The sequence below is a fragment of the Streptomyces griseofuscus genome (assembly GCF_014673495.1).
Lineage (GTDB): Bacteria > Actinomycetota > Actinomycetes > Streptomycetales > Streptomycetaceae > Streptomyces > Streptomyces murinus.
Map to the genome: position 1 here is coordinate 2687905 of NZ_CP051006.1, position 453780 is coordinate 3141684.

Consider the following 453780-nt stretch of genomic DNA (forward strand, 5'->3'; position numbering starts at 1 on the left):
CCGCCACCACCGGGGCCGCCGCCGAAGCCGCCGCCACCGCCACCGGGACGACCGGCGAAACCGCCGCCGCCACCCGGACGGGCACCGCCGCCACCGCCACCGGGGCGACCGGCGAAGCCGCCGCCACCGGGACGACCGCCGCCGCCACCGCCGGGACGACCGGCACCGGCCGGACCACGGCCGCCGGGGCCGGGACGCGGGCCGGCAGCGGGACGCTGCGGCATCATGCCGGGGTTCGGACGCGGGCCGCCGGGACGCGGGGCGCCGCCCTGCGGACGGGGCATCGCGCCCGGAGTCGGACGCGCGCCACCGGGAGCCTGCGGACGCGGACCGCCGCCCTGGGCGCCGGGCGCCTGCGGACGGGGACCGGCGCCGGGGGCGCCGCCGGGACGCGGGCCACCCTGCGGACGGGGCGCCTGCGGGCGCGCCATGCCGGTGGAGCCGCCGGAAGTGAAGGGGTTGTTACCCGGACGCGGGCCGGAGGGACGGGCACCCGGACGCGGGGCCTGACCACCGGAACGCGGCGCGCCCTGGCCCGGACGGGCCTGACCCTGACCGGGGGCCGGACGGCCACCGGGCTTGGGGGCACCGGGACGGGCGCCACCGGGACGCGGACCCTGCGCGGCCGGAGCCTGCGGGGTCTGGGCGGCCGGAGCGGCCGGCGGAGCGGTGAACTCCGGGGCGGCCGGGGCCGGACGCGGCGCGGGCTTGGGGCCCGGACGCGGACCCGAGGCCGGCGCGGACGCGGCGGGAGCCTGCGGAGCCGCGGGGGCCGCCGGGGCGGCCGGCTGCTGCGCGGCCGGCGTCGCGGGCTTGGGCGCCGGCGGCTTCGGGGCAGCCGGACGTGCCGCCTGCACCGGAGAGGGTGCGGCGGGCTTGGGGGAAGCCTTGCGCGGGGCGGGCTTGGCGGACTTGCCGCTGCCACCACCCTGGAAGGCGTCGGTCAGCTTACGTACAACCGGCGCTTCGATGGTCGAAGACGCCGAACGGACGAATTCACCGAGTTCCTGGAGCTTGGCCATGACGACCTTGCTCTCGACACCGAACTCCTTGGCGAGTTCGTAGACCCGGACCTTAGCCACTTCGCTCCTTTGAGGTCCGGGTGAAGCCGGACCGTCGCTAGTTCATGGGCGTACTCATCGCGTACTCATCGAGTGCTCATCGCAATCTCGACCTGCTTTCGACTCGCGAGGTACCAAGCCGCACGGGGTTCCGTACGGCATGTCTTACGGCGTTGCCTGCTCGGCAACTGTTGCCTGCTCGACGTATCGGCGCAACGCCTTTGTGTCGAGCGCTCCCGGGGCGCGCAGTGCCCGCGGCAACACCCGGCGGCGTACCGCCTGGTCGAGACAGACCAGGGCGGGGTGCAGATAAGCACCCCGGCCGGGCAGCGTACCGCGCGGATCGGGGACACATTCGTCCTCGCTCCGCACGATCCGCAGGAGATCGTTCTTGGCCGCCCGCTCCCGGCACCCCACACAGGTGCGTTCAGGGCATGCTCCGGCATGCGTCCGGCCAGACACGGCTAAGTGTACCTCCCCGCACCGACCTCACCCCTTCGGGGGAAAGATCGAACGGCTGTTGTCGTAATCCAAGCCACTCACGGCCTGGATCCATTCCCTGGCGGCGTCAGCTCCGCAGGCCCTGGCGGCGTCTACTCCGCCGGCTGCTCGGTGTCGGGCCGGATGTCGATGCGCCAGCCGGTGAGCCGGGCGGCGAGGCGGGCGTTCTGCCCCTCCTTGCCGATCGCCAGCGACAGCTGGTAGTCCGGCACGGTCACCCGGGCGGAGCGGGAGGCGAGGTCCACGACCTCCACCTTGCTCACCCGAGCGGGTGACAGGGCGTTCGCCACCATCTCCGCCGGGTCGTCCGACCAGTCGACGATGTCGATCTTCTCGCCGTTCAGCTCGCCCATCACGTTGCGCACCCGGCCGCCCATCGGGCCGATGCAGGCACCCTTGGCGTTCAGACCCGAGCGGGTGGAGCGGACGGCGATCTTGGTGCGGTGGCCGGCCTCGCGGGCGATGGCCGCGATCTCCACCGAGCCGTCGGCGATCTCCGGCACCTCAAGGGCGAAGAGCTTCTTCACCAGGTTCGGGTGGGTGCGCGAGAGCGTCACGGACGGGCCGCGCACGCCCTTGGCGACCCGGACCACGTACGAGCGCAGGCGCTGGCCGTGCGGGTAGGTCTCGCCGGGCACCTGCTCCTGCACCGGCAGGATGGCCTCCAGCTTGCCGATGTCCACCAGCACGTTCTTCGGGTCGCGGCCCTGCTGGACCACGCCGGTGACGATGTCGCCCTCACGCCCCGCGTACTCGCCGAGCGTCGCGTCGTCCTCGGCGTCGCGCAGACGCTGGAGGATCACCTGCTTGGCGGTGGTGGCGGCGATACGCCCGAAGCCCGAGGGGGTGTCGTCGAACTCCCGCGGCTCCTGCCCCTCCTCCAGGTCCTCGGGGTCCTCCTTCGCCCACACGGTCACATGCCCGGTCTGCCGGTTGAGCTCCACGCGCGCGTGTCGGCGGCTTCCCTCGGTGCGGTGGTAGGCGATGAGGAGGGCCGACTCGATCGCTTCGACCAGCAGGTCGAAGGAGATCTCCTTCTCCCTGACCAAGCCCCGCAGGGCGCTCATGTCGATATCCACGGCTACGCCTCCTCTTCCTTCTTGTCCTTGGTGTCCTTGCGGTTGAACTCGACCTGCACGCGGGCCTTCGCGATCTCCGGGAAGGCGATCCGACGCGTGGTGGCCTTGCGGCCCTTGACGCCGGGCACCTCGACGTCGAGGCCCTCCTCGTCCACGGCCAGGATCCGCGCGACCAGTTCGCCGTCCTCGGTCATCTGGAACTTCACCAGCCGGTCCGTGGCGCGCACGAAGTGCCGGTGCTCGGTGAGGGGGCGCTCGGCGCCGGGGGTCCCGACCTCCAGGTCGTACGCCGCGTCACCCATCGCCTCGGTCTCGTCCAGCTTCGCCGAGAGCGCACGGCTCACATCGGCGATCGCGTCCAGGTCCGCCCCGGAGTCGGAGTCGACGACCACGCGCAGCACCCGCTTGCGTCCGACGGAGTCGACAGCGATCTCTTCGAGATCCAGCCCCTGGGAGGTGACGAGCGGTTCGAGCAGCTCTCGCAGCCTCTCGCTCTGGGTGGTGCTCATCCGGGTGACTCCTCGGCCGCGTGTGCTGTTGTGTGATGGGTCGCGTGTCTGGTCAAAGGGTATCCGGTCGCGGGGTGTGTTGCCGTCCACCTGTGGACAACGCCGCGTGGGACGGGTGAGCCGGGGCGGTGCCGGTGACCGGTATCGGACAGGTGCGCGGGTACGGTGATCACGGGCGCCTCGTCGCGCACTGCTCTTCGTCTTGTCGTTTCTTCTTGTCGTTCTTGTCGTACGAGTTCCCCGAGGACGTCTGCCGTGCCGTACCCCTCGCCACCGCGCATCCCCTCGGGGCCGCGCAGAAGAACCCTGCTCGCCTCGGCCGCCGGCGCCGCGCTGCTGGCGGGCTGCACATCCGGCGCCGACTCCGGCGGCGACCCCTCGGCCACCGAGCGGGCCCGCGCGCAAGCCGCCGCGGACAGCGCGACGCTGCTGGGGCGCTACGACGCCGTGCTCACGGCGTTCCCGGACCTCGCGGAGCGGCTGCGCCCGCTGCGCACCGAGGTCGCGGCCCATGCCGCCGCGTTCCGGGAGGGTACGACCCCCACGGCGACCCCCTCGGGCTCCCCCTCCGCCTCGCCGGCCCCGGTACCGGTACCGGCGACCTCGAAGGACGCCCTCGCCTCGCTGGCCGCCGCCGAGCGGGCGCTCGCCGACCGGCGGGCCAAGGCGCTGCTGGACGTGCCGGGCGAGTCGGCGCGGCTGCTGGCCGCCACGGCGGCGGCCGGTGCCGCGCACGCGTATCTGCTGACGACGGGGGCCGCGAAGTGAGCGACGGCGACGAGAAGACCGAACTGGCCGCGTTTCAAGCCGCGTTGGCGGCAGAGCACGCGGCGGTGTACGGGTATGGCGTGGTCGGCGGCCGCGTCGACGACCGGCGCCGCGGCGAGGCGAAGGCGGCGTACGACGCCCATCGGGCCCGGCGGGACGCACTGGCCCGCGAGGTGCGGGACCTGGGCGGCCGGCCGGTGGCGGCGAGCGCGGCCTACGCCCTGCCGTTCACGGTCCACGACCCGGCCGACGCGGTACGGCTCGCCGCGCGCCTGGAGCAGCGGGTGGCCGGGGTCTACGCCGACCTGGTGCGCTCGACGACCGGCGCGCGGCGCACCTCGGCCGCGGGGGCGCTGCGCGAGGCCGCGGTGCGGGCGGTGGCCTGGAGCGGACAGAGCGTAGCCTTCCCGGGGCTCGCCGAACGGGCGGGCGAGGGCACGGGAACCGGCACGGACACCGGGACCGGCACGGACACGGGGACCGGGACGGGGGCCGCGGGCGCGGCGCCGTCGGGGTCCGCGGCGACGGCCCGCTGAGCGTCGTACGCACCGCGTACGACGGCCACGGGACGGACGAGACTCACGAGGAAGGGAACGGCTCGCGCATGGCTTTCGAACCGCCGCGGCGCCTGGTGCGGGCGCTCGGGGAGACGGCACCGGCCGGGGACGACTGGCTGGCCCGGCTGCCCGAGATCGCCGAACGGGCCGTGGGGCGGCGGGAGTTGACCGTCGAGCGGGTGCAGGTGCCCGGGGGGCGCAGCAGCCTGGTGGTGCTGGTGCGGCAGGCGGACGGCACCCCCGCGGTGCTGAAGCTGGCCCCGCCCAGGGCCCGGCCGGAGAGCGAGCGGGCGGCGCTGGCGCACTGGGGCGGGCGGGGTGCCGTACAGCTGCCGGCGTCGGACGCGGACGACAGCGCGGAGGGGGCGCTGCTGCTGGAGCGGCTGCACCCGGATGTCTCGGTGCGGTCGCTGCCGGAGGCGAAGGCGCTGCTGGAGGCGGCGGGCACGCTGCGGCGGCTGTGGGTGGAGCCGCCCGCGGACCATGTCTTCGAGACCGTCGCCGAGCGCACCGGGCGGCAGGCGGTGGCGATGCGGGCGGGCGCGGAGCGGGATCCCGGGGTGGCGGCGCTGGTGGACGCGGCGCTGGCGGCGCGGGACGATCTGCTGGCGGCGCCGCCGGAGGAGCGGCTGCTGCACGGCACGTTCCGGCAGAGCAAGGTGCTGGCCGGGGAGCGGCTGCCGTGGCTCGCGGTGGGGCCCGACCCGGTGGTCGGGGAGAACGCGTTCGATCTGGCGCGGCTGGTGCGGGACCGGGTGGAGGATCTGATCGCCTCGCCCGCGGGCGCGTCCATCACCCGGCGGCGGATCAAGCGGCTCGCGGAGTCGCTGGAGGTGGACCAGGAGCGGCTGCGGGGGTGGACGCTGTTCCGTGCGGTGGAGTCGGGGGTGCGCGCGGTGCGGGTCGGCAGGCCCCGGGACGCGGAGCTGCTGCTGGAGTTCGCCGGGTGGCTCTAAGACTTGTCCCGCAATGATCGAATAGTTGTGTCAGGCCGTTCTGTGGCTGGGGTTTCTTGGTCTGTCCGGCGCGTTGCAGCGGTTGTGTTCTTCTTTCCAGGCCGGGAGTTCGGTCTGACCGGGGTCGCGGCGGCGTGGGATCACCAGGCCGGTGTCGGCGGCGGACTTCGAGACCCGGAACAGTCTCAGGGCTCCGGGATGACGGCAGGGTCGATGCCCATCCCGGCGATGCCCTCGCGCACCGCACGGTCGAACCGCTTGATCTCTGCCACCAGAACCTCCCAGGCGACGGGCGAGGTCCACAAGCCCGGCGTGAAGATGGAGCCGACCCGCCAGCCCCCATTGGAGCGTGCGACGCGGATCAACCCCTCCTCCGCCTGCATCGAATCAAGCACGAAGTCCTCATGGCCGGCAGACGGGCTCTGGAGCCAGAGCGCCAGGTGATACGCCAGCTCAGCCACCGGGAACGCCTCCTCGCACCACACCTCCCGCCCCTGCTCCCGGATGGACAGCTCTGCCTCGATGTCGAGAAGCAGCACCTCCAGGGGCGCCTCCTGCGGAGTGACGCCGCGCCGCGGCATGTCCGACAGCCCAAAGTTCCGGCAGACAAACCGCACCGCCCGGCCTCCATGAGATCTGAGGCCAGCTGAATGCCCAGGCCACCCAAATACGGACAACCGTACCAACTGATACCAGGCGGCCCCACCGGCCCCTGATGAGCGGGACAAGCCTTAGGGACGCCGTAAAGGTGTAACCAGTCCCCCACGCCCTTGTGGGCCGGAAACTGGTCACACCTTTACACCTGGGTCGATTTCTCAGGCGGTCAGGCGCGCGATCGCGTCCTCCACGGACACTTCCTCGCGCTCGCCGGTCTTGCGGTCCTTCAGTTCCAGTACGCCCTCGGCCGAGCGGCGGCCGGCGACCAGGATCTGGGGGACGCCGATCAGTTCGGCGTCGGTGAACTTGACGCCCGGGGAGACACCGGCGCGGTCGTCGACGAGGACGCGGACGCCCGCGGCGGCCAGCTTGCCGGCGACATCGAGGGCCAGCTCGGTCTGGAGGGCCTTGCCCGCGGCGACCACGTGCACATCGGCCGGGGCGATCTCCTTGGGCCAGCACAGGCCCTGCTCGTCGGCGGTCTGCTCGGCGAGCGCGGCGACGGCGCGGGAGACGCCGATGCCGTAGGAGCCCATGGTGACGCGGACGGGCTTGCCGTTCTGGCCGAGGACGTCGAGCTTGAGGGCGTCGGCGTACTTGCGGCCCAGCTGGAAGATGTGGCCGATCTCGATGGCGCGGTCCAGCTTCAGGCCGGTGCCGCACTTGGGGCAGGGGTCGCCCTCCTGGACCACGACGACGTCCACGTACTCGTCGACCTCGAAGTCACGCCCGGCGACGACGTTCTTGGCGTGGGTGTCCGCCTTGTTGGCGCCGGTGATCCAGGCGGTGCCGGGGGCGACGCGGGGGTCGGCGATGTACGTGACCTTCTCGCCGAGGCCCTGCGGGCCGACATAGCCGCGCACCAGGTCGGGGCGGTCCGCGAAGTCCGCCTCGGTGACCATCTCGACGGTGGCGGGCGCGAAGTGCTCCTCGACCTTGCCGAGGTCCACCTCGCGGTCGCCGGGCACGCCCACGGCGACGATCTCGCCGTCCACCTTGACCAGCAGGTTCTTCAGCGTGTCGGCGGCCTGGACGCCGAGCGAGGCGGCCAGCGTCTCGATGGTCGGGGTGTCGGGCGTGGGGATCTCCTCCAGCGCGGGCACGGCGGAGCCGTCGACGGGCTGGAGCGTGTAGTTGATCGCCTCGGTGTTCGCGGCGAAGTCGCAGTTCGGGCAGTCCGCGAAGGTGTCCTCGCCGGCCTCGGCGGGTGCCAGGAACTCCTCCGACTTGGAGCCGCCCATGGCGCCGGCGGTGGCCGCGACGATCCGGTAGTCCAGGCCGAGGCGCGCGAAGATCCGCTGGTACGCCTCGCGGTGCCGGGCGTACGCCTCGGCGAGGCCCTCGTCGGCGGTGTCGAAGGAGTACGAGTCCTTCATCAGGAACTCGCGGCCGCGCAGGATGCCGGCGCGGGGGCGGGCCTCGTCACGGAACTTGCTCTGGATCTGGTAGAGGATCACCGGCAGGTCCTTGTAGGACGTGCACTGGTCCTTGACCAGCAGGGTGAAGATCTCCTCGTGCGTGGGGCCGAGGAGGTAGTCGCCGCCCTTGCGGTCCTTGAGCCGGAACAGCTCCTGGCCGTACTCGTCCCAGCGGCCGGTGGCGTCGTAGGGCTCGCGGGGCAGCAGGGCGGGGAGCAGCACTTCCTGGGCGCCGATGGCGTCCATCTCCTCGCGTACGACGCGCTCCACGTTGGCGAGGACCTTCTTGCCCAGGGGCAGCCAGGACCAGATGCCGGCGGCGGTGCGGCGGACGTAGCCGGCGCGGACGAGGAGCTTGTGGCTGAGGACCTCGGCGTCCGCCGGGTCGTCGCGCAGCGTCTTCGCCATCAACTGGGACATGCGCTGGACCGGTGCGTTGGCCATGGTTCTCGTACTCCTGCCAGATATGCGGTGATGGCATAGGAGGTTAGCCGGGCTCGCCGGGCGGGCGGAAATCGGTTAACGCCTTATCGCCTGCGCAGTGGCAGCGGGGCCCCCATGACGGCGTACGGGCGCGGTGCGCTCGGGAAGTGGACGCGGCGGGCGAGGTCGACGTAGCCGAGGGAGTGGTAGAGGCCGCGGGCGGGGCTGTCGGTGTCGATCGCGGAGAGGATCGAGCGGGGCTCGGCGGCCGAGTCGGTGATCCTGGTGATCAGCCGGCGTCCGATGCCCCGGTTCTGGTGGTCCGGGTGGACGTGCAGCTCGGTGATCACGAAGGAGTCGTCGAGCCACTCGGCGTTGCCGGCCGCGCGCAGATACGGCTCGACGACCGTCGACCACCAGTGGGTACGGGAGTTGGGCATGCCGTAGACGAAGCCGACGAGGAGCCCCCCGGCGGTCGCGCCGAGGGCCCTTGCGCCCGGGAACTGCATATGGCGCTGGACGATCTGGCGCCGTACGGAGACTTCGTCCGGGCCGAGTCCGAACGCCACCGCTTGGACCGCCAGGGCCTCGTCCACGCGGGCCGCCAGGTCCAGGGGGCCGATCGCTAGATCCATGCCGGGAGCGTATCCGGGTTCAGAACAGCACACTCATGAAGGCGCCGATCTCCTGGAAGCCCACCCTGCGGTACGTGCGGCGGGCAGCGGTGTTGAAGTCGTTGACGTACAGGCTGACCACGGGGGCCACGTCGGCCAGGGCGTAGCGCAGGACGGCGGCCATGGCCGGGGCGGCGAGGCCCTTGCCGCGGTGTTCGGGGGCCACCCACACGCCCTGGATCTGGCAGGCCTGGGAGGTCGCCGCGCCGATCTCGGCCTTGAAGACGACCTTGCCGTTTTTGTCCAGGCGGGCGAAGGACCGCCCGGAGCCGACGAGTTCGGCGACCCGGGCCTGATAGAGCAGACCGCCGTCGCCCGCCAGCGGCGACACCCCGACCTCCTCGGTGAACATCGCCACGCACGCCGGCATGATCGTCTCCATCTCGTCCTTGCGGACGCGGCGGACGTAGGGGTCCGGGGCGATGTCGTCGGGCATCCGGTCGGTGACCATGAGGGGCTGCTGGGACCTGACCTCCCGGGCGGGGCCCCAGTGGGGTTCCAGCAGCCGCCACAGCCCGGAGGTGGCGTCGGCGGGACCGACGATGGAGGAGCAGCGCCGCCCGGCCCGCCGGGCCCGGTCGGCGAAGCCGCGCACGGCGCGCTCGGTGGCGCAGATCGGGACCAGGTTGGCGCCCGCGTAGCACAGGGACGTGAGCATGCCGTCCTCGTACCAGCCCCACATCTCACCGCCGAGGCGCCAGGGGTCGAGCCCCGCGATCTGGACGCGCGCGGTCACGAAGGCGTTCACGACCGGCTCGCGGTCGAGGACGGCGAGCGCGGCGTCGAGGTCGCTCGGATCGAGCACCCGTGAGGTGGTCTGGGTCAACAAGTGCGGGGGCCTCACCCTGGGGTTTGTGCTGGTCTTGGCACTATAGCCGCGCGTTCCCGGCGACGCGTCGAACAGTCCGGGACCACGCCTCCTGCCTGTCCCGGCCGCCCCTGCCCACAGGCCGCGATCTGGCACAGGACCTGGAGCAGCGTCGGTACGCCGGTGATGACGAGCACCCGGCGCCCGCCGGGACGGGCCGGGGACGCCGTGTCCTGCGTCGCCGCCTCAGCCCCGCACCGAGCCCAGGAACGCCTGCCACGCGGTGGTGGGGACGGAGAGGGTGGGGGCGGTGGTGGGGGGCTGCTTGGAGTCGCGGATGTGGATTGTGGTGGGGCAGGTGGCGATCTCGACGCACTCGCCGCCACTGCCAGTGCTGTAGCTGGACTTGTGCCAGGTGAGGGCGACTTCGAGGCACTCCCCGCCACCGCCACTGCTGTAGCTGCTCTTGAACCACGTCAGGTCCGACGGCTTCTCGACGTTCATGTCTCTCCCAGCAACTTCTCTACAAGGGCTAGCGACTGTCGTGGCGTGAGGGCCTGGGCACGCAAGAGACCGTACTGCTCCTCCGCCTTCCTGACCGCCGAACGGTCAGTGAAAAGGCGGCTGGCCCTGTCTGCCGGTACGTATGCGATCCTGCGCCCTGCCATCGTCTCGATCAAGTTGAACTGACCGTCGAGCGCAGCATGTTCCTCCCGATCGTGCGGCATGATCTGGATCTCCACGTTACGCCGCTGACTGACAAGTAGAATCTGCTCCAACTGGCCACGCCAGACTGCCAGTCCGCCCAGCTTCCTGCACACCACGGACTCCTCCATCACAAAGGTCACCGTAGGGGCCGGCTTGCGCCCGAAGATCTCCTGCCTGGCCATTCGCGCCGCCACTCGCTGCTCGACCGTCTCCTCGTCCAGCACCGGCCGCCACATCGTGAACACCGCCCGCGCGTACTCCTCCGTCTGCAACAGACCCGGTACCGCCTGTACGGCGAACACGTGCAGCGCGACGGCTTGCTTCTCCAGCGCAGCCGCATCGCGGAAGAACGCCGGATACTGCGCCTTCTCCATGTCCTCGATGAAGTCGATCAGCATCCCGCCCGCGCCCAACACCTCATCCGCCTGCCGAATGAACTTCGCGTTCGGGATCCGTCGACCCACCTCGTACGACGTGATCGTCGCCGCCTAGTAACCCGTACGACGGCCCAACTCGGCCCGCTCCATGCCCGCTTGGACGCGTAGCCGCTTCAACACCCGCCCGAAGACGAGCGGAATACCAGAGCCGTCCTGCTCTTCCCGTGCTTCCTCGCTCATGTACACCCCCAATGCCCTCGCGCCACCCTCGGTCACGGTGCGCTCGTGTACAGCGGCACCTCGCCCTTGTACAACGCCTGGTGGTCCTGGTGCGGCCGCTGTTCAACGCTACTGAGCGTGCGGGACCGTAACCGCGTGAAATCAGAAATCTCCACCCAGGAATTCGCCATGCGCTTCACCTCCACCCCTCGTGGCGCGCGGCTCGCTCGGCGGCTGGTCTCGCTGCGGCTGGACGAGTGGGGGCATCCGTACGACGGCCGGGTCAACGAGGCCGTCACGCTGATCGCCGCCGAGTTCGCCGCCAACGCCGTACGGCATGGACGCGTACCCGGGCGGGACTTCCATCTGCGGCTCGACGGGGGCGAGGACGTCGTACGCCTGGAGGTCTCGGACACCCTGACCGAGCGGCTGCCCGAGCCCCGGGTGCCGTGCGGTGAGGGCGGGCGGGGGCTGATCCTGGTGGAGGCGCTCGCCGACAAGTGGGGGGTGGCGCCGCGGCAGCCCGGTAAGACCGTCTGGGCGGAGGTACGGCTGAGTCCCGCCACCGAGGGGTGACGGGACTCGTGAAGTCGTACGGGTCAGCCCGCGACGGAGACCGAGGGCTCGCCGGACTCCACGCCCTCGTCCTGCATCTTCTCGGCCAGCTTCATGGCCTCCTCGATGAGGGTCTCCACGATCTTGGACTCGGGGACAGTCTTGATGACCTCGCCCTTGACGAAGATCTGGCCCTTGCCGTTGCCGGAGGCGACGCCCAGGTCGGCCTCGCGGGCCTCGCCGGGGCCGTTGACGACGCAGCCCATGACGGCGACGCGGAGCGGGACGTCCATGCCGGTGAGGCCCGCGGTGACCTCTTCGGCGAGCTTGTAGACGTCGACCTGGGCGCGGCCGCAGGACGGGCAGGAGACGATCTCCAGGCCGCGCTGGCGCAGGTTCAGGGACTCCAGGATCTGGATGCCGACCTTGATCTCCTCGACCGGGGGGGCCGAGAGGGAGACGCGGATCGTGTCGCCGATGCCCTCGGAGAGCAGCGCGCCGAAGGCGACGGCCGACTTGATGGTGCCCTGGAAGGCGGGGCCGGCCTCGGTGACGCCGAGGTGCAGGGGGTAGTCGCACTGCGCGGCGAGCTGGCGGTACGCCTCGATCATGACGACCGGGTCGTTGTGCTTGACCGAGATCTTGATGTCGCGGAAGTCGTGCTCCTCGAAGAGGGAGGCTTCCCACAGGGCGCTCTCGACCAGCGCCTCCGGGGTGGCCTTGCCGTACTTCTGGAGCAGGCGGCGGTCCAGGGAGCCCGCGTTCACACCGATGCGGATCGGGGTGCCGTGCTCCTTGGCGGCCTGCGCGATCTCCTTGACCTGGTCGTCGAACTTCTTGATGTTGCCCGGGTTGACGCGGACCGCGGCGCAGCCGGCCTCGATGGCGGCGAAGACGTACTTGGGCTGGAAGTGGATGTCCGCGATCACCGGGAGCTGCGACTTGCGCGCGATGGTGGCGAGCGCGTCGGCGTCGTCCTGGGTGGGGCAGGCCACCCGGACGATCTGGCAGCCGGAGGCGGTCAGCTCGGCGATCTGCTGGAGGGTGGCGCCGATGTCGGACGTACGGGTCGTGGTCATCGACTGGACCGATACGGGCGCGTCTCCGCCGACCGCCACGCTTCCGACCTGGATCTGCCGGCTCTTGCGGCGCTCGGCGAGCTTGGTCGGTACGGACGGCATGCCGAGAGAAATCGCAGTCATCTGCTGTGCAACCCCAAGTCGTGGATCAAGATCCGGCCCCGTGCTACGGCGGGCTCCGGCATCCGAGATTACGGCACCGGCGCGTGCGCGGGCACATCCCACCCGGGAAACCCCCTCATTGGGGGGCGGCCGGACGCCGCACGGGAAGCGGCCCGGAACCCTCAGGGTCCCGGGCCGCCGTGAACGTCGGACGGCTAGGAGATTTTGACCGGGTTGACGACGTCCGCGATCAGCACCAGGACGGTGAAGCAGACGAAGATCCCAGCCACCACGTACGCCACCGGCATCAGCTTGGCCACGTCGAACGGGCCCGGGTCCGGGCGGCGCAGCACCCGGGCCAGGTTGCGCCGCAGCGCCTCCCACAGGGCGCCGGCGATGTGGCCGCCGTCGAGCGGGAGCAGCGGGAGCATGTTGAAGAGGAACAGCGAGAGGTTGAAGCCGGCGAGCAGCATCACGAACATCGCCACCTGCTGGGAGGCGGGGATGTCCAGGGTGGCGATGTCACCGGTGATACGGGCCGCGCCGACGATGCCCATCGGGGAGTCCGGCTGGCGCGGGGCGTTGTCGAAGGCCGCGTCCCACAGGGCCGGGATCTTGCCGGGCAGGGCGGCGAGGGAGTCGACGGCGTCGCCGACCCGGTCGCTCATCCAGGTCACCGAGTCGCCGAAGCCCTGCTTCTGCACGCCGGTGGCGGAGCTGAAGCCGAGGAAGCCGGCCTTGACGTACTTGCCCTGCACGTAGGTGCCGCTGGAGTCCTTCTGGGCGACCTGGTTGATGGCGATCTTCGCGTGCAGGGTGAGCTGCTTACCGCCGCGCTCGACGACGATCGGCACGTCCTTGCCCGCGCTGACCCGGATCAGGTCCGAAAGGGTGTTCCAGTCCTTGGTGGGCTTGCCGGCGAAGGAGACGATCTTGTCCCGCTTCTGGATGCCGGCGGCCTGGGCCGGGGATGCCGGGTCGGACTTCTTGCAGGTGTCCCGGTTCTCGCTCTGCGCGATGACACAGGGCGAGACGGAGGCGACGGTGGTGGTCTGCTGCTGGATGCCGAAGCCCATGAGCACGGTGAAGAACAGGGCGATGGCCAGCACCAGGTTCATGAACGGGCCCGCGAACATGACGATGACGCGCTTCCAGGGCTTGCGCGTGTAGAACATGCGCGTCTCGTCGCCGGGCTGGAGCTCCTCGTAGGCCGCCGAGCGGGCGTCCTCGATCATCCCGCGCCACGGTGAGGTGGAACGGGCGGAGATCCGGCCCGCGTTGTCCGGCGGGAACATGCCGATCATGCGGATGTAGCCGCCGAGCGGGATGGCCTTGATGCCGTACTCGGTGTCGCCCTTCTTGCGCGACCACACGGTGGGGCCGAAGCCGACCATGTACTGCGGGACGCGGATGCCGAAGAGTTTGGCCGTCGACAGGTGCCCCAGCTCGTGCCACGCGATCGAGACGAGCAGACCGAACGCGAAGACCACTATGCCGAGGATGAACATCAAGGTCGTCATGCACGCGCCTCCGCGGTCGCCGTCTTGGCTGTGATCTCACGGGCCCGGGTCCGCGCCCAGGTCTCCGCTTCGAGGACGTCCGACACCGTGAGCGAAGTTCCCGTTTCCGGTGTGCCGTGCTCCTCGACGACCCGGGTGACGGTCTCCATGATCCCGTTGAAGGGCAGCGCGCCGTTCAGGAAAGCCTCGACGCACTCCTCGTTGGCGGCATTGAACACTGCCGGAGCCGTCCCCGCGAGCTCTCCGACATGCCGGGCCAGATTCACCGAGGGGAAGGCGTCGTTGTCCAGCGGGAAGAACTCCCAGGTGGACGCCTTGCTCCAGTCGAAGGCGGGCGCGGCGTCCGGAACCCGTTCGGGCCAGCCGAGACCGATGGCGATCGGGCCCCGCATGTCGGGCGGCGTGGCCTGGGCGATCGTCGAGCCGTCGGAGAACTCGACCATCGAGTGGACGTACGACTGCGGGTGCACGACCACCTCGATGCGGTCGAACGGGATGTCGTACAGCAGATGCGCCTCGATGACCTCCAGGCCCTTGTTGACCAGGGTCGCGGAGTTGACGGTGATCACCGGGCCCATCGCCCAGGTGGGGTGGGCGAGGGCGTCCTGGACGGTGACGTCCGCGAGGTCCGCCTTGCTGCGGCCGCGGAAGGGGCCGCCGGAGGCGGTGACGACCAGCTTGCGCACATCGGCGCGGGTACCGGCGGCGAGGGCCTGGAAGAGGGCGGCGTGCTCGGAGTCGACCGGGATGATCTGGCCGGGCTTCGCCAGCGCGGTGACCAGCGGGCCGCCGACGATCAGCGACTCCTTGTTGGCGAGCGCGAGGGTGCGGCCCGCCTCCAGGGCGGCGAGGGTCGGCGCGAGGCCGATGGAGCCGGTGATGCCGTTCAGCACGGTGTGGCAGTCGGACGCGGCCAGCTCGGTGGCCGCCTGCGGTCCGGCGAGGATCTCGGGCAGCGGCTCACCCGGGCCGTACGCGGCGGCGAGGGCCTCGCGCAGGGCCGGTACGACGTCCTCGCGGGCGACCGAGACGGTGCGCACCCGCAGCCGGTGCGCCTGCTCGGCGAGGAGGGCGACCCGGCCGCCGTTGGCGGACAGCGCGGTGACGCGGAAGCGGTCGGGGTTGCGCAGCACGAGGTCGATGGCCTGGGTGCCGATGGATCCGGTGGAGCCGAGGACCACCACGTCCTTGGGGCCGTCGCCGGCGAGGGGGTCGTAGACGAGATGGGGGTCGGCGAGGGGTGCCGGACGGGCAGGGCTGTCGGTCATCCCCCCATTGTGGCCGCTGGGGGTGACGGGCAGGACAGGGTGTCCCCCGGGGAACGTGTGTCCCCTCAGGGACCGTGTCCGAATGCGAAGTAAGAGTGAAGATCCTGTGATAGCACTTCAGCCTTCGCTTCTTTTCTCGCGGACCCTTTTTCTCGCGGACGACATCCTTGGGGGGATCTCTTCATGCGGACCATACGGCTGCGCGCCGCCCTGCCCGCCCTCGCCGGTGCGGCGCTGCTCACCGGCACCCTGCTCAACACCCCGGCCCAGGCCGCCGGGGGTGTGAAGATCTACCACGTCTGGTTCGACAGCCCCGGCTCGAACAACCGCTCGAACACGAGCCTGAACGGCGAGTGGGTGCAGATCAAGAACACCGGCGGCTCGGCGGTCCCGCTCAAGGGCTGGGTGCTCAAGGACGCCTCGAACCACCGGTACGTCTTCCCGAACATCAAGATCGGCGCCGGGAAGTACCTGAAGATCCACACCGGCTCCGGCAAGGCCACCACGTCGGACAGGTACCAGGGCCGCCGCGCCTACGTCTGGAACAACGACAAGGACACGGCCACGCTGACGAAGGCGAGCGGCGCGAAGGTCTGGTCCTGCTCCTGGACGACGCGGGATCCCAGCGACAAGTACTGCTGACCCGGTACCACTAGTCGCCGTACGGCCGCCGGGCGTTCTCGTGTGTCGAGGGCCCGGGGGTCGCGTCGGCGATCCACGGCCCGTCCTGCGACGGGTCCACGATGCCCTCCTCCAGCCAGGTGTAGGCGCCGCCGAGGACGCCCTTGACGACCTTGCGATCGAGGTCGTCGGTGTTGGTCCACAGCCGCCCGAACAGCTCCTCGACGCGGATACGGGCCTGGCGGCAGAAGGCGTCGGCGAGCTGGTACGCCTCCCGGCCGTGCTCGTCGCGGGTGCGCAGCCGCTCGGCCCGTACGCAGGCCGCGCTCATCGCGAACAGCTCCGCGCCGATGTCCACGATCCGGCCGAGGAAGCCCTGCTTGGTCTCCATCCGGCCCTGCCAGCGGGACATGCCGTAGAAGGTGGCACGGGCCAGCCTGCGGGACGTGCGCTCGATGTAGCGCAGATGGGTGGACAGGTCGACGCCGTGCCGGAACTCGCCGTAGGAGCCGGGCAGTTGGCCGGGCCCGGCGACGAGCTTCGGCAGCCACTTGGCGTAGAAGACCCCGGCCTGCGCGCCCGCTTTCGCCTTGTCGGAGAGGGACTTGGCCGGATCGATGAGGTCGCCGGCGACGGAGAGATGGGCGTCCACGGCCTCGCGGGCGATCAGCAGATGCATGATCTCCGTGGAGCCCTCGAAGATCCGGTTGATGCGCAGATCGCGCAGCATCTGCTCGGCGGGTACGGCTCGTTCGCCGCGCGCCTTGAGCGACTCGGCCGTCTCATAGCCGCGGCCGCCCCGGATCTGGACCAGCTCGTCGGCCATCCGCCAGGCCATCTCGGAGCCGTAGAGCTTGGCGAGGGCGGCCTCGATGCGGATGTCGTTGCGGTCCTCGTCGGCCATCTGGGACGACAGGTCGAGCACCGCCTCCAGGGCGAAGGTGGTCGCCGCGATGAAGCTGATCTTCGCGCCGACGGCCTCGTGCAGGGCGAGGGGCTTGCCCCACTGCTCGCGCTCCGCCGACCATTCACGGGCGATTTTCAGACACCATTTGCCGGCACCGGCGCACATCGCGGGCAGCGAGAGGCGGCCAGTGTTGAGGGTGGTGAGCGCGATCTTCAGACCGGCGCCCTCGGGGCCTATTCGGTGGCCGGCCGGTACCCGCACCCGATGGAAGCGGGTCACGCCGTTCTCGATGCCGCGCAGCCCCATGAAGGCATTGCGGTGCTCGACGGTGATGCCCTCGGAGCCCGCCTCCACGACGAACGCGGTGATGCCGCCCTTGTGCCCCTCGGACTTCGGCACCCGCGCCATGACGACGAGCAGATCGGCGACGACGCCGTTGGTCGTCCACAGCTTCACGCCGTCGAGAACATACTCGTCACCGTCCGGTACGGCGGTGGTGGCGAGCCGCGCCGGGTCGGACCCGACATCGGGCTCGGTGAGCAGGAAGGCGGAGATGTCGCTGCGCGCACACCGCGGCAGAAATGCCTCCTTCTGCTCCTCCGTGCCGAACATCTTCAGCGGCTGGGGCACGCCGATCGACTGGTGGGCGGAGAGCAGGGCGCCGACGGCGGGGCTCACGGAGCCGACCAGGGCGAGGGCCTTGTTGTAGTACAGCTGGCTGAGGCCGAGCCCGCCGTACTTCGGGTCGATCTTCATCCCGAGGGCGCCGAGTTCCTTCAGCCCCGCCACGACCTCGTCGGGTATGCGCGCCTCCCGCTCGATCCGCGCGGAGTCGACCTCCGCCTCGCAGAAGGCCCGCAGCTTGGCCAGGAACTCCTCACCGCGCCGTACGGACTCCTCACCGGGCATCGGATGCGGATGCACCAGATCGAGCCGGAACCGCCCCAGGAACAGCTCCTTGGCAAAACTTGGCTTGCGCCAGTCCTGCTCCCGCGCGGCCTCCGCGACCTGGCGGGCCTCATGCTCGGTGACGGTGCTGCGGTTCTGGGTGGGAGCGGTCATGGGGCTCACCTCGCCGCGAAAGGGGACGGCCGGGGCTGGTGGCCACCGACCGGTGCTACTGGGTCGTTCGTACCCGAATCGGACGCCGGGCGCCACCCCTCGCGCGGGGCCTTGAGCCGGTCGGGTGGCAGGCGGCGGGACTCGTCCGGCCTGCGTCTCACACACGGTTGATCAGCAAAAACGGGCCGTGCCAGCGGATCTGCGTCCGATGGCGCGGCCCGTCTCCCGTCCCTACGTCAGACGGTGCGCTCCGGAGCAGGCGCGGGCTGCGGGACGGGGGCGCCCATGGGCTGGGGGGCGGCCATCGGCTGCGGCGCGGGGGCGGCCATCGGCTGCGGGGCGGGCGTCGCCTTCCGGCGCGAGAGCGAGCGGAAGAAGTTGACGATGACCATGACGGGCAGGATGAACGCCTTGAAGAACACGATGTACGTGCCCCCCTGGAAGATGAACCCGAGGTAGATGCCGTAGCCCATGAACCCGAGACCGGCGATCACGTTGAACGCCCGCCAACCCTTGCTGAGACCGCTGGCGTTGATGACACCCAGGATCAGCATCGCGGCGCCGCTGATGAAGAGCAGGACGACGTACCAGGAGAAGAGGGGCTCAGCACCGAAGTCGAGGTTCACGTAAATCCCTTGAAGAAAATGTGGACGGCCCGCGAATGCGGACGGCGCACACTACCCAGGTCGCGCACGCTCTCGCCACGCACTTGTGAACGCAAGATCCAGCGCACCCGGGCAGCCTTCTCGGTGAACCGTCTCCTCAAATGAGGGCGAAGTACCGTATGGCACCACCGGATCCGCCTCCGCCGGAACCTCCAGCACACCCCGAGGCCCACAACCGGTGATCCAATCGTTTCCCGTTCGTGGCCTGTTCGGCCCCCGCGGCCATCGGTCACACGAGCCGGGGGGACACGGAACGGCCGGTGCCCCCGCACAGTGGGCACCGGCCGTTCCGGTTCGACCTGTTGGTCGCAGGTCGGTTCATGTGACCTGTCGGCAGGTCAGAGCGCGAGGCCCGTCAGGACGAGGACACGCTCGTAGGTGTAGTCCTCCATCGCGGAGCGGACACCCTCGCGGCCGACACCGGACTGCTTGGCGCCGCCGTAGGGCATCTGGTCGGCGCGGTAGGACGGGACGTCGCCGATCACCACGCCGCCGACCTCAAGGGCGCGGTGGGCGCGGAAGGCGGCCTGGAGGTCGTGGGTGAACACGCCCGCCTGGAGGCCGTACTTGGAGTCGTTGACCGCGGCGAAGGCCTCGGCCTCGCCGTGCACCTTCTGCACGCTGAGGACCGGTCCGAAGACCTCCTCGCGGGCGAGGGTGACATCCGAGGGCAGGTCGGTGAGGACGGTCGGCGCGTACGAGGCGCCGTCGCGGTCGCCGCCGGTGAGCAGCGCGGCGCCGGCCTCCACGGCCTCCTTGACCCAGGACTCCACGCGCTTGGCGGCGTCCTCGCTGACCAGCGGGCCGACATCGGTCTTCGGGTCGTTCGGGTCGCCGGTGACCTGGGCCTCGACGGCGGCGACGATGCGCGGCAGCAGCCGGTCGTACACCGGTGCGTCCACGATCACGCGCTGCACGGAGATGCAGGACTGGCCGCCCTGGTAGTTGGAGAAGGTCGCGATGCGGTTCGCGGCCCAGTCCAGGTCGGCGTCCGAGGAGAAGTCGCCGAGGACGACGGCCGCGCCGTTGCCGCCCAGCTCCAGCGTGCAGTGCTTGCGCGGCACCGAGTCCATGATCGCGTAGCCGACCTTCTCGGAACCCGTGAAGGAGATGACCGGCAGCCGCTCGTCCTGGACCAGGGCGGGCATCTTGTCGTTGGCGACCGGCAGGATCGACCAGGAGCCAGCCGGCAGCTCGGTCTCGGCCAGCAGCTCGCCGATGACCAGGCCGGACAGCGGGGTGGCCGGGGCCGGCTTGAGGATGATCGGGGCGCCGGCCGCGATCGCCGGGGCGATCTTGTGGGCGCACAGGTTCAGCGGGAAGTTGAACGGCGCGATGCCGAGCACGACGCCCTTCGGGAAGCGCCGGACCAGCGCGAGCCGGCCCTCGCCGCCGCCGTCGGTGTCGAGGCGCTGGGCCTCGCCGCCGTTGAACCGGCGGGCCTCCTCGGCGGCCCAGCGGAACACCGAGGCGGCACGGCCGACCTCGCCGCGGGCCCACTTGATGGGCTTGCCGTTCTCGGCGGAGATCAGCCGGCCGATCTCCTCGGTGCGCTCGACGAGGCGCTTGGCCACGTGGTCGAGGGCGGCGGCCCGTACGTGCGCGGGGGTGGCCGCGAACTCGTCGCGGGCGGCGTACGCGGCGGCCACGGCCTCCTCGACCTGGGCGTCGGTCGGCACGCTGACGGTGCCGACGAGCCGGCCGTCCCACGACGAGGTGACGTCGAAGGTGGTCTCACCGGTGACCTGGCGGCCGGCGAGCCAGAAGGCGTGGGTGGAAGTCATGTGCGATTCCCGGCCTTTCCGCGTTTGGGGGCGTCCTTGGCTTTCGTGCTCCACGGTAGGACGGCGGGGGCCGGGGGTCGCTTGTCCGTGCCGTAGCAGTAGGCGCGACGGGCACTACTGATTGGACTACTACTTCGGTTACTGGTCGGTCGAGGTGGCCTTCAGCGCGAGCCACAGCTCCATGCGTACGTCGGGGTCGTCCAGCGAACGCCCGAGGATCTCCTCGACCCGGCGCATCCGGTAGCGCAGCGTGTGCCGGTGCACGCCCAGGTCGGCGGCGGCCGCGTCCCACTGGCCGTGCCGGGAGAGCCAGGCGCGCAGCGAGGCGACCAGGTCGCCGCGGCCGGTGGCGTCATGCTCGTACAGCGGTCGCAGCAGCCCGTCGGCGAACGCCTTCACCGCGTCGTCGGCGAGCAGCGGCAGCACGGATCCGGCGGCCAGCTGCTCGTGCTCGACCAGGACCCGGCCGCGGCGCCGGGCGACCGACAGGGACTGTTCGGCCTGTTTGTAGGCGGCCGCGGCGGCGATCGGGCCGGCCGGGGCGGACAGTCCCACGACGATCTCGTCCTCCTCGGTTGCCGCGCGCTCGGGGCTGGTGCGGGCGGCCTCGAGGTCGGCGGCCCAGGCGACGCAGGCAGCGACCGCCGCGCCGCCGTCCGCGGCCAGTGCGACGAGCCGCTCGCCCTCCGGTACGACCAGTACCGCCTCGCCGGAGCGCGCGGCGGCGGACTCCAGGGCCTCCGCGAGGGTGCCGAGCCGGTCGCCGCCGGTCGCGGTGGCCCGTGCGCCGGGCAGCGAATCGGCGACGATCATCCGGAACGGAGCGTCCAGCAGTCCGCCGTAGAGGTCGCCGGCGACGGCGCGGGCGTGGTCGGGTTCCCCGGCGAGCAGCATGCGCAGCACGGCGGTGCCGATGCGCTGCTCGGCGGCGTGCAGGGAGCGGGAGCGCTCGGTGGTGAGGGTGAGCAGGGCGATGGCGGAATGGACCGCGTACCGCTCGGCGGTGCCGGGGGCGGCGGCGGTGCCGACGGCGAGGGCGGCGCGGGGGCGGCGGCCGGTGCCGAGGGAGTGCAGTTCGACGCGGTCCTCGTGTTCGGGTCCGCCGACCACGGAGGAGGCGGGGGCGGGCCGCTCCCTGAGCCGTTCCACCTCGCCGGTGAGGCGGGCGGCGCGGCGGCCGGCCCAGTCGGGGGCGGCGGCGACGACGGTGCCGGAGGCGTCGTAGAGCGCGGCCCAGCCGTCGACCTGGGCGGCGAGGGCGGTGAGCAGGCCCTCGGGGCCGGAGTTCAGGGCCTGCTTGGTCAGCTCGCGCTGGGCGGCGAAGCCGGCGGTGACGGCGCGGTACTGGTCGGCGGCGATGGCGGCGGAGACGGCCTTGCTGATGGCGAGGAAGGGGGTGCGGCGGGGGACTTCGAGCAGGGGCAGGGGTTCGTCGGCGCAGGCGTCGACGAGGGCCTTCGGGATCTCCTCGTAATTGACCCCGACGGCGAACCCGAGGCCGACGACACCCGCGCCTGCCAGTCTCCGCACGTACCGGCGCATGGCCTCCGGGTCCTCGGCGTCCAGCTTGAGCGCGGTGATCAGGAGCAGCTCGCCGCCCTCCATGTAGGGCACGGGGTCGGCCAGCTCGCTGACGTGGGCCCAGCGCACGGGCACGTCGAGGCGGTCGGCGCCGGCCCGGACGGTCAGCTTCAGCGCCGAGTGGTGGACGAGCGAGGCGAGCGTCGGGGGCATGGTGCCTTCACGGTGACGGAGATCTGTCTTGGCCGACACGTACCAACGGCCTTCCCCGATTCTGCCTCACCGTACGGTCCCCCGCTGGCCGCTTCACGCCCTGAGATCCACCAACAACGGCGGCGCGTGCTCCCCCCGCACACTGGTCAACGACAACACCGCGTGCCCGGCCGGAACCGCGTGCGCCAACTCGGAGGCGGACCAGCGTTCGCGTTCTACTTGGCGGACGGTGACGGCCTCTGTGGTCACCGCCTTGCCGGTGACCAGCTTGCGCAGGGCATGGATCGCCCGGGTCATCGGCTGGTCGGCGAACACGGTGTGCCGGGCCACGTCCCGGGTTTCCACCCACTGTGTGCCCCAGGCCTCCGCGAACCTGCCGCCGTCCCAGGTGGTGACCCCGGAGAAGGCCATCCGGCAGCCGACCGCCGCGTACAGCGGCCCGTGCAATGCCTCGGGGACGTCCCCGACGGTGCGCAGGGCGAGCACCACGCCCGCATTGCGGGAGCGCAGGCGCTGCATGCGCCGGACGGACTCGGCCGTCACCGCGCCCGTGGCGTCGTCCAGGACGAGGCAGACGAAGTGGTTCCGTTCACCGGCCGTCGCCACGGCGCCGAACTGGGCGAGCACCAGCCGGGTGATGATCCGGGACGCCTCTTCGTGTCCACGGTCCGGCACGTCGATACGGACCCGCAGTGGGTGGTGGGCGACGGCGCGCAGCGAGAACGGTCGGGCACTCCCTGCGCCCGCGCCGAAGAACTCCGCGAACGCCGGGCGGACCAGCAGGGCGAGCCGGTCGGCCAGGATCGGGCCCGGGTCGCCCGCGCTGCCCGCCTGCCGGAGGCGCGCATCGAGTTCGCGGCGCATCACCGTGTGCTCGTCCGCCGCGAGCGCCACCCGCAGCGCGTCAAGGGCCGAGGGGTCGCCCTCCAGCAGTTCCCGCAGCTCGGGCAGGGCCGGGAAGCGTCGGTGCACCGCCTTGAAGGGGCCGAGGAGCTGGGCGAGCGCGGTGACGGCACGCTGTCCGCTCACCGTGTCCAGGTCGCCGGCCAGCCCCTCCGCAAGGAAGGCGGCCGCCTCGTCCGGATCGTCGGAGTCCGCGTACGGATCGAGGTCGTGCACCGACGCGGGGTCGCCGAGTCGTACGACGACATCGAAGCCGGAGTCGGGGCCGAGCGGGGTGCCCGCGGCGCACACGGCGACGACGGCACACTGCCCGGCGAGCGCCTGAAGACCGAGGGACTCGACGACCGGCCGGATCAGATGACGGGTCTTGCCGGAGCCGGAGGGCCCGACGGCCAGCAGGGAGGTGCCCAGGGTGTCCGGTGCGAGGGCCGCACCCGCGCCGCCGTAAGCGAGCGGGGTGCGCTCGCCTGCCACCCACTGCCCGAGGCGCACCTGCCCGGCGAGCAGGTCGTGCCGGGCGGTCCGACCCGGCAGGTCGCGAGCCCCAGAGGGGTGGGTCCAGGCGGCGCCGGCCTCGCGCAGCACCGTGTCGGTGAAGGACGACAGCCGTGCCTGTGCCCGTGCCATGGTCCACATATGGCCGACCCTGGCGCAGTCCACGTCGTTCATCCGGCCGGTGTGCACCTCGGTGGTGAGGAGGTCCGCGGCCTGGTGCTGGCCGGCTTCGCGCAGTTCGGGCCACTGCGACGGCCGCCGCTCGGCAGCGGTCTGCGTGGGCCCCTCGGCCTTCGCGCGCTCGCGCGCGGCGAGCTTCTGCCGCGCGAAGGACCACCAGCCGCCGATCCTGGCGAACGGCCACAGCACCAGCAGGGTGATCAGCGCGTACAGGGTGTCGGTGAGCAGCACCGATGCGAACACGTCATAGCTGCCTGTGATCAGGACGATGAGGGAGAACAGCGGGTCCTGAACGGGCAAGGCGTCCCAGCCGACACCGAAGGCCTTGGGGAAGACGAAGGACAGCGCGATCAGGGCGCCCAGGGCCGCGATGAGGGCACGAGCGGGCTGGGGGCGGCGGGTGACGACATGCCGGACGATGTCGCGCCAGCTGCCCAGGCGCGCCATGGCGTAGACGAGGATCGCGAAGAACACGCCGTCGGCGACCGTCATCGCCTCGGCGCCCTGGTAGCCCTTCGGTGACGTGGTCCCCGCCCACCACCAGCCGTCCGGGGTGAGCAGCTTCAGGACCGCCCACTGATAGGGGATGCTGCCGTGCCGCCACAGCGACCACACCAGGAGCCCCGCCGCGAGGGGGACGAAGAAACCGACGATGGTGACGGGCGCCAGGCGCTGTTCCTGACGGGCGGCCTTGGGCTGCCGGTAGCCATGACGCCAGATGCCCGGCTCGGCGGCCGGGCGCGGCTCATCGAGCCAGTCGGCGACCGGGGAACGCGGATGCGGGGGCTGCGAGGCGGAGGAGGCCGGCGGCAGCACGCTGGGCGGTGTTGTCGGCCTCGGTGGCACTCCCGTCGGTTCCGGTGGGCGGGTCGGACGGGGTACCGGGCCCGGCTGGGTTCTGCGAGTGTTGTGGGTTTCGTCGTTGTGCATCCGCCCTGCCCCCTGACCAGCCGATCCGTCCACCGTCAGCGAGCAATCTAGTGCCTGAGGAGGGGAGTTAGGGGGTTGCGGGGCCGTAGAGGGGCACCGCGGGGGCCGGACGGTCGTACGCTCGCTATGTCCACCGCGGACAACCGCGGCAGCGCACAACGCCCACATGGAGCATGCCCACCTCCCCACACCCGTCTTAGCCTGCGAGAAAAGAAGGCAAGCGTCCGTAATACCCCCAGGAGCCCCGCATGACCGCACTTCCGCAGGAGCGCCGCGTCGTCACCGCCATCCCCGGCCCGAAGTCGCAGGAGCTTCAGGCCCGCCGCACCGCCGTGGTCGCCCAGGGCGTGGGCTCCACGCTGCCGGTCTTCGTCACGCGCGCCGGCGGCGGTGTCATCGAGGACGTGGACGGCAACAGCCTGATCGACTTCGGCTCCGGTATCGCCGTGACCAGCGTCGGCGCCTCCGCCGAGGCCGTCGTACGCCGTGCCTCCGCCCAGCTCGCGGACTTCACCCACACCTGTTTCATGGTCACCCCGTACGAGGGCTACGTGGCCGTCGCCGAGGCGCTGGCCGAGCTGACGCCGGGTGACCACGCCAAGAAGTCCGCGCTGTTCAACTCCGGCGCCGAGGCCGTCGAGAACGCCGTGAAGATCGCGCGTGCGTACACCAAGCGGCAGGCCGTCGTCGTGTTCGACCACGGGTACCACGGGCGCACCAACCTGACCATGGCGCTGACGGCGAAGAACATGCCGTACAAGCACGGCTTCGGCCCGTTCGCGCCCGAGGTCTACCGCGTCCCGGTCGCCTACGGCTACCGCTGGCCGACCGGTGCGGAGAACGCCGGCCCCGAGGCCGCCAAGCAGGCCATCGACGAGATCAGCAAGCAGGTCGGCGCGGACAACGTGGCCGCGATCATCATCGAGCCGGTGCTCGGCGAGGGCGGCTTCATCGAGCCGGCCAAGGGCTTCCTGCCCGCGATCCGCCAGTTCGCCGCCGACAACGGGATCGTCTTCGTCGCGGACGAGATCCAGAGCGGGTTCTGCCGCACCGGTCAGTGGTTCGCCTGTGAGGACGAGGGCATCGTCCCGGACCTCATCACCACCGCCAAGGGCATCGCCGGTGGTCTGCCGCTCGCCGCGGTGACCGGCCGCGCCGAGATCATGGACGCGGCGCACGCCGGTGGCCTGGGCGGCACGTACGGCGGCAACCCGGTCGCCTGCGCCGGTGCGCTCGGTGCCATCGAGACCATGAAGGAGCTCGACCTCAACGCCCGGGCGAAGCGCATCGAGGAGGTCATGAAGGAGCGCCTCTCCGCCATGGCCGAGAAGTTCGACGTCATCGGCGAGGTCCGCGGCCGCGGCGCCATGATCGCCATCGAGCTGGTCAAGGACCGCGCCACCAAGGAGCCCAACCCGGAGGCCACCGCCGCGCTGGCCAAGGCCTGCCACGCCGAGGGCGTGCTGGTCCTGACCTGCGGCACCTACGGCAACGTGGTGCGCTTCCTGCCCCCGCTGGTCATCGGCGAGGACCTGCTGAACGAGGGTCTGGACGTCGTCGAGCAGGCGCTCGCCCGTATCTGAGATCCGGGTCCGGACCCGTATCCGGGATTCCGGATTTCCGGCTGCGGCAGGCCGTGTGAAGAAGGTGTGCGGGGTACATGTCGGGACGGGAATCCGCCTGCCCAAGCGCCTCGGCCTGCCGTAGGTTCTACCCAGATGAGAGATACACCCCGTCCACGGGGGACCGTGGGCGACCTCAGGCCGAGGCCTCCCCAGCTTCGACCTGGTCGTGCCTTCGCGCACACAACCGGCGCCTGACGCCGGGATCTCCTCACCGATCGGACGGTCGCCGCCCCAAACCCCCCGGGGCGTGCGACGTTCCGGTCCGGACGGCCGCCCCGTGACCACCCCCCCTGTTCCGGGGCGGCCGACCTCCTTCTCCGGGCCCACTCACGCATTTAGGGCCCACGCACGAATACGGCCCCGGTACGGCCCCTCGCGCACCCGCCTGCCAAGCTGGCCCCCGTGTCGCACCCCGTCCGCCGCGCCCTGCTCCTCGGCATCCCGGCCCCCGCCGTCCTCTTCCTGCTGATCACCTGGCAGGTCGTCGGCCACGGCCCGCTGCTGCGCGCGGACGCCCGCCTCAGCCGGGACCTGGTCCACCCGGACGGGTTCGCGCAGTTCCTCTCCGACCTCGGCGATGTCCAGGTCGCCGTCCCGGTCCTGCTCGTCGCCGCCGGGTACGCCCTGTGGCGCGGGCGCGGCGCCGGGCACGCCCGCTGGTGGCTGCCGCCGCTCACGGCCGCCGTCCTGATGGCGCTGCTCCCGGCGCTCGTGGTGCCGCTGAAGGACTGGATCGCCCGGCCGGGGACCCCCGTGGTGCCCCCGGCCACCGGCTACTTCCCCTCCGGGCACACGGCGACGGCCGCCGTGGCCTACGGCTCCGCGACCCTCCTGCTGCTGCCCTGGCTCCGCTCCCGCACAGCCCGCCGCAGCGTCATCGCGCTCTGCGCGGTCCTGGTCCTGGGCGTCTCGTACGGCCTGGTCCGGCACGGCTACCACTGGCCGCTGGACGTGCTGGGCAGCTGGTGCCTGAGCGCGGCCCTGCTGACCGCGCTCGGCGCGCTGCCGGGGCTCAGCCGAAGTAGCCGTCGAACGTCTTCTGGAACTCCCAGTTCGAGTAGCGGTCCCAGTTGATCGACCAGGTCATCAGGCCGCGCAGACCCGGCCAGGTGCCATGGGTGGTGTACGAGCCGCAGTTGGTCTTCTTCGTCAGGCAGTCCAGGGTCTTGGTGACCTCGGACGGGGCGACGTAGCCGTTGCCCGCGTTGGTGGAGGCGGGCATGCCGATCGCGACCTGGTCGGGGCGCAGCGGCGGGAAGACGTTGTTCGGGTCGCCGGCCACCGGGAAGCCGGTGAGGAGCATGTCGGTCATGGCGATGTGGAAGTCGGCGCCGCCCATGGAGTGGTACTGGTTGTCGAGGCCCATGATCGGGCCGGAGTTGTAGTCCTGGACGTGCAGCAGGGTGAGGTCGCCCCGCAGGGCGTAGATCACCGGGAGGTAGGCGCCGCAGCGCGGGTCCTGGCCGCCCCACTTGCCGGTGCCGTAGTACTGGTAGCCGTTCTGCACGAAGAAGGTCTCCGGGGCCATCGTCAGCACGAACTTCGCGCCGTACTTGGCCTTCAGGGTCTTCAGCGCGGAGATGAGGTTGACGATCACGGGCGTGGTGGGGTTCTTGAAGTCCGTGTCACTGGTGTCCAGGGACAGCGAGTGGCCCTCGAAGTCGATGTCGAGGCCGTCGAGCCCGTAGGTGTCGATGATCTTCGAGACGGAGGAGACGAAGGCGTCCCGGGCCGCCGTGGTGGTCAGCTGGACCTGGCCGTTCTGGCCGCCGATGGAGATCAGCACCTTCTTGCCGGCCGCCTGCTTGGCCTTGATCGCCGCCTTGAAGTCGGCGTCGCTCTCCGCGTTCGGGCAGTCGATGACCGGGCAACGGGTGAACTCCACGTCCCCGGAGGTCGGTGAGGTGGGCTCGGCGAAGGCCAGGTCGATGACGTCCCAGCTGTCGGGGACGTCCGCGAGACGGGTGTATCCGGAGCCGTTGGCGAAGCTGGCGTGGAGGTAGCCGACGAGGGCGTGGGCCGGGAGACCGGCGGAGCCGCCGCCACCCGGGTCGCCGCCCGAGCCGCCGGTGCTCGTGGTCACCACCACCGCCGCCGACTTCGCGGACTCCCCCGCGTCGTTGACCGCCGTGATCTGGAAGCTGTACGCCGTCGATGCGGTCAGCCCCGTGACGGTGGCCGAAGTCCCGCTCGCCGACTGGACCTTGACGCCGTCGCGGTAGACCGCGTACCCCGTGGCGCCGCTCACCGCCGACCAGGACAGGGCCACGGACGAGGAGGTGACGGAGAAGGCGGTCAACCCGGCCGGTACGGCGGGCGGTTGGGTGGTGCCGCCGCCCCCGCCGGGGCCGGTGAGCGAGAGGTCGTCGGCGTCGTAGGCGCCTGTGCCGTACCAACCGTGGGTGTACACCGTGACCTTGGCGGTCGAGGGCCCGGTGGTGAAGGTGGTGCTCAGCTTCTGCCAGTCCGGCGCCGACTGGGTCCAGGTGGTGACATCGGTGGTGCCGGTGCCGCTCGCGCCCAGGTAGACGTACGAGCCCCGGACGTAACCGGCCAGCGTGTACCGGGAGTTGGGCTGGACGCTCACCGTCTGGGCGCACTGGGCGTCGTCGCTGCCGGCCGGGGTGGCCTGGAGTGCCGAACTGCCGCTGTGCACAGGTGAGTTGACGGTCGTACCGGAGGAGGCGGAGCAGGTCCAGCCGGAGAGGCCGGACTCGAAGCCGCCGTTCTGGAGCACGTCCGCGTCGGCCGCACGGGCGGCCGACGAGAGCGCGGTGAGGCCGGGCACGGCGAGGGCCGTGGCCGCGAGGAGGGCGAGCAGGGGTCTGGAGCGGTCCACAAAGGCCTCCGGGCAGGGGGGAGTTGGAGGGTGGAACGGCACTCAATTTGGTCCAGACCAATCCTGGTGTCAAGACATGCGCGCTACCCGTCCTCCCCCGCTCCCAGCGCCAGCCGTGCCGCCGCCTCGTGCATCGCCAGTTCCAGCAGCGCCGCGTCAATCAGCGTGCCGGAGCCGTCCGGCGGCACCAGCCAGCGCACCCCGCGGCTCGCCCGGCCCGGATGCGGTACGACGATCCAGGTGCCGTTCCCCGCGGCGCGCACCCCGGTGCCCAGCCAGCGCTCCGCGGTGCCCGGCGCCACGAAGAACCCGATCCGGTTGTCGCCGAAGTCGGCGAGCACCGGGCCGGTCCTGCCGAGCATCCGGGTCAGCACGTCCAGCGTCGGGTGGCCCAGATGGGCCGGCAGGATCAGCACGTCCCAGGCCCGGCCCGCGGGCAGCAGCGCGACCCCGTGCGGATTGCGCTCCCACTCCCGGCGGCACCCCCGGGGGTCCGGTGCCACGGATGCCAGCCACGCCACCGCCGCCTTCGTCCCGCCCATGCGCAGGCCTCCCGCTCTCCTCGGTGCGCGACGCGCTCGCGTCGCCTCGAAGGGAGAGAGGGAGGCCGTACCGGAGCATTACGCGGGTTCCGGGACCCTCGGGGGTGACCTGGGTCACGCGAACTAGCTGTCGAAGCCCAGGCCCAGCTTGTCCATCGTGCGCAGCCACAGGTTCCGGCGGCCGCCGTGGGCGTCCGCACGGGCCAGCGACCACTTGGTGAGGGCGATACCGGTCCAGGCGAACGGCTCCGGCGGGAACGGCAGCGGCCGCTTGCGCACCATCTCCAGCTCGGTGCGCTCGGTGCGCTCGCCGTCCAGCAGGTCGAGCATCACGTCCGCACCGAAGCGGGTCGCGCCGACGCCGAGGCCGGTGAAGCCCGCCGCGTACGCCACCTTGTCCTGGTGGGCGGTGCCGAAGAACGCCGAGAAGCGGGAGCAGGTGTCGATCGCGCCGCCCCAGGCGTGGGTGAAGCGGGTGCCCTCCAGCTGCGGGAAGCAGGTGAAGAAATGCCCGGCGAGCTTGGCATAGGTCTCGGGGCGGTCGTCGTACTCCGCCCGGACCCGGCCGCCGTAATGGTGGACGGCGTCGTAACCGCCCCACAGGATCCGGTTGTCGGCGGACAGCCGGAAGTAGTGGAACTGGTTGGCGCTGTCGCCGAGCCCCTGCCTGCCCTGCCAGCCGATCTGCGCGAGCTGCGCCTCGCTCAGCGGCTCGGTCATCAGCGCGTAGTCGTAGACCGGGACGGTGTACGAGCGCACCCGGCGCAGCAGGCTCGGGAAGATGTTGGTGCCGAGCGCGACCTTGCGGGCGCGGACGGCGCCGTACGGGGTGCGGACGGCCATCCCGGCGCCGTACTGCTTGAGGGTGAGCGCGGGCGTGTGCTCGTACACCCGCACCCCGAGCCGGACGCACGCCTGCTTCAGGCCCCAGGCGAGCTTCGCGGGGTGCAGCATGGCGACGCCCCGGCGGTCCCACAGGCCCGCCTTGAAGGTCGGCGAGTTCACCTCGGCGCGCAGGGCGGCCTCGTCCAGGAAGTCGACGCCGTCCGCCAGGCCCCGCTCCTGGAGCTCCTTGTGCCAGTCGCGCAGCTCCGCGGCCTGGTAGGTCTCAGTGGCCACGTCAATCTCGCCGGTGCGCTCGAACTCGCAGTCGATGCCGTGCCGGGCGACGGCCGCCTCGATCTCGTCGAGGTTGCGCCGGCCCAGCTCCTCCAGCTTGTGGATCTCCGCGGGCCAGCGGGTCAGCCCGTTGGACAGGCCGTGGGTGAGGGAGGCGGCGCAGAAGCCGCCGTTGCGGCCGGAGGCGGCCCAGCCCACCTCGCGGCCTTCCAGCAGGACCACGTCCCGCTGCGGGTCGCGCTCCTTGGCGATGAGCGCGGTCCACAGTCCGCTGTAGCCGCCGCCGACGACCAGCAGATCGCAGGTCTCGGAGCCGGTGAGGGCGGGCTCGGGCGCCGGCTTGCCGGGGTCTTCCAGCCAGTACGGGACCGGCTGGGCTTCGGAGAGAGAGGAGATCCAGTTGTCTTGGCCACGACTCATGGCGCTTGGGGCCATGATTTCAACTCCCTACAGAGATTTTTCGCGCTTTTCGGCGGTGCGTTTTTTCGCTGTGCGATTTTTCGCTGTGCGCTTGTTCGGCTTACGCCTTTTGACTGTTACGGCGATTGTTGATCAGCATCGACACGAGCACCAGCAGCACCGCGAGAAGGAACATCGCCGTGCCGATCACATTGATCTGAACGGGCGTTCCGCGCTGTGCCGAGCCCCAGACGAACATGGGGAAGGTGACGGTCGAGCCGGCGTTGAAATTGGTGATGATGAAATCGTCGAAGGAGAGCGCGAAGGACAGCAGCGCGCCCGCGGCGATTCCGGGTGCCGCGATCGGCAGGGTGACCCGCAGGAAGGTCTGCACGGGCCCGGCGTACAGGTCCCGGGCGGCCTCTTCCAGGCGCGGGTCCATCGACATCACACGGGCCTTGACGGCGGTGACGACGAAGCTCAGACAGAACATGATGTGGGCGATCAGGATCGTCCAGAACCCCAGCTGGGCGCCCATGTTGAGGAACAGGGTGAGCAGCGAGGCGGCCATGACGACCTCGGGCATCGCCATCGGCAGGAAGATCAGCGAGTTGATGGCGCCGCGGGCGCGGAAGCGGTAGCGGACCAGCGCGAAGGAGATCATCGTGCCGAGGACGGTGGCGCCCAGCGTCGCCCAGACGGCGATCTGGAGGCTGATGGACAGCGAGTTGCACATGTCGGCGACGCCGCACGGCTGTTTCCAGGCGTCCAGGGAGAACTGCTGCCACTGGTAGTTGAAGCGCCCCTTCGGTTTGTTGAAGGAGAACACCGTGACGATGACGTTGGGCAGCAGCAGATACGCGAGGGTGAAGAGTCCCGCGATGACGACGAGATGGCGCTTGAGCCAGTTGACGACGGGCATTTAGACCAGGTCCTCCGTCCCGGACCGGCGGATGTAGATCGTCACCATGACCAGGATCGCGGCCATGAGGATGAAGGAGAGGGCCGCCGCCGTCGGATAGTCCAGGATGCGCAGGAACTGCGTCTGGATCACATTGCCGATCATGCGGGTGTCGGTGGAGCCGAGGAGTTCGGAGTTGACGTAGTCACCGGCCGCCGGGATGAAGGTCAGCAGCGTGCCGGAGACCACGCCCGGCATCGACAGCGGGAAGGTCACCTTGCGGAAGGTGGTCGACGGCTTGGCGTACAGATCGCCGGCCGCCTCGTGCAGCCGTCCGTCGATCCGCTCCAGCGAGGTGTACAGCGGCAGGATCATGAACGGCAGGAAGTTGTACGTCAGTCCGCACACCACCGCGAGCGGGGTGGCCAGCACCCGGTCGCCTGCCGTCCAGCCGAGGAAGTTGGTGAGATCCAGGATGTGCAGCGAGTTGAGCGCGTGCACGACCGGGCCGTTGTCGGCGAGGATCGTCTTCCAGGCCAGGGTGCGGATCAGGAAGCTGGTGAAGAAGGGCGCGATCACCAGGATCATGATCAGGTTGCGCCAGCGGCCCGCGCGGAAGGCGATCAGATAGGCCAGCGGGTAGCCGAGCAACAGGCACAGCACGGTGGCACCGGCGGCGTAGAAGATGGACCGCAGGAACTGGGGCCAGTACTCGGAGAAGGCGTTCCAGTAGGTCGCGAAGTGCCAGGTGACCTTGTAGCCCTCCTCCAGGGAGCCCGTCTGCACGGACGTGGAGGCCTGGTAGACCAGCGGCAGCGCGAAGAAGACGACCAGCCACAGGATGCCGGGCAGCAGCAGCCAGTACGGGGTGAACCGGCCGCGCTTGCGCGGGGGCTTCGCCGTCGGTTCGGCGGGGGCGAGCGGCGGGGGCGCCTCGGTGAGTGTCGACATCAGGCGGCGACCTCTTCCCCGGTGCCCGCGTCGATGGCCTGGGCCGCGTCGAGGCCGAAGGTGTGCGCGGGGCTCCAGTGCAGGACGACGTCCGCGCCGGGGACCAGGCGGGCGTCCCGCTCGACGTTCTGGACGTAGACCGAGAGTTCGGCGCAGGCCGGGCTGTCGATGACGTACTGCGTGGAGACGCCGATGAAGCTGGCGTCGGCGATCTTGCCGGTGAGGCGGTTGCGGCCCTCGGGGATGCTCCCCGCGTCGTCGGCGTGGGCGAGCGCGATCTTCTCGGGGCGGATGCCGACCAGCACCTTGCCGCCGGCCGGGGCGGGAGCGCTGCATCGGGCGGCGGGCAGCACCAGCTTGTCGCCTGCGGCCTTGAGCACGATGTCCTCGTCGCTCCTGGTGTCGACCTCGGCCTCGATCAGGTTGGAGGTGCCGAGGAAGTTGGCGACGAACGTGGTGCGCGGGTTCTCGTACAGGTCGGTGGGGGCGCCGAGCTGTTCGACGCGGCCGCCGTTCATCACCGCGACCGTGTCGGCCATGGTCATGGCCTCCTCCTGGTCGTGGGTGACATGGATGAACGTGATGCCGACCTCGGTCTGGATGCGCTTGAGCTCCAGCTGCATCTGGCGGCGCAGCTTGAGGTCGAGGGCGCCGAGCGGCTCGTCGAGGAGCAGCACCTTGGGGTGGTTGATCAGCGCGCGGGCCACGGCGACGCGCTGCTGCTGGCCGCCGGAGAGCTGGTGCGGCTTCTTGCGCGCCTGCTCGCCGAGCTGGACCAGGTCCAGCATGTCCTCGACCTGCTTCTTGACGCTCTTGATGCCGCGCCGGCGCAGACCGAAGGCGACGTTCTCGAAGATGTCGAGGTGCGGGAAGAGGGCGTAGGACTGGAAGACCGTGTTCACGGGCCTCTTGTACGGCGGCAGATGGGTGACGTCCTGGTCACCGAGGTGCACGGTGCCGCTGGTCGGCTCCTCCAGGCCCGCGATCATGCGCAGGGTGGTGGTCTTGCCGCAGCCGGAGGCGCCGAGCAGGGCGAAGAAGGAGCCCTGGGGCACGGTGAGGTCCAGCGGGTGTACGGCGGTGAAGGCGCCGTAGGTCTTGCCGATACCGGAGAGGCGGACGTCGCCGCTGTTGTCTGTCGTCATCGTGGTCGTCACGCCCCTGTGAGCTTGGAGAACTTCTGCTGGTAGGCGGTCTCTTCCTTCTGCGTCAGGGCGCGGAAGGGGTGGGACTTCGCCTGCATGGCCTTGTCGGGCACGATCAGCGGGTTGCTCGCGGCCGACTTGTCGATTTTGGCGAGGTAGGGAACGACTCCCTCGACCGGGCTCACGTAGTTGACGTAGGCGGCGAGTTCGGCGGCCGGCTCGGGCTCGAAGTAGTAGTCGATGAGCCGCTCGGCGTTGGTCTTGTGACGCGCCTTGTTGGGGACCAACAGGTTGTCGGTCGACGTCATGTAGCCGCTGTCCGGGATGAGGTAGCCGACGTCCGGGTTGTCGGCCTGGAGCTGGACGATGTCGCCGCCCCAGGCGACACAGGCGGCGATGTCGCCCTTGGCCAGGTCGGAGGTGTAGTCGTTGCCGGTGAAGCGGCGGATCTGGCCCTTGTCGACGGCCTTCTGGAGGCGGGCGATGGCCGCGTCGTAGTCGTCGGCGGTGACCTTCGCCGGGTCCTTGCCGAGGTCCAGCAGGGTCATGCCGACGGTGTCGCGCATCTCGGTCAGGAAGCTGACGCGGCCTTTGAGCCTGGGGTTGTCCAGGAGGTCGGAGACCGACTTCACCTCGACGCCGTCCAGGGCCTTCTTGTTGAAGGCGATGACGGTGGAGATGCCCTGCCAGGGGTAGGAGTAGGCGCGGCCCGGGTCCCAGTCGGGGTCGCGGAACTGGTCCGAGAGGTTGGCGAAGGCGTGCGGCAGATTGGCCGCGTCCAGCTTCTGGACGTAGCCGAGCCGGATCATGCGGGCGGCCAGCCAGTCGGTGAGGACGATCAGGTCGCGGCCGGTGTCCTGGCCCGCGGCGAGCTCCGGCTGGATCTTGCCGAAGAACTCGTCGTTGTCGTTGATGTCCTCGGTGTACTTGACCTGGATGCCGGTCCGCTTGGCGAACGCGTCGAGGGTGGGGTGGTGCTTGCCCGAGTCGTCCACGTCGATGTACTCGGGCCAGTTGGAGAAGTTGACGACCTTCTCGGTGGCCGAGTGGTCGTCGGCGGACACACCGCCCTGGTTCTTGGACGCGGCGGGGATGCCGCAGGCGCTCAGCGTCCCGAGTCCGCCGATCGCGAGTGCGCCACCGGCGGAGGCGCGCAGCAGCGAACGGCGGGTCAGCTCGGCCCTGGCGCTGCGGAAACTCCGGCGTATGGCGGCCTTTTCGACCGGTGTCAGGCGGTCGGGCTCGTAACTCTCCATGCGCGTGGTGGCCTTTCGGGAGGGAAGGGGGTGCCCGGTGGAGGGGACGGGCGTCTTACCCGGCGAAGCGGACCGCGGGCGGGGGCCCCGCGGCCGGGGGTCGCTCTACCGGTCCCCGAAGATCGTGCGGTGCCAGTCCTTGCGGGCCACCGCGGTGTTGTCGAACATTACGTGCTTGACCTGCGTGTACTCCTCAAAGGAATACATCGACATGTCCTTGCCGAAGCCCGAGGCCTTGTAGCCTCCGTGCGGCATCTCGCTGATGATCGGGATGTGATCGTTGATCCACACACAGCCCGCCTTGATGTCGCGGGTGGCACGGTTGGCCCGGTAGACGCTGCCGCTCCAGGCGGAGGCGGCGAGGCCGTACGGGGTGTCGTTGGCGAGCCGGATGCCCTCGTCGTCGGTGTCGAAGGGCAGGACGACCAGTACGGGTCCGAAGATCTCGGACTGGACGATCTCGCTGTCCTGGGCGGCGCCGGCGATGAGGGTGGGCCGGTAGTAGGCGCCCTTGGCCAGATCGCCGCCGGGGGCCTCGCCGCCGGTGACCACACGGGCGTAGGCGCGGGCGCGCTCCACGAAGCCGGCGACGCGGTCGCGCTGGGCGTGCGAGATGAGCGGCCCGAGGTCGGTGCCGGGGGCGAACGGGTCGCCGAGCCGCACGGTCTCCATCAGGGCGGCGGTGCGCTCCACGAACGCCTCGTACAGCGGCCGCTGGACATAGGCGCGGGTGGCGGCGGTGCAGTCCTGGCCGGTGTTGATGAGCGCGCCGGCCACGGCCCCGTTGACGGCGGCGTCCAGGTCGGCGTCGTCGAACACGACGAACGGTGCCTTGCCGCCCAGCTCCAGGTGGAGCCGCTTGACGGTGGCGGTGGCGACCTCGGCGACGCGCTTGCCGACGCCGGTGGAGCCGGTGAAGGAGGTCATGGCGACATCGGGGTGCCCGACCAGGTGCTCACCGGCCTCCCTGCCGGTGCCGGTGACGATGTTGATCACACCGTCCGGGAGGCCCGCGGCGGTGGCGGCCTGGGCGAAGAGCAGCGAGGTCAGGGGGGTCAGCTCGGCGGGCTTGAGCACGATGGTGTTGCCCGCGGCGATCGCCGGGAGCACCTTCCAGGCGGCCATCTGGAGCGGGTAGTTCCAGGGCGCGATGGACCCGACGACACCGATCGGCTCGCGCCGGACGTACGAGGTGTGGTCGCCGGAGTACTCACCGGCGGACTGCCCCTGGAGGTGCCGGGCGGCGCCCGCGAAGAAGGCCGTGTTGTCGACGGTCCCGGGGACGTCGAACTCGCGGCTCAGCTTGAGCGGCTTGCCGCACTGGAGCGACTCCGCGCGGGCGAAGTCCTCGGCGCGCTCGGCGAGCACGGCGGCGAAGCGGTGCAGGGCGTCCGAGCGCTCGCCGGGGGTGGCCGAGGCCCAGCCCGGGAAGGCCGCGCGCGCGGCGGCGACGGCCGCGTCGACGTCGTCGGTGCCGGCCAGGTCGTAGCTGTACACCTCGTCGCCGGTGGCCGGGTCGACCACGGCGTGGCGGCGCCCCGAGGTGCCCTTGGTCAGACGGCCGGCGATGAACTGAGCGCCTTCCGCGAAACGGTCCGCTGCGGGAAATCGTTCCTGGCTGGCGGTGCCCGGGTTGTGCATGTCGCTCTCCTCCGCCGATCGCCCCCGTCCCGGGGGTGGGTGGCGTAGCTCCAGCTCGATTTGAGTGCCGATCCTGACAGAGCTATACGCCTCCAACAAGTGATTCCGTTGTTGCCTTTTGGTTACGCGACGGAATCTGTCGACCAGGTGTCGAGTCGGGCGAGGAAAAGCCGGACGGAGTGTCAGTGGTGCGTGTCAGACTCGCGTGCATGGGGAGGATCACTGGGCTGGAAGCCCTGGTCAGCGAGGTCCGGGCGGGGTCCCGGATCAAATACCTGCACTTCTGGGGCCACCGCCCCCGGCCGGACGGCACCATCGGCGCGAGCTGTCTGAGCCAGTGGTGGCCCTCACCCTTCGTGGTCGACGGCAGGCGGTACGCGACGGCGGAGCACTGGATGATGGCCGCGAAGGCCCGGCTGTTCGATGACGCGGAGGCCGAGCGCCATGTCCTCGCGGCGGCGCATCCGGCCCAGGCCAAGAAGGCGGGCCGGCTGGTGCGCGGCTTCGACGAGGCGATATGGGAGCGGGAGCGGTTCCGGATCGTGGTCGAGGGCAGCGTGCACAAGTTCGCCGCCGATCCCGCGCTGCGCGCGTTCCTGCTGAACACGGGCGAGCGGGTGCTGGTCGAGGCGAGCCCGGTGGACCGGGTGTGGGGCATCGGCCTGACGGCGGACGACGAGGCGGCCCAGGACCCGGAGCGCTGGCGGGGGCCGAATCTGCTGGGCTTCGCGCTGATGGAGGCACGGGCGGAGCTGGCCGCGGGCTAGCTCCGCCGGGGCCGAGCCTTTGCAGAGCGGGGCTTGATACGACGATGCCCGCCGGACCGGGTCGTGCGGTCCGGCGGGCGGGGGTCGAAGCGATCAGCTCTGTGCCGCCGCCGTCACCGGCGCCGAGACGGAGTGCAGGGAGCCGTAGTAGGGATCGGAGCTGGAGTGGTCCTCGTTGATCGCCGCGGTGATACCGATCGCGAGGAGCACGATCACGGCGACGCCGACGATGATCCCGATGACGCCCATGATCAGACCGGCCTGGGCCTGGCCGTGGTTGGTCGCCTCGCCGCGCTCGGCCCGGCGCCGTCCCTTGACGCCGAAGACCACCGCGAGGATGCCCAGGATCACGGAGGCGACGCCGTACAGGCAGAACAGGCAGATCGAGAGGATGCCGAGCACCATCGCCGCGGTGCCCATGCCGTTCTGCGGGGTCATCGGCATACCGGTCCAGCCGTAGCCGCCGCCTGCCGGGTAGCCGGGGTAGCCGTAGCCGCCCGCGGGCGGCGCGGACACCGGGGGCACACCGGGACCGGTGGGCGCGATCGGCGGGGGCGGCACCGGCTCACCCGTGCCGGGGGCGCCGAAGGCGGGCGGGGTGGGCGCGCCGAAGCCCGGGACGGGCGGGGCGAAGTTGGGCTGGGCGTACCCGCCGGTGGGCAGGTCGGTCACGGTGGCCTGCTCGTGCACGGACGGCGGCTGCGCCGGGGGCTGTCCCGCACCGGGCGCGGCGGGCTGGTCCTTGTTCAGCGACAGCCCCGCCTCGGGCGGTGCCCACGGGTCGTGGCCGCCGCCGGCCGCCCCACTCGACTGCGTTCCGTCTGACACGCGTACTTCCCCCTCGGTCGTTCGTCCCGCCATGCTACGGCCTTCCCGACCCGCCCCGGCCGGCCGGTCCCGTCGTCCCGGCAGTGGAGCGGAGCACGGCCGCCGGGCTCGTACGGCCGCTCCCCCGCACCGCTCGTCCGGCCCCTCCCCCTCCGGCGCCCGCCGCCCTCTCCGTCCGGCGCCCGCCGCCGCTCCCCGCGCCCACCCCGGCCGCACGGTTCCACCACCCCGCGCCACCCGATCCCACCCAGGATCCGCGCGGCCGCCCACCCGGTCCGCGCGGGCCCTCCCCTCGGCCGTGCCCCGCGCCCGCCCGCCTACGATGTCCTGTGACGATCAGCCGATCACCCGCGCCGCGCCCGCAAGGGCGCCTCGGCGCCCTGCTCGGGGAGGCCCCCTTGTCCACCAGTTCCGTACCCGCCACCGGCTCGGCCGACCGCGACCTGCGCGCGTTCATCGCCGGACTGCCCAAGGCCGAACTGCATGTCCACCACGTGGGCTCCGCCTCCCCCCGCATCGTCTCGGAGCTGGCCGCGCGGCACCGCGACTCCAAGGTGCCCAGCGACCCCGAGGCCCTCGCCGAGTACTTCACCTTCACCGACTTCGCGCACTTCATCGAGGTGTATCTGTCGGTGGTCGACCTGATCCGCACCCCGGAGGACGTCCGGCTGCTCACCTACGAGGTGGCCCGCGACCTGGCCCGCCAGCAGGTGCGCTACGCCGAGCTGACCCTCACCCCGTTCTCCTCCACCCGGCGCGGCATAGACGAGCGCGCGTTCATGGAGGCGATCGAGGACGCCCGCAAGAGCGCGGAGGCCGAGTTCGGCACCGTGCTGCGCTGGTGCTTCGACATCCCCGGGGAGGCCGGACTGCAATCGGCGGAGGAGACCGTGCGGCTGGCCACCGACGACCGGATCCGGCCCGAGGGCCTGGTGTCGTTCGGGCTCGGCGGGCCCGAGATCGGCGTGCCCCGCCCGCAGTTCAAGCCGTTCTTCGACCGGGCCATCGCGGCCGGACTGCGCTCGGTGCCGCACTCCGGCGAGACCACGGGCCCGCAGTCGGTGTGGGACGCGCTGAACGAGCTGGGCGCCGAGCGCATCGGGCACGGCACCAGCTCCGCGCAGGACCCGGCGCTGCTCGCCCACCTCGCCGAGCGGCGCATCCCGCTGGAGGTCTGCCCGACCTCCAATATCGCCACCCGCGCGGTGCGCACCCTGGACGAGCACCCGCTCCGGCAGTTCCAGCAGGCCGGGGTGCTGATCACGATCAACTCCGACGACCCGCCGATGTTCGGCACCGACCTCAACAACGAGTACGCGGTGGCCGCCCGCCTCCTCGACCTGGACGAGCGCGGTGTCGCGGACCTCGCCAAGAACGCGGTGGAGGCGTCCTTCCTGGACGCGGCGGGCAAGGCGCGGCTCGCGGCGGAGATCGACACGTACACCACCGGCCGGCTCGCCGGCTGAGGCACACCACGATCCGCACCACAATGGGGGCCATGCAGACCGTGACCGCCGTGGCCCACCGCGGCGACCCCTACCGCTTCCGTGAGAACACCCTCGACTCGCTGCGCTCCGGTCTCGACCGGGGCGCGGACGCCGTCGAGTTCGATGTCCGGCTCACCCGCGACGGTGTGCCAGTGCTGCTGCACGACGACACGCTCGAACGGCTGTGGGGGGTGGCACGACCGCTGAGCACCCTGTCCGCCGAGGAGGTGCGCGGGCTCACCGACGGCGGGGTGCCGACGCTGGCCGAGGCGCTCGCCGCGACCGGTGACAGCCGGGTGATGGTGGATCTGTGCGGTCGGGTGACGCGGCGGACGATGGAGCGGATCCTGGACGTGATCCGGCAGAGCGGGGCCGGGGACCGGGTGTACTACAGCGCGGGCGCCGAGACGATGCTCACCGTGCGCGCCGCCGACCCGACCGCGGAGATCGCGCTGACCTGGACGACCCTGGCCCCGCCGCGCCCCGCCCTGCTGGCCGCGATCAACCCCCGCTGGCTCAACTACCGTTTCTCCCTGGTCGACCACGACCTGGTCACCCATCTGCACCGCTCCGGCCGGCTCGTCTCCGTGTGGACCCCGGACACCCGGCGCTCCCTGCGCCGCCTGATGGCCCTGGGCGTCGACTCGATCACCACGAACCGCGTCGACGTCCTGCACGGGCTGCGCTCCCGTTAGGGCCCGTCAGGCCGGGGCTCCACCCGGGCCGCGCGGGGCGAGCGGGTTCAGCCGTACCGCCATCAGCGCCACGTCGTCGCTGCCGTCGGGAGTCAGGCCCTGGAGGAGGTGGGCGCACGCCTTCTCCGGGTCCGCGGGTGCGTCCCGGACCACCGCTTCGAGGCGTTCCAGGGAGCGTTCCAGGTCCTCGTGCCGGCGCTCGATCAGTCCGTCGGTGACGAGGACGACCAGGGAGCCGGGCGCCATGGTGACCCGTCGGGCGGGCGGATGGGGAAGTCCGAGGCCCAGCAGGGGGCCGTGCTCGCGCACATAGCGGGTCGTGCCGTCGGGGCTCCGCAGCAGGGGCGGCAGATGGCCGGCGTTCGCGACCTGGACGACGTGCGTGTCGAACTCGATCAGCAGGACGCAGAGCGTGACGGTCGCGCCCGGCGCCACGGAGGTGATCAGGTGGTCGAGGCGGTCCAGGATCGCCTCGGGCGCGTGGCCCTCGACGGCGTACGCGCGCAGCGCGTGGCGGACCTGGCCCATCACCATGGCGGCGTCCAGGGAGTGCCCGGCCACGTCGCCGACGGCCACCACCAGCCCGTCGGCCGTGCTGATCGCCTCGTAGAAGTCGCCGCCGATCTCGGTGCGTTCGCTGGCGGGCAGATAGCGCACGGCCAGATCCGCCCGCGCGGTCTCGGGCAGCCGTTCCGGCAGGAAGCTCCGTTGCAGGGTGAGGGCGAGGGCGTGTTCCTCGCTGTAGCTGCGCAGCGCCTCCAGGGCGAGCGCGCTGGCCTGGGTGAGCTGGGTCAGCAGCTGCTCGTCGTCCAGTGTGGTGACGGCGTCCACCGGCGCCACGATGGCCACGGGCGGTCGGTCGGCCCTGGTGCGGCCGATGACGGTGCGCCGCAGCGCGGGCTCCCCCAGTGCGGGCGGCAGCGGGAGCAGCCCCAGATCGGGCAGCTCGGCGTCCGCGTCGCCGGTCCGGTGGGGCAGGGCGGTGGTCACCGTGTGCGCCCCGGGGCCCCGTTCGCGCCGGGTGTGGGCGATCAGCGGGGTGCCCTGCGGGGTGGTGAGGAGTGCGGCCACGTCGCAGCGCAGGACGGCGGCGGCGCCCTCGGCCGTCACCTTGACCAGTTTCTGGGCGTCGGCGGCGCTGTACATCGCGAGGGTGGTGCGGTTGAGCAGGTGCAGCCGCTCCGCGAGGAGTTCGGCGCGGCGGCGGGCGCGGGCGTAGCGCAGGGTCGCCGTGACCGTCGCGAGCAGTTCGTCGGGGGCGACGGGTTCCACGAGGTAGGCGTCGGCTCCGCGGTAGAGCCCCTGGGCCCGGTCGTGGACGCTGATGGCGGAGGCGGAGATGTTGATGACGGGCAGGGCGGCGGTGGCGGGGTTGCTCTTGATGCGTTCGCACACCTCGAAACCCGTCATGTCGGGCAGCCCCACGTCGATGATGGCGATCTCCGGCCCGGGGCAGAGGCCGTCGAGCAGTTCGAGCGCGCGGGTGGCGTCCTCCGCCTCGGTGACGTGGTGCCCGCCGCGGCGCAGCGTGGTGGACAGGACGTACCGGTTGGTGGGGAGGTCGTCGACCACCAGGATGTGCGCGGGGGCGTGGTCCGGGTCGGGCTGGTGATTCATCGACGTTCCTCGGCGGGGGACGGCAGCGGAGCTTGGGCGGCCGGCCGTCGGGCGGCCGCCGTGTTCTCCTCGTGCCCCAGACTGGCCGCGAGGATCGCCGGGGTGAGACGGGACTTGTTCAGCACGGCGCGGACCGGGGCGAGGCGTGCGTGGTCCACGTCGGCGGGTTCCAGCGCGGTGACGACGATCACGGGCACCTGGGCGGTGGCCGGACAGGCGGCCAGCTGCCGCCGCACCTGGTACCCGCTCGCGCCGGGCATGTTGAGATCGAGCACGACGACGTCCGGCCGCTCCCGTTCGACGGCGGCGACGACGGCGCCGCTGTCGGTGAGCACGGTGACGGATCCGGCGAGTTCCGCCAGCAGGGCCCGGAAGCCGGTGAGCCAGGTCTCGTCGTCGTCGACGACCAGCACGGACCGCACCACGCTCGCCGCCTCCCGTGGTGCCGCCGGGAGGAGGGCCGGAATGTCGATGACGACCTGGGTGCCCTGTCCCACCACGCTGTCCAGCGTCACGGTGCCCTTCAGCAGTTCGGTCAGCCGGCGGGCGTAGGGCAGTCCGAGGCCGGTGCCCGCCCGGCCGCGCTGATGCGGCCCCCGCACCTGGTAGAACTCCTCGAAGACGCGGTCGAGTTCGTCGGCCGGAATCCCGACCCCGGTGTCCCGGACGGTGAAGACGAAGCGCGGCCCGCGTTCGTCCGCCGCCTCGGTGATGTCGAGCTGGACCGATCCCTCGACGGTGAACTTCAGCGCGTTCGAGAGCACGTTGCGCAGGATCCGGGTCAGCATCACCTCGTCCGTGACCAGGGGCGCCCGCTGGATGTGGTCCGGGATGCGCAAGGCGACCCCGGGCTGCGTGGTGCCCCGCAGCGTGCCGCGCAACTGGTGCAGCAGCGCCCGCAGATCGGTCTCGGCGGGCTGGGGTTCGAGGCGGCCCGACTCCGCCTTGGCGACGTCGAGCAGTTCGTCCACGAGCGCGAGCAGGGTGCTGCCCGACGCCTGGACGAGCCCGATCTGCTGGCGCTGCTCATCGGTCAGCGACTCCGCCCGGGAGTCCAGCAGCAGCCGGGCCAGGGCGATGACCGAGTTCACCGGGGAGCGCAGCTCATGGCTGACGTTGGCCCAGAAGCGGGTCTTGTACTCATGGGCGAGTTCGAGCTGCCGGGTCTTGTCCTCCAGTTCGGCATAGAGCGCGACCACCCCGCTGTTGGTGGCCTGGAGTTCGCTCGTCAGCTCGGTGTACAGCGCCATGACACCGGCGTTCGTCTCCTCCAGCTCCTCGTTCAGCCGCTGGAGTTCCTCCTGCTGGTGCTGGGACTCCTCCAGGGCGGCCAGCAGCTGGTGGTTCTGGGTGCGCAGGGCCTCCACCAGGTCGGCCCGCGAATCGTCGCCGGCGAGCCTGCCGCGCAGTTCGAGGGCCAGCTCCTCCAGGGCCGCGGCGGGCGTGGGGGTGCGCTGCACGAGCCGGAGTTCCTGGCCGCCGCCGTCCGGCGCGACCCGCAGCCCGCTGTCGTCCAGCAGGCGGGTGGCCGCGGCCAGCAGGCGCGACGGCGGACGGGAGTCGCCCCGCCAGCCGAGGTGTACGGCCAGCACGACGGTGCCCGCGTCCTCCAGGCAGAGCCGTGCGGCGAGGCCGGGTACGCCCAGCAGGCTCTCCCCGGCCTCGCTCACGACAGTGGTCAGCCGTACCAGCGGGCTGCCGGTCAGCCCGACGGCCCGGCACACCGACTGGGTCGACCGGCGCAGGGCGATCACATCGCCTCCGTCCCGCAGGGCGACGGTGAACACCTCCTGGCCGGCCGGCCCCGGGATCACGGCCGCTGCCCGCGCACGGCGACGACGATCCCGGCGTCGTCCCTGCGTACGGCGGCCTGGTTGAGGATCTGCGCGGCGACCAGCGAGGGGTCCTTGGCGAACAGGCCCGGCAGGTCCGCCGGTTTCCAGCGGTCGCTGAGGCCGTCGGAGTGCATGATGAGCGCCGACCCGGGCGGGAACGCGGCTTCGAAGGTCCGCGGGCGGGGCAGTTGCACGCCCACGATCCCGGGCACGGACAGCAGTCCGCTGCGGGAGCCCTCGGTGGCGACCAGGGCGCTGATGTTGCCGACCCCGCTCAGCCGTACGCGCTCCTCGCCCAGGTCGACCAGTGCGATCGCCACGGCCGCCCCGCGCGTCCCGCGCAGACCGAGGTGCACATCCCCGAGGACGGCCGCCGGATCCATGTGCCGGCTGTCGCGGAACGCCTCCCGGGCCCGGTCGGCGGCCCGCGCCGCGAGCGGCCCGTGCCCGAGCCCGTCGCACATCATCAGCGTCAGGGCGTCCGGACCGTGGCCGCTGACCGCGCGCACGGCCCAGGAGTCCCCGCACACCTGCTCGCCGCTGATCGGACGGGTCAGCCCACCGGTCGCGACCGGGTGCGGCCGCGGCTCCGGCGCCGCCCCGCCGGCCGCGGCCGCCCAGAAGCGCGCGTAGACGACCGTGCCGCGCCCGCGCAGGGAGTGCACTCCGGATTCGTCGGCCAGCCGCCCGACGGCGCCCAGGCCGATGCCCAGGGTGCCGGTGGCGGACGTGCCGTCGCGCAGTGCCCGGGGGACGTCCTCGATGCCGGGCCCGTTGTCGAGGGAGAGGCACTCCACGGCCGCGCGGTCCCGGTCGCGCACCACCCGCAGGGCGAGCGCGCCGTCGTGGGCGTGCTTGAGCAGATTGGTCGCCAGCTCCGTGACGCACAGCTCCAGCCGGGCCGTGTGCTCCGCGGAGAGGTGGACGCCACGGGCGAGCTGGGCCGCCTGATGACGTGCGGCGGCCGCCAGCGCGACATCCGCGCGCAGCCAGCAGACGTCCCCGGCCTCGGCGACGAAGGTGCTGCTCACCTGCCCCACTTCACAATGCGCACCGTGGTACCCGAGGGCCCCGTCTCGATGTCGAACTCGTCCACGAGCCGCTTGGCCCCGCTGAGTCCGAGTCCCATGCCGTTGCCCGAGGTCCAGCCGTCGGTCATCGCCAGCTCGATATCCCCGATGCCCGGTCCCTGGTCGCGGAACTCCACGAAGATCCCGGAGCGGCCCCCGTCCGTGACGGCCGCCACGCGTACCACACCGCCGCCGCCGTATATGAGCATGTTGCGGCCCAGTTCGCTGGCCGCGGTGACCAGCTTCGTCTGGTGGACGAGCGACATGCCGCTGCGCTGGGAGAGGTTGCGCACCGTCTGCCGTGCGGAGACGACGTCGCTGCTGTTGGCCACCGGTATGGCCTCGGCCGTGACGCCCGCGGCGCCGAAGTCCTTCATGCGCGTTCCGCGCCCAGGCGGCGCAGAAGCTTCAGACCGCGCTCGAGGTTGAGAGCGGTACGGACTCCGTTGAGGGACAGCCCCAGCTCGACGAGGGTCATGGCGACGGCGGGCCGCATGCCGACGACGATGGTCTCGGCGCCGAGGACACGGGAGATGGAGGCGTTGGTGGCCAGCATGCGGCCCACGAACGAGTCCACGATCTCCAGGGCCGAGATGTCGATGACGACACCCTTGGCCCCCGTGTCCACGATCCGGTTGGACAGATCCTCCTGGAGGTCCATCACCATCTGGTCCTCCAGGTCCGTCTGGATGGAGACCAGGAGGGTCTCGCCGATCTTGAGGACGGGAACGCGCTCGGTCACAGCAGACCCTTCACATCGTCTTCGGTCTCCAGCGCGATCTCCTTCAGCGCCTGACGGAGCGCGTCGGCCAGGGAGGAGTTGGTCGGGATGTCGCCGAACTCGATGCCGAGCGCCACGATCGTCTGGGCGATCTGCGGGCGGATGCCGGAGATGATGCACCGCGCGCCCATCATGCGGGCGGCGACGACGGTCTTCAGCAGGTGCTGGGCGACCTGGGTGTCCACCGTGGGCACACCGGTGATGTCGATGATGGCGTGCGTGGAGTCGGTGTCGACCAGGGTCTGGAGCAGCTTCTCCATGACGACCTGGGTGCGGGCCGAGTCGAGCGTGCCGACCAGCGGTACGCCGACGACCCCGTCCCACAGCTTGACCACCGGGGTGGAGAGCTCCAGGAGCTGCTCCGCCTGGGAGGAAATGATCTCCTCGCGGGTACGGACGTACGCCTCAGTCGTCAGCAGCCCGAGGTCGTCCAGCAGCCGGGCGAACTGGAGATACGCCTGGGCGGACGCGGCCTCACCGGCGAGGGAGGGCTCCAGCACCTCCTTGAGGGCGAAGACGCTCCGTGCGGTCTCGGTGGGCGTGAAGCCCTGGCGGGCCCGGTTGCGCGAGAGCTCGATCAGCAGGCTGCGCGCCTCGCCGAAGTGCTCCCCGCGGCCGTCGAGTCCGCCGATGGAGATGGCCTTGAGGACCGCCTCGTACAACTCCCCCAGCTCATGCCCCAGCTCCGCAAGGCTCAGCCGGCCCTGGAGGTCGTCACCGATGGTCCTCGTCCACTGAGCGAGGAAGTCGTCACGCCGTGCGGTCAGTATCTCGACCAGGAGCCGCGTGTTGATCTCAGCCGTCACGTTGTCCTCACTCGATCTCCGTTTTGTGTACTGCCGGAGGAACGATACGACAATCAGCAATTCCCCCCTCGCGCGGCCCGGCGCCCCCCGGACATCGCGTCCGCGGCCATGCCCGTGCCAGGTGCCTGGTGCCGTGGGCGCCGATCGCGGGCAGACGGAGAGAACACGCCGAGCGCCCAGGAGGAGAAAATGGAAGACGGGTCTTCGTTGAAGGCTGTGGGCTGGGCCCGCACGCTGCCCCTGAACAGCGGGGCGAAGACGGCGCGGGACTGGACCCGGGCGCACCTGGAGACGCTCGGCTGGACCCGGACCGCCCCGGATCTGGTGGATTCGATCGTGCTGACCGTGTCCGAACTCGTGACCAATGCCCACGTCCACGCCCGCAGCACGGCGCAACTGATCCTCACCTGGGACGACGGCTGCCTCCATGTGACCGTGCACGACTCCGACACCACCCTGCCCCGGCAACAGCGGCCCGGCGCCGACGCGCTGGGCGGACGCGGACTGCTCCTCGTTGACGCCCTCGCCCATGACTGGGAGATCCACCGCTGCCCCCGCGGCAAGGACGTCATGGCGTGCTTCCGGCCGACCGCACCCCCGAAAGCGCCTCAAGGCGCTTGATCTTCGTGCGGAGGACGTACAGCGGGAGGACCCCGAAGACGCCGAAGGACATGTCGATCAGGCTCCACCAGAACGGGATGCCGCGGATCGGGCCGCAGATGAGGGCGAGGGGGACGATGCCCGCGCAGGCGATCATGCCGAACTCGATCACCCAGATGTTGCGCACCGGGTCGCGGTAGGGGCCGTAGAAGGCGACCGCGATGACGAGATGGGCGAACGCCAGCCAGTCCGTGCCGTAGAGGACGAACGGGTACTGCGCGTCGACGGCGTCGAGCCCGTCCCGCACCCGTGCGATCCAGTCCATCAGCCCGGGCAGCAGATCCGGCACCCCCAGCGCCCGCAACACGCTCTCCGTCCAGTGGAGTTCATGCACCAGCGGGAACGCCGTGACCCCGCTCAGCACCAGGCACACCACGAAGAAGACCAACCAGCGGCGAATGCCCTTCAACAGGGCGGCTCTGTCGCTCATGGGCAGAGCCTACGCCTTGAATTGAACACGTTCAAAAGCCGGGGGATGCGAGCACCGGGAGTCCGAACGACCGTCAATCACGCCCCACTCCCCCATATGCCTGTACATTTCGGACCACCGTTTCGAGAGGTGGTCGCAGGGCGCCCCCGCCGGGAAGGACGGATCCGTCGATGTCAGCAACTCCCGTCGGCAGCAGGGAGATCCGAGGATTCCGGGCCGGTGACGGGCCGCCGCTCGTGGCCGCCTGGTGCCGGAGCGCGCCGGCCGATCCGATCACCCCGGACCGCTTCCGTACCCTCGTGCTGCTCGACGCCAACTTCGACCCCGAGGGACTCCGGGTCGCCGTGGCCGGCGGGCGTCTCCTCGGCGCCGCCTACGCGGTGCGCCGGCTGACCCCGCTGCACGGCACCGACCTGGAGCCGGAGCAGGGCTGGATCCCGTTCTTCTTCGTCGACCCCGCCGCCCGCAGGCAGGGACTCGGCCGGCTGCTGCTGACGGGCGCCCTGAACTGGCTGCGCGCACAAGGCCGTACCACCGTGGACTTCTCCTCCTACACCCCGCACTACATCCTCCCCGGACTGGACGCCGCGACCTACCCGGAGGCGGCGAAGCTCCTCGACTCGCTCGGGTTCCGGGCGCTGTACGAGGCGGCCGCGATGGACCGTTCGCTCGTCGGCCACCGGATGCCGGACGCCGTGGCCCGGCGCCGGGACGAACTCACCTCGCGGGGCTACCGGTTCGGCACTCCGGCCGACGACGACCTGGTGGAGCTGATCGCGCTCGCCGGTGACCACTTCACGCAGGACTGGGCGCGCGCGATCCGGGAATGCCTGGCGGGCGGGGCTCCGGCGGACCGGATCGTCGTCGTCCGGGAGCCCGGGGGGCGGCTGGTGGGGTGGGCGATGCACGGGGCGTACGAGTCGGCCGTCGAGCGGTTCGGGCCGTTCGGGGTGCTGGAGGAGATGCGCGGCACCGGGCTCGGCAAGGTCCTGCTCCATCTGGTCCTGGCCCGGATGCGGGCGCGCGGCGCGCACGGGGCGTGGTTCCTGTGGACCGGCGAGCGGTCACCGGCGGGCCGCCTCTATCGCGCCGCCGGCTTCGAGACGACCCGGGTGTTCCGGGTGCTGCGCCGGGAATCCGCCCGGTGATGGGGCGCCAACGCGGCCTGAATCGGCGGCACTTCGCGCTCGCGCTGCCCTCCGCCCTGCTCACCGCGGGCTGCGCGGCACCACGTCAGGGCACCGGCCGCCCCGGCGATCCGATCGTGCTGACCCTGCTCTCGCACTACTCCAGCGGGGTGCTCAAGAAGGCGCTCCAGGACCCGGTGGACGAGTGGAACGCCACGCACGACCGGGTCAAGGTCCGCACGAAAGCGGTGGAGTTCACCGATCTGCTGACCACGTTCATGGTCCGGCAGGCGGCGGGGCAGGGCGCCGACATCATCCAGCCGTACTGCCTGTGGACCGGCCAGCTCGTCCGGGCCGGGGTGCTGCGGCCCGCCCCGCCCGAGCACACGGCGGAGATCCGGCGCGGCTACAGCGCGGCCGCGGTCGGCGCCGCGTCGGTCGGGGGCCGCGTCTACGGCTATCCCACCGAGACGCAGACGTACGCCCTCTACTACAACGCACGGCTGCTGCGCGCGGCCGGTGTCCCCCGACCGCCGCGCACCTGGCCGGAGTTGACCGAGGCGGCCGAGCGCACCATGCGCCGGGACCGGTACGGCAACACGCTGGTCCAGGGGTTCGGGCTCTCCTCGTACGACGACTCCACCACCGTCGGCCAGACCCTCGCGCTGCTGAACGCGGCCGGGGGCGCCTTCGTCAGCGCGGACGGCCGGAGCACCGCGATCGACTCGCCTGCCGGGCGGGCGGTGTTCGAGCTGGAGCACCGTCTGGTCAGCACGGGGGCGAGCGCCCCCGGCGTCAATGTCTACCAGGCGTTCCCCGCCGGGCAGGTGGCCATGGTGATCAGCGCGGGCTGGTGGACCGGCAGTCTGAAACCGCTGATGGGCGCGGACTACCGGGAGGTCGGCGTCGCCCCCGTACCGGTCCCCCGCGCGGGCGACCGGCCCGCCACGCTCTCCACCGGTTTTCTGCTCGGGGTCAACGCGGCCAGCCGATTCCCGCGCGAGGCCTGGGAGTTCCTGCGCTGGCTCAACGCGGAGCGGACCGGCCCGAAGGGCGTGACCCGTATGAGCGCCCTCCAGGTGTCGGTCGGCTCGCTCACCGGCCGGGCCGACGACATGCGGGCGCTGCTCGGCAGGGGCGGGGACCCGAATCTGCGGCCGTTCCTGGACGCGCTGGCGTACGCGGTGCCGGAGCCGAACATGCCCGGCGCGCAGCAGGCGAAGACGCTGCTGCGCACCCATATCGAGGCGCTGTGGACCGGTCAGCAGTCGGTGGCGGAGGCGCTGCGCGGCACGCGCCGGCAGGTCGATCAGGAGGTGTCGCGGCTGTGGTGAACACGCTCGCCCCGGAGCGGGCCGGACATTCCGCGTCCCGCGCACGGCCGCCGGGACCCGGTCCGGCCGCGCGCGCCCGCCGCCGCCAGACGGTGGTCGCCTATCTCTTCCTGGCCCCGGTCCTGCTGTTCTTCGCGGTCTTCCTCGCGCTGCCGCTCGGCTTCGCCCTGCTGCTGTCGATGTCGCGCTGGTCCGGGTTCGATCTCGGGGAGATCCGGCCGGTCGGCCCGGCCAACTTCACGGGGCTGTTCGCGCGGGGGTCGACGTTCCTGGCGCCGGTCCTCACCAACACGGTGCTGTTCGCGCTGGGGACGGTGGTCATCGCGCTCGCGGGCTCGGTGCTCGTCGCCACCTGCATCGACCGGCTGCGGTTCCAGGGGCTGTGGCGGACGCTGTACTTCCTGCCGATGGTCACGACCGTGGTCGCCGTCGGCAATGTGTGGAAGTACATGTACGAGCCGGGCGGCCTCGTCAACGGCGTCCTGAACGCCCTCGGGCTCGGCTCGGTCGCCTTCCTCCAGGATCCGCACACGGCGCTGCCCGCGGTGGTGGTCGTCCAGGCGTGGGCCTCGGCGGGGTCGGCGATCCTGGTCCTCACGGCGGGGCTGAAGTCGATCCCGCGCTCGTACTACGAGGCCGCGGAGCTGGACGGCGCCGGTGCCGTCACCGTCTTCCGCAAGATCACGCTGCCGTTGCTGCGGCCCTCGCTGCTGTTCGTGTGCATCACCCAATTCCTCACCGGGCTCCAGTCGTTCGCGCTGATCACGGTGATGACCAAGGGCGGTCCCGGTGACGCGACGGCGGTGGCCGCGCTGGAGATGTACCGGCAGGCGTTCTCGTACGGCGACTGGGGTACGGCGAGCGCGGCCGCGTTCGTGCTGTTCGTGGTGGTGCTGGTGATCACGCTGGTGCAGTTGTGGGTGTTCCGGCGCAGCGGGGAGGACGCGTGAGCCGCCGCCGTCAGCGGGTGCCGTGGGTGTCGTATCTGCTGGTCCTGTCCGGTGCCGTGCTCATGGTGGTGCCGTTCCTGGACATGGTGATGACGTCCTTCAAGGGGCCGGGCGAGTCGGGGAAACTGCCGTACCGCTTCCTCCCGAAGGGGTTCGACTTCGGCAACTACGCCGCCGCGCTGCACCAGTTGGACCTGCCGGTGCTGTTCCGCAACAGTGCCACCGCGACGGCGCTGATCACCGGCTCGGTGCTGCTCACCTCGTCGCTCGCCGGGTACGCGCTCGCCAAACTCCGGTTCCGGGGACGGGACTTCATCTTCCGGCTGGTGCTGGCCACGATGATGTTCCCGCCGTTCCTCTTCTTCATCCCGCACTTCCTGATCCTGGTGCACTGGCCGCTGGCGGGCGGCAACGATGTGCTCGGGCGGGGCGGCGCGGGGCTGACCGTCAGCGTGGTGGCGCTCGCGATGCCGTTCCTCGTCAACGGGTTCGGGATCTTCCTGATGCGGCAGTTCATGGTCTCGGTCCCGGACGAGATCCTGGAGGCCGCCCGCCTGGACGGCGCGGGCGAGTTCACCCTCTGGTGGCGCATCGTCCTGCCCCAGACCAAGCCGGTCCTGGTCACCCTGGCCCTGCTGACCTTCGTGGACGCCTGGAACGAGTACATCTGGGCCCTGCTGATCTCCACCGCCGACCCGGACGTGATGACCCTCCCGGTCGGCATCCAGCTCCTCCAGGACTACGTCGACCCCACCCGCACCATGCCGGTCGTCATGGCCGCCCTGGTCCTGAGCATCCTCCCGGTCCTGGTCCTCTTCCTGCTGCTCCAGAAGCACTACATCCGGGGCGTGATGCTCAGCGGCCTGAAGTGAGGCACCGTCGCGCGTCCAGATCGAGGCCCGAGCCCTCCGCCGGGCGCTGCGCCCGCGCCGCCGGTACCCGGCTCACAGGCCCACGATCTGGTTCCAGCGCCGGGCGAACTCCACGCGTTCCGCGGAGGTGATGTCGCGGGCGATGGCGAGACGGGAGCGCATGGTGGAGTCGGGGAAGATCAGGGGATTGTCGGCGAGGGCCGCGGTGTCCTTGTCGGCGGCGTCGGCCAGGACGTCCTTGGCGGCCGGGACCGGGCAGACGTAGTTGACCCAGGCGGCCAGCTTCGCGGCGACCTCCGGGTCGTAGTAGTAGTCGACCAGTCGCTCGGCGTTGGCCTTGTGATCGGCCCGGTTGGGGATCATCAGGGAGTCCGACCACAGCTCGGCGCCCTCCTCGGGGACGACGAAGCGGATGTCGGGGTTGTCCGCCTGGAGCTGGATGACATCGCCCGAGTACGCCTGGCAGGCCAGGACGTCGCCGCTGACCAGGTCCTTGGTGTAGTCGTTGCCGGTGAAGCGGCGGATCTGGCCCCGGCGGACCTGTCGTTCCACCTCGTCGCACATGGTGTGGAAGTCGTGCGCGGTCCACTTGGTGACATCCACGCCGTTGCCCTGCATCAGCAGCGCGAAGGACTCGTCCAGGCCGGACAGGAGGGTGACCCGGCCCTTGAGGTCGTTCGCCCAGAGGTCCTTGACCGCGCGGATCTCGCGGCCGAGCTTCTTGCGGTTGTAGGCGATGCCGGTGATCCCGGACTGCCACGGCACGGTGAATCTGCGGCCCTTGTCGAAGGCGGGCGTGCGCAGCAGCGGGTCGAGGTACTTCGCCACGTTCGGCTGGTGCGCGCGGTCCATCTCCTGCACCCAGCCCAGCCGTACGAACCGGGCGCACATCCAGTCGCTGATGACGATCAGATCGCGGCCCGTGGACTGGTGGTTCATCAGCGCGGGGCTGATCTTGCCGAAGAACTCGTCGTTGTCGTTGATCTCCTCGACGTACTCCACGCGTATCCCGGTGCGCTTCTCGAACGCGTCGAGGGTGGGCCGACGGTTCGGGTTCTTGTCGTCGGTGTCGATGTACAGCGGCCAGTTCGCCCAGGTCAGCCGGTGATCGGAGGCGGACTCGTCACTCACCGATCGATCGCCGGGCCGGACGTAGGCGGCGGGCACTCCACAGCCGGCCAGCGCACCGAGCGCGGCGGTGCCGCCGAGCGCGCGCAGCAGGGAACGGCGGGAGACGGTCGTACGCGAAGAAGTCTGGGGCACCCCGGAAGGATGCCGCTCCCCCGTCCGGGCACACAATCGACGCTGCGTCGAGCGGGGAGCGCCCTGTCCGACACCTTGTCGATCAGTCCGGTGCGCCAAAAGGCGGCCCCCGCACAGGAAGGTGTCCTGTGCGGGGGCCGCCGGTGATGTTCCGTCAGGGCTAGCCCAGCGACGTCATCACGTGCTTGACCCGGGTGTAGTCCTCGAAGCCGTACGCCGAGAGGTCCTTGCCGTAGCCGGACTTCTTGAAGCCGCCGTGCGGCATCTCCGCGACCAGCGGGATGTGGGTGTTGATCCACACGCAGCCGAAGTCCATCTTCTTGGACATGCGCATCGCGCGGGCGTGGTCCTTGGTCCACACCGAGGAGGCCAGGGCGTACTCCACGCCGTTGGCGAACTCCAGGGCCTGGTCCTCGTCCGTGAAGGACTGGACGGTGATGACCGGCCCGAAGACCTCCTTCTGGATGATCTCGTCGTCCTGCTTGACGCCGGAGACCACGGTCGGCGCGAAGAAGTAGCCCTTGTCTCCGACCCGCTTGCCACCGGCCTCCACCCGCGCGTGCGCGGGCAGCCGCTCGATGAAGCCCTCGACCTGCTTGAGCTGGTTGGGGTTGTTCAGCGGGCCGTAGAGCACGTCCTCGTCGTCCGGCTGCCCGGTCTTGGTCTCTTCGGCGGCCTTGGCCAGCGCGGCCACGAACTCGTCGTGGATCGACTCGTGGACGAGGACGCGGCAGGCGGCCGTACAGTCCTGGCCGGCGTTGAAGAAGCCCGCCATCGAGATGTCCTCGACGGCCTTGGCGATGTCGGTGTCCTCGAAGACGACGACCGGCGCCTTGCCGCCCAGCTCCAGGTGGACCCGCTTGAGGTCCTTGGACGCGGACTCGGCGACCGACATGCCGGCGCGCACGGAGCCGGTGATGGAGGCCATCGCCGGGGTCTCGTGCTCGACCATCAGACGGCCGGTGTCACGGTCGCCGCAGATGACGTTGAAGACGCCCTTGGGCAGCACCGAGCCGATGATCTCCGCGATCAGCACCGAGGAGGCGGGGGTGGTGTCCGAGGGCTTGAGGACGACGGTGTTGCCCGCGGCGAGCGCCGGGGCGAACTTCCATACGGCCATCATCATCGGGTAGTTCCACGGCGCGACCTGGGCGCAGACGCCGATCGGCTCGCGGCGGATGATCGAGGTCATCCCCTCCATGTACTCACCGGCCGAGCGGCCCTCCAGCATCCGCGCCGCACCGGCGAAGAAGCGGATCTGGTCGACCATCGGCGGGATCTCCTCGGAGCGGGTGAGCCCGGTGGGCTTGCCCGTGTTCTCCACCTCGGCCGCGATCAGCTCCTCGGCCCGCTCCTCGAACGCGTCGGCGATCTTCAGCAGGGCCCGCTGGCGCTCGGCCGGCGTGGCGTCGCGCCAGGCGGGGAAGGCGCGGGCGGCGGCCTCCATGGCGGCGTCCACGTCCGCCGGTCCGGACAGCGGCGCGGTCGCGTACGCCTCACCGGTCGCGGGGTTGACCACCTCGGTGGTCCGTCCGTCGGCGGCGTCCCGGAACTCACCGTCGATGTAGTTGCGCAGACGACGCAGCTCGGTGCTCACTGCCGGCCTCCTGATCTGGTTCGAGGGTTCGAGCGGTCCAGCCCGGACGGCCCGTGGGGCTGTCCGATCACTGAGACACCCCACCCTAGTCGGCACCCCCACGTTTTCAACACCCCCACTGCCGCCACTTCTGCGAAATCCGCAAGCTTTGATCCCTCAAACAACGAATTTCATCGATCGGGGCTTGCGAAACTGACGAGACCTCGTGCACAGTGAGCGCGTGGCCAGTCGAAGCGCAGACCAGAGGGACTCGCCCCGCGAGTCCAGGAACGGCAGTCCCACGTTGGACGCCGTCTCCCTCGCCATCATTCAGCAGCTCCAGGAGGACGGCCGGCGGCCGTACGCCGCGATCGGCAAGGCCGTCGGCCTGTCGGAGGCGGCCGTGCGCCAGCGCGTCCAGAAGCTGCTGGACCAGGGCGTGATGCAGATCGTCGCCGTCACGGACCCGCTCACCGTGGGCTTCCGCCGGCAGGCGATGGTGGGCATCCACGTCGAGGGCGATGTCGAGTCGATCGCTGACGTGCTGACTGACATGTCGGAAGTCGAGTACGTGGTGATGACCGCGGGCTCGTTCGACATCCTCGCCGAGATCGTGTGCGAGGACGACGACCACCTGCTGGACGTCATCAACAAACGCATCCGGGCACTGCCCGGCGTGCGCTCCACCGAAAGCTTCGTGTACATGAAGCTGAAGAAGCAGACCTACATGTGGGGAACCCGATAACCGTGACCCAGAAGGACCTCAGCCGCACCGCGTACGACCACCTGTGGATGCACTTCACCCGCATGTCCTCGTACGAGAACTCTCCCGTCCCGACGATCGTCCGGGGCGAGGGCACCTACGTCTACGACGACAAGGGCAAGCGCTACCTCGACGGTCTCGCGGGCCTGTTCGTGGTCCAGGCCGGGCACGGCCGCACGGAGCTCGCCGAGACCGCGTTCAAGCAGGCCCAGGAGCTGGCCTTCTTCCCGGTGTGGTCGTACGCCCACCCGAAGGCCGTCGAGCTCGCCGAGCGCCTCGCCGACTACGCCCCCGGCGACCTGAACAAGGTCTTCTTCACCACCGGTGGCGGCGAGGCCGTCGAGACCGCCTGGAAGCTGGCCAAGCAGTACTTCAAGCTGACCGGCAAGCCCACCAAGTACAAGGTCATCTCCCGCGCGGTCGCCTACCACGGCACCCCGCAGGGCGCGCTCTCCATCACCGGCCTGCCGGGCCTGAAGGCCCCCTTCGAGCCGCTGGTGCCGGGCGCGCACAAGGTGCCGAACACCAACATCTACCGCGCGCCGCTCTTCGGCGACGACCCGGAGGCCTTCGGCCGCTGGGCCGCCGACCAGATCGAGCAGGAGATCCTGTTCGAGGGCCCGGACACCGTCGCCGCGGTCTTCCTGGAGCCGGTGCAGAACGCCGGTGGCTGCTTCCCGCCGCCGCCCGGCTACTTCCAGCGCGTGCGCGAGATCTGCGACAAGTACGACGTGCTGCTCGTCTCCGACGAGGTCATCTGCGCCTTCGGCCGCCTCGGCACCATGTTCGCGTGCGACAAGTTCGGCTACGTCCCGGACATGATCACCTGCGCCAAGGGCATGACCTCGGGCTACTCCCCGATCGGCGCCTGCATCGTCTCCGACCGCCTGGCGGAGCCGTTCTACAAGGGTGACAACACCTTCCTGCACGGCTACACCTTCGGCGGCCACCCGGTCTCCGCGGCCGTCGGCCTCGCCAACCTCGACCTGTTCGAGCGCGAGAACCTCAACCAGCACGTGCTGGACAACGAGGGCAACTTCCTCCAGACGCTCCAGAAGCTGCACGACCTGCCGATCGTCGGCGACGTCCGCGGCAACGGCTTCTTCTACGGCATCGAGCTGGTCAAGGACAAGGCCACCAAGGAGTCCTTCAGCGACGAGGAGACCGAGCGCGTCCTGTACGGCTTCCTCTCCAAGGCGCTGTTCGAGAACGGCCTGTACTGCCGTGCCGACGACCGCGGCGACCCGGTCATCCAGCTCGCCCCGCCGCTGATCTCCAACCAGGAGACGTTCGACGAGATCGAGCAGATCCTGCGGGCCACCCTCACCGAGGCGTGGACCAAGCTGTAATCAGCTGACGGTGTGACCGCGACCGGCCCCGGAGCCGCCCGTTCGAGTGAGAACGGAGGCCCGGGGCCGTGTGCTGTCCGGCCACCGTGCGGCGGCTGCCTAGCGTGCCAGTGACCGATCGGCCCTGCCTTCGTTCCCCCGTATGGAGGAACGGGCACGGGAAAAACGGATCAGAACCGAGGTGTACGCCCATGGAGGCTCCGCCGGACAACGACGTGCTCTGGGCACGCTCCCTGCACTTCACGCACCCCGACGGCTCCCCCGGACTCGCCGGGGTCTCGATCGCCGTCCGGGAGGGCGAGATCCTCGCCGTCAGCGGCCCCCGGGGCAGCGGCAAAACGACCCTGCTGCGCTGTCTGTCCGGCCTGGAGCCGGTGCGCGAGGGCGAGGTCTGGTTCAACAGCACCCCGCTGCACACCCTCGGCCCGGCGCACCGCGAGCGGCTGCGCCGCGACCGCTTCTGCTGGATCGGCCCCGAACCGGGCCTGGTGCCCGAGCTGAACGCCTGGGAGAACGCGGCGCTTCCGCTGATGCTGCGCGGCACCAGCCGCCGCCGGGCCAAGACCACCGCGCTGGAGTGGCTGGAGCGCCTGGACATCGGGGAGGCGGCCCGCAAGCGCCCGCACCGGCTGCGCCAGTCCGAACGCCAGCGGGTCTCCATCGCCCGCGCGCTGGCCCCGGCGCCCACCGTGCTGTTCGCCGACGAGCCGACGGCCCCCCTGCACCGCGCCGACCGCGGCCATGTGCTGCGCACCCTCACCAGCGCCGCCCGCTCGCACGGCATCACCGTGGTCCTCGCCACCCACGACCCGGAGACCGCGGCCCTCGCCGACCGCACGGTGAACCTGCTGGACGGCCGGCCGGTGCGGACCGTACATCTGCCGGAGATCCCCGACGCGGAAGGCCGGGCCGCGTGCTCGATCTCCGTCTGACCCGCGCTGCCCGGCCCGCCGTCCAGCTGCGCCGCCTGCTGGTGGCGGCGGCCTCCGCGGGCACCGGGTTCCTGCTGCTGTCCTGCCTCGGGTACGCCCTGAAGCGCCCCGAGGCGGCGGGCTCGGCCGCGCTCCGGCTGGCCTGGTGCGTGGTACCGGTCGCCGCCACGGTGTACCTCGCTCTCGCCGTGGCCCGCACCGACCCCGGCACCCGACCGCGCCCAGGCCTCTCCGCCATCGGCCTCGGGCCGGCCCGGCTGATGGCCGTCTCCTCCCTGGTCACGGCCCTGTCCACCACCCTGGGCTCGCTCGTCGCCCTCTCCCTCTTCCTGCATCTGCGGGGCGATCTGACGGGGCTGCCGTTCGACGGCGCGGGCGCGTCCTTCCTGGCCGCCGGCAAGTCCCTCCCGCTCGCGGCGACCCTCACCCTGCTCGCGGTGGTACCGGTGGTGGCGACGGTCGCGGTGGCGCTGGCCCTGCGGCCCAGCGATCCACGGCCGGTGGTGCGGCCGCAGCGGAGGTATCTGCCGTTCGTGAGGCAGGCCGGCGGTCCGGCCGCGGGTGGTCCGGCCGCGGGTGGTCGTACCGGCGAGGTGGAGGCGGCGGGCGGTGGAGGCGCCGCCGGGAAAGGCACCCCGGCAGCCGCGGCCCCGGCCGGTGTGATCGACCCGCGGTTCACCTCGCCGTCGCTCACCGACAAGCCCGACGACGAGGGCGCCGGCGACACCCCCGCCGGCCTCCCCTGGGCGGTGGCCCTCGTCGCCGCCGGTCTCACCGCCCAGGCGTACGCGGGCCGCACACCCCCCACCCCCGCCTTCACCTTCACCACCGTCCCCACCGGCGCCGGCTTCTTCCTCCTCGGCTGGCTCCTCACCGCCGTCGGCCTGGTCCTGGCCGCCCCCGGCCTCACCCATCTGTGCGGCCGTCTGCTGCAATGCGCGCGCCCCGGCGCCCTCCGCCTCCTCGCGGGCCGGGGCCTGATGGCGGAGGCCACCAGGATCGGCCGCCCCCTCGGCATCCTGTGCGCGGTCACCGCCGCCGGGTACGCCGTGACCACCCTGTACGACTCCCCCGGCCGCCCCTTCGGCCCGCTGAGCGCCCTCGGCGCACTGGTCGTCGCGGGCTGCGCCTTCGCCACTTTGCTGACCGTGGCCGTCGAAACCCGCCAGGGCCGCGCCGAGACCACCGACGCGCTGCTGCGCCTCGGCGCCCCCGCGACGGTGCTGCGCGGCGCCGCCGCCCTGCGTGCCTTCGCCCTGCTGGCCTTCTTCGCACCGCTCACCCTGGCGATCGCCGCGCTGGCCGCCTTTCCGCTGACCCGCTGAGCTGCTGAGTTGCTGAGCCGCTGAGGGCCTGAGGGCCTGAGGGCTTGAGGGCTTGAGGGCTTGAGGGCTTGAGGGGAGCGTCGCCGTACCCCCGGTCGCGGCCGGGCGACGGTCCGGTCCCTAGCATGGGCGGATGCCCACCCCACCCGACCGGCCCCGGCGCGCCGCCCGCGCCCAGGAGATCGAGTCGCTCGCCGAGTTCGACCGCGCCGTCGCCGAGCACGGGTCGCTGGCCCGCTGCCGCGTCCAGGCCGTGGACCTGACGGGGCGTACCGACGCGCTGCTCCGTCTCGACACCACGGACGCCGTCTTCCTGGGCTCGCCGATGGCCCCCGAGGCCGCCGCCCGGGTGCGCGCGTCCGGCGCCCTGGTGTTCCCGCCGGTCCCGGGCCTGCCCTTCGACCCGTACCGGGGCTGCCCGTACACGCCGGACGAGCTGTTCGCGTCGCTGGAGGAGGGGTACGAGGCGACGCCGGACGCGCGGGCCTACGGCTGGTTCCGGCGGACGACGGCCGACGGCGACGTCTTCGCCTCGATGCTGCGCGCGATCCATGACGACGCCGTCTCCGACGCGCTGGACGAAGTCCTCGACGGCTGCCGGGTGGTCGGGGTCATGGGCGGTCATGCGATGGCCCGGGGCACGGTCGAGTACGCCGGTGCCGCCCGGCTCGGCCGCTCGCTCGCCCGCGCCGGGTACACCGTCGCCACCGGTGGCGGTCCCGGCGCGATGGAGGCGGCGAACCTCGGCGCGTACGCGGCCCCGTTCGCGGACACCATGCTGGACGAGGCGCTGGTGCCGCTCGCCAAGGCGCCCTCCTTCCGGCCGTCCGTCACGGAGTGGGCGCGGGCCGCCTTCGAGGTGCGCGCCCGCTGGCCCGAGGGGGGCGCCTCGATCGGCATCCCGACCTGGTTCTACGGACATGAGCCGCCGAACGCCTTCGCCGCGCACATCGCCAAGTACTTCGCCAACGCCGTCCGCGAGGACGGCCTGCTGGCCCGCTCCACCGCGGGAGTGGTGTTCCTGCCGGGCGCCGCCGGGACCGTACAGGAGATCTTCGACAACGCGACGCCGAACTACTACGAGTCGTACGGCGAACCGCGGCCGATGGTGCTGGTGGACCGGGACCACTGGACGCGGGAGCTGCCGGCGTGGCCGCTGCTCCGGTCGCTGGCGCGGGGGCGGGAGTTGGAGTCCCGGATCGCCCTCGTGGACCGGATCGAGGAGGCTCCGGAGGCGCTGGCCCGGCTGGGGGCCGGATCGCGGTAGGCGTACGTCCTCGACGCCGGTGGCGAGCAGCGCGCCCAAGGAGCGCGGGGAACTGCGCGATCAGCCGCGCACTGCCGCACCCGGCGATCGAGGACGTACCCTACGACGCTCATCCGAAGCTTGAGTTCTTCAGCCAGACCTCCAACACCGCACGCTCTCCTACGACTTCGAGCCCCGGGGCGTCCAGCGGCAGCCGCCGGTAGAAGGCGAGCAGCACCGATGTGAGCGGCCCCCGCAACGCGACCGTCGCCTTCTCATGCCCGCGCCGCCAGCTGACCCCGCTCTCGTCCATCTCGACCAGCCACTCGGCGTTCAACTCCGGCGCGGCGTCGGTGGCGTGCAGATGGAGCGTGCGCGCGGGCCCGCGCAGATCCGCGGCCCATTCACGGGCACCGGTGCGCCGCACCCACTCCACCAGCTCCAGCCACTCGTCCAGCGCGTCCGCGGCGATGTCGGGTGCGACCTCGTACGGCGCCCCGGTGGTGAGTGCCGCGTCGGCACGGTGCACGGTGATCTCATGGGCCATCCGGCGCGCCCAGAAGCCGCTGGTGGAGACGCCCATCCAGCTCCACACCTCGGCCCCCGGACCCGCCTTCCGCAGCGCGCCGACGACCAGCTCGCCGCACTCCGCGAGCCACGCGTCCAGCGCGGCCGGGTCGCCCCGCTCCTCGGGGCCGCCGCCGAGCGGGATCGTGGCCGTCGGGATCAGCTCCTGGGCCCGCTCCCGCACCAGCGTGCCGGACCAGCGCAGGGCACCGCCCATGTGCCGTACGAGCTGCTCCAGTGACCACTCCGGGCAGGTCGGCACGGTGGCCGACAGATCCGCGCCGGAGGTGATCAGTTCTCTCAACTGCCCTACTTGAAGGGCGATTTCATCGCAGTACCGCTCATGCGCGAGGTAGGTCATGGGCCCACCCTAGGCGGCGGCCGATCAGTCGAGCACGACGATTTCGTCCGCGTCGAACTCCGCGCCCACCGTGTCCCCGCTCCCCGGCGCGTCCCGCAGCGCGCAGGCCGCTTCGAGGCGGGGGCCGTCCTCGGGCTGTAGGTGGACCGCGACATGGGTACCCTTGAAGGTGCGGGCGGCAACGGTGCAGGTCAGCCCGGTGTCGGCGGGGACGAGCCGTACCCCGGCGGGCCGGACGAGCAGGGTCCGGGCACCCTGTGGGGCGTCCTGCGGGACCGGCAGTTTGCCCCAGGGGCTGTCGGCGACCGTGCCCGCGACCGTCGCCGGGACCACGTTCTCGAAGCCGAGGAAGCGGGCCACGAACGCGTCGGCGGGGCGCCGCCAGACGTCAAGTGGCGTCCCGGACTGGGCGATCCGGCCGTCCCGCATCACCACCACCCGGTCGGCCAGCGCGAACGCCTCGCCCTGGTCGTGGGTGACGGCGAGCACGGTGGTACCCAACCGCCCGAAGAGTTCGCGGAGTTCGACCACGAGGCGTTCGCGCAGCGAGCGGTCGAGCTGGCCGAGGGGTTCGTCCAGCATCAGCAGCCGGGGCCGGGGGGCGAGCGCGCGGGCGAGGGCGACGCGCTGCTGCTCGCCGCCGGACAGCGCGGCCACCGCCCGGCGGGCCGCGCCCGGCAGTCCGACCAGTTCCAGCAACTCGCCCACCCGGGCGTCCCGTTCGCCCTTCGCCACGCCGTGCATCCGCAGCCCGAACGCCACATTGGCGCCGACGTCGCGCTGCGGGAAGAGCTGGTGGTCCTGGAACATCAGGCCGACCCCGCGCTGGTGCGCGGGCACCCCGCCCTGGTCCCGCCCGGCGAGCGAGACCCGCCCGGCGTCCAGGGGCTGGAGCCCGGCGACCGCTCGCAGCAGGGTGGACTTGCCACTCCCGCTGGGCCCGAGCACGCACACCACCTCGTGCTCGGCGACCTCCAGGTCCACCGTGTCCAGCACGGGCCGCCCGCCGAAACGCACGGTCGCGCCCTGAAGGCTCAGCATCAGAACTCCCCTGTCCGGTCCGTCCGCAGCCGCTCCAGGAGGAGCAGGGCGGCGGCGCACACCACCATCAGAATGGTCGAAAGGGCCATCGCCTGGCCGTAGTTGAGGTCCCCGGGGCGGCTGAGCAGCCGGGCCACGGCCACCGGCAGGGTCGGGTTGTCGGGCCGGGCGATGAACACGGTCGCGCCGAACTCGCCGAGCGAGACGGCGAACGCGAACCCGGCCGCGACCAGCAACGCCCGCCGTACCAGCGGGAGATCGATCTCCCGCCACACCCGCCAGGGCGAGGCCCCGAGCACGGCCGCCGCCTCCCGCAGCCGGGTGTCGACGGCGCGCAGCACCGGCAGCATGGTGCGGACCACGAAGGGGGCGCCGACCAGGGCCTGGGCGAGCGGCACCAGGATCCAGGACTGGCGCAGATCCAGCGGCGGCTTGTCGAGGGCGATCAGGAAGCCGAAGCCGACGGTCACGGCGGACACCCCGAGCGGCAGCATCAGCAGCGCGTCGAAGCCCCGTACCAGGCGGCCCGCGTCCCGCCGGGCCAGCGCGGCGGCGGCGAGGCCGCCGATCAGCACGGCGATGGCGGTGGCGGCGACGGCGTACTGGAGCGAGGTCCACACGGCGTGCACCGGCGCCACCAGGAACGTACCGCCGTCGGTGCGGGTCAGCGCCCGGTAGTAGCCGAAGCCGGGGGCGTCCAGGGAGCGGCGGACGAGAACGGCGAGCGGCAGCACCAGGAGCAGCGCCACGGTGGCGAGGACGCCGGCGAGCAGGGCCCGCTGCCCGGCGCCGCGCGGCCGCCGCGCGGTGAGCCGGGGGTCGACCAGGCGCAGGGCGCTCTCCCGGCGCCGTACCGTCCAGGCGTGCACGCCGAGGATCGCGCCGACGGCGGCGAACTGGACGAGGGTGAGGACGGCGGCCGTGGTCAGGTCGAAGACCTCGGAGGTCTGGCGGTAGATCTCCACTTCGAGGGTGGAGAAGGTGGGGCCGCCGAGGATCTGGACGACGCCGAAGGAGGTGAAGGTGAACAGGAACACCATCAGCGCGGCGGCGGCCACGGCGGGCCCGAGGGCGGGCAGGGTCACCTTCCGCCAGGCGGCGAACGGGGAGGCGCCGAGCATCCGCGCGGCCTCCTCCTGGCGGGGATCGAGCTGCGCCCACAGTCCGCCCACGGTCCGTACGACGACCGCGTAGTTGAAGAAGACGTGCGCGAGCAGGATCGCCCACACGGTGGTGTCCAGCCGTACGCCCCACAGCTGGTCGAGCAGTCCGCCGTGGCCGACGAGCGCGAGGAAGGCGCTGCCGGCGACGACGGTGGGCAGCACGAACGGGACGGTGACGACGGCCCGCAGCACCTGTTTGCCGGGGAAGTCGAGGCGGGCGAAGACGAACGCGGCGGGCAGCGCGAGCAGCAGGGTGAGCGCGGTGGAGGCGAGCGCCTGCCAGGTGGTGAACCACAGCACATGCCGGATGTCCGGCTGGGTGACCACGTCCGCGATCCGCCCGAACTGCCAGCCGCCGTCGGTCTTCAGACCACGCGCCACGATCGCGGCGACGGGCCAGGCGAAGAACAGGGCGAAGAACGCGACGGGCAGGGCCATCAGCCCCAGCCGCGCCGCGCTCCCGCGCCGTGTCCGCGCGCGGGCGGTCACTTCAGTACGAGTGACGTCCACGTCTTGACCCACTGATCACGGTCGGCGGCGATCTTCTCGGGGGCCATCGTCTCGGGGTGACGGGCCGGCGGGCCGTACTTGGTGAAGTCGGCGGGCACCTCGGCACCGGCCACGACCGGGTAGACGTACATGTTCAGCGGCATGTCCTCCTGGAACTCCCTGGAGACCAGGAAGTCGAGGAACGCCTTGGCGCCCTTGGGGTTCTTGGCGTTGCTCAGCAGCCCGGCGAACTCGATCTGCCGGAAGCAGGTGCCGGTCGCCACGCCGGTGGGGGCGGTGGCGGGGCGCTTCTTGGCGTAGATCACCTCGGCGGGCGGGGAGGAGGCGTACGACACGACGAGCGGCCGGTCGCCGCCGGCCTTCTTGCCCTCCGAGGAGCCGGAGAACTCCTGGTAGTAGGCCTGCTCCCAGCCGTCGACGACCTTGACGCCGTTGGCCTTGAGCTTCTTCCAGTAGTCCGGCCAGCCGTTGTCCCCGAACCGCGCGGCGCTGCCCAGCAGGAAGCCGAGGCCCGGCGAGGCGGTGGCCGCGTTCTCGGTGACCAGGAGGTTCTTGTACTGGGGCTTGGTGAGGTCGGCGTAGGACTGCGGCGGGGCGAGGTGGTGCTCGCTGAAGTACGCCTTGTCGTAGTTGACGCAGATGTCGCCGTAGTCGACGGGCGTGACGCGGTGCTTGCCGTCGACCTGGTACCGGGCGCCGACCTTGTCCAGGCCCTTGGCGGCGTACGGCTGGAACAGCCCGTTGTCGAGGGCGCGCGAGAGCAGGGTGTTGTCGACGCCGAAGAGGACGTCGCCCTGGGGGTTGTCCCTGGTCAGGATGGCCTTGTTGACGGCCTGTCCGGCGTCGCCGTCCTTGAGGACGCGGACCTTGTACCCGGAGCGCTTCTCGAAGTCCGCGAGCACGCTCTTGGAGACGGCCCATGAGTCATGGCTGACGAGCGTGACGGTCTTGCCGTCCGTCTTGTCCTGGCCCTGACTCGAGCCGCACGCGGACAGCGCGACCAGGCCGAGCCCGACCGCCGCGACCACGAAGGTCTTGTTGTGCACTTGGTTGTCCTCCTGGGGTTGGCCAGGAAGAACGCGGCCCTGTCCGGAGGATCCGGACAGGGCTCAACAGCTTGAGCGGTGACCGAACTTCCTACCCAGAATGACCTGGGCGAGGTTCAGAGGGTCTGCGGCCTGGTGCCGCACTCTCAGCGCTGTGGCGCTCCCCTGTCGGAATATGGAGATGTCTCGACTATTTGAATGATGAAGAGGTGATGGAACGCGCCCAGACTACCGCTCGGTGGCGGCGAGCTGACCACAGGCTCCGTCGATCTCCTGCCCACGGGTGTCCCGGATCGTCACCGGCACACCGTGCGCGGCGATCGCCTCCACGAACGCCTTCTCGTCCTCGGGCCGCGAGGCCGTCCACTTGGAGCCCGGAGTCGGGTTCAGCGGAATGAGGTTGACGTGCACGGGCCTGCCGCGCAGCAGCCGGCCGAGCCGGTCGCCGCGCCACGCCTGGTCGTTGATGTCGCGGATGAGGGCGTACTCGATCGACAGCCGGCGGCCGCTCTTCTCGGCGTACTCGAACCCGGCGTCCAGCACCTCGCGCACCTTCCACCGCGTGTTCACGGGGACGAGGGTGTCGCGCAGCTCGTCGTCCGGGGCGTGCAGCGAGATCGCCAGACGGCACTTGAAGCCCTCGTCGGAGAACCGGTGGATGGCCGGCACCAGTCCGACGGTGGAGACGGTGATACCGCGCTGGGACAGACCGAGGCCGTCCGGCGCCGGGTCGGTGAGCGCGCGGATGGCGCCGACGACCCGCTTGTAGTTGGCGAGCGGCTCGCCCATGCCCATGAACACGATGTTCGACAGCCGCGCCGGGCCGCCCGGCACCTCGCCGTCGCGCAGCGCCCGCATGCCGTCCACGATCTGGTGGACGATCTCCGCGGTGGACAGATTGCGGTCCAGGCCGGCCTGCCCGGTCGCGCAGAACGGGCAGTTCATCCCGCAGCCCGCCTGCGAGCTGATGCACATGGTGACCCGGTCCGGGTACCGCATCAGCACGGACTCCACGAGGGTGCCGTCGAACAGCCGCCACAGCGTCTTGCGGGTGGTGCCCTCGTCGGTCGCCAGATGCCGGACGACCGTCATCAGCTCCGGGAACAGCGCCTCGCGCAGCTTCTCCCGGGAGCCGGCCGGGATGTCGGTCCACTGCTCCGGGTCGTGCGCGTACCGCGCGAAGTAGTGCTGCGACAGCTGCTTGGCACGGAACGGCTTCTCACCGATCCCGGCCACCGCTTCCTTGCGCTCGGCGGGCGAGAGATCGGCGAGATGCCGCGGCGGCTTCTTGGCTCCGCGCGGCGCGACAAAGGTGAGTTCTCCGGGCTTGGGCATGGTGGTACCAGTGTCGCAGATCCATTGGGGTGACCCGCGGCATGCGTTCGCCCGGGCCGGACGGCGGTACGGCCCAGGTCGTGACGCCGTTCACAGCGCGGGGTTCTCGGTCCGCCGCCGGCCTTGTTCCCGGCCCCCTACATCGGCTTCGGTTTGATCAGCGCGAAGGGGGCGCCCTGGGGGTCGGCGACCACGGTCATGCGGCCGGCCATCATGTCGAAGGGCGGGGCGAGGACCGTGCCGTTGCGTTTGACCAGTGCGTCCACGGTGGAGTCGACGTCGTCGACCGCGAAGTAGGTCAGCCAGTGGGGCGGGGTGCCGGGCGGGTCGTTGGCGAGCCGGGTGACGCCGCCGACCGCGCGGCCGCCGACCAGCAGCGCCCAGTAGGAGTCCGCGCCCTCCATGGGCTCGATCTCGATGCCGAACGCCTCGCCGTAGAAGGCGGTGGCGCCGGGCACATCGCTGGTGTGCAGCTCGTTCCAGGTCAGCGCGCCGGCCTCGTTGACCACCTGGGCGCCGGAGAACTCGCCGGGCTGCCAGACGCCGAAGACGGCGCCCTGCGGGTCGGCGGCGATCAGCATGCGGCCGAGGCTGCCGACGTCCATCACCGGGACGAGCAGGGTGCCGCCCGCCGAGACGATCGCGTCCTGGGTGGCCTGGGCGTCGGTGGACGCCAGATAGCTGGTCCAGACGGTGGGCGGCGGCTCCGGCATGTCCTGGGGCTTGGGACCGAGGCCCGCCACGGCCTTGCCGTGCAGCTCGCAGACCGTGTAGCCGCCGAACTCGGCCGGTCCCGGCTGACCCTGCCAGCCGAGCAGATCGCGGTAGAAGTCCAGCGCGGCCTGCTGGTCCGATGCCATCAGGTCGACCCAGCACGGGGTGCCGGTCGCGTACGGGGTGGTGACTTCGGGCATCTCTCGCTCTCCCTACCAGGGGCTACCAGGGGCCACGCCACGGGCCGCTCTTTGTCACCATCGTGTGGCCAAACGTGAGCGCCCGCGCGTCAGGGAGGAGACCTAGACGGCCGGATGAGCGGACGGCCGTACGACGACGGGCCCCGTCCTGGGATCAGGACGGGGCCCGTACGGCGTGAAGGCGCGAGGCGGCGGGTTTCGTCAGGTGGAACCGACGAAGAGCACCAGCAGCAGCCAGACCACCGGCGCCGTGGGCAGCAGGGAGTCCAGCCGGTCCATGATGCCGCCGTGCCCCGGGAGCAGGGTGCCCATGTCCTTGATCCCCAGATCGCGCTTGATCATGGACTCGCCGAGGTCGCCCAGAGTGGCGCTGGCCGCGACCGCGAGGCCCAGCAGCAGGCCCTGCCACCAGTGGCCGCCGTCGATCAGGAACTGCATGCACAGCGCGCCCACGACCATCGAGAACGACACCGCGCCGAACAGGCCCTCGCGGGTCTTGCCGGGGCTGATCCGGGGGGCGAGCTTGTGCTTGCCGAAGCGCCAGCCGACGGCATAGGCGCCGGTGTCGCTGACCACGGTGAGCAGCAGGAAGGTCAGCACCCGCCAGGGACCGTCGCCCGCGGTGAGCATCAGGGCGACGAAGGTGGCCAGGAAGGGCACGTAGAACGCCGCGAAGACACCGGCCGTGACGTCCTTGAGGTAGCCCTCCGGTGGTTCCGTCATCCGCCAGACCAGCACCGCGAGCGCGGTGAGGGCCATGGCGACCCAGGCGCCCTCGGCACCGCGCACATAGCCGGCGACCACCATCGCCGCACCGCCGACCGCGAGCGGCACGAGCGGCGCCTTGATCTCCTTGCGCTCCTGGAGCCTGCTGGTCAGCTCCCACAGGCCGACGACGACGGCGACCGCGATCACACCGACGAACACGGCCTTGACGATGAACAGCGACGCGATGATCACCACGCCGAGACCCACGCCGACGCCTATGGCCGCGCCGAGGTCGCGGCCCGCGCTCTTCTTCTGCGGCGCCGGCGTCTGCTGCGGAGCGTCGGGCATGGGTACCGGATTCTGGATCGGGCTCGGGGTCGGAGCCGGGGTCGGCTGGGGCGTCCCGTACAGGGGCTGCGGCTGCGACCCGTAGGGCTGCTGCTGCCCGTACTGCGGCCGCTGCTCGAACGGCTGCTGCTGCGGATGCCGCTGCGACTGCGGCTCGTACGACGGCCGCTCCCCGTAGGGGGGCTCGGTGCCGTACTGCGGCGGTGTCCCGTACTGCGGCTGGGGCTCGTCCCGGAACAAGGGGCCGCTCAGCCGAGCAGCCCCCCGGGCGTCGTCCTGGTCTCCGCCATACGCGGGTACGTCGGGCACGATGGGCATGGGGCGCGTCTGCTGCGCCGCGGGCGCATCGTACGCGGGACCCGCCGGGGCGTCCCCGCCCTGGACGGGCCCACCCTCGGTGGGCCCCCAGTAGCCGGTCCGCCCCGCCGGTGGCGGCGCCCCCCAGGAAGAGTCGCTCATCAGACTTCGAGCAGCTCCGCTTCCTTGTGCTTGAGGAGCTCGTCCACCTGAGCAACGTACTTCGACGTCAGGTCGTCCAGCTCCTTCTCCGCACGGCGGCCCTCGTCCTCACCGGTCTCGCCATCCTTGATCATCTTGTCGATGGCGTCCTTGGCCTTGCGGCGCACGGAACGGATGGAGACCTTGGAGTCCTCGGCCTTGCCCTTGGCGACCTTGATGTAGTCGCGACGGCGCTCCTCGGTCAGCTCGGGGAACACCACCCGGATGATGTTGCCGTCATTGCTGGGGTTGACGCCCAGGTCGGAGTCGCGGATCGCCTGCTCGATGTTGCGCAGCGCGCTCTTGTCGAACGGCGTGACGACCGCCATCCGCGGCTCCGGTACGGAGAACGAGGCCAGCTGGTTGATCGGCGTCAGGGCACCGTAGTAGTCGGCCACGATCTTGTTGAACATCGCCGGGTGCGCACGGCCGGTGCGGATCGCGGCGAAGTCCTCCTTGGCGACCACGACGGCCTTCTCCATCTTCTCCTCGGCTTCGAGGAGGGTCTCTTCGATCACCACTTGCTCCTGCGTGTCTTGAGTAAGGCCCGGCTGCGGTTCCTCAGCGGTTCGGCGGCCGGCTGCGTCGCGTCTTCTTCCTGCACGGTTCCCGACCGGCAGGACATTGTCCATCCCCCGGCCGAGGCGCGTCCCGTCCGTCCCTCGGACAGGTGTCGTACCCGGGCGACGGGGGCGTGCCGGTCAGTGCCGGCTGCCGTGGTCACCCACCAGCGTGCCGATCTTCTCACCCTTGACGGCACGGGCGATATTGCCCTCCGCGAGAAGCTCGAAGACGAGGATCGGGAGCTTGTTGTCGCGGCACAGCGTGATCGCGGTGGCGTCGGCGACCTTCAGGTCCCGGGTGATGACCTCGCCGTAGCCGAGGGCGTCGAACTTGACGGCGTCGGGGTTGGTCTTGGGGTCGGAGTCGTAGACCCCGTCCACACCGTTCTTGCCCATGAGCAGCGCCTCGGCGTCGATCTCCAGGGCGCGCTGGGCGGCGGTGGTGTCGGTGGAGAAGTAGGGCATGCCCATACCGGCGCCGAAGATGACCACACGGCCCTTCTCCAGGTGGCGCACGGCGCGCAGCGGGATGTACGGCTCGGCGACCTGGCCCATGGTGATGGCGGTCTGCACCCGGCTGTCGATGCCCTCCTTCTCCAGGAAGTCCTGGAGGGCGAGGCAGTTCATCACGGTGCCGAGCATGCCCATGTAGTCGGAGCGGGCGCGGTCCATGCCGCGCTGCTGGAGTTCGGCGCCGCGGAAGAAGTTGCCGCCGCCGATGACGACCGCGACCTGCGCGCCGTCCCGTACGACGGCCGCGATCTCGCGAGCGATCTTGTGCACCACGTCCGGGTCGACACCCAGGCCGCCGCCTCCGGAGAACGCCTCTCCGGACAGCTTCAGCAGAAACCGGCCGCGTACTTTGCCGTCGTCGCTCTTCTGGGCCTTGTCGGTCATGGGAGATCCCGCCTCTTTCACGTGTTGCACATACGAAGAAGGCCATTGCCGGTGGGGTCGCTATTCGCTCCCATACGCGGCAATGGCCTCCTCGTCAGATCTGCTGCCGTCCGCCCCACACCCGGGTGTGGCGGTGGTCGCGGACGACTGCTGTCGACCCTATCGGGATTTCTCCGCGGGTCGCGCGTCGATCGCGGTACGGACTCAGATGCCGACCTTGATGCGCGTGAAGCGCTTCAGGGTGACACCGGCCTCGTCCAGCACCTTCTGAACGGACTTCTTGTTGTCCAGCGCGTACGGCTGGCCAAGCAGGGTGGCGTCCTTGAAGAAGCCGTTGACGCGACCCTCGACGATCTTGGCGATCGCGGCCTCGGGCTTGCCCTCGGCGCGGGTCGTCTCCTCGGCGATGCGACGCTCGGACTCGACGACCTCGGCCGGGACGTCCTCCTTGGCCAGGTACTTCGGCGCGAACGCGGCGATGTGCTGGGCGATGCCCTTGGCGACGTCGGCGTTCGGCTTGTCCAGCTCGACCAGGACACCGATCTGCGGGGGCAGGTCGGGCATGGTGCGGTGCATGTAGGCGGTGACGTAGCCGTCGGAGAACTGCGCGAAGCGGTCCAGGACGATCTTCTCACCGAGGTTGGCGTTGGCCTCGTCCACGAACGCCTGGACGGTCTTGCCGGCCTCGATCTCGGAGGCGAGCAGGGCCTCGATGTCGGCCGGGGAGGTCTTGGCGACATGCTCGGCGATGGTCTTGGCCACGGCCTGGAACTTGTCACCCTTGGCGACGAAGTCCGTCTCGCACTTCAGCTCGACCAGGACGCCGGAGGAGTTGTCGTCGGCGATGATGGAGACCACGGCGCCGTTCTCGGCGGAGCGGCCCTCGCGCTTGGCGACGCCCTTCTGGCCCTTGATGCGCAGCGCCTCGACGGCCTTGTCGACGTTGCCCTCGGCCTCGTCGAGCGCCTTCTTGCAGTCCATCATGCCGGCGCCCGTGAGCTCACGGAGCTTCTTGACGTCGGCGGCGGTGTAGTTCGCCATGAGTCAGTGATCTTTCTCGAAGTCTGGGAGATCTTCAGATCCGCACGGTTTGCGATCCACATGTAGTCGCAGAGCGCATACGTCGTACCGACCTATGGATGAACAGCGGGGGCGGAGTTGATGTCGCCGCCCCCGCTGTCAAACGCTGACGCGGCGGATCAGGCCTGCTCGCCCTCGGCGGCCTTCTCCTCGGCCGGAGCGGCCTCGGCGGCGGGAGCCTCGGCGGGGGCCTCAGCGGCCGGAGCCTCGGTGGCCTCGGCGGCGGGCGCCTCGGCAGCCGGAGCCTCGTCCTTCTTCTCACCCTCGAGCAGGTCGCGCTCCCACTCGGCGAGCGGCTCGGAGGCGGCCTTCTCGCCCTTGTCACCGGTGGCGACGCGAGAGCGGGAGATGAGGCCCTCGGCGACGGCGTCGGCGATCACGCGGGTGAGCAGGGTGACGGAGCGGATCGCGTCGTCGTTGCCCGGGATCTTGTAGTCGACCTCGTCGGGGTCGCAGTTGGTGTCGAGGATCGCGACGACCGGGATGTTCAGCTTCCGGGCCTCACCAACGGCGATGTGCTCCTTCTTGGTGTCCACGATCCAGACGGCGCTGGGCACCTTCTGCATCTCGCGGATACCGCCGAGGGTCTTCTCCAGCTTGGCCTTCTCGCGGGAGAGGACCAGCAGCTCCTTCTTGGTCAGACCGGAGGCCGCGACGTCCTCGAAGTCGATCTGCTCAAGCTCCTTGAGGCGCTGGAGGCGCTTGTAGACGGTCGAGAAGTTGGTGAGCATGCCGCCCAGCCAGCGCTGGTTGACGAAAGGCATGCCGACGCGGGTGGCCTGCTCGGCGATGGCCTCCTGCGCCTGCTTCTTCGTGCCGACGAACATGACCGTGCCGCCGTGGGCGACGGTCTCCTTGACGAACTCGTAGGCGCGGTCGATGTACGACAGCGACTGGAGCAGGTCGATGATGTAGATGCCGTTGCGCTCGGTGAAGATGAAGCGCTTCATCTTCGGGTTCCAGCGACGGGTCTGGTGACCGAAGTGGACGCCGCTCTCCAGCAGCTCCCGCATCGTGACGACGGCCATGGCCATCTCCTTGAGTTTCTCGGTTGTGCCGCGTCCGCCGGACGGCGGTCGCGCCTGACGCCCGTGTGCGCCGTGCCGCGAAGGACCGAGAGGCGCTTGGTACGAACCGTTTCCGGATGCCGTACCGGGGCGTGCGAAGTCGACCCGGTGACCCGGATCGCCAGAAGAAGTGTACGGGACCGCCGGGCCAGCGGGTGACGCAGCTGTCCACAACCGGGGAGTAGCCCACAGGTGATGAGGCCGGGGCGGTGGGGTGCGGGACGGTGGGGGCATGAGACGGCATGTGTGGTGCGGGGTGGGGTGGGCGGTCCTGGTGACGGCCTTGACGCTGATCGTGTACGGCAGCCGGGCTTGGGCGGGGCCCTCACGGACGGGGCCTTCGCGGTCGGGGCCCTCGGCTCCGGCTCCCGTTGCGGGGGTGGCTTCGGAGTCGGCCGGGGCTGGGGCTGGGGCCGGGGCTGATGTCGGGGTGCCGGCGATCGGCAGGGTCTGGCCGGTGGGGGTACGGCCGTCGGTGCTGCGCGGCTGGGAGCCGCCGGCGACGCCGTACGGCCCCGGGCACCGGGGGGTGGACCTGGCGGCCGCGCCCGGCAGCCCGGTACGGGCGGTGGCGGCGGGCCGGGTGGCCTTCGCGGGCCGGGTGGCCGGGCGCGGGGTGGTGACGGTGGAGCTGGCGGGGACGGGGCTGCGGACGACGTACGAGCCGGTGCGCCCCTCGGTGGCGGAGGGGGCGGAGGTGGGGGCGGGTGACGTGGTCGGGGTGGTGGCGGAGACGGGCGGGCACTGCGGGGCGTCGGCCTGTGTCCACTGGGGTCTGCTGCGGGACGGGACCTATCTGAACCCCTTGTCCCTGCTGCCGCCGTGGCTGCTGGGGCGGGGGCCGTCGAGACTGCTGCCGGTGCTCACCGGCTGACCCCGCGGCCGCTCAGCCCTGTACGCCCCGAAGCGCCATCCTGACCGCGGCCTCCGTCGCCGCCGCCGGGTCCTCCGCGCCGATCTCGATCCGCCGCACCGCCGCGTCCACGACGCCCTGGAGCAGCATCGCCGCCAACCGCGGCTGCGCCTGCCCCAGCTCCCCCAGCGCCTCGACGATCATCGCGACCAGCTCGCCGTGCGCAGCCCTGATCTTCTCCCGGGCTCCGGCGTCCAGCTCGCTCGCGGAGATCGCCACCACCGCCCGGTGCCGCCGGTCCCCGACGAGGGCCAGCTGCCGGCGGACGTACGCCTCGACCTTCCCCTCGGGCGAGTCCGCGAGCTCCATGGCCGCGGCGACCTCCGCCGCCCACAACGGGAAGTCGACCTCGCACAGCTCTTCGACCACGGCCGCCCGGGAGCGGAAGTACTCGTACACCGAGGAGCGCGCGAGCCCCGTGCGCTCGGCCAGCGCGGGGAAGGTCAGCGCCTCCGTCCCGCCCTCGGACAACAGGGAACGAGCCGCGTCCAGCAGGGCGGCTCGCTGCATCGACCGGTGCTCGGCCACGGAGGCCGCTCGAATCCTTGGCACGTCGACCACTTTAGGACGCGCCCGCGCGAGGCGGCGTCCGCTCAGCGTCCGAAGCTCGCCAGTTTGGCCCTCAGCTGGAGCACCGACTTGGTGTGGATCTGGCTGACCCGGCTCTCGGTGACCCCGAGGACATTGCCGATCTCGGCGAGCGTGAGGCCCTCGTAGTAGTAGAGCGTGACGACGGTCTTCTCCCGGTCGGGCAGCGTGTTGATGGCCCGCGCGAGGAATCTGCGCAGCTCCCGGTCCTCGGCCACCTCCACGGGGTTGTCCGCGGCGGTGTCCTCCAGCGTGTCCATGAGGCTGAGCCGGTCCCCGCCCTCGCCGCCGACATGCAGCAGCTCCTCCAGGGCGACCACGTTGGCGAGCGACAACTGGCTGAAGACGGCGTGCAGTTCCTCCACCTCCATGCCCAGCTCCGCGGCCACCTCGCTCTCGCTCGGGGTGCGCCGCAGCCGGGCCTCAAGGGTGGCGTAGGCGCGCTCGACATTGCGCGCCTTCTGCCGCACCGAGCGCGGGATCCAGTCCAGCGCCCGCAGCTCGTCGATCATGGCGCCGCGGATCCGGGTGATCGCGTACGTCTCGAACTTGATCTCCCGGTCGATGTCGAACTTCTCGATCGCGTCGATCAGCCCGAACACCCCGGAGGAGACGAAGTCGGCCTGCTCCACATTGGGCGGCAGCCCGACGCTCACCCGGCCCGCCACGTATTTCACGAGCGGCGAGTAGTGCAGGATCAGCTGCTCCCGCAGCCGTTCGTCCCCCGTCGCCTTGTACGACCGCCACAACTCGTCGAGCGTCGAGGGAGCGGGCGGCCGCACGCTGCCACCGTCGCGGGCGGCTGGGGGGATCGCCGCCCGGTCGGACCCGGAGGTGTGCTGGGGCATTCGTCGCCTTGTGCCGTTCTGCCGTGAAGTGCCGTCAAGTGCCGTGACCGTGAGTGCGGTGCGGGGAGGGTCACGGGTCGAAAGGGGGCCGCGTGGGTGAGGTGTCGGTCTGATGTCGAGTTGGGTGGTCTGTGGAGACGTCTTCGTGAGCGTAGCGTGACTGGGGAGTCGCGGTGTGCGAACGACGAGGCGCCACCCCCGCGCGGGTCCCGGAGGCCCCTTCGGCATCACCTTCCGCAGCTCGCTCTGTGTGATGGCCGATGGGCGCCAACTCCGGGAAACCCCAAGGGCGTCGGGTGTTCCCCCGGACGGCCGAACACGCTCGGTCAGCATGGGGGGCGACCCGCGCGGGCGGAGATCACCGCCTGGCGTGTCAACTTCCAGCCATCGCCGTGTCGTTCGACGTATCCAAGTGCTCGGAGTTCGTACAGTCTCGCGATCGCCTCGTCCGGGGTGGTACGGGCGGCCGCCGCGATCTCCCCGGCGGGGGACGCGCGGTCGCCGGGGAGCGCGGCGAGGACGATCCTCGCGGCCGGGGTCAGCAGGTCGCGGGGCAGCACCGGACCTCTGCGGGGCGGCGCCAGATCACCCATGTCGCCGACGAGTTCGACCACCTCGGCGGCGTCGGTGACGAGGGTGGCCTCGCCGCGCAGCAGTTCGTGCACCCCGGCGCAGAGCGCGCTGGTGACCGGGCCCGGCACGCCCATGGTGTGTCTGCCCAGGCGCTGCGCGGCCCGCGCGGTGGCGAGCGAGCCGCTGCGGCAGGCGGCCTCCACGACGACGGTGCCCCTGGTCAGGGCGGCGATGACCCGGTTGCGCAGGATGAAGCGGCTCGGGGTCGGGTGGTCGCCCGGGGGCAGCTCGCCGATCACCAGGCCCTGCTGCGCGATCCGTTCGATCAGGGTGGTGTGGCCGCGGGGGTAGGGCCGGTCGACACCACCGGCCAGGACGGCGACGGTGGCTCCGCCGGCCGCGAGGGCGCCGCGGTGGGCGGCGGCGTCGATGCCGTAGGCGCCGCCGGAGACGACGACCCAGCCGCGCTCCGCGAGGCCGGCGGCGAGGGTGGCGGCGACATGGGTGCCGTACTCGGTGCAGGCGCGGGCGCCGACCACGGCGACGGAGCGCAGGGCCCACATCCGCAGGCTGGGGCGGCCGCGGACCCAGAGCCCGAGGGGGCGGGCGTCCGCGAGGTCGTCCAGCTGTCTCGGCCACTCGGGGTCACCGGGCGGGACGAACCGGGCGCCCGCCGCCCGCGCCTGCGCGAGATCCCGCTCCGGCTCGGCCCGCGCCCCCCGCGCCACAAGCCCGGCCCACCGCGCCTTGCTGACCCCCGGCAACGCCTCACGCCCGTCCCTGACCCGCCGCACCACCTCCTCCACCCCGAACTCCCTCACCCACCGCCCCCCGACCTCATCCCCGGGCTCGATCACCCGCCCGAGGAAGATCCGGCCGAGGGTGTCCTGGTCCACGGTGGGGTCGGGGGCCGGGCGCACGGTCACAATAGGGGCGGGGCCCGGGTCCACGGTCACAGTGGGATCGGGGTTCGGGTCCACGGTCACGGCGGGGTCAGGGCCCGGGCCCACGCTCACAGCGGGGTCAGAGTCCAGGCCCACGGCCCCAACGGGGTCAGAGTCCAGGCCCACGGCCCCAACGGGATCGCGGTCCGGGCGCACGGTCACAGCGGCGTCGGGGCCCGGACCCACGGCCCCCACGGAATCACGGTCCGGACGCACCGTGGGATCAGGGCCCGGCCGACCGGCCCTGGCAGGCCCGCGGCCCGGCAAAGCGGTCTCACTGCGACCCCCCGTCCCGGAGCCGCGCGCCTCGGCCGTACCAGGGCCGACCTCCTTCCGGTCACTTCCAGGGTGAGGAGCCGGCGGCCCCTCCTCGGCCGGTCCGTGGATCGACCGGCCGGATTCGGGGGCGGCGCCGCTCATGTCAGCGCGCCGATGGCCATCGGGACCCCGCGTGGGACGCCGGTGCGCAGTTGGAGGGCGAGGGCGACGTCGGTCGCGTCCGGGCGGTCGTGTCCGACGAGGTCGGCGACCGTCCAGGCGACGCGCAGCACCCGGTCGATGCCGCGGGCGGTGAGCACGCCCCGCTCCAGATTGCGCTCGGCCTCGTCCATCGCGCCGCTGACGGCCTGGAACCGACTGCGCAGCTCCCTGCCGGGCACCTCGCTGTTGGTGCGCCAGGGTGTTCCGGTGAGACGTGCGGCCGTACGTTCCCTGGCCGCGCGGACCCGGTCCGCGACGGTCGCCGTGGACTCCCCTCGGGCACCCGGCGCGGTGAGCTGGGCCCGGGTGACCGGATCGATCTCGACACGGAGGTCCACCCGGTCAAGCAGGGGTCCGGAGAGCCGGGCCTGATAGCGGCGGATCGCCGAGGGCGGACACTCGCACAGGGCGTCGCGCTGGGAGAAGCGGCCGCAGGGGCAGGGGTTGGCCGCCAGCACCATCAGGAAGCGCGCCGGAAAGCGGACCACGCCCGCGCTGCGCGCGATCACGACATGCCCGGACTCCAGCGGCTGCCGCAGGGCGTCCAGGGTCTGGCTGTGGAACTCGGACGCCTCGTCCAGGAACAGCACTCCACGATGGGCGAGGGACACCGCCCCCGGTCGCGCGATGCCGGGGCCGCCGCCCACGAGGGACTGCATGGTCGCGGAGTGGTGCGGGGCGCAGTAGGGAGCGATGTCGATGAGCGGTTTACCCGGTGGCAGCAGCCCGGCCACCGAGTGCACCGCCGTGACCTCCAGGGACTCCTCCCTGGTGAGCGTCGGGAGTACGGCGGGCAGGCGTTCGGCCAGCATCGTCTTGCCCGCGCCGGGCGGCCCTTCGAGGAACAGATGGTGTCCGCCGGCGGCGGCCACTTCCACGGCCGTACGGGCCGCGGTCTGGCCGACGACGTCCGCGAGGTCGTGCTCGGAGTCGTGCTGGGCGGCGCCGAGGCTGTGCATGCCGGTGGCGGCGCCGGTGCCCGGCATCCGCAGCCCGGCCAGCAGCGGATCGGGGCGGCCCAGCTCGTCGGGCTCCTCCTCGGGCACGGGTTCCTCGGCCAGCACCGCGATGAGCTGGCGCAGGCTGCGGACGCCGAGCACCGAGACACCGGGGACCAGTGCGGCCTCCGCGGCGGCGCACTCGGGCACGACCACCTGCTCGTAGCCGACTTCGGCGGCGGCCAGCACGGCGGGCAGGATGCCGCGCACCGGGCGCACCCGGCCGTCCAGGCCCAGCTCGCCGATCATGACGATGTCGGCGAGGACCCGGGGGTCGATGCGTTCGGCGGCCCCGAGCACCGCGCAGGCCACGGCGAGGTCGAACCCGGAGCCGGCCTTCGGCACCGAGGCGGGGCTGAGCCCGACCGTGAGCTTCTTCTGGGGCCATTCGGCGCCGGAATTCACCATCGCCGCACGCACCCTGTCCCTGCTCTCCGTCAGGCTCTTGTCCGGGAGGCCGACCAGGGTGAAGGCGGCGACGCCGGGTTCGAGGTCGGCCTGGACCTCGACGACCACGCCCTCGACGCCGACGAGGGCGACGGAACAGGTGCGGGCGAATGCCATTCAGGCCACCCCCCGGGCATGCTCGACCTGGGGTGCGCCGCGGCCGGGGACGAGGACGCCGACCAGGTCGATGCGGACGCCGCCCGGTGGGGCGCCGCCGTGGGCGTGGATCCAGTGTTCGGCGAGGTCGCGCAGCCGGACGGCCTTCTCGGGGGTCACCGCGGCCATGGGATGTTCGTAGCGGCCGCCCGCGCGGGTCTTGACCTCGCAGACGACCAGGACCTCGCCGTCCCTGGCCACGATGTCGATCTCGCCGCTGCGCCCGGCGCGCCAGTTGCGCGCCAGGATCGTCATCCCGCCCTCGGCCAGCCGCCGGGCGGCCAGGTCCTCTCCGTACCTGCCGATCGCTTCTCGTGCGTTCATGTCGGCACCACCTCCGGCGCCAACCGTCACGCGTCCCACCCGGAAATGTGGATCTTGGTGGGCTACCGAGTGGTTGTGGAAAACCCCGTCACCCGAAGGGAGCAAGCAGGCAGAACCCGCAGGTCATCAGCCGCCCGGCAGCTCCAGATCGCTCTTGTTCAGCTCCTCGATGTTCACGTCCTTGAACGTGAGCACCCGGACCTGCTTGACGAAACGAGCGGGCCGGTACATGTCCCAGACCCAGGCATCGGCCATCGACACCTCGAAGAACACCTCGCCCTGGACGGAGTGCACCTGCATCTCGTAGTCGTTGGTGAGGTAGAAGCGCCGTTCCGTCTCGATCACATATTTGAACAGACCGACGACATCTCGGTACTCCCGGTAGAGCTTCAGCTCCATCTCGGTCTCGTACTTCTCGAGGTCCTCGGCGCTCATGGCATGTTCCCCTTCAGCCGTGCGATCCACCCATTGTGCGCCAGTTCCACCGGCCCTCAGACGATTTCCGTGTCGAGGGTCACGGGGCCGGCCGGGGGACCCTCGTCGAGCAGGGTGCGCAGCAGCTCGGCGAGTCTGGTCGGATACACCGTCTCATGTGCCCGGGTCAGTTCCCGACACGTCCACCAGCGCGCTCCGGCGACGCTGCGCCGTTCCAGCTCCGTGAGGCCCGTCGCCGCCACCGCGGTCCTGGTCGTACGGGCCAGGTAGTACCACTCGTCCTGGTCCCAGCGGCGGCCCGCGAACGGGAAGGAGCAGCGGCGCCGCCACAGCACCGGGCCGAGGTCGACCTCGGTGATGCCGGTCTCCTCGGCGAGTTCCCGCAGCGCGGCCTCCTCGCGGGTCTCGGCGCCCTCCACGCCGCCGCCGGGGGTGAACCACCAGTCGTCGGCGGGGTTGTCGGGCTCATGCCCGTGCAGCAGGAGGATGCGGTCCTCGGGGTCGAGCAGCACCACGCGGGCCACCTTGCGCAGGCCACCCTCGTACGGCTGTTCGCACTCGGGTTCAGCGGACACCGGCCGCCTCCGCGCGGGCGGCACGGGCCCGGGAGCGGCCGGCCCGCTTGGCGATCGGGCCGTAGGCGCCACCGCCGAGGACCAGGACGGCGCCGACGACGATCAGCAGCTCGATGGTGGCCAGCGGTCCCGGCTGCGAGAGGGCGCCCAGCGCCTCGAATCCGGTGGGGCGCTTCAGCCCGCCCTTCCACGGGAAGACGACGGCGTCCACCCGGGCGATCACCGCGGTGCGGGCGACGGTGCCCTTGGCGGCGTCGGTGAGGTGGGCGGTGGAGTCCAGGGAGCCCTGGCGTTCGTCGCCGAGCAGGAAGAGCCGGCCCTTGGGGACGGTCACGGTGGCGAAGTTCTGGTTCTCGGCCAGGGTGCCCTTGGGCAGATACGGTTCCTCGATCTGCTTGCCGTTGACGGTCAGCTTGCCGTCCGTGCAGCAGGAGACGGTGTCGCCGCCGACCGCGACCACGCGCTTGACGACATCGGAGCCGGTGACCCAGCTGTTGTCGCGGAAGACCACCACATCGCCGCGGCGCACCTTGCCGCCGTCCACACGCTGGGCGAGCACACGGTTGCCGGCGTCGATGGTGGGGGTCATGGAGCTGGTGGGCACGGTGTAGGGCCGATAGCTCAGCGCCGCCCAGCCGAAGCCGCCGAGGAACAGCACCAGGCCCAGGGCCACGGCCACCCCGGACAGCCGCTGCCCGAGCCGGCCCCCGCTCGCCGCCGTGCCGGTGCCGCCGCTGCGCGGGGCCGTACGCGTCGTACTCTCACCACCCATGGACCCGCACCCTACCTGTCGGTACCGAGCGAGGTCAGCCCCTCTTTCACGACCCGGGGCACAGCTTTCCCGGAGCTTCACACGCGGCCCGGGAAAGCGGGGGCAGGGGGCTCAGCGCTGTCCGCTGACCGACTTCTGCACGGCGTCCGAGCGCAGCCGGTCCGTGCGCCGGCGCCGCCACACCACGACGGGGGCGACGGCCGCGACGGCGACGCCCTCGGGGGCGACCGTCAGGGAGGCGGCGGAGGAGGACTGCTGGTCGCCCAGGCCGGGCTGGTCGAAGGTGTCCGGGACGGGCAGGGTGCCCCAGTGGCTGATGGGCCAGGCCTTGACGATGGCGCGGCCGACGACCTTGTCGACGGGGACGAAGCCGTGGTTCTTGTCGGTCTGGTTGTAGCGCGAGTCCCGGGAGTTCTGCCGGTGGTCGCCCATCACCCAGATGAAGCCCTTGGGGACCTTCACCTTGAACTGGCCGCCCTGGTCGTCCTGGCTGCACGGGGTGTTGCCGGGGTAGACGTACGACGATTCGTTCAACGCCTTGCCGTTGACCAGCAGGGGGCCCGTGCCCTTGCACTCGACGGTGTCGCCGCCGACCCCGATCACACGCTTGATCAGGTCCTTCTCATTGGCGGAGGGCATCAGCCCGACCCAGCTGAGGACCTTCTGCACCGCGTTCGGGTTCGGCGCGGGCTCGCCCGCCAGCCAGTCGTCCGGGTCGTGGAAGACGACGACCTCGCCGCGCTCGGGCTCGGAGCCGAACCACGGGGTCAGCTTGTCGACCAGGACGCGGTCGCCGATCTGGAGGGTGTTCTCCATCGAGGCGGAGGGGATCGAGAACGCCTGGACCAGGAAGGTCTTGATCAGCAGCGCGAGGACCAGCGCGATCACGATCAGGATCGGCAGCTCCTTCCAGAAGGAGCGCGGCTTCCTGGGCGGCGGCGCGGCATCGCCGGTGCCGCCGCTGCTGAAGCCCTGTCCCTCGCGCGGGGCGCCGTCGTCGCCCGTCGCGTCATTCCCGGTGGTCATGGCGCCGTCCGAACCTGAGTCGTCTGCCTCCGCGGGGTTTCCGCGGTGCTCCTCGCCGTCGTGTCCCGACCGTGCGCCAACCGCCACATCCCCCACGCCAACTCCTTACTCCGTGCCGCCGCCCGCGCCACAGACGGCGCAGGCCCACCACTCCCATAACGAGCGGGAGTTCCGCAGGGGTCGGGAGCCGGGTCATTCCGTTCGGATTCTCATGGTCAACCCTATGCGACAGGGGCGGGGCCGCAGCCGTCCGCGTCCCGGCACGGGCAACGCTTGCAAAGGTTTTAGGTTCCTCCAGGCGCGTCCAGTGGCCGACCGGCCAGCCGATCCACATGGCCCGCCCGACCACCGATTTCACCGACACCGTTCCGCCGTACGTGGAGTCCCGGTGGTAGCGGGAGTCCGCGGAGTCGGCCCGGTGATCGCCCATCACCCACAGCCGGCCCTTGGGGACGGTGATGTCGAAGCGCATGTCGGACGGGTCGTTGCCCGGATAGAGGTAGTCCTTCTCGGACAGCGGCACGCCGTTGACGGTGATCCGCCCTTGCGCGTCGCAGCACTTGACGTGGTCGCCGCCGACTCCGATGACCCGCTTGATCAGGTCCTTCTCGTTGTCGGACGGCAGCAGCCCGATGAAGCTGAGGCCCTGCTTGAGCTGCTTGACCACGGCCGGGTCGGGCTTCTGGGCGGCCTGTTCGCCCGCCAGCCAGCCGCCGGGGTCATGGAAGACGACGACGTCGCCGCGCTTCGGCTCGGCGCCGAACCACGGCGTCAGCTTGTCGACCAGGACGCGGTCGCCGATGCGGATCGTCTGCTCCATGGAGCCGGACGGGATCACGAACGCCTGGACGAGGAAGGTCTTCAGGACCAGCGCGATCAGCACGGCGACACCCACCAGAAGGGGGATCTCCCGAACGGCTGAACGTCTGCGCTTGCGCTTGACCTTGCGCTGGAGCTTCCGCCGTTCCGCGCGGGTACGGCCGCCACCGGGCGCGGAGCTGCGCCGGGGACCGGCGCCGGACGACTCGCGACCGGCCGGGCCGGAGCCCGCGCGCGGCCTGCCGCGGTTACCCATGGGCGCCGCCCGTCGTGGCGGGCACGCGCGCATAGGCGCGCGGCCGGGTCAGATGGGTCCAGTGGGGGTACGGCCAGACGATCCAGTCGGCCCGGCCGATGACGCGGCCGACCGGGACCATGCCGCCGCCCGGCGAGCCGAGGTGGTCCCGGGAGTCGCTGGAGTCGCTGCGGTGGTCACCGAGGACGAAGAGGGTGCCCGGCGGCACCACCACGTCGAACGGCACGCTGGAGGCGCTGTCCCCGGGGTAGAGGAACGACGACTCGTCGACCGCGCGGCCGTTCACCTCGATCCTCCCCCGCTTGTCGCAGCAGACCACATGGTCCCCGCCCACCCCGACGACCCGTTTGATGTAGTCGCCGTCCCCGAAATACCCGCTTCCGTCGAACACAATCACGTCTCCGCGGGCGGGCCCGGCGCCGAAGCGGTAGGTCAGCTTGTTCACGAGGACGCGGTCGCCGATCCGCAGGCCCTCCTCCATGGATCCGCTCGGGATCTGGAAGGGCTGCACGACGAAGGTGCTCAGCAGGAGCAGGAACACCAGACAGGCGAACAGGGTGAGGGTGACGCGGCCGCCCGGCAGCCATTCGGTGAGCCGCGTCAGCAACGCGAAACGCGACCGCTCCTCCGGACCCGGGGAATCCGGGCGAGAGGTGCGGTCGCGCTTCGTCGGCTGTGCTTCGGTGTCCATCGGGGCGAGATGTTATCCGGCCCCGCTATGACTCCGGGGAGGCGCTCAGCTCTCGCGCTTCTCCTTGATCTTCGCGGCCTTGCCGCGCAGCTCACGGAGGTAGTACAGCTTGGCGCGGCGCACGTCACCACGGGTGACCAGCTCGATCTTCTCGACGATCGGGGTGTGCACCGGGAAGGTGCGCTCGACGCCGACGGAGAACGAGACCTTGCGGACCGTGAAGGTCTCGCGGACACCGGAGCCCTGGCGACGGATCACAACGCCCTTGAACTGCTGCACACGGGAGCGGTTGCCCTCGATGACGCGCACGTGGACGTTGACGGTGTCACCCGGGCGGAAGGACGGGAGGTCGCTGCGCAGCGACGCGGCGTCGACGGTGTCGAGCAGGTGAGACATTTCGTCTGCTTTCTTCGCTGATGCCACAGGTCATCAACGGGAGTGAAGATGTACAGGGAGCTGCCGCGCGGGTCGGGTCGGGCGTCTTGTCCCCCTGTGGCAGGGGCGCACACCGGACGAGCGCACAGCAGCGGCCTATTCTTCCATGCCGGGGGCCCGGCGCCAAAATCGGCCGTACGAGTGACCGTCCGGGTCCGGTTCCCAGCCCAGGATGGACAGCATCTCGCGGTCCTTCTTGTCGAAGGCCTTCGGGTCGCAGTGCTCGATCAGATCGGGCCGGTTGCGGGTCGTACGGCGCAGGGCCTCGTCGCGGCGCCAGCGGGCGATCCTGCCGTGGTGGCCACTGAGCAGCACGTCCGGGATCTCCCGGCCGCGCCAGGCGGGCGGCTTGGTGTAGACGGGGCCTTCGAGGAGGTTTGCCATGGCGCCGGGCGCGAAGGAGTCGTCGCGGTGGGACTCGGCGTTGCCGAGGACACCGGGCAGCAGCCGGGCGACGGCCTCCGTGACGACCAGGACGGCGGCCTCGCCGCCCGCCAGGACGTAATCGCCGATGGAGACCTCGTAGACGGGCACCCGGGTGGCGTACTCGTCGAAGACCCGCCGGTCGATGCCCTCGTAGCGGGCCGGGGTGAAGATCAGCCAGGGCCGCTCGGAGAGCTCCACCGCGAGTTCCTGGGTGAAGGGCCGGCCGCTGGGCGTGGGGACGATCAGCGCGGGGGCGTGGGCGCCGCTCTCGTAGCCGTCGGCCAGGACGGTGTCCAGGGCGTCGCCCCAGGGCTCGGTCTTCATGACCATGCCCGGGCCGCCGCCGTAGGGCGTGTCGTCGACCGTGTTGTGCCGGTCGTACGTCCATTCACGCAGGTCATGGACGTGGACGGCGAGCTGTCCGCGGTGCCGGGCCTTACCGACGAGCGAGACGTTCAGGGGATCCAGGTACTCGGGGAAGATGGTGACGACGTCCAGGCGCATCACGCGTCTTCCCCCGGCTCGGCTTCCTTCGACTTGTCCCGCTTCGACTCGTCTTGCGCCGGCTCCGCTTCGCCCGCCTCGCGGCTGGAGGCGATCTCGGCGCGGTCGTCGATCAGGCCGGGCGGGGGCGTGATGACGGCCCGCTGCTCCTCCAGGTCGATCTCGGCGACGATCTCCTCCACGAAGGGGATCATGACCTCGGTGCCGTCCGGGCGCTCCACGATGAACAGGTCCTGCGAGGGCAGGTGCGAGATCTCGGTGATCCGGCCGACCTCCACCCCGTCCTCGGTGACCACGTCCAGGTCCATCAGCTGATGGTCGTAGTACTCGTCCTCGCCCTCCGGCATCTCCTCCGGGTCCACATCGGCGATCAGGAGGGTGTTGCGCAGGGCCTCGGCGCCGGTCCGATCGGTGACGCCCGCGAAGCGCAGGAGCAGACGGCCGCTGTGGACGCGGCCCGTCTCGATGGTCAGCGGCCCCGTGGCGGCGGGATCCGTGGCGAGTACGGCGCCGGGGGCCAGCCTCAGCTCCGGCTCGTCGGTACGTACCTCGACGGTGACCTCGCCCTTGATGCCATGGGCACGGCCGATCCGTGCGACTACCAGCTGCACCTGTCCAATTCTCCTGTCATCTGCTGCGCGTGTCCTGCTGATACGACTACGGGCCGATACGACTACGGGCCGGGGACGGCCGAGTGGCCCTCCCCGGCCCGAGCCGGTTGCGATGAAGCGTCAGCGGACGTTGTCCACGTCGACCAGGTCGACGCGGACACCGCGACCGCCGATGGCGCCCACGACGGTACGCAGAGCGCGCGCGGTACGACCATTGCGGCCGATCACCTTGCCGAGGTCCTCGGGATGCACCCGGACCTCCAGCACGCGCCCGCGGCGCAGGTCGCGCGAGGCGACCTGCACATCGTCAGGGTTGTCGACGATGCCCTTCACGAGGTGCTCAAGCGCCTCTTCGAGCATGCTGCTCAGGCCTCGGTCGACTCGGACTCAGCCGCGGCCTCGTCCTTCTTCTCAGCCTTCTTCTTCTGGGTGATGGCCTCACCCTTGGCGTCGTCGTCGCCACCGAGGGCCTCGAACGACGGACGGGCCGGCTTCGGCGCAGCGACGAGCAGCGGCGCGGGGGCCGGCTCACCCTTGAACTTCTGCCAGTCGCCGGTCTTCTTCAGGATGGCGAGAACGGGCTCGGTCGGCTGGGCGCCGACGCCGAGCCAGTACGCCACGCGGTCGGCGTCCACCTCGATGACCGACGGGTTGTAGGTCGGGTGGTACTTGCCGATCTCCTCGATGGCCCGGCCGTCACGGCGGGTACGGGAGTCGGCGACGACGATGCGGTAGTGAGGCGAACGGATCTTGCCCAGACGCTTCAGCTTGATCTTGACTGCCACGGGAGTGGATTCTCCTGGTTTTGACGTGGTGGGGCACGGCGCGTTGCCGCGTGGGGTTGCGGTACCCGTGTGCCCGACGGACGCGTCAGCCGGAGGAGAGAGGGGTCCTATGCGGCTGTCGAGTACAGCCATCCATTCTGCCATACCCGGCGGACCGCTCTCGGCCGGGGGCGGATACCCGGCCGCGCCCGCCGGCCTGGGGTGCCGACGGGCGCGGGGTGTGGTCGTGGTGTGGGATCCGGCACCCACGAGATGCCGGGGCGAGGGTCAGGCGGCGCCTGACATCTCCGGGATGCGGAAGGGTTTGCCGCAGCCGCCGCAGACGATGGGCGCCTGGGCGAGGACGGAGGGGACCACGCGGACGTTGCGACCGCAGTCACAGACGGCCTTGACGCGGACGCCGCCGCCGGAGGAGCCGTGGCGGGCGGCGGGCCCCCGGAAGGTGCGGGAGGTGTCCTCCGTCGTGGCCGCCGAGTGCGCCTTGAGGGCGCGCTGGAGACGCTCGATGGTCGGGCGGTAGCGCCGCTTCGCCTCGGGGTTGAGCGTGACCAGGGAGAAGCCGCTGCTGGGATGCGGCTCCTCGGGGTGGTCCAGGCCCAATTCCTCGGCGATCGAGAGGAACCGTCGGTTGTGGTAGCGACCGGCGCGGGAGGTGTCGCGAACCCCGCGCGCGGCGGCGATGCCGTGGACTGCCTCATGGAGCAGCCGTTCGAAGGAGAGCTCGTGTCCGCACGCGGACGACGACTCTCCGATCAAGGACTCTGGCGCGGCAAGATCCGGCAGATCGGGGTGGTACCGCTGAATGTCGGCCCACGCCTGTGCCAGCTCTGCGGCGAGAACAGGTGGTGTCTGTGTCGTGCTCACGTAATGACAACGAGCGGAGGGCACGCTGTGTTCCTATTCCGGGGCATCCCAAATAATTTGCACGTACCCGTCAGTTGGCACTGATGCGTCCTGACGAGGGCGCGTGCGCCGATGTGTGGAGGAAGCCTCACAGCTCGTAACAAGCCGGTGCGTAGGCGGCACTACGATCCGCCCAGTACGCCTTGTCACGACGATGGCCCGAGGATGCGCAAGGGGCGATTCGGCCGCTCTGGATGCCGAGTTCCACCTCGGGCAGCGCCCGTGACGGTCGCGACGTTACCGTGCGCGACCGCACCCCCCGGCACCGGCCCGTCCTCCGGCGTGATCACCGTAAGGGCAGCCTGATTGCCGGGATGTGAATTCTCGCCACACCGGCGCACTCCGTCCAAGCGGGCCCCCTCGACCCCTGGACGGAGCCGCGAGGCGGGAGTTACCTGGCATACGTGGAACGTCCGCGAGAGCGGCACGGGGGCCACACACGACCGGACACAGCGGCGAACCGTCGGCGGATGGGAGCGCTTATCCATGACAGCTTCGCTCGTACGGCGGCATCCGCCGCACATGGCCCCCATGGCTCACGAGGACGCGGCGGCACGTGCGCGGGACTGGGCCGAGATCCAGGAACGCATGCTCGTCCCGCTCCATGAGGCCGTGTACGAACGGCTCGACGTGGGCCCAGGCACCCGCCTGCTCGGCCTGCGCTGCGGGGCCGGCCTCGCCCTCCTCCTCGCGGCCGCCCGCGGCGCCGCCGTCACCGGCGCCGACCCCTCCCCCGGCCTCCTGGCCCTCGCCCGCGAACGGCTGCTGCCACCGAACGGCGGCGCCCCGCGCGCGGAACTCCTGCACGGCTCACCGGCAGACGCCGGGGCCTTCGAGTCGTACGACCTGATCACCGCACTCGACCCGATCCGGAGCCCCTCGGGCGACCCCCGGGCGCTCGCCGCCCTGCTCACCGAGGCGCTCCCGCGCGCCGTGCCCGGCACCGCCGTGGTGCTCGCCGGCTGGGGTCCGCAGGAACGTTGCACCACCTCCAGCGTGCTGCGCGTCGCGGCGAAACTGGCTGATCCTTTGCGCAGCGGCGGCGGCTGGCGCCCGGCCCGGCGGGACGATCTGGAGGAGGCCGCCCAGCGAGCGGGGCTGCGCCCGGACGGCTCCGGGCGGGTCTCCTGCCCGTTCGGCTACGCGGACCCGGACAGCGCGGTGCGCGGACTGCTGTCCACCGGCCTCTTCGACGCGGCGATCGCGGCGACCGACGCCGAGCAGGTCGACAAGGAGCTGACGGAGGCCCTGCACCCGTACCGCCGCGCCGACGGCACCGTCTGGATGCCCAATGTCTTCCGCTATCTGATCGCCCGCGTCCCGTGAGACACGCTCAGCGCGGCTCCTCGGGGTCCTTGGCCAGCCGTGTGATCCCGGCGATCCGGTACGCGTCCGCCTCCTCCAGCGTCTCGTGCTCAAGGAGCGCCAGCGCCAGCGCGTCCAACTGGCCCCGGTGGTCCCGGAGTTTGTGCCGCGCCTCGTCGTAGCACTCGTCCACGATCCGCCGCATCTCGGTGTCGATCACATCGAGCGTCCCGGGCGCGGCGGCCAGCCCGTACGCCTGCTGGGCATCGCTCGGCAGCGCGGACAGCCGGCCGACCCGCTCGCTCATGCCCCAGCGGGCCACCATCGCACGGGCGATGTTCGTCACCTGTTCGAGGTCGCTCTCGGCGCCCGTGGTGACCACGCCGTAGACGACCTCCTCCGCGGCCATGCCACCCAGCGCACCGATGATCCGACCGCGCAGATACTCCTCCGAATGGGCGTACCGCTCCACCTCGGGCGTGGACATCGTCACCCCGAGCGCCCGGCCGCGCGGCACGATGGTGATCTTGCGAACCGGGTCCGCTCCCGGCTGGAGCATGCCCAGCAGCGCATGGCCGCTCTCGTGGTACGCCGTACGCCGCCGGTCCTCCTCCGGCATCACCAGGGTCCGCTCGGCGCCCAGCTGGACCTTCTCCAGCGCCTCGGAGAGATCCGCGCCGGTCACGCGCTCCTGCTTGCGCTTGACCGCGAGCAGCGCGGCCTCGTTGGCGAGGTTGGCCAGGTCGGCGCCCGTCATACCGGGGGTCGCGCGCGCCATCCGGGCCAGGTCCACATCCGGCTCCAGCGGCACGTCCCGGGTGTGGATCCGCAGGATCGCCTCACGGCCCGCGCGGTCCGGCGGGGCCACCGTGACCACCCGGTCGAAGCGGCCGGGGCGGGTCAGCGCCGGGTCCAGGATGTCGGCGCGGTTGGTCGCCGCGATGACGATCACACCTTCCGAACCCGAGAAGCCGTCCATCTCGGTGAGGATCTGGTTGAGCGTCTGCTCGCGCTCGTCGTGCCCGCTCATCGCCGTACTGCCGCTGCGCGCCCGGCCGATGGTGTCGATCTCGTCGATGAAGATGATCGACGGGGCCACCTTGCGGGCCTCCGCGAACAGCTCGCGCACCCGGGAAGCGCCGACGCCGACGATCATCTCGATGAACTCCGACGCCGAGGCCGAGAAGAACGGCACCCCGGCCTCGCCCGCGACCGCTCGCGCGAGCAGCGTCTTGCCGGTGCCGGGCGGGCCCGCGAGCAGCACGCCCCGGGGCAGCTTGGCGCCCATTTTGCGGTAGGCGTCGGGGTGCTCCAGGAAGTCGACGACGTCGTCCAGCTCGCCCTTGACCTCGTCGATCCCCGCCACGTCGGCGAACGTCGTACGGCGGGTGTCCGGCTCGGGCCCCACCGGCTTGGGCGGCGCGCGGCGCCCGAACAGACCGCCCGCGCCGGGCAGCGAGCCACCGAGCTTGCGGGCGAAGAACACCCACACCGCGACCAGGACGAGGATCGGGATCAGGGAGAGCAGCAGATTGGACAGGAAGCTGCGCTCCTGCACCACCGGCCGGGCGGTCACCGTGACGCCATGGCTGCTCAGGCTCTGCCACAGCCGGTCGTCCGCGAAGGCGGGGCGCTGCGTCTTGAACCGGGTGTACTTGCCGCCGCCCTCGGGATTGCTCCGTGAGGTCTTCAGCTGGCCCTGGATCGCGTCGCCCTTGGAGTAGATCGTGGCGACATTGCCCTCGGAGACCTGCCGGCTGAACTCCGTGTAGGAGATCGTCGGCTGATTGGCCTGGCCGAGGTAGTTCAGGCCGAGATAGGCCAGCAGGAAGACGATCACCGCGGTGACGAGGAGCCCCCACCACTTCCCGCCCCGAAGCCCTCCTCCACCGGACCGCCGGGGCCCTTCGGGAGTGCCCTCGGCGCGCCACGGCTGCTCCGGGTCCTTGCGCGGGGGCGGCGCGTTGCTCATATAGGGACGTTAAGGCAGATATCAGAACACGGCACATGATGAAGGGCGCCCCCTCGGAGAGGAGGCGCCCTTCAAGGTCGTATGACAAGCCGTACAGCCGTCATGTCATACGACCGTGTCGTACGACCGTCAGCCCATGAACTTCTTGAACTCGTCCGGCAGCTCGAACTCCTCGGCGCCCTGCTGGGGCAGCTGGAAGGCGTTGCCGCCCTGGGCCGCGGCCTCGCGGCGCTGGGCGTCCTCCAGCTCCTGCTGCTTGCGCTTCATCGGGTTGCCGGAGCGCTGCTTGCCCTTGGCCTTCTTCTGCTGCTTCTTCTGCCGGCCGGGGCCGCCGCCCATGCCCGGGATCCCCGGCATGCCCGGCATCCCGCCGCCCTGGGCCATCCGGGACATCATCTTGCGGGCCTCGAAGAACCGCTCGACCAGGCCCTTCACGGCGCTGACCTCGACGCCGGAACCCTTGGCGATACGGGCGCGGCGGGAGCCGTTGATGATCGTCGGGTCCTGGCGCTCGCCCGGGGTCATCGACTTGATGATCGCGGCGGTGCGGTCGACGTCGCGCTCGTCGATGTTCTGGATCTGGTCCTTGATCTGCCCCATGCCCGGCAGCAAGCCGAGCAGCTTGGAGATCGAGCCCATCTTCCTGACCTGTTCCATCTGGGACAGGAAGTCGTCCAGGGTGAAGTCCTGGCCCTTCTTGGACGCCAGCTTGGAGGCCATCTTGGCGGCCTCTTCCTGGCTGAAGGTCTTCTCCGCCTGCTCGATCAGGGTGAGCAGGTCACCCATGTCGAGGATGCGGGAGGCCATCCGGTCCGGGTGGAACGCGTCGAACTCGTCGAGCTTCTCGCCGTTCGACGCGAACATGATCGGCTTGCCGGTGATCTGCCGGATGGACAGCGCGGCACCACCGCGGGCGTCACCGTCGAGCTTGGAGAGGACGACACCGTCGAAGCCGACGCCGTCGCGGAACGCCTCGGCCGTGTTGACGGCGTCCTGGCCGATCATCGCGTCGACGACGAAGAGGATCTCGTCCGGGGAGACGGCGTCGCGGATGTCCGCGGCCTGCTGCATCATCTCCTGGTCGATGCCGAGACGACCGGCGGTGTCAACGATGACGATGTCGTGGACGCGGGTCTTCGCGAACTCGATGGAGTCCTTGGCGACCTTGACCGGGTCGCCGACGCCGTTGCCCGGCTCCGGCGCGTACACGGCGACGCCCGCGCGCTCGGCGACGACGCTGAGCTGGTTGACGGCGTTGGGGCGCTGGAGGTCACAGGCGACGAGCAGCGGGGAGTGGCCCTGCTCCTTGAGCCAGCGGCCGAGCTTGCCCGCGAGGGTGGTCTTACCGGCACCCTGGAGACCCGCGAGCATGATCACGGTGGGCGGCTGCTTGGCGAAGCGCAGGCGCCGGGTCTCGCCACCGAGGATGGTGACGAGCTCATCGTTGACGATCTTGAGGATCTGCTGGGCCGGGTTCAGCGCCTTGGAGACCTCGGCGCCGAGGGCACGTTCCTTGACGTTCTTGATGAACGTACGGACGACCGGAAGGGCCACGTCCGCTTCGAGGAGCGCGATGCGGATCTCGCGTGCCGTGGCGTCGATGTCCGCCTCGGACAACCGGCCCTTGCCGCGGAGGTTTTTGAAAGTCGCGCTGAGGCGGTCGGAGAGGGTATCGAACACGGTGGCGTCGGTCCTCGGGGTCGGAGGGATCTGGGCTGCCCTCCAGGGTATCCGGCCCGGCAGGTCATCAGTCCCCGCCCGGCGCATTCGGCGTCCGTCACGGCGCCCGCAGCGTCTCCTCCAGCACCCTCGCCACCGACCCGGCGTCCTGCTCGGGCAGCGGCTCGCCCGCGCCGGTCGTCACATAGAAGGCGTCGACGGCGTTGGCACCGAGGGTCGAGACATGCATGCTGCGGACCCGGACGCCCGCCTTCTCCAGGGCCATGCCGATGCGGTGCAGCAGGCCGGGACCGTCCTGGGCGCGGACCTCGATCACCGTGGCGTGGTGGGAGGCGGCGGGTGCGACCGTCACCCGGGGCGGCGGGGCGAGCAGACCGCGGCGCCTCGGGTAGGCGGCGTCGCGCTCGGCGAGGCGGCCCTGGATGTCGAGGGAGCCGTCCAGGGCGCGGACCAGGTCGGCGCGCAGCCGGGCGGCCTCGGGCAGGGAGCCGTACTCGGCGGCGACCCGCCAGTCGAGCAGCAGCACCGAGCCGTCGCCGTCGTTCACGTCCTGGGGCAGCCGCAGGGTGCGCAGCTCGGCGGTGCGGACGGTGAGCCGGTGCACGGCGAGGACACCGGCGACGGCGGGCAGCACGGCGCTCTGGTCGGGTACGGCGATGAGCAGCTCGACGCCGAGGGGCTCGGGCGCGCCGGGCGTCTCCTCGGCGGGTACCGGCTCGCTGCGGGCGCGCAGGGCGAGGACCGGGCCGCCGGTGCGGAACGCCTCGATGGCCAGGCGTTCCTGCTCGGCGGTGGGCGCGGTGGGCGCGGGCTCGTCCGGGAGGTCCCCGGCGAGCAGGGCGCCGACGCGGCGGACCAGGTCGGCGACGAGGGAGCCGCGCCAGGAGGACCAGGCGGCGGGGCCGGTGGCGAGGGCGTCGGCCTCGGTGAGGGCGTGCAGGAGTTCCAGGGTGCCCTGGGTGCCGACGGCATCGGCGACGGAGCGGACGGTGGCGGGGTCGTCCAGATCGCGGCGGGTGGCCGTGTCGATCAGCAGGAGATGGTGGCGGACCAGCGTCGCCAGGACGGCGGCGTCCTCGGCGTCGAAGCCGATACGGCCGGCGACGTCCTTGGCGATGATCTCGCCGGCCACCGAGTGGTCGCCCGGCCAGCCCTTGCCGATGTCGTGCAGCAGGGCACCGACCAGGAGGAGGTCGGGGCGGTGCACATGGCGGGTGAGGGCGGCGGCGCGGACGGCGGTCTCGATCAGATGGCGGTCGACGGTCCAGATGTGCACGGCGTTGCGCTGGGGGCGGCAGCGGACCCGTTCCCAGTCCGGGAGCAGCCTGCTGATCAGCCCCTCGGCCTCCAGCGCCTCCCAGACCTCGACGGTGGGGCGGCCGGAGCCGAGCAGGGTGACCAGGTCCTCGCGGGCCTCGGCGGGCCAGGGCGTGGGCAGCGGGCGGGCGGCCGCGGCCAGGCGTCGTACGGCGTACGGGGAGAGCGGGAGGCCGGCCTGGGCGGCGGCGGCCGCGGCGCGCAGCGCAAGCACGGGGTCGCGTTCGGGGCGCGCGGCGCGGGCCAGCACCACCTCGCCGTCCTGTTCGACCACGCCCTCGGCCAGCGGGGACCGCTCGGCGACCTGCTTTCCACCGCCCAGCATGGCGCGCAGGCGCGGCCGTACGGCGCGCGAGCGCAGCACGCGCCCCACCTCGCGCCAGGTGACGTCCGCGGCGTAGGAGATGACGCCGGCCGCCTCGTAGACCTGCCGGAGCAGGACATCGGCGTCGAGCAGGCCCAGTTCGGCCGCGACCTGGTCCTGTTCCTGGAGGGCGAGCCGGTCGGTGGCGCGGCCGGTGCTCAGATGGAGGGCGTCGCGGACGTCGAGCAGGGTGCGGCGGGCCTCGGCCAGTCCCTCGCGGGGGGCGTCGGCGAGCCAGGAGGCGGCGACGGCGCGCAGCGCGGTGGCGTCGCGCAGTCCGCCGCGGGCCTCCTTGAGGTCGGGTTCCAGGAGGAACCGCAGCTCGCCCTGGCGTTCGGCGCGTTCGTCGCACAGCTCTTTCAGCTCGGGCAGCCGTTTGGGGGCCTGGTTGCGCCAGTCTGCGAGCACGGCGGTGCGCAGTCCCGCGGTCAGGCCGAGGTCGCCCGCGAGGTGCCGGGCGTCCAGCAGACCGAGCTGGACCTTGAGGTCCTCGCCGGCGGTCCTGCGGGCCTCGGCGAGGGTGCGTACGGAATGGTCGAGATCGAGGCCGAGGTCCCAGACCGGGTACCAGAGGCGGTCGGCGAGGGCGGCGACCGCGGTGGGGTCGGAGCCGTCGTGCAGCAGCAGGAGGTCAAGGTCGCTGCGCGGGGACAGCTCGCCGCGGCCGTAGCCGCCGACGGCGACGAGGGAGATGCCCGAGATGCCCTGCGGTCGGCCCGCCCCCGCGGCGAAGAGGCCGGCGAGCCAGTCGTCGGTCAGTTCGGCCAGCGCGGCGCGGCGCGGCGGCCCGGTCCGCGCCCCCTCGGTGAGGAGGCGCAGCCGGGCCGCCGCGTAGCCGCCGGGTTCGGGGCTCTCGGCCGATGTCCGCTCTTCCGTTCCCGTCACCCAGCGACTCCTGTTCCGTTCCGGTGTTCCAGGGCTGATCTCGGTTCCAGGGCTGATCTCAGAGGGCGTCCGGGCCGCGTTCCCCGGTGCGGACGCGTACGGCGGTCTCGACCGGGACCGACCAGACCTTGCCGTCGCCGATCTTGCCGGTGCGGGCGGCCTTGACGATGACCTCGATCAGTTCCTCGGCGTCGTCGTCCTCGGTGAGGACCTCGATGCGGATCTTGGGGACCAGGTCGACGGTGTACTCCGCGCCGCGGTAGACCTCGGTGTGGCCCCGCTGCCGACCGTAGCCGCTGGCCTCGGTGACCGTCAGTCCATGGACGCCGAAGGACTGAAGGGCCTCCTTGATCTCGTCGAGCCGGTACGGCTTGACGACGGCCGTGATGAGCTTCATGCGTCCACCTTCTTGGTCTGCTTCCCGCTCTTCTTGTCGCCCTGATTCTCCGGCTGCTTGCCGCCGCCCGCGCCGGCCGCGGCGGAGAGGGCGGAGCCGAGGACACCGCCGCCGGCGCCGCTGTAGTCGTAGGCGCTCTCGGCGTGCTCGGCGCGGTCGATGCCGGAGACCTCCTCGTCCTGGGTGACGCGCATCCCGATGGTCTTGTCGAGGAGGAAGGCGAGGATCGCGGAGACGATCAGGGAGTAGGCGAGGACACCGCCGACACCCGCGCACTGCTTCCACAGCTGGGTGAACGAGTGGTCGCCGTAGAAGACGCCGGTGGCGGTGGACTGGCCCTTGCCGCTGGCGAAGAAGCCGATCAGCAGGGAGCCGATGATGCCGCCGACCATGTGGACGCCGACGACGTCGAGGGAGTCGTCGTAGCCGAAGCGGAACTTCAGTCCGACGGCCGCGGCGCAGGCGACACCGGCGATGGCGCCGACCGCGATCGCGCCGAGCGGGGTGACCGCGCCGCCGGAGGGAGTGATGGCGACGAGGCCGGCGACCGCGCCGGAGGCGGCGCCGAGGGTGGTGCAGGCACCGTGCCGGATCTTCTCGTAGCCGAGCCAGGCGAGCATGGCGGCGGCGGTGGCGATCTGGGTGTTGACGAACATCAGGGGGCCGACGCCGTCGTCGTTGCCGAGCCAGGAGCCGGCGTTGAAGCCGAACCAGCCGAACCACAGCAGACCGGCGCCGAGCATGACCAGGGGCAGGCTGTGCGGGCGCATCGGGTCCTTCTTGAAGCCGACGCGCTTGCCGATGACGAGGATGACGCCGAGGGCGGCGGCGCCCGCGTTGATGTGGACCGCCGTACCGCCGGCGAAGTCGATCACGCCCAGTTCATAGGCCCAGCCGCCGGTGCCCCAGACCCAGTGGGCGACGGGGAAGTAGACGATGGTGACCCACAGCACGAGGAAGACGGCCCAGGCGCTGAATTTCACCCGGTCGGCGAGGGCGCCGCTGATGAGGGCCGGTGTGATGATCGCGAACATCATCTGGAAGACGGCGAAGACGAAGACCGGAATGGTGTAACCGGGCCACAGGTCCATCTTGCCGATGCCGGTCCAGCCGACGAAGTCGGAGGTCCAGCCGATCAGCGAGCCGTGGTCCGTGCCGAAGCTCATCGAGAAGCCGTAGAGCACCCACAGAATGGTGACGATGCCCATGCTGATGAAGCTCATCATCAGCATGTTCAGGGTGCTCTTGACGCGGACCATGCCTCCGTAGAAGAAGGCCAGGCCCGGGGTCATGAGCAGCACCAGGGCGGAAGCAATGAGCATGAAGCCTGTGTTGGCGGACGACAGCTTGGGTGCGTCCGCCGCAAGCATGATGGCTGGGGCCATCGGCGTCTCCTCGTCGATCGGGGCGCCCCGTGCGGGCGGTGCCTCGGCGGTCCGGTGGGGTGGGGGGCCGGTATGCGCCAGAGACTGACGTAGCACCGTTTCCACGGAAGCCACTCGTTGTTTCACCGGGGTGACGAAGACGACCTGTGTGTTACGTGCCCATGAACCGGCCGCGGCGCGGGCCTCTCGATGACCTGGCGTTGGGGGAGCCGAGTCGGGCGGTTCGGGAGGTCCGGCCGCGGCCGGGGTTCCGGGGTGCGGTCCGGGTCAGACGGCCTCGGACTCGGGGAGATCGACGGCGAGCTGTTCGGCGAGGTCGATCACGGCGGCGAGATCGCCGTGGTCGCGCACTGCCGTGCCGACCGTCTTTCGGATACGGGTGTTCACGCGCTCGGAGCGGACCTTCTTGGCCACGGTCATCGCCCGCGAGGCGAACTCGGTGCCGGCCTCGGGCTCGTCCTGGAGCAGATGCACGGTGGCCATGCCGATCAGATTGAGCGCGTACGACCGCTGGTGCTCGCTGTCCTTGGCGAACAGGTCCACCGCGCGGCGCATCAGCGGCTCGGCGAGGGAGGCGTAGGCGGGGCTGCGGCCCGCGCTGTAGGCGAGGTCGCGGAAGGAGTGGGAGTTCTCCGCGTACAGCTCGGCCTCGGAGAAGAAGCGGATCCAGTCGGGGTCCGGTTCGTCCCACTCGTCGGCCTCGGAGAAGGTGTCCTCGGCCATGCGCACCGCGCGCTTGGTGCGGCCGGGCTGGCCCATGTTGGCGTAGGCGCGGGCCTCCATCGCATACAGCATGGACTGGGTGCGCGGTCCCGCGCAGTCGCGGCTGCCGTACTGGGCGAGGTGGATCAGCTCCAGGGCGTCGTCCGGCCGGCCGAGGTGGATCATCTGGCGGCTCATGCTGGAGAGGATGTACGAGCCGAGCGGCCGGTCCCCCGCCTCCTTGGCGGCGTGCAGCGCGAGGACGAAGTACTTCTGCGCGGTGGGCTGGAGCCCGACGTCGTACGACATCCAGCCGGCCAGTTCGGCCAGTTCGGCGGCGACCTTGAAGAGCTTGCGGGTGGTGGCCTCGGGCTGGGGTTCCTGGAGCAGGTCGGTGACCTCGTGCAGCTGGCCGACGACGGCCTTGCGGCGCAGTCCGCCGCCGCACTGGGCGTCCCACTGGCGGAACATCCGGGTGGTGGACTCCAGCAGCTCCAGCTCCGGCTTGGACAGGCGGCCGGGCCTGCGGGAGTCGGAGGCGGACTCGGGGGCGGGCGCGGCCGAGGCGCCGGGGGTGGGCACCAGCCAGCGCTGCATGGGCTCGATCAGGGAGGGGCCCGCGGACAGCGCGAGGGAGGTGCCGAGGAAGCCGCGCCGGGCGAGCATCAGGTCGCTGCGGGAGAACTCGCCGAGCTGGGCGACGGTCTGCGGGCCGGTCCAGGGCAGGTCGACACCGGAGGCGGCGGTCGACTGGCGGGCGGCGCGCAGGCCCAGGTCCTCGATGGAGACCACGCAGCCGAAGCGCTCGGAGAACAGCTCGGAGAGGATGCGCGGGATCGGTTCGCGCGGATTCTCACCGTCCAGCCAGCGGCGCACCCGTGAGGTGTCGGTGGAGATGTGGTTGGCGCCCAACTGGCGTGCCCTGCGGTTCACTTGGCGGGCCAGCTCGCCCTTGGACCAGCCGCTGCGCACGAACCACGAGCCGAGCAGCTCATTGGGGCGCTTGTCAGCGTTTGTCCCACTTCCGCCATTGCCGCCCACTGGAACGCCCCCATCCCTGAGACCTCTTGCCGCCCGAGTGCGCCAAGCCCTATCAGAATGCCGGTAAATACGGCCCGGCGTCCCCCGGTTCTCAGCCTTCGAACGCGATACCGAGCCGTTCTCGGGCCCCTTTCGGGTTACCGCCGAGTCGCCTTCGGGTTGCCCCCGGCATACCCGGGGGTGCATGTGCCCCGAGGATTACGCACACTCACAGTAACCCCGTGATCACCGGCTCAGCCACGCGGATCAGAGAAACGCCACCATTCGCCACCCCTTCGAATGAACTCCCGTTCCGTCGCACGCGATTCACTTGACACAGGACGAACGGAAGCGAGCGGAGTGATGCACAAAGGGGCGCGCAGATCCCGACGCGCCACCCGGCATGCCTCAAAGCGCCGCCCCGGTTCCGTCACGACGAGGGCGGTCGGAGCCGTAGCGTTACGTTCCGCTTCCGTCTCGTTCCGTGTCGTAACCACCGGCGCGCCGGACCCGTTGGAGGGGGCATGGGCTTCACGATCGGCGGCATTCGCGAGATCCGCTCCGGCACGCGTCGGCGTGGCCGGTCCGCGGAGTGCACCGTCGTCGCCGAGTTCACCGGGCTGTGGGGCTGGGACGTGGTGCCGGGCGCGCGGGCCGCGGCGGGCGCCTGCTCCTGCGGGTTCGAGGACTGTCCGGAGCCGGGCGCGCATCCGCTCGACTTCGCGCCCGAGGTGCCGGCCGGGGCCACGCTGGACGATGTGGCCAAGGCGTGGGCGGAGTGCCCGGGTGCCTCGGTGCTGCTGCCGGTGGGCCGCGCCTTCGACATCGTGGAGGTCTCCGAGCCGGCCGGCCGGCAGGCCCTGGTCCGGCTGGAGCGGATGGGCCTGCCGCTGGGTCCGGTGGCCGTGACCCCCGAGGGCCGGGCCCATTTCTTCGTGGCCCCCGGCGCCGCGGCCGAGCTGCCCCGGCTGCTGTACCGCATGGGCTGGGACGACCCGCGCACCCTTGATCTGCACGGCCTCGGGTCCGGTACGTACATCACCGCGCCGCCCTGCGACCGGGGCGGCCGGGGTCCGGTGCGCTGGCTGCGGCCGCCCGCCCTCGACTCCGCGACCCGCCCCCCGGCGGCCCGGCTGCTGCTGGGGACGCTGGCGTATGTGGCGCACCGGTCGCGGTGGCGGTCGTAGGGACGTCCGGGGAAAGCGGCCGGAAAAAGCGAAGTGCCCGTCCTCAACTGCACCTTGAGGGCGGGCACTTCTTCATGTCAGGCGACGGTCAGTCTCCGATCAGCGCGTCCACGAACGCCTCCGGCTCGAACGGCGCCAGGTCGTCCGCGCCCTCGCCGAGACCGATCAGCTTGACCGGCACGCCCAGCTCGCGCTGGACGGCGACCACGATGCCGCCCTTGGCGGTGCCGTCCAGCTTGGTCAGCACGATGCCGGTGATGTCCACGACCTCGGCGAACACCCGGGCCTGCACCAGACCGTTCTGCCCGGTGGTGGCGTCCAGGACCAGCAGCACCTCGTCCAGCGGCGCGTGCTTCTCGACCACGCGCTTGACCTTGCCCAGCTCGTCCATGAGACCGGTCTTGGTGTGCAGCCGTCCCGCGGTGTCGATGAGGACGACGTCGACCCCCATCTCCTTGCCCTCCTTCACCGAGTCGAAGGCCACGGAGGCGGGGTCGCCGCCCTCGGGACCGCGCACGGTGTAGGCGCCGACCCGCTCGCCCCAGGTCTGGAGCTGGTCGGCGGCGGCGGCACGGAAGGTGTCGGCGGCGCCGAGCACCACGGTGCGGCCGTCGGCGACGAGGACGCGGGCGAGCTTGCCGGTGGTGGTGGTCTTGCCGGTGCCGTTGACGCCGACGACCATCACGATGCCCGGCTTGCGGTCGGCGGGCTCGGTCTTCACGGTGCGGTCGACATCGGTGCCGACCAGCTTGAGCAGCTCCTCGCGCAGCAGGCCGCGCAGCTCCTCGGGGGTGCGGGTGCCGAGCACCTTGACGCGCTCGCGCAGGCTGTCGACCAGTTCCTGGGTGGGCTGCACACCGACGTCGGCGGTGAGCAGGGTGTCCTCGATCTCCTCCCAGGTGTCGTCGTCCAGATGCTCGCGCGAGAGCAGCGTGAGCAGGCCCTTGCCGAGGGCGTTCTGGGAGCGGGACAGACGGGTGCGGAGCCGGACCAGCCGGCCCGCGGTGGGCTCCGGGATCTCGATCTCCGGAGCCTCGACGGTGGGGACGGGAGGCTCTTCGACGGCGACCGGCGGGCCGCCCGGGAGATCCACCTCCTCGATCGTCCGGCGCGGTTCGTCGCGCGGCGTCTCGGCCTCTTCGCCGACGTGCGGCTCGGCCGGGGGCGCGGTGATGTCGGGCGCCTTCGGGGGCGGCGGGGGCAGCGACTTCCGGCGTCGGGTGCCCACGATCAGCCCGCCGAGCGCGCCGAGCACGACCACGGCGATGACTACAGCAAGGATGATGGTTTCCATAACGCCCCCCAGTATCGGCCATGGGTTCCGCCGGGAGGGGGCTTGTGTCTTCCTCCGAGAGACAAACGCCACGTTTGGCGCGGAGTCGGAGCAAAGTACGATGGTCCGGGCTGCGTTGACGCGCGTAGAGTCCGACCGTCCCCTTCCCCCCACCTCTAGGGCACCCTTCCCCATGAGCAAAACCGTCGAGACCGAAGGCGCTCTCGAGACCCGTGGCATCGAGCAGGTCCCGGACCACGAGCGGACCGGCCGGACCCGTGAGCTGTTCCCGACCTGGGTCGGCGCCAACATCAGCGTGCTGCTGCTGACGATGGGCGCGAGCCTCGTCGTGGCGTACCACCTGAACATCTGGCAGGCGCTGGTCGTCGCGGTGGCGGCGCCCGTCGTGTCGTACGGCCTCGTCGGCCTGATCGGCATCGCCGGCAAGCGGGGCGGGGCGCCGGGCATGGCGCTGTCCCGCGCGGTGTTCGGACAGCGGGGCAACCTGCTGCCGGGTTCGCTGATCTGGGTGGCCCGCTGGGGCTGGGAGACGATCAACGCGGTGACCGGCGCCTACGCCATGCTCTCCATCCTGGAGATCGTGTTCGGCGTCAAGGCGAACAGCGTCCTGGACATGGTGACGCTGCTGGTGTTCGTGGTGGCGACCTTCGCGATCTCCGGGCTCGGCATCAACGCCGTGCAGAAGTGCAACAAGTACGCCACCTACTTCTTCGGCGCCTTCTCGGTGCTGGTCCTCGTCTACCTGGCGGTGAAGACGGACTGGTCGAAGGTGATGGACCACAGCGCCGGTTCCACGGCCGCGGTGATCACCGGCATCGGCATGATCGCGGCCGGTGGCGTCAGCTGGATCCCGACGGCCCCGGACTTCACCCGCTATCTGCCGCGCACGGCCTCCTCGAAGGCGATCGTGGGTACGGCGGTCGGCGGCGCCGGTGTGGTCGTGCTGCCGATGGTCCTGATGGGCGCGGTGATGGCGGTCGCCACCCCGGACCTGGCCTCGGCCGCCGACCCGGTGTCCTTCCTGGGCAAGATCCTGCCGACATGGATCGCGGTGCCGTACCTGCTCATCGCGCTGGTCGGCATGCTGCTGATCAACTCGATGTCGATGTACTCGGCGGGCTTCACCGCGCAGACCCTCGGCTTCAAGGTGCCGCGGCACTGGGCGGTGTCGGTCAACGCGGTGATCTCGCTGGTCTTCGGCGGGGTGCTGATGCTGGTGGCGACGAGCTTCATGGGCTCCTTCATCGCCTTCCTGTCCCTGCTCGCGGTCGCGTTCTCGGCGTGGGTCGGTGTGTTCGGCGCGGACATGTTCCGGCGCACGGAGTACGACGGCCGGGCCATGGCCGACACCACGCGCACCAGCGCCTACTGGTACAAGGGCGGCTTCTCCCCCGCCGCCGTGGCCGCGTGGGCGATCGGCCTGGTCTCGGGTCTGATGTTCACCACCTCGGACTGGTTCACCGGCCCGCTGGCCAAGAACAACGTCATCGGCGAGTACGGCCTCGGCTGGGTCGCCACGATCGTGATCTCCGGCGTGCTGTACCTGGCCCTGCCGAAGCCGGGGATCAAGACCCCGGCGAGCACCGAGGAGGCCGCGCGGGCCGAGGTGCCGGGCGAGTCCGTCTCCGGGCCGACGGGTGAGCAGGCGACGGCCGCGGTCTGATCGTCCGACGCCACGACACACACCAGAACCCCCTCCAGCGCCTCGCGCCGGAGGGGGTTCTGGCGTCGCGTCACGCGTGTCCGGGGTTGGCCCAGGCGACGAGCTGGATGACGACGCCGTTGGGGTCGGTGATCTGGAAGAGGCGTTCGCCCCAGGGCTCCTCGCGCAGCGGCATGGTGACGGGCGCGCCCTCGTTCTTCAGCCGCTCGTACTCGGCGTCCAGATCGTCCACGGTGAACGCGATGATCACGCCCGCGGCGGGCTGGTCCCGGAAGCCTTCAGGCAGCACCTCGGTGCCCCGCCGCAGCAGGATCACATCGGGCGTGTCCTCGCGGACCAGCGAGGCGAAGCCGTCGGCGGCCATGGCCTCACGGAAGCCCAGATGCCGGGCCAGGAACGCGGCGCCGGCGGGGACGTCGTCGACGGTCAGGGAGACGGCGGTGGAGGTGACGTTCATGGTCCGTCCTTCGTGAAGGGGCTCTGCACGCGTCTCTATTATCTCTGTACGGCGTACATTGTACAGCGTACAGAGATAGTGCGGACGGCCCTGCGGTTCCGGCAGGAAGAATGGGGCCATGGCCAAGGAACACGGGGGCGCGGGCGACCCGGCGCACATCCTGGAACTGCTGTGGCGCGAGCCGGGAGCCGAGGGGGCGCGGCGCGGTCCCCGGCAGGGCCTGTCGGTCGACGCCGTCGTGGGGGTCGCCGTCGAACTCGCCGACTCCGCCGGGCTGGATGCCCTGACCATGCGCGGCATCGCCGGGCGGCTGGGGGTCACCCCGATGACGCTCTACACCTATGTGCCGGGCAAGGCGGAGCTGCTCGACCTCATGCTGGACTCCGTGTATCTGCGGATGCCGCGCGCCGCCGGGCCGGACGCTCCGTGGCGCAGCAGGGTCGAGGCCGTGGCGCGGGAGAACCGGGACCTGTACGCCCGCCATCCCTGGGTGGCGAGCATGTCCACGGCGCGGCCACCGCTGGGACCCGGCCTCATGACCAAGTACGAGCACGAACTGGCCGCGTTCGAGGGCTCGGGCCTCGGCGACGTGGAGAGGGACGCGGCCCTCACCCTCCTCCTCGGCTTCGTCCACTCCGTCGCCCGCGCGGCCCTCGACACCCAGGCGGCAGTCCGGGACAGCGCGCTGTCCGACCAGCAGTGGTGGGCCGCGCACGAACCCCTGCTGGCCAAGGTCTTCGATCCCGCCCGCTTCCCCCTCGCCGCACGCATCGGCCGCGCCGCCGGAGAGGCCCACCAGGGCATGTACGACCCCGAGCACGCCTTCACCTTCGGACTGCGGCGCATCCTGGACGGCCTCGCCCGCCTCGGCGAACCTGACTGAACAGGACGAAAAGCCCTCGCCCCCGGTCCGGGCAGTGGCCGGACCGGGGGCGAGGGGAGAAACGAGGAGAGGGGCAGCGGGGTCTGAAGGCCCTTCTCCCCGGGTTCGGGGGTGCCTCGGGGGGGAGGCTCAGCCCATCTCCTCCAGGGTCTTGCCCTTCGTCTCCTTGACGAACTTCAGGACGAAGGGGATGGAGAGAGCGGCGAACACGGTGTAGATGATGTACGTGCCGGAGAGGTTCCAGTCGGCCAGCGACGGGAAGCTCGCGGTGATCGCCCAGTTGGCGATCCACTGCGCGGCGGCGGCCACACCCAGGGCTGCGGCGCGGATCCGGTTCGGGAACATCTCGCCGAGCATGACCCAGACGACCACACCCCAGGACAGGGCGAAGAAGAGGACGAAGATGTGCGCCGCGATCAGGGCGACCCAGCCCTGCGTGGCGGGCAGCTTGCCGTCGACCAAGTGGTACGAGAACGCCCAGGCCTCCAGCGCCAGGCCGACGACCATACCGACCGAGCCGATGAGCGCGAGCGGCTTGCGGCCGATCCGGTCCACGAAGATCATCGCGATCACGGTGCCGACGATGTTGATGATGGACGTGGTGAAGGAGTAGAAGAACGAGTCCGTCGGGTCGACACCGACCGACTGCCACAGCGTCGAGGAGTAGTAGAACGCGACGTTGATGCCGACGAACTGCTGGAAGACCGACAGGCCGATGCCCACCCAGACGATCGGCTTGAAGAAGAAGCCGCCGCCCAGCAGGTCCTTGAAGGTGGAGCGGTGCTCGCTCTTCATCGCGTGCTCGATGTCGGCGACGCGCTTGTCCAGGTCGGCGCTCTCACCCTCGACCTCGGCCAGGATCTCCTTGGCGCGCTCACGCTTGCCGACGGAGAGCAGGAAGCGCGGGGACTCGGGGATGGCGAAGGACAGCAGGCCGTACAGGGCGGCCGGGATCACCATGACGCCCAGCATGACCTGCCAGGCCTCCAGGCCCATGAGGTGGCCGCGCTGGTTGCCGCCGGCGGCGTTCAGCAGGCCCCAGTTGACCAGCTGGGAGATGGCGATGCCGACCACGATCGCGGCCTGCTGGAAGGAGCCGAGCCGGCCGCGGTAGGCGGGCGGGGCGACCTCGGCGATGTAGGCGGGGCCGATCACGGAGGCCATACCGATGGCGAAACCGCCGACGATGCGCCAGAAGGCGAGGTCCCACAGCGCGAAGGGCAGCGCGGAGCCGACGGCGCTGATCGTGAACAGCGTGGCCGCGATCTGCATACAGCGGATACGGCCGATCCGGTCGGCTATCCGGCCCGCGGTGGCGGCACCGATGGCACAGCCGATCAGGGCGATGGCGATGACCTGCGCGAGCCCGGCGGAGCCGATGTCGTAGCGGTCGCGGATGGCCTCGACGGCGCCGTTGATGACGGAGCTGTCATAGCCGAAGAGGAACCCGCCCATGGCCGCGGCCGCGGCGATGAAGATGACATGCCCGAGATGTTCGGGATGAGCCGTCCCGGCTCCTGACTGAGGTGCCTGCGCTGTGCTGGTCACGTGAAACTCCTCGGGCCACGGCAACGCTGCCGGGGTGGGGTGAGCCCTTCCAGGTCTCCAGTGGCGCATACGTTTGCGCTACTTACACCTGAAGGAAAAAAGCAACGTTGCAGAGACTATGCCTTCAACTTCCGAAGTCAATAGGGGGAAAGCTGTGAGTTAGGAGATACGGCAGATCACCCCGTGTTCAAGAAATGAACAGGGAGTGATGTGATCTTGTTCGTCGGTATGAGTTGATCTTGAAGTGGGTCAGCGGAGGCGCTGCGAGATGACCTTCGACACACCGTCGCCCTGCATGGAGACGCCGTACAACGCGTCGGCCACCTCCATCGTGCGCTTCTGGTGCGTGATCACGATCAGCTGCGAGGACTCCTGCAACTCCTGCATGATCCGGATCAGCCGCTGGAGGTTGGTGTCGTCCAGCGCGGCCTCGACCTCGTCCATCACATAGAAGGGACTCGGCCGGGCCTTGAAGATCGACACCAGCAGCGCGACGGCCGTCAGCGACCGCTCGCCGCCCGAGAGCAGGGACAGCCGCTTGACCTTCTTGCCCGGCGGCCGCGCCTCGACATCGACGCCCGTGGTGAGCATGTTGCCGGGGTCGGTGAGCACGAGCCGGCCCTCGCCGCCCGGGAACAGCCGGCTGAAGACGCCCTCGAACTCGCGCGCGGTGTCCCGGTAGGCCTCGGTGAAGACCTGCTCGACCCGCTCGTCGACCTCCTTCACCACCTGGAGCAGATCGGCACGGGTCTTCTTCAGGTCCTCCAGCTGCTCGCTGAGGAACTTGTGCCGCTCCTCCAGCGCCGCGAACTCCTCCAGGGCCAGCGGATTGACCTTGCCGAGCTGCTGGTACGCCCGCTCGGCCGCCTTGAGCCGCTTCTCCTGCTCGGCCCGTACGAAGGGGCGCGGCTGGTTGCGGGGGTGCTCCGGGTCCTCCGGCAGCGTCTCGCCGTCGGCGGGGGGCGAGGGCGGCACGGGCTGGTGCGGCCCGTACTCCGTCTCCAGCCCCGCCGGTTCGACACCCAGCTCCTCCAGCGCCCTGGTCTCCAGCTGCTCGATCCGCAGCCGCTTCTCGGCGCCGAGTACCTCGCCACGGTGGACCGAATCCGTCAACTTGTCGAGTTCCGACTTCAGTTCACGTCCGGTGGCGCGGGCGGCGGTCAGTTCCTGCTCGCGCCGGGCCTTGGCGGCCTCGGCCGCGGTGCGCTCCTGATCGGCGCGGACCAGGGAGACCTCGACATGCGCCAGCAGCTGCCGGGCGCCGTCGGCCACGGCCCGGGCGACGGCCGCCTCATGGCGCATCCGGGCCCTGCGCTGCTCGGCCCGCGCCCGTGCCTCCCGCTCCGCGCGGGCGGCGCGGTCGAGGGAGTCGGCCCGGCCGGCCAGGCCCTTGACCCGCTCCTCGTGGGTACGGACCTGGAGGCGGGCCTCCATCTCGGTCTGCCGCGCGTTGGCGCCGTCGGCGGAGAGCCGGTCGCGCACCGCGGTGTCCGGCTCCTCCGCCACCGGCGTCTCCTCGGCGACGGCGAGCCGCTCCGCGAGTTCCTCCGCTTCCTGTACGGCACCCTCCAGCGCGTCCTGCGCCCGCGCGGCAGCGGCGGCGGAGCGTTCGGCCTCACCGGCGGCCGCGCGGGCCTCACCGGCGAGGCGGCCGAGCTGCTGGGCGACGGTGGACTTCTCACGGTCGGCCGCCCGGCGCCGTTCGCCCAGCTCCTCCACCAGGGCGGCGGCCTCGGTACGGCGTTCCGTCGCCGTGTTCTCCGCCTCGGCCAGCTCCGCGCAGCGGACCGAGAGCTCCGCGAGTTCGGCGGCGGCCTCGTCCACGGAGGCCTGGACCTCCAGCAGGCTCGGGGCGCCGGCGGAGCCGCCGTGGGCGAAGTGGGCGGCCAGGAGGTCGCCCTCGGCGGTGACGGCGGTGAGGTGTGGGTGGGAGCGGATGAGGTCTTCGGCGGCGTCCAAGGTGTCGACCACCACAATGTTGTGGAGGAGTCTGCGGACGGTCGGCATCAGCTCCGACGGGGCGCGGACGTACTTCTCGGCCAGGATCGGTTCGTCGTCGGGTGCGGGTGCGATGGGGTGGCTCGCGCAGTTCCCCGCGCCCCTTCGGGGCGCGTCTTCGAGACCGGCGATCAGCAGGGCCGCCCTCCCTCCGTCCTGTTTGTGCAGGAGGCGGAGGGCGTCGGCGGCGGACGTCGGGTTGGTCACGGCGAGGGCGTCGGCCGCGGCACCGAAGGCGGCGGCCAGCGGGATCTCGTAGCCCGGGGTGACGGTCAGGAGTTCCGCGGCCGGGCCGAGGAGGCCGGTGAGGTGGGCCGTGGAGTCCAGCAGTATGCCGGTGCCGTCCTTGCGGCGCAGGCCCAGGGCCAGTGCCTCGTGGCGGGCCTGGGTCGCGGCGCGCCGGCGTTCGGTGGTGGTGACGGCCCGGCGGGCCTCGGTCAGGGCGGTCTCGGCTTCGGCGAGCCGTTCCCTGGCCGCCCGGTGCCGTTCGGCGAGGTCGGTGTCGTCCGCGTCGAGCCCGTCGACCTCGGCCTTGAGCGCCTCGTACTCCTCCTGGGCGCGCACCGCGCGTTCCCGGGCCTCGTCGCGGGCCAGGGCCAGCCGGTCGATCTCGGCCTGGGCGGCGGCGGCGCGTGAACGGGCCGCGCCCACCTGGCCGTTCAGCCGGGCCAGGCCCTCGCGGCGATCGGCGATGGCGCGGGCCACGTCCTTGAGCCGGCGTTCCTCGACGGCCAGTTCCCGCTCCAGTTCGGCGCGGTGGGCGACCGTGTCGTCCAGGGCGTGCCGGGCCGCTTCCAGGGCGGCCTCCAGCTCGGCCTCCTGCTCACGGACGCGGGCGGCCTCGCGCTCCAGGTCCTCGGGGTCACGGCCGCGACGCTCCTCGGGCGGCGCGGCGGTGGCGCTCTTGACCCGGGCGTCGGCCAGCGAGATGGTGCCGCGCACCCGCTCGGCCAGCTGGGACAGCTCGTACCAGGTCTGCTGGGCGCGCTGGAGGCGGGGCGTGAGCTGCCGTACCTCCTCCTCCAGGAGGGACTCGCGGTGCAGGGCCTTGCGCAGCTCCTGCTCGGCGGCCTCCTTGCGCTCCTTGAGGGCGGCCTCGTCGGCGATCTCCGCGTTGAGCGCCCCGCGCAGTCGTACGAGGTCGTCGGCGAGCAGCCGTAGCCGGGCGTCGCGCAGGTCGGCCTGGATGACGGCGGCCCGGCGGGCCACCGCGGCCTGGCGGCCGAGCGGCTTGAGCTGGCGGCGCAGTTCGTCGGTGAGGTCCTGGACGCGGGCGAGGTTGGCCTGCATCGCGTCCAGTTTCCGCAGCGCCTTCTCCTTGCGCCTGCGGTGCTTGAGGACGCCGGCCGCCTCCTCGATGAAGGCGCGGCGGCCCATCGGATCGGCGTGCAGCACGGAGTCCAGCTGGCCCTGGCCGACGATCACATGCATCTCGCGGCCGATGCCGGAGTCGGAGAGCAGTTCCTGGATGTCCAGGAGGCGGCAGGTGTCGCCGTTGATCTGGTACTCGCTGCCGCCGTTGCGGAACATGATCCGCGTGATGGTGACCTCGGCGTACTCGATGGGCAGCGCCCCGTCGGAGTTGTCGATGGTCAGGGACACCTCGGCGCGGCCCAGCGGGGGGCGCCCGGTGGTGCCGGCGAAGATGACGTCCTCCATCTTGCCGCCGCGCAGCGATTTGGCGCCCTGCTCGCCCATGACCCAGCTCAGCGCGTCCACCACATTGGACTTGCCCGAGCCGTTCGGTCCGACCACGCAGGTGATCCCGGGTTCGAACCGGAGGGTGGTCGCGGAGGCGAACGACTTGAAGCCGCGCAGGGTCAGGGCCTTGAGGTGCACGCCGCCGGACTCTACCGGCCGCCACTGTCTCACTCCATGAACCCTCCTGACCGCGCGGTTTCACCGCTGGTCAGGCAGGGCACACCAGATGTTGAAGAAGGTGAAAGGATGCGCGGGGGAAGAAAGAAGGGACGCCGAAGCGTCCCTTGCCATTCCATGGACGGCCTCGGATGCCGGTCGTCCGATCCGATGAGCGGCTGATATGGGCTGCCCAACCACTGCTGCTGTCGTGGAGCGATGCAGCGATCAGGTGAGCGCAGGCTCCGCCTGGTGTGCGTCGATGCTCTCCATGATCCTGTCCTGAGACGCGGCAGCCGCCAGCGCGTCGTTCTCCGCCTGGATCCTGACCAGCTCGGACTCCAGGTCCTGAACACGCTGCTGCAACCGTCGCATCTCGGCGAGGAGTCGAGGGTCGGAGCCGCCGACGTAACCGAGAAGCGCCTTTGCCATGATGGATGGTCCTCCACACTGAGTGACCGACCGATGCGGTGTGGGTCGTGAGGGATTTCGCACCCGCGGTGCTTGGCACATCCGAGTGTTGCTCTGCTGTTGCGCCATGCCAAACAGCTAAGGTGCGCGGGGCTTTCAGCGTCTCACCAAAAAGTTTGACGGTCAACACGATCACACCCCGTATTGGCGGGCGGACCGGGGCGCGCGGCCGGAGGGACACGGCGGCGCAGCGAGTCGTCCTGGCCCTGGGGCGCAGCGATCAGCTGTATCTGCGGAGCCTGCCACGCCGGGTCCTTCTTGGCAACCACCAGGCCGTTTCCGCTCCGGGCCGCCGTGCGCGGGGCCCGGCGGCCGGGGGCGGCACGGCTTCGGCTCAGCGGATCGCGAAGCCGTCGTAGCCGCCGCGGGGTGTGTCCCAGATCTCGGTGACGCCGTCCACACGGCCGGGCGTGTCGGCCCCCTGGAGCCAGCCGAGCAGCCCTTCGCAGCCCTCGCGCGCGCCCTCGGCGACGACCTGGACCCGGCCGTCAGCCAAATTGAGAGCAAAACCACTCAGACCGCCGATCTCCAGTGCCTTGGCACGGGTGAACCAGCGAAATCCCACGCCCTGTACGTGTCCACGCACCCAGGCGACCAGTCGAACATCCTCACTCATGGGGGCAACCTAACCGGCCGGTGTCGTTCGGGACACATCGCCCTCCAGGGGCATGAGGTACGGTCCGCACGCGGGCGCATCCCCGGGGAAACCCACTCGATCGAGTGGGATTGGGTCGGCCGGAAGCACCAAGGAAGTACGAGGAAGAGGGCAAGGTCATGGGACGCCACCGACGCTCGGACGCCGGCCGCGCCGCGGAGGGCGACGACCCGCGCGCCTCCGCCGCCGGGAGCGACGATCCGACCGCCGCGCCCACGGCGCCGACACCGATGGGCACCGCGCCCTATCTGAACCCCGAGGCGTACGCGGCGGCGCGGGCCAAGGCGGACGCGTATCTCTTCGCGGCCGGACCGGGGGTGCCGCATCCGGAGCCGGGTGCGCCGGGCGGTCCGCCGAGCGGTTCCGGCGCGGCCGAGGACCCCGGTGAGCACCCGGGCGCAGGTCCCGGTGACGGCCCCGGCGAGGACCCGGAGGAGGGCCCCACCCGTGGAGCGCGGCGCCAGAGGCAGGCCGGGCGCGCGGTGAGCATGACACTGCTCGGGATGTGTGTGGCCGTCGCCCTGGGCACCGCCGCGGTGGCCGCGCGTGTGGTCCCGGGCTTCCAGGGCTACCGACTCGACGGCAGCACCCACACCACCGGCGGCGACCGGATCCGGGCGGCGGGCTCGCCCAGCAACACGGCCGACGCGCAGGGCGGCACGTCCGGCAGCGCGGACAACGGCGGTACGGGCATCGGCGGCGGTACGAGCACCGGCGCCGGCACCGGCACCGGTGGTTCGGCGTCCGGTCAGGGCGCCGTGCGGTCGCCCTCTTCCGCCGCCCCGACCCCGTCCTCGTCGCCCACGAAGTCCCCGTCGGCCTCGCCCTCGGGCTCCGTGTCGCCCTCCGCCTCACCGACCCCGTCGAAGTCCGCGAAGCCCACCGCCTCGGCCCCGTCCGCGAAGCCCACCGCCCCCCGGACCACCCCGGCCGCCCCCGGCACGCTCAAGCCCAAGCCCTCCCCCACCAGGGCGAAGCCGAGCCCGACCCCTACCAAGACCGCGGCGCCCTCGCCGACCACCCCGCCCGTGACCGTCTCCGCGCAGGCCGCCGCCGAGGCGGAGGTGCTGAAGCTGGTCAACGACGAGCGGGCCAAGGCGGGGTGCAGCGCGCTGTCCGCGAACTCGGCGCTGACGAACCTGGCCGAGTCGTTCAGCGACGACATGGCGGCGCGGGGCTTCTTCTCCGACACCGACCCGGACGGGAAGTCCCCGTGGGACCGGGCGAAGGCGGCCGGTGTCACCGGGCTCGGCGCCGAGAACATCGCGCGCGGCCCGGCGGACCCGGCGGCCGTGGTGAAGGCGTGGATGGCCAGCCCCGAGCACCGCGCCAACATCCTCAACTGCGACTTCCACACCCTCGGTGTCGGCGTGCACTTCGGCGCGGGCGGGCCCTGGTGGACCGAGGAGTTCGGCGCCTGAGCCGAACTCCCCCGCCCGGCGGCCGAGTTACGCGGCGGCCCGGCCCCGCGCGAACGTCCGCGCGGTCTCCGTGACCCGGCGGCCGAGGTGCTCGGCCGTGGCGATGTCCGCCTTGTGCACGCCCTCGGGCCCCTGGTCGGTGTCGGTCTGGGCGGCGGCGCCGGCGAAGAAGCCGAGACGGTTGAGGTCGTTCTCGGAGGCGGTGCTGCTGTTCCAGCCCGGGAGCAGACCGAGGTTCACCCAGTGCATGCCGTGCTGCGCGGCGAGCGTCTGGAAGAACTGGAGCGTGTGCAGCTTGTCGCCGCTCTTGGAGCCCGAGTTGGTGAAGCCGGCGGCCAGCTTGTCCGACCAGTCCTGGCCGGCCCAGCGCGAGGAGGTCGCCTCGCCGAAGACATGGAAGGCGCCGGAGGCGGTGCCCATGTAGGTGGGCGAGCCGAAGATGATCGCGTCCGAGCGGTCGAGTATCGCCCACTGCTCCCCGGTGATCTCGTCCACCTTGATCAGGTGCGCCTCGGCACCCGCCGCGACGGCACCGGCGCGGACGGCCTCGGCGAGGACGGCGGTGTGGCCGTAGCCCGAGTGGTAGGCAATGGAAAGAACGGGGGCGGTCATGACTCTCCTCGAAAGGGCAGCTCAACAACGATGGCCAAAGGAAAGCACTAACCATGAGTTAGTGCAACCCGCCAGTTAGCGCTGCGTGGGCGTATCCTGGTGTCATGACCGCACGCCCCCAGGATCCCGACGAGCTCGCCTACAACGTCTTCGCCAAGGCATGCCCCTCCCGCTGCACGCTGGAGAACGTCACGGGCCGCTGGGGCGGACTGACCCTCGGCGCGCTGTCCGATGGCTCACTGCGCTTCAATGAGCTGCGCCGCCGCGTCGACGGGGTGAGCGAGAAGATGCTCTCCCAGACCCTGCACGCGCTGGAGCGCGACGGGCTGGTGCACCGCGAGGCCCAGCCGACCAACCCGCCCCGCGTCGACTACGAGCTGACCCCGCTCGGCCGCGAGGTCGCCAGGCGCCTGCTCGCCCTCATCGAGTGCGTGGAGGGCGCCATGGACGAGGTACTGGCCTCGCGCGAGCGTTACGACGCGACGCGCGGCGCCCGCTGACACTTCGGGCAGAAGTAGCTGGAGCGGTTCATCCACGGGCGGCGCCGCATGGGGGTGCCGCAGCGGCGGCAGGGCTCGCCCTCGCGGCCGTAGGCGTCGAGCGAACGGTCGAAGTAACCCGACTCGCCGTTGACGTTGACGTACAGGCTGTCGAAGCTGGTGCCGCCGACGGCGAGGGCCGCGTTCATCACGTCCCTGATGTGGCCGAGGAGTTCGGCCGTGACCGGGCGGGTGAAGTGGGCGGTCGGCCGCTCGTAGTGGATACGGGCGCGCCAAAGCGCCTCGTCCGCGTAGATGTTGCCGACCCCGCTGATCAACGACTGGTCCAGCAGGGCCCGTTTGACGGTGCTGCGCTTGCGGCGCAGGGCCTGGTGGAAGGCGTCGTCGTCGAACAGCGCGTCGAGCGGGTCGCGGGCGATGTGCGCGATGACGTCGGGCAGCCCGTCCGGGGTGTTGTCGTGCAACGACAGCCCGCCGAAGGTGCGTTGGTCCACGAACCGCAGCTCGGTGCCGAGCGAGTCGGCGAACCGGATCCGGATCCGCAGATGCTTCTCGTCGGGCGTCTCCTGCGGCTGCACCAGCAGCTGCCCGCTCATCCCGAGGTGGGCGAGCACCGACTGGTTCGTCTCCTCCAGCGGCAGCCACAGATACTTGCCGCGCCGGCTGGGCTCGCCGATGTGATGCCCCTTGAGCCGGTGCGCGAAGTCCTCGCCGCCGGCCACATGGCGGCGCACGGCACGCGGATGCAGCACCTCGGTCTCGGCGACGGTGCGATGGGCCACCCACCGCGCCAGCCCCCGCCGGACGACCTCGACCTCGGGCAACTCGGGCATCGGAACCCCCGTGGAAAAGCGCTGTACGAGACAGCGGGGCGCGGAAGAGGAAACGCCCACCCCGTCCGGAACCGGTGGGGCGGGCGCTCGGTGCTGCTTGTCGTGCTGTCGTGCTGTTACGTCAGGCGGTGGCGGACGACGTGTCGTCCTCCTCGGCGGCTTGCACGACGGCCCGTTCGGCCTCCGTCGCCGCCTTGGCGCGCTCGTCCGCGGCGGCCTTGATGGCACGCCAGGCGGACTCGGCGGCCTGCTGCTCCGCCTCCTTCTTGCTGCGGCCGGTGCCGGTGCCGTACGAGACGCCTCCGACGCGGGCGGCAGCAGTGAAGGTCTTCTCGTGGTCGGGGCCGGTCTCCGTGACCAGGTACTCGGGCACGCCGAGTCCCTCGATCGCGGTCAGCTCCTGGAGCGACGTCTTCCAGTCCAGGCCCGCGCCCAGGTTGGAGGACTTCTCGATCAGCGGGTCGAAGAGCCGGTGCACCAGCTCGGACGCCGCGTCGAGGCCCTGGTCGAGATAGACCGCGCCGATCACCGCTTCAAGGGTGTCGGCGAGGATGGACGCCTTGTCCCGGCCACCCGTGCCCTCTTCACCCCGGCCGAGCCGGATGAAGGCGCCGAGGTCGAGGCCGCGCCCCACCTCCGCCAGCGCACGCGAATTGACCACCGCGGCCCGCAGCTTGGCCAGTTGGCCCTCGGGCAGGTCGGGGTGGGTGCGATACAGCGTGTCCGTGACGACGAGGCCGAGCACGGAGTCCCCGAGGAACTCCAGCCGCTCGTTCGTCGGCAGACCGCCGTTCTCGTACGCGTAGGAACGGTGGGTGAGCGCACGCACCAGAAGGGCGGACTCGACCTGGTAGCCGAGCCGCCCTTCCAGAACTGTGTGGGACGAGGCCGGTGAGCTACCCCCGCGCTGACGGGGACCAGCTGCTTTCGCGTCTGTCATCGGGCCTCTCACCAACCGCTCAGACTTCGAGGACCTGGCGCTTGTTGTAGGTGCCGCAAGACGGGCACGCGATGTGCTGCTGCTTGGGCTCGTGGCAGCGCTCGCACGCAACCAGGGTGGGGACCGCAGCCTTCCACTGCGACCGGCGGTGGCGCGTGTTGCTGCGCGACATCTTCCGCTTCGGAACAGCCACGGCTACTTCTCCTGCTTCTCGTCGACGCCCGCTTCGGCGCCGCTCATCTCGTCCTTCTCGCCGTCCGTCGTGGTGCCGGCGAGTCCCTGCAAAGCCGCCCAACGGATGTCGACGGCGTCATGATGGTGTTCCGGGTCGTCCGCGAGCCGGGCTCCGCACTCGGAGCACAGACCCGGGCAGTCTTCCTGGCACACCGGCTGCATCGGCAGTGCGAGCACCACCGCATCACGCAGCACAGGTTCGAGGTCGAAAAGACCGTCCTCGATGAAGAGCCTGTCCTCGTCGTCCTCGGCGTCGTCGCCCGGTTCCGCGATCACACGGCCCCGGTCGTCGGCGTCAGGGTACGAGAACATCTCCTGGAAGTCCGCTTCGAGCTCCAGCTCGACCGGCTCCAGACACCTTACGCACTCCCCCTCGGCCGTGGCACGGGCGGTGCCTGTGACAAGCACCCCTTCCATGACCGACTCGAGTCGGAGGCCGAGTTCCATCGGGGCGCCTTCCGGCACTTCGATGACTCCCGGGATGCCGAGATCCCTCGGGGCGTCGATCTCGCGGGTGAGCCGCTGTAGCGCGCCAGGACGCCGACCCAGCTCGTGAGTGTCGAACACGAGGGGGTTGCGGTGGTCGAGACGGGCGTTGGAGGCCATTCCTGCTTTCGATCTACGTACTCGAAGGGACACCGCCCGTCGGTGTTTCCGGGCAGTGTGGTCGCGGGCGATTCCATACGCGAGCGTCAGGGCACGCGCGACCGAAGAGCCAGGATACTGGACCTTGCGCCCAGGGCCCAATCCGGCCCCGTCAGCGGGTACCGCGGCCCTGCTCGTACGCCCGCAGCTGCTCCGCGCTGATCATGCCGGTGTCGAAGAGGCTGGTCTCGTCCAGGGCGTAGTCCTGCTGCGGCTGGGACTGCTGCGGCGCCTGGGGCAGCTGTTGCTGCTGGGGGTCGTAGCCGCCCTGCTGCACATAGCCGCTCTGGTACGTATAGGGGTCGGCCTGCTGCTGGTAGGCGTACGGGTCCTGCCCCCCGTAGCCGCCCTGCTGCGGGAAGCCGGTGTAGGCGCCCTGCTGCTGGTCGTAGGCGCCGTAGGCGGGCTGTGGCTCGTACGACGGCTGCTCGGGATGCTGGTCGTATCCCGGCTGCTCCGGCTGCGGGTCGTACCCGGGCTCGGCCGCCGGGTCGTACGCGGGCCGCTCCGTCCGGGGCTCGTACGACGGCTGCTCCTGCCGGGCCGCCGGGCGCTCGGCCGGGGTGTCCGAGAGGGCGGCCAGGTCGGCGAGGTAGTCGGCGTCGCTGGAGTGCTGGAAGGTCGTGGTGTCGTCGGCGAGGGCGCCGAGGTCGTCGGTGGCGATCCGGCCGTGCAGCTTCTGCCGGCCGCGGCCGACCGCCTCCAGGGTCTTGGCGAGCACCGCCTCGAAGGCGCCCAGCTTGGTGTCCACGTACGCGTCGGCGTTGTGCCGCAGCGTCTCGGGGTCGAGGCTGCGCTCGGGGGCGTCCTCGTCCTCGTAGCCGTTCTCGTCCAGGCCCGGTCCGGTGCCGAGGAGCTTCTCGCGGCCGCGGCCGACCGAGCCCAGGGTCTTGGTGAGGACGACCTCGAAGTTGGCGAGCTTGGAGTCGACGTAGTCGTCGGCCTCGGCGCGCACCTCCTCGGCCTCCTGGCGGGCCTCGGCGAGGATCCGGTCGGCCTCGGCCTGGGAGCGGCGGGCGACCTCGGTGCCGGAGACCAGCGAGCCGCGCTCGGCGTGCGCGGTCTCGATGATCCGGTCGGCCTCCTGGCGGGCCTGCTCGACCATCTGCTCCCGGTCGCCGATCAGCTCCTGCGCCTGCGCGAGGGAGCCGGGCAGCGCCTGGCGCACCTCTTCCAGCATCGCGAGCAGGTCGGCGCGGTTGATCACGCAGGACGCCGACATGGGCATGGCCCGTGCGCCGGCGACCGCGGAGACGATCTCGTCGAGCTTCTTCTGCACGTCCACCTGTGCTCGCCACTTCCTACAGCCGGATCGGAGACGGACGGGACGACTGTAGTCCCAAGTCCCATCAGTCCTTGCGCAGCCGCCTGTTGAGAGCGGCGAGGACCTGCGGTGGCACCAGGTGGGAGACGTCGCCGCCCCAGGCCGCGACCTCCCTGACGAGCGAGGAGGACAGGAAGCTGTAGGTGGGGTTGGTCGGCACGAACAGCGTCTCGACACCGGTCAGGCCGTTGTTCATCTGGGCCATCTGGAGCTCGTAGTCGAAGTCGCTGACGGCGCGCAGGCCCTTGACGATGGCGGGGATGTCGCGCTGCTTGCAGTAGTCCACGAGAAGGCCGTGGTGGGTCTCGACCCGTACGTTGGCGAACTCCGAGGTGACCTCGCGGATCAGCTCGATCCGCTCGTCGACCTCGAACAGGCCCTTCTTGGACTGGTTGATCATCACCGCGACGTAGACCTCGTCGTACAGCCGGGAGGCTCGGGCGATGATGTCGAGATGTCCATTGGTGATCGGGTCGAACGACCCGGGACAGACGGCGCGGCGCACTAGTGATCCCTCGCTCTCCGGTCCGGTCATCGTGCGTCTTCGCACGTAGAGGCGGCGCGACCGTACCAAAACGTTCCCTCGCCGTAGCGACGGGACCGGATCGCCTCGAAGCCTTCCGGCCACCGGAATTCACCGCCTCTGGTGCTGCGCTCCACGGTGACCAGCGCTTCCCTCCCTAGCCACCCCTCCGAGCGGAGTGTGAGGAGAATCTCGCGAAGATCGTCGTCGGTGACGGCGTACGGAGGGTCGAGGAAGACCAGGTCGTACGGGGTGGCGGGGGGCGCGGTCCTGATGACCTGTTCCGCTTTGCCCGCTCTGACCTCGGCACCGGGAAGGCCCAGATTCCTCACGTTCTCGCGGACGGTCTTCGCGGCGCGGGCGTCGGCCTCCACGAGCAGGGTGTGGCCCGCGCCGCGGGAGAGGGCTTCCAGGCCGACGGCGCCGGAGCCGGCGTAGAGGTCGAGGACGCGTTCGCCTCGCAGGGGGCCGCCGAGGAGGGACTGCCAGGTGGAGAAGAGACCTTCGCGTGCGCGGTCGGAGGTCGGCCGGGTGCCGGTTCCCGGCGGGACTGCCAGGCGACGTCCGCCGGCTGTGCCGGCGATCACGCGAGTCATGTTCGGTCCTTCGTCGTGGGTGGTTACAGCGTTCATTGTGGCTGGTGGCGCCCCACGGCGGCAGCCGCACGTCCGATACGGCCCCGCGCCCCTGGGGCGGCCTACCTCAGCCCTTTTCCAGGTACTGCTCCCTCTCCTCGTCCAGGAGCGCGTCCAGCGCGGTCCGCAGGCCCGGCAGATGGTCCAGGTCCGGGTTCGCCGTCACCAGGGTCATCGCCTCGCTCCGGGCCTCCCCGATCACCTCCTCGTCCTCGATGACCTCAAGGACGCGCAGGCTGGAGCGGGCGCCGGACTGGGCCTGGCCGAGGACGTCGCCCTCGCGGCGCTGTTCGAGGTCGATACGGGAGAGCTCGAAGCCGTCGAGGGTGGCCGCGACCGCGTTCAGTCGCTGGCGGGCGGCACTGGCCTCGGGCATCTCGGTGACCAGGAGGCACAGGCCGGGCGCCGAGCCGCGGCCCACCCGGCCGCGCAGCTGGTGGAGCTGGGAGACGCCGAAGCGGTCGGCGTCCATGATGACCATCGCGGTGGCGTTCGGGACGTTCACGCCCACCTCGATGACCGTGGTGGCGACCAGGACGTCGGTGTCGCCCGCGGCGAAGCGGCGCATCACGGCGTCCTTGTCGTCGGGGTGCATCCTGCCGTGCAGCACCTCGACCCGCAGGCCCTGGAGGGGGCCCTTGGCGAGATGGTCGGCCACGTCGAGGACCGCGAGCGGGGGCCGCTTCTCGGCCTCGTCCTCGGCGGACTTCTTCTTGGCGGACTTCTTCGGGTCGGCCGCCTCCTCGATGTCGTCCCCGATGCGGGGGCAGACGACGTACGCCTGATGGCCGTTCTCCACCTCCTCCCGCACCCGTTCCCAGGCGCGGGACAGGAAGTGGGGTTTGTCGGCGGCCGGGACGACATGGCTCGCGATCGGGGAGCGGCCCGCCGGGAGCTGGTCGAGGACGGAGGTCTCCAGGTCGCCGAAGACCGTCATGGCGACCGTGCGCGGGATCGGGGTGGCGGTCATGACGAGGAGGTGCGGGGGCTGTTTGCCCTTGCCGCGCAGGGCGTCGCGCTGCTCCACGCCGAAGCGGTGCTGTTCGTCCACGACGACCAGGCCGAGGTCGTGGAACTGGACCTTGTCCTCGATCAGGGCGTGGGTGCCGATGACGACGCCGGCCTCGCCGGTGGCCAGGTCCAGCAGGGCCTTGCGGCGGGCCGCGGCGCCCATGGAGCCGGTGAGCAGCACCACCTTGGTGGCGTGCTCGGTGCCGCCCAGCATGCCGCCCTCGGCGAGGTCGCCCATCATCTCGGTGACCGACCGGTGATGCTGCTGGGCCAGTACCTCGGTGGGCGCGAGCAGGGCGGCCTGGCCGCCCGCGTCGACCACGGCGAGCATGGCGCGCAGGGCGACCAGCGTCTTACCGCTGCCGACCTCGCCCTGGAGGAGCCGGTGCATGGGGTGTTCGGTGGCGAGGTCGGCGAAGATCTCGCGGGAGACCTTCTGCTGGCCCTCGGTGAGGGTGAAGGGCAGCCGCTCGTCGAAGGCGGTGAGGAGGCCGTCGGCCCGCGGGCGGCGGGCGACCGCCGGGAGCTGGGCGTCCGCGTACCTGCGGCGGGCGAGGGCGACCTGGAGAACGAACGCCTCGTCCCACTTGAGGCGGGCCCGGGCGTCCGCGATGTCGGCCTTGGTGGCCGGGCGGTGGATCTTGAGCAGGGCCTCGGGGAGCGGGAGCAGTCCACGGCCCTCGCGCAGGGCGGGCGGCAGCGGGTCGAGGGCCTCCTGGGCGGCGGGCAGGACCGTCTGCACCGCCTTGCCAATCTTCCAGGACTCCAGCTTGGCGGTGGCCGGGTAGAGCGGGATCAGGGAGCCGGCCCAGGTCTCCACGGCCTCCTCGCCGTCGCCGCGCAGCAACTCGTAGGCGGGGTGGGCGAGCTGGAGACGGTGGTTGAAGACGGAGACCTTGCCGGCGAACATCGCGCGGGTGCCCGGCAGCAGGTCCTTGTGCGGCTTGTGCACGCCGTTGCCGAAGAACACCAGCTGGAGGCGGCCGCTGCCGTCGGTGATGGTGACCTCCAGGCGCTGGCCCTTGCCGCGGGGCGCCCGGGAGGAGGCGAAGGAGTGCAGACGGGCGTCGGCGACCTGGGCGACCACGGTGACATGCTCGTCCATGGGGAGGTCGGCGAGGTGGGTGAGCTGGCCGCGCTCCTCGTATCTGCGCGGGTAGTGGTGCAGGAGGTCGCCGACGGTGCGCAGGCCGAGGTGCTCGGCCATCACCTTCGCGGTGGCGGGGCCGAGCACTGCCTTCAGTGGCTGGTTCAGGGGTTCTTCCAGTGCGGGCACGAGATCCATTGCACACCACCGCACTGACAATGCCGTAGACGCCTGCCCTGCGGGTTCGGCACGGGATGCCGAACGGAATGCCGTACGGATCCCGGAAACCCCTGGTCGGCCCGGTGGCCGGGGCCCTAGGATGACGCGTTCCGGCCGTCCTTCGCGGTCACCGCCCTTCGCTGCGGGACCGCCCTACCCCGCGCCGCGTCCTCCCCCTTCGGCGCAGTGACGATGGATTCCCAGACCTCACAGTCATCCCAGTCCTCCCAGTCGTCTCCTCCCCACACGTTCCAGGTCGATCTGCGCGGTCTGGTCGATCTCCTCTCCCATCACCTCTACTCCAGCCCGAAGGTCTACCTGCGCGAGCTGCTCCAGAACGCCGTGGACGCCGTCACCGCCCGCCGGGCCCTCTCCCCCGACGCCCCGGCGCTGGTCCGGCTGCACACGGCGGACGGCGGCCTGCGGGTGGAGGACAGCGGCATCGGGCTCACCGAGTCGGACGTGCACGAACTGCTGGCGACCATCGGGCGCAGCTCCAAGCGCGCCGAGGGACTCCAGGAGGCCCGCTCCGGCTTCCTCGGCCAGTTCGGCATCGGCCTGCTCGCCTGCTTCGTCGTCGCCGAGCGGATCCGCGTGGTCAGCCGCAGCGCCCGCACCCCGGACGCGCCACCGGTGGAGTGGACGGCGCGGGACGACGGCTCGTACACCGTGCGGACCCTGCCAGGCTCCGCGCGGCCCGAGCCCGGTACGACGGTGCAGCTCACGCCGCGGCCCGGGGCCGCCGAGTGGCTCGCGCCGGAGCGGGTGCGCGCGCTGGCCCGGGACTTCGGCGCGCTGCTGCCGTACGACGTCCGGGTGGGCGAGGAGCGGATCACCGAGCTGCCCGCGCCCTGGGACCGGCCGTATCCGAGCCCCGGCGCGCGCCGGGTGGCGCTGGCCCGGCACTGTCACGGGCTGTTCGGGTTCACCCCGCTGGACTCGATCGACCTGGACGTACCGCTGGCCGGGATCCGCGGGGTGGCGTATGTGCTGCCGTCGGCGGTGAGTCCGGCGCAGCGGGCGACGCACCGGGTGCATCTCAAGGGGATGCTGCTGACCGAGCGGGCCGAACAGCTGCTGCCCGACTGGGCGTTCTTCGTGCGCTGTGTGCTGGACACCGACAGCCTGCGGCCGACCGCCTCGCGCGAGTCGCTGTACGAGGACGAGACGCTGGCCGCCGTACGGGAGGCGCTCGGCGAGCGGATCCGCGAGTGGCTGACCGGGCTCGCGGCCGGTGACCCGGAGCGGCTCGCGGCGTTCCTCGCGGTGCACCACCTCGGCGTCAAGTCGCTGGCCCGGCACGACCACGAGATGCTGCGCACGATGCTGCCGTGGCTGCCGTTCGAGACGACCGACGGGCAGGTGTCGCTGGAGGAGTTCGCGCGCCGGCACCCGGTGGTGCACTTCACCCGGGGCGTCGAGGAGTACCGGCAGGTCGCGGCGATCGCCTCGGCGCAGGGCGTGGGCGTGGTCAACGGCGGTTACACGTACGACAGCGAGCTGATCGAGGCGCTGCCGTCGGTGCGGCCGGGGACGGTGGTCGCCGAGCTGGACGCGGACACCGTGACCGCGCACCTGGACGGCGTCGAGCCGGGCGTGGAGCTGCTGCTCACCGGGTTCCTGGCGGCGGCGCGGGCGAAGCTGGACCCGCTGGGCTGCGATGTCGTACTGCGCGCCTTCCATCCGCTGTCGGTGCCCGCGCTGCACCTGGACGACCGGGCGGCCCGGCACGAGCAGGCCCGGGCGGACGCCGAGGAGCAGGCCGACGATCTGTGGGCGGGCATCCTGGGTTCGCTGCGCGGTAGCGCGCCGCGCGCCCGGCTGGTGCTCAACCATCTCAACCCGCTGATCCGCAGGGTGAGTTCACTGGACGACGCGGAACTGATCGGCACCGCGGTCGAGTCGCTTTACGGGCAGGCGCTGCTGATGGCGCAACGGCCGCTGCGGCCCACGGACTCCGCGCTGCTCAACCGCGCGTTCATCGATCTGCTGGAGTGGGCGACCCGGGGGACGGCCGATGACTGAGATCACCGACCTTGCGGCGCTGCGCCGGGCGATGGCGGAGAACGCCGAGCGGCCCGAGGGGCCGGCCCGCAACGCCCGTGCGGAGCAACTGCTCGCCGCTGCCGAGGGGTTGAATGTTCCGCTGGCTGTCATCGAGGCGCTCGGGCACCAGTTGAGCGTGTACAACTACAGCTCCGAGAAGGACAAGATGTTCGTCCCCTTCGCGCGGCTGCTGCGCCTGTGGGACGAGCGGCCCGGGGACTTCGACGCCTACGAGACGCACTCGCTGCACTGGGTCTTCAAGTGGATGTCGGCGGGCATGCTGGACCAGCCGCACATCCCGCTCGCCTCGGTCGAGAAGTGGCTGGGCGAGATGGAGCGCCGCTACCGGCTCGCCGGGTACTCCGAACGGGCCGTGCGCGGCGCCGAGTTCAGCGTGGCCGCGCATATCGGGGATCTGGCGCGGGCGGAGCGGGCGTACGCCGCGTGGCTGGCCGCCGACCGGGACGAGATGGCCGACTGCCATGCCTGCGAGCTGTACGGGCAGGGGCTGTGGCAGGTGGAGCGGGGCCGGGACGCGGCGGCGCTCACCGCGTGGCGGCCGGTGCTGGAGGGCGAGTTCAGCTGTGCGCACGAGCCGCACTCGGTGCTCGCCGCGTCCCTGGTCCCGCTGCTGCGGCTGGGCCGCGCCGAGGAGGCCCGGGCGCACCATCTGCGGGGGCTGCGGCTGGTGCGGCCCATGGAGAGCATGCGGACCGCGTACGCCGAGCACGTGGAGTTCTGCGCGCTGAGCGGCAATGAGGCGCGCGGTCTTGAGCTGCTGGCCGAGCGGCCCGCCTATTTCACGGACACCGGGCATCCGCGCAGCCGGCTGGACTTCCTGGCCGTGGTGACCCTGCTGACCGACCGCCTGACCGAGCTGGGCCTCGGCGCCGAGCCGGTGCCGGGCCCCGCCGGGCGCGCCTGGACCGCGCGGGACCTCGCGGCCCACGCCCGCACGGAGGCGCTGGCGCTGGCCGAGCGGTTCGACGCGCGCAACGAGACGCCGCACGTCGGCGACCGGACGCGGGCGCGGATGGCCCGGCGGCCACTGGTGGACCGGCTTCCGCTGGGCGTCCGTACGCCGCGCACGGCGCCCGCCGCCCCGGCGGCCGCCACCTCGCCGTCCCCGGCCGCCGAAACGTCACTCCCCGCCCTGCTCGCCGAGGCGCACCGGCTGGCGGACACCCTGCGTCCGGAGGCGGTGGACGCCTGGGCCGCGGTGGCGCGGGCCGCCGATGACGGCGAACTCGCCCCGGTGGACCGCGCGTTGATCGCCGACCATGAGGCGATGTCCCGGGGGCCCGAGGGCGCGGAGCTGTTCGAGCGGGCGGCCGAGCTGTACGCGGCGGCGGGCGACCCCGGCGAGGCGCTGGCGGCACGCGCCCGGGGCGCCTACTTCCGCGCGCTGCGGGGCGAGCAGGACACGGCCCTGGCCCGGGTGACCGGCCTGTCCGAGGAGGTCCGGGCGCTGTACGCCGCCGAGGCCACCGGGGTACGGCAGACCGCGTCGGTCCTGATGAGCAGGGCGCGGATCCTGATGCACCGGGCGCGCACCGGCGCGGGTCCCGCCCGGGACGCGGAGGCGGCGGTGCGCGAGGTGCCGGCCCTGGTCGAGGGGCACGGCACACCGGACGAGGGGGATGCCCGGCTGGCGGCGCGGGTCGCCGAGTCCTGGGGGATGCTCGCCGAGCTGGCCGGGGCCGCCGGGGACCGCGCGGGGGCCGCGGAACTGCTCCGGCGGGCCGTCGCGGAGTACGTGCGGGCCGGGGTGCCGTGGTGTGCGGTGGAGTACGAGGTCCAGGTCGCCGCGCTCGCCGAGGAGGCCGGTGACCGGGCGGAGGCCGAGCGGGCGCTGCGGGCGGCGCTGGAGCACGGCGGCCCGTACGTGGAACCGGCCGGGCAGGTCCAACTGCGTCTGCGAATAGCCGAGTTGACGGCCGAGCGCGGTGAGGTCGCCGCCGCCGCGGAGCACGCGCTCCAGGCCACGCACTGGGCGGACCAGGCCGGGGAGTCCGGCACGTCTGGGGCCTGGGCGCGACAGCAGCTGGGCGGATATCTGCTGCGGCAGGGGCGGTGCGCGGAGGCGGCCGAGGTGCTGGAGTCGGCGCTGGCCGACCTGCGCGCCGGGACCCACGGTGACGGGGCCGTCGTACAGGCGCGTTGGTGGCTCGGGGACTGTCTGGAGGAGCTGGGCGAGCACCGGGCGGCGGCCGAGCAGCGGCTGCTGGCCGCCGACATCGCCCGGCACTGGCCCGAGCAGCGCGACCACGCCACGCTCGCGCACCTCGCCGCGGACTCCCTGGGCAGCGCGGGACTGGTGGCGGAGGCCGACCGGGCCTATGCCCGCGCGGGCGAGCTGTGGCGCGCCCTCGGCGACACCCGTCTCCTCGTCCGCTCCCTGCGGGCCCGCGCATGGCTGGCGCTGCGCGAGGACTCCGGGACGGCGGCGGCCGAGGGGCTGATGGCCGAGGCCGTGGAGGTGTGCGAGGAGGCACTGGAGGACGCGGCGGACTCCCGCGCCCTGGGCGACCTGACCCGTGAACTGGCCCAGACGCACCGCCAGTTCGGCGACCTCCTCGCCCAGGCCGGGGGTTCGGGCGGGGTCCACTTCGAGCGGGCGATCACCCTGTTCGACTCCCTCGGCCCCGCCGGACTGCACGACCGCACCGCCGCCCAACTCGCCGCGGCCGAACTGGCGACGGAGCTGGGTCACCCCGAGGAGGCGACAGCCCGCGCCCACGCCGTACTGGCCGCCTACGAGAGCGCGGACGAGACGGACGAGACCGTCCGGACCCGACGCGCGGCGGCCGCCCGGCTGCTCGGAACGGCCGAGTGAACGGGTGCTCGGTCCGCGGGAGGGGGCGGTGTGCTCACTCCACGCCGATGAGCAGCAGCGCTCCCTGGTGGCCGCCCCCGTAGACCACTGTGTCGACGGCCAGATAGGACTCCCGTACCCGGGTCTCCAGATGGGCGGCGACGGTCTCGGGGGCTTCGTCGCCGATGACGAGGGTGACGAGTTCGCCACCGGCCTGGAGCATGCGGTCCAGGACGGTCTCGGCGGTGGCGGTGACGTCCGCGCCGATCACCGCCACATCGCCGTCGATCAGCCCGAGCACGTCCCCGGCCTGGCAGATCCCGGCCGTCGTCCAGGAGCGGTGCTCGGCGACGACGACCTCCCCGTAGCGGGTGGCGCCCGCGGCCGAGGTCATCTGGACGACGTCCTCGTCGAACCGGCGCCCCGGCTCGGACACCGCGAGCGCCGCGAGGCCCTGCACCGCCGAGCGGGTCGGGATCAGCGCCACCCGGACCCCCTCGGTACGCGCCTGCTCGGCCGCCGCGGCCGCGGTGTCGCGCAGCTCGGCGTCATTGGGCAGCAGCACGACCTCGCGCGCGTGGGCCCGTCGTACCGCCGCCAGCAACTCCCCGCTGGCGGGCGGCTCCCCGGGCCGCGCGAGCACGGTGGTCGCGCCCGCCTCGGTGTACAGCTCGGCAAGACCCTGCCCCGGTACGACGGCCACCACCGCCCGCTGGGCCCGCTCGCGCGGCGGCCGCGGCCCACCGGTGTGCACATCGCCGAGCCCGAAGTGCGTGATCCTGATCCGGTACGGGCGCCCGGCCTCCACGCCCGCCTCCACGGCGGCACCGGCATCGTCCACATGCACATGGACGTTCCACAGCCCGTCGCCGCCGACGACGACCAGGGAGTCGCCGAGGGCGTCGAGCCGGGTGCGCAGCCGGGCCACGGCGGTGTCGTCGGCCTCCAGGAGGTAGATCACCTCGAAGGCGGGGCCGCCGTCCTCGGCGGCGCAGTCCCCGGCATCGGCATCGGGGGCGGGGGCGGGTCCGGCCTCGGTCTCGGGGTCGGGTTCGGGGTCGGGCAAGGCGTTCGGTGTCGAGGCCACTCGGTCCGGTTCGGCGTCCGCCGTCTCCCCCGTGCACGCCTCCACCAGCGCGCCGAGCACCGCCACCAGACCACTGCCCCCCGCGTCGACCACCCCGGCCCGCGCCAGGACGCCCAGCTGGGCCGGGGTCGCCGCCAGGGCCGCGCGGGCGCCCTGGTGGGCGGCCCGGGCGACCGTCCCGCAGTCGCCGTCCGCCCGCTCGGCCGCGTCGGCGGCGGCCGAGGCGACCGTCAGCACCGTGCCCTCGACGGGATGCGCCACCGCCTGCCGCGCGGAATCGGCGGCCCGGCGCAGGGCGAGCCGCAGCGCGGGCCCGTCGCAGCGCGGCTGCGCGCCGTCCGCCGCGAGCACCTGGGCCATGCCGCGCAGCAGCTGCGCGAGGATGGTGCCGGAGTTGCCCCGGGCGCCGATGAGCGCCCCGTGAGCCATCGCGCGCACCGCGTCCGCGAGGGTGGGGCCGGCGGGCTGTGTCTCGTACCCGGCGAACACGGCCTCCACGGCCGTCGCGGCGGACTCCACGGTCAGATACAGGTTGGTCCCGGTGTCGCCGTCGGCCACCGGATAGACGTTGATCGCGTCGATCTCCGCACGTGCCCGCCCCAGTGCGCGCAGGGCCAGACCGCACCAGGTGCGCACCGCGAGACCATCGAGGAATGTCTGCGGCACCTGCGCCACCTGCGCCTCCCTGAGCCGGCTTGACGTGGTCGCAGCGTAGTCCCCGGGACGGTGCCCGCCGGAGGTGGGCCAGGGGTGGGCCGGGGCCGGGACCCCTCGCGACCATGGTAGTTTCGCTCTACCGACGCAGGCTTGCTATGCTGCTCCGGTTGCCCGATCTCATCGGGCTTTCCCCCTGGCACCGCCAACCAGATCTCAGGTCGTACGATCTCGATCCCGGCATGCCGGGATCAACCGTAAGTGCATCTGAAGTCTTTGGAGTGACCCGTGGCTGCCAACTGCGACGTCTGCGGCAAGGGGCCGGGCTTCGGCAACAACATCTCGCACTCGCACCGCCGTACGTCCCGCCGCTGGAACCCGAACATCCAGCGTGTGCGTACCGTGGTGGGCGGGACGCCGAAGCGCGTGAACGCTTGCACCTCGTGCATCAAGGCCGGCAAGGTCTCGCGCTGACGCTACAGCTGAGCGCGCGGCCATTGCTGGTTCGCTGCACTGAGCCGGTCCATCTCAGGATGGACCGGCTTTTTGCCGTACCCTCTCGCCGTACTCCCTCGCGTCAGCCCGTCGGCATGCCGACCTGACGCTGTTCGAGGGCGGAACGCAGCCTTGAGAGGGTTTGCGCGGCCGCCGCCGCCGAAGCGTCGTCGAGCACTCCTGTGATCAGTTCGGCCAGCGTCGCGCCGAACGTCTCCTCCGCCGCGCCGACGAGTGCCGCGCCCTCCTCGGTCAGGGCCAGCAGGGAGGAGCGGCGGTCGGCCGGATTCGGCGTCCGGACCGCCCAGCCCTGTTTCTCCAGCCGGTCGACGCCCTTGCTCGTCGCCCCGATGCCGATCGCGAACTCCGCCGCGAGATCCGCCACCCGCGCCCCTTCGTGATCGCGCAGATAGCGCAGGGCCTCGAACTGCGAGGTCACGATCCCGTGCCGCTCGCGGAGCCGGTCGTTGAGGGCGTTGTACAGCCGCGTCTCGCAGCGCACCAGGTCGGAGAAGAAATCCAGGAGCCCTGCGGCGTCTCCGGTCGTTTTATATGCCACAGCATATAGTGTAGGGGAAGCTATCAACGAGGGGGAGCACTCATGAGCAAGGAACAGCGCGCCCGGATCGACGCCAGGCTGCGGCAGCCGCGTCCCGAGGGGCCCCGGACGATCGAGGAGATGCGGGCCGGGTTCGAGGCGTTGATGAGCGGGATGACCGTGCCCGCCGGCATCCGTACGACACGGACCACGCTCGGCGACCGGCCCGCGCTGCGCGTGGCGCCCGAGGGCCGTGCGCGTGCCGGGACGATCCTGTACTTCCACGGCGGCGGCTGGGTGAGCGGCTCCCCCGAGGCCTCGCTCGCGGTGACCGGGCACCTCGTGACGAGGACCGGCCGCACGGCGTACTCGGTGGACTACCGGCTGGCCCCCGAGCATCCGTTCCCGGCCGCGATCGAGGACACGCTCGGTGCCTACCGCGCGCTCCTCAACGGCGGTGCCGTCCCCTCGGCCGTCGTGTTCGCCGGGGACTCGGCGGGCGGCGGCCTCGCCGTCACCACCTGCCTGGCCGCCCGGGACGCGGGGCTGCCGCTGCCCGCCGCGGTCCTGGCGTTCTCGCCGGGCCTGGACGCGACCCGTACCGGTGAGAGCATCGACACCAAGGAGGGCGTGGACCCGTTCTTCACCCGCGCGTCCGTCGAGCGCACCGGAATGCTGTACCTCGCGGGCGCCGATCCGCACCAGCCGCTGCTGAGCCCGGCCGTCTGCGCCGACCTGAGCGGGCTGCCGCCGATGCTTCTCCAGGTGGGCACCAACGAGATCCTGCTGGACGACTCCACCCGCCTCGCCGCGCGCGCCCGGGCCGCCGGGGTGGATGTGATCCTGGACGTCACAGCCGACGTACCGCATGTCTTCCAGGCGTTCGCCGACGAACTGGACGAGGCCGACGAGGCGCTGGACCGCGCGGCCCTCTTCCTCGACCAACGCCTGCGCACGGCCACGGCGACGGCATAGGCCCGCCCCACGCACGGGGACCCACCGCATGGATCCGTCGCGGACGGACACGGACGGGCGCGCCTCCGGGAGGCGGGTCCGGGAGGTGAGTCCGGGTGGCGAGTCCTGGGAGGCGGGTCCGGGAGGCGGATCCCAGCAGCGGGCCCCGGAGGCAGATCCGGAAGCCGGCCCGGCAGGCGGGCCGGGGAGGCGGATCCCGACGGCGGACACGAAAGGCGGCCCCGGCAACGAAACCAGAAGGCAGGGCCGGAAGCCGGTCCGGGAGGCGGATCCCGGCGGCGGGAGCGGCGCGGGCAATCGCGCGCCCCCTACGACACCCGCCGCCAAAGGCTCCTCACGTTCTGAACCGCCACCCGTGGTCCACCGGTCCGATGCCCGTGCCCAGGGCGAAGCCCGAGGCGATCGCCCCGGTGACGTACTCCTTGGCCGCCGTGACCGCCGTCGGGACGGTGAGGCCCCGGGCCAGGCCGGAGGCGATGGCGGAGGCGAGTGTGCAGCCGGTGCCGTGGGTGTGCCGGTTGTCGTGGCGCGGGGCGCGCAGCCAGTGCTCGCCCGCCGCGGTGCCGTCCGTCAGGAGGTCCACCGCGTCACCGGCCAGATGCCCGCCCTTGACCAGCACCCAGCGCGGCCCGTAGGCCAGCACGGCGTCCGCGGCCCGTCGTAGATCGTCCTCCGACTCGACCTGGACGCCGGTGAGTTGGCGCACCTCGTCCAGGTTCGGGGTCGCCACGGTCGCCGCCGGGAGCAGCCTGGTGCGCACGGCGTCCAGCGCGGAGTCGGCGAGCAGCGCGTCGCCGTGCTTGGAGACGCCGACCGGGTCGACCACGGCGGGCGCGTCCGTGCCGGCGATCAACTCGGCGACCGTCTCGACCAGTTCGGCCGAGCCCAGCATGCCGGTCTTCACGGCCTGGACCCCGATGTCGTCCACGACGCTGCGGTACTGGGCCCGCACCGCCTCGGCCGGGAGTTCCCAAACGCCTTGCACACCAAGGGAGTTCTGCGCGGTCACGGCGGTGAGCACGCTCATCCCGTGGACGCCGAGCGCGAGCATCGTCTTGAGGTCGGCCTGGATCCCGGCACCGCCACCGGAGTCGGAGCCGGCCACCGTGAGCACTCTGGGCGGGGTCACGGTTCTATGTCCCCGAAGTGGTCCCAGCCGCCTCTGCTGGTCCACGGCGCCCCGTCCACCGTCACCTGCGGCAGTGCGGAGGGGTTGAGGACCTCACCGATGACCTTCCAGCGGGCCGGGAGCTTGGTGTCCGGCGGGAAGGTCGCCACGATCGCGTGGTCCTCTCCCCCGGTCAGCACCCACTGGAGCGGGTCCACGCCGACGGCCTGCCCGATGTCGTTCATCTGCGTGGGCACGTCGACCGCGCCGGAGCGGATGTCGATACGGACCTTGCTGGCCTCGGCGATATGGCCGAGGTCGGCGATCAGCCCGTCGCTGACGTCGCACATCGCGGTGGCGCCGAGCCCGGCGGCGGCCGGACCCGCGTGGTACGGCGGCTCGGGACGCCGATGGGCCTCCACGAAGGCGCGCGGCGAGCGGAAGCCGCGGGAGAGCACCGCGTAACCGGCCGCGGACCAGCCCAGCCAGCCCGTGACGGCCACCAGGTCGCCGGGCTGGGCGCCGGCCCGGGTCACCGGCTCCTGGTTGCGCAGATCGCCGAGCGCGGTGATCGACACCATGATGGTGTCCCCCCGTACGACGTCCCCGCCCACCACGGCGGCCCCCGCGACCTGGCACTCGTCGCGCAGCCCGTCCATCATCTCGGTCGGCCAGCTGACCGGGAGCTCGGCCGGCACCACGAGGCCCAGCAGCAGGGCGGTCGGTACGGCGCCCATCGCGGCGATGTCCGCGAGGTTCTGCGCGGCCGCCTTGCGCCCCACGTCGTAGGCCGTGGACCAGTCGCGGCGGAAGTGCCGCCCCTCCAGCAGGACGTCGGTGCTCGCCACCACCCGCCGGTCCGGCGCGGCCACCACTGCGGCGTCGTCACCCGGGCCGATACGAACCGCCGGAGTGGTGGTGAGACGGGAGGTGAGCTCCCTGATGAGCCCGAATTCCCCGAGCTCACCAACCGTGCCCTTCATGTCCCTGACTCCCCTTCTCTGCCTTCGCCTGACCGTGCTGACTCGCGCCTCATCAGTGTCCCCGATACCGTCGAGATGACCCCGACGCGGTCGGGAACGACCGCCGATACGGTCCCGGACGACCGTCAACTTCCGTCGTGCCTGCACCCTGGCGCGCAAGCCCGGTTCCCGCAGGTCTCCCCGCGAGGAGCGGCGACGCGATACCGTGGCGTTCCTTTTCCCCACATGATCCTCGTGGCCGCCCTGGAGGTTCCGTGGTACAGGCGTACATCCTGATCCAGACGGAGGTCGGCAAGGCGTCGACCGTCGCCGAGACCATCAGCAAGATCCCTGGAGTGATCCAGGCCGAGGACGTCACGGGTCCGTACGACGTCATCGTGCGCGCCCAGTCCGAGACCGTCGACGAACTCGGTCGCATGGTGGTCGCCAAGGTCCAGCAAGTGGACGGCATCACCCGCACCCTGACCTGCCCGGTCGTGCATCTGTAGCCCCCGTCTACGCTTGGCCGGTGAACTTCTTCCGTCACCGGCCCCCCGCCCTGCTCGCCGCCCTGTCCGCGCCGGTCGTGCTGCTCGCGGTCGCGGGCTGCGCCGCGGACGACAGCGCCACGGTCGCGGTTCCCCGTCCCGACGCGAAGACCGCCCCGCTGTGCCGGAGTCTGCACTCGGCGCTGCCCACCACGGTGGACGGGCAGCGGCGCGCCGACCCCGAGCCCCGGTCCGTCTACACGGCGGGCTGGGGAAACCCGGCGATCATACTGCGCTGCGGGATCGTCCGGCCGCCGAAGATGATCGACCCCAAGGTGGCCCAGGGCCAGGACCCCGACGCGATCGCGGGCGGGGTCAACGGCGTGGACTGGCTGATGGAGAAGCAGGGCGACGGCACCTGGCACTTCACGACGGCGGGCCGCAAGGCGTATGTCCAGGTGACCCTGCCGAAGAAGCTGTCTGGCCCGGACGACAGCACCCAGGTGCTGGAGGATCTGGCCGCGGCCGTGAAGAAGGCCATCCCCGAGGGGATGGCCTCCATGCGCGGCTGACCGCTCGGGGATCGCTCAGCGCAGTCCGGTGGACCGGCGCAGCGCGGCCTGCACCAGCAGGTCGATCAGCTCGGGGTAGCCGACCCCGGTCGCCTGCCACATCTGCGGGTACATCGAGATCGGGGTGAACCCGGGCAGCGTGTTGATCTCGTTGATCACGAACTCCCCGTCCTCGGTGAGGAAGAAGTCCGCGCGCACCAGCCCCTCGCAGGACGCGGCCTCGAACGCGTCCACCGCGAGCCGCCGGATCTCGGTGGTCTCCTCCTCGGTGAGCGGCGCCGGGACGATGCCGGGCGTGGAGTCGATGTACTTGGCCTCGAAGTCGTAGTACGCGTGCGCGTCCGGCGGCGGGATCTCGGCCGGGAGCGAGGCCCTGGGGCCGTCCTCGAACTCCAGGACACCGCACTCGATCTCGCGGCCGGTGATCGCCGCCTCGATCAGGATCTTCGGGTCGTGCGACTGCGCCTCGGCGATCGCCTCGTCCAGGCCGGAGAGGTCGTCGACCTTGGTGATGCCGATGGAGGAGCCGGCCCGCGCGGGCTTCACGAACAGCGGCCAGCCGTGCTCACCGGCGAAGTCCACGATCTTCTTGCGGGCGGCGGCCTGGTCCTGCTGCCACTCGCGGGGGCGGATCACCACGTAAGGGCCGACCTTGAGCCCGAAGGAGGTGAAGACCCGCTTCATGTACTCCTTGTCCTGGCCGACGGCCGAGGCGAGCACGCCCGCGCCCACGTACGGCACTCCGGACAGCTCCAGCAGGCCCTGGAGGGTGCCGTCCTCGCCGTAGGGGCCGTGCAGCACCGGGAAGACGACGTCGACCTCGCCGAGCGCCTTGGGCACGGAGCCGGGCTCGCTGTAGACGACCTCGCGGTTGGCGGGGGCGACGGGGAGCACCACATCGCCCTCGTGCGACTCCGCCAGGTCCTCGACGGCGGGCAGGGCGCGGTCGGTGATGGCCATCCGCTCCGGCTCGTCGGCCGTCAGCGCCCAGCGGCCGTCCCGGGTGATGCCGATCGGCAGGACGTCGTACTTCGTCCGGTCGATGGCCTTGAGGACGGCGCCCGCGGTGACCACGGAGATCCCGTGTTCGGAGCTGCGGCCACCGAACACGACGGCCACGCGGGGCTTGCGCGACGGCTGCTCAGGGCTCTGGGGAAGGTTCTCGGTGCTCATATCGCGTTGAGAGTACCCGTTGGTAGAGCCCGGATACAGCGTCGGCTCCGCCCCGGAACGCACAAAAACGGGCGGATTTCGCACAGTGTCCATGCGTTTTCGCGCAGCGTCCCCGCGGTTTCGCTCAGCGTCGCTCGGGCTTCGCGCTGCGCGACATCAGCTCCTTGAGCGCGACGACCGGCGGCTTGCCCTCGTGCACGATGCCGACGACCGTCTCCGCGATCGGCATGTCGACGCCGTGCCTGCGGGCCAGATCCAGCACGGACTCACAGGACTTGACGCCCTCCGCGGTCTGCTTGGTGACCGCGATGGTCTCCTCCAGGGTCATGCCCTTGCCGAGGTTGGTGCCGAAGGTGTGGTTGCGCGACAGCGGCGAGGAGCAGGTGGCCACCAGGTCGCCGAGACCGGCGAGTCCGGAGAAGGTCAGCGGGTCGGCGCCGAGCACGACACCGAGCCGCGCGGTCTCCGCGAGACCCCGGGTGATCAGCGAACCCTTGGCGTTGTCGCCGAGCCCCATGCCGTCCGCGATGCCGACGGCGAGCCCGATGACGTTCTTCACCGCGCCGCCCAGCTCGCAGCCGACCACATCGGTCTCGGTGTACGGCCGGAAGTACGGCGTGTGGCAGGCCGCCTGGAGCCGCCGGGCCACGGCCTCGTCGGCGCAGGCCACCACGGCGGCGGCGGGCATCCGGGCGGCGACCTCGCGGGCCAGGTTGGGCCCGGTGACGACGGCGACGCGCTCCGGGCCGACCTTGGCCACGTCCTCGATGACCTCGCTCATCCGCATCGCGGAGCCGAGTTCGACGCCCTTCATCAGGGAGACGAGCACGGTGTCCGGGGCGAGCAGCGGAAGCCACTCGGCGAGGTTCTGGCGGAGGGTCTGGGAGGGGACGGACAGGACCGTGAAGTCCGCGTCCGCCGCGGCCTCGGCGGGATCGGTGGTCGCCCGCAGGTTCTCGGGGAGTTCGACGCCCGGCAGATAGTCGGGGTTGACACGGGTCGTGTTGATCGCGTCCGCGACCTCGGCGCGACGGGCCCACAGGGTGACCTCGCAGCCGGCGTCCGCGAGAACCATGCCGAACGCCGTGCCCCATGAACCGGCGCTGAAGACCGCCGCCTTGACCGCCTTGCTCACTTGCCCTGCCCCTCCGCTTCCCTGACCTGGTTCTGTGCCCGCGTACGGCGCCGCTGCTCGATCCGCTCACGGCGCGGGTCGTACGGCGTCTCGGGCGCCTTCTCGCCGCGGATCTCCTCCAGGAGGCGGGTGATCGCCGCCATGATGACCTCGGTCGCCTCCTTCTGGACGTCCGGGGTCAGCTCCTTGTCGTAGAAGCGCGACAGGTCCACCGGCGGGCCCGCCAGCACATGGTGGGTCTTGCGCGGGAAGAGGTTCGGCTTCTTCGCATATGCCGGAAGCAGTTCATTGGCGCCCCACTGGGCGACCGGGATCACCGGGCACTTGGTCTGGAGGGCCACACGTGCGGCGCCGGTCTTGCCGGTCATCGGCCAGCCGTCGGGGTCGCGGGTCAGGGTGCCCTCGGGGTAGAAGGCGACGCACTCACCGCGCTCCACGGCGTCGATCGCGGCACGGAAGGCGCTGAGCGCGTCCGTGGACTCGCGGTAGACGGGAATCTGTCCGGTGCCGCGCATCGCGGCGCCCACGATTCCCTTCTTGAAAAGGCCGCTCTTCGCGAGGAATCGCGGAACCCGCCCGGTGTTGTACTGATAGTGCGCGTATGCGAAGGGGTCCACGTGGGAATTGTGGTTCACCACGGTGATAAATCCGCCCTCGGCCGGAATGTGCTCCATTCCACGCCAGTCCCGCTTGATCAGAACCACCAGCGGCGGTTTGCAGATCACCGCGGCGAAGCGGTACCAGAAGCCGATTCTGCGGCGGGGCACAAGGACACCTTCCTCTAGGGGATCCACGGGGGACTGACCCCGGCGGGGGCCGCACAAGTGTCGCCCCGGAGTGCCGGTCTGTCGAGAACACCGTACGCCCGCCCGTCGCCCGCCCCCACCCTTCCAAGGAGCTTCGCGCGCCTCCCGAAAACCCTGAGCCAGCGGCTGCGGTGACAATGATCGTGACGAGAGAGGGGCGGTACGCCGGTGCAGTGGACGTTGGTCATCCCCCTGAAGCCCCTGTCCCGGGCCAAGAGCAGGCTCGCGGACACCGTGGCGGACGGGGTGCGCCCGGGGCTGGTCCTCGCGTTCGCCCAGGACACGGTGGCCGCGGGCCTCGCCTGCCGCGGGGTCATGGATGTGGTGGTCGTCACGGACGATCCACGCGCCGGGCGCGAGCTGTCCGCGCTGGGCGCGCGAATCGTCCCGGACACCCCGGCGCGGGGCCTGAACGCGGCGCTGGCGCACGGGGCGGAGGCGATACGGCTGATGCGCCCGGGAGCCGCCGTGGCCGCGCTGAACGCCGATCTGCCGGCGTTGCGGGCGGCCGAGCTGGAACAGGTGCTGTGCGCCGCAGAGGAATTCCCCAGAGCTTTTCTCGCGGATGCGGCGGGGATCGGTACGACATTGCTGGCGGCCGGTACGGACCGTGAATTGCGGCCGGGCTTCGGGACGGGGTCACGGGCACGCCATCGGGTGTCCGGCGCGAAGGAACTTCTGCTGGGGGGCGTGGATTCGGTACGGCAGGACGTGGACACGGGGGACGACCTGCGGGCGGCGCTGGCGCTCGGGGTCGGACCGTATACGAGCGCGGCGTGCGCGGATATGCCGGTACCCGGCGCCTGACCGGGCGGCCGGAGGGCCACGGGCACTACCCTGAACCCCATGCAGGCCACCGCGTACACGTACGACAGCGAGACCCGGAGCGGGCAGGTGCTGCTCGACGACGGCACCCCCGTGCCCTTCGACGCCGCCGCGTTCGACCGCGGCGGCCTGCGGCTGTTGCGGCCCGGGCAGCGCGTACGGATCGAGACCGAGGGGGCCGAGGGCTCCTTGCGGATCACCCTCGTCACGCTCCAGACCCTGTAACTCCCCTTGCACACGCCGCGGGCCGGACTCCAGTGGGAGTCCGGCCCGGCGCGTGAGTGCTCTGATCGATGCCCTGCGCCTAGCGCGCGGTGGCCTTCTTCGCGGTGGTCTTGCGGGCCGTCGACTTCCTGGCCGGCGCCTTCTTCGCGGTGACCTTCTTCGCCGGGGCCTTCTTCGCGGTGGCCTTCTTGGCCGTGGCCTTCTTCGCCGTCGCGGTCTTGGCCGTCGCCGTGGTCTTCTTGGCGGTCGCCTTCTTCGCGGTGGTCTTCTTCGCCGCGGCCGCCGTGGTCTTCTTCGCCGTCGTCTTCTTGGCGGTGGTCTTCTTCGCGGCCGCCTTGGCGGTCTTCTTCGCGGCGGCCTTCTTGACCGTCGCGGCGGCGCCCCCGGTCAGGCTGCCCTTGGGCGCCTTCTTCACCGAGACCTCGCCACCGCGCGGGAGCTTCTTCGAGCCGCTCACCAGGTCCTTGAAGCCCTGACCGGCGCGGAAGCGCGGCACGGAGGTCTTCTTGACCCGAACCCGCTCGCCCGTCTGAGGGTTACGGGCGTACCGGGCGGGGCGGTCCACTTTCTCGAAGGACCCGAAACCGGTGACCGAGACCCGCTCGCCCGCGACGACCGCGCGGACGATGGCGTCCAGAACATGATCGACGGCTTCCGCCGCCTGCTGGCGGCCGCCAACCTTCTCGGCAATCGTTTCTACGAGCTGCGCCTTGTTCACGTCTTCCCCTTCGGAGACATCGCCAGAACGAATGTGTTCAAGCTTTTTCGCACGTTAGGCAGATATATACCGCAAATCAAACACGAAACGGGCTTATCACCCTTGTGCCGCAACGGACTCGGCGTTCTCGGGCTGTTCAGCGGTCCTCGTCGGGGATCCGACCCTCGTCGAGGTCCGCGGTGAACCGCTCAAGCCGCCTTGCCGCACCGGCGAGATCGTGCTTGGCCGCGGCCGTAATGACCAGCAGCTTCCGGGTCAGCGCCATCCGTACGCCCTCCGGGACTTGCAGTGCGCGCACTCTTGCGTGCGCTTCCTTGAGTTGGTTCGCGACCGCCGCATAGAGCTGGAGTTGGCCGTCGTGTCCCATGCACAGATTGTGCCATCTGGGGCGAGTTGTCGCCTGCCCAGGGGGCAACTCCCGCCACAAATGGCCTTCCAGGCCCTTGCGGACGGCGCGATCCTCTGCCTCATCTACCCTCCCAACGCCCTTCATAACACGGGAAGTTGAGAGAATCCCCAGAGCCAGGAGGGTCCGCACGGGCCCCGACATGCCTGTACCCCCGATCGGGGCGATCGGGGGTACAGACGGGTTTGTTGGGTGGCCGAAACCCGACCCTCGCGGGATCCGGGACAGGCTACCGGGTCAGCCCTGGAGGGTCCGCGGCTTGTGGGCGGGGCGCCGCTGCTCGTACGCGGCGATGTCGGGCTCGTTCTGGAGGGTGATGGAGATGTCGTCCAGGCCGTTCAGCAGCCGCCAGCGGGAGTTCTCGTCCAGCTCGAAGGAGGCGGTGACGCCCTCGGCGCGCACCTCGCGCGCTTCGAGGTCCACCGTGATCTCGGCGCTCGGGTCGGCCTCGGTCAGCTCCCACAGCGCGTCCACGATCTTCTGCTCCAGCACCACGGTGAGCAGGCCGTTCTTCAGCGAGTTACCACGGAAGATGTCCGCGAAGCGGGAGGAGATCACGGTCTTGAAGCCGTAGTTCTGGAGCGCCCAGACGGCGTGCTCACGGGAGGAGCCGGTGCCGAAGTCGGGGCCGGCGACCAGCACGGTGGCGCCCTGCCGCTCCGGGCGGTTGAGGATGAACTCGGGGTCCTTGCGCCAGGCCTCGAAGAGCCCGTCCTCGAACCCGTCCCGGGTCACCTTCTTGAGCCAGTGGGCGGGGATGATCTGGTCGGTGTCGACATTGCCGCGGCGCAGCGGGACGGCCCGGCCGGTGTGGGTGGTGAAGGCTTCCATCGTTCTCAGACTCCAGCGGGCGTACGGTCGTCGGTCAGGTCGGCCGGGGAGGCCAGATGGCCCAGGACGGCGGTGGCCGCCGCGACCTGCGGCGACACCAGGTGGGTACGACCGCCCTTGCCCTGCCGGCCCTCGAAGTTGCGGTTGGAGGTGGACGCGGAGCGCTCCCCCGGGGCCAGCTGGTCCGGGTTCATGCCCAGGCACATCGAGCAGCCCGCGTACCGCCACTCGGCGCCGGCCTCCTTGAAGACCACGTCCAGACCCTCGGCGGCCGCCTGGAGGCCGACCCGCGCGGAGCCCGGCACGACCAGCATCCGTACGCCGTCGGCGACTTTGCGGTCCTTCAGGATCTCGGCGACAGTGCGCAGATCCTCGATCCGGCCGTTGGTGCACGAGCCTACGAAGACGGTGTCCACCTTGATGGAGCGCAGCGGCGCTCCGGCCTCCAACCCCATGTATTCCAGGGCCTTTTCGGCGGCCAGGCGCTCCGATGCGTCTTCGTACGAAGCCGGATCGGGGACGTCCGCCGAAAGCGGCGCACCCTGGCCGGGGTTGGTGCCCCAGGTGACGAACGGGGACAGCGCGGCGGCGTCGATGACGACCTCGGCGTCGAATTCCGCGTCCTCGTCCGTGCGCAGCGTCTTCCAGTACTCGACGGCCGCGTCCCACTCGGCGCCCTCGGGGGCGTGCGGGCGGCCCTTGAGGTACGCGAAGGTGGTCTCGTCGGGGGCGATCATGCCCGCGCGGGCGCCCGCCTCGATCGACATGTTGCAGATGGTCATCCGGGCCTCCATCGAGAGCCTCTCGATGGCGGAGCCGCGGTACTCCAGGATGTAGCCCTGGCCGCCGCCGGTGCCGATCCGCGCGATGATCGCCAGGATCAGGTCCTTGGCGCTGACGCCCTCGGGCAGTTCGCCGTCCACGGTGATCGCCATGGTCTTCGGGCGGGCCATCGGCAGCGTCTGGGTGGCCAGCACATGCTCGACCTGGGAGGTGCCGATGCCGAACGCCAGCGCGCCGAACGCGCCGTGCGTGGACGTGTGGGAGTCGCCGCACACCACGGTCGTACCGGGCTGGGTCAGGCCCAGCTGGGGGCCGACCACGTGCACGACGCCCTGCTCGACGTCGCCCAGCGGGTGCAGCCGCACCCCGAACTCGGCGCAGTTCTTGCGCAGCGTCTCCAGCTGGGCGCGCGAGACCGGGTCGGCGATGGGCTTGTCGATGTCGAGGGTGGGGGTGTTGTGGTCCTCGGTCGCGATGGTGAGGTCGAGGCGGCGCACCTGGCGGCCGTTCTGGCGCAGCCCGTCGAAGGCCTGCGGGCTGGTCACCTCGTGCAGCAGGTGCAGATCGATGTAGAGGAGGTCGGGCTCGCCCTGGGCGCGCCGGACGACGTGGTCGTCCCAGACCTTTTCCGCGAGTGTCCTACCCATCGCTTTCCCTCCGGCCGGCACGCTGGCGCCGGCCCAACTAGAGATCTTGAGGGCGGCGCCCGCACCCCTGTTTCCGGGCGTCCGCCGCCGGGCCCGTCGATGGACGGACCGCCGTGTTCATCCAGAGTGGCGCGTTCCGCGGAAAATTGAACTTGCGTTTCACAGAGTGAGACGTGAGTATCGTTGCATGGACAACAGTAGCGGCGTCGGCGTTCTGGACAAGGCGGCCCTCGTCCTGAGCGCTCTGGAGTCCGGTCCGGCCACCCTCGCGGGTCTGGTCGGAGCCACCGGACTGGCACGACCCACGGCCCACCGCCTGGCCGTGGCCCTGGAACACCACCGCATGGTGGCACGCGACATGCAGGGCCGGTTCATCCTCGGACCGCGCCTCGCGGAGCTCGCGGCGGCGGCGGGCGAGGACCGCCTGCTGGCGACGGCGGGCCCCGTGCTCACCCACCTCCGCGATGTCACAGGCGAGAGCGCACAGCTCTATCGCCGCCAGGGTGACATGCGGATCTGCGTGGCCGCGGCGGAACGGCTGTCCGGTCTGCGGGACACCGTGCCGGTCGGCTCCACGCTCACGATGAAGGCCGGCTCCTCGGCACAGATCCTGATGGCCTGGGAGGAGCCCGAGCGGCTGCACCGCGGCCTTCAGGGCGCCCGTTTCACGGCGACGGCCCTGTCGGGCGTGCGGCGCCGTGGCTGGGCCCAGTCCATCGGCGAGCGCGAGCCGGGCGTCGCGTCCGTCTCGGCCCCGGTGCGCGGCCCCTCCAACCGCGTGGTGGCCGCCGTCTCCGTCTCGGGCCCGATCGAGCGGCTGACCCGCCACCCGGGCCGGATGCACGCCCAGGCCGTCATCGACGCCGCGACCCGCCTCTCGGAGGCCCTGCGCCGCACGGGCTGAGCCTGCTTCCTCGTGGGTCCGCCTCAACGCCGCGGCGGACCCACGAGGGACGCGGCAGCCGACCTCAGGCGCTTTTCTCCACGGACTCCACGGACTCCGCGGGCTGCGGCGACCGATAGGCGAACCGGTCCTTCGCGTAGCGCCCCCGCGCGGCGAGCGGCACCTGGCCGTGCGCCCCCGCCAGCCCGAACGCCGGCATGTCCGCGTAGATCGCCTCGTACGACCCCTCCGGCACCACGTACGCCTCGTGCCAGATCCCGACCTCGCCGTGCAGCCTGCCCGCCCGCTCCTTGCGGTTCAGCTTCGCCCACACCTCGTGGTGGAAGGCGTCGGGCGCCGTGGCGTAGGCGTACAGCTTCTCCTTGGACTCCCAGTACTGCACGACGTAGTACGTCCGCGGCGACGCCGTGAGCAGCACCTTCTCCCGCAGCCCGCGCTCCGGGTCCTTCGCCAGCTCCCGCAGCATGCGGAGCATCGCGAGCATCACCGGCACCCACAGATGCACCGCCCAGAAGCGGTTGATGCGCATGCCTATCAGCAGGACGACGACATCGCCCTTCGCGTCGGCGGTCGTACGGGACACCATGGCTTCCCCCTTCATCGCGTGCTTGGATAGTGCTCTTATCCAAGAAGGGGCGCAAGAGATGCGGCTGGCCGAACTGAGCAGACGCAGCGGGGTCTCCACCGCGACGATCAAGTACTACCTGCGCGAGGGCCTGTTGCCACCGGGCCGGCAACTGAACGCGACCACGGCGGACTACGACGAGGAGCATCTGCGCCGACTGCGGCTGGTGCGGGCGATGATCCAGGTCGGGCGGCTGCCGGTGGCGAAGGTGCGTGAGGTGCTCGGGCATGTGGACGACGAGTCCCTGGGCAGCTCGATCCGGCTGGGCGCCGCGCTGTGGGCGCTGCCGCAGGTGCCGGAGCCGGACGAGGACGACGCCTGCATACGGGCCGCGCACGAGGAGGTCGCGGCGCTCGTGGACCGGCTCGGCTGGGAGAACGCCAAGTGCCTCGCCACCCTCTCCCCCGCGTATCGCTCGCTGGTGGTGACGGTGGCCGCGTTCCGCCGGCTCGGTTACGACTGGGGGGCCGAACAGCTCGCGCCGTACGCGGAGTTGATGCACCGCACGGCCGTACTCGATCTGGACAACATGGAGACGCTGCCGCCGGGGGCGGAGCGGATCGAGTTCGCGATCCTCGGGGCGATCCTCAACGAGCCGGTGCTGCGGGCGCTGCACCGGCTGGCGCAGGAGGAGGAGACGACACGGCGGTACGGCTTCGAGTGAGCGGGGCCGGAGAACGGTGAAGGCCCTCCGCCGAAGCGAAGGGCCTTCATTCTGTACCCCCGACCGGATTCGAACCGGCGCTACCGCCTTGAGAGGGCGGCGTGCTAGGCCGCTACACAACGGGGGCCTTGGACGCTGCGTTTCCGCAGGTCCGAGCTGGTCTACCTGGACTCGAACCAAGACTAACTGAACCAGAATCAGTCGTGCTGCCAATTACACCATAGACCAATGATGGTTTAGACCAGTCGTACCCCCGACCGGATTCGAACCGGCGCTACCGCCTTGAGAGGGCGGCGTGCTAGGCCGCTACACAACGGGGGCCCTAGCGATCCCGAGAAGATCAGGATCAGTACCCCCGACCGGATTCGAACCGGCGCTACTGCCTTGAGAGGGCAGCGTGCTAGGCCGCTACACAACGGGGGCTTTGCAGATAAGCTCTGCGAGCTGGCCTACCTGGACTCGAACCAAGACTAACTGAACCAGAATCAGTCGTGCTGCCAATTACACCATAGGCCACTGGAACTCAACCCCCGGAAGGGTTCTTGTTCTAGTTTGCTCCTCGGGGCTCCGGCCTTTCGGCCCGTTCCCCTCGGCGCAGGAAGAACATTACCCGAAGGTGGACGGGGCTCCAAAACGAGTATCCGAGCGGAGCAGCGCGGGGAGTTCGGACAGGCAGGCGATGCGGTGCACGACGACGTCACCGGCGTCCCGCGCGGGTGCCGTACCGCGATCGATCCACACGGACAGCAGCCCGGCCTCGGCGGCGCCCCGCCCGTCGATCTCCGGATGGTCACCGACGTACGCCACCTCGTGCGGGGCGAGGCCCAGCGCCTCGCAGGCGGCCAGGAAGGCGCCGGGCCGCGGCTTGGAGACGCCCAGTTCGGCGGCGCACAGCACGGCCTCGAAGCGGTCCAGCAGGCCGAGGGCGCGCAGCTTGTGCTCCTGGACGGTGATGCTGGAGTTCGACAGGACCGCGTGCCGGTGCGTGACCGCGAGCACCTCCAGCGTGGGCAGCACGTCCGGGAACAGTCCCCAGGCGGCCTCGTAGTGCGCCATGTAGCGCTGGAACCAGGCGTCCGCCTCGGCGTCGTCCAGCTCCGTGTCGAGGAACACCCGTACGCGGTCGCGGCGCTGCTCCTGGAAGCCGCACTCCCCCGCCGCGTACCTCGCCCACTGCCGGTCGGTGATCTCCCGCCACCGGCCCAGCGCGTCCTCCACCACCTCGTGGCGCCCGAGCAGCCCCTCGGCGACGAGATGCGCCCGCATCCCGCTCCGGTCGGCGCTGGTGTAGTCGAAGAGCGTGTCGTCCACGTCCCAGACCACGGCTTCGATGCTCACGCCCTCGACCGTAACGCCGGGGGGCGGGGCGCGTCCGGGGAACGGCGGTGGTGCCGGGCGCGGTGGCGGTGAGTGTCGTCACATCGCGGACACGGGGGGTACGGCGAAGGGGCGGCACCCGGAGTTCCGGGTGCCGCCCCTGTCACACGCGGTGGGCCCTACGCGGTGAGCCTCGTCAGGGCCGCGTCGATGCGGGCCAGGGTCGTCTCCTTGCCCAGGATCTCGAGGGACTCGAAGAGCGGGAGGCCGACGGTGCGGCCGGTGACGGCGACGCGGACGGGGGCCTGCGCCTTGCCGAGCTTGAGGCCATGGGCCTCGCCGGCGGCCAGGACGGCCTCCTTGAGGGACTCGGGCGACGTCCAGTCCGCGGTCTGGAGCTTCTCGCGGGCCGTGCGCAGCAGGGCGTCGCTGCCCTCCTTCATCGCCTTGGTCCAGGACGCCTCGTCGAAGACCGGCTCCGGCAGGAACAGGAAGTCGACGTTCTCGGTGATCTCGGAGAGCACCTTCAGACGGGTCTGGGCGTGCGGGGCGATGGCCTCCCACTTGGCCTCGTCGAACGCCTCCGGCGCCCAGGGCGCGAACGGGGCCTTCAGCCAGGTGCGGCAGCGCTCGGTGAACTCCTTCACATCCAAAAGGCGGATGTGGTCGGCGTTGATCGCCTCGCACTTCTTCAGGTCGAAGCGCGCCGGGTTGGGGTTCACGTCGGAGATCTCGAAGGCCGCGACCATCTCCTCGATCGTGAAGATGTCCTTGTCCGCGGAGAGCGACCAGCCCAGCAGGGACAGGTAGTTGAGCAGGCCCTCGGGCAGGAAGCCGCGCTCGCGGTAGAGGTTCAGCGAGGACTGCGGGTCGCGCTTGGAGAGCTTCTTGTTGCCCTCGCCCATCACGTACGGCAGATGCCCGAAGGCCGGGGTCTGCTTGGCGATGCCCAGCTCGGTCAGCGCCTTGTACAGCGCGATCTGCCGCGGGGTGGAGGAGAGCAGGTCCTCGCCGCGCAGCACGTGCGTGATGTCCATCAGCGCGTCGTCGACGGGGTTGACCAGCGTGTACAGCGGGGCGCCGTTGGCGCGGACGATGCCGTAGTCCGGGACGTTCTCCGGGGTGAAGGTCAGCTCGCCGCGCACCAGGTCGTCGAAGGTGATCGTCTCGTCGGGCATCCGGAACCGGACGATCGGCTGCCGGCCCTCGGCCTTGTACTGCTCGACCTGCTCGGCGGACAGGTCGCGGCAGTGGCCGTCGTAGCCGGAGGGCTTGCCGGCGGCGCGGGCGGCCTCGCGGCGGGAGTCCAGCTCCTCCTGGGAGCAGTAGCAGTGGTAGGCGTATCCGCCGTCCAGGAGCTTTCGCGCGACGTCGGCGTAGATGTCCATGCGCTGCGACTGCCGGTACGGCGCGTGCGGGCCGCCGACCTCGGGGCCCTCGTCCCAGTCGAAGCCGAGCCAGCGCATCGCGTCGAGCAGCTGGTTGTAGGACTCCTCGGAGTCGCGGGCCGCGTCGGTGTCCTCGATACGGAAGACCAGGGTGCCCTGGTGGTGCCGGGCGAACGCCCAGTTGAACAGGGCGGTGCGGACCAGGCCCACATGGGGGTTACCGGTGGGCGAGGGGCAGAAACGGACGCGGACGGGGGATGGGGGTACCCCCTGCTCGAGCGAAGCCGAGAGCTTGGGGGAGGGTGCGCTAGCCACGCTTGACAACCTTGTTGGTGAGAGTGCCGATGCCTTCGATGGTGACGGCGACGTCGTCGCCGACGTTCAGGGGGCCGACCCCTGCCGGGGTGCCGGTGAGGATGACGTCGCCGGGCAGCAGCGTCATGGCCTCGGTGATGTTGACGATCAGATCCTCGATGGGGTGGATCATCTCGCTGGTGCGGCCCAGCTGGCGCTGCTCCCCGTTGACGGTGAGCTGCACGGTGAGATCGCCCGCCCGGGCGAGGTCGATGTCGGTCTCCACCCAGGGGCCGAGCGGACAGGAGCCGTCGAAGCCCTTGGCCCGGGCCCACTGCTTCTCGCGGCGCTGGACGTCGCGGGCGGTGATGTCGTTGGCGCAGGTGTAGCCGAAGATCACGTCCTTGACGCGCTCCCGGGGCACCTCGCGGCACATGCGGCCGATGACGACGGCCAGCTCGGCCTCGTGGTGCAGCTCCTCGGTGAACGAGGGGTAGCGGATCTCGTCCCCGGGACCGATCACCGAGGTGGACGGCTTGAAGAAGGCGAACGGTGCCTCGGGCACCTCGTTGCCCAGCTCCCGCGCGTGCTCCGCGTAGTTGCGGCCGAAGGCCACGACCTTGTTGGGGAGGACCGGCGGGAGCAGCCTGACCTTGCTCACCGGCACCTTCGTGCCGGACAGCTCATGGTCGGCGAAGGGGATGCCCTTGATGATGTCGAGGACGAGTTCGTCCTGCTTGTCGCCCTCGACCGCGCCGAAGGCTACGTTCCCGTCGATGGAGAACCTGGCGATGCGCACGGGTGCTTGCGCCCCTCACTGAGAACCGGCGTACTGACGCCCAAGGTTAACCGGTCGGGCGGCGCGATGTTCGGCCGGGAGGGCATGGCGAGGGGATTTTCCGGGGCCGTAATGCGCTTAAGGGGAATTCCAGTTTCCGGTGATTTCGGGGGCGCCGCCGGAGGGACATCGGACGCCTCTCGCGTCTCTGACCTGCGTTGATTCCATCCGCTCCGGTCGGGCGTCGGGGACCGGGAAGGCTACGGCGCCCACCGCCGCCGTAGCCGATAAAAGCGGCGGCGCGAATGCGGGGGAAAACATGTGCGGCCCGCCGCGGGGGCCGCCGAAAAGACGAGCGCGGCCCGGAAGATCATCCGACGGCGATGATCTTCCGGGCCGCGTCCCGGGGTGCCTCGGTCGCGCGGGCGATCACTCGCCGGCGGTGGCCGCCGCGGCCTCGGGGAGGTCCATCAGGATGGTGCGCCGGGGGTTGGCCGTCTGGGCGGGGAGTTCGACGGACTGCTCCGGCAGCGCGGGCGTCTGCAACTCGCCGGCGTCGTCGAGGTGCGCCAGGGTCGTGCGTCGCGGGTTGGCTATCTTGCGGAACATCATCGTCGTCTTCACGGTTGTACGCGTCCTAGTCCTGTGTCGGCGGGTGACAGTGCGGGGTGACAGATACGTCCCTCATGTAAAGCGTCAGGCTAAACATCCGATTCCCTGACCAACTCGCCAACCAGCCTTGATGGTTATGTGATTTTGCTCACCAACTCAGGGGCAAATAGGTCAATTCCGGCCTACAACCCGCCCTAACGAAACGGACATTGAGGGCTGGAAGCACTCATTCCGCTGCCGATCATGGCGACTGGGACACGTGCCACCGAGCGGCAACTCGCAGGGATACGTCCGTTATGGATGAGATCGACTTCCACGACTGGTGACCCGACATGCACACCCTGTCACGGTTGTCACAGCTCAGCACGCGGCCCTTGTTGGAGATCCGCCACTGTGCTGGAATTCCACGGACCGCCGCAGGATCGACCCGGCGCGCAGGGCGCAACGCAGCGCCGAGTGGCGGCGAGACAAGGGGGAACCAGCGCCGGTCACTCAAGACCACCGGGGGGCGTTTTCAGGGCGCCTTCCACGACGCCGACACCGTGTTCGTCCGCTCTCGCGGAGGGACGCCTGGTCCAGAGGTTGCGACGCTAGTGCAGGGACGTTTCAAGAGGGATGGCAGCGCTTCGGCGGAGCCGGAGCCGCACGACGGGACTGGCCCCATGAAGGGCAGCGCCTCTCCCCAGCACGCCCAGAACCCGGGCCCGACCCCGCCCGGTGAGGGCTCCGACCGCGCACGCCCCGGCGCGACCGCCCCCTCCGCCAAGGGCTCCGCTTCCGGCAAGGGCAGCGGCGCCTCCGGCAAGGGCTCGGCGAAGCCCGCGGGCGGCGCGTCGTCCGCCAAGCCCGCCTCGGCCCCGAAGCCCGCGTCGGCGCCGGTCAGTTCCGGCTCGCGCATGGCGCTGCGCAACTGGCGCATCTCGACCCGTCTGGTCTCGCTGCTGGCGCTCCCCGTGGTCGCGGCGACCTCGCTGGGCGGCCTGCGCATCAACGAGAACCTGAACGACATCCAGCAGCTCGACAACATGAAGCTGCTGACGGACATGACCAAGCAGGCCACCGAGCTGGCCGCCGCGCTCCAGGAGGAGCGCGACCAGTCCGCCGGTCCCATGTCGCACGGCCTCAGCGCGAGCGACTACACGGTCAAGGGCTACCAGCAGAAGACCGACCGGGCCCGCACCAACTTCCTCGACGCCTCCGAGCAGATCGACGAGGCCAGCAAGGACGGCCAGCTCCAGGGCGTGCGTGACGCGCTCGTCGGCCTCGCCAACCAGCTGGACGACCTGGCGAAGATCCGCCGGTCCGCCTATGAGTCCAAGGGCAACTCGACCCAGACCATCGAGTCGTACCACCGGCTGATCACCCAGCTGATCGACCTGTCCCAGGACATGGCCGAGGCGTCCAGCAACCCCGAGATGATCTCGCGCACCCGCGCCCTGGCGGCGTTCTCCACCGCCAAGGAGTACGCGTCCGTGCAGCGCGCGACCATCGCCGCGGCGCTGCCCTCGACCACCACCAGCAAGGCCGACCTCTCCGAGAACGACCGCCTGTACGGCGAGTCGGCGTACGAGAGCGAGAACTCCGAGCTGGCGATCTTCCGCAAGATCTACGCGAGCCAGAACGCGGAGGAGCTGCTCAAGCCGATCGACGGCGGCAACAACCCGACGATCGAGTCCGCGGACACCTACGCCAAGCGCGCCTTCGCGCAGCGCGGCGGCCTGTCCGACCTGCCCCCGCGCTCCTACCGGGACTGGGTGGACGACAGCTCGACCAAGATCGAGCAGATGAAGAAGATCGAGCACACGCTCCTTGAGGACATGGAGCAGAAGGCGCGCGAGCTCAAGAGCGCCACCCAGCGCGACGCCATCATCTCCGGTGTGCTGATCCTGCTGGTGCTCGGTGTCTCGCTGGTCGGCGCGTTCGTCGTGGCCCGCTCCATGATCCGCTCGCTGCGCCGGCTCCAGGAGACCGCCACCACGGTCGCCCAGGAACGCCTGCCCGAGCTGGTCAAGCAGCTCTCCGAGTCCGACCCGCAGGACGTGGACACCTCCGTCGAGTCGGTCGGTGTGCACTCCCGGGACGAGATCGGCCAGGTGGCCGCGGCCTTCGACGACGTGCACCGCGAGGCGGTCCGCCTCGCCGCCGAGCAGGCCCTGCTGCGGGGCAACGTCAACGCGATGTTCACCAACCTCTCGCGCCGCTCCCAGGGTCTGATCCAGCGCCAGCTCTCGCTCATCTCCGAACTGGAGTCCCGCGAGGCCGACCCGGACCAGCTGTCCTCGCTGTTCAAGCTGGACCACCTCGCCACCCGTATGCGCCGTAACGGCGAGAACCTCCTCGTCCTCGCCGGTGAGGAGCCGGGCCGCCGCTGGACCCGTCCGGTGCCGCTGGTCGACGTGCTCCGCGCCGCCGCCTCCGAGGTGGAGCAGTACGAGCGCATCGAGCTGGCCTCCGTGCCGACGACCGAGGTCGCGGGACGGGTCGTCAACGACCTCGTGCACCTGCTCGCCGAGCTGCTGGAGAACGCCACCTCGTTCTCCTCCCCGCAGACCAAGGTCAAGGTCACCGGTCACGCGCTGCCCGACGGGCGGGTGCTGATCGAGATCCACGACACCGGCATCGGCCTCTCCCCCGAGGACCTCGCGGCGATCAACGAGCGACTGGCCTCGCCGCCCACCGTGGACGTCTCCGTCTCCCGCCGCATGGGTCTGTTCGTGGTCGGCCGGCTCTCGCAGCGGCACGGCATCCGCATCCAGCTGCGCCCGTCCGACTCCGGTGGCACGACCGCGTTGGTCATGCTGCCCGTGGATGTCGCCCAGGGCGGCAAGAAGGCTCCCGGCAAGCCCGGCGGCCCCGGCGCGGTCGGCGGTCCGGCCGCCGCGCAGGCCGCCGCGGGTGCGGCCGCGGCCCGCCGCGGCGGCGCGGGCGCCCAGGGCGGCGGTGGTCTGCTCGGCTCCGGCGGCAGCGGTTCGCGCGGCCAGGTCGGCGCCGGCCAGGGTCCCCGGGCCGCGCTGCCCGGCGCGGGCCAGGGCGGCCGTCCCGGCGCGCCCGGTGGTGCCCCCGGTGCTCCGGGCGGCGCGCGCGGTCCGCAGCAGCGCGGCGGTGCCCCCGGCTTCGGTACCCAGGCGCCGAACGCCCCGCAGAACCTCCAGGCCGCGAACCCGGCCGCGCCGCAGGGGCTCCAGGCCGCCAACCCGGCCGGTCCCCAGCAGGATCTGTTCGGTGGCCGCGGCTCGCAGCGCGGCACCGGTGGCGGCGACCAGGGCCGCCAGCCCCAGCTGCCGCCGCGTGGTGGCCCGCGGGCCGAGCTGCCCGGCGGCGACTCCCGGCGCGGCCAGGACTGGAACGACGGCCGGGCCTCCCTCGACACCCCGCGCGGGCACGACGAGCAGGACCCCTCGGGAACCGCGCAGATGCCGGCGATCGACGACCGGCAGGGTCCGGGCTCGACCGCGCAGATGCCGCGGATCGATCCGCACGGTCCCGTCCCCACCGGCGACTTCGGCCGCCCCGAGCTGCCCGGCTCCCAGGGTGCGGACCAGTACGGCCGTCCGGAACTCCCGCAGCAGACCGGCCAGTTCGCCCGGCCGGACACCACGGGCCAGTACCAGCGGCCGGACGCCGGTCAGCACACCGGACAGTTCCAGCGGCCCGAATCCCCGCAGGACACCGGCCAGTTCGCGCGGCCCGACAGCACGGGTCAGTACCAGCGGCCGGACGCGGGCCAGCACACGGGCCAGTTCCAGCGGCCGGAAGCGCCGCAGCACACCGGCCAGTTCCCGCAGATGGACGCCCCCCAGCACACCGGGCAGTTCCCGCAGGTCGACCCGGGCCGGCACACCGGTCAGCACACGGGCCAGTTCCCGCAGGCCGAACTCCCGCAGCAGGCCGGGCAGTTCCAGCGCCCCGACGCGAACCAGCGGCCGGACGCGGCGCACCAGCAGGGGCTGTACGACGCTCAGGGCGGGCAGCAGGACAACGGCTCGTACGTGCGCTCGGACGTCTTCGGGACCCCGGCCCGCCCGGACGAGCCCGCCCAGGACGCCGGCCGGTACGCGGCCCCGGGTGCCTATGACAACAGCGGCACCGGACAGCACGCGCTGCCCGGCCGTGCCGACCCGGCGCACACCGGGCAGTTCGAGCGCCCGCAGCCGCCGGTCCGTAACGACTTCGGCGCCCCGCGCCCGCCGGCCCCGCAGCAGGTGCCGGCTCACCAGGAGCGCCCGGTGCGCGAGCCGGAGGCGCTGCCGCCGGCCAGCGGTCCGGGTGACGGTCGTACCCCGCTGTTCGACACGCTGGAGACCAACTGGTTCCACGGCGCGGCCGGGCAGCAGCAGGGCCAGCAGCAGGGGGCGCCCGCCGAGCAGCAGCAGCCGCAGGCGCCGCAGCGCGACGCGGCCGCCACCGGCTCGTGGCGGGCCTCTCCGAACGACGAACTCGTGCGGCAGGCGGAGCGGGTACGCCAGCCCGCGGCGGGCGGTATCACCACGTCCGGTCTGCCGCGCCGGGTGCCCAGGGCGAACCTGGTGCCGGGCACGGCTCAGCAGCAACAGCACCAAACAGGTCCGCAGGTCTCCCGTGCGCCCGACGACGTACGCGGCCGGCTGACCAATCTCCGTCGGGGCATCGCCCAGGGTCGTCAGGCCGGTACCGGTCAGACGGGCAGCTACCCGAGCCCCACTCACCAGCAGGAGCGTTAGTTGAGTCCGATGAGCCAGGCGGCACAGAACCTGAACTGGTTGATCACCAACTTCGTGGACAACACCCCCGGGGTGTCCCACACGGTGGTGGTCTCCGCCGACGGCCTGCTGCTGGCGATGTCCGAGGGCTTCCCGCGGGACCGCGCCGATCAGCTGGCGGCCGTCGCCTCCGGTCTGACCTCGCTGACGGCCGGTGCCTCCCGGATCTTCGAGGGCGGCACGGTGGCCCAGACGGTCGTGGAGATGGAGCGGGGGTTCCTCTTCCTGATGTCGATCTCGGACGGGTCTTCCCTCGCGGTACTGGCCCACCCGGAGTGCGACATCGGCCTGGTGGGCTACGAGATGGCACTGCTCGTCGACCGCGCGGGGGCGGTCCTCACCCCGGACCTGCGCGCCGAACTACAGGGCAGTCTGCTCCACTGACCGGCCCCGGCACCACACACCTCACCAAAACACCGTCCGGCCGCCACAAACCCCCCACCGGCCCCGTCAGACGGCTTGACTGACCGACTTGCTGTCCCGCCCGGAGGATCCATGACCCCGCCCACCGCCCATCACGATCCGTACGCGGAACCGTACGGTGACGAGGGCGACCAGCCGCTGGTGCGTCCCTACGCCATGACCGGCGGCCGGACCCGGCCGCGTTACCAGCTCGCCATCGAGGCGCTGATCAGCACCACGGCCGACCCCGCAGCGCTCATGGGGCTGCTTCCCGAGCACCAGCGGATCTGCCACCTGTGCCGTGAGGTCAAGTCGGTGGCCGAGGTCTCCGCGCTGCTGAACATGCCACTGGGAGTGGCCCGGATCCTGGTCGCCGACCTGGCCGAGGCCGGCCTGGTCGCCATCCACCAGCCGGGCGGGGACGAGAACAACGGCGGCGCTCCGGACGTGACGCTGCTCGAAAGGGTGCTCAGTGGACTTCGCAAGCTCTGACGCGGGACGGGCCACCACCTCGGCGAAGATCGTGGTGGCGGGCGGCTTCGGCGTGGGCAAGACCACGTTCGTCGGCGCCGTCTCTGAGATCAACCCGCTGCGCACGGAGGCCGTGATGACCTCGGCCTCGGCCGGCATCGACGACCTCACCCACACCGGGGACAAGACCACCACCACGGTGGCCATGGACTTCGGCCGTATCACCCTGGACCAGGACCTCATCCTGTACCTGTTCGGTACGCCGGGTCAGGACCGCTTCTGGTTCATGTGGGACGACCTCGTCCGCGGCGCGATCGGCGCGGTGGTTCTCGTCGACACCCGGAGGCTCGCCGACTGCTTCCCGGCCGTCGACTACTTCGAGAACAGCGGCCTGCCCTTCGTCATCGCCCTCAACGGCTTCGACGGTCACCAGCCGTACACGCCGGACGAGGTGCGCGAGGCACTCCAGATCGGACCCGACACCCCGATCATCACCACCGACGCCCGGCACCGCGCCGACGCGAAGAGCGCGCTGATCACGCTGGTCGAGCACGCGCTGATGGCGCGGCTGCGCTAGCGCTCAAGTGCGACACCCCGTACGGCAGTTGCCGTGCGGGGGCCGCGCGGGGCCGACTGTGGCATTTGACACGGTGGGCCACGGTGTTCATAACAGTTCGGCAGAGGAATCGCCCGATTCCACCACGCGACGCGGTCACCCGATGCCGCTGCGCGCACAATCGCCCCGCCTTTTGGCGGGGCTCGCTCTTTATGACCGTTTTATCTCTCGTTTACAGCCGAACCGGCACGGGGTTTCCACTGTTTGGAAGTGCGCTGGTCCACGTGCTGGAATGCCTGAACTGCCCCATGGTCCCTGACGTACTGCGTCGTCGTCGGCCGAACGGGCTCTGAGAGACTGCGGCACGACGTAGGTGCCGACCGCCGAGAGGTTGTTGGTCGAGTGAGGCGAAGCAAGAACGGTCCCGAGCCGTCGGCACGGGGCAACTTCACCCCGCCGCCGCGCGCCGCGGCACCCGCCCCGGCATCGGGTGCGGAGCCGGCGGACACTCCCGCGCCGAGCGGTGGCCGTTTCTCCCCGCGCAACTGGCGGGTGCCCACCAGGCTGAACGCGATCCTGCTCATACCCGCGGCCGTCGGCCTGGTCATGGGCGGCTTCCAGGTGAACAGCTCGATCGACACCTGGCAGCAGGCCCGGGACGCCGAGAACACCGCCCGGCTGGTGCGCGCGGCCCTCGTCTACGCGGACGCCGTGGAGAACGAGCGCGACATCACCGCCGAGCCGCTCCTGCTGAACAAGAAGGACAGCAAGAGCAAGGCGACGATCGAGAACGCGCGCAAGGCCACCGACGAGGCCGCCGCCGGTTTCACCGAGGCGACCAAGAGCATGCCGCACACGCCCGGTCTTGAGCGCCGGCTGAAGCTGTTCCGCAAGGCCGAGCCCGAGATCCAGGTCCTGCGCAAGACCGCCTACACCTCCAAGCTCACCGGCGTGCAGACCGAAGAGGCGTACGTCGAGGTCGCCCACCCCCTGATGGAGTTCGCCAACGAGCTCGGCCTGGGCACCGGCAACATCACCTCGTACGGCCGTACCGTCTACGCCATGTCGCTGACCAAGGCGGCGCTGTCGCTGGAGCGGTCCATCGGCACGCATCTGCTGGTCAAGCCGGGCCCGGACGCGCCGAACCTCTCCACCCAGCGGGTCTCCCTGGCCTCGTACGCCTACCTTGAGCGCATCGCGATCGAGGAGTACCAGGGCGGTGGCACCGCCCAGGACTCGCAGGTGCTGGCCGACGCGCAGAAGAAGGTCATGGCGGACGCCAAGGCCGAGGCCGCGCAGGCCCAGCAGGACGACCCGAACTACGTGCCGCCGCCGAGCAATCCGAACAGCATGGTCTCGGCGCTGGCCACCATGAAGGACACCAGCCGGGCCACCCGTGACGCGCTCGCCGCGAACGGTGTCAGCGCCCAGAACTGGTACGCGGTCAACACGCTCAAGTACAAGGCGTACCGCAAGATCGAGTCGGACATGGCCGACAAGGCCGTGAACGAGGCGTCCGGCATCGCCGACGACGCCCGTACCTCCGCGATCATCACCGGCACCATCGTGGTCATCGCCCTGCTGCTCGCCTTCCTGCTGGCCGGTGCGGTCGCCCGGCAGATGAGCCGCGCGATGCGCCAGCTGCGCAACGCGGCCTTCGGCATCGCCGAGCAGCGTCTGCCGATGCTGGTCGACCAGCTCTCGCGCACCGACCCCGGCCGGGTCGACACCCGGGTCGCCCCGATCCCGATCCACACCAAGGACGAGATCGGCGAGGTCGCCCGCGCCTTCGACCAGGTGCACCGCGAGGCGATCCGGCTCGCCTCCGAGCAGGCCCTGCTGCGGGGCAACATCAACGCGATCTTCACCAACCTGTCGCAGCGCAACCAGTCGCTGATCGAGGGCCAGTTGACCCTGATCACCGACCTGGAGAACAACGAGGCCGACCCGGACCAGCTGGAGAACCTCTTCAAGCTGGACCATCTGGCCACCCGTATGCGCCGCAACGGCGAGAACCTCCTGGTCCTCGCCGGCGAGGAGCCCGGCCGCCGCTGGGACCAGCCGGTCCCGCTGGTCGACGTGCTGCGGGCCGCCTCCTCCGAGGTGGAGCAGTACGAGCGCATCGAGCTGTCCGGTGTCCCGGAGGCCGAGATCCACGGCCGCGCCGTCACCGACCTCGTGCACCTGCTGGCCGAGCTGCTGGAGAACGCCACCACGTTCTCCTCGCCGCAGACCAAGGTCAAGGTCACCGCGACCCGGCTGCCCGACGGCCGGGTCATGGTCGAGATCCACGACAAGGGCATCGGCCTGACCGCCGAGGACTTCGCGGACATCAACCACAAGCTGGCCAACCCGCCGACCGTGGACGCCGCGATCTCCCAGCGCATGGGCCTGTTCGTGGTCGGCCGGCTGTCCGACCGGCACGGCATCCGGGTCCAGCTGCGCCCCTCGGGCGAGCAGGCCGGCACCACCTCGCTGGTCATGCTGCCGGACGCGATCACGCACGGCGGTGGCGGCGACACCTCGCTGGAGCGCGAGGAGTTCACGGTCTCGCAGATCATCCCGGAGCAGCAGTTCCAGGCGGCGCGCCCGGAGGTGGCGCAGCCGCTGCGCACGGCCGCCGAACTCGGCTTCGACGACAGCCAGTACACCGAGGTCCCCGACGACATCCGCGACCTGGACCCGGTCGGCCGTTCGCTGCACCGCGAGGGGCGCCGCGCCGCCCTGGAGGCGCAGACCCACGGCCAGCCGCAGCCGGCCGAGCGGCGCCAGGACACCGGCGAGACCTACGCCGAGCCGCTGTTCGAGCAGCAGAGCACCGGCTACCCCGAGCAGCCGCAGCAGCCGCAGCAGCCGTACGAGGAGACTCCGTACCAGGAGGCCGGGTACCAGGAGCAGGCGTACCAGGAGCCGTACACGGAGACGCCGTCCGCGTCCTACGAGCGGTCGTACGACGGGCAGTACTACCCCCAGAACGGTGAACTGCCGGGCGCGGAGGGCTACTCGGCGAACGGCGGCTACCCGCAGAACGGCTATGCGGAGCCCGCCTACCAGGGCGACTGGCAGCAGCAGAACGCCTACCAGAACGGCTACCCGGCCCATTACGCTCCGGAAACGGAATCCGCGCCGGCCGACGCGAGTGAGCAGAACCGCGTAGGCTTCGACAGTCCCGGGGCGGTCGCTCCCGCCGCGCACGAGCTGACCGACGCCGGGCTGCCCCGCCGGGGATCCGTCCCGAACGGTTTCGACGGCGCGGCCCCCGCGCAGCAGGAGACGCCGGCTGCCGCACCGGGCAACACCGGTGACGGCGAATGGCGTTCGGCGGACGACGGCGACGGAGACGACGACTGGCGTTCGGCGAACGACGAGCGCTGGCAGCAGGCTTCCCAGCTGCGCAAGCCCAAGGCAGGCGGGGTCACCGCCTCCGGGCTGCCGCGGCGGGTGCCCAAGGCCAACCTGGTCGAGGGCAGCGCCGAAACCACCCCCCAGGGAGGCCCCCAGGTCTCCCGCGCCCCGGAGGACGTCCGGGGCAGGCTGAGCAACCTGCGCCGGGGCGTCCAGCGCGGGCGCAGCGCAGGCACCGAAACGAACGGCCAGGCCACTGGGAACCAACACAGTGGTCCTGACAGCACCTACAACCAGGAGCGTTAGTGTGAGCCCGATGAGCCAGGCGGCACAGAACCTGAACTGGTTGATCACCAACTTCGTGGACAACACCCCGGGGGTGTCCCACACGGTGGTGGTCTCCGCCGACGGACTCCTTCTGGCGATGTCCGAAGGCTTCCCTCGTGACCGCGCCGACCAGCTCGCCGCCGTCGCCTCCGGCCTGACCTCGCTGACCGCCGGTGCCTCGCGCATCTTCGAGGGCGGCAGCGTCAACCAGACGGTTGTGGAGATGGAGCGGGGATTCCTCTTCCTCATGTCCATCTCGGACGGATCGTCCCTCGCGGTCCTGGCCCACCCGGAAGCGGACATCGGCCTCATCGGGTACGAGATGGCCCTGCTGGTGGACCGCGCGGGCACGGTTCTCACCCCGGATCTCCGCGCGGAGCTCCAGGGCAGCCTTCTCAACTAGTAATCGGACGATGCGTATTCGTGTCCCGGGGCCTTAAGGTTTCGGGACGCGGCTCCACACGGATGGGTGCCCGACGCAGTCGGAGGAGGAGAAAGTGGCAACACCCCCAGGAGGTTCGCCCTCGGGCAATTGGTCGTACGGCCCTGCCCAGGGCCACGGCGACGGCTCGGCGAACCCGTACGACTTCCCCTCCGCACCGCACCACCGGCAGCCCTACGCCCCGCAGGGCCCCGGCCCCTCGCCGTACGACCGGCCACAGGGCCCCGGTCCTTCGCCGTACGACCAGCCGCCGGCCCCGCGCATCCAGCCGGTCCAGCCGCAGCGCCGCCCCGAGCCGGCGCCCGCGGCGGCGAACAACCCCTTGGTGCGTCCGTACGCCATGACCGGCGGCCGGACCCGCCCGCGCTACCAGCTCGCCATCGAGGCGCTGGTGCACACCACCGCTGCTCCGCACCAGATGCAGGGCCAACTGCCCGAGCATCAGCGGATCTGCAATCTCTGCCGGGAGATCAAGTCGGTGGCCGAGGTCTCGGCCCTGCTGACGATCCCCCTCGGCGTGGCCAGGATCCTCGTCGCCGACTTGGCGGAGGCGGGCCTGGTCGCCATCCATCAGCCCGGCGGCGACGAGAACGCCGGTGGCCAGCCAGACGTGACACTGCTCGAAAGGGTGCTCAGTGGACTTCGCAAGCTCTAGCGGAGGGCCGGTTTCTCAGAGTCGCTCCACCACCTCCGCGAAGATCGTGGTGGCGGGCGGCTTCGGCGTGGGCAAGACCACGTTCGTCGGCGCCGTCTCTGAGATCAACCCGCTGCGCACAGAGGCCGTGATGACGTCCGCATCGGCCGGCATCGACGACCTCACCCACACCGGAGACAAGACCACCACCACGGTGGCCATGGACTTCGGCCGTATCACCCTGGACCAGGACCTCATCCTGTACCTGTTCGGTACGCCGGGTCAGGACCGCTTCTGGTTCATGTGGGACGACCTCGTCCGCGGCGCGATCGGCGCCGTCGTCCTCGTCGACACCCGGAGGCTCGCCGACTGCTTCCCGGCCGTCGACTACTTCGAGAACAGCGGCCTGCCCTTCGTCATCGCCCTCAACGGCTTCGACGGCAACCAGCCGTACAACCCGGACGAGGTGCGCGAGGCACTCCAGATCGGACCCGACACCCCGATCATCACCACCGACGCCCGGCACCGCGCCGACGCGAAGTCGACGCTCATCACGCTCGTGGAGCACGCGCTGATGGCGCGGCTGCGCTGAAATCCGGCTACTGGGCTGCCCGTCACGGTCGTAGGCCGTCCGCGGGCAGCTCTTTGGCTGCTCGCCGCGCACGCGGCAAAGCCACATCTGGATACACGCCGCGCCCCTTCGGGCGCGCATGAAGAAGGGCCCCTCCACGAGGGGCCCTTCTTCTGTGTCTTCTTCGCTCAGCCGTGCCAGCTGTGCGGGGCGCGGAAGCCGGGTTCGCGGTCCAGGCGGCGCCAGCCGGCCTTGGGGTGGGGGCGGTGGTGGGTCGGCTCGGCGGGGCGGGCGGCGGCGCGGGCGAGGAGGACGGCCGTGATGGCGGCGACCTCCTCGGGGTCGGCGTGGCCCTTCTCGACGCGGATGTCGGCAGTGCTCATGGGTGTCAGTCTCCGTAAGAGAGATGTCCGCTCGGTTACTGCGGGGGGTTGCCGTGCTTGCGGGACGGGAGGTCGGCGTGCTTGCTCTGGAGCATCGCCAGCGACTTCACCAGCACCTCGCGGGTCTCGGCCGGGTCGATGACGTCGTCGACCAGGCCGCGCTCGGCGGCGTAATAGGGGTGCATCAGCTCGGACTTGTACTCCTTGACCATGCGGGCCCGCATGGCCTCGGGGTCCTCGGCCTCGGCGATCTGGCGGCGGAAGATGACGTTGGCAGCGCCCTCCGCGCCCATCACGGCGATCTCGTTGGTGGGCCAGGCGTAGGTGAGGTCGGCGCCGATCGACTGGGAGTCCATGACGATGTAGGCACCTCCGTACGCCTTGCGCAGGATCAGCGAGATCCGCGGCACGGTGGCGTTGCAGTAGGCGTACAGCAGCTTCGCGCCGTGCCGGATGATTCCGCCGTGCTCCTGGTCGACGCCCGGGAGGAACCCGGGGACGTCCAGGAAGGTCACGATCGGAACATTGAAAGCGTCACACATCTGGACAAAGCGCGCAGCTTTTTCACTCGCCTCGATGTCCAGTACGCCCGCGAGGACCTGCGGCTGATTGGCGACGATGCCGACCACCTGGCCGTCGATCCGGGCGAGGGCGCAGATGATGTTGCGCGCCCAGCGCTCATGGACCTCCAGGTACTCGCCGTCGTCGACGATCTCCTCGATGACCTTGGTCATGTCGTACGGCCGGTTGCCGTCGGCCGGGACCAGGTCGAGCAGGACGTCCGAGCGGCGGTCGGCCGGGTCGGAGCACTCGGTGCGCGGGGGGTTCTCGCGGTTGTTCTGCGGCAGCAGCGACAGCAGGTAGCGCACCTCGGCGATGCACGTCTCCTCGTCGTCGTACGCGAAGTGGCAGACACCGCTCGTCTCGGCGTGCACATCCGCGCCGCCCAGGCCGTTCTGGGTGATCTCCTCGCCCGTCACCGCCTTGACCACGTCCGGTCCGGTGATGAACATCTGCGAGGTCTCGCGGACCATGAAGACGAAGTCCGTGAGGGCCGGCGAGTACGCCGCGCCGCCCGCGCACGGGCCCAGCATCACGGAGATCTGCGGGATGACACCCGAGGCCTTCGTGTTGCGCTGGAAGATGCCGCCGTACCCGGCGAGGGCGCTGACGCCCTCCTGGATGCGGGCGCCCGCGCCGTCGTTCAGGGAGACCAGGGGCGCGCCGGCCGCGATGGCCATGTCCATGATCTTGTGGATCTTGGTGGCGTGGGCCTCACCCAGTGCGCCGCCGAAGATGCGGAAGTCATGGGCGTACAGGAAGACCGTTCGGCCCTCGACCGTGCCCCAGCCGGTGATGACACCGTCGGTGTACGGCTTCTTGGCCTCCAGGCCGAAGCCGGTCGCGCGGTGCCGGCGCAGCTGCTCGACCTCCTGGAAGGAACCCGGGTCCAGGAGCAGCTCGATCCGCTCCCGCGCCGTCAGCTTGCCCTTGGCGTGCTGCGCCGTGGTCGCCTTCTCGCTGGGGCCGGCCACGGCCTGCGCACGAATGTCGTGCAGTTCGGCGACCCGTCCGCGCGCGTCCGTCGGCTCGCCGGTCGGCTCACCCGTCGTCTCTTCCAAAACGGTCATGTAGCGACCTTACGAAGGACACCAAGGAAAGCGAGCCGTCGACTCCGTACAGTCTCACGCCCGTTTTCCTGGTGCGAGTGAACAGAACCCGGGCGAGGTGCAGGCGTTCCGACTGCTCAGAGGCGGCTTGCGTTGTAGGAACACCACAAGGACGACACCGGGGAACCATCCTGCATTCGTGGGAACGGGCATGCCATCCCTGGAGTGACACGACCCCTCGGACGGCCCTCAGCCGGGACCCGGCCCCCACGGTATGCGCATCCCCCGGGGAACGCGCATAGTGACTTTGAGTCATTGACACGCCACGCTGCGGATGATGTTGAAAACTGAACGGAATAGGTCTACCGTCTGAGTCGTTGGGTTCGTTGAACGTTAAACAGAATGGCTCCAGGAGGACGTCATGGGCATCTTCGGCCGCAAGGACAACACGACCGCCACCCCCGCACAGGCCACCGGCCCCGATCTGACCGCGCTGACCGGCGACTACACGATCGACCCCGCGCACACCACGATCGAGTTCGTGGCCCGCCACGCGATGGTCACCAATGTGCGCGGCAGCTTCCAGGACTTCAGCGGCAGCCTCCACCTGGACGGTCAGGATCCGGCCAAGTCCACGGCCACGCTCGACGTCACGATGGCGAGCATCGACACCGGCAACGCCGACCGCGACGGCCATCTGAAATCGGCCGACTTCTTCAAGATCGACGAGTTCCCGACCATGACCTTCCGCTCCACCAAGGCGGAGTCCCTGGGCGGCGAGGACTACCGCATCACCGGCGACCTCTCGCTGCTCGGCGTCACCAGGCCGATCACCATCGACCTGGAGTTCAACGGCGTCGCCAAGGACCCGTTCGGCAATGTGCGGGCCGGTTTCGAGGGCAAGGCCGAGCTGCTGCGCTCCGAGTGGGGCCTGACCTGGAACGCCGCGCTGGAGACGGGCGGTGTGCTGATCTCCGACAAGATCAAGCTCAACTTCGACGTCTCCGCGATCAAGAACGCGTGAGCCCGGGCCGGCCGCGCCGTACCGGCAGCAGCCACCACGCCGACGCCACCGACAGCACCGCCCCCGCCGCGATCGCGGAGAGCCGGGCCGGCAGCTGATCGGTGGCGCTCTGGCCGAAGTACCCGGGGAGCAGGGCGAGGGCGGTGGTCATGCCGGCCGCCCAGCAGGCGTGGTCGAGCAGGCGCAGCCACAGGGCGATGGCGAGGACGCCGAAGAGGGCCGCCACCGCCGGGTGCCCGCCGAGCCCGCAGGCCGCCACCCCGGTCGCGACCAGGGTGCCCGCGCAGGCGCCGACGAACCGGCGGACTCCCTTGCGCAGCACGTCTTTTCGCCCCCGGTTGCCGCTCGCCACGACGTACGCGGTGAGCACCGGCCAGGGCCAGTGGCCGGCGTACAGGAGCCGTCCGAGCATGAACGCGGCGGCGATCGCGGCCGCCGGCTGTACGGCCGTCCGTGTGCTGGGGCGCGGGCGCGATGCGGTCGCGCGGCGGGGCTTCGGGGGCCCGGGACGCTCGGGGTTTTCGGGGCCCGGGGTGAATCGGGCGGCCGATGTCCGCACCAGCAGTACGCTCGCCCAGGCCAGGAGGCCGATCAGCGCGGACCAGCCCCAGTTCACCGCCTCGGGCCGGGCGTCGGCGGTCAGGGTGGGGCCGGGGACGATCAGCAGGGCGACGATCGGCAGGGTGGTCAGGGTGCCCGCGCGGGTGGCGGCGGGGCCGTAGCGGCGGATCCAGATCGCGAGGGCGAGACCGGCGGTGAAGAGGGCCGCGCCGATCCAGTGGTGGGCGGCGAGCAGCCGGGACAGGCCCGCGCACACGGCGGCCGCCGGGGGCAGCAGGGCGAGCGCGGTGAGCCGGCCGCGCCGGTCGGCCCGCCAGCGGCCCCGCCCGAGGGTCACGGTGAGGGCGACCGCGAGGACCAGGGAGTCCGTGTGCAGCCCGGCCGCGCCCTCCAGCCACAGTGCGGCCGCCCAGGAGAGCAGAACGGCCGTCATCGTCACGGCGGCTTCATAAGCGTTGCGTATCAGTCTCTGACGCACTGTCCGAGACTAGAGCCTGTGAGTCGGCTCTTTAATAAGTGGCTGCGTACGATATCGCGCATGGATGATCATCTCGCCGATGCCGCCGCCCTCCGTCGTGCCGTCGTCCGGATCAACCGGCGGCTGCGGCAGGAGCGCGGGGAGGGCGGCCTGAGCCCCAACCAGCTCGCGGTGCTGGGACATCTGCACGCGCATGGCCCGGCCACGCCGGGGCGGATCGCGGCGTGCGAGCGGCAGCGGCCGCAGTCGCTGACGCGGGTGTTCGCGGATCTGGAGGCGGAGGGGCTGATCGCCCGGGAGCCGGACGCGGACGACCGCCGGCAGTCCGTGCTGACCCTCACCGCACCGGGACGCGGGGCGCTGGAGCGGGACATGGCCGAGCGGGACATCTGGCTCGCCGCCGCCCTGAGCACGCTCGGCGAGACGGAACGAGGCGTGCTGACGCTGGCGGCGGCGCTGCTGGAGCGGGTGGGGGCGATGGAGATACCGGGCACGGAGGTCTGACCGCCGCCCCTTGCGGAAGTCCCCTCACGGGAGCCGTCCGGGGCGATGCCTTACGGGAGCCGCCCTACGGGAGCCGCCCCTACGGGTACGGCTCAGTCGCCGAACCCGCCACCGAAGTCGCCCCCGTCTCCCCCGCCGAAGCCCCCGCCGTCGCCGAATCCGCCGCCGAAGTCACCGGGGTCGAAGTCGGTGCCGGAGACATCGCCGCCCTGGAAGTCGGCGCCGCCGAAGTCGCCGTACCCGGCGCCGTAGTCGGCCGCGTACGAGGGCGTGGACATCATGGAGCCCAGCAGGGTGCCGAAGAGCAGGCCGGGGAGGATGCCGCCGCCGAAGTAGCCGCCGGCCCAGGGGCCGTAGGCGGGTCCGGCGTCCCAGTAGGGGCGGCGGCCGTGCTCGGTGTCGACCTCGCGGATCACGGGGTCGCGGCCGTCGGCGAGGCGGGTGGCGTCGGCGGCGCAGACCGGCACCTCGCGCGGAGCGCCGCTGGGCGGGCTCCAGGTGGCGTCGGCGACCGAGGGGCCGTGGCGGGGGTCGAAGAAGCAGGGCGGGCGGCGCTCGGGCAGCGGGCGGCCCGCGCGGCGCGCGGCCAGCTGGGCGAGGGAGAAGCGGCCGTCCTCCAGCGCCTCGGTCACCGGCCGGACGTCCTCCGGCCTGCCCGCCTCGGCCATCCGCTGCTTCGCGCTCTCGTAGGCGTCCAGGGCGCGCTCGTAGTCACCGCGCATCGCGTCGTCCGCGCCGGGTTCGGCCGGGTGGAAGTCGAGGCGGTCGAGCTCCTCGCCGAACGCGGTGATGTCCTCGTCCACCACCACCCGCAGCCGCTCCAGGGCGGCCCGCTGCTCGCGCTCGCGCCGTCGCCGGCTCCGCCGTACCAGCGTGTACGCGCCCGCGGCGCCCGCCACCAGTACCGCGGCGACCGCGATCAGGCCGGTGCCGGAGCCGGCCCCGCTGCCGGCGGCGTGCCAGCTGCGGGGCGCGCGGCCGCCCATGTTGGCCAGCGCGCGGTCGGTGAAGTCGGTGAGCTGGGCCTTGGTGCCCTCGCCGTGGACGCTGGTCACCAGGTTCTGCCGGGCGGTCGACGACATCACGGAGGCGTCGGCGCGGGCGTCGAAGCGGTCGCCGAGCCGGATGCCGTACAGACCGGTGATGCCGGTGGCGGCGCGCAGGTCGGGGAAGAGGTTCGTGGTGGGGTAGCCGGCCGGGAGGACGACGACGAACAGCGGTTTGTTCGCGTCCTTGATCCGTTTCGCCAGCGCGCCGGCGTCCGCGCGGGACAGCTGGCCGGAGGCGGCCGGGTCGACGTAGACCGGGCCTGAGCGCAGGGCGCGGGCGATGGTGGAGACGCCGGTGTCCGCGCTCGCCCCGGGGGCGAGCGCGGTCGCCAGGACCAGGGCGAGCACGGCGAGCAGCAGGGCGGGGAGGCTTCGGGTCCGCGGGACGGCCTTCATGTCTCGACGCTACCCGAAGCCCCCCTTAAGGGGTGATTCAGGGCGGACCGGTCAGGCCGCCCGGTACGCCTGTGCCAGCTTCGCCAGCGCCTGCCCGTAGTGGCCGGTCAGCAGCAGATGGTCCGCGTCCGCGAAGGGCTTCGCCACGGCCGCCGTCATCCGCTGCCCGACCTTCTGCTGGACCAGCAGCCGGGCCTGGTCGACCAGGTCTTGGCCGGTCGTCCGGTCCCCGCGCCGCTCCGCCGTCGCCGCCCGCGCGGCCAGCGACGCCAGGGTGCCCGCGCCGCCGTGCGGGACGGTGGTGCGGGTGGTCAGGCCCCACCCGTAGGGGAACTGGGGGTCGTACGAGGCGTCGCCCACGTTGATCGGCAGCTGGGACTCGGACTTCGGCCAGGTGACCGGGAGCTGTCCGGTGAAGGGGCGGGCGCCGTAGAGGACGTCGGCGACGCCCTCGCCCTCGGTGCCGGGCAGCCAGGAGGCCACCAGGGAGTCGATCTCGCCGAGCCGGTCGCCGATGAGCTGGGGCCGCCCGGAGACGGTCAGCACCACGCACTTCATGGCACCGCACACCTTGTCCACCGCCGCCTGATCGGCCGCCGACAGGGACAGCGAGTGGCCGTTGCCGACATCGCCGACGCCCTCCGCGTAGGGGGTCTCCCCGACGACGACCACGCCGACGTCGTACCCGCTCGTCGGGGCGGAGGCGTCCTTGGAGTAGGTGACGTCGCCGCCCGCCTCCCGCATGCCCTGGAGGATGGTGGTGCCGGGGACGGTGTCGCCGGAGGCGCCCTGCCAGGTGAGGGTCCAGCCGCCGGTCTGGTTGCCGATGTCATCGGCGTTGGACCCGGCGACGTACACCTTCTCGCTCTTCTTCAGCGGCAGCAGCCCGCCGCTGTTCTTCAGCAGCACCTGCGACTCGGCGGCCGCCTGGCGGGCGACGGCGCGATGGGCCGGGGAGCCGATGGCGGCGGCGCCGCTGGTGTCGGCGTACGGGTGCTCGAACAGGCCCAGTTCGAACTTCTGGGTGAGGATGCGGGAGACGGCGTCGTCGATCCGCGCCTCGGTGACCCGGCCGGCCTTCACCTCGTCGATCAGCGTGGAGCTGAAGTCCTTGTAGGTGTACGGCACCATCATCATGTCGACGCCCGCGTTCACGGCCGTGCGGACGTGGTTCGCGTAGTCTCCGGGGAGCTGGTCGATGGCGTTCCAGTCGCTGATGACGAAGCCGTCGAAGCCCAGCTTGCCCTTCAGCTCGCCGTTGATCATGTCGCCGCGGGCGTGCATCTTGACCGCGCCCTTGCCGTCGCCGGTGATGTCGAGGGAGGAGTACGAGGGCATCACGGTGCCGATCCCCCGCCGCACCGCGCTCCGGTAGGGGGCGAGATGGATGTCCTCCAGCTGCTGCCGGGTGACGGTGGTGACGCCCTGGTCGATGGTGTACGTGCCGGTGGTGGAGGAGCCGTAGGCGGTGCCGCCGTCGCCGACGAAGTGCTTGGCGGTGGCGAGGACCTTGTCGTCACCGCTCAGGTCGCTGCCGTCCGACCGGCCTTGGAGACCCTGGATCATCGTCTCCATGGACTCCACGAGCGCGGGGTCCTCACCGAAGGACTCGTAGGAGCGGCCCCAGCGTTCGTCGCGGCTCACGCACAGGCAGGGCGCGAAGTCCCAGGGGACACCGGTCGCCCGCACCTCGGCTGCGGTCACCGCGCCGGTCCGCTCGGCCAGTTGGGGATCCCTGGTGGCGCCGATGCCGATGTTGTGCGGCATGACGGTGGCCCCGTAGAGGTTGTTGTGGCCGTGCACCGCGTCCACGCCGTAGATCAACGGGATCTGGAACCGCGTCGCCTGGGCCTGGAGCTGGAAGCCGTCGATCATCCGCGCCCAGCCCTCGGCGGTGTTGGGCGTGGGCGTGGAGCCACCGCCGGACAGCAGCGAGCCGAGGTCGTACGAGGCGATGTCGCCCGGCGTGGTCAGTCCCGCGCGTTCGGCCTGGGTCATCTGCCCGGCCTTCTCCGCGAGCGACATCCGGGACAGCAGATCGGCGACCCGCTTCTTCACCGGCAACTTGGCGTTCAGGTACGGCAGCCCATGGGCGTCGATGACGACCTGCGGGGTCTCGGTGGGGGCCTTGGCGCCGTCGACGGTGAGCTTGAGGGGGATGGTCTCGGCGGACTCGGCGGCCCTGTCCTTGCGGGTGGGCACCTCGATGGTGCGCGCGGTGCCGGAGGGCGTGCCCGCCGGGAAGGTGAGGGTGCCGGAGACCGGGGTGTAGTCCTGGCCCGCGGTGGCGGTGCCGCCGCCGGTGGCGTAGGTGACGGTCACCGGGTCGTCCACGGGCTTGCCCCCGGTGGTGGCGAGGGCGACCTTCACCTTGGCGGTGCCGCCCTCGGCCACCGGGTAGACGGACGCGTCGGTGGCGACGGAGGCGTGCAGCGCCTGGTCGGCCTTGCCGTACAACTCCACGTCGTCCATGGCGAATTCGCCCTTGAGGCCGGCGGGCAGGGTGACCGCGTACCCCCACATCTGGGTGAGGCCGAGGACATGGTCGATGCCGCCGACCGGCTGGTAGTCGGTGCGGTAGGTGAAGTCGCCGAACGGGATCTGGATCTGCTTCCAGCCGCTGAAGTCGTCGGTGAAGGACGTCGTCCACAGCTCGGACGCCTCGCCGTTCGCGCCGCCGTCCTTGATCTCGAAGGCGATCTTCTTGCCGTTGTCGTGCCCCTCCCACCAGAAGCGGATGCCCTGGTGGGTGGACCAGTCGTGGGCGGGCTGGTCCGCGGCGAAGTCATGGGTGAAGCCGCCGTAACCGCTGATGTCATAGCTGCCGGTGAGCACCTTGGCGCCCTCGGGGGCGTCGGCGCGGTCGGCGAGGCTCAGGGTGGGCGGGTCGTCGGTGCCGCCGCCCCAGGTGAAGATGCCGTCGGCGGGCTGGGACGCGAAGGGCACCTCGCCCTCGAAGCGGTCGACGGGCACCGGCGGCGGATCGTCGGCGGCGTGCGCCGCGGCGGACAGGGGCAGCAGGGCGGCGAGCAGGGCCCCGGGGACGAGCAGGGCGGTTCTTGGCCTTGGCATGGACCTTCCCTCGGCTCTCATGGTTCACTCATGGCTTAGCTCACGGCGTGAGTTAACTGACGCCTCCCCAACTCGTCAAGACCACACGTCAGTTGCGACACCCCGCTCAGCATCGCTCAGCACCGCTCAGCATCGTTCTGTCGACCCGAGAGGAAGGGCGACGCACCATGAGGAGATCCCCCCGCGCACTCCGGCTGCTGCTGGCCGGGCTGCTCTCCGCCGCCGGATTCACCGCGGCCGCATCCCCCGCGCACGCCACCGGTGAGCAGGTCACCGCGTGGCTCACCACCACCGACGACTCCGGTGGCCGCCATGTCGTACGCGGCCTCGAAGCGCAGGCGCCGTTCGCCTTCCAGTCCGGGACGGGCGGTGGCGGCACCAATATCACCGTGGACGAGAACACCCGGTACCAGACCTTCACCGGTGCCGGCGCGTCGTTCACCGACACCGCGGCCTGGCTGCTGAACAGCAGCGGCGCCCTGTCCCAGGCGACCCGGGACGCGACGATGCGCAAGCTGTTCTCGCCGACCGACGGCATCGGGCTGTCCTTCCTGCGCAACCCGATGGGCGCCTCGGACCTCGCCCGCTACGGATACACGTACGACGACGTGCCGTCCGGCCAGAGCGACCCGAACCTGAACCAGTTCTCCCTCGCACACGACCTGGCGGACGTCGCGCCGCTCACCAAGCAGGCGCGCCGGCTGAACCCCTCGCTGACCGTGATGGCCTCGCCATGGACGGCCCCGGCCTGGATGAAGGACAGCGGCTCGCTCAACGGGGGCTGGCTGAAGGCGGAGGACTACGGCGCGTACGCCGCGTACTTCGTCAAGTACCTCCAGGCGTACCGGGATCAGGGGATCGACGTCTCGTACGTGACCCCGCAGAACGAACCGACCTGCTGCTCCGGCTACCCGTCGATGAGCTGGAACGCGAGCGGCCTCGCCTACTTCCTCAAGAACGACCTGCTGCCGCAGCTCCAGTCGGCGGGCCTGAGCACCAAGGTCCTCGCGCACGACTGGAACTGGGACAGCTATGACTCGTACGCCGCGCAGTCGGTGGACGATCCGGCGATCCGCGACCACCCCAACTTCGGCGGTATCGCCTGGCACGGCTACGGCGGCGATGTCTCCGAGCAGTCGACGATCCACGCCAAGTACCCCTCGCTGGACGCCTTCGGCACCGAGCACTCCGGGGGCACCTGGATCGCCGACCAGCAGCACGAGGACATGTCGAACATCATCGACTACACCCGCAACTGGGCGAAGTCGGTGACCAAGTGGTCGCTGGCCGTGGACCAGAACATGGGCCCGCACAACGGGGGTTGCGGCACCTGCACCGGCCTGGTCACCGTGCACAACGGGGACAGCAGGAGCGGGAGCGTGGACTACACCGTCGAGTACTACGACATGGGCCAGCTGACCAAGTTCGTACGGCCCGGTGCGCAGCGGATCGCCTCCACCGCGTCCACCACCGTGCCCAACGTGGCCTGGCGCAACCCGGACGGCAGCAAGGCGCTGATCGCCTACAACGGCTCCGCCTCCGCCCAGACGGTCACCATCGACTGGGGCTCACAGCACGCCACTTACTCGCTGCCCGGCAAGACCTCCGCGACCTTCACCTGGTCAGGCACCCAGTCCGGCACCGGCGCCACGAGCGGTGCCTTCGTCGGCCTGGCCGGCAAGTGCCTGGACGTGGCCGGCGCGTCGAGCGCGAACGGTACGGCCGTACAGCTCTACGACTGCAACGGCAGCGCCGCGCAGCAGTGGAGCGTGCAGCCCGACGGCTCCGTGCGGGCGCTCGGCAAGTGCCTGGACGTCACGTCCGGCTCGACGGCCGACGGGGCGAAGGTGCAGCTCTACGACTGCAACGGGACCGGCGCCCAGCAGTGGTCGTACAACGCGAGCACCCATGACGTGGTGAACCTCGCCGCGAACAAGTGCCTGGACGTCACCGACAACTCCTCGGCCAACGGGGCCCGCGCGCAGATCTGGTCCTGCACGGGCGCCGCGAACCAGAAATGGCAGCTGGGGTGACGAGCGGTCCAGGGGCGGCCGGGGGACGATGAGGGAGTCGGTCGTCCCCCGGCCGGTTCGTCGCTCGCCGAGGAGTTGGGATCATGCGCGAGTTCCTGGTCGAGATCACCACGTCCGTGCCCGCGGGCGTCACCGAGGAGCAGGTCGCCGAGCGGCGGGCCGCGGAGGCGGTGCGGGCCCGGGAGCTGGCGGCCACCGGGCATCTGGCCCGGCTGTGGCGCCCGGTGGGCGAGAAGCGCAGCATCGGCGTGTGGCGTGCCGACGACGAGGCGGAGCTGCGTGAGAAGGTGCTCGGTACGCTGCCGCTGCGGCCCTGGATGAGTCTCACCGTCACCCCGCTGGAGTCCCATCCGAACGACCCGGGCCGCGTCTGACGCCCTGCCGTCCCGGCGACCTGGAGTCCCTCATGACCACACCGCAGGATCTGTTCCTCGTCAGCGTGGACGTCCCCGGCACGCGCCCCGTCGAGCAGGGCGATCTGTCGCTGGCCCTCGCGGGGGCCGAGCTGATCGATCTGCTCGGGACGCGGGCGCTCACCCTCGACGGGGAGCGCATCGTGCCGGGGGCGGCGCTGGACACGGGTGACCGGATGCTGGACGAGGCGTCCGCGGCGCTGGTGCGCGCGGAGCCGTACGAGAGCGTCGAGGACTGGCTGTGGCGCCGGGGCCGGGGGCTCGCCGCGGCCTACCGGGACGACCTGGACCGCACCGGTCAGCTCACCGGGGAATCCCGGCGCTGGCTGCCCCGGCTCGGCGGCGACGCCCCGCAGCCGGACACCCCGGCGCGGCGCCACGCGGCCGACCGCTGGTGGTCCCACGAGCCGGTCCTGACCGCCCTCGCCGTCCCCCTGGGCATCGGCGAGGACCGCGCGGACGGCAACGAGAACGCCGACGACGCGGTCCTCACCGTCCTGGCCACCGTCGGCGACGCGGTCACCGAACTGACAGCCGTCCGCGAACGCCGCCGCATCGAGAACGCCGCTTTCGACAACATCTGGCGGGCACCTTGAGGGTGGGGACGGCGAGGGCGGGGGCGGGAAGCGGCTGAGTCTGTCCTGTCCCCTTACGGGACGGGCCGCCCGGAAAGCTGCTGGGCCTTGGGGACAGGCACCCCGAGCAGTGTCGGGGTGCCGGACGCGCGCCCGCAGGCCGGTCGGGGTCGAGCGCCCGGTCCACAGGCCCGTCAAGGCGGACACTCCGCGTCCCACCAGGATGGCCGGATGCCCGAGAGCCCGTCCGGGCCGGCGCGCGGATCCCCGTCAGGTCGGTCCCCTCCGGGGCCGGTCCTGACGGGCGCCCGGAACCTGCCGGGGAAGGCCACCCGGAAGCCGCCGGGGTGCAAGGTCCGAGAACCCGTCGCAGCGGGCACTGCGGATCCCCCCAGGGCGCGGCACCCGGAAGCCGCCCCGGGACGGACGGCCCGGGCCCCGCCGGGGTCACGGCCCGGACCCCGTCAGGGTCGCCGCCCGACCTCCGCCAGGGCGGACGATCCCGGGACCCGTCCAGGCTTGCGCTCCGGATTCCCCAACGGTGCGGCGCCCGAAACCCGACCCGGGACGCGTGGTCCGAACCCCACCCGGAGACGCGGCCCGGGACCCCGTCAGGGAGGGCGTCCACAACCCGAGTCCTTTAAGGCGGGGTGTCCGGGCCCTCGTAGCCCTGGAGCGCTACGCCGGTTCGACGCCCGCGCGGAGCAGACCGTATGTGTAGGCGTCCTCCAGGGCCTGCCAGGACGCGGCGATGACGTTCTCCGCCACGCCCACCGTGGACCACTCGCCGGTGGTGTCGGAGGTGGAGATGAGGACGCGGGTGGTGCTGGAGGTGCCGTGGCGGCCTTCCAGGATGCGGACGCGGTAGTCGACCAGTTCGAGGGCGGCGAGCTGGGGGTAGATCTTCTCCAGGGCGACCCGCAGGGCGCGGTCGAGGGCGTGGACCGGGCCGTTGCCCTCGGCGGTGGCCACGATGCGCTCGCTCTTGGCCCACAGCTTGACCGTGGCCTCGTTGGCGTGGCTGCCGTCGGGCCGGTCCTCGGCGATCGCCCGCCAGGACTCCACGTCGAAGTACTTCAGCGCCTTGCCCTCGACCTCACCGCGCAGCAGCAGCTCGAAGGAGGCGTCGGCGGCCTCGTACGTGTAGCCCTTGAGTTCGCGTTCCTTGACCCGGGCCACCACCCGCCCGATCAGCTCACGGTCGCCGCCGAGATCGACGCCGAGTTCCTTGCCCTTGAGCTCGACGGAGGCGCGGCCCGCCATGTCGGAGACCAGCATCCGCATGGTGTTGCCGACCAGCGCGGGATCGATGTGCTGGTACAGGTCCGGGTCGACCTTGATCGCGGAGGCGTGCAGCCCGGCCTTGTGCGCGAACGCGGAGACGCCCACGTACGGCTGATGGGTGGAGGGCGTGAGGTTGACGACCTCGGCGATGGCGTGCGAGATCCGGGTCATCTCGCGCAGCCGGCCCTCGGGCAGCACCTGCTTGCCGTACTTCAGCTCCAGGGCGGCGACCACCGGGAACAGGTTCGCGTTGCCGACCCGCTCGCCGTAGCCGTTGGCCGTGCACTGCACATGCGTGGCCCCGCCGTCGACCGCGGCCAGCGTGTTGGCGACCGCGCAGCCGGTGTCGTCCTGGGCGTGGATGCCGAGCCGGGCGCCGGTGTCGGCATGGACGGTGGCGACGACGGCGTGCACCTGGGCGGGCAGCATACCGCCGTTCGTGTCACACAGCACCACCACATCGGCGCCGGCCTCGGAGGCGGCGCGTACGACGGCCTTGGCGTACTCGGGGTTCGCGCGGTAGCCGTCGAAGAAGTGCTCGCAGTCCACGAACACCCGGCGGCCCTGCTCGCACAGGTAGGAGACGGTGTCGCGGACCATCTCCAGGTTCTCGTCCAGCGTGGTGCGCAGCGCCATCTCCACATGCCGGTCGTGCGCCTTCGCGACCAGCGTGATCACCGGGGCGCCGGACTCCAGCAGCGCCCTGACCTGCGGGTCGTCGGCCGCCTTCGCACCGGCGCGGCGGGTGGCGCCGAAGGCGACCAGTCGGGCGGTGCGGAATTCGATCTCGTTCTTGGCGCGGGCGAAGAACTCGGTGTCGCGGGGGTTGGCGCCGGGCCAGCCGCCCTCGATGAAGCCGACGCCGAAGTCGTCCAGGTGCCGGGCGATGGCGAGCTTGTCCGCGACGGTGAGGTTGATGCCCTCGCGCTGCGCGCCGTCGCGCAGCGTGGTGTCGAAGACGTGGAACGAGTCGTCGAGCTCGCTGGTTGCCGTCTCGGTCATGGTCTCAAGGCTCCTGTTGTGGATCTTCGGTCTTACCGGAATGACCGGCTCCACCGTCCCCCCAATACTCCCCCGCGCTCGGTTCACGGCTGAAGGTGGGCCGTAAAACGAAAAAACCCCTCGCGGATGCGAGAGGTCTGCGCGCGGGTCGAGGACGAACGGTGGCCACCCGCACCTGGTCGTGCGAGATGGTCACTGCGGACCGGCGCGCCTGCTGCCAATAATCGTGGCGAACGGCACGGGGGAAGTCTGGCACAGCACCGCCCCCGGCTCACCGTCCGTCTCAGGATGCGGTCGTCACACTGGACTCCCCCACTCCACTGGCCCCCCGCGTTCCGGTCAGGTCCAGGTCCTTCGTCTCCCGCATGGTGACGTACACGACAAGCGATACGGCCGCGCATCCCGCCACATACCAGAAGAATCCGGACTCGATCCCGGCCTCCTTGAACCACAGCGCGATGTATTCGGCGGTGCCGCCGAAGAGGGCGTTGGCGAGGGCGTACGGGAGGGCGACGCCCAAGGAGCGGACACGTGTCGGGAACAGCTCGGCCTTCACACAGGCGTTGATCGAGGTGTAGCCGGTGACGATCACCAGCGCGAGCAGGGAGAGGCCGAGCGCGGGCCAGTAGCCGCCGGTGTGCCTCAGCAGGGTCATGATCGGCACGGTCAGGACGGTGGAGCCGACCGCGAAGGTGATCAGCAGCGGCCGGCGACCGATCCGGTCGGACAGGGCCCCGGCGAGCGGCTGGAGCCCGGCGAAGACGATCAGCGCGGTGAAGGAGACCAGGGTCGCGGTGTCCTTGGACAGGCCCGCCGAGTTGGAGAGGTACTTGGTCAGATAGGTGGTGTACGTGTAGTACGCGACCGTGCCGCCCATGGTCAGCGCGATGACGAGGAACGCCTCGCGCCGGTACCGCCACAGGGCGCGCAGGGTGCCGCGCTCCTCGGCGGCCGAGGCGTCCTCGTCGTAGACCTCGCTCTCCGGCATGGTGCGGCGCAGATAGAAGACGACGGCCGCGCCGAGGGCACCGACGACGAAGGGGATGCGCCAGCCGTAGCTGTGCAGGGCGGCGTCGGAGAGGGTGCGCTGGAGGATGATCTGGAGGCCGAGGCCGATGATCTGGCCGACGGTCATGGACACGTACTGGAAGCTGGAGGCGAAGCCGCGCCTTTTCGGGTCGGTGGCCTCGGTGAGATAGGTGGCGCTGGCCGCGTACTCGCCGCCCACCGACAGTCCCTGGAGCAGCCGGGCGACGAGCAGGACGAGTGCGCCGCCGTACCCGGCGACCGCGTAGGTGGGCGCGACGGCGATCAGCACCGCCGAGGCCGACATCAGGGTGACGGTCAGCGTCAGCGCCGCCTTACGGCCCCGGCGGTCACCGACCCGCCCCAGCAGCCAGCCGCCCACGGGCCGCATGAAGAACCCGACGGCGAAGATCCCGGCGGTGTTCATCAGTTGGGCGGTGGGGTTCCCACTCGGAAAGAACGCCCCGGCGAAATAGGTGGCGAAGCTGGCGTACACGAACCAGTCGAACCACTCGACCATGTTCCCCGCCGAACCGACCCAGATCTTCTTCCAGTGCTGGATTCCCATGGCCCGTTACCTGCCCGGCGGTCGACCGGACGATGCACCCCGCCGACCCGCCCCGCAGGGGCGCGGGGAACCGCGCGAGCAACCACAACGCACCCGCACCCGCCGAACCACCGACGCCCCTACGGCGACCGGGCGACCAAACCGTCCTCGATGAACTCCTTCACATGCAAGAGCACTTGCTCCCGCGAAACCCCCCGCAACCCGATGGCGACATGGATCGAGAACCCGTCGAGCAGCGCACGCGTCCTCGTGGCGAAGCGGTCGGCGTCCACCTCTCTGAACTCGCCCCGTGAGATGCCCTCCGCGATCAGGGCGACGAGGTCCCGGTGCCAGGCCCCCTCGATCGCGGACTGGCGGGTGCGGGCGTCGGCGTCGGCGTTCTGGGAGCGGTTCCAGACCTCCAGCCAGAGGGTCCAGTGCGGGTCGCGGTGGCCGTCGGGGACGTACAGGTCGACGTAGGCCGCCAGCCGTTCCCGGGCCGGGCCCGGCCCCGCGAGCAGTCGGCCGCGGGCCGCTCCGAGCCGGCCCTCGCTCCACTCCAGGGTCTGGAGCAGCAGTTCGTCCTTGGAGCGGAAGTAGTAGAGGAGGTGCCCGCTGCTCATCCCGACCTCGCGGCCCAGCGCCGCCATGGTGAGCTTCTCCAGACCGCGCTCGGCGATCATGCCCATGGCCGCGGCGAGCAGGTCCTCGCGGGGCGGGGCGGGGGTGCGCCGGCGCGGCGCCGGTGCCTCGCTCATGGGGACACCAGCCGTACGGCCGTGGGCAGGAAGTGGGTCTCGTAGGGCCCGTAGCACTCGGCGAACAGCGTGGCCACCGGCGCCCGGCACCCCGGGCACAGGAAGTTGGGGCCCTGCTGACCGGTGGGTCCGCAGCACCCGGAGTCCTGGCAGTCGTCGTCGCCCAGGAGGTGGCCGCGGGTGTCCTCGGGGTGGACGACCAGGGTGTCCCGGGGCCCGGCCGACATCAGGAAGCCCGGCCCTTCGGGGTCGGCGACGGCCACGCCGGGCACCGCGGCCCCGGCCCACTCGGGGTCCGGGTGCGGCACGAACGGCGCCCCGGACGGCTCGGGGTCCACCGCGCAGGTCCCGCGCGGCACGGTGGAGGGCGCCTGCCGGGACCCGTCGGCGTTCTTGCGCCCGCTGCTCAGGGGGCGCTCGGGCAACTCGGCCAGCAGGCGCACCGGCTCACAGAGCCGGTGGCCGCAGCCCGCACAGACCAGGACGTTCACCCGTATGTTCTACCCGACCTGAGGCGCCGACGGCTGCCGGGCGGGGGTTTCGGCCACCCCCGCGGGCGGCCGCCCCTGGGTCCAGACCGCGCGGACGGCCATCCGGGCGAACCGCCAGCCGTCGCCGGTCCGTGTCAGCTCGGCCTCGAAGACCCCGCCCACCTGGAACAGCGTGGCGTCGTGATGGACATGGACCATCAGGGCGTTCCAGGAGGCCCGCGCCGTGCCCGCGGCTCCGTCCGTCCCTTCGTCCGTGTCGGCGAGGACGCCGGAGGCGAGGTGCTGCGTACGGTCGTACCGGCCGAGCGCCTCCTCGGTGGCCCGGACGGCCGCCGCGCCCTCGGCCGTCCCGAGCGGGGTCTTCATCCGGGCGTCCGGGGTGAGGAAGCCGTCTGCCCAGCCAGGCGTGAACTCCCGTGCGTCCAGGGCACGGAAGAAGCGGTCCACAAGCGCGGTGATCTCTGCCTGATGCGTCTGCGTGGTCATGTGCTCAGCCTCCGACCTGAAGCGGACTTGAGGTCAAGGGCGGCGGGTCCTGGGCTGCTGCTGGGTGATGCAGTGGATGCCGCCCCCGGCCGCGAAGATCTGGCGGGCGTCGACCAGGGTGACGGTGCGCTCGGGGAAGAGGCGGCGGAAGAGGGCGGCGGCCGTCTCGTCGCGGGGGTCGTCGAAGGCGCACAGGACGACGCCGTCGTTGCAGAGGTAGTGGTTGATGTAGGAGTAGTCGGCCCAGTGGCCGTCGGCCTCCAGAACGGTCGGCGCGGGGACCTCCACGACCTCCAGGGGGCGGCCCTGGGCGTCGGTCGAGGACCTGAGGAGGCCGATGACCTCCTTGCTGACCTCGTGGTCGGGGTGGGCGGGGTCCGGCTGGTGGTGGGCGAGGACGACACCGGGGCGGGCGAAGGCGGCGACGATGTCGACATGGCCGAGGGTGCCGTAGCCGTACGGGGGGTAGTCGGCGGTCAGGCCGCGCGGCAGCCAGATCGCCTTGCGGGTGCCGAGATGGGCGTGGATCTCCGCCTCGACCTGCTCCCGCGTCCAGTGCGGGTTGCGCTCGGGGCCGAGCTGCACGGTCTCGGTGAGCAGCACCGTGCCCTCGCCGTCGACATGGATGCCGCCGCCCTCGTTGACCAGCGTCGAGGCGTACGTCTTCGCGTCCGCGAGGTCGGCAACGTGCCCACCGATCTTCGCGTCGTGCTCCCAGCAGGCCCAGTCCTGGGCGCCCCAGCCGTTGAACGTCCAGTCCACGGCGGCCAGTTGACCTTGGCCGTCGGTCAGGAAGGTGGGGCCGATGTCACGCATCCAGGCGTCGTCCAGGTCGCGCTCCACGAGGTCGATGTCCGGCCCGAGCAGTTCCCGCGCCCCGGCCGACGCGCCGGGGCCGCAGACCACGGTCACCGGTTCGAAGCGGCGCACGGCGCGGGCGACCGAGGCCCAGGCGCGGCGGGAGGCGGCGAGGTCGTCGGCGTCGTCGAAGGTGGGGTTGGGGCCCGGCCACGCCATCCAGGTGCGCTCGTGCGGGGTCCACTCGGCGGGCATGCGGAAGCCGTCGGCGGCAGGGGTGCTCATCTGGGGGTCCGTTTCGGGGTTCACAGGAGGTGTGCCGGGCTCACAGGAGGTGTGCCAGGTTCACAGAAGGTCTTCGAAGGTCACAGGAAATAGAGGCGGTTGAGAGAGACCGAGTCGGCCGGTTCCGAGCGCAGCGGGTCGCCGTCGAGGGTGACCAGGCCGGTGCGCTGATCGACGTCGACCGCTCCGGTACGGGCGTTCAGCCGCAGGTCGGCCGGGCCGATGCCCCGGGTGCCGCGGACGGCGACCCGGCGGCGGCGCGTCGGCATGATGTCGTTGCCCTGGTCGACGGCGGCCTGTGCGACGAACGCGACCGAGAGGTCGGCGGCCGTCGCGCCGTACGCCCCGAACTGCGGCCCGAGGACGAGGGGTTCGCAGGTGTCGGTGGCCGCGTTGGGGTCGCCGACGACGCCGTACGCGGGGAAGCCGGACTTGAGGACCAGCTGGGGCTTGGCGCCGAAGTACTCGGGGCGCCAGAGCACGAGGTCGGCGAGCTTGCCGACCTCGATGGAGCCGACCTCGTGCGAAAGGCCGTGCGCGATCGCGGGGTTGATGGTCAGCTTGGCCATGTAGCGCAGCACGCGGGCGTTGTCGTCGCCCTCCCCGTCGCCCTCCAGCGGGCCCAGTTCGGCCTTCATCTTGCCGGCCATGGCGAAGGTGCGCCGTACCGTCTCGCCCGCACGACCCATGCCCTGGGCGTCGGAGGAGGTGATGCCGATCGCGCCCAGGTCGTGCAGCACGTCCTCGGCGCCCATGGTGCCGGCCCGGATGCGGTCGCGGGCCATGGCCGCGTCGCCGGGCAGCTCGGGCTTGAGGTCATGGACGGAGACGATCATGCCGTAGTGCTCGGCGACCGCGTCCCGGCCGAAGGGCAGGGTGGGGTTGGTGGAGGAGCCGATGACGTTCGGCACCCCGGCCATCTTCAGCACGTTGGGGACGTGCCCGCCGCCGCAGCCCTCGATGTGGAAGGCGTGGATGGTGCGGCCCTCCAGCACTCTGAGGGTGTCCTCGACCGAGAGGCACTCGTTCAACCCATCGCTGTGCAGGGCCACTTGGACGTCGTGCTCCTCGGCGACCCGCAGCGCGGTGTCCAGGGCGCGGGTGTGGGCGCCCATGTCCTCGTGCACCTTGAAGCCGCTCGCGCCGCCCTCGGCCAGCGCCTCGATCAGCGGGGCCTCGTGCGAGGACGAACCCCGGCCCAGGAAGCCGATGTTGACGGGCCAGGCGTCGAAGGCGTTGAAGGCATGGCGCAGCGCCCAGGGGGAGTTGACGCCGACACCCCACACCGGGCCGAACTCCTGCCCGATGATGGTGGTCACGCCGGAGGCGAGGGACGCCTCCATGATGCGCGGCGACAGCAGATGGACATGGGTGTCGACGGCGCCCGCGGTGGCGATCAGGCCCTCGCCGGAGACGATCGAGGTGCCGGTGCCGACCACGACGTCCACACCGTCGAGGGTGTCCGGGTTGCCCGCGCGGCCGATCGCGCTGATACGGCCCTCGCGGATGCCGATGGACACCTTGCGGATGCCCTGCACCGCGTCGATCACCACGACGTTGCTGATCACCACGTCACAGGTCTCGCGCACGGCGGCGGCCTTGAGGTGCAGTCCGTCGCGGGCCGTCTTGCCGAACCCGGCGAGGAACTCGTCGCCGTAGCGCTGGGCGTCGGACTCCACGCGGATGGTCAGGCCCGAGTCGCCGAGGCGGACCCGGTCGCCCGCGCGGGGGCCGTGAGTCGCGGCGTAGGCGCCCGGGTCGACATGGATCGCCCGGCTGACCTCGCGTCCCTTGGAACGGCTCATCGCTCCTGCCCCTTCTCCTCGTCGCCCATGACCCCCAGATATCCGCAGGCCGCGGCCCTGCGCAGGGCCTCCGCGCGGGCGCCCGGGGCGTCCAGCGGTCCGTCGACCAGTCCGGCGAAGCCGATGGCGATCCGCTCGCCGCCGATCGGCAGCAGGCCGATCTCCTCACTCTCACCCGGACCGAAGCGCACGGAGGATCCGGCGGGTACGGCGAGCCGCATGCCGTAGGCGGCGGCGCGGTCGAAGTCGAGGCGCGGGTTGGCCTCGAAGAAGTGGAAGTGGGAGGTGACGGAGACCGGCACGGTCGCGGTGTTGGTGACGGTGAGCCGGCGCACCGGTTCGGGGTCGGTGTGCGCGGGGCCGGGCAGCAGCGCGCCGGGGGCGTCCGGGCCCAGGCCGCCGCCGATGGGGTCGGAGACCACCGCGAGCCGGGAGCCGTCGTCGAAGACGGCCTCGACCATCACCTCGGTCACCACGTCGGCGACCCCGGGCAGCACGTCCTCGGGCCCGAGCACCGCGCGCGCCGCCTCGACGGCCTCGGCGAGCCGGCTGCCGTCCCGGGCGGCCTCGCAGACGGTGTCCGCGATCAGCGCGGTCGCCTCCGGCACGTTCAGCCGCAGGCCGCGCGCGCGGCGGGCGCGGGCCAGCTCGGCGGCGCCGAAGAGCAGCAGCCGGTCACGTTCCGTGGGGGTCAGTCGCACGGCGCGGGGCCTCCTTCTCGTCAATCCTTTAGAGCGGCGCTCTGAAAACTTAGAACAGCACTCTAAACAGAGAGCGAGGGGAAGAGAAGGGGCTCGGCAGGGGTGGGCGCGTGAGGGATCGAACACCGCTCCAAAAAACGCGCAGGGCCGCCGCGATCCCCGAAGGGAATCCGCGACGGCCCTGCGCGAGGGAGTCCGGCGGTCAGCCGATCTTGTGCATCCAGCCGTGCTTGTCCTCGGTCATGCCCCGCTGGACGCCCAGCAGGGCCTCGCGCAGCCGCATGGTGACCTCGCCGGGGGTGCCGTCGCCGTGGGTCCACTCGTCGGACTTGGTCTTCACATGGCCGATCGGGGTGACCACCGCGGCGGTGCCGCAGGCGAAGACCTCGGTCAGCGCGCCGGAGGCGGCGTCCGCGCGCCACTGCTCCAGGGTGATCACACCCTCCTCGGCCTGGTAGCCGAGGTCGCGGGCGACCTGGAGGAGGGAGTCGCGGGTGATGCCCTCCAGGATGGAGCCGGTCAGGGTGGGCGTGACGATCTTGTCGCCGTAGACGAAGGCGACGTTCATGCTGCCGCTCTCCTCCACCTTGGTGCGGGTGACCGCGTCGAGATAGACGACCTGGTCGCAGCCGTGGGCCGCGGCCTCTGCCTGCGGGAGCAGGGAGGCGGCGTAGTTGCCGCCGGTCTTGGCGTCACCGGTGCCGCCGGGGACGGCGCGGACATGGTCCTCGGCGACCCAGATGGTGACCGGCTTGACGCCACCGGAGAAGTAGGCGCCCGACGGCGAGGCGATGAGCAGGAACATGTATTCGTTGGCCGGGTGCACGCCCAGCGCGGCCTCGGTGGCGATCATGAAGGGGCGCAGATAGAGGGCCGCCTCGCCACCGTGCGGCGGGACCCAGTCGGCGTCCTGGACGAGCAGTGCGTCCAGGGCGGCGATGAACAGGTCCTCGGGCAGCTCGGCCATGGCCATACGACGGGCGGAGGTGCGGAAACGGCGGGCGTTGGCCTCGGGACGGAACAGCGCGATCGAGCCGTCGGGCTGGCGGTAGGCCTTCAGCCCCTCGAAGATCTCCTGGCCGTAGTGCAGCACCTGGGTGGAGGGATCGAGGGAGATCGGGCCGTACGGCACGAGCTGGGCGTCGTGCCAGCCGCGGCCCTCGGTCCACCGGATCGTCACCATGTGGTCGGTGAAGTGGCGGCCGAACCCGGGATTGGCCAGGATCGCCTCGCGCTCGGCGGCGGCGAGGGGGCTGGCGGAGGGCTTGAGCTCGATCGTGGGCGTCGTCATGAGTGATTGTCCTTCACCGGTTGTTGTGACGGGCCGCGCTCACGCCTGACACCGGCTGGCGACCGGTGCTCGGACGTCCGAGCTTTCCCTCATACCGCGGCTCCGCGTTCGATTATCGCGCGCGGGCCCCGGTCGACGGAATCGGGTGGGCTACGGCCCAGGGGTCGTGGTGGCGGCCCGGGGGCGATCGTTTCACCCGGCGGAGACATGCGGAAGCCGCCGGGCGGTCGTGCGACCCGGCGGCTTCTTTCGAATAGAGCGCCGGGTCAGCCGGCTACTCGGGAGGCGAGCGCGTCGCCGATCTCGGAGGTGCTACGGGCGGGCCGGTCCGCGCGCTCGGTGAGGTCGGCGGCGACCGCGGCGTCGATGCGGTCGGCCTCGGCGTCGTACCCGAGGTGACGCAGCAGCAGGGCGACGGAGAGGACCGTGGCGGTGGGGTCGGCCTTGCCCTGGCCCGCGATGTCCGGGGCCGAGCCGTGCACCGGCTCGAACATGGAGGGGAACTCGCGGCCCGGGTTGATGTTGCCGGAGGCGGCCACGCCGATGCCGCCGGAGACGGCCGCGGCGAGGTCGGTGATGATGTCGCCGAAGAGGTTGTCGGTGACGATCACATCGAAGCGCTCGGGCTGGGTGACCAGGAAGATGGTGGCCGCGTCGACATGCAGATAGTCGGTGGCGACCTCGGGGAACTCCTGGGCGACCCTGTTGAAGATGTCCGTCCACAGATGGCCGGCGAAGGTCAGCACGTTGTTCTTGTGGACCAGCGTGAGCTTCTTGCGCGGGCGGGCCTGGGCGCGGGCGAAGGCGTCGCGGACGACACGCTCGACACCGTAGGCCGTGTTGACGGACACCTCGGTGGCGACCTCGTGCGGGGTGCCCTTGCGGATGGTGCCGCCGTTGCCGGTGTACGGGCCTTCGGTGCCCTCGCGGACGACGACGAAGTCGATCTCCGGCTGTCCGGCGAGCGGAGTGGCCACGCCCGGGAGGAGCTTGCTCGGCCGCAGGTTGACATGGTGGTCGAAGGCGAAGCGGAGCTTGAGCAGGAAGCCGCGTTCCAGGACGCCGGAGGGCACCGACGGGTCGCCGATGGCGCCGAGCAGGATGGCGTCGTGCCGCTTGAGCCGGGCGAGGTCGGCGTCGGTGAGGGTCTCACCGGTGGCGTGGTAGCGCTTGGCGCCGAAGTCGTAGTCCTGGGTCTCCAGCTTCACATCCTGCGGAAGGACGGCGGAGAGGACCTTCAGACCTTCGGCCACGACCTCCTGGCCGATGCCGTCACCGGGGATCACTGCGAGATTGAGGCTGCGAGACATGCGGGAACCCTACTCCTCGTCCCAGGTGATGACACGGGCTGTCCATTATCCGGACGGCCCGTGTCACGGCGAGCGGCTCGGAAGGAGGTTCGGCGATCGGCTCAGTGGCCGGTCTGGCCGCCGTTGTCCCGGCGGTCGAGGGCACGCTGGAGGGCGGCGGCGGCGTTCTTGCGGTCGGACTCGCCGGTGCTGGGCACGTGGCGGACGCGGCGGCGGACGGTCGTCTCGGCCATGGAAATCGACTCCTCGGCATGAAGGGAGCACGGTCATGAGGGGGTGTGCGAGACGCCGGAGCAGGCGGGGAGCACTGGCCGCAGGGGTTGCCTGCACGGAGCCCGGCTCACGACCGCCATTCGCTGGATCGAGCGAGACGTTCGGCTTCCTCCAAGCTAAGGGAGCGGCCCGCGTCTGTCTGCATAGTTACTCGGACTTCCTACTATCTGAGACGGCGGGCCTCCCCGAACGGCTCTGAGCTGCGCCGACGCGCGTTCGAGTGAGCGCTGGACCGCGTCCGAGTGAACGCAGGACACGGATCAGGGCGCGTACGGCGTCGGTCGTGGCCCCTTCCGGGGTGGTGAGGTAGCCGACGCCGCGGTACGGGCGGTCCGGGCCGAGGTCGGAGATCTCCACCGAGGGCGGTGCCCCGGTGAGGGACAGTGCGGGCATGACGGCCATGCCGAGGCCGCTGCCCACCATGGACAGCACCGCCCCGTCGTCCTCGGCGCGGACGGTGGCGGGCGGCAGCCAGTCCTGGGCGGCCCACCACTCGCGGGTGTGGGAACCGCAGTTCTCGGCCCAGTCCACAAGCGGCAGACCGCGCGGATCCGGGTGCCCGGCAGGATGCACCAGGGCGTACGGCTCCTCCAGCAGCGGCCCGCCGACCAGCCCGCTCGGCGGTGCCCCGGTCAGCGCGGCGATCCCGAGGTCGGCCCGCCCTGCCGCGACCTCGGCCGCGGTGCCGGCCCCCAACTCCCGTACGACGGTGACCTCCACCTCGATCCCGGGGTGCTGGGCGGCGAGCCGCTCCAGGGCGGGCGGCAGCAGATACAGGGCCGCGCTGCGGAACGCGGCGACGCGCAGCGGTCCGGTGAGCCGCCCGCTCCCGCTCGCGCGCACCTCGGCGGCCAGCACCGCCAGCATCCGCAGCACCCGCCGGGCGTGGGCGGCGGCCCGCTCACCGGCCGGGGTGGGACGGGCGCCGAACCGGCCGCGTTCGAACAGCACCGCCCCCAACTTCTTTTCGATGCCGCGCACGGCGTGGGACACGGCGGACTGGCTGGTGCCGAGCCGGGCGCCCGCGGCGGAGAAGCCGCCCTCGTCGGCCACGGCGACCAGAATCCTCAGCTCCTGCGGGGCAAGGTCAGTCACTCGGGGCTCCCACCTGCGCCTATGAGTCCGCTTCATGGATCAGCGGCTTTCATGAGCCCAACCCTCTGCTGCCGCGCGGCATTCCTCCCTACCGTCCTCCTCATGACCGAGACCGCGCTCACCGTGCAGCAGACCGCCCGCCCCACCGGCTTCCCCACCGCCGCCCACTTCCGCTTCGCCGAGTCCCCGGTGCCCGAACCGGCGCCGGGCACCGCCCTGGTGGAGAACCTGCTGTGGTCGGTGGACCCGTACCACCGGGAGATGATGGACGGCGACTTCGCGCTGAACGCCCCGCTGGAGGGCCGCGCCCTGGGCCGGATCACCGCCTCGCGCACCCCGGACCTGCCCGAGGGCGAGATCGTCTTCCACCGCCGGGGCTGGCGTACCCACGCCGTGGTCACCCCCGAGGAGGTACGACGGCTCCCCCACCACCCCGGCGTCCCGCTGACCGCGTACCTCAGCGTGCTGGGCGGCACGGGCCTGACGGCGTACGTCGCCCTGACCCGCGTGGCGCGGCTGCGCGCGGGCGAGGACGTGTTCGTCTCCGGCGCGGCGGGCGGCGTCGGCACCGCGGCGGGACGCTTCGCCCGGCTCCTCGGCGCGGGCCGGCTGATCGGCAGCGCGGGCACGCCCGAGAAGGTCACGTACCTGACGGAACACGTGGGTTACGACGCCGCCTTCGACTACCACGCGGGCCCCGCCGCCGAGCTGCTGGCCGCGGCGGCGCCCACCGGCGTGGACGTCTTCGTGGACAACGTGGGCGGCGAGCAACTCGGCGCGGCGATCGGCGCGTTGCGTCTCCGCGGCCGGGTGGCACGGGTCGGCACGATCAGCCGGTACAACACCCCCGACGCCCCGCCCGTCGTCCTCGATCACACCGCCGTGGTGGAACGCAGACTGCGCATCGAGGGCTTCCTGGTCTCCGACCACCGGGACGCGCAGGAGGAGTTGTACGACTTCGCCGTACCGCATCTGCGCAGCGGCGCGCTGACGGCGGACGAGACGGTGATCGACGGCTTCGACCGGATCGTGGACGCGTTCCTGATGATGCTGCGGGGCGGGAACACGGGGAAGATCCTGGTGCGGAAGGGGGATTGAGGGGTGGCCCCGCATGCCGTCGCCTCGCCGTCGCGCCGGTGGCACCCCCGGCCGTCGACGCGCGCCGGGCATTGGAAACGGGCCGGGAAGCCTGCTCGGGGGTCAGGCTTCCCGGCCCGTCGTTCGGGCGGGCTGGGGGTCAGCCCATGTGCGGGTACGTGTAGTCGGTCGGCGGGACCAGGGTCTCCTTGATGGCGCGGGTCAGGGTCCAGCGCATCAGGTTCTGGGGGGCACCGGCCTTGTCGTTGGTGCCGGAGGCGCGGCCGCCGCCGAAGGGCTGCTGGCCGACCACGGCGCCGGTCGACTTGTCGTTGATGTAGAAGTTGCCCGCCGCGTAGCGGAGCTTCTCCATCGTGTACGCGGCCGCCGCACGGTCGCCCGCGATGACCGACCCGGTGAGGGCGTAGTCCGAGACCGACTCCATCTGGGTCAGCATCTCGTCGTACTTGTCGTCCTCGTAGACGTGGACCGCGAGCACCGGGCCGAAGTACTCGGTCGTGAAGACCTCGTTCTCCGGGTCGGAGCACTCGATGACGGTCGGGCGCACGAAGTAGCCGACCGAGTCGTCGTACGTGCCGCCCGCGACGATCGTGCAGGTCGCGTCCGCCTTGGCGCGGTCGATCGCGGCCTTGTTCTTGGCGAAGGAGCGGTCGTCGATGACGGCGCCCATGAAGTTGGACAGGTCCGTCACATCACCCATGGTGAGGTAGTCGACCTCGGCCGCGAACTCCTCCTTGAAGCCGGAGTTCCAGATGGAGGCCGGGATGTACGCGCGGGAGGTGGCGCTGCACTTCTGGCCCTGGTACTCGAAGGCACCACGGGTCAGCGCGGTCTTCAGGATCGCGCGGTCGGCGCTCGGGTGCGCGACCAGGAAGTCCTTGCCGCCGGTCTCGCCGACCAGACGGGGGTACGAGCGGTACTTCTCGATGTTGTTGCCGACCGTCTTCCACAGGTACTGGAAGGTCTTGGTCGAACCGGTGAAGTGGATGCCCGCGAGGTCGCGGTGCTCCAGGGCGACCTTGGAGACCTCGATGCCGTCGCCGGTGACGAGGTTGATGACACCCTTGGGCAGACCGGCCTCCTCCAGCAGCTGCATGAGCAGCACGGCGGCGTGCGTCTGCGTCGGGGACGGCTTCCAGACCACCACGTTGCCCATCAGGGCCGGGGCGGTGGGCAGGTTCGCCGCGATCGCCGAGAAGTTGAACGGCGTGATCGCGTAGACGAAGCCCTCCAGCGGGCGGTGGTCCATGCGGTTCCACACGCCCGGGGAGTTCGCCGGGGGCTGCTCGGCGAGGATCTGGCGGGCGTAGTGCACATTGAAGCGCCAGAAGTCGACCAGCTCACAGGGGCTGTCGATCTCCGCCTGCTGGGCCGTCTTGGACTGGCCGAGCATGGTGGAGGCGGCGATCGTCTCGCGCCACGGGCCGGACAGCAGCTCGGCGGCGCGCAGGATGATCGCGGCGCGGTCGTCGAAGGCCATCGCACGCCAGGCCGGAGCGGCGGCCAGGGCCGCGTCGATGGCGTCCTGGGCGTCCTGCTGGGTGGCGTGGCGACCGGTGCCGAGCACGGCCTTGTGGTTGTGCGGCTGCACGACCTCGAACGGCTCGCCGCCGCCCAGCCGCTTCTCGCCACCGATGGTCATCGGCAGCTCGACCGGGTTCTCGGCCAGCTCCTTGAGCTTGGCCTCCAGCCGGGCGCGCTCGGGCGAGCCGGGGGCATAGCCGTGCACCGGCTCGTTGACGGGGGTGGGGACCTGGGTCACAGCGTCCATGAGATCCGAACTCCTTGTACGTGAGCGGGTGGTGGGCTCAGCCCTTGCTGACCATGCTGCGCAGGAAGAAGCGCAGGTTCGCCGGCTTCTCCGCCAGACGGCGCATGAAATAGCCGTACCAGTCGGTGCCGTACGCCGTGTAGACGCGCATGCGGTGACCCTCTGCGGCCAGCCGCAGATGCTCGTCGCCGCGGATGCCGTACAGCATCTGGAACTCGTACTCGTCGAGCTTACGACCGGCCTTGTGGGCGAGCTCCTGCGCGATGGAGATCAGGCGCGGGTCGTGGGACCCGATCATCGGGTAGCCCTCGCCCTCCATCAGCGTCTTCAGGATGCGCACGTAGGCCTTGTCGATCTCGTGCTTCTGCTGGTAGGCGACCTCGGCGGGCTCCTTGTAGGCGCCCTTGACCAGGCGGACCCGGCTGCCTGCCTCGGCGAGCCGCTTGGCGTCGGCCTCGGTGCGGAACAGGTACGCCTGGATGACACAGCCGGTCTGCGGGTGGTCCTTCCGCAGCTCCTCGTGGATGGCGAACATCGAGTCGAGGGTGGTGTGGTCCTCGGCGTCCAGCGTCACGGTCGTACCGATCGCGGCGGCGGCCTCGACGACGGGGCGGACATTGGCGAGCGCCAGCTCGTGGCCGCCCGGGAATGTAGAGGCGGGCCCGGAGGGCCCTCGGTTGAGGGTGGTGGTGGGCGACGGGAGGGACTGGCCGAACATCGAGAGCTTGACCGACATCTCGACCTTCTCGCCGAGCTCCAGCTCCTTGAGGTGGTCGATCAGCGCGAGGTAGGCGTCGCGGGCGCCCTCGGCCTGTGCGGGGGTGGTGATGTCCTCGCCGACGACGTCCATCGTCAGCTGAAGGCCCTTGCCCGTCAGGTCCTTGATGATCGGGACGATGTCGGACACCGTCTCACCCGGGATGAAGCGGTCGACGACCTGCTTGGTCACGGGGGCCGCCGAGATCAGGCGACGCATCCGGTCGCTGCGCGACGCGGCGAGAATCACGGGACCCAGCACGGGGCACCTCCACAGACAAGCACCAAAAGAGGCCATCACCCGACGATTCGGGTACGGCACGGAGAACCAACGTGAAACCTACGGATCCCTTTGATCGTCGGCCATCGACAGCTGTCACGCATCCGTGCCCGGGATCTCAGACATCTGTATGAAGATGGCCGGAAAATGGGGGAGAATGCCCGGGTGGCGGCGGATTACAAGGGTGATTACCAGGAACTGGTGGACGAGATCTCGGAGCTGCTGGGCGCGCCCGCGACCCTGGAGAACCGCGACTTCGAGCTGCTCGCCTTCGGCACGTACGACAGCGACGACGAGCTGGACGCCTCGGCGCTGGACCCGGTGCGCACCCGCTCGATCCTGACCCGGCGCTCCACGGCGGGCGTGCGCACCTGGTTCGAGGGCTTCGGCATCACCCGCGCCACCGGCCCGGTCCGTATCCCGCCGAGCCCCGAGGCGGGTGTCTACCGCGGCCGGATCTGCCTGCCCGTGCGGCACCGGGGGGTCGTGGTCGGCTACGTCTGGCTCCTGGAGAACGAGCCCGGGCCGACGGACGCCCAGCTCGATGCCGCGATGCGGGTGGCCGGCCGGATCGGCGCGCTGCTCGCGGACGAGGCGGAGGCGGGGGCCGGGCTGAGCCGTGAGCTGCGGGCGGTGCTCACCGCCGAGGGCGGCTGGCAGCGGGACATGGCGGTGGCCGAGCTGCGCACCGCGCTCGGTCCTCGCGCGGACGGCCCCCACACCCTGATCTGTGTGGCCCCCTGGCCCTCCCCCGACCCGGACGACGCCCCCTCCGCCCGTTCCGTCCCGCACGCCGCGGCCCTGTGCACGATCCCCTGGGGAGCGGCGGCCCAGAGCCTCGCGGTACTGGTCCGGCTCCGCTCCACGGCGGTGGGCGCACCGGCGCTGGCGGCGGCGGGCCGGGTACTGGAGGAGGCGGAGGGGGCCTGGGGGGCTCTCGGGGTACGGGGCGGCACGGAGGCGGCCACGACGGAGGGGAGCCCGGCACCGAGCGGCTCCGGCACCGGAGCGCGGGGCGGCTCGGACAAGGGGGCCGGCGGGGCGTCGGGCAAGAGGACGCGCGCGGCCGTGCCGAGGGGGGCCGGAGCCGCGGTGGCGGCGGCGGTCGCCGCGGGAGTCGCCGGGGCGTCCCGGTACACCGGCGGTCCCGGGACGGCCGGGTTCGGCGGGCCCGCCGCCGGGATCGGGGACCCCCGCGTCGGACTGGCCGAGCTGGGCGCGGTCTGGCAGGAGGCGCGCGCCGCGGCACAGGCGGCACTGGCCGAACGGCGCCTCGGCCCGGTCGCGCAGTGGCGGGGCATCGGGCCGTACCGCCTGCTGACCGCGCTCCCCCCGGAGTCCGCGCAGGACCCGGCCGCCGGCCCCCTCCTCTCCCCGGCCCACCGCGAGCTGGCCCGTACCGCCGAGGTCTATCTCGACTGCGCGGGCCAGGCGGGCCGTACGGCCTCCGAGCTGGGCATCCACCGCCAGACCCTCTACTACCGCCTCAACCGCGTGGAACAGCTGACGGGCCTCGACCTGGACGACGGCGAGGACCGGCTGCTGCTGCACATGGCGTTGAAGAGGGCCCGGCTGTAGGGGCGCGGCGCGGAAATCCCGGTTGCCCCCAACTGCCCGCCGGGGTAAGCCTCTTCGCCATGGCTTCCCCTTCTTCCTTCTCCTTCTCCGCGCCCGACGGCACCGAACTCGCCTACCGCGTCCGCGGCGAGGGCAGCCCGCTGGTCGCTCTGCCCGGCGGCCCGACGGACTCGGCGTACCTCGGCGATCTGGGCGGCCTGTCCCGGTACCGGCGGCTGATCATGCCGGACCTCCGGGGCACGGGCGGCTCGGCGACTCCCCGGGACCCGGCGTCGTACCGCTGCGACCGGATGGTGGCCGACGTGGAGGCCCTGCGCGCGCATCTGGGTCTGGACCGGATGGATCTGCTCGCGCACTGCGCCGGCGCCAACCTGGCGGTGCTGTACGCGAGTTGCCACCCCGAGCGGGTCGAGCGGCTGACCCTGGACACCCCGAGCGTCGCCGCCGTCGGCCTCACGATCAGCGGTGGGCTGCGCCTTGAGACCGTCCGGGCCCGGGCCGCGGAGCCCTGGTTCCCGGCGGCGTACGCGGCACTGGAGGCGATCACACAGGGCCGTGCGACGGCGGCCTCATGGGAGGCCATCACCCCGTTCTCGTACGGCCGTTGGGACGAGGCGGCACGCGCCCATCAGGCCGCGGCGGACGAGCGGTCGAACCCCGGGGTCATGGCCGCGTACGGCGCGGAGGGCGCGTACGACCCGCCGGCCGCACGGGCCGCGCTGGCCCGTCTCACCGCGCCGGTACGGCTGCTCGCGGGCGAGGTCGACCCGGGCGCCCCGCCGGCCACGGTCGCCGCGTACGCGGCTCTCTTCCCCGACGCCGAACTGGTGATCCAGCCCGGCGCGGGCCACTTCCCCTGGTTGGACGACCCCGACCGCTTCGTGGTCTCGGTGTGTCCGCAGGAGTTCAACCCGGCCGACGCGTACAACGCATCGCCGTTCTCCGGCGACTGACTCCCGGGCCGGCCCGGAGACGGCGGAAGGCCGGACGGCCGAGGAGTTCCTCGGCCGTCCGGCCTTCCGTGCAGCGGGTCAGACCAGGTTGACCGAGCGGGCCGACGCGGCGCCGATCTCGGCGGAGACCTCGGCCAGCACGTTCGGCGTCACCGTGTCGTCCACCGTGAGGACGGCCAGCGCCTCGCCGCCCACCGTGGCACGGGCGACCTGCATACCGGCGATGTTCAGACCGGCCTCGCCGAGGATGCGGCCGACGGTGCCGACGACACCGGGACGGTCCTCGTAGCGCAGGACCAGCATGTGGTCGGCGAGGGCGAGGTCGACGTCGTACTCCCCGACCGCGACGATCTTCTGGACATGCTTGGGGCCGGCCAGGGTGCCGGAGACCGACACCTCCTCGCCGGTGCCGAGCGTGCCGCGCACGGTCACCACATTGCGGTGCTCGGTGGCCTCGGAGCTGGTGGTGAGGCGGACCTCGACGCCGCGCTCCTGGGCGAACAGCGGTGCGTTCACATACGACACCGTCTCGTCGACGACGTCCTCGAACACGCCCTTGAGCGCGGAGAGTTCGAGCACCTTCACATCGTGCTGGGTGATCTCGCCGTAGACCTCTACATCCAGGCGCACGGCCACCTCACCGGCGAGCGCGGTGAAGATACGGCCCAGGCGCTCGGCCAGCGGCAGGCCCGGCTTGACGTCCTCGGCGATGACACCGCCCTGGACGTTGACCGCGTCCGGGACCAGTTCACCGGCGAGGGCGAGACGCACCGACCGGGCGACCGCGATGCCCGCCTTCTCCTGGGCCTCGTCCGTGGAGGCGCCCAGGTGGGGGGTGCACACGACCTGGTCCAGCTCGAACAGCGGGGAGTCGGTGCAGGGCTCCTTGGTGTACACATCGAGGCCGGCGCCGGCGACCCGGCCCTCCTTCAGCGCCGCGTACAGCGCCGCCTCGTCCACGATGCCGCCGCGCGCCGCGTTGACGATGCGCACGCTCGGCTTGACCTTGCGCAGCGCCTCGTCGCCGATGAGGCCGAGGGTCTCGGGGGTCTTCGGCAGGTGGACGGTGATGAAGTCGGAGACTTCGAGGAGCTCGTCCAGGGACAGCACCTTGACGCCCATCTGGGCGGCGCGGGCCGGCTGTACATACGGGTCGTAGGCGACGACCTTCATGCCGAAGGCGGACATGCGCTGCGCGACCAGGGCGCCGATACGGCCGAGGCCGACGACGCCGAGGGTCTTCTCGGCCAGCTCGACGCCCGTGTACTTGCTGCGCTTCCACTCGCCGTTCTTCAGCGCGGCGTTCGCCTGCGGGATGTTGCGGGCGGTGGACAGCAGCAGACCGCAGGCCAGCTCGGCCGCGGTCACGATGTTGGAGGTCGGGGCGTTGACGACCATCACGCCGGCCTTGGTGGCGGCGGACACGTCGACGTTGTCCAGGCCGACGCCCGCGCGGGCGACGACCTTGAGCTTCTTGGCCGCGGCGACGGCCTCGGCGTCGACCTTGGTGGCGGAACGGATCAGGATCGCGTCGACGTCGGCGATGGCGGGCAGCAGCTCCGCCCGGTCGGCTCCGTTGCAGTGCCGGATCTCGAAGTCCGGGCCAAGGGCGTCGACGGTCGCGGGCGAAAGCTCTTCGGCGATGAGTACGACGGGTTTCGAGCTCACGTGGGTCCTCACAAGTCCAATGCGGACGGCCGTCCCGACGGCCGCTGGCGGAGGGGTGCTAGCCGCGTGGAAGACGCACGACGCTGTGGGCCTGACGCGTATGTTGTGCAGCAGTCTAGTGGCGCCGCGCTCCTCGTTTTGCGCCGCTGCGGAAGGATCACCCGGACGGGGAACTCCAATGTGGAGTGCTGTCGGAGATCGTGGCGAATGGGGGCCGGAGCAGCATGCCCCGGCCCCCTGACGCGAGGCTTACGCCTCCTCGTTCACCCAGCTCATCAGCTGACGCAGCTGCTTGCCGGTGGTCTCCAGCAGGTGCTCGGAGTCCTGCTTCTTGTACTCGTTGTACTTCTTCAGACCGCCGTGGTACTCGTCCATCCAGTTCTTGGCGAAGGTGCCGTCCTGGATCTCGGCGAGGACCTTCTTCATCTCCGCCTTGGTGGCGTCGGTGATGATGCGCGGACCGGTGACGTAGTCGCCCCACTCGGCGGTCTCGGAGATGGACCAGCGCATCTTCTCCAGGCCGCCCTCGTACATGAGGTCCACGATCAGCTTCAGCTCGTGCAGGCACTCGAAGTAGGCGATCTCCGGCTGGTAGCCGGCCTCGGTCAGGGTCTCGAAGCCCGCCTTGACCAGAGCGGCGGTGCCACCGCACAGCACGGCCTGCTCGCCGAAGAGGTCGGTCTCGGTCTCCTCGGTGAAGGTCGTCTTGATGACGCCGGCGCGGGTGCCGCCGATGCCCTTGGCGTACGACAGGGCCAGCGCGAAGGCGTTGCCGGAGGCGTCCTGCTCGACGGCGGCGATGCAGGGCACGCCGCGGCCTTCCTCGTACTGGCGGCGGACCAGGTGGCCCGGGCCCTTGGGGGCCACCATGCAGACGTCCACGCCGGCCGGGGGCTTGATGAAGCCGAAGCGGATGTTGAAGCCATGGCCGAAGAACAGCGCGTCGCCGTCCTTCAGGTTCCCGGCGATGGACTCCTCGTAGACCCGGGCCTGGATCGGGTCCGGGACCAGGATCATGATGACGTCGGCCTCGGCCGCGGCCTCGGCCGGGGTGACCACGCGCAGGCCCTGCTCCTCGGCCTTGACCTTGGACGTGGAGCCCTCGTGCAGACCGACCCGGACGTCCACGCCGGAGTCGCGCAGCGACAGGGCGTGCGCGTGACCCTGGCTGCCGTAACCGATGACCGCGACCTTGCGGTTCTGGATGATGGACAGGTCGGCGTCAGCGTCGTAGAACAGCTCGGCCACTTTGGGTTCTCTCCCTATGTGTGCAGGTGGTGCGTCCCACCGTATGACGGCGGGCGGTGAGGTGGTTTCGGGGTCTCGGCATACGGGCGAGCGGTGCGACCGGCCGCCCGTACGCGTCCGTACCGGGTGTTACGCGGATCGGTCCAGGGCGCGCAGCGAGCGGTCCGTGATCGAACGGGCGCCGCGGCCGATGGCGATGGTGCCGGACTGGACCAGCTCCTTGATGCCGAACGGCTCCAGCATCTTGAGCATGGCGGACAGCTTCTCGCCGGACCCGGTGGCCTCGATGGTCACGGCCTCCGGGGAGACGTCCACGGTCTTGGCGCGGAACAGCTGGACGATCTCCACGATCTGGGAGCGGGTCTCGTTGTCCGCGCGGACCTTCACCAGAACGAGTTCGCGCTGAACGGCCTGATGGGGTTCCAGCTCGACGATCTTCAGGACCTCGACCAGCTTGTTGAGCTGCTTGGTCACCTGCTCCAGCGGCAGTTCCTCGACACCGACCACGATGGTGATCCGGGAGATGTCGGGGTGCTCGGTGACGCCCACCGCGAGCGAGTCGATGTTGAAGCCGCGGCGGGAGAACAGGGCGGCGATCCGGGCGAGGATGCCCGGCTTGTTCTCCACCAGGACGGAGAGCGTGTGCTTGGACATGGTCTTTTTACGTCTCTCTCGCTCAGTCGTCTTCGCTGTCGCCGAAGTCGGGGCGGACGTCCCGGGCGGCCATGATCTCGTCGTTCGAGGTGCCGGCGGCGACCATCGGCCACACCATGGCGTCCTGGTGGACGATGAAGTCCACGACCACCGGACGGTCGTTGATGGAATTGGCCTCCTCGATGACCTTGTCCAGGTCCTCGGGGCGCTCGCAGCGCAGTCCCACGCAGCCCATCGCCTCGGCCAGCTTCACGAAGTCCGGCACCCGCGTGCCCCGGGCCTCGGGGTTGACGTCGTCGGGGCCGCTGTGCAGGACGGTGTTGGAGTAGCGCTGGTTGTAGAACAGAGTCTGCCACTGGCGGACCATCCCGAGCGCGCCGTTGTTGATGACGGCGACCTTGATGGGGATGTTGTTCAGGGCGCAGGTGGTCAGTTCCTGGTTGGTCATCTGGAAGCAGCCGTCGCCGTCGATCGCCCAGACCGTGCGCTCGGGCCGGCCGGCCTTGGCGCCCATGGCGGCCGGGACCGAGTAGCCCATGGTTCCGGCGCCGCCGGAGTTCAGCCAGGTGGCGGGCTGCTCGTACTGGATGAAGTGCGCGGACCACATCTGGTGCTGGCCGACGCCCGCCGCGAAGATGGTGCCCTCGGGGGCGAGCTGTCCGACGCGCTCGATGACGGCCTGCGGGGACAGCGAGCCGTCCTCGGGCCGGTCGTAGCCGAGCGGGTAGGTCTCGCGCCAGCGGTTGAGGTCGTGCCACCAGGCGCTGTAGTCGCCCTGGTTGCCCTCGCTGTGCTCCTTCTGCACGGCCTGGACCAGATCGGCGATGACCTCGCGGGCGTCGCCCACGATCGGCACGTCGGCCTCGCGGTTCTTGCCGATCTCGGCCGGGTCGATGTCGGCGTGCACGATCTTGGCGTACGGCGCGAAGCTGTCCAGCTTGCCGGTGACGCGGTCGTCGAAGCGGGCACCGAGGGCGACGATCAGGTCGGCCTTCTGAAGCGCGGTGACGGCGGTGACCGCACCGTGCATGCCCGGCATTCCCACATGCAGGGGGTGGCTGTCGGGGAATGCGCCCAGCGCCATCAGGGTGGTGGTGACGGGCGCCTGGGTGAGTTCGGCGAGGACCCTCAGCTCGGCGGTGGCCTTGGCCTTCAGGACGCCGCCGCCGACGTAGAGGACCGGCCGCTTGGCGGCGGTGATCAGCTTGGCGGCCTCGCGGATCTGCTTGGCGTGCGGCTTGGTCACCGGGCGGTAGCCGGGCAGGTCCATGACCGGCGGCCAGGAGAAGGTGGTCTTCGCCTGGAGGGCGTCCTTGGCGATGTCGACCAGCACCGGCCCTGGACGTCCGGTGGAGGCGATGTGGAAGGCCTGCGCGATGATCCGCGGGATCTCCTCGGCCTTGGTCACCAGGAAGTTGTGCTTGGTGATCGGCATGGTGATGCCGACGATGTCCGCCTCCTGGAAGGCGTCCGTGCCGATCGACTTCGAGGACACCTGGCCGGTGATCGCGACCATCGGCACCGAGTCCATATGGGCGTCGGCGATCGGGGTGACCAGGTTGGTCGCGCCCGGTCCGCTCGTCGCCATGCAGACGCCGACCTTGCCGGTGGCCTGTGCGTACCCCTCGGCCGCGTGGCCCGCGCCCTGCTCATGGCGGACCAGGACGTGGCGCACCCGGGCGGAGTCCATCAGCGGGTCGTACGCCGGCAGGATCGCGCCGCCGGGAATTCCGAATACCGTGTCCGCCCCGACCTCTTCAAGGGAGCGGATGAGGGACTGCGCGCCCGTGACGTGCTCGACGGGGGCGGAGTGTCCGCCGGATCGGGGCCGGGGCTGCGGATGATGGGCCCCGGTGGCCTGCTCGGTCATCGGCTTCTCTTCTCGATGCTGAGGGTTTTTGCGAGGTTCGGGCGGAGTTCGTCAGTCGGACGAGAGTCACTCGTGCAACAAAAAACCCCTCGTGCCGTGAGGCAAGCGAGGGGAGCGCGCCGGTGAGGGTCGCTGGGGATTCCGGATCGCATTCCGGTGGGTCCCAGCTCAGCCGACGCGCTGTCCAAGTACGAGAATTCGGGTGCGCATGGCACTGACCCTCCCCCCGGGGCGCACCATGTGTCAAGTGGGTGGGACGGGCGTCTCAGAATGTGAGCGAAGGGCACTGCTGCCTCCGAAAACAGCGGGTACTCCTCCGGTGTACACCCCCGCGGCACCCAGCCGCCCCTGTGTTTCCCGCACTCTGCCCGCGAACGCCGGTTCGGCCGGTACAAGGGGCCCGCTCGATGTGCGCGGGCCGGTCCCGGCGTGGGCTCCGCCCGAGGCGTGCGCCCCGGCCGTCGCGTGCGCTCCCGTTCCGCTGTGCGGCACCGGGCAGGACCCGGCGCCGAGCGCCCGGCGCAGCCGGTACTCGTCCAGCGGGCCGGAGAACGCCGCGCCGATGCCATGGGTGCAGCCCATCGCGCGCAGCGCCACCGCCTGCTCGGGCAGGTCCACGCCCTCGGCGACGGACTGGAGCCCGAGATCGCCCGAGATCCGCAGCAGCCCGCTGGTGATCTTGTGCAGCCGCGCGGAGTCCACCACGCCCTCGACGAGGCCGCGGTCGAGCTTGAGGATGTCCACGGGCAGCCGCCGCAGCGCGGCGATCGCCGCATGGCCGCTGCCGAAGCCGTCCAGCGCGATCCGCACCCCGAGCCGGCTCAGCGCGGTCAGCCGCCGCTCCAGCTCGTCGAGACCGAGCCCCGGATCGGTGTCGGACAGCTCGATGACCAGCGCCCCGGGCGGCAGCCCGTATCTGGTCAGCAGCGCCTCCACGGACCCGGGCGGCAGCGAGCGGTCCAGCAGCCGCCGGGCGCTCATCCGCACCGCCACCGGCACGACGAGCCCGCTCGCGGCCCGCTCGGCGGCCCCCGCCACGGCCTCCTGGAGGATCCAGCGGTCCAGCTCGGCCGTCTTGTCGCCGTCCTCGGCCACCCGCAGGAACTCGGCCGGGGTGAACAGCACCCCCTGCGAGGACCGCCAGCGGGCCTGCGCCGAGACCGCCGTGATCCGGCCGTCCTCCAGGCACACCACGGGCTGATGCAGCAGCGCGAACTCCCCGTCGTGCAGCGCGGCGCGCAGCCGGGTGGCCAGCTCCGCCTTGCGTACGACGTCCTGCTGCATCTGCGGCTTGTACAGCTCGACCCGGCCCTTTCCGGCCGATTTCGCGCGGTACATCGCGAGGTCGGCATTGCGCAGCAACTCGCCCGCCCCGAGGCCGGGTTCGGCGAAGGCGACGCCGATGGAGGCGTTGACCCGGACATCGTTGCCGTCGATCGCGTAGGGCTGGGAGAGGGTCATCCTGAGGCGGTCCGCGAGCTCCAGGATGTTGCGCTCACGAGCGGCACGGTCATGGGTGCCGTCCCCGACGATCAGGGCCGCGAACTCGTCGCCGCCGAGCCGGGAGGCGGTGTCGCCCTGGCGGACCGCGTCCTGGAGTCTTCGGGCGGCCTGGACGAGGAGTTCGTCGCCGGCCTGGTGCCCGATGGTGTCGTTGACGGCCTTGAAGCCGTCGAGGTCGATGAAGAGCACCGCGGTGCCGCGCAGGGCGGCGCCCCGGTCGGTGGCCCGGCGACCGGACAGGGCCTGCTGGACGCGCCGGGTGAACAGCGCGCGGTTGGGCAGGTCGGTCAGCGGGTCGTGCTCCGCGTTGTGCTGCAACTGCGCCTGGAGGCGCACGCGTTCGGTGACGTCCCGGCTGTTGAAGATCAGACCGCCGTGGTGGCGGTTGACGGTGGACTCGACATTCAGCCAGCCGCCCCCGCCGCCGGAGCGGAAGCGGCACTCGATACGGGTGGTGGGCTCCGTCAGCGGGCTGGCCGCGAGGAAGCGGCGCACCTCGTGCACCACGCAGCCCAGGTCCTCGGGGTGGATCAGGGCGGCCAGCTCGGTGCCCACCAGGTCCTCGGCGGGACGGCCGTAGACCCCGGCGGCGGCCGGGGAGACGTAGCGCAGGATGCCGTTGGGCGCGGCGATCATGATGACGTCGCTGGAGCCCTGCACCAGGGAGCGGAAGTGGTTCTCCTTCTGGGCCAGTTCCTGGGTGAGGGCGATGTTGTCCAGCAGCATGATGCCCTGGCGGATCACGAGCGCGAGCACGACGCAGCCCGCGGTGATCAGCACGACGTGGTCGGGCCTGCGGCCGTTCAGGACGTTGTACAGGATGCCCAGGGTGCACACCGCGGCGGCGAGATACGGGGTGAGCGCGGCGAGCGAGCCGGTGATCGGGCGGCCGGCCGGGTAGCGGGCGGAGTCGGCACCGGCGTGCGGAGCCGGGTCGGTACGGTCGGGTGCCGGGAGCGGCCCGTGCTCGGCGCCCGGGAACGCGCTGTCCCCGGTGGCCTGGAGGTGGCTCGGTTCCGGGTCCGGGTACGCGCCGTGTTCGGAGCCGTCGTACGCGTCGCGTTCGGCCCCCGTGTGCACGTCGTGCCCGGATCCCGCGTCCTGCCCGGAGCCCGGGTCCCGGCTGTGCTCGGCACTCGGGCCGGGCGCGGACGGGTCGGGCGCGGACGGTGACCGATGGCCGGCGGCGCGCGGCGCGGGCAGGTGCCCGGAGGCCGCGCGGGTGGGCCCGTCCGGCGCCGGCGCGGTCCCGGGCCGGGGTGTGGCCCAGGGGGCGTAGGCGAGCAGCAGCGAACCGGCGAACCAGCCCGCGTCCAGCAGCTGCCCGGAGCGGTAACTGCTGTGCAGCAGCGGCGAGGTGAACAGCGCGTCGCACATCACGGTCAGGGCGAGCGCGCCGATCGCGGTGTTCACGGCGGTGCGATTGCCGGGCGCGCGCCGGAAGTGCAGCGCGAGCACCATGCTGACCAGCGCGATGTCCAGCAGCGGATACGCCAGCGACAGCGCGGTGTGCGCCACGCTCGGCCCGTCGAACCGGGCCGCCTGGGCGAGCGCGAGGCTCCATGACAGGGTGAGCAGCGAACCGCCGATCAGCCAGGCGTCCAGGCCCAGACAGATCCAGCCGGCCCGGGTCACCGGACGGCTGGCGAGCACCAGCAGGCCCACGATCGCGGGCGGCGCGAAGCACAGGAAGAACAGATCGGCGTACGACGGGCTGGGCACGGGCCGGCCGAGCACGACCTCGTACCAGCCCCAGACGGCGTTGCCCAGGGCCGCCATGGCCGAGGAGAGGCCGAAGAGCAGCCAGGCCGGGCGGTAGCGGATCCGGAGGCCGCGGGCGTAGAGGAAGCAGGAGACGGCCGCGACACCGGCCGCGGCGCTGAGCCCGAAGTCGCCCATGACCAGCGCGATCTCGTCCGTGCCCCAGTCGAACGCGGCGCCGACGGCGTACGCCGCGCAGACAAGGGCGAGGACAAGCTGTTCGGAGGCGCGGGTGCGCCCGACGCGGACCCGTCCGCGCGCCGGCGGGTCCTGGTGCGGGTGCGGCGCGCGCACCTCTGCGTGGACGGTGGTGGTCGGCGTGGGCGCGCTCACCGGGGCCTCCCGGTGGGTGACGCGCCCGCGTCCCGCCGCACCCGGCGGACCGGGCGTGCGTGCCTGCGGGGGCCTGCCGGCCGGCGCGGGTGGTGGCTGTGGTGAGCGGTGTGGTGGCCGCGTCTGACCGCGGCCGTGCACCAGGGCCGCCGTCGGCGGCTCCAACGCGTCGGATCGTTCGTCCATAGGCCGTGCATCGCCCGTCGCCCCCCTCACAAGATCTGAAATGTCATCCCCGGCGCCGATGTAGGCGGCGCTGCCCCTGTCGGGACGATACACCAGGTTCGTCACTCAGGGACATAGCTTCTCTACGCTCCGTGACGACCAGCGGCGATGCGGGCACGGGCCGCGTCCGAGAGGTCGCGGAGGGTGCCGGAAAGGCCCTAACGCCCGTTCGTTCCCGGGGTGTCCGGGCCCTCCGGATCTGTTCCGTCCTGATCTTCGGGGGCCGTTCCCACCGGCTCCTTCGGATCCTGCCCCGTCGTCAGGATCACGTTCCGCAGCGGCTCGTGGTTCACGAACCGGGTCAACTGGTCGACCAGCAGCCGCCGGGCGCGCGGCAGGAAGGCCGACGTGGGTCCGCCGACATGCGGGGTGATCAGTGCGCCGGGGGCCTTCCACAGGGGGTGGCCGGGCGGCAGCGGCTCGGGGTCGGTGACGTCCAGGGCGGCCAGGAGCCGGCCCCGCTCCAGCTCCGCGAGCAGCGCGTTCGTGTCCACGACCGGCCCCCGGGCGACGTTCACCAGGAGGGCCCCGTCCTTCATCCGGGAGAGGAACTCCGCGTCCACCAGACCGTGGGTGGCGTCCGTGAGAGGGGTGGACAGAATCACGACATCGGCTTCCGGAAGCAGAGAGAGCACATCGGCGATCGGATGCACGAGACCGCGCGCCGTGGTGCGCCGGGAGCGCGCGACGCGTGCCACCCGCGCAAGCTCGAAGGGCGTGAGCCGGTCCTCGATGGCGGCGCCGATCGAGCCGTAGCCGACGATGAGCACGTTCTTGTCGGCGAGCGCGGGCCGGAACGCGCCCTGCCAGCGCTCCTGTTGCTGGGCCCGTACGAAGTCCGGGATGCCGCGCAGCGCGGCCAGGGTCAGGGTGAGCGCCAGCTCGGCGGTGCTCGCCTCGTGCACCCCCCGCGCATTGCACAGCCGTACGCCCGGCACGATGGCCGAAAGCCGCGCCGTGATGTCGTCGACGCCGGCCGTGAGGGTCTGGATCACCCGGACATTGCTCAACTGCTCCAGCGGGCGCACCTTGACCGGCCAGCGCCGCATGTACGGCACCACGTACATCACACAGCGCGCCGGGTCGCCCGGAAACTCCTGGTCGCCGTCCTCGCCCCCGTCCCAGAACAGGTACCGGAGGCCTTCGGGCAGCCCCTCGATCTCCTCGGGCGGAAGCGGAAGCCATACGTCTGCGCTCATGGTCAGGAGGCTATGCCAGGTACGCGCGGTGCAGAGGTTAGGTTGGGGGTCAGGCTAGGGGAGGTTCCGGAGCAGGTGGAGCGCAGGACGATCGGCGCGGGGGCACTCGCGGTGGGGGCCGTCGGACTCGGGTGCATGCCGATGAGCTGGGCGTACAGCACCTCGCGGCAACGGGGCGACGAGTCGGTGAGATGCGTGCACCGGGCACTGGACCTGGGGTCGAGCCTGCTGGACACCGCGGACATGTACGGCCCGTTCACCAACGAGCTGCTGCTCGGGCGGGTGCTGAGGGAGCGGCGGTCGGACGCGTTCGTCTCCACGAAGGTGGGGCTGCTGGTGGGCGAGCAGCACATCGTGGCCAACGGCCGCCCCGGCTATGTGAGACGGGCCTGCGACGCCTCGCTGCGCCGGCTCCAGACGGATGTGATCGACCTCTACCAGCTGCACCGCCCCGACCCCGAGGTGCCGATCGAGGAGACCTGGGGCGCGATGGCGGAGCTGGTGCGGGCCGGGAAGGTGCGGTCGCTCGGCCTGTGCGCGCTGGGCGCCCGCGGCGGCCGCCGCTCGGGCACCGGCCTCTACGACGGCACACTGCGCCAGTTGCAGCGGGTGCAGCAGGTGTTCCCGGTGGCCGCGGTCGAGGCGGAGCTGTCGGTGTGGTCCCCGGAGGCGCTGCGGACGCTGCTGCCGTGGTGCGAGGCGCGAGGGGTGGGCTTCCTGGCGGCGATGCCGCTGGGCAACGGCTTCCTGACCGGCACGCTCACCCCGGGCGAGGGCTTCGAACCGGACGATGTGCGCGCCCGGCACCCCCGGTTCACCGCCGAGATGATGGCGGCCAACCAGCCGATCGTGGCCGGTCTGCGCCGGGTCGCCCGGCGGCACGGCCCGCAGGTCACCCCGGCGCAGGTCGCACTGGCCTGGGTGCTGTCGCGGGGCCGCCATGTGATCGCGCTGCCGGGCACGAAGCGGGAGCGCTGGGCCGCGGAGAACGCGGCGGCGGCCGGACTGCGGCTGTCCCCGGCGGACCTGGCGGAGATCGCACGGCTGCCGGGGGCGCGGGGGTCGTGGGACTGAGGGACCCTTGGGAGGGGAAGATCTGCCGCTGGACCGCCGCCCCGAAGGGATCATGATCGTGCGACGTCGAGCTGTGCCGACCGTGCTGGCCACGGCCGCCCTCCTGCTGACGGCGGGCTGCTCCTCCGGCTCCTCGGGAGTGGGTTTTCCCGGCGAACTCCCCCGTACGGCGCCCCCGAGCAGCGCGCCCGGCGCCCCGGTCACGGAGTCGGCGGCCCCCGCCAAGGGCTCGGTACGGGTGCTGCGCACGGTGGCCGACGGCCTGAAGTCACCCTGGGGTCTGGCCGTGCTGCCGGGCGGCGATCTGCTGGTCTCCTCCCGCGACGACGGGACGATCACCCGTATCGACCCGGACACCGGCCGCAAGACCGAACTGGGCACGGTCTCCGGGGTCTCCCCGGCGGGCGAGGGCGGCCTGCTGGGCATCGCGCTGTCCCCGCACTACGCCTCGGACCACATGATCTACGCCTACTTCACCTCCGCCTCGGACAACCGCATCGTCCGCATGCTCTACGACGACAAGAAACCGGCCGGTGAGCAACTGGGCGCCCCCGACACGCTGTTCAAGGGCATCCCCAAGGGTCCCATCCACAACGGCGGCCGGATCGCCTTCGGCCCCGACGGCATGCTGTACGCCGGCACCGGTGAGAGCGGCCGGCGCGGGCTCGCCCAGGACCGCGCCTCCCTGGGCGGCAAGATCCTCCGGCTGACCCCGGACGGCGAACCCGCCCCCGGCGACCCCTTCCCCGGCTCCGCCGTCTACTCCCTGGGCCACCGCAACGTCCAGGGCCTCGCCTGGGACGACCGCCAGCGGCTGTTCGCCTCCGAGTTCGGCCAGGACACCTGGGACGAACTGAACGCCATCAAGCCCGGCGGCAACTACGGCTGGCCCGACGCCGAGGGCCAGTCCACCGACCCGCGCTTCCAGAACCCCGTCGCCGAGTGGCACACCGACGACGCCTCCCCCAGCGGCATCGCCTACGTCCACGGCGTCATCTGGATGGCCGCCCTCAAGGGCGAGCGCCTGTGGCGCATCCCCCTCCACGGCACCCGCGCCGCGGCCGCCCCCCAGTCCTTCCTCACCGGCACCTACGGCCGCCTGCGCACGGTCGCCCCGGCGGGCGACGGCAAGCTGTGGCTGATCACGAGCAACACGGACGGGCGGGGGCATCCGAAGAAGGGGGACGACAGGATTCTGGAGCTTCAGGTGAGTTAGCCCCGCCGCCGACTCCCGGGGGCCACCCCCTCCCCCTCCTACTGCGGCTCTTCGCCCTCCGGCTCCGTGGTCGCCGGGTCCGGGGTGGGCAGCCGTATGACCGCCTTGCCGGAGGTCAGGTCTATGGGGCCGCGGCCCGGGTCGCTGTCGCCGGCCTCCTCCCTGGTCAGTTCGAGGCGGTTCTGTTCGTCGCGGGTGTGTTTGCGACCTGGTGCGAACAGTTCACTGAAGGCGTCGAACACGGCTTCTCCCCCTTGCCGGTTGTCCCGGGGTCATTGTCCCGCGTGACGCCTCCACCCTCCGCGCCCGGCCGGGCGCGGAGCATGGGGAAAGTTCCGCATCTTCGGGCGGGCTTCCGGCCCGGACCGCCGCCGTCCGAGGGGCCTCAGGATCCGTGTCGCGCATGCGTGAGGGGCCTCGGGGAGCCCGTGACATGTTGCACGGGTTCCCTGAGGCCCCTGAGGCCGCTGACTCCCTTGAGAGCCCTGGCGGCGAGGGCTGTCGCCCGCTCAGCTCGCCGACGGCAGTGCCAGCAGCGCGTCCGAGTACTTCAGGACCGCCAGCAGCAGCCCGATGACACCGAGCGAGACGCCCGCCCAGGCCACCGACTTGATCCAGGGGGCCTGCGGGCGGCCGGGGGCGCCGAAGGCGGGGCGGGCGAGGACGACCACGCCGGTGATCAGCGCGAGCAGGGCGAAGAAGCCGGCCCACAGCGCGGTGGTGTGCCAGGCGTCGCCGTAGACCGCCTTGATCTGCGTGGCGACGCCCGCCGTGGAGGACGTCCGCAGCTGGCCGATGAGCTGCTGGCGGGCGCCCGCGACGGTGCCGATCCAGCCGCCGGTGAGCGAGACCAGGCCCAGCGCGGCGGAGACCACGGCACCGGCGCCCTGGCCGACCCCCGAGGGCGCCTTGGCGTCCGCCGTGTCGTCCTCGAACCCGTCCGCCGGATCGTCCACCGGCCCGTCCGCCGTCTCCTCGGCGAGCGTGCCCTCGGCCGCCTCCTCGGTGCCCTCGGCGACCGTCGCGCCCTCGGTCTCCGCCTTCCCCGCGGTGTACTGCGCCGCGGTCTCGACCCCCTGTGCCGTCTCGTCGTCGTGCTGCGCCGCCGTCGTACCGGCCGCGGCGTCTTCCGATGTCTTCGTTGCCATGGCAACAACCGTACGGACGCCGTCTGAGAGGGCGCTTAATGATCGTCAGTGGGCGTGTTGCGCGGCGCCCTCGCGTGCCGTGGGCCATTCGGGGGCGAGCACCGACCAGATCTCGGTGCTGGTGCGCTCCCCGTCGTGCGGATAGTTCTCGCGCAGTACACCCTCACGGGTCATGCCGAGCCGCCGGGCCACATTGATGCTGGGCTGGTTGGCGGTGGCCACCCGCCACTCCACGCGGTGCATGCCGCGGGTCAGGAACGCCCAGTCGATGAGGAGCCGCATGCCCCGGGTGACGAGCCCGCGCCCGGCCGCCGCGGGCTCCAGCCAGCAGCCGGCCTCGCACACCCCGCTCGGCGTGTCCCAGGTACGGAAGAGCAGTCCGCCGACGAGCGTCCCGTCCTGCCAGATGCCGTGCAGCGCGCCGGTGTCCGTGGCGCGCTTCTCGCCGTACGACCGCAGGTAGGCGCGGGCGCCGTCCAGGTCGGCCACCACCTCCGGCAGTCCGATGTGCTGCCCGATGAACGCGCGTCCTCGGTCGATATTGGCCAGCATCTCCTCGGCGTGCCAGACCTCCAACGGGCGCAGTTCGGCGCCGTCACCCAGGGATATCGCGTACATCGCGCTGTGCTTCCTTCTGCTGTTCGTGGATCCGGTCCGGGCCGGTCCGGTCGGCCGGGACCCGTCCGAGCCTCTCATGCGCGGCGCGGCACTCCGGCGGCTCGATGCTGATGTGCGGGAGCCGGCGCTCCAGCCAGCCGGGCAGCCACCAGTTGGCGGCGCCGAGCAGATGCATCAGGGCGGGCACCAGCAGGGTGCGCAGCACGAAGGCGTCGAGGGCGACGGCGGCGGCGAGTGCGATGCCGAACATGGCGATCACGCGGTCGCCGCTGAGTACGAAGGCCAGGAAGACCGAGATCATGATCACGGCCGCGGAGTTGATCACCCGGCTGGTCTCGGCGAGGCCCACCCGGACGGCGCGCCGGTTGTCGCCGGTGGCCAGCCATTCCTCGTACATCCGGCTGACCAGGAAGACCTGGTAGTCCATGGAGAGCCCGAAGAGCACCGAGACCATGATCACGGGCAGGAAGGGCTCGATGGGGCCCGCGCGGCCGAGGCCGAGCAGTTCGCTGCCCCAGCCCCACTGGAAGACGGCGACGACCACGCCGAACGCGGCGGCCACGGCGGCGATGTTCATCACGGCGGCCTTGACCGGGATGCCGAGCGAGCGGAAGGCGAGGAGCAGCAGCAGGCAGCCGAGCCCGATGACGGTGCCGACGAACAGCGGAAGTTTGCCGACTATCACATCGGCGAAGTCGTCGTAGCTGGCGGTCACCCCGCCGACCTGGATGTCCAGGGAGGTGCCCTGTTCCGCGCGGGGCAGCACCGTCTCGCGCAGCCGGTCCACCAGGGCACTGGTGGCCTGGGACTGGGGCGCGGAGTCGGGGACGACGGTGAGGTAGGCGGTCTCGCCGCCGGTGGCGTAGGCGGCCGGGGTGGCGGCGGCGACGCCGGGGGTGGCGCGCAGGGCGGTGTCGAGGTTGTCCAGGGCGAGCCGGTCGGCGGCGCCGTCCACCCGGGTGACGAGGGTCAGCGGCCCGTTGATGCCGTGCCCGAAGCCGTCGGCGAGCAGGTCGTACGCCTTGCGGGTGGTGGAGGTGCGGGGGTCGTTGCCCTGGTCGGAGGTGCCGAGGTGGAGCGAGAGGGTGGGCAGGGCGAGCAGCGCGATCACCGCGACGGCGAGCGAGCCGAGCAGTTTGGGGTGCCGCTCCACGAACGCGGACCAGCGGGCGGCCAGGCCGGTGGGCACCTCGGGGCGCGGCCCGTGCTCGGCGAGCCGTCGGCGTTCACGACGGCCGAGGGCGCGCGGGCCGATGTACGACAGCAGGGCGGGCAGCAGGGTGACCGAGGCGGCGACGGTGAGGATCACGGTCAGGCTGGCGGCCACGGCGACGCCGTTGAGGAAGCTCAGGCGCAGGATCAGCATGCCGAGCAGGGCGATGCACACGGTCGCCCCCGCGAAGACGACGGCGCGTCCGGTGGTCGCGACGGCGCTCACGGCGGCCTCGGTGACATCCAGGCCGCGTTTGAGTCCGCGCCGGTGCCTGGTGACGATGAACAGGGCGTAGTCGATGCCCACGCCGAGGCCGACGAGCATGCCGAGCATGGGCGCGAAGTCGGCGACCGTCATGGCGTGGCCGAGCAGTCCGATGCCGGCGTGGGCGGTGCCGACGCCGATCAGGGCGGTGGCGATCGGCAGCAGTGAGGCGGCGAGCGAGCCGAAGGCCAGGAAGAGGACGACGGCGGCGACAAGGACGCCGACCACCTCGGCGGTGCGGTCGTTCGGGGTCTCGGTGAGTCCGATGGCGCTGCCGCCCAGCTCCACCTGGAGCCCGTCGCCCTCGGCGGCCTTCGCGGCGCCCACGACTGCCTTGGCCTCGTTCTCGCCGATGTCCTCGGCCTGCTGAGTGAAGGTGACCGTGGCGTAGGCGGTGTGCCCGTCGGCGCTGATCTGCCGGCCGCCCTGGCCCTCGTACGGCCCGTCCACGGAGGCGACGCCGGGCAGCCGGGCGATCCGGTCGAGGGCGGTGGTCATGCTTTGTTCGACGTCGGCGGCGCGGACGGTGCCCTTCGTGGTGTGCCAGACGACGGTGTCGCTGTCGCCGCCGAGGCCCGGGAAGCCCGCCTGGAGCAGCTGGGCGGCGCGGCCGGACTCGGTGCCGGGGACCGAGTAGTCGTTCGAGTACGAGGTGCCGGCGACGGAGGCGGCCGCGGTGGCCCCGCCGAAGGCGCACAGCCACAGCAGGACGGCGATCAGTCGGTGCCGGACGCACCAGCGCGCGAGGGCTGCCACGGACGTGCTCCCAAGGACGATTTGTGGATCTTTGGCCGGGAATGATCGTCCATAAACCGAACAGCCCGCAAAGAACGCATGAGCAATCGTTGGACACTCTGACAGGCAAAAGTGATCCTTTGCCGCCTTCGTGGGCTTATTCACAGCGGGAGAAAAACGCCGTGGGGGGACGCGCCGGTGCGGCGCGTCCCCCCACGGGTTGACGGTGACTCAGCTCTCGCCGGTCAGCTCTCGCTGACGCCGAGCCGCTCCAGGATCAGCTCCTTGACGCGGGCCGCGTCGGCCTGGCCACGGGTGGCCTTCATGACCGCGCCGACCAGGGCGCCGGCCGCGGCCACCTTGCCACCGCGGATCTTGTCCGCGATGCCGGGGTTGCCGGCGATGGCCTCGTCCACTGCGGTGCCGAGCGCCGAGTCGTCCGAGACGACCTTCAGGCCGCGCTTGTCGACGACCTCGTCCGGGGTGCCCTCGCCCGCGAGCACGCCCTCGATGACCTGGCGGGCGAGCTTGTCGTTCAGATCGCCCTTGGTGACCAGCTCGGTGACCCGGGCCACCTGCTGCGGGGTGATCGCCAGCTCGTCCAGGGACGTGCCGGACTCGTTGGCGCTGCGCGCCAGTTCGCCCATCCACCACTTGCGGGCGGAGGCCGCGTCGGCCCCGGCCTCGATGGTGGCGACGATCGGGTCCAGCGCACCGGCGTTCAGGATCGCCTGCATCTCCGTGGCGGAGATGCCCCAGTCGGCGAGCAGCCGGGTACGGCGCACCAGCGGCAGCTCGGGCAGCGCCGCGCGGATCTCCTCGACCCACTCGCGCGCGGGCGCGACGGGGACCAGGTCGGGCTCCGGGAAGTACCGGTAGTCCTCGGCCTCCTCCTTCACGCGGCCCGAGGTCGTGGACCCGGTGTCCTCGTGGAAGTGGCGGGTCTCCTGGATGATGGTGCCACCCGAGGAGAGCACGGCCGCGTGCCGCATGATCTCGAAGCGGGCCGCGCGCTCCACCGAGCGCAGCGAGTTGACGTTCTTCGTCTCCGAGCGCGTGCCGAACTTCTCGGCACCCTTGGGCATCAGCGACAGGTTCACGTCACAGCGCATCTGGCCCATCTCCATGCGGGCCTCGGACACGCCGAGGGCACGGATGACCTCACGCAGCTCACGCACGTACGCCTTGGCCACCTCGGGGGCGCGCTCGCCGGCGCCCACGATCGGCTTGGTGACGATCTCGATGAGCGGGATGCCGGCGCGGTTGTAGTCCAGCAGGGAGTGGGACGCGCCGTGGATACGGCCGGTGGCGCCGCCGACGTGCGTCGACTTGCCGGTGTCCTCCTCCATGTGGGCGCGCTCGATCTCCACGCGGAAGGTCTCGCCGTCCTCCAGCTGCACGTCGAGGTAGCCGTCGAAGGCGATCGGCTCGTCGTACTGGGAGGTCTGGAAGTTCTTCGGCATGTCCGGATAGAAGTAGTTCTTCCGGGCGAAGCGGCACCATTCGGCGATCGAGCAGTTCAGCGCGAGGCCGATCCGGACGGCCGACTCGACGCCGGTCGCGTTGACGACCGGGAGCGCGCCGGGCATGCCGAGGCAGACGGGGCAGGTCTGCGAGTTGGGCTCGGCGCCCAGCTCCGTGGAGCACCCGCAGAACATCTTGGTCTTGGTGCCGAGTTCGACATGGACCTCAAGGCCCATGACGGGGTCGTACGACGCCAGCGCGTCCTCGTACGACACCAGGTCGGTCGTGGTGGTCACGGTGAAAACTTCCCTCTCAGCCCAGCAGGACGTCGTCGTCGCCCAGCCGCTTCAGCTCGCGGTAGAGGATCGCGAGGCCGGTCACGATCGCGACGGCGGAGACCGTGGCGTCGAGCAGCCGCAGCGTGTCGTGCTCGGCGCGGGCCTTCTTGATCTGCTTGGTGACACCGATCGCGCCGAACGCGGTGGTGGCCATGGACAGGTACGTACCGGACTTGGACTTCTTGAAGTCCTTGGCCTTGGACAGCTTGCTCACAGCGACGGTGCCTCCTCAAGCAGCGGGTGTCCCCACTTTTCCACGAAGGCGGCCTCGACGGCGGCGCCCACCTTGTACAGGCGGTCGTCCTGCATCGCCGGGGCGATGATCTGGAGACCCACCGGAAGGTTGTCCTCCGGGGCGAGACCGCAGGGCAGCGACATGGCCGCGTTGCCCGCCAGGTTGGTCGGGATGGTGCACAGGTCCGCGAGGTACATCGCCATCGGGTCGTCGGCGCGCTCGCCGATCGCGAAGGCGGTGGTCGGGGTCGTCGGGGAGACGATCACGTCGACCTGCTCGAACGCCTTCTCGAAGTCCCGCGTGATGAGGGTGCGGACCTTCTGCGCGGAGCCGTAGTAGGCGTCGTAGTAGCCGCTCGACAGGGCGTACGTGCCGAGCATGATGCGGCGCTTGACCTCGGGGCCGAAGCCGGCCTCGCGGGTCAGGGAGGTGACCTCCTCGGCCGAGTGCGAGCCGTCGTCGCCGGTCCGCAGGCCGTAGCGCAGGCCGTCGAAGCGGGCGAGGTTGGAGGAGCACTCGGAGGGCGCGATCAGGTAGTACGCCGACAGCGCGAGGTCGAAGGACGGGCAGTCCAGCTCGACGATCTCGGCGCCCAGGTCCCTCAGCAGCTCGACGGACTCGTCGAAGCGCTGGATGACGCCGGCCTGGTAGCCCTCGCCGCGGAACTGCTTGACGACGCCGACGCGCATGCCCGCCACGCTGCCGTTGCGGGCCGCCTCGACCACCGGCGGGACCGGGGCGTCGATGGACGTGGAGTCCATCGGGTCGTGGCCCGCGATGACCTCGTGCAGCAGGGCCGCGTCCAGGACCGTACGGGCGCAGGGGCCGCCCTGGTCGAGGGAGGAGGAGAAGGCGACCATGCCGAAGCGGGAGACCGCGCCGTACGTCGGCTTGACGCCGACGGTGCCGGTGACGGCGGCCGGCTGGCGGATGGAGCCGCCAGTGTCGGTGCCGATGGCGAGCGGGGCCTCGTAGGAGGCGAGCGCGGCGGAGGAGCCGCCGCCGGAGCCGCCGGGGATCTTGGTGAGGTCCCAGGGGTTGCCGGTCGGGCCGTAGGCGCTGTTCTCGGTGGAGGACCCCATGGCGAACTCGTCCATGTTGGTCTTGCCGAGGATGACGACGTCGGCGGCCTTGAGGCGCTTGGTGAGCGTCGCGTCGTACGGCGGGATCCAGCCCTCCAGGATCTTCGAGCCGACGGTCGTGGGCACGCCCTCGGTGGTGAAGATGTCCTTGAGCGCGAGCGGGACGCCGGCCAGCGGGCCGAGCTTCTCGCCGCGGGCCCGCTTCTCGTCCACGGCACGGGCCTGGGCGAGGGCGCCCTCGCGGTCGACGTGCAGGAAGGCGTGCACCTTCTCGTCGACGGCCTCGATCCGGGCGAGGTGGGCCTCGGTGACCGCGACCGCCGTCAGCTCGCCGGAGGCGATCTTCTCGGCGATCTGCGCGGCCGTGAGCTTGATGATGTTGTCCGCCATGGTCACTCCTCCCCCAGGATCTGCGGCACCTTGAAACGCTGCTGTTCCTGCGCGGGGGCGCCGGAGAGCGCCTGCTCGGGGGTGAGCGAGGGACGGACCTCGTCCGCCCGCATGACATTTGTCAGCGGGAGCGGGTGCGAGGTCGGCGGTACGTCTTGGTCGGCGACCTCACTGACGCGGGCGACCGCGCCGATGATGTCGTCGAGCTGGCCGGCGAAGTGGTCGAGTTCTTCGGGCTTCAGCTCCAGACGCGCCAGCCGGGCGAGGTGGGCGACCTCCTCGCGCGTGATGCCAGGCATGCAGCGATCCTCTGGGGTGAGTGCGTGTTGTTTGGGGCCAATCCTATGGGGCCCGGCGGCGTGGCCGTTAAACGGTTTGCCCCGGGGCGGGCCCGCGGCGGCTCCGGGTCGCCCCGGCAGGCGGGCCGGTCAGGCCGCGAACAGCAGCGCGGCGCAGATGAGGACCACCACGGCGGTGGCGAAATGGATCCCGAACGCGACGGCCCTCGTACCGCCGTGCCGCAGGACGGTCACGGTGTCGAGGAGCGGGACGAGGGCCACGCAGACCATGAACCAGGCCTCGGCGCGCGCTCCGACCAGCGCCAGCAGGACCAGTCCGACCAGGCCGAAGGCGGCGTCCCGGCCGCCCTTGACCGACAGATAGGCACCGGCGTCGCCCGCGGGGTCGGCGGGGACGCCGTAGCCGGCGGCGGCCGGGGCGGGCTGGAACCAGAAGCGGTAGCCGAGGAAGAGGCAGAACAGGTCGAGCAGGACGGCCAGCGTGTACGCGGCGATGGTCATGGCGTCTCCCGTTGACGTTTTCTAGCAGCGCTAGGAACACGAGTGACGCTAGCAGAGCGCCGACAGATTGCCTAGCGTTGCTAGGATCCCGGGTATGACGATCCAGACGCGCAGGGAGCGCGAACGAGCCGAGCGCAGGCAGCTGATCGTGACGGCGGCCCGGGAGCTGGCCGAGGCGGAGGGCTGGGACGCGGTGACCACGCGTCGGCTGGCCGCCGAGATCGAGTACAGCCAGCCGGTCCTCTACAGCCACTTCAAGGGCAAGGACGCGATCATGGCGGCGGTCGCGGTCGACGGCTGCGCCGATCTGGCGACGGAGCTACGTCAGGCGCGCGCGGGCGCCGACGGCGTCCGGGCCTCGCTCGCGGCGGTCGCCCGGACCTACACCGCCTTCGCCCGGCGCCGGCCCGCCCTGTACGACGCGATGTTCACCCACCTGGTGGACCTGCCGTTCGCCACCCCGGAGGCGCCGGCCCCGCTCCGGGACGCCTTCGGTGAACTGCTGGCCGCGGTGGCACCGGTCTCCACCGAGGAGGACGCTGGTCTGCTGACCGAGACCTTCTGGGCGGCCCTGCACGGCCTGGCGACCCTGATGCGCAGCGGCCGCCTCCCGGAGTGGGCGCACGAACGGCGCCTGGAGCTGCTGGTGGACCGGTTCGCGGGGCCGACCAGGGACTGAGGCCCTAGGAGGGGGCAAGGGGCGGCTTGCGGCCGCCCGCCGTCGCCGGGGGCGGGCCGCTCGCCTGGGGGACGGGCACCTCGCCCGGCGGCAGGGGGCGGCGCGTGGGTGAGCCGACGCTGGTCTGGCGGAAGCGCAGCCAGGCCGTCGCCTCCTCCGGCGGCATCGCCGCGGCCACCAGCCATCCCTGCACCGCGTCGCAGCCCAGGTCCCGCAGCCGCTCCCAGGTCTCGTCGTCCTCCACGCCCTCCGCGACGACCAGCAGCCCCAGGGAGTGCGCGAGGTCGACGGTGCAGCGCACGATCTCGGCGTCCTCGGTGTCCACCGCGAGCCGGGCCACGAAGGAGCGGTCGATCTTCAGCTCGCTGACCGGCAGCCGCCGCAGATGCACCAGGGAGGAGTAACCGGTGCCGAAGTCGTCCAGGGACATCTTCACGCCGTGCCCGGTCAGCGCCGCGAGGGTGTCGGCGGCCCGCTGCGGGTCCTCCAGCAGGACGTGCTCGGTGATCTCCAGCTGCAACGCGCCCGCCGGTACTCCGTGCCGGGCCAGCCGCGCGGCGACCGAGCCCGCGAAGCCGGGCGTGTGCACATCGCGCGGGGAGACATTGACCGCGACCGGCACCCGGATGCCCTGCGACCGCCAGCGGGCGACCTGTTCGAGGGCGGTCTCCAGGACGTACTCGGTGAGATGGGGCATCAGCCCGGAGGACTCGGCGATCGCGATGAACTCGTCCGGCGGCACCTTCCCGCGCTCCGGGTGCACCCACCGCACCAGCGCTTCGAGCCCGGCGACCTGCCCGTCGAAGCGCACCTTGGGCTGGTAGTGCAGCTGCACCTCGTGCGCGTCCAGCGCCCGGCGCAGATCGCCGAGGAGGCCGAGCCGGTCCGGGGTGTTGGAGTCCCGCTTGGACTCGTAGACCTCGACGCCCGTACGGTCCCGCTTCGCCTGGTACATGGCCACGTCGGCCCGCCGCAGCAACCCCTCCGCGTCCCTCGCGTGGTCCGGGAAGACGGCGACCCCGGCACTGGCCTCCAGTACGAGGGTGAGGCCGTCGAGGTCGAGCGGGGAGCTGAGGGCCGTCACCAGGCCGCGGGCGATCCGCATCGCCGACGTGATGGAGTCGGCGACGGGCAGTAAGACCGCGAACTCGTCGCCGCCGAGCCGGGCCGCCTCCGCACCGCGCGGCAGGGCGAGCCGCAGCCGCTCGGCGATCTGCAACAGCAGCCGGTCACCGGCGAGATGACCGAGGGTGTCATTGACCGAACGGAAGCGGTCGAGGTCGATGAGCATCAGTGCGGAACGGGCGCCGATGCGATCGGCGTCGTCCAGCGCGGTCCAGATCCGCTCCTGGAGCCACTGCCGGTTGGGCAGCCCGGTCAGCGGGTCGCGCAGCTGCTCCTCGGCGCGGGCGCGGGCCATCCACAGGGCGGAGTCGAGGGCGATGAGCGGGATGGCGAACAGCGGCAGCAGCACCGGCTGGGCGTCGGCGACCACGCACACCAGCGGCGCGATGCCGAGCAGCGCCACGGCCACCAGGCCCTGTCGGACCAGCGCGGGCCGGGGGATGCTCGGCAGTCCGTGCTCGCGCGGCGCGGTCAGGTACCACAGCAGGCCGCGGCCGACACCGAGATAGGCGACGGCGGCCAGCGCGACCTCGGGGGCGGTGGCGAGGCTCCAACTGTGCGCCCGCCAGGGCTGCTCCACACTGGGCACCCGGCCGAGCGCATCGAGCAGCAGGGCGGCCACGCCGATGCCGAGGATGTCCGTCGCGCCGTGCAGCACGCCCTGGCGCCAGCGGTGCCGGCGGGCGATGCCGACCAGGACGACGACGGTCAGGCTGACCAGGACGGCGGGCACCCAGCCGTAGAGCAGCAGCACGGCGAGGGTGAGGGTGGCGCCCGAGCCGGTGCCGCCCCACCAGCGGGCGCGGCCCAGCATGACGAGGTGGCCGACGATGATCCCGGTGAGCAGGGCCAGCGACCAGCCGGTGGTGCCGCACGGGAAGAGGGCGTGCCGGCCGCCGAAGGCGCGCAGGAAACCGGCGGCCAGGACGAGGGCGGCGGCCGCCGTGACGGCCGCGGGCAGTGCGGGCCAGGGTCCTGCCCGGCCCGGCTCCGGCTCGCCGCCGAGGCCGACGCCCGCGCCCGCGAGACCGGGCGCGGGTTCGATGGCGAGCGGCACCCGGGTGCCCGGCGGGGTGACGGGGCCGGGCGCGGCCGGACGGACGCGCGGGCGCGGGCGGCCCCCGGCGCGGCCGGGCCGCAGGATCTCCCGCCAGGCGAGGGCGCGGCGGCGCAGGCGCAGCCGTGAGTCCGGGGCGACGCTCTCGGTCGGTTCCATTCCCGTCCCTCTCACAGCCGGCGGTGCCCACGCCACGCGGCCCGATGTCCGACACCATCGACGGCTTCGCGCTGAAGAAACCCTTGCCGCGCCAGCGGCGGGCAAGGGAAATGCCCCCGTCCGCCGCCGGGCACGGCAGGTGCACAACTCAACACTAGGCCGCGCGGGGCTTCCACGGGCACCGGTCGTCGGCGGTTGCCCGAATGCGCCCGGGGCCACCCGTATGCAACTGGTATGCGCCGAACGGGTGGCCTTCAACCGCTACTCCTCGGTCGGAAGCGCGGCCTCCGTCGCGGCGTCCGGGCCCTGCTCCAACAGGACGCCGAATCCGTCCTCATCGAGCACCGGAACCTTCAATTGCATGGCCTTGTCGTATTTCGATCCCGGATTGTCACCAACGACCACGAAAGAGGTCTTCTTCGAAACCGAACCGGTCACTTTGGCGCCCCGGCTCTGAAGTGCCTCCTTGGCGCCGTCCCGGGTGAAGTTCTCCAGCGTGCCGGTGACCACCACGGTGAGTCCCTCCAGCGGACGCGGACCCTCCGCCTCCCCGCTGACCTGGTCCTCCAACGGGACACCCGCGGCCTTCCACTTGCGGACGATCTCGCGGTGCCACTCCTCGGTGAACCACTCCTTGACCGCGGCCGCGATGATGGGGCCGACGCCGTCCGTGGCCGCCAGCTCCTCCTCCGTGGCCTGTTCGATGCGGTCGACCGAGCGGAACTCGCGGGCGAGGGCCTGGGCGGCGACCGGGCCGACATGCCGGATGGACAGTCCGTTCAGAAAACGGGCCAGCGGACGGGACTTGGCCGCCTCGATGTTCTCCAGCAGCGCCAGGGTGTTCTTCTTCGGCTCGCCCTTCTGGTTGGCGAAGACCGTGACGACCTTCTCCTCACCGGTCTTGGGGTCGCGCTTGGGCAGCCCGCTGTCCGGGTCCAGGACGTACGCCCTGATGGGGAGCAGCTTCTCCACCGTCAGGTCGAACAGGTCGCCCTCGTCCACCAGTGGGGGGTCGGCCGGCTCCAGCGGGCGGGTCAGGGCGGCCGCGGCCACCCCGCCGAAGTGCTCGATGTCCAGGCACTCGCGGCCCGCGAGATAGGAGACGCGCTCGCGCAACTGGGCCGGGCACGTACGTCCGTTGGGGCAGCGGAGGTCGATGTCGCCCTCCTTCATGGGCCGCAGCGGGGTGCCGCACTCGGGGCACTCGCCGGGCATCACGAACTCCCGCTCGCTGCCGTCGCGCAGGTCGACCACCGGGCCGAGGATCTCCGGGATGACATCGCCGGCCTTGCGGATCACGACGGTGTCGCCGATCAGCACGCCCTTGGCCTTGACGACCTCCTGGTTGTGCAGGGTGGCGAACTCGACCTCGCTGCCCGCGACGGTGACCGGCTCGACCTGGGCGTACGGCGTGACCCGGCCGGTGCGCCCGACGCCCACCTTGATGTCGATGAGCTTGGTGTTGACCTCCTCCGGCGCGTACTTGTACGCGATGGCCCAGCGGGGGGCGCGCGCGGTGGAGCCGAGGCGGCCCTGGAGGCGGATCTCGTCCAGCTTGATGACGGCGCCGTCGATCTCGTGCTCCACGGTGTGGCGGTTCTCGCCGTCGTAGTGCGCGATGAACCGGCGGACGCCGTCGAGGTCGTCGACCACCCGGTTGTGCGAGGAGGTGGGCAGGCCCCAGGTCTTGAGGAGGTCGTACGCCTGGGACAGCCGGGTCATGCCGCTGAAGCCCTCCAGCGCGCCGATGCCGTGCACCACCATGTGCAGCGGGCGGGTGGCGGTGACCCGGGGGTCCTTCTGGCGCAGCGAACCGGCCGCCGCGTTACGGGGGTTGGCGAAGGGCTTGTCGCCGGCCGCGACCAGCCGCTCGTTCAGTTCGAGGAACTTCTCCATCGGGAAGTAGACCTCGCCGCGGATCTCGACCAGGTCGGGGACCTCGTCGCCGCCCAGCCGGTCGGGGATGTCCGCGATCGTACGGACGTTGGGCGTGATGTCCTCGCCGGTGCGGCCGTCGCCGCGGGTCGCGGCGCGGGTGAGGCGGCCGTGTTCGTACGTGAGGTTGACGGCGAGGCCGTCGACCTTCAGCTCGCACAGGAAGTGGTAGGTCTGGTCGCCGAGTTCGCGGGCGATGCGGTCGGCCCAGGCGGCCAGTTCCTCGTCGTTGAAGGTGTTGTCGAGGGAGAGCATGCGCTGGCGGTGCTCGACCGCGGTGAACTCCGTCGCGTACGACCCCGCCACCTTCTGGGTGGGTGAGTCGGGGGTGCGCAGTTCGGGGTACTGCTCCTCCAGCGCCTCCAGGGACTTCAGGAGCTGGTCGAACTCCGCGTCGCTGACGACGGGAGCGTCCTTCACGTAGTACCGGAAGCGGTGCTCCTCGATCTGCTCCGCCAGCTGCGCGTGCCTGTCGCGGGCCTCGGCGGGCACCGCCGTGGTCTCCGCCTGCTTGTCGCCGGCCACCGTGTTGTCCTCCCGTTACTCTGGGTTGTCCGCGAGGGATCTCGCCGCCTGGACGCACTGGGCGAGCGCCCGGCGCGCGTAGGCGGGGGAAGCGCCCGCGAGACCGCACGCCGGGGTGAGGGTGACCGCCTCGGCGAGCAGGCCCGGGTGCAAGCCCAGCCTGCGCCACAACGTCCTGACACCCATGACGCTACCGGCAGGGTCTGACAATGGGCCGTCCGTGCCGGGCACGACACCGGCGAACAGCCGGGTGCCCGCCTCGACGGCCTCACCGATCACATCGTCGTCACGCTCGGTGAGAAGCGCGAAGTCGAAGGAGACGGCGTCGGCGCCGGCCCGGCGCAGCAGCGCGAACGGGACGTCGGGGGCGCAGGAGTGGACGGCGACGGGTCCGTCCGGGTGGGCGCCGATGACGTCGCGCAGGGTGTGCTCGACGAGTTGGCGGTCGACGGCGCGGTGGGTGCGGTAGCCGCTGGCGGTGCGGACCTGGCCGCGCAGTACGGCGGTGAGCGAGGGCTCGTCGAGCTGGAGCAGGACGCGGGCGCCGGGCACCCGGCGCCGGACCTCGGCGAGATGCAGCCGCAATCCCTCGGCGAGGGAGGCGGCGAGGTCGCGGCAGGCGCCGAGATCGGAGAGGGCGGCCTCGCCGCCTCGCAGCTCCAGGGCGGCGGCGAGCGTCCAGGGCCCGACCGCCTGCACCTTCAGGTCGCCCTCGTACCCCTGGGTGAACTCCTCCAGCGCGTCCAGGTCCTCCCGCAGCCAGCCCCACGCCCGCCGGGTGTCGCGCCCCGGCCGGTCACCGATCCGCCAGCCGCTGGGCTCCACGCGCGCGTACAGCTCGACCAGCATCCCGGCGGTCCGGCCGATCATGTCGGCGCCGGGGCCGCGGGCGGGCAGTTCGGGCAGGTACGGGAAGTCCTCGAAGGATCCGGTGACGGTCTTGACGGCCTCCCGGGCGTCCCCGCCCGGCATGGACCCGACCCCGGTGGCCCCGGCGAACCTGAACACGCTGTTTTCGCTCACCGGAGAAGCCTACGGAACCGGCGGGCGCCGCTCAGCGGCACGGTCGTACCGACAGCTCAGCGGCCCGGTCGTACCGTCAGATCATTGACCTCGGCGTCCCGGGGCAGGTCGAGGGCCATCACGATCGTCGTGGCCACCGACTCGGGGTCGATCCACTTGTCGGCGTCGTACTCCTTGCCCTCCTGCTGGTGCACCTTGGCCTGCATGGGGCTCGCGGTGCGGCCCGGGTAGACGGAGGTGACGCGGACTCCGGAGGCGTGCTCCTCCTGGCGCAGGGCGTCGGCGAGGGCCTTGAGACCGTGCTTGGAGGCGGCGTAGGCGGCCCAGCCGGCGTGCGCGGCGAGGCCCGCCCCGGAGTTGACGAAGAGGACATGGCCGCGGGACGCGCGCAGCTGGGGCAGCAAAAGGCGGGTCAGCTCGGCGGGGGCGAGGAGGTTGACGTCGAGCTGGTGGCGCCAGGACCTGGGGGTCAGTTCGCCGACCTCGCCGAGGTCCACCACGCCCGCGATGTGCAGCAGCGAGTCCACCCGGTCGGGCAGGGTCTGGTGGGAGAACGCCCAGGAGAGCCGGTCCGGTTCGGCGAGGTCGCCGACCAGGGTGCGCGCCCCGGGGAACTCCGCGGCCAGTTCCTTCGCGCGGCCCGCGTCGCGCGCGTGCAGCACGAGTTCGTCCCCGCGCGCGTGCAGCCGGCGGGCGAGGGCCGCGCCGATGCCGGAACCGGCCCCGGTGATCACATGTGTAGCCATACCCGCCATGCTCGCATCAGCGGGTGCCCAGCTGCTCCTCCAGGTAGGCCAGGGCGCCGACCGGCTCCTCGGCGAAGAAGACCAGGTCGGCCAGGGGGCGGGGCAGGAAGCCCTCCTCCTCCATGCGGCGGAACTGCTCGCGCAGCCCGTCGTAGAACCCGGCCGTGTTCAGCAGCACCACCGGCTTCTGGGTGCGGCCGTGCTTCTTCAGCTCCAGGATCTCGGTGGCCTCGTCCAGGGTGCCGGTGCCGCCCACCATGACGACCACGGCGTCGGCCTTCTCCAGGAGCAGCTTCTTGCGCTCGGCGAGGTCGGAGGCGATCACCATCTCGTCGGCGGCGGGCCGCGTCTTGTTGGCCAGGAACTCCACGGACACGCCGACCAGCCGGCCGCCCGCCTCCTCCACCCCGTCGGCGACGACCTTCATCAGGCCGACGTTGGAGCCGCCCCAGACCAGGGTGTGACCGCCCTTGCCGATCAGCTTCGCGAACTCACGGGCGGGGCGGGTGTACCGCTCGTCGAGGTCGGCGGCGGAGAGGAAGACACAGATGTTCATGGTCCCCACCGTACGCGGGAAGAACCGGGGGCCCGTCGGCGCTGTCCAGGTATGGCCGAAGGACACACCATCACCATCGAAGCCGGCGAGCGGCACGTGCGCGTGGTGCACGGCGACCAGGTGCTCGCGGAGACCGACCGCCCCCTCGTACTGCGCGAGACGGGCTGCCCGGATCGCTACTACATCCCGGCCGAGGACGTACGCCTCGACCTGCTGACCCCGTCCGGGACCCACACCGTCTGCCCGTTCAAGGGCACGGCGTCCTACTGGTCGCTGCCGGACGCGCCGGACCTGGTCTGGGCGTACCCGGAGCCGAAGCCGGACGTCGCGCCGATCAAGGACCACCTCTGCTTCTACGACGTCGACGTGTCGTGAGCGACGAGTCCGGCGTCGTGCGGCAGTCTGCACCGACATGGACAAGAAGACGACTTCACGCGACGGAACCTCCCTCGCCTACTCGGTGAGCGGCCGGGGGCCCGTGGTGATCCTGGTGAGCGGCGCGATGTCCACCGGCGGCACCCTGGCCCCCCTGGCCGAGCGGCTCGCGGACCGGCTGACGGCCGTCGTCTACGACCGCCGGGGCCGCGGCAGAAGCGGCGACACGGCGCCGTACGCGGTGGACCGCGAGGTCGAGGACCTGGCCGCGCTGCTGGACGCCGTCGGCGGGGACGCCGGGCTGTTCGGCGTCTCCTCCGGCGGCGCGCTGGCGCTGGAGGCGGCGGCGAGCGGGCTGCCGGTCACCCGTACGGCGGTGTACGAGGTGCCGTACGCGGACCATCTGGCGGACGGCGCCGCGCGGGAGGCCGCGTACAAGCGGGACCTGGGACAGGCGCTCGCGGAGGGCCGGCAGGGGGACGCGGTCGAGCTGTTCCTGCGGCTCACCGGGCTCGGCGAGGAGATGATCCAGCGCGCCCGCCAGTCCCCCATGTGGCCGGGCCTGGAGGCCGCCGCGCCGAGCCTCGCCCACGACGACGCCGTGATGGACGACGGACTGCTCCCCCGTGCCCGCCTCGCGGCCGTCTCCGTGCCGCTGCTGGCGGTCGTGGGCGGCGCGAGCCCCGAGTGGATGCGGCGGGCCGGCCGGGACATCGCGGACGCGGTGCCCGGCGGCGCGTACCGGGTCCTGGAGGGGCAGACCCACATGGTGGAGCCGGAGGTGCTGGGGCCGGTGCTGGCGGAGTTCTTCGCCGGTTAGGCGGAAGAGCGCCTCGAAACGGCGGTCACGCCGCCGTCGTCGCCCGGGTGGTGGAGGCGATGGTGGCCGAGCCGACGACGCGGGTGCCGTCGTAGAGCACGATCGCCTGGCCGGGGGCGACGCCGCGGACCGGTTCGGTGAAGGTGACGCGCAGTTCGCCGTCGACCGGCTCGGCCCGCACCTCGGTCTCGCCGCCGTGGGCGCGCAGCTGGGCGGTGTAGGTCCCGGGGCCGGTGGGGGCGGTGCCGCACCAGCGGGGCTTGATCGCGGTGAGGGCGGTGACGTCCAGGGCGGCGGCCGGGCCGACGGTGACGGTGTTGTCCACCGGGGAGATGTCGAGGACGTAGCGCGGCTTGCCGTCGGGGGCCGGGGTGCCGATGCGCAGGCCCTTGCGCTGGCCGATCGTGAAGCCGTACGCCCCCTCGTGGGTGCCCAGGCGGGCGCCGGACTCGTCCACGATGTCGCCCTCGGCCTTGCCGAGCCGCCGGGCGAGGAAGCCCTGGGTGTCGCCGTCGGCGATGAAGCAGATGTCGTGCGAGTCGGGCTTCTTGGCCACCGCGAGGCCCCGGCGCTCGGCCTCCGCGCGGATCTCCTCCTTGGTGGTGACCGTGTCACCGAGCGGGAACATCGCGTGCGCGAGCTGCTTCTCGTCCAGGACGCCGAGCACGTACGACTGGTCCTTGGCCATGTCGGAGGCGCGGTGCAGCTCGCGGGAGCCGTCCGCGCGGACGATCACCTGGGCGTAGTGGCCGGTGCAGACGGCGTCGAAGCCGAGGGCGAGCGCCTTGTCGAGGAGCGCGGCGAACTTGATCTTCTCGTTGCAGCGCAGGCAGGGATTGGGGGTGCGACCGGCCTCGTACTCGGCGATGAAGTCCTCGACGACGTCCTCGCGGAAGCGGTCGGCGAGGTCCCACACGTAGAAGGGGATGCCGATGACATCGGCGGCGCGGCGGGCGTCGCGCGAGTCCTCGATGGTGCAACAGCCCCGCGCGCCGGTGCGGAAGGACTGGGGGTTGGCGGAGAGCGCGAGATGGACGCCGGTGACGTCATGGCCGGCTTCCGCGGCGCGCGCGGCGGCGACGGCGGAGTCGACCCCGCCGGACATGGCGGCGAGGACGCGGAGGGGGCGCTGCGGGGTCTCAGTCATAACCCTTCCAGGGTACGGGCCCCGGAAAAATCATGGGCCGGGCTCTTTATGTCTGGTATGGGCTGGAATACCCTGATTGCAGACCTACGAGACGAGTGAGGGAGTCCAAGCGGAGTAGCCGACTTCAGCGTGAGACCGCGAGGGATCCGCTGGTGCCGACGTCGACGCTCGGGCTGAGAGGCCGGAAGGTCGCAGGACGGACCGGAAGGCGACCTCCAGACACCTGATCCGGACCATACCGGCGAAGGGAACCCGCCTCGTAGGTCGTTTTCTGTGCCCTTTTCCGGTCGCGGGTTCAGGTGAGCCCGGCCGCGCGGGCGCGCTCCACGGCGGGTCCGATGGCCTTGGCGACCTCGTCCACGTCCGCCTGGGTGGAGGTGTGGCCGAGGGAGAAGCGCAGGGTGCCGCGGGCCAGATCGGGGTCCACGCCGGCGGCGAGCAGGACATGGCTCGGCTGGGCGACGCCCGCGGTGCAGGCGGAGCCGGTGGAGCACTCGATGCCCTGGGCGTCCATCAGGAGCAGCAGGGAGTCGCCCTCGCAGCCGGGGAAGGTGAAGTGCGCGTTGGCGGGCAGCCGGCCGCCGGGGGCGGGGTCGCCGCCGAGGATCGCGTCCGGCACGGCGGCCAGCACGGCGTCGGTCAACCGGTCGCGCAGGGCGCCCACTTCACGCTCGAAGGCACCGCGCCGCTCCGCCGCGAGGCGGCCGGCGACGGCGAAGGAGGCGATGGCGGGGACGTCCAGGGTGCCGGAGCGCACATGGCGTTCCTGGCCGCCGCCGTGCAGGACGGGGACGGGGGTGTGCTCGCGGCCCAGCAGCAGGGCGCCGATGCCGTACGGCCCGCCGATCTTGTGCCCCGAGACGGTCATCGCGGCCAGACCGCTTGCGCCGAAGTCGACGGGGACCTGGCCGAAGGCCTGGACGGCGTCCGCGTGCAGCGGTACGCCGAACTCGGCGGCCACGTCGGCGAGTTCACGGATCGGCATGATCGTGCCGATCTCGTTGTTGGCCCACATCACGGTGGCCAGCGCGACATCCTCGGGAGCGCGGGCGATGGCCTCGCGCAGGGCGCCGGGATGCACACGGCCATGGGCGTCCACGGGGAGGTACTCGACGGTGGCGCCCTCGTGCTCGCCGAGCCAGTGCACGGCGTCCAGGACGGCGTGGTGCTCGACGGGGCTGGACAGCACGCGGGTACGGGCGGGGTCGGCGGCGCGGCGGGACCAGTACAGGCCCTTCACGGCGAGGTTGTCGGCCTCGGTGCCGCCGGAGGTGAACACGACCTCGCTGGGTCGTGCGCCGAGCGCGTCCGCGAGCGTCTCGCGGGATTCCTCGACCGTACGGCGGGCCCGGCGGCCGGAGGCGTGCAGGGAGGAGGCGTTGCCCGTGCTGCTCAGCTGCGCGGTCAGCGCCTCTGCCGCCTCCGGGAGCATCGGGGTGGTCGCGGCGTGGTCGAGGTAAGCCATGGTGGGGAGATTCTACGGCGCGGCCTTCTCTTCGGCGGTGCGCCCTCCGTCAGCCGCGCCCGCCCCCCTCGCCGTACGGGCCGGCGGCCGGTCACAGGCTCCAGGAGACCGTGTGGGAGACCTGGATGGCGATCAGCAGGACCGCGAGGTCGGCGACGCCCAGGGCCAGACCCAGGTAGGCGCGGCCGCGGCGGGCGGTGCCGCGCCACAGGGAGACCGCGGCCAGGGCGATGGCGATCGGGCCGAGGAACAGGTTCAGCACGAGGAGGCCGAGAAGGCCGAGGATGAAGGACGCGACGGCCATGCCGTCGGCGTCACGGGTGCGGGTGGGGGCCGGGGCCTCGGTGCGGCCCGTGGCCGGTGCGGTGAGTTGCATGGTGCTCGACTCCCGATGGTCGGTGGCGGTCAGTTGGCCGAGGCGCGCCGGCGGCGGCCGATCCGCTCGCGGACGGCGAAGACGCCGAGCCAGACGGCGATGACGGCGGCCAGTGCGCCGGTGACGGTCAGCGGTGCGTGGGCGACGGTGCCCAGCACCACACCGAGCAGCATGAGTGCGGCGACAAGGAACAGCATGGGATCAGATCCCCCTCCGAGATGCCTCGCGTTCCAGCTCTGTAAAGTTTCGGTGAACAGTTGTAGTAACACTTGTTCACTGACTTTGAGTCTAGCGCGTCCGACGGCTTTTCAATTCCAGAGAACAGTTGTTAACTGGATGACATGAGTCACACCCTCGGCGCCCGGCAGGCCCAGAAGCAGAAGACCCGGCAGGCGTTCCTCGACGCGGCGCTCGCGCTGCTGGAGGAGCAGAGCCTGAGCAGCCTGGGACTGCGCGAGGTCACCCGGGCCGTCGGGGTCGCCCCCACCGCCTTCTACCGGCACTTCCGCTCGATCCCCGACCTCGGCGTCGCCCTGGTCGACGAGGCGCTGGGCAGCCTGCACCCGATGGTGCGCGAGACGGTGTCCACGACCGGCGACAGCGAGGAACGCATCTCCCGCGCCGTGGAGTTGATCGCCCACTACGTCGCCGCCCATCCCTCGCACGTCCGCTTCATCGCCCGTGAGCGGCACGGCGGGGTGCAGCCTGTGCGCGAGGCCATCGGCGGCCAACTGGCCCGGTTCGCCGACGAGGTGCGGGTCACCCTCGCCCAGGACCCCGGGGCGGCGGGCTGGAGCGACGACGACGTGCTGATGCTCGCGCGGCTGTACGTCGACCAGATGCTGATCAGCGCCTCCCTGTTCCTGGAGGCGCTGGAGCGTCCCGCGGACGAGCGGGACCGGGTGGCCCGGCTGGCCACCCGGCAGCTGCGGCTCATCACCATCGGCCGCGACCACTGGCTGGACTGAACCCCCTTACGGTTTCGTCCAGTCGGCGCTCGTACGGGCCGTCAGTGCTTGGTGCTGCTGTTGAACAGCGAGCGCGACCAGAGGTAGCCGATCAGCGCGATCCCGGCGCACCAGGCCAGTGAGATCCACCCGTTGTCGCCGATCGCGGTGCCGCAGAGCAGTCCGCGCAGCGTCTCGATCACCGGTGTGAAGGGCTGGTTCTCGGCGAACCAGCGCAGCCCCGGCGACATCGAGCCGGCCGGCACGAACGCCGAGCCGAGGAACGGCAGGAACTGGATCAGCAGCGGCTTGTTGCTCGCGGACTCGACCGTCTTGGAGATCAGGCCGAGCGCCACCGACAGCCAGGTCACCGCGAACGCGACGGCCGCGAGCAGACCGGCCGCGGCGAGCCACCGCAGCGGGCTCGCCCCGGAGCGGAAACCGATCGCGAGGGCGACGCCGACGACCGGGACGCAGCAGAGCATCGTCTGGATGACGCTGCCGATGACATGACCCGTCAGGAACGACGAGCGCGTGATGTTCATGGTGCGGAAGCAGTTGATGATGCCCTCGGTCATGTCGTTGCAGACCGCGATCGAGGTCGACATCGAACCGGCGGCCACGCCCATGACGATGATCCCGGGGGTGAGATAGCCGATGTACGCGTCCCGGCCGCCCATGCCCGCGCCGATCGAGCCCCCGAAGGCGTACACGAACAGCAGCAGCATCAGGATCGGCATCATGGCGGCGCCGAGCCCCACGGAGGGGTAGCGGATCGCGTGCTTGAGGTTGCGTCGCAACATCGTCCGCGAGTCGTGCACGGCGTGGGCGAACGTGCTCATCGGTTCTCCTTGAGGTGCAGCGGGGCGCCGGGTCCTGGGGTGCCCTGGCCGGTCAGGGCGAGGAAGACGTCGTCGAGGTCGGGGGTGTGCACGGAGAAGTCGGCGGCCCGGATGCCTGCGGCGTCGAGCCGGTCGAGCAGCGCCCGCAGCGCGTCGAGTCCGCCGTCGCCCGCGACCCGCAGGGCGAGTTCCCCGTCGTCCCGGGCGGCGCCGGGGAAGGCCCCGGCGGCACGCTCGTACTCGGCCGGGTCGGTGAACCGCAGCCGTACATGACTGCCGGGGATGCGCGCCTTCAGTTCGTCGGCGGTGCCCTCGGCCACGAGCCGGCCGCCGTCCAGCACGGCGATCCGGTCGGCCAACTGGTCGGCCTCCTCCAGGTATTGAGTGGTGAGGAAGACCGTCGTACCGCCCGCGACCAGCTCGCGCACCATGTCCCACATGGTGCGGCGGCTGCGCGGGTCGAGACCGGTCGTCGGCTCGTCCAGGAAGATCACCTGGGGGTCGCCGACCAGAGTCATGGCGAGGTCGAGCCGGCGCCGCATGCCGCCGGAGAAGGTCGCGGCCCGCTTGCGGGCGACGTCCGCGATGCCGAACCGTTCGAGCAACTCACCTGTACGGGCGCGCCCTTCGCGCTTGCCGAGGCGGAGCAGGTCGGCCATGAGAAGCAGGTTCTCCTCGGCGGTGAGCAGGTCGTCGAGCGCGGCGAACTGCCCGGTGACCCCGATCGCGGCGCGCACCCGGTCCGGGGCGGTGCCGATGTCGTGGCCGGCCACCTGGGCCTGCCCGCCGTCGGCGGCGACAAGCGTGGACAGGATCTGCACGGTGGTGGTCTTGCCGGCCCCGTTGGGCCCGAGCAGCGCGAACACGGTCCCGGCCGGGATGCGCAGATCGATGCCGTCCAGGACGGTCTTGTCGCCGTAGGACTTGCGCAGATCGAAGGCGGAGACGGCGGCGGGCGGCCGCACACCGCCACCCTTTCTTGGCGTGGGCATGACAGAAGAAGGCATGACGCCCCCCGTTCGAAGGCTGAGGTGGAGTGAAGAAGAGGTGGAGCGAAGAAGAGCGCGCGAGGGATGAAGGTGAGGTGCGCGGGGCCGGTACGGCGGCTCAGCGCCGGGCGCGGCGCACGTCGATGTTGCCGTAGCGGGTACGGGCGCGGACCTTGACGGTCTCCTCGGACTGCTCGGGGGCGCCGGAGGCGGTGAGCGTGTTGCGCACATGCCCGCGCTCGGAGCTGACGTCGAGCCAGGCGGCGGTGCCCTCGCGGACCCCGACCTCGATCGCGCCGTAGGAGGTCTCCAACTGCACGCTGCCGCGCACGACTTCGGCGGCGCGCAGGGTGCCGTGCGCCGTGGTGGCGACGACATCGCCCTCGGCGCACTCGATGTCGATGTCGCCGTTGGCGCCGTTCACCCGCAGCTCGCCGGTCACCACGCCGACGACCGTGCTGCCGTGCGAGTTCTTCAGGACGGCGGGGCCGTGGACGGTGCCGATGCGCAGGCTGCCGGAGCTGGTGGTGATCTCGGCGCCGCCCGCGACCCGGTCGATGCTGATCGAGCCGTGGGAGACGGTCACCTTGAGCGGCCCGGCCGCATCGAGGCGGACATCGCCGACCGAGGTCTTCACCCGGGCCTCGCCGAGCCCGCCCTCGCCGAACACCTGGACCCAGGAGCCGCCGACGTCGACGCGTGAGCCCGTGGGCAGTTCGACCGTCACCTCGACGGTGCCGGTGGGTCCGATGAAGGTGCGTTCCCTGGTCCGCACGCTCAGCTCGCCGTTCGCGTACGTGACCTCGGTCTGTTCGGCGGCCCGTACGTCCCTGCCGCGCTTGCCGCCTGGCAGCACCTCCACGACGGTGTCGGGGCGGTCGCTCGCGATGAACCGGACGGAACCGGCGCCCACATGGGCGGTGACCGAAATGGGTTCGGGAGTATCGAAAGCAGGCATGGCTGTGCCGTCCTCATGAGTCCTGGGTGCGTCCCCGCTGGTGGGACGTGGTCTGAGTGAAGCGGTCGGGCGGGACTGCGGCTAGCGCACCCAGCCCGTGAAGCTCTGTCCGAACGTCTGGGTCTTCTCCGTCGGGCGCGGCCGGGCTCCGCCGTCGACCGCGGCCGACACGGCCCGCACGAGCCAGGCGTTGACGGACAGCCCCTCCCGGCTCGCGGCCTCCTCGGCCCGCGCCTTGAGCTGGGCCGGCAGCCGCAGATTGACCCGGGCGGTGCCGCCCTCGTCGGTGTCGAGGACCGCCTGCGGCGGCGCGACCGGCTCGGCGGCGGCCTCGACGGGTCCGCCGGTCTCCGGCAGCGTCACCACGAAGTCGGGATCCAGCCCCCGCAGCCGCACATCGACCGAGCCGGGCGCCAGGTCCCGGGTGATCTCGTCCATCGCCGCGGACAGCACATTGAGCATCGTCAACCGGGCCGCCGACTCCAAGGGGGCGGTCAGCCGCTCGGCCAGCTCCCGGGCGTCCTCCCCGCCCGCTTCGGCGGCGACGGAGAGTTCGCGACGGAGGTTGTCGACATAGGGGGTCAGGTCCATGACGCCATCATGGCACCATAGTGGCGCCACGCGCAAGGGGGAATGACATCACGCGCGCAGGAATCCACATGGAACGTCGACACCATGGCCCTGACCTGCATAAATGTGCGACAGAAACGTCGTGCGCCAAGGTGGCGCCGGGCGGTGCCCCGTGGCACCACATGGCGCCACGTGGTGCCACATGGCGCTAGGTGTGCGCCGGACCGGCGAACGCCCGACGGCTGTACGCGAGCAGTTCGCGCACCGCAGGCCCCTGTCCGTCCTTCCAGATCAGCGCGAGCAGTGCGGGGGTCTCGACGTCCTCGATCAGTCGGGCGGTGAGCCGGTCGCCGTAGCGCGCGGCCATGGACTCGCTGAGGACGGCGACGGCGAGATCGCGGGCGGCCAGATCGGCGATGGCGTCGGCGGCGGTGGCCTGGAGGGCGATCACGGGGTGGAGGTCCCGCGCGGCGCACGCCTGGTCGAACACCGTACGCAGTCCGGTGCCGGGCGGCATGCACACGATCGGGTGGGCGGCCAGCTCGGACAGGGCGACCCGGGGCCGCGCGGCCAGGGGATGACCCGGCGGTACGGCGGCGACCAGCCGTTCGCTGATCAGGGTCAGCGTCTCCAGGCCCTCCGGAGCGGCGGCCGCGGCGCCGACCAGCGCCAGATCGACGGCGCCCGCGCGCACCCCCTCGACCAGCCGGTCGGAGTTGTCCTCCAGGAGCGAGAGCTCCACCCCGGGGTGGTCCCGGTGGAACGCGGCGAGGGCCTCGAACAGCGGGGTCACGGTGCAGCCGACGACCATCCCGACGGTGAGCCGGCCCCGGATCAGATCGCTCACCTCGCCCACCGCCTGCCCGACCGCCCCGGCCGCGGCGAGCGCGGTGCGGGCGTGGGCGAGCGCGGCCTTGCCCGCGACCGTGAGCGTGACCGTGCGCGCCGAGCGGTCGAACAGCTCCGCCCCCAGCTCCCGCTCCAGCCGCCGGATCTGGGCGCTGACACCGGACTGGCTGATGTGCACCCGCTCGGCGGCCCGGGTGAAGTTCCGCTCCTCGGCGACCGCGACGAAGTACTCCAGCTGCCTCAGTTCCATGACTCTGGATTCTAGTTTCCAGAAGTTCCATCTGTTGGACTTCTGGCCGGCTCGCGACCAGGCTGGAGGCATCGAGAGACCGTGTCGACAGGCCATGTCAGCGGGCCATGTCGACGGAGAGCGTCGTCAGACATCACGGATGAGGAGGAAGCCGTGCCCGAGTACGAGAAGGCCATGCGCCCCGAGGACATCACCCGCTTGTTCGTCGAGCGGTCCAACGCGGGGGACGCGGCCGGGGTCGCCGCGCTCTACGAGGAGGACGCGGTGCTGGCGTACCCGCCGGGCGAGCGGACCGTGGGCCGGGAGGCGATCCGGGAGCTGTGGGCGAAGGTGCTGGCGAACCGGCCCCGGTTCGAGCCGGAGCCGCCGCTGCCCACGCTGGTCAGCGGCGACATCGCGCTCACCGCGACCCCGCCGAAGGACGGGACCGGCGCCCGCGCCCAGGTCGCCAGGCGCCAGCCCGACGGCAGCTGGCTGCGGCTGCTGGACCAGCCGGAGTTCGTGGCGCCCGCCCGTTGATCCCGGGCCCCGGGCGCGCCCGGCTCAGGCCAGCCTGACCCGCGCCAGCTGGCGGGACTGGGCCACCAGCCGGTCCTCGCTGTCCCAGACCTCCGCGTCCTCCTCCAGGAAGCCGCCGGCGAGATTGCGGGTGGTGATGGCGACGCGCAGCGGGCCCGGGGCGGGGCGGTGCCGGATGTGGGCCGTCAGTTCGACGGTGGGGACCCAGCCCTTGAGGCCCATCTCGAAGGCGGTCGGCGGCAGCGCGTCCACGGCCAGCAGCAGCGAGAGCGGGTCGGCGTCACGGCCGTCCGCGAGGCCGAACCAGGCGCGCATCTCGCCCTTGCCCGAGGGCTGTCCGATCGCCCAGCCGACGGTGGCCGGGTCCAGCTTGAGCAGCAGCCGGTCGGTGATGGCCGAGACGCCCCTGAGCGGGTCGGGGCCGTCGGCCGGGCCGAAACACTGCTCGTAGGGCGGGATCGCGGGCGGCTTCGCGGTCGTACGGACGTCGTCGGGAAGGCCGGCGAGGTCGCCGTAGGAGGCCAGGACGCGGATCCGCTCGACCTCGTTGCCCTCGTCGTCGTACTGGAAGAGCGAGGCCTGGCCGGTGGACAGGGTGCGGCCGGTGCGGACGGTCTCGGTGCGGATCACGGCCCGGCCCGGCCGGGACGCGGTCAGGTAGTGCGCGGAGATGGTGAACGGGTCCGGGTGCGGCAGGGCGTCCCCGAGGGCCCGGCCGAGCACGGCCAGCAGATAGCCGCCGTTGACGGCGCCGAGGATGGTCCAGCCGGCCGAGAGGTCGATGTCGTAGACCCCGGGCTCGCGGCGGACGACGGCGGTGTCGCGGTCGAACTCGCTGTCGCCGGTCACGGCCCGCGACGGGGAGGGCGCGGAAGCTGCTTCTGCCATGCCTGAACGGTACAACAGGCAATTACTAAGCGGTAGCTTTCCCGTGTCACCACCCCTCGCCGTCACGGTAGGATCACAGGAGGTGAGGTTTCGGCAATTTCTCGGTAAGTGTCAGGACACGTCCGTAACCCCGGGGCCTTGTTTTCCCTCTATCGGGACATGAGCCTCACCGGGACTCCGTTCCTCTACACGACCGTCGTGCTGGCCGTGATCGCCCTCATACTGCCGCTTCTGCTGTGGTCGAAGATGCGCGGCCCCAAGCACCTGCGCACCGTCGCCCGCGTACTGATGCTGCTGTTCGCCCAGGGCACGGCCGTCACGCTGGTCTTCGTGCTGGTGAACAACCAGAACAACCTGTACGACAACTGGGCCGACCTCTTCGGCACCGGCAGCCATGTCGAGCAGGCCGCCGACCTCGGCCGCGACGGCACGGGCGGCATAGCGGTCAAGCACCTGCCCAAGGTCAAGCAGACCTTCGAGCAGGCCACCGGGCCCGGCATGCACTCCGCCGGCGGCGTCCGCGTCACCCAGCTCAAGGGCCGGGTCTCCGGCGTCGACGCCGAGGTCTACGTCTGGCTGCCGCCGCAGTACAACGACCCGGCGTACCGGCACAAGAAGTTCCCGGTGGTCGAGGTGCTGCCCGGCTACCCCGGTTCGGCGCGCGCCTGGTTCGGCTCGATGAAGGCCCATGAGCAGCTGCTGCCGCTGATGAAGAGCGGCCAGGTCGCCCCCTTCATCATGGTCGCCCCGCGCACCAACCTGCTGGCCGGTGTGGACACCGGCTGCGCCAACATCCCGGGGCAGGTCAACGCCGACACCTGGCTGAGCATCGACGTGCCCAAGATGGTCATGGACAACTTCCGTGCCCAGCCGGCCCCGCAGGGCTGGGCCATCGCCGGGTACTCGGCGGGCGCCCAGTGCGCGGTCAAGCTGGCCGTGGCGCACCCGGACCGGTACAAGGCCGCGGTGAGCATGTCGGGCTACAACGACCCGATCGGCGAGCGCAACTCGCTGGCCTCGCAGAACCCCACCCTGCGCGCCGAGAACAACCCCTACCTGCTGCTGAAGAAGGCCGCCGTGCCGCCGCCCATCGCGCTCTACCTCTCCGGCGAGTCCGGTGACGGCTATGAGGCGGGCATGGCGCTGGAGTCCGTGGCCAAGGCGCCGACCACCGTGCACGTGGTCTTCCTGCCGAAGAGCGCGGGCGGTCACACGATGGCGCTGTGGCGGCCGCAGGTGCCCGATGTGTTCCGCTGGCTCACCCTCCAGATGGGCCAGAGCCACGCCAAGGGCCGGGACCACTCCGTGCCCGGCACCCCCGCCCCCGGGACCGGCGTCGGCGCCCCCGCCGGGACGGCCGCGGCCGGGAGCACCGGTACTACTCCTCGGTCACTGTCGACCGGCGGTTCCACGCACGCGGAGCTCGCCAGTGGAACCGCATCGCGAGAAGACGCAGCACAAAAGCGGTGACGGCCGCGATCCCACTGGTGAGGGGGGTCAGCGCGTCGTAGCGGATGCACAGCACCACCATGCCCGCGCCGACCATCGCTGGGACCGCGTACAGATCGCGGTCCCAGCGCAGCAGCGAGGGCACCTCGTTGGCCACCAGGTCGCGCAGCACACCGCCGCCGACCGCGGTGGCCAGGCCGAGCGTCGCCGACGCGGTCAGGCCGAGGCCGTAGCCGTACGCCTTCGTCGTACCGCTGACGCAGAACAGGCCGAGGCCGGCCGCGTCGAAGACCAGCACCGCCGTCTGGATCCGCTCCACATGCGGGTGCAGGAAGAAGACGACGAGCGTGGCGAGCAACGGGGTGACGAAGTACCCGAGGTCCGTGAAGGCGGCCGGGGGCAGGGCCCCGATCACCACATCGCGGAAGAGCCCCCCGCCCAGCGCGGTGACCTCGGCGAGCACGGCGATGCCGAACACGTCGAAGTTCTTCCGGACGGCCAGCAGCGCGCCGGAGATCGCGAAGACGAAGATGCCGATCACGTCGAGCGTGTGCTGGACGGAGGGGCTGAAGAACTGTTGGAGCTGCACCCTGACATTCTCACCTGTCGAGCGGGCTGAACCTTACAAAGCCAGGCTCACAGGGCGGGTTTACCTGTGGTGAACAGCCAGGTGTCGAACAGATCACCGAGCTGCTGTCCGCTGATCCGCTCGGCGAGGCGGATGAAGTCGGCGGTGTCGGCGTTGCCGTGCCGGTGCAGCCGGGTCCAGGCGGGGAGCAGCCTGAAGAACGCCTTGTCGCCGATCCGCTCGCGCAGCACCTGGAGGGTCATGGCGCCGCGGTCGTAGACGGCGCCGGCGAACATCGTGTCCCGCTGCGGGTCGGCGACCTTCGTCTGCCAGAAGTGCGAGTCGGCCGGGTGCGAGTCGTAGTCGGCCAGGAACGCGTCATGGGCGGTGCGGGTGCCCCGGTGCTCGGCCCACAGCCACTGGGCGTAGGTGGCGAAGCCCTCGTTGAGCCAGACGTCCTTCCACTGGGCCACGCTCACCGAGTCGCCGAACCACTGGTGGGCCAGCTCGTGCACGATGGTCGTCTCGCTGCGCACGGCGGAGTACGCCGGCTTGGACTGCACCTCCAGCGAGAACCCGGCCTCGGGCATGTCGTCCACGATCGCGCCGGTCTCCTCGAACGGGTAGGGCCCGAAGAGCTTCGACCAGTAATCGGTGGCCTCCGCGGTGACCGCGTACACATCGACCTTGTTCGAGTTCTTCAGGACCGGGTCGACGGCGACGTAGATCGGGATGCCGCCGGGGGTGCGGCCGGTGCGGACGTCGAACTTGCCGATGGTGGCGGTGGCGAGATAGGTCGCCATCGGCTCGGACTCCCGCCAGTGGGTGTACGTCGAGCCGCCCCGGTCGCGTGTCGACACCAGCCGCCCGTTGGAGACGGCGGTCAGACCCTTCGGCGCCTTGATCCGGATGTCGTAGGTCGCCTTGTCGGAGGGGTGGTCGCTGGACGGGAACCAGGTGGAGGCGGCGTTGGGCTCACAGGCGACGAAAACGCCGTCGGGCGTCTTCATCCAGCCGTACTCGGAGCCGAAGACGATGGGCCCGGTCAGGGGCTGGGGCACGCCGCCGTAGGTGACGCGCACGGTGAAGCGCCGGTTCCTGGCGAGCGGGCCGCGCGGGGTGACGGTGACCTCGGCGCCGTCCCTGCTGAACCGGGCGTTCCTTCCGTTCACCTCGATCCGGGTGATCTCCAGCTGCTGGAGGTCCAGATCGAAGGAGGAGAGGTTCTGGGTGGCGCGGGCGGTGAGGGTCGTACGGCCGTCCAGGCGGCCGGTGTCCGGGGCGTACGCCAGGTCGAGGTCGTAGTGCAGCGCGTCGAAGCCGCCGTTGCCCAGCTCGGGGAAGTAGGGGTCGCCGATGCCGGGAGCGCCGGGGGTGGGGGCCGGGGCGGCGGCGATGAGCAGGAAGGAGGCCGCGGCGGTGGCCAGGACCCCCGCACGTGCCGAACGGGAGAGTGCCATGAGTCGTCCCTTTCGAGCGTGTACCGATCAGGTGTCGGACACGGGCGACTCTGCACTCTCCCGTTTAGGCATGTACATGCCCTTGCGTGAACCGGCCCCGGGCGGCAGGCCTTTTCGGCTACTTGCCCTTCGGCTTCGGGGACTTGGGAGCGTCGTCGGGCTCGGGCTCGGCGGCGGGCTCGGGCTCAGCAGCAGGCTCGGGCTCGGCAGTGGCCTCCGCCTCCGGCTCGGCGGCGGGCTCGGGCTCGGGCTCCGCGGCGGCCTCCGGCTTCGCGTCCGACTCCGACTCCGGCTCCGGCTCCGGCTCCGGCTCCGGCTCCGGCTCCGGCTCCGGCTCCGGCTCCGGCTCCGGCTCCGGCTCCGGCTCCGGCTCCGGCTCCGACGAAGTCTCCTTCGCGGCCTCGGACTTGGCCTCGGGCTCGGCCTTGGTCTCCTCGGCCGCCGCCTCCGGCTTCGCGTCGGTCGCGGGCTCCGGCGAAGTCTCCGTGACGGCCTCGGACTTGGCCGCGGCCTCCGGCTCTCCCGCCAGCACCGCGTCCGGTACCAGCTCCGAGGCCGCCTTCGCCGCCGACAGCAGGACCGTGTCCTGCGGGGCCTGGTCGGCGAAGTTCTCCGGGTGGTGGCAGGCGACCCGCTGGCCCAACTTCAGCTCGACCAGCTGGGGTTCGGTGGTCCGGCAGATCTCCGTCGCCTTCCAGCACCGGGTGTGGAAGCGGCAGCCCGACGGCGGGGCGATCGGCGAGGGCACATCGCCGCGCAGCAGGATGCGCTCGCTCCTCTGGCCCCGGCGCTTGGTGTCCGGTACCGGCACCGCCGACATCAGCGCCTTGGTGTACGGGTGCATCGGCGCCTCGTACAGGGCGTTGCGGTCGGCCAGTTCGACGATCTTGCCGAGGTACATCACCGCGATCCGGTCCGAGACATGCCGGACGACGGAGAGGTCGTGCGCGATGATGACGTAGGTCAGGCCCAGCTCCTGCTGGAGGTCGTCCATGAGGTTGACGACTTGGGCCTGGATCGAGACGTCCAGCGCGGACACCGGCTCGTCGGCCACGACCAGCTTCGGCTTCAGGGCGAGCGCGCGGGCGATACCGATGCGCTGGCGCTGGCCGCCGGAGAACTCGTGCGGATAGCGGTTGTAGTGCTCGGGGCTCAGACCGACCAGTTCGAGCAGCCGCTGGACCTCCTTCTTCACCCCGCCCTCGGGCTCGACGCCCTGGAGCCGGAACGGCGCCGAGACGATCGAGCCGATGGTGTGCCGGGGGTTCAGGGAGCCGTACGGGTCCTGGAAGATCATCTGGATGTCGCGGCGCAGCGGACGCATCTCGCCGGTGGACAGCCGGGTGATGTCCTGGCCCTCGAAGGAGATCGAGCCGCCGGTCGGGTCCTGGAGGCGGGTGATGACCCGGCCCATGGTCGACTTGCCGCAGCCCGACTCGCCGACGACGCCCAGGGTCTCGCCCTTGCGCACCTCGAAGTCGATGCCGTCGACGGCCTTCACCGCGCCGACCTGGCGGCGCAGGATGCCCTTCTTGATCGGGAAGTGCTTGGTCAGGTTCTCGACCTTGAGCAGCACCTCGCGCTCGTCCGGAGCCGACGCCTGCTCGGGTACCGCGGCCTTCGCGGCGGTGTCCGTCTTCTTCGTCTCACTCACAGCTTCGGCGCAATCTCTTCGGTCCAGATCCGCTCACGGTCCTCGGCCGGCAGGTGGCAGGCGGACCAGTGTCCGGCGCCGACCAGCTGGAGCTCGGGGCGCACCGTGCGGCTGACGTTCTCCGCGGGGACGTCCGCGTACGGGCAGCGCGGGTGGAAGGCACAGCCCGAGGGGACGTTGATGAGGCTCGGCGGCTGGCCCTTGACCGGGATGAGCCGCTCGGAGGTCTCACGGTCGATGCGGGGCATCGAGCCGAGCAGGCCCCAGGTGTAGGGGTGCTGCGGCTTCTCGAAGACCTCGGCGGCGGCACCGCGCTCCACGCACCGGCCGCCGTACATCACCAGGACGTCGTCGGCGATCTCGGCGACCACGCCGAGGTCGTGCGTGATCATGATGACCGCGGAGCCGAACTCCTTCTGGAGGTCGCGGATCAGGTCGAGGATCTGCGCCTGGACGGTCACGTCGAGGGCAGTGGTCGGCTCGTCCGCGATGAGCAGTTCGGGGTTGTTCACCAGCGCCATGGCGATCATGGCGCGCTGGCGCATACCGCCGGAGAACTCGTGCGGGTAGCCGTCGACGCGCTTGGCCGGCTCGGGGATGCCGACGCGGTCGAGCATCTCGATGGCGCGGGTGCGCGCCTCCTTCTTGCTGACCTTGTGGTGCACCCGGTACGCCTCGACGATCTGGTCGCCGACCTTGTAGTAGGGGTGCATCGCGGACAGCGGGTCCTGGAAGATCATCGCCATGTCGCGGCCGCGGAGCCTGCGTACCTCGTCCGGGGAGGCGCCGACCAGCTCCTTGCCGTTCAGCCAGATCTCGCCGGACATCCGCACGTTCTTGCCGCGCGCGCCGAGCCGGTGCAGGCCCATGACGGCGAGCGAGGTGACGGACTTGCCCGAGCCGGACTCGCCGACGATGGCGAGGGTCTTGCCCTTGTCCACCGAGAAGGAGAGCCCGTCGACGGACTTGACGATGCCGTCGTCGGTCGGGAAGTGCACCTTGAGGTCGCGGACCTCCAGGAAGGCCGAGGGCGCCTTTGCGGTGGTTCCCTCGCCCGTTTCGGTCTTGGAGAGTTCGGTCACGAGAGCCTCACCCGCGGGTCGGCGGCGGCGTAGAGCACGTCCACCAGGAGATTTGCGATGACGACGAAGATGGCGGCGAGCAGGGTCACGCCGAGGATCTTCGGCAGGTCGTTGTCGGTGATGCCCTGCACCGCGTACTGGCCGACGCCGGGCAGCGAGAACACGTACTCGGTGATCACCGCGCCGCCGAGCAGCAGACCGACGTCCATGCCGAAGACGGTGATGATCGGGGTGAGGGCGGCCCGCAGACCGTGCCGTACGACGACCGTGCGTTCGGGCAGGCCCTTGGAGCGGGCCGTGCGGATGAAGTCCTCGTTCATCGTCTCCAGCATGCCCGAGCGGGTGAGCCGGGCGTAGATCGCGGAGTACAGCAGCGCCAGCGAACACCACGCGGGGAACAGGGTGTTGGCCCATTGCGCGGGGTTCTCGGTGAACGGGACGTAGGTGCGGCCGAAGATCGGCCAGGTGTAGGTGAAGAGCAGGATCGCCAGGTTGCCCGTGAAGAACATGGGCAGCGAGACGCCGGCGAGGGCCACGCCCATGAAGGTGCGGTCGAACAGCGAGCGCGGCTTGAGCGCGGAGATGACACCGACGGCCACACCGGAGAGCAGCCAGAGCACGGCGGCACCCACGGCAAGCGAGAGGGTGATCGGGATACGCGAGGTGAGCTGCGACCAGACCGCGACGTGATCCTTGAAGGAGTAGCCGAAGCAGGGGACGTCGCAGTGCACCGTCTTGGGACCGAGGTTGTAGTCGGTGCCGACCACGATGCCCTTGATGAAGTGCCAGTACTGGACGTAGAGGGGCTGGTCCAGACCGAGGTTGTGCTTGACCGCGGCGATGTCCGCCTTCGACGGGCTCTTTCCGATGTACTGCTGCGCCAGTTGATCCGCTGACTGGCCCACGAGCCGTGGCAGCAGGAAGAAGATGGCGAAGGTGACCGCGGTGACGACCAGCAGCAGGATCACTGCCGCGAACGTCCGGCGGAGGATGTACGAGATCACGGGGACCGGCGCTGGTGCCCGCGGGCGGCGAAACCCGCGGGCACCAATGCCTTCACCTGCCTTCCGGGGCTGCTACTTCTTCGTGGTGCCGAGGTTGAGGTAGTCGTACTGACCGCTGAAGGCGGCCGTGGAGACCACGTTGGTGGCGTACGGCGAGCGGTACAGCAGAACCTTGAAGTAGGTCAGCGGGACCAGGACGGCGTCGTCCATCGCCTGCTTGTCGATCTGCGCGTACAGGGCGTTGCGCTTGGCCGTGTCCGGCTCGGCGATCGCCTGCGCGAGCAGGCCGTCGACCTTCTTGTTGGTGTACTGCGACAGGGCGGTGTTGCCGGACTGGCTGATCGCCTTGCTGTTCAGGATCTGCTGGAGGAAGCCGTAGCCGGAGGGCCAGTCGGCACCCCACTGCATCATCATCAGGCCGATGTTCTGCTTCTCGGTGAACTTCGGCACGCCCGCGTAGTCGGTGAAGTACTTGCCCGCCGGGTACTGCTTCAGCGTGGCGTTGATGCCGACCTTCTTCAGCGAGTTGATGATCGCGGTGGCCGCGTCCACCTCGCCCGGACGGTCGGAGCGGGCCGTGATGTTGGTGTTGATCGTCTTCTGACCGCAGGCCTTCAGCTGGTCCTTGGCCTTGGCGACGTCGCCCTTGTTGCCCGGGGTCGCGTAGGCGTCCGCCTTCTGGTAGCCGGTGATGTCCGGCGGCAGGACGGTGGAGGCGATGTCACCGCGGATCGGGCCGCCCATGGCGGTCTGCACGGAGACCTTGTCGATGGCGTACTCGACGGCCTTGCGGCAGGCGACGTTGTCGAACGGCTTCAGCTTGGTGTTGATCGCCGCGTAGACGAGACGGCCGCCGTAGGCGTTGTCGGTGCTGGCCTTGCCGTCCGCGGAGTTGAGCAGGTCCGCCTGGGTGGAGGCCTGGACACCGGTGCCGCCGAGGTCGACGGTGGCGTCGCCGGACTGGAGGTCCTTGTCGATCGTGTCGGGGTTGACCTTCAGGTTGACCACGATCTTGCTGGCCAGCTGCTTGCGCAGCGGGTCGGTCTTCGGGTCCCAGTTCTTGTTCGGGACCAGCACGGCCTGCTTGCCGTCCTGGTAGCTCTGGAACTGGTACGAGCCGGAGGACACGATGTGCTTGACGTAGTCGACGCCGTCGTCCTTGGACTGCGGCACCGGGGCCGTCTCCGGCGTGGCGACCAGGTAGTCGAACTCCTGGAAGGCACGGTTCAGATGGAAGACGATCGTGGTGGCGTCCGGGGTCTCGATCGAGGACAGGCCCTTGGCGCTCTTGTCCTTGTAGGGACCCTTGTACTTGTCGCCGTCCTTCATGTACTGCTGGAAGTAGTTCGGGCCCAGCGACAGCACGTCACGCGCGAAGTTCGACCGCTCGACGGCGTACTTGACGTCCTTCGAGGTGATCGGGGTGCCGTCCTGGTACTTCAGGCCCGAGCGCAGCTTGTACGTCCAGGTCTTGCCGCCGTCGCTGGAGGCGCCCTTGCTCGCCGCGAGGTCCGGGACCAGGGTGTTGCCCTTGGAACCGGGGGCGGGCTCGAACGTCATCAGCGGACGCGCGTACAGCCGGCTGAAGTTGTACATGTACGCGTAGTACGTGTTGCCCGGGTCGAACGAGTCCGGCACGTCCGACATCTCATAGGTGACGGTGCCACCCTTTTTGTCGGACGCGTTGACGACGCTCTTGGTCGCCACGTTGGCGCCGGCCGCCTTCGGAGTGTCCTTGTTGTCATCGGCCTTGCTACAGCCTGCGAGCAACAGGCTTGTGGAGCCGATGGCCGCGACCGCGGCCAGCGCTGACCTTCGCATGATGGTCTGCTTCCCCTCCATTGATCGGAAAACTTGGGTGAGCTCTCTGGCTGCCTAGCGGCTGCGCGGGTCGAGAGCGTCGCGGAGACCGTCGCCGAGCAGGTTGAACGCGAGGACGGTGATGAAGATGGCGAGGCCGGGCACGATCATGTACTGGGGATCGACCTGGTAGTAGGTGACCGCTTCGCGGAGCATGCCGCCCCAGGAGGCCTGCGGGGGCTGGATGCCCACACCGAGGAAGCTCAGGGAGGCCTCGAAGAGGATGTTGGTCGGGATGAGCAGCGTCGAGTAGACGATGATCGGGCCGACCAGGTTCGGCATCAGCTCGCGGAAGAGGATGTACGGGGCCTTGGCACCCATACCGCGGGCCGCGTCGACGAACTCGCGCTCGCGCAGGGCCAGGGTCTGGCCGCGCACGATCCGGCCCAGATAGGGCCAGTTGAAGAAGCCGATCACGAAGATGAGCACGCTGAGGTGAAGCGGCAGACCGTTCAGTCCGAAGGCGCCGCCCTGGAGCGTTGCGGAGATCGCGATGGCGAACAGCAGCAACGGGAAGGCGAGGAAGGTGTCCATCAGCCGGCTGATGATCGAGTCGACGCGGCCGCCGTAGTAACCCGCGATCACGCCCATGATCGCGCCGATCACATTGGACAGGATCGTGGCACCGAAGGCGACGACCAGCGAGACCCAGGAGCCCTCCAGGATGCGGGTGGCGATGTCCCGGCCGAACTTGGGGTCCACACCGAGCGGGTGGTCCAGGCTCATGCCGCCCATGCCGCCCTTGGGCAGCGAGGTGTCGGGGACGATCAGGTCCTGGTGGAAGGCGTTGGGGTCGAGGCCGAAGGCGGCCTGAAGGGGGCGCGAGAGGATGGCCAGCAGGATCAGCAGGATCACGATGACGCCGCCGGCCACGGCGACTCTGTCCCGCTTGAAGCGGGTCCAGGCGATCTGGCCCAGGGAACGACCCTCGATCTGCCCCTTGTCGGCTCCCGCGAGCACAGCCTCAGGCTGCGCCTCGGCTGCCGCCCCGGTGGTCTCGATCGGTGCGGTCACGATGTGCGACCCCTCTCGCCGGTGGTGACCGGCCTGCGCTGCCGCGGTTTGCGGCTTTGTCGACTTGCAAGCGAACACGAGTTCTTACGCCTCGTGGTCTGAGTGGGGAGTCTTCAGCGTCCTTGCGATCACTCGCCAGAGCTGACGGTGAAAGTATGCGCAACCGTGATGCACTGCGGAGGATTCCGTTATCCGGACAGTGGGTAACGGCTCCCGGACACGGGCCAGTTGGGACACAACGCCGTAATGCCGCGGTTCGGGAGGTAGGGCCGGAACGGCGCCGGAAGCGGCAGAACCTCAGTAACCGCCGTGCACCGGCGGATAGCCGTAGCCCGGCGCGGGGGCCTGGAGTTGGGGTGCCGGGCGGCCGGCGGGGGCGGCGTGGGCCTCGCGGTCGTAGAACGGCCGGGCATGGGCGCGCATCCACATCACGACCGGGTCATGGTCGTCGGTCAGCGCGACCGTGGAGACGGGCAGGCCCTCGGGGACGGCGCCGACGGAGCGCTGCATCATCGCGCGCACCGAGTCGACCGCGGCGGGCGAGGTCTCGTACAGGTCCAGACCGATGGCGAGGTACGGCGCCCCGAGCGCGGGCTGCACCCAGGCGCGGCGCAGCGAGCGCAGGGCGGGGGTGCGGTGGGCGTGCTGTGCGATCAGGGCGTAGAACTGCGGGATCTCGATGCCGGGTTCGGTCAGCCGCAGCGGGCCCGCGGGCTGCCGGTCCAGGCCGGTGGCGATGCGGCGCAGGTCCAGCCAGGGGATGCCGACGCCGCCGCCGGGGGCGTGCGGGTTGAGCCAGAGACCGTAGTGGTCGGGGTAGAGGGTGCGGGCGACGTCCAGACCGTCGACCACTTCGTACGAGCGGTTCCAGCCGCTGGCGGACAGCTCCTGGGCGGAGGTGACGCACGGCGCGTAATGGCAGCCGTCGACCTCCATGTCCCCGTACTGGGCGTCCGGGGAGCCGGCCTGGCCGTGCCACAGCAGCATCCAGATCTGGCCGGCGGAGGGGGTGGCGAGGGCGCGGAGAAGGGCCTCGTAGGCGTCGTAGCGTCCGGGCGTGACGTGGCGGAGCGTGTGTTCGACGCTTCCGCTGTGGGTGGCGCTCACCTTGTCATGCCCTTCTTCTCCCTCGTGCCCCGCGTATGAAGACAGCTTATGCGCCGATGGGCACGCGGCCCGTTGTCCGTTCGCCCAGGCCGCGGCTAGCGGATGTAGAAGGGGCGGACGCTTGACTTGAGCCATTCGGCCACCGGGTCGTCCGTCACGTCCAGCAGGATCAGGTTGACCGGCCAGGCGGTCGGGACCCGGCCGAGGGCGCGGCCCAGGGCCTCCAGGGGCAGGGCGCGGAAGTCGCCCTCCCACTGGGAGAGTTCCACGCCGACGAACATGACCGGGTCGGCGTTCTCGATCGCGGCCAGGCAGCGGCGGGCGGTGACGACCACGCCGGTCGCGGCGAACTCGGCGGAGGCGGCGGAGAGGAAGTCGACCGGGTCGTCCTGCCAGTCGGGCTCGAACAGCCGGACCCGGCCGCCGGTGGCGGGGCCGTCCAGCGGGGTGCGTCCGGCGCGGCACAGCTCGGCGACGGCCTCCGGCGGGAGCGGGATGCCGACGGTGCCGCCGGGGTTCACCGCGATGCCCGCCTGCGGGGGCAGACCGCGGGCGAACTCCACGGCCGGGGCGACGGTGTACGCCATGGGCGAGCCGACGGCCTGGCGGAACTGCTCCTCGGAGCTGAACACCGGGACGAACGCCTGGCCGTCGATGTCCAGGGTGGGCAGGTCCAGCGGGCCGCTGTCGGGACCGCCGCCGGACGGCAGCGGCACAAGGACGAAGCTGCGGCCGAGGACCTCGATGATCCGGCCGCCCGCCGCGGGTATGCCGAGGGAGGCCGAGAGCACCTCCTCCAGCTCATTGCCGGGCCACCCGCCGTGCGGGTGGGGGTGCGCCTGTGCCGGGAAGTCCGCGGGAATGTCCGCCGGGAAGTCCATCTGCCTACCGCCTGCCGGGAACCACTGTTGTGACCATGAAGGCTAACGGGTACCGGTGACAGAGCCGTACTCCGTGAACACGATCCGCTGTACGGCGTCCGCCGCGGGCCGGTCGAGCAGCACCGCGGAGCCGCAGCCCGCGGGCACCTCGCCCCGCCCGACCGCCCGCAGCAGCCGGGCCGTCGTACGCCGGTGGCGGCCGAAGGCGCGGCGGGAGACGGTGCGGCCGCGTTCGCGCTGGCCCGCTCGGGCCGTTTCCTCGGGCACGTCCAGCAGGAGCAGATGCAGGGTGGCGCCGGAGCGGCGGGCCGCGCGGGCCAGCCAGGCGCGCACCCAGGGCTGGGTGCCGCAGTCGTGCACCACCAGGGCCGCCCCCGCGCGCAGGGCGCGGCGCAGCGCCCGGTAGTGCGCGGCGCGCACCAGGGGGCGGTAGAGGGCGTACGGCAGGAGGCGGGGCAGGCGGGCGGCGAAGCGGGCCCGGGTGTCCTGGGAGTCGACGCGGCGGGCGGTGACCGCGCGGCGCATCAGCGTGGACTTGCCGCTGCCGGGCAGGCCGGTGAGCACCACGATGTCGCGGGGGCCGAAGCGGAGGGTGTCCGGGCCCGGGGCGGCCCGGTCGCGCAGGTCGAGCACGGGGGGCGCGGGAGGCGTGGGGCGGGCGGCCACCCGCTCGCGGGCCGCGGGGCTTCTCGGCGCCGGGATACGGGCCGCCTGCGCCATGGTCCTGTTCACCGTGATCGTCCTCCCCTTGTGGTTCGTCATCTCCATGCCCGGTGGAAGTAAAGGGAAGGTAATGTCCGGTGTGCCGCGGGCGGGTGCGCGTACCGCCACAGCTCGGTTACGGATGCGGCCCCTGACGGGCGGGGGCCCGACGTGCAATGATGTGCGCGCCAACTGCATACCGGCCGTTTGAATCCGCGCGGGAGAGTCCCCAGCAGGCTTCGCTGGGGCGCCGAAGGAGCAAGTCCCTCCCTTGAATCTCTCAGGCCCCGTTACCGCGCGGGCGAGGCACATCTGAAAAGCGGGCCGCCATGACGGCTGCCCCACCCAAGGTGCAAACCGTGGTCGCCTCCGTGGCGGTCCCGGCGAACCTCTCAGGTTCCGATGACAGATGGGGAGGAACGTTCCTCGCCCCATCCCTGTTGCCCTGGGAGACGACCGACCGATGAGCAGTACCGAACTCCGACACACCGCGCTGGACGCCGTGCACCGCTCGCTCGGTGCGACGATGACCGACTTCGCGGGCTGGGACATGCCCCTGCGCTACGGCTCCGAGCGCGACGAGCACGTGGCCGTGCGGACCAAGGCGGGCCTGTTCGACCTCTCCCACATGGGCGAGATCACGGTCACCGGCCCCGAGGCCGCCGACTTCCTGAACCTGGCCCTGGTCGGCAACATCGCCTCCGTCGGCGTCGGCCGCGCCCGCTACACGATGATCGTGCGGGCCGACGGCGGCATCCTGGACGACCTGATCGTCTACCGGCTCGCCGAGACCGAGTACATGGTCGTCGCCAACGCCTCCAACGCCCAGGTGGTCCTGGACGCGCTGGTGGAGCGCTCCGGCGGTCTCGACGTCGAGGTGCGCGACGACCGGGACGCCTACGCCCTGCTCGCGATCCAGGGCCCGGCCTCCCCCGGCATCCTGAAGTCCCTCACCGACGCCGACCTGGACGGTCTGAAGTACTACGCGGGCCTGCCCGGCACCGTGGCCGGCGTCCCCGCGCTGATCGCCCGCACCGGCTACACCGGCGAGGACGGCTTCGAGCTGTTCGTGAAGCCCGAGCACGCCGTCGAGCTGTGGCAGGCGCTGACCGAGGCCGGCGAGGGCGCAGGCCTGGTGCCCTGCGGCCTGTCCTGCCGCGACACGCTGCGCCTGGAGGCGGGCATGCCGCTGTACGGGCACGAGCTGAACACCTCGCTGACCCCCTTCGACGCCGGGCTCGGCCGGGTGGTCAAGTTCGAGAAGGAGGGCGACTTCGTGGGGCGCGCCGCGCTCGTCGAGGCCGCCGAGCGTGCCGCGCAGAACCCCCCGCGGGTGCTGGTCGGCCTGATCGCCGAGGGTCGTCGGGTCCCGCGCGCCGGGTACCCGGTCGTCGCCGGCGGCAAGGTCATCGGCGAGGTCACCTCGGGCGCCCCCTCCCCCACCCTGGGCAAGCCGATCGCCATGGCCTATGTCGACGCGGCGCACGCCGCGCCCGGCACCGAGGGCGTCGGCGTGGACATCCGCGGTACGCACGAGCCCTACGAGGTCGTCGCGCTGCCGTTCTACAAGCGCCAGAAGTAGACAGCGAGCCCGGTTACGCCCCCGCCCCCGACGGGCGGGCACGTGACCCTGCGCACATTCGCCCGCCCACCGGCGGTCACCAGCGTCCTACCGTCATCAGCACTCCCGCGCGTACAGGAGAATTCAGGCCATGAGCAACCCCCAGCAGCTGCGCTACAGCAAGGAGCACGAGTGGCTGTCGGCCGCCGACAACGGCGTCTCGACGGTCGGCATCACCGAGTTCGCGGCCAACGCGCTCGGCGATGTGGTCTACGCCCAGCTCCCCGAGGTCGGCTCCACCGTCGAGGCGGGCGAGACCTGCGGTGAGCTGGAGTCCACCAAGTCGGTCTCCGACCTGTACTCCCCGGTCACCGGCGAGGTCACCGCGATCAACGAGAACGTCGTCGACGACCCCTCGCTGGTGAACTCCGAGCCCTTCGAGGGCGGCTGGCTGTTCAAGGTACGTGTCGCGGGTGAGCCGGCCGACCTGCTCTCCGCCGCCGAGTACGACGCCCACATCGCCGGCTGAGGAGTCGTAGCCGTATGACTGTTCTGAACACGCCCCTGCACGAGCTGGACCCGGAGATCGCCGCCGCGGTCGACGCCGAGCTGCTCCGCCAGCAGTCCACGCTGGAGATGATCGCGTCCGAGAACTTCGCGCCGCTCGCGGTGATGGAGGCCCAGGGCTCGGTCCTCACCAACAAGTACGCCGAGGGCTACCCGGGCCGCCGCTACTACGGCGGCTGTGAGCACGTCGACGTGGCCGAGCAGATCGCCATCGACCGGATCAAGGAGCTGTTCGGCGCCGAGTACGCCAACGTCCAGCCCCACTCCGGCGCCTCCGCCAACCAGGCGGCCCTGTTCGCGCTGGCCCAGCCCGGGGACACCATCCTCGGCCTGGACCTGGCGCACGGCGGCCACCTGACCCACGGCATGCGGCTGAACTTCTCCGGGAAGCAGTTCAACGTGGTCGCGTACCACGTGGACGAGGAGAGCGGCCTGGTCGACATGGCCGAGGTCGAGCGGCTCGCCAAGGAGCACCGCCCCAAGGTCATCATCGCGGGCTGGTCGGCGTACCCCCGCGAGCTGGACTTCGCCGCGTTCCGCCGGATCGCCGACGAGGTCGAGGCGTACCTGTGGGTCGACATGGCGCACTTCGCCGGCCTGGTCGCCGCCGGACTGCACCCGAACCCGGTCGAGCACGCGGACGTGGTCACCTCCACGACGCACAAGACCCTGGGCGGCCCGCGCGGCGGCATCATCCTCGCGAAGAAGGAGTTCGCGAAGAAGCTGAACTCGTCCGTCTTCCCGGGCTTCCAGGGCGGTCCCCTGGAGCACGTGATCGCGGCGAAGGCGGTGTCCTTCAAGGTCGCGGCCTCCGAGGGCTTCAAGGAGCGCCAGCGCCGTACGGTGGAGGGTGCCCGTATCCTCGCCGAGCGGCTGACGGCCGAGGACGCCCGCGCCGCCGGGGTCAATGTGCTCTCCGGTGGTACGGACGTGCATCTGATCCTGGTCGACCTGCGCGCCTCCGAGCTGGACGGCCAGCAGGCCGAGGACCGGCTGCACGAGGTCGGCATCACGGTCAACCGCAACGCGGTCCCGAACGACCCGCGTCCCCCGATGGTCACCTCGGGCCTGCGGATCGGCACGCCCGCGCTCGCGACCCGCGGCTTCACGGCCGAGGACTTCGCCGAGGTCGCGGACGTGATCGCTGAGGCGCTGAAGCCGTCCTACGACGCAGAGTCGCTGAAGGCACGGGTCAAGGCCCTGGCCGACAAGCACCCGCTGTACCCGGGTCTGTCCAAGTAATTCCCCGGTGGGGCACTCACCGTCGAGTGCCCCACCACTGCCCCAAGGAGTGACCGTGGCCATCTCGGTCTTCGACCTGTTCTCGATCGGCATCGGCCCGTCCAGCTCCCACACGGTCGGCCCGATGCGCGCGGCGCGCATGTTCGCGCACCGGCTGCGCAACGAGGAACTGCTGGCCTCGGTCGCCTCCCTGCGCTGCGAGCTGTACGGCTCGCTCGGCGCGACCGGACACGGCCACGGCACCCCCAAGGCGGTGCTGCTCGGCCTGGAGGGTGCCTCCCCGCGCACGGTCGACGTGGAATCCGCCGACGAGCGGGTGGAGTCGATCAAGAAGTCGGGCCGTCTCTCGCTCCTCGGCGAGCACGAGATCGCCTTCGCCTTCGACGACGACCTGGTGCTGCACCGCCGCAAGGCCCTGCCGTACCACGCCAACGGCATGACGATATGGGCGTACGACGCCTCGGGCGCGGAGCTGCTCAGCAAGACGTACTACTCGGTCGGCGGCGGCTTCGTCGTGGACGAGGACGCGGTCGGCGCGGACCGGATCGTGCTGGACGACACGGTCCTGAAGTACCCCTTCCGCACGGGCGACGAGCTGCTGCGCCTGACCAAGGAGACCGGCCTGTCGATCTCCTCCCTGATGCTGGAGAACGAGCGGGCCTGGCGCACCGAGGACGAGATCCGCGAGGGCCTGCTGGAGATCTGGCGGGTGATGCGGGCGTGCGTGCAGCGCGGTCTGACCCGTGAGGGCATCCTGCCGGGCGGGCTCAAGGTCCGCCGCCGGGCGGCCGTCTCCGCGCGCCAGCTGCGGGCCGAGGGCGAGCCGCTCGCGCGGGCGATGGAGTGGATCACGCTCTACGCGATGGCGGTGAACGAGGAGAACGCGGCCGGCGGCCGGGTGGTGACCGCCCCGACGAACGGCGCGGCCGGCATCATCCCCGCGGTGCTGCACTACTACATCAACTTCGTGCCGGGCGCGGACGAGGACGGTGTGGTCCGCTTCCTGCTGTCCGCGGGCGCGATCGGCATGCTCTTCAAGGAGAACGCCTCCATCTCCGGCGCCGAGGTCGGCTGCCAGGGCGAGGTCGGCTCCGCCTGCTCCATGGCGGCGGGCGCGCTCGCCGAGGTGCTGGGCGGCACCCCCGAACAGGTGGAGAACGCGGCCGAGATCGGCATGGAGCACAACCTGGGCCTGACCTGCGACCCGGTCGGCGGTCTCGTCCAGATCCCGTGCATCGAGCGCAACGGCATGGCCGCGGTGAAGGCGGTCACGGCGGCCAAGATGGCGATGCGCGGCGACGGTTCGCACATGGTCTCCCTCGACAAGGTCATCAAGACCATGAAGGAGACCGGCGCGGACATGTCCGTGAAGTACAAGGAGACGGCGCGGGGCGGGCTCGCGGTGAACATCATCGAGTGCTGAGCTTTACGTGATCGCACATTTACTTGATCGGTCCGCGGAACAATCATGGTTCCATGGACCGACCGAGTCAGCTCATCGAGTGCGGGGAATTCGTCCTCCGGCGTTTACGGGGGCAGCGTGATTTCGTTCAACTGTTCACGTTGATAGAGCAATCCCGGGATCATCTGCGGCCGTGGATGCCGTGGGCCGACGGCCATGACGAGCAAAGCACCCGGGAACTGCTGGCGAGTTCCGAGACGAAGTGGGAGAGCGGCGAGCTCTACAACTATGTCGTCGCCGAGAACGGCGAGCTCATCGGCATGTGCCAGGCGTATCGCGCCGAGCCCAGGGGATGCCGGCTGGGGTACTGGCTGCACCCCTGCGCCCTGGGGCGGGGCATCGCCACGAGGGCGACGGCGGCGCTGGCGAAGGAGATGTTCGCGCTGGCGGACGTGGGGTACCTGGAGATCGCGCACGACGTGGCGAACGCCCCCAGTCGCGCCGTTCCGCGCCGGTTGGGCTTCACCGAGCTCCGGCGTGAGCAGGCGCCACCGCCGGCGGCTCCGTCCGGCTGCGGAATCGATCTGATCTGGCGACTGAATCGCCCCGCGACCGGGGGCACGTTTCCGGGGGGCCGTGCGGGGGGCACAAACTCTGCATGCTCCACGGCATCGACGTAAGTTCGTTCCAGTCCACGTCATATGACACGGACGGGCTCTCTTTCGTCTTCATGAAGGCGACCGAGGGCCGTTCGTATGTGAACCCCCGCCTCACCGCGCAGACCAAGACCGGCCGCGACGCCGGACTGGTCGTGGGTTTCTATCACTTCCTGTGGCCGGGCAACCTCACCGCCCAGGCCGACTACTTCCTCCAGCACACCCCCGAACGCGCCGGCGACATCCTGGCCGTCGACTGGGAATCCACGAGCGACGGCACGCACGCCAGCAACGCGGACAAGGACAGCTTCATCCGCAAACTGAAACAACTGCGGCCGCACAACAAGGTCGTGCTCTACACCAACAGAGACTTCTGGCTGAACATCGACCGCACCTCGTACGCGGGCGACGGTCTCTGGATCGCCGACTACGTCACCGCGGGCAAGCCCCGCATCAAGGCCAAATGGCTTTTCCACCAATACGCGAGCCAGCCTCACGACAAGGACCTGGCCGACTTCGCCTCCGAGGCGGCGCTCAAGGAGTGGGCGGGCGGCTGAGGTGCGCAGGGGTGCCCGCTTCCGGAGGACGGGGCACCCCTGCCGACCGTTTCACTTGTTCAGGTAGGTCCAGAACTCGTCGAAGGACAGGACCTGGTCGCCGTTGAGGTCACGGGATTTGATGATGGCTTCGGCGACCGTGTCGGTGACGTTCCAGTCGCCTCCCTGGGCCAGGGCGGACTTGAATTCGGCGGCGGTGATGAACCCGTCGCCGTCCACGTCGATCCGCTGGAATTCCTTGCGTGCTTCCTCGATGTCCGCCACCGATCCGCCCCTTTTGCTCGTGTTTCGTGTGCCCATGCAGGCGTACTGACGCTGGTCAGATTAGCTGTCCGTGCGGGCGCGCAGTGCGGCGACCACCCAGGCGAAGTCCTCGGCGTGCGGCGAGGCGGGGGCGCGGTTGACGACGGCGATGAGTTCGCGGTACCGGGCGACCCGTTCGTTGAAGCCGGCCGCCATGCGCTCCAGGACGTCCGCGCGCGGGGCGTCACCGAACAGTTCACGCAGGACGGGCTCCGCGTCCGGTGACTCCGGGGTGATGCCGCGCTCGCGGGCCGGGGCCACCAGCTCCACCAGCCGCTTGGCGAACCAGAGCGAACGGCCGCGTGCCTCCCCCGGTGTCCCGTCCGCCGAGTTGAGCTCCATCGCCCGGCGCATCTGCGCGCGGAACTCCGGGTCCTGGAGCATCTCCGCCAACTCCACCCACGCGTCCACCTCTTCCGGGGTCGGGTCCGCCGCCAGGTCGACCGTGGTGGCGCGCAGCCGCTCCCGCACCTCGGGATCCACGGCGTCGAGCCCCTGGAGGGCCTCCGTCACGAACTCCGCCATGATCCGCTGCCGTTCGGCCGCCGACAGCCGGGCCAGTTTGTTCATCAGGGTCGTCTCCTTCGCGGTCGAGTCATGCCGTGCGACCGACGACAGCACCGCACGGGTCACCTTCAGCGAGCTGATCTGCGCGTCCAGCGCGGCCACATGCGTCGCCGCGACCTGTGCCACGGTCCGCTCTCCCGCCAGCACCTGTCGCACGTCGTCCAGGCCGACCCCCAGTTCGCGCAGGGTCCGGATCAGCTCCAGGCGGGCGACGCCCTCGGCGTCGTACAGCCGGTAGCCGCCCGCGGAGCGGGCCACCGGGGTGAGCACGCCCTCGTCCGACCAGTAGCGGATGGTGCGCACGGTCAGTCCGGTGGCCCGTGCCAGCTCGCCGATGGTGAGAAGTCCGGTGCCGTCGTCGTTCATGTCTGGGAGTCTGGGCCTTCCAGCGGGTGGAGACTCAAGGGGGGCGTCGTGGAGTCGGTGCGGGAGATCCTCGACAGGGTGGCGCGGGGCGTGTTCCCGCAGGCGGACGGCCGTACGACGGTCCTGCCGCAGCCCGGGCCCCGGCACGCGGGCGTCCTGGCGTTCACCGCGCACTCCGTCGTCGTCACGGACGAGGACCCCGCCTGGGTGTACGACACGCTGCGCGGCCTGGACTGCGATCCCCTGTCGGCCGCCCTGCACCCGCGCTTCCTGGCCGCGCTGCTGGAGCGCACCGGGCGGCAGGCGGAGACGGTGGACGCGGTGCTGGTGGCCGGCCCGCTCCCCGGCGTCCCCGCGCTCGCGCTGACGGAGATCCGGGACGCCGGTCATCCCCGGATCCGGTACGCGCGCGAGCGCCGCGACGAGGTGCGGGCCTGGCAGGCGGATGGCGGGGTGCTGGTGACGGGCCGCGGGACGGCCGGCCGACTCGAGGTCTCGGTGGAGGTGGACGAGACGGCCCGGGAGCGGGGCCTGGGACGGCGGCTGGCGGGCGCGGCCCGGCGGCTCGCCGAGGAGCCGCTGTGGGCGCAGGTGGCGCCGGGGAACGCCCGGAGTCTGCGGGCGTTCCAGGCGGCCGGTTACGACGTGGTCGGCGCGGAGCTGCTGCTTCGGCTCCCCGGCTCAGCGGAAGACGCCCGTGTGCCCCAGTGAGTAGCGGCCCGGCTGGGGATAGACCGCGAGTCCGTGCGGTCCGCTGCCGACCGGGATGCGGGCCAGCTCCTTGCCGGTGCGGGTGTCGATGGCGTACACCTCGGCGTCGTAGCGGCCGGACAGCCACAGGACCTTGCCGTCGGCGGAGACGCCGCCCATGTCGGGGCTGCCGCCGCCGGGCAGCACCCACTTCTTGGTGAGCTTGTTCCGGGCGAAGTCGAAGATCGAGATGGTGCCCTCGCCCCGGTTGGAGACGTACATCTCCCGGGAGTCGCGGCTGACGTAGAGGCCGTGCGCGCCCTTGCCGGTGGGGAGCAGGGTGGGCCTGGTGAACCGGTCGCCGTCCAGGACCCACACCCCGTTGGCCATCATGTCGGCGATGTAGAACCGCTTGCCGTCCGGGGAGACCTTGACGTCCTGCGGCATGGAGCCGTGCACGGGAAGCTTCTCCTGGCCGACCACCGCCATCCGCGCGGTGTCGACCTTGAGGACCTCGCCGCTGAACTCGCAGGAGACGATGAAGTAGCGGCCGTCGCGGGAGAAGTCCGCGTGGTTGACGCCGTAGCAGCTGACCGGCACCGCCTTGACGGTCCTCATGGTGTGGGCGTCGCGGAAGACCAGTTGGCGGTCCATGGAGGCCATCACGATCGCGTACTTGCCGTCGGGCGTGAAGTACAGGTTGTACGGGTCGTGCACGGCGACCGGCTTGCCCGCCTTGCCGGTGCGCGGGTCGAGGGGGGTGAGGCTGTTGCCGAGGTCGTTGTTGACCCACAGGGTCTTCAGGTCCCAGGAGGGCACCACGTGCTGGGGCTGGCGGCCGACCGGGATGGTTTCGATGACCTTGTAGGTGGCGGGGTCGATGACGGTGACGGTGTCGGAGTTGGTGTTGGGCACGTACACCCGGGAGGGGAAGTCCTTGACCACCGGGGAGAGCAGCCCCGGCCGGTCCGCGGCGTAGATGTCCGCCGGGTCCTGGACCGGGGGCATGCCGGGCAGCACGTTCACCCGCGCCTGGTCCACCTGCGGCTGGGCCGGCGGTTTGCTGCCGATGGCCTCGTTCGCGCGGTGTGCGCCCTGGCCGCTGCACGCGGACACCAGGGCCAGGGCGGCGAGGGCGGCGCCGGTGGCCAGTCGGCGGGCGGCTTTCGTGGTTCGCATCAGCTCAGCAGCTCCGTGGTGGTGACGGCGCGCAGTTTGCGGCGGTCGAGTTCCGTGAGGAGGCCCGGGAGGGCCGCGACCGTGTCCTCATAACCGAAATGCAAACTCACCACCGAGCCCTCGCGCACCTCCGAGAGGACCTTGCGGGTGACGGCGGCGGCGCCGGGACGGGTGTAGTCGAGCGAGTCGACGTCGTACGACAGCACATGCGGGTAGCCCACCTGGCGGGCCAGTCCGGCGACGAGCGGGGAGGCGGTGGGCGCGCGGGACGGGCGGAACCAGGTGCCGATGGAGCCGGTGAGCCGTCTGAGCCGGTCGGCGCAGTCGGTGATCTCCTTGCGGGCGTCGGCCTCGGCGAGGTCGTTGACGGAGATGTGCCGCTGGGTGTGGTTGCCGAGGTCATGGCCGCCGTCGAGGATGCGGCGGGCGATGCCGGGGTGTTCGTCCAGCCAGGTGCCGACGGCGAGCACGGTGAGGTGGGCGCCGTGCCGTTCGGCGGTGTCGAGCAGGGTGTGGGCGATGGCCGCGTCGCCCTGGCCGTGGAAGGTGAGCGCGACCCGGGGGCGGGTGCGCGGGCCGTGGGTGATCTGGGCCGGCTGTCCCGGGTAGGCGCGGGGGGCGGGGGCCGGACGGGTGGCGGAAGGAGTCTTAGGAGAGTTCATGGCGGACTCGGGGGCGGTCCGCGTGGCGGTGGACTTGGCGGCGGCGGTCGTCGGGCCCGTGCCGCAGCCGGCGAGCGCGCCGCCCGCGACGAGTCCGGCGCCCGCGCGCAGCGCGTCACGGCGGTTGGTGGTGGTCACCCGCGCCATTTAAGGGATGAAAGGTAAGAAAAGCGCGTTTTGTCCGACTTGGCGCCAGGAGGCGTGCCGCGCCCCGCCGCTACCGTTCGTTCACCCGCATCTCGAACCAGGTCGTCTTGCCACGCGGCAGCAGATCGACGCCCCAGCGGTCGGAGAGCTTGTCGACCAGGAACAGGCCCCGGCCGCTGATGTCCAGCTCCTGGACCGGCATCAGACAGGGCAGCCCCCGGGAGGGGTCGCGCACCTCGACGCGCATCCAGCCGGGGCGGCAGCGCATGCGCAGTCCGAAGACGCGGGCGCCGGTGTGCCGTACCGCGTTGCCGACCAGTTCGGACACCAGCAGGACCGTATCCTCGGCCAGCTTGGGGGTGAGCCGCCAGGTGCGCAGGACCACGACCTGGGCGAGGCGGCGGGCGGTGGCGGCGGATTCCGGGCGGGAGGGCAGCTGCACCTCACGCTCCGTCGGATTGCCGAACAGTTCGAGCGCCTTGAGCGCCTGTTCGTCCTCGACCGTGGGCGACCAGCGCCCCGCTGAAGCGCGGCTGTGTCCCCGCGGCTGTTCGATGCCCTCCAGCCCCGCCATGCCCCCATGATGGCCGTCGCACGGCGTCTTGGGGGCCGTTCCGGAGGAATACGCCCCCCGTACGCCCCCGCTGTGCACCGGACGATCGGCATATGCCGATGGCATGTCACTGGCCGGTACACCCTCGCTGAGCTGCGAGGACGACTCAGTTCCGGGCAATCGCGGGGCTCCCTCGACCAGACAGACTTAAGGGCGCTTTAAGGCTCCCATAATCCGCCCCATCGAGGGACCCGTATGAGACGACACGTCAACTACTGGCGGATATAAGGGAGTTCAGTTGCGTTTTAAAGGAACTCCGGGGAATCCTCCGCCAACCCCGTCCCGTCTAGGAGAACTTGGCCTTTCCGGGCCCCTCCTCCACGAAGCTGCGCATGCCGCGCTCGCGGTCCTCGGTGGCGAACAGGCCCGCGAACCAGTTGCGTTCGACGGCGAGCCCGGTGTCGATGTCGGTCTCCAGGCCGACGTCGACGGCCTCCTTGGCGGCACGCAGCGCGACGGCCGGGCCCTGGGCGAGTTTCGCGGCCCAGGTGTGCGCCTGCTCGTAGACCTCGGCGGCCGGGACGACCCGGTCCACCAGGCCGATCGCGAGGGCCTCGTCGGCCCTGACCATCCGGCCGGTGAAGATGAGGTCCTTGGCCTTGGAGGGACCGACCAGGCGGGGCAGGCGCTGGGTGCCGCCGGCGCCCGGGATCAGCCCGAGCAGGATCTCGGGCTGGCCGAGCTTGGCGTTTTCGGCGGCGATGCGGTAGTCGGCGCACAGGGCGAGTTCGCAGCCGCCGCCGAGGGCGTAGCCGGTGATGGCGGCGACGACGGGCTTGGGGATGCGGGCCACCGCGGTGAAGGCGTCCTGGAGGCCGCGGGAGCGCAGGACCATCGCGGTGTGGTCCATGTTCTGCATCTCCTTGATGTCCGCGCCCGCCGCGAACACCCGCTCCCCGCCGTAGATCACCACGGCGCGCACGTCGTCGCGGCGCGTGGCCTCCTCGGCGAGTTCCCTCAGCCGGTCCTGGGTGGCGACGTCCAGCGCGTTCATCGGGGGGCGGTCGAGACGCAGAGTGCCGACGCCTTCGGCGACATCAAGAGTGACGGTCATGCTCCGCAGGTTAGCGGGCGTTCACGTCAGGGGGGAGACCGGTCCGTCGTCGGCTGCGGGCCGTCGTGGTCGCTCGCGCGGTTCCCCGCGCCCCTGCGGGGCGCGGGGTGCCCGCCGCCGGTGCTCTCCCGGCTACTTCTTCCAGTCCGCCCAGGACATGTTCCAGCCGTTGAGCCCGTTCCCCGGGTCCACGGTCCTCTCGTGGGAGTGCTTGACGACCACCACGTCGCCCAGGATCGAGTTGTTGAAGAGCCACGCGGCCGGCGTCGAGGAGTCGTAGCCGCCCTTCACATCGCGCAGGCCGATGCAGCCGTGGCTGGCGTTGAAGTTGCCGAAGGCGCCGCCGCCCCAGTAGTTGCCGTGCGCGAAGGTGCCGGAGGTGGTCAGGCGCATGGCGTGCGGGACGTCCTTGATGTCGTACTCGCCGCCGTAGCCGACCGTCTCGCCGTTCATCCGGGTCACGGACAGCTTCTCGCTGATGACCATCTGGCCGTTCCAGGTGTCGTAGCCGGGCTTGCCGGTGGTCACCGGGAGGGTCTTGATCACCTTGCCGTCGCGGGTGACCTTCATCGTGTGCTTGCTCGCGTCCACGACGGAGACCTGGCTGCGGCCGATGGTGAAGGACACCGTCTTGTGCTGCTTGCCGTAGACGCCGTCACGGCCCTCGACACCGTCGAGGTCGAGGTCGACGGTGACCTTGGTGCCGGCCTTCCAGTAGTTCTCGGGGCGGAAGTCGAGGCGGTCGTTGCCGAACCAGTGGCCCTCGACGTCGACCGGCGGGTCCGTCTTGACCTTGATGGACTTCTCGACGGCGTCGGGGTGGGTGATGCCCCGGGAGAAGTTGACGGAGAACGGCATGCCGACGCCGACGGTGGAGCCGTCCTCGGGCGTGAAGTAGCCGGTGAAGGTGCTCTTCGGGGTGACGGTGGTGAAGCTGGAGTCCTTGGTGGTGCTCTTGCCGTCGGTGTCCTTGGCGACGGCGTGCACCGTGTACTTGGTGTCGGCGGCCAGATGGGCGGACGGCGTCCAGGAGCCGCCGTCGCCCGTGATGGCGCCGTCGACCTTCGCGCCCTTGGCGTCCTTGACGGTGACCTCGGTCAACTTCCCCCGGGCCGCGCTGACTTTGAGGGCGCCGTCGGTGGCGACACCCGTGGCCCCCTGCTCCGGGGCGATGCTGACGGCGGCCGTGGAGGGCCGGCCCTGCTGGGTCGCGGCGCCCTTGCCGTCGTCCTTGCCGCCCCCGCCGCCGCCCCCGCCGCAGGCCGCGAGCGACAGCACCAGGGAGCCGGCTATGAGCCCCCCTGCCGCGCGCCGCCGCCTCGCCACCGAGGCCCCCGATATCGGCCGCACGTTCACGTAGTTCTCCCCTCGCAGGGCCTGTTCGGCCCGCTCCCCACCACATTTGGTGCGCGAATATTAACTGCCCGGTTTTGAGCGGGGTGTCAGGCGAATGTCACCGTTCCGTCGCAACTTCCGCCCGGCACCCGCACCGTCCCCCCGCGCGCCGCCCTGTGGCCGTCCCAGGTGGTTATTTCACCGCGGAGCCCGCCTTCCATGCCTGCCACGTCAGGTTCCACCCACCGAACCCGTTGCCGGGGTCCACGGTCTTGTCCTGGCTGTTGACGATCTCCACCACGTCACCGACGAGGCTGCGGTCGAAGAACCACCCGGCGGGGGTGTCCGAACTGCCGCCCTGGACGTCCCTGAGGCCCACACAGCCATGGCTGACGTTGGCCACACCGGGGGCGGTCGGGTCCCAGTAGTTGCCGTGCAGGAAGGTGCCGGAGTCGGTGAGCCGCATGGCGTGCGGGACGTCGGGGATGTCGTACTCGCCGCCGAAGCCGACCGTCTGACTGTTCATCCGGGTCTCCTCCAGCATCTCCATCACCACCATCTTGCCGTTGTAGGTGGGGTTCGCCGGGGCGCCCGCGGTGATCGGGACGGTGGCCAGCAGCCGGCCGTCGCGCCGCACCTGCATGGTGTGCGCCGCCGCGTCGACCAGGGAGGTCTGGCTGCGCCCGATGGTGAAGGAGAACGACTTGGACTGGAGCCCGTAGACACCCTTGGCGGCCTCGACGTCCCGCAGCCCGAGGTCGACGGTGACCTTGGTGCCGGGCTTCCAGTACTTCTCCGGGCGGAAGTCGAGCCGGTTCTTGCCGAACCAGTGGGGGCGGATCTCCACCGCGGGCCGCGCCGTGACCCGCACCGCGCGTTCGACGGCGGCCTTGTTCACGATGTCCGTGCTGAAGGCCAGGGAGACGATCTCCCCGGTGCCGACCAGGGAGCGGTTCTCCGGGGTGGCGTAGGCGATGAACCGTTTGCCGGGGACGTAGGTGGTGAAGGACGCGTGCCGGGCCGAGCGGCGCCCGTCCGAGTCCAGCGCCACCGCGTCCACGGTGTATCTGGCGGCGAGCGCCAGCCGGTCGTCGTCCGGCGCCCAGGTCAGCCCGTCGGTGCTGAGATGCCCGGCCACCAAAGTGGCCTGTGCGTCCTGTTCCTTGACCACCTTCACCTTCTCCAGACGGCCGTCGGGTACCCGCACCCGCAGCCGCTGGTTCTGCGGGACGGCGGTGCTGCCGTCGTTCGGGGACACCCGGATGGCGTCCCGGGGTGCCGAAGTTCCGCCGGGTCTGCCGCCCAGGCCCAGCGGGCCCGAGCCGCCCGCGGAGCATCCGGCCAGCAGTCCGGCCCATGTCAGTACGGCCGCCAGTGCGGCCCCCGCGCGCCGTGCGCGCCCATGTACGTGCCTCACGCGCTGCTCAACGACCGGGCACGCTCCGGGGAAACGTGAGTGCGAGCCATGCGGTGGGCAGAACTGTGGGAAGGACGACACGTCGGGGAGCCGATCGCCGCGCCCGTACCGGAGCCGAGGGGCGCGGCCGCACCGGGTGGCCGGGTCCGCCGGCGGCCCGGGGCGCCGTGCCGAGGCGGGTTTGTCCGGGTGCCCTCGGGCCCGCCCGGCGACCGGCCGCGGCGGGCTGCGCCGCTCCCGGGCCGAGCCACTGGAAGAGGGGCCGACAGGTGACGAGCGCAGCCGAGCAGCGGGCACCGGCCGGAGGGCGGGCCGCGGCGCCCTCGACGAACGGCGCCCGGCGCGCCCCGGTACCCGGGCCACCGGTGTGGCCGGGCGCGCCCACGCCGCTGGGGGCCCGGTTCCGGGTCGGCCCGGACGGGGTGGCGGGCACCAACTTCGCGCTGTGGGCGGCCGGTGCGCGGTCGGTCCGGCTGTGCCTGTTCGACGCGGACGGCCGGGAGACCCGGGTCCCGCTGACCGAGCTGACGCACGAGATCTGGCACGGCTTCGTGCCGGGCGTGCTGCCCGGACAGCGCTACGGCTACCGGGTGGACGGCCGCTGGGACCCGTGGACCGGCGCCCGCTGGAACCCCGCGAAACTGCTCCTCGATCCGTACGCGCGCGCGGTGGACGGCGAGTTCACCCTGCCGGCCGAGGTGTACGGCCATGTGCGGGACTGGCCGGAGCAGCAGGTCGCCGACACGGTGCGGGACGAACGGGACTCGGCGCCGTACGTCCCGAAGGGTGTCGTCGTCCACGATGACGACGACTGGTCCGACGACCACCGCCCCAAGACGCCCTGGGCGGACTCGGTCATCTACGAGCTGCACGTCCGCGGCTTCACCAAGCTGCACCCCGGCATCCCCGAGGAGCTGCGCGGCACGTACGCCGGGCTCGCCCACCCGGCCGCGATCGAGCACCTGGTGGAGCTGGGCGTGACCGCCGTGGAGCTGCTGCCCGTCCATCAGTTCGCGCACGAGGACCACCTGCTGCGCCGGGGCCTCGCCAACTACTGGGGCTACAACTCCGTCGGCTACTTCGCCCCGCACGCCGCCTACGCCGCCTCCGGTACGGCAGGACAGCAGGTCGGCGAGTTCAAGCGGATGGTGCGCGCGCTGCACGCGGCCGGTGTCGAGGTCATCCTCGACGTGGTCTACAACCACACCGCCGAGGCCGGGGAGCTGGGCCCGACGCTGTCCCTGAAGGGCATCGACAACCGGGCCTACTACCGGCTCCAGGACGACGCCCGCCGCTACACCGACTACACCGGCTGCGGCAACACCCTGCATGTGGTGCGGCCCCAGGTGCTGCGGCTGATCACCGACTCGCTGCGCTACTGGGTGACCGAGATGGGTGTGGACGGCTTCCGCTTCGACCTCGCGGCGGCGCTCGCCCGCTCGATGCACGACGTGGACATGCTCTCGCCCTTTCTCGCGGTGATCGCCCAGGACCCGGTGCTGCGCCGGGTCAAGCTCATCGCCGAGCCCTGGGACATCGGCTCGGGCGGCTACCAGGTGGGCGCCTTCCCGCCCCTGTGGGCCGAGTGGAACGACCGCTACCGGGACGCCGTACGCGACTTCTGGCGGCACGCGCTGCCCGATGTGCGCGAAATGGGCTACCGGCTGTCCGGCTCCAGCGACCTGTACGCCTGGGGCGGGCGCCGCCCCTACGCCTCGGTCAACTTCATCACCGCGCACGACGGTTTCACGCTGCGCGACCTGGTGTCGTACGAGCGCAAGCACAACGAGGCCAACGGCGAGGACAACCGGGACGGCACCGACGACAACCGGTCCTGGAACTGCGGCGCGGAGGGTGAGACGGCGGACCCGGACGTCCGGGCCCTGCGCCGCGGCCAGCTGCGCAATCTGCTCACCACGCTGCTGCTGTCCACCGGGGTGCCCATGCTGGTGGCCGGTGACGAGTTCGGGCGCACCCAGGGCGGCAACAACAACGCGTACTGCCAGGACAACGCGACCGGCTGGCTGGACTGGTCGCTCCTTCAGGAGCCGGGCTGGCGGGAGCTGTTCGCCCTCACCTCGCGGCTGATCGCGCTGCGCCACCGGCATCCGGTGCTGCGCCGGCGCGCCTTCTTCGCCGGGCGGGCGCAGGCCGCGGACGGGCTGCGGGACCTGGCCTGGTTCACGGCGCGGGGCGCGGAGATGACCGAGGGCGACTGGTACGCGCCCGCGGCCACGCTCGGCATGTATCTGTCCGGGCGGGACATCCCGGGCCGGGACGAGCGGGGCGCGCAGGTGGTGGACGACAGCTTCCTCGCGGTGCTGCACGCGGGCGCGGAACCGACCGGCTTCGTGCTGCCGGGCCCGCCGTGGGCCGAGGGTTACGAGGTGGTGGTGGACACCTCCCGGGAGGACCAGTCGGCGCCGCCCGGCACCGCGCACCCGGCGGGCGCGGAAGTCACCGTGCCGGGGCGGTCGGTGCTGCTGCTGCGGGTGCTCGGGGGGCCGGGGACCGGCTGAGCCCGGGCGCTGTGCCGAGACTGTGCGACGGCTGTGCGTGACATGGATCACGTGCCGCGGGTGCAGCGTCCGAGGGGGTCCAGGGCCTTTCCCCTTGTGAAGAGCGCCGGCGAGAACGGGGACCGTGGGAATGGAGCAGGCTCGGGCCGGTGAGTACGACGCGTTCGTGGCGGCCCGCTGGTCGGTCCTCGTCCACCTGGCCCGTCTGCTCACCGGGGGCGATCGGCATCGGGCCGAGGACCTGTTGCAGGAGTCCTTGGTCAAGCTGTGGTTCGCCTGGCCGAAGGTGGCCGACGAGGCGCCGGAGGCGTATGTGCGCACGGTGCTGGCGCGGGCGGCGGCCCGCTCGGCGCGGCGGCGCTGGTGGGGCGAGCGGCCGGTGGAGGAGCTGCCCGAGGTGGCGGCCGGCGGCGATCTGTCGGCGACCGTGGCCGAACGCTCCCGGCTTGAGGCGGCGCTCGCGCGGCTGACGCCGCGCCAGCGGGCCGCGGTGGTCCTGCGCTACTACCAGGACCTGCCCGACCGGCAGGTGGCCGAGACCCTCGGCTGCCCGGTCGGCACCGCACGGTCCCATGCCGCACGCGGGGTGGCCCGGCTGCGGCAGCTGCTGTCGGACGTCGTCGAGCCGGTGGGGTGAGTGATGAAGCTCGGGAATCACGTGGACGAGACCGGCCTCGACGGGGCCGACGAGACCGAGGGGGCCGACGCTTTCGAACAGCGGCTGACGCGGCTGATGCACGGGACGCTGGAGCCCGCGCCGTTCGAGCCGCGGCACCGGGAGCGGCTGCGGGCGGGGGTGCGCACCCGCCGCCGAGTGCGCGCGGCGTACCGGGCGGCCGGTTCCGCGGCGGTGGTCGCGGGACTCGGCCTCGGGCTGTTCCTGTGGCCGCACCAGAACACCCAGGTGGTGCCGGGCACGCCGGGGCCCCGGCCCAGCACGAGTCCGGCGCCCTCGCCGTCGGCCCCGCCGAGCACGTCAGCGACCCTCCCGCCCACGTCGACGCCGAACTCGTCGCCCAGCTCGTCGAGTTCGGTGCCACCCGAAGCTCCGAGTACGACGCCGACCACGTCGTACCCGCCGAACACGTCCACGACGACCTCGGCACCACCGCCCACCACGACCGCCACCGCGAACAGCGAACGGGGAACCACGTGATCAGCATCCGACCGGGCCGGGCCACCGCGCCCGCCCAGGCCCCCGCACCCCGGCGCGCCCCGCTGCCCACCCATCACGACGAGCCCGTACTGGACCTGGTCGTACCGGTGTTCAACGAGGAGAAGGACCTGGAGCCGAACGTCCGGCGGCTGCACACGCATCTGCGGGACACGTTCCCCTACCCGTTCCGGATCACGATCGCCGACAACGCGAGCACCGACGGCACCGCGCGCATCGCGGCTCAACTCGCCCTGGACATAGCCGAGGTGACCTCGCTGCGGCTGCCGGTGAAGGGGCGCGGCCGGGCGCTGCGGGCGGCCTGGTCGGGGTCCCGGGCGCCGGTGCTGGCGTATCTGGACGTCGATCTGTCCACCGGGCTCGCGGCGCTGCTGCCGCTCGTGGCACCGCTGATATCCGGCCACTCCGACCTGGCCATCGGCACCCGGCTCGCGTCCGGCGCGCGGGTGGTGCGCGGGCCCAAGCGCGAGGTGATCTCGCGCTGCTACAACACACTGCTGCACTGGACGCTGGCCGTCGGCTTCTCGGACGCGCAGTGCGGGTTCAAGGCGGTGCGCCGCGAGGCCGCCGAGCGGCTGCTGCCGCTGGTGCGGGACGAGGAGTGGTTCTTCGACACCGAGCTGCTGGTGCTCGCCGAGCGGGCCGGGCTCAGGATCCACGAGGTGCCGGTGGACTGGGTGGACGACCCCGACAGCAGCGTCGACATCCTCGCCACCGCGCTGGCCGACCTGCGCGGGATCGCCCGGATGCGGCGCACCCTGGCCGCCACGGGCCCGCGTGCCCGCCGTCCCCGTACGACCGCGTGACCGCGACCCTGCCGCGGCCCCTCGCCCCGGCCCTCGCGCCCGACTCCCGCCTGCGCGCGGCCGCCCGCCGGCACGGACCGGTGCTCGCCGTGTTCGGCGCGCTGAAGCTGGTCGGCTTCTGCTCCTTCATGTATCTGCTGTCCGCCGCCGGTGACTACCGGGGCAAGGACCCCCGCTTCGGCGGCGGGGCGCACGCCTGGGACGTGCTGGCGACCTGGGACGGCTGGTGGTACCAGCAGATCGCGCTGCACGGCTACGACCCGAAGCTCGTCCCCGTCCCGGGCGCCACCGGGATGATCACGCTGGAGGGCAACTCGGCGGCGTTCTTCCCGCTGTACCCCGCGCTGATCCGGATGACCTCCGCGGTGACCGGCCTCGGCTCCTACGGCGCCGGGCTGCTGGTGTCGATCCTCGCGTCCTTCGCCGCCGCGCTCGGTGTCTACGCGGTGGCGGAACGCTTCGGCGGCCGTCGCGCGGGGTTCGCCGCGGCCGGGCTGTGGGCGGTGTGGCCGGGCTCGGGCGTGGAGTGGGCGGTCTACTCCGACTCCCTCTATGTGGCCCTGGCCGTCTGGGCCTGCTACGCGGCGTTGACCCACCGCTGGCTCGCCGCGGGGGTGCTCACCTTCGCGGCGGGGCTCAACCGGCCCACGGCCGCCGCGCTGATCGCCGCGCTCGCGGTGGCGGCGCTGCTGGCGGTGCGCCGGGGCGAGGACGGGGTGGGACGACCGCTGTTCGCGCTGGCCCTGGCACCGCTCGGACTGCTCGGCTATCTGCTGTGGGTCGGCGACCGGATGGGCGACCTCGGCGGCTACTTCAAGCTCCAGTCGGGCGCGTGGGCGCACCGCTTCGACTACGGCAGCCAGACCCTGGACGTGCTGCGCTCGGTACCGGTGGGGCGGTTCGGCGACTATCTCTTCGCCTACCCCTACGCGGACATGATCGGCGTCGGTGTCGTCCTGCTCGCCGTCACGCTGCTGCCGCTGCTGATCCGGCTGCGGCCACCGGCGGTGCTGGTCGTGTACACGATCCTCACCCTGGCCCTGGTCCTCGGCAGCCAGCAGATCTTCGCCAATGTCTCGCGTTACCTGCTGCCCTGCTTCCCCCTCTTCCTGCCGTTGGCCGCGGCCCTGCGCCGGCTGTCGCTGCCGATGCTGTGCACGGTCCTCGGCGTCGCCGCGCTGGCCTCCGGCTCGTACGCGGGATACGCGCTGTTCGAGCTGGGGGTGCCATAGCCGGGGCGGTCGCGCGCCCCGGCGGTCCGCCGAGATCACTCCGACGGTGTACAACTATGCCTCGAACTCAACGAGGCAAGGACGAGGCGTGCGTCAGGCAGCAACCGACGAGATCATCTGCGTCACCGATTGGACCCCTTCCGCACCGGGTCAGTTGACGACTCTGGCCGTGAGCGGGGAGCGGGCCGAGGCGGCGGAGCGGGTGGCGGCCGCCGCGCTGGGCGGGACGGCCCGGCTCACCTCCTGGCTGGAGCTGCCGGCGGACGCCCGGCGACGGCTGGTGGGGGCGTGCCGGTCCGTGCCGACGCTGGGCATGCACTGCGTGCGGGGCGACGTCCGGCAGGCGGCGGCCGACGACACGGCGGAGCAGTTCCTGTCCCGGCTGCCCGGCCGGGCGGAAGGCCACCGGCCCCGCTTCGTGACGGACTCCTCCTACCCGGGGCTGCGTGAACTGGTCCGGCTGACCGCCCTGGTGTGCCGGGAGACGTACGACCGGACGGATGTGCCGGAGGACGAGGATCTCCTGGAGATCTACGAGACCTACTCGGTGGGCTCCCTCTAGCCGACGACCCGGCACGGTCGGGTGGGCCGGTCGCTCCAGCGGACCTCGCCGTCGGCGATCCGGTCCGTCGGACGCAGCCCGAGCGCCCGCGCGACGCCCGTCGACGCCTCGTGCCCGGGGTGGATGTGCGCGACGAGCCGGTCCGCCCCGTGGGCGCCCAGCCAGTCGGCCATGGCCCGCGCGCCCTCCTGCCCGTAGCCCTCGCCCTGGTGGTCGACGCCGATCACCCAGGCGAGTTCGGCCTCGGTGTCGCCGTCGTCAGCACGGGAGAGGGTGGCCTGGACGGTGCCGATGAGCCGGCCGTCCGCGCGGCGACGCAGCATCCAGTTCAGCCAGCCGTGCCGGCCGTCCGGGGAGTGCCCGGCGCACTGGCGCCGGTATCGGGCCGCCAGCTCCGCCGGGGTGGCGGGCGCGCCGCCGGTCCAGATGTGCAGTCGTACGTCGTCGAGGACCGCGAAGGCCTCCGCCGCGTGTCCGACCCGCAGCGGTTCGAGGCGCAGCCGGGGCGTGTCGACGGGGGTGGCGCTCGGCCAGGTCACGGGCGCCCCGCTCACGCGAGACTGTCCTGCCACGCCTGGTGGAGGTCGGCGAACCTGCCGGTGCCCGCGATGAGTTCGGCGGGCCGGCCGTCCTCGATGACACGGCCGTCGGCCATCACCAGGACGCGGTCGGCGATCTCGACCGTGGACAGGCGATGCGCGATGACCACGGCGGTGCGGCCGCGCAGAACGGTGGACATGGCGCGCTGGACGGCCCGTTCGCCGGGGATGTCCAGGGAGCTGGTGGCCTCGTCCAGGATGAGGACGGCCGGGTCGGCGAGCAACGCCCGTGCGAAGGCGACCAGTTGGCGTTGGCCCGCGGAGATACGGCCGCCGCGCTTGCGGACGTCGGTGTCGTAGCCGTCGGGCAGCGCGCTGATGAACTCGTGCGCGCCGATCACCTTCGCGGCCCGCTCGACCTCCGCCCTGGAGGCGTCCGGGCGGCCGATCGCGATGTTGTCGGCGACGCTGCCGGAGAACAGGAACGCCTCCTGGGTCACCATCACCACCCCGCGGCGCAGTTCGGCCGTGGGCAGGTCGCGCAGGTCCACCCCGTCGAGCAGCACCCGCCCCTCGGTCGGGTCGTAGAAGCGGGCGAGCAGCTTGGCCAGGGTGGACTTGCCCGCGCCGGTGGCGCCGACCACGGCCACCGTCTGCCCGGCCGGCAGGGTCAGATCGAAGCGGGGCAGCACCTCGCCACCGGTGCGGTAGGCGAAGCGGACCTTGTCGAAGCGCACCTCGCGGCCCGGGAACCCGGCCCGGGACGGCGGCAGTTCGCCGGGGGCGACCGGCTCGGGCACGGACGGTGTCCGGGCGAGCAGACCGGCGATCTTCTCCAGGGACGCGGCGGCCGACTGGTAGGAGTTCAGGAACATCCCGAGCCGGTCGATCGGGTCGTACAGACGGCGCAGATACAGCACCGCCGCGGCCAGCACACCCAGTTCGAGGGAGCCGTCCGCCACCCGGTAGGCGCCCCAGAGCACGATGCCCGCGACCGCCGTGTTGGCGACCAGCCGGGAGCCCACCACATAGCGGGCCATCTCAAGCAGCGAGTCACCGTTGGCGCGCTCATGGGCGCGGTTCAGCTCGGCGAACGCGGTGTCGTTGGCGCTCTCCCGGCGGAAGGCGCGCACCGGGCGGATGCCGTTCATGGTCTCCACGAACTTCACGATCACCGCCGCGATCGCCGTGGACCGCGCCCGGAACACCCGTCCCGCGCGCCGCTGGTAGACCCGGATCAGGAAGTACAGCGGAATGAAGGAGCCCACCGCGACCGCGCCGAGCCCGAGGTCGAGCCACAGCAGCATGGCCGAGATGTAGACGAAGGACAGGACGACCGTCACCAGTTCCTGGAGCCCGTCCTCCATCAGCTCCCGCAGCGACTCCACATCGGTGGTGGAGCGGGAGATCAGCCGCCCGGAGGTGTACCGCTCATGGAAGTCGATGCTCAGCGCCTGCGCGTGCCGGAAGATCCGCCCGCGCAGATCGAGCAGCACGTCCTGGCTGACCCGCGCGGACTGCCGTACGAACGCCACCTGGAGCCCGCCGGAGAGCAGCGCGCACAGCAGATAGCCGGCGCCCACCGCGATCAGCGGCCCGTACCGGTGGTCGCGGACGGCGGGTACGGCGCGGTCGATGGCGTACGCCACCAGCAGCGGCCCGACCTGCACGGCCGCCTGTTGGAGCAGCAGCAGGACGGTGGTCAGGGCGACCCGGGCCCGCATCGGCGCGATGAGCGAGCGCAGCAGGGCGGCGGTGGCGCCGGGCGGGGAGGGCAGGAGGTCCTGGTCGAACGGGTTGTCGGGGCTCGGGGCGGTCAACGGGGGTCCTCCTCGCCGGACATGAGGTGCGCGTACTCGGCGTTGCCGCGGAGCAGTTCCTGGTGCGTGCCCACGGCCGCGATGCGGCCGCCGGAGAGCAGCGCCACCCGGTCGGCGAGCAGCACGGTGGAGGGGCGGTGCGCCACGATCAGCGCGGTGGTGTCCGCGAGCACCCGGCGCAGCGCGGCCTCCACGGCGGCCTCGGTGTGCACGTCCAGCGCGGACAGCGGATCGTCGAGGACCAGGAACTCCGGGCGCCCGACGACGGCCCGGGCCAGCGCGAGGCGCTGCCGCTGGCCGCCGGAGAGGCTGAGGCCCTGCTCGCCGACGCGGGTGGCGGTGCCCTCCGGGAGGGCGTGCGCGAACTCGGCCCGGGCGATGGCGAGGGCGCGGTCGAGGTCGTCAGCGCCGGTGCCGTCAGGGGCGCCCATGAGGACGTTCTCGCCGACGGTGGTGGAGAAGAGGGTGGGCTCCTCGAAGGCCACGGCGACCTTCTCGCGCAGTTCCTCGCGGGGCATGGCGGTGATGTCGACGCCGTTCAGGGTGATACGGCCCGAGGTGACCTCGTGGAGGCGGGGGACGAGGGCGGTGAGGGTGGTCTTGCCGCTGCCGGTGGCACCGACGAGGGCCATGGACTCGCCGGGGCGGATGTGCAGGTCGATGTGCTGGAGGAGGGGCGGGGAGTCGGGGGCGGCGTCGGGGTAGCGGAACCGTACGTTCTCGAAGCGGAGACCGGCGTCCTGGAGCACGGCCGGCTCGGGCGCCGGCTCACGTGGGCCGACCGCCGGCTCCCCCGCCGGTCCTCCCTCCGGTGCCTCGTCCATCGCCTCGAAGTACCGCTCCGTGGCCGTGGCCGCCTCCTGGCTCATCGCCAGCAGGAACCCGATGGACTCCACGGGCCAGCGCAGCGCCAGCGCCGTACTGAGGAACGCCACCAGCGTGCCCGCCGAGAGGTCCCCGTCGGCGACCTGGATCACGCCCAGCACCAGCGCCGCCCCGATCGCCAGCTCCGGCAGGGTGACGATGACGCCCCAGATCGTCGCCAGCAGCCGCGCCTTGTGCAGCTCGGTGCCGCGCAGGTCGGCACAGAGCGCGTCGAACGCCCGCGCCTGGCTGCGGTGGCGGCCGAAGCCCTTGACGACGCGGATGCCGAGCACGCTCTCCTCGACCAGCGTGGTCAGGTCCCCCACCTGGTCCTGGGCCCGCCGCGCCACCCGCGCGTACCGTCCCTCGAAGACCACGCACGTCCACAGCACCGGCACCGCGGGCACCAGCACGACCAGCCCGAGCAGCCAGTCCTGGGCCAGCATGATGGCCACGCCGACCAGGATCGTGACCCCGTTGACCAGCAGGAAGGTCAGTGGGAAGGCGAGGAACATGCGCAGCAGCATCAGATCGGTGGTGCCCCGCGACAGCAGCTGACCGGATGCCCACCGGTCGTGGAAGGCGACGGGCAGCCGCTGGAGATGCCGGTACAGATCGGCCCGCATCCCCGCCTCGACGCGCGACAGCGGCCGGGCCACCAGCCACCGGCGGATGCCGAACAGCACGGCCTCGGCGATCCCGAGCAGCAGCAGGTACAGCGCGCCGAGCCAGACACCCGCCGGGTCCCGGTCGGCCACCGGGCCGTCCACCAGCCACTTCAGGACGAGCGGGATCACCAGGCCCGTGCACGAGGCGACGATCGCGACGAGGGCCGCGGTGAGCAGCCGCGCGCGCACCGGCCGCACATAGGGCCACAGCCGCAGCAGGCTGCGGACGGCGGATCTGTCCTGGGTGGTTGCACGTGTCGTGGGCATCACAGGCGAGCGTACGGACCGGCACCGGCGCCGCCCACCGAGTTTTGGCCGGACCCCGCTCCGCCGCTGGTCCTACGCCTCCCGGTCCCGCGCCGAGTCGCCCCCGGCCCCGGCCACGCGTCGGGTCGTACCCCCGCATCAACCGATCGGCTGATGCGCCTTCGAGCGGGCCGGCCGATGTGCCGGACCCCGCCCGAACGGGATTCTCGACGCATGCCATCCGTCATCGAAGTCACCGATCTGCGCAAGTCGTACGGCGGCCGGCCCGTCGTGGACGGCGTCTCCTTCGCCGTCGAGGAGGGCGAGATCTTCGGGATCCTCGGCCCGAACGGCGCCGGCAAGACCACCACCGTCGAGTGCGTCGAGGGCCTACGGGTCCCCGACGGCGGCCGGATCCGGGTCGCCGGGCTCGATCCGGTCGCCGACCACGCGAAGGTCGCCCAGACCCTCGGCGCCCAGCTGCAACAGAGCGAGATCCAGGCCAAGTTGACCGTACGGGAGGCGCTGGAGCTGTACGCCGCGTTCTATCCGCGGCCCGCCGACTGGCGGCCGCTGGCCGAACGTCTCGGCCTCACCGGCAAGCTCGGCACCCGGTTCGGGAAGCTGTCCGGCGGCCAGCAGCAGCGGCTGTTCATCGCGCTGGCGCTGATCGGCGGCCCCCGGATCGTGGTCCTGGACGAGCTGACCACCGGACTGGACCCGCGGGCCCGCCGGGACACCTGGCAGCTGATCGAGGACGTCCGCGCGAGCGGGGTCACCGTGCTCCTCGTCACCCACTTCATGGAGGAGGCGCAGCGGCTGTGCGACCGGATCGCGGTGATCGACAAGGGGCGGGTGGCCGCCCTGGACACCCCGGCCGGGCTGATCCACCGCTCGGCCGGCGCGACCGTCATCAGCTTCACCCCGTCGGCGCCGCTGGACGAGCGTGAGCTGGCCGCGCTCCCCGCGCTCGCCTCGATCGAGCACCAGAACGGCCGGCTCACCCTCTCCGGCACCGACGAGACCGTCGACGCGGTCCTCACCCTGCTCGCCCGGCACCGCGTCACCGCCCATCAGCTCCGTGTCGTGGACGCCACCCTGGACGACGCGTTCCTCGATCTGACCAAGGAGGCCACGGCATGAACACCGCCGTCCTGCGTACCGAGTTCCGGCTGTTCCGGCGCGAACCGGCCGCCGTGTTCTGGATGTTCCTGTTCCCGACGCTGCTGCTGGGGATCCTCGGCTCGATCCCCGCGTTCCGGCAGGCCGACCGGTCGATGGGCGGGCTGCGGCCCATCGACGCCTATGTGCCGGTGGCCGTACTGATCGCGCTGCTGATGTGCGGGGCGCAGTCGCTGCCGCAGGTGCTCACCGGTTACCGGGAGCGGGGCATCCTGCGCCGGATGTCGGCCACCCCGGTGCGGCCGGTCGCGCTGCTGAGCGCGCAGATGACGGTGCAGGGCGGGGTGGCGCTGGCCTCGGCGCTGCTCGCGCTGCTGGTCGGCCGGGTGGTGTTCGACGTACGACTGCCGGAGCAGCCGGGCGGCTATCTGCTGGCGCTGCTGCTCGCGGCGGCGGCCTCGCTCGCCCTCGGCTCCGTCCTGTCGGCGCTGTCGCGGACCACGAAGATCGCGGGGGCGATCGGATCGGCGGTGTTCTTCCCGATGATGTTCTGCGCGGGGGTGTGGCTGCCGGTGCAGAACATGCCGCACACGCTGGCCCGGGTGGTGGGCTTCACCCCCTTCGGGGCGGCGGCCGAGGCCCTGAACCAGGCGGCCGCGGGCGACTGGCCCGGCTGGGAGCACCTGGGGGTGCTGGCGCTGTGGGCGGTGCTGCTCACGGCGGGCGCGGCGCGCTGGTTCCGCTGGGAGTGAGCGCGGCCGTGCCGGACACCGATGGGAGTGAGTACGGCCGTGCCGGACACTGAATGCATGACGCACGCGACCGGACCGCAGCGCAGGGCCTCCTTCGACCGCTGGGGGCCCTACGCGCTGCTCGCCGTGGGCCTGGTGACGGCGGGTGCCTCGGCCCATGCGATCGGGATGACGCGGGGCGAGACGGAGGCGGCCGGCGCGCTGGTGGCCGCCGCCCTGCTGCTCCAGCTGTCGTGGGGGCGGGTGACGTCGGACACACCGGGGCCGAACCGGGTCACCGCGGTCCTCTACTTCGTGCGCTGGGCGATGGCGTTCGCGCTGACCTGGCTGAACCCGTTCTTCGGGATCTACGCGGCCGTCGGCTACTACAGCTCCAGCCTGCATCTGGCGCGGCGGCTGATGCCGCTCGGGCTGCTCATGACCGCGGTGACCATGGCGGGCAGCGAGATCGGCGGGATGCCGCCGCACGGGCCGCTGATGTGGGTGATCTTCGTGGCGGTCTTCTGCACCAATGTCGGCCTGGTCGGTCTGTTCTTCCGGTTCGCCGATCAGGAGCAGCGGCGCATCGAGGACCAGGCGGACACCATCGACGAACTGGAGCGCACCAACGCGGCGTTGCAGCAGGCGCTGGACGAGAACGCGGCCCTGCACGCGCAGTTGCTGGTGCAGGCGCGGGAGGCGGGGGTCGCCGACGAGCGGCGCAGGCTCGCCGCGGAGATCCACGACACGATCGCGCAGGGCCTGACCGGCATCATCGCCCAGCTCCAGGTGGTGTCCAACGCGACGGATCTGGCCACCGCGCACACCCATCTGGAGCGTGCCGCCTCGCTCGCCCGGCACAGCCTCGGCGAGGCCCGCCGCTCCGTGCACAACCTCGCTCCCGTCGAACTGGCCGCCGCCGGGCTGCCGGAGGCGCTGAAGAAGCTGGTCGCCGACTGGGGCGAGCGCACCGGGGCGCGGGCCGAGTTCACCGTCACCGGCACCGCCGAGTCGCTGCACGAGGAGGTCTCGGCGACGCTGCTGCGGACCGCCCAGGAGGCGCTGTCCAACGCGGCCCGGCATGCCCGCGCGAGGCGGCTCGGGGTCACGCTGACCTATCTGGGCGACGAGGTGATCCTGGACATCCGTGACGACGGCACCGGCTTCGATCCGGCCGCCGTCCCCGCCCGCAGCCACGCGGGGGGCTTCGGCCTTACGGGGATGCGGGCGCGCGCCGAGCGGATCGCGGGCAGCTTCGCCGTCGAGTCGGAACCGGGGCACGGCACCGCGGTGTCGGCTCGCGTACCGTTGGTGCGCGATGACCACTGAACCCCTCATCACGCTGCTGATCGTCGACGACCACCCGGTGGTCCGGGACGGGCTGCGCGGCATGTTCGAGTCCGCGCCCGGCTTCCGGGTGCTCGGCGAGGCCGCGAGCGGTCCCGAGGCGGTCACGCGGGCGGCCGAGCTGGACCCCGATGTGGTCCTGATGGATCTGCGCATGCCGGGCGGCTCCGGGGTCGCCGCCATCCGCGAGCTGACCCGCCGCGGCGCCCGCGCCAAGGTCCTGGTCCTCACCACGTACGACACGGACTCCGACACCCTGCCCGCGATCGAGGCGGGCGCCACCGGCTACCTCCTCAAGGACGCCCCGCGCGACGAGCTGTTCACCGCCGTCCGCGCCGCCGCCGAGGGCCGTACCGTCCTCTCCCCCGCCGTCGCCTCCCGCCTCGTCCAGGCCGTGCGCACCCCTGCTCCCGGCAACGAGCCGCTCTCCGCCCGCGAACGCGAGGTCCTCACCCTGGTCGCCAGGGGCACCTCCAACCGGGAGATCGCCCGCGAGCTGTTCATCAGCGAGGCCACGGTCAAGACCCATCTCACCCACCTCTACACCAAGCTGGGCGCCAAGGACCGCGCGGCCGCGGTGGCGGCGGCGTACGACCGGGGGATCCTGGGCTGAGCCCACGCCCCCGCACCCGCAGCCCCGCCCGCGTCCGCCCGGCCGTTAATGGATGGATCCGTGCCGTGGGGTGTCGATAGCGTCGGACGTTTCCGGTGGCGGCACGGTGGGTGGGGGCTCGATGGTCGACGCGTACGAGGAGCCGGGGACACCGCAGACGCGTGGCGGCTGGTGGTACCTGTGGTGGGCGGTGGCCCGGCAGGGGGCGCGGCCGTGGGCGGCGGGCGGCCTGGGGACGGTGTGGATGGTGCTGCTGGCGGTGCAGCCGTACCTGATGCAGCGGGCCGTGGACGAGGGGCTGCTGCCGGGGCGTACCGGGGTGCTGGCCGCGTGGACCGCGGCGATGTTCCTGGTGGGGGCGGTGACCGCCTGGCTGAGCGTTCTGCGACACCGGACGATGACCCGGCTGCGCATGGACGCGAGCTTCCGGACCAGCAAGCTGGTCGTGGAGCACGCGGTGCGGCTGGGCGCCGCGCTGCCGCGGCGGGTCGGGGCCGGCGAGGTGGTGACGGTCGGGGTCGGTGATGTGAACGCCATCTCGGACTCGCTCTCCATGGTCGGACCGGGCGTCGCCTCGATCGTGCTGTACGGGGTGGTCGCCGGGCTGCTCGTCAGCGTGTCCGCGCCGCTCGCCCTGGTCGTGCTGCTCGGGCTGCCCGCCCTCGCCGTGGTCAGCGGGCCCCTCAGCCGGCGGCTCCAGGGCGTCGAGAGCGAGTACCGGGAGCGGCAGAGCGTGCTCACCGCCCGTATCGGTGATCTCGCGGGCGGGCTGCGGGTGTTGGGCGGTCTCGGCGGGAAGGCCCTGATCGCGGACGCGTTCCGCGCGGACTCGCGGCGGCTGCGCGAACAGGGGTACCGGGTGGCCTCGGTGGCCAGCTGGGTGCAGGCGCTCGCCGTGGGCCTGCCCACCCTGTTCCTCGCCGTCGTCACCTGGCTCGCGGCCCGCATGGCCGCCCAAGGGAGCCTGAGCATCGGCCAGTTGGTCGCCGTGTACGGGTATGTCGCGGTCCTGGTCGGCCCCGTCGCCTTCTTCGTGGAGATGGTCTACGACCTCAACCGGGGCGTCGTCGCCGCGCGTCGGGTCGTAGGGCTGCTCCGCCTGGAACCGGAGCCGGACGAGGGCACCCTGCCCGCGCCCGGGCGGCCCGCCGAGCTGTGCGACCCCGTCTCCGGGACCCGGGTGGCGCCGGGCCTGCTGACCGCGCTGGCCGCCGCCCGGCCCGCCGACGCCACCGCCGTGATCGACCGCCTCGGCCGGTACGGACCCACCGACGCCACCTGGGGGGACGTGCGCCTGGACGCCGTACCGCTCGCGGACGTACGGCGGCGGATCCTCGTCGCGGACAACGAGGCCGATCTGTTCGCCGGGCCGCTGCGGGAGGCCGTGGCCGCGGGGCGGCCCGCCGGTGCGGACGCCGTACGGCGGGCGGTGCACGCGGCCGCCGCCGAGGATGTCGTCGACGGGCTGCCGGAGGGCCTGGACACGGCGGTCTCCGGACAGGGCCGCAACCTGTCCGGCGGGCAACGGCAGCGGCTGCGGCTGGTGCGCGCCCTGCTGGCCGACCCCGAGGTGCTGCTCGCCGTCGAGCCGACCTCCGCGCTGGACGCGCACACCGAGGCGACGGTGGCCCGGCGGCTGCGGGCGGCCCGGGACGGCCGTACGACGCTCGTGGCCAGCACCTCCCCGCTCGTCCTCGACCACGCGGACACCGTGGTGTTCCTGGCCGAGGGCAAGGTCGTCGCGACCGGGCCGCACCACCGGCTGCTGGCCGAACAGCCCGCCTACCGGGCGCTGGTGGCCCGGGACGCCGAGGACATCGACACCGAAGGGGCCGCTTCATGAGCGCCGCCGAGACGCTGCTGCCCGTCGCGGACCGCGCGGGCGTACGCCGGGCGGTGCTGCGCCTGGTGCGGGCCGACCGGCGGGGGTTCGCCGGCACCCTGCTGCTGAACGTGCTCGCCTCGGCGGCCGGGCTCACCGGGCCCTGGCTGGTCGGCCGGATCGTCGACGAGGTGCGGGCCGGCCGCGGGACCGGCCCGGTGGACCGGCTGGCCCTGTGGATCCTGGTGTGCTCGCTGGCCCAGCTGCTGCTGGCCCGCTGGGCGCGCCGGGCGGGCAACCGGTTCGGCGAACGGACCCTCGCCCGGGTGCGCGAGGAGTACGTGGACCGCGTGCTCGCGCTGCCCTCCTCGGTGGTGGAGCGGGCCGGGACCGGCGATCTGACCGCGCGCGGCACCGCGGACGTGGCGACGGTGGGCTCGACCCTGCGGGACGCCGGTCCGGAACTGCTCATCAGCGGGGTGCAGGCCCTGTTCGTGCTGGGCGCGGTGTTCGCGCTCGATCCGCTGCTCGGCGGGATCGCGCTGCTTACGCTGACCCCGATCTGGCTGGCGCTGCGCTGGTATCTGCGGCGCGCCCGGGACGCCTATCTCGCCCAGGGCGCGGCGGGCTCCGCCGTCGCGGAGATCGTCGCGGCGACGGCCGAGGGCGCCCGCACCGTCGAGGCGTTCGGGCTCGCCGAGCGGCGGATCGCCGCGAGCCGGGACACCCTGGAGCATTCCCGCCGTACCCGTTTCCACACCCTGTTCCTGCGCTCGGTGTTCTTCCCGGCCATCGAGACGACGTACGCCGTCCCGGCGGCCGCCGCGCTGCTGCTCGGTGGCTGGCTGCACGCGCGCGGCGAGGTCGGGGTGGGCGCGGTGGTGGCGGCGGCGCTGTATCTGCGGCAGTTCGTGGATCCGCTGGACCAGATCCTGATGCGGGTGGAGCAACTCCAGAGCAGCGGCGCCTCGTTCGCCCGGGTGGAGGGGCTGGCCCGGTCGCGGGACACCGGCCCGGCGGACGGTCGTACGGCCACCGGTGCCGTCCCCGCTCCCGACGCCCGGATCGAAGTCCGCGCTCTGCACTACGCCTACGACCACGGCGCCGAGGTCCTGCACGGCGTCGACCTCGCCGTCCGCCCCGGTGAACGCCTCGCCCTGGTGGGGCCGTCCGGCGCCGGCAAGACCACCCTGAGCAGGCTCCTCGCGGGCATCGACCGCCCCGTCACCGGCTCGGTGACCGTCGGCGGGGTGCCCGTCGCGGAGCTGGCGCCCGAGGTGCTGCGCCGCCAGGTCGTCCTCGTCACCCAGGAGCACCACGTCTTCCTCGGCACCCTGCGCGACAACCTCCGTATCGCCGAACCAGCCGCCACCGACGCCGAGTTGTGGGCCGCGCTCGCGGCTGTCGGCGCCGATGCCTGGGTGCGTGAGCTGCCCGACGGCCTCGGCACCCGGCTGGGCACCGGCGGCCACCCGACCGACGGCTCGCGGGCCCAGCAACTCGCCCTGGCCCGGGTCGTGCTGGCCGATCCGCACACCCTGATCCTGGACGAGGCGACCGCCCTCCTCGACCCGACGACCGCCCGCCACACCGAACGCGCCCTCGCCGCCGTGCTGCGCGGCCGCACCGTCATCGCCGTGGCGCACCGGCTGCACACCGCCCATGACGCGGACCGCGTGGCGGTGATGGAACACGGCCGGCTGACCGAACTGGGCACCCACGACGAGCTGGTGGCCGCCGGCGGCACCTACGCGGCGCTCTGGCGGACCTGGCACGGGGACGCCGTTCAACCGTGACCGATATCAAGCCACGCACGGCACACCCTCCAGGGGCGAACGGAATATGGCGTTCCCGTGAATCGCGCCCCAAACCCCATGAAACTCAAGGCAGTTGACGGGAACGACTCGCTCAGCCGCCACTTGTTCACACCACTGCAACATTTCCCCGACCGTCACTTTCCAGCCAACATCACTTCAGGGTCATGACATGTACGCGCCCCGGGTGTCACTCTCTCTCCACGCCGCAAGCAGCACAGCAGCTTCACAGCGAACCACCCGGTCAGTAACCCCACGCTGGCCGGCCTCCCCCACGAAGGAGCTTGCGTGAGCCCCCTCTACGCGCGCCACCAGCGCACCACCCTGGCCATCGCCACCGCCGTCGCCGCCGGAGCCCTCATCTCCGCCGGTCTGGCCACCAGCGCCTCGGCCGCCCAGACCCCGGCCGCCGCCAAGCCGCTGGCCGCGGCGCCGCTCTCGCTCTCCGCCGCCGCGCACACCTCGCTGGTCAAGCAGGCGCAGGCGGACGCCCCGGAGACCGCGCGGCAGATAGGCCTCGGCGCCAAGGAGAAGCTGGTCGTCAAGGACGTCGTCAAGGACGTCGACGGCACGGTCCACACCCGCTACGAGCGCACCTACGCGGGCCTGCCGGTCCTCGGTGGCGACCTGGTCGTCCACACCGCGAAGTCCGGCAAGACCGAGGGCGTCACCAAGGCGAACAAGGCCACCATCAAGGTCGCCTCGCTCACGCCGAAGCTCACCCCGGCCAAGGCCGAGAAGCAGGCCGTGTCCGCCGCCAAGACCCTCGGCTCCGCCAAGTCCACCGCGGACGGCGCCCGCAAGGTGATCTGGGCCGGCTCCGGCACCCCCGTCCTCGCCTACGAGACGGTCGTCGGCGGCCTCCAGGACGACGGCACCCCGAACCAGCTGCACGTCATCACCGACGCGGCCACGGGCAAGAAGCTCTTCGAGTACCAGGGCATCGAGAACGCGACCGGCACCGGCAAGACCCTGTACTCGGGCTCGGTCAGCCTGACCACCACCCTGTCGGGTTCGACGTACCAGCTCACCGACGCCAGCCGCGGCGGCCACAGCACCTACAACCTGGCGCACAAGACGTCGGGCAAGGGCACGCTGTTCACCGACGCGGACAACGTCTGGGGCACCGGCGCGGCCTCCAGCTCCACCACGGACCAGACGGCCGCCGCGGACGCCGCCTACGGCGCCCAGGAGACCTGGGACTTCTACAAGAGCACGTTCGGGCGCAGCGGCATCAAGAACAACGGTGTCGGCGCGTACTCCCGCGTGCACTACGGCAGCCAGTACGTGAACGCGTTCTGGGACGACAGCTGCTTCTGCATGACGTACGGCGACGGCTCGGGCAACAACCACCCGCTCACCGCGCTGGACGTGGCCGGCCACGAGATGAGCCACGGTGTCACCTCCAACACCGCGGGCCTCAACTACAGCGGCGAGTCCGGCGGTCTGAACGAGGCCACCTCGGACATCTTCGGCACCGGTGTGGAGTTCTTCGCGAACAACGCGTCCGACAAGGGCGACTACCTCATCGGCGAGAAGATCGACATCAACGGCGACGGCACCCCGCTGCGCTACATGGACAAGCCCAGCAAGGACGGCGGCTCGGCGGACTACTGGTCCTCCTCCGTCGGCAACCTGGACGTGCACTACTCGTCCGGTGTCGCCAACCACTTCTTCTACCTGCTGTCCGAGGGCAGCGGCGCGAAGACGATCAACGGGGTGTCGTACAACTCCCCGACGTCCAACGGCTCCACGGTCACCGGCATCGGCCGGGACAAGGCGCTCCAGATCTGGTACAAGGCGCTGACGACGTACTTCACGTCGACGACCAACTACAAGTCGGCGCGTACGGGCACGCTGTCCGCGGCGTCCGCCCTGTACGGCTCCACCAGCGCCGAGTACAAGGCGGTGGCGGCGGCCTGGTCGGCGGTCAACGTCAGCTGACCCCCGTACGGCGGTGACGAGGGCAGGGTTGTGAAGAGGGCGGCACCCGGAGCGGATCTCCTCCGGGTGCCGCCCTACCCTTGTGCCCCATGTCCTCGGCACCCTTCACGTACGAACCGGTCGGAGCCACCCGCGACGACCTGACCTTCTGCCCGCCCGGGTTCCGCCCGATGCTGGTGCGTACCCGTCTCGGCGAGGGCCGCAAGGTCTTCAGCCGGGCCGCCGAGGCGGTCCTCACCTGGGAGATGCACCGCGCGCTCGGCGTGGGCATAGAGGCCACCGCCGACCGCGCCGCCCCCGGTGTGGACGTCACGGTCACGCTGGCCGGCGTGGTCAAGGCGCCCTGCCGGATCATATGGACCGCCGAGGAACCCCGCCGCGCGGGCTGGGCCTACGGCACCCTGGAGAGCCACCCCGAGTGCGGCGAGGAGGTCTTCCTCATAGACCGCACCGGCGACGGCACGGTCTGGCTCACCGTCGCCGCCTTCAGCAGACCGGCCAAGTGGTACGCCAGGGCGGGCGGCCCGGCCACCCGCGGACTCCAGCACGCGTACGCGCGGCGCTGCGGGGCCGTACTGAAGAAGATGTGCGCCGCCTACGACGCGGACTGAACCGGCGCCGGCCTCCGGTTTTGCCCGCCTCCCCTCGGCTACCGCAGCAGTACCCCCGCCCCCTCCCCGGCGTCCTCCGCCGGCAGGGCCACCACACCCACCTCCGCCGCCGAGGCGAGCAGACGGTGGGCGGGGAGGATGCGGACGGTGCAGCCGTAGGGGCCGGTGCGGTCGAAGGAGAGCCGGCCCTCGTAGAGGCGGTGGCCCTCCAGATCGGGGGTGCCGGCCGGTTTCAGCGGGACGATCGTGGCGTCGGTGATGCGGTCCCGCGCGTCCACCCGCCCGGAGACCGCCTGGACCTCGACGTCGTCGGGGGTCAGCGCGCCGAGCCCGACCCGCACCCGCAGCCCGACCGTCGCCCCCAGCTCCGCCGTGGCCGTCGTCTCGGTGGTCTCCACATGGTCGACGCTCACCGCGTGCCAGGCGTCCCGCACCCGCGCCTTCCACCCGGCCAGCTCCCCCGCGGTGTCCGGGGTCAGCGCGCGATGGGAGCAGGCGGCCGGGGCGTAGAGCCGCTCGACGTACTCGCGGACCATGCGCCCCGCCAGCACCTTGGGGCCGAGCAGGGTGAGGGTCTGGCGGACCATCTGGATCCACCGGTCGGGCAGCCCGCCCCGGCCGCGCTCGTAGAAGCGCGGGGCGATCCGCTGCTCCAGCAGGTCGTACAGGGCGGCCGCCTCGATGTCGTCGCGCCGCTCCACGTCCAGCCCGGTGCCGTCCGCGGTCGGGATGGCCCAGCCGAAGTCCGGCCGGAACCACTCGTCCCACCAGCCGTCCAGCACCGAGAGGTTGAGGCAGCCGTTCAGCGCCGCCTTCATCCCGGAGGTGCCGCACGCCTCCAGCGGACGCAGCGGATTGTTCAGCCAGATGTCGCAGCCGGGATAGAGCCGCTGCGCCATCGCCATGCCGTAGTCGGGCAGGAAGACGATCCGGTGCCGCACCCGGGCGTCGTCCGCGAACCGGACCAGTTCCTGCACCAGCCGCTTTCCGCTGTCGTCGGCCGGATGCGCCTTGCCCGCCACCACGATCTGCACCGGCCGCTCGGGATGCAGCAGCAGCTCCCGCAACCGGCCCTGGTCGCGGAGCATCAGCGTCAGCCGCTTGTACGACGGCACCCGCCGGGCGAACCCGATGGTGAGGACGTCCGGGTCGAGCACCCCGTCGATCCAGCCCAACTCGGCGTTCCCCGCCCCGCGTTGCCGCCAGGACGCACCGAGCCGCTCGCGCACCTCCAGCACCAGCTGTTCACGCAGGGTGCGGCGCAGCTCCCAGATCTCCTGGTCCGGGATGTCCGCGACCGAGTCCCAGCGCTCGGAGCCGCCGACGGCGAGCGCGTCCTCGGCCCGCTGGGTGCCGATCTTCCGGGCGCCGAGCCGCAGCACCTCGGGGGCCACCCAGGTGGGGGCGTGCACCCCGTTGGTCACGGAGGTGATCGGCACCTCCTCGGTGTCGAATCCCGGCCACAGTCCGGCGAACATCTCCCGGCTGACCTGTCCGTGCAGCAGCGAGACCCCGTTGGCGCGCTGGGCCAGTCTGAGCCCCATCACGGCCATGTTGAACAGGTTCGGCTCGCCGCCCGGGTACGTCTCCGTGCCGAGCGCGAGGATCCGGGGTGTCTCGATGCCGGGCAGCTCGGCGTCCGGGCCGAAGTGCCGGGCGATCAGGTCCCGTTCGAAGCGGTCGATACCGGCAGGGACCGGGGTGTGGGTGGTGAACACCGTGCCGCCGCGCACCGATTCGAGCGCGGCGTCGAAGTCCAGCCCCCGCGCGCACAGTTCGGCGATCCGCTCCAGGCCGAGGAAGCCCGCGTGCCCCTCGTTGGTGTGGAACACCTCCGGCTCCGGGTGCCCGGTGAGCCGGCAGTACGTGCGCACCGCCCGGACACCTCCTATGCCGAGCAGCATCTCCTGGAGCAGCCGGTGCTCGCTGCCGCCGCCGTAGAGCCGGTCGGTGACGGAGCGGGCGCCGAGGTCGTTCTCCTCCACGTCCGAGTCGAGCAGCAGCAGCGGCACCCGGCCGACCTGCGCCAGCCAGATCCGGGCGTGCAGGGCCCGTCCGCCGGGCAGGGCGAGCGAGACGCGCGCGGGCGTCCCGTCGGCCTCCGCCACCTGGCTGAGGGGCAGCTCGTTGGGGTCGAGCACCGGGTAGTGCTCCTGCTGCCAGCCGTCGCGGGAGAGGGTCTGCCGGAAGTACCCGTGCCGGTACAGCAGCCCGACGCCGACGAGGGGCACGCCGAGATCGCTGGCGGCCTTCAGATGGTCGCCCGCGAGGATGCCGAGACCCCCGGAGTACTGCGGCAGGGCGGCCGTGATGCCGAACTCGGGGGAGAAATAAGCCACGGCGCGGGGCAGTCCCTCGGGCTGCGCCTGATACCAGCGGTCACCGGTCAGATAGTCGTCCAGATCGTCCGCGACCGCGTTCAGGCGGCGCCGGAACCGCCGGTCCCCGGAGAGTTCGGCGAGTCGCGCGGGCCGCACCCGGCCCAGCAGCCGCACCGGGTCGCACCCGGCGGCGCCCCATGCCTCCGGGTCCACGGACTGGAAGAGATCGCGCGTCTCCGCATGCCATGACCAGCGCAGATTGTGCGCCAGCTCGCTCAGCGGCCGGAGGGGTTCGGGGAGAACGGGACGGACGGTGAACCGACGGATCGCCTTCACATGCCACCTCGGCGGACGCGTTACGGGGTGAGACGTACGGCGGTGTACATCTCGTCGTCCCTGTCGACGGTAGTGGTTACCGGAGCGTCGGTGGGGACGTGCCCGCGGGGGTGTCGGGCGTGGGGAGACGAGCTCGGGGCACCCGTACAAGTGGGCCGGTCTGATGGGTGGACATACGCGCGAGTAGTTAACAAAGTTCCGGATTGCCCACCCGAAAAGGGTGGGAAGGCTCCACCGGTACCCACCCCACAGGCAGTACCCGGCACCGCCCGCAGGACCCACCTCCCCTGGTCATCCCACGTTGACGCGGACAGGAGCGGTCATGCCCGCCACGCACCACTCGTCAGCCGCACCGCACACCCCGTCGGCCGCCGCGCGCGCCGGCTCGTCGTCCCCGCCGGGCGACGCCCCGCCTCCGGGCTGCGCGCCCGCGGCGGCGGCGAAGAAGACGGCGGCCAGAAAGCGCGCCAAGTCCCCCGCCGGGCCACCGTCCGGGCGGGCCACCGCCGTCGGCCGTATCCCGGTCCTCGATGTACGCCCCGTGGTCCAGCACGGGCGCCGGCCCGCCAAGGCGGTGACCGGGGAGTCGTTCGAGATCTCGGCCACCGTGTTCCGCGAGGGGCACGACGCGGTGGCGGCCGATGTGGTGCTGCGCGATCCCCGGGGCCGGCGGGGCCCCCGGACGCCGATGCGGGAACTCGCCCCGGGCACCGACCGCTGGGGCGCCACCGTCACGGCGGGGTCGCCCGGCCGCTGGACGTATACGGTCGAGGCGTGGTCCGATCCGCTCACCACCTGGCGGCAGCACGCCGGGATCAAGATTCCGGCCGGTCTGGACACCGAACTGGTGCTGGAGGAGGGCGCGCGGCTGTACGAACGCGCCGCCGCCGGGGTCCCGAAGACCCACCGGCGCACAGTTCTGGACGCGGTGGCCGCCCTGCGCAACGAGGACCGCCCGGCCGCCTGGCGGCTCGCGGAGGCGCTACGGCCCCCCGTGCGGGAGGTCCTGGACCGGTACCCGCTGCGGGAGTTGGTCACCGCATCCGATCCGCTGCCGTTGCTCGTGGAGCGGGAGCGGGCCCTGTACGGGGCCTGGTACGAGTTCTTCCCGCGCAGCGAGGGGACGGCGGAGAGGCCGCACGGCACGTTCCGTACGGCGGCGCGGCGGCTGAAGCCGATCGCGCAGATGGGCTTCGACGTCGTCTACCTGCCGCCGATTCACCCGATCGGCAGCACCTTCCGCAAGGGTCCGAACAACTCCCTCACCGCGGGCCCCGAGGACGTCGGGGTGCCGTGGGCGATCGGCTCTCACGAGGGCGGCCATGACGCGATCCACCCCGACCTCGGCACCATCGAGGACTTCGACCACTTCGTGGCCGAGGCGCGGGAGTTGGGCCTTGAGGTCGCCCTGGACTTCGCGCTCCAGTGCTCCCCGGACCACCCTTGGGTGCAGAAGCATCCGGAGTGGTTCCATCACCGCCCGGACGGGACGATCGCCTACGCCGAGAACCCGCCGAAGAAGTACCAGGACATCTATCCGATCGCCTTCGACGCCGACATGGACGGGCTGATCGCGGAGACGGTCCGGGTGCTGCGGCACTGGATGGACCACGGGGTGCGGATCTTCCGCGTCGACAATCCGCACACCAAGCCGGTGGTGTTCTGGGAGCGGGTCATCGCCGAGATCAACCAGAAGGACCCGGACGTGATCTTCCTGGCGGAGGCCTTCACCCGCCCCGCCATGATGCACACGCTCGCGCAGATCGGCTTCCAGCAGTCGTACACCTACTTCACCTGGCGCACCACCAAGCAGGAACTCACCGACTATCTCACCGAGTTGTCAGGCGATACCGCGGCCTATATGCGGCCCAACCTGTTCCCCAACACCCCGGACATCCTGCACGCCTATCTCCAGCACGGCGGCCGTCCCGCCTTCGAGGTGCGTGCCGTGCTCGCGGCGACCCTCTCCCCCGCCTGGGGCATCTACAGCGGCTACGAGCTGTGCGAGAACACGCCACTGCGCCCGGGCGGCGAGGAGTACCGCGACTCCGAGAAGTACCAACTGAGGCGCCGGGACTGGGAGTCGGCCGCGCGAGAGGGTCGTACGATCGCGCCGCTCCTCACCCGTCTCAACGCCGTCAGAAGGCGCAGCCCCGCCCTGCGGCAACTGCGCGACCTGCACTTCCACCACGCCGACAAGGACGCGGTGATCGCCTACTCCAAGCGTGCGGGATCGAACACGGTTCTGGTCGTCGCCAACCTCGACCCCCACCACACCCAGGAGGCCACGGTCTCGTTGGACATGCCGCAACTCGGCCTGGACTGGCACGAGTCGGTGCCGGTCCGCGACGAGCTGACCGGCGAGACCTACCACTGGGGCAGGGCCAACTACGTGCGCCTCGAACCGGGCCGACGCCCCGCGCACGTCCTCACCGTCCTGCGACCGTCCAACCCGCAGATCGGAGGGTCACCCACCATATGATCGTCAATGAGCCCGTCCCGGACACCTTCGCGGACACTCCCGCCCGGGACCGGGACCCGGACTGGTTCAAGCGTGCCGTCTTCTACGAGGTCCTGGTCCGCTCCTTCCAGGACAGCAACGGCGACGGCGTCGGCGACCTCAAGGGCCTGACCGCCAAGCTCGACTATCTCCAGTGGCTCGGCGTGGACTGCCTGTGGCTGCCGCCCTTCTTCAAGTCCCCGCTGAGAGACGGCGGTTACGACGTCTCGGACTACACCGCAGTGCTCCCCGAGTTCGGTGACCTCGCCGACTTCGTGGAGTTCGTGGACGCGGCCCATCAGCGCGGCATGCGCGTGATCATCGACTTCGTCATGAACCACACCAGCGACCAGCACCCGTGGTTCCAGGAGTCGCGCAAGGACCCCGACGGCCCCTATGGGGACTACTACGTCTGGGCCGACGACGACAAGCAGTACCAGGGCGCCCGCATCATCTTCGTGGACACCGAGGCGTCGAACTGGACGTACGACCCGGTACGCAAGCAGTACTACTGGCACCGCTTCTTCTCGCACCAGCCGGACCTCAACTACGAGAACCCGGCGGTGCAGGAGGAGATGATCTCCGCGCTGAAGTTCTGGCTGGACCTCGGCATCGACGGGTTCCGGCTGGACGCGGTGCCGTACCTGTACCAGCGCGAGGGCACCAACTGCGAGAACCTGCCCGCGACCCATCAGTTCCTCAAGCGGGTCCGCAAGGAGATCGACACCCAGTACCCGGACACGGTGCTGCTGGCCGAGGCCAACCAGTGGCCGGAGGACGTGGTCGACTACTTCGGGGACTTCCCGAGCGGCGGCGACGAGTGCCACATGGCGTTCCACTTCCCCGTCATGCCGCGCATCTTCATGGCGGTACGGCGGGAGTCCCGCCACCCGGTCTCCGAGATCCTCGCCAAGACCCCGGCCATCCCGTCCGGTTGCCAGTGGGGGATCTTCCTGCGCAACCACGACGAGCTGACCCTGGAGATGGTCACCGACGAGGAACGCGACTACATGTGGGCGGAGTACGCCAAGGACCCCCGCATGCGCGCCAACATCGGCATCCGCCGCCGCCTCGCGCCGCTGCTCGACAACGACCGCAACCAGATCGAGCTGTTCACCGCCCTGCTGCTGTCCCTGCCCGGCTCGCCGATCCTCTACTACGGCGACGAGATCGGCATGGGCGACAACATCTGGCTCGGCGACCGCGACGCCGTCCGCACCCCCATGCAGTGGACCCCCGACCGCAACGCCGGCTTTTCCTCCAGCGATCCGGGACGGCTCTTCCTGCCCACGATCATGGACCCGGTGTACGGCTACCAGGTCACCAATGTCGAGGCGTCGATGTCCTCGCCGTCCTCGCTGCTGCACTGGACCCGGCGCATGATCGAGATCCGCAAGCAGAACCCCGCCTTCGGACTCGGCTCGTACAACGAACTCCCGTCCTCCAACCCCGCGGTGCTCGCCTTCCTGCGCGAGTACGAGGACGACCTGGTGCTGTGCGTCCACAACTTCTCCCGCTTCGCCCAGCCCACCGAGCTGGACCTCAGCCGCTTCGGCGGTCGGCATCCGGTCGAGCTGTTCGGCGGGGTGCGCTTCCCCGCGGTGGGCGATCTGCCGTATCTGCTGACCCTGGCGGGACACGGCTTCTACTGGTTCCGGCTGCGCCGCGAACCGGCGTAATACCGCCACGCGGGGCGGCGGAGCGTTTTCGCCGCCCCGCCCCGGGCACCTGACAGTGACACCCCCGACCAGATCCGGGGAAAGGACGTGACGCCCGTGACGGAAGCGGTCACCCCTTCGGCGAGTACCACCCTCGATTCACTGACCCCCCTGCTGCGCGCCTGGCTGCCCCGGCAGCGCTGGTTCGCGGGCAAGGGCCGCCCGGTCACCGGGTTCACCCCCGTGGCCGTGACCCAACTCCTGCCACGAGGCGGGAGGTTGGACCTGTTCCACGTCCTGCTGCGCGTCCATCAGCCACCGGAGTCCGCGCATCCCGGCGACTGCTACCAGCTCCTCATAGGCGCGCGCGAGGCGCTGCCGCCCCGGCTGGCGCCCGCGCTGATCGGCCATGTGACCCGGGGTCCGCTCGCCGGACGCACGGTGTACGACGCCCTGTACGACCGCCGGCCCGCCGAGGTGCTGCTGGAGGCCCTGCGCACCCGGGCCCGCGTCGGCGGGCTGCGCTTCGAGCGGGATCCGCGTCAGGAGATCCGGCCCCATCTGGTGGCCCGGATGCTGGCCGCCGAGCAGTCCAACTCCTCGGTGGTCTATGGAGATACGTTTATTCTCAAGCTGTTCCGCCGGGTCGTCCCCGGCGTCAACCCCGATCTGGAGCTGCCGCAGGCGCTGGCCCGCGAGGGCTGCCCCCGGGTGCCCGCGCCGACCGCGTGGCTGCGCGCCGAGCTGGCCGAACAGCCGTACGTACTGGCGGTGTTGCAGCCCTTCGTGAGCGGTGCCGCCGACGGCTGGGAGCTGGCGCTGCGCGAGCTGGCCAAGGGCGAGGACTTCACCGCCGAGGCACGGGCGCTGGGCCGGGCCACGGCCGAGGTGCACACCGCGCTGGCCCGCGCCCTGCCGACCGTCACCCTCGGCCGCGCCCAACTCGGGCCGATGGTCGACGGGATGACCGAGCGGCTGGCGGCGGCCGTCCAGGCCGTACCGGCGCTGGGGCCGTACGAGCGGGGGCTGCGGTCCGCGTACACCGCGCTCGCCGAACTGGCCGCAGGGGGCCGCACCTGGACCGCCCAGCGCATCCACGGCGACCTCCATCTCGGGCAGTGCCTGCGCGCGCCGTCCGGTGACTGGTCGCTGATCGACTTCGAGGGGGAACCGGCCCGGCCCCCTGCCGAGCGGCGGCTGCCGCAGCCGACGGTGCGGGACATCGCGGGGATGCTCCGGTCCTTCGACTACGCTGCCTGCTCGGCGAGTTCGGCCCCGACGCGGTGGGCGCACGACTGCCGGGCGGCCTACTGCTCCGGGTACGCGGAGGTGTCCGGCCGCGATCCGCGTACCGATCCGGTGCTGCTGCGCGCCTTCGAGACCGACAAGGCCGTCTACGAGGTGGTGTACGAGGCCCGTCACCGCCCCGACTGGCTGCCCGTGCCGCTGTCGGCGATCCGCCGCCTCGCCGTGTCCGACCCTCACTGACCCGACTCTCGCCCCGGGAGACTCGCTCGTGACGTCGAAGAAGCACCAGACCGATCCCGCCGTGGGAGCCGAGGACCGCGCCCGGCTGCTGGCCGGCACCCACCACGACCCGCACTCCGTGCTGGGCGCCCACCCGGTGCCGGGCGGGGTCGCCTACCGCGCCCTGCGCCCGGGCGCCCGCTCGGTCACCGTCCTCTCCGGCCCGCTGCGCACCGAACTGCACGACGACGGCGACGGTTTCTTCTCCGGACTGCTCCCCCCGGACGCCGTGCCGGACACGAGCCGGCTGCGGGTGGCGTACGGCGACACGGTCCATGAGACGGCGGACGCCTACCGTTTCCTGCCCACGCTCGGCGAACTGGATCTGCATCTGATCGGCGAGGGCCGGCACGAGGAGCTGTGGCGGGCGCTCGGCGCGCACGCCCTTGTGCACCAGGGCGTGCGCGGAACCCGGTTCGCGGTGTGGGCGCCGAACGCGCTGGGCGTCCGGGTCACGGGGAGCTTCTGCTGCTGGGACGGCACCGGCTCCCCGATGCGCTCGCTGGGTTCCTCCGGGGTCTGGGAGCTGTTTCTGCCGGGGGTCGGTGAGGGCGAGCTGTACAAGTTCGAGATCACCCGCCCGGACGGCTCGCACACCCAGCGCGCCGACCCGCTGGCCCGCCGTACCGAGGCGCCGCCCGCGACCTCGTCGGTCGTGCATGTCTCGCACCATGTGTGGCAGGACGAGCAGTGGATGGCGCACCGCGGGGAGATCCCGGTGCACGAGGCGCCGTTCTCGGTGTACGAGGTCCATCTGCCGTCCTGGCGCCCCGGCGCGACCTATCGCGAACTGGCCGAGCAACTCACCTCCTACGTCCTGGAGATGGGCTTCACCCATGTGGAGCTGATGCCGGTCGCGGAGCATCCCTTCGGCGGCTCGTGGGGCTACCAGGTCACCGGTTTCTACGCGCCGACGGCCCGGCTGGGCACCCCGGACGACTTCAAGTACCTGGTGGACCGGCTGCACCAGGCCGGGATCGGGGTGCTGATGGACTGGGTGCCGGCCCATTTCCCGCGCGACGACTGGGCGTTGGCCGAGTTCGACGGACGGCCGCTGTACGAGCACCCCGATCCGCTGCGGGCCGCGCATCCCGACTGGGGCACGCTGGAGTTCGACCTCGGCCGGCGCGAGGTGCGCAACTTCCTCGTGGCGAACGCCGTGTACTGGTGCGAGGAGTTCCATGTGGACGGGCTGCGGGTGGACGCCGTGGCCTCCATGCTCTACCTCGACTACTCGCGCGAGCCCGGGGGTTGGCGGCCGAACGAGCGCGGCGGCCGGGAGAACCTGGACGCGGTGGCCTTCCTCCAGGAGATGAACGCCACGGTCTACCGGCGCTGCCCGGGTGTCGTGACCATCGCCGAGGAGTCCACCGCCTGGGACGGGGTGACCCGGCCGACCCATGTACAGGGCCCGAGCGGGTTCGGCGGGCTTGGCTTCGGCCTGAAGTGGAACATGGGCTGGATGCACGACTCGCTCCAGTACATGGCCCACGACCCCGTGCACCGCGCCTACCACCACGGCGAGCTGACCTTCTCCATGGTGTACGCGTACAGCGAGAACTACGTCCTGCCGATATCCCACGACGAGGTGGTGCACGGCAAGGGGTCCCTGGTCTCCAAGATGCCGGGCGACTGGTGGCGGCGGCGCGCCGACCTGCGCGCCTATCTGGCCTTCATGTGGGCCCACCCGGGCAAGCAACTCCTCTTCATGGGACAGGAGTTCGCGCAGGGCGCGGAGTGGTCCGAGGCGGCCGGGCCGGACTGGTGGCTGCTCGATCCGGCGTACCCCGCAGCCCCCGACCACCGGGGCGTCCGCGACCTGGTCCGCGATCTGAACGCCTGCTACCGGGCCACCCCGGCCCTGTGGCAGCGCGACACCGACCCCTCGGGCTTCGAGTGGATCACCGGCGACTCGGCGTCCGACAATGTGCTCGCCTTCCTGCGCCGCGACGCCGAGGGCTCGCCCCTGCTCGCCGTCTGCCACTTCTCCCCCGTGGTCCGCCCCGGCTACCTCATCGGCGTCCCCGAGGACGTCCCGGCCTGGACCGAGGCCCTGAACACGGACGCGGAAGGCTACGGCGGCAGTGGAGTGGCCAACCCGGGCCCCCTGAAACCGGAACCCCACGGCACGCACGGCCGCCCGGCCGCCGTCCGCCTGACCCTGCCGCCCTTGGCCACGGTGTGGCTACGACCGGCTTAGGGCCTGTCTGACCATTCCCGCCTGACGCCGCGCGGCCGCCCTCCGGGCGACGACGGGAATTGTCAGACAGGCCCCAGGGAGCGCCGGGCGGGCCCCGGAGGACGGGGAGTCCAGGGCCCGCGGACGGCCGCTCTACTCGTCCCGCTGGGCCAGCGCCTGCGGCAGGTCGCCGGTGTGCAGGACGCCCAGGCGCTGGGTGGCGCGGGTCAGGGCGACGTAGAGGTCGCTGGTGCCGTACTCGGCCGGTTCGACCACCAGGACCGAGTCGAACTCCAGGCCCTTGGACTGCCGGGGGTCGAGGAGGACGACCGCCTGGGTGAGGTCGGGTTCGGCGCCGGCGGTGACGCCGTCCAGGCGGGCGGCGATCGCGCGGTGCAGCCGGTGCGGCGCGATGATCGCCAACCTGCCCTCGACCGGCGCGAGTTCGGCGGCCGCCTTGGCCACCGCGCCGGGCAGGTCGTCGTCCTCCCGCCGCACCCAGGGCCGTACCCCGGTGGAGCGCACCGAGCTGGGCGGCCGGAAGTCCGGCTGCTCGGCGCGGACCACGGCCGCGGCGAGGTCCATGATCTCGGACGGGGTGCGGTAGTTGACGCCGAGGCGGGTGTGCTCGTACCGGTCCTCGACATAGGGCGCGAGGATCTTCGACCAGGAGCCGACCCCGGCCGCCTCGGCGGTCTGCGCGGGGTCGCCGACCAGAGTCATCGAGCGGGTCGGGCAGCGCCGCATCAGCAGCCGCCAGGCCATCGGCGACAACTCCTGTGCCTCGTCCACGATGATGTGCCCGAACGCCCAGGTCCGGTCGGCCGCCGCCCGCTCCGCCGCACTGCGGTGGTCCGCCTCCTCCTGCCGCTCGGCGAACCGCTCCGCGTCGATGATGTCGTGCGCGGACAGCACCTCCGAGCCGTCCGGGTCGCCGTCCTCCTTGTCCTCGAACTCGTACGTCCGTGACGCGTAGGACACGTCCAGCACGCCCTGCGCGTACGCGATCTGCGTCTCGCGCTCACGATCGGCACGGAAGCGGGCGAGCCGGTCGTCCTCGCCGAGGAGTTCGGCGGCCTCGTCCAGGAGCGGTACGTCGGCGACGGTCCAGGCGCGGGTCACCGGGCGGCGGATCGCGGCGGCGTCCGCGTCGCTCAGATACCCCTCGGGCTCGGCGAGGAAGTCGGCGACCAGCCGCTTCGGGGTGATCCGGGGCCACAACCGGTCGATGGCGGACCAGACTTCGGGGTTCTCGGCGAGTTCGTCGCGGATCTGGGTGATGTCGGAGGCGTCGAGCAGGCTGCTCCCGTCGTAGGGATCGGTGCCGACCCGCTCGGCGTACAGCTCGGTGAGCGCGTTGAGGATGTGGCCCTCGAAGTACTCGCGAGACGCGTTGTGCGGCAGCTTCGCGGCGCGGGTGCGTTCACGGGCGACGCTCACCAGGCCGTCGTCCAGCATCAGCACCTCGCGGTCGTGCGCGATCGCGAGGACCGGGTCGGGCAGCGCCTGCCGGTCGCGGACCACCTCGGCGAGCACGTCCGCCATGTCCGCGCGCCCCTTGACCGCGGCCGCCTCGGGGGTGTCGGCGGCCGTGGCCTTCACGCCGGGGAACAGCTCGCCGACCGTGGCCAGCAGGACACCGGTCTCGCCCAGGGAGGGCAGCACCTCGCCGATGTAACCGAGGAAGGCCGGGTTGGGTCCGACGATCAGCACGGCGCGGCGGGCCAGCAGCTCCCGGTGCTCGTAGAGGAGGTACGCCGCCCGGTGCAGGGCCACGGCGGTCTTGCCGGTGCCGGGTCCGCCCTCCACGACCAGCACGCCGCGGTGCGGTGCCCGGATGATCCGGTCCTGGTCGGCCTGGATGGTGCGCACGATGTCGCCCATCCGGCCGGTGCGGGCCGAGTTCAGCGCGGCGAGCAGCACGGCGTCGCCGTTGTGGTCCTCGTGCCCGGTGCGGGTGGCGTCGCCGAGGTCCAGGATCTCGTCGTGCAGATGGGTGACGGTACGGCCCTCGGTGGCGATGTGCCGGCGCCGCCGCAGCCCCATCGGGGTGTGCCCGGTGGCCAGGTAGAAGGGCCGGGCGACCTCGGCGCGCCAGTCGATCAGCACCGGTGTGTGCTCGGCGTCGTCCGCGCGCAGCCCGATCCGGCCGATGTGGTGCGTCGTACCGCTCGCGAGATCGATCCGCCCGAAGCAGAGCGAGCCGTCGACGGCGTTCAGCGCGGCGAGCAGCCCAGAGCGCTCCGCGACCAGGATGTCCCGCTCCAGCCGGGCCTGCATGGGCTTGTCACCCTGCGCGAGCGCGTCCCCGACCGAGGTCTCGGCGTCACCGCGCAGCACGTCGACGCGCGCGTACAGTCCGTCGATGAATTCCTGCTCGCGACGCAATTCATCGTCTGGAAATTCGGTGTTTGACAATTCCGCTCCCGCCCGGATATACTGTGCCCACAAAGCTTTTCCGTGACCGCAGCCATGTGAAGTCACGAACCATTGAATATACGCGCAGAAATCCCCAGGACGCAATTGTCCGGGGGATTTCTTGTGTGCGGGCGTAGGTTCACAGCAGATCGGCGAGTTCCTCCAGGAGCCGCCGCCTGGCCCGGGCCCCCACCATGGACCGCACCGGCTCCCCGCCCCGGAAGACCATCAGGGTCGGCGTGGCCAGCACCCCGTAGGCGATGGTCGTACCCGGATTGCGGTCGACATCGAGCTGGACGACCTTCAGCCGGTCGCCCACCTCCCGGGCGATGTCCCGGAGCACCGGCGCCAGCTGTCGGCACGGCCCGCACCACTCGGCCGTGAACTGCACCAGGACCGGCAGGCCGGCGTCGATCACCTCCGCCGCGAAGTCCGCGTCCGTCACCTCGGCAAGTCCGCTCAGCACGCTCACGACAGCTGCCCTCCCAGTTCACATCCGGGCTCCGGACCTCCCGGAACCGATGCCTCGGCGGCCAGCTCGCCCACGGCCCGCTCGGCCCGCCGCAACTGCTCCGCGACCGTCTCGCGCACCGCCGTCAGCTGCCCGACGAGCGCGTCCAGCTCGGCCAGCTTGCGCCGGTACACCGCGAGCGACGCCGGACAGGAGTCCCCCTCGAGATGCCCCGCCCGCAGACATTCCACGAACGGCCGCGTCTCCTCCAGCTCGAACCCGAAGTCCTGGAGCGTCCTGATCTGCTCCAGCAACCTGAGGTCCCCCTCGCCGTACTCCCGATACCCCTTCTCGTCCCGCCGCGCCGAAAGCAGCCCCCGCGCCTCGTAATACCGCAGGGCCCGCGCCGTGGTCCCGGCCCGAGCGGCCAACTCGCCGATTCGCATGAACACGACGTTAGGGCTTGACGCGGACGTCAAGGCAAGCCGCCGCCGATTCCAACCCCCGGCACCGCCGCGGGCCACCCGCACGGTGGCTCAGACCAGCACCCCCGCCGACGCCTCCACCTCCAGCAGGGACGCGCTGTGGCGTTCCTCGTCGAATTTGCGGCGGCCGCCGCGGAGGCCGAAGAGGCGTTTGGCGAGGGCGATGTAGAGGACGGCGAGGATGTTGAGGGCGAGGGTGGCGATCTTGAGGTAGCTGATCTTCTCGGTCAGCTCGTAGATCTCCAGCGGGAGGAACGCGGCGGTCGCGACCACCGTGAGGTACTCCGCCCAGCGCTTGGCGCGCCACAGGCCGACCGCCTCGACCAGTTCGATCAGGGCGTAGGCGAGGAGCAGCCCGGCGACCAGGAGAAGCGTGGAGTGCTTGTAGCCGAACGCCTTCTGGATGGAGCCGACCACGGGTGAGTGGTCGAGGTCGTAGTGGAAGTGCCGGAAGACCGGGCGCAGCACGGCCAGGTACTCGTTGAAGAGCCGCCGTACCGCGTCCTGGCTGTTGCTGAACTTCCACACGGCCACCGCGACCAGCACTATGAACACCCCGCGCACGGCCCGCTCGATGGCGAGGAAGCGCAGGATGAACAGGTCCCGCAGCACCTTGCCCCGCGGCACCAGCGGCGCGTCCTGCGCCGGTCCCGAGCCGTGCGGCTCCCCGAGCACGAAGTCCCCGCAGCGCAGACAGCGCCACGCGTCCCCCAGCCCGGTCTGCGCGTGCAGTCGTACCCGAAGTCGCGGATCGTCGGGCGCGTAGGTCACATGCCCCTTGCGCGCGCAGGTCCGCCGGTCCCAGTCGATCTTCATGTCCCCCGTGCCTCCATACAGGTACAGACGCCACGCACAAGCGTGCCGTTCCGGTCGTCCGGAACGGCACGCTAATGGATGGTGGCGGAAAAGCGTCAGCCGGTGGTGGTCTCCGCCAGTTCCTTCTCCGCTTCCTTCACCTCTTCGGTCGTCGCGCGGCGCGGCAGCAGGAAGGCCACCAGGACCGTGCCGATGCCGAGGACGACCGCGCCGACCAGGCTGGTGTGGGCGACGGCGGAGGAGAAGGAGGAGCCGACGGCGTCGGCCATCTGGCGGGCGCCCGCGGCGAGTTCGGTCGCCTGCTGCTTGAGCGCGGCGGCCTGCTGGGGGCTGCTCGCGTGGGCGGCCTGGGCGGCGACCTGGTGAGCCTTGTCGGCGATGCCCTGGGCGACGGCGTAACCGGCGCCGACCGAGTCCTGGGCGGTCTCCAGGGCGCTCGGCGGGAGCTTGCTGCCGGCGGTGGCGTCGGTGAGGTGGTTGCCGTACGACGTGGCCAGCAGCGAGCCGAGGATGGCGATGCCGAGCGAGCCGCCCAGCTCCAGCGAGGTGTCGTTGACCGCGCCGCCGACGCCCAGTTCGGACTCGGGGAACGCGCCCATGATCGCGTCGGTGCAGGGCGAGAGAGCGAGGCCGATGGCGAGGCCGAGAATGATCAGCGGGGCCACGAAGTCGGCGTACGTCGAGCCCGTGTCCACCTGGGTGAGCAGCGCCAGCGCCACCGTGCCCAGGACCATGCCCGCGCTGACGGTCCACTTCATGCCGACGCGCGGGGTGAGCCAGCCGGTGAGGCCCGAGCCGACGAACACGGCACCGGCCAGGGGCAGCATCCGCACACCGGTCTGGAGGGCGTCGTAGCCGAGGACGAACTGGAGGTGCTGGGTGAGGAAGTAGAACGCGCCGAACACGGCCAGGAAGAACAGGGCGACGGCCAGGTTGGAGCCGGCGAAGCGGCGGTTCGCGAAGCGGCGGACGTCCAGGATCGGGCGCGGGTGACGCAGCTCCCACAGGACGAAGGCGATCAGGCCCACGCCCGCGATCACGGCGGCGGCGACGGCCTTGCCGCTCCAGCCGAAGTGCGGGCCCTGGATGATCATGTAGACCAGCGAGCCGGTCCAGATCACGGACAGCAGGCCGCCGACGTAGTCGATGCGGTCGTGGTGGCCGGCCTTGGACGGCGGGACCAGGACGAAGGCGGCGACGAGCGCGACGAGCGCGATCGGCACGTTGATCAGGAAGGTCGAGGACCAGCCGTGGTCGCGCAGCAGCGCACCGGCGACCACCGGGCCCGCGGCGATGGCGAGGCCCGCCGTCGCCGTCCACAGCACGATCGCCTTGGCCCGCTCGGCCCGCGGGAAGGTCGCCGCGAGCAGCGACAGCGTGGCCGGCATGATCAGCGCCGCGCCGACGCCCATCACCGCGCGCGCCGCGATCACGGTCGCCGCGCTGTCCGCGAGGTAGCCGAAGACCGCGCCGCCGCCGAAGACCAGCAGGCCGAGCACGAGCGCCCCGCGCCGGCTGTACTTGTCGCCGATCGCGCCGAGCAGCAGCATCAGCGCCGCGTAGGGCACGGTGTAGCCGTCGATCACCCACTGGAGGTCGGCGCTGGAGAGCCCGAGGTCCTTCGTCATGTCGGGCGCGGCGACCGTGAGGGCGGTGTTGGCCATCACGATGATCAGCAGGCTCAGGCAGAGCACCAGCAGGGCCCACCAGCGCCGGGCGTAGGGGCGCTCCATCTTCTCGACCGGTTCGGTCATGACGAGTCGCATGGCAGGGGTTTGCCTTCCTCAGGTTCGCGACGGAACTTGCACACCATCGTGCAATTGCACAACGATGTGTAATGTACGCCGTTACACAGTGCTGTGCAAGTTGGGTGAGGAAGTGCAGAATGGCCACCATGACCACGGGTAACCCCAGCCGCGCCGACGCCAACCGCCGCCGCATCCTCGACGTCGCCCTCGCCGAGCTGCTGCGCGACCCGGACGCGTCGATGGACCAGATCGCGCGCGCCGCCGGAGTCGTACGACGGACCGTGTACGGCCACTTCCCCAGCCGGGAGGCGCTGATCAGCACCCTGACCGACGAGGCGGTGCAGGCGCTCGCGGACGCGGACGCGGCGGGTCGTACGGGGGTCACGGACCCGGCGGAGGCGCTGGCCCGCTCGGTCCTGGCGCTCTGGGCGACCGCCGACCGCTACCGGCTGCTGATCGCCCTCGCCCAGCGCACGGTCACCGTGCAAGGCATCCGCGAACGGCTCGCCCCGGTCCGCGCCGCCAAGATCCGGGTGCTCCAACAGGGCCTGGAAGAGGGCGTGTTCACCTCTCCCCTGCCCGCCCCGGCGCTCGCCTATGTGCATGAGCAGACGCTCTTCGCGGTCATGGAGGCGGTCAACGACGGGCTCCTGGCGGCAGAAGAGGCGGGCCGCGCCGCCACGGTCACCGTCCTGACCTCGGCGGGCGTACCCGCCTCGCTGGCCACCGCCCTGGTGACCAGGGTGAGTTCGCACCCGTAGCGCGAACAGCCGGATGCCCGGCCCCGGTTCAGGCGGAGCCGGGCATCCGGAGATGGAGGCCGGGGTGGCTGGGGCGGCCAGGTCCTAGGCCTTGGCCAGCCGCTCCTCCCGGGGCTCGGGGACCTCCGCCACGGTACTCGCCGTCGCGTCCATCACCGTCTCGTCGAAGGGCAGTTCACCGGAGAGCACCTTCGCGACCCGCACCTTGTCGATCTCCTTGGTCCAGGTGCCCACGAGCACCGTGGCGATCGCGTTGCCGGCGAAGTTGGTCAGCGCCCGCGCCTCGCTCATGAACCGGTCGATGCCGACGATGAGTCCGACGCCGTCCACCAGCGCGGGCTTGTGCGACTGGAGGCCGCCGGCCAGCGTGGCGAGGCCCGCGCCGCTGACACCCGCCGCGCCCTTCGACGCCAGCAGCAGGAAGAGCAGCAGCGGGATCTGCTCGCCGACCGACATCGGGGTGCCCAGCGCGTCCGCGATGTACAGCGACGCCATGGTCATGTAGATCATCGTGCCGTCGAGGTTGAAGGAGTACCCGGTCGGCACGGTGATGCCGACGACCGGCTTGCTGACCCCGAGGTGCTCCATCTTCGCGATCAGGCGGGGCAGCGCGGACTCGGAGGAGGACGTGGACAGGATCAGCAGGAACTCGCGGGCGAGATAGCGGCACAGGGAGAAGACGTTCACCCCGGCGAAGATCCGCAGCACCGCGCCGAGCACCACGAAGACGAACAGCACACAGGTGACGTAGAAGCCGAGCATCAGCACGGCGAGGCTCTTCAGCGCGGCCGGTCCGGCCGAGCCGGTGACCGCGGCGATCGCGCCGAACGCGCCGATCGGCGCGGCCCACATGACCATGGACAGGATGCGGAAGACGAGCCGCTGGATGTGCTCGATGCCGCGCAGCACCGGCTGCCCGGCCGTGCCCATGGCCTGGAGGGCGAACCCGGCGAGCAGGGCGACCAGCAGGGTCTGAAGGACCTGGCCCTCGGTGAAGGCGGACACGAAGGTCTGGGGGATGACCGACAGGACGAAGTCGACGGGCGGCAACGCGTCGCTGCTGACCTGCGCGTGTCCGGTCTGCTTGAGCGCGCTGGTCAGATGGAGCCCGGCGCCGGGGTGCAGCACGTTGCCGACGACCAGCCCGATGGCGAGCGCGACCAGCGACATCACGAGGAAGTAGCCGAGGGCGATACCGCCGACGGCGCCCACCTTGGCCGCCTTGCGCACCGAGCCGATGCCGAGCACGATCGTGCAGAAGATGATCGGCGAGATCATCATCTTGATCAGATTGACGAACCCGGTGCCCAGTGGCTGGAGCTGGACGGCGGCATCCGGCCAGATGAGTCCGACGGCGATGCCGAGCGCGACGGCCACGATGACGGCGATGTACAGGTAATGGGTCCGGTCCCGCCGGTTGCGGGGTGCGGCAGCTGCCGTATCGGGAGAGGTGGCGGCCACGACTGCCCTCCTTGACGTCTTCGTCGACGTCGTCGTCGGTGCACGACCGGCGTGCGGCTCACGTCCGGGTGGTGCTGGGGAACGCGGTGACTATCTCCCGTCCTGTGAGGGCGGTCACGCTTGCGTTCATTTAGTTCACACCAGAACCAGGGGCACACTGGCTGGCATGCGCCTTCCGTCCCTGACCCGCCCGCGCAGCCTGGCGGGCCAGCTGTTCGCCATGCAGGCGGTGCTGATAGCCGTGGTCGTGGCCGGATACGCGCTGTTCGCCTACGTCAGCGACCGGCGGCAGGCGGAGGACGCGGCCGCCCGGCAGGCGACCGCGGTGGCCCGCTCGATCGCCGACTCCCCCGCGGTCCGCGCCGCGATCCGCACGCCGGACCCGACCGCGCTCCTCCAGCCGTACGCCCTGAAGGTCACCCGGGACGCCAACGTCGACTTCGTCACGATCATGAGCCCGGACGGCATCCGCTGGACGCACCCGGACCCCCGGCAGATCGGCAAGCGCTTCCTCGGGACCACCGCCCCCGCCCGCGCGGGCCGCACCTTCACCGAGACCTACACCGGCACCCTCGGCCCCTCCGTGCGGGCGGTGACCCCGGTTTCGGACGGCGGCCGGATCGTCGGCCTGGTCAGCGCCGGCATCACCGTGGACCGGATCAGCGAGCGGCTCCAGGACCAGGTCACGGCGCTGCTCGGGGTGGCCGGCGGGGCGCTGCTGCTGGGCGCGGTGGGCACCTATGTCGTCAACGCCCGGCTGCGGCGGCACACCCACAACATGAACGCCGCCGAGCTGAGCCGGATGCACGACTACCATCAGGCGGCGCTGCACGCGGTCCGCGAGGGGCTGCTGATGCTGGACGGGCAGTACAGGGTGGCGCTGATCAACGACGGCGGCCGGGAGCTGCTCGGGGTCGGCGAGGAGGACGAGGTGGTGGGACGGTCGGTGGCCGAGCTGGGCCTCCCGGCGCCGCTGACGGGCGCGCTGCTGTCCTCCCGGCCCCGGGTGGACGAGGTGCATCCGACCGCCTCCCGGGTGCTGGTGGTGAACACCTCCCCGGTCTCCGGCGGGGAACGCAGGGGTACGGTCGTCACCCTGCGCGATATCACCGAACTCCAGTCGCTGATGGGCGAGTTGGACACCGAGCGGGGCTTCAGCCAGGCGCTGCGCTCACAGGCGCACGAGGCGGCGAACCGGCTGCACACCGTGGTCTCGCTGATCGAACTGGGCCGCTCCGAGGAGGCGGTGGAGTTCGCCACGGCCGAGCTGGAGCTGGCGCAGGCGCTGACCGACCAGGTGGTGGCGGCGGTCGGCGAACCGGTCCTCGCGGCGCTGCTGCTGGGCAAGACCGCGCAGGCCAACGAGCGGGGCGTGGAGCTGGTGGTGTCGCCCGACAGCCGGCTCGACGACGGGCTGCTGTCCGGCGGTCCGCCCGCGCGGGACCTGGTGACCATCCTCGGCAACCTGATCGACAACGCGGTGGACGCGGCCCAGGGCAGCGCGCGGGCGCGGGTGACCGTGACGGCGTACGCCCCGGCGGCCGAGCTGGTGCTGCGGGTCGCGGACACCGGCCCCGGTGTCGAGCCCGGTCACGCCGATCTGGTGTTCCAGCGCGGCTTCACGACCAAGCCGGCCGGGCCCGGCGGCCGGGGCCTCGGGCTCGCGCTCGTACGGCAGGCGGTGACCCGGCATGAGGGCACGCTCACGGTCACGGACGCGGCGCCCGGGGGCGGCGCGGTGTTCGAGGTGCGGCTGCCGCTGCGCCCGGCGCCGGTGGCGGCCCAGGGCGGTGCCGGATGACGGACCCGATCAGGGTGCTGGTGGTGGAGGACGACCCGGTCGCCGCCGACGCGCACGAGCTGTACGTGGGCCGGGTGCCCGGCTTCGTCGCGGTCGGCAAGGCCCGCACGGGCGCGCAGGCGCGGCGCGTCCTGGACCGTACGGAGGTGGATCTGCTCCTCCTGGATCTGCATCTACCCGATGTGCACGGGCTCCAGTTCGCCCGCTCGCTGCGCGCCGCCGGCCATCACGCGGATGTGATCGCGGTGACCTCGGCGCGGGATCTGGCGATGGTGCGCGAGGGGGTCTCGCTGGGTGTCGTGCAGTACGTGCTCAAGCCGTTCACCTTCGCCACCCTGCGCGACCGGCTGGTGCGCTACGCCGAGTTCCGGGGAGCCGCGGGCGAGGCGAGCGGGCAGGACGAGGTGGACCGGGCGCTCGCGGCGCTCCGGGCGCCCGCCCCGGCCGCGCTGCCCAAGGGGCTCAGCGGACCGACGCTCCAGCGGGTGACCGGGGCGCTGCGCGAGGCGGCCGACGGGGTCACCGCGGCGGGGGTCGCCGAGGCGGTGGGCATATCGAGGATCACCGGGCGCCGCTATCTGGAGCATCTGGTGGACACCGGCCGGGCCGCGCGCAGCCCGCTGTACGGCCAGGTGGGGCGGCCGGAACTGGTCTACCGCTGGGTGCCGCAAACACCGTGAGCCCGCGGTGATCGCCGACTTCCTTTCACCGCACACGCATTGACCTGACCGGACCGCCGCTCTTACCTTCACGGACACCACCGAGGCCACCCCACGTGTGCCCGCAGGAGGTCATGCCCGTGCGCCCCACCGCCGCCCTCACCGCCCTGCTCACCACCGTCCTCGCCGCCACCGCCCTCACCGCGTGCGGCACCGGCTCCGACGAGGGACCCAACACCCTGAAGGTGTCGTACAAGCAGTCGACCGACAACTCCATCAAGGTGATGGACACCTATCTCGCCGGGATCAAGAAGCAGTTCGAGCGCGAACACCCGGGGAAGAAGGTCGAGTTCGTGCCGATCAAGGCGCCGGACTCGGAGTACTACACCAAGCTCCAGCAGATGCTGCGCTCCCCGCGCACCGCGCCCGACCTGGTCTACGAGGACACCTTCCTCATCAACTCCGACATCACCAGCGGGTACTTGAAGCCCCTCGACCCGTATCTCGCGAAGTGGCCGGACTGGGGGCGGTTCATCGGCACCGCGAAGGCCGCGGCCCGGGGGCAGGACGGGAAGACGTACGGCGTCCCGGACGGCACCGACACCCGCGGACTCTGGTTCGACAAGCGGGTGTTCCGCAAGGCCGGACTGCCCACCGACTGGCAGCCGCGCACCTGGGACGACATCCTCGCCGCCGCCCGCACCATCAAGCGGACGGTCCCCGGTGTCACCCCGCTCAACATCTACACCGGCAAGCCCGCGGGCGAAGAGGCCACGATGCAGGGCTTCGAGGAGCTGCTGTACGGCACGAACGACGGCCGGAGCGATCCGCTGTACGACGCCACGAGCAAGAAGTGGAGGGCGGCCGGCCAGGGTTTCAAGGACTCGCTGGCGTTCGTGCACAGCGTGTTCCAGGAGAAGCTGGGCCCGGACGTGTCCGACGCGCTCGACCCCAACTACTCCACCACCGTGCGCGGTGAGCTGCTCCCCCAGGGCAAGCTGGGCATCGATCTGGACGGCTCCTGGCTGCCGCAGGACTGGCTGCCGGGCAGCGGGCACGAGTGGCGGGACTGGTCCAAGGAGACCGGGCTCGCCGCCATGCCCACCCAAGCCGGGCAGGCGCCGGGCAAGGTGAGCATGTCGGGCGGCTGGACCTGGTCGATCCCGGCGCGGGCCGCCCATCCGGATCTCGCCTTCGACTTCGTCAAGACGCTCCAGACCAAGGACAACGCGCGGAAGTGGTACATCGCCAACTCCGGTATCGCGGTGCGCGAGGACGTGGCGGCGGACCCCGCGTACGTGGACGCGCAGCCCGGGATCAAGTTCTTCACCGACCTGGTGGCCACGACGCACTACCGGCCCGCGTTCCCCGCCTATCCGAAGGTGTCGACCGCGATCCAGGAGGCCATGGAGAGCGTGACCACCGGGGACCGGTCGGTGGCACAGGCGGCGGGTGACTACGACGCCGCGCTCAAGGACGTCACCGGCGGCCGGGTGGTGGGCGGGTGAGGAGACGGGGCGCGCTGCCCGGGTTCGCCCGGGCGCTGCCCCTCGCCCCCGCCGTCGTCCTGCTGCTGCTGTTCCTCGCCGGGCCCATCGCCTACTGCGTCCTCATCGCCTTCACCGACCTCCAGCTGACCGGTCAGGCGCACTCCTCCTTCGTGGGATTCGCCAACTTCCGCCGGGCGTTCGGCGATCCGGCGTTCCTCAACGCCGTATGGCTGACCCTGGTGTTCACCGTGCTGTCCTCGATCGTCGGGCAGAACACCCTGGGGCTGGCACTCGCCGCGCTGATGAAGCGGGCCTCCCGGCCGGTGCGGGCGGTGGCCGGCGCGGTGGTGGTCACGGCGTGGGTGCTGCCGGAGGTGGTGGCCGGCTTCCTGCTGTACGCGTTCTTCCGCCGGGAGGGAACCCTGGACGCGATCCTCGGCTGGCTCCAACTGCCTCGCCAGAACTGGCTGTACACGCTGCCGATCCTCGCGGTGTCGTTCGCCAATGTGTGGCGCGGTACGGCCTTCTCGATGCTGGTGTACTCCGCCGCGCTGGACGAGATCCCGGCCGAGATCAGCGAGGCGGCCGAGGTGGACGGGGCGGGCGGTTGGCGGCGGCTGTGGCACATCACGCTGCCGATGATCCGCCGGTCCATCGGCACCAATCTGATGCTCAACACCCTCCAGACGCTCTCGGTGTTCGGGCTGATCTGGGTGATGACGCGGGGCGGGCCGGGCGACAGGAGCCAGACGCTGCCGCTGCTGATGTACGAACAGGCCTTCCAGAACAGCATGATCGGGTACGGCACCGCCGTCGCGCTGCTTCTGCTGCTGGTGGGGGCGCTGTTCTCGGTCGGGTATCTGCGACTGCTGCGGACGGAGGTGTGATGGCCCACCCCCACGCCCACGCCCGCGTAAGCACCCGCACCCGCACCCGCGTACGCGCCGTACGACGGCACATCGCCGACGCCTGTCTCCTCCTGCTGGCCGCGGCGTTCGCACTGCCGCTGGCCTGGGTGGTGCTGGCCAGTGTGGACCCGGGCGCCGATCTGCGCGTCCGGGTCCCTGAGAGCCTCACCCTCGGCAACTTCCGGGCGGTCCTGACCCCGGAGATCACCTACACCCCGCTGCTCAACAGCCTGATCCTGTGCGGCTGCGCCACCGCGCTCACCGTCGGGTGCGCCGCGCTCGCCGCGTACCCGCTCTCCCGGTTCCGGTCCCGGCTGAACCGGCCGTTCCTGCTGACGATCCTCTTCGCCACCAGCCTGCCCATCACCGCGATCATGGTGCCGGTGTACGCCCTGTTCGTCCGGGTGAATCTGATCGACACCCTCCAGGGCACCATCCTGTTCTTCGCGGCGACCCAACTCCCGTTCGCCATATGGCTGATGAAGAACTTCATGGACGGCGTCCCGAAGGAGCTGGAGGAGGCCGCCTGGACCGACGGCGCCTCGGCCCTCCAGTCGCTGCTGCGCATCGTGCTGCCGCTGATGGGGCCGGGCCTCGCCGTGGTGACCGTCTTCTCGTTCGTCATGATGTGGGGCAACTTCTTCGTCCCCTTCATGCTGCTGCTCACCCCCGACCGAATGCCGGCCTCGGTCAGCGTCAACGACTTCTTCGGCAACCGCGGCATGGTCGCCTACGGTCAGCTCGCCGCGTTCTCGGTCATCTACTCGACCCCGGTGATCCTGCTGTACGTCCTGGTCGCCCGCCGCCTCGGGAACGGCTTCGCGCTCGGGGGCGCGGTCAAGGGCTGACGAGGGGGGCGGGGCTGTGCGTTCGGACAATACGTGATCCTGGCGGAACGGACCGTATCCCCCGTGCCCCGCCGGGCCTACCTTGTGCGAGGTGCGCCCACCCTCCTCTCCCCCGCCGCCGCCCCCGTTCGACGCCCAGGCCGCCCGCCGGCTGCGCGGCGCCCTCGGCATGGCTCCCGAGCATGTCGCCCACGCCCTGCGCTCCGCGTACGGGCTGCCCCATGTCACCCCCGGGCACGTACTCGCCTGGGAGCGCGGCACCGCCGCTCCGGACCACACCGAACTCGCCGCGCTCGCCGGGGCGTTGTGGTGCGACCCGGGAGAACTGTTGGACCGGCCCCGCACCCTGCGCGAGCACCGCATCGCGCGCGGCGTCGCACCGCAGGACGTCGCCCGCGCCGTCGGCATGGACCTGCCCGCGTATCTGCGGATGGAGGAGGACGGCGTCTGGCGCGGCACCGAGCGGCAGGTCGGGGAACTCGTGCGGGTGCTGCGCCTCGAACCGCCGGACGTCGTGGCCGTCACCGGCCGTACGGAGCCGCTCGCCGCGCTGCTGCGCGGGGCCGTGACCACCCGCTGGCAGGCGTATGTGCGCCAGGTCGGGGAGCTGGTCGCCGTGGCGCGCCCCGACCTGGAGGAGGCGCTGCGCCGGCTGCACCGGGACTACCAGGGCCGGATGACCGCCACCCTGGGCTGGGGCGGCGGGGACACGGCCGGGGCCGTCGGGGAGGAGTTCCTGGAGCGGATCGTGGAGAACTTCTGGGCGGCCGTCCGGCGGGAGCCGTAGAAACTCCCGCCGCGACAGGGCCGCTTCCGGGAAACGGGGCGCTCTAGAAGACCGACTCCGCCTCGTCCATCCGGTCCTTCGGCACCGTCTTCAGCTCGGTGACCGCCTCCGCCAGCGGGACCATCTCGATGTCGGTGCCGCGCAGGGCGGTCATCCGGCCGAACTGGCCGCGGTGGGCGGCCTCCACGGCGTGCCAGCCGAAGCGGGTGGCGAGGACGCGGTCGTAGGCGGTGGGCACGCCGCCGCGCTGCACATGGCCGAGGATGACCGGCTTGGCCTCCTTGCCCAGGCGCCGCTCCAGCTCGTAGGCGAGGGCGGTGCCGATGCCCTGGAAGCGCTCATGGCCGTACTGGTCGATCGCGCCCTTGCCGTAGTCCATGGTGCCCTCGGCGGGGTGCGCGCCCTCGGCGACGCAGATCACGGCGAACTTCTTGCCCCGGGAGAAGCGCTCCTCGACCATCTTGACCAGGTCCGCGGGGTCGAAGGCCCGCTCGGGCAGGCAGATGCCGTGGGCGCCGGCGGCCATGCCGGACTCCAGCGCGATCCAGCCCGCGTGCCGGCCCATGACCTCGACCACCATCACCCGCTGGTGGGACTCGGCGGTGGTCTTGAGGCGGTCCATCGCCTCGGTGGCGACACCGACCGCGGTGTCGAAGCCGAAGGTGCGGTCCGTGGCGGAGATGTCGTTGTCGATCGTCTTGGGCACGCCGACGACCGGGAGGCCCGCGTCGGAGAGCATCCGGGCCGCCGTCAGGGTGCCCTCGCCGCCGATCGGGATCAGCGCGTCGATGCCGAACTCCCCGACCATGTCGGTGGCCCGCTCGCACGCCTCCCGCAGCCGGTCCCGCTCCAGCCGGGAGGAGCCGAGGATGGTGCCGCCCAGGGCCAGGATGCCGCTGACCGCGTCCAGGTCGAGGGCGCGGTAGTGGCGGTCGAGCAGACCCCGGTAGCCGTCCTCGAATCCGATGACCTCGTCGTCGTACTGCGTCACCGCGCGGTGCACGACCGAACGGATCACGGCGTTCAGGCCGGGGCAGTCGCCGCCTGCGGTGAGAACTCCGATGCGCATCGTGCTGTGTCTCCTGCTCGCTGTCTCGTCCGTGCGTGAGCCTTCCCCGATTCTTTCACGTCCGCCGGGTAGCCCCGCGATCCTGACGGGCGCCTTATCCCGGCTGAGGGGTACTGTCAAGAGGGTTCCGCTCACCCTGGTGGGCGATTTTTATGCCGACCCCTCGACGGCGACATGAGAAACGGAGTGGACACGTGACGCGCAGCGTGTACCTGACCGGCATCGACCGCGGCGACGGCCGCCAGGTCGTGGAGCTGGGGGTCATGGAACTGCTGACCCGGCAGGTCGACCGGGTGGGCGTCTTCCGCCCGCTCGTGCACGACGGCCCCGACCGGCTGTTCGAGCTGCTGCGGGCGCGCTACCGCCTCTCCCAGGACCCGGCGACCGTGATCGGCATGGACTACCGGGAGGCGTCCGCGATCCAGGCCGAGCAGGGCACCGACGAGCTGGTCTCCACCCTGGTCGACCGCTTCCACCAGCTGGCCCGCTCATTCGACGTGGTCCTGGTCCTCGGCACCGACTTCGCCGCCACCCAGCTCCCCGACGAGCTGGCCCTCAACGCCCGCCTGGCCAATGAGTTCGGCGCCTCCGTGCTGCCGATCGTGGGCGGCCGCGGCCAGAACGCCGAGTCGGTGCGCGCGGAGGTCCGCAACGCCTACCGCGCCTACCACGGCCTGGGCTGCGACGTCCTCGCCATGATCGCCAACCGGGTCGCCCGCGAGGACCGCGACGAGCTCGCCGAACGCCTTGCCTCCCGGCTGCCGGTGCCCTGCTACGTGCTGCCGGACGAGCCCGCCCTGTCCGCGCCGACCATCGCGCAGATCGCCCAGGCCCTGGACGCCCGGGTGCTGCTCGGCGACGACTCCGGGCTCGCGCGCGACGCCCTCGGCTTCGTCTTCGGCGGCGCCATGCTGCCGAACCTGCTGACCGCCCTGACCCCGGGCTGTGTCGTCATCACCCCCGGGGACCGCGCGGACCTGGTCGTCGGCGCCCTGGCCGCGCACAGCGCGGGCACCCCGCCGATAGCGGGCATGCTGCTCACCCTGGACGAGGTGCCGAGCCAGGAGATCCTGACGCTGGCCGCCCGGCTCGCCCCGGGCACCCCCGTCCTGTCGGTGCGCGGCAACAGCTTCCCGACCGCCGAGCGGCTGTTCTCCCTGGAGGGCCGGATGACGGCGGCCACCCCGCGCAAGGCGGAGACCGCGCTCGGCCTCTTCGAACGCCATGTGGACACCGCGGAGCTGGCGAGCCGCATCGCGGCGACCAGCGGCGACCGCGTCACCCCGATGATGTTCGAGCACAAACTGCTCGACCGGGCCCGCGCCGACCGGCGCCGGGTGGTGCTCCCTGAGGGCACCGAGGAGCGGGTGCTGCACGCGGCCGAGGTGCTGATACGCCGGGGCGTGTGCGACCTGACCCTGCTGGGGCCCGTCGACCAGATCCGCAAGAAGGCCGCCGACCTGGGCATCGACCTCGGCGACAGCCGGCTGATCGACCCGGCCACCTCCGAGCTGCGCGACGGTTTCGCCGAGAAGTACGCGGCCCTGCGCGCCCACAAGGGCGTCACGGTGGAGCTGGCGTACGACGTCGTCACGGACGTGAACTACTTCGGCACCCTGATGGTCGAGGAGGGCCTCGCCGACGGCATGGTCTCCGGCTCGGTGCACTCCACGGCGGCCACCATCCGCCCGGCCTTCGAGATCATCAAGACTCGCCCGGAGGCCGAGATCGTCTCCTCGGTGTTCTTCATGTGCCTGGCCGACAAGGTGCTGGTCTACGGCGACTGCGCGGTCAACCCCGACCCGGACGCCGAGCAGCTCGCCGACATCGCCGTCCAGTCGGCCGCCACGGCGGCCCGGTTCGGGGTGGAGCCGCGGATCGCGATGCTGTCGTACTCCACCGGCACCTCCGGCACCGGCGCCGATGTGGACAAGGTGCGCACCGCCACCGAGCTGGTGCGCGCCCGCCGGCCCGATCTGAAGATCGAGGGGCCGATCCAGTACGACGCCGCCGTGGAGCCCACGGTCGCCGCGACCAAGCTGCCGGGCTCCGAGGTCGCCGGGCAGGCCACGGTGCTGATCTTCCCGGACCTCAACACCGGCAACAACACCTACAAGGCCGTGCAGCGCTCGGCCGGCGCGATCGCCGTCGGCCCGGTCCTCCAGGGGCTGAACAAGCCGGTCAACGACCTGTCCCGGGGCGCCCTGGTGCCGGACATCGTGACCACCGTCGCCATCACCGCCATCCAGGCCCAGACCTCCGCAGACCGAGCAGAAAGCGTGCCCGTACCGTGACCGCGACCCGTGTCCTCGTCCTCAACTCCGGCTCCTCGTCGCTGAAGTACCAGCTGCTCGACATGCGGGACGCGAGCCGCCTCGCGCTCGGTCTGGTCGAGCGGATCGGCGAGCAGACCTCGCGGCTCAAGCACACCTGCGTCGGCATCGGTGAGACCCGCGAGCAGAACGGCCCGATCGCCGACCACGACGCCGCGCTCAAGGCGGTCGCCGAGGAGCTGGCCCGGGACGGCATCGGCCTCGACTCGCCGGACCTGCTGGCGATCGGGCACCGGGTGGTGCACGGCGGGATGTTCTTCACCGAGCCCACCGTCATCGACGACGGGGTGATCACCGAGATCGAGCGGCTGATCCCGGTCGCCCCGCTGCACAACCCGGCCAACCTGACCGGTATCCGCACCGCCCGCGCGCTGCGCCCCGATCTGCCGCAGGTCGCGGTGTTCGACACCGCGTTCCACACCACGATGCCGGAGTCCAGCGCGCGCTACGCGATCGACCCGCGGCTCGCCGACCGCTACCGGGTGCGCCGCTACGGCTTCCACGGCACCTCGCACGCCTATGTGTCCCGCGAGACGGCCCGGCTGCTGGGCAAGGACCCCGCTGAGGTCAATGTGATCGTGCTGCACCTCGGCAACGGCGCGTCCGCGTCCGCGGTGGAGCGGGGCCGGTGCGTGGACACCTCCATGGGGCTCACGCCTTTGGAGGGGCTGGTGATGGGTACGCGCTCCGGTGATCTGGATCCCGCCGTCATCTTCCATTTGGCACGGGTTGGTGGAATGTCCATGGACGAGATCGACACTCTTCTCAACAAGAGGAGCGGCCTGTTCGGTCTGTGCGGGGACAACGACATGCGGGAGATCCGCCGCCGGATCGACGAGGGCGACCAGGAAGCCGCTCTCGCCTTCGACATTTACATTCACCGGCTCAAGAAGTACATCGGCGCCTATTACGCCGTCCTCGGGAAGGTGGACGCGATCGTGTTCACCGCCGGGGTCGGGGAGAACGCGGCGCCCGTGCGGCAGGCGGCGATCGCGGGCCTGGAGGGGCTGGGCGCGGCGGTCGACCCGGAGCTGAACTCCGTACGCGGCGACGAAGCGCGGCTGATTTCGCCCGCGTCCGCCCGGGTGGCCGTGGCCGTGGTGCCGACGGATGAAGAACTGGAGATCGCGACGCAGACCTACGCACTGGTCGGAAAGAGCAATTGAGCAGCACCTGAGCAGGAGCCCCCTCATTTGTATCTTCCGCCAGACGGAATATTCCGTAGCGAAACAAACCGATAGGATCGCCCCATGCGCCGTTCGAAAATCGTCTGTACTCTCGGCCCCGCGGTCGACTCCCACGAGAAGCTCGTCGCCATGATCGAGGCGGGCATGAACGTGGCCCGCTTCAACTTCAGCCACGGCTCCCACGCCGAGCACCAGGCGCGGTACGACCGCGTCCGGGCCGCGTCCAAGGAGACCGGCCGGCCCATCGGTGTCCTCGCCGACCTCCAGGGCCCGAAGATCCGCCTGGAGACGTTCGCCGAGGGCCCGGTCGAGCTGGAGCGCGGCGACGAGTTCGTCATCACCACCGAGGACGTGCCCGGCGACCGGCACATCTGCGGGACGACGTACAAGGGGCTGCCGGGCGATGTCTCGCGCGGCGACCAGATCCTGATCAACGACGGCAATGTCGAGCTGAAGGTCGTGGACGTGACGGGCCCCCGGGTCCGGACGATCGTGATCGAGGGCGGCGTCGTCTCCGACCACAAGGGCATCAACCTGCCCGGCGCGGCCGTCAACGTGCCCGCGCTGAGCGAGAAGGACATCGAGGACCTGCGGTTCGCGCTGCGCATGGGCTGCGACATGGTCGCGCTGTCCTTCGTGCGGGACGCCAAGGACGTCCAGGACGTGCACCGCGTCATGGACGAGGAGGGCCGCCGGGTCCCGGTCATCGCCAAGGTGGAGAAGCCCCAGGCGGTGGAGAACATGCAGGACGTGGTCAACGCGTTCGACGCGGTGATGGTGGCCCGCGGTGACCTCGCGGTGGAGTACCCGCTCGAAAAGGTCCCGATGGTGCAGAAGCGCCTGATCGAGCTGTGCCGGCGCAACGCCAAGCCGGTGATCGTGGCGACCCAGATGATGGAGTCGATGATCACCAACTCCCGTCCGACCCGCGCCGAGGCCTCCGACGTGGCCAACGCGATCCTGGACGGCGCCGACGCGGTGATGCTGTCCGCCGAGTCCTCGGTGGGCGCCTACCCGGTCGAGACGGTCAAGACGATGTCGAAGATCGTCCAGGCCGCCGAGCAGGAGCTGCTCTCCAAGGGCCTCCAGCCGCTGGTGCCGGGCAAGAAGCCGCGCACCCAGGGCGGTTCGGTGGCCCGTGCGGCCTGCGAGATCGCCGACTTCCTCGGCGCCCGCGGCCTGGTCGCGTTCACCCAGTCCGGTGACACCGCGCGCCGCCTCTCCCGCTATCGCGCCGCCCAGCCGATCCTCGCCTTCACCACCGAGGAGGCCACCCGCAACCAGCTCACGCTGAGCTGGGGCGTGGAGCCGTACGTGGTGCCGTTCGTGGACACCACCGACGACATGGTCGACCAGGTGGACCAGGAGCTGGCCGAGCTGGCCCGCTTCGAGAAGGGCGCCACCGTGGTCATCACGGCCGGCTCGCCCCCCGGTGTCCCCGGCACCACCAACATGATCCGGGTGCACCACCTGGGCACCGACAACTGACGCGGCCCGCACGGGCCCGGTACGGCGCTGAGGGCGCCCCCTGCGAACAGGGGGCGCCCTCAGCGGTGTTGCGGCTCCCGGACGGGTCTGGGGGACCGGTCAGCCGGTCGTGTACACATGCATCCCGGGCACGTGCAGGCTGCCGCCGAACTGGGCGGCCTGGGTCACCTTCACATTGGTGAAGTAGATCAGCGGGAGGTTCAGCGGGGGCGGGCTGTCGGGGGTGAACGTCATCGGGATCAGACCGAACAGGTTGCCCGAGATCGACTCGGTGTACATCACGGTCTTGCCGTCGCGGATGGTCGACGTCGAGCCCTTGGACGCCTGGACGTGGTACGTCTTGCCGGACAGCGAGTCGTGCACCGTCTGGTGCAGGTCACCGATGTCGGTGCCGTCGGAGATGACGTACTTCAGCACCTTCTTGGTGGTGCCGCCCGCGGTCCTCACCTCGACGATGCCCTGGTAGTCGGCGCCCTTGAGCAGCAGCGAGCTGGCCTGGAGGTACCAGGGGTCGTTCGCCACCGGCACCGGGTTGTCGACGCCGCCCTCGTCGGTGGTGGCCGCGGGGCAGTCCTTGGCCGAGGGGCTCGCGCTGGTGGTCGGGCTCGGGGTCGCCGAGTCCGCCGTGTCCTTGACCGCCCTGCCCGCGCTGTCGACCGCCTTGCCCGCGTCGTCGACCGTCTTGGAGACCGTGCCGGTGGTGTTCTTCACCGTGTCCCCGACCGTCTTGGCGGCCTTGGAGGTGGTGTCCTTGACGGTGTCGGACAGCCTCGTGCCGGACGACGACGCCGTGGCGCCGGACGCGGACGGCGACGGGCTCGCCGAGGGCGTGGCGCTCGCGGACGGCGTGGTGGTGTCCTGCTTGCCGCCGGTGAGGATGTTCCCGAGGGTGTCGCCGATGGTGCCGAGGAGTCCGCCGCCGCCCTGGCTCGCCGACGCGCTCGGCGTCGTCGTACCGGAGCCGGATCCGGAGCCCGTGCCCGCGCCCGTACCCGCCCCGGAGCCCGAGCCGGAGGTCTCGGTCGGCTTCGGCGCGGTCTTGCCCGCGGAACCCGTGTCCGAACCCGAACCCGAGTCCTTGGACGACGAGTCGGACGGGTCCTTGGCGGAGTCCGTGCCGGTGTCCTTCGTCGCGTCACCGCTCGGCGAGGACGTCGGCGTCGGCGCCTCGGTGGACTTGGTGGCCGAGGGCGACGGCGAGGGGTCCTTGCTGTCGTCCAGCGCCTTGACGCAGTCCTTGTACTCGTCCGCCGTCAGGCTCTTGGCCGCGGGCGAGGAGGCCGGGCTGCCGCCGTTGCCCGCCGCGAGGGCGAGCGTGGAGGTGAAGCCCATGCCCATGAGCACGGCCGTCGGCATCGCTACGGTGGCTATCGCCTTGCCTGCCGGCATGTGGAACCTGGTGAACAGCGGCTTTCTGGGGGCCGCGTGGCGGGCTCCGGTTCTCCCGCGGGACTCGTCCGCGTCACTCCCGCGGCTCACCTCGTCAGCCGGCACTGTGCCTCCCGTTCGCCCCGTTGGCCGGGCTCGTTCCTGACAGGTCGTTCGGCTCGTACGTACCGTCCGTGCGCTGGTCGGGCAGCGACGCGGCCTCGGGTGCGCCGCCCGTGCCCGGGGCGGCCTCACCGGCCCCCGCCTCCGGTCCCGCGGGCTCGCCCGGCGCCCACGCCACGGCCATCGCCCCGCCGATGAGGGAGAACAGGAAGCCGAGGACGAATCCACCGAAGTTGGATACGGGGAGGGACACCAGCGCCAGCAGGATCGCGGCGACTCCCGCGAAGGTCCGCACATGCTTCTGGAACCAGAGGCTGATGCCCAGCACGACGAGCAGCACACCGATGATCAGGGATCCCGCTCCCGCGGTGGTCGCCATCGCCAGCGTGAGGTGCCCCAGCTGGAGGTGGGCGTACGGGAAGTACATGATCGGAAAGCCGCCGAGCAAGACGAACAGACCTGCCCAGAACGGCCGCGCGCCCCGCCAGGCGCGGAACTGCTGCCTCCGGACGTTGAACTGGCCGGGGTCGGCGGCAGGGGTCTCGGCGCTCATGGAAAACAGCTCCCTGGTGCGGCATTGCTGTGGTGATGACGTGTGCCACGTGTGAAGACGCGGCGGATGTGGCGCGGGCGGGGGCGCCGTCGGCTCCCCCGCCCGTCAACGAGTGCCTAGTAGCACTCGTGTGTGCCCGCCTGCACGGACATGTGCAGACCACTGAGCTTGAAGGTGCCGGCCGTGGTCGCCCACGCCGTCTGCTTCACACCGGTCAGCGTGGCCGAGTCGGCCTGCTGCGCGAAGCCGAACGGGTTGGCCTGCTCCTTGCCACCCTTCATGCCAGGACCCTTGCCGGCGTCCTTGGCGGCAACACCGATGTCGATGTTGTTGAAGGTGGCGTCGGCGCTCAGGTCGTCGACGTCGATGTACAGCCGGCTGGCCTCGACCGGCTTGTCCGCGCCGGCCTTCAGCACGAGGCTGACCGAACCCAGCACCGGGATGTTCGGCGTGACGACCGACTGGCACATGTTCGTGATCTCGGCCGAGTTGAAGGCCGAGACCGCGACCGGGTGGGTCGTCTGGTCACCACTGAGGGTGTAGCCGTTGTCGAGCGCGCCGTACTGCTCGAAGCCCTGACCGACCAGCTTGTCGGCGGACACCTTGAACGACTGCCCGGACACGCTGAACGAGGCGGCCAGCGCACCCTGAGCGAGGGCGACACCTATACACGCCGTGGCGGCGACGCTGGGCACCATGACCACAGCGAACCGCTTCCATCTGGTCCCGCCACGCACCTGGGACTCCATATTTCCTCCTTCTCGGACGTACATCTCCTGGCCCGGACTCGCCCACATACGGCGGCCCAGCCGGGCAGGGATGGGAGAAGTGCTACGTCCTCGGGAAGGAGAGCGCCCGTACTCGCGGGCGCCTACGCGCCCGAATCACCGGCGATCACCCCCGAGCGACAACCACTGGTCGCGCCTGACACACATCACGCACAACCTTGCTGGGCAGGCTTCGCCGGCCGGCGAAGACCCCCCTGCCCGAGAGCCGGCGCCACTGCCGCCGGCTCTGCTCGGTGGGGACCCAGAGTCTCCCTCGCCCCGACCGGATGCCGGGGTACGGGAATGGACCGAGCGTCGCCGATCGTGGTGCAAATTGGCCGCCCGCACAAGGGGGTTCGTTACTGGCTAGTAACGGGCGGATAACCGAGAAACGACCGGGTGATCTCAGAGGGCGACACTCAGTCGCAACACAGGGCAGAGCAAAGCCGTTGATCTCTGTACGAAACCAGACAGATCAACGGCCTTGATTTACTCGGAGTAACAGCCGCCCCGATTGCCAAGATTTGGCAAAGCGGAGCGGCCTCAACGCCTTGTCGGCAAACCTTTCACCCCGGCGTCACAGGCCGTGGCGTTTAGCGACTGGTCAGAAAAGCGCCCGCGCGAGCGCCCTGCGAGCGCCGACCACCCGGGGGTCCTCGGAGCCCACGACCTCGAAGAGCTCCAGCAGCCGGCGGCGTACCGCGTCCCGGTCGTCACCCGCCGTGCGCTGCACGGTCTCGATCAACCGCCCGAAGGCGTCCTCGACATGACCGCCCACCAGGTCCAGGTCCGCGGCGGCGATCTGCGCGTCCGCGTCCTTGGGCTTCTCGGCCGCCTCCCGGCGCACCTTCTGCGGGTCCATGCCCTGCACCCGGCGCAGCAACTCGGCCTGCGCGAGACCGAGTTTGGCCTCGGGGTGGCCCGGGTCGTCGGCCAGCACATTCTGGTACGCGGTGACCGCGCCGTCCAGGTCGCCGGCGTCCAGGGCCTGGGCGGCCGCGTTCAGCAACGTCTCGTACGGACCCACCGAGGCCTCGGCGCCCGCGCCGGGGGTGCCGCCCGGCTGTGCGTCCGGGTCGACGGTCAGACCGGTCAGACCGAAGCGCTCCTCGGCCACCTGCACCAGCTGGTCGAGGGTCCCGCGGATCTGCTCCTCACCGGCCGTCCCCTGGAACAGGGGCAGGGCCTGGCCCGCCACGACGGCGAACACCGCCGGGATGCCCTGCACCCCGAACTGCTGCATCAGCATCTGGTTGGCGTCGACGTCGATCTTGGCGAGGAGGAAGCGACCGGCGTACTCGACGGCCAGTCGCTCCAGGACCGGGCTCAGCTGCTTGCAGGGCTGACACCACTCGGCCCAGAAGTCGATGACGACCGGCACCTCGGCGGAGCGCTGGAGGACCTCGCGCTCGAAACCCGCCTCATCGACGTCGATGACGAGATCGGCCGGGGAGACGGCACCTGTGCCGCCCTGCCGGGCCGCTTCGGCGCGCGCCTGCTCGGCCTTGGCCTTGGCCTCCTGGGCCGCCTTCACCGCGGCGAGGTCGACCACGCCGCTCATGGACATGTTCCGTGGCTGCATGCGTCTATCCTCCCCCGATCCCGCGTCTGAAGAAAAAAGCGTCGATGTCCGGCGCCGGGTCCCCACCCGCGCCGTGCCGTTCTGTCCGCGTACGTCCGTCGCGTCCGCCCGCGTACGTCCCTCGCGAGCTTTCGCTACGACCCGTAGCGTAATGGCAATGAGGGGTCGGGCGACACCGCGTTCCGGTGATCTCCCTCACGACGCCACGGATCCGGCCGCCAGCGGCCGGTTATGGTCGGGGGATGCAGAGCCGCACCCCCGCCAGCCGCCCCGGGCGCCCGCGCAGCGCCACCGCGGACGCCGCGATCCTGGCGGCGACCCGGGAAGCGCTGGTGGAGCTGGGCTGGTCCAAGCTCACGCTCCAGGACGTGGCGATGCGGGCGGGGGTCGCGAAGACCACGCTGTACCGCCGCTGGGCCGGCAAGAACGAGCTGGTCGTCGACGCGGTCGCGGAGCTCTTCGACGAGCTGCGGCTGCCGGACGCGGGCAGCCTGGCCGCGGACATCGAGGGCGTGGTCCTCCAGTTCGCGGCGCTCCTGGACCGTCCCGAGTGCCGCAGCGGTCTGATGGCGGTGGTCGCGGAGTCGACCCGCGACGAACCCCTGCGCGAACGCATCCGCGCCTCGGTCGTGGAACGCCAGAAACGCCTGGTCGTCGAGGGGCGCTCGCGCGCCCAGGCCCGCGGTGAACTCCCCCCGGAATCCGACCCCGAGGAGACCGCCCGCACCATCGACCTCACCTTCGACATGGTCGCCGGCGCCGTCGTCCACCGGACCCTGGTCAGCGGCAAACCGGCCGACGGCCCCTGGATCCGGAGCTTCATCAGGGTGCTGCTGCTGGGGTTGTCGGCCCCGGCGTGACGGCCCGGGACCGTTCCCCGAAGCGGCCGGAACGGTCCGGACCGACGCACGTTCCGGCCGCGCCCGGACGTTCACGCCCCCCCACCCGGCTCCGACGGACCCGCCACCGGCCCGAACCGCCTCGGCCCGGCCCCGGTCCGGTCCGACGAACACCGGGCCCCTGCCCGCGTCCTCTGGTACCCGGCCGGAAGGGACCGGTTCCGCCCATCACGCATCGCGCTCCGGTCCCACGCGATGACCGGTCCGGCCGCAGGGCCGCGTCAGAAGCCCCGCCGGCCACGGCTCCGCGGCCCTCGCCCGGCCGGACCCCCGCCGTCTCGCGCGGCCCGACCGCCCTCAGAACCCCGCCGGTTCGGTGTACGCGCCCCACTCGTCGCGCAGGACGCCGCAGATCTCGCCGAGGGTCGCCTCCGCGCGGACCGCGGACAGCATCGGCTCGATCATGTTGGAGCCGTCGTGGGCGGCGGTGAGCAGGGCGGCGAGGGAGGCGCGTACGGCACTCTCGTCGCGCGCCGCCCTGCGGTCCCCGAGGATCTGGACCTGGGCCCGCTCCACCTCATGGCTGACCCGCAGGATCTCCAGTTCGCCGGTGACGGAACCGGTGTGCGCGTTGACGCCCACGACCTTCTTCTCGCCCTTCTCCAGGGCCTGTTGGTAGCGGAAGGCGGACTCGGCGATCTCCCCGGTGAACCAGCCGTCCTCGATCCCGCGCAGGATCCCGGAGGTCATCGGGCCGATGGGATGCCGCCCGTCCGGATGGGCCGCGAGCCCCCGTTCCCTGATCTGCTCGAAGATCTTCTCCGCGGCCGCCTCCATACGGTCGGTCAGCTGCTCGACGTACCAGGCGCCGCCCAGCGGATCCGCCACCCCCGCGACCCCGGTCTCCTCCATCAGCACCTGCTGGGTGCGCAGCGCGATCTCCGCGGCCCGCTCGCTGGGCAGCGCCAGCGTCTCGTCCAGGGCGTTGGTGTGCAGCGAGTTGGTCCCGCCGAGCACCGCGGCCAGCGCCTCCACCGCGGTGCGCACCACGTTGTTGTACGGCTGCTGCGCGGTCAGCGAGACCCCGGCGGTCTGCGTGTGGAACCGCAGCCACTGTGCCTTCTCGCTCCGCGCGCCGTACACGTCCCGCAGCCAGCGCGCCCAGATGCGCCGCGCGGCACGGAACTTGGCGATCTCCTCGAAGAAATCGACATGGGCGTCGAAGAAGAACGAGAGGCCGGGCGCGAACACATCGACGTCCAGGCCCCGGCTCATCCCCAGCTCGACGTACCCGAACCCGTCCGCGAGCGTGTACGCCAGCTCCTGCGCGGCCGTCGCCCCCGCCTCCCGGATGTGGTAGCCGGAGACCGACAGCGGCTTGTAGGCGGGGATGCCGGCGGCGCAGTACTCCATGAGGTCGCCGATGAGGCGCAGATGCGGCTCCGGCTGGAAGAGCCACTCCTTCTGGGCGATGTACTCCTTGAAGATGTCCGTCTGGAGCGTGCCGTTGAGGACCGAGGGATCCACGCCCTGCCGCTCGGCGGCGACCAGGTACATGCAGAAGACGGGCACGGCGGGCCCGCTGATCGTCATCGACGTGGTGACCTCGCCGAGCGGGATGTCCTTGAACAGGACCTCCATGTCGGCGGCCGAGTCGATCGCCACCCCGCAGTGCCCGACCTCGCCGAGCGAGCGGGGGTCGTCCGAATCCCGGCCCATCAGCGTGGGCATGTCGAACGCCACGGACAGCCCGCCGCCGCCCGCGGCGAGGATCATCTTGTAGCGCTCATTGGTCTGCTCGGCGTTGCCGAACCCGGCGAACTGCCGGATGGTCCAGGTGCGCCCGCGGTAGCCGGTCGAATGGAGCCCCCGGGTGAACGGGTACTCCCCCGGCCAGCCGATCCGCTCGAATCCCTCGTACGTGTCCCCGGGCCGCGGCCCGTACACCGGCTCCACGGGATCCCCGGAGAGCGTGGAGAAGTCAGCGTCACGCTTGCGCGCGGCGTCGTATCGGGCCTGCCAGCGCCGGCGGCCCTCCTCGATGGCGTGAGGGTCCATACCATCGAATTTACTTGGACGTCCTAGTACATGTCGATGGCAGAGCCGCCGTACGGGTGGGTACGGCGGCTGCGACCGGGTGTCGCGGCGGGCCTACGCCTCGGCGACGGCCGGGGTGCGACCGGCGATCCTGCCGTCCAGCTCCCGGCTGATCTTCCGCTCCACGAAGAAGGCGGCGGTCGGGATGGTGCCCGCGAGCAGCACCCACAGCTGCTTGCCGACCGGCCACTTCGCCTTGGAGCCCAGGTCGAAGGCGAAGACCAGGTAGACGACGTACAGCCAGCCGTGGGCGATGGCGATGACACGGGTCATGTCGGCCGCGCCGCTGATGTCCAGCCCGTACTTCGCGATCATGCTCAGGCACAGGAGCACCAGCAGGACACCCGTGGTGTAGGCCATGACGCGGTAGCGGGTCAGCACGCTTTTCTTCATGGAGTCGAGCGTAACCACCCGTTCCGGGAGATCTTGCCGGGGGTCACCCCTCGTCGAAGTCCAGCGCCGCGATCCGCAGCGGGCGGAACATCGCGAAGATCTCCCGGCACTCCTCCGCGTCGTACGCCCCGAGACCGAAGTCCATGGCCATGAGGTCGTGGGAGGCCGCGTCGACCACCTCGCGGCCCTTGTCGGTGATCACGGCGAGGGTGCCGCGCCCGTCGTTGGGGTTGGGCCGCTTGGCGACCAGGCCGGACTTCACCAGCCGGTCGACGGTGTTCGTCACGGAGGTGGGGTGCACCATGAGCCGCTCGCCGATCTTGGACATCGGCAGCTCGCCGGCCTTGGAGAAGGTGAGCAGCACCAGCGCCTCGTAGCGGGCGAACGTCAGCCCGTACGGCTTGACCACCGCGTCCACCTCGGCGAGCAGGATCTGCTGGGCCCGCATGATCGAGGTGATCGCGGCCATGGACGGCACATTGCCCCAGCGCTGCTGCCACAGCTCGTCGGCGCGGGCGATGGGGTCGAACGGGAGGCTGAGAGGCTTCGGCACGTCATCAGACCCTACCCGCCGGTCATATGCCGGTCAGCTCCGTCTCATCTTTCGGCCATGGCGGGCCGCTTCCTCCCGCCGCCCACCTCGGCCACCACCCCTCGCCGCCCGGCCCGGCCACCGTCCCTCACCGCCCGGCGCGCCGCAGACGATGCCGTACGGCCCGCTGCGCGACCGGCCCCAGCTCCTCCAGCGCCGCCACCAGCGCGGCCAGCTGGTCCAGCGCCGCGAGCGCCGCCTGCGCCCCCTGCGCGTCGGCCCCCTCGTACAGCTCGATCCCCACGAACGACGCGGCCACCGCCCGCGCGAGCCCCGCGGGGTCGACGAACTCGGCGACCGGGGTCCCGGCGAGCACCCGGGTGAGCACCTGTTCGATCTCGGCGATCCACAGCCGCAGCCCCGCCGCCGTCGCGGGCCCGAGCGCCGCGTGCGTGGGGGCGCCGGCGAGCAGCTGGCCCAGAAGGGCGACATGGCCGCCGTCCCGCTCGCTCGCATGGATCTCCCGGCCGACGGCGAGCAGTCCGGACAGGGAGGTGACCGCGGCGAGCCGCTCCCGGTAGCGGTCGACCGCCTGCTGCGCGCCGTACCGGCAGGCCGCCGCGAGCAGCTCGTCCACCGTGCCGAAGTGGTAGAAGACCAGCGCCTGGTTGACGCCGGCCGCCGCGGCCACCGTACGGGCCGAGGTCTTGGCGATGCCCTGCTCGGTGAGCGTGCGCAGGGCGCCCTCCAGCAGCTTGGTCCTGGTCTCCCGGGCCTTCGGCGTCTCGGGGCTCACGCGGGCGCCTCCCCGCGCTGCTGGAGGGTGCGCAGCAGCCGCGGTGCCCGGATCCGGGTGGCGGGGGCGCGCAGGCAGCGGCGGGCGGCCGGGGTGCAGGCGAGCGGCGACTTGAACAGGGCGAGGCAGACCGCGGCGAGCAGCAGCACCGGGCACAGGTAGGCCATGGCGGCGGCGAACGATCCGAACAGGCGCGTCAGCCGTTCAAGGCGCAGCCCGCCGAGGCACGCGGTGAGCAGCAGGAGGCGTACGGCGATCTCGGCGAGCCAGTTGCACAGGGCGCGCTCGGGGGTGATGCCGCGCTCCAGCCAGAGCCGGAGCCGGTCGAAGGACCAGGCGGTGGCCCAGTCGAGCAGCGGGCGCACCAGCAGGCGGTCGGCGGTGGCGCCGAGGGCTCCGCCGCGGGGGCGGTAGTCGTAGCCGGTGAGGAAGCGCACACCCCGGTCGTCGGGGACGTAGCGCCAGTAGCCGCTGCCCTCGGCGATCAGACCGAGGGGGTGCGTGGAGGAGAAGCACAGGGCGGAGGCGCGGGTGCCGTCGGGGCGTTCCTTCTCGCCGGCCGAGACGCCGGTGCCGCAGAGGGTGAGAAAGGGGGGCAGGCGCGCGGTGAAGCGGAAGGGGCGCGGCTCGCCGGGGGCGCTCGGGAGGTGGTGGAGCTCGGTGACGAGCAGGTACCAGCGGCGGTGCAGGACGGGGTCCTGGGTGTGCGCCCACAGTCTGTCGAGGTCGGCGCGTATGTGTGTCTCCGTATAGAGACCCATGGTGTTCCCCCACGTCAGGCCGCTGGTTGAGCGACCGCTCAAAGGATCTTCGAGAAGACGGTACTTCCTTTGAGCGGTCGCTCGAAACTACTGGCCCGCCAGGTGGCGTTCGACCGTCTCCACCTTGGAGGTGAGTCCGTCGGTGACACCGGGGCGGATGTCGGCCTTGAGGACGAGGGAGACGCGCGGGGCGCGCGCTTCCACGGCGGCGACGGCGCGCCGGACGACGTCCATGACCTCGTCCCAGCTCTCGCCCTCGATCGAGGTGAACATGGCGTCGGTGCGGTTCGGCAGGCCGGACTCGCGGACCACGCGGACGGCTTCGGCGACGTACTCCCCGACGTCCTCACCGACACCGAGGGGGGTCACGGAGAAGGCGACGATCATGCGTTCACGACCCCTTCCTTGCGGGCGCGGGCGGCGGTCACGGCGGCCTCGGCCTCGCGGCGCAGCTTGCGCTCGGCGAAGAAGCCGCCGGTGGGCAGCACCGACAGGACGAAGTAGAGGGCGGCGGTGCCGGGGCTCCACTTGGCGCGGTTCCAGGCGTCCGCCCAGAAGAGCACGTACAGGACGAACAGGACACCGTGGATCGCGCCCATCACGGGCACCGCGTTGAAGTCCGTGGTCCGCTTCAGCACCGAGCAGACGAGCAGGACGATGAAGGACACGGCCTCGGGGGCGGAGACGAGGCGGAGGCGGCGGATGGCGGTGGCGGTCTTGATGTCCACGGGTCACCTTCGGTGGGAGTTGCGAGGAGTGGCGGCCGGCCGGGTCCGGCGGTCGCCGGTCCGGGGTTGCCGGACCGAGGTGTTCGGTCCGGCGGTTACGGAGCGCCGTCGGGGGGCTACCGGTTTGTGAACGCACGCACAAGCGTGCCGCCATTGTGGCAAACCGCGCCCCTAGGGGTCCGCTCAGGGTGCGGCTCCACCCGCGGGTGCTGTTCGGTCCACCCGCGCTGCCGCTACTTTCGCAGCGTGGCGATGTTCCGATTGCAGGGCAGCAAGGTGCTCGCCGTCGAGATGACCGGGGACGCCGTGAAGGCGAAGAACGGCTCGATGGTCGCGTACGACGGGCAGATGTCGTTCAAGAAACTCACCGGGGGTGGGGACGGGCTGCGCGGGATGGTGACCCGCCGGCTCACCGGTGAGCAGATGGCGGTGATGGAGGTGAAGGGGCATGGGACCTGCTGGTTCGCCGACCGGGCGACCGAGATCAATCTGGTGCGCCTCCAGGGCGAGAAGCTGTACGTGGAGTCGAGCAACCTGCTGGTGACGGACGCGGCGCTGCGTACGGGCACCACGTTCACCGGGCTGCGCGGCGCCTCCCAGGGCAACGGCCTGTTCACCACGACGGTGGAGGGGCACGGACAGGCGGCGATCATGTCCGACGGCCCCGCGGTGGCACTCCGGGTCAGCCCCCAGTACCCGCTGACCGTCGACCCGGGGGCCTATGTCGCCCATCAGGGCAATGTCCGGCAGTCCTTCCAGTCCGGTGTGACGTTCCGCACCTTCCTCGGGGAGGGCGGCGGCGAGGCCTTCCAGATCCGCTTCGAGGGGGACGGCCTGGTGTACGTGCAGCCGAGCGAGCGGAACACGATCGCGGGGGACCTGTGAGATGACCTTCCGAGAGATCAACTCCAAGATGGTGGAGGCGACCGTGCTCCCCGGGCAGCGGCTGTTCAGCCAGCGCGGGGCGATGCTCGCCTACAAGGGGGACGTGTCCTTCGCGCCCAACATCCAGGGCGGCCAGGGCGGGGTGATGTCCATGCTGGGGCGCCGGGTGTCCGGCGAGGCGACCCCGCTGATGACCGTCGAGGGCAGCGGCACGGTGTTCTTCGGGCACGGCGGCCATCACATCCATGTCATCCACCTCACCGGCGACACCCTGTACGTGGAGGCGGACCGCCTGCTCGCCTTCGAGGGCACACTGCGCCAGGGCACGATGTTCATGGGCTCGCAGGGCGGGGTGATGGGCCTGGTGCGCGGCCAGGTCACCGGCCAGGGGCTGTTCACCACCACCCTCCAGGGCCAGGGCGAAGTCGCCGTGATGGCGCACGGCGGCGTCTTCGAGCTGCCGATCAGCCCCGAGCGCCCGGTGCATGTGGACCCCCAGGCCTACGTCGCCCACCACGGCGACGTGCGCAACCGGCTGTCCACCGCCCTCGGCTGGCGCGAGATGGTGGGCCGCGGCTCCGGCGAGGCGTTCCAGCTGGAGCTGAGCGGCAGCGGCACGGTGTACGTCCAGGCCTCGGAGGAGAAGCTGTGAGCGCGTACTCAGGCACCTACGGCACCGCCGGCCCCGGCGGCCCGGTGGTGTACGACCCGATGACCCTGCCCGTCGACGACAACGTGAACAGCTACACGTTCTGCGTCGAGCTCAAGGACGGGCAGTGGTTCCTCCAGAAGGGGAAGATGATCGCCTACTACGGGGCGATCGAGTTCAACGGCATTGGACACGGCCGGCTCGACCATCTGGTGCGCACCTCGTTCCATTCGCCACTGCACGCGAGCGACTGGGTCGTGGCGAGCGGCTCGGGCAAGATGCTGCTCGCCGACCGGGCCTTCGACGTCAACTCGTACGACCTGGACGACGGGAACTTGACCATTCGCGCGGGCAATCTGCTCGCTTTTCAGCCAAGTCTTGCGCTCAAACAATCGATCGTGCCGGGTTTTCTGACCCTCATCGGAACCGGAAGATTCGTGGCCGCGTCCAACGGACCGGTGGTGTTCATGGAGCCTCCCCTGCGGGTGGATCCCCAGGCACTCGTCGGCTGGGCCGACTGCCCCTCCCCGTGCCATCACTACGACCATGGGTACCTGACCGGTGTACTGGGCGGACTCCGTGCGATGACGGGCCTGGGCGGGGTTTCCGGGGAGGAGCACCAGTTCGAGTTCGTGGGCGCCGGGACCGTGCTGCTCCAGTCCTCGGAGGCGCTGATGGCGGAGGCCGACACGGGGGTCGTACCGTCCGATCCGGGCACTCCGGGCGGTGGCGTACCGGGGCGGCCCGGACACGGTCCGCAACCACCCGGTGCACCGCGTCTTCCCGGACAGCTGGGGGACCTCCAGCGTCGCTTCGGGCTGTGAGCGGTAGTCTGCGGAGTGTGACGTCGAACGCGTGCGCACAGTCACACCACCCGAAGTAGTTCGCCATTCAACTTCTTAGGTAGACTTCATTCATGGAGACCGAAACGGCCACGCGCTGGCTGACCGATGCGGAGCAGTGCGCCTGGCGCACCCACCTGGAGGTCAACAGGCTGTTGACGTACCAGCTGGAGAAGGATTTGCAGCCGTTCGGCCTGACGATGAACGATTACGAGATCCTCGTGAACCTGTCCGAGTCGGAGGACGTGCGGATGCGGATGAGCGACCTCGCCTCCGCCACGCTCCAGTCCAAGAGCCGGCTCTCGCACCAGATCACGCGGATGGAGAACGCGGACCTCGTGCGCCGCGAGAATTGTGAATCGGATCGGCGGGGGCTGTACGCGGTGCTCACGGAGCACGGCATGGAGACGATGAAGAAGGTGTCGCCGCACCATGTGTCCTCGGTGCGCCGGCACTTCATCGACCTGCTCTCACCGGAGGCCCTGGTGGAGCTGGACAAGGCACTGAAGCCGATCGCGGAACACCTGCGGGGACAGCGGGGGCGCCCCTAGGCAGCGCGGTCCCGCGCCCCGAGAGGGGCGCGGGACCGCGCGATCAGGCACGACGCGGCGACAGGCCACCGGCCCCGGCCATGACGGCGGACGCCAGAGCCGTGCTGCCGGCCACCAGGAAGCAGACCCCCAGCGGTACCCGGCCGATCAGCAGCCCCGTCGCCAGCGCCCCTGCCGAACTGCCCGCGTTCACCCCCATGTTGACCCACGCCCCGGCCTGTGTACGGGACTCGGCGGTCACGGACTCGTCGGCCGCGAGGTACGCCGTCGTCAGGGTCGGCGCGACGAAGACCCCGGCCAGGGCCAGCGCGGCGGTGAGCATCCAGAGGTCGGGCGCGAGGCCCGCCACCGCGACGACCAGGCCCAGGGCCACCGAGAAGCGCACCAGCCGGGTGCGGGCGGGCGCCGTCCACCGCACCGCCCCGTTCGCGAGGCCCCCCAGCGCGCTGCCCGCGGACAGCGCCCCGAGGACCCACGGCACGAGATCGGTGTCGTACGCGTGCGCGGAGGCGTAGGCCATGGTCAGCAGGTCCACCCCGCTGAGGGTCAGTCCGACGCACAGGGCGACGGCGGCGGGGGCGAGCAGACCGGAGACTCCCCCGGGCCGCGCGCCCCGGGTGGCGGGCCGGGGACCCGGCAGCACCGGTGAGGCGACGAACACCCCGGTGCCGGCCACGATCAGCAGCGCGCTGAGCAGGATCCCGGTGGCCGGCGGGGCGAACCCGGTCAGGACACCGACCAGGACCGGCCCGGAGACGAAGAGCAGTTCCTCGGCGACGCCGTCGAGGCTGTAGGCACGCTGCAACAGATGCCGGTCGGGGGCGAGTTCGGCCCACAGCGCGCGCATCGTCGGCCCGAGCGGCGGCGTGCACGCGCCGGCGAGTGCCGCGACCGCGGCGAGCAGGGCCACCGGCGCGCCGGGACGCCAGGTCAGGGCGGCGAGCAGGGTCAGCAGGGCGCCGTACAGCAGCGCCATGGGTGCGAGGGCGCGGCGCGGTCCGTGCCGGTCGATCAGGGCGCCGCGCACCGGCATCAGGAAGACCGACGCGGCGCCGAACAGGGACATCACCGTCCCGGAGACGGCATAGGAGCCGGTGGCGCGGGTGACGGACAGCATCACCGCGAGGGACACGGTGCCGTAGGAGAGACGGGCGGTCAGGGCCGCGGTGAAGGCGCGGCGGGCGCCCGGAAGGCGCAGCACGGCGGCGTACGAAGGCCGCACGGGAGCATGCGTGGACATGCGGGAAGTTCCTCTGACAGAGGCGGGAAAAGGGCATGCCGAGGCACGCGAGCGCCGGAGAGGTCACGGCGTCGCGTGCGGGGCGGGCCCTATGCCAAGAGGAGGAACACGCAGGACAAGTTAGCCGCAGGCGCCCGGAGTTGGCCAGGCTCAGCCCTGGGTGATCCCCGCCACCAGCTCGTCGGCGGCGCGGTACGGGTCGAGTTCGCCCGCGACGATCCGCTCCGCGAGGGCGTCGAGGCGGCGGTCGCCGTGCAGATCGCCGATGCGCTCCCGCAGCGCCGTCATCGCGATGCTCTCCACCTCGCGGGCCGCGCGGACGCGCCGGCGTTCGGTGAGGACCCCGTGCTCCTCCATCCAGGCGCGGTGCTTCTCCAGCGCCTCGACCACCTCGTCCACGCCCTCGGCGCGGGAGGCGACCGTCTTCACGATCGGCGGCCGCCAGTCGCCGGGGCGGCGGGCCTCGCCGAGGCCCAGCATGTGGTTCAGCTCGCGGGCGGTGGCGTCGGCGCCGTCCCGGTCCGCCTTGTTGACGACGTAGACGTCGCCGATCTCCAGGATGCCCGCCTTGGCGGCCTGGATGCCGTCGCCCATGCCCGGGGCCAGCAGCACCACGCTGGTGTCCGCCTGGGCGGCGATCTCCACCTCGGACTGGCCCACGCCCACCGTCTCGACCAGGACCACGTCGCAGCCCGCCGCGTCCAGCACGCGGATCGCCTGCGGGGCGGACCAGGCGAGGCCGCCGAGGTGGCCCCGGGTCGCCATGGAGCGGATGTAGACGCCGGGGTCGGAGGCGTGCTCCGACATGCGCACCCGGTCGCCCAGCAGGGCGCCGCCGGAGAAGGGCGAGGACGGGTCGACGGCGAGGACGCCGACCCGCTTGCCCTGCTTGCGGTACGCCGTGACGAGCGCGGAGGTGGAGGTCGATTTACCGACGCCCGGTGAGCCGGTCAGGCCCACCACATAGGCGTTGCCGGTCAGCGGGGCCAGCGCCGCCATGACCTCCCGCAGCTGCGGGGACGCCCCCTCCACCAGGGAGATCAGCCGGGCCACGGCCCGCGGCCTGCCTTCCCTGGCCTGGTCCACCAGAGAGGAGACGTCCTGCATCGCACAGCTCCGTTCACTTCACCGACCTGACGGAAGGGCTCAGGCCTTCGGTACCCGCACGATCAGCGCGTCACCCTGGCCGCCGCCACCGCACAGCGCGGCCGCTCCGATGCCGCCGCCCCGGCGCTTGAGCTCCAGCGCCAAGTGGAGCACGAGGCGGGCGCCGGACATGCCGATCGGGTGGCCGAGCGCGATCGCGCCGCCGTTGACGTTCACCTTTTCCGTGGACACACCGAGGTCCTTCATTGACTGCACGGTGACGGAGGCGAAGGCCTCGTTGATCTCGATCAGATCGAGGTCGGCGACCTCCTTGCCCTCCTTCTTGAGGGCGTTGAGGATCGCGTTGGACGGCTGGGAGTGCAGCGAGTTGTCCGGGCCCGCCACATTGCCGTGCGCGCCGATCTCGGCGAGCCACTCCAGGCCCAGCTCCTCCGCCTTGGCCTTGCTCATCACGACCACGGCGGCGGCGCCGTCGGAGATCTGCGAGGAGGTACCGGCGGTGATGGTGCCGTCCTTGGTGAAGGACGGGCGCAGCTTGCCCAGGGTCTCCACGGTGGTGTCGGCACGGATGCCCTCGTCCTTGCTGAACAGGATCGGGTCGCCCTTGCGCTGCGGGATCTCCACGGGGGTGATCTCCGCCTCGAACACGCCGTTCTTCTGCGCGGCGGCGGCCCGCTGGTGGGACAGGGCGCCGATCTCGTCCTGCGCCAGGCGGCCGATGCCGAGCCGGGTGTTGTGGTGCTCGGTGGACTCGCCCATGGCGATGGCCTCGAACGAGTCGGTCAGACCGTCGTGCGCCATCGAGTCGATCATCTCGATCGAGCCGTACTTGTAGCCCTCGCGGGACTTGGGCAGCAGGTGCGGCGCGTTGGTCATGGACTCCATGCCGCCCGCCACGACGATGTCGAACTCGCCGGCGCGGATCAGCTGGTCGGCCAGGGCGATCGCGTCGAGCCCGGACAGGCACACCTTGTTGACGGTGAGGGCCGGGACGCTCATCGGGATGCCGCCCTTGACGGCCGCCTGGCGGGCCGGGATCTGGCCCGCGCCGGCCTGGAGCACCTGGCCCATGATCACGTACTGCACCTGGTCACCGCCGATGCCCGCGCGGTCCAGGGCCGCCTTGATCGCGAAACCGCCCAGGTCGGCCGCGGAGAAGGACTTCAGCGAGCCCAGCAGCCGCCCCATGGGCGTACGGGCGCCCGCGACGATCACCGAGCTGTTCGTTCCAGAAGACATGAGGTGCGATCCCCTTCCAGCTACGCAGAGCCGAGGAGTGAACGAGGGTTTACATCGAATGTACTGAGAGTCACTCAGTGCCGTCATCGCCCTGTCGGTGTGATCGCGCGCACGTTGCGTAACCACCGCCGTGGCGCTGCACTGAAACCATGCTGACGCGAATCGACCACATCGGGATCGCCTGCCACGACCTCGACGCCACTGTCGAGTTCTACCGGGCCACCTACGGCTTCGAGGTGTTCCACACCGAGGTCAACGAGGAACAGGGCGTGCGCGAGGCCATGCTCAAGATCAACGAGACCTCGGACGGCGGCGCCTCCTACCTCCAGCTCCTGGAGCCGACCCGCGAGGACTCCGCGGTCGGCAAGTGGCTGGCCAAGAACGGCGAGGGCGTGCATCACATCGCCTTCGGCACGGCGGACGTCGACGCCGACTCCGAGGACATCCGGGGCAAGGGCGTACGGGTGCTCTACGACGAGCCGCGACGCGGTTCCATGGGCTCCAGGATCACCTTCCTGCACCCCAAGGACTGCCATGGTGTCCTCACAGAACTGGTGACTTCGGCGCCTGTTGAGTCTCCCGAGCACTGACCGCCGTACATAAGGGCCGGTAGGGTTGGGGGCGGTCGTCCCGCGAACCGGGGCGGCCGCATGCCGGGGTCCGGGTTTCGGGGGACGTGCGTCGGGGCAGCAGGCCGTGCTCCGCCGTGGATCTGACACCATTTCCCCGGGGGCCCCGTTCGGCGGTTGGACGTGGCTCGTTGGAGAAGCTGACCAGGGGACGGATGGGACCGCGCAGTGCGGGGCTACGAGAGCCAGGAGCGAGAGCCGGCGGCTGACGACGTCGACCACCTCTCTCGGTTCGAGGCCGATATGAAGCGGCTGAGGACCGAGCGGGAGAAGGCGATCCAGCACGCCGAGGACCTCGGCTACCAGGTCGAGGTGCTGCGCGCCAAGCTGCACGAGGCGCGCCGCACCCTGATGACCCGTCCCGCCTTCGACGGCGGCGACATCGGCTACCAGGCCGAACAGTTGCTCCGCAACGCCCAGATGCAGGCGGAGCAGCTGCGGCAGGACGCCGAGCGTGAGCTGAGCCAGGTCCGCGCGCAGACCCAGCGGATCCTCCAGGAGCACGCCGAGCAGGCCGCGCGGCTCCAGGCCGAGCTGCACCAGGAGGCGGTGACCCGGCGCCAGCAGCTCGACCAGGAGCTGGCCGAGCGCAGGGCGACCGTCGAGTCGCACGTCAACGAGAACGTGGCGTGGGCCGAGCAGCTGCGCGCCCGTACCGAGCAGCAGGCCCGCCGACTCCTCGACGAGTCGCGCGCGGAGGCCGAGCAGGCGATGGCCGCGGCCCGCGCGGAGGCCGAGCGGCTGACCCGGGAGGCCCGGGACCGGCTGCGCGGCGAGGCCGAGGAGGCCCGTTCCGAGGCCGAGCAGATCCTGCGCCGGGCCCGTACCGACGCCGAGCGGCTGCTGAACGCCGCGTCCACGCAGGCGCAGGAGGCCACCGAGCACGCCGAGCGGCTGCGCACCACCACGGCGACCGAGTCGGACGCCGCCCGCCGGCAGGCGAGCGAGCTGAGCCGGGCCGCCGAGAAGCAGATGGCCGAGGCGGAGGAGGCGCTGCGCAAGGCGCAGTCCGAGGCCGAGAAGCTGGTCACCGAGGCCGAGGAGGCCGCCGCCAAGAAGCTGGCGAGCGCCGAGGCCGCCAACGAGACCCGCACCCGCACCGCCAAGGAGCAGGTCGCGCGGCTGGTCGGGGAGGCGACGAAGGAGGCCGAGGCCACCCGTTCGGACGCCGAGCAGCTGGTGGCGGACGCGCGCGCCGAGGCGGAGAAGATCCTCGCCGAGGCCGCGGAGAAGGCCCGTACGGCCACCGCCGAGGAGACCGCGACCCAGCTGTCCAAGGCGGCCAGGACCGCCGAGGAGGTCCTCAACAAGGCGTCGGAGGACGCCCAGCGGACCACCAGGGCGGCGGCCGAGAAGGCCGAGCGGATCCGCAAGGAGGCCGAGGCCGAGGCGGACCGGCTGCGGGCCGAGGCGCATGACATCGCCGAGGAGCTCAAGGGCGCGGCGAAGGACGACACCGAGGAGTACCGCGCCAAGACGGTCGAGCTCCAGGAGGAGGCCCGCCGGCTGCGCGGCGAGGCCGAGCAGCTGCGCTCCGACGCGGTGGCCGAGGGCGAGTCGATCCGCGCGGAGGCGCGCCGGGAGTCGGTCACCAAGATCGAGGAGGCGGCCAAGTCCGCCGAGGAGCTGCTGGCCAAGGCCAAGGCGGACGCCGACGAGCTGCGGCAGAAGGCGACCGCCGACAGCGAGAAGGTCCGCACCGAGGCCATCGAGCGCGCCACGGCGCTGCGCCGGCAGGCCGAGGAGACCCTGGAGCGCGCCCGCGCGGAGGCCGAGCGACTGCGCACCGAGGCCGACGAGCGGGCCGAGTCCGTCAGGGCGGACGCCGAGAAGGCGGCCCTGGAGCTGCGCGAGGAGACCGACAAGGCGGTCGAGGCGCGGCGCGCGGAGGCCGCCGAGGAGCTGACCCGGCTGGGGACCGAGGCGCAGGAGCGGCTCACCTCGGCCGAGCAGGCGCTCACCGAGGCCCGCGAGGAGGCCACGGGGATCCGCAAGGAAGCCGCCGAGGAGGCGGAGCGGCTGCGTACCGAGGCCGCCGAGCGGATCCGGGCGCTCCAGGAGCAGGCCGAGACCGAGGCGGAGCGGCTGCGCGACGAGGCGGCGGCCGACGCGTCCGCGTCCCGCGCCGAGGGCGAGGCCATCGCCGTACGGCTGCGTGGTGAGGCCGCGGCCGAGGCGGAGCGGCTGAAGACGGAGGCGCAGGAGAGCGCCGACCGGATGCGCGCGGAGGCGCAGTCCGCCGCCGAGCGGCTGGCCGCCGAGGCGTCCGAGACGCTGGCCGCCGCGCAGGAGGAGGCCGCCCGGCGCCGCCGCGAGGCCGAGGAACTGCTGGGCGCGGCCCGCGAGGAGGCCGAGGAGGAGCGCCGGCGGGCCCGCGAGCAGAGCGAGGAGCTGCTGGCCTCGGCGCGCAAGCGGGTCGAGGACGCGCAGGCCGAGGCGGTCCGTCTGGTCGAGGAGGCCGAGCGGCGGGCCGGTGAGATGGTGTCCGCCGCCGAGCAGCACGCGCAGCAGGTGCGGGACTCCGTCGCCGGGCTGCACGAGCAGGCGCAGGAGGAGATCACCGGGCTGCGCTCGGCCGCCGAGCACGCGGCGGAGCGTACGAAGCGGGAGGCCGAGGAGGAGTCCGAGCGGCTGCGGGCCGACGCGCACGCCGAGCGGGAGCGGGCGAGCGAGGACGCCGGGCGGCTGCGGCAGGAGGCGCAGGAGGAGTCCGCGGCGGCCCGGGAGCTGGCCGAGCGCACCCTCGCGGAAGCGGCGGCGGAGGCCGAGCGGCTGCGTTCGGACGCGGGAGAGTACGCGCAGCGGGTGCGTACCGAGGCGTCCGACGCGCTGGCGGAGGCCGACCAGGCGGCGGCGCGGACCCGGGCGGACGCCCGTGAGGACGCCAACCGCATCCGTTCGGACGCGGCGACGCAGGCCGACACGCTCATCACGGAGGCCCGCAAGGAGGCCGAACTCCTCCAGACGGAGACGGTCGCGGAGGCGGAGCGGCTCCGGACGGAGACCGCCGCCGAGGCCGAGCGCGTGCGCACGGAGTCCGTGGCGGAGGCCGAGCGGGTGCGCACGGAGTCCGTGACCGAGGCGGAGCGGGTGCGCACGGAGTCCGTCGCCGAGGCCGAGCGGGTGCGGGCCGAGGCGCGGGCCGCCGCGGACCAGCTGGTCGGCGAGGCCGGCACGGAGGCGGAGCGGCTGCGGGCCGAGGCCGCCGAGACCGTGGGTTCCGCGCAGGCGCACGCCGAGCGGACCCGGGCCGAGGCCGAGCGGGTCAAGGCGGACGCGGCGGCGGAGGCCGAGCGGCTCCTCGGTACGGCGCGCGAGGAGGCCGAGCGGACACTGGACGAGGCCCGCCAGGACGCCAACAAGCGGCGTTCGGAGGCGGCCGAGCAGGTCGACAAGCTCATCGGCGAGACCACGGCGGAGGCCGACAAGCTGCTCACCGAGGCGCAGCAGCAGGCGCTGAAGACCACGGCGGACGCCGAGGCGCAGGCCGACAGCATGGTGGGCGCGGCCCGCAGCGAGGCCGAGCGGATCGTCTCCGAGTCGACCATCGAGGGCAACTCCCTGGTGGAGAAGGCCCGGACGGACGCGGACGAGCTGCTGGTGGGCGCCCGCCGGGACGCGACCGCGATCCGGGAGCGGGCGGAGGAGCTGCGCGAGCGGGTCACCGCCGAGATCGAGGAGCTGCACAGCCGGGCCCGCCGCGAGGCCGCCGAGACGATGAAGTCCACCGGCGACCGCTGCGACGCACTCATCAAGGCCGCCGAGGAGCAGCTGGAGAAGGCCCAGGCGAAGGCGAAGGAGATGCTCTCGGACGCCGACTCCGAGGCGGGCAAGGTGCGCATCGCGGCCGTCAAGAAGGCGGAGGGCCTGCTGAAGGAGGCCGAGCAGAAGAAGGCGCGGCTGGTCAAGGAGGCCGAGGAGCTCAAGGCGGAGGCGATCCAGGAGGCGCGGCGCTCGGTCGAGGAGGGCAAGCGCGAGCTGGAGGTCCTGGTGCGCAGGCGCTCGGACATCAACGCCGAGATCTCCCGTGTCCAGGATGTGCTGGACGCGCTGGAGTCCTTCGAGACGCCGGGTGCGGGCAAGGACGGTTCGGCCAAGGCAAGCGCGACGGTCGGCGCCCCCCGATCGGGTGGCAAGTCGTCAGACAGCTAGCATCCGAGGGGTGTTTCGGTGTCGACTGAGGGCTTTGCCCTGCTCATTGGCAAGTCCTCTGACGGTCAGCCACTCAAAAGAGGTGTCATTCTCCAGATCAAACACGTATCCGCTCGATGACACACCGCTTCGGCGCCTAGGATTCCCCCTATCACCTCACCGGTCTCATTTGACAGGAACCCCATGAGCGACACTTCCCCCTACGGCTTCGAGCTTGTGCGGCGTGGGTACGACCGCGCTCAGGTGGACGAACGTATCTCCAACCTCGTCTCCCAACGTGACCAGGCCAACGCCCGTATCACCGCCCTGGAAAAGCGCATCGAGGAGCTGCACCTCGAAACGCAGAACGCCCAGACCCAGGTCAGCGACGCCGAGCCGTCGTACGCGGGTCTCGGTGCTCGGGTCGAGAAGATCCTGCGCCTGGCCGAGGAAGAGGCCAAGGAGCTGCGTGAGGAGGCCCGCCGCGCGGCCGAACAGCACCGCGAGCTGGCCGAGTCGGCCGCCCAGCAGGTGCGGAACGACGCCGAGTCCTACGCCACCGAGCGCAAGGCGAAGGCGGAGGACGAGGGCGCCCGGATCGTCGAGAAGGCCCAGGGCGAGGCCTCTCAGCTGCGTGCCGACGCGCAGAAGGACGCGCAGTCCAAGCGTGAGGAGGCGGACGCCCTCTTCGAGGAGACCCGCGCCAAGGCCGCGCAGGCCGCCGCCGACTTCGAGACGAACCTGGCCAAGCGCCGCGAGCAGTCCGAGCGCGACCTGGCCTCGCGTCAGCAGAAGGCGGAGAAGCGGCTCGCGGAGATCGAGCACCGCGCCGAGCAGCTGCGTCTGGAGGCGGAGAAGCTGCGCACCGACGCGGAGCGCCGCGCCCGCCAGACGGTGGAGACCGCTCAGCGCCAGGCCGAGGACATCGTGGCCGACGCCAACGCCAAGGCGGACCGCATCCGTTCCGAGTCCGAGCGCGAGCTGGCGGCCCTCACCAACCGCCGCGACAGCATCAACGCCCAGCTGACGAACGTGCGCGAGATGCTGGCGACGCTGACCGGCGCGGCGGTGGCTGCCGCCGGCACGACGGGCGAGGACGAGCCGGTCTCTCGTGGGGTTCCGGCGCAGCAGACCCGATAGGGTTCCGCGCCTTCGAAAGCCCCCTGCTTCAAGTGGCAGGGGGCTTTGTCCCGTTCTAGCGTGGCGGCATGATCGAGCTGGACGGGCTGACCAAGCGGTACGGCGAGAAGGTGGCCGTCGATGGTCTGACATGTACCGTGCGGCCCGGCATCGTGACCGGGTTCCTCGGGCCCAATGGCGCCGGGAAGTCCACGACCATGCGGATGATCCTCGGGCTCGACCATCCCACCGCCGGTGATGTGCGGATCGACGGCAGCCGGTACGAGCAGCTGACGGATCCCCTCACCTGTGTCGGCGCGCTGCTGGACGCCAAGGCGATGCACGGCGGGCGCAGCGCCTACAACCATCTGCTGTGCCTCGCGCAGAGCAACGGCATCCCGCGCGCCCGGGTGGGCGAGGTGCTGGAGACGGTCGGGCTGATGGCCGTCGCGCGGCAGAAGGCCAAGGGATTCTCGTACGGCATGTCGCAGCGGCTGGGGATCGCGGCGGCGCTGCTCGGGGACCCCCGGATCCTGATGTTCGACGAGCCGGTGAACGGGCTCGACCCCGAGGGCATCCACTGGATCCGCAATCTGATGAGATCACTGGCCGCACAGGGGCGGACGGTCTTCGTGTCCTCCCATCTGATGAGCGAGATGGCGCAGACCGCCGACCATCTCATCGTGATCGGGCAGGGCCGGCTGCTCGCGGACACCTCCATGGCGGACTTCATCCGGCGGCACGCCCGCAGTTACGTCCGTGTCCGCTCGCCCCAGCGCGAACGGCTCCTGGACGCGCTGCACGAGGCCGGGGTCACCGCGGTGGAGGCGGCGGACGGGGCGCTGGAGGCGGAGGGCGACAAGGCCGAGCAGATCGGGGAGCTGGCGGCGGGGCACGGGATCGTGCTGCATGAGCTGAGCCCCCGGCAGGCTTCCCTGGAGGAGGCGTTCATGCGGCTGACGGCGGGTTCGGTGGAGTACCACGCGCAGTCGGCGGCCGCCCCGGGGAACTGGGGCGCCGACCGGCAAGGGGGTACGGCATGACGAGCGACCGGGTCACGCAGACCCTGCGGTCCGAGTGGACGAAGATCCGGTCGGTGTCGTCCACCGGCTGGACCCTCTCGGTCGCCGTCGTGGTCACCATCGGCATCGGCATGCTCATCGCCGCGCTGACCCGGAACCAGTACGACTCGCTGCCGATCCAGGAGCGGCTGACCTTCGACCCGACCTTCATCAGCTTCGCCGGGATGACCCTCGGCCAGCTCGCCATGGTCGTGTTCGGCGTGCTGGTCGTCACCAACGAGTACAGCACCGGCATGATCCGGGTCTCGCTGGCCGCCGTACCGCGCCGCGGCACCTTCCTGTTCGGCAAGATCGCGGTGGCGGGCGCGCTCGCCCTGCTCGTCGGGATGGTCACGAGCTTCGCCACGTTCTTCCTCGGCCAGGCCATGCTCGGCCCCTATCGCGCCGGGCTCGGTGATCCCGGGGTGCTGCGCGCGGTGGTGGGCGGCGGGCTGTATCTGACCCTGATCGCGGTGTTCTCCATGGGCGTCGCCACCATGCTGCGCTCACCGCTGCTCTCGCTCGGCATCCTGATGCCGTTCTTCTTCCTGATCTCCAACATCCTGGCCGCCGTCGACACCACCAAGAAGGTCGGCCAGTACCTGCCCGATCAGGCCGGCAGCCGGATCATGCAGGCGGTGCCGCGCCCCGACGACACCCCGTACGGGCCCTGGGGCGGGCTCGGCATCATGGCGCTGTGGGTGATCGCCGCGCTCGCGGGAGGATATGCGCTGCTCAGGCACCGGGACGCGCAGTAGAGGTCACGTTCACACAGCGTATTACTTCAGCTTTACTTTTCTTTGGGCGGAACCGTCAGCGCCCAGCTATCCTCCTAACCCTTACGGGGGCGGTTCCCCGCTGTCCTGAACCTTCCGATGGGTGCGGAGCATGATCGAGGCTGTAGGCCTGACGAAGCGGTACGGCGACAAGACGGCCGTGTACAACCTTTCCTTCCAGGTGCGACCGGGGTCCGTGACCGGCTTCCTCGGGCCCAACGGCTCGGGCAAGTCCACCACGATGCGGATGATCCTCGGCCTGGACAACCCCACGTCCGGCCAGGTGACCATCGGTGGTCACCCGTACCGCAGGCTGCCCAACGCGCCCCGCCAGGTCGGCGCGCTGCTCGACGCCAAGGCCGTGCACGGCGGCCGCTCCGCCCGCAACCATCTGCTGAGCCTCGCCCAGCTGTCGGGCATCCCGGCCCGCCGGGTGGACGAGGTGCTCGGCGTGGTCGGCCTCCAGGACGTCGCCAAGAAGCGCTCCAAGGGCTTCTCGCTCGGCATGGGCCAGCGCCTCGGCATCGCCGCCGCGCTGCTCGGCGACCCCCAGGTGCTGCTCTTCGACGAGCCGGTCAACGGCCTCGACCCCGAGGGCATCCTCTGGGTGCGCAACCTGATGAAGGCGCTGGCCGCGGAGGGCCGGACGGTCTTCGTGTCCTCCCATCTGATGAGCGAGATGGCGCTGACCGCCGATCACCTGATCGTGATCGGGCGCGGCCAGCTGCTCGCCGACATGAGCGTGACGGACTTCATCTCCGCCAACTCCGCCGACTTCGCACGGGTGCGCACCCCCGACACCGAGCCGCAGCTGCGCGAGAAGCTCGGCGCCGCGCTCACCGGGGCCGGCGGCCATGTGCTGCCGGAGCAGGACGGCGCGCTGCGGGTGATGGGGCTGCCGCTGCCCCGCATCAGCGACCTCGCACACGAGGCGGGCGTACGGCTGTGGGAGCTGTCGCCGCACCAGGCCTCGCTCGAAGAGGCGTACATGCGGATGACCCAGGGCGCGGTGGACTACCGCTCCACCATCGACCAGAAGGCGGGCCTCCAGCAGCCGCTGCCGCCCGGCGCCGAGCCGCCGATGCCGGTGCCGGGGCAGGGCCAGCCCGGCTGGTACGCCCCGCCGCCGCCCCAGCAGGGCGGGCAGCCCTTCGCGATGCCGGCGGGCGGCCCCGGCGCGCCCGCGGGACCGTACGGAGGCGCCCCGGCGGGCGCGTACGGCGCTCCCGGCGCCCCGGCGGGCCAGGGAGCCCCGGGCGCGAACCCGTACGCCCAGCCGGCGCCCCAGGCCCCGGCCGCGCAGGCCCCGGCTCCGCAGGCGCAGGCCCCGGCCGCTCCCCCGGCCCCGGCCGCCGCTCCCACCGCCACGCCTGACGCCTCCTCCCCCGCTTCCTCCCCCGCCGCCGACACGAACCAGCCCGAGGACGCCCGATGAGCACCCACCAGCCCCCGATGCCGCAGGCTCCCGGCGCGCCCGACTGGCAGGCGGCGCCCGGTGGTTCGTACCCCGGCTACACCTCGCCGATCCCCGTCGTACGCACCCACCTCGGGCACGCGGTGGCCTCGGAGTGGACGAAGATCAGGTCGGTCCGCTCGACGATCTGGACGCTCAGTGTCTTCGTGTTCCTGGTCGTGGGCATCGGCCTGCTGGTCGGCGCGCTGGTGTCGGCGCACGCCAGCGAATCCTCGCTGAGCGGCACCAATCCGCTCTCCTTCGGCTTCTTCGGCCTGCTCGTCGGCAACATGTGCGTCATCACGCTCGGCGTGCTGACCACGGCCTCGGAGTACGGCACCGGCATGATCCGTACGACGATGACGGCGTGCCCGAGCCGCGGCCGGGTGCTGGCAGCCAAGGCGATCGTGTTCTTCGTGGTCGCCTTCGTGGTGTCCCTGGTGTCGGTCACCTTCGTGGCGATGGTGCAGTCGTCCATGCTGTCCGGCTCCGGCACGGAGTCGCCCTCCGGCGGGGCCTGGCTCAAGGCCACCGTCGGCGTGAGCCTCTACATGGCGCTGCTCGGCCTGCTCGCGCTGTTCGTCGGCTCGATCATCCGGCACTCCGCGGGCGGCATCACCATCATGATCGGCCTGGTGCTCGCCCCGCTGGTGCTGGCCCTGTTCATGGCCACGGAGTCGCTGCACTCGGTGCGCGACTTCCTGTTCGAGTACAGCTTCCCGAGCCAGCTCGGCGTCTTCTACGACAGCACGCTCAGCGGCTCCGGGCCCCGGGGCTGGGACCCGCTGTGGATCATGCTGGGGCTCGCCGCGGTGGCCGGCGCGGGGGCGTACGCGCTGCTGCGCAACCGGGACGTGTGACCGGCCGGCCGCTCAGAACTTCGGCGCGTTACGAGACCGCTGCACCCGTGTGGTGCGGCGGTCTCGCGCGTTCCAGCAGGACTTGTGCCAGTGACGGCGGTCGTCCACGCCCGCGTGCTCCGGCCAGGCCACCACATGCGGCACCGCGGAGGGGATCATCTGGTCGCAGCCGGGGCAGCGATAGGTCTTGCCCTCGGCGCTCGCGCCCGCGACATGGCGCACGTTCCACTCCTCGCCCTGCCAGTCCTCCGCGGACTGGAAGCCGCCGTACCGTCCGGTGCGGTCGTCCTCTGCGCTGCGGCCGGACGGGTCGGCGGCCTTCGGTCGGTTGCGGCGGGGAGACACGGGACACCTCTCGGGGCTCGGCGGCAAGCAAGGGCTGCGTCCAGCGTACGCGCCGCCCAACGGGGTACCCGAAGGCCGCCAACCGGCGCAAGTCCCCCTCCGAAACGGCCGATTCTGAAGACAATCCGCAAATTACCCTGCCAGGCCGTGTCCTTGGCACGTGTCAGACGGTTATGCCGGTGGGGGAGCTCGGGTCGGAGCCGAGAAAGCGGGAAAGTGATGTACGTAGGAAGCTTTGTGCTGGGCGCCCAGTTCCCGGGCCAGGGCCAGGGGGAGGCCCTGCACCGGGCGGTCCGCTCGGCGGAGGTCGCCGAGGAGGCCGGGCTGGACTCGGTGTGGCTGGCCGAGCACCACTTCGTGCCGTACGGCACCTGTCCGTCCGCCGTCACCCTGGCCGCGCTGCTGCTCGGCCGCACCCGCCGGATCCGGGTGGGCACCGCGGTCAGCGTACTGCCCACCGTGCACCCGGTCGCCCTGGGCGAGCAGGCCGCGCTGCTGCATCTGACGAGCGGCGGACGGTTCACCCTCGGGGTGGGTCGCGGTGGCCCCTGGATTGACCTGGAGGTGTTCGGCAGCGGCCTCGACGCGTACGAAAACGGGTTCCCCGAGTCACTCGATCTGCTGCTGCGCTGGCTGCGCGAGCCCGCCGTCGGCGCCTCCGGTGAGCGTTTCGCGTTCCGTGAGGTGCCCGTCGTACCGCGTCCCTCGCAGGCCCTGACGGACACCCCGGGCCCGGAGGTCGTCGTCGCGTGCACCTCGCCGAAGAGCGTGCGGCTGGCCGCGGAGCGCGGGCTTCCGATGCTGCTCGGGATGCACGCGGGCGACGAGGAGAAGGCCGAGATGGTCGCCCTGTGGCGGCGCAGCGCCCGCGCGGCGGGGCGGACGCCCGAGGAGATCGCGGATGCGGCGCATGTAGCGGCCGGGGTCTGCCAGCTCGCCGACCGCCGTCAGGACGCGGCGGAGACTCTGCTCAAGGCGATGCCGGGGTGGCTGAAACAGGGACTCGACGCGCATGTGACGGTCGACGGGCGCAAGCGCGCGATGCGCGACCCGGTCGCCTACACCGAACTGCTCTGCGGGCTGCACCCGGTGGGCACCCCGCGGCTCGCCGGCGACCGGCTCGCGGCCACCGCTGAGCGCACGGGCATCTCCCGCTTCGCCCTGCTGGTCGAGGGCTCCGGCGATCTCGCGGCGACGGAGGACACCCTGCGGCGCCTGGGCGCCGAGGTGCTCCCGCAGCTGCGCTGACGCGCACGAACGAATCACGGCGGATCACGTCGGGTCACGTCGGATCACGGACGAACAGGTTCAGAGCAGGTTCAGAACAGGTACAAATGGCAAGCCACCTGGGGGGCTTGCCGCCCCAGCACCGATTGCACCTCCCACGGGTGGAGCGGCAAGCAGGCGACGCACCGCCCCGGCGTGCCGGGGCCGCGGGTCAGCAGTCCCGAAACTCCGGCGACTGGTTCAGCAGCTGGGCCCGCACCGAGGTGAAGCGGGTCAGCGTCTCGTCCACCGAGGCGTCCAGCGGGAACACCGCGACCCGGTGGCAGTTCTGGAAGGCCAGCCGCACGCCGAAGTGCCGTTGCAGCGCACCGCGGATGGCGTCACTCGCGAGGGCGCGCAGCAGCTGGCCGCGGGCCTGCTCGTTGGGCGGGGGCGTCTGGTTGTCGGCGAAGGGACCGCCGTCCACCTTCAGCTGGGCCACCAGGGAGCTGATCATCTCCCATGCGTAGGGCAGGGAGGTCCGGACGCAGTCGACGAATTCCGCTTCGTCGACCTCGCCTCGCTCGGCCGCGTCGAGTAGGGCCGGTGAGACGTCGAGCGACATGGGTTCTCCTCTCGCACCCCCGATGAACAGGGGTTGCCGGACGGATAAAGGGAGTTCGGCGCCGAAAAACACGCTGAGTACATGGACCGCGACCTCCCGTTCTCTACGGTAGGCAACGGTCGGTGACCACACCACCAGAATGCGTATATGGAACGGTCGGGTTGCACCCACAATCGGCCATGGATGAACAAGAGTTTCCAGGGACAAAGCAGTGACAACTGGGACGATCCACAGGGAGCGGCTCGGGCGAATCGCGTACGGCGGCGGGTGTCGAGTAGCGTTGCCGACCATGCGTCTCGTCATTGCCCGGTGCTCGGTCGACTACGCCGGCCGGCTCACCGCCCACCTGCCCTCGGCGCCCCGCCTGATCCTGGTCAAGGCGGACGGCAGCGTCTCCATCCACGCCGATGACCGGGCCTACAAGCCCCTCAACTGGATGTCGCCGCCCTGCACGCTGAAGGAGGGCGCGGGCGAGGACGAAGGGGTGTGGACCGTCGTCAACAAGGCGGGCGAGAAACTGATCATCACGATGGAGGAGATCCTCCACGACTCCTCGCACGAACTGGGTGTGGACCCGGGTCTGATCAAGGACGGCGTGGAAGCGCACCTCCAGGAGCTGCTCGCCGACCGCATCGAGACGCTCGGCGACGGCTACACGCTCATCCGGCGCGAGTACATGACGGCCATCGGCCCGGTGGACATCCTGTGCCGCGACGGCGAGGGCCGGACGGTCGCGATCGAGATCAAGCGGCGCGGCGAGATCGACGGCGTGGAGCAGCTGACCCGCTACCTCGACCTGCTCAACCGCGACCCCCACCTCGCTCCGGTCCGCGGCATCTTCGCCGCCCAGGAGATCAAGCCCCAGGCCCGCGTCCTCGCGACCGACCGGGGCATCGACTGCCACATCATGGACTACGACGCCCTGCGCGGCATCGAGGACGACAAGCTGCGGCTGTTCTGAGGGTCGGCGGCAGCGCGCGCCCACTCACTTCCACCGCGACGGCGGCGCTCAGCCCGTACAACGGTGATCGGCGGTACCGAACCGGCCTCGGGCCGATCGGTACCGCCGTTTCTCACATCTGCCCCTGGCCCGCCGGTTCCGAGTCCGCCGGGGCGGCCGCCTCGGACGCCGCCTTGGTGAACGGCGTCATGTCGCTCGCGGAGTCCGAGGGCGATCCCGTCGGGGTCGGCGGGGTGGTGGAACCGGTCGGCGAGGTCGGGGGCGTGGTCGGCGGTGTCGGCTTGGTCGGGGGCGGGGACGTCGGCTTGGTCTTCGTCGGCGCCGGGGACGTACTCCCGCTGCCGCTCCCCCCGCCGGGACCGCTGCCCGTGCCGGAGCCCGTCGGGCCGGTCGGGTCCGCCGTGGGGCTCGTCGACGGCCGCACCGGAGCGCCCGTCTCGGCGTACGTGCCCGCCGGGGCCGGGGGCCTACGGTGGCCCGTGGCCGGCTGCGAGGCCGTGCCCGGTGCCTGCGCCGGGACCGGGCCGGTGGCCGGGTCGTCCGCGTCCTGGCTGGTGGAGGGGTTGAGGTCGGCCCGTCCCGCCGGGTTCTTGTCGTCGCTGTCATGGGACGTCATGCCGAGCGTCACCACCGTGCCCAGCACCGCCGCGAGCAGCGCGCCGGAGCCGGCCGCCACCAGATTGCGGCGCGCCAGACGCCGTAGGCCGAGCCCCTTCGCGGCGGGCGCGGCCACGATCCGCGGGGTGACCAGGGTGTCCGGCACGGCGGGCACCGACAGCATGGACGGCAGCGCGGGCACCGGCTCCGTCGCGGGCTCCCCCACGACCACCGGCACCGGCAGCCCGGGCAGCTCCCCCGCCCGGTCCGCGACCAGCGCCAGCGCCCTGCGCCCCGCGACCGCGCCCCGCTTGTCGGCGAGCGCGCCGCGCAGCCCGATCGACGCCTCCAGCTCCGCGCGGGCCCGGTCCAGCCGGCCCCCGCACAGCGCGAGGATTCCCAACTCATGGTGGAAATAGGCTTGTTCGGGCACCTCGCCGGAGTGCAGCGCGGCCTGCGCGCCGCTGCGCAGCGCCCGCTCCCAGGCGCTCCAGCGCAGCGCGGCGGCGAACGCGGGCGCGGCGGTGCGCGCCAGCTGGACCGCCCCTCCGTCGTCGCTGCCGTCGACCGGCGGCACCACGGCGGCCAGCGCGGCGAGCACCGCGTCGGCCTCCGCGCTCACCCGCTCCGGGGTGACCGAGGGATGCCCGGCCCACCAGGCGTAGTGCTGGGCGGCGGTACGGGCCCGCTCCGGTGCGTCGTCGCCGTATCCCGCGGCCTCCAGCTGGGTGCGCACGCCCGCCGCGAGCCGGTACCGGGAGCCCGCCGGGGAGACCAGTCCGCAGCTCGCCAGCTCCCCGAGCGCCGCGTCGGCGTGGGTGTCGCCGACCATCGCGGGCAGATGCGCCTGGTGCGGGACCTCACCGCCGAGGGCGACCGCGAAGCGCAGCGTGGCGCGGGCGGAGGCGCTGAGCCGGGAGGCGAGCAGCGGCGCGGGCGCGGCAGCCTCGCCGAGCGAGGGCAGCGGACCGCTGTCGGTGAACTCCTGCGCCGGGTTGACCACGGGCCGTACGTCCTCGAAGACGCCGTACTCGTCCACCGCCCCGGATTCGGCCCGGAGTTGGTCCCGCTGCCGCAGCAACGCGCCCGCCTGCACGAACCGCAGTGGCAGCCCCTCGGACTCGAACCACAGGTCGCCCGCCCAGTTGGCCTCCTCCTCGGTGAGCACCCGCCCGGCCGTGCGCTCCAGGATGTCCACCCCGCCGGACCGGTCGAGCCCGCCGAGGAAGACCTCCTCGACATCGGCCTCGGCGGTCGGCGCGGGCACGTCCGGGGTGGCGGAGACCAGGAAGGCGCACTCGGGCGTGGCCTCCAGCAGCTCGTCCAGCTCGGCGCCGCCGAACTCGATGTCGTCCACCACGACGACCGCGCCGATCTCCGCGAGCGGCGCCCGCAGTTCGAGGCGTTCGGGTCGGTGCCCCGGGGCGTCGTAGACGGTGTGGAAGAGGTCGTGCAGCAGGTCCTCGGCGGTGCGGTGGATGCCGCACAGGCGCACCACGCCGTCGGGCGCGAGGTCCGCGCAGTCCTCGGCGACCAGGTCGAGCAGGGCGGTGCGGCCGGACCCGCCGGGGCCGGCGAGCCGTACGGTACGGCCGCGCGCGAGCAGCCGTACCAGCCGCTCCCGAACTTCCTGACGCTCCAGCAGGGGCAGCGGGTGCTGGGCGGGCCCCGGGGGCACCGGGGGCCGGGCCGCGCGTTCGGCCTCGGCCCGCTCGGCGGCGCCGCGCTTGCGGGGACTGCCCGGGCGGCGGGCCGGCGGGCAGGGCTCGATCTCGCTGCCGTCCACGGGGTTGACGGTCAGCAGCAGATCGCCGGTGACGAGATGCGCCGTGCGGGCGGGCGCGGGCGTGCTCGGGCCGAAGTCGGCGGTGAGGGGGTCCCGGGGCGGGCGTCGGGCGCCCGTGTGTCCGTACTCCTCAGGCCCAGGGCTGATCGGGTCCATGGGTTCAAGCCCCCCATAAGCGTCGTGTGCTCGTGTTACGGCCCCTCCCGGCCTGCCGCACGTCGCACTGTCGCTCCGGTCCGGGCCCGCTCGGTCGAGGGTGGCGAGTCGGGCGGGCGACCGAACCCTAAACCTTCGCTCAGTATCCACGACAGGGCGGGGTGCCCCACGGTCCGAGACGTCACGGTCCGGCGTGGATTGACCGTCCGGTGTGCTTGCGCCCCTCGGGCACCGGCTCACACGCGGGGCAGCGACTCCACCCCGATACCGCCCTCGATCGCGAGGATGCGGTGCAGCCGGGTGGCCACCAACAGGCGCTGCATCTGCGGCGGTACACCGCGCAGCACCAGGCGGCGCCCGCAGCGGCCGGCCCGCCGGTGGGCACCCATGATCACACCGAGCCCGGTGGCGTCCCAGGAGTCCAGTTCGGACAGGTCGAGCACTAGGTCGCCGGCGCCGTCGTCGACGGCCGAGTGCAGGGCCGTACGGGCGTCCGCCGCGCTGCGGACGTCGAGGCGCCCCCCGACGACCAGCTCGGCGTGGTCGCCCCTGATGTACATATGCGCTCCCCGTCGAGTGCGGTTGTGGCCAACTCCGTATCAATGGTGTGCACCGTCTGACTGAATGCGTGGCGGTGCGGTTGCTGCTTGTAAGCGAACCGATACCGAATTCACCCCTGAGGGTGATGCTCCGGGAGTGAACTCGGTGACGGAACGCGTCAGTACGCCGATCAGTACGTGTAGAAGCCCTGCCCGCTCTTGCGGCCGATGTCACCGGCATCCACCATCCGGCGCATCAGCTCCGGCGGGGCGAACTTCTCGTCCTGGGACTCGGTGTAGATGTTCCCGGTGGCGTGCAGCAGGATGTCCACGCCGGTCAGGTCGGTGGTGGCGAGCGGGCCCATGGCGTGCCCGAAGCCCAGCTTGCAGGCGAGGTCGATGTCCTCGGCGGTCGCCACGCCCGACTCGTAGAGCTTGACGGCCTCCACGACGAGCGCGGAGATGAGGCGGGTGGTGACGAACCCGGCGACATCGCGGTTGACGACGATGCAGGTCTTGCCGACGGACTCGGCGAACTCCCGTGCGGTGGCGAGCGCTTCGTCGCTCGTCTTGTAGCCGCGCACCAGCTCGACCAGCTTCATCATCGGCACCGGCGAGAAGAAGTGGACGCCGACGACCCGCTCGGGGTGCTCGGTGGCCGCCGCGATCTTGGTGATCGGGATGGCGGAGGTGTTGGAGGCGAGCACGGCGTCCGGGCGCACGATCTTGTCGAGCGCGCGGAAGATCTCGTGCTTGACCTCCAGCTTCTCGAAGACGGCCTCCACGACGACGTCCGCGTCCGCGGCGGCGTCCAGGTCGATGGTCGGGGTGATGCGGCCCAGCGCGGCCTCGGCGTCGGCCGCGTCCAGCTTGCCCTTGCTCACGAACTTGTCGTACGACGCCTTGATGCCGTCGGTGCCGCGCGCCAGCGCCTCGTCGGTGACATCGCGAAGGACGACCTCCCAGCCCGCCTGCGCGGCGACCTGAGCGATACCGGACCCCATGAGACCGGCCCCGATGACGGCGAGCTTCCCTGCCACGTCCGACTCCCTCTTCCCGCTGTTACCCGCTATGGGCATGTGTGCCTTCGGCGGACGATAGCGCTCCGAAGCGGCCGTGTGACCAGTAAGTAACGCGCGTCACGTCTCATTTGACGGACGTCACATCAAGGCGACTTCCCCCCGGGATCGGAGCGGTGCCCGAACGGCGGTCGACACGGTGCGTGTTCGCGGCGCTACATTCGAGCCACGCGAAAAAGCCTTCGGTGCCGCCCCGTTGGCCCTATCCGCGCACCGCGTACATGAGCACCCGCTCGCTCAGCAGTTCCTCGATGTCGTCCAGCAGCGCCAGCACCTCACGGGAGACCTCGCCCGGCTCGCGGCGCTTGAGCATCTCGCGGCCGATGACCCGGATGGCCGTGCCGTAGACCCAGCTGACCTGACCGGCCATCAGGCTCGGCAGCTCGTCGTCCTCGGCCGCCCCGGTCTCCTCGCGCAGCACCTGCTCCAGGTTGGCCTCCACCTGCTGGGCGAGCGCCCAGAGCCGGGAGCGCAGGACCGGCGCCTCCTGGATCACGCGCATGAAGTCGGCGTAGCCCGCGAACAGGCCGACCCGGGGGGACACCGCCCGGACCTCGTCCCGCAGCTCACGCAGCACCGCCTGCGCCGCGGACTCGCCCTCGGCGCGGCCCCGGACCCAGCGGGCGAGCCGGTCGACCATGCCCGCGGAGCGGTCGAGGAACAGGTCCTCCTTGGCCGGGAAGTAGTTGTAGACGGTGTTGACGGAGACGTTGGCCGCGTCGGCGATCTCCGCGACCGTCACCGCGTCGAAGCCACGCTCGATGAACAGCCCCGTGGCGACATCGGAGATGTACTGCCGGGTCTGCCGCTTCTTCCGCTCCCTGAGCCCCTCAGCCATGCCCGCATCCTAACTTCGCTGCACTCCATGAAAACTTGGAGGCATTGCAATTTTTCAGGGACTCTGTTTTTCTGTGGGGCATGGCAGCAGTCATCAGCGCGGCGAACCTCGCCCGCACCTTCCAGACGAAAGCCGGCCCGGTCGACGCCGTACGCGGTGTCGACCTCACCGTCCACGAGGGCGAGATCCTCGGGTTCCTGGGCCCCAACGGCGCCGGGAAGACGACCACCCTGCGCATGCTCACCACCCTCCTGAAGCCGACCGGCGGCAGCGCCACCGTCGCCGGGCACGACCTGGTCACCGACCCGGCCGGAGTGCGCCGGGCCTCCGGGTACGTGGCCCAGTCCGGTGGCGTCGACCCAGGGATCAGCGTCCGGGAGGAGCTGGTCACCCAGGCGCGCTTCTACCGGCTGTCCAGGGCCGACGCCGCCGCCCGCGCCGGGGAACTCGCCCGCGACCTCGACCTCACCGGCCTCCTCGACCGCAAAACGGGGGCCCTCTCCGGCGGTCAGCGCCGCCGCCTGGACATCGCGATGGCCCTGACCCACCGCCCCAAGGTGCTGTTCCTGGACGAGCCGACGACCGGCCTCGACCCCGGCAGCCGCGCCGACCTGTGGGACCTGGTGCGCCGGCTGCGCGACGAGCACGGTACGACCGTCTTCCTGACCACCCACTACCTGGACGAGGCCGACGCCCTCGCCGACCGCCTGGTGATCGTGGACGGCGGGGCGGTCGCCGCCGAGGGCACACCGGGCGCGCTCAAGCTGCGGTACGGCGGCTCCCTGGACGCCACCCTCCAGGACACCTTCCTGGCCGTGACAGGCCGCGCCCCCGCCCCCACCGACGACGCCCCCGTCGCCGTATAGCCCCCAGGAGCCCACCGGCATGGTGCTGCACGACACGGCCCTCGTCTACGGCCGCTACCTCCGCCAGTCCCTCCGCTCCCGCTTCGCCATGCTCTTCGGCGCCCTCACCCCGCTGCTCTACCTGCTCTTCTTCGGCCCCCTGCTCACGGGTCTGCCGCTCGGTCGGACGGGCAGCTCCTGGCAGATTTTGGTGCCGGGGCTGCTGCTCCAACTCGGCCTATTCGGCGCCCTGTTCGCCGGATTCACGATCATCATGGAGGGCGCTCAGGGGGTGGTGGAGCGGATGCGGGTCACCCCGGTCAGCCGGCTCGCCCTGCTGCTCGGCCGGGTGCTGCGCGACGCCACGACGTTCGTGTTCCAGGCGGTCCTGCTGGTGCTGGCCGCCCTGGTGATGGGCCTGCGCGCGCCCCTGGCGGGGATCCTCATCGGCTTCGGGTTCGTCGCCCTGCTCACCCTCTCCCTGGCCTCCCTGTCGTACGCGATGGGGATGAAGGTCCGCACCCCGCAGGAGTTCGGGCCGCTGATCAACGCGGTGTCGATGCCCTCGATGCTGCTGTCCGGCCTGATGCTCCCGATGTCGCTGGCGCCCACCTGGCTGGACGTGCTCTCGCACTTCGTGCCGTTCCGCTATCTGGTGGACGCGATACGCGACGCCTACGTGGGCCACTACACGAGCACGCACATGCTCTACGGCGTCCTCGTGGCCGTCGGCTTCGCCGCGGTGTCCGTGACGACGGGCACACGGGTGTTCCGGACGGCCGGGGCGTAATTACGCTGGGCCCATGGTCAATCTGACGCGTATCTACACCCGCACCGGCGACAAGGGCACCACGCACCTCGGTGACATGAGCCGGGTGCCCAAGACGGACCTCAGGATCTCCGCGTACGCGGACTCCAACGAGGCCAACGCGGTCATCGGCACCGCGATCGCCCTGGGCGGCCTGGACGAGGAGGTCGTCACGGTCCTCACCCGCGTGCAGAACGACCTGTTCGACGTGGGGGCGGACCTGTCGACCCCGGTGGCGGAGAACCCCGAGTACCCCCCGCTGCGGGTCGAGCAGTTCTACATCGACCGGCTGGAGGCGGACTGCGACCGCTTCAACGAGCAGCTGGAGAAGCTGCGCTCCTTCATCCTCCCCGGCGGCACCCCGGGCGCGGCCCTGCTCCACCAGGCCTGCACGGTCGTCCGCCGCGCCGAACGCTCCACCTGGGCGGCCATGGAGGTGCACGGCGACGTCATGAACCCCCTCACCGCCACCTACCTCAACCGCCTCTCCGACCTTCTCTTCATCCTGGCCCGCATCGCCAACAAGGCCACCGGCGACGTCCTGTGGGTACCGGGCGGCGAGCGCTAACGGGCACGCTCCCGCTTCGGGAAGAGCGTGTAGCTCCCGGCGATGACCACATTGATGCCGATCAGCCACACCATCCTCAGCTGCCAAGCCCGCAGCGAACCGGTGTCGCCGTCGGCGCCGACGTACCAGATCGCCACCTGGAGCAGCGCGAGGGCGACGACGCAGGCCAGAGTCCAGCGGGCCGCCACCCGCCATTCGTGGACGGCGCGGGCCCGGCCGTAGCGGGGCGGGCGCACCGGCGGCGGGCCACCGGCGAAGCGGTGCGCGACCCGGGCGTCGGCCCAGCTGACGGTGGCGTGGCCGAGGCCGACCGTGAAGCCGATGTAGACGGCGGCGAGTCCATGCCGCCAGTCCGCCCGGCCGCCATGCTTCAGATCGATCGCGGTGACCACGAGCAGGACCACCTCCAGCAGTGGCTCGCACAGCAGCAGGGCCAGTCCGGTGCGCGGCATCCGCAGCCCGTACCGGACACCCAGCCCCGCCGCGAGCAGCACCCAGAACCCCACCTCGCAGCCGACGATCAACGTGACGATCACGCCCCACACTCCCTTCTCCGCTCCCCGCCTCCCAGGCTCGCGCGGCGCGGGCGGCGGATCGTCGTCTCCCGGGGCGAGTCCGGGGTAAGCGAAAGTGGCAGTCCGGGACCGTCCCCAGGGAGCATCCGCGACGGTCCCGGTGCGTGTTGGATGGGGTCATGGCCGTACGACTCCCCCGACCGCACCGGTTCGACGTGTTCCTCGCGGCCGGTGGTCTCGCGGGCGGAATCGTGCTGTGGGCGCTCGGGCTGCACACCTCGGGCAGCGGGGTGCTCGGCGCCGACTGGGGGCTGATCCCGCTGACGGTCACGGCCGGCCTGGAGCTGCTCCGCCGCACCCGGCCCCAACTCGCGCTGATCCTCGGCACCTTCGCCATCACCTTCGACATGTTCACCCCGGGCAATGTGGCGACGATCCTGATGTTCACGGACCTCGCCTACACCGCCGTGCTCTACGGCTCACCGGCCGCCGCCCGCCGTATCCCGGTCACCACCGGGCTGGTCAGCCTCGGCGTGACGCTCGGCTTCCTCGTCTGGTGGCGGGAGCCGCAGGCGATCCTGGTCGGCCTCGGCTGCGCCGTGGTCTCCTTCGGCCCCGCCGCCACCGGGGCCCTGGTGCGCAACCATCACGAGGCCGCCGAGACCGCCCGACTGCGAGCCGAACAGACCGCGCTGCTCGCGGAGCTGGACCGGACCCAGGCGGTGACCGCCGAACGGGCGCGAATGGCACGGGAGTTGCACGACATGGTCGCGGGCCATCTGTCGGCCATCGCGATCCACTCCACGGCCGCGCTCTCCCTCGACGACCCGGACACCTCCCGCGCGTCCCTCACCGTCATCCGGGAGAACAGCGTGGCAGGACTGACCGAGATGCGGCGGCTGATCGGCATCCTGCGGGACAGCGGCGGCGAGAGCGGGCCGATGCCGACACCGACGCTCGACGGGCTCGGCGCACTGGTCGCCGGCGCCCGCGCCAACGGGCTGGACATCACCCTCGACGCCGGTCAGGGCAGTGTCCCGGCACCGGTCGAGCTGGCCGCCTACCGGATCGTGCAGGAGTCGCTGACCAACGCCCTCAAGCACGCGGCCCCGGGACCCGTCCTGGTCCTGCTGCGCCGGGCGGACGACGCCCTGCGGATCGAGGTGAGCAGCCCCTACCGGCCCGGCGACGGACCCCGGGCGCCCGGCTCGGGTGCCGGGCTCCCCGGGATGCGGGAGCGGGCCGCGCTGCTCGGCGGAACCCTGACCGCCGGCCCGGGCGGTGACCGCTGGACCGTACACGCCCTCCTTCCACTGGCCGAGCACACCCTCGCCCGGCCCGCCCGCACCGAAGTCTCCGACGAAGAGGTCCCCGCATGATCCGCGTCCTGGTCGCCGAGGACCAGTCGGCCGTCCGCGCGGGACTGGTCCTGATCCTGCGCAGCGCACCCGGCATCGAGGTGGCCGGCGAGGCCGCGAACGGCGAGCAGGCGGTGGAACTCGCCCGGGAACTGCGCCCCGATGTCGTCCTGATGGATGTGCAGATGCCACGCCTGGACGGGGTCTCGGCGACCCGGCTCATCGCGACGGAAGGACTTGCCGATGTCCTGGTGCTGACCACCTTCGATCTGGACGAGTACGTCTTCGGGGCACTGCGGGCCGGAGCCGCCGGGTTCCTGCTGAAGAGTGCGGAGGCGAAGGATCTGATCGACGCGGTGCGGACGGTGGCGCGCGGGGAGGGGGTCGTGGCACCGGCCGTGACCCGGCGCCTGATCGCCGAGTTCGCCGCCGGACCGGGCGGCGACCGGGGCACCCGGCCGGATCCTGCCGTACTGGACGGGCTGACCCCGCGTGAGCGCGAGGTGCTCTCCCTGCTCGGCGAGGGGCTGTCCAACGCGCAGATCGGAACCCGGCTGGAGATGGCGGAGGGCACGGCCAAGTCGCACGTCAGCCGGCTGCTGGGCAAGCTGGGCCTGCGCAGCCGAGTGCAAGCAGCCGTACTGGCAAGGGAGTTGGGCGCCTAGCCGAGCCGTCGGCCACAGCCACGGCCACCGCCCCGGTCCCGGTCCCGGTCTCGGTCCGCTAGCCGGCGGACCGCACCGTGAGGTCGCCGTTCGTCGTCGACAGGTCCAGGCGGTAACGGCCCGCCGGGTCGTCCTTGAACGCCACCTTCTTGTCGCCGTTGGTGTTGTGCGCCGATATCCGATAGCGGGCGGGCGGCATCGTGACCGTGAGTTCTCCGCTGGAGGTGTGTGCCTTGACGTCCTGCGGGGTGGCGGCCTGGATCGTGACTCCGCCGTTCGACGTCTGCGCGTCGACGCCGCCCCTGGCGTTCTTCACGGTGACCCCTCCGTTCGAGGTGCGCAGCTTCACCGCGCCCGTCGCTCCGGTCACCGCGATCTCGCCGTTGCTGGTGTGTACGTCGACCGCGCCGACGCCGTTCAGCGTGAGGCCCCCGTTGGAGGTGCCGCCCGTCACCGGGAGGGCGGCGGGCACCGTCACGTCGTAGTCGACGCCGCAGTTGTGGCCGCAGCCGGCGAGGGTCAGGACTCCCTGGTCGACATGGAAGCTGGTGCCGGTCGGCTTGTCGCCGGAGTAGTTGACCTTGCGGTGCACGGAGATGGTGGTGGCGTCCGCCGATGTCCGCACCTTCACCCCGCCGTTCCCGCTGTCGAGGTGGATCGAGGTCACCTTCTGGGACACCTTGGCGTCGTCCTGGAAGGTCTTGTGGTCGAGGACCTGGCACGCGGACAGCCCGCCGACGGTCAGTGCGGCCAGGGCCACGGCAGCAAGGAAACGCGCGCGTCGCATGAAGAATCCCCCGTATACAGCGCATCGGATCGTTGATCGGTCACAGCGATCGTACGCAGCCCGCCGCCTGCACTTCGCTGGAGAAAACCCCCCAATGTGCCGGGGGTATACAGGACTTGGAATGGTCCAGACCTATTGACCCGTGGTCCAGACCTTTCTACCCTCGCAGCACCGTGGGCATGAAGGCTCAGTCATGCCCCCTGTCACCCCCACTACCGAGGGAGGCGCTCGATGCGCTTCAGACACAAGGTCGCGGCAGGGCTAGCGACCCTGGTACTCCCCCTGGCCGGACTGGTCGGACTCGCGAGCCCCGCACCGGCCGCGAGCGCCCAGGCGGCCGGCGTCACCGCCAGCTTCACCAAGTCCAGCGACTGGGGCACCGGCTTCGGCGGCCAGTGGACCGTCAAGAACTCCGGGTCCGCGAGCATCAGTTCCTGGACCATCCAGTGGGACTTCCCCTCCGGCACGTCCGTCACCTCCGCCTGGGACGCCGACGTCACCAACTCCGGCAACCACTGGACGGCGAAGAACAAGTCCTACAACGGCACCCTCGCCCCCGGCGCCTCCGTCAGCTTCGGCTTCAACGGCGCCGGTTCCGGCAACCCGAGCAACTGCACGCTCAACGGCAGCAGCTGCGACGGCACGACCGCCCCCGGCGACTCCGCCCCGAGCGCCCCCGGCACCCCGACCGCCTCCGGCGTCACCGACACCTCGGTGAAGCTCTCCTGGAGCGCGGCCACCGATGACAAGGGCATCAAGAACTACGACGTGCTGCGCGACGGCAAGGTCATCGCCACCGTGACCACCACGTCGTACACCGACACCGGGCTCACCGCGGGCAGCGACTACTCCTACTCCGTGCAGGCCCGCGACACCGCCGGCCAGACCGGTCCGGCCAGCGCCGCTCTCGCCGTGCACACCACCGGTGGCGGCTCCACCACTCCCCCGCCCGCCGGCGGCAAGGTCAAGCTCGGCTACTTCACCGACTGGGGCATCTACGCCCGCAACTACAACGTGAAGAACCTGGTGACCTCCGGCTCCGCCGCCAAGATCACCCACATCAACTACGCCTTCGGCAACATCACCGGCGGCAAGTGCGCCATCGGCGACTCCTACGCCGACTACGACAAGGCGTTCACCGCCGACCAGGCCGTCAACGGCACCGCCGACACCTGGGACCAGCCGCTGCGCGGCAACTTCAACCAGCTGCGCGAGCTGAAGGCCAAGTACCCGAACCTCAAGGTCATCTGGTCGTTCGGCGGCTGGACCTGGTCCGGCGGCTTCGCCGACGCGGCCAAGGACCCGGCCGGGTTCGCCCAGTCCTGCTACGACCTCGTCAACGACCCGCGCTGGGCCGATGTGTTCGACGGCATCGACATCGACTGGGAGTACCCCAACAACTGCGGTCTGACCTGTGACACCAGCGGGCCCGAGGCGTTCAAGAACGTGATGGCCGCGCTGCGCGCCAAGTTCGGCGCCAGCAAGCTGGTCACGGCCGCGGTCTCCGCCGACGGCTCGAACGGCGGCAAGATCGACTCCGCCGACTACTCCGGCGCCTCGCAGTACGTCGACTGGTACAACGTGATGACGTACGACTTCTTCGGCGCCTGGGACGCGCAGGGCCCCACCGCCCCGCACTCCCCGCTCACCTCGTACAGCGGCATCCCGAAGGCGGGCTTCACCACCGCCGACGCGATCGCCAAGTACAAGGCGGCCGGTGTCCCCGCGTCCAAGCTGCTCATCGGCATCGGCTTCTACGGCCGCGGCTGGACCGGCGTCACCCAGGACGCCCCGGGCGGCACCGCCACGGGCCCGGCGGCCGGCACCTATGAGCAGGGCATCGAGGACTACAAGGTCCTCAAGTCGGCCTGCCCGGTCACCGGCACCGTCGCGGGCACCGCGTACGCCCACTGCGGCAGCAACTGGTGGTCGTACGACACCCCGTCGACCATCGCCGGGAAGATGAGCTGGGCCAAGACCCAGGGCCTGGGCGGCGCGTTCTTCTGGGAGTTCAGCGGCGACACCAGCGACGGCGAACTGGTGAACGCCATCAGCAGCAACCTCTGAGATACCTGGGCAACGTTGACGCTCCCCCAGACTTCGTCTGAGGGGACCCCCACCCAGCGGGTGAATGTGGCTACGCCACATTCACCCGCTGTCCAGGTGGGGCTGCCTCAAGCCACGCGAGAAAACCGGTCAGCGCGTCTTCGCTCATGGCGAGTTCGAGGCGCGTTCCCCGGTGGACGCAGGCGAGGACCACCGCGTCGGACAGCAGCGCCAGTTCCTCCTCGCCCTCGGGCAGCCGACGGCCGGCCACCTCGATCTGGGCGCGTTCCAGGACGCGGCGCGGGCGGACGGCGTAGGAGAAGACCCGGTACCACTCGATGCGGTCACCGTTGTAGCGAGCGACGCCGTAGCTCCAGCCCTTGCCGCCGGTGTCCGGTTTCTCGGCCACGTCCCAGCGCAGGGAGCAGTCGAAGGTCCCGCCCGAGCGCTGGATCAGCCGGCGGCGCAGGCCGAACAGAAACAGCCCGACCACTACGAGCGCGACCACGATCCCGCACACAGTCAGAGCGAGGACCATCGGCACCGACCTCCTCGTCTCCTAGGTAGGGAACTGCTTCTACTACTGAGTAATGAAACGGAAAAAACACCTACATCTGCCTCAGCCGCGACCGGCACCGGATTGCTCCGGGCCGGCCGCGGCTGAGTGATGTCAACGTACCGCGCGGCTGGTTCAGCGGGCGGTCGCCGCACGAAGTCGGACGTCCGCGCGGCGCTCGGCGGCGGCGTCGCCCTCCGCCTTCGCGCGCTCGAGTTCCCGCTCCGTGCGCTGGACATCGATCTCGTCCGACAGCTCGGCGATCTCGGCCAGCAGGGACAGCTTGTTGTCCGCGAACGAGACGAAACCGCCGTGCACCGCGGCGACGACCGTTCCGCCATCACTCGTACGGATGGTCACCGGGCCCGACTCCAGCACACCGAGCAGCGGCTGGTGACCGGGCATGACGCCGATGTCGCCGGAGGTGGTGCGCGCGACGACCAGGGTGGCCTCGCCGGACCAGACCTGGCGGTCCGCGGCGACCAGCTCGACGTGCAGCTCAGCAGCCAAGAGTGGCTCCTCGGGTCACCACCCGGCAGGGGTGCCGGGTGTTGGGGTCAATTCTAGTGGGCGTTGCTGAGGGGGCGGGACGCGCCCGCCCCCTCAGAAGAGCACGGGGCTCAGGAGACGCCCAGCTCCTTGGCGTTGGCCTTGAGGTCCTCGATGCCACCGCACATGAAGAACGCCTGCTCCGGGAAGTGGTCGTACTCACCGTCGCAGATCGCGTTGAACGCGGCGATCGACTCGTCCAGCGGCACGTCCGAACCGTCCACGCCGGTGAACTGCTTGGCGACGTGGGTGTTCTGGGACAGGAAGCGCTCCACGCGACGGGCACGGTGGACGACGAGCTTGTCCTCCTCGCCGAGCTCGTCGATACCGAGGATCGCGATGATGTCCTGAAGATCCTTGTACTTCTGAAGGATGTTCTTCACGCGCATGGCCGCGTTGTAGTGGTCCGCGGCGATGTACCGCGGGTCCAGGATCCGGGACGTCGAGTCCAGCGGGTCCACGGCCGGGTAGATGCCCTTCTCCGAGATCGGACGGGAGAGAACCGTCGTCGCGTCGAGGTGGGCGAAGGTGGTGGCCGGGGCCGGGTCGGTCAGGTCGTCCGCGGGGACGTAGATCGCCTGCATCGAGGTGATCGAGTGACCGCGGGTCGACGTGATGCGCTCCTGGAGGAGACCCATCTCGTCGGCCAGGTTCGGCTGGTAACCCACCGCGGACGGCATACGGCCGAGCAGGGTGGAGACCTCGGAACCGGCCTGCGTGAAGCGGAAGATGTTGTCGATGAAGAACAGCACGTCCTGCTTCTGGACGTCACGGAAGTACTCGGCCATGGTGAGGCCGGCCAGCGCGACGCGCAGACGGGTGCCCGGGGGCTCGTCCATCTGACCGAAGACCAGGGCGGTCTTGTCGATGACGCCCGAGTCGGTCATCTCCTCGATGAGGTCATTGCCCTCACGGGTGCGCTCACCGACACCGGCGAACACGGAGACACCGTCGTGGTTGTTGGCGACACGGTAGATCATCTCCTGGATGAGCACCGTCTTGCCGACGCCGGCACCGCCGAACAGGCCGATCTTGCCGCCCTTGACGTACGGGGTGAGCAGGTCGATGACCTTGACGCCCGTCTCGAACATCTCGGTCTTGGACTCGAGCTCGTCGAAGTTCGGGGCCTTGCGGTGGATCGGCCAGCGCTCGCCCTCGTACTGCTCGTCGACGTTCAGCACCTCGCCAAGGGTGTTGAACACCTTGCCCTTGGTGAAGTCGCCGACGGGCACCGAGATCGGCGCGCCGGTGTCGATGACGGCGGCCTGGCGGACCAGGCCGTCGGTCGGCTGCATGGAGATGGTGCGGACCAGACCGTCACCCAGGTGCTGGGCGACCTCCAGGGTCAGCGTCTTCTTCTCGCCGGCGTTGGCCGGGTCGGCCACCTCGACGTGCAGCGCCTGGTAGATGTCCGGCATCGCGTCGACGGGGAACTCCACGTCGACGACCGGGCCGATGACCCGGGCGACGCGGCCCGTAGCCGTCGCGGTCTCAACAGTGGTGGTCATTATCGGTCACTCCCCGCGGTCGCGTCGGCCAGGGCGCTAGCGCCACCGACGATCTCGCTGATTTCCTGGGTGATTTCGGCCTGGCGGGCCGCGTTGGCAAGACGGGACAGCGTGTTGATCAGCTCGCCCGCGTTGTCGGTGGCCGACTTCATCGCGCGCCGCGTGGCGGCGTGCTTGGAAGCGGCCGACTGGAGCAGCGCGTTGTAGATACGGCTCTCCACGTAGCGCGGCAGCAGGGCGTCGAGGACGTCCTCCGCCGAGGGCTCGAAGTCGTAGAGCGGAAGGATCTCGCCCTCGGACTTCGTCTCCTCGGCGACCTCTTCGAGGCGCAGCGGAAGCAGCCGTGCGTCGAGCGCGGTCTGCGTCATCATCGAGACGAACTCGGTGTAGACGATGTGGAGTTCATCCACGCCGCCCTCGGCCGTGTCCTTCTCGATGGCCTCGATCAGGGGCGCCGCCACCTTCTTGGCGTCGGCGTACGACGGCTCGTCGGTGAAGCCCGTCCACGACTCCGCGACCTTGCGCTCGCGGAAGTTGTAGTGGGCGACACCGCGCCGGCCGACGATGTACGCGTCGACCTGCTTGCCCTCGCGCTCCAGGCGCTCGGTCAGCTGCTCCGCCGCCTTGATGGCGTTGGAGTTGAAGGCACCGGCCAGACCGCGGTCGCTCGTGAGGAGCAGGATCGCGGCACGGGTCGGGTTCTCCGCCTCCGTGGTGAGCGGGTGCTTGGTGTTCGACCCCGTACCGACCGCCGTGACCGCGCGCGTCAGCTCGGTCGCGTACGGCGTGGAGGCCGCCACCTTGCGCTGCGCCTTGACGACGCGCGAGGCGGCGATCATCTCCATCGCCTTGGTGATCTTCTTGGTCGCGCTGACGGATCGGATGCGACGCTTGTAGACCCGGAGCTGGGCTCCCATGAGTCAGGTCCCTTCCTTACGTCACTTGGCGGCAGCGGCAGGAGTGTCCTCGCCGAGCAGCTTGCCGTCCGAGGTCTCGAACTGCTTCTTGAACTCGGCCACCGCGTCGTCGATCGCCTGGATCGTGTCGTTCGACATCTTGGCGCCCTCCTTGATGGAGGTCATCAGGCCCTGGTGCTTGCGGTGCAGGAAGTCCAGCAGCTCCCGCTCGAAGCGACGGACGTCCACGACCGGGACATCGTCCATACGACCGTTGGTGCCGGCCCACACGGAGACGACCTGGTCCTCGGTGGCCATCGGCTGGTACTGGTCCTGCTTCAGCAGCTCGACCATGCGCTGACCGCGCTCCAGCTGGGCCTTGGAGGCCGCGTCCAGGTCGGAACCGAAGGCGGCGAACGCCTCCAGCTCACGGAACTGGGCGAGGTCCACACGGAGGCGGCCGGAGACCTGGCGCATCGCCTTGTGCTGGGCGGAGCCACCGACTCGGGAGACCGAGATACCGACGTTCAGCGCGGGACGCTGACCGGCGTTGAACAGGTCCGACTCCAGGAAGCACTGGCCGTCGGTGATGGAGATGACGTTGGTCGGGATGAACGCCGAGACGTCGTTGGCCTTCGTCTCGACGATCGGCAGACCAGTCATCGAACCGGCACCCATCTCGTCGGAGAGCTTGGCGCAGCGCTCCAGCAGACGCGAGTGCAGGTAGAAGACGTCACCCGGGTAGGCCTCACGGCCCGGCGGGCGGCGCAGCAGCAGGGACACGGCGCGGTAGGCGTCGGCCTGCTTCGAGAGGTCGTCGAAGATGATGAGGACGTGCTTGCCCTCATACATCCACTGCTGACCGATGGCCGAACCGGTGTACGGCGCAAGGTACTTGAAGCCGGCCGGGTCGGACGCCGGGGCGGCGACGATGGTCGTGTACTCCAGCGCGCCGTTCTCCTCCAGCGAGCGGCGAACGCCCGCAATGGTGGAGCCCTTCTGGCCGATGGCGACGTAGATGCAGCGGACCTGCTTCTTCGGGTCGCCGGTGCGCCAGTTGTCGCGCTGGTTGATGATGGTGTCGACGGCCAGGGCGGTCTTGCCGGTCTGGCGGTCACCGATGATCAGCTGACGCTGACCACGGCCGATCGGGGTCATCGCGTCGACGGCCTTGTAGCCGGTCTCCATCGGCTCGTGCACCGACTTGCGCTGCATGACCGTGGGGGCCTGCAGCTCAAGGGCGCGGCGGCCGGACGTCTCGATCTCGCCGAGGCCGTCGATCGGGTTGCCGAGCGGGTCGACAACACGGCCGAGGTAACCCTCGCCGACCGCGACGGAGAGCACCTCGCCGGTACGCGTGACCGGCTGACCCTCCTCGACGCCGCTGAACTCGCCGAGGACGATGGCACCGATCTCGCGCTCCTCGAGGTTGAGGGCGAGGCCGAGGGTGCCGTCCTCGAACTTCAGCAGTTCGTTGGCCATGGCCGAGGGAAGACCCTCGATCTTCGCGATGCCGTCGCCGGCAAGGGTGACCGTACCGACTTCCTCGCGCGAGGCCGCGTCCGGCTTGTACGACTGGACGAAGTTCTCCAGCGCGTCCCGGATCTCCTCCGGCCGGATCGTGAGCTCCGCCATCTGGGTTCCCTGCTCTCCTTGTTGGGCCCGAAGTTTCACTTTGGGGGGATGGGGACTCCCCCCAACAGGAGGTGAATCCTCTGCACGGCCCAACCAGGGCCGTATGTACGTACTGCTATTACTCGGTATGTCGAGGTGCTGCGTCGCTGTCGCGTCGCCGCTAGCTCGCCATGCGGCGGGCGGCCTCGTCCAGTCGGTCCGCGAGCGAACCGTTGATGACCTCGTCACCGACCTGGACCCGCATACCGCCGACGACGTCGGGGTCCACATCCAGGTTGAGGTGGATCCGGCGGCCGTAGAGCTTGCCGAGAGCGGCGCCGAGGCGCTGCTTCTGGGTGTCGCTCAGCGGTACCGCCGAGGTGACGACGGCGACCAGACGGTCCCGGCGCTCCGCGGCCAGCTTGGACAGGGACTCCAGTCCCGCTTCCAGGCTACGACCACGCGGCGCGGCCACGAGGCGCACGACCAGACGCTCGGTGGCGGGCTTGGCCCGTCCGCCCAGCAGCCGGTTCAGCAGCTCGGTCTTGGCCGCGGCACCCGCGGTGCGGTCGGTCAGGGCGGCGCGCAGCTCGGTGCTGGAGGCGACGATCCGGCCGAAGCGGAACAGCTCGTCCTCGACCTCGTCGAGGTTGCCACGCTTCTCCGCGGCGGTGAGGTCGGCGATGTCCGCCAGCTGCTCCGTCGCGTCCACCAGGTCGCGGGGCTGCGACCAGCGGGCGCGGGCCATCCCGGCCACCAGGTCGGCGGCCACGCCGCTGACCTGGGCACCGAGCAGGCGCTGGACCAGCTCGGCCTTGGCCTCTCCGGACTGCGCCGGGTCGGTGAGAACCCGGCGCAGGCCGGCCTCGCGGTCGAGCAGCGCGGTAACGGCCGCCAGCTCGTCGGCGAGCGCGGCCGCGTCCACGGACGTGGAGTCCGTCAGCGCGTCAAGACGCTCCCGTGCGGCTGCCAGGGCCTCGCGGCTCGCTCCGTTCATCGCGCGGCCTCGGCCTTCTCCTCGAGCTCGTCGAGGAAGCGGTCGATCACACGGCTCTGCCGGGCGTGGTCCTCAAGGGACTCGCCGACGAGCTTGCCGGCCAGGTCGGTGGCGAGCTTGCCGACGTCCTGACGCAGCGTGGACGCGGCGGCCTTGCGGTCGGCCTCGATCTGGGTGTGACCGGCGGCGACGATCTCCTCGCGCTGCCGCTGGCCCTCGGCCCGCATCTCGGCGATGAGCGTGGCACCCTGCTCCTGCGCCTCCTGGCGCAGTCGCGCGGCCTCGTGCCGTGCCTCGGCCAGCTGGGCCTTGTACTGCTCAAGGACGCTCTGGGCCTCGGTCTGCGCGGCCTCGGCCTTTTCGATACCGCCCTCGATGGCCTCGCGACGCTCTTCCAGAACCTTGTTGATGTTCGGGAGGAGCTTCTTGGCGAGGAAGCCGAAGACGATGACGAAGGCGATCAGGCCGATGACGAGCTCCGGCCACGGCGGAATGAGAGGGTTCTCCTTCTCCGCCGCAAACTGAACCCATGAGTGGGTCATCTCAGTGCCTTTCGTCGAATGGGCTGTCGCTGTCGTTCGACTCAGGAGTAGACGAACGGCATGACGAGGCCGATGAGGGCCAGCGCCTCACAGAACGCGAAGCCGAGGATCTGGTTGGAGCGGATCAGGCCCGCCGCCTCGGGCTGACGCGCAAGAGCCTGCGTGCCGTTACCGAAGATGATGCCGACGCCGACGCCGGGGCCGATGGCCGAAAGGCCGTAACCGACGGAGCTGAGCGAACCAGTGACAGCGGCAAGGGTCTGGGACATGCCAGTTCTTCCTTTTCTTTACGGACCGGTGGGGGGTTGGCCACCGGACGACCAGGGTTTCGGGGCGGGGTGGCTCAGTGGTGCTCGGCGAGCGCGCCCTGGATGTAGGAGCAGGTCAGCAGGACGAAGACGTACGCCTGGACGGCCTGGATGAACAGCTCGAAGGCGGTCATGACGATCGTCATCACGAACGAGACGCCGGCGTAGGCGATACCGATGCCGTTCAGCATGTACCAGCTGGCGATCGTGAAGAGCACGATCAGCGTGTGGCCGGCGAACATGTTCGCGAAGAGTCGGACGGCGTGGGTGAAGGGGCGCACCAGCAGGTTCGAGAAGAGCTCGATGACCATGGCCAGCGGCAGCACCGCGCCGAGCGACTTGTCGTAGCCCGTGAAGTTCTTGAACGCGCCGACGAAACCGTGCCGCTTGAAGGTCAGCGAGACCCACAGGACGTAGACGATCGCGGCCAGGGCTGCCGGGTAGGCGATGATCGCCGTCACCGGGAACTGGGCGACCGGGATGACCGACCAGAGGTTCATCATCCAGACGAAGAAGAAGAGAGAGACGATCAGAGGTACGTACTTCTCTCCTTCCTTCTTGCCGATGGTCTCGTAGACGACACCGCGGCGCACGAAGTCGTAACCGGCCTCGCCGACCATCTGGAGCTTGCCCGGGATGACCTTGGCCTTGCCGAAGGCGGCCCAGAAGAAGCCCACGACGATGATGGAGCCGAGCAGGGCGAGGAGCATCGGCTTGTTGAAGTAGAGGCCGTTCGTGTCCCCCCAGATCGGCTCGAAGAGGAACGAATGCAGGCCCGGAGCGACGGTCCCGAAGCCGCACCCGCTGAACAGGTGGCAGCTCGAGTCGAAAGCGAGCGTCTGCGTCGGATCAGCACTCACCGCGGGCTCCTTCATCGTGGCGCATAGGTACGGCAACCTCGTTGTGTCGGCGCGGCGTGCGGCCGCGGGTCGGCACGGGACTGGTGTGACGGATGTGGGGGCGGCTGGGGGGCATCTCGCCTCGCGATCGAACAGGCGTCAGCTCAGATGCCCGCGCCCGCGATGCCGCAGTTGGCACCGGACGATAGCAGCATGCGTGCTGCGCCTTTATCCCGGCCCTACCTCTCACGACGAACGCCCTGTCTTTTCGGGCTTGTCACCCGAGGACGAGGCGTCCGGATCGACGTAGAGGGTCTTGGCCTTCATGTGCGCACGCGTCTGCGCACTGATCCACGCGAGGGTGGCGACCACAAGCGTGATGGCGAAGGCGCGCGGATTGAAGAGCGTGGTGTTCTTGAACAGTGCGACGAAGATGACCATCAGCAGCAGCTGAGCCGCGTAGAGCATCAGGCCCATCATCTGGAACAGCTGCGGAAATGATTTGGCGGTGCGCTGGAGCACGTAGAGGCCGAGCCCCATGAACAGGATCACGACCAGCGTCGCGACGACGGCCCCGATCGCCCCCTTGCCACCCGCGACCACACCACTGACGACGACGGCAAGCGCGCCGACGACAGCCGTGGGTACGGCGGCCTGGGTCAGGATCCGGGCGTCAGAAGACGGCATGGCGGCAACTCCGCTTTCACAGGGGGGCAGGTGTCGTCATGGACGAGCGTAGTCCCGGGCTGAGTGAACGAGACCTCACACCAAAGGACCGTCGCACTACGGTCCGTCGGTTCTATCCCGGGTTCTCGTGAACCGTATCACAAACTATTTGATGAGGTCTTTACCTGGTAGGTGTGCTTGCTGTCACACATGAGAGTGACTCTGCACGTCTGATCAGATACCGAGCCGCTTTGTCTGGTATTAGGGATCTTTGCTCCCCCACGACTTGGCAATGCTCTAGTCAGATTCTTACCTTGCCCGGCTCAGGAACGGTCAGGAAAACGCTCACGAGTGCCGATTGCGGTCGCCCCGTTGACGCCGGACACACCGGCCGTGACGGGCGCGCGCTCATCGGTCTCCGGCTCGTCGGGAGCGTCCTGCGCGGCCGCCTCCAGGGCGAGTTCCGCCTCCGCCGCAGCGGCCGCCCGCCGGCGCCGGTAGCGCGGCGGCACGAAGCGCTGGGCCCACACCGGCACCCGCGGCGTGAAGCGCGGCAGGAGCAGCAGGACGAGGCCCACGGCGCTGAGGAAGACGACGCCGAGCACGATCCACATCGACGCCGAGTTGACCGAGTAGGCCAGCGCGCCGAAGGCGATCAGCGCCGACCAGAAGTACATGATCAGCACCGCGCGGCTGTGCGAGTGGCCGATCTCCAGCAGCCGGTGGTGCAGATGCCCGCGGTCGGCGGCGAACGGCGACTGACCGCGCCAGGTGCGGCGCACGATGGCCAGCACCAGGTCGGCGGCCGGGATCGCGATGATCGTCAGCGGCATCAGCAGCGGGATGTACACCGGCACCATCTGGTGCACGGTGGCGCGCTCGGAACCGGAGAACAGGTTCATCACGTCCGGGTCCACCTGACCCGTGATCGAGATGGCGCCCGCGGCCAGCACCAGGCCGATCAGCATGGAGCCGGAGTCGCCCATGAAGATGCGCGCCGGGTGCATGTTGTGCGGCAGGAAGCCCAGGCACATGCCCATCAGGATCGACGCGAACAGGGTGGCGGGGGCGGCGGCCTCGATGCCGTACGACACCCAGACGCGATACGCGTACAGGAAGAACGCCACCGTCGCGATGCACACCATGCCGGCCGCGAGACCGTCGAGGCCGTCCACGAAGTTCACGGCGTTGATGGTGATGACGACGAGCGCCACGGTCAGCAGCGTGCCCTGCCACTGGGTCAGCGCCACATTGCCGACGCCGGGGATGGGCAGCCACAGGATCGTCAGACCCTGCATCACCATGACGCCCGCGGCGATCATCTGGCCACCGAGCTTGATCAGGGCGTCGATCTCGAACTTGTCGTCCAGGACGCCGATCAGCCAGATCAGGGCGGCGCCGGAGAGCAGGGCCCGCGGCTCGTTGGACTTCTCGAACACCCAGTTCAGGCTGGACAGGTGGTCGGCGACCAGCAGGCCCGCGCACAGTCCGAAGAACATCGCGATCCCGCCGAGGCGCGGAGTGGGCTCCCGGTGCACGTCCCGGGCCCGGATCTCCGGCATCGCCCCCGCCACGATCGCGAACTTCCGCACCGGCCCTGTCAGCAGGTACGTCACCGCGGCCGTGATGCAGAGCGTCAGCAGGTATTCACGCACGGGCTTCCCCACAGGTCTCGCTGGCCATCACAGCCCCACAGCCTAGCGGCGGGCGTATACGTCTGAGGACTTCCGGGTAGCCAGGATGGTTGCAGACCATGCTGTGAGACACACCGCGCCCGGTTCCGGTCAGCTCGGATACGGCGGGAACGCGCCGGTCAGCTCCTGTACCTCGGCCCGCGCCCCGGCCGGTTCCGGGTGCCCGCGCACCACCGCGGCGAGCAGTTTCGCGATCCGCTCCATCTCCGGCTCGCCCATGCCCTGGGTGGTCACCGCGGCCGTACCCAGGCGCAGGCCCCTCCCGTCGCCGTGCGGCAGGGCGCAGCAGTCCAGGACGATCCCGGCGGCGGCGAGCCGGCCGCGGGCGGTACGGCCGTCCACGCCGAGCGGCGCCGCGTCGGCGGTGATCAGATGGGTGTCCGTGCCGCCGGTGGTGACGGTGAGCCCCTCCTCGGCGAGATGGCCGGCCAGGGTGCGGGCGTTGGCGACCACCTGGTGCGCGTACGTGGCGAACGCCGGGGTCGCGGCCTCACCGAACGCGACGGCCTTGGCGGCGATGGTGTGCATCTGCGCCCCGCCCTGGGTGAACGGGAACACCGCCCGGTCCACCCGCTCGGCCAGCTCGGCGCCGCACAGGATCATGCCGCCGCGGGGTCCGCGCAGCACCTTGTGCGTGGTCGCGCAGACGATGTCGGCGTACGGCACCGGGTTCGGGGCGGCGCCGCCCGCGACGAGGCCGATGGGATGGGCGGCGTCCGCGATCAGATAGGCGCCGACCTCGTCGGCGACCTCGCGGAAGAAGGCGTAGTCGATGTGCCGGGGGTAGGCGATGGAGCCGCACACGATCGCCTTGGGGCGGTGGTTGCGGGCCAGATGGCGCACCTGGTCGTGGTCGATCAGCCCGGTCTCCGCGTCGACGCCGTAGCCGACGAAGTCGAACCAGCGGCCGGAGAAGTTGGCCGGGGAGCCATGGGTGAGATGACCGCCGTACGGCAGGCCGAGGGCGAGGACGGTGTCGCCGGGGCGCAGCAGGGCGGCGTAGGCGGCGAGGACGGCGGAGGAGCCGGAGTGGGCCTGTACGTTCGCGTGCCGGGCCCCGAACAGCGCGCAGGCCCGCCGTACGGCCAGCCGCTCGGCCATGTCCACGATCTCGCAGCCGCCGTGGTGGCGGGCGGCGGGGTAGCCCTCGGCGTACTTGTTCGCCAGCGGGGAGCCGAGGGCGGCGAGGACGGCGCGGGAGGTGAAGTTCTCCGCCGCGATCAGCTGGAGCGACGTCGACTGCCGGCGCAGCTCCGCCAGCAGGAGCTCGGCCACCTCGGGATCCTGCTGCCGCAGGACATCGGCCTCGTGCAGGGTGATGACCGACATGACGGACTCCGGGCGGTCGACGGTGACGTATCCCCAATGTAGGCCGGGGTTCGTCAGGGGGCGCGGTGTCGACCGGCGCGGACGGCTCGGTGGGCGCGCACCGCGCCCGGCACTACATCCGTGCCGGGACTCCGGTGAGCGCCGTGACGACGGGGTCCAGCGCGTCCCGTATCTCGTCGCCGATGGAGCGGAAGAACGGCAGGGGCGCGCCGTAGGGGTCGTAGACCTCGTCCGCCTCGGCCGTGGGGGCCAGGAGCCAGCCGCGCAGGGCGGCGGCGGCGCGGACCAGGGCGCGGGCGCGCATGACGAGGCCCTCCTCCAGCGGCGGCAGCGTCGCGGGGTCGATCGCGCGGACCAGGCGCGTGAACTCCTTGAGGGTGAACGTGCGCAGGCCCGCCGAATGGCCCATGGAGATGACCTGGGCGCGGTGGTCGCGGGTCGCGGTCAGGACCAGGTCGGCCCGGATGACGTGCTCGTCGAGCAGTTCCCGGCCCATGAAGCCGGAGGCGTCCGCGCCGAACTCGGCCAGCACGGTCTCCGCGTTGGCCTCCATGGGCGCGCCCTCATGGCCCCAGGTGCCCGCGCTCTCCACGATCAGCCCGCCGCCGAGCACACCGAGGCGCTCGGCGACGAAATGCCGGGTCAGCCGCTCGGTGATGGGCGAGCGGCACACATTTCCGGTACTGACGTGGAGGATGCGGAAGGTGTCGCGCGGAAACCCGAACGTCGTCGTCTCTTCCGCGAGGCGCTCCCCGATGCCTATGCCACGCCCCGCTTCAGGGGCCGTCAATTCGCCACCTCAAGGTCGGGTACGACCTTGCGCAGCTCGTCCGCCGAGATGGCGCCCTCGCGCAGCAGCACCGGCACATCGCGGGAGACGTCCACGATGGACGAGGGCACGATGCCCGGGGTCGGGCCGCCGTCGAGGTAGACGGAGACGGAGTCGCCGAGCATGTCCTGCGCGGCGTCGCAGGTCTCCGGCGACGGGTGTCCTGTGAGGTTGGCGGAGGACACGGCCATCGGGCCGACCTCGGTGAGCAGCTCGATGGCGACCGGGTGCAGCGGCATGCGCACGGCGACCGTGCCCCGGGTGTCGCCGAGGTCCCACTGGAGGGACGGCTGGTGCTTGGCGACCAGCGTCAGGGCGCCCGGCCAGAACGCGTCGACCAGTTCCCAGGCCATCTCGGAGAAGTTCGTGACCAGGCCGTGCAGGGTGTTCGGGGAGCCGATGAGCACGGGGGTGGGCATGTTGCGGCCCCGGCCCTTGGCGGCGAGCAGATCGGCGACGGCCTCGGAGGAGAACGCGTCGGCGCCGATGCCGTAGACCGTGTCGGTCGGCAGCACCACCAGCTCGCCCCGGCGGACGGCGGACGCGGCTTCGCGCAGACCCGTCGCGCGGTCGGTCGCGTCGTTGGTGTCGTATCGCCGTGCCATCTAACGGGCCTCCTCGTACACAAACTGCGGGGTTGAAGTCTCGGCGCCGGTCACGGCAGCGCCTTGCGGGCGGTGGCGAACCGCGGCCGGTTGTTGAGGTCGGGGTGATCGGCCGCGTCGGCCCAGCCCCGCTCCTCGGTGAAGATCCACGGCACCTGTCCGCCCTGGGTGTCGGCGTGCTCGATGACGACCACCCCGCCGGGCCGCAGCAGCCGGTGCGCGGTGCGCTCGATGCCGCGGATCAGGTCGAGCCCGTCCTCCCCCGAGAACAACGCGAGTTCGGGGTCGTAGTCGCGGGCTTCGGGGGCGACGTACTCCCATTCGGTGAGCGGGATGTACGGCGGGTTGGAGATGACCAGGTCGACCTGGCCGTCCAGATCGGGGAACGCGGACAGGGCGTCGCCCTGGCGCAGGTCGACCCTGGACCCCTCGACGTTCTTGCGGGTCCAGCGCAGCGCGTCCTCCGACAGCTCCACGGCGTGCACCCGGGAGCGCGGCACCTCCTGGGCGAGGGCGAGCGCGATGGCACCGGAGCCGGTGCACAGGTCGACGATGCACGGCTCGACCACGTCCATGGCGCGCACCGCGTCTATGGCCCAGCCGACCACCGACTCGGTCTCCGGCCGGGGCACGAACACGCCTGGCCCGACCTGGAGTTCCAGGTAGCGGAAATAGGCCCGCCCGGTGATGTGCTGGAGCGGCTCGCGCTGCTCGCGCCGGGCGATGACCTCCCAGTACCGGGCGTCGAAGTCCGCGTCCTTCACGGAGTGCAGTTCGCCGCGCTTGACGCCGTGCACGAACGCGGCGAGCTCCTCCGCGTCGGTGCGCGGCGAGGGCACGCCGGCGTCGGCCAGCCGCTGGGTGGCCTGGGCCACCTCCGCGAGCAGCAGGTTCACGCAAGTCCTCCGGAAGTCAGCACTCGTATTTGCCGTAAGGCGGCGTCGCCCTACGCGGCCGCGAGCTTCGCCGCGGAGTCGGCGTCGACGCAGGCCTGGATGACCGCGTCGAGTTCACCGTCCAGGACCTGGTCCAGGTTGTACGCCTTGAAGCCGACACGGTGGTCGGAGATGCGGTTCTCCGGGAAGTTGTACGTACGGATCTTCTCGGAGCGGTCGACGGTGCGGACCTGGCTGCGGCGGGCGTCCGCGGCCTCCCGCTCCGCCTCCTCCTGGGCCGCGGCGAGCAGCCTGGAGCGCAGGATACGCAGGGCCTGCTCCTTGTTCTGGAGCTGGCTCTTCTCATTCTGGCAGGAGGCGACGACACCGGTGGGCAGGTGGGTGATGCGCACCGCGGAGTCCGTGGTGTTGACGGACTGGCCGCCGGGACCGGAGGAGCGGTAGACGTCGATGCGGAGGTCGTTCGGGTTGATCTCCACGTCCACCTCCTCGGCCTCGGGGGTGACGAGGACACCGGCGGCGGAGGTGTGGATACGGCCCTGGGACTCGGTGGCCGGCACCCGCTGCACGCGGTGCACGCCGCCCTCGTACTTCAGCCGCGCCCACACGCCCTGGCCGGGCTCGGTCTGCCCGCGGGTCTTCACCGCGACCTGGACGTCCTTGTAGCCGCCCAGCTCGGACTCGGTGGCGTCGATGATCTCGGTCTTCCAGCCGACGCGCTCCGCGTAGCGCAGGTACATGCGCAGCAGGTCGCCGGCGAACAGCGCCGACTCGTCGCCGCCCGCGCCCGCCTTGATCTCCAGAATGACGTCCTTCTCGTCACTCGGGTCACGCGGGACGAGCAGCAGGCGCAGCTTCTCGGTCAGCTCCTCGCGCTGCTGCTCCAGCTCCTTGACCTCGGCGACGAAGTCCGGGTCGTCGGCGGCCAGCTCGCGCGCGGTCTCGATGTCGTCGCCGGCCTGCTTCCAGGAGCCGTACGTGCCGACGATCGGGGTCAGCTCGGCATAGCGCTTGTTCAGCTTGCGCGCGTTCGCCTGGTCGGCGTGGACCGACGGGTCGGCGAGCTTCGTCTCGAGGTCGGCGTGCTCGGCGACGAGGTCCTCGACTGCCTCGAACATCTTTCGGCTCCTGTACTGCGGTGAAGGGAAGGGGCGGGCGACCAAAAACGCCGGTCCCGGACGCACGCCCTCGCGGACGTACGGCCGTGGACCGGCGAATGGGGGCTCGCTACTTCTTGGAGCCGGCGGCAGCCTTGCCGAAGCGGGCCTCGAAGCGGGCCACACGGCCACCGGTGTCGAGGATCTTCTGCTTGCCCGTGTAGAACGGGTGGCACTCGGAGCAGACCTCGGCACGGATGGTGCCGGAGTCGATGGTGCTCCGCGTGGTGAACGACGCGCCACAGGTGCAGCTGACCTGCGTCTCGACGTACTCGGGGTGGATGTCGCGCTTCAAGGTTTCTCCTAGGTTTCGGGAGGGCTCCGGGTCGCCGCCGCGGGCTGCGGGGACGTGAACCGGGGCCGACGTACCAGTCTGCCAGGACTGGTGCCATCCCCCCAAACCGGGGGTGCGGTTGTTCTATTCCCGGGCGGTCCCGCGGCCGTCCGTCAGCCGCTCACCACACCGCCGGCCTCGCCCGAGGCGGTGCCCTTGGCCGACGCGGGTATCGGGCGGTCGTTCTTCAGCGCGTCCCACACCAGGCGGGCCTTCGACTTCTCCAGCAGGACGCGGTTGGGGTTGGCCGGGTCGTACTGGACGGGCATGGTGACCATCGTCATGTGCCGGGCGTCGATGCCCTTGAGGCCGTCGGCGAAATTGACGAGGGAGTTGACCGAGCCGAGGTCGGAGTCGGTGGTGACGGCCTTGGTCGCGGTGTCGGCGAGGTCGTACAGCTTCTTGGGGTCGCTGAAGACGCCGACGTTCTTGACCTGGCCGAGCAGCGCCTTGACGAAGGCCTGCTGGAGCTGGATGCGGCCGAGGTCGGAGCCGTCGCCGACACCGTGCCGGGTACGGACCAGGCCGAGGGCCTGCTGTCCGTCGAGGGTGTGCGTGCCGGCCTTGAGGTCCAGATGGCTCTGCGGGTCGGCGATGGCCCTGGTCGTGGTGACCGGGACGCCGCCGAGGTCGTCGATGAGCTTCTGGAAGCCCGCGAAGTCGACCTCCAGGTAGTGGTCCATGCGGATGCCGGTGAGGGCCTCGACGGACTTCACGGCGCAGGCCGCGCCGCCGGTGGAATACGCCTCGTTGAACATCACAGCGCTCGCGGCCGGGTGCGTGGTGCCCTTGGTGTCGGTGCACGCGGGGCGGTCCACCAGGGTGTCCCGGGGTATGGAGACCACGCTGGCCTTCTTGTGGCCCTCGTAGACGTGCACGATCATCGCGGTGTCGGAGCGGGCGCTGCCGTCGTCCGTGCCGCCGCCGAGCTTCTTGTTGGTGCCGGCGCGGGTGTCGGAGCCGAGGACCAGGATGTTCTCGGAGCCGTTGTCGATCTTCGTGGGCCGGTCCTTGCCGAGGACCTGGTTGATGTCGACGCTGTGCAGGTTGCCGTTGAGCTTGAAGTACAGGTACCCGGCTCCGGCGCCGCCGAGCACCAGCACGCCCGCGGCCGTCCAGGCCGTCGCGAGCAGGGCCTTGCGGCCGGTGCTACGGGGCTTGCGGCGCCGTCCCCGGCCTCCGCGGCCGGGCTCCTGGGCGCCGGTCTGAGGTATCGGTTCCGGCATGCTCTCGGCGGACACGGCACTCCTAGGTCTCGTCGATCGGTTACCCCCTGCGGTCAGGGTCAGGCGCGGTCATCACCGCTCCATCGTCCCTCCGCGCGGTAGGACGGAGAAACTCGGGACAGCGTTGCACAACGCAGAGTGCCCACCGCGTGGGGCGATGGGCACTGTGTGTAGTGGGACGGATCGGGAGTACGGCGCTCACCTGCGGTTTTGGCGCCGGTCGTCCTATGCTGCCGACTGGGTGCGGAACGTGATGCTTGTGGCAAAGGTCTCGGTTCGCACACGACGGAGGCCGCCCCCGCGGGGACGGCCTCCGTCAGCTGGCTGCGGAGACTCAGTCGCCGTTGCCGGGGGTCGGCGTCGTCTTCTGGATCTGCATCAGGAACTCGACGTTCGACTTGGTCTGCTTCATCTTGTCCAGCAGCAGCTCGATCGCCTGCTGCTGGTCCAGGGCGTGCAGCACCCGGCGCAGCTTCCAGACGATGCCCAGCTCCTCGGCGCCCAGCAGGATCTCTTCCTTACGGGTGCCGGACGCGTCCACGTCCACCGCCGGGAAGATGCGCTTGTCGGCGAGCTTGCGGTCGAGCTTGAGCTCCATGTTGCCGGTGCCCTTGAACTCCTCGAAGATCACCTCGTCCATGCGGGAGCCGGTGTCCACGAGCGCCGTCGCCAGGATGGTGAGCGAGCCGCCGTCCTCGATGTTGCGCGCGGCACCGAAGAAGCGCTTCGGCGGGTACAGCGCGGTCGAGTCGACACCACCGGACAGGATGCGGCCGGAGGCCGGCGCCGCGAGGTTGTAGGCGCGGCCCAGACGCGTGATGGAGTCCAGCAGCACGACCACGTCGTGGCCCAGCTCCACGAGGCGCTTGGCGCGCTCGATGGCCAGCTCGGCGACCGTGGTGTGGTCCTCGGCCGGGCGGTCGAAGGTCGAGGAGATGACCTCGCCCTTGACCGACCGCTGCATGTCGGTGACCTCTTCCGGACGCTCGTCGACCAGGACGACCATCAGGTGGCACTCGGGGTTGTTGTGCGTGATCGCGTTGGCGATCGCCTGCATGATCATGGTCTTGCCGGTCTTCGGCGGGGCCACGATCAGACCGCGCTGACCCTTGCCGATCGGCGACACGAGGTCGATGATCCGGGTCGTCAGCACGCCCGGGTCCGTCTCCAGGCGGAGGCGGTCCTGCGGGTACAGCGGCGTCAGCTTGTTGAACTCCGGGCGGCCGCGGCCGTGTTCGGGCGCCATGCCGTTGACGGAGTCGAGGCGGACGAGCGCGTTGAACTTCTCGCGGCGCTCCCCGTCCTTCGGCTGACGGACCGCACCGGTGAGGTGGTCACCCTTGCGCAGGCCGTTCTTGCGGACCTGGGCGAGGGAGACGTACACGTCGTTCGGGCCCGGCAGGTAGCCGGAGGTCCGGATGAAGGCGTAGTTGTCGAGGATGTCCAGGATGCCCGCGACGGGGATCAGGACGTCGTCCTCGGCGACCTGCGGCTCGGCGATCTCGTCGCGGCCACGACGGCCACGACGGTCGCGGTAGCGGCCACGACGGCCACGACGGCCGCCCTCGAAGTCGTCGTCGTCCTGCTGCTGCCGGTCCTGGCGGCCGCCCTGCTGGCCCTGCTGCTGACGCTGGCCGCCCTGCTGGTCGTCGCCCTTGTTGCGGCGGTCGCCGCGGTCACCGCGCTCAGCGCGGTCGCCACGCTCGCCGCGCTCACGGCCGCGCTCACGGCGGTCGCGGCGGCCGCGGCCCTCGCCGTCACCGGCGTCGTTCTTCGCGGACTCGCCCTGCTGCTGCGGCTGCTGGGCGGACGCGTCGGCCTTGGCCTCGCTCTTCGCGTCGGTACGCGCCTCGGTCTTCGCCTCGGCGGCGGCCGTCTCGGCACCGCCCGCGGCGGGGCTGCCGGCCTCGGCGGTGGCACGACGACGACGGCGCTCGGTCGGCGCGTCGTCTCCGGCGGCGGGCTGACCGGGAATCTCGATCTGCTGCTGCGCCTTCTCGGCGGGCGCCTCGGACTTGGCCGCCTTCTGCGCGCCGTCCGCGCTCTCGCCGGTGCGGGCCTTGGAGGTGGTCCGGCGCTTCGGCTTGGTCTCGGTGGCGGCCTCGGCCTTGGGGGCACTGCCCTGGGCCTGCGCCTCCTTGATGACCTCGATCAGCTGGCTCTTGCGCATCCGCGCCGTGCCCCGGATACCGAGGCCCGAGGCGACCTGCTGCAGCTCGGCCAGCACCATGCCCTCAAGGCCGGTACCCCGGCGCCGCCGGGAGCCGGCACCGGTGGCAGGCGCGGAGGCGTCCGTGGCGGGCGCGGCAGCGGTCTCCTCGACACGTGCGCCCATCAGATCGGTGGTGTCGCTCACGAAGGGTCCTTCCCTGGAGCGGACGTCGGCCTGTCTGGCTCGGCGACCGGTTGTGCTGTCCGACTACGGTCCTGTCTTCGTGAACCGTGCCGGGGCGGTGGTCCGCCAACGCGGCGGAAGAGAAATGTGCGGTGACGGCGCTTCCGCGAGCCGTGACACCCGGTGTCACGTGGCGTGGTAGCACCTGTTCCGGAGCATGCCCTGCGGCCGGCTCAGCGCTCGCACACGACGTACTGCCCAGGTACGGCGCGCGGAACACGGAGTGGCGTGGGGGGCTCCCGGAAGAATGTCTGTCCCGGACGGGGACACGTGGCACCTCGCCATGGTGGGGTCGGGTGCAGACTTGAGATTAACACTACCGGATCCAACAAACATTCCCCCTCTCCAAATCCGGCAACCGTGTGTCAGGGCGCAAGCGGCAGCACGCTCGCTCCCCGCATATCCAGGTCCAGCCGGTTGGCGGCCCAGCCGTCACCGGCGAGGTGGGAGACCTTGTCGGCGGTGCCGGCGTCGGTCAGGGCCATGACGGTGGGTCCTGCGCCTGAGATGACGGCCGGGATCCCGTCCGCCCGCAGCCGCTCCACCAGCGCGGCGCTCTCCGGCATGGCCGGGGCGCGGTACTCCTGGTGGAGGCGGTCCTCGGTGGCGGGCAGCAGCAGTTCGGGGCGCCGGGTGAGGGCCTCCACGAGCAGGGCGGCACGGCCCGCGTTGGCGGCGGCGTCGACATGCGGAACGGTGCGCGGCAGCAGTCCGCGGGCGATTTCCGTCAGGACCGGCTTTCCGGGTACGAAAACCACCGGAACGATGGAATCGTCGGGGTCCATTCTGATCGCGCGGGCCGCGCCGGATTCCATCCAGGACAAGGTGAATCCGCCGAGCAGACAGGCGGCCACATTGTCGGGATGGCCCTCGATCTCGGTGGCCAGCGCCAGCAGCGCCGCGTCGTCCAGACGGGCCTCGCCGCCTATGGTCACGGCGCGGGCGGCCACGATGCCGGCGCAGATGGCGGCGGAGGAGGAGCCGAGCCCCCGGCCGTGCGGGATGCGGTTGGCGCAGACGATCTCCAGGCCCCGGGGCTGGCCGCCCAGTAGGTCGAAGGCGGTGCGCAGGGCGCGGACGAGGAGGTGACGCTCGTCGCGCGGCAGATTCTCGCTGCCCTCACCCGCGATGTCGATGTGCAGCCCGGAGTCGGCCACCCGGACGACGACGTCGTCGTAGAGCCCCAGCGCGAGGCCCAGGGCGTCGAAGCCCGGACCGAGATTGGCGCTGGTGGCGGGGGTGCGCACCCGGACGGCGGCGGCTCGGAAGGCTGGACCGGCCATCGCTCGAAGACTCTCCTTGAGCTGCGTGACTGTCAAAGACATTCGATACGTACGTGGAGACCCTCGGCCGCGCAGACGGCGCGGCGTTGCCCCTATGCGCAGTGCATATGCAACAAGCGGGTTCGGTACAGCGTATCGAAGGAAGGTTCAGTAGCGACATAGGGCGCACAGGAGGCGCACGATGCGTGTCGTAAGCCCCTTGTGCACCCTGACAGGGTCTGGCAGGAACGCGGACGCCCCTGTCAGACCCTGTCGGGGAAGACCCCGGTGTGCCCCGGTATATCCGGTGCGCCTCGATGTCTCAGGCGAGGCCGAGGCGCTCGGCCGCGGTGGCCGCGTCGACCGGGACGGTGACCGGCTGGGGTGCGCCGGCGACGGCCCAGTCGGGGTCCTTCAGGCCGTTGCCGGTGACGGTGCAGACGATGCGCTGGCCCGGGTCGACCTTGCCCTGCTCGGCGGCCTTGAGCAGACCGGCGACCGAGGCGGCGGAGGCGGGCTCCACGAAGACACCCTCCTGCGCGGCCAACAGCCGGTAGGCGCGCAGGATTTCACGGTCCGTCACCTCGTCGATGGCGCCGCCGGACTCGTCCCGGGCCGCCAGGGCGTACTGCCAGGAGGCGGGGTTGCCGATCCGGATGGCGGTGGCGATGGTCGACGGGTCCTTGACGACCTCGCCGCGCACGATCGGGGCGCTGCCCGCGGCCTGGAACCCCCACATGCGGGGCGTCCGGGTGGCGATCTTGTCGGTGGCGTACTCCTGGTAGCCCTTCCAGTACGCCGTGATGTTGCCCGCGTTGCCGACCGGCAGGACGTGGATGTCGGGTGCGTCACCGAGCATGTCCACGATCTCGAAGGCGGCCGTCTTCTGGCCCTCGATCCGCACCGGGTTGACCGAATTGACCAGCGCCACCGGGTAGTTCTCGCTCAGCGAGCGGGCGAGCGTGAGGCAGTCGTCGAAGTTTCCGTCGACCTGGAGGATCTTCGCGCCGTGCACCAGGGCCTGGCCCATCTTGCCGAGCGCGATCTTGCCCTGCGGCACGAGCACGGCCGAGACCATGCCGGCCCGTACGGCGTACGCCGCGGCGGAGGCGGAGGTGTTGCCGGTGGACGCGCAGATGACGGCCTTGGCCCCCTCCTCCTTCGCCTTGGAGATGGCCATCGTCATGCCGCGGTCCTTGAAGGACCCCGTCGGGTTCGCGCCCTCCACCTTGAGGTGGACCTCGCAGCCGGTGCGCTCGGAGAGCACCTGCGCGGGCACGAGGGGCGTGCCGCCCTCACGGAGCGTCACGACCGGCGTGGTGTCGGAAACCGGCAGCCGGTCCCGGTACTCCTCGATGATTCCGCGCCACTGGTGGGTCATTGCTCGTTACTCTCCTTCAACCCGCATGATGCTGGCGACACCCCGCACGGTGTCGAGCTTGCGCAGCGCCTCGACGGTGCCGGTCAGGGCGGCGTCGAACGCTCGGTGGGTGACGACGACGAGGGAGGCCTCGCCGTCCTTGCCCGACTGCCGGACGGTGTCGATGGACACCCCGTGCTCGGCGAAGACCGTGGCGACCTGGGCGAGGACGCCCGGTTTGTCGGCCACGTCCAGGCTGATGTGGTACCGCGTGACGACATCGCCCATCGGGGAGACCGGCAGCGCGGCGTACGCCGACTCGCCGGGACCCGTGGTGCCGTTGAGCTTGTTGCGGCAGACGGCGACGAGGTCGCCGAGCACGGCGGAGGCGGTCGGGGAACCGCCGGCGCCGGGGCCGTAGAACATCAGCTGGCCGGCCGCGTCGCTCTCCACGAAGACGGCGTTGTACGCGCCGCGCACGGAGGCGAGAGGGTGGCTCAGCGGAATCATGGCGGGGTGCACGCGCGCCGTGACGGAGGCCCCGTCCCGCGCCCGCTCGCAGATGGCGAGCAGCTTGATGGTGCAGCCCATCTCCTTGGCCGAGCGGAAGTCGGCGGCGGTGACCTCGGTCATCCCCTCGCGGTGGACGTCGTCCAGGCGCACCCGCGTGTGGAAGGCGATACCGGCGAGGATGGCGGCCTTGGCGGCGGCGTCGAAGCCCTCGACATCGGCGGTCGGGTCGGCCTCGGCGTACCCGAGCGCGGTGGCCTCGTCCAGGGCCTCCTGGTAGCCGGCGCCCGTGGAGTCCATCTTGTCGAGGATGAAGTTGGTGGTGCCGTTGACGATGCCGAGCACCCGGTTGACCTTGTCGCCGGCCAGCGACTCGCGCAGCGGGCGGATCAGCGGGATGGCACCGGCGACGGCGGCCTCGTAGTAGAGGTCACGGCCGTGCTCCTCGGCGGCGGCGTGCAGGGCGGCCCCGTCCTGGGCGAGCAGGGCCTTGTTCGCGGAGACGACGGAGGCGCCGTGCTCGAACGCGGTGGTGATCAGCGAGCGGGCGGGCTCGATCCCGCCGATCACCTCGACGACGACGTCGATGTCACCGCGTTTGACGAGCGCGGTGGCGTCCGTGGTGACCAGGGCCGGGTCGATGCCCTCGCGGACCTTGCTCGGGCGGCGTACGGCGACCCCGGCGAGCTCCACCGGGGCGCCGATCCTCTGGGCGAGGTCGTCGGCGTGCGTCGTCATGATGCGCGCCACCTCTGAGCCGACAACCCCACAGCCCAGCAGCGCCACCTTCAGCGGACGCGTACGCATCATCCGACCTCGTTTCCTCTTACCGTCTACGGTTGGACCAGTCTCACTCACCGGACGGGAGTTTCTACCCTTCGTCCGGATCCTGAGACGTTTATTTCATTTTCGCGGGGCCTGCGGACCGCAGATCTTCCGCCCCGCGTCTCGCCGACTCGTCCCTCGACTCATTCGCCGACTCATCCGACATCCAGACGCAGGAGATCCTCCTCCGTCTCCCGCCGGACGATCACACGGGCCTCGCCGTCCTTCACCGCGACGACGGGCGGCCGGAGCACATGGTTGTAGTTGCTGGCCATCGACCGGCAGTACGCCCCCGTGGCCGGTACGGCGATGAGGTCGCCCGGCGCGAGATCGGCGGGCAGGAACGCGTCCTTGACCACGATGTCCCCGCTCTCGCAGTGCTTGCCCACGACCCGGACGAGCATCGGCTCGGCGTCGCTGGCCCGCGAGACGAGGGCGACGCTGTACTCGGCGTCGTACAGCGCGGTGCGGATGTTGTCGGACATGCCGCCGTCGACGGAGACGTACGTGCGCAGCCCCTCCAGCGGCTTCACGGTGCCGACCTCGTAGAGCGTGAACGCGGTCGGGCCGACGACGGCGCGCCCGGGCTCGACCGAGATCCGGGGCGTGCGCAGCCGCGCGGCCTCGCACTCGCGGCCGACGATCTCGCCGAGCGCCTTGGCGATCTCGTGCGGCTCGCGCGGGTCGTCGTCGCTGGTGTAGGCGATGCCGAGGCCGCCGCCGAGGTCGATCTCGGGCAGCTCGACGCCGTGCTCGTCGCGGATGTCCTTGAGCAGTCCGACGACCCGGTGGGCGGCGACCTCGAACCCGGACATGTCGAAGATCTGCGAGCCGATGTGGGAGTGGATCCCGATCAGTTCGAGCCCGTCCAGGTGCAGCGCCCGCCGCACGGCCTCGGCGGCCTGCCCGCCGGCGAGCGGGATGCCGAACTTCTGGTCCTCGTGGGCGGTGGCGATGAACTCGTGGGTGTGGGCCTCGACGCCGACGGTGATCCGGATCTGGACCTTCTGCCGCTTGCCCAGGGACTGGGCGATGTGGGCGACCCGCACGATCTCCTGGAAGGAGTCGAGCACGATCCGCCCGACGCCGGCCTCCACGGCGCGGGTGATCTCCGCGACGGACTTGTTGTTCCCGTGGAAGGCGATGCGCTCGGGAGCCATCCCGGCGGAGAGCGCCGTTACGAGCTCGCCCCCGGAACAAACATCGAGATTCAGCCCTTCCTCCTCCAGCCACCGCACGACGGCACGCGAGAGGAACGCCTTCCCCGCGTAGAACACATCGGCGTCGGCCCCGAAGGCGGTGCGCCAGGCGCGCGCCCGCGCCCGGAAGTCGGCCTCGTCCATGATGTACGCGGGCGTGCCGAACTCCTCGGCGAGCCGGGTCACGGGGACCCCGCCGACGGTGACGACCCCGTCCTCGCCGCGGCCGACGGTCCGCGCCCAGACCTTGTGGTCGAGCACGTTGAGGTCGGTGGGCGGCGCGGAGTAGTGCCCCTCGGGCAGGACGTCGGCGTGACGGGGCCCGGCGGGATGGGCGGAACGGCTCATGACGGTGGCTCTCAGACTCTCTGTCTCACTCCGGGGGACATCTGTGACTCGGTCCCTCAGAGATGTTCGGGTGCGTCGATGCCGAGCAGGGACAGGCCGCCGGCCAGCACCGTCCCGGTCGCTTCGGCAAGCGCGAGCCGGGCTCGGTGGGCGGCCGAGGGTTTCTCCTCGCCGATCGGAAGCACACAGGCCAGAAAGGGCAGCACGGCATCCGCGACGGTGACGAGATGCCGGGCCAGCCGGTCCGGCGCGCGATGGGTGGCGGCCGCGGTGAGGATGCGGGGGTAGTCGGACAGGGGGGTGTGGAGGGCGGAGGCTCGGAGGGCGGGGGTTCGGCAGGCGGGGGTGACCGCGGTGTCGGCCTCGGAGGCGTCCAGGGGGCCCGGCTCGGCGGCGAAGCCCAGGCGGGCGGCGCCCCGGCCGAGGGACCGGACGCGGGCGTGGGCGTACCGCACCCGGAACAGCGGATTGCCCTCCCGCTGGACGAGATGGTCCGCGGTGATGCGGGGCCGGTCGTGCGGCGCGGGGTGGAGCAGCGCCCACCGGGCGGCGTCGGGCCCGAGCGGCGCGGGGTCCTCGGGAGCGGGTACGGGCCGCAGATCGACGAGCTCACCGTGTTCTACGGCGGCCCGCCCGCCGTGGTGCTGCACGGTGGCCCGTCCGCCCCGGTGCTCGACGGTGGCCCGCCCGCCCTGGGTGGCGACGATCCGTACGACGGCGTCGGCGACTACCTCGGCCCGCACCTCGTACGGCACCCGCAGCGTGAGCACCTGCCCGGCGAGGGCGTCCCCGTGGCCGTACCGCCGCCCCTGCCCGCGGATCTCCCGGACGAGGTCCAGGAGCGGGTCGGCCCGCCGGTCGAGCCGGAAGTTGAGGAATCCCGGCCCGGTGACGACGACGTCCTCGATGCCGTCCGCCGCGATGAGCCGGGGCCGCAGGATCTCGGCGACGGTGCGCGGCGGCTTCCCGGCCGCGCGGGCGAGCTGGAGCGCGACATTGGTCGCGTACTCCCCGCACCCCCCGGCCCCCGGCTCGCTCACCACGACCCGCTCGGGCACCACGACACTGAGCTGCCCCTCGTCAACAGCACAACGCACCGCGTGCAACACGGTGCGGGAGAGCTCGACGGGGGTCACGGGACAAGGGTAGGGGAGGAGGGGGGTGGGAAGGCGAGCCGGTTTCCCTGGTGAGACGGGAAAGGCCACGCCCCTCACCGCCGCGGAACCGGGAACCCCAGGAACCGGCCCCGTCTGCTCGGCCCGGCTCAGCCGATGGAAACCCCGCCGGCCACCCCGTCCGCGAGCCCGTCGTCGTCATCGTCACCGCTGCCGTCCCCGCCACCTCTTCCCCCTCGGCCGCCCACTCCCCCGCGCCCGGCGCGGCCCTGGATCAGCTGCTTGACGAGGCGCACGAGCTCGGCGGGTTCGAAGGGCTTGGAGAGGAAGGCGTCGACGCCGACATCGAGGCCGGTCTCGACCTCGTACTGGGTGCAGGCGCTGATGATGGCGAGGGGCAGATGGTTCGTACGGGGGTCGGCACGGAGCCGGGCGGCGGTACGCAGCCCGTCCAGCCGCGGCATGACGACGTCGAGCGTCACGAGATCGGGCCGCACTTGGTGCACCACGTCCAGACACTCGGCACCATCGGCCGCGGTCACGACCTCGAGCCCTTCCAGCTCGAGATTGACCCTGATCAGCTGCCGGATGACCTTGTTGTCGTCGACAACAAGCACCCGGCCCGACGCGCCCGGCACAACTCGAGAGTAGGACCGCCCGGGCCACCGCGTCCGGGTTTTCCCCACTTCCACCCCCTACAGGGGACCCCTCCCCGCAAACGGGTTCCTGATCACCCCACCGGACCTGCTAATGTTCTGTCCGTCGCCGCGAGCACAACGCTCCGCAACCGACACGCCCCCGTAGCTCAGGGGATAGAGCAACGGCCTCCGGAGCCGTGTGCGCAGGTTCGAATCCTGCCGGGGGCACCGTAGTTAAGGTGCCCAAAGACCCCGACATCAGCGGAAACGCTGAGGCCGGGGTCTTCGCGTATGTGCAGGCATGTGCGGCTCGGAGTGGCCGTATGCCAGGGTCTGTGGACGAGGCGTGGACGGGATCTTGGAGCATCGCCGCGGGCGAGGTCCATGAAGGGGCGGGGACTGCCGACACCTAGTCGTGGTTGTTGCTGCGGGCCTGGCGTGCCGCCTCCTCGCGCTGCTTCCTGAAGTAGTCGTCCTTCCGCTGGATGGCGCGCCGACGCCGCGCCTCCTCTTCCTGCCGCTTCCTTGTCTCGTTCTGCTGCTTCTCCGCTGCGTCCTTGAACAGCGGGCTCCTCACCACATCGCTTTTCATCAGTACAGCCAGTCCCGAGACCACAGCCGCACCCGCCAAACCAGTCAGCGCCACCAGCTTCGCGCTCTTCATTCCTTGGTCACTCCTCTGCACTTGGACATCGCCCGCTAGCTGTATTGATCACGAGCGTTGTTGACGCCTGTTGGGCACCCTAAGCGGTTCAGCTCGGCTCCTCCTCGCCGCTCCCCCGCCAGACCCTTTCGCCAAGAGCCCCACTCTGTGGGTCGCCGGAGGAGCCACGAGACGACGCGCTCCACTAGCCCCGCGCCAGATTCATCCAGCTTGTCCCTCAAGGGCGCCCCTGGAGTGTTGGCGGCCAGGTCGTCTGCCGGCGTCAGAGGCGGTAGCACCGGGCGCGCCCCGGTCGGCATTCCTTCTCGTCTTCTTCTCATCCGCTTTCCGTCCGCGTGGTGGGCGGGTTGAGGGGGCGGAAGGGAGTTCGAAAGGGGGTGGGGGTGGGATGGGGGTCGTTCGGGGGGTGGCCCCGGCGGAGGGATGGCTGGGGATGGGGAGAGAGTGATGGCGAGGAGCAGGGGCGTGGGCCGGTCGGTGGTGGGGCTGGTGGCCGGGGTGGTGGCGGTGCTGGTGGCCGGGGGGCCGGCCGAGGCCGGGGATACGCACTGGGGTGCGGCTCCGGTCGTCGTCGCCGCGGTGGAGCCCGGGGACACGCACTGGGGTATCGCGCCGGCCGCCGTCGTCGGCGCGGAGCCCGGGGACACCCATTGGGGTGCCGTGCACGACAGCGGTCCCGTCTTCTTGGGCGACCGCAGCAGCTGAGGCATCGCCCCGCACCCTTCCGACACCACCATCAGGAGTCCTCCTCCCATGCCCTCCCTCCCCCGCGCTCTCGGTGAACTCGGCGGTTACTGCGGTGAGTACGGCGATCGGGTCGACGAGTTGCTGCGTGGCTCAGGGTGTGGGGAGAGCGTTCCGCTGCACCGGGGCAGGACCGTGTTCGAGCCCTGTGCGCGGCCCCGGGGTTGGCGGGAGCGGGAGTTCGGGGTCTCTCCGGAGGAGGAGGCGCCGGTCGGCGGGGTGCCCGAGTTGCGGGAGGCGTTCGCCGAGGGGGTGGGCGGGCCGCGGGGCGGAGACGTGCTGCCCGAGCAGGTTCTGGTCACCGGTGGGGCCACGCATGCCCTCTCCGTCGCGCTTCGTGCCGTACTCCGGGACGGCGATGAGGTGTTGGTGCTCTCACCGCACTGGCCGGATGCCGCCGCTCTGGTGCGAGCCGCGGGCGGGGTGGTGCGGGAGGTGCCGGTCTTTCTGGAGCTCGGGGCCGCCGGTTTCGGGTTCGATCTGATGGGGGCCGTCGAGGGGGCGGTGACCTCGAGGACGCGGGCCATCTACTTCAACAGCCCCAATAATCCGACCGGTTATCGGCTGGATCGGCGGCGGCTCGCGGTGCTCGTGGAGTTGGCCGAGCGGCATGATCTGTGGCTGATCGCCGACAACACGTACGACGGGTACGACTTCACCAGGGAGGGATTCCCGGACATCGCGGGGATCGGAGCGGCGGCGGAGCGGACGTTCTCGGCGCACAGCTGTGGGACGACGTACGCGATGCCCGGGAACCGGGTGGGTTACCTGGTGTGTCCCCCGGAGGCGGCGGCGACCGCGGTCGGCTGGGCGCGGTGCACCGGCGGGGGCGTCCCCACCGTGGCGCAGTTCGCCGCGTACGAGGCGCTGCGTACCCCGCGCGCGGAGCTGGACCGGCGCCGGGACCGGGCCGCGGCGGCCTGGTGGCTCGCGGATTCGACGCTTCAGGTGCCGCACACGGAGGTGTCCGGCGGCCTGTACACGTTCCTCGATCTGCGGGCCTGGGGGGACGGCGAGCGGTTTGTGCGGCGGTGTGCCCAGCTCGGTGTCGGTCTGGCGCCGGGGCGGAACTTCGGGGCGCACTACGGCAGTTGGGCTCGGCTCTGCTTCACCGCCGCGCCACCGCAGCGGGTGGCCGAGGCGATCGAACGCATCAACAAGATCTACGGGGAAGGCGCCGATGAGCACTGAGACGGTCACGCTCGAACGCCCGGGAGCGGCAGCGGTTCCGACGGGCGACGGTCAGGGGACGAGAACGGCGATCTGCGGGGTGCGGCCGCTTGTGCTGATGGGTCTCACCCATCTGCTGACCACGCGGTCGCCCTGCGAGGTCGTCTTCGCCTCGGCCGACGGCTTCCCCGAGCCCGGGGCCGGGATCGAGGTGCTGCTGGTCGAGGACACCCTGGCGCAGCAGGTGCCGGAGCGTGCGGTGTGGCGCGGGAGCGCGCCGGACGTCGTCGTGGTGCGGGCCGACGCGACCCCGGACCAGGTGCTGCGGCAGGTGCACGAGGCCGTGGAGCGGCGCGCGCCGGTCTCCGCGGGCGACCGGGCGCCGGCCGGGCTGTCGCCGCGCGAGGAGCAGGTGCTCCGGTTCATCGCGTCGGGGATGACCCATGGCCAGGTGGCCCGGCGCATCGGCATCAGCCAGCACACCGTGGACACGTACGTGAAGCGGGTGCGATCCAAGTTCGGTATCGGCAACAAGGCGGAGCTCACCCGCGTCGCGCTCGGTCTCCAGCCGCTGTAGGAGGCCGTCGTACGGTCAGCGCCGCCGTCGGCGGCACCGTCGTACGATCAGTAGTAGTCGCGCATGATGGTGGTGGCCCAGTCGGGCTGGGTGGTGTCGCCCTGGGGACCGAACTCGCTCATGTAGGGCTTGATGTCGAGGACGGGGGTGCCGTCGACGGCGTCCAGGCCCTGGATGTGGAGGTCGAGGCCGTCGGTCTTGATCAGGCGGCAGCGGGAGACGCCGATCCGGTTGGGGCGGTTCTTGCCGCGCTGGGCGAAGATGCCGACGCGGGGCCAGTCGGTGTTGCCGCGCGGGTGCCGGGCCCCGGTCTCGATCTTCTCCACGGGCACGCGGTCGAAGTGGTAGACGACCTCCAGGTGGGAGAAGGAGTCCAGGCCGGCCACGGCCTCGGGGCCGTACTGGTCGGCGTCCAGGCGGATGATCGCCGTCTCGCCGCCCCAGTCGTCGTCACGGACCTCCGCGCGCCCGCCGACCACCCGGCCCACCGGAATCGAGATCACCTCGGCGGGAGTGCTGTTCTCGGGCATGAGTAGCGCCTTTCGTTCAAAGGGTCGACGGGTACAGGGGTCGACGCGTCAATGGATCGACAGGTCGATCGAGTTGTCCACCGTATCGATCAGCCGCGGCGCGCCGGTACGCGGTACGTCCGGATCGCGCCAGAACTGGTCGAGACGCTCGGCGAGTTGGCCGATCAGCGCCCTCAGCTCGGTGTGGTCGGCGGCCGATCCGTAGACCGTGCCGATGGCGCCGAGCGTGCCCCGGCGCCAGTCGGTGTGCCAGTCGGCGGGCGGGGAGACGTCGACCAGGTCGACGCCGGGCAGGTCCCCGAGGTCGTCGAGGAGCGCGGGCGGGCCGGGCCGCAGCGGGCCGGCGGGCGGGACCAGCAGGTACTGGAAGGTCACCCGGTCCCCGTGCAGCCGGGCGGGGTCCGGATCGGTGACGGGCAGGCCCAGGGCCAGGCGCAGGGCGGCGGCCACCATGTCGTAGCCGGTGCGGCGTTGCACGATCTCCGCGATGAAGCCGCCGAGCCGCCCGTTGACCTCGATGATCCGCGGGCCCTTCGGGGTGAACTTGATCTCGGTGTGGGTGATGCCGTGGCGGATGCCGAGGGCCCTTACCGCCGCCTGGGCCAGCCGTTCGACCTCGGCGGCGGTCTCGGCCGGCACCGGGGCCGGCAGGACATGGCCGGTCTCGCGGAACGGCGGGACCATCGGCGGCTTTCCGCTGATCGCGGCGGTGCGCGGCTCACCGTCGACGACCAGGGACTCCACGGACACGAAGTCGGCCCAGCCGGGGCCGGTGAGGGCGGGGTCCCCGGGCAGGAACTCCTCCAGGACGAACTCGCGTTCGCCGTCCGCCGTGAACTCGGCGAGGCGGGCGCGCAGTTCGTCGGCCGAGTCGATCAGGCAGGTGTCCACGCTGCCGGCGCCGTGCCGCGGTTTGAGGATCGCGGGTGTCCCCAGCTCGGCGAGCGCGGTGGCCGCCTGGTCCGGGTCGCGGACCAGGACGCATCCGGTGTGCTGGACGCCGGCGTCCGAAAGGGCCTGCCGCTGGCGGTACTTGTCGGTGAGGGCCGCCGCGGTGGCGCGGGAGTGGAAGCGCAGTCCGCAGTGCTCGGCGATCGCGGCTGTCAGGCGCAGCCGGTACTCGCTGAAGGTGATGACACCCGCGGGGCCCAGGCTCTCGGCGAGCCGGCAGATCTCCGCCTCGCCGAGTCCGGTGATGTCGGCGATCTCGGCGTATCTGCCGATCTGCTCCAACTCGACCTGGTACGCCGGGTTCCGGGGCTCGCACAGGAAGATCACCCGGCACAGTCCGCGGGCCGCCGAGAGGATGCGCCAGGCGGTGGCGGAGCCCCGGTCGTGGACGACCAGGAGAGCGGGGAGCGCGGAGTGTGCCATGGGTGCCTCCGTCAGGCCCGGCGGGCGGTGATGTTGAGCCGAACGTAGTCGACGACCGGTTCGGGCAGCCGGGCGGCGACCGCGCGCACGAAGTCCTCGTGGTCGGACTCGGGGAGCTTGTCGAGGTGGGAGCCGAGGACCACGGTGGCCAGGTAGCTCCACAGCTGCTCGCCGGGCTCCAGCCGCGCCGGGTCGGGCAGCAGGTTGACGTCGATGTCGGTGAACCCGGCGTCCCGCAGCCGCTGGGTGGTCTCCTCGACGCCGCCGAAGTACCAGACCTTGTCCTTGCCCTCGGGCTCGTCCTCGGACCTCTTGCCGAGCACCTCGCCGACGGCCGCGTTGATCAGGGCGACATTGCCCTGGCCGCCGCACTCGGCGACGAACTGGCCGCCGGGCCGCAGATGCCCGGCCAGGTTGGCGAACAGCGCCGCGTGGTCGGTGATCCAGTGGAAGGTGGCCACGCTGGTGATCGCGTCGACCTGGCCGGAGATCGGCAGCGGCTTGGTCAGATCGGCCTGGACGATCTCCAGCCGGTCCAGCCGGTCGGCCAGCTTGGTGCGCAGCTGGTCGAGCATCCGGCTGGAGCCGTCCACGCCGATCACCCGGCCGTCGGGGACCAGGTCGAGCAGCGCGGCCGTGTCCCGGCCGGTGCCGCAGCCGGCGTCCAGGACGGTCTCGCCGCCCTTGAGGTTCAGCCTGCCGAGGGTGCGCTTGCCCCACTGCTGGTGCGGCAGGGGCAGCGAGTCGTACGTCTTGGCGTCCCATTCACGGGGCACGGTGCGGTTCCTTCGTGTCGGTGGTGCGGTCGTTCTCGGGGTGCGGTACGGGGACCGGGGTGCCGTCGAGGACCAGCCGGACCTCGATCGGGTGCGGGTCCCTGACCAGCCGCAGGGCGTCGCCCTCGGCGAACCAGCGGCGTACGGCGTCCGGTGCGGCCTCGTCGGCCCGGGTCGGGTCGGCGGGCAGCAGCTGGACGAGGATGTTGCGCAGGCCGACGGGCGCGTCCTGCGTGGAGTAGGGGCCGCGCAGATCGATCCGGCCGGAGGCGTGCACGGAGGCGGCCGGTTCGCCGGGCGCGGCGGCGCGCGGGTCGGCGAAGCCCAGGGCCTCGGCGGCCAGCGCGGCCAGGAAGTACTCCTGGGCGCTGGGCGCGAGGTCGGCGCCGAACAGCTGCTTGGGCTGGTCGGACTCGGCGTGCACGCCGTCGGCCTCGGCGAGGACATGGGTGCCGATCTCCCACATCACCCGGGCCGTGCGTCGTCGGACGGCGGTGCGGTCCGCGCTGTCGTGGTCGGCGGGCGGGCTGGCGAGGTGCACGTCCTGGGCGGTCTGCACCACGGCCTTGATGTCGTTGGGCTCCTCCAGGGTGCGATGGGCGGTGCCCCGGGCGCGGGCCGCGGCCACCGCCCGCCGGGCCTGCTCGGCCGGGACCTCGCCGTCGAGCCGTATCTCGTACGAGAGCCTGCCGGTGCCGTCCGCCGTGAACTCGGCGCACGGCAGCACCTCCAGGAGCGCAGGTGCGCAGCCCGCGGCGGACAGCTCGGTGACGACGCTGTCCGCGACGGACGCGCCGAGCGCCACCAGCAGCGAGCCGACCGGGTCGAGGCAGTCGGCGGCGCCGGGCCCGAACCGCTGGTCGATGCCGAAGGCGCGGGCCACCCGGGTGGAGCCGAGCCGCATCGGTTCGGTGCGCACCCGGCAGCGGTCGGCCGCCGCCGGCTGGGCCGCCACGCCGATGCTCAGCTGGGCCTCCCAGGAGTCCTCCCCGATCTGCTCGGCGAGGGATTCCCGGGCGCGCAGGTCGACGCCGTTCAGCATCGCTCGTCACCTCCGTTGCGCTGTGCGAGGGCGGTGTCCAGGGCCCGCCGCAGCCGGCCGGACAGGGCGTCGGCGCCGGTGACGCCCACCGCCAGGCGGACCAGTTGGCGGGTGATGCCCAGCTCCCGGCGGACCCGTTCGCTGAGGTGGGCGTGGCTGGTGCGGGCGGGCAGCCGGGCGGTGCTGCCGAGGGGGGTGTGGCCGTCGTCGCAGGCGGCCAGGACGCCGGTGAGGTCGTGGATCTCCGGTACGACCTCGAAGGCCAGCAGCCCGCCGAAGCCCCGGTGGGTCTCCAGTGCCCAGGGTGCCTCGTCGAACGACGGCCGGTGTACGGCCCGTACGGCGGGGTGGGCGCGCAGCATCGAGGCCACCCGCTCGGCGCCGTCCCGCTGCGCGGTCAGTCTCAACTGGAGGGTGGACAGCGAGCGTTCGAGCAGATGGGCGGACCAGTCGGGCACCTCGCCGCCGAGCCGGGCGCACTGCTCGGCGATCCTCGGCAGGTACCGGTCCAGGCCGGTGACGAGGGCGGCGCCGACATCGCCCCAGCCGTCGAGGTAGAGCGCCGTGTCCTCGATGACGATCACGGCGCCGGTCTCCAGGGGCCGCAGTTCGGCCGGGGACAGCGCGGTGTTGTCCACGACCAGCAGCAGGTCGTTCATCTGGGCGTGGATGGCGAGTTCGTTGAGCGGGGCCGGGCGCATCAGCGGGTCGCTGAGGGACTGCGTGTAGACGACCTGGGTCTCGGGCCGTACGGCGGTCAGGACGGCGTCCGCGTCGGTGCTGTCGACGAAGGTCACCGTGCGGCCGAGACCCGCGAGTTCCTGGGTCAGGACGCCGCGCAGCGGGTCGGCGGTCTGGTCGGAGGCGATGATGTGGCCGCCCGGGTTGGTGAGCGCGCGCAGCGTGGCCGTGGTGGCCGCGACGACACCGGGCACCAGCAGCGCCGTGTCGGCGCCGTGCAGGGCGGCGAAGGCGTCCTCGACGCGGCGGGCCGGCGCGTGGGCCGGGGCCGGGGACGCCGTCGCGGCGCCGGTCGTGGGTGTGGAAGCGCGCATGGTCACCGCCGGCACACGGGCGCGTCGGACAGGCCGATGCGCTGGTGGAAGTAGTGGAAGATGATCTCCTCGTGCAGCGCCTCGCCGTCCAGGGTCGGCTTGAGGGCGGTGCCGTCGTTGACCTTCTCGACCAGTCCGCGCTCGATCAGCTCGGTGAAGGCGGAGGCGAACGGCTCCATCTCCAGCAGGTCGGCGCCGAAGCGCTCCTGGTAGCGGGCGAGGTCGATCGGCTGGTTGGCCTTGAAGTTGAAGCCGAGCGCGGTGCCGATGGCCTTGTGGCCGCTGAGCCGGCGGCCGAAGTTGAGGGGCAGGCCCTCGTTGTTCTGCATGAACGACACGTACTTGCTGATGTCGGTGATGTTGTGCGTCTGGAGGAACTCCTCCTGGTCGCCGGTGAGCCAGCCATAGGCCCCGGGACCGTACGCGATCATCGTGTTGTAGTGCTCCCACTTGTTCTTCGAGGTCTGCGGGATGTTGCCGCCCTCGTAGGTGCCGGGCCGGCTCCACCAGCCGCAGGGGCTCGGGTAGTAGCCCTGCTCCAGCAGGACCTCGACGGCCTCCTGGCGCATCGCGTACGTCGAGTCCAGCTCGGGGAAGCGGCCCTCGCGGATGAGGCGTTCGCGCACCGCGGGGTTGTTCCAGACCGCGCGGTTGCCGATGCCCATCTCCTCGCGGTCGGCGTTGCGCAGCCGGTAGATGGTGATGGTGGGGACGCCGAGACCGGTGAGGATCTCCATGTCGCGGCGCACCGACTCCGGGGTCTGGTACGGCAGTCCGAACATCATGTCGACGTTGAAGGGGCAGCCGGTCGCGAGCAGGTTCTTGATGGCCTCGATCGACTGGGCCGTGGAATGGCGGCGCTTGGTGAAGTCGTTCACCTCGTCCTGCAACGACTGCACACCGAGGCTGAACCGGTTGAAGCCCAGCTCCCGCGCGGTCTCCAGGTGGTGCTGCTGGAAGTTCTCCGGGTTGCCCTCGATGTTGAACTCGATCTCGTCCGAGAGGTCGTAGTTCTCCCGGACGTGCTCGACCAGCGGCCGGATGTACTCGGGGCTGTTGAGCAGCAGGGCCGCGGTGCCGCCGCCGATGTAGAAGGACTCGATGCGGGCCCGGGGTATCCAGTCGTAGCGGTCCAGGTAGCGGCGCGACTCCTCGATGAGGAGGTCGGACCACAGGCGCAGGGCGCCGTCCTCCTTGCCGCGTGGCACCAGTCGCTTGACGTAGTTGCAGAAGTGACAGATGTAGTTGCACAGCGGGAGGTGGAAGTACAGGTGGGCGGGGTGTCCGGCGCCCGGGAACCGGCCGTACTCGGCGGCGAGTTCGTCGGCGCCGAGCCGGTCGCCCTCGTTCGAGGTGACGTTGATGTTGTACTCGTCGCGGGGGATCTGGAGCTGGGGGTTGCGGTCGAGGAGGCGGCCGAGGTTGAGCTCCAGATCGACCGGGGTGCCGTCGGTGGTGGTGACAGACATGGGACTCCTTGGCTGTTGGGGGCCCGGGTGGCTTGTGGCCGCGCCGGGCGGTGCGAAGTGGCGCGAGGAGCGTGCTGTTCGTCAGGGTGCGTGGTGCTCAGGGCGCGTAGTACCGGGACATCGCCTCGTGCAGCCAGTCCGGTTCGCGGACCGTGTCCGGCCGCGGCGCGAAGAGCCTCTGGTACGGCTTGACGTCGAGGACCGGCGTGCCGTCCAGCGCGTCCAGCGCCCGGACGTGCAGGGTCAGGCCGTCGACCCGGACCAGTTCGCAGCGCGAGACGCCGAGCCGGTTGGGGCGTTCCTTCAGGCGCTGGGCGAGGATGCCGAGGCGGGGCAGGTCCGTGCGGTCCCGGGGGTGGCAGTCGCCGGTGACGGCCGCCGTCTCGGGGATCAGATGGAAGTGGAAGACGATCTCCAGGTGCGAGAACCGCTCCAGGCCGGTCACGGCCTCGGGCCGCAGCCGTTCCGGGTCCAGTTCGATGACGGAGGTGACCTCGCCCCAGTGGTCGTGCTCGGGCACGCTGCGGGGCGAGCGGACGACACCGATGGGCCGGAGGAGGTACGCGGGCGGGGTGCCGTTCGGTTCCTGCACGAGTGCTCCTCTGCGGGTCGCGGTGGTCAGGAGGCGACGGCGGGCGCGGCCGCCAGGTCGAGCTGTTCGCGCAGCCGGCGGCCCAGGACCTCGACCTGGCCGGGCTCGACCATCGTGAAGTGGTCGCCGGGGACGTCGACGACGACGGCGCGTTCGGCGACCTCGCTCCAGCCCAGGTCCTCGGGGAGCGTCCCGCCCTCCATCGAGCGGTCGGTGACCCGGAAGACGGTGACCGGGCCGTCGTACGGCTTGATCTCGTAGGCGGCCAGGGCGTCCAGGTTGAACTGGTACATGTCGATCATGCGGCGCAGCCGGTCGGCGTCGAAGTCGGCGGGCATGGTGCCGGCCTCGACGGCCCGTTCCACCAGGGTCCTCGCCCGGGCGTCCGGGTCCAGTCCGCGCAGCCAGTCGATGTCCAGCTCCAGCTTGAGCCCGCGCCACAGCAGGGCGCGCAGCGCGAAGTCCGGGTCGGCGCTGGGCTCGACGGTGATCCGGGTGTCGAGCAGGCCGACGAGTCCGACGCGCTCGCCGCGTTCCTTGAGGCGGCGGGCGGTCTCGTAGGCGAGCAGTCCGCCCATCGAGTAGCCCATCAGGTTCCACTCGGCGCCCTCGGGGTGGACGGTGCGCAGCTGCTCGATGAAGTGCTCGGAGATCTCCTCGATGGAGGTCAGGGGCTCCTCACCGGGCAGCAGCCCCAGCGACTGGACGGCCCAGAAGGGCTGGTCGAGGCCCATGGCGCGGGCGATGGGCGGGTAGAGCAGCACGGTTCCGGACACCGGCGGCAGGGCGTACACCGGGCTGCGGCCCGTGCCCTGCTGGATGCGGACCAGCTGGCCCTGCCGGTCGGCGGTGCCCCGGCGGACGATCTCCGCGAGCTCGGCGACGGTGGCCGCGGCGAGCAGGTCGGCGGCGGTCAGGTCGACCTGGAAGAGCCTGCGCACCTCGACGGTCAGCTTGATGGCGAGCAGCGAGTGGCCGCCGAGCGAGAAGAAGTCGTCATGGATGCCGACGTCGTCGCGGCCCAGCAACCGGCGCCAGACGTCCGCCAGTTGGAGTTCCACTCCGTCGCGCCCGGGGTCCGTGGTCGGGTTGGGGTGAGTCATCGTCTCCCTCGTCCGGTGTGTCGTAGGGGATGTGATGCGGGGGCCGGTCAGGCGGCGGTGACCGTCGCGGGGGCGGCTTGCGCGGAAGCGGCCCTGCGGCGCTCGGCCCAGCGCACGGCCGGTGCCATCGCCAGTCCGCCGACCAGGAACACCGCGCCCAGGGTCAGCCAGCCGGGGGTGCCCCAGTCGATGAGGAGCAGGGTCAGGGAGACCGGCCCGAACATCTGCACCGCCGCGATGCCGGTGTTGAACAGGCCCTGGTACTGGCCCTGTTTGGTGGGCGGGGCGAGTTCGTAGCCGATCACCCAGGAGCCGGCCGACTGGACCATCTCGCCGTACACATGCAGGGCCGCGGCCACCACCAGGGTCACGGTCGCCGCCCAGGGGCCGCGGCCCGAGGAGAGCGCGAAGGCCGCGCAGCAGCCGAGCAGGGCCACTCCGGCGACGCGGAAGGCGCGGACGGCGGAGCGCAGTTCGTCGATCTTCTTGGTCACGGGGACCTGGAGCCCCACGCAGGCGAGGGTGTTCAGGAGCAGGAGTACGGCGGTGAGCGCGTGCGGGGCGCCGGTGTGCAGCGCGATCCACAGCGGCAGGATCACTTCGAGGATCGGGATGTGCAGCTGCATCACCATGTTGAGCACGGCGAGCAGCGCGTACGGGGTGTCGCGCAGTACCGCGAGCCGCGGTTCGCCCGGCGGGCGCTGCGGGGCGGGCGGTACGGCGGGCAGCCGCAGGAACACCAGGCCGCAGACCACGAAGCTCAGCGCGTTGAGCAGGAAGGTGAGCCGGTACGCGGTTCCGGTGTCCCACAGCAGGGCGAGACCGCCGAGCGCGGCGCCGGCCGAGACGCCCACATTGGTGACGACGCGGATCTTGGCGCGGACCCGGACCAGGTTCTCGCCCTCCAGCACGGCCGGGATCAGCGCCTGGCGGGCCGCGTAGGCGCCGCGGTCGAACAGCGCGTACAGGAAGGCGAACACGATGAACAGCGGGTACGCGTCGGTCAGCAGATAGGCGCCGGTGGCGAGGCCCGCGAGGACGAGGAGGGCCGCCGCGGTGCCGCGCGGGCCCCGGCGGTCGGCGAGGTGTCCGAAGGGGACGCCCGCGAACAGTCCGGCGATACCGGCGATGCTCAGGCCCAGACCGAGCTGGGCCGGGGTGAATCCCGCGATCCGGGTGAAATAGAGAGCGGAACAGGTGACGAAGACGCCGTTTCCGAGGGAATTGGCGAGTGTGCCCAGTACGAGGGTGCGGGCGGGGCCTTCCTCGACAAGACGGGATTTCATGCGACTTCGCCCTCCTCGGCGATTTCCCTGCCGGGAATCCCGGGGAATCCGTTCTGGTAGAAATCACGCATCGCCGCGGTGATCTCGGCCGTGTTGCGATAGCAGTCGGCGTGCGATCCCCGGATCGTTTCCAGCCGTAGCGTTCCGCCGCGGGCCGCGAGGCGCTCGCGCTCGTCGGGCAGGATGTTGCGGCTGTCGGCGCCGGCCAGGACCAGCACCGGGACGCCGAGGCGCTCCAGCAGGTCCGGCAGATGCCCGAAGTCGTAGGTCCAGCGCAGCAGGCTGCCCTCGGCCCACTCGTCGGCCTCGTGCAGCGCGGGGTGCGCGTCGAAGGACTGGTCGATCACCACGAGGCTGCGGACCCGGGACGCTCCCCAGGTGACCGCGGAGACGGCGGCCACCAGGCCGCCGTACGAGTATCCGACCAGGTGCACCTCGTCGGGGAGGATGTCGGCGACGCGGTGCAGGTCGGCGGAGAAGTCCAGTACCGAGTAGCCCCAGGCCGGCTGGTGGCTGTCGCCGTGGGCGCGCAGCGAGGGGTGGACGGCGACGGAGCCGGGCGGGCACAGGGCGTCCCCGATGGGCCTCAGCTGGGTCTTGTCGCCGCCGAATCCATGCAGCAGGAGCATGCTGCCCGGGGCGCCGCCGGCTCCGGAGCGCCCGGGAACGGCGTCGTAGTCCAGCAGTTGGACACCACTGCCGTGTCCCGCCAGGGCCGGTGTGGGAAGAACACGGTCTTCCGGTCCGGCAACGCTCATTGAGATCAACCCCCTTGTGGAAAGCCGAGGTGGCTGCCCGGCCCCGTCAGATTCCGATTCCATGGCGCATGAAGTCAACTCCGGGCGCTGTCCCCGGATTCGGGTACGTGACACCGCGAGTGAAGGGGGCGGAGTATCGGTGGCGGGTTGCCGGAATTCCGGTCGGCCCGGTCCTCGTACCGTCTTGGAACCGGAGGGATTTCCATGGGAGTCGGCCTCGTCCACCGGGCGGTCGCACACCGGGCCAGGACCCGGCCGGAGGCACTGGCCGTGGTGGACGGCTCCACCCGGCTCGACTACGCCACGCTCGACGCGGCGGCGGACGCCTGGGCGGCCGAGCTGACGGCGGCCGGCGCGGGTCCGGGCACGCTGGTCCCCGTCCTGCTGCCGCGCTCGGCCCGGCTGTACGCCGCCCTGCTCGCGGTGCTCAAGTGCGGTGCCGGATATGCCGCGCTGGATCCGCGGTGGCCCCGGGAGCGGGTCGAGTCCGTGCTCGGGCAGCTGGGCGGGCCGGTGCTGGTGACGGACTCCGGGGAGACGGCGGAGGAAGCCGCCGGGAAGCGGTTCGGACCCTGGCCGGTGTGGCAACCCCCGGCCGGATTCGACGCGTTCGCGGATGCGGCCGCCGCCCCAGGGGTGAGCGGGTTCCGTGCCTACGACGGGCCGTCCGACGTCCCCGCCACCGTCTTCTTCACCTCCGGCACCAGCGGCGCCCCGAAGGGCGTGGTGTCCCCGCACGCGGCCACCACCCGGCTGTTCACGGCGGACGGTCCCCTCGCCTTCGGGCCCGGCACGGTCATGCTTCAGGCGGCCCCCTCGTCCTGGGACGCCTTCTCCCTGGAGCTGTGGGGGACGCTCACCACCGGCGGCACCTGTGTCACCGCCGCGGAGGACTACCTCCTGCCGGACACCCTGCGCGAGCTGATCGACACCTGCGGGGTCGACACCGCCTGGCTCACGTCCTCCCTGTTCAACCTGTTCACCGAGATCGACACGGACTGCTTCCGGGGCCTGCGCGGCCTGTACATCGGCGGGGAGCGGCTGTCGGCCGCGCATGTGGGCCAGTTCCTCGACGCTCACCCCGGCATCCGGCTGATCAACGGCTATGGCCCGGTGGAGAGTTGTGTGTTCGCCACCGTGCACCCCATCACCGCGGCGGACTGCGCGGCCGAGCACGGCGTCCCCATCGGCCGCCCGGTCCCCGGCACCCGGGTGCATGTGCTGGACGAGGCCGGGCGGGAGTGCCCGCCGGGAGTCACGGGCGAGTTGTGCGTCAGCGGTGCGGGGCTGGCGCTCGGCTACCTGGGCGATCCGGACCTCACCGCCGCGCGCTTCACCGCGCACCCGTCGTCCGGCATCCGCCTCTACCGGACCGGGGACCACGGACTGAAGGACGCCGACGGGGTCCTCCACTTCACCGGGCGCACCGACCGCCAGGTCAAGATCCGCGGCTATCGCATCGAGCCGGAGGAGATCGAGGCCCACGCGGCCGAACTGCCCGGCATCACACACTGCGTGGCCGTCCCGGTCCCCGGCCAACTGGGCAACTACGACCGGCTCGCGCTGTTCTACACCTCCGCCGCCGAGACGGACGAGGACCCGGTGCTGCTGCGCCGCTCCCTGTCCCTGCGGCTGCCCGCGCACGCCGTGCCGGACGTCGTACGGCGCGTACGGCGACTGCCGGTGACGGCCAACGGGAAGGTCGACCGGTCGGAGCTGCTCGCCACGCTCGACGGGTGAGCGCGCGGGCGGCCGCACCTCCGGCCCCCGCCTCCGGTTCGCCACGCCCCGGTCTCGTACACCTCCGGGGGAACAACCCAGCCGAGAAAGGCAGTTCCATGCCCGTCATCACCCTGATGTCGCCCGACGCCGGACCCGGCCGCCCCGCCCTGGCGAAGATCGCCGAGGCGGTCACCGGGCTGCTGGGCATCTCCCCGCAGCACTGCTGGGTGACCTGGCAGCGGCTCGACCCCGACGCGGCGCACCGGCCCGAATGGGATCGCCCCGCCGGGCACCCGTGCGCCCCGATCGGCTTCATCACCTGCAAGGCGAGCTATCCCCGGGAGACCGTGGGCCGGCTGCTGCGGCTGCTGCGCGACGAGTTGAGCGCGCTGCTCGGGGTGCCGGGCGACGAGGTCTACCTCGTGGTGCGCCGGGCCGTACCGGGCGAGCTGCTGATCCGGGGTGACGTATGGGCCGGGGACGAACCGGCGCCGGAACCGGAACCGGCGCAGGCCGGGCCGCCGCGACGGCAAGCGCGCAACCACCACTGACCGCCACGTCCTGAGGAGTCACCGTGTCACGTCGTCTGTTCACCTCGGAATCCGTGACCGAGGGCCATCCCGACAAGATCGCCGACCAGATCAGCGACACCGTCCTGGACGCCCTTCTCAAGGAGGACCCGGCCTCACGGGTCGCCGTGGAGACCCTGGTCACCACCGGCCTGGTGCATGTCGCGGGCGAGGTGACGACCACCGCGTACGCCCCGATCGCGGCCCTGGTGCGGGACCGCATCCTCCAGATCGGCTACGACAGTTCGCTCAAGGGCTTCGACGGCGCCTCCTGCGGCATCTCCGTGTCCATCGGCGCACAGTCCCCGGACATCGCGCAGGGCGTGGACACGGCGTACGAGTCCCGTGTCGAGGGCGCCACCGCGGGCGGGGAGGCCGACGAGCTGGACCGCCAGGGCGCGGGCGACCAGGGCCTGATGTTCGGCTACGCCTGCGACGAGACGCCGGAGCTGATGCCGCTGCCGATCACCCTGGCCCACCGGCTGTCCCGGCGGCTGTCCGAGGTCCGCAGGAACGGCACCCTGCCGTATCTGCGCCCGGACGGGAAGACGCAGGTCACCATCGAGTACGACGACGACCGGCCGGTCCGCCTCGACACGGTCGTCGTCTCCGCGCAGCACGCCGCCGACACCGACCTGGACGCGACCCTCGTGCCGGACATCCGCGCGCAGGTGGTGGAGCCCGAGCTGGCCGCCCTCGGCATCGACACCGAGGGCTACCGGCTGCTGGTCAACCCCACCGGCCGGTTCGAGATCGGCGGCCCGATGGGGGACGCGGGCCTGACCGGGCGGAAGATCATCATCGACACGTACGGCGGCATGGCCCGGCACGGTGGCGGCGCGTTCTCGGGCAAGGACCCGTCCAAGGTGGACCGCAGTGCCGCGTACGCGATGCGCTGGGTCGCCAAGAACATCGTGGCGGCCGGTCTGGCCCGGCGGGCCGAGGTGCAGGTGGCGTACGCGATCGGCAAGGCGGAGCCGGTCGGACTGTTCGTGGAGACCTTCGGCACCGAGACCGTGCCGGTGGCGCGCATCCAGGACGCGGTGACCGAGGTCTTCGACCTGCGACCGGCCGCGATCATCCGCGATCTCGACCTGCTGCGCCCGATCTACGCCCAGACGGCCGCCTACGGTCACTTCGGCCGCGAGCTGCCCGACTTCACCTGGGAGCGGGTGGACCGCGCGGAGCGGCTGCGGGCGGTGGCGGCCTCCGGTGGGGAGCCGGGAGCGGCGCAGGGCTGAGCCGGAGGCGCCGCCGGGAGGACCGGTGAACTCCGCTCTGCTGAGGCGGGGTTGCTCAGCCGACCCGAGCGCCCGGGTCCCGCGGGGAGGTCTGTTCGGCGGGGGCCGGGGTGACGGTGGTGGTGCCGGGGGCGGTCGTGGGCGGGCCGGGCGTGGTGAGGGCCGTCGTCCCGGGGGCCGCGGTGTCCGGGCCGCCGGCCTCGATCATCAGGCCCTCGGTCCGCTCCAGCCAGGTCCGGGAGCCGAGTTCGGCGAACAGGTCGCGCGCCGCCTCCAGATGGGTGGCGGCCAGCTGGTGATCGCCCCGTACCAGGGCGATCTCGGCGAGCGCGTAGCGCGACCTGGCCTCCACGACCCGCTCCCCCACCTGCCGCGACAGGTTCAGCGCGCGGGTCAGCGTGTCGGTGGCGCTGTCCAGCCGCTTCTCCCGGCGGCGGAGCGCGCCGAGGCCGTACAGCGCGTACGCCTCCCCGATCCGGTCCCCGCTGTCCCGCACGATCCGCAGGACCTCCCGCAGCGCCTCCTGGGCCTGCCGGGGCTGGTCGAGCGCGAGGTGCAGCTCGGCGAACCGCTGGAGCACCTGCGCCTGGACGCGCAGGCAGTTCTCCTCCCGGGAGATGGTGAGGGCCTGTTCCAGCAGGGTGCGGGCGCGCTCGGTGTGCCCCGAGGCCAGCCACCAGCCGGCCAGGCTGCGCAGGATGTGGGCCTCGCCGATCCGGTCGCCCACCAGCCTGGTGATGGCCAGCGCCTCGTCGTACTTCTCCCGCATGGCGGCGTCGTCCCCGCGCACGCTGTCCAGGTAGGCGGCGTTGCGCAGCACCAGGGCGCGCCCGTGGTCGTGGCCCTCCGCCTCGAACAGCTCCCGGGCCCGGCCGAAGCGCTCGTCCGCCTGTTCCATCTGGGTCTGGAACATGTGCAGGGTGCCCAGGGAGTACGACATCGCGGCCTGGCCGATGCGGTTTCCGGCGCGGGCCGACGCCTCGTACGCCAGGCGCGTGGTCTCCTTCCAGTCGTCGAAGTACCCCTTGGCCTCGAACAGGGTGACCGAGGTGAGGGCGAGGTCCCAGCACAGCTCGTCCATGCCGGCCGCGGCGGCCTGCCGTACGGCCGTCACCAGCGCCCGGCGCTCCCCGCTCAGCCGCTCCATCGGTCTCCCGGCGGGCTCCACGTCGGCGTCCGCGGGGAGTTTCCAGCGCTCGGCGCGGCCGTGGATGATCGTGTAGTCGCCGCCGTACTCCTCCCGGTGGGCCTCCTCGACCAGGGAGAGCCAGCCGCCGAGCACCCGGGCCAGGGCGGCGTCCTGTTCCTCGGGGGGCTCGGTGGCGAGGAGTTCCTCGCGGGCATAGGCGCGTATGAGGTCGTGGAAGCGGTAGCGCGGCCAGAGCGAGTCCGGGTACCGCACGGTGTCCATGACCTGGGCCTCGACCAGGGCGTCCAGGGTGTCCTCCGCGGCGGCGAAGTCCGTGTCCAGCAGGGCGGCGGCGACCCAGGCGGGCGAGTCGGGGGCCTGGACCAGGGAGAACAGCCGGAACAGGCGCTGGGCGGTCGGGGGCAGCGCCCGGTACGTGAGGCTGATGGTGGAGCGCAGTTCGAGGCCGCGGTGGCTCAGTTCGTCCAGGCGGCGGCGCTCGTCCCGCAGCCGCTGGACCAGCCACTCGATCCGCCAGTGGGGGTGGGAGGCCAGCCGGGCGCCGGCGATCCGCAGTGCCAGGGGCAGCGCGTCGCAGAGGTTGACCAGTTCGACGGCCGTGTCGAGTTCCGCCTGGACGCGCTCGCGGCCGACGATGCCGGCCAGCAGTTCCAGGGCGTTGGCCATGTCGAAGGCGGCGAGGTCGATACCGCGGACGCCGTCGGTGCCGGCCAGCCGGGCCCGGCTCGTGGTGATCACCGCGCAGCCGCCGCTTCCGGGCAGCAGCGGGGTCACCTGTTCCGCGCCGGTCACACCGTCCAGGACCACCAGCACCCGGCTGTCCGCGAGCCTGCTGCGGTACATCTCGGCCCGCTCCTGGGCGTCGTCGGGGATGGCCTTGGCCGGGATGCCGAGGGCCCGCAGGAAGCGGGCCAGCAGGGCGGTGATCTGCGCGTCGCCGGAGACGGTGTGCAGGTCGGCGTACAGATGGCCGTCGGGGAAGTGCTTGCTCACCTCATGGGCGGCGCGTACGGCGAGGGCCGACTTGCCCACGCCGCCGGGGCCGGAGATGTCCACGATCGGCACGGCGTAGCCCGGGCTCTCCGCGCGGGAGGAGGCCACGAGCAGTTCCTTGATCTCGTCCAGCTGGGCGCGACGGCCGGTGAAGTCGCCGATGGTGGCGGGGAGTTGGCGGGGGATGAGACGGAAGCCGCTGTCCCGGGTGTCCGGGGTGTCGCGGGCGTCCGGGGTGCCCGGGGTGCCTGCGGTGTTCATGGCGTCCGGGGTGTCCGGCCGGGCGGCGGGGTGTGCGGGGACGGCCCGGTGCGGCGGCGGTGCGGGGAGGTCGAGGGCCGGGGACTGCCGCAGGATCGCCTGTTCCAGATCGCGTAGTTCCTGCCCCGGCTCGATGCCCATCTCCTCGACGAGGGCTCTGCGGGCGCGCTGGAACGTCGCCAGCGCCTCCGCCTGCCGTCCCGAGCGGTACAGCGCCAGCATGAGGAGCTCGTAGAGTCGCTCGCGCAGCGGGTACCGGCCGATGAGCACGGTCAGTTCGGCACAGACCTCACCGTGTCTGGCCAGCAGGAGTTCCAGGCGCAGACACTCCTCGATCGCGGCCAGCCGCCGGTCGTCGTAATGCCGGGCCACCGGCCGTACGGAGTCGCTGGGGATGCCGTCGAGGGCGGGGCCGCGCCACAGGTCCAGGGCCTTGCGCAGGGTTGCCGCCGCCTCCGTGACGCGGTCGGCCCGGGAGTCCTCGCGGGCGCTGGTGACCAGCCGGTCGAACTCCAGGCTGTCCACGCTCTCCGGGGCCAGCTCCAGGACGTAGCCGGGGGCCCGGGTCCTGATCGCGTCGGGCCGGCCGGCGCGGGCGAACTGTTTGCGGAGCGTGGAGATCGCGACCTGGATCTGGCCGCGCGCGGTGACGGGGGGCGCGTCGCCCCATACCGCGTCGATGAGTTGTTCCGTGGACAGCGTGCGGTTGACGTTCAGCCCCAGCATCGCCAGGACCACGCGCTGGCGCGGGCCGCCGACATCGAGCGCACGACCTTTGTGAACCAGCTCGACCGGTCCCAGCAGCCGAAGGATCATGTCGTCCACCCTCGCCTTCCCCCACACGTAGCGTCGCGGTCAACGATCAGCACCGTAACCCCGGTTCGCAGCTGTCATCCGGTGATTGCCATGAGTTTCCTGATGCATGGCACAGGAGTGGCCCGGCGGCCGTGGACACGGCCGGGCGCCCGAGTTCTCGCCGATCGGCGGCACGGTTGACCAGGGCTAAACCAACTCGGTTCGCCTCGGTGTCAGTTGGCCGCTCACGTATGGCCGGGTCCGATTCCCTCGGGCCGGTCTCCGGTGTCAGGCAGGATGGCGTCGGGCGGGGGCGCCCGGTGGGATCGACGGATCCGGGGAGGTCACGGTCGGACAGTGGGCCCGGTCGTCTCCCGCGCTGCTACGTTCCATGTCTGCCCCCGCTCAGCCCGCACGGCCGACGCCGCGCACCTGCGCATCCCGCCGGTATCCGCCGCCTGCCGGATCCGGGTGGGCGGGCGGGTGCCGGTCGAGAATCCAATTCATCTTGCCCGCAGGTCAATCAATATGCAAAGGGCAATAAGCAAGGGGACGCGCGTGCGCGCGCGGACCGGCCGAGGGGCGGCGGCGCCCCGGAAGGTGGGGACCCCAGGGGGCGGTGACGGCGCGGAACGCGGGCGACCCGAGGGGGCGGTGACGGGTGCGGAAGGTGGGGACCCGAGGGGCGGCGGCGCCGCGGAACACGGGCGACCCGAGGGGACGGTGAGGGGCGCGGAACGCGGGAGACCCGAGGGGGTGGTGGCGCGGCGGAAGGTGGGGACCCGAGGGGGCGGTGACGGGCGCGGAACACGGGCGCCCCGAGGGGCGGCAGTGACCGCGCGGAACGCGGGAGACCCGAGGGGGTGGTGGCGCCGCTCAAGACGGGAGGCGGGAGACATGAGGGGCGGCTCTCGTGTTCGTCAACCGGCGTCCGGCCACTCCTCGGGCGGCGGTTCCGGCTCGGGCGCGTGCCGCCGTTCCGTCCGTCGCACGTCCTCGCCCCGCCGCGCGTTCTCGCTCCGTCGGTCGGTCAGCCACGGCCACAGGTCCGGCAAGGATCGGTTCGGGCAGGCGAGGCGGTGTTCGATGCGGCACCGTTGGAACGGATCCGGTGGGCAGACGCCGTAGACGGTCACCCGTCCGTCGGACAGCTCGATCCAACGGTGCCCCGCCGGCACCTCGTGGGCCAGTGGCCTCAGGTCCGGTTCCAGCATGACCCACTCATGTCCGAGCGTCGCCACCCGGTCCCGCGGCAGACCGCAGTGCGGGCAGCGCGATCGCCCGCCGCCGAGCCGACGCGGAGTCCCCTCCGAAGCCCCCATACGACGAGGGTCGGCACCCTGACGCCCTCGGCGCAGGGCACTCGTCGGACGGGACGCGTGGGGCGGGCGGGGCCCGAGGAGGCGGGGGTCGGCCCGGGGGGTGCGTCCGGCAACCGGCGCCCGGGGGGCCACGGCCGAGATCTGCTCCCGAGGGCCGGGGCGGGGGCGGGGGCTGGCTTCGGTTGAGCAGCCCGTGTACGACCGGCCCTCGTTCAGCCGTCCCCTCGCGACCGGCCTCCACGCACCAACCCATCCGCAGTCTGCCCCTGTCCGGCAGCGCTTGCGCGGCCGGTCCCTGCCCGACAACCTGTGCGCGAGCGGCCTTGCCCGACAACCCGTGCGCGAGCGGCCCGTGTCCAGCAACTCGTGCGCAGTCGACCTCTGTTCAGCCCTCCCCGCGCGACCGGCCCTCGCGCAGCAATCCGTGCGCGGCCGGTCTCTGCCCAGCAACTCATGCGCGGCCAGCCCCCGCGCGACCGGCCCCGTGCGCACCGGCCCATCCGCAGTCGGTCCCTGTCCAGCGCCGCTGCGACGCCGGGCCCGGTTTCAGTAGCCCCTGCGTCCGCGGGCCCCCGTGCCCCGCCCGCACGAGGCTCGTATCGCCAGTGCCGGTTGCAGGGTCAGATGGTGGACCGGCAGGGGGCGGGGGGAGCGGAGGCGGGAGGTGAGGAGTTCGATGCCCTTGCGGCCCAGGGCCCGTTTCGGTGGCGCGACGGCGGTCAGGGGGACGCTGGCCAGGGCGGCGACCTCGTCGTCGTAGGAGATGATCGCCAGGTCCTGGGGGACGCGGATGCCGCGCTGCGCCGCCAGTTGGAGCAGGACGATGGCCTCCGCGTCGCCGTGGGCGAGGACGGCGGTGACGCCCTGGGCGCGCAGGTCGTCGAGGACCTCGTCGATGCGCTGCTCGGTGTGCGGAGAGGTCTCGCGCTGCGGGACCAGGTGGACCGGGGCGTCCTGGTCGAGACCCAGGGCGCGCAGAGCGTGGGTGTGGCCGAGGCGGACGGCGGGGGCCGTGGGGCCCAGGTCCTTGACCATGAGGGCGATCCGGCGGTGCCCGAGGCGGGCCAGGTGCTCCACGGCCAGCCGGGCACCGGCCTGGTGGTCGGTGACCACATGGTCGAGGCGGTCGACCAGGGTGGTGGAGCGCAGTTCGCGTTCCACCAGGACCACCGGGATCTTCAGCTCGCGCAGGCGTTCCTCGAAGCGGGTGTGGCGGGAGTTCTCCAGGGTCGGCGGGGCCAGCAGCAGGCCGTCGACGCCGTCGTCCAGATGGCGGCGGATGGCCACCAGGTCCTGCTCGGGCTGGTAGTCGGAGAAGGCGAGGGTCAGTTCGGCGTTGAGCTCCGACGCCGCCTCGCGGGCCCCCTCCAGCACCTCACGGAAGTAGGGGCCGTTGGGCAGCAGCAGGCCCAACCGAAGTGCGTCCGGCGCGCGTTCGGGCTCCTGGCCGGTGATCGCGGCCCTGCGGTCCAGGGCGACGCCGCCGTGGAAGCGCCGTACCAGGCCCTCGCGTTCCAGGGCTTCGACATCGCGTCGCACCGTGACATCGGAGACCCCCAGCAGGCCCACGAGATCGCTGATCCGTGCCGAACCGTGCTCCCGCAGATGGGCGAGGAGCAGGTCGTGCCGGTCCGGAGAGAGCATCACGCGTCACATTTCCCTTGGCGCTGGCATGGAAAGGGTTTCGAACTGTTGGGAACGGAAGAAACCTAGCGCGCCGAAGGGGAGTTGGGCAGCCCTCGATGACCCGGTGAAGGCAGAAAGGCTGCCGAGGTGGTGACTGACCGAAAAGAGGAATAGAGGGAGAAAGAGGAAGGGAACGGGATATGGAAAGGCTCCGGATGCTTCCGGGTCGTTCCAAGTGCGCACGACCTCATTGACGGGTTACGGACCTGACCGGATGCTGAAGCCGCATCGGACGGCGGGGGCCCCTGCGGGCAGCCCGCCGTGTTCGGCGGCGCCTCGATGCCCCACCTCGCCCCTGGAAGGAGGCCCCTGTGTCCCTGGTCGGCCAGCGGCCCGGCAGCACACCGGCCGAGCGGCCCGGCGCAGCCCCCGAAGCACCCACCGCACCGACCCGGCACACGGTGTCCCGGTGGCAGCGGGTGCGGCGGGACCGGGTGCTGCTGCTCATGATGGTGCCGGGCGTGCTGTATTTCGTGATCTTCCAGTACGGCGCTCTCGCCATGAACGTGATCGCCTTCCAGCACTACATCCCGTTTCTCGGGATGAGCAACAGCCCCTGGGCCGGGATCTCCAACTTCCGGACGCTGTTCGGTGATCCGGGGTTCTGGCAGGCCGTGTGGCACACGGTGAGCCTCGCCCTGTTCCAGCTGGTGTTCTTCATCCCGGTGCCGCTCGCGGTGGCGCTGCTGCTGCACAGCGTGCTGAACGGGCCGGTGCGCAAGTTCGTGCAGTCGGTGGTGTTCCTGCCGCACTTCGTCTCCTGGGTCGTGGCCATCGCCCTGATCCAGCAGATGGTGGGCCCCACCGGTGTGCTGACCAATTTGCTGTCCGGTGGCGGCGACCATGTGGTGAACCTGTTCACCGACCCCTCGCTGTTCCAGCCGATGATGGTCGCCGAGCTGATCTGGAAGGACTGCGGCTGGGCCACGGTGATCTTCACCGCCGCCCTCTTCCAGGTGGACGAGCAGCTCTACGAGTCGGCGGCCATGGACGGCGCCGGGCCCTGGCGCCGCTTGTGGCATGTCACCCTGCCCGGCGTACGACCGGTCGTGGTGCTCGTGCTGATCATGCGGCTCGGTTCCGTCTTCAGTGTCGGCTTCGACCAAGTGCTGCTCCAGCGCGACTCGTTCGGGCAGCGGGTATCCGAGGTGATCGACACGTACGTCTACTACCACGCCACCGTCAACGGCGACTGGTCCGTCGCCGCGGCCGCGGGACTGTTCAAGGGCGTTGTCGCCCTGGTCCTGGTGGTCGCCGCGAACAAGGTCGCCCACCGGCTCGGCGAGCAGGGGGTCTACCGATGAGCCCGGCCACCGGGGCGACGGCCCGCCGAGCGAAGGACAGCGGCCCCAAGGTCAGCCGTATGCCGAACGGTCGTATGCCGGGCGGTCGTACGAAGGCCCGGCGGCCCGCCTGGCAGGAGGAGCCGAGGGCCCTCACCACGGCCGGCAAGGTGCTGGCGACGGTGCTGATCACGGTGGCCGTGGTGGCGCCCTTCTGGGTGGTGCTGGCCACCAGCCTCAGCTCCAGCCGCCAGGTCACCGCGGACGGCGGGTACTCGCTGTGGCCGCGGGAGTTCTCGCTGCACGCCTTCCACCAGATCCTCACCGGCTCCACCGCGGGCCGCGCCCTGGTGATGTCGCTCCTGCTGGTGGTGGTCGGTACGGCGGTGTCGCTGGCCGCGACCGTCCTGCTGGCGTACGCCTTGGCCCGGCCCGGGGTGATCGGGGGCGGCTGGGTGCTGAAGATGACGCTGATCGCGTTCCTCTTCCCGCCCGGGATCATCCCCGCCTACCTGGTCGTCGACAACCTCGGGCTGATCGACAGCTACCCCTCGCTGGTGCTGCCCGTCGTCGTCGACGTGTTCAACCTGGTGGTGCTGCGCGGCTTCTTCCAGGGACTGCCCGGCGAGCTGTTCGAGGCGGCCCGCCTGGACGGGGCCGGCGAGTTCACCGTCCTGTGGCGGATCGTGCTGCCGCTGTCCAAGTCGGTGATCGCGGTCGTCGGGTTCTTCTACGGCGTCACCTACTGGAACGACTTCTTCCGGGCCCTGTTCTACCTCAACGACCCCGGCCGCTGGCCGCTCAGCACCCTGCTGCGGCTGCTGGTCACCCAGGGGGTCACCGCGGACGCGAACGGCACCACCGCGAGCGCCCTCCAGGACACCTCCCGGACCACCCTGATGGCCACCATCGTCCTCGCGGTCGTCCCCGTCCTGGTCGTCTACCCCTTCGTCCAGCGGTTCTTCACCAAGGGCGTGCTCACCGGCGCGGTCAAATCCTGACCCCTGCGGTCAAGTCCTCGCCCCCACCGCTCGGTTCCGCTCTGCCCCGCCCCCTGAACAAACGCGTCCGCTTGGAGCCCCCATGTCCCTGAACATGTCCCGCCGCTCGGTGCTCAGAGCAGCCGGTGCCGGAGCCGCCGTCCTCGCCGCCGGTCCCGCGCTCGCCGCCTGCGACAACGGCGGCGGCCCGGTGTCCGTCTCCAACGAGGGCACCAAGCACGCCGCCTGGCCCGCCCATGTGCCCGCGAAGGTCCACTACGACCTGCCCGCGCTGCCCGAGAACGGCGCCCCGGCGGTCCTCAACTACCCCTCGCTGCCGCTGCCTTCGTCGGTGCGAAGCAAGCCGGGCGACGGCTCGACGGTCTCCTGCATGGCGCTGAGCTACGGCGCCGCCGTCAAGCTCGACTCCTCCAACCGGCTGGTCAGGGCCGTCGGCGACGCGATGGGTGTCACGCTCAAGCCGCGGTTCGTCATCGACACAGGCACCAGCTACACCACCGCGCTGGCGACCATGATGGCGGGCGGCGACCAGCCGGACATCCTGATGATCCCGGCCACCGGCGCGCCCAGCATCAGCGAGTTCATCCGCTCCAAGTGCGCCGACCTCAGCGAGTACCTGTCCGGCGACGCGATCAAGGAGTACCCGAACCTCGCCGCCCTGCCCACCCGGGGCTGGCAGCTGATGGGCCGGATCGGCGGCGGGATATACGGCGTCCCCACCTACCGCTACAACGCCCCGCAGGTCGGTCTGTTCGCCGACCGCGACAAGCTGGAGAAGGCGGGGATCTGGGGCAGGGGCGTCGGCGTCCAGGAGTTCACCGACGCGATGGCCAGGCTGAGCGTGAACGGCCGCTACGGCATCGGCAGTTCGAGCGCGGCCGCGTTCGGCTGGACCTATCACGCCGGTGCGGCCGGCGCCCCCAACTGGTGGGACGAGTCCGGCGGGAGCTTCCGTTTCACCGCCGACACCCCGGAGTTCGAGCAGGCGATGGAGAACATGCACCGCTTCCACACGCGCCGGATCTACAACCCGGACGCGCTGACGCTGGGCGCCGGTGACGCCCAGCCCAAGTTCCTCAACGGCACCTGGCTCACCTGGTCCAACGGCACCGGAGCCGCCGCCCAGATCTTCTCCCAGGTGCGGGGCTTCACCCCCGACCTCGCCTTCCCCTACGGCGACAGGCCCAACACTCCGGGTGGCGACTCGGTGTTCGGGTTCACGGTCATCAAGAAGTCCTCCCCGGCCCGGATCAAGATGCTGCTGCGGATCCTCGACTTCTTCGCGGCGCCGTTCGGCACCAAGGAGTTCGAGCTGACCCGGTACGGCGTCGAGGGCGTGCACTTCACCCGCGACAAGGGCTGCGCCCCGGCGCACGCGACCAGGCTCGGGCAGACGGAGAACAGCACCAACCTGCCGTTCCAGTACTTCAACATGGCGCCCCAGCCGCTGTTCTTCCCCGGGCTCGCCGACCTCGCCAAGCGGCTCTACACCTCGCAGAAGGCGCTGCTGCCGATCTGCGTGCCGGACGCCTCGGCCGCCTACCGCTTCTCCTCGGCCACCTTCAGCGCCAAGTGGGCCGGGGTCTCCCCCGCGCTCAACTCCGCGGTGATGGACGCCGTGTCCGGCAAGACGAAGGTGTCCGACTGGAAGGGCACCGTCGCCCGGATCAAGCAGCAGAACGGCATCGACCGGATGGCCGAGGAGTTCGCCGAGGCCAAGTCGGCCGCGCGATGAGCCCGGCCATCCCGTGGTGAGCCCGGCCGCCGCCCGCTGACGTACCGCATCTCCCGCGTGGGGCGCCGCCTTCCGCCGGCGCCCCACGCCCCTGACCCGAGGAGTCCCGTGTCCGACCTGCCCCCCGCGGCCCGCCGCCCCCGGGTCCTTGCCCCGGCACCCGGCCGCCCCCGGGTCCTGCTCGCCATGCAGCGCGATCTGCTGCCCCTGCTGCTCGACCCGGCGCGGACAGCCCGGCTCACCGGCCTCGCCGACCTGGATCCCACGCTGGTCGCCGACGACTTCACCGCTGACGGCATCGCCGCCGAACTCGCCCGTGCCGAGGTGCTGTTCACCTTCTGGGGCTGCCCTCCCCTCACCCCCGAGGTGCTGGCCGGGGCGCCCCGGCTGCGGGCGGTGGTGCATGCCGCGGGCTCGGTGAAGAACTTCGTCACCGACGCCTGCTGGGAGCGGGGCATCGCCCTCTCCTCGGCCGCCGACGCCAACGCGCTGCCGGTGGCCGAGTACGCGCTGGCGATGATCCTGCTCGCCAACAAGCGGGCGCTGACCACGCGCGACCGGTACCGGGCCGTGCGCGGTCAGGTGCCCTGGCAGCACGAGTACCGCGACGCCGGCAACTACCGGCGCAGCGTCGGCATCGTCGGCGCCTCCCGCACCGGGCGCCGGGTCATCGCGCTGCTCGCTCCCTATGACCTGGCACTCCTGCTGCACGACCCGTACTTGGACGCGGCGGGGGCCCGTGCGCTCGGTGTGGAGCCGGTCGGCCTGGACGAGCTGTGCGCCCGCTGCGACGTGGTCTCGCTGCACGCGCCCGCGCTGCCCGAGACCCGGCACCTGATCGACGAGCGCCGGCTGAAGCTGATGCCGGACGGCGCCACGCTGGTCAACACCGCGCGCGGGGCGCTGGTGGACACCGGGGCACTGACCCGCGAGCTGACCAGCGGCCGGCTGAACGCCGTACTGGATGTGACCGAACCGGAGATCCTGCCGCCCGACTCCCCGCTGTACGACCTGGACAACGTGGTGCTCACCCCGCACATCGCCGGTTCGCTCGGCGGTGAGCTGCACCGGATGGCGGACTCGGCCCTGGACGAGCTGGAACGCCTCGCGCACGGGCGGCCGTTCGCGCATCCGGTCGTCCGTGAGCAGTTCGAGCGCTCGGCCTGAGGCGGGCCGACGGGGGGAAGACTGGCCCGGCCGTCACCGCGGCCACAGGCCCGACCCGAACGAGGAGCCATGACCCGCAACCGCCCGCACCCGTTCTCCGGCAACCCCCTGCACAGCCGCGCCGACTGGCAGCGCGCGCTGCTCGACCTGTGCGCCCCGCTCGCCGACGCCTACCCCGACGACGCGGCCCTGGCCGCGCCCGGCACCGCGTACGAACCCCGGGTCGCCCGGCTGGAGGCGACCGTACGACCGCTGTGGGGGCTGGCCCCGTTCGCCGCGGGCGGCGGCCGGTACGACGGCTGGGAGCGCATCCGCCGGGCCGTCGCCGCCGGGACCGATCCGGAGCACCCGGGGTACTGGGGTGAGCCCGGCGCGATGGACCAGCGGCTGGTCGAGGCGTCCGTGCTCGGCTGCACACTGGCCCTGGCCCCCGGGGAGCTGTGGGAGCCGCTCGCCGAGGAGGAGCGGAGGCGGCTCGCCGACTGGCTGCGCCGGGCCGCGCGGGCCGAACGCGTCCCGGACAACAACTGGCATCTGTTCCCGGTGATGGTGGAGCTGGGCCTGACGGCGGTCGGGGAGCCGCCCGAACCGGGGCGCACCGAGCGGGCGCTGGCGCGGGTGGAGGACTTCTACCGGGGCGGTGGCTGGTACTCGGACGGCCCGGAGGGCAAACCCTGTGACTACTACGGGCCTTGGGCCCTGCATCTGTACTCGCTGCTGTACACGGCGCTCGCGCCGGACGCCGATCCGGCGGTCGTGGCGCGGGTACGGGAGCGGGCCGCGCTGTTCGCCGGGGAGTTCCGGCAGTGGTTCGCGGCCGACGGCGCGGCGCTGCCCCTCGGCCGCAGTCTGACGTACCGGTTCGCGCAGTGCGCGTTCTGGGGCGCGCTCGCCCACGCGGGGGTCGAGGCGCTGCCCTGGGGGGTGCTGCGCGGGCTGTGGGCGCGGAATCTGCGCTGGTGGGCGCGCCGGCCGATGTTCGCCGCCGACGGCACGCTGTCGGTCGGCTACGCCTACCCGAATCTCTTCATGAGCGAGCAGTACAACGCGGCGGGCTCCCCGTACTGGGCGTTCAAGGCGTTCCTGCCGCTCGCCCTGCCCGCCGGGCACCCGTTCTGGACCGCCGAGGAGGAGCCACTGCCCGCCACGGATCCGGTGCGTCCGCAGCCGCAGGCGGGTCTGCTCGTGCAGCACGGCGGCGGGCACACGACGGCGCTGGCGGCCTGCGACGCGGACACCTGGGTGCGCAACGCGCCCGGGAAGTACGGCAGGTTCGCGTACTCCACGGCCTTCGGCTGCTCCGTCTCCACCGGTCCGCTCGGCGCGGCGGCCGCCGCTCCCGACAGTGCCCTGCTGCTCAGCGAGGACGGTCTGTACTGGCGCTCCCGGATCGCGTGCGCGTCCCGCTCCGTGACCGCCGACCGGGTACGGGCCCGCTGGCACCCCTGGCCCGATGTCACCGTCGACACCTGGCTGCTGCCCGCCGGACCCGGCCGGCACGTCCGTGTCCACCGCCTGGTCACGCCCCGCCCGCTGCACACGGTCGAGGGCGGCTTCGCGGTCCCCCTGGAGGGCTCCGTCACCCGGGCGCAGGGCCGTGGGGCGCGGGCCGAGTGCGGCGAACTCGCCAGTGGCGTGGCGGATCTGATCGGGACGCGCACGGGCGAGATCATGCTTCCCGACCCCAACAGCCACCTCCTGTGGCCCCGTACGGCACTGCCCGTGCTGCGGGGGCAACTGCCGCCGGGCGAACACTGGTTGGCCACCGATGTGCTCGCCACCGCGGACGGGAGCACCCCCGGGACCGAGCCGCCCGACTGGCGCGCCCTGCCCGGACTCCCCCGCGCCTTGGCCGCTCTCCCCCGCGCCCTGCGCGAGGCGCTTCCCGAGCCGGAAGGACCCACCGGGTGAACCGCCCGATCCGCGGTAGGGCCGGGCGGCGGGAGCCGGTCAGGCCGAGCGTTTCCGGGCGGCCGTCTTCTTCGCCGCCGTCTTCTTCCCCGTGCCCGACTTCGCGGTGCTCGCCTTCGCCGTGCTCGATCGCGCCGTGCTCGATCGCGCGGTGCTCTTCTTCGCCGTCTCGGTCGACTTCGAGGTGGACTTTCTGGCCGGGGTCTTCTTAACGGTGGTCTTCCGCGCCGTGGAGGTGGACTTCTTGGTGCCCGTCTCCTTGGGGGTGGAGCGGCGGTCCGGCAGGGATCTGACCTCGGCCGCGCCGCTGGGTTCGCGGGATTCGCGGGCGGCGCGGACGCTGTTCTCCAGGGCGGCCATCAGATCGAGGACCTTGCCGCCCTTCGCCGGTTCCGGGGCCTGCGGGGGTGTCTCGCCCGCGGCCTTGGCGGCGATGACCTCCTCCAGTGCCTCCCGGTACTCGTCGTGCAGATCCGCCATCTCCACCTCGCCGAGGGTGTCCATCAGCGCGTCCGCGAGATCGAGCTCCTTGTCCCGGATCTTGACGTCCACGTCCGGGGCGACCCCCTCGGGTGCCCGTACCTCGTCCGGCCAGAGCAGGGCGTGCATGGCGATCGCGTCGCCGACCACCCGCAGCATCCCGAGCCGCTCCCGGCCGCGCAGCGCGAACTTGGCGATGGCGACCTTGTTGCTGCGTTTCAGTGCCTCGCGGAGAAGGGTGTACGGCTTGGCGGCGGGGGCTCCGCTGGCGGCGAGGTAGTACGCCGAGCCCATCTGGAGCGGATCGATCTTGTCGGCCGGTACGAAGGCGACGATCTCGATGGTCCGGGCCGTCGGGATCGGCAGATGGGACAGGTCCTCGTCGGTGATCGGGACGATGGTGCCGTCCGCGTCCTCGTACGCCTTGCCGATCTCGGACTGGCTGACCTCGCGGTCCTCCACCTCGCACACCTTGCGGTAGCGGATGCGGCCGTTGTCCTCGGTGTGGATCTGGCGGAAGGAGATCGCATGGCTCTCGGTCGCGTTGACCAGCTTGATCGGGATGCTGACCAGCCCGAAGGAGATGGCGCCGTTCCATATCGATCGCACGTGCCGCACCCTTCCTTTGCCATAGGGACCGGTTTGTCTGGGATTGTCATCCTATGACGCCCATCACAGAGGTGGCGGGGCGGCGGGTCCCGCTGACCAACCTGGAGAAGGTGCTGTATCCGGCGACCGGCTTCACCAAGGCGGAGCTGGTGCACTACTACGCGACCACCGCCGACGCGCTGCTCCCGCATCTGCGCGACCGCGCGGTGTCCTTCCTGCGCTACCCCGACGGCCCCGAGGGCCAGGTGTTCTTCACCAAGAACGTGCCGCCGGGTACGCCCGAGTGGGTCACGACCGCCGAGGTGCCGAGATCCTCGGCGGACAGCCCGGCCCGGATGGTCGTCGTACAGGATCTGCCGAGCCTGGTGTGGGCGGCGAACCTGGTCACCGAGTTCCACACCCACCAGTGGCTGGTGGACTCGCCGGAAGAGGCCGACCGGCTGGTGTTCGATCTCGATCCCGGGGCGCCTGCGACCGTCGTGCAGTGCTGCGAGGTCGCCCTGTGGCTGCGTGAGCGGCTCGCTGCGGACGGGATCGAGGCGTACCCGAAGACGGCCGGGTCCAAGGGGCTGCATCTGCTGGCGGCGGTCTCCGGTGCCTCCCCGGAGCGGACCAGCGAGTACGCCAAGGCGCTCGCGGTGGAGGCGGAGCGTGCGCTGCCCCGGCTGGTGGTGCACCGGATGACCAGGAGCCTGCGGCCCGGGAAGGTGTTCGTGGACTGGAGCCAGAACGCGGCCCGCAAGACCACCGCCACCCCCTACACCCTGCGCGCCCGCCGCACCCCGCTGGTCTCCGCGCCCGTGACCTGGGAGGAGGTAGCCGACTGCCGCTCACCGGGTCGGCTGGAGTTCCAGGCCGAGGACATCGCGCCCCGCCTGCGGGAGCACGGCGACCTGATGGCCCCCCTGCTGGACCGGCGCCGGGCGGCCCCCCTCCCCGAAGTCACCTAGGGTCTTTCGTTTGGATCAGGCCCCGCGAGCCCGGCATGATCCAAACGAGAGGCCCTAGCTCAGACCTTCTCCCAGGTACGGCGGTCCCGTGCCATCGCGTGCAGCGCCGCCACGTCCGCCGGTTTCAGTACGCCGCCCAGCCGGGCCAGCCCCGGCAGATCCCCGGTGGAAAGGACCCGTATCCCCCGCGGCGCGGCGGTCAGGGTCACCCCGGAGGGGTCGGTCAGGGCGAGCACCGGGCGGACCTCGGCGGTCAGGGCGTAGGCGGCCCGGTCGGTCTGGGCGCGCAGCCGGCGCAGCAGGGGCTCCGCGGCGCGCCGGCCCACGGCGACCATCGGATCGGCGACCCGCACCCGCGCCCTGCGGGCGTACAGGGCGTGCACGGCGAACAGTCCGCCGGGGCCGATCAGCAGATGGTGGACCCGGTCGCCGCCGGGCAGCGGCAGCGAGTGCAGGGCGAGCCAGCCCGCGCCCTCCAGGCCGTCGAGCACATCGCCGACGGTCTGCTCGGCCAGCAGGGCGCGGCGGCGCGGGTCGGGGCGCAGCCGGTGTCCGGTGCCCGGGTCGCGGTCGAGGGCGATCAGCAGCGCCTCACCGGGCCGGTTGGGCGCGAGGTCGTCATCGGGGTGCAGGGCGAGCCGGGCGAGTTCGGCGGCGGTGGGGACCGGGGGCGGGCCCACGGCCACCGGACCGGTGAGGAAGGGCTTCAGCACGTCGAGGACCCGGTCCCGCTCGTCCTCGGCGAGCAGGTCGACCCGGCCGGAGGCGCGGTCGTACCAGGCGATCCGGCTGCCGTCCGGGCGGCAGACGTACAGCCGGTCCCGGCCCCCGCGGCGGCCTGGCACCACGCGCAGTCCGCTCATGCGCATCACCCCTCGACCATGGGAACAGGCCGGGTGCTTCCCGGGCAAGACCGGCTACCGTGGAGGGCGGCCCCGCGCAGGGGAGTTGGGGAGGCGCCGGTGCGAACCCGCGGAACGCAGCCCGACGTGCCGGCTCCACGGAGCCCGTGGAACGAGATCGTGCCCGGCCTGTGGATGGGCGGGCACGAGTACCGGGGGCGTACGGGCCGGCTGGAGACGGCCGTCGTACGGGACGAGTTCGATGTGGTGCAGTCGCTGCTGCGGCTGCCCGGCTACGGCCCGGACGCGGGCGTCGAGCACCATGTGTGGCCGATACCGGACGGACCGCTGGACGGCACGCAGCTGGCCGGGGTGATCCGGCTGGCGCGGGCGGCGAACGAGGCGCTGGACGCGGGCCGCCAAGTGCTGGTGCGCTGCTATCACGGGTACAACCGCTCGGGCCTGGTCGTGGCGCACGCGCTGGTGCAGCGGGGCGGCACGGCGGACGAGGCCATCCGGCTGATCCGGGCCCGCCGCTCGGCGTGGGCGCTGCACAACGAGCTGTTCGTGGCGTATATGCGCGCCGGGCTGCATACCGTACGGCTCCTTGAGGAACTGGCCGAGTAGCCTCTCTGTCCCGGCACCGGCGCACGGCCCAGGTGCACAGAGCGGACAAAAAGGGGCTTCCTTGGAATCTATGTGCATACTGGCCTACTGACCTGCAAAACCATCGCCCCTGGAGCACCGTGCCCCTCCGTCGCCCTGTGCGCACCGCCTTCGCCGCGGCCGCCGTCGCCCTGTTGTCGGCGACGGCGGCGGCCTGCGGGGACGCCGGCCAGTTGCAGAGCGCCGGGCCGACCCAGACCGCGGACAGCCCCGCCAAGCTCTGGCCCGGTCTGCGCCCGGCGTCCAGCCCGGCGTACCCGTACGACGTGGCGACGCGGGAGACCGTCAAGGGCCTGACCGTGCCCGGCGGCGACATACGCAGGATCGATCCGGTGGACATCGTCGAGGCGGAGCTGAAGGCGCACCCGGCCGACTACGGGTCCAAGGGGGCGTTCCACGGGACCGTGGACCGGGTGAAGGACTGCCGTGCGGGCGGCGACCGGGCGCTGTGCCCGCTGCTCAAGCCGTATTACCGGGACCTGACCGGCGACGGCCGGCCCGATCTCACCCTCGGCTTCCGGCTCTACCCGACCAACCAGACCGCGGTCCGGGTCTACACCGTCGAGGGCCGCCATCTGGTGCAGGTGCTGGCCGACAACGACGCGATCCTCGGTGTGGAGCTGGCCGGGCGCGCGCTGATCGAGCGCAATCCGGCGGACATCTCCGGCTACGAGTACCGCACCACCTGGGAGTGGGACCCCGGCCAGCGCGCGATGGTGTTCTCCCGCGACGAGTACCTGCACACCGGCGCGGGCCGCCGGATCCACAAGGCGAGCCCCTCCGCGCGCCCGTCCGCCTCCCCCGCCGCCTCCCCGAGCGCGTCATGAGGCTGCTGCTGGCCCGCTGGGCGGGGCCGCTCGCCGTGAAGGCGGCCGTGTTCATCACCGTGATGTGCTGCGCGCTGGCCGCGCTGCTCGGTGTGCTCGTGCATGTCTCGGTGACCGACCAGACCGTCGGCAATGCGCGGGCCCTCGCCCTGTCCCGGCTCTCGGACGCCACCCGCGCCTACGAGGCCGGGGACACCCTGCTGCCCAACGCCGGGGTCGACCCCGAGGGGCTGCCGGACTCGCTGCGGGCGCTCGCGCTCTCCGGGCGGCGCGGCACCGTGGTGTCCACGCACCGGGGGCGGCCGACGATGTGGGCGGCGGGCCCCGTCCAGGGGCACCGGGCGCTGGCCGTGGAGATCGACTACTCGCAGCAGTCCGGCACCATCGCCGGGCTCGACACCTCGATCCTGTGGTCCTCCGCGCTCGCCATCGGCGCGACCGTGCTGGTCGGCGTGTTCGCCGTGTCCCGGGTGACCCGGCGGCTGCACGCGACCGCGCGGGTGGCCCGCCGGATCAGCGCGGGCGACCTGGACGCGCGGGTCGACGACCCCCGCACGAAGGATCCGGTCCGGCCCCAGGACGAGGTGGCCGCGGTGGCCGCCGCGCTGGACTCGATGGCCGCCTCGCTCCAGGGCAAGCTGCTCAGCGAGCAGCGGTTCACCGCGGACGTGGCGCACGAGCTGCGGACCCCGCTCACCGGGCTGCACGCGGCGGCGGAACTGCTGCCGCCCGGGCGGCCGACGGAACTGGTGCGGGACCGGGTGGCCGCGCTGCGCACCCTCACCGAGGACCTGCTGGAGATCTCCCGCCTGGACAGCGGCCGGGAGCGGCTGGAGGCCGACGCCGAGGGTCTGGGGGCGCTCGCCGAGCGGGTGGTGCGGGCGTCGGGGACGGAGACCGAGGTACGGGTCGTACGGGACGCCGTGGTGGAGACGGACCGGCGGCGCCTGGAGCGGGTGCTGGGCAATCTGGTGGCCAACGCGCACAAGCACGGGGCGGCGCCGGTGCTGCTCACGGTGCACGGGCCGGTGGTGACGGTGCGGGACCACGGGAGCGGGTATCCCGAGTATCTGATCGCGCACGGGCCGCAGCGGTTCCGCACCGAGGGCGGCGCGAAGGGGCACGGGCTCGGGCTGACCATCGCGGTGGGGCAGGCGGAGGTGCTGGGCGCGCGGCTGTCGTTCCGGAACGCGGCGGACGGGGGTGCGGTGGCGACGCTCGTCCTGCCGGCGGCCTGGCCGGCGCGGGTGGCTCCGCCAGCGCGATAGGGCTCGGCCGTAGCGGTTCGTCGGCGGGTGCGAGTCGTATGCGGCTTGTCGCGCCCACGCGGCGGAGCCGCATATCGGACACAGCCCCGCGCCCCCGAGGGGCGCGTTGCACTGAGGCGGAATAGTCGGGTTTAGGTAAGTTCGCGGCATGACCGACGCCGGAACCGCCGCGGCGACGGCCCCGGCCGCCGTGCCCGTCGTACGGCTGCCCCGGCGTCGCGGGATCGAGCTCGCGCTGATCGTGCTGGCCGTCACGCTGTCGGTGTACGGCTACTGCGCGGTGGGCCTGGCCCGGGCCGGGCGGGTGCCGCCGGGGGCGCTGGCGTACGGGGCCGGGCTCGGGGTGCTCGCGCTGCTCGCGCATCTCGCCGTACGGCTGCGGGCGCCGTACGCCGATCCGCTGCCGCTGCCCATCGGGGTGCTGCTCAACGGGCTCGGCCTGGTGCTGATCTACCGGCTGGACCTGGAGACACCGGGCGACCGGGCCGCCCCCGCCCAGCTGGTGTGGTCCGCGCTCGGGGTGGCCCTGTTCATCGTCGTCGTCCTGCTGCTGCGCGACCACCGGCTGCTCCAGCGGTACTCCTATGTGTGCGTGGTCACCGCGCTCGTCCTGCTCCTGGTGCCGATCCTGTTCCCCGCGGTCAACGGCGCCCGGATCTGGATCCGGCTCGCCGGATTCTCCATCCAGCCGGGCGAGTTCGCGAAGGTGCTGCTCGCGGTGTTCTTCGCCGCGTACCTCGCCGCCAACCGCAGCGCGCTCGCGTACACCGGCCGCCGGATCTGGCGGATGCAGTTCCCGACCGGGCGGGTGCTCGGGCCGATCGTGACGATCTGGCTGCTCAGCGTCGGGGTGCTGGTCCTGGAACGGGACCTCGGCACCTCGCTGCTGTTCTTCGGGCTGTTCGTGGTGCTGCTGTACGTCGCCACCGGGCGCACCGGCTGGATCGCGGTGGGGCTGGTGCTCGCCGTACTGGGCGCGGTGGCCGTCGGCCGGGTGGAGCCGCATGTGGGCGGCCGGATCGCGGACTGGCTGCATCCGTTCGCCACCATCGAGGCCGGGCGTGGCCCCAATCAGCTGTCCCAGTCGCTGTTCGCGTTCGCGGCGGGCGGTCTGCTCGGCACCGGGCTCGGGCTCGGGCACTCGGTGCTCATCGGCTTCGCCGCCAAGTCGGACTTCATCCTGGCCACGGCCGGCGAGGAACTGGGCCTCGCGGGGCTCGCGGCGATCATCCTGCTGTACGCGCTGCTGGTGGAGCGCGGCTACCGGGCGGGCCTCTCGCTGCGCGAGCCCTTCGGACGGCTGCTCGCGGTGGGGCTCGCCTCGATCCTGGCGCTCCAGGTGTTCGTGATCGCGGGCGGGGTCACCGGGCTGATCCCGCTGACCGGCATGGCGATGCCCTTCCTCGCCCAGGGCGGCTCCTCGGTGGTCACCAACTGGACGATCGTGGCCCTGCTGATCCGGGTGAGCGACTCGGCACGCAGCCAGTACGACGGCAGGGAGGCGCCGTGAGCGACTACTCCGGGATGGGCGGCGAGGGCGGGCGGCCGATGGCCCGGTACATCCGGCACGCCTGCGCGTTCTGCACCCTGCTGCTCGCGGCGCTGCTGGTCAACGCGGCCCGGGTGCAGCTCGTCCAGGCCGGCGACTACACCGGCAACCCGGCCAACCGCCGCGCGGCCATCGCCCGTTACCAGCAGCCGCGCGGCGACATCCTGGTCGACGGCAAGCCGGTCACCGGCTCCGTGGACACCCATGAGCAGCTGCGCTACGAACGCACCTACCAGGACGGGCCGTTGTACGCGCCGGTGACCGGCTTCGCCTCCCAGTCGTACGGCACCACGCTCCTGGAGCACTCCGAGGACGGGGTGCTCTCCGGCGCCGATCCGATGCTCGCGCCGCTGCCGCTGTGGAACGACCTGACCCGGGGCCTGGAACCGGGCGGGAACGTGGTGACGACGCTCAGCCGGGCGGCGCAGGAGGCGGCGTACCGGGGGCTCGGCGGGCGCAAGGGCGCGGTGGCCGCCGTCGATCCCTCGACCGGGCGGATCCTGGCCCTGGTGACGAGCCCGTCGTACGATCCGGCCCAGCTCTCCGGCAACGCCGCCTCGGTGGCGTCCGCGTGGGCGCGGCTCAACGGCGACCCGGACAAGCCGATGCTCAACCGGGCGGTACGGCAGACGTATCCGCCGGGTTCGACGTTCAAGGTGGTCACCGCGGCGGCGGCGCTGGACGCGGGGGTGGTCACCGACCCGGACGCGCGCACCGACTCCCCCGACCCCTATCGGCTGCCCGGCACCCGCACCACGCTGACCAACGAGGCCGACGGCTGTGGGGACACCTCGCTGCGGGACGCCTTCGAGTGGTCCTGCAACACGGTCTTCGCCAAGCTGGGCGTGGACGTCGGGGTGCGGGACATGACGGCCACGGCGGAGGCGTTCGGGTTCAACGACGGCGGCGTGCGTGTACCCTTCTCGGTCGCGACCAGCACCTTCGACTCCCATGTGGACAAAGCGCAGTTGGCGCTCTCCTCGATCGGGCAGTACAACACCCGCGCCACCCCGCTCCAGATGGCGATGGTCGCGGCGGCCGTCGCCGACGACGGGCGGCTGCACACGCCCTACCTGGTGGAGCGGACGACCCGGCGCGACGGTGAGACGGTCGCGGGCAGCGGGACGCATCCGGTGCGCCAGGTCATGCGCCCGTACACGGCCGAGCAGTTGAAGGAGCTGATGACCGGGGTGGTGCGGGAGGGCACCGGTACCCGGGCGGCGATCCCCGGCGCGATCGTCGGTGGCAAGACCGGCACCGCGCAGCACGGGGTGGGCAACACCGGCCTGCCATACGCCTGGTTCGTCTCCTGGGCGCAGGACCAGGACGCGGTGGAGCCGGCGGTCGCGGTCGCGGTGGTGGTGGAGGACGCCTCGGCGGACCGGGGCGAGATCAGCGGCGGAGGCGACGCGGCGCCGATCGCCCGGGACGTGATGCGGGCGGTGCTCGGCCGGTGAGACGGGGCTGCCGCGGGCGGCCCGGATCTCCCTAGGGTGCGACCATGACGGATACCGCACCCGCGTACGAACTGGCCCAGGTGAACATCGCCCGCCTCAGACACCCGCTGGACTCGGCCGAGTTGAAGGACTTCGTCGACGGACTCGACCCGGTGAACGCGGTCGCCGACGCCTCGGACGGCTTTGTGTGGCGGCTCAAGAGCGACTCCGGCAACGCGACCGACGTCCCGGTGCTCGGGGACGCGTGGCTGATCGTCAACCTGTCGGTGTGGCGGGACGCGGAGGCGCTCACCGCGTTCATGTACCGGGGGCAGCACCGGGAGTTGCTGGCCAGACGCCGGGAGTTCTTCGAGCGGCTGGAGGAAGCGGTGACCGCCCTGTGGTGGGTGCCGGCCGGCCACCGCCCGGCGGTCGCCGAGGCGGAGGACCGGCTGCTGCACCTGAGGGCGCACGGCCCGACGCCGTACGCCTTCACGCTGCGGGCGCCGTTCGCGCCCGGGGAGGAGGCGGCGGTCAGCCGATCGGCTTGATCGCCTCGGAGCGGACCTGGAGGGTCTCCTTGGCGAGCGCGGCCAGGTCGACCTGGGAGGGGTCCTGCGACATGGAGCTCATGTCCACGATGGCGATCGTGGCGGCCGTGTTGCCGTCGGCCCAGGCACAGGAGGGCATGGTGATCTTCGTGCCGGCCTGGTCCTGGACCAGCACCTCGCAGCTGATGGTGACGTCCAGGTCGAAGTCCTTCGCGGGTACGGCGACCGTGGTGCCGGCGTTCTCGGCGCCGCCCTTCATCATGTTCCGGCGGATCTGGTCCGCGTCCTTGAACCGGCCGTACATGCCCGACACCACCAGGTTGCCCTTGGTCGCGTCGCCGCCCAGGGTGTACGTGCCCACCACGGCGTGCACGTCCTTGGCGTTCCAGGAGGAGTTCGCCTCGCTCTCGATCGCCTGGCCGTCGGCGCCGGAGAGGTCCTTGGAGAAGGTGTACTTGTCGTCGAGCAGCGTCTTGGGCAGCGTCAGCTTGTTCTTGGCGTCGGGGAAGGTGGTCGCCGCCTTGTAGCCGATCGCGCCGAGGGCGACCAGACCGCCCACGATCAGCACGACCACGCCGCCCACGATCCCGAGGATCAGGCCGACCCGGCTCTTCTTCGGGGGCGGCGGCACGACGGGCGGCATACCGCCCCAGCCCTGGTACGGCGGCTGCTGCGGGCCCCCGGGCTGGGGACCCTGCTGGGGGTACGGCGAGCCGCCGTAGGGGCCGGGGTTCTGCGGCTGGGGCTGCCCGTAAGGGGACTGCTGCCCGTAAGGGGACTGCTGCCCGTAAGGGGACTGCTGCCCGTAGGGGGACTGCTGGCCGTACGGGGAACCGGGCTGGTTCGGGTACGGCGGCTGCTGCGGCGACGGAGGCATGGACACGCCAGCACGCTACTGCACGCGGGTGAACGGACGGGCACCGAGTCGGCACCCGACCTGCCCCGTTCCCTCACCGCCACCGGCCCGCTCAGCCCTCCTCCGCCCCCGTCTCGATCACCTCCTCCACCTCCGCGACCCGCGCCCGCTCCTCCGCCGCGAAGCGCCGGGCGTCCAGCTGGTCGGCCAACTCCTCGTCCTGGGCCATGAGCTGCTCCAGATCGGAGTCGCCCAGCTCCAGCACGCCGAGGTCGACGTACGCCCGCCGGAGCCGCTCGCCCCACAGGCCGATGTCCTTGACGCAGGGCACGATGCGGCTGAACAGCAGCTTGCGGAAGAGCTGGAGAAACTCGGTGTGCTCGGTCAGCTCCTCGGCCTCGGCGCGCGGGATGCCGAAGTTCTCCAGCACCTCCACGCCGCGCAGCCGGTCGCGCATCAGATAGCAGCCCTCGACGACGAACTCCTCGCGCTCGCGCAGTTCGGCGTCGGTGAGCTGCCGGTAGTGGTCGCGCAGCGCCATCCGGCCGAAGGCCACGTGCCGGGCCTCGTCCTGCATGACGTACGTGAGGATCTGCCGGGGCAGCGGCTTGTCGGTGGTGTCCCGGATCAAGCCGAAGGCGGCGAGCGCCAGCCCCTCGATGAGTACCTGCATGCCGAGGTAGGGCATGTCCCAGCGGCTGTCGCGCAGGGTGTCGCCGAGCAGTGCCTGGAGGTTGTCGTTGATCGGGTAGACGAGCCCGATCTTCTCCTTCAGGAACCGGCTGTAGATCTCGGCGTGCCGGGCCTCGTCCATGGTCTGGGTCGCGGAGTAGAACTTGGCGTCCAGATCGGGCACCGACTCCACGATCCGGGCGGCGCAGATCATCGCGCCCTGCTCGCCGTGCAGGAACTGGCTGAACTGCCAGGAGGCGAAGTGCCGGCGCAGCTCGCCCCTCTCGCGCTCGCTCATCCGGTCCCAGTACGGCGTCCCGTACAGGGCCGTCGCCTCGTCGGGGGTGCCGAGCACGTCATGGGGATCGACCTCCAGGTCCCAGTCGATGCGCCGGGTGGCGTCCCACTGCTTGTCCTTGCCCTTCTGGTACAGGGCCAGCAGCCGCTCGCGGCCGTCGTCGTACTCCCAGCTGAACCGGGCCGCGCCGGACGCGGGCACCTGCCAGGTGGGCTCTCCGGGTCGGTCGACGTACAGGTCATGGGTGGACATATCTCGCAGACTCACACGTAGACGCGCAGTCAACAAGTCCTGCGCAGGGGATTGACGCCCTTGCTGACAGGCAGTCTCATAAGTTACTGGACTACATACCCCCGGGTAACGAGGTGAGGGAGCCATGACGACCCTGACGGAAGCGGACGCGCTGGACGGCCTGCGCGACGCGCTCGGCCTGCTCAAGGACCGGGAGCAGGTGGCCGAACGGCTGCTGGTCTCCTCCGCCAAACACTCCTTCGACCCCGACAAGGAGCTGGACTGGGACGCGCCCTTCGAGGAGGGCAAGTGGTTCTGGCCGCCGGAGCTGGTCTCGCTGTACGGCACGCCGATGTGGCAGCGGATGAGCGAGGAGCAGCGCATCCTGCTCTCCAAGCACGAGGCGGCCGCGCTGGCCTCGCTCGGCATCTGGTTCGAACTCATCCTGATGCAGCTGCTGGTGCGGCACATCTACGACAAGTCCGCCACCAGCGCGCATGTGCGCTACGCCCTCACCGAGATCGAGGACGAGTGCCGCCACTCGAAGATGTTCGCGCGCCTGATCGAGCGCGGCGACACCCCCTGGTACCCGGTCAGCAAGGCGCACCTGAACCTGGGCCGGCTCTTCAAGACCATCTCCACCACCCCGGGTTCCTTCACGGCGACCCTGCTGGGCGAGGAGGTCCTGGACTGGATGCAGCGCCTGACCTTCCCGGACGAGCGGGTGCAGCCGCTGGTCCGGGGCGTGACCCGGATCCATGTGGTCGAGGAGGCGCGCCATGTGCGGTACGCCCGCGAGGAGTTGCGCCGCCAGATGGTGACCGCCCCGCGCTGGTCCCAGGAGTTCACCCGGGTGACCTCCGGCGAGTTCGCACGCGTCTTCTCCGTCGCCTTCGTCAACCCGGAGGTGTACACCAATGTCGGGCTCGACAAGCGCGAGGCCGTGGCCCAGGTCAAGGCCAGCGGCCACCGCCGCGAGATCATGCAGACCGGCGCCAAGCGGCTGACCGACTTCCTGGACGACATCGGTGTGCTGCGCGGGGCCGGACGGCGGCTGTGGCGGTCGTCGGGACTGCTGGCGTAGCGGAACGCGCGAAGTCCCCGCCGGGGGAACCCCCTTCCCCTGGCGGGGACTTCGGTATGACGGCCGGCCGCTCTCCTACTCGTGGGCGCTGAGCACACCGCCGTTGCTGAGCACGATGTACACGCCGTTGGCGTCGAGGCCGACGTCGTGCCGGTCCTTCGTCTCGATGGTGGCGGCCACCCCGTCGTGGCCGATGATCTGCGCGCGGTAGCGCAGCTCGCCGAACTTCGTCACCTTGACGGTCCAGCCGCCCGCGACCTCGAAGGTGCCCGGGCCCTGGTGGCCGCCGCCCATCCAGGCGTGCACCTCGCCGCCCAGCGTGAGCACGATGAACATGTCGTTGGCGTCGAGCCCGGCGTCCCGCCCGTTCGTGTCCAGGGTGGCCAGGACCGCGCCGTGGTTGACGATCTTGGCGCGGTAGCTCTGCTCACCGAGCTGGTAGATCTCGGCCGTGCTGCCGTCCGGCAGTTTCTGGGTGCGCTCCGGGGCCGACTTCTTCGCCGCGGCCGCGGACACGGCGGCGTGGTGCGCACCACCGGCGGCGGACGTGGCCGCCTGGGCGGAGACGGCGGCCAAGGAGAGCGCGGCGGCCGCGGCGACGGCCACCAGGCCGGTGGTGCGAACGGTACGAGCGGTACGGGCGGTGCGGCGCACAGTGCGAGCGGTCATGATCGAAATCCCCCTCGGGCATCGGGTGGTCATTCCCTACGCCCCATCAGATGAGGTCTTCTCAGGCGGAGTTCACCCGGTTCTGTCCGCACTTGGTAACAGCGGGAAGGTTCCTAGTGTCCTGAGTCTTTGATCCGTCGGCAGTAGCTGGCGAGGGATTCGAGGATTTGATCGGCGGTCTTGGTCCAGACGTATGGGCGAGGGTTGTCGTTCCAGTCGGCGACCCAGGCCCGGATGTCTCGTTCGAGGGCCTGGACGGAGCGGTGGACGCCGCGGCGGAGCTTCTTGCTGGTCAGCTCGGCGAACCACCGCTCGACCAGGTTCAGCCAGGACGAGCCGGTGGGTGTGAAATGCAGCTGGAAACGGGGATGGGCCAGCAGCCATTTCTTGATCGTCTCGGTCTTGTGAGTGGCGTAGTTGTCCAGGACGAGGTGCACCTCCAGGCCGGTCGGGATCTCGCGCTCCAGCTTGGCCAGGAACTTCTTGAACTCGGCAGTGCGGTGGCGGCGATGCAGTGAGCCGATGACTTTGCCGGTGGCCGTGTTCAGAGCGGCGAACAGCGTCGTGGTGCCCGCGCGCACGTAATCGTGGCTGGCCCGTTGCGGGACACCGGGCATCATCGGCAGCACAGGCTGAGAGCGGTCCAGTGCCTGGATCTGGGACTTCTCGTCGACGCAGAGCACCAGTGCCCTTTCGGGCGGGTCGAGGTAGAGCCCGACCACGTCGTGGACCTTGTCGACGAAGAATGGATCGGTGGACAGCTTGAATGACTCGGCCCGGTGGGGCTGAAGGCCGAAGGCCCGCCAGACCCGGGAGACGGTGGACTGGGACAGGCCGACCCGCTCGGCCATCGAGCGTGTCGACCAGTGCGTGGCGTTCTTCGGCTTCGTCTCCAGCGTCATCCGGACCAGCTCGGCGACTTGCTCATCGGTGACCGTCCGCTCCCGGCCCGGGCGGGGCGCGTCACCCAGGCCGTCCAGCCGGTCTCTGAGGAAACGGCCCCGCCACTTGGATACCGTCTCCGTGGTCACCCCGGCGGCAGCGGCCACCGAACTGGCCGACCGGGGCAGTCCATCAGGCTCCATTTCGGCGCACGCCAGCACGATTCGGGCCCTCAACGCCAGAGCCTGCGGCGTCGATTGCCCCCGCCCCAACCCACCGAGCACCCGCCGCTCGTGATCCGACAACACCAACTCGGCCAGTCTCGGCCCAGGACGTCCCATGTCCTGACCAACGATGGATCAAGGACTCAGGACACTAGACCTCCGCGGCCGTACCGCTGAGGGCGACGAGCGCGGCGACCCCCTCGACCGCCAGGACCTCGTCACGGGCGCCGGTGCACAGGGCCGCGTCGAGGCGGCCGAGGCGCGTGCCCGCCCCCTCGAGGACGGCGGAACCCTCCAGTACGACGACGAGCAGCACGGGCGCGGCGGGCGGAGCGGGGAGCGCCACCCGCCCTCGTACGATCTCCACCCGCGCGGTGGCCCGGCCGCGCCGGGTCATCACGTTGAAGTCGACGAGCGGGCCGCCGAGCAGCCGGCAGTCGGTGTCGGCGTCCCCGGGGAAGGCGAAGGGGACGTACGGTTCGGCCACCGGGTGCGGGGACCCGTCGACGGTGAGCACCATGCCGGGTCCTTCGACCAGGGTGATGATCCGGTCGACGCCCTCGAAGCGGGAGAACGGGCCGCCCCGGGCCACATCGGCGAGGCTGACGCGCCACGCGAAGTCCGCCATGTCCGCGCCCTCGGGGGCCGCGGCGATCTCCCGGGTCAGCCCGCCCCCGTTCTTCCACGGCGTCGCCGCTCGTCCCTCGGCCCTCAGCACCCGCACCGTCATCCCGCACTCCCTCTCGTCCGCTGTCCCCCGTGTGTATCCGCGGACCGCCCCCGCTGTCGAGCGGGTAGGCCGACCGGCACGCGGCGCCCGCCCGGACCCGCAAGTTACGCTGCGTGGCATGACCCCCCAGACCGCCACCCCCGCGTATCGCCGGCTCAGTGTCGAGGAACGGCGGCGCCAGCTGCTCGACGCGGCGCTGACGCTGTTCGCGCACCGGGCGCCCGAGGACGTGTCGCTGGACGACGTGGCGGAGGCGGCCGGGGTGTCGCGGCCGCTGGTGTACCGGTACTTCCCCGGCGGCAAGCAGCAGCTGTACGAGGCCGCGCTGGGGTCGGCCGCGGACGAGCTGCGGCAGTGCTTCGACGAGCCCCGCACCGGCTCCCCGCTGGCCCGGCTGGCCCGCGCCCTCACCCGCTATCTGACCTTCGTGGACGAGCACGACACCGGCTTCGCGGCGCTGCTGCGGGGCGGCAGCGTGGTGGAGACCTCGCGCACCACGGCCATCGTGGACGGGGTACGGCGGGCCGCCGCCGAGCACATTCTCAGCCATCTCGGCGCCACCGACCCCGGGCCCCGGCTGCGCATGACCATCCGGATGTGGATCACGGCCGTCGAGGCGGCCTCCCTGATCTGGCTGGACGAGGACAAGCAGCCGCCCGCCGGCGAACTGCGGGACTGGCTGGTGGACCAGTTCGTCGCCACCCTCTCGGTCACCGCGGCCCGCGACGAGCAGACGGCGGCCCTCGTGGGCACCCTCACCCGCGATGGCCGAGACTGAGACCGTGAAGAGCCAGGACACCCCCTTCGAGGGCGGGCCCATGGACGGACGCGTGCTGTCCGTCCTGCTCGGGCCGACCGGACATCCCCCGAAGACGTACCGCATCCCCGTCCCCGCCCCGGACGACGGGCCGCCCACGGTGTACGTCTACCGGCGCGTACCGCGCGGCCACAGCAAACGGCTGGGCCTGATCCAGGGCTGGAAGTACGAGTACGACCCCGACGACACCTCGGGCGGGCGGCTGCGCTGGCCCTGGTCCAAGCCGTCCGGCAAGCCGGGTGACACGCAGGGGTGACAGGGTTGCGCCGAACCGCGCACACGCGGCGCGCGCCCCACAGGAATACGTCTGATTATCGCGGTCGGATAGGGAACGGCAATGCGCCCACCCCTTCCGCACCCGAGGTGATGACGTGTCAGGAAAGCTTGTGCGCCTGGCCTGTACGGCCACGGTGGCGGCTCAGGCCGTCCTCGCGCCCGTGCCCGCCACCGCCGCGCCCGAGCCGCAGCGCTCCGTCTCCCAGCTGCTGACGGACCTCCAGAAGCTGTACCGGCAGACCGAGCAGGCCACCGAGACCTATGACGCCACCGCCGACCGGCTGGGGCGGCAGAAGTCGGAGGTGGCCCGCCTCGACAAGGAGCTGAGCCGCGCCCGGCGCGCCCTGGAGGCAAGCCGCGCCGACGCCGGCCGGCTGGCCCGCCAGCAGTACCAGGGCGCCTCCGGCGGCCTCGGCCCCTATGTCAGCCTGCTGCTCGCCCCGGATCCGCAGCGCGCGCTGGACGAGGGCCATGTGCTGGGCGAACTGGCCCGCCAACGCGCCCATACGGTCGACCGGTTGACCGGCGCCGAACGGCACTCGGACACCGTCGCCCGCACCGCCCGCAAGGCCCTCGACACCCAGCGGGCCCTCGCCGGACAGCAGAAGAAGCAGCGCGATGCCGTCCAGGCGAAACTCGCCGACGTGGAACGCCTGCTGGCCACCCTGGGCCCGGACCAGCTGGCCGCCGTCGACCGCCTCGAACAGCAGGGTGTCAGCGCGGCCCAGCGGGCCCTCGCGGGCTCGCTCTCCGACGACCGCCCGGCCTCCCGCCAGGGCGAACGCGCCGTCCGCTTCGCCCTGAAACAGGTGGGCAAGCCCTACGTCTGGGGCGCGCAGGGCCCCTCCTCCTACGACTGCTCCGGCCTGACCTCCAGCGCCTGGCAGCACGCGGGCACCCCGATCCCCCGCACCAGCCAGGAGCAGTGGCGGCACCTGCGCCACATCCCTCTGCGCCAACTGCGCCCCGGGGACCTGGTGATCTACTTCCCCGAGGCGACCCACGTGGCGATCTACGCGGGCGACGGCAAGGTCGTCCAGGCCCCGAGACCCGGCACCCGGATCAAGATCTCCCCGGTGGCGTCGAACCCGGTACTGGGCGCCGTACGCCCGGGTTAGCGCCCTTCAGGGGCGCGTGCAACCGCGCGACCGGCCACGACGAACCCGCGGCCGCGCACGCACCCGCGCCCCCGCGGCGACTACGCCCCCGCCACCGACCCGAGGTACTCGCTCGCCTTCTCCGGCTCGAAGAAGAAGTTCTCGAAGTCGGCCGGGTTGTCGAACCCGTTGGCGAACCGATCCGCCACCGGCTGCAACTGCCCGGCCGCACCGATGAGGTTCAGGACATGCTCCGGCGGCGGCGCCAGCATCGCGTTCGTCCACTTGGTGACATGCTGCGCCGTCTGCCAGTACCGCTCGAACGTGCCGCGCATCCACTCCTCGTCGAACGGCTGCTCCCCGCGCTCCAGGATCGACGCGAGGTAGGAAGCCGCGCACTTGGACGCGGAGTTGGAGCCCTGGCCGGTGATCGGGTCGTTGGCGACGACCACATCGGCGACGCCGAGCACCAGGCCGCCCGAGGGCAGCCGGCCGATCGGGTTGCGCACGGTCGGCGCGTACCGTCCGGCCAATGTGCCACCGGCGTCCGTGAGTTCGACCTTCGTCGCCCGCGCGTACTCCCAGGGCGTGAACTTCTCCATGAGTTCCAGGGTCAGGGAGAGGTGCTCGGCCGGGTCCTTGACACCGTTGAAGACATCGAGCGGGCCGCCCGGTATGCCCTCCCAGAACAGGATGTCGGCGCGCCCGGAGACGGTGTACGTCGGCATGACGAACAGCTCGCCGACGCCCGGCACCAGGTTGCAGCGCACCGCGTCGAACTCCGGGTGCTCGGGGCGCGGTCCGAGCCCGTGCACATACGCCACCGCGAGCGCGCGCTGCGGCTCGCTGTACGGGGAGCGCGCGGCGTCGCGGCCGAACATGGACACCAGCTCGCCCTTGCCTGCGGCGACCAGCACCAGGTCGTAGGTGCGCGAGAAGTAGTCGAGGTCGCCGACCGCCGCGCCGTGGATGACCAGCTGGCCGCCGCGCTGGGCGAAGGTCTCCATCCAGCCGGCCATCTTCACGCGCTGGTCGACGGACTGGGCGTAGCCGTCGAGCTTGCCCACCCAGTCGATGGCGCGCTGGGTGGGGCCGGGGTCGTGCGAGCCGGGGGCCGCGACCGAGACGCCCAGTCCCTGGATCTTCGGGGCCTGGGACTCCCAGAAGTTCAGCTGGAGGTCGCGCTCGTGCTGCAACGCGGTGTGGAACATGCACTGCGTGGACATCACGCGGCCGGACCGGATCTCGTCCGCGGTCCGGTTGGACATCAAGGTGACCTCGTAGCCGTGCGACTGAAGGCCGAGGGCGATCTGGAGGCCGGACTGGCCGGCTCCGACGACGAGTATCTTCCGCATGCGGGTGGTGGCTCCTTACAGGACTACTCGGGGGTTTCGTCCAGCGCGTGGCCGACCAGGGCCAGTAGGGTCTCGATGGCCGAAATCCGCCGGCGCGCATCCATGATCATGACAGGGATGTGCGGGGGTATCGTCAGCGCCTCCCGTACGTCCTCGATGTCGAACCGCTCGCTGCCGTCGAAGTGGTTGACCGCGACGACGTACGGGAGTCCGCAGCTCTCGAAGTAGTCCAGGGCGGGGAAGCAGTCCTTGAGGCGGCGGGTGTCGGCCAGCACGACGGCGCCGATCGCGCCGCGCACCAGGTCGTCCCACATGAACCAGAACCGCTGCTGACCCGGCGTGCCGAACAGATAGAGCACCAGGTCGTCGTCGAGCGTGATGCGGCCGAAGTCCATGGCCACGGTGGTGGTGACCTTGTCCGGGGTGTCGGACAGGTCGTCGGTGCCCTCGCTCGCCTGGGTCATCAGCGCCTCGGTCTGCAAGGGCGTGATCTCCGAGACGGCCGTGACCAGGGTGGTCTTGCCGACGCCGAAGCCGCCCGCCACCACGATCTTCGTCGCGATGGGGGCCCGCGTCCGGTCCGTCTGCCAGGCCTTCAGGTCCTCGTCGGGTTCGGCGAAGCCGGCGACGAGAGGGGCGGCGCCTCCGAGGGAGGCGGTGGCGTCAGAGACGGCGAAGTCCACTCAGCACCCTTTCCAGCAGAGCGCGGTCCGGGCGGCCGGTGCCGTGACCGGTTCCGGTGCCGTACACACGGATCTTTCCCTGGTCCGCGAGGTCGCTGAGGAGCACGCGGACCACGCCGAGCGGCATCTTCAGCAGCGCGGCGATCTCGGCCACCGTGCGCATACGGCGGCACAGTTCGACGATGGCCCGCATCTCCGGCATGACACCGGCGAGCGATCCCTTCGTCAGTTCTCTGCGCTCCTCGGGCGCCTCGATGGCCGCGGTGCTGGCCACGAAGGTCTCCACAAGGAGGACGTGTCCGAAGCGGGTGCGGCCGCCGGTGAGCGAGTAGGGGCGCACGCGGGCGGGTTTGCGCTCGCCGCCGCGCACCGGGAGCTTCGGTGTGCCGCTCATCGGGCGCTCCCGGCCGACTCCAGGGACTTGCGCAGCTCGCTGCGGAGTTCCGGGGTGAGGACGTGGCCGGCGCGGCCGACGAACAGCGCCATGTGATAGGCCACCACGCTCATGTCGCACTCGGCCGAGCCGTGCACGCCGAGCAGTGAGCCGTCGCTGATGGACATCACGAACAGGCTGCCCTCCTCCATGGCGACCATGGTGTGCTTGACCCCGCCGAACGTCATCAGCTTGGCGGCGCCGACGGTGAGGCTGCCGATGCCGGAGACGATGGTGGCGAGGTCCGCGGAGGAGCCGCGGGGCCCCTTGCCTGGACGGGCCTGGCGGGACTGCTCTGTGTGGCCCGGGTCGGACGACAGCAGCAGCAGACCGTCCGAGGAGACCACGGCGACGGACTGGATGCCGGGGACCTCCTCGACCAGGTTGGTCAGCAGCCAGTGCAGATTGCGGGCCTCAGTGCTCAGCCCGAAGGTACTGGGAGCGGTCAACTGCTTGCCTCCTCGACAGGGCCCCCCGTGGTGTCTTCGGAATGGTCTTCGATCTCTGCCTCGACGTCGCGGTAGCCGGCCTGTGCTCCTCGGCGGAAGCCACCGAGCCTGCGGCGCAGGGCCTCGGCGTCGACGCTGGTGCTGCGCTGGCGGGGCGGGGGGGCGGGTGCGGTGATCCTGGGCGTGCGCTTGGGCAGCCCCTTGCTGGTGACCCGTTCCCCGGCCTCGCCGTCGTCGGCGGCCCCGGTCATGGGCCGCGCGTGGCTGATGGGTTCGGCATCGACGCCGGCGGGGGCGGAAGCCGCCGGCCGGTCGTCCGCCTGGTCGTCCGGCCGGTCGTCGGCTTCCCCGTCCGGTGCCTTCTCCGGCGCGTTCCCCGACGTCTTCTCCGGTGCGTTCTCCGGTGTCCTGTCCGGTGCCTTTTGCGGTGCCTCGTCCGTGAGCGGGAGCAGCAGCTCCATCGTGGTCTCGGCGAAGGTCTCCACCGGGGCCTTGGGCCGGGCCTCGGCCTCCTCCGTGCCGGGCCCAGCCTGCTCGTGCGTCGTCTCCTCGGCGGCTTCCGGCGCCGTCTCCTCGGCCGGGTCCGGGGCGGCCTCCCGCCCGTCCGCCCGCTCCGGCTCCGCGCCGGCCTCCCTGACCGCCTTCTCGGCCAGTGCCACCAGCGGGTCCTGCTGCTCGGCGCCGTCCTTGGGACGGGTGGGCAGGACATTGGAGTTGGCCTCGGCGGCGGCGCCCGGCAGGGTGAAGGTTCCGGTGGTGGAGGTGGCGGCCTGCGGGGGTACGGCCGTCGCGGGGGCCTCGGACAGCAGGGTGGCCGGCAGCACCACGACCGCGGCGACCCCGCCCTGCTTCTGCTCGCGCAGCTGCACCCGTACACCGTGCCGGTGGGCGAGGCGGGCCACGACGTACAGGCCGAGCCCGAGACCGTCGTCGCCCTCCTGCTCGTACCCGGCCTCGGGGTCGAAGTCGGCGAGGCGCGCGTTGAGCCGGATGAGGCGGTCCCCGGCCATGCCGATGCCCTCGTCGTGCACGGAGAGCATGACCTCGCCGGACTCCAGCAGCCAGCCGGAGACCTCGACCGGCACGTCCGGCGGGGAGAACGTGGTGGCGTTCTCCATCAGTTCGGCCAGCAGGTGCGAGAGGTCGTCCGCGGCGAAGCCCGCGATGTGCGCGTGCGGCGGCAGCGCGGCGATGCGCACCCGCTCGTACCGCTCGATCTCGCTGACCGCGGCGCGCACCACGTCCACCAGCGGCACCGGACCGTGATGCTGCTGGACATGCTCCGTACCGGCGAGGACCAGCAGGTTCTCGCTGTGCCGGCGCATCACGGTGGCGAAGTGGTCCAGCTTGAAGAGGGTGGCGAGACGCTCGGGATCCTGCTCCCGGTCCTCCAGGCCCTCGATGACGGCGAGCTGGCGCTCGACCAGACCGAGGGTGCGCAGCGCCAGGTTGACGAAGGTGCCGCCGATGCTCGCGCGCACCCGGCCCAGTTCGGCCGCCGCCTCGGCGAGTTCGGCGCGCAGCTCCTCGCGGGCGTCGGCCATCTGCTGCCGCTGCCCGACCAGGTGCTTGCGGTCGGTCTCCAGGGTGGTGACCCGCTCGTGCAGGGCGGCGGCGTGCGCGTGCAGGGCGTTGACGGAGCGGACGACCTGCGCGAACTCGTCGTTGCGGCCGGTGAAGGCGATGGGTTCGCGGCCGGCCGGGTCGCCGGGCTCGGCGAGCCGGGCGGTGCCGCGGCGCAGCACCGACAGGGGCCGGGTGAGGGTGCGGGCCATGGCGGTGGCGATGCCGACCGCGACCAGCAGCAGCACGCCGAGGACGGCGACCCGGATCTCCAGCGCGGTGACGTCGTCGTCCCGCAGCTTCTCCAGGTCCTGGGTGCGGTGCTCGTAGAGGGCCGACTCCGCGCCGCGCATCAGGTCGAGCCGCCCGGACAGGGCCGCGTCCAGCTTGGTGGCGCTGGTGCCCGAGGCACTGTCGGGGAAGGTCGGCTGGGCCGTGAAGGTGTCCAGGTACTTCTCGGCCGAGTTGACGTCGGCGCCGGTGACCGTGGAGTCGTACGCGTCGACGGCCGACTTGGGCGCGTTCTCGCGGAAGTCGGCGAGGGCCGCGTCGGAGCGCAGCCGGGCCTGCTGGGCGGCGGCGGTGAGCGCGTCGCGCTGCTTGCGGCCGGCCTCGGTGGGCACGGAGGTGGTGGTGGACAGTCCGGTGACGGGGTTGAACACCGTCTGCGTGGTCGCCGGGACGTTGAGCGCGGCGAGCAGCAGGCCGCGGGCGGCGGCGGACTGCTGGACCGCGGTGTCCAGTTCGGCGAGCGCGTAGCCGCCGGAGCCGGCCCGCGGGGGCATCCGCTCGGCCAGCTGCTCGGCGAGCCCGTGCAGTTCGGTGATCATGGCCGAGTACGCCTGGTGGGCTTCGAGCGCGCTGCTCTTGCCGGTGAGGGCGGCGCGCCGGACGGTCGCGATGCGGTCGAGGTCGCCGCGCAGGTCCGCCGGGGTGCCGCTGTCGGCGCGCAGATCCGCCACCTGGCGGTCGACGCGGGTGCTGCGGTCCTCGGAAGGCGCCTTGGACTCGGGGCGGCCGGCCGCGATGTAGGAGGTGACCTCGTCGCGCTCGTCGGCCAGGGAGCCCGCGAGGGTGAGGGCGTCCTGGGTGCGGGAGGCCAGCGTCACCAGGTCCTGGGAGTCGCTCACGTCCGAGGACGCGGTGAGCAGAGAGGGGGATCCGGCTCCGGCGACCGCGGCGGCCACGACCGCGACGGCGACAATCAGCCGGGTGCGCACATGCGTGGGCCGCCCGGTGCCCACGGGAGTCTCGGGGGCGGCCTTCTCGGGGGCCGTCTGCCTGCCTGTGCGCCGAGGCCGCTTCATCTGCACCGGTGCTCGCATTCCTGAACTCGTCTACCCAAGGGCCCGGGTGGCGCCCCGTCAGCTCGGTGCCAAGTGGTGCGTGCACCCGGTTCGTACGGTTCCCGACCCTCCCAGCGCCGGTGGGCAGTGGTCGCGCATCACCTGACCCGCCACCCGAAGGAGTGAACATCGGAGGGGAGTTGGCGGGCAAGTTCCTCTGGCGTGTGCCGGGCCGTTCTCCGGCGGGCCGGTTGGACGCGCGCGGAAGGGTTTGGCAGTATTCGCCACCGCGCTTTTCCGGAGTGGCCCATTACCCCCCAAACCAGGCGCCTGACCTGCGCGAGCATGACAATCCACGGGCGATTGCCGGTCTTTGGGGGAGGCCGTGAAGGGCTCGTGCAGACTGGCCGGATGCGAACTGATCTCGTTTCGGAACCCGGCGACGCGACCCGACCCAACGAGGACTTCGCCGATGTCGGACTACCCGCCTCCGGACAGGGCGGTTGTGTGATCTTGCTGGACGGGGTGACACCGCCCGCCGGGGAGACCGGCTGTCTGCATTCCGTCCCCTGGTTCACCGCCCGGCTCGGCGGGGCACTGACCGAACTGACCGTTTCCGGCCGAGATCTGACGCCGGCCGACATCCTTTCTTCGGCGATCGAGCGCACCGCGCAGACACATGCGGACACCTGTGACCTTTCTCACCCGCGTACGCCTCAGGCAACCGTGGTCATCGTGCGGTGGTCCGCCGAGACGGTCGAGTACCTGGTCCTCTCCGACTCGGCGCTGTTGCTGCGCTCCCCCGCCGGGGAGGTCACCGCGGTCCTGGACGACCGGCTCGCCCGGCTGCCCCGCTCGGCGCTGGCCACCGACGCCCTGGTGGACGCGAACCTGCGCAACAAGGAGGGCGGCTTCTTCACGGCCGCCGCGGACCCGTCCGTCGCCGCCCGCGCGGTGACCGGCACCGTGCCCCGCGGCGAGGTCACCGCGCTGGCCGCCCTGACGGACGGCGCGACCCGCTGGACGGAGACGTTCCACCAGGGCGACTGGACCGGTCTGTTCGACGTCCTCGCCAAGGACGGCGCCCGCTCGCTCGTCGACCGGGTACGGCACCTGGAGTCGGCGGACGAGCGGGAGCGGGCGTTCCTGGGGCGGAGCAAGACGCACGACGACGCGACGGTGGTGTACGTCGAGCTGTGACCCCCGCTCGGCCGCGGGTCATTTCTCCATGACGCCGTTCAACTGGTGCAGCAGCCGGGCCAGCTCGGCCACCTCGCGGCGGTCCCAGTGGGCGAGCTGGCTGACGTACCGGGCACGGCGGGCCTCGCGGACCGTGCCGACCCGGCGGTGGCCCTCCTCGGTGAGGGTGACCAGCCAGGCGCGGCCGTCCGCGGGGTCGGGCTCGCGGGTGATCAGACCCAGCTCCTCCAGGGCGCGCAGTTGGCGGGACATGGTGGCTTTGCCGACGCCGAAGTAGCCGGCGAGTTCGGTGGCCCGCCGGCCGCCGTGCTCGTTCAGCCGGATCAGCAGTCCGTACGCGGAGGACTCCAGGTCGGGGTGGACCTCCCGGGCCATCTCGCCCTGGTTGGCGCGGGCGCGTCGCAGCAGTACGGTCAACTCGCGTTCGAGTGCCAGGAATTCCTGGTCTGCACCACTGGGCGTCACCTGCTCGGCGACGCGTGCTTCTGCGCCGTTTCCGTCCTCGTGCACGTCACACCCCTGATCGGTTTCGCGGTCCTGAAAGTTTCTGCCAAACGCAGTCATAGCCGCAGCTCCGTAAGTATTTCGCAGGCGTAGACCAACGGCGGCGGCCGGACCCCCTTCCCACGCCGCTGTCTACGTGCGTAGCTTTTTCGTCAGGCAGTGAATGACATGCCCACGACAGTGCACCTCTTCCGAGTTCACTGTCATGTTCCCCCCACTTTCACCCCACCCTCCCCGGAGGCACGTCATGCCCGCGCCCAGACCCCGCTCACTCCGTCCGCGCCCGCTCGCCGTCATGGTCACGGCCCTGCTCGCGGCGATGGCCTGCGCACTCCCCCTCACCACCGCCCAGGCCGCGTCCACGCCCACCCGCGGCACCGCCTACATGGGCGAGACCGTCGCCGCCCACGACGGCACCCACGGCACCCCCACCAGCGGCGACGCCACCCAGACCGAGGGTGTGGACGTCTCCAACTACCAGGGCAGCGTGGCCTGGTCGACGCTGTACGGCAGCGGGGTGCGCTGGGCGTACACGAAGGCGACGGAGGGCACGTACTACACGAACCCCTCCTTCACCCAGCAGTACAACGGCTCGTACAACGTGGGCATGATCCGCGGCTCGTACCACTTCGCCACCCCGGACACCACCAGCGGCGCCACCCAGGCGAGCTACTTCGTCGCGCACGGCGGCGGCTGGTCCAAGGACGGCAAGACCCTGCCGGGCGTGCTCGACATCGAGTGGAACCCGTACGGCGCCGACTGCTACGGCAAGACGGCCAGCCAGATGGTCAGCTGGATCGCGGACTTCCTGAACACGTACAAGTCCCTCACCGGCCGGGACGCCGTGATCTACACCGCCACCAGCTGGTGGACCGAGTGCACCGGCAACTACGCCGGCTTCGCGGCCAACAACCCGCTGTGGGTCGCCCGCTACGCCACCTCCGTGGGGACGCTCCCGGCCGGCTGGTCGTACTACACGATGTGGCAGTACACCTCCTCCGGCGCGACCGTCGGCGACCACGACGTGTTCAACGGCGCGCTCGACCGCGTCCAGGCGCTCGCCAACGGCTGACGGCCGGAGCGGCCACCGGGCGCCATCGGCCGACGCCCCGCCACGCCCGGCTCGCCGAGCCGGGCGTGCGCACGGCAAGGGCCCAGACCCCTCACGGGACCCGGGCCCTGCCTTCCCCCAGGGCCTCTCGTTTGGATCACGCCGGGCTCGCGGGCCCTGGCACCGCGCCCTGATCCGGCCTGATCCAAACGAAAGACCCTGGTCGTCCGTCACGCCGCCAGGGGAACCTCCGGCGCCGCGCCGTCGGCCGCGGGCACCAGCGCCAGTTCCAGGACCTGGCGGACGTCGGTCACGGTGTGGACGTCGAGCTTGTCCAGCACCTCGGCCGGGACGTCGTCCAGGTCGGCCTCGTTGCGCTTGGGGATGATCACGGTGGTCACCCCGGCGCGCTGCGCGGCGAGCAGCTTCTGCTTCACCCCGCCGATCGGCAGCACCCGGCCGGTCAGCGAGACCTCACCGGTCATCGCCACGTCCGTGCGCACCTGGCGGCCGGAGAGCAGCGAGGCCAGCGCGGTGGTCAGGGTGACACCCGCGCTCGGGCCGTCCTTGGGGACCGCGCCCGCCGGGAAGTGGATGTGCACACCCCGGTCCTTCAGATCGGTCACCGGCAGCTCCAGTTCGGCGCCGTGGCTGCGCAGGAAGCTCAGCGCGATCCGCGCCGACTCCTTCATCACATCGCCCAGCTGACCGGTCAGGGTCAGCCCCGCCGCACCGGTCTCCGGGTCGGCGAGGGACGCCTCCACGAAGAGCACGTCGCCGCCCGCGCCGGTGACCGCGAGCCCGGTCGCCACCCCGGGCACGGCCGTACGGCGCTCGGCCGGGTCCTGCGCCGACTCGGGCACATGGTGCGGCCGCCCGATCAGGGCGCGCAGATCGCCGTCCGCGACGGTGCACGGCAGCTCCCGCTCGCCCAGTTCGTGCTGGGCCGCGACCTTGCGCAGCAGCCGGGCGATCGAGCGCTCCAGATTGCGCACGCCCGCCTCGCGGGTGTATTCGCCCGCGAGCTTGCGCAGCGCGCTCTCCGCCAGCGTGACCTCGCCGGTGTCGAGCCCGGCCCGCTCCAGCTGGCGCGGCAGCAGGTGGTCCCGGGCGATGACGACCTTCTCGTCCTCGGTGTAGCCGTCCAGGCGGACGATCTCCATACGGTCGGCGAGCGCCTCCGGGATCGCCTCCAGGACGTTGGCGGTGGCCAGGAAGACGACGTCGGACAGGTCGAGTTCGACCTCCAGGTAGTGGTCGCGGAAGGTGTGGTTCTGCGCCGGGTCGAGCACCTCGAGGAGGGCGGCGGCCGGGTCGCCCCGGAAGTCCGATCCCACCTTGTCGATCTCGTCCAGGAGCACGACCGGGTTCATGGACCCGGCCTCCTTGATCGCGCGCACGATCCGGCCCGGCAGCGCGCCGACATACGTACGGCGGTGACCGCGGATCTCGGCCTCGTCGCGGACGCCGCCGAGCGCGACGCGGACGAACTTGCGGCCCATGGCGTGCGCGACGGACTCGCCCAGGCTGGTCTTGCCGACACCGGGCGGGCCGACGAGCGCGAGCACCGCGCCTCCGCGCCGCCCGCCGATCACACCGAGCCCGCGGTCACCGCGCCGCTTGCGCACCGTCAGGTACTCGGTGATGCGCTCCTTGACGTCCTCCAGGCCCGCGTGTTCCTCGTCGAGGACCGCCTTGGCGCCCCGGATGTCGTACGCGTCCTCGGTGCGTTCGTTCCACGGCAGTTCGAGGACGGTGTCCAGCCAGGTGCGGATCCAGCTGCCCTCGGGCGACTGGTCGGAGGACCGCTCCAGCTTGTCGACCTCCTTGAGCGCGGCCTCGCGGACCGGCTCCGGCAGGTCGGCGGCCTCCACCCGGGAGCGGTAGTCGTCGGACTCCTCGCCCTCCTGGTCGCCGTTCAGCTCGCGCAGCTCCTTGCGGACGGCCTCCAGCTGACGGCGCAGCAGGAACTCGCGCTGCTGCTTGTCGACGCCCTCCTGGACATCCTTGGCGATGGTCTCGGCCACGTCCTGCTCGGCGAGGTGGTGGCGCAGCTGCTGCGTGGCGAGCTTGAGGCGGGCCACCGGGTCGGCGGTCTCCAGGAGTTCGACCTTCTGCTCGGTGGTGAGGAAGGGCGAGTAGCCGGAGTTGTCGGCGAGCGCGGAGACGCCGTCGATGGCCTGGACGCGGTCCACCACCTGCCAGGCGCCGCGCTTGCGCAGCCAGCTGGTGGCGAGTGCCTTGTATTCCTTGACGAGTTCGGCGACCTGGCCGGGCAGCGGCTCGGGCAGGGTCTCGTCCACCTCGGCGCCCTCGACCCACAGGGCGGCGCCGGGTCCGGTGGTACCGGCGCCGATGCGGACGCGGCTGCGACCGCGGATCAGCGCGCCGGGGTCGCCGTCGGCCAGCCGGCCCACCTGCTCGACCGTGCCCAGCACGCCGGTCCTGGCGTACGTGCCGTCGACGCGGGGCACCAGCAGCACCCGTGGCTTGCCGGGTTCCGAGCGCGCGGCGGCCTGTGCGGCCTCCACCGCGGCGCGGACCTCGGCATCGCTCAGGTCCAGCGGAACCACCATGCCGGGCAGCACGACCTCGTCGTCGAGCGGCAGCACGGGCAGGACGAGCGTGAACGCCGGTGACTCAGCAGCCATGATCTCCCCTTCGGCAGTCAACTTGAGTTATGCCGACTCAATGTCTGTCGCCGGGGGAATGTTCCCAACGGGGCGTTCGCTGTCAGCGATCGCCTCGCTGGTGCAGGTGAGAGGGGGTCTCGGCGGCCGCCCAGCGGCGTATGACGGGCCATGCCGACACGCCGATCGCGAGCGCGATCAGATGGCCCCAGTTCGTCATGGGATCCGTATAGGCGAGCAGGTCGTTCAGCAGGAGGGCCGCCGTGCCGGCGAGCAGCGGCCAGCGCAGCCAGGGGCGCAGAAGGCCGGCCAGGGCGCCCGTGCTCGCGGCGACGCCGAAGCTGATGCCGTAGTCCAGGCGGTGCAGGGAGGTCCCCGGGAGATGCCCGGCGAGGACCGCGAGGCCCACCGGGACCTCCGTCGCCAGGGTCGCCAGGACATGGCCGGCGAGGAAGACACAGGCGGCCCGCGCCCCGCCTATCCGGCGCTCCAGCGCGGTGAGCACCAGGACGAACGCGACCGCGTACGGCGAGACGAGCCCGCCCGCGATCCACAGCGCGCTGGTCAGCAGCACCACCGCGGGCGAGCGCACCAGATGGGTCACGTCCGTGCTGGAGCCCTGGTAGAGGGCGTACACCAGGGTGGGCGGCGCCAGGGCCGCGAGCACGGAGGTGGCGGCCAGCAGAGCCGCGTACCCGAGGGTGAACGGCGTCCGGGCGGGCGTCGGCAGCAGCAGCCAGGGGCGCACCCGCGGCACCGCGAGGGGCCGGGCGGGCGGCGGCGCGGGCAGCACGGACCGCTGGCGGGGCACACCGTCCAGCAGGTCCGCGCCCACGGTCTTCGGCGCGATCCGTTCCACGGTGGCGCTCCTTCCGTTCCGCCCCACCCTCCGTGCTGGAGGAAGCCGCTGTCCACGTCCGCAGCCACAGGAGAGCGATTTCACGGCAACCTCATAAGTTCCGGCCATGTCCGGCACCCGGGCCCCGCGGGGCCGACATCCGTAATTGCCGTGAAAGCAAAGCCCTGTTCAAGCAGGATGGACCCATGGCTGCCCCAGACGACTCCCCCGTGGTGCTGGACCGGCGCGAGGGGCCGTACGGCGAGGTGGTGCTGCGCAGACACGGCGCGCTGCTCCAGATCATCGCCAACGGCTGCTTCCTCATGGACACTTCGGACGGCCGCTCGGAGCGGCTGCTGATCGACGCGGCGTACGACGCCCTCGACGGGCGCCCGGCACCGGCCGTGCTGATCGGCGGCCTCGGCGTCGGCTTCTCACTCGCACACGCGTCCGATGATCCCCGCTGGGGGCGGATCACGGTCATGGAGCGGGAGCCCGCCGTCGTCGACTGGCACCGCGCGGGCCCCCTGTCCGAACTGACCCGCGGCGCGCTGGCCGACCCGCGCACCGCGATCGTCCGAGACGATCTCGTCCGCTACGTCAATGAGACATCGGACACGTTCGACGCCCTGTGCCTGGACATCGACAACGGTCCCGGATGGACGGTCACCGAGGACAACGGGAGCCTGTACTCACCGGCCGGACTGGCCGCCTGCGCACGGGTGTTGAGACCGGGCGGGGTGCTCGCCGTATGGTCGGCGAAGCCGTCTCCGGAATTTGAAGGAACCTTGCGGAATGCCGGGTTCCGACGGGTGCGTACCGAAGAGGTGCCCGTTGCCCGGGGAGTTCCGGACGCCGTGCACCTCGGCGTCCGCCCTGGATAGCGACGGCACCGCCGATCCCCGTAGGGTGCTGCCCTGACGCGGATCTTTCGCGTCGATCGCAGACATGGGATCACCCCACGGGTTCCGGAAAGCAACAAGCAGGGGCGGGCGATGGAGCAGACACACACCTCCCAGAGCGGCACGGCGGCGACGACCACCACTCCGGGCGCCCAGCGCCGGGTACTGGTCGTCGAGGACGACACCACGATCGTCGACGCCATCGCGGCCCGGCTCCGCGCCGAGGGCTTCCTCGTGCAGACCGCGGCCGACGGACCGGCCGCCGTGGACACGGCCGAGGCATGGCAGCCCGACCTGCTGATCCTCGACATCATGCTGCCCGGCTTCGACGGCCTGGAGGTCTGCCGGCGCGTACAGGCCCAGCGCCCGGTGCCGGTGCTCATGCTCACCGCACGGGACGACGAGACGGACATGCTGGTCGGGCTCGGCGTCGGCGCCGACGACTACATGACCAAGCCGTTCTCCATGCGCGAGCTGGCCGCGCGGGTGCATGTGCTGCTGCGCCGGGTGGAGCGGGCGGCCATCGCCGCCTCCACGCCCCGCTCCGGCATCCTGCGCCTCGGCGAGCTGGAGATCGACCACGCGCAGCGCCGGGTGCGGGTGAAGGCCGAGGACGTCCATCTGACGCCCACCGAGTTCGACCTGCTGGTGTGCCTGGCCAACACCCCGCGCGCGGTGCTCTCCCGTGAGCAGCTGCTGGCCGAGGTCTGGGACTGGGCGGACGCCTCCGGCACCCGCACCGTCGACAGCCACATCAAGGCGCTGCGCCGCAAGATCGGCGCCGAGCGCATCCGCACCGTGCACGGTGTGGGCTACGCGCTGGAGACGCCGAACCCGTGAGCGTGAGCGGGCGCCAGGCCGCACGGAGGAGCCCCCGGGCCCGCACGGAGGACCCCTGGGGCGGCGTACGCCCGTTCTCGATCAAGACCAAGCTGACCGCGCTGGTGGTCATCGCGGTGCTGATCACCACCGGTCTGTCGATCGTCGCGGTGCACACCAAGACGGAGCTGCGCTTCATCACGGTGTTCTCGATGATCGCCACCCTGCTGATCACCCAGTTCGTGGCGCACTCGCTCACCATGCCGCTGGACGAGATGAACACGGTCGCCCGGGCCATCTCGCAGGGCGACTACACCCGCCGGGTGCGCGAGAGCCGGCGCGACGAACTGGGCGACCTGGCGCAGACGATCAATGTCATGGCCGACGAGCTGGAGGCCCAGGACCAGCAGCGCAAGGAGCTGGTCGCGAACGTCTCCCATGAGCTGCGCACCCCGATCGCGGGACTGCGCGCCGTGCTGGAGAACATCGTCGACGGGGTCACCGAGGCCGATCCGGAGACCATGCGGACGGCCCTGAAGCAGACCGAGCGGCTCGGCCGCCTGGTGGAGACCCTGCTGGACCTGTCCCGGCTGGACAACGGCGTCGTACCGCTGAAGATGCGTCGCTTCGAGGTGTGGCCGTATCTGTCGGGCGTCCTGAAGGAGGCCAACATGGTCGCCTCGGCGCGCGCGGGCATGGCCACCGGCTCCGGCAGCCACACCCGCACCGACGTCCATCTGCACCTGGACGTCTCCCCGCCGGAGCTGACCGCGCACGCGGACCCCGAGCGCATCCACCAGGTCGTCGCCAATCTGATCGACAACGCGGTCAAGCACAGCCCGCCGCACGGCCGGGTGACCGTGAAGGCACGGCGCGGGCCCCAGCCGCACTCGCTGGAGCTGGAGGTCCTGGACGAGGGTCCGGGCATCCCGCGCTCGGAGTGGCACCGGGTCTTCGAGCGGTTCAACCGGGGCGCCGTGACCCGGCCGCACGGTCCGGGCAGCGACGGCGGCACCGGCCTCGGGCTGGCGATCGCCCGCTGGGCGGTGGATCTGCACGGCGGCCGGATCGGGGTGGCCGAATCAGAACGCGGCTGCCGGATCATCGTCACCCTTCCGGGAGCGAACTCCGCTTCAAGTTGACGTAAAGTTCCAGCGAAGGCACAAGATCCACGGTCGTCCGCGCCGTCTTCGCGCAGCTGGACACGTGTGGAGCGACACAGGCCCGCGCCGCCCGCAGAAGCCGGGGGCGCAGGGCCGGACCAGTGCACCCTCGTACATCCGGAACCACGCTTGTTTCCCGCCATTTCAAGCCCTGAAACAAGATTTTCGGTGTGACTTACACGACGATGAACGGGCCCGACCTGACCTTCCCCGCCTCCAAGGCGTAGCCTTTATTCCCGCTGTCCATCACCTTGTGAAGCGGAAGAGGGCGGTTGCCGCCGTGTCGCCACAGTCCCCCAGTAACTCGAGCATCTCCACCGACGACCAAGCCACCGGGAAGAACCCCGCGGCCGCGTTCGGCGCGAACGAGTGGCTCGTCGACGAGATCTATCAGCAGTACCTCCAGGACCCGAATTCGGTAGACCGTGCCTGGTGGGACTTCTTCGCCGATTACAAGCCGGGCGCGCCTGCCACGCCCGCGCCGGCGGGTACTGCGGCCGCGGGGGTCGCAGCGACCCCCACTCCGGCGCCCCAGGCCGCTCCGGCGCCCGCGGCCCCGGCGGCACCGAAGCCCGCCGCCGCCCCGGCGCCCGCTGCGGCCGCTCCGGCGGCTCCCGCGGCGAAGACGGCCCCCTCCCCGGCCAAGCCGGCGCAGCCCGCACAGGCGCCCGCTCAGCCGCAGGCGAAGGCCGCTCCCGCCACCGAGGCCCCCGCCGGTCCCGAGCAGATCACTCTGCGCGGCCCGGCCGCCGCGGTCGCCAAGAACATGGACGCCTCGCTGGAGATGCCGACCGCCACCTCGGTCCGCGCCGTCCCGGTGAAGCTGCTGTTCGACAACCGCATCGTCATCAACAACCACCTCAAGCGTGCCCGCGGCGGGAAGATCTCCTTCACGCACCTCATCGGGTACGCGATGGTGCAGGCCATCAAGGCCATGCCGGCGATGAACCACTCGTTCACCGTCAAGGACGGCAAGCCGACCCTGGTCAAGCCTGCCCACGTCAACCTCGGTCTCGCCATCGACCTGGTCAAGCCCAACGGCGACCGCCAGCTCGTCGTCGCGGCGATCAAGAAGGCCGAGACGCTGAACTTCTTCGAGTTCTGGCAGGCCTACGAGGACATCGTCCGCCGCGCCCGCGAGGGCAAGCTGACCATGGACGACTTCACCGGTGTCACGGTCTCCCTGACCAACCCCGGCGGCCTGGGCACCGTGCACTCCGTGCCGCGTCTGATGCCCGGCCAGGCCGTGATCATGGGCGTCGGCTCCATGGACTACCCGGCCGAGTTCCAGGGCACCAGCCAGGACACCCTGAACAAGCTCGGTGTCTCCAAGGTCATGACCCTCACGTCGACCTACGACCACCGGGTCATCCAGGGCGCCGCCTCCGGCGAGTTCCTGCGCCAGGTCGCCAACCTGCTGCTCGGCGAGAACAAGTTCTACGACGAGATCTTCGAGGCGCTGCGCATCCCCTACGAGCCGGTCCGCTGGCTCAAGGACATCGACGCGTCCCACGACGACGACGTCACCAAGGCCGCGCGGGTCTTCGAGCTGATCCACTCCTACCGGGTCCGCGGCCATGTCATGGCCGACACCGACCCGCTGGAGTACCGCCAGCGCAAGCACCCCGACCTGGACATCGTCGAGCACGGCCTCACCCTGTGGGACCTGGAGCGCGAGTTCGCCGTCGGTGGTTTCGCCGGCAAGTCGATGATGAAGCTGCGCGACATCCTCGGGGTGCTCCGCGACTCGTACTGCCGCACCACCGGCATCGAGTTCATGCACATCCAGGACCCCAAGCAGCGCAAGTGGATCCAGGACCGGGTCGAGCGCGGTCACGCCAAGCCGGAGCGCGAGGAGCAGCTGCGCATCCTGCGCCGGCTGAACGCTGCCGAGGCGTTCGAGACCTTCCTCCAGACGAAGTACGTCGGCCAGAAGCGCTTCTCCCTGGAGGGCGGCGAGTCCGTCATCCCGCTGCTGGACGCGGTCATCGACTCCGCCGCCGAGTCCCGCCTGGACGAGGTCGTCATCGGCATGGCCCACCGCGGCCGTCTGAACGTGCTCGCCAACATCGTCGGCAAGTCGTACGCGCAGATCTTCCGCGAGTTCGAGGGCAACCTCGACCCGAAGTCGATGCACGGCTCCGGCGACGTGAAGTACCACCTGGGCGCCAATGGCACCTTCACCGGCCTGGACGGCGAGCAGATCAAGGTCTCGCTGGTCGCCAACCCCTCCCACCTGGAGGCGGTCGACCCGATCCTGGAGGGCGTCGCCCGCGCCAAGCAGGACATCATCAACAAGGGCGGCACGGACTTCACCGTCCTGCCGGTGGCGATCCACGGCGACGCGGCCTTCGCGGGCCAGGGCGTGGTGGCCGAGACCCTGAACATGTCGCAGCTGCGCGGCTACCGCACCGGCGGCACCGTGCACATCGTCATCAACAACCAGGTCGGCTTCACGGCGGCCCCCGAGTCCTCGCGTTCCTCCATGTACGCGACGGACGTGGCCCGCATGATCGAGGCCCCGATCTTCCACGTGAACGGCGACGACCCCGAGGCCGTCGTCCGGGTCGCGCGGCTGGCGTTCGAGTTCCGCCAGGCGTTCAACAAGGACGTGGTGATCGACCTCATCTGCTACCGCCGCCGCGGTCACAACGAGTCGGACAACCCGGCCTTCACCCAGCCGCTGATGTACGACCTGATCGACAAGAAGCGCTCGGTGCGCAAGCTCTACACCGAGTCCCTGATCGGTCGTGGCGACATCACCCTGGAAGAGGCCGAGCAGGCCCTCCAGGACTACCAGGGCCAGCTGGAGAAGGTCTTCACGGAGGTCCGCGAGGCCACCGCGCAGCCGGCTGCCGGTGCCCCCCAGGAGGCCCAGGACGGCTTCCCGGTCGCGGTCCCGACCGCCGTCTCCGCCGAGGTCGTCAAGCGGATCGCCGAGTCCCAGGTCAACATCCCCGAGCACATCACCGTGCACCCGCGGCTCCAGCCGCAGCTCCAGCGCCGTGCGGCGATGGTCGAGGACGGCACCATCGACTGGGGCATGGGCGAGACCCTGGCCATCGGCTCCCTGCTGCTGGACGGCACCCCGGTCCGCCTCGCGGGCCAGGACTCCCAGCGCGGCACCTTCGGCCAGCGCCACGCGGTGCTGATCGACCGGGAGACCGGCGAGGAGTACACCCCGCTCCAGTACCTCGCCGAGGACCAGGCGCGGCTGAACGTCTACAACTCGCTGCTGTCCGAGTACGCGGCCATGGGCTTCGAGTACGGCTACTCGCTCGCGCGTCCCGACGCGCTGGTGATGTGGGAGGCCCAGTTCGGCGACTTCGTCAACGGCGCCCAGACGGTCGTCGACGAGTTCATCTCCTCGGCCGAGCAGAAGTGGGGCCAGACCTCCGGCGTCGTCCTGCTGCTGCCGCACGGCTACGAGGGCCAGGGCCCGGACCACTCGTCCGCGCGCCCGGAGCGGTTCCTCCAGCTGTGCGCCCAGAACAACATGACGGTGGCCATGCCCACCTCGCCGTCGAACTACTTCCACCTGCTGCGCTGGCAGGTGCACAACCCGGCCCACAAGCCGCTGGTCGTCTTCACCCCGAAGTCGATGCTGCGTCTGAAGGCCGCCGCCTCCAAGGCGGAGGAGTTCACGACCGGCGGCTTCCAGCCGGTCATCGGCGACGCGACCGCCGAGGCGGCCGCCGTCCGCAGGGTCGTCTTCTGCTCCGGCAAGGTCTACTACGACCTGGAGGCCGAGCGTAAGAAGCGCGGCGCCACGGACACGGCGATCATCCGCATCGAGCGCCTGTACCCGCTGCCGGGTGCCGAGCTCCAGGCGGAGGTCAACAAGTACCCGAACGCCGAGAAGTACCTGTGGGTCCAGGAGGAGCCGGCGAACCAGGGTGCCTGGCCGTTCATCGCGCTCAACCTGATCGATCACCTCGACCTGGCGGTCGGCGCGGACATCCCGGCCGGCGAGCGGCTGCGGCGCATCTCGCGCCCGCACTCCTCGTCCCCGGCGGTGGGTTCCGCCAAGCGCCACCAGGCCGAGCAGGAGCAGCTGGTGCGTGAGGTGTTCGAGGCCTAAGCCTCCGGCACGACGACAACGCTGAAGGGCCCGGTTCCGTACGGAACCGGGCCCTTCAGCGTTTCTACCGCCCCTGCTTACTCGTCGTCGTCCTCGTCGTCGAGGCGGGCGAGCCAGGTGGCCAGGCGCTCCACGGGCACCTCGAAGTCGGGGTTGAGGTCCACGAAGGTGCGCAGCTGCTCGGCGAGCCACTCGAAGGTGACCTCCTCCTCGCCGCGCCGCTTCTCCAGCTCCTCGATGCCGCGGTCGGTGAAGTACATGGGGTTGCGTCTCCTGGTGTGCGTATGCGCCCGGGCCGATGGGACAGGCGTCGGCGTCGTCACCAGCCTAAGCAATGCGCGGGGCGGTGTTCCCGAAAGAGTGCCTTGACTTCGCGAGGCCACGATATATCGTGTTTCTGGACGGACGCGATATGGCGCGTCGCGATCGTGTACGGCCGAGGAGGTCCCCCATGTCCGAGTGGTCCGTCGCCGAACCACAGAAGCTGACGTTCGACGCCCCGGTGAGCACCCTCCAGGTGCGCATCGCGGGCGGCACGGTGAACGTGATGGGGGTCGAGGAGGGCCCCGCCCGTCTGGAGGTCTCGGACATCGAGGGGCCCCCGCTGCTGGTGACGCACGAGAACGGCACCCTGACGGTGGGGTACGAGGACCTGACCTGGCAGGGCTTCACCAAGCTCCTGGACCGCAGGAGCTGGCGCCGCAGCGCGGTCGTCTCCCTCGCGGTCCCGGCGGACGCCAAGGTGGAGGTGGGCACGGTCGGCGCCGGCGCGGTGATATCCGGCGTCCGGGGCCCGGCGGTGGTCCGGGGCGTCACCGGCGACACCGCCCTGGTCGGCCTCTCCGGACCGGTCCAGGCGAACACCGTGTCGGGGAATCTGGAGGCGCAGGCGGTCACCGGCGAGCTGCGCTTCACCTCGGTCTCCGGGGACCTGACCGTGGTCGAGGGCTCGGGCCCCGCTGTGCGGGCCGACTCGGTCAGCGGCTCGATGATCGTGGACCTGGACCCGGAGGGGCCGACGGACGTCCACCTCACCAGCGTCTCGGGCGAGATCGCCATCCGGCTGCCGCACCCGGCGGACGCGGAGGTGGAGGCGAACACGGCGAGCGGCCGGATCTCCAACGCCTTCGAGGGGCTGCGGGTGCAGGGCCAGTGGGGCGCCCACAAGATCACCGGCCGGCTGGGCGCGGGCACGGGACGGCTCCGGGCCACCACGGTCTCCGGCGCGATCGCCCTGCTCCGGCGCCCCGACCGGGCGCCCGACGGCACGACCCACGGCACCGCCGCCGACCCGACCGACGGCACGACCGACAAGAAGGTGCTCTGACATGCCCCCCGTCTTCGCGCACGGACGCCTGCGCCTGTACCTGCTCAAGCTGCTGGACGAAGCCCCGCGCCACGGCTATGAGGTGATCCGCCTCCTGGAGGAGCGCTTCCAGGGGCTGTACGCACCCTCGGCGGGCACCGTCTACCCCCGGCTGGCCAAGCTGGAGGCCGAGGGCCTGGTCACCCACACCACCGAGGGCGGCCGCAAGGTGTACGCCATCACCGACGCGGGCCGCGCCGAACTGGCCGACCGCAGCGGCGAGCTGGCCGATCTGGAACTGGAGATCCGCGAGTCGGTGGCGGAGCTCGCGGCCGAGATCAAGGCCGATGTGCGGGGCGCGGCCGGCGATCTGCGCCGGGAGATGCGCGCCGCCGCGTCCGAGGCCCGCGGGGGCGGCGACACCGGGGACGCCGGATCCGCGGGGGACGACAAGGACGCCTGGCGCGCGGCCAAGGAGGAGATGCGCCGGGTCAGGCAGGAGTGGAAGGAGCAGGCCCGCCGCGCCAAGGACGAGAGCCGCCGGGCCCGCGAGGAGGCCCAGCGCGCCCGCCATCAGGCCCAGGAGGCCCAGGCCCGGGCCCGGGCCCAGGCGCAGGAGGAGATGCAGCGGGTCGCCCGCCGCGTCCAGGACCACTTCGCGCGCGGCAACTGGCCCGCGGGCGTCCGCGAGGGCCTGACCGAACTGGCCAGGGAACTGGGCGATCTGAGCAAGGACTGGACCAGCCCCCGCCCGGCCCAGGCCCCGACCTACACCACGACGGACTTCCCCGCCGAACACGTCCCCTCCTGGACGCACGAACCCCCCACCGACAACCCCGCCCGCGACCTCGACCGCCTGCTGGACCGCTTCCGCGACGACATCCGCGATCTGTCCCGCGACCACGGCGTGACTCCGGACCAGCTCCGGACGGCCCGGGAGCAGCTGTCGCGCGCGGCGGCCGAGATCACCTCGGTCCTGCGCCCGCCGAAGGGATAGCGCAGGAGAGACTCGACGGCACAGTGGAAGGCGGGCCCGCCACCCCGGACCCGCCCGCGCCGCACCGACGAGGTCAGGACGTCGTCAGTACGATCTTCCCGAACTGCCCACCCGACTCCATCCGTTCGAAGCCCTCGCGGGCGCGGTCCAGCGGAAGCACCTCGTCGATGACGGGCCGTACGCCGGTCGTGGCGCAGAAGGAGAGCAGGTCCTCCAGCTCGTCCTTGGTGCCCATGGTGGAGCCGACGACCTTCAGTTCGAGGAAGAAGATCCGGGTCAGCTCGGCGTGCGAGGGCCGGTCGCCGCTGGTCGCGCCGGAGATGACGATCGTCCCGCCAGGGCGCAGCGACTTCACCGAGTGCGACCAGGTCGCGGCGCCCACGGTCTCGATGACCGCGTCCACCCGCTGCGGCAGCCGCGCCCCGCTCTCCACGGCCTCCACCGCGCCCAGCTCCAGGGCCCGCTTCCGCTTGGCCTCGTCCCGGCTGGTGGCGAACATCTTCAGCCCCGCCGCCCTGCCGAGCACGATCGCGGCCGTGGCGACCCCGCCGCCCGCGCCCTGCACCAGGACCGAGTCCCCGGGCCGTACCCCCGCGTTGGTGAACAGCATCCGGTACGCCGTCAGCCATGCGGTGGGCAGACAGGCGGCCTCGGCGAAGGACAGTTCCTTCGGCTTGGGCAGCACATTGAAGGTCGGTACGGCGACCTGTTCGGCGAAGGTGCCCTGATAGCGCTCGGTCAGGATGGAGCGCGGCTCCTTCGGGCCGACACCGTGGCCGCTCTGGCCGATGACGGAGTGCAGGACGACCTCGTTGCCGTCGGCGTCGACCCCGGCGGCGTCGCAGCCGAGGATCATCGGCAGCCGGTCCTCCGGGAGGCCGACGCCCCGCAGGGACCAGAGGTCATGGTGGTTGAGGGAGGCGGCGCGCACATCGATGGTGCTCCAGCCGGGGCGGGCCTCGGGAGCCGGACGCTCCCCCAACTCAAGGCCGGAGAGCGGCTGGTCGCGGTCGATTCGGGCGGCGTAGACGGCGAACATGCTGCCGACGATAGGTGGGCCGGACGGCCAGGGGAACCGGGCCGCGCTGTGACACATGCCCTCTTGCACACCGGCACTCGGGCAGCGCAGCCGCACACCACCCCGCGGTGGACCGCACCCGAGGCGTCCACATCGCGCGGGCACACCCTGCGGCGCCGGCCTCCGCGGCCCCTCTTCACCACCCGGGTTCACCACCCGGGTCGGGTGGGCGGGGGGGAAAAGAAATGGCCCCGCCAGTGATCAGGCGGGGCCATCTCAGCCGACGTCAGCGGCGGGCGACGCCCTCGGCTCGCGCCGCCGCGGCCACCGCCGCGGTGACCGCCGGAGCGACCCGCTCGTCGAACGGCGACGGAATCACGTAGTCCGCCGCGAGATCGTCACCGACCACGGAGGCCAGCGCCTCGGCCGCCGCGATCTTCATGCCCTCGGTGATCCGGGAGGCCCGCACCTGGAGCGCGCCCGCGAAGATCCCGGGGAAGGCCAGCACGTTGTTGATCTGGTTCGGGAAGTCCGAGCGCCCGGTGGCCACGACCGCCGCGTACTTGTGCGCGACCTCGGGGTGCACCTCGGGGTTCGGGTTGGCCATCGCGAACACGAAGGCGCCCTTGGCCATACCGGCCACGGCCTCCTCGGCGACGGTGCCGCCGGAGACGCCGATGAAGACGTCCGCGCCCTTGAGCGCGTCCGCCAGCGTGCCGCTGATGCCGGCCTTGTTGGTGAAGCCGGCCAGGTCGCGCTTGACCGGGGTCAGGTCCTCGCGGTCCGCGGAGACGACGCCCTTGCGGTCCGCCACCGCCACATCACCGATGCCGGCCTCGACCAGCATCTTGGCGATGGCGACACCGGCCGCGCCGGCGCCCGAGATCACGGCGCGCAGCTGGCCGATCTCCCGGCCGCTGAGCCGCGCCGCGTTGCGCAGCGCCGCCAGCGTCACCACGGCGGTGCCGTGCTGGTCGTCGTGGAAGACCGGGATGTCCAGGCGCTCCTGGAGGCGGCGCTCGATCTCGAAGCACCGGGGCGCCGAGATGTCCTCCAGGTTGACTCCGCCGAAGGAGGGAGCGAGACGGACGACGGTCTCCACGATCTCGTCCACATCGGTGCAGTCGAGCGCGATCGGCACCGCGTCGACGCCGCCGAACTGCTTGAACAGGATCGCCTTGCCCTCCATCACGGGGAGGGAGGCCTGGGGACCGATGTCCCCGAGTCCGAGCACCGCCGTACCGTCGGTGACGACGGCGACGACGGAGGACTTCCATGTGTAGTCGTTGACCAGCTCCGGCTGTTCCGCGATCGCGGTGCACACGCGAGCGACGCCGGGCGTGTACGCGAGGGAAAGGTCGTCCTTGTCGCGGACGGGCACGGTGGCTTGCACAGCCATCTTGCCGCCGCGGTGCAGAGCGAACACCGGATCGAAGGAATCGAGGGGCTCGGCCCCGCCGTCCTGGTCCGTACCGATGTCGCTGCGAGGATTGACGATCTCCGCTGCCACTTGTTCTACCCCTTAGGTATGCATGGTTTGAGGGTCGACCACTCCTGGTGAGGGGTGGGCGGGCACCGCGCAGGGCCCGATTGCGGATACGCACGGGTCATGCGCGACGGGCGCGCCGCACACGCGCCCTGAGCCCCGGATGAGGGGTGTAAAGAACCTTCTTACCGGACGGACGGCGCTCACGACGAGTCCAATAGGTGCAAGGTCACATCTGGGAACCAGTTCGCCACACGGACATGACATACCGCTGACGGCCGCGCTGACGGCGATGCGGGGCTCCGGGGACTCGGCGGGCCCGGACGGCTGCGGCGGGCGCACGACACGGTCGTACGACACCCACATGTCCGGTCGTCCACATGTTGGGATGTGCCGGAGGTTTTCCGGCGGTGGGACGGGATTCGCGCAGGTGGCCCGGTGCGGTATGGCACCGAGAGACCAAGGATGTACCGACCTGATGGGGTTCGGGGGTCACCCGTTATCCGATTTTGACATATCGGCGCCCCTGGATGGCGTAGTCCGAATGGCAAGATGCCGTAAACCCGCGAGGTCGCGCCACCCAATGGTGTGTGTTCTCGTCTACCCAGCGGCAAACTCTTCGCATACGCCGGAGGAATCCACAATGACCGCACGTTCCACCCGTCGTTCGACCGCCACGCGTCCCCGGCTGGCTGCGGTCGGTGCGATCGCGGTCGCAGGCGCCCTGCTGCTCACCGGCTGCGGTGACCAGACCAAGGACAAGAACAACGACTCCGGCAATGCCTCGTCCGGTGCCCCGCTCGCCGGCAAGCTCCCGCAGTCCATCCGCGGCAAGGGCAAGATCCTGGTCGGTTCGGACATCGCGTACGCCCCGGTGGAGTTCAAGGACTCCAGCGGCAAGGCCGTCGGTCTGGACCCGGACCTCGCCGCCGCGCTGGGCAAGCAGCTCGGGGTGACCTTCGAGTTCCGCAACGGCACCTTCGACGCCCTGCTCACCGGCCTGCGCTCGGGCCGCTACGACATAGCCATGTCGGCCATGACCGACAACAAGGACCGCCAGCAGGGCATCGACCCGGACACCGGCAAGAAGGTCGGCGAGGGTGTCGACTTCGTCGACTACCTGACCGCCGGCGTCTCGATCTACACGCGCAAGGGCGACACCCAGGGCATCACCGGCTGGTCCGACCTGTGCGGCAAGAAGATCGCCGTCGAGCGCAGCACCGTCTCGGAGGACCTGGCCAAGGCCGAGGCCAAGAAGTGTCCGGCCGGCAAGAAGCTCTCCATCGAGCCGTTCGACGACGACCAGCAGTCCCAGACCCGGCTGCGCTCGGGCGGCGTGGACGCGGCCTCCTCCGACTTCCCGGTCGCGGCGTACGCGGCGAAGACCTCGGGCGGCGGCAAGGACTTCCAGATCGTCGGCGACCAGGTCTCGGCGGCGCCGTACGGCATCGCGGTCTCCAAGGAGTCCGGCCAGCTGCGGGACGCGCTCAAGGCCGCTATGGACGCGATCATCAAGAACGGCGAGTACCAGAAGATCCTCGAGAAGTGGGGCGCCCAGGACGGCGCCGTCAAGGAATCCGTGATCAACGGCGGCAAGTGACCCGCGGCGTCTCCAGCGGCCACCGAGAGGCAGCACATCCGTGACTGACATAGAGAAGACGGCCGGGGAGCAGGGCACTCCCCCGGCCGGCCCGGAAGCCATCAGGGCCATCCCGGTGCGGCACTACGGACGCTATGTGTCCGCCGTCGTCGCCATCGCGATCCTCGTCGCGATCATCAACGCCTTCAGCCAAGGCAAGATCAACTGGCATGCGGTGCCGGAGTACTTCTTCGACCACCGGATCATGACCGGTGTCAGCAAGACGCTTCTGCTGACGGTCCTGTCGATGCTGATCGGCATCGTCGGCGGTGTCGTCCTGGCCGTCATGCGGCTCTCCAAGAACCCGGTGACCTCGTCCATCGCGTGGTTCTACATCTGGTTCTTCCGCGGCACCCCGGTCCTGGTCCAGCTGTTCCTGTGGTTCAACCTGGGCCTGGTCTTCGAGTACATCAACCTGATGCCCTTCTACAAGGACTACTGGTCGAACTTCATGACGCCGCTGCTGACGGCGCTGCTCGGCCTGGGTCTGAACGAGGCGGCGTACATGGCCGAGATCTGCCGGGCGGGTCTGCTCGCGGTGGACGAGGGCCAGACCGAGGCGGCCCAGGCGCTGGGCATGAGCCACGCCAGGACGCTGCGCCGGGTGGTCATCCCGCAGGCGATGCGGGTGATCGTGCCGCCGACCGGCAACGAGGTCATCAACATGCTGAAGACGACCTCGCTCGTGGCGGCCGTCCAGTATCCCGAACTGTTCCGCTACGCCCAGGACATCGGCCAGAACTCCGGCGCCCCGGTGGAGATGTACTTCCTGGCCGCGGCCTGGTACCTGATCATGACCTCGGTGCTCAGCGTGGGCCAGTACTACATCGAGCGGTACTACGCCCGCGGTTCCAGCCGCAGCCTCCCGCCCACCCCGTGGCAGAAGGTCAGGGCGCATCTGACGACCTTCTCCAGCAGGAAGGTCATGGCATGAGCGACAAGCTGAGCAAGCAGGACCCCGTGGCCGCGGGCACCACCGCGATGGTCCGGGCGGAGGGCGTCCACAAGTCGTTCGGGCATGTGGAGGTGCTCAAGGGCATCGATCTGGAGGTGCGCCCCGGCGAGGTGTTCTGCCTCATCGGCCCCTCGGGCTCGGGCAAGTCCACCTTCCTGCGGTGCATCAACCACCTGGAGAAGATCAACGCCGGGCGGCTGTACGTCGACGGCGAGCTGGTCGGCTACCGCCAGAAGGGCGGCAAGCTGTACGAGCTCAAGGACAGCGAAGTCGCCATGAAGCGCCGGGACATCGGCATGGTCTTCCAGCGCTTCAACCTGTTCCCGCACATGACGGCGCTGGAGAACGTCATGGAGGCGCCGGTCCAGGTCAAGGGCGTGGCCAAGGCCGAGGCACGGGAGCGTGCCGGGCAGCTCCTGGAGCGGGTGGGCCTGGCCGACAAGGCGGGCAACTACCCCTCGCAGCTCTCCGGCGGCCAGCAGCAGCGGGTGGCGATCGCACGGGCGCTCGCGATGGACCCCAAGCTGATGCTGTTCGACGAGCCGACCTCGGCCCTGGACCCGGAGCTGGTCGGCGACGTCCTGGACGTCATGCGCGACCTCGCCGAGTCCGGGATGACGATGGTCGTCGTCACCCATGAGATGGGCTTCGCCCGCGAGGTGGGCGACAGCCTGGTGTTCATGGACGGCGGTGTCGTGGTCGAATCCGGCCATCCGCGGGACGTGCTGACGAATCCGCAGCACGAGCGGACCCAGTCGTTCCTGTCGAAGGTGCTGTGACCGGCCGCGAGACGAACGCAGAGGGAAGGGGCGGTGCGTGCACCGCCCCTTCCCTCTGCCCTGCCCGTCCGAGGGCCTACTTCACGGCGAGGACCAGACTGTCCGACGGAGAGCACCACACGGGCCTGGCCTCGGCGAAGCCCTTCTCCCGCAGGGTTCGCGCGTGCCAGTCGGCGGAGGGCATGTCGCCGTCGGCGTGCTCGCCGTAGATCTCGAAGCGGCGGGCGGTCGGCTCGGCGAGCACCGGGTCCTTCGCCGCGACCTGCCACCACTGCGCCCAGTCCAGGGCGCCGTCCCGCTTGGCCTGATCCATACGCGCGTGCCGCTGGGCGCGCTCGGCCGCGTTGATCCGGGGCGTGCTGTCGTCGATCATGTGGTCCGCGTTCATGAACACACCGCCGTCGCGCACGAGTTCCGCGATCCGGCCATAGAGGTCCGCGAGGGGTTCGCTGTGCAGCCAGTGCAGGGCCGTCGCGGTCAGTACGGCGTCGTACGACTCGTACGGCAGCTTCGCCGCCCAGTCGGGGTCCTTGAGGTCGGCGGTCACGAAGGAGACCCGGTCATCGCCGTCGAAGGTGCCGCGCGCGATGGCGAGCAGCGCCGGGTCGAGGTCGACACCGGTGCTGGTGGCCTCGGGGAAGCGCGCCAGCACCCGGGCGGTGATGCTGCCGGTGCCGCAGGCGAGGTCGAGTACGCGGGGCGCCGTACCGACGAGGGCCTCGACCATGTCGAGCATGATCCGGAAGCGGTCCTCGCGGTCGGGCATGTACCACTCCTGCTGCCGGTCCCAGCTGTTCTGCCAGGCCGCCCAGTCGGTTCCGGTACTCGTGGTCATGGAGCCCGCCTTTCCCCTCGCTCGCGTAATACCCTGGATGCACGATCGACTGTTACCCGACCGCTGGTACGACGATAGAGCGCCCCCGTAAGGACTACAAGTGGAACTGGCCTATTACTCGGATTACGCCGTACGACTCGTCAACACCGAGGAACCGACCCGGGGCAAGGACTGCCTGACCTCGGTCGAGGCCATCCGTGACCTCTTCGGCGTCAACGCGTCCGCGGCCCGCCGCGCCACCGACGCCGATGTCACCCGCTTCCGTTCGGTCCGGGCCCGGCTGCGCTCGGTGTTCGAGGCGGCCGACGGGGGCGACGAGACGCTGGCGGTGGACCTGCTGAACTCGCTGCTGCTGGAGTTCCCGGTCAGCCCCCAGATCTCCGGCCACGACCACCGGGACGAGGACGACCGTCCGCTGTGGCACATGCATCTGGCCGACCACCCCTCCAACGCCACCGCGGGCTACGCGGCGATCGCGGCGATGGGTCTCGCCTTCCACCTCACCGAGTACGGCGTGGACCGGCTCGGCCTGTGCCAGGCGGCCCCCTGCCGCAACGCCTACCTGGACACCTCGACCAACCGCTCCCGGCGCTACTGCTCCGACCGCTGCGCCACCCGCGCGAACGTGGCCGCCTACCGGGCCCGCAAGCGCCTGGAGGCCGACCGGTCGCCGAGCAGCGGCCGCACCGCCGATACGGCCCAGCCCAGTACGGCCAGCGGCGAACGCTGACCGGCCCTGAACGGCCGCACCCGCAGCCAGGCCCGCCCCAGCACCAGCTCCTGCGGCACCACCCCGTAGTCAGTGCTGTCGCCACCCGCGTACGGGTTGTCCCCGAGCACCCACCAGCCGCCCTCGCGCCGCTCCACGGCCCGCTTGACCACCAGCAGGTCCTGCTGGAACGGATGCCGCAGGACGACGATGTCACCGGGCCTGACCGTGCCGCCGTACCGCACCAGCAGCTGATCGCCGTGCTGGAGCGTGGGCACCATGGACGGCCCCGTCACCTCGGCCAGCCCGAACGGCGCGGGCGGCCTCCCCCGCTCGCTCTCCTGCGACAGCTCCGGCATTCCCGGCACCTCCCCGGTCCGATCCTCCACCAGTTCTCAGTCTGACCCCGGACTTTTGTCCTAAGCCCTAGGGGGCACTCGGGAAAACCGGTCCCTCAGGGAGTAATGTCGCACCTGAGAAGACGATCACGAGGAAGGAATGCTCCATGCTTTCCCGCCTGTTTGCCCCCAAGGTCAAGGTCAGCGCCCACTGCGACCTGCCCTGCGGCGTGTACGACCCGGCCCAGGCCCGCATCGAGGCGGAGTCGGTCAAGGCCGTCCAGGACAAGATGGCCGGCAACGACGACCCCCACTTCCAGGCCCGCGCCACCATCATCAAGGAGCAGCGCGCGGAGCTCGCGAAGCACCACGTCTCCGTCCTCTGGAGCGACTACTTCAAGGCCCCGCACTTCGAGAAGTACCCCGAGCTGCACCAGCTGGTCAACGACACCCTGAAGGCCCTCTCGGCCGCCAAGGCGTCCACCGACCCGGCGACGGGCCAGAAGGCGCTCGACTACATCGCCCAGATCGACAAGATCTTCTGGGAGACGAAGAAGGCCTGACCTTCTCTCCCGCCGCAAGGGGGCCCCGTCGGCATGTCCGGCGGGGCCCCCTTGTACATGGGCGGCACCACGGCCCGTGCGCTTCACGGATACCTCGCGGGAGGGCCGGGGGTCGCGCCCGGCAAGGTCACTCGGTATGTCCTCGGCCAGCGTCTCGGCCGCCGCGGCCGGGGCGTCGATCGCGAGATGCGCCTCAGCAACCGGCGCCGCAGCGCGGGTCCGGACCAGCCCGCGGGCAGCGCGCCGGGCTCCGCCGACCAGCCCTCGATCATCAACGC

General features: G+C 71.3%; 410 protein-coding genes, 6 tRNA genes, 2 pseudogenes and 2 riboswitches (2 of these 420 cut by a window edge). Of the genes and pseudogenes, 151 read left to right on the top strand and 267 right to left on the bottom strand.

The features are described 5' to 3' along the window. The 4 genes from infB to rimP form a co-directional block, all read right to left on the bottom strand. Window positions 1-1082, bottom strand: the 5' portion of a protein-coding gene (infB, locus tag HEP81_RS11640) for a translation initiation factor IF-2 (protein ID WP_078967299.1). Its footprint begins 1975 nt before the window's first position; 1082 of the gene's 3057 nt are visible here — the first part of the coding sequence; the start codon lies at window positions 1080-1082; the stop codon falls past the left edge of the window. Window positions 1083-1226: 144 nt separating this feature from the next. Continuing rightward, on the bottom strand, window positions 1227-1523 hold the full coding sequence (locus HEP81_RS11645; RefSeq protein WP_078967300.1) for a YlxR family protein: 297 nt from the start codon (window positions 1521-1523) through the stop codon (window positions 1227-1229). Between the two features lie 131 nt (window positions 1524-1654). Further along, a complete protein-coding gene (gene nusA, locus HEP81_RS11650; RefSeq protein WP_037654457.1) occupies window positions 1655-2641 on the bottom strand; it encodes a transcription termination factor NusA in 987 nt (328 codons plus the stop codon). Window positions 2642-2643: 2 nt separating this feature from the next. Beyond that, complete coding sequence (gene rimP / locus HEP81_RS11655) at window positions 2644-3150, bottom strand: ribosome maturation factor RimP (protein WP_037654459.1); 507 nt, start codon at window positions 3148-3150, stop codon at window positions 2644-2646. A gap of 255 nt (window positions 3151-3405) precedes the next feature. Between rimP and HEP81_RS11660 the strand changes: the two genes are divergently transcribed. The 3 genes from HEP81_RS11660 to HEP81_RS11670 all read left to right on the top strand — a co-directional run bounded on the left by HEP81_RS11660 (window position 3406) and on the right by HEP81_RS11670 (window position 5431). Then, window positions 3406-3918 carry a hypothetical protein gene (locus tag HEP81_RS11660; RefSeq protein WP_037654462.1) on the top strand — a complete coding sequence of 171 codons (513 nt, stop codon included), beginning with the start codon at window positions 3406-3408 and terminating at the stop codon, window positions 3916-3918. Beyond that, the gene (locus HEP81_RS11665; protein WP_037654463.1) at window positions 3915-4454 is read left to right on the top strand and encodes a ferritin-like domain-containing protein; all 540 of its coding nucleotides are present in this window, start codon (window positions 3915-3917) and stop codon (window positions 4452-4454) included. The genes HEP81_RS11660 and HEP81_RS11665 overlap by 4 nt, the downstream gene beginning before the upstream one ends. Window positions 4455-4522: 68 nt before the next feature. Beyond that, a complete protein-coding gene (locus tag HEP81_RS11670; RefSeq protein ID WP_037654464.1) occupies window positions 4523-5431 on the top strand; it encodes an aminoglycoside phosphotransferase family protein in 909 nt (302 codons plus the stop codon). Window positions 5432-5485: 54 nt separating this feature from the next. Here the strand turns inward: HEP81_RS11670 and HEP81_RS11675 are convergent. The 7 genes and pseudogenes from HEP81_RS11675 to HEP81_RS11705 form a co-directional block, all read right to left on the bottom strand. Continuing rightward, window positions 5486-5584 (bottom strand): annotated as a pseudogene (locus tag HEP81_RS11675) (IS5/IS1182 family transposase); the annotation flags it as partial. 32 nt (window positions 5585-5616) lie between these two features. Continuing rightward, window positions 5617-6048, bottom strand: a complete 432-nt coding sequence (locus HEP81_RS11680) for a DUF7878 domain-containing protein (protein ID WP_243279391.1) — start codon at window positions 6046-6048, stop codon at window positions 5617-5619. Between the two features lie 198 nt (window positions 6049-6246). Further along, complete coding sequence (locus HEP81_RS11685; RefSeq protein ID WP_037654465.1) at window positions 6247-7950, bottom strand: proline--tRNA ligase; 1704 nt, start codon at window positions 7948-7950, stop codon at window positions 6247-6249. A gap of 83 nt (window positions 7951-8033) precedes the next feature. After that, on the bottom strand, window positions 8034-8564 hold the full coding sequence (locus HEP81_RS11690) for a GNAT family N-acetyltransferase (protein ID WP_037654466.1): 531 nt from the start codon (window positions 8562-8564) through the stop codon (window positions 8034-8036). 19 nt (window positions 8565-8583) lie between these two features. Then, complete coding sequence (locus HEP81_RS11695) at window positions 8584-9432, bottom strand: GNAT family N-acetyltransferase (RefSeq protein ID WP_037654467.1); 849 nt, start codon at window positions 9430-9432, stop codon at window positions 8584-8586. A gap of 225 nt (window positions 9433-9657) precedes the next feature. Beyond that, window positions 9658-9915 (bottom strand): DUF397 domain-containing protein, encoded by a 258-nt coding sequence (locus HEP81_RS11700; RefSeq protein WP_037654468.1) that lies wholly within the window; start codon window positions 9913-9915, stop codon window positions 9658-9660. Next, window positions 9912-10736 (bottom strand): annotated as a pseudogene (locus tag HEP81_RS11705) (helix-turn-helix domain-containing protein). The gene HEP81_RS11700 and the pseudogene HEP81_RS11705 overlap by 4 nt, the downstream one beginning before the upstream one ends. Window positions 10737-10871: 135 nt before the next feature. On the opposite strand from HEP81_RS11705, the gene HEP81_RS11710 reads away from it, so the two are divergent. Beyond that, a complete protein-coding gene (locus HEP81_RS11710) occupies window positions 10872-11291 on the top strand; it encodes an ATP-binding protein (protein WP_243279392.1) in 420 nt (139 codons plus the stop codon). Between the two features lie 23 nt (window positions 11292-11314). Here the strand turns inward: HEP81_RS11710 and ispG are convergent, their stop codons facing one another. The 3 genes from ispG to dxr form a co-directional block, all read right to left on the bottom strand. Continuing rightward, entirely contained in the window at window positions 11315-12472 is a 1158-nt protein-coding gene (ispG, locus tag HEP81_RS11715; RefSeq protein WP_037654470.1) for a flavodoxin-dependent (E)-4-hydroxy-3-methylbut-2-enyl-diphosphate synthase, read from the bottom strand. A 194-nt stretch (window positions 12473-12666) separates the two neighbouring features. Then, on the bottom strand, window positions 12667-13971 hold the full coding sequence (locus HEP81_RS11720; protein ID WP_037654471.1) for a M50 family metallopeptidase: 1305 nt from the start codon (window positions 13969-13971) through the stop codon (window positions 12667-12669). Next, window positions 13968-15239 carry a 1-deoxy-D-xylulose-5-phosphate reductoisomerase gene (gene dxr / locus HEP81_RS11725; RefSeq protein WP_037654473.1) on the bottom strand — a complete coding sequence of 424 codons (1272 nt, stop codon included), beginning with the start codon at window positions 15237-15239 and terminating at the stop codon, window positions 13968-13970. The genes HEP81_RS11720 and dxr overlap by 4 nt, the downstream gene beginning before the upstream one ends. 183 nt (window positions 15240-15422) lie before the next feature. Here dxr and HEP81_RS11730 point away from each other — a divergent pair, with 183 nt between their 5' ends. Further along, window positions 15423-15881, top strand: coding sequence for a lamin tail domain-containing protein (locus tag HEP81_RS11730; RefSeq protein ID WP_037654474.1), 459 nt, complete (start codon window positions 15423-15425; stop codon window positions 15879-15881). 10 nt (window positions 15882-15891) lie between these two features. Here HEP81_RS11730 and HEP81_RS11735 read toward each other — a convergent pair whose 3' ends face one another. From HEP81_RS11735 to HEP81_RS11755, 5 genes are all read right to left on the bottom strand, one after another. Next, window positions 15892-17829, bottom strand: coding sequence for an acyl-CoA dehydrogenase family protein (locus tag HEP81_RS11735; RefSeq protein ID WP_037654477.1), 1938 nt, complete (start codon window positions 17827-17829; stop codon window positions 15892-15894). 236 nt (window positions 17830-18065) lie between these two features. Then, window positions 18066-18455: a hypothetical protein gene (locus HEP81_RS11740; protein WP_051850094.1), complete on the bottom strand. Its 390-nt coding sequence runs from the start codon at window positions 18453-18455 to the stop codon at window positions 18066-18068. A gap of 377 nt (window positions 18456-18832) precedes the next feature. Beyond that, window positions 18833-20278: an aldehyde dehydrogenase family protein gene (locus HEP81_RS11745; RefSeq protein ID WP_037654478.1), complete on the bottom strand. Its 1446-nt coding sequence runs from the start codon at window positions 20276-20278 to the stop codon at window positions 18833-18835. A gap of 138 nt (window positions 20279-20416) precedes the next feature. Next, the gene (locus HEP81_RS11750; RefSeq protein ID WP_037654480.1) at window positions 20417-22012 is read right to left on the bottom strand and encodes a PucR family transcriptional regulator; all 1596 of its coding nucleotides are present in this window, start codon (window positions 22010-22012) and stop codon (window positions 20417-20419) included. A 93-nt stretch (window positions 22013-22105) separates the two neighbouring features. Further along, window positions 22106-24520 carry a type IV secretory system conjugative DNA transfer family protein gene (locus HEP81_RS11755; protein ID WP_037654481.1) on the bottom strand — a complete coding sequence of 805 codons (2415 nt, stop codon included), beginning with the start codon at window positions 24518-24520 and terminating at the stop codon, window positions 22106-22108. Between the two features lie 248 nt (window positions 24521-24768). Here HEP81_RS11755 and gabT point away from each other — a divergent pair, with 248 nt between their 5' ends. Both gabT and HEP81_RS11765 read left to right on the top strand, forming a co-directional pair. Continuing rightward, window positions 24769-26103 carry a 4-aminobutyrate--2-oxoglutarate transaminase gene (gene gabT, locus HEP81_RS11760; RefSeq protein ID WP_037654483.1) on the top strand — a complete coding sequence of 445 codons (1335 nt, stop codon included), beginning with the start codon at window positions 24769-24771 and terminating at the stop codon, window positions 26101-26103. Between the two features lie 444 nt (window positions 26104-26547). Then, window positions 26548-27219, top strand: a complete 672-nt coding sequence (locus tag HEP81_RS11765) for a phosphatase PAP2 family protein (protein ID WP_243279394.1) — start codon at window positions 26548-26550, stop codon at window positions 27217-27219. Here HEP81_RS11765 and HEP81_RS11770 read toward each other — a convergent pair. From HEP81_RS11770 to HEP81_RS11805, 8 genes are all read right to left on the bottom strand, one after another. Further along, complete coding sequence (locus HEP81_RS11770) at window positions 27158-28984, bottom strand: chitinase (protein WP_037654484.1); 1827 nt, start codon at window positions 28982-28984, stop codon at window positions 27158-27160. The genes HEP81_RS11765 and HEP81_RS11770 overlap by 62 nt on opposite strands. Window positions 28985-29067: 83 nt before the next feature. After that, the gene (locus tag HEP81_RS11775) at window positions 29068-29526 is read right to left on the bottom strand and encodes a hypothetical protein (protein ID WP_037654485.1); all 459 of its coding nucleotides are present in this window, start codon (window positions 29524-29526) and stop codon (window positions 29068-29070) included. Window positions 29527-29649: 123 nt separating this feature from the next. After that, entirely contained in the window at window positions 29650-31080 is a 1431-nt protein-coding gene (locus HEP81_RS11780; RefSeq protein WP_037654487.1) for an NAD(P)/FAD-dependent oxidoreductase, read from the bottom strand. A gap of 85 nt (window positions 31081-31165) precedes the next feature. Next, window positions 31166-31966: an ABC transporter permease gene (locus tag HEP81_RS11785; RefSeq protein WP_037654488.1), complete on the bottom strand. Its 801-nt coding sequence runs from the start codon at window positions 31964-31966 to the stop codon at window positions 31166-31168. Next, complete coding sequence (locus HEP81_RS11790; protein ID WP_037654490.1) at window positions 31967-32896, bottom strand: ABC transporter permease; 930 nt, start codon at window positions 32894-32896, stop codon at window positions 31967-31969. It abuts the gene before it with no gap. Continuing rightward, the gene (locus tag HEP81_RS11795) at window positions 32896-34041 is read right to left on the bottom strand and encodes an ABC transporter ATP-binding protein (protein WP_037654681.1); all 1146 of its coding nucleotides are present in this window, start codon (window positions 34039-34041) and stop codon (window positions 32896-32898) included. Before HEP81_RS11795 ends, HEP81_RS11790 begins: the two co-directional genes overlap by 1 nt. 8 nt (window positions 34042-34049) lie before the next feature. Next, the gene (locus tag HEP81_RS11800; protein ID WP_037654492.1) at window positions 34050-35297 is read right to left on the bottom strand and encodes an ABC transporter substrate-binding protein; all 1248 of its coding nucleotides are present in this window, start codon (window positions 35295-35297) and stop codon (window positions 34050-34052) included. Window positions 35298-35402: 105 nt separating this feature from the next. Then, the gene (locus tag HEP81_RS11805) at window positions 35403-36938 is read right to left on the bottom strand and encodes a gamma-aminobutyraldehyde dehydrogenase (protein ID WP_037654495.1); all 1536 of its coding nucleotides are present in this window, start codon (window positions 36936-36938) and stop codon (window positions 35403-35405) included. 209 nt (window positions 36939-37147) lie between these two features. On the opposite strand from HEP81_RS11805, the gene HEP81_RS11810 reads away from it, so the two are divergent. After that, entirely contained in the window at window positions 37148-37705 is a 558-nt protein-coding gene (locus tag HEP81_RS11810; protein WP_037654496.1) for an NADAR family protein, read from the top strand. A 93-nt stretch (window positions 37706-37798) separates the two neighbouring features. Here HEP81_RS11810 and HEP81_RS11815 read toward each other — a convergent pair whose 3' ends face one another. Next, window positions 37799-38533 carry a DUF4190 domain-containing protein gene (locus HEP81_RS11815; protein ID WP_037654497.1) on the bottom strand — a complete coding sequence of 245 codons (735 nt, stop codon included), beginning with the start codon at window positions 38531-38533 and terminating at the stop codon, window positions 37799-37801. 380 nt (window positions 38534-38913) lie between these two features. On the opposite strand from HEP81_RS11815, the gene HEP81_RS11820 reads away from it, so the two are divergent. Beyond that, window positions 38914-39999, top strand: coding sequence for an adenosine deaminase (locus HEP81_RS11820; RefSeq protein ID WP_375139895.1), 1086 nt, complete (start codon window positions 38914-38916; stop codon window positions 39997-39999). A gap of 32 nt (window positions 40000-40031) precedes the next feature. Next, window positions 40032-40715, top strand: coding sequence for a glycerophosphodiester phosphodiesterase (locus HEP81_RS11825; RefSeq protein WP_037654501.1), 684 nt, complete (start codon window positions 40032-40034; stop codon window positions 40713-40715). A 6-nt stretch (window positions 40716-40721) separates the two neighbouring features. On the opposite strand, the gene HEP81_RS11830 is transcribed toward HEP81_RS11825, so the two are convergent. The 6 genes from HEP81_RS11830 to HEP81_RS11855 are packed head-to-tail and all read right to left on the bottom strand — an operon-like array spanning window position 40722 to window position 46824. After that, window positions 40722-42332 carry a fused response regulator/phosphatase gene (locus HEP81_RS11830; protein WP_037654504.1) on the bottom strand — a complete coding sequence of 537 codons (1611 nt, stop codon included), beginning with the start codon at window positions 42330-42332 and terminating at the stop codon, window positions 40722-40724. Further along, window positions 42329-44146 carry an ATP-binding protein gene (locus tag HEP81_RS11835; RefSeq protein WP_106979898.1) on the bottom strand — a complete coding sequence of 606 codons (1818 nt, stop codon included), beginning with the start codon at window positions 44144-44146 and terminating at the stop codon, window positions 42329-42331. The genes HEP81_RS11830 and HEP81_RS11835 overlap by 4 nt, the downstream gene beginning before the upstream one ends. Beyond that, entirely contained in the window at window positions 44143-45207 is a 1065-nt protein-coding gene (locus tag HEP81_RS11840) for an ATP-binding SpoIIE family protein phosphatase (RefSeq protein WP_172636846.1), read from the bottom strand. The genes HEP81_RS11835 and HEP81_RS11840 overlap by 4 nt, the downstream gene beginning before the upstream one ends. Next, entirely contained in the window at window positions 45195-45614 is a 420-nt protein-coding gene (locus tag HEP81_RS11845) for an anti-sigma regulatory factor (RefSeq protein ID WP_037654506.1), read from the bottom strand. Before HEP81_RS11845 ends, HEP81_RS11840 begins: the two co-directional genes overlap by 13 nt. Continuing rightward, on the bottom strand, window positions 45611-45979 hold the full coding sequence (locus HEP81_RS11850) for an STAS domain-containing protein (RefSeq protein WP_037654508.1): 369 nt from the start codon (window positions 45977-45979) through the stop codon (window positions 45611-45613). Before HEP81_RS11850 ends, HEP81_RS11845 begins: the two co-directional genes overlap by 4 nt. Further along, complete coding sequence (locus tag HEP81_RS11855; RefSeq protein ID WP_037654510.1) at window positions 45976-46824, bottom strand: STAS domain-containing protein; 849 nt, start codon at window positions 46822-46824, stop codon at window positions 45976-45978. Before HEP81_RS11855 ends, HEP81_RS11850 begins: the two co-directional genes overlap by 4 nt. A gap of 189 nt (window positions 46825-47013) precedes the next feature. Between HEP81_RS11855 and HEP81_RS11860 the strand changes: the two genes are divergently transcribed. Then, window positions 47014-47445 (top strand): ATP-binding protein, encoded by a 432-nt coding sequence (locus tag HEP81_RS11860; protein WP_037654512.1) that lies wholly within the window; start codon window positions 47014-47016, stop codon window positions 47443-47445. Here HEP81_RS11860 and HEP81_RS11865 read toward each other — a convergent pair. Further along, window positions 47393-47914, bottom strand: coding sequence for a hypothetical protein (locus HEP81_RS11865; protein WP_037654515.1), 522 nt, complete (start codon window positions 47912-47914; stop codon window positions 47393-47395). The genes HEP81_RS11860 and HEP81_RS11865 overlap by 53 nt on opposite strands. Window positions 47915-48084: 170 nt before the next feature. Here HEP81_RS11865 and HEP81_RS11870 point away from each other — a divergent pair, with 170 nt between their 5' ends. Genes HEP81_RS11870 through HEP81_RS11885 form a run of 4 tightly spaced genes read left to right on the top strand, consistent with a single transcriptional unit; the run spans window position 48085 to window position 52197 of the window. Continuing rightward, window positions 48085-49062, top strand: a complete 978-nt coding sequence (locus HEP81_RS11870) for a GNAT family N-acetyltransferase (RefSeq protein ID WP_051850096.1) — start codon at window positions 48085-48087, stop codon at window positions 49060-49062. Beyond that, a complete protein-coding gene (locus tag HEP81_RS11875; RefSeq protein WP_243279395.1) occupies window positions 49062-50375 on the top strand; it encodes an ABC transporter substrate-binding protein in 1314 nt (437 codons plus the stop codon). Before HEP81_RS11870 ends, HEP81_RS11875 begins: the two co-directional genes overlap by 1 nt. Next, window positions 50369-51325, top strand: coding sequence for a carbohydrate ABC transporter permease (locus HEP81_RS11880; protein ID WP_037654517.1), 957 nt, complete (start codon window positions 50369-50371; stop codon window positions 51323-51325). Before HEP81_RS11875 ends, HEP81_RS11880 begins: the two co-directional genes overlap by 7 nt. Further along, entirely contained in the window at window positions 51322-52197 is an 876-nt protein-coding gene (locus tag HEP81_RS11885; RefSeq protein WP_037654519.1) for a carbohydrate ABC transporter permease, read from the top strand. Before HEP81_RS11880 ends, HEP81_RS11885 begins: the two co-directional genes overlap by 4 nt. A gap of 72 nt (window positions 52198-52269) precedes the next feature. On the opposite strand, the gene HEP81_RS11890 is transcribed toward HEP81_RS11885, so the two are convergent. Both HEP81_RS11890 and HEP81_RS11895 read right to left on the bottom strand, forming a co-directional pair. Beyond that, on the bottom strand, window positions 52270-53460 hold the full coding sequence (locus tag HEP81_RS11890) for an extracellular solute-binding protein (protein ID WP_037654521.1): 1191 nt from the start codon (window positions 53458-53460) through the stop codon (window positions 52270-52272). 160 nt (window positions 53461-53620) lie between these two features. Further along, window positions 53621-55057 (bottom strand): gamma-aminobutyraldehyde dehydrogenase, encoded by a 1437-nt coding sequence (locus tag HEP81_RS11895; RefSeq protein WP_037654522.1) that lies wholly within the window; start codon window positions 55055-55057, stop codon window positions 53621-53623. Window positions 55058-55262: 205 nt separating this feature from the next. Here HEP81_RS11895 and HEP81_RS11900 point away from each other — a divergent pair, with 205 nt between their 5' ends. From HEP81_RS11900 to HEP81_RS11920, 5 genes are all read left to right on the top strand, one after another. Continuing rightward, entirely contained in the window at window positions 55263-55781 is a 519-nt protein-coding gene (locus tag HEP81_RS11900; protein ID WP_037654527.1) for an Lrp/AsnC family transcriptional regulator, read from the top strand. Beyond that, window positions 55766-57148, top strand: coding sequence for an aspartate aminotransferase family protein (locus HEP81_RS11905; protein WP_078967303.1), 1383 nt, complete (start codon window positions 55766-55768; stop codon window positions 57146-57148). The genes HEP81_RS11900 and HEP81_RS11905 overlap by 16 nt, the downstream gene beginning before the upstream one ends. A gap of 191 nt (window positions 57149-57339) precedes the next feature. Continuing rightward, entirely contained in the window at window positions 57340-58080 is a 741-nt protein-coding gene (locus HEP81_RS11910; protein WP_037654533.1) for an ABC transporter ATP-binding protein, read from the top strand. After that, window positions 58062-59405: a hypothetical protein gene (locus HEP81_RS11915; protein WP_037654535.1), complete on the top strand. Its 1344-nt coding sequence runs from the start codon at window positions 58062-58064 to the stop codon at window positions 59403-59405. The genes HEP81_RS11910 and HEP81_RS11915 overlap by 19 nt, the downstream gene beginning before the upstream one ends. 133 nt (window positions 59406-59538) lie before the next feature. Then, on the top strand, window positions 59539-60672 hold the full coding sequence (locus HEP81_RS11920) for an LOG family protein (protein ID WP_037654536.1): 1134 nt from the start codon (window positions 59539-59541) through the stop codon (window positions 60670-60672). Between the two features lie 109 nt (window positions 60673-60781). Here HEP81_RS11920 and HEP81_RS11925 read toward each other — a convergent pair whose 3' ends face one another. From HEP81_RS11925 to rpsB, 11 genes are all read right to left on the bottom strand, one after another. Further along, on the bottom strand, window positions 60782-61579 hold the full coding sequence (locus HEP81_RS11925) for a maleylpyruvate isomerase family mycothiol-dependent enzyme (RefSeq protein ID WP_037654537.1): 798 nt from the start codon (window positions 61577-61579) through the stop codon (window positions 60782-60784). A 24-nt stretch (window positions 61580-61603) separates the two neighbouring features. Next, window positions 61604-62623, bottom strand: coding sequence for an ABC transporter ATP-binding protein (locus HEP81_RS11930; protein WP_037654686.1), 1020 nt, complete (start codon window positions 62621-62623; stop codon window positions 61604-61606). After that, window positions 62620-64221 (bottom strand): ABC transporter permease, encoded by a 1602-nt coding sequence (locus HEP81_RS11935; RefSeq protein ID WP_037654688.1) that lies wholly within the window; start codon window positions 64219-64221, stop codon window positions 62620-62622. The genes HEP81_RS11930 and HEP81_RS11935 overlap by 4 nt, the downstream gene beginning before the upstream one ends. A 47-nt stretch (window positions 64222-64268) precedes the next feature. Then, entirely contained in the window at window positions 64269-65339 is a 1071-nt protein-coding gene (locus HEP81_RS11940; protein WP_037654539.1) for a thiamine ABC transporter substrate-binding protein, read from the bottom strand. 228 nt (window positions 65340-65567) lie between these two features. Continuing rightward, window positions 65568-66674 carry a dual-specificity RNA methyltransferase RlmN gene (gene rlmN / locus HEP81_RS11945; protein ID WP_037654540.1) on the bottom strand — a complete coding sequence of 369 codons (1107 nt, stop codon included), beginning with the start codon at window positions 66672-66674 and terminating at the stop codon, window positions 65568-65570. Between the two features lie 137 nt (window positions 66675-66811). Next, on the bottom strand, window positions 66812-67588 hold the full coding sequence (locus HEP81_RS11950; protein WP_037654541.1) for a VOC family protein: 777 nt from the start codon (window positions 67586-67588) through the stop codon (window positions 66812-66814). 201 nt (window positions 67589-67789) lie between these two features. Next, entirely contained in the window at window positions 67790-69103 is a 1314-nt protein-coding gene (locus HEP81_RS11955) for a phosphatidate cytidylyltransferase (protein WP_078967304.1), read from the bottom strand. Continuing rightward, window positions 69103-69660 (bottom strand): ribosome recycling factor, encoded by a 558-nt coding sequence (gene frr, locus HEP81_RS11960; protein ID WP_037654542.1) that lies wholly within the window; start codon window positions 69658-69660, stop codon window positions 69103-69105. The genes HEP81_RS11955 and frr overlap by 1 nt, the downstream gene beginning before the upstream one ends. A 183-nt stretch (window positions 69661-69843) precedes the next feature. After that, on the bottom strand, window positions 69844-70602 hold the full coding sequence (gene pyrH / locus HEP81_RS11965; protein WP_037654543.1) for a UMP kinase: 759 nt from the start codon (window positions 70600-70602) through the stop codon (window positions 69844-69846). Between the two features lie 204 nt (window positions 70603-70806). After that, entirely contained in the window at window positions 70807-71643 is an 837-nt protein-coding gene (tsf, locus tag HEP81_RS11970) for a translation elongation factor Ts (RefSeq protein WP_037654544.1), read from the bottom strand. 158 nt (window positions 71644-71801) lie between these two features. After that, the gene (gene rpsB / locus HEP81_RS11975; protein ID WP_037654545.1) at window positions 71802-72710 is read right to left on the bottom strand and encodes a 30S ribosomal protein S2; all 909 of its coding nucleotides are present in this window, start codon (window positions 72708-72710) and stop codon (window positions 71802-71804) included. Window positions 72711-72981: 271 nt separating this feature from the next. Between rpsB and HEP81_RS11980 the strand changes: the two genes are divergently transcribed. Beyond that, complete coding sequence (locus HEP81_RS11980; protein WP_243279397.1) at window positions 72982-73623, top strand: M23 family metallopeptidase; 642 nt, start codon at window positions 72982-72984, stop codon at window positions 73621-73623. Between the two features lie 12 nt (window positions 73624-73635). On the opposite strand, the gene HEP81_RS11985 is transcribed toward HEP81_RS11980, so the two are convergent. From HEP81_RS11985 to HEP81_RS12065, 17 genes are all read right to left on the bottom strand, one after another. After that, window positions 73636-74190 carry a TetR/AcrR family transcriptional regulator gene (locus tag HEP81_RS11985; RefSeq protein WP_037654548.1) on the bottom strand — a complete coding sequence of 185 codons (555 nt, stop codon included), beginning with the start codon at window positions 74188-74190 and terminating at the stop codon, window positions 73636-73638. Between the two features lie 65 nt (window positions 74191-74255). Then, window positions 74256-75098 carry an RNA polymerase sigma factor WhiG gene (gene whiG, locus HEP81_RS11990; protein WP_037654549.1) on the bottom strand — a complete coding sequence of 281 codons (843 nt, stop codon included), beginning with the start codon at window positions 75096-75098 and terminating at the stop codon, window positions 74256-74258. A 326-nt stretch (window positions 75099-75424) separates the two neighbouring features. After that, the gene (gene dprA / locus HEP81_RS11995) at window positions 75425-76591 is read right to left on the bottom strand and encodes a DNA-processing protein DprA (RefSeq protein WP_190275985.1); all 1167 of its coding nucleotides are present in this window, start codon (window positions 76589-76591) and stop codon (window positions 75425-75427) included. Window positions 76592-77031: 440 nt separating this feature from the next. Beyond that, window positions 77032-78657, bottom strand: coding sequence for a YifB family Mg chelatase-like AAA ATPase (locus tag HEP81_RS12000; RefSeq protein WP_037654550.1), 1626 nt, complete (start codon window positions 78655-78657; stop codon window positions 77032-77034). After that, window positions 78658-79020, bottom strand: a complete 363-nt coding sequence (locus HEP81_RS12005) for a YraN family protein (RefSeq protein ID WP_037654553.1) — start codon at window positions 79018-79020, stop codon at window positions 78658-78660. Between the two features lie 126 nt (window positions 79021-79146). Next, window positions 79147-79455, bottom strand: coding sequence for a DUF2469 domain-containing protein (locus HEP81_RS12010; protein ID WP_003965949.1), 309 nt, complete (start codon window positions 79453-79455; stop codon window positions 79147-79149). Between the two features lie 56 nt (window positions 79456-79511). After that, entirely contained in the window at window positions 79512-80030 is a 519-nt protein-coding gene (locus HEP81_RS12015; RefSeq protein WP_037654554.1) for an NUDIX hydrolase, read from the bottom strand. Beyond that, a complete protein-coding gene (gene lepB, locus HEP81_RS12020) occupies window positions 80020-80802 on the bottom strand; it encodes a signal peptidase I (RefSeq protein ID WP_037654556.1) in 783 nt (260 codons plus the stop codon). Before lepB (HEP81_RS12020) ends, HEP81_RS12015 begins: the two co-directional genes overlap by 11 nt. A gap of 111 nt (window positions 80803-80913) precedes the next feature. Then, a complete protein-coding gene (lepB, locus tag HEP81_RS12025) occupies window positions 80914-81924 on the bottom strand; it encodes a signal peptidase I (protein ID WP_078967305.1) in 1011 nt (336 codons plus the stop codon). Then, window positions 81812-82903 carry a signal peptidase I gene (gene lepB / locus HEP81_RS12030; RefSeq protein WP_037654557.1) on the bottom strand — a complete coding sequence of 364 codons (1092 nt, stop codon included), beginning with the start codon at window positions 82901-82903 and terminating at the stop codon, window positions 81812-81814. Before lepB (HEP81_RS12030) ends, lepB (HEP81_RS12025) begins: the two co-directional genes overlap by 113 nt. Beyond that, window positions 82896-83594 (bottom strand): signal peptidase I, encoded by a 699-nt coding sequence (gene lepB, locus HEP81_RS12035; RefSeq protein ID WP_037654559.1) that lies wholly within the window; start codon window positions 83592-83594, stop codon window positions 82896-82898. The genes lepB (HEP81_RS12030) and lepB (HEP81_RS12035) overlap by 8 nt, the downstream gene beginning before the upstream one ends. 45 nt (window positions 83595-83639) lie before the next feature. Further along, window positions 83640-83990 carry a 50S ribosomal protein L19 gene (gene rplS, locus HEP81_RS12040; protein ID WP_037654561.1) on the bottom strand — a complete coding sequence of 117 codons (351 nt, stop codon included), beginning with the start codon at window positions 83988-83990 and terminating at the stop codon, window positions 83640-83642. Between the two features lie 135 nt (window positions 83991-84125). Then, window positions 84126-84959 carry a tRNA (guanosine(37)-N1)-methyltransferase TrmD gene (gene trmD / locus HEP81_RS12045; protein ID WP_037654564.1) on the bottom strand — a complete coding sequence of 278 codons (834 nt, stop codon included), beginning with the start codon at window positions 84957-84959 and terminating at the stop codon, window positions 84126-84128. Beyond that, window positions 84959-85570: a ribosome maturation factor RimM gene (gene rimM, locus HEP81_RS12050; RefSeq protein ID WP_037654565.1), complete on the bottom strand. Its 612-nt coding sequence runs from the start codon at window positions 85568-85570 to the stop codon at window positions 84959-84961. The genes trmD and rimM overlap by 1 nt, the downstream gene beginning before the upstream one ends. A gap of 120 nt (window positions 85571-85690) precedes the next feature. Next, window positions 85691-85930: an RNA-binding protein gene (locus HEP81_RS12055; protein WP_037654567.1), complete on the bottom strand. Its 240-nt coding sequence runs from the start codon at window positions 85928-85930 to the stop codon at window positions 85691-85693. A 5-nt stretch (window positions 85931-85935) separates the two neighbouring features. Further along, window positions 85936-86355: a 30S ribosomal protein S16 gene (gene rpsP / locus HEP81_RS12060; RefSeq protein WP_037654569.1), complete on the bottom strand. Its 420-nt coding sequence runs from the start codon at window positions 86353-86355 to the stop codon at window positions 85936-85938. A gap of 267 nt (window positions 86356-86622) precedes the next feature. Further along, a complete protein-coding gene (locus HEP81_RS12065; protein ID WP_037654570.1) occupies window positions 86623-87219 on the bottom strand; it encodes a hypothetical protein in 597 nt (198 codons plus the stop codon). Window positions 87220-87744: 525 nt separating this feature from the next. On the opposite strand from HEP81_RS12065, the gene HEP81_RS12070 reads away from it, so the two are divergent. Further along, window positions 87745-88584, top strand: coding sequence for an LLM class oxidoreductase (locus tag HEP81_RS12070; RefSeq protein WP_051850098.1), 840 nt, complete (start codon window positions 87745-87747; stop codon window positions 88582-88584). A 7-nt stretch (window positions 88585-88591) separates the two neighbouring features. Here the strand turns inward: HEP81_RS12070 and ftsH are convergent, their stop codons facing one another. The 6 genes from ftsH to nsdA form a co-directional block, all read right to left on the bottom strand. Further along, a complete protein-coding gene (gene ftsH, locus HEP81_RS12075; protein ID WP_078967306.1) occupies window positions 88592-90535 on the bottom strand; it encodes an ATP-dependent zinc metalloprotease FtsH in 1944 nt (647 codons plus the stop codon). 129 nt (window positions 90536-90664) lie between these two features. Continuing rightward, complete coding sequence (ffh, locus tag HEP81_RS12080; protein WP_037654573.1) at window positions 90665-92215, bottom strand: signal recognition particle protein; 1551 nt, start codon at window positions 92213-92215, stop codon at window positions 90665-90667. Between the two features lie 97 nt (window positions 92216-92312). Beyond that, window positions 92313-94781, bottom strand: coding sequence for a [protein-PII] uridylyltransferase (locus HEP81_RS12085; protein ID WP_037654574.1), 2469 nt, complete (start codon window positions 94779-94781; stop codon window positions 92313-92315). Between the two features lie 58 nt (window positions 94782-94839). Next, window positions 94840-95178, bottom strand: a complete 339-nt coding sequence (locus tag HEP81_RS12090) for a P-II family nitrogen regulator (protein WP_037654576.1) — start codon at window positions 95176-95178, stop codon at window positions 94840-94842. Continuing rightward, complete coding sequence (locus HEP81_RS12095; protein ID WP_078967307.1) at window positions 95175-96563, bottom strand: ammonium transporter; 1389 nt, start codon at window positions 96561-96563, stop codon at window positions 95175-95177. The genes HEP81_RS12090 and HEP81_RS12095 overlap by 4 nt, the downstream gene beginning before the upstream one ends. Before the next feature lie 267 nt (window positions 96564-96830). Continuing rightward, window positions 96831-98306 carry a transcriptional repressor NsdA gene (gene nsdA / locus HEP81_RS12100; RefSeq protein WP_037654578.1) on the bottom strand — a complete coding sequence of 492 codons (1476 nt, stop codon included), beginning with the start codon at window positions 98304-98306 and terminating at the stop codon, window positions 96831-96833. Window positions 98307-98809: 503 nt separating this feature from the next. Here nsdA and HEP81_RS12105 point away from each other — a divergent pair. Beyond that, on the top strand, window positions 98810-99472 hold the full coding sequence (locus HEP81_RS12105; protein ID WP_037654580.1) for a bifunctional DNA primase/polymerase: 663 nt from the start codon (window positions 98810-98812) through the stop codon (window positions 99470-99472). A gap of 88 nt (window positions 99473-99560) precedes the next feature. Here HEP81_RS12105 and ftsY read toward each other — a convergent pair whose 3' ends face one another. Continuing rightward, on the bottom strand, window positions 99561-100766 hold the full coding sequence (gene ftsY / locus HEP81_RS12110) for a signal recognition particle-docking protein FtsY (RefSeq protein ID WP_037654582.1): 1206 nt from the start codon (window positions 100764-100766) through the stop codon (window positions 99561-99563). Window positions 100767-100938: 172 nt separating this feature from the next. Between ftsY and HEP81_RS12115 the strand changes: the two genes are divergently transcribed. After that, the gene (locus HEP81_RS12115; protein WP_051850099.1) at window positions 100939-102429 is read left to right on the top strand and encodes a cytosine permease; all 1491 of its coding nucleotides are present in this window, start codon (window positions 100939-100941) and stop codon (window positions 102427-102429) included. A gap of 70 nt (window positions 102430-102499) precedes the next feature. Here the strand turns inward: HEP81_RS12115 and HEP81_RS12120 are convergent, their stop codons facing one another. Next, a complete protein-coding gene (locus tag HEP81_RS12120) occupies window positions 102500-102886 on the bottom strand; it encodes a VOC family protein (RefSeq protein WP_037654584.1) in 387 nt (128 codons plus the stop codon). A 118-nt stretch (window positions 102887-103004) separates the two neighbouring features. On the opposite strand from HEP81_RS12120, the gene HEP81_RS12125 reads away from it, so the two are divergent. Continuing rightward, entirely contained in the window at window positions 103005-103769 is a 765-nt protein-coding gene (locus HEP81_RS12125; protein WP_037654586.1) for a TetR/AcrR family transcriptional regulator, read from the top strand. 129 nt (window positions 103770-103898) lie between these two features. On the opposite strand, the gene HEP81_RS12130 is transcribed toward HEP81_RS12125, so the two are convergent. From HEP81_RS12130 to HEP81_RS12145, 4 genes are all read right to left on the bottom strand, one after another. Then, entirely contained in the window at window positions 103899-105317 is a 1419-nt protein-coding gene (locus HEP81_RS12130) for a sugar porter family MFS transporter (RefSeq protein WP_037654589.1), read from the bottom strand. Between the two features lie 249 nt (window positions 105318-105566). Next, window positions 105567-109154 carry a chromosome segregation protein SMC gene (gene smc, locus HEP81_RS12135; protein ID WP_037654591.1) on the bottom strand — a complete coding sequence of 1196 codons (3588 nt, stop codon included), beginning with the start codon at window positions 109152-109154 and terminating at the stop codon, window positions 105567-105569. Between the two features lie 246 nt (window positions 109155-109400). Beyond that, window positions 109401-109604, bottom strand: coding sequence for a hypothetical protein (locus tag HEP81_RS12140; RefSeq protein ID WP_018544743.1), 204 nt, complete (start codon window positions 109602-109604; stop codon window positions 109401-109403). Window positions 109605-109977: 373 nt separating this feature from the next. Beyond that, window positions 109978-110259 carry an acylphosphatase gene (locus HEP81_RS12145; protein WP_037654594.1) on the bottom strand — a complete coding sequence of 94 codons (282 nt, stop codon included), beginning with the start codon at window positions 110257-110259 and terminating at the stop codon, window positions 109978-109980. A gap of 158 nt (window positions 110260-110417) precedes the next feature. On the opposite strand from HEP81_RS12145, the gene HEP81_RS12150 reads away from it, so the two are divergent. Next, entirely contained in the window at window positions 110418-111719 is a 1302-nt protein-coding gene (locus tag HEP81_RS12150; RefSeq protein ID WP_037654596.1) for a CAP domain-containing protein, read from the top strand. Window positions 111720-111746: 27 nt separating this feature from the next. Here HEP81_RS12150 and HEP81_RS12155 read toward each other — a convergent pair whose 3' ends face one another. After that, window positions 111747-112331, bottom strand: coding sequence for a flavodoxin family protein (locus tag HEP81_RS12155; RefSeq protein WP_037654598.1), 585 nt, complete (start codon window positions 112329-112331; stop codon window positions 111747-111749). 104 nt (window positions 112332-112435) lie between these two features. On the opposite strand from HEP81_RS12155, the gene HEP81_RS12160 reads away from it, so the two are divergent. Then, on the top strand, window positions 112436-112831 hold the full coding sequence (locus tag HEP81_RS12160) for a winged helix-turn-helix transcriptional regulator (protein ID WP_037654600.1): 396 nt from the start codon (window positions 112436-112438) through the stop codon (window positions 112829-112831). Here HEP81_RS12160 and mutM read toward each other — a convergent pair. The 8 genes from mutM to recG all read right to left on the bottom strand — a co-directional run bounded on the left by mutM (window position 112804) and on the right by recG (window position 120261). Next, entirely contained in the window at window positions 112804-113664 is an 861-nt protein-coding gene (mutM, locus tag HEP81_RS12165) for a bifunctional DNA-formamidopyrimidine glycosylase/DNA-(apurinic or apyrimidinic site) lyase (protein ID WP_037654602.1), read from the bottom strand. The genes HEP81_RS12160 and mutM overlap by 28 nt on opposite strands. A gap of 121 nt (window positions 113665-113785) precedes the next feature. Next, window positions 113786-114604, bottom strand: a complete 819-nt coding sequence (gene rnc, locus HEP81_RS12170; protein WP_037654603.1) for a ribonuclease III — start codon at window positions 114602-114604, stop codon at window positions 113786-113788. A gap of 19 nt (window positions 114605-114623) precedes the next feature. Further along, window positions 114624-114797 (bottom strand): 50S ribosomal protein L32, encoded by a 174-nt coding sequence (rpmF, locus tag HEP81_RS12175; protein ID WP_003951102.1) that lies wholly within the window; start codon window positions 114795-114797, stop codon window positions 114624-114626. A 2-nt stretch (window positions 114798-114799) separates the two neighbouring features. Beyond that, on the bottom strand, window positions 114800-115444 hold the full coding sequence (locus HEP81_RS12180) for a YceD family protein (RefSeq protein WP_037654605.1): 645 nt from the start codon (window positions 115442-115444) through the stop codon (window positions 114800-114802). 151 nt (window positions 115445-115595) lie between these two features. Then, window positions 115596-116768 (bottom strand): ATP synthase F0 subunit B, encoded by a 1173-nt coding sequence (locus tag HEP81_RS12185; RefSeq protein ID WP_037654606.1) that lies wholly within the window; start codon window positions 116766-116768, stop codon window positions 115596-115598. Window positions 116769-116832: 64 nt separating this feature from the next. After that, window positions 116833-117312, bottom strand: a complete 480-nt coding sequence (coaD, locus tag HEP81_RS12190; protein ID WP_216369648.1) for a pantetheine-phosphate adenylyltransferase — start codon at window positions 117310-117312, stop codon at window positions 116833-116835. Window positions 117313-117338: 26 nt separating this feature from the next. After that, window positions 117339-117926 (bottom strand): 16S rRNA (guanine(966)-N(2))-methyltransferase RsmD, encoded by a 588-nt coding sequence (gene rsmD / locus HEP81_RS12195; protein WP_037654609.1) that lies wholly within the window; start codon window positions 117924-117926, stop codon window positions 117339-117341. A 106-nt stretch (window positions 117927-118032) separates the two neighbouring features. Then, window positions 118033-120261 (bottom strand): ATP-dependent DNA helicase RecG, encoded by a 2229-nt coding sequence (gene recG, locus HEP81_RS12200; protein WP_037654610.1) that lies wholly within the window; start codon window positions 120259-120261, stop codon window positions 118033-118035. Window positions 120262-120474: 213 nt separating this feature from the next. Between recG and HEP81_RS12205 the strand changes: the two genes are divergently transcribed. Together HEP81_RS12205 and HEP81_RS12210 are read left to right on the top strand one after the other, a co-directional pair. Continuing rightward, window positions 120475-122307: an HSP90 family protein gene (locus HEP81_RS12205; protein ID WP_037654611.1), complete on the top strand. Its 1833-nt coding sequence runs from the start codon at window positions 120475-120477 to the stop codon at window positions 122305-122307. Next, window positions 122300-125164, top strand: coding sequence for a hypothetical protein (locus HEP81_RS12210; protein WP_037654612.1), 2865 nt, complete (start codon window positions 122300-122302; stop codon window positions 125162-125164). Before HEP81_RS12205 ends, HEP81_RS12210 begins: the two co-directional genes overlap by 8 nt. A gap of 34 nt (window positions 125165-125198) precedes the next feature. Here HEP81_RS12210 and HEP81_RS12215 read toward each other — a convergent pair whose 3' ends face one another. Then, window positions 125199-126905, bottom strand: a complete 1707-nt coding sequence (locus HEP81_RS12215) for a DAK2 domain-containing protein (RefSeq protein ID WP_037654613.1) — start codon at window positions 126903-126905, stop codon at window positions 125199-125201. A 267-nt stretch (window positions 126906-127172) separates the two neighbouring features. On the opposite strand from HEP81_RS12215, the gene rpmB reads away from it, so the two are divergent. Beyond that, window positions 127173-127358, top strand: a complete 186-nt coding sequence (gene rpmB, locus HEP81_RS12220; RefSeq protein WP_003993230.1) for a 50S ribosomal protein L28 — start codon at window positions 127173-127175, stop codon at window positions 127356-127358. Between the two features lie 103 nt (window positions 127359-127461). Here the strand turns inward: rpmB and HEP81_RS12225 are convergent, their stop codons facing one another. Continuing rightward, window positions 127462-127938 carry a MarR family winged helix-turn-helix transcriptional regulator gene (locus tag HEP81_RS12225; RefSeq protein WP_037654614.1) on the bottom strand — a complete coding sequence of 159 codons (477 nt, stop codon included), beginning with the start codon at window positions 127936-127938 and terminating at the stop codon, window positions 127462-127464. A gap of 42 nt (window positions 127939-127980) precedes the next feature. Here HEP81_RS12225 and HEP81_RS12230 point away from each other — a divergent pair, with 42 nt between their 5' ends. Beyond that, window positions 127981-128892, top strand: a complete 912-nt coding sequence (locus HEP81_RS12230; RefSeq protein WP_037654615.1) for an alpha/beta hydrolase — start codon at window positions 127981-127983, stop codon at window positions 128890-128892. A 334-nt stretch (window positions 128893-129226) separates the two neighbouring features. Here HEP81_RS12230 and thiD read toward each other — a convergent pair whose 3' ends face one another. Both thiD and HEP81_RS12240 read right to left on the bottom strand, forming a co-directional pair. After that, window positions 129227-130021, bottom strand: coding sequence for a bifunctional hydroxymethylpyrimidine kinase/phosphomethylpyrimidine kinase (thiD, locus tag HEP81_RS12235; protein WP_243279399.1), 795 nt, complete (start codon window positions 130019-130021; stop codon window positions 129227-129229). Continuing rightward, window positions 130018-130983 (bottom strand): thiamine-phosphate kinase, encoded by a 966-nt coding sequence (locus HEP81_RS12240; protein WP_037654618.1) that lies wholly within the window; start codon window positions 130981-130983, stop codon window positions 130018-130020. The genes thiD and HEP81_RS12240 overlap by 4 nt, the downstream gene beginning before the upstream one ends. A 254-nt stretch (window positions 130984-131237) precedes the next feature. On the opposite strand from HEP81_RS12240, the gene HEP81_RS12245 reads away from it, so the two are divergent. After that, window positions 131238-131471, top strand: a complete 234-nt coding sequence (locus HEP81_RS12245; protein WP_037654619.1) for an Lrp/AsnC family transcriptional regulator — start codon at window positions 131238-131240, stop codon at window positions 131469-131471. Window positions 131472-131491: 20 nt separating this feature from the next. Further along, complete coding sequence (locus HEP81_RS12250; RefSeq protein WP_037654620.1) at window positions 131492-132022, top strand: DUF3515 domain-containing protein; 531 nt, start codon at window positions 131492-131494, stop codon at window positions 132020-132022. A gap of 15 nt (window positions 132023-132037) precedes the next feature. Here HEP81_RS12250 and HEP81_RS12255 read toward each other — a convergent pair whose 3' ends face one another. The 3 genes from HEP81_RS12255 to HEP81_RS12265 all read right to left on the bottom strand — a co-directional run bounded on the left by HEP81_RS12255 (window position 132038) and on the right by HEP81_RS12265 (window position 135097). Then, complete coding sequence (locus HEP81_RS12255; RefSeq protein ID WP_037654621.1) at window positions 132038-133195, bottom strand: D-alanine--D-alanine ligase family protein; 1158 nt, start codon at window positions 133193-133195, stop codon at window positions 132038-132040. Between the two features lie 124 nt (window positions 133196-133319). Continuing rightward, window positions 133320-134330 carry an NAD(P)H-dependent glycerol-3-phosphate dehydrogenase gene (locus tag HEP81_RS12260; RefSeq protein WP_037654623.1) on the bottom strand — a complete coding sequence of 337 codons (1011 nt, stop codon included), beginning with the start codon at window positions 134328-134330 and terminating at the stop codon, window positions 133320-133322. Next, window positions 134327-135097: a lysophospholipid acyltransferase family protein gene (locus tag HEP81_RS12265; protein WP_037654624.1), complete on the bottom strand. Its 771-nt coding sequence runs from the start codon at window positions 135095-135097 to the stop codon at window positions 134327-134329. The genes HEP81_RS12260 and HEP81_RS12265 overlap by 4 nt, the downstream gene beginning before the upstream one ends. A 207-nt stretch (window positions 135098-135304) precedes the next feature. Here HEP81_RS12265 and cofC point away from each other — a divergent pair, with 207 nt between their 5' ends. Both cofC and HEP81_RS12275 read left to right on the top strand, forming a co-directional pair. Further along, a complete protein-coding gene (gene cofC, locus HEP81_RS12270) occupies window positions 135305-135943 on the top strand; it encodes a 2-phospho-L-lactate guanylyltransferase (RefSeq protein ID WP_037654626.1) in 639 nt (212 codons plus the stop codon). Window positions 135944-135982: 39 nt separating this feature from the next. Continuing rightward, window positions 135983-136186, top strand: a complete 204-nt coding sequence (locus HEP81_RS12275; protein WP_037654628.1) for a hypothetical protein — start codon at window positions 135983-135985, stop codon at window positions 136184-136186. 79 nt (window positions 136187-136265) lie between these two features. Here the strand turns inward: HEP81_RS12275 and HEP81_RS12280 are convergent, their stop codons facing one another. The 4 genes from HEP81_RS12280 to leuC all read right to left on the bottom strand — a co-directional run bounded on the left by HEP81_RS12280 (window position 136266) and on the right by leuC (window position 139571). Continuing rightward, window positions 136266-136904 (bottom strand): HU family DNA-binding protein, encoded by a 639-nt coding sequence (locus HEP81_RS12280; protein ID WP_037654631.1) that lies wholly within the window; start codon window positions 136902-136904, stop codon window positions 136266-136268. Between the two features lie 136 nt (window positions 136905-137040). Next, window positions 137041-137271 carry an SCO5555 family protein gene (locus tag HEP81_RS12285; RefSeq protein WP_037654633.1) on the bottom strand — a complete coding sequence of 77 codons (231 nt, stop codon included), beginning with the start codon at window positions 137269-137271 and terminating at the stop codon, window positions 137041-137043. Window positions 137272-137547: 276 nt separating this feature from the next. Beyond that, window positions 137548-138141, bottom strand: coding sequence for a 3-isopropylmalate dehydratase small subunit (leuD, locus tag HEP81_RS12290; protein WP_037654635.1), 594 nt, complete (start codon window positions 138139-138141; stop codon window positions 137548-137550). 5 nt (window positions 138142-138146) lie between these two features. Beyond that, entirely contained in the window at window positions 138147-139571 is a 1425-nt protein-coding gene (gene leuC / locus HEP81_RS12295) for a 3-isopropylmalate dehydratase large subunit (RefSeq protein ID WP_037654639.1), read from the bottom strand. 187 nt (window positions 139572-139758) lie between these two features. On the opposite strand from leuC, the gene ndgR reads away from it, so the two are divergent. Then, window positions 139759-140475, top strand: a complete 717-nt coding sequence (ndgR, locus tag HEP81_RS12300; RefSeq protein WP_037654641.1) for an IclR family transcriptional regulator NdgR — start codon at window positions 139759-139761, stop codon at window positions 140473-140475. Window positions 140476-140539: 64 nt separating this feature from the next. On the opposite strand, the gene HEP81_RS12305 is transcribed toward ndgR, so the two are convergent. Next, the gene (locus HEP81_RS12305) at window positions 140540-141061 is read right to left on the bottom strand and encodes a DUF4188 domain-containing protein (protein WP_037654643.1); all 522 of its coding nucleotides are present in this window, start codon (window positions 141059-141061) and stop codon (window positions 140540-140542) included. A gap of 58 nt (window positions 141062-141119) precedes the next feature. Between HEP81_RS12305 and HEP81_RS12310 the strand changes: the two genes are divergently transcribed. Then, a complete protein-coding gene (locus HEP81_RS12310; RefSeq protein WP_037654647.1) occupies window positions 141120-141764 on the top strand; it encodes a MerR family transcriptional regulator in 645 nt (214 codons plus the stop codon). A 54-nt stretch (window positions 141765-141818) separates the two neighbouring features. Here the strand turns inward: HEP81_RS12310 and HEP81_RS12315 are convergent. The 9 genes from HEP81_RS12315 to HEP81_RS12355 form a co-directional block, all read right to left on the bottom strand. Next, window positions 141819-141891: transfer RNA gene (locus HEP81_RS12315), tRNA-Glu, on the bottom strand. 29 nt (window positions 141892-141920) lie between these two features. After that, a tRNA-Gln gene (locus HEP81_RS12320) sits at window positions 141921-141992 on the bottom strand. A 20-nt stretch (window positions 141993-142012) separates the two neighbouring features. Beyond that, window positions 142013-142085: transfer RNA gene (locus tag HEP81_RS12325), tRNA-Glu, on the bottom strand. Window positions 142086-142114: 29 nt separating this feature from the next. Next, window positions 142115-142187, bottom strand: a tRNA-Glu gene (locus tag HEP81_RS12330). Between the two features lie 21 nt (window positions 142188-142208). Further along, window positions 142209-142280 (bottom strand) — tRNA-Gln (locus tag HEP81_RS12335). Between the two features lie 90 nt (window positions 142281-142370). Further along, window positions 142371-143102 carry an HAD family hydrolase gene (locus HEP81_RS12340; RefSeq protein ID WP_190275986.1) on the bottom strand — a complete coding sequence of 244 codons (732 nt, stop codon included), beginning with the start codon at window positions 143100-143102 and terminating at the stop codon, window positions 142371-142373. Between the two features lie 158 nt (window positions 143103-143260). After that, window positions 143261-144784 (bottom strand): glutamate--tRNA ligase, encoded by a 1524-nt coding sequence (gene gltX, locus HEP81_RS12345; protein WP_078967310.1) that lies wholly within the window; start codon window positions 144782-144784, stop codon window positions 143261-143263. Next, window positions 144777-145562, bottom strand: a complete 786-nt coding sequence (locus HEP81_RS12350) for a fumarylacetoacetate hydrolase family protein (protein WP_037654652.1) — start codon at window positions 145560-145562, stop codon at window positions 144777-144779. The genes gltX and HEP81_RS12350 overlap by 8 nt, the downstream gene beginning before the upstream one ends. 408 nt (window positions 145563-145970) lie before the next feature. Beyond that, complete coding sequence (locus HEP81_RS12355) at window positions 145971-146165, bottom strand: hypothetical protein (protein WP_078967311.1); 195 nt, start codon at window positions 146163-146165, stop codon at window positions 145971-145973. 581 nt (window positions 146166-146746) lie between these two features. On the opposite strand from HEP81_RS12355, the gene HEP81_RS12360 reads away from it, so the two are divergent. From HEP81_RS12360 to HEP81_RS12395, 8 genes are all read left to right on the top strand, one after another. Then, window positions 146747-150853 carry a sensor histidine kinase gene (locus HEP81_RS12360; protein ID WP_037654655.1) on the top strand — a complete coding sequence of 1369 codons (4107 nt, stop codon included), beginning with the start codon at window positions 146747-146749 and terminating at the stop codon, window positions 150851-150853. A 9-nt stretch (window positions 150854-150862) separates the two neighbouring features. After that, entirely contained in the window at window positions 150863-151276 is a 414-nt protein-coding gene (locus HEP81_RS12365; protein WP_037654657.1) for a roadblock/LC7 domain-containing protein, read from the top strand. A gap of 111 nt (window positions 151277-151387) precedes the next feature. After that, window positions 151388-151786, top strand: coding sequence for a DUF742 domain-containing protein (locus tag HEP81_RS12370; protein ID WP_037654659.1), 399 nt, complete (start codon window positions 151388-151390; stop codon window positions 151784-151786). Beyond that, window positions 151767-152342 (top strand): GTP-binding protein, encoded by a 576-nt coding sequence (locus tag HEP81_RS12375; RefSeq protein WP_085566720.1) that lies wholly within the window; start codon window positions 151767-151769, stop codon window positions 152340-152342. The genes HEP81_RS12370 and HEP81_RS12375 overlap by 20 nt, the downstream gene beginning before the upstream one ends. A gap of 381 nt (window positions 152343-152723) precedes the next feature. Beyond that, window positions 152724-155972, top strand: coding sequence for a sensor histidine kinase (locus HEP81_RS12380; RefSeq protein WP_190275987.1), 3249 nt, complete (start codon window positions 152724-152726; stop codon window positions 155970-155972). A 10-nt stretch (window positions 155973-155982) separates the two neighbouring features. Beyond that, window positions 155983-156396: a roadblock/LC7 domain-containing protein gene (locus HEP81_RS12385; RefSeq protein WP_030948713.1), complete on the top strand. Its 414-nt coding sequence runs from the start codon at window positions 155983-155985 to the stop codon at window positions 156394-156396. A gap of 94 nt (window positions 156397-156490) precedes the next feature. After that, window positions 156491-157090, top strand: a complete 600-nt coding sequence (locus HEP81_RS12390) for a DUF742 domain-containing protein (protein ID WP_037664553.1) — start codon at window positions 156491-156493, stop codon at window positions 157088-157090. After that, complete coding sequence (locus HEP81_RS12395) at window positions 157071-157661, top strand: GTP-binding protein (protein ID WP_085566719.1); 591 nt, start codon at window positions 157071-157073, stop codon at window positions 157659-157661. The genes HEP81_RS12390 and HEP81_RS12395 overlap by 20 nt, the downstream gene beginning before the upstream one ends. 167 nt (window positions 157662-157828) lie before the next feature. On the opposite strand, the gene HEP81_RS12400 is transcribed toward HEP81_RS12395, so the two are convergent. Both HEP81_RS12400 and HEP81_RS12405 read right to left on the bottom strand, forming a co-directional pair. Continuing rightward, window positions 157829-158023 (bottom strand): acyl-CoA carboxylase subunit epsilon, encoded by a 195-nt coding sequence (locus tag HEP81_RS12400; protein ID WP_037657296.1) that lies wholly within the window; start codon window positions 158021-158023, stop codon window positions 157829-157831. 35 nt (window positions 158024-158058) lie between these two features. Then, window positions 158059-159654 carry an acyl-CoA carboxylase subunit beta gene (locus HEP81_RS12405; protein WP_037657295.1) on the bottom strand — a complete coding sequence of 532 codons (1596 nt, stop codon included), beginning with the start codon at window positions 159652-159654 and terminating at the stop codon, window positions 158059-158061. Between the two features lie 400 nt (window positions 159655-160054). On the opposite strand from HEP81_RS12405, the gene HEP81_RS12410 reads away from it, so the two are divergent. Next, window positions 160055-160657, top strand: coding sequence for a YceI family protein (locus tag HEP81_RS12410; protein ID WP_037657294.1), 603 nt, complete (start codon window positions 160055-160057; stop codon window positions 160655-160657). On the opposite strand, the gene HEP81_RS12415 is transcribed toward HEP81_RS12410, so the two are convergent. Continuing rightward, on the bottom strand, window positions 160644-161651 hold the full coding sequence (locus tag HEP81_RS12415) for an FUSC family protein (protein WP_243279795.1): 1008 nt from the start codon (window positions 161649-161651) through the stop codon (window positions 160644-160646). The genes HEP81_RS12410 and HEP81_RS12415 overlap by 14 nt on opposite strands. 105 nt (window positions 161652-161756) lie before the next feature. On the opposite strand from HEP81_RS12415, the gene HEP81_RS12420 reads away from it, so the two are divergent. Further along, window positions 161757-162200 carry a MarR family winged helix-turn-helix transcriptional regulator gene (locus HEP81_RS12420; protein ID WP_037657290.1) on the top strand — a complete coding sequence of 148 codons (444 nt, stop codon included), beginning with the start codon at window positions 161757-161759 and terminating at the stop codon, window positions 162198-162200. A 92-nt stretch (window positions 162201-162292) separates the two neighbouring features. Here HEP81_RS12420 and HEP81_RS12425 read toward each other — a convergent pair whose 3' ends face one another. Both HEP81_RS12425 and HEP81_RS12430 read right to left on the bottom strand, forming a co-directional pair. After that, window positions 162293-163645, bottom strand: coding sequence for a hypothetical protein (locus tag HEP81_RS12425; RefSeq protein ID WP_037657289.1), 1353 nt, complete (start codon window positions 163643-163645; stop codon window positions 162293-162295). A gap of 51 nt (window positions 163646-163696) precedes the next feature. Continuing rightward, a complete protein-coding gene (locus tag HEP81_RS12430) occupies window positions 163697-166717 on the bottom strand; it encodes a glycoside hydrolase family 3 protein (protein ID WP_037657288.1) in 3021 nt (1006 codons plus the stop codon). 167 nt (window positions 166718-166884) lie between these two features. Between HEP81_RS12430 and HEP81_RS12435 the strand changes: the two genes are divergently transcribed. The 3 genes from HEP81_RS12435 to HEP81_RS12445 all read left to right on the top strand — a co-directional run bounded on the left by HEP81_RS12435 (window position 166885) and on the right by HEP81_RS12445 (window position 169759). Further along, window positions 166885-168750 (top strand): RICIN domain-containing protein, encoded by a 1866-nt coding sequence (locus tag HEP81_RS12435; protein ID WP_037657286.1) that lies wholly within the window; start codon window positions 166885-166887, stop codon window positions 168748-168750. An 83-nt stretch (window positions 168751-168833) separates the two neighbouring features. Further along, the gene (locus HEP81_RS12440) at window positions 168834-169124 is read left to right on the top strand and encodes a muconolactone Delta-isomerase family protein (protein WP_037657284.1); all 291 of its coding nucleotides are present in this window, start codon (window positions 168834-168836) and stop codon (window positions 169122-169124) included. A gap of 32 nt (window positions 169125-169156) precedes the next feature. After that, window positions 169157-169759, top strand: coding sequence for a GOLPH3/VPS74 family protein (locus tag HEP81_RS12445; RefSeq protein ID WP_037657282.1), 603 nt, complete (start codon window positions 169157-169159; stop codon window positions 169757-169759). Between the two features lie 657 nt (window positions 169760-170416). Here the strand turns inward: HEP81_RS12445 and cimA are convergent. From cimA to HEP81_RS12500, 12 genes are all read right to left on the bottom strand, one after another. After that, window positions 170417-172024 (bottom strand): citramalate synthase, encoded by a 1608-nt coding sequence (gene cimA / locus HEP81_RS12450; protein ID WP_037657280.1) that lies wholly within the window; start codon window positions 172022-172024, stop codon window positions 170417-170419. Between the two features lie 283 nt (window positions 172025-172307). After that, window positions 172308-173618 carry an MFS transporter gene (locus HEP81_RS12455; protein ID WP_037657279.1) on the bottom strand — a complete coding sequence of 437 codons (1311 nt, stop codon included), beginning with the start codon at window positions 173616-173618 and terminating at the stop codon, window positions 172308-172310. Window positions 173619-173737: 119 nt separating this feature from the next. Further along, on the bottom strand, window positions 173738-174355 hold the full coding sequence (locus HEP81_RS12460; protein ID WP_037657277.1) for a TetR/AcrR family transcriptional regulator: 618 nt from the start codon (window positions 174353-174355) through the stop codon (window positions 173738-173740). Beyond that, window positions 174352-174846, bottom strand: coding sequence for a hypothetical protein (locus HEP81_RS12465; RefSeq protein WP_037657275.1), 495 nt, complete (start codon window positions 174844-174846; stop codon window positions 174352-174354). The genes HEP81_RS12460 and HEP81_RS12465 overlap by 4 nt, the downstream gene beginning before the upstream one ends. Window positions 174847-174855: 9 nt before the next feature. Further along, a complete protein-coding gene (locus HEP81_RS12470) occupies window positions 174856-175332 on the bottom strand; it encodes a nuclear transport factor 2 family protein (protein ID WP_037657274.1) in 477 nt (158 codons plus the stop codon). Window positions 175333-175365: 33 nt separating this feature from the next. Next, the gene (locus HEP81_RS12475) at window positions 175366-176415 is read right to left on the bottom strand and encodes an agmatine deiminase family protein (protein WP_037657273.1); all 1050 of its coding nucleotides are present in this window, start codon (window positions 176413-176415) and stop codon (window positions 175366-175368) included. An 80-nt stretch (window positions 176416-176495) separates the two neighbouring features. Continuing rightward, complete coding sequence (locus HEP81_RS12480) at window positions 176496-178220, bottom strand: urease subunit alpha (protein ID WP_037657272.1); 1725 nt, start codon at window positions 178218-178220, stop codon at window positions 176496-176498. Next, complete coding sequence (gene ureA / locus HEP81_RS12485) at window positions 178217-178921, bottom strand: urease subunit gamma (RefSeq protein WP_037657271.1); 705 nt, start codon at window positions 178919-178921, stop codon at window positions 178217-178219. The genes HEP81_RS12480 and ureA overlap by 4 nt, the downstream gene beginning before the upstream one ends. A 202-nt stretch (window positions 178922-179123) precedes the next feature. Then, window positions 179124-180212 (bottom strand): branched-chain amino acid aminotransferase, encoded by a 1089-nt coding sequence (locus tag HEP81_RS12490; RefSeq protein ID WP_037657270.1) that lies wholly within the window; start codon window positions 180210-180212, stop codon window positions 179124-179126. Window positions 180213-180478: 266 nt separating this feature from the next. Next, the gene (locus HEP81_RS12495) at window positions 180479-181522 is read right to left on the bottom strand and encodes a 3-isopropylmalate dehydrogenase (protein WP_037657269.1); all 1044 of its coding nucleotides are present in this window, start codon (window positions 181520-181522) and stop codon (window positions 180479-180481) included. 101 nt (window positions 181523-181623) lie between these two features. Beyond that, window positions 181624-181755: a hypothetical protein gene (locus HEP81_RS42145; RefSeq protein ID WP_086812259.1), complete on the bottom strand. Its 132-nt coding sequence runs from the start codon at window positions 181753-181755 to the stop codon at window positions 181624-181626. Window positions 181756-181942: 187 nt separating this feature from the next. After that, complete coding sequence (locus HEP81_RS12500; RefSeq protein ID WP_243279401.1) at window positions 181943-182890, bottom strand: LysR family transcriptional regulator; 948 nt, start codon at window positions 182888-182890, stop codon at window positions 181943-181945. 102 nt (window positions 182891-182992) lie between these two features. Between HEP81_RS12500 and HEP81_RS12505 the strand changes: the two genes are divergently transcribed. Continuing rightward, window positions 182993-183988, top strand: a complete 996-nt coding sequence (locus HEP81_RS12505; protein WP_037657268.1) for an MDR family NADP-dependent oxidoreductase — start codon at window positions 182993-182995, stop codon at window positions 183986-183988. A 139-nt stretch (window positions 183989-184127) separates the two neighbouring features. On the opposite strand, the gene pruA is transcribed toward HEP81_RS12505, so the two are convergent. Then, window positions 184128-185759 carry an L-glutamate gamma-semialdehyde dehydrogenase gene (gene pruA, locus HEP81_RS12510; RefSeq protein ID WP_037657266.1) on the bottom strand — a complete coding sequence of 544 codons (1632 nt, stop codon included), beginning with the start codon at window positions 185757-185759 and terminating at the stop codon, window positions 184128-184130. Window positions 185760-185796: 37 nt separating this feature from the next. Further along, window positions 185797-186777 (bottom strand): proline dehydrogenase family protein, encoded by a 981-nt coding sequence (locus HEP81_RS12515; RefSeq protein ID WP_037657264.1) that lies wholly within the window; start codon window positions 186775-186777, stop codon window positions 185797-185799. Between the two features lie 165 nt (window positions 186778-186942). Here HEP81_RS12515 and HEP81_RS12520 point away from each other — a divergent pair, with 165 nt between their 5' ends. Further along, window positions 186943-188373 (top strand): PucR family transcriptional regulator, encoded by a 1431-nt coding sequence (locus tag HEP81_RS12520; RefSeq protein ID WP_243279402.1) that lies wholly within the window; start codon window positions 186943-186945, stop codon window positions 188371-188373. 59 nt (window positions 188374-188432) lie between these two features. Continuing rightward, a complete protein-coding gene (locus HEP81_RS12525) occupies window positions 188433-189326 on the top strand; it encodes an alpha/beta fold hydrolase (RefSeq protein WP_051850255.1) in 894 nt (297 codons plus the stop codon). Window positions 189327-189404: 78 nt separating this feature from the next. Here the strand turns inward: HEP81_RS12525 and serA are convergent, their stop codons facing one another. The 6 genes from serA to HEP81_RS12555 form a co-directional block, all read right to left on the bottom strand. Next, window positions 189405-190994: a phosphoglycerate dehydrogenase gene (gene serA, locus HEP81_RS12530; RefSeq protein WP_037657262.1), complete on the bottom strand. Its 1590-nt coding sequence runs from the start codon at window positions 190992-190994 to the stop codon at window positions 189405-189407. A gap of 249 nt (window positions 190995-191243) precedes the next feature. Next, the gene (ilvC, locus tag HEP81_RS12535; protein WP_037657260.1) at window positions 191244-192242 is read right to left on the bottom strand and encodes a ketol-acid reductoisomerase; all 999 of its coding nucleotides are present in this window, start codon (window positions 192240-192242) and stop codon (window positions 191244-191246) included. A 129-nt stretch (window positions 192243-192371) separates the two neighbouring features. Then, entirely contained in the window at window positions 192372-192896 is a 525-nt protein-coding gene (gene ilvN, locus HEP81_RS12540; protein ID WP_037657258.1) for an acetolactate synthase small subunit, read from the bottom strand. 22 nt (window positions 192897-192918) lie between these two features. Continuing rightward, on the bottom strand, window positions 192919-194766 hold the full coding sequence (locus HEP81_RS12545) for an acetolactate synthase large subunit (protein WP_037657256.1): 1848 nt from the start codon (window positions 194764-194766) through the stop codon (window positions 192919-192921). Window positions 194767-195009: 243 nt separating this feature from the next. Further along, window positions 195010-198363, bottom strand: coding sequence for a putative bifunctional diguanylate cyclase/phosphodiesterase (locus tag HEP81_RS12550; RefSeq protein ID WP_037657255.1), 3354 nt, complete (start codon window positions 198361-198363; stop codon window positions 195010-195012). A gap of 383 nt (window positions 198364-198746) precedes the next feature. Then, window positions 198747-199787, bottom strand: a complete 1041-nt coding sequence (locus HEP81_RS12555) for a 2-hydroxyacid dehydrogenase (RefSeq protein ID WP_078967435.1) — start codon at window positions 199785-199787, stop codon at window positions 198747-198749. Window positions 199788-199862: 75 nt separating this feature from the next. Here HEP81_RS12555 and HEP81_RS12560 point away from each other — a divergent pair, with 75 nt between their 5' ends. After that, the gene (locus HEP81_RS12560; RefSeq protein WP_037657254.1) at window positions 199863-200861 is read left to right on the top strand and encodes an aldo/keto reductase; all 999 of its coding nucleotides are present in this window, start codon (window positions 199863-199865) and stop codon (window positions 200859-200861) included. A gap of 52 nt (window positions 200862-200913) precedes the next feature. Then, a complete protein-coding gene (locus tag HEP81_RS12565) occupies window positions 200914-202077 on the top strand; it encodes a PQQ-dependent sugar dehydrogenase (RefSeq protein WP_190275988.1) in 1164 nt (387 codons plus the stop codon). A 38-nt stretch (window positions 202078-202115) separates the two neighbouring features. Here the strand turns inward: HEP81_RS12565 and HEP81_RS12570 are convergent, their stop codons facing one another. The 9 genes from HEP81_RS12570 to HEP81_RS12610 all read right to left on the bottom strand — a co-directional run bounded on the left by HEP81_RS12570 (window position 202116) and on the right by HEP81_RS12610 (window position 210364). After that, window positions 202116-202319, bottom strand: a complete 204-nt coding sequence (locus tag HEP81_RS12570) for a DUF6191 domain-containing protein (RefSeq protein WP_037657251.1) — start codon at window positions 202317-202319, stop codon at window positions 202116-202118. Window positions 202320-202586: 267 nt separating this feature from the next. Continuing rightward, window positions 202587-203225 (bottom strand): hypothetical protein, encoded by a 639-nt coding sequence (locus tag HEP81_RS12575; protein ID WP_037657249.1) that lies wholly within the window; start codon window positions 203223-203225, stop codon window positions 202587-202589. Between the two features lie 45 nt (window positions 203226-203270). Next, window positions 203271-203843, bottom strand: coding sequence for a GNAT family N-acetyltransferase (locus tag HEP81_RS12580; protein ID WP_037657247.1), 573 nt, complete (start codon window positions 203841-203843; stop codon window positions 203271-203273). Next, window positions 203821-206076, bottom strand: a complete 2256-nt coding sequence (locus HEP81_RS12585; protein ID WP_037657245.1) for an MMPL family transporter — start codon at window positions 206074-206076, stop codon at window positions 203821-203823. The genes HEP81_RS12580 and HEP81_RS12585 overlap by 23 nt, the downstream gene beginning before the upstream one ends. A gap of 224 nt (window positions 206077-206300) precedes the next feature. Next, the gene (gatB, locus tag HEP81_RS12590; RefSeq protein WP_037657243.1) at window positions 206301-207815 is read right to left on the bottom strand and encodes an Asp-tRNA(Asn)/Glu-tRNA(Gln) amidotransferase subunit GatB; all 1515 of its coding nucleotides are present in this window, start codon (window positions 207813-207815) and stop codon (window positions 206301-206303) included. A 16-nt stretch (window positions 207816-207831) separates the two neighbouring features. Further along, window positions 207832-208071, bottom strand: a complete 240-nt coding sequence (locus HEP81_RS12595) for a hypothetical protein (RefSeq protein WP_037657242.1) — start codon at window positions 208069-208071, stop codon at window positions 207832-207834. Continuing rightward, the gene (gatA, locus tag HEP81_RS12600; protein WP_037657240.1) at window positions 208068-209564 is read right to left on the bottom strand and encodes an Asp-tRNA(Asn)/Glu-tRNA(Gln) amidotransferase subunit GatA; all 1497 of its coding nucleotides are present in this window, start codon (window positions 209562-209564) and stop codon (window positions 208068-208070) included. The genes HEP81_RS12595 and gatA overlap by 4 nt, the downstream gene beginning before the upstream one ends. Before the next feature lie 2 nt (window positions 209565-209566). Next, complete coding sequence (gene gatC, locus HEP81_RS12605) at window positions 209567-209863, bottom strand: Asp-tRNA(Asn)/Glu-tRNA(Gln) amidotransferase subunit GatC (protein ID WP_006130840.1); 297 nt, start codon at window positions 209861-209863, stop codon at window positions 209567-209569. A 129-nt stretch (window positions 209864-209992) separates the two neighbouring features. Beyond that, window positions 209993-210364, bottom strand: coding sequence for a DUF4267 domain-containing protein (locus HEP81_RS12610; protein WP_037657237.1), 372 nt, complete (start codon window positions 210362-210364; stop codon window positions 209993-209995). 94 nt (window positions 210365-210458) lie between these two features. On the opposite strand from HEP81_RS12610, the gene HEP81_RS12615 reads away from it, so the two are divergent. Next, complete coding sequence (locus tag HEP81_RS12615; RefSeq protein ID WP_037657235.1) at window positions 210459-211043, top strand: TetR/AcrR family transcriptional regulator; 585 nt, start codon at window positions 210459-210461, stop codon at window positions 211041-211043. Between the two features lie 4 nt (window positions 211044-211047). Here HEP81_RS12615 and HEP81_RS12620 read toward each other — a convergent pair whose 3' ends face one another. The 5 genes from HEP81_RS12620 to HEP81_RS12640 all read right to left on the bottom strand — a co-directional run bounded on the left by HEP81_RS12620 (window position 211048) and on the right by HEP81_RS12640 (window position 218169). Beyond that, window positions 211048-213384, bottom strand: a complete 2337-nt coding sequence (locus tag HEP81_RS12620) for a putative bifunctional diguanylate cyclase/phosphodiesterase (RefSeq protein WP_078967434.1) — start codon at window positions 213382-213384, stop codon at window positions 211048-211050. 261 nt (window positions 213385-213645) lie between these two features. Next, a complete protein-coding gene (ligA, locus tag HEP81_RS12625; protein WP_037657233.1) occupies window positions 213646-215844 on the bottom strand; it encodes an NAD-dependent DNA ligase LigA in 2199 nt (732 codons plus the stop codon). Window positions 215845-215859: 15 nt separating this feature from the next. Then, window positions 215860-216867: a methionine synthase gene (locus HEP81_RS12630; protein ID WP_037657231.1), complete on the bottom strand. Its 1008-nt coding sequence runs from the start codon at window positions 216865-216867 to the stop codon at window positions 215860-215862. A 56-nt stretch (window positions 216868-216923) separates the two neighbouring features. Further along, the gene (locus tag HEP81_RS12635; RefSeq protein ID WP_078967433.1) at window positions 216924-217622 is read right to left on the bottom strand and encodes an SDR family oxidoreductase; all 699 of its coding nucleotides are present in this window, start codon (window positions 217620-217622) and stop codon (window positions 216924-216926) included. Window positions 217623-217629: 7 nt separating this feature from the next. After that, complete coding sequence (locus HEP81_RS12640) at window positions 217630-218169, bottom strand: LOG family protein (RefSeq protein ID WP_037657227.1); 540 nt, start codon at window positions 218167-218169, stop codon at window positions 217630-217632. A gap of 51 nt (window positions 218170-218220) precedes the next feature. Between HEP81_RS12640 and HEP81_RS12645 the strand changes: the two genes are divergently transcribed. Next, window positions 218221-218544 (top strand): DUF427 domain-containing protein, encoded by a 324-nt coding sequence (locus tag HEP81_RS12645; protein ID WP_037657225.1) that lies wholly within the window; start codon window positions 218221-218223, stop codon window positions 218542-218544. A 37-nt stretch (window positions 218545-218581) separates the two neighbouring features. Continuing rightward, a complete protein-coding gene (locus HEP81_RS12650; protein WP_037657223.1) occupies window positions 218582-219364 on the top strand; it encodes an alpha/beta fold hydrolase in 783 nt (260 codons plus the stop codon). Between the two features lie 25 nt (window positions 219365-219389). Here the strand turns inward: HEP81_RS12650 and mnmA are convergent, their stop codons facing one another. From mnmA to HEP81_RS12670, 4 genes are all read right to left on the bottom strand, one after another. Further along, entirely contained in the window at window positions 219390-220511 is a 1122-nt protein-coding gene (gene mnmA, locus HEP81_RS12655) for a tRNA 2-thiouridine(34) synthase MnmA (RefSeq protein ID WP_037657222.1), read from the bottom strand. A 295-nt stretch (window positions 220512-220806) separates the two neighbouring features. Then, entirely contained in the window at window positions 220807-221976 is a 1170-nt protein-coding gene (locus tag HEP81_RS12660) for a cysteine desulfurase family protein (protein ID WP_037657220.1), read from the bottom strand. 91 nt (window positions 221977-222067) lie between these two features. Next, window positions 222068-222352, bottom strand: a complete 285-nt coding sequence (locus tag HEP81_RS12665) for a hypothetical protein (RefSeq protein ID WP_037657218.1) — start codon at window positions 222350-222352, stop codon at window positions 222068-222070. 29 nt (window positions 222353-222381) lie between these two features. Continuing rightward, window positions 222382-222549 carry a hypothetical protein gene (locus tag HEP81_RS12670; RefSeq protein WP_037657216.1) on the bottom strand — a complete coding sequence of 56 codons (168 nt, stop codon included), beginning with the start codon at window positions 222547-222549 and terminating at the stop codon, window positions 222382-222384. A 144-nt stretch (window positions 222550-222693) separates the two neighbouring features. Here HEP81_RS12670 and HEP81_RS12675 point away from each other — a divergent pair, with 144 nt between their 5' ends. Then, window positions 222694-223320 (top strand): TetR family transcriptional regulator, encoded by a 627-nt coding sequence (locus tag HEP81_RS12675; RefSeq protein WP_037657214.1) that lies wholly within the window; start codon window positions 222694-222696, stop codon window positions 223318-223320. A gap of 41 nt (window positions 223321-223361) precedes the next feature. Here the strand turns inward: HEP81_RS12675 and HEP81_RS12680 are convergent, their stop codons facing one another. From HEP81_RS12680 to HEP81_RS12700, 5 genes are all read right to left on the bottom strand, one after another. Continuing rightward, window positions 223362-224141, bottom strand: coding sequence for an ABC transporter permease (locus HEP81_RS12680; protein ID WP_037657212.1), 780 nt, complete (start codon window positions 224139-224141; stop codon window positions 223362-223364). Beyond that, the gene (locus HEP81_RS12685; RefSeq protein WP_051850254.1) at window positions 224138-225133 is read right to left on the bottom strand and encodes an ATP-binding cassette domain-containing protein; all 996 of its coding nucleotides are present in this window, start codon (window positions 225131-225133) and stop codon (window positions 224138-224140) included. Before HEP81_RS12685 ends, HEP81_RS12680 begins: the two co-directional genes overlap by 4 nt. 115 nt (window positions 225134-225248) lie before the next feature. Further along, window positions 225249-226088 (bottom strand): DUF4097 family beta strand repeat-containing protein, encoded by an 840-nt coding sequence (locus HEP81_RS12690; protein WP_037657210.1) that lies wholly within the window; start codon window positions 226086-226088, stop codon window positions 225249-225251. An 81-nt stretch (window positions 226089-226169) separates the two neighbouring features. Continuing rightward, entirely contained in the window at window positions 226170-226679 is a 510-nt protein-coding gene (locus HEP81_RS12695; RefSeq protein WP_037657208.1) for a toxin-antitoxin system HicB family antitoxin, read from the bottom strand. Between the two features lie 187 nt (window positions 226680-226866). After that, on the bottom strand, window positions 226867-227757 hold the full coding sequence (locus tag HEP81_RS12700; protein ID WP_037657206.1) for a LysR family transcriptional regulator: 891 nt from the start codon (window positions 227755-227757) through the stop codon (window positions 226867-226869). 153 nt (window positions 227758-227910) lie between these two features. Here HEP81_RS12700 and HEP81_RS12705 point away from each other — a divergent pair, with 153 nt between their 5' ends. Further along, the gene (locus tag HEP81_RS12705; RefSeq protein ID WP_037657204.1) at window positions 227911-228276 is read left to right on the top strand and encodes a YybH family protein; all 366 of its coding nucleotides are present in this window, start codon (window positions 227911-227913) and stop codon (window positions 228274-228276) included. Between the two features lie 24 nt (window positions 228277-228300). On the opposite strand, the gene HEP81_RS12710 is transcribed toward HEP81_RS12705, so the two are convergent. Continuing rightward, window positions 228301-229164, bottom strand: coding sequence for a thioesterase family protein (locus HEP81_RS12710; RefSeq protein ID WP_037657202.1), 864 nt, complete (start codon window positions 229162-229164; stop codon window positions 228301-228303). Window positions 229165-229323: 159 nt separating this feature from the next. Here HEP81_RS12710 and HEP81_RS12715 point away from each other — a divergent pair, with 159 nt between their 5' ends. Further along, window positions 229324-230634 (top strand): alpha/beta hydrolase, encoded by a 1311-nt coding sequence (locus HEP81_RS12715; RefSeq protein WP_037657200.1) that lies wholly within the window; start codon window positions 229324-229326, stop codon window positions 230632-230634. Here the strand turns inward: HEP81_RS12715 and HEP81_RS12720 are convergent. From HEP81_RS12720 to HEP81_RS12765, 10 genes are all read right to left on the bottom strand, one after another. Then, window positions 230543-231202, bottom strand: a complete 660-nt coding sequence (locus tag HEP81_RS12720; protein ID WP_037657198.1) for a trimeric intracellular cation channel family protein — start codon at window positions 231200-231202, stop codon at window positions 230543-230545. The two genes, HEP81_RS12715 and HEP81_RS12720, sit on opposite strands and share 92 nt — an antisense overlap. A 47-nt stretch (window positions 231203-231249) precedes the next feature. Further along, on the bottom strand, window positions 231250-232641 hold the full coding sequence (locus HEP81_RS12725) for a M1 family metallopeptidase (protein ID WP_037657196.1): 1392 nt from the start codon (window positions 232639-232641) through the stop codon (window positions 231250-231252). Window positions 232642-232759: 118 nt separating this feature from the next. Further along, window positions 232760-234295: an ABC transporter ATP-binding protein gene (locus HEP81_RS12730; protein ID WP_051850253.1), complete on the bottom strand. Its 1536-nt coding sequence runs from the start codon at window positions 234293-234295 to the stop codon at window positions 232760-232762. Next, a complete protein-coding gene (locus HEP81_RS12735; protein ID WP_037657194.1) occupies window positions 234292-235377 on the bottom strand; it encodes an ABC transporter ATP-binding protein in 1086 nt (361 codons plus the stop codon). Before HEP81_RS12735 ends, HEP81_RS12730 begins: the two co-directional genes overlap by 4 nt. Then, window positions 235374-236381 carry an ABC transporter permease gene (locus HEP81_RS12740; RefSeq protein WP_037657192.1) on the bottom strand — a complete coding sequence of 336 codons (1008 nt, stop codon included), beginning with the start codon at window positions 236379-236381 and terminating at the stop codon, window positions 235374-235376. Before HEP81_RS12740 ends, HEP81_RS12735 begins: the two co-directional genes overlap by 4 nt. A gap of 72 nt (window positions 236382-236453) precedes the next feature. Then, window positions 236454-238202, bottom strand: a complete 1749-nt coding sequence (locus HEP81_RS12745) for an ABC transporter substrate-binding protein (RefSeq protein WP_445683993.1) — start codon at window positions 238200-238202, stop codon at window positions 236454-236456. A gap of 54 nt (window positions 238203-238256) precedes the next feature. Next, window positions 238257-239255, bottom strand: a complete 999-nt coding sequence (locus HEP81_RS12750; RefSeq protein WP_037657188.1) for an ABC transporter permease — start codon at window positions 239253-239255, stop codon at window positions 238257-238259. Window positions 239256-239552: 297 nt separating this feature from the next. Then, entirely contained in the window at window positions 239553-240362 is an 810-nt protein-coding gene (locus HEP81_RS12755; RefSeq protein WP_037657185.1) for an enhanced serine sensitivity protein SseB C-terminal domain-containing protein, read from the bottom strand. Window positions 240363-240457: 95 nt separating this feature from the next. Further along, window positions 240458-241243, bottom strand: coding sequence for an enhanced serine sensitivity protein SseB (locus HEP81_RS12760; RefSeq protein WP_037657183.1), 786 nt, complete (start codon window positions 241241-241243; stop codon window positions 240458-240460). 42 nt (window positions 241244-241285) lie between these two features. Then, a complete protein-coding gene (locus tag HEP81_RS12765) occupies window positions 241286-241975 on the bottom strand; it encodes an AAA family ATPase (protein WP_037657307.1) in 690 nt (229 codons plus the stop codon). Between the two features lie 178 nt (window positions 241976-242153). After that, a riboswitch (glycine riboswitch) is annotated at window positions 242154-242251 on the top strand. After that, window positions 242252-242364, top strand: a riboswitch (glycine riboswitch). A gap of 44 nt (window positions 242365-242408) precedes the next feature. Here HEP81_RS12765 and gcvT point away from each other — a divergent pair. From gcvT to HEP81_RS12795, 6 genes are all read left to right on the top strand, one after another. Then, complete coding sequence (gcvT, locus tag HEP81_RS12770) at window positions 242409-243527, top strand: glycine cleavage system aminomethyltransferase GcvT (protein ID WP_037657182.1); 1119 nt, start codon at window positions 242409-242411, stop codon at window positions 243525-243527. A gap of 130 nt (window positions 243528-243657) precedes the next feature. Next, window positions 243658-244035 carry a glycine cleavage system protein GcvH gene (gene gcvH, locus HEP81_RS12775; RefSeq protein ID WP_037657181.1) on the top strand — a complete coding sequence of 126 codons (378 nt, stop codon included), beginning with the start codon at window positions 243658-243660 and terminating at the stop codon, window positions 244033-244035. A gap of 14 nt (window positions 244036-244049) precedes the next feature. Next, window positions 244050-245315, top strand: a complete 1266-nt coding sequence (gene glyA / locus HEP81_RS12780) for a serine hydroxymethyltransferase (RefSeq protein WP_037657179.1) — start codon at window positions 244050-244052, stop codon at window positions 245313-245315. A gap of 55 nt (window positions 245316-245370) precedes the next feature. Beyond that, window positions 245371-246738 carry an L-serine ammonia-lyase gene (locus tag HEP81_RS12785; RefSeq protein ID WP_037657177.1) on the top strand — a complete coding sequence of 456 codons (1368 nt, stop codon included), beginning with the start codon at window positions 245371-245373 and terminating at the stop codon, window positions 246736-246738. Window positions 246739-246791: 53 nt separating this feature from the next. Then, a complete protein-coding gene (locus HEP81_RS12790; RefSeq protein ID WP_063755242.1) occupies window positions 246792-247397 on the top strand; it encodes a GNAT family N-acetyltransferase in 606 nt (201 codons plus the stop codon). Continuing rightward, entirely contained in the window at window positions 247376-247930 is a 555-nt protein-coding gene (locus tag HEP81_RS12795; RefSeq protein WP_037657175.1) for a GH25 family lysozyme, read from the top strand. The genes HEP81_RS12790 and HEP81_RS12795 overlap by 22 nt, the downstream gene beginning before the upstream one ends. Window positions 247931-247981: 51 nt before the next feature. On the opposite strand, the gene HEP81_RS12800 is transcribed toward HEP81_RS12795, so the two are convergent. Further along, window positions 247982-248194: an EF-hand domain-containing protein gene (locus tag HEP81_RS12800; protein WP_037657174.1), complete on the bottom strand. Its 213-nt coding sequence runs from the start codon at window positions 248192-248194 to the stop codon at window positions 247982-247984. Window positions 248195-248254: 60 nt separating this feature from the next. Beyond that, window positions 248255-249166: a helix-turn-helix domain-containing protein gene (locus tag HEP81_RS12805; RefSeq protein WP_037657172.1), complete on the bottom strand. Its 912-nt coding sequence runs from the start codon at window positions 249164-249166 to the stop codon at window positions 248255-248257. A 48-nt stretch (window positions 249167-249214) separates the two neighbouring features. Between HEP81_RS12805 and HEP81_RS12810 the strand changes: the two genes are divergently transcribed. Next, window positions 249215-249877, top strand: a complete 663-nt coding sequence (locus HEP81_RS12810; protein ID WP_037657171.1) for a GNAT family N-acetyltransferase — start codon at window positions 249215-249217, stop codon at window positions 249875-249877. Here the strand turns inward: HEP81_RS12810 and HEP81_RS12815 are convergent. The 6 genes from HEP81_RS12815 to HEP81_RS12840 form a co-directional block, all read right to left on the bottom strand. Then, window positions 249848-251035 (bottom strand): YncE family protein, encoded by a 1188-nt coding sequence (locus HEP81_RS12815; RefSeq protein ID WP_037657169.1) that lies wholly within the window; start codon window positions 251033-251035, stop codon window positions 249848-249850. The genes HEP81_RS12810 and HEP81_RS12815 overlap by 30 nt on opposite strands. Further along, window positions 251035-251844, bottom strand: a complete 810-nt coding sequence (locus HEP81_RS12820) for a polysaccharide deacetylase family protein (RefSeq protein ID WP_037657167.1) — start codon at window positions 251842-251844, stop codon at window positions 251035-251037. Before HEP81_RS12820 ends, HEP81_RS12815 begins: the two co-directional genes overlap by 1 nt. Window positions 251845-251914: 70 nt before the next feature. Continuing rightward, a complete protein-coding gene (locus tag HEP81_RS12825; protein ID WP_086807009.1) occupies window positions 251915-252523 on the bottom strand; it encodes an ATP-binding protein in 609 nt (202 codons plus the stop codon). Window positions 252524-252743: 220 nt separating this feature from the next. Beyond that, entirely contained in the window at window positions 252744-253511 is a 768-nt protein-coding gene (locus tag HEP81_RS12830) for an enoyl-CoA hydratase/isomerase family protein (protein ID WP_037657165.1), read from the bottom strand. A gap of 132 nt (window positions 253512-253643) precedes the next feature. Next, the gene (locus tag HEP81_RS12835; RefSeq protein ID WP_190275989.1) at window positions 253644-254867 is read right to left on the bottom strand and encodes a L,D-transpeptidase; all 1224 of its coding nucleotides are present in this window, start codon (window positions 254865-254867) and stop codon (window positions 253644-253646) included. A 172-nt stretch (window positions 254868-255039) separates the two neighbouring features. After that, window positions 255040-256263 carry a L,D-transpeptidase gene (locus tag HEP81_RS12840; protein ID WP_078967432.1) on the bottom strand — a complete coding sequence of 408 codons (1224 nt, stop codon included), beginning with the start codon at window positions 256261-256263 and terminating at the stop codon, window positions 255040-255042. A 269-nt stretch (window positions 256264-256532) separates the two neighbouring features. Between HEP81_RS12840 and glgX the strand changes: the two genes are divergently transcribed. The 5 genes from glgX to HEP81_RS12865 all read left to right on the top strand — a co-directional run bounded on the left by glgX (window position 256533) and on the right by HEP81_RS12865 (window position 262556). After that, a complete protein-coding gene (gene glgX, locus HEP81_RS12845; protein ID WP_037657163.1) occupies window positions 256533-258782 on the top strand; it encodes a glycogen debranching protein GlgX in 2250 nt (749 codons plus the stop codon). 130 nt (window positions 258783-258912) lie between these two features. Continuing rightward, window positions 258913-259419, top strand: a complete 507-nt coding sequence (locus HEP81_RS12850; RefSeq protein ID WP_037657162.1) for a SigE family RNA polymerase sigma factor — start codon at window positions 258913-258915, stop codon at window positions 259417-259419. A gap of 245 nt (window positions 259420-259664) precedes the next feature. Next, on the top strand, window positions 259665-260762 hold the full coding sequence (locus HEP81_RS42660) for a dolichyl-phosphate beta-glucosyltransferase (RefSeq protein WP_381126596.1): 1098 nt from the start codon (window positions 259665-259667) through the stop codon (window positions 260760-260762). Further along, a complete protein-coding gene (locus HEP81_RS12860) occupies window positions 260759-261994 on the top strand; it encodes a glycosyltransferase family 39 protein (RefSeq protein ID WP_037657158.1) in 1236 nt (411 codons plus the stop codon). The genes HEP81_RS42660 and HEP81_RS12860 overlap by 4 nt, the downstream gene beginning before the upstream one ends. 88 nt (window positions 261995-262082) lie before the next feature. Then, the gene (locus HEP81_RS12865) at window positions 262083-262556 is read left to right on the top strand and encodes a hypothetical protein (RefSeq protein WP_154822526.1); all 474 of its coding nucleotides are present in this window, start codon (window positions 262083-262085) and stop codon (window positions 262554-262556) included. Here the strand turns inward: HEP81_RS12865 and HEP81_RS12870 are convergent. From HEP81_RS12870 to HEP81_RS12880, 3 genes are read right to left on the bottom strand one after another with little or no spacing between them, the layout of a single operon-like run. Further along, entirely contained in the window at window positions 262553-263110 is a 558-nt protein-coding gene (locus HEP81_RS12870) for a GNAT family N-acetyltransferase (RefSeq protein WP_243279404.1), read from the bottom strand. The two genes, HEP81_RS12865 and HEP81_RS12870, sit on opposite strands and share 4 nt — an antisense overlap. Next, complete coding sequence (locus HEP81_RS12875) at window positions 263107-264915, bottom strand: ABC transporter ATP-binding protein (RefSeq protein ID WP_051850251.1); 1809 nt, start codon at window positions 264913-264915, stop codon at window positions 263107-263109. The genes HEP81_RS12870 and HEP81_RS12875 overlap by 4 nt, the downstream gene beginning before the upstream one ends. After that, a complete protein-coding gene (locus tag HEP81_RS12880) occupies window positions 264912-266714 on the bottom strand; it encodes an ABC transporter ATP-binding protein (protein WP_037657154.1) in 1803 nt (600 codons plus the stop codon). Before HEP81_RS12880 ends, HEP81_RS12875 begins: the two co-directional genes overlap by 4 nt. Before the next feature lie 213 nt (window positions 266715-266927). Between HEP81_RS12880 and HEP81_RS12885 the strand changes: the two genes are divergently transcribed. The 8 genes from HEP81_RS12885 (at window position 266928) to HEP81_RS12920 (ending at window position 276697) form a co-directional block, all read left to right on the top strand. Further along, window positions 266928-267836 (top strand): ABC transporter ATP-binding protein, encoded by a 909-nt coding sequence (locus tag HEP81_RS12885; RefSeq protein WP_037657152.1) that lies wholly within the window; start codon window positions 266928-266930, stop codon window positions 267834-267836. Continuing rightward, window positions 267833-268567: an ABC transporter permease gene (locus tag HEP81_RS12890; RefSeq protein ID WP_037657146.1), complete on the top strand. Its 735-nt coding sequence runs from the start codon at window positions 267833-267835 to the stop codon at window positions 268565-268567. The genes HEP81_RS12885 and HEP81_RS12890 overlap by 4 nt, the downstream gene beginning before the upstream one ends. A gap of 57 nt (window positions 268568-268624) precedes the next feature. Beyond that, window positions 268625-269875: a sensor histidine kinase gene (locus tag HEP81_RS12895; RefSeq protein ID WP_078967431.1), complete on the top strand. Its 1251-nt coding sequence runs from the start codon at window positions 268625-268627 to the stop codon at window positions 269873-269875. Next, a complete protein-coding gene (locus HEP81_RS12900; protein WP_037657142.1) occupies window positions 269865-270506 on the top strand; it encodes a response regulator in 642 nt (213 codons plus the stop codon). The genes HEP81_RS12895 and HEP81_RS12900 overlap by 11 nt, the downstream gene beginning before the upstream one ends. A 121-nt stretch (window positions 270507-270627) precedes the next feature. After that, window positions 270628-272349 carry an ABC transporter ATP-binding protein gene (locus HEP81_RS12905; RefSeq protein ID WP_037657140.1) on the top strand — a complete coding sequence of 574 codons (1722 nt, stop codon included), beginning with the start codon at window positions 270628-270630 and terminating at the stop codon, window positions 272347-272349. Continuing rightward, a complete protein-coding gene (locus HEP81_RS12910) occupies window positions 272346-274124 on the top strand; it encodes an ABC transporter ATP-binding protein (protein WP_037657138.1) in 1779 nt (592 codons plus the stop codon). The genes HEP81_RS12905 and HEP81_RS12910 overlap by 4 nt, the downstream gene beginning before the upstream one ends. A 306-nt stretch (window positions 274125-274430) precedes the next feature. Then, complete coding sequence (locus HEP81_RS12915) at window positions 274431-276086, top strand: M4 family metallopeptidase (protein ID WP_154822530.1); 1656 nt, start codon at window positions 274431-274433, stop codon at window positions 276084-276086. Between the two features lie 89 nt (window positions 276087-276175). Then, window positions 276176-276697, top strand: coding sequence for a DUF1990 domain-containing protein (locus HEP81_RS12920; RefSeq protein ID WP_037657136.1), 522 nt, complete (start codon window positions 276176-276178; stop codon window positions 276695-276697). Between the two features lie 38 nt (window positions 276698-276735). On the opposite strand, the gene glgP is transcribed toward HEP81_RS12920, so the two are convergent. Beyond that, complete coding sequence (gene glgP, locus HEP81_RS12925; RefSeq protein ID WP_037657133.1) at window positions 276736-279354, bottom strand: alpha-glucan family phosphorylase; 2619 nt, start codon at window positions 279352-279354, stop codon at window positions 276736-276738. Between the two features lie 322 nt (window positions 279355-279676). Between glgP and HEP81_RS12930 the strand changes: the two genes are divergently transcribed. The 4 genes from HEP81_RS12930 (at window position 279677) to glgB (ending at window position 287239) form a co-directional block, all read left to right on the top strand. Further along, entirely contained in the window at window positions 279677-281836 is a 2160-nt protein-coding gene (locus HEP81_RS12930; protein WP_243279406.1) for an alpha-1,4-glucan--maltose-1-phosphate maltosyltransferase, read from the top strand. Further along, window positions 281833-283533, top strand: coding sequence for a maltose alpha-D-glucosyltransferase (gene treS / locus HEP81_RS12935; protein WP_154822531.1), 1701 nt, complete (start codon window positions 281833-281835; stop codon window positions 283531-283533). The genes HEP81_RS12930 and treS overlap by 4 nt, the downstream gene beginning before the upstream one ends. Before the next feature lie 96 nt (window positions 283534-283629). After that, complete coding sequence (locus HEP81_RS12940) at window positions 283630-285000, top strand: maltokinase N-terminal cap-like domain-containing protein (RefSeq protein ID WP_190275990.1); 1371 nt, start codon at window positions 283630-283632, stop codon at window positions 284998-285000. A 28-nt stretch (window positions 285001-285028) separates the two neighbouring features. Next, window positions 285029-287239, top strand: a complete 2211-nt coding sequence (gene glgB / locus HEP81_RS12945) for a 1,4-alpha-glucan branching enzyme (protein ID WP_037656421.1) — start codon at window positions 285029-285031, stop codon at window positions 287237-287239. A 132-nt stretch (window positions 287240-287371) separates the two neighbouring features. Here glgB and HEP81_RS12950 read toward each other — a convergent pair whose 3' ends face one another. From HEP81_RS12950 to HEP81_RS12970, 5 genes are all read right to left on the bottom strand, one after another. Further along, window positions 287372-289606 carry a HelD family protein gene (locus HEP81_RS12950; protein ID WP_051850196.1) on the bottom strand — a complete coding sequence of 745 codons (2235 nt, stop codon included), beginning with the start codon at window positions 289604-289606 and terminating at the stop codon, window positions 287372-287374. A gap of 169 nt (window positions 289607-289775) precedes the next feature. After that, window positions 289776-290108, bottom strand: a complete 333-nt coding sequence (locus HEP81_RS12955; protein WP_037656422.1) for a thioredoxin family protein — start codon at window positions 290106-290108, stop codon at window positions 289776-289778. Beyond that, window positions 290105-290533 (bottom strand): MerR family transcriptional regulator, encoded by a 429-nt coding sequence (locus HEP81_RS12960; RefSeq protein WP_037656424.1) that lies wholly within the window; start codon window positions 290531-290533, stop codon window positions 290105-290107. The genes HEP81_RS12955 and HEP81_RS12960 overlap by 4 nt, the downstream gene beginning before the upstream one ends. Window positions 290534-290623: 90 nt before the next feature. Beyond that, window positions 290624-291388: a DUF2127 domain-containing protein gene (locus HEP81_RS12965; RefSeq protein ID WP_037656425.1), complete on the bottom strand. Its 765-nt coding sequence runs from the start codon at window positions 291386-291388 to the stop codon at window positions 290624-290626. Between the two features lie 95 nt (window positions 291389-291483). Then, a complete protein-coding gene (locus HEP81_RS12970) occupies window positions 291484-293154 on the bottom strand; it encodes an MFS transporter (protein WP_037656426.1) in 1671 nt (556 codons plus the stop codon). Window positions 293155-293273: 119 nt separating this feature from the next. Here HEP81_RS12970 and HEP81_RS12975 point away from each other — a divergent pair, with 119 nt between their 5' ends. After that, window positions 293274-293897 (top strand): TetR/AcrR family transcriptional regulator, encoded by a 624-nt coding sequence (locus HEP81_RS12975; protein WP_037656429.1) that lies wholly within the window; start codon window positions 293274-293276, stop codon window positions 293895-293897. A gap of 84 nt (window positions 293898-293981) precedes the next feature. On the opposite strand, the gene HEP81_RS12980 is transcribed toward HEP81_RS12975, so the two are convergent. Next, the gene (locus HEP81_RS12980; RefSeq protein WP_037656430.1) at window positions 293982-295358 is read right to left on the bottom strand and encodes a cation:dicarboxylate symporter family transporter; all 1377 of its coding nucleotides are present in this window, start codon (window positions 295356-295358) and stop codon (window positions 293982-293984) included. A 166-nt stretch (window positions 295359-295524) separates the two neighbouring features. Here HEP81_RS12980 and HEP81_RS12985 point away from each other — a divergent pair, with 166 nt between their 5' ends. The 6 genes from HEP81_RS12985 to HEP81_RS13010 all read left to right on the top strand — a co-directional run bounded on the left by HEP81_RS12985 (window position 295525) and on the right by HEP81_RS13010 (window position 301851). Then, window positions 295525-297159 carry a sensor histidine kinase gene (locus tag HEP81_RS12985; protein ID WP_037656432.1) on the top strand — a complete coding sequence of 545 codons (1635 nt, stop codon included), beginning with the start codon at window positions 295525-295527 and terminating at the stop codon, window positions 297157-297159. Then, window positions 297156-297839 carry a response regulator gene (locus HEP81_RS12990; RefSeq protein WP_037656433.1) on the top strand — a complete coding sequence of 228 codons (684 nt, stop codon included), beginning with the start codon at window positions 297156-297158 and terminating at the stop codon, window positions 297837-297839. Before HEP81_RS12985 ends, HEP81_RS12990 begins: the two co-directional genes overlap by 4 nt. Before the next feature lie 113 nt (window positions 297840-297952). Beyond that, window positions 297953-299326, top strand: coding sequence for an extracellular solute-binding protein (locus HEP81_RS12995; RefSeq protein WP_106979933.1), 1374 nt, complete (start codon window positions 297953-297955; stop codon window positions 299324-299326). Continuing rightward, window positions 299323-300195 carry a carbohydrate ABC transporter permease gene (locus HEP81_RS13000; protein ID WP_172636858.1) on the top strand — a complete coding sequence of 291 codons (873 nt, stop codon included), beginning with the start codon at window positions 299323-299325 and terminating at the stop codon, window positions 300193-300195. The genes HEP81_RS12995 and HEP81_RS13000 overlap by 4 nt, the downstream gene beginning before the upstream one ends. Next, a complete protein-coding gene (locus HEP81_RS13005) occupies window positions 300195-301064 on the top strand; it encodes a carbohydrate ABC transporter permease (RefSeq protein WP_051850197.1) in 870 nt (289 codons plus the stop codon). Before HEP81_RS13000 ends, HEP81_RS13005 begins: the two co-directional genes overlap by 1 nt. Before the next feature lie 91 nt (window positions 301065-301155). Next, the gene (locus HEP81_RS13010) at window positions 301156-301851 is read left to right on the top strand and encodes a helix-turn-helix domain-containing protein (protein WP_051850206.1); all 696 of its coding nucleotides are present in this window, start codon (window positions 301156-301158) and stop codon (window positions 301849-301851) included. Between the two features lie 43 nt (window positions 301852-301894). Here HEP81_RS13010 and HEP81_RS13015 read toward each other — a convergent pair whose 3' ends face one another. Continuing rightward, window positions 301895-302920, bottom strand: coding sequence for an ATP-dependent 6-phosphofructokinase (locus tag HEP81_RS13015; protein ID WP_037656437.1), 1026 nt, complete (start codon window positions 302918-302920; stop codon window positions 301895-301897). Window positions 302921-303114: 194 nt separating this feature from the next. On the opposite strand from HEP81_RS13015, the gene pta reads away from it, so the two are divergent. The 3 genes from pta to pyk all read left to right on the top strand — a co-directional run bounded on the left by pta (window position 303115) and on the right by pyk (window position 307928). Beyond that, window positions 303115-305214, top strand: coding sequence for a phosphate acetyltransferase (gene pta, locus HEP81_RS13020; RefSeq protein ID WP_037656439.1), 2100 nt, complete (start codon window positions 303115-303117; stop codon window positions 305212-305214). Then, the gene (locus HEP81_RS13025; protein ID WP_037656440.1) at window positions 305211-306419 is read left to right on the top strand and encodes an acetate kinase; all 1209 of its coding nucleotides are present in this window, start codon (window positions 305211-305213) and stop codon (window positions 306417-306419) included. Before pta ends, HEP81_RS13025 begins: the two co-directional genes overlap by 4 nt. 84 nt (window positions 306420-306503) lie before the next feature. Further along, window positions 306504-307928, top strand: coding sequence for a pyruvate kinase (gene pyk, locus HEP81_RS13030; protein WP_037656442.1), 1425 nt, complete (start codon window positions 306504-306506; stop codon window positions 307926-307928). A 99-nt stretch (window positions 307929-308027) separates the two neighbouring features. Here the strand turns inward: pyk and HEP81_RS13035 are convergent, their stop codons facing one another. From HEP81_RS13035 to HEP81_RS13050, 4 genes are all read right to left on the bottom strand, one after another. After that, window positions 308028-309422 (bottom strand): hypothetical protein, encoded by a 1395-nt coding sequence (locus tag HEP81_RS13035; RefSeq protein ID WP_190275991.1) that lies wholly within the window; start codon window positions 309420-309422, stop codon window positions 308028-308030. Next, window positions 309412-309972 carry a DUF6114 domain-containing protein gene (locus tag HEP81_RS13040; protein ID WP_037656443.1) on the bottom strand — a complete coding sequence of 187 codons (561 nt, stop codon included), beginning with the start codon at window positions 309970-309972 and terminating at the stop codon, window positions 309412-309414. The genes HEP81_RS13035 and HEP81_RS13040 overlap by 11 nt, the downstream gene beginning before the upstream one ends. A gap of 116 nt (window positions 309973-310088) precedes the next feature. Then, entirely contained in the window at window positions 310089-310721 is a 633-nt protein-coding gene (locus HEP81_RS13045) for a DUF6230 family protein (protein WP_037656444.1), read from the bottom strand. A 622-nt stretch (window positions 310722-311343) separates the two neighbouring features. Further along, window positions 311344-312321, bottom strand: coding sequence for a tetratricopeptide repeat protein (locus tag HEP81_RS13050; protein ID WP_037656445.1), 978 nt, complete (start codon window positions 312319-312321; stop codon window positions 311344-311346). 242 nt (window positions 312322-312563) lie between these two features. Between HEP81_RS13050 and HEP81_RS13055 the strand changes: the two genes are divergently transcribed. Further along, window positions 312564-313181: a TetR/AcrR family transcriptional regulator gene (locus tag HEP81_RS13055; protein ID WP_037656446.1), complete on the top strand. Its 618-nt coding sequence runs from the start codon at window positions 312564-312566 to the stop codon at window positions 313179-313181. Window positions 313182-313517: 336 nt separating this feature from the next. On the opposite strand, the gene HEP81_RS13060 is transcribed toward HEP81_RS13055, so the two are convergent. The 7 genes from HEP81_RS13060 to HEP81_RS13090 all read right to left on the bottom strand — a co-directional run bounded on the left by HEP81_RS13060 (window position 313518) and on the right by HEP81_RS13090 (window position 318467). Beyond that, window positions 313518-315218 carry a coenzyme B12-dependent isobutyryl-CoA mutase large subunit gene (locus HEP81_RS13060; protein WP_037656447.1) on the bottom strand — a complete coding sequence of 567 codons (1701 nt, stop codon included), beginning with the start codon at window positions 315216-315218 and terminating at the stop codon, window positions 313518-313520. A 93-nt stretch (window positions 315219-315311) separates the two neighbouring features. Further along, on the bottom strand, window positions 315312-315650 hold the full coding sequence (locus HEP81_RS13065) for a DUF3817 domain-containing protein (RefSeq protein WP_037656448.1): 339 nt from the start codon (window positions 315648-315650) through the stop codon (window positions 315312-315314). 43 nt (window positions 315651-315693) lie between these two features. Next, window positions 315694-316203 carry a MarR family winged helix-turn-helix transcriptional regulator gene (locus HEP81_RS13070; protein ID WP_037656450.1) on the bottom strand — a complete coding sequence of 170 codons (510 nt, stop codon included), beginning with the start codon at window positions 316201-316203 and terminating at the stop codon, window positions 315694-315696. Window positions 316204-316330: 127 nt separating this feature from the next. Then, on the bottom strand, window positions 316331-316978 hold the full coding sequence (locus tag HEP81_RS13075; RefSeq protein WP_037656451.1) for a TetR/AcrR family transcriptional regulator: 648 nt from the start codon (window positions 316976-316978) through the stop codon (window positions 316331-316333). Next, window positions 316975-317739: a hypothetical protein gene (locus tag HEP81_RS13080; protein WP_037656452.1), complete on the bottom strand. Its 765-nt coding sequence runs from the start codon at window positions 317737-317739 to the stop codon at window positions 316975-316977. Before HEP81_RS13080 ends, HEP81_RS13075 begins: the two co-directional genes overlap by 4 nt. A gap of 87 nt (window positions 317740-317826) precedes the next feature. Next, window positions 317827-318126, bottom strand: a complete 300-nt coding sequence (locus HEP81_RS13085) for an MTH1187 family thiamine-binding protein (RefSeq protein WP_037656453.1) — start codon at window positions 318124-318126, stop codon at window positions 317827-317829. Continuing rightward, complete coding sequence (locus HEP81_RS13090; RefSeq protein ID WP_037656454.1) at window positions 318123-318467, bottom strand: DUF3817 domain-containing protein; 345 nt, start codon at window positions 318465-318467, stop codon at window positions 318123-318125. Before HEP81_RS13090 ends, HEP81_RS13085 begins: the two co-directional genes overlap by 4 nt. A 252-nt stretch (window positions 318468-318719) precedes the next feature. Here HEP81_RS13090 and HEP81_RS13095 point away from each other — a divergent pair, with 252 nt between their 5' ends. From HEP81_RS13095 to HEP81_RS13110, 4 genes are all read left to right on the top strand, one after another. Further along, the gene (locus tag HEP81_RS13095; RefSeq protein WP_037656455.1) at window positions 318720-319352 is read left to right on the top strand and encodes an AIM24 family protein; all 633 of its coding nucleotides are present in this window, start codon (window positions 318720-318722) and stop codon (window positions 319350-319352) included. Between the two features lies 1 nt (window position 319353). Then, the gene (locus HEP81_RS13100) at window positions 319354-320004 is read left to right on the top strand and encodes an AIM24 family protein (protein WP_037656456.1); all 651 of its coding nucleotides are present in this window, start codon (window positions 319354-319356) and stop codon (window positions 320002-320004) included. A 59-nt stretch (window positions 320005-320063) separates the two neighbouring features. After that, entirely contained in the window at window positions 320064-320825 is a 762-nt protein-coding gene (locus HEP81_RS13105; protein WP_051850207.1) for an AIM24 family protein, read from the top strand. Between the two features lie 92 nt (window positions 320826-320917). Next, window positions 320918-321394: a MarR family winged helix-turn-helix transcriptional regulator gene (locus tag HEP81_RS13110; RefSeq protein ID WP_037656459.1), complete on the top strand. Its 477-nt coding sequence runs from the start codon at window positions 320918-320920 to the stop codon at window positions 321392-321394. 43 nt (window positions 321395-321437) lie between these two features. Here the strand turns inward: HEP81_RS13110 and HEP81_RS13115 are convergent, their stop codons facing one another. The 3 genes from HEP81_RS13115 to HEP81_RS13125 all read right to left on the bottom strand — a co-directional run bounded on the left by HEP81_RS13115 (window position 321438) and on the right by HEP81_RS13125 (window position 324980). Further along, window positions 321438-322634, bottom strand: a complete 1197-nt coding sequence (locus HEP81_RS13115; protein ID WP_037656460.1) for an MFS transporter — start codon at window positions 322632-322634, stop codon at window positions 321438-321440. A gap of 150 nt (window positions 322635-322784) precedes the next feature. Beyond that, window positions 322785-323741: a methylmalonyl Co-A mutase-associated GTPase MeaB gene (meaB, locus tag HEP81_RS13120; RefSeq protein ID WP_037656461.1), complete on the bottom strand. Its 957-nt coding sequence runs from the start codon at window positions 323739-323741 to the stop codon at window positions 322785-322787. A gap of 39 nt (window positions 323742-323780) precedes the next feature. Beyond that, entirely contained in the window at window positions 323781-324980 is a 1200-nt protein-coding gene (locus HEP81_RS13125; protein WP_037656463.1) for an acetyl-CoA C-acetyltransferase, read from the bottom strand. Window positions 324981-325129: 149 nt separating this feature from the next. Between HEP81_RS13125 and mce the strand changes: the two genes are divergently transcribed. The 7 genes from mce to HEP81_RS13160 all read left to right on the top strand — a co-directional run bounded on the left by mce (window position 325130) and on the right by HEP81_RS13160 (window position 335009). Further along, entirely contained in the window at window positions 325130-325570 is a 441-nt protein-coding gene (mce, locus tag HEP81_RS13130) for a methylmalonyl-CoA epimerase (RefSeq protein ID WP_037656464.1), read from the top strand. 207 nt (window positions 325571-325777) lie between these two features. Then, window positions 325778-329761 carry a polarized growth protein Scy gene (gene scy, locus HEP81_RS13135; protein WP_037656465.1) on the top strand — a complete coding sequence of 1328 codons (3984 nt, stop codon included), beginning with the start codon at window positions 325778-325780 and terminating at the stop codon, window positions 329759-329761. 183 nt (window positions 329762-329944) lie between these two features. After that, on the top strand, window positions 329945-330880 hold the full coding sequence (locus tag HEP81_RS13140; RefSeq protein WP_037656466.1) for a coiled-coil domain-containing protein: 936 nt from the start codon (window positions 329945-329947) through the stop codon (window positions 330878-330880). Between the two features lie 68 nt (window positions 330881-330948). Next, window positions 330949-331902 (top strand): ATP-binding cassette domain-containing protein, encoded by a 954-nt coding sequence (locus HEP81_RS13145; protein ID WP_037656468.1) that lies wholly within the window; start codon window positions 330949-330951, stop codon window positions 331900-331902. Beyond that, on the top strand, window positions 331899-332678 hold the full coding sequence (locus HEP81_RS13150; protein ID WP_037656470.1) for an ABC transporter permease: 780 nt from the start codon (window positions 331899-331901) through the stop codon (window positions 332676-332678). The genes HEP81_RS13145 and HEP81_RS13150 overlap by 4 nt, the downstream gene beginning before the upstream one ends. A 130-nt stretch (window positions 332679-332808) precedes the next feature. Beyond that, complete coding sequence (locus tag HEP81_RS13155) at window positions 332809-334131, top strand: ABC transporter ATP-binding protein (protein WP_037656471.1); 1323 nt, start codon at window positions 332809-332811, stop codon at window positions 334129-334131. Beyond that, on the top strand, window positions 334128-335009 hold the full coding sequence (locus HEP81_RS13160) for an ABC transporter permease (protein WP_037656472.1): 882 nt from the start codon (window positions 334128-334130) through the stop codon (window positions 335007-335009). The genes HEP81_RS13155 and HEP81_RS13160 overlap by 4 nt, the downstream gene beginning before the upstream one ends. Window positions 335010-335021: 12 nt before the next feature. Here HEP81_RS13160 and HEP81_RS13165 read toward each other — a convergent pair whose 3' ends face one another. Then, complete coding sequence (locus HEP81_RS13165) at window positions 335022-335354, bottom strand: hypothetical protein (RefSeq protein WP_037656474.1); 333 nt, start codon at window positions 335352-335354, stop codon at window positions 335022-335024. A 219-nt stretch (window positions 335355-335573) separates the two neighbouring features. On the opposite strand from HEP81_RS13165, the gene HEP81_RS13170 reads away from it, so the two are divergent. Next, complete coding sequence (locus tag HEP81_RS13170) at window positions 335574-336602, top strand: LLM class flavin-dependent oxidoreductase (protein WP_037656475.1); 1029 nt, start codon at window positions 335574-335576, stop codon at window positions 336600-336602. Window positions 336603-336792: 190 nt separating this feature from the next. Here the strand turns inward: HEP81_RS13170 and HEP81_RS13175 are convergent, their stop codons facing one another. Continuing rightward, the gene (locus HEP81_RS13175) at window positions 336793-337185 is read right to left on the bottom strand and encodes an SCO5389 family protein (RefSeq protein WP_037656476.1); all 393 of its coding nucleotides are present in this window, start codon (window positions 337183-337185) and stop codon (window positions 336793-336795) included. 289 nt (window positions 337186-337474) lie between these two features. Here HEP81_RS13175 and nucS point away from each other — a divergent pair, with 289 nt between their 5' ends. Further along, the gene (nucS, locus tag HEP81_RS13180; protein ID WP_037656477.1) at window positions 337475-338146 is read left to right on the top strand and encodes an endonuclease NucS; all 672 of its coding nucleotides are present in this window, start codon (window positions 337475-337477) and stop codon (window positions 338144-338146) included. Between the two features lie 112 nt (window positions 338147-338258). Here the strand turns inward: nucS and HEP81_RS13185 are convergent, their stop codons facing one another. From HEP81_RS13185 to HEP81_RS13200, 4 genes are all read right to left on the bottom strand, one after another. Further along, window positions 338259-340685 carry a hypothetical protein gene (locus HEP81_RS13185; protein ID WP_037656478.1) on the bottom strand — a complete coding sequence of 809 codons (2427 nt, stop codon included), beginning with the start codon at window positions 340683-340685 and terminating at the stop codon, window positions 338259-338261. A gap of 236 nt (window positions 340686-340921) precedes the next feature. Next, entirely contained in the window at window positions 340922-341245 is a 324-nt protein-coding gene (locus HEP81_RS13190; RefSeq protein ID WP_037656479.1) for an STAS domain-containing protein, read from the bottom strand. A 170-nt stretch (window positions 341246-341415) separates the two neighbouring features. Further along, window positions 341416-342264, bottom strand: coding sequence for a 3-hydroxyacyl-CoA dehydrogenase family protein (locus HEP81_RS13195; protein WP_037656480.1), 849 nt, complete (start codon window positions 342262-342264; stop codon window positions 341416-341418). A 241-nt stretch (window positions 342265-342505) separates the two neighbouring features. Next, a complete protein-coding gene (locus HEP81_RS13200; protein WP_037656482.1) occupies window positions 342506-343141 on the bottom strand; it encodes a TetR/AcrR family transcriptional regulator in 636 nt (211 codons plus the stop codon). An 80-nt stretch (window positions 343142-343221) separates the two neighbouring features. Here HEP81_RS13200 and HEP81_RS13205 point away from each other — a divergent pair, with 80 nt between their 5' ends. Genes HEP81_RS13205 through HEP81_RS13215 form a run of 3 tightly spaced genes read left to right on the top strand, consistent with a single transcriptional unit; the run spans window position 343222 to window position 345362 of the window. Then, complete coding sequence (locus HEP81_RS13205; RefSeq protein ID WP_037656483.1) at window positions 343222-344007, top strand: ABC transporter ATP-binding protein; 786 nt, start codon at window positions 343222-343224, stop codon at window positions 344005-344007. A gap of 19 nt (window positions 344008-344026) precedes the next feature. Beyond that, on the top strand, window positions 344027-344776 hold the full coding sequence (locus HEP81_RS13210) for an ABC transporter permease (protein WP_037656485.1): 750 nt from the start codon (window positions 344027-344029) through the stop codon (window positions 344774-344776). 13 nt (window positions 344777-344789) lie between these two features. Further along, window positions 344790-345362 carry a cob(I)yrinic acid a,c-diamide adenosyltransferase gene (locus HEP81_RS13215; protein WP_037656486.1) on the top strand — a complete coding sequence of 191 codons (573 nt, stop codon included), beginning with the start codon at window positions 344790-344792 and terminating at the stop codon, window positions 345360-345362. Here HEP81_RS13215 and HEP81_RS13220 read toward each other — a convergent pair. Then, window positions 345359-345898, bottom strand: a complete 540-nt coding sequence (locus tag HEP81_RS13220) for a hypothetical protein (RefSeq protein ID WP_037656567.1) — start codon at window positions 345896-345898, stop codon at window positions 345359-345361. The genes HEP81_RS13215 and HEP81_RS13220 overlap by 4 nt on opposite strands. 158 nt (window positions 345899-346056) lie before the next feature. Here HEP81_RS13220 and HEP81_RS13225 point away from each other — a divergent pair, with 158 nt between their 5' ends. Continuing rightward, entirely contained in the window at window positions 346057-347256 is a 1200-nt protein-coding gene (locus HEP81_RS13225) for a sensor histidine kinase (RefSeq protein WP_051850198.1), read from the top strand. Next, a complete protein-coding gene (locus HEP81_RS13230; RefSeq protein WP_037656487.1) occupies window positions 347253-347900 on the top strand; it encodes a response regulator in 648 nt (215 codons plus the stop codon). Before HEP81_RS13225 ends, HEP81_RS13230 begins: the two co-directional genes overlap by 4 nt. Window positions 347901-347958: 58 nt before the next feature. On the opposite strand, the gene HEP81_RS13235 is transcribed toward HEP81_RS13230, so the two are convergent. Continuing rightward, window positions 347959-348687, bottom strand: coding sequence for a DUF4097 family beta strand repeat-containing protein (locus HEP81_RS13235; RefSeq protein ID WP_037656488.1), 729 nt, complete (start codon window positions 348685-348687; stop codon window positions 347959-347961). A gap of 231 nt (window positions 348688-348918) precedes the next feature. Between HEP81_RS13235 and HEP81_RS13240 the strand changes: the two genes are divergently transcribed. Then, the gene (locus tag HEP81_RS13240) at window positions 348919-350754 is read left to right on the top strand and encodes a glycoside hydrolase family 18 chitinase (RefSeq protein WP_037656490.1); all 1836 of its coding nucleotides are present in this window, start codon (window positions 348919-348921) and stop codon (window positions 350752-350754) included. Between the two features lie 70 nt (window positions 350755-350824). Here HEP81_RS13240 and HEP81_RS13245 read toward each other — a convergent pair whose 3' ends face one another. The 25 genes from HEP81_RS13245 to HEP81_RS13365 all read right to left on the bottom strand — a co-directional run bounded on the left by HEP81_RS13245 (window position 350825) and on the right by HEP81_RS13365 (window position 376978). Further along, on the bottom strand, window positions 350825-351271 hold the full coding sequence (locus HEP81_RS13245; protein WP_037656491.1) for a DUF2550 domain-containing protein: 447 nt from the start codon (window positions 351269-351271) through the stop codon (window positions 350825-350827). 153 nt (window positions 351272-351424) lie between these two features. After that, complete coding sequence (locus HEP81_RS13250) at window positions 351425-351799, bottom strand: F0F1 ATP synthase subunit epsilon (RefSeq protein ID WP_037656493.1); 375 nt, start codon at window positions 351797-351799, stop codon at window positions 351425-351427. 110 nt (window positions 351800-351909) lie between these two features. Further along, a complete protein-coding gene (gene atpD / locus HEP81_RS13255) occupies window positions 351910-353346 on the bottom strand; it encodes a F0F1 ATP synthase subunit beta (protein ID WP_037656495.1) in 1437 nt (478 codons plus the stop codon). Further along, window positions 353346-354263 (bottom strand): F0F1 ATP synthase subunit gamma, encoded by a 918-nt coding sequence (locus HEP81_RS13260; RefSeq protein ID WP_037656496.1) that lies wholly within the window; start codon window positions 354261-354263, stop codon window positions 353346-353348. The genes atpD and HEP81_RS13260 overlap by 1 nt, the downstream gene beginning before the upstream one ends. Window positions 354264-354284: 21 nt before the next feature. Beyond that, window positions 354285-355877: a F0F1 ATP synthase subunit alpha gene (atpA, locus tag HEP81_RS13265; protein WP_037656498.1), complete on the bottom strand. Its 1593-nt coding sequence runs from the start codon at window positions 355875-355877 to the stop codon at window positions 354285-354287. 160 nt (window positions 355878-356037) lie between these two features. Beyond that, window positions 356038-356853: a F0F1 ATP synthase subunit delta gene (locus HEP81_RS13270; protein ID WP_037656499.1), complete on the bottom strand. Its 816-nt coding sequence runs from the start codon at window positions 356851-356853 to the stop codon at window positions 356038-356040. Beyond that, a complete protein-coding gene (locus HEP81_RS13275) occupies window positions 356850-357395 on the bottom strand; it encodes a F0F1 ATP synthase subunit B (RefSeq protein WP_037656500.1) in 546 nt (181 codons plus the stop codon). The genes HEP81_RS13270 and HEP81_RS13275 overlap by 4 nt, the downstream gene beginning before the upstream one ends. A gap of 41 nt (window positions 357396-357436) precedes the next feature. Continuing rightward, a complete protein-coding gene (gene atpE / locus HEP81_RS13280; RefSeq protein WP_037656501.1) occupies window positions 357437-357664 on the bottom strand; it encodes an ATP synthase F0 subunit C in 228 nt (75 codons plus the stop codon). A 74-nt stretch (window positions 357665-357738) separates the two neighbouring features. Further along, complete coding sequence (gene atpB, locus HEP81_RS13285; RefSeq protein ID WP_037656502.1) at window positions 357739-358578, bottom strand: F0F1 ATP synthase subunit A; 840 nt, start codon at window positions 358576-358578, stop codon at window positions 357739-357741. Between the two features lie 210 nt (window positions 358579-358788). Next, window positions 358789-359229, bottom strand: a complete 441-nt coding sequence (locus HEP81_RS13290) for a Cg1360 family ATP-synthase-associated protein (protein WP_037656503.1) — start codon at window positions 359227-359229, stop codon at window positions 358789-358791. A 302-nt stretch (window positions 359230-359531) separates the two neighbouring features. After that, entirely contained in the window at window positions 359532-360863 is a 1332-nt protein-coding gene (locus HEP81_RS13295) for an MraY family glycosyltransferase (protein WP_037656504.1), read from the bottom strand. A 129-nt stretch (window positions 360864-360992) separates the two neighbouring features. Next, complete coding sequence (locus HEP81_RS13300; protein WP_037656506.1) at window positions 360993-362231, bottom strand: serine hydroxymethyltransferase; 1239 nt, start codon at window positions 362229-362231, stop codon at window positions 360993-360995. 112 nt (window positions 362232-362343) lie between these two features. After that, a complete protein-coding gene (locus HEP81_RS13305) occupies window positions 362344-363021 on the bottom strand; it encodes an arsenate reductase/protein-tyrosine-phosphatase family protein (RefSeq protein ID WP_037656507.1) in 678 nt (225 codons plus the stop codon). Then, the gene (locus HEP81_RS13310; RefSeq protein ID WP_037656508.1) at window positions 363018-363665 is read right to left on the bottom strand and encodes an L-threonylcarbamoyladenylate synthase; all 648 of its coding nucleotides are present in this window, start codon (window positions 363663-363665) and stop codon (window positions 363018-363020) included. The genes HEP81_RS13305 and HEP81_RS13310 overlap by 4 nt, the downstream gene beginning before the upstream one ends. Before the next feature lie 50 nt (window positions 363666-363715). Beyond that, the gene (prmC, locus tag HEP81_RS13315; protein ID WP_037656510.1) at window positions 363716-364561 is read right to left on the bottom strand and encodes a peptide chain release factor N(5)-glutamine methyltransferase; all 846 of its coding nucleotides are present in this window, start codon (window positions 364559-364561) and stop codon (window positions 363716-363718) included. Between the two features lie 50 nt (window positions 364562-364611). Continuing rightward, window positions 364612-365679, bottom strand: a complete 1068-nt coding sequence (gene prfA / locus HEP81_RS13320; protein WP_037656513.1) for a peptide chain release factor 1 — start codon at window positions 365677-365679, stop codon at window positions 364612-364614. A 109-nt stretch (window positions 365680-365788) separates the two neighbouring features. Beyond that, the gene (gene rpmE / locus HEP81_RS13325; RefSeq protein ID WP_018571447.1) at window positions 365789-366013 is read right to left on the bottom strand and encodes a 50S ribosomal protein L31; all 225 of its coding nucleotides are present in this window, start codon (window positions 366011-366013) and stop codon (window positions 365789-365791) included. Between the two features lie 152 nt (window positions 366014-366165). After that, window positions 366166-367293 carry an LCP family protein gene (locus HEP81_RS13330; RefSeq protein ID WP_037656514.1) on the bottom strand — a complete coding sequence of 376 codons (1128 nt, stop codon included), beginning with the start codon at window positions 367291-367293 and terminating at the stop codon, window positions 366166-366168. A gap of 319 nt (window positions 367294-367612) precedes the next feature. Beyond that, window positions 367613-369634 carry a transcription termination factor Rho gene (gene rho, locus HEP81_RS13335; RefSeq protein WP_037656517.1) on the bottom strand — a complete coding sequence of 674 codons (2022 nt, stop codon included), beginning with the start codon at window positions 369632-369634 and terminating at the stop codon, window positions 367613-367615. 404 nt (window positions 369635-370038) lie between these two features. Continuing rightward, window positions 370039-370956, bottom strand: coding sequence for a homoserine kinase (thrB, locus tag HEP81_RS13340; RefSeq protein ID WP_037656518.1), 918 nt, complete (start codon window positions 370954-370956; stop codon window positions 370039-370041). 301 nt (window positions 370957-371257) lie between these two features. Continuing rightward, a complete protein-coding gene (gene thrC, locus HEP81_RS13345) occupies window positions 371258-372316 on the bottom strand; it encodes a threonine synthase (RefSeq protein WP_037656519.1) in 1059 nt (352 codons plus the stop codon). A gap of 6 nt (window positions 372317-372322) precedes the next feature. Next, entirely contained in the window at window positions 372323-373615 is a 1293-nt protein-coding gene (locus tag HEP81_RS13350) for a homoserine dehydrogenase (RefSeq protein ID WP_037656520.1), read from the bottom strand. 170 nt (window positions 373616-373785) lie between these two features. Next, window positions 373786-375177, bottom strand: coding sequence for a diaminopimelate decarboxylase (gene lysA / locus HEP81_RS13355; RefSeq protein WP_037656522.1), 1392 nt, complete (start codon window positions 375175-375177; stop codon window positions 373786-373788). A gap of 56 nt (window positions 375178-375233) precedes the next feature. After that, window positions 375234-376313, bottom strand: coding sequence for an ArgS-related anticodon-binding protein NrtL (gene nrtL / locus HEP81_RS13360; RefSeq protein ID WP_037656523.1), 1080 nt, complete (start codon window positions 376311-376313; stop codon window positions 375234-375236). A gap of 128 nt (window positions 376314-376441) precedes the next feature. After that, window positions 376442-376978, bottom strand: coding sequence for a response regulator (locus HEP81_RS13365; protein ID WP_051850208.1), 537 nt, complete (start codon window positions 376976-376978; stop codon window positions 376442-376444). A 108-nt stretch (window positions 376979-377086) separates the two neighbouring features. On the opposite strand from HEP81_RS13365, the gene HEP81_RS13370 reads away from it, so the two are divergent. Continuing rightward, window positions 377087-377158, top strand: a tRNA-Arg gene (locus HEP81_RS13370). Between the two features lie 181 nt (window positions 377159-377339). On the opposite strand, the gene HEP81_RS13375 is transcribed toward HEP81_RS13370, so the two are convergent. After that, the gene (locus HEP81_RS13375) at window positions 377340-377594 is read right to left on the bottom strand and encodes a hypothetical protein (protein WP_037656524.1); all 255 of its coding nucleotides are present in this window, start codon (window positions 377592-377594) and stop codon (window positions 377340-377342) included. A 447-nt stretch (window positions 377595-378041) separates the two neighbouring features. On the opposite strand from HEP81_RS13375, the gene HEP81_RS13380 reads away from it, so the two are divergent. Genes HEP81_RS13380 through HEP81_RS13390 form a run of 3 tightly spaced genes read left to right on the top strand, consistent with a single transcriptional unit; the run spans window position 378042 to window position 380085 of the window. Further along, complete coding sequence (locus tag HEP81_RS13380; protein ID WP_182789075.1) at window positions 378042-378299, top strand: hypothetical protein; 258 nt, start codon at window positions 378042-378044, stop codon at window positions 378297-378299. Between the two features lie 48 nt (window positions 378300-378347). Further along, a complete protein-coding gene (locus HEP81_RS13385; RefSeq protein WP_037656527.1) occupies window positions 378348-379529 on the top strand; it encodes a pyridoxal phosphate-dependent aminotransferase in 1182 nt (393 codons plus the stop codon). Next, window positions 379519-380085 carry a response regulator transcription factor gene (locus HEP81_RS13390; protein ID WP_106979934.1) on the top strand — a complete coding sequence of 189 codons (567 nt, stop codon included), beginning with the start codon at window positions 379519-379521 and terminating at the stop codon, window positions 380083-380085. The genes HEP81_RS13385 and HEP81_RS13390 overlap by 11 nt, the downstream gene beginning before the upstream one ends. Window positions 380086-380132: 47 nt before the next feature. Here HEP81_RS13390 and HEP81_RS13395 read toward each other — a convergent pair whose 3' ends face one another. From HEP81_RS13395 to HEP81_RS13440, 10 genes are all read right to left on the bottom strand, one after another. Next, window positions 380133-380615, bottom strand: coding sequence for an SAM-dependent methyltransferase (locus HEP81_RS13395; RefSeq protein WP_037656529.1), 483 nt, complete (start codon window positions 380613-380615; stop codon window positions 380133-380135). A gap of 48 nt (window positions 380616-380663) precedes the next feature. Next, entirely contained in the window at window positions 380664-381989 is a 1326-nt protein-coding gene (locus tag HEP81_RS13400) for an ATP-grasp domain-containing protein (protein WP_051850199.1), read from the bottom strand. Between the two features lie 11 nt (window positions 381990-382000). Beyond that, window positions 382001-382765, bottom strand: coding sequence for a class I SAM-dependent methyltransferase (locus HEP81_RS13405; RefSeq protein WP_037656530.1), 765 nt, complete (start codon window positions 382763-382765; stop codon window positions 382001-382003). Next, window positions 382755-383807, bottom strand: a complete 1053-nt coding sequence (locus HEP81_RS13410) for a hypothetical protein (RefSeq protein ID WP_037656531.1) — start codon at window positions 383805-383807, stop codon at window positions 382755-382757. Before HEP81_RS13410 ends, HEP81_RS13405 begins: the two co-directional genes overlap by 11 nt. Continuing rightward, entirely contained in the window at window positions 383801-384862 is a 1062-nt protein-coding gene (locus tag HEP81_RS13415; protein ID WP_154822551.1) for a PLP-dependent transferase, read from the bottom strand. The genes HEP81_RS13410 and HEP81_RS13415 overlap by 7 nt, the downstream gene beginning before the upstream one ends. A gap of 2 nt (window positions 384863-384864) precedes the next feature. Further along, the gene (locus HEP81_RS13420) at window positions 384865-386331 is read right to left on the bottom strand and encodes a radical SAM protein (RefSeq protein WP_037656533.1); all 1467 of its coding nucleotides are present in this window, start codon (window positions 386329-386331) and stop codon (window positions 384865-384867) included. Between the two features lie 97 nt (window positions 386332-386428). Then, complete coding sequence (locus tag HEP81_RS13425) at window positions 386429-386923, bottom strand: SAM-dependent methyltransferase (protein WP_037656534.1); 495 nt, start codon at window positions 386921-386923, stop codon at window positions 386429-386431. Window positions 386924-386949: 26 nt separating this feature from the next. Continuing rightward, a complete protein-coding gene (locus HEP81_RS13430; RefSeq protein WP_037656535.1) occupies window positions 386950-388026 on the bottom strand; it encodes a thioesterase domain-containing protein in 1077 nt (358 codons plus the stop codon). Between the two features lie 47 nt (window positions 388027-388073). Beyond that, complete coding sequence (locus tag HEP81_RS13435; protein ID WP_037656536.1) at window positions 388074-389312, bottom strand: MFS transporter; 1239 nt, start codon at window positions 389310-389312, stop codon at window positions 388074-388076. Further along, window positions 389309-390070 (bottom strand): alpha/beta fold hydrolase, encoded by a 762-nt coding sequence (locus HEP81_RS13440; protein WP_157854451.1) that lies wholly within the window; start codon window positions 390068-390070, stop codon window positions 389309-389311. The genes HEP81_RS13435 and HEP81_RS13440 overlap by 4 nt, the downstream gene beginning before the upstream one ends. 204 nt (window positions 390071-390274) lie before the next feature. Between HEP81_RS13440 and HEP81_RS13445 the strand changes: the two genes are divergently transcribed. The 3 genes from HEP81_RS13445 to metK all read left to right on the top strand — a co-directional run bounded on the left by HEP81_RS13445 (window position 390275) and on the right by metK (window position 393602). Continuing rightward, entirely contained in the window at window positions 390275-391810 is a 1536-nt protein-coding gene (locus HEP81_RS13445; RefSeq protein ID WP_051850202.1) for an amino acid adenylation domain-containing protein, read from the top strand. Between the two features lie 98 nt (window positions 391811-391908). Beyond that, on the top strand, window positions 391909-392343 hold the full coding sequence (locus HEP81_RS13450; protein ID WP_037656537.1) for a hypothetical protein: 435 nt from the start codon (window positions 391909-391911) through the stop codon (window positions 392341-392343). Window positions 392344-392366: 23 nt separating this feature from the next. Continuing rightward, window positions 392367-393602: a methionine adenosyltransferase gene (metK, locus tag HEP81_RS13455; RefSeq protein ID WP_037656538.1), complete on the top strand. Its 1236-nt coding sequence runs from the start codon at window positions 392367-392369 to the stop codon at window positions 393600-393602. 55 nt (window positions 393603-393657) lie between these two features. Here the strand turns inward: metK and HEP81_RS13460 are convergent, their stop codons facing one another. The 3 genes from HEP81_RS13460 to HEP81_RS13470 all read right to left on the bottom strand — a co-directional run bounded on the left by HEP81_RS13460 (window position 393658) and on the right by HEP81_RS13470 (window position 399767). Then, window positions 393658-396822 (bottom strand): AfsR/SARP family transcriptional regulator, encoded by a 3165-nt coding sequence (locus HEP81_RS13460; RefSeq protein WP_243279797.1) that lies wholly within the window; start codon window positions 396820-396822, stop codon window positions 393658-393660. An 899-nt stretch (window positions 396823-397721) separates the two neighbouring features. Next, window positions 397722-398123: a DUF6083 domain-containing protein gene (locus tag HEP81_RS13465; RefSeq protein WP_037656539.1), complete on the bottom strand. Its 402-nt coding sequence runs from the start codon at window positions 398121-398123 to the stop codon at window positions 397722-397724. 546 nt (window positions 398124-398669) lie between these two features. Next, window positions 398670-399767 carry a LacI family DNA-binding transcriptional regulator gene (locus HEP81_RS13470; protein WP_037656541.1) on the bottom strand — a complete coding sequence of 366 codons (1098 nt, stop codon included), beginning with the start codon at window positions 399765-399767 and terminating at the stop codon, window positions 398670-398672. A 491-nt stretch (window positions 399768-400258) separates the two neighbouring features. Here HEP81_RS13470 and HEP81_RS13475 point away from each other — a divergent pair, with 491 nt between their 5' ends. The 5 genes from HEP81_RS13475 to HEP81_RS13495 all read left to right on the top strand — a co-directional run bounded on the left by HEP81_RS13475 (window position 400259) and on the right by HEP81_RS13495 (window position 406906). Further along, window positions 400259-401113: an ABC transporter permease gene (locus HEP81_RS13475; protein ID WP_037656579.1), complete on the top strand. Its 855-nt coding sequence runs from the start codon at window positions 400259-400261 to the stop codon at window positions 401111-401113. Next, window positions 401110-402093, top strand: coding sequence for a carbohydrate ABC transporter permease (locus tag HEP81_RS13480; RefSeq protein WP_338058743.1), 984 nt, complete (start codon window positions 401110-401112; stop codon window positions 402091-402093). Before HEP81_RS13475 ends, HEP81_RS13480 begins: the two co-directional genes overlap by 4 nt. An 82-nt stretch (window positions 402094-402175) precedes the next feature. After that, complete coding sequence (locus tag HEP81_RS13485; protein WP_037656544.1) at window positions 402176-403828, top strand: extracellular solute-binding protein; 1653 nt, start codon at window positions 402176-402178, stop codon at window positions 403826-403828. A 186-nt stretch (window positions 403829-404014) separates the two neighbouring features. Beyond that, window positions 404015-404995 carry a hydroxyacid dehydrogenase gene (locus HEP81_RS13490; RefSeq protein ID WP_037656582.1) on the top strand — a complete coding sequence of 327 codons (981 nt, stop codon included), beginning with the start codon at window positions 404015-404017 and terminating at the stop codon, window positions 404993-404995. Between the two features lie 69 nt (window positions 404996-405064). Continuing rightward, window positions 405065-406906, top strand: coding sequence for a DUF2264 domain-containing protein (locus HEP81_RS13495; protein WP_051850204.1), 1842 nt, complete (start codon window positions 405065-405067; stop codon window positions 406904-406906). Between the two features lie 39 nt (window positions 406907-406945). Here HEP81_RS13495 and ku read toward each other — a convergent pair whose 3' ends face one another. Then, window positions 406946-407995 carry a non-homologous end joining protein Ku gene (gene ku / locus HEP81_RS13500; RefSeq protein WP_037656584.1) on the bottom strand — a complete coding sequence of 350 codons (1050 nt, stop codon included), beginning with the start codon at window positions 407993-407995 and terminating at the stop codon, window positions 406946-406948. A gap of 53 nt (window positions 407996-408048) precedes the next feature. Here ku and ligD point away from each other — a divergent pair, with 53 nt between their 5' ends. Next, on the top strand, window positions 408049-408945 hold the full coding sequence (gene ligD / locus HEP81_RS13505) for a non-homologous end-joining DNA ligase (protein ID WP_037656545.1): 897 nt from the start codon (window positions 408049-408051) through the stop codon (window positions 408943-408945). Between the two features lie 59 nt (window positions 408946-409004). On the opposite strand, the gene HEP81_RS13510 is transcribed toward ligD, so the two are convergent. Then, window positions 409005-409808, bottom strand: a complete 804-nt coding sequence (locus tag HEP81_RS13510; protein WP_037656585.1) for a nuclease-related domain-containing protein — start codon at window positions 409806-409808, stop codon at window positions 409005-409007. 99 nt (window positions 409809-409907) lie between these two features. Here HEP81_RS13510 and HEP81_RS13515 point away from each other — a divergent pair, with 99 nt between their 5' ends. From HEP81_RS13515 to HEP81_RS13540, 6 genes are all read left to right on the top strand, one after another. After that, on the top strand, window positions 409908-410414 hold the full coding sequence (locus tag HEP81_RS13515) for a protein-tyrosine phosphatase family protein (RefSeq protein WP_037656547.1): 507 nt from the start codon (window positions 409908-409910) through the stop codon (window positions 410412-410414). A 119-nt stretch (window positions 410415-410533) separates the two neighbouring features. Continuing rightward, window positions 410534-411280 (top strand): hypothetical protein, encoded by a 747-nt coding sequence (locus HEP81_RS13520; RefSeq protein ID WP_037656548.1) that lies wholly within the window; start codon window positions 410534-410536, stop codon window positions 411278-411280. Next, complete coding sequence (locus HEP81_RS13525; RefSeq protein ID WP_037656549.1) at window positions 411277-412548, top strand: ATP-binding protein; 1272 nt, start codon at window positions 411277-411279, stop codon at window positions 412546-412548. Before HEP81_RS13520 ends, HEP81_RS13525 begins: the two co-directional genes overlap by 4 nt. A gap of 148 nt (window positions 412549-412696) precedes the next feature. Continuing rightward, on the top strand, window positions 412697-414058 hold the full coding sequence (locus HEP81_RS13530; protein ID WP_037656551.1) for an FtsW/RodA/SpoVE family cell cycle protein: 1362 nt from the start codon (window positions 412697-412699) through the stop codon (window positions 414056-414058). A 38-nt stretch (window positions 414059-414096) separates the two neighbouring features. Further along, on the top strand, window positions 414097-415554 hold the full coding sequence (locus HEP81_RS13535) for a penicillin-binding transpeptidase domain-containing protein (RefSeq protein ID WP_172637089.1): 1458 nt from the start codon (window positions 414097-414099) through the stop codon (window positions 415552-415554). A 44-nt stretch (window positions 415555-415598) separates the two neighbouring features. After that, complete coding sequence (locus HEP81_RS13540; RefSeq protein WP_037656554.1) at window positions 415599-416084, top strand: DUF3291 domain-containing protein; 486 nt, start codon at window positions 415599-415601, stop codon at window positions 416082-416084. Here the strand turns inward: HEP81_RS13540 and HEP81_RS13545 are convergent. Together HEP81_RS13545 and HEP81_RS13550 are read right to left on the bottom strand one after the other, a co-directional pair. Then, entirely contained in the window at window positions 416068-416961 is an 894-nt protein-coding gene (locus tag HEP81_RS13545; RefSeq protein WP_106979937.1) for a hypothetical protein, read from the bottom strand. The genes HEP81_RS13540 and HEP81_RS13545 overlap by 17 nt on opposite strands. A gap of 91 nt (window positions 416962-417052) precedes the next feature. Continuing rightward, entirely contained in the window at window positions 417053-418162 is a 1110-nt protein-coding gene (locus HEP81_RS13550; RefSeq protein ID WP_037656556.1) for a ferritin-like domain-containing protein, read from the bottom strand. Window positions 418163-418286: 124 nt separating this feature from the next. Between HEP81_RS13550 and HEP81_RS13555 the strand changes: the two genes are divergently transcribed. After that, a complete protein-coding gene (locus tag HEP81_RS13555; protein ID WP_037656558.1) occupies window positions 418287-419225 on the top strand; it encodes an AurF N-oxygenase family protein in 939 nt (312 codons plus the stop codon). Window positions 419226-419300: 75 nt separating this feature from the next. On the opposite strand, the gene HEP81_RS13560 is transcribed toward HEP81_RS13555, so the two are convergent. The 3 genes from HEP81_RS13560 to HEP81_RS13570 form a co-directional block, all read right to left on the bottom strand. After that, on the bottom strand, window positions 419301-419894 hold the full coding sequence (locus HEP81_RS13560; protein ID WP_037656559.1) for a hypothetical protein: 594 nt from the start codon (window positions 419892-419894) through the stop codon (window positions 419301-419303). A gap of 113 nt (window positions 419895-420007) precedes the next feature. Continuing rightward, window positions 420008-421117: an IS630 family transposase gene (locus tag HEP81_RS13565; protein ID WP_190275992.1), complete on the bottom strand. Its 1110-nt coding sequence runs from the start codon at window positions 421115-421117 to the stop codon at window positions 420008-420010. Between the two features lie 34 nt (window positions 421118-421151). Next, a complete protein-coding gene (locus tag HEP81_RS13570; protein ID WP_037660281.1) occupies window positions 421152-421730 on the bottom strand; it encodes a HutD/Ves family protein in 579 nt (192 codons plus the stop codon). A gap of 118 nt (window positions 421731-421848) precedes the next feature. On the opposite strand from HEP81_RS13570, the gene HEP81_RS13575 reads away from it, so the two are divergent. From HEP81_RS13575 to HEP81_RS13585, 3 genes are all read left to right on the top strand, one after another. After that, complete coding sequence (locus tag HEP81_RS13575) at window positions 421849-422508, top strand: TetR/AcrR family transcriptional regulator (RefSeq protein WP_037660279.1); 660 nt, start codon at window positions 421849-421851, stop codon at window positions 422506-422508. Beyond that, window positions 422495-422803 (top strand): hypothetical protein, encoded by a 309-nt coding sequence (locus tag HEP81_RS13580; protein WP_190275993.1) that lies wholly within the window; start codon window positions 422495-422497, stop codon window positions 422801-422803. Before HEP81_RS13575 ends, HEP81_RS13580 begins: the two co-directional genes overlap by 14 nt. A 115-nt stretch (window positions 422804-422918) precedes the next feature. After that, window positions 422919-423941, top strand: coding sequence for a C40 family peptidase (locus tag HEP81_RS13585; protein ID WP_037660275.1), 1023 nt, complete (start codon window positions 422919-422921; stop codon window positions 423939-423941). Between the two features lie 80 nt (window positions 423942-424021). Here HEP81_RS13585 and HEP81_RS13590 read toward each other — a convergent pair whose 3' ends face one another. Genes HEP81_RS13590 through HEP81_RS13610 form a run of 5 tightly spaced genes read right to left on the bottom strand, consistent with a single transcriptional unit; the run spans window position 424022 to window position 429728 of the window. Then, window positions 424022-425275, bottom strand: coding sequence for a styrene monooxygenase/indole monooxygenase family protein (locus HEP81_RS13590; RefSeq protein ID WP_037660274.1), 1254 nt, complete (start codon window positions 425273-425275; stop codon window positions 424022-424024). A gap of 23 nt (window positions 425276-425298) precedes the next feature. After that, window positions 425299-425958: a GTP-binding protein gene (locus HEP81_RS13595; RefSeq protein WP_037660270.1), complete on the bottom strand. Its 660-nt coding sequence runs from the start codon at window positions 425956-425958 to the stop codon at window positions 425299-425301. Further along, the gene (locus HEP81_RS13600) at window positions 425939-426352 is read right to left on the bottom strand and encodes a DUF742 domain-containing protein (protein ID WP_037660266.1); all 414 of its coding nucleotides are present in this window, start codon (window positions 426350-426352) and stop codon (window positions 425939-425941) included. The genes HEP81_RS13595 and HEP81_RS13600 overlap by 20 nt, the downstream gene beginning before the upstream one ends. Continuing rightward, window positions 426349-426840, bottom strand: coding sequence for a roadblock/LC7 domain-containing protein (locus HEP81_RS13605; protein ID WP_037660264.1), 492 nt, complete (start codon window positions 426838-426840; stop codon window positions 426349-426351). Before HEP81_RS13605 ends, HEP81_RS13600 begins: the two co-directional genes overlap by 4 nt. After that, entirely contained in the window at window positions 426837-429728 is a 2892-nt protein-coding gene (locus HEP81_RS13610; protein ID WP_172636864.1) for a sensor histidine kinase, read from the bottom strand. The genes HEP81_RS13605 and HEP81_RS13610 overlap by 4 nt, the downstream gene beginning before the upstream one ends. 372 nt (window positions 429729-430100) lie before the next feature. On the opposite strand from HEP81_RS13610, the gene HEP81_RS13615 reads away from it, so the two are divergent. After that, complete coding sequence (locus tag HEP81_RS13615) at window positions 430101-430889, top strand: protein phosphatase 2C domain-containing protein (protein WP_078967570.1); 789 nt, start codon at window positions 430101-430103, stop codon at window positions 430887-430889. Between the two features lie 18 nt (window positions 430890-430907). Here HEP81_RS13615 and HEP81_RS13620 read toward each other — a convergent pair whose 3' ends face one another. Further along, the gene (locus HEP81_RS13620; protein ID WP_037660260.1) at window positions 430908-431399 is read right to left on the bottom strand and encodes a MarR family winged helix-turn-helix transcriptional regulator; all 492 of its coding nucleotides are present in this window, start codon (window positions 431397-431399) and stop codon (window positions 430908-430910) included. A gap of 241 nt (window positions 431400-431640) precedes the next feature. Between HEP81_RS13620 and HEP81_RS13625 the strand changes: the two genes are divergently transcribed. Then, window positions 431641-432465 (top strand): lysozyme, encoded by an 825-nt coding sequence (locus HEP81_RS13625; RefSeq protein WP_037660258.1) that lies wholly within the window; start codon window positions 431641-431643, stop codon window positions 432463-432465. 209 nt (window positions 432466-432674) lie between these two features. On the opposite strand, the gene lon is transcribed toward HEP81_RS13625, so the two are convergent. Together lon and HEP81_RS13635 are read right to left on the bottom strand one after the other, a co-directional pair. Then, window positions 432675-435095, bottom strand: a complete 2421-nt coding sequence (gene lon, locus HEP81_RS13630; RefSeq protein ID WP_037660255.1) for an endopeptidase La — start codon at window positions 435093-435095, stop codon at window positions 432675-432677. Window positions 435096-435177: 82 nt separating this feature from the next. Then, the gene (locus tag HEP81_RS13635; RefSeq protein ID WP_243279413.1) at window positions 435178-435933 is read right to left on the bottom strand and encodes a rhomboid-like protein; all 756 of its coding nucleotides are present in this window, start codon (window positions 435931-435933) and stop codon (window positions 435178-435180) included. Between the two features lie 185 nt (window positions 435934-436118). Between HEP81_RS13635 and HEP81_RS13640 the strand changes: the two genes are divergently transcribed. The 4 genes from HEP81_RS13640 to HEP81_RS13655 all read left to right on the top strand — a co-directional run bounded on the left by HEP81_RS13640 (window position 436119) and on the right by HEP81_RS13655 (window position 442877). Continuing rightward, entirely contained in the window at window positions 436119-436796 is a 678-nt protein-coding gene (locus HEP81_RS13640) for a spermidine synthase family protein (RefSeq protein ID WP_037660254.1), read from the top strand. A gap of 111 nt (window positions 436797-436907) precedes the next feature. Then, window positions 436908-437654 carry a response regulator transcription factor gene (locus HEP81_RS13645; protein WP_037660250.1) on the top strand — a complete coding sequence of 249 codons (747 nt, stop codon included), beginning with the start codon at window positions 436908-436910 and terminating at the stop codon, window positions 437652-437654. Between the two features lie 2 nt (window positions 437655-437656). Continuing rightward, window positions 437657-438775, top strand: coding sequence for a HAMP domain-containing sensor histidine kinase (locus HEP81_RS13650; RefSeq protein ID WP_037660248.1), 1119 nt, complete (start codon window positions 437657-437659; stop codon window positions 438773-438775). 301 nt (window positions 438776-439076) lie between these two features. Next, complete coding sequence (locus tag HEP81_RS13655) at window positions 439077-442877, top strand: multifunctional oxoglutarate decarboxylase/oxoglutarate dehydrogenase thiamine pyrophosphate-binding subunit/dihydrolipoyllysine-residue succinyltransferase subunit (protein WP_037660245.1); 3801 nt, start codon at window positions 439077-439079, stop codon at window positions 442875-442877. Between the two features lie 77 nt (window positions 442878-442954). Here the strand turns inward: HEP81_RS13655 and HEP81_RS13660 are convergent, their stop codons facing one another. Then, the gene (locus tag HEP81_RS13660) at window positions 442955-443137 is read right to left on the bottom strand and encodes a DUF6104 family protein (protein WP_019075209.1); all 183 of its coding nucleotides are present in this window, start codon (window positions 443135-443137) and stop codon (window positions 442955-442957) included. 191 nt (window positions 443138-443328) lie between these two features. Between HEP81_RS13660 and HEP81_RS13665 the strand changes: the two genes are divergently transcribed. Both HEP81_RS13665 and HEP81_RS13670 read left to right on the top strand, forming a co-directional pair. After that, complete coding sequence (locus tag HEP81_RS13665; RefSeq protein WP_037660242.1) at window positions 443329-444204, top strand: DUF4097 family beta strand repeat-containing protein; 876 nt, start codon at window positions 443329-443331, stop codon at window positions 444202-444204. Between the two features lies 1 nt (window position 444205). After that, window positions 444206-445180, top strand: a complete 975-nt coding sequence (locus tag HEP81_RS13670; RefSeq protein WP_037660241.1) for a PadR family transcriptional regulator — start codon at window positions 444206-444208, stop codon at window positions 445178-445180. Window positions 445181-445253: 73 nt separating this feature from the next. Here the strand turns inward: HEP81_RS13670 and HEP81_RS13675 are convergent, their stop codons facing one another. Together HEP81_RS13675 and HEP81_RS13680 are read right to left on the bottom strand one after the other, a co-directional pair. After that, window positions 445254-446219, bottom strand: a complete 966-nt coding sequence (locus tag HEP81_RS13675; protein WP_037660239.1) for a zinc-binding dehydrogenase — start codon at window positions 446217-446219, stop codon at window positions 445254-445256. 265 nt (window positions 446220-446484) lie between these two features. After that, window positions 446485-447708 (bottom strand): NAD(P)-dependent malic enzyme, encoded by a 1224-nt coding sequence (locus HEP81_RS13680; RefSeq protein WP_037660236.1) that lies wholly within the window; start codon window positions 447706-447708, stop codon window positions 446485-446487. A 619-nt stretch (window positions 447709-448327) separates the two neighbouring features. Here HEP81_RS13680 and HEP81_RS13685 point away from each other — a divergent pair. From HEP81_RS13685 to HEP81_RS13695, 3 genes are read left to right on the top strand one after another with little or no spacing between them, the layout of a single operon-like run. Further along, window positions 448328-449284 (top strand): ABC transporter substrate-binding protein, encoded by a 957-nt coding sequence (locus tag HEP81_RS13685; protein WP_037660235.1) that lies wholly within the window; start codon window positions 448328-448330, stop codon window positions 449282-449284. Between the two features lie 40 nt (window positions 449285-449324). Next, complete coding sequence (locus HEP81_RS13690) at window positions 449325-450257, top strand: amino acid ABC transporter permease (protein WP_037660234.1); 933 nt, start codon at window positions 449325-449327, stop codon at window positions 450255-450257. A 47-nt stretch (window positions 450258-450304) separates the two neighbouring features. Further along, window positions 450305-451057, top strand: coding sequence for an amino acid ABC transporter ATP-binding protein (locus tag HEP81_RS13695; RefSeq protein ID WP_037660296.1), 753 nt, complete (start codon window positions 450305-450307; stop codon window positions 451055-451057). A gap of 76 nt (window positions 451058-451133) precedes the next feature. Here the strand turns inward: HEP81_RS13695 and HEP81_RS13700 are convergent, their stop codons facing one another. Next, on the bottom strand, window positions 451134-451892 hold the full coding sequence (locus HEP81_RS13700) for a class I SAM-dependent methyltransferase (protein ID WP_037660233.1): 759 nt from the start codon (window positions 451890-451892) through the stop codon (window positions 451134-451136). A 100-nt stretch (window positions 451893-451992) separates the two neighbouring features. On the opposite strand from HEP81_RS13700, the gene HEP81_RS13705 reads away from it, so the two are divergent. Continuing rightward, entirely contained in the window at window positions 451993-452622 is a 630-nt protein-coding gene (locus HEP81_RS13705) for a CGNR zinc finger domain-containing protein (protein WP_037660231.1), read from the top strand. Here HEP81_RS13705 and sodX read toward each other — a convergent pair. Then, the gene (gene sodX / locus HEP81_RS13710) at window positions 452526-452960 is read right to left on the bottom strand and encodes a nickel-type superoxide dismutase maturation protease (RefSeq protein WP_037660227.1); all 435 of its coding nucleotides are present in this window, start codon (window positions 452958-452960) and stop codon (window positions 452526-452528) included. The genes HEP81_RS13705 and sodX overlap by 97 nt on opposite strands. A gap of 146 nt (window positions 452961-453106) precedes the next feature. On the opposite strand from sodX, the gene sodN reads away from it, so the two are divergent. Continuing rightward, window positions 453107-453502 (top strand): superoxide dismutase, Ni, encoded by a 396-nt coding sequence (gene sodN, locus HEP81_RS13715; protein ID WP_037660225.1) that lies wholly within the window; start codon window positions 453107-453109, stop codon window positions 453500-453502. A gap of 271 nt (window positions 453503-453773) precedes the next feature. Here the strand turns inward: sodN and HEP81_RS13720 are convergent, their stop codons facing one another. Continuing rightward, window positions 453774-453780, bottom strand: the 3' portion of a protein-coding gene (locus HEP81_RS13720) for a hypothetical protein (protein WP_037660224.1). 233 nt of this gene lie beyond the right edge of the window; 7 of the gene's 240 nt are visible here — the last part of the coding sequence; its start codon lies off the right edge, out of view; the stop codon is at window positions 453774-453776.

Bases quoted from the DNA above. Each gene is read 5' to 3' on its own strand.
- rimP (WP_037654459.1), bottom strand. From the start codon at position 3,150: ATGAGCACCACCCAGAGCGAGAGGCTGCGAGAGCTGCTCGAACCGCTC.
- HEP81_RS11670 (WP_037654464.1), top strand. From the start codon at position 4,523: ATGGCTTTCGAACCGCCGCGGCGCCTGGTGCGGGCGCTCGGGGAGACG.
- HEP81_RS11685 (WP_037654465.1), bottom strand. From the start codon at position 7,950: ATGGCCAACGCACCGGTCCAGCGCATGTCCCAGTTGATGGCGAAGACG.
- HEP81_RS11690 (WP_037654466.1), bottom strand. From the start codon at position 8,564: ATGGATCTAGCGATCGGCCCCCTGGACCTGGCGGCCCGCGTGGACGAG.
- HEP81_RS11700 (WP_037654468.1), bottom strand. From the start codon at position 9,915: ATGAACGTCGAGAAGCCGTCGGACCTGACGTGGTTCAAGAGCAGCTAC.
- ispG (WP_037654470.1), bottom strand. From the start codon at position 12,472: ATGACTGCGATTTCTCTCGGCATGCCGTCCGTACCGACCAAGCTCGCC.
- HEP81_RS11720 (WP_037654471.1), bottom strand. From the start codon at position 13,971: ATGACGACCTTGATGTTCATCCTCGGCATAGTGGTCTTCGCGTTCGGT.
- dxr (WP_037654473.1), bottom strand. From the start codon at position 15,239: ATGACCGACAGCCCTGCCCGTCCGGCACCCCTCGCCGACCCCCATCTC.
- HEP81_RS11730 (WP_037654474.1), top strand. From the start codon at position 15,423: ATGCGGACCATACGGCTGCGCGCCGCCCTGCCCGCCCTCGCCGGTGCG.
- HEP81_RS11735 (WP_037654477.1), bottom strand. From the start codon at position 17,829: ATGACCGCTCCCACCCAGAACCGCAGCACCGTCACCGAGCATGAGGCC.
- HEP81_RS11745 (WP_037654478.1), bottom strand. From the start codon at position 20,278: ATGACTTCCACCCACGCCTTCTGGCTCGCCGGCCGCCAGGTCACCGGT.
- HEP81_RS11750 (WP_037654480.1), bottom strand. From the start codon at position 22,012: ATGCCCCCGACGCTCGCCTCGCTCGTCCACCACTCGGCGCTGAAGCTG.
- HEP81_RS11755 (WP_037654481.1), bottom strand. From the start codon at position 24,520: ATGCACAACGACGAAACCCACAACACTCGCAGAACCCAGCCGGGCCCG.
- gabT (WP_037654483.1), top strand. From the start codon at position 24,769: ATGACCGCACTTCCGCAGGAGCGCCGCGTCGTCACCGCCATCCCCGGC.
- HEP81_RS11775 (WP_037654485.1), bottom strand. From the start codon at position 29,526: ATGGGCGGGACGAAGGCGGCGGTGGCGTGGCTGGCATCCGTGGCACCG.
- HEP81_RS11780 (WP_037654487.1), bottom strand. From the start codon at position 31,080: ATGGCCCCAAGCGCCATGAGTCGTGGCCAAGACAACTGGATCTCCTCT.
- HEP81_RS11785 (WP_037654488.1), bottom strand. From the start codon at position 31,966: ATGCCCGTCGTCAACTGGCTCAAGCGCCATCTCGTCGTCATCGCGGGA.
- HEP81_RS11790 (WP_037654490.1), bottom strand. From the start codon at position 32,896: ATGTCGACACTCACCGAGGCGCCCCCGCCGCTCGCCCCCGCCGAACCG.
- HEP81_RS11795 (WP_037654681.1), bottom strand. From the start codon at position 34,041: ATGACGACAGACAACAGCGGCGACGTCCGCCTCTCCGGTATCGGCAAG.
- HEP81_RS11800 (WP_037654492.1), bottom strand. From the start codon at position 35,297: ATGGAGAGTTACGAGCCCGACCGCCTGACACCGGTCGAAAAGGCCGCC.
- HEP81_RS11805 (WP_037654495.1), bottom strand. From the start codon at position 36,938: ATGCACAACCCGGGCACCGCCAGCCAGGAACGATTTCCCGCAGCGGAC.
- HEP81_RS11810 (WP_037654496.1), top strand. From the start codon at position 37,148: ATGGGGAGGATCACTGGGCTGGAAGCCCTGGTCAGCGAGGTCCGGGCG.
- HEP81_RS11825 (WP_037654501.1), top strand. From the start codon at position 40,032: ATGCAGACCGTGACCGCCGTGGCCCACCGCGGCGACCCCTACCGCTTC.
- HEP81_RS11830 (WP_037654504.1), bottom strand. From the start codon at position 42,332: ATGAATCACCAGCCCGACCCGGACCACGCCCCCGCGCACATCCTGGTG.
- HEP81_RS11845 (WP_037654506.1), bottom strand. From the start codon at position 45,614: ATGAAGGACTTCGGCGCCGCGGGCGTCACGGCCGAGGCCATACCGGTG.
- HEP81_RS11860 (WP_037654512.1), top strand. From the start codon at position 47,014: ATGGAAGACGGGTCTTCGTTGAAGGCTGTGGGCTGGGCCCGCACGCTG.
- HEP81_RS11865 (WP_037654515.1), bottom strand. From the start codon at position 47,914: ATGAGCGACAGAGCCGCCCTGTTGAAGGGCATTCGCCGCTGGTTGGTC.
- HEP81_RS11870 (WP_051850096.1), top strand. From the start codon at position 48,085: ATGTCAGCAACTCCCGTCGGCAGCAGGGAGATCCGAGGATTCCGGGCC.
- HEP81_RS11875 (WP_243279395.1), top strand. From the start codon at position 49,062: ATGGGGCGCCAACGCGGCCTGAATCGGCGGCACTTCGCGCTCGCGCTG.
- HEP81_RS11910 (WP_037654533.1), top strand. From the start codon at position 57,340: ATGGAGGCTCCGCCGGACAACGACGTGCTCTGGGCACGCTCCCTGCAC.
- HEP81_RS11920 (WP_037654536.1), top strand. From the start codon at position 59,539: ATGCCCACCCCACCCGACCGGCCCCGGCGCGCCGCCCGCGCCCAGGAG.
- HEP81_RS11925 (WP_037654537.1), bottom strand. From the start codon at position 61,579: ATGACCTACCTCGCGCATGAGCGGTACTGCGATGAAATCGCCCTTCAA.
- HEP81_RS11935 (WP_037654688.1), bottom strand. From the start codon at position 64,221: ATGGCCCTGCCCGTCGCGTTCTTCGCCCTGTTCTTCGCCTGGCCCGTC.
- rlmN (WP_037654540.1), bottom strand. From the start codon at position 66,674: ATGCCCAAGCCCGGAGAACTCACCTTTGTCGCGCCGCGCGGAGCCAAG.
- HEP81_RS11950 (WP_037654541.1), bottom strand. From the start codon at position 67,588: ATGCCCGAAGTCACCACCCCGTACGCGACCGGCACCCCGTGCTGGGTC.
- HEP81_RS11955 (WP_078967304.1), bottom strand. From the start codon at position 69,103: ATGAGCGACTCTTCCTGGGGGGCGCCGCCACCGGCGGGGCGGACCGGC.
- pyrH (WP_037654543.1), bottom strand. From the start codon at position 70,602: ATGACCGACAAGGCCCAGAAGAGCGACGACGGCAAAGTACGCGGCCGG.
- tsf (WP_037654544.1), bottom strand. From the start codon at position 71,643: ATGGCGAACTACACCGCCGCCGACGTCAAGAAGCTCCGTGAGCTCACG.
- rpsB (WP_037654545.1), bottom strand. From the start codon at position 72,710: ATGGCCGTCGTCACGATGCGGGAGCTGCTGGAGAGCGGCGTCCACTTC.
- HEP81_RS11980 (WP_243279397.1), top strand. From the start codon at position 72,982: ATGAGACGGCATGTGTGGTGCGGGGTGGGGTGGGCGGTCCTGGTGACG.
- whiG (WP_037654549.1), bottom strand. From the start codon at position 75,098: ATGCCCCAGCACACCTCCGGGTCCGACCGGGCGGCGATCCCCCCAGCC.
- HEP81_RS12000 (WP_037654550.1), bottom strand. From the start codon at position 78,657: ATGGCATTCGCCCGCACCTGTTCCGTCGCCCTCGTCGGCGTCGAGGGC.
- HEP81_RS12005 (WP_037654553.1), bottom strand. From the start codon at position 79,020: ATGAACGCACGAGAAGCGATCGGCAGGTACGGAGAGGACCTGGCCGCC.
- HEP81_RS12010 (WP_003965949.1), bottom strand. From the start codon at position 79,455: ATGAGCGCCGAGGACCTCGAGAAGTACGAGACCGAGATGGAGCTGAAG.
- lepB (WP_037654556.1), bottom strand. From the start codon at position 80,802: ATGGGTGGTGAGAGTACGACGCGTACGGCCCCGCGCAGCGGCGGCACC.
- lepB (WP_037654557.1), bottom strand. From the start codon at position 82,903: ATGGGTAACCGCGGCAGGCCGCGCGCGGGCTCCGGCCCGGCCGGTCGC.
- lepB (WP_037654559.1), bottom strand. From the start codon at position 83,594: ATGGACACCGAAGCACAGCCGACGAAGCGCGACCGCACCTCTCGCCCG.
- rplS (WP_037654561.1), bottom strand. From the start codon at position 83,990: ATGTCTCACCTGCTCGACACCGTCGACGCCGCGTCGCTGCGCAGCGAC.
- trmD (WP_037654564.1), bottom strand. From the start codon at position 84,959: ATGCGCCTGGACGTCGTCACCATCTTCCCCGAGTACCTGGATCCCCTG.
- HEP81_RS12055 (WP_037654567.1), bottom strand. From the start codon at position 85,930: ATGCTCGAAGAGGCGCTTGAGCACCTCGTGAAGGGCATCGTCGACAAC.
- HEP81_RS12070 (WP_051850098.1), top strand. From the start codon at position 87,745: ATGACAGCTTCGCTCGTACGGCGGCATCCGCCGCACATGGCCCCCATG.
- ftsH (WP_078967306.1), bottom strand. From the start codon at position 90,535: ATGAGCAACGCGCCGCCCCCGCGCAAGGACCCGGAGCAGCCGTGGCGC.
- HEP81_RS12090 (WP_037654576.1), bottom strand. From the start codon at position 95,178: ATGAAGCTCATCACGGCCGTCGTCAAGCCGTACCGGCTCGACGAGATC.
- HEP81_RS12095 (WP_078967307.1), bottom strand. From the start codon at position 96,563: ATGGCCCCAGCCATCATGCTTGCGGCGGACGCACCCAAGCTGTCGTCC.
- HEP81_RS12105 (WP_037654580.1), top strand. From the start codon at position 98,810: ATGGGCTTCACGATCGGCGGCATTCGCGAGATCCGCTCCGGCACGCGT.
- ftsY (WP_037654582.1), bottom strand. From the start codon at position 100,766: ATGGAAACCATCATCCTTGCTGTAGTCATCGCCGTGGTCGTGCTCGGC.
- HEP81_RS12115 (WP_051850099.1), top strand. From the start codon at position 100,939: ATGAGCAAAACCGTCGAGACCGAAGGCGCTCTCGAGACCCGTGGCATC.
- HEP81_RS12120 (WP_037654584.1), bottom strand. From the start codon at position 102,886: ATGAACGTCACCTCCACCGCCGTCTCCCTGACCGTCGACGACGTCCCC.
- HEP81_RS12125 (WP_037654586.1), top strand. From the start codon at position 103,005: ATGGCCAAGGAACACGGGGGCGCGGGCGACCCGGCGCACATCCTGGAA.
- HEP81_RS12140 (WP_018544743.1), bottom strand. From the start codon at position 109,604: ATGGCAAAGGCGCTTCTCGGTTACGTCGGCGGCTCCGACCCTCGACTC.
- HEP81_RS12145 (WP_037654594.1), bottom strand. From the start codon at position 110,259: ATGAGTGAGGATGTTCGACTGGTCGCCTGGGTGCGTGGACACGTACAG.
- HEP81_RS12150 (WP_037654596.1), top strand. From the start codon at position 110,418: ATGGGACGCCACCGACGCTCGGACGCCGGCCGCGCCGCGGAGGGCGAC.
- HEP81_RS12155 (WP_037654598.1), bottom strand. From the start codon at position 112,331: ATGACCGCCCCCGTTCTTTCCATTGCCTACCACTCGGGCTACGGCCAC.
- HEP81_RS12160 (WP_037654600.1), top strand. From the start codon at position 112,436: ATGACCGCACGCCCCCAGGATCCCGACGAGCTCGCCTACAACGTCTTC.
- mutM (WP_037654602.1), bottom strand. From the start codon at position 113,664: ATGCCCGAGTTGCCCGAGGTCGAGGTCGTCCGGCGGGGGCTGGCGCGG.
- rnc (WP_037654603.1), bottom strand. From the start codon at position 114,604: ATGACAGACGCGAAAGCAGCTGGTCCCCGTCAGCGCGGGGGTAGCTCA.
- HEP81_RS12180 (WP_037654605.1), bottom strand. From the start codon at position 115,444: ATGGCCTCCAACGCCCGTCTCGACCACCGCAACCCCCTCGTGTTCGAC.
- rsmD (WP_037654609.1), bottom strand. From the start codon at position 117,926: ATGACTCGCGTGATCGCCGGCACAGCCGGCGGACGTCGCCTGGCAGTC.
- recG (WP_037654610.1), bottom strand. From the start codon at position 120,261: ATGGATCTCGTGCCCGCACTGGAAGAACCCCTGAACCAGCCACTGAAG.
- HEP81_RS12205 (WP_037654611.1), top strand. From the start codon at position 120,475: ATGGATTCCCAGACCTCACAGTCATCCCAGTCCTCCCAGTCGTCTCCT.
- HEP81_RS12210 (WP_037654612.1), top strand. From the start codon at position 122,300: ATGACTGAGATCACCGACCTTGCGGCGCTGCGCCGGGCGATGGCGGAG.
- HEP81_RS12230 (WP_037654615.1), top strand. From the start codon at position 127,981: ATGAGCAAGGAACAGCGCGCCCGGATCGACGCCAGGCTGCGGCAGCCG.
- HEP81_RS12240 (WP_037654618.1), bottom strand. From the start codon at position 130,983: ATGAAGGGCACGGTTGGTGAGCTCGGGGAATTCGGGCTCATCAGGGAG.
- HEP81_RS12255 (WP_037654621.1), bottom strand. From the start codon at position 133,195: ATGAGCACCGAGAACCTTCCCCAGAGCCCTGAGCAGCCGTCGCGCAAG.
- HEP81_RS12275 (WP_037654628.1), top strand. From the start codon at position 135,983: ATGCAGGCCACCGCGTACACGTACGACAGCGAGACCCGGAGCGGGCAG.
- HEP81_RS12285 (WP_037654633.1), bottom strand. From the start codon at position 137,271: ATGGGACACGACGGCCAACTCCAGCTCTATGCGGCGGTCGCGAACCAA.
- leuD (WP_037654635.1), bottom strand. From the start codon at position 138,141: ATGGAAGCCTTCACCACCCACACCGGCCGGGCCGTCCCGCTGCGCCGC.
- leuC (WP_037654639.1), bottom strand. From the start codon at position 139,571: ATGGGTAGGACACTCGCGGAAAAGGTCTGGGACGACCACGTCGTCCGG.
- ndgR (WP_037654641.1), top strand. From the start codon at position 139,759: ATGGACAACAGTAGCGGCGTCGGCGTTCTGGACAAGGCGGCCCTCGTC.
- HEP81_RS12305 (WP_037654643.1), bottom strand. From the start codon at position 141,061: ATGGTGTCCCGTACGACCGCCGACGCGAAGGGCGATGTCGTCGTCCTG.
- HEP81_RS12310 (WP_037654647.1), top strand. From the start codon at position 141,120: ATGCGGCTGGCCGAACTGAGCAGACGCAGCGGGGTCTCCACCGCGACG.
- HEP81_RS12365 (WP_037654657.1), top strand. From the start codon at position 150,863: ATGAGCCAGGCGGCACAGAACCTGAACTGGTTGATCACCAACTTCGTG.
- HEP81_RS12370 (WP_037654659.1), top strand. From the start codon at position 151,388: ATGACCCCGCCCACCGCCCATCACGATCCGTACGCGGAACCGTACGGT.
- HEP81_RS12385 (WP_030948713.1), top strand. From the start codon at position 155,983: ATGAGCCAGGCGGCACAGAACCTGAACTGGTTGATCACCAACTTCGTG.
- HEP81_RS12400 (WP_037657296.1), bottom strand. From the start codon at position 158,023: ATGAGCACTGCCGACATCCGCGTCGAGAAGGGCCACGCCGACCCCGAG.
- HEP81_RS12405 (WP_037657295.1), bottom strand. From the start codon at position 159,654: ATGACCGTTTTGGAAGAGACGACGGGTGAGCCGACCGGCGAGCCGACG.
- HEP81_RS12410 (WP_037657294.1), top strand. From the start codon at position 160,055: ATGGGCATCTTCGGCCGCAAGGACAACACGACCGCCACCCCCGCACAG.
- HEP81_RS12415 (WP_243279795.1), bottom strand. From the start codon at position 161,651: ATGACGGCCGTTCTGCTCTCCTGGGCGGCCGCACTGTGGCTGGAGGGC.
- HEP81_RS12420 (WP_037657290.1), top strand. From the start codon at position 161,757: ATGGATGATCATCTCGCCGATGCCGCCGCCCTCCGTCGTGCCGTCGTC.
- HEP81_RS12425 (WP_037657289.1), bottom strand. From the start codon at position 163,645: ATGAAGGCCGTCCCGCGGACCCGAAGCCTCCCCGCCCTGCTGCTCGCC.
- HEP81_RS12430 (WP_037657288.1), bottom strand. From the start codon at position 166,717: ATGCCAAGGCCAAGAACCGCCCTGCTCGTCCCCGGGGCCCTGCTCGCC.
- HEP81_RS12435 (WP_037657286.1), top strand. From the start codon at position 166,885: ATGAGGAGATCCCCCCGCGCACTCCGGCTGCTGCTGGCCGGGCTGCTC.
- HEP81_RS12440 (WP_037657284.1), top strand. From the start codon at position 168,834: ATGCGCGAGTTCCTGGTCGAGATCACCACGTCCGTGCCCGCGGGCGTC.
- HEP81_RS12445 (WP_037657282.1), top strand. From the start codon at position 169,157: ATGACCACACCGCAGGATCTGTTCCTCGTCAGCGTGGACGTCCCCGGC.
- cimA (WP_037657280.1), bottom strand. From the start codon at position 172,024: ATGACCGAGACGGCAACCAGCGAGCTCGACGACTCGTTCCACGTCTTC.
- HEP81_RS12455 (WP_037657279.1), bottom strand. From the start codon at position 173,618: ATGGGAATCCAGCACTGGAAGAAGATCTGGGTCGGTTCGGCGGGGAAC.
- HEP81_RS12460 (WP_037657277.1), bottom strand. From the start codon at position 174,355: ATGAGCGAGGCACCGGCGCCGCGCCGGCGCACCCCCGCCCCGCCCCGC.
- HEP81_RS12470 (WP_037657274.1), bottom strand. From the start codon at position 175,332: ATGACCACGCAGACGCATCAGGCAGAGATCACCGCGCTTGTGGACCGC.
- HEP81_RS12475 (WP_037657273.1), bottom strand. From the start codon at position 176,415: ATGAGCACCCCTGCCGCCGACGGCTTCCGCATGCCCGCCGAGTGGACC.
- HEP81_RS12480 (WP_037657272.1), bottom strand. From the start codon at position 178,220: ATGAGCCGTTCCAAGGGACGCGAGGTCAGCCGGGCGATCCATGTCGAC.
- HEP81_RS12490 (WP_037657270.1), bottom strand. From the start codon at position 180,212: ATGACGACGCCCACGATCGAGCTCAAGCCCTCCGCCAGCCCCCTCGCC.
- HEP81_RS12495 (WP_037657269.1), bottom strand. From the start codon at position 181,522: ATGTCTCGCAGCCTCAATCTCGCAGTGATCCCCGGTGACGGCATCGGC.
- HEP81_RS42145 (WP_086812259.1), bottom strand. From the start codon at position 181,755: ATGGCCGAGACGACCGTCCGCCGCCGCGTCCGCCACGTGCCCAGCACC.
- HEP81_RS12505 (WP_037657268.1), top strand. From the start codon at position 182,993: ATGACCGAGACCGCGCTCACCGTGCAGCAGACCGCCCGCCCCACCGGC.
- pruA (WP_037657266.1), bottom strand. From the start codon at position 185,759: ATGGACGCTGTGACCCAGGTCCCCACCCCCGTCAACGAGCCGGTGCAC.
- HEP81_RS12520 (WP_243279402.1), top strand. From the start codon at position 186,943: ATGGGGGAGAATGCCCGGGTGGCGGCGGATTACAAGGGTGATTACCAG.
- HEP81_RS12525 (WP_051850255.1), top strand. From the start codon at position 188,433: ATGGCTTCCCCTTCTTCCTTCTCCTTCTCCGCGCCCGACGGCACCGAA.
- ilvN (WP_037657258.1), bottom strand. From the start codon at position 192,896: ATGTCCAAGCACACGCTCTCCGTCCTGGTGGAGAACAAGCCGGGCATC.
- HEP81_RS12545 (WP_037657256.1), bottom strand. From the start codon at position 194,766: ATGACCGAGCAGGCCACCGGGGCCCATCATCCGCAGCCCCGGCCCCGA.
- HEP81_RS12555 (WP_078967435.1), bottom strand. From the start codon at position 199,787: ATGAGCGCAGACGTATGGCTTCCGCTTCCGCCCGAGGAGATCGAGGGG.
- HEP81_RS12565 (WP_190275988.1), top strand. From the start codon at position 200,914: ATGATCGTGCGACGTCGAGCTGTGCCGACCGTGCTGGCCACGGCCGCC.
- HEP81_RS12575 (WP_037657249.1), bottom strand. From the start codon at position 203,225: ATGGCAACGAAGACATCGGAAGACGCCGCGGCCGGTACGACGGCGGCG.
- HEP81_RS12580 (WP_037657247.1), bottom strand. From the start codon at position 203,843: ATGTACGCGATATCCCTGGGTGACGGCGCCGAACTGCGCCCGTTGGAG.
- gatA (WP_037657240.1), bottom strand. From the start codon at position 209,564: ATGGCGGACAACATCATCAAGCTCACGGCCGCGCAGATCGCCGAGAAG.
- gatC (WP_006130840.1), bottom strand. From the start codon at position 209,863: ATGCCTGGCATCACGCGCGAGGAGGTCGCCCACCTCGCCCGGCTGGCG.
- HEP81_RS12610 (WP_037657237.1), bottom strand. From the start codon at position 210,364: ATGACCATCGCCGCGTACACGCTGGCCGTCCTGCTCGACCTGTTCTGC.
- HEP81_RS12615 (WP_037657235.1), top strand. From the start codon at position 210,459: ATGACGATCCAGACGCGCAGGGAGCGCGAACGAGCCGAGCGCAGGCAG.
- HEP81_RS12620 (WP_078967434.1), bottom strand. From the start codon at position 213,384: ATGGAACCGACCGAGAGCGTCGCCCCGGACTCACGGCTGCGCCTGCGC.
- HEP81_RS12635 (WP_078967433.1), bottom strand. From the start codon at position 217,622: ATGGCGGGTATGGCTACACATGTGATCACCGGGGCCGGTTCCGGCATC.
- HEP81_RS12640 (WP_037657227.1), bottom strand. From the start codon at position 218,169: ATGAACATCTGTGTCTTCCTCTCCGCCGCCGACCTCGACGAGCGGTAC.
- HEP81_RS12645 (WP_037657225.1), top strand. From the start codon at position 218,221: ATGGCCGAAGGACACACCATCACCATCGAAGCCGGCGAGCGGCACGTG.
- HEP81_RS12650 (WP_037657223.1), top strand. From the start codon at position 218,582: ATGGACAAGAAGACGACTTCACGCGACGGAACCTCCCTCGCCTACTCG.
- mnmA (WP_037657222.1), bottom strand. From the start codon at position 220,511: ATGACTGAGACCCCGCAGCGCCCCCTCCGCGTCCTCGCCGCCATGTCC.
- HEP81_RS12660 (WP_037657220.1), bottom strand. From the start codon at position 221,976: ATGGCTTACCTCGACCACGCCGCGACCACCCCGATGCTCCCGGAGGCG.
- HEP81_RS12665 (WP_037657218.1), bottom strand. From the start codon at position 222,352: ATGCAACTCACCGCACCGGCCACGGGCCGCACCGAGGCCCCGGCCCCC.
- HEP81_RS12670 (WP_037657216.1), bottom strand. From the start codon at position 222,549: ATGCTGTTCCTTGTCGCCGCACTCATGCTGCTCGGTGTGGTGCTGGGC.
- HEP81_RS12675 (WP_037657214.1), top strand. From the start codon at position 222,694: ATGAGTCACACCCTCGGCGCCCGGCAGGCCCAGAAGCAGAAGACCCGG.
- HEP81_RS12680 (WP_037657212.1), bottom strand. From the start codon at position 224,141: ATGAGCACGTTCGCCCACGCCGTGCACGACTCGCGGACGATGTTGCGA.
- HEP81_RS12685 (WP_051850254.1), bottom strand. From the start codon at position 225,133: ATGCCCACGCCAAGAAAGGGTGGCGGTGTGCGGCCGCCCGCCGCCGTC.
- HEP81_RS12690 (WP_037657210.1), bottom strand. From the start codon at position 226,088: ATGCCTGCTTTCGATACTCCCGAACCCATTTCGGTCACCGCCCATGTG.
- HEP81_RS12695 (WP_037657208.1), bottom strand. From the start codon at position 226,679: ATGGACCTGACCCCCTATGTCGACAACCTCCGTCGCGAACTCTCCGTC.
- HEP81_RS12700 (WP_037657206.1), bottom strand. From the start codon at position 227,757: ATGGAACTGAGGCAGCTGGAGTACTTCGTCGCGGTCGCCGAGGAGCGG.
- HEP81_RS12710 (WP_037657202.1), bottom strand. From the start codon at position 229,164: ATGGCAGAAGCAGCTTCCGCGCCCTCCCCGTCGCGGGCCGTGACCGGC.
- HEP81_RS12715 (WP_037657200.1), top strand. From the start codon at position 229,324: ATGAGCCTCACCGGGACTCCGTTCCTCTACACGACCGTCGTGCTGGCC.
- HEP81_RS12725 (WP_037657196.1), bottom strand. From the start codon at position 232,641: ATGGCACTCTCCCGTTCGGCACGTGCGGGGGTCCTGGCCACCGCCGCG.
- HEP81_RS12745 (WP_445683993.1), bottom strand. From the start codon at position 238,202: ATGCGAAGGTCAGCGCTGGCCGCGGTCGCGGCCATCGGCTCCACAAGC.
- HEP81_RS12760 (WP_037657183.1), bottom strand. From the start codon at position 241,243: ATGGACTTCCCGGCGGACATTCCCGCGGACTTCCCGGCACAGGCGCAC.
- gcvT (WP_037657182.1), top strand. From the start codon at position 242,409: ATGAGCAGTACCGAACTCCGACACACCGCGCTGGACGCCGTGCACCGC.
- gcvH (WP_037657181.1), top strand. From the start codon at position 243,658: ATGAGCAACCCCCAGCAGCTGCGCTACAGCAAGGAGCACGAGTGGCTG.
- glyA (WP_037657179.1), top strand. From the start codon at position 244,050: ATGACTGTTCTGAACACGCCCCTGCACGAGCTGGACCCGGAGATCGCC.
- HEP81_RS12790 (WP_063755242.1), top strand. From the start codon at position 246,792: ATGGACCGACCGAGTCAGCTCATCGAGTGCGGGGAATTCGTCCTCCGG.
- HEP81_RS12795 (WP_037657175.1), top strand. From the start codon at position 247,376: ATGCTCCACGGCATCGACGTAAGTTCGTTCCAGTCCACGTCATATGAC.
- HEP81_RS12805 (WP_037657172.1), bottom strand. From the start codon at position 249,166: ATGAACGACGACGGCACCGGACTTCTCACCATCGGCGAGCTGGCACGG.
- HEP81_RS12815 (WP_037657169.1), bottom strand. From the start codon at position 251,035: ATGCGAACCACGAAAGCCGCCCGCCGACTGGCCACCGGCGCCGCCCTC.
- HEP81_RS12820 (WP_037657167.1), bottom strand. From the start codon at position 251,844: ATGGCGCGGGTGACCACCACCAACCGCCGTGACGCGCTGCGCGCGGGC.
- HEP81_RS12825 (WP_086807009.1), bottom strand. From the start codon at position 252,523: ATGCCATCGGCATATGCCGATCGTCCGGTGCACAGCGGGGGCGTACGG.
- HEP81_RS12830 (WP_037657165.1), bottom strand. From the start codon at position 253,511: ATGACCGTCACTCTTGATGTCGCCGAAGGCGTCGGCACTCTGCGTCTC.
- HEP81_RS12850 (WP_037657162.1), top strand. From the start codon at position 258,913: ATGGAGCAGGCTCGGGCCGGTGAGTACGACGCGTTCGTGGCGGCCCGC.
- HEP81_RS12880 (WP_037657154.1), bottom strand. From the start codon at position 266,714: ATGCCCACGACACGTGCAACCACCCAGGACAGATCCGCCGTCCGCAGC.
- HEP81_RS12885 (WP_037657152.1), top strand. From the start codon at position 266,928: ATGCCATCCGTCATCGAAGTCACCGATCTGCGCAAGTCGTACGGCGGC.
- HEP81_RS12890 (WP_037657146.1), top strand. From the start codon at position 267,833: ATGAACACCGCCGTCCTGCGTACCGAGTTCCGGCTGTTCCGGCGCGAA.
- HEP81_RS12895 (WP_078967431.1), top strand. From the start codon at position 268,625: ATGACGCACGCGACCGGACCGCAGCGCAGGGCCTCCTTCGACCGCTGG.
- HEP81_RS12900 (WP_037657142.1), top strand. From the start codon at position 269,865: ATGACCACTGAACCCCTCATCACGCTGCTGATCGTCGACGACCACCCG.
- HEP81_RS12905 (WP_037657140.1), top strand. From the start codon at position 270,628: ATGGTCGACGCGTACGAGGAGCCGGGGACACCGCAGACGCGTGGCGGC.
- HEP81_RS12910 (WP_037657138.1), top strand. From the start codon at position 272,346: ATGAGCGCCGCCGAGACGCTGCTGCCCGTCGCGGACCGCGCGGGCGTA.
- HEP81_RS12920 (WP_037657136.1), top strand. From the start codon at position 276,176: ATGTCCTCGGCACCCTTCACGTACGAACCGGTCGGAGCCACCCGCGAC.
- HEP81_RS12930 (WP_243279406.1), top strand. From the start codon at position 279,677: ATGCCCGCCACGCACCACTCGTCAGCCGCACCGCACACCCCGTCGGCC.
- treS (WP_154822531.1), top strand. From the start codon at position 281,833: ATGATCGTCAATGAGCCCGTCCCGGACACCTTCGCGGACACTCCCGCC.
- HEP81_RS12960 (WP_037656424.1), bottom strand. From the start codon at position 290,533: ATGCGAATCGGCGAGTTGGCCGCTCGGGCCGGGACCACGGCGCGGGCC.
- HEP81_RS12965 (WP_037656425.1), bottom strand. From the start codon at position 291,388: ATGAAGATCGACTGGGACCGGCGGACCTGCGCGCGCAAGGGGCATGTG.
- HEP81_RS12970 (WP_037656426.1), bottom strand. From the start codon at position 293,154: ATGCGACTCGTCATGACCGAACCGGTCGAGAAGATGGAGCGCCCCTAC.
- HEP81_RS12975 (WP_037656429.1), top strand. From the start codon at position 293,274: ATGGCCACCATGACCACGGGTAACCCCAGCCGCGCCGACGCCAACCGC.
- HEP81_RS12985 (WP_037656432.1), top strand. From the start codon at position 295,525: ATGCGCCTTCCGTCCCTGACCCGCCCGCGCAGCCTGGCGGGCCAGCTG.
- HEP81_RS12990 (WP_037656433.1), top strand. From the start codon at position 297,156: ATGACGGACCCGATCAGGGTGCTGGTGGTGGAGGACGACCCGGTCGCC.
- HEP81_RS12995 (WP_106979933.1), top strand. From the start codon at position 297,953: ATGCCCGTGCGCCCCACCGCCGCCCTCACCGCCCTGCTCACCACCGTC.
- HEP81_RS13005 (WP_051850197.1), top strand. From the start codon at position 300,195: ATGGCCCACCCCCACGCCCACGCCCGCGTAAGCACCCGCACCCGCACC.
- HEP81_RS13015 (WP_037656437.1), bottom strand. From the start codon at position 302,920: ATGCGCATCGGAGTTCTCACCGCAGGCGGCGACTGCCCCGGCCTGAAC.
- pyk (WP_037656442.1), top strand. From the start codon at position 306,504: ATGCGCCGTTCGAAAATCGTCTGTACTCTCGGCCCCGCGGTCGACTCC.
- HEP81_RS13040 (WP_037656443.1), bottom strand. From the start codon at position 309,972: ATGAGCGCCGAGACCCCTGCCGCCGACCCCGGCCAGTTCAACGTCCGG.
- HEP81_RS13045 (WP_037656444.1), bottom strand. From the start codon at position 310,721: ATGGAGTCCCAGGTGCGTGGCGGGACCAGATGGAAGCGGTTCGCTGTG.
- HEP81_RS13050 (WP_037656445.1), bottom strand. From the start codon at position 312,321: ATGCAGCCACGGAACATGTCCATGAGCGGCGTGGTCGACCTCGCCGCG.
- HEP81_RS13055 (WP_037656446.1), top strand. From the start codon at position 312,564: ATGCAGAGCCGCACCCCCGCCAGCCGCCCCGGGCGCCCGCGCAGCGCC.
- HEP81_RS13060 (WP_037656447.1), bottom strand. From the start codon at position 315,218: ATGGACCCTCACGCCATCGAGGAGGGCCGCCGGCGCTGGCAGGCCCGA.
- HEP81_RS13065 (WP_037656448.1), bottom strand. From the start codon at position 315,650: ATGAAGAAAAGCGTGCTGACCCGCTACCGCGTCATGGCCTACACCACG.
- HEP81_RS13080 (WP_037656452.1), bottom strand. From the start codon at position 317,739: ATGGGTCTCTATACGGAGACACACATACGCGCCGACCTCGACAGACTG.
- HEP81_RS13085 (WP_037656453.1), bottom strand. From the start codon at position 318,126: ATGATCGTCGCCTTCTCCGTGACCCCCCTCGGTGTCGGTGAGGACGTC.
- HEP81_RS13095 (WP_037656455.1), top strand. From the start codon at position 318,720: ATGTTCCGATTGCAGGGCAGCAAGGTGCTCGCCGTCGAGATGACCGGG.
- HEP81_RS13100 (WP_037656456.1), top strand. From the start codon at position 319,354: ATGACCTTCCGAGAGATCAACTCCAAGATGGTGGAGGCGACCGTGCTC.
- HEP81_RS13105 (WP_051850207.1), top strand. From the start codon at position 320,064: ATGACCCTGCCCGTCGACGACAACGTGAACAGCTACACGTTCTGCGTC.
- HEP81_RS13110 (WP_037656459.1), top strand. From the start codon at position 320,918: ATGGAGACCGAAACGGCCACGCGCTGGCTGACCGATGCGGAGCAGTGC.
- HEP81_RS13115 (WP_037656460.1), bottom strand. From the start codon at position 322,634: ATGTCCACGCATGCTCCCGTGCGGCCTTCGTACGCCGCCGTGCTGCGC.
- meaB (WP_037656461.1), bottom strand. From the start codon at position 323,741: ATGCAGGACGTCTCCTCTCTGGTGGACCAGGCCAGGGAAGGCAGGCCG.
- HEP81_RS13125 (WP_037656463.1), bottom strand. From the start codon at position 324,980: ATGTCTTCTGGAACGAACAGCTCGGTGATCGTCGCGGGCGCCCGTACG.
- mce (WP_037656464.1), top strand. From the start codon at position 325,130: ATGCTGACGCGAATCGACCACATCGGGATCGCCTGCCACGACCTCGAC.
- HEP81_RS13140 (WP_037656466.1), top strand. From the start codon at position 329,945: ATGAGCGACACTTCCCCCTACGGCTTCGAGCTTGTGCGGCGTGGGTAC.
- HEP81_RS13145 (WP_037656468.1), top strand. From the start codon at position 330,949: ATGATCGAGCTGGACGGGCTGACCAAGCGGTACGGCGAGAAGGTGGCC.
- HEP81_RS13150 (WP_037656470.1), top strand. From the start codon at position 331,899: ATGACGAGCGACCGGGTCACGCAGACCCTGCGGTCCGAGTGGACGAAG.
- HEP81_RS13155 (WP_037656471.1), top strand. From the start codon at position 332,809: ATGATCGAGGCTGTAGGCCTGACGAAGCGGTACGGCGACAAGACGGCC.
- HEP81_RS13160 (WP_037656472.1), top strand. From the start codon at position 334,128: ATGAGCACCCACCAGCCCCCGATGCCGCAGGCTCCCGGCGCGCCCGAC.
- HEP81_RS13170 (WP_037656475.1), top strand. From the start codon at position 335,574: ATGTACGTAGGAAGCTTTGTGCTGGGCGCCCAGTTCCCGGGCCAGGGC.
- HEP81_RS13175 (WP_037656476.1), bottom strand. From the start codon at position 337,185: ATGTCGCTCGACGTCTCACCGGCCCTACTCGACGCGGCCGAGCGAGGC.
- nucS (WP_037656477.1), top strand. From the start codon at position 337,475: ATGCGTCTCGTCATTGCCCGGTGCTCGGTCGACTACGCCGGCCGGCTC.
- HEP81_RS13185 (WP_037656478.1), bottom strand. From the start codon at position 340,685: ATGGACCCGATCAGCCCTGGGCCTGAGGAGTACGGACACACGGGCGCC.
- HEP81_RS13190 (WP_037656479.1), bottom strand. From the start codon at position 341,245: ATGTACATCAGGGGCGACCACGCCGAGCTGGTCGTCGGGGGGCGCCTC.
- HEP81_RS13200 (WP_037656482.1), bottom strand. From the start codon at position 343,141: ATGGCTGAGGGGCTCAGGGAGCGGAAGAAGCGGCAGACCCGGCAGTAC.
- HEP81_RS13205 (WP_037656483.1), top strand. From the start codon at position 343,222: ATGGCAGCAGTCATCAGCGCGGCGAACCTCGCCCGCACCTTCCAGACG.
- HEP81_RS13210 (WP_037656485.1), top strand. From the start codon at position 344,027: ATGGTGCTGCACGACACGGCCCTCGTCTACGGCCGCTACCTCCGCCAG.
- HEP81_RS13215 (WP_037656486.1), top strand. From the start codon at position 344,790: ATGGTCAATCTGACGCGTATCTACACCCGCACCGGCGACAAGGGCACC.
- HEP81_RS13225 (WP_051850198.1), top strand. From the start codon at position 346,057: ATGGCCGTACGACTCCCCCGACCGCACCGGTTCGACGTGTTCCTCGCG.
- HEP81_RS13230 (WP_037656487.1), top strand. From the start codon at position 347,253: ATGATCCGCGTCCTGGTCGCCGAGGACCAGTCGGCCGTCCGCGCGGGA.
- HEP81_RS13235 (WP_037656488.1), bottom strand. From the start codon at position 348,687: ATGCGACGCGCGCGTTTCCTTGCTGCCGTGGCCCTGGCCGCACTGACC.
- HEP81_RS13240 (WP_037656490.1), top strand. From the start codon at position 348,919: ATGCGCTTCAGACACAAGGTCGCGGCAGGGCTAGCGACCCTGGTACTC.
- HEP81_RS13245 (WP_037656491.1), bottom strand. From the start codon at position 351,271: ATGGTCCTCGCTCTGACTGTGTGCGGGATCGTGGTCGCGCTCGTAGTG.
- atpD (WP_037656495.1), bottom strand. From the start codon at position 353,346: ATGACCACCACTGTTGAGACCGCGACGGCTACGGGCCGCGTCGCCCGG.
- HEP81_RS13260 (WP_037656496.1), bottom strand. From the start codon at position 354,263: ATGGGAGCCCAGCTCCGGGTCTACAAGCGTCGCATCCGATCCGTCAGC.
- atpA (WP_037656498.1), bottom strand. From the start codon at position 355,877: ATGGCGGAGCTCACGATCCGGCCGGAGGAGATCCGGGACGCGCTGGAG.
- HEP81_RS13270 (WP_037656499.1), bottom strand. From the start codon at position 356,853: ATGAACGGAGCGAGCCGCGAGGCCCTGGCAGCCGCACGGGAGCGTCTT.
- HEP81_RS13275 (WP_037656500.1), bottom strand. From the start codon at position 357,395: ATGACCCACTCATGGGTTCAGTTTGCGGCGGAGAAGGAGAACCCTCTC.
- atpE (WP_037656501.1), bottom strand. From the start codon at position 357,664: ATGTCCCAGACCCTTGCCGCTGTCACTGGTTCGCTCAGCTCCGTCGGT.
- atpB (WP_037656502.1), bottom strand. From the start codon at position 358,578: ATGAAGGAGCCCGCGGTGAGTGCTGATCCGACGCAGACGCTCGCTTTC.
- HEP81_RS13290 (WP_037656503.1), bottom strand. From the start codon at position 359,229: ATGCCGTCTTCTGACGCCCGGATCCTGACCCAGGCCGCCGTACCCACG.
- HEP81_RS13300 (WP_037656506.1), bottom strand. From the start codon at position 362,231: ATGTCGGTCATCACCCTGCACGAGGCCGATGTCCTGCGGCAGCAGGAT.
- HEP81_RS13310 (WP_037656508.1), bottom strand. From the start codon at position 363,665: ATGGCACGGCGATACGACACCAACGACGCGACCGACCGCGCGACGGGT.
- prfA (WP_037656513.1), bottom strand. From the start codon at position 365,679: ATGTTCGAGGCAGTCGAGGACCTCGTCGCCGAGCACGCCGACCTCGAG.
- thrB (WP_037656518.1), bottom strand. From the start codon at position 370,956: ATGGCCGGTCCAGCCTTCCGAGCCGCCGCCGTCCGGGTGCGCACCCCC.
- thrC (WP_037656519.1), bottom strand. From the start codon at position 372,316: ATGACCCACCAGTGGCGCGGAATCATCGAGGAGTACCGGGACCGGCTG.
- HEP81_RS13350 (WP_037656520.1), bottom strand. From the start codon at position 373,615: ATGATGCGTACGCGTCCGCTGAAGGTGGCGCTGCTGGGCTGTGGGGTT.
- lysA (WP_037656522.1), bottom strand. From the start codon at position 375,177: ATGAGCCGTTCCGCCCATCCCGCCGGGCCCCGTCACGCCGACGTCCTG.
- HEP81_RS13375 (WP_037656524.1), bottom strand. From the start codon at position 377,594: ATGAAGAGCGCGAAGCTGGTGGCGCTGACTGGTTTGGCGGGTGCGGCT.
- HEP81_RS13380 (WP_182789075.1), top strand. From the start codon at position 378,042: ATGGCGAGGAGCAGGGGCGTGGGCCGGTCGGTGGTGGGGCTGGTGGCC.
- HEP81_RS13385 (WP_037656527.1), top strand. From the start codon at position 378,348: ATGCCCTCCCTCCCCCGCGCTCTCGGTGAACTCGGCGGTTACTGCGGT.
- HEP81_RS13390 (WP_106979934.1), top strand. From the start codon at position 379,519: ATGAGCACTGAGACGGTCACGCTCGAACGCCCGGGAGCGGCAGCGGTT.
- HEP81_RS13395 (WP_037656529.1), bottom strand. From the start codon at position 380,615: ATGCCCGAGAACAGCACTCCCGCCGAGGTGATCTCGATTCCGGTGGGC.
- HEP81_RS13400 (WP_051850199.1), bottom strand. From the start codon at position 381,989: ATGGCACACTCCGCGCTCCCCGCTCTCCTGGTCGTCCACGACCGGGGC.
- HEP81_RS13410 (WP_037656531.1), bottom strand. From the start codon at position 383,807: ATGCTGAACGGCGTCGACCTGCGCGCCCGGGAATCCCTCGCCGAGCAG.
- HEP81_RS13415 (WP_154822551.1), bottom strand. From the start codon at position 384,862: ATGCGCGCTTCCACACCCACGACCGGCGCCGCGACGGCGTCCCCGGCC.
- HEP81_RS13420 (WP_037656533.1), bottom strand. From the start codon at position 386,331: ATGTCTGTCACCACCACCGACGGCACCCCGGTCGATCTGGAGCTCAAC.
- HEP81_RS13430 (WP_037656535.1), bottom strand. From the start codon at position 388,026: ATGACTCACCCCAACCCGACCACGGACCCCGGGCGCGACGGAGTGGAA.
- HEP81_RS13435 (WP_037656536.1), bottom strand. From the start codon at position 389,312: ATGAAATCCCGTCTTGTCGAGGAAGGCCCCGCCCGCACCCTCGTACTG.
- HEP81_RS13440 (WP_157854451.1), bottom strand. From the start codon at position 390,070: ATGAGCGTTGCCGGACCGGAAGACCGTGTTCTTCCCACACCGGCCCTG.
- HEP81_RS13445 (WP_051850202.1), top strand. From the start codon at position 390,275: ATGGGAGTCGGCCTCGTCCACCGGGCGGTCGCACACCGGGCCAGGACC.
- HEP81_RS13450 (WP_037656537.1), top strand. From the start codon at position 391,909: ATGCCCGTCATCACCCTGATGTCGCCCGACGCCGGACCCGGCCGCCCC.
- HEP81_RS13460 (WP_243279797.1), bottom strand. From the start codon at position 396,822: ATGATCCTTCGGCTGCTGGGACCGGTCGAGCTGGTTCACAAAGGTCGT.
- HEP81_RS13465 (WP_037656539.1), bottom strand. From the start codon at position 398,123: ATGGGGGCTTCGGAGGGGACTCCGCGTCGGCTCGGCGGCGGGCGATCG.
- HEP81_RS13470 (WP_037656541.1), bottom strand. From the start codon at position 399,767: ATGCTCTCTCCGGACCGGCACGACCTGCTCCTCGCCCATCTGCGGGAG.
- HEP81_RS13475 (WP_037656579.1), top strand. From the start codon at position 400,259: ATGGTGCCGGGCGTGCTGTATTTCGTGATCTTCCAGTACGGCGCTCTC.
- HEP81_RS13480 (WP_338058743.1), top strand. From the start codon at position 401,110: ATGAGCCCGGCCACCGGGGCGACGGCCCGCCGAGCGAAGGACAGCGGC.
- HEP81_RS13485 (WP_037656544.1), top strand. From the start codon at position 402,176: ATGTCCCTGAACATGTCCCGCCGCTCGGTGCTCAGAGCAGCCGGTGCC.
- HEP81_RS13490 (WP_037656582.1), top strand. From the start codon at position 404,015: ATGCAGCGCGATCTGCTGCCCCTGCTGCTCGACCCGGCGCGGACAGCC.
- HEP81_RS13495 (WP_051850204.1), top strand. From the start codon at position 405,065: ATGACCCGCAACCGCCCGCACCCGTTCTCCGGCAACCCCCTGCACAGC.
- ligD (WP_037656545.1), top strand. From the start codon at position 408,049: ATGACGCCCATCACAGAGGTGGCGGGGCGGCGGGTCCCGCTGACCAAC.
- HEP81_RS13510 (WP_037656585.1), bottom strand. From the start codon at position 409,808: ATGAGCGGACTGCGCGTGGTGCCAGGCCGCCGCGGGGGCCGGGACCGG.
- HEP81_RS13525 (WP_037656549.1), top strand. From the start codon at position 411,277: ATGAGGCTGCTGCTGGCCCGCTGGGCGGGGCCGCTCGCCGTGAAGGCG.
- HEP81_RS13530 (WP_037656551.1), top strand. From the start codon at position 412,697: ATGACCGACGCCGGAACCGCCGCGGCGACGGCCCCGGCCGCCGTGCCC.
- HEP81_RS13535 (WP_172637089.1), top strand. From the start codon at position 414,097: ATGGCCCGGTACATCCGGCACGCCTGCGCGTTCTGCACCCTGCTGCTC.
- HEP81_RS13540 (WP_037656554.1), top strand. From the start codon at position 415,599: ATGACGGATACCGCACCCGCGTACGAACTGGCCCAGGTGAACATCGCC.
- HEP81_RS13545 (WP_106979937.1), bottom strand. From the start codon at position 416,961: ATGCCTCCGTCGCCGCAGCAGCCGCCGTACCCGAACCAGCCCGGTTCC.
- HEP81_RS13550 (WP_037656556.1), bottom strand. From the start codon at position 418,162: ATGTCCACCCATGACCTGTACGTCGACCGACCCGGAGAGCCCACCTGG.
- HEP81_RS13555 (WP_037656558.1), top strand. From the start codon at position 418,287: ATGACGACCCTGACGGAAGCGGACGCGCTGGACGGCCTGCGCGACGCG.
- HEP81_RS13560 (WP_037656559.1), bottom strand. From the start codon at position 419,894: ATGACCGCTCGCACTGTGCGCCGCACCGCCCGTACCGCTCGTACCGTT.
- HEP81_RS13565 (WP_190275992.1), bottom strand. From the start codon at position 421,117: ATGGGACGTCCTGGGCCGAGACTGGCCGAGTTGGTGTTGTCGGATCAC.
- HEP81_RS13570 (WP_037660281.1), bottom strand. From the start codon at position 421,730: ATGACGGTGCGGGTGCTGAGGGCCGAGGGACGAGCGGCGACGCCGTGG.
- HEP81_RS13575 (WP_037660279.1), top strand. From the start codon at position 421,849: ATGACCCCCCAGACCGCCACCCCCGCGTATCGCCGGCTCAGTGTCGAG.
- HEP81_RS13580 (WP_190275993.1), top strand. From the start codon at position 422,495: ATGGCCGAGACTGAGACCGTGAAGAGCCAGGACACCCCCTTCGAGGGC.
- HEP81_RS13590 (WP_037660274.1), bottom strand. From the start codon at position 425,275: ATGCGGAAGATACTCGTCGTCGGAGCCGGCCAGTCCGGCCTCCAGATC.
- HEP81_RS13600 (WP_037660266.1), bottom strand. From the start codon at position 426,352: ATGAGCGGCACACCGAAGCTCCCGGTGCGCGGCGGCGAGCGCAAACCC.
- HEP81_RS13610 (WP_172636864.1), bottom strand. From the start codon at position 429,728: ATGCGAGCACCGGTGCAGATGAAGCGGCCTCGGCGCACAGGCAGGCAG.
- HEP81_RS13615 (WP_078967570.1), top strand. From the start codon at position 430,101: ATGCGAACTGATCTCGTTTCGGAACCCGGCGACGCGACCCGACCCAAC.
- HEP81_RS13625 (WP_037660258.1), top strand. From the start codon at position 431,641: ATGCCCGCGCCCAGACCCCGCTCACTCCGTCCGCGCCCGCTCGCCGTC.
- lon (WP_037660255.1), bottom strand. From the start codon at position 435,095: ATGGCTGCTGAGTCACCGGCGTTCACGCTCGTCCTGCCCGTGCTGCCG.
- HEP81_RS13640 (WP_037660254.1), top strand. From the start codon at position 436,119: ATGGCTGCCCCAGACGACTCCCCCGTGGTGCTGGACCGGCGCGAGGGG.
- HEP81_RS13645 (WP_037660250.1), top strand. From the start codon at position 436,908: ATGGAGCAGACACACACCTCCCAGAGCGGCACGGCGGCGACGACCACC.
- HEP81_RS13660 (WP_019075209.1), bottom strand. From the start codon at position 443,137: ATGTACTTCACCGACCGCGGCATCGAGGAGCTGGAGAAGCGGCGCGGC.
- HEP81_RS13665 (WP_037660242.1), top strand. From the start codon at position 443,329: ATGTCCGAGTGGTCCGTCGCCGAACCACAGAAGCTGACGTTCGACGCC.
- HEP81_RS13670 (WP_037660241.1), top strand. From the start codon at position 444,206: ATGCCCCCCGTCTTCGCGCACGGACGCCTGCGCCTGTACCTGCTCAAG.
- HEP81_RS13675 (WP_037660239.1), bottom strand. From the start codon at position 446,219: ATGTTCGCCGTCTACGCCGCCCGAATCGACCGCGACCAGCCGCTCTCC.
- HEP81_RS13685 (WP_037660235.1), top strand. From the start codon at position 448,328: ATGACCGCACGTTCCACCCGTCGTTCGACCGCCACGCGTCCCCGGCTG.
- HEP81_RS13695 (WP_037660296.1), top strand. From the start codon at position 450,305: ATGGTCCGGGCGGAGGGCGTCCACAAGTCGTTCGGGCATGTGGAGGTG.
- HEP81_RS13700 (WP_037660233.1), bottom strand. From the start codon at position 451,892: ATGACCACGAGTACCGGAACCGACTGGGCGGCCTGGCAGAACAGCTGG.
- sodX (WP_037660227.1), bottom strand. From the start codon at position 452,960: ATGCCGGAGCTGTCGCAGGAGAGCGAGCGGGGGAGGCCGCCCGCGCCG.
- sodN (WP_037660225.1), top strand. From the start codon at position 453,107: ATGCTTTCCCGCCTGTTTGCCCCCAAGGTCAAGGTCAGCGCCCACTGC.